Origin of the sequence: Pseudomonas zeae, from assembly GCF_014268485.2 — a bacterium.
Taxonomy (GTDB): domain Bacteria; phylum Pseudomonadota; class Gammaproteobacteria; order Pseudomonadales; family Pseudomonadaceae; genus Aquipseudomonas; species Aquipseudomonas neuropathica.
Map to the genome: position 1 here is coordinate 4,742,656 of NZ_CP077090.1, position 457,411 is coordinate 5,200,066.

Sequence of the window (457,411 nt, forward strand, 5' to 3'; positions counted from 1 at the left end):
TCTGGTTCCTGCCGACCCACGGTGATGGCCACTATCTGGGCACTACCCAAGGTGCGCGCCCGGTCACCCTCAACTATCTGAAACAAGTGGCGCAGGCGGCTGACAGCCTCGGCTACCACGGCGTGCTGATCCCCACCGGACGCTCCTGCGAAGACTCCTGGGTGATCGCCTCGGCGCTGGTGCCGTTGACCGAACGTCTGCGATATCTGGTGGCGATCCGTCCGGGAATCATCTCGCCGACGGTGTCGGCGCGCATGGCTGCGACGCTTGACCGGTTATCCAACGGCCGTTTGCTGATCAACGTCGTGACCGGTGGCGATCCGGACGAGAACCGTGGCGACGGCAGTTTTCTCAGTCACGCCGAGCGCTATGAAGTCACCGATGAATTCCTGAAAATCTGGCGCCGCGTGTTGCAGGGCGAAGCGGTGGATTTCGACGGCAAACACCTGAAGGTGCAGAACGCCAAAGCCCTCTATCCGCCCGTGCAGAAACCCTATCCGCCGCTGTACTTCGGCGGCTCCTCCGATGCCGCGCATGATCTGGCTGCCGAACAGGTCGATGTCTATCTGACCTGGGGCGAACCACCCGCCGCAGTTGCGGAAAAACTCGCCGACGTGCGCGAACGAGCGGCGCGGCATGGGCGCAAGGTGAAGTTCGGCATCCGCTTACACGTGATCGTGCGCGAGACCGCCGAAGAGGCGTGGAAAGCTGCGGACAAACTGATCGAACACATCAACGACGAGACTATTGAGGCCGCGCAGAAATCCTTCTCGCGCTTCGACTCCGAAGGTCAACGGCGCATGGCGGCTTTGCACGATGGTCGTCGCGATAACCTCGAGATCGCTCCGAATCTGTGGGCTGGTGTCGGTCTGGTGCGTGGCGGTGCCGGTACGGCGCTGGTCGGCGATCCGCAGCAAGTGGCGGCGCGGATCAAGGAATACGCGGATCTGGGCATCGAGAGTTTCATCTTCTCCGGTTATCCGCATCTGGAAGAAGCTTACCGCTTTGCCGAGCTGGTGTTCCCGCTGCTGCCCGAGCCTTACGCGAGTCTGGCCGGGCGTGGCGTGACCAATCTGACCGGGCCGTTTGGCGAAATGATTGCCAATGATGTGCTGCCCACAAAAGCCTCGGCGTAAACCGGATCTCTTGTGTAGGAGCGGCTGAGTGAATTCAGGAGTGTTGGTGTGACCGCCAAACCGCAAAGTACTTTGTTATCCCCATTGCAGACCGCCCGCCAACTGGCTGCCGAGTTTGCCCTGACCGCCGTCGAACGTGACGAACGTGGTGGCACGCCAAAAGTCGAGCGCGATGCCCTGCGCGACAGCGGCCTGCTGGCCCTGAGCATTCCCACCCGCTACGGCGGCCTCGGCGCGAGCTGGAGTGAAACCCTGCAGGTCGTTCGCGAATTCGCCAAGGTCGACAGCTCGATCGCCCACGTTTTCGGTTTTCATCATTTGATGCTCGCCACCGTGCGCCTGTTTTCCCGGCCGGAACAATGGCAGCCGTGGTTCGAACAGACCGCGCGGCAGAACTGGTTCTGGGGCAATGCGCTCAACCCGCTCGACACTCGCACCGTGGTCAAGGATCTCGGCGGCTGGCGCGAATTTTCCGGGAAGAAAAGCTTCTGTTCCGGCGCCAGCGACTCACAAATGCTGATCGCCTCGGCCGTCGATGAGAGCGCTGGCGGCAAATTACTGATCGCAGCGATTCCCAGCGGCCGCAGTGGTATCACCCTGCACAACGACTGGAACAACATCGGCCAGCGCCAGACCGACAGCGGCAGCGCGACCTTTGAACGGGTGCGGGTCGAAGAGTCGGAATTGCTCCTCGATCCCGGCCCGCTGAGCACGCCGTTCGCCTGCCTGCGGCCATTGATCGCGCAGCTGACGTTCACGCATATGTTTCTCGGGATTGCCGAAGGCGCCTTTGAAGAAGCGCGGCAATACACCCTCAGCGAAACCCGGCTCTGGCACAAATCCTCGGCGCGCGATGTGCGCGAAGATCCGTACGTGCTCGCGCATTACGGCGAGTTCTGGGTGGCGCTGGAAGGCATTCGTCTGCTGGTCGAACGCGCGGCCGCATTGCTCGATGAAGCCTGGGCCAAGGGTGCGAATCTCAGTGCCGAGGAGCGCGGCCAAGTCGCGACAGCGATTGCCACCGCGAAAGTTGCCGCCAGCCGTCAGGGCCTGGAGATTTGCAGCCGTCTGTTCGAAGTGACCGGCGCGCGTTCCACCCACGCTTCCCTACGCCTCGATCGCCACTGGCGCAACCTGCGCACGCAAACCCTGCACGACCCGCTGGACTACAAACTCCATGAGCTGGGCGACTGGGCGCTGAACCAGTCGCTGCCGGTGCCGACTTTCTATTCCTGACCTGCCTGCATTTGAACTAAAAAGAAGGACGAGCCCATGCAACTGCTGACCCTACCGCCCTCCCCCGCGCTCGCCACGTCGATCCGCGCCACCGCGCAGGTGTTCGAAGACCCGAAATCCCAGGCCCTGCTCGCGCATTTGCAACAGGTCGCGCCGAGTGAAGCCAGTGTGCTGATCATCGGTGAGACCGGCACCGGCAAAGAGCTGGTAGCGCGGCATATTCATAACCTCAGCAACCGCCGTCATCGGCCGTTTATCGCGGTCAATTGCGGGGCGTTTTCCGAGTCGCTGGTGGAGGCGGAATTGTTTGGTCATGAAAAAGGTGCGTTCACCGGCGCACTGAGCGCCAAGGCCGGATGGTTCGAGGAGGCGGACGGCGGCACCTTGTTTCTCGATGAGATCGGCGATCTGCCGATGGCGATTCAGGTGAAGTTGCTGCGGGTGTTGCAGGAGCGCGAAGTGGTACGGCTGGGCTCGCGCAAAAGCATTCCCATCGATGTGCGGGTGCTGGCAGCGACCAACGTGCAGCTGGAAAAGGCCATCAATGCCGGCCATTTCCGCGAGGATCTGTATTACCGCCTCAACGTGGTCAATCTGGAATTGAGCCCGTTGCGTGAGCGTCCCGGCGATATCCTCCCCCTCACGCGCCATTTTATCGAGGCCTACAGCCAGCGCCTCGGTTATGGCCGCGTCAGCATCAGCCCCGGTGCCGAGCACAAACTGCGTGGCTACAGTTGGCCGGGCAACATTCGCGAACTGGAAAACGTCATCCATCACACCCTGCTGATCTGCCGCAATGGCGTGATCGAACGCGATGATCTGCGCCTGTCGAACCTGCGTATCGAGCGCCCGGACGATCATCACAGCAGCGCCGATGATTCACCGGAAGCGTTGCTGGAACAGGCCTTTCAAAAACTGTTCGCGCAACAGGCCGGTGCTTTGCACGAGAAAGTCGAAGACGCCTTGCTGCGCGCAGCGTATCGCTTTTGCCATTACAACCAGGTGCACACCGCCGCGTTGCTCGGCCTGAGTCGCAACGTCACCCGCACGCGGCTGATCAAGATCGGCGAACTGGCGGTGAACAAGCGGCGACTCACGGAAAACCTGCAAGGCGAGCGCTTGATCCAGTTGTCGATCTAGCCAACCAGGTGGCAGTGCAGCGCATCGTCGGGACTGCGGGCGATGCTGCTCAGCACCTGAAACGAATTGAAGGTGATGGTTTTCGCCTGATGGGTGTGAATCAGTTGCCAGAAATCCTGCTCGCCGCTTTCAAAGCTGCGAAACGCCGCCTCCCCTGCCTCGCGGGTCTGCCATTGGAGAAAACTCAGCACGCGCCGGCCGTCATCGCTGGCCTGCACACTGGCACTGACAAAACCGCCGTAGCGCTGAGCCAGACGCTCGGTTTGCCTCGATAGTGCAGTCACCAGCGCAGGTTGTTGGCGTGGTTCGATTTCAAATTCGATCAATTGGGTAAAACTGCGGTTGTTCATGGAATGCCCCCACTCAGCGTAAGACGAGCCTTGCGACTCGAAGACCTGCAGGGTAAAACCTCTAGTTAAGTCAAGGTCAAGAGCTGTCTGCAGATGATCAGCAAAGAAAATGTGCACAAGCCGTTAACAGTCGGCGAAGTCGCGGCGCGCAGCGGTGTCGCCGTCACCGCCCTGCACTTTTATGAGTCCAAAGGCTTGATCAAGAGCCAGCGCAATGCCGGCAATCAGCGCCGTTATCCGCGCGAAGTGCTGCGCCGGGTGGCGTTGATCAAAGTCGCGCAGCGGCTGGGGATTCCATTGGCGGAGATTGGCGAGGCGCTGAAAATCCTTCCGGATGATCGTGCGCCCAGCGCGGCCGACTGGAAAATCCTCTCGGAGCAATGGCGCCGAGAGCTGGATGAACGGATCGAACAATTGACGCTACTGCGTGACCGGCTCAATGGCTGCATCGGTTGCGGGTGTTTGTCGATGGAGGCCTGCCCGCTGCGCAATCAGGGTGATGTACTCGGCGAACAGGGACCGGGGCCGCACTTTCCAAAGGATTGACTGCTCGTCGGGCAAAAATCTGCACGGCGAGGACAGTTCTATAGTGAATCTTCCACAAATCCGGTGGAGTCCTGTCCCATAGAACAACAATTCAGGGAGAACGTCATGAGCGTCAAACCCATCCCCGAGGGGTATCACAGCATTACCCCGTATCTCGGCATCCACAAAGCGGCCGAGGCCATCGATTTCTATAAAAAAGCCTTCGGCGCCACCGAAGTCATGCGCCTGGCCATGCCGGACGGCGGCATCGGCCACGCCGAACTGCGCATCGGCGACAGCGCGATCATGCTCGGCTCGCCGTGCGATCAGGGGCCGTTGAGCAATCCTGATAAAAGCGTGTCAGTTGGTTTGCATCTGTACGTGACCGATGTCGACAAGTCCTTTCAGCGAGCGCTGGACGCGGGGGCGACGACGGTGTCCGAGGTCAAGGATCAGTTTTACGGTGATCGCAGCGGCACGTTGAAGGACCCGTATGGGCATCTGTGGTTTCTGGCCTCGCGCAAGGAAGATCTGACTGAAGAACAGATCAAGCAGCGGGCGATGGAGATGTTTCAGCAGGGTTGAGCATTTCAGTGTCTGGACTGGCCTCTTCGCGAGCAGGCTCGCTCCCACAGGGTTTCGTTGGGTGGCATAGATAATCGTCACACCGGAAATTACTGTGGGAGCGAGCTTGCTCGCGAAGGGGCCGGCACTGGCAAACCGAGACTCATCAACACACTTCATGAACCTGCCGACCACGCTTTGCCCCTTGCCGCGAACGCCGGACGATTTCAGGATGCAGCCAACCAGAACCCTGAAAAAGGATCAGCCCGATGTTTGCCGGATTCCGCAAAGACCAGCGTCACGTCAACGGCGTCGACATTGCCTACCGCCTCGGCGGCAGCGGCCCGGGCCTGTTGCTGTTGCACGGGCACCCGCAGACCCATGTGATCTGGCACAAGATTGCCGAACAACTGGCCGAACACTTCACCGTGGTCGCCGCCGACCTGCGCGGTTACGGCGACAGCAGTCGCCCGGCCGCTGATGAGCTGCACGCCCATTACTCGAAACGCGAAATGGCCCGCGACAATGTCGAGTTGATGCAGGCGCTGGGCTTCGAGCAGTTTTCGATTCTCGCTCACGACCGTGGCGCGCGGGTCGCCCATCGTCTCGCGCTTGATCACCCGAACGCGGTGCAGCGCATGATGCTGCTCGACATCGCCCCGACCCTGTCGATGTATACGCAAACCAACGAAGCCTTCGCCCGCGCGTATTGGCACTGGTTCTTCCTGATCCGCCCGGCACCACTGCCGGAAACCCTGATCGAAGCGGATCCGGAAGGCTATCTGCGCAGCGTGATGGGCAGCCGCAGCGCCGGGTTCAAGCCGTTTACCGATGCAGCCTTTGGCGAATACCTGCGCTGCCTGCAACGACCGGGCAGCGCTCGCGGCATCTGCGAAGACTATCGCGCCAGCGCCGGCATCGATCTTGCGCACGATCGCGCCGACATCGCCGCCGGGCATCAACTGAATCTACCGCTGCACGTGTTGTGGGGAGCCGAAGGTACGGTCGGACGCTGCTTCGATCCGCTCAAGGAGTGGCAGCAAGTGGCGACCAACGTCAGCGGCCAGGCCTTGCCCGCTGGCCATTACATTGCCGAAGAAACTCCCGAACGGTTGCTCGCCGAAGCATTGGCCTTTTTGCGCTGAGTCGAGCCGCCGGATCTCGGTGCTATGCTGGCGGCTTCTGCCGCCAGTGTTCGTTTTTGACATGTCCCAGAAGAAAGACACCGTGCCCCTGCCCGAAGACCTGCGCGTACTGCTCACCGTAATCCGCAAGAACGGCTTTGCCGCTGCAGCAGATGAACTAGGCCTGTCACCGGCCTACGTCAGCAAACGCATCCAGATTCTCGAAACCACCCTCGGCACGCGCCTGCTGCACCGCACCAGTCGCCGCGTCTCGCTGACCGAGGACGGTGAGCGCGTGCAGCGCTGGGCGTTGCGCATTCTCGATGATTTTCAGCAACTGCACGACGAACTGTCCGACGCCCACGACAGCCCGCGTGGGCGTTTGCACATTTGCAGCAGTTTCGGTTTCGGTCGCAATCACGTAGCCCCGGCGGTGTCGTTGCTGGCCGAACGTTATCCAGACCTGGAGATTCGCCTCGACCTGTTTGACCGGGTGGTGGACATCATCAACGAAGGCTTCGATCTGGAGATCCGCGTCGGCGATGACCTGCCCGGCCAGCACATCGGTCGACGCCTGGCCAGTAACCGGCGGGTGCTGTGCGCCGCTCCCGGTTATCTGCAACGGCGCGGTACGCCGCAAATGCTGGACGAGTTGCAACAGCACGATTGCCTGGTGATCAAGGAGCGCGACAACGCCTTTGGGATCTGGAATCTGGATCGCGACGGCAGGCAAGAAAGCGTGCGGGTCAGCGGGCCGTTGTCGTCAAACAATGGCGAGATTGTTTTGCAGTGGGCGCTGGACGGGCGTGGGGTGTTGTTGCGGTCGTTGTGGGATGTGAAACCGTTGCTGGAGCAAGGACGCTTGGTGCAGGTGCTCGACGATTACAGCCAGAGCGCCAATGTCTGGGCGGTGTACCCGACGCGGCTGGCACACTCGGGGAAACTGCGCGCGTGTGTGGAGTTTTTGCAGGCGCATTTCAAAGGATTGTCGCTGTAGCCCAAAACACCACTCCCCCCTGTAGGAGTGAGCCTGCTCGCGATAGCGGTGGATCAGTCAAAGTTGCTGTGTCTGACACACCGCTATCGCGAGCAGGCTCGCTCCCACAAGGGATCAGCAGTGGGTCAGGACAGCCAAGGGTTGTTGGCCAAATGCTCGCGTTCGAAGGCCTTGATCTGTTCGCGCCGTTGCAGGGTGCTGCCGATGGCATCCAGGCCGAGCAGCAATGCGGTTTTGCGCAGGGTATCAATCTGGAACTCGATCACCGTGCCATCCGCCAGACTGATCTGCTGAGCCTGCAGATCAATAGCGATCCGCGCCGTTTCAGGCTCACTGACAAGTTGTCCGATGCGTTGCACCTGCGCCTCCTCCAGCGTGATCAACAACACCCCGTTACGCTGGCAATTGTCGTAGAAGATCCCGGCAAAACTGCTGCCGATCAATGCGCGGATGCCCATCTGCTGTAAACCCCACACCGCGTGTTCACGGCTGGAACCGCAGCCAAAATTCGCTCCGACTACTAGAAAACTCGCGCCCTGCCATGTCGGTTTGTTCAACACAAAATCGGGATCGGGGCTGCCATCGCGTAGAAACCGCAGATCGAAAAACAGCCCGCGATCGAGTCCTTGGCGATCAATGCCTTTGAGGAATTGCTTGGGCATGATCACGTCCGTGTCGACGTTGGCCGCCAGTAACGGTGCGGCCCGACCGCTGACGTGAGTGAAGGGTTGCAGGCTCATGGGCGTTCTCCAAATTGGCGGATATCGGTGAGTCGACCGCAGATCGCAGCAGCGGCGACCATGGCCGGGCTCATCAAATGAGTGCGCGCACCGGCGCCCTGACGGCCTTCGAAATTGCGGTTGGTACTCGACGCGCAGCGGTCGCCGGGCGCGAGTACGTCGTCGTTCATCGCCAGGCACATCGAGCAGCCGGACTGACGCCATTCAAAACCGGCATCGATAAAGATCTGCGCCAACCCTTCGGCCTCCGCCTGCGCGCGAACTTCGCTGGAGCCGGGGACGATCATCGCCCGCACATGCCCGGCCACTTGCTGACCGCGCACGACGCTGGCGGCATCGCGCAGGTCTTCTATCCGCGCGTTGGTGCACGAACCGATAAAGGCATGGCTGATGACAATATCGCTGAGCGCCGTGCCCGCTTCGAGGCCCATATAGTTGAGGGCGCGGCGCATGTCCTGACGCAGGACCGGATCGCTGATCGCTTGCGGATCCGGCACCCGCGCACCGATTGCAGCGGCCTGATCGGGGCTGGTGCCCCAGGTGACCATCGGTTCCAGAACGCTGGCGTCGAGGTGAATCTCGCGGTCAAACCGCGCACCGGGATCACTGCGTAGTTCGCGCCACTTCTCCACGCCCCGGTGCCAAAGCTCACCTTGCGGCGCACGCGGCTTGTCCTTGAGATAGGCGAAGACTTTGTCATCCGGGGCCATGAATGCGCCGCGCGCACCCGCCTCGACAGCCATGTTGCAAATGGTCATGCGCGCTTCAACGCTGAGGGCATCTATGGTCGAGCCGCAGAATTCGATCGCGTAACCGCTGGCCCCGGAAGCACCGATGCGGCCGATCAGGGCCATGATCACGTCTTTCGAGGTCAAACCCGGCGCCAACTCGCCGTCGACGGTCACGCGCAGGCTTTTCAGTCGTTTGTAGACCAGCGTCTGCGAAGCCAGCAGGTGTTCGATCTCGGAGGTGCCGATGCCGAAACCGAAAGCACCGAGTGCGCCATAAGTGGTGGTGTGGCTGTCGCCAGCGGCAATGACCATACCGGGCAGAATAAAGCCCTGCTCGGGAGCGATAACGTGTTCGATGCCCTGACGCTTGTCGAGGATGTCCAGCAACTCGATGCCGAAGTCCCGGCAGTTCTCCGCCAGATACGACACTTGGCGCGCGCCGCCGGCGTCGGGCATTGCTGCGATACGCACAGGCGTGGTCGGGTTGACGTGATCGACCACCGCCAGCGCCGTGCCCGGCCGCCAGACATCGCGCCCGGCCGCGCGCAAACCGCTGAAAGCCTGCGGGCTGGTGTATTCGTTGATCACCTGATGATCGATATACAACAGGACATGACCCTGATCGTCGAGGCGGCATACCGTGTGCGAATCGATGTGTTTGTCATAGAGGGTTCTGGCGGTCATCAAGGCGCTCACTCAGGGAAATCAGGTGATTCCCATCATAGGGAGCGCGGGTCGGCCATCAATTGGCAGACAGTGATGGCGTGGATCATGAATCGTGTTTGATCCCTGAACGCAGCAAAGCCCTGTGGGAGCGAGCCTGCTCGCGAAAGCGGTGGATCAGGCAACGGATGAAGTGACTGACCCGGCACCTTCGCGAGCAAGCTCGCTCCCACAAGGTGATTTGTGGTGATCGGGGAATTGGGAAACATTTGCTTTCATATCACCTTTCGGGATTTGTCCCGCTCATTCGTCCTATAGAGATGCAGGCCGTTCGCGTAGGCAAAAGCCACGTTCGGTCTTTCGGGGGTCTGCCGTGCTGCGAAGCCCGTAGCCACGCGCCCTTTCACCGCTATCAAGACGCGCAATCATGTCGAAGAAATCCCGCTCCAAACTGTGGTTCCTCGTTCATAGCTGGCTGGCGTTACCGATCTGGTTCTTTGTCCTGATCGTCTGTGTCACCGGCACGCTGGCGGTGGTCAGCCAGGAAATCGTCTGGCTGGCCAACCCGCAGATGCGCGCCAGCCAGCCTGCGGACGATGCGCCGCTGCTCAGCTATGACCAGATCATGGCAGCGATCAAAACAGCCGAACCGCAGACCATCGTTGAAAGCATCAGTCGTCCCGACGAATCCCACTTCGCCCTCGACGTTGCGGTCAGCTATCCGGACGGTCGTTCGCAGACGGTCTACGTCAATCCTTACACCGGGGTGATTCAGGGCCCTGCCCCGACGTTCGATTTCAAGGCCTTCACCCGCGCCCTGCATGGCTGGTGGCTGGTGCCGTTCACCAACGGTTTCAGTTGGGGCTGGTATCTGGTGTCGTTCCTCGGCGTGCCGATGCTGGTGTCGCTGATCACAGGCCTGGTGGTCTACAAGCGCTTCTGGAAAGGTTTTCTGCGTCCGACCCTGCGCGTGCGTCACGGCGCGCGGATCTTCTGGGGTGACTTCCACCGCTTGTGCGGTATCTGGTCGATCTGGTTCATTGCGGTGATTTCCATCACCGGGATCTGGTTTCTGATTCGGGCGATTCTGTTCGACAACCAGATCGCCATTTCCAGCGAGCCGATCATTCCGGCCATGTCCCGCGAGAGCGTGCCGATCTCTGCCGCCGGCACACCGCCGCCACGGATCAGCCTGGACCGTGCCGTCGAGCTCGCGCAAGAGAAGATTCCGGGGCTGGAAGCCAGCTTCGTCAGCCTGCCGGGCAATGCCTACAGCCACATGAGCGTCGGTGGGCGCGGCTGGTATCCGTTGATGTTCCAGACCGCCACGCTCAATCCGTACAACGGCGACATCGCCGCTTCACGGCTTCTGTCCGATCGTTCGTCGCTGGAGTTCGTCACCGAGTCCATGCGGCCACTGCACACCGGCGACTTCGGCGGCATCTGGATCAAGCTGATCTGGTTCTTCTTCGGTTTGATCCTGAGCATGATGATCCTCAGCGGCTTGTTGATCTGGACCAAACGCACTGCGCTGGCCACCGCCAACGCGTTGAAGCGCGAAGACAAGAAACACCGCCTCAAGGCACAACCGGCGATGAGCCGTGAAACCTCGGAGGCCAGCCTGTGAGCAAATCCATCACCAAGGCACAGCCTTCTCGACTCGCGCGTTTCTGGCACACATGGCGCTTCCACATCAATGTCCTGCTGCTGTTGATCCCGCTGGGGTTCATGCCCAAATACTTCGCCGACGCCTCGCTGTTTCGCGGTGACAGCGGCCTGGGCCAACATGAAATCGGCAATATCCAGGTCGGCCCGTGGAGCCTGCGCCTGGCCGAACTGCGCAACGAAGCGCCGGTGCTCACTGGCCCGGCCGGCTACATGAAAGACTTCAGCGCTGCCCTGTGCGATGTCTGTGTCGAGCAGGTCAAGGCCACCTACCTGCGCATCGGCAAGCCACGCAGCCTGCGTGCCGCCGGTACGATTTTCTTCGGCACGCCTTACCGCATGGGCACGCAGATGCCGATCCCGGAGAAGACCAGACCCGACGCCGAACTGTGGATCACCATGGAAGGCTGGGACGGCAGCATGCATCAGGCTTCGATTCCCCTGAGTCAGGCCTCCCCCGCCACCTTCGCCTGGCTGAACAAACAAGGAGTCAAACCATGACGTGTTCCCAACGCTCTTCCCGCCTGCGCTTGAAGGCCGCGCTGCTGGTGCTGTGCGCCGGTTTCAGCGCCAGTGCGCTGGCCCACAATCCGATGTGCGAATGCACCGCCATCGACGCCGAACAGATCAAATGCACCGGCGGGTTCTCCGACGGCAGCGGCGCGCCGGGGGTGACCCTCGATGTGATCGGTTACGACGAAACCATCCTGGTGCCGGGCAAGCTCGGCGCCGATTCCACACTGACGTTCAAGAAACCCGGCAGCGAATTTTACGTGCTGTTCGACGCGGGCCCGGGCCATGTGGTGGAAATCGACCAAGCGGATATCGAAGCCCCATGAGTACGCCTACCAGCCAAATCGTGCGCCCGGCCGGTGCCGGTCATGAAACCCTCAATGTGCTGCTGTTGTGCCTGTTGATCCTTGCGGTCGCAGGTTCTGTGGTCGCGTGGCGCGGGGTTTCCCATGAGCCCGAGCCAGTGGCGACTCACCAGCTCGACGCACGCCGCGACCTCGGTGCTGCCGAGCAAGGCATCTATGCCGACCTGCGGGTGACCCTCGATGAAATCCGCTTGCTGCGCGAGGAACAACAAGCCCTGCCGACGCCGCAGAATCTGGCCGACGAAGGGTTTGCGCCATTTGCCCAGGATGCGAGTTCGGTCAGCCGCGGTGGTCATGCCTGGCAATTGCTGGCGGACGCCGCGTATTTCGGCCAAAGCCAGAATCCGGCCGTCGCCGGTTCGTTTGTGATGCTGCTCAGCGCCGATGACAAGGCTGCGCCGGACATCTGGCTCAGCCGCGATGCTGCCGCTCAAGCCCCGGCGCAACTGACTGCGGCGGCGCTGTCCGCTGCCGGCTGGAAACAGATCGTCGCGCAATACGATGCCGGGGTTACCCGCGAACATCGCCATTGATTCCTCGCCCTCCTCCGAGAGAAGACCGCTTGCCCATGTCTATTTCATCGCCACGCCGTCCATTGTTACGCCTCTTTTTATTGGGCCTGTGTGCCTGCCTGCTGAGCCCGTTGGCCAGCGCCGATCAGGCCAAACGCCTGCGCATCGGCATCACCCTGCACCCTTACTACAGCTATGTGGCCAACATCGTCGGCGACAAGGCCGAGGTGGTGCCGCTGATCCCGGCCGGTTTCAACCCGCATGCCTACGAGCCACGGGCCGAAGACATCAAACGCATCAGCGGGCTGGATGTGATCGTGCTCAACGGCGTTGGCCATGACGACTTCGCCGACCGCATGATCGCCGCCAGCGAAACGCCAACCATCAAAACCATCGAAGCCAACGAAAACGTGCCGTTGCTGGCGGCCACCGGGGTTGCCGCGCGCGGGGCCGGCAAAGTGGTGAACCCGCACACGTTCCTGTCGATCAGCGCTTCCATTGCCCAGGTCAACAACATTGCCCGCGAACTGGGCAAACTCGATCCAGACAACGCCAAGACCTACACCCAGAACGCCCGCGCCTACGGCAAACGCCTGCGGCAGATGCGCGCCGACGCCCTGGCAAAACTGACGCAAGCGCCGAACGCTGAACTGCGCGTAGCCACGGTGCACGCGGCTTACGACTATCTGCTGCGTGAGTTCGGCCTGGAAGTGACCGCCGTGGTCGAGCCGGCCCACGGTATCGAGCCGAGCCCAAGCCAGTTGAAGAAGACCATTGACCAGCTGCGTGAACTGGACGTGAAAGTGATCTTCTCGGAGATGGATTTCCCCTCCACTTACGTCGACACCATTCAGCGTGAGTCCGGCGTCAAGCTGTATCCGCTGTCGCACATTTCCTACGGCGAATACACCGCCGACAAGTACGAAAAGGAAATGACCGGCAACCTCAACACCGTGGTGCGGGCGATTCAGGAGTCTGGCGCATGACTTCCAGAGAAACGATCTCGACCGAACTCCAGTCCCCTGTGGGAGCGAGCCTGCTCGCGAAGGCGCCGGATCAGCCGACATCATTGCTGAATGACACACCGCTATCGCGAGCAGGCTCACTCCTACAGGGATTGGGGCCGACGCTGGATTTTGCCGAGGTTTGCCTGACGCTGGGGCGCACGACGATTTTGGATAACGTCACCTTCCAGGTGCAGCCCGGCAGCGTACATGCTCTGGTCGGCCCCAACGGTGGCGGCAAGAGTTCGCTGATCAAGACCCTGCTCGGACAAATGCCCCATCAGGGCCAGCTCAGCCTGCAATGGCCCGGCGAACCCGGCACCATCGGTTATGTACCGCAGGCGCTGGAATTCGATCGCGGTCTGCCGATGACCGTCGACGATTTCATGGCTGCCATGTGCCAGCGGCGACCGGCGTTTCTCGGTTTGAGCAAGCGGTATGCCGGCGCCATTGGTGAAGCGCTGGAACGCGTCGGCATGCAAGACAAACGCAAGCGCCGCATGGGCGCGCTGTCCGGCGGTGAGCGGCAGCGGGTGCTGCTCGCCCAAGGGCTGATCCCGGCGCCGCAATTGCTGGTGCTGGATGAGCCGATGTCGGCCCTCGATGAAGCCGGGATTCAGGTATTCGAACGTCTGCTCGGCGATTGGCGTGCAGCGGGCATCACCGTGCTGTGGATCGAGCACGATCTGGAAGCGGTCGGGCGTCTGGCCAGCCGTGTCACGGGTCTAAACCGCCGTGTGCTGTTCGATGCCTCACCGCAAGAGGCGCTGACCCCGGAACGCCTGCTGACCTTGTTCTCGACCCATCCACGGAGCGCTGCCTGATGAGTTACGAAGCCTTTCGTTTGATGGTGCAAGGCTGGGCCTCGTCCGGGTATCTGCCGGAAGCGCTGGCCTACGGTTTCGTGGTCAATGCGTTGCTTGCCGGCCTGTTGATCGGCCCGGTACTCGGCGGCCTCGGCACGCTGGTGGTGGTCAAGCGCTTCGCGTTTTTTTCCGAAGCGGTGGGCCATGCGGCGCTCACCGGTGTAGCCATCGGCATTCTGCTCGGCGAGCCTTACACCGGGCCCTACGGCAGCCTGTTCGGCTACTGCCTGCTGTTCGGCATCCTGCTCAATTACCTGCGCAACCGTACCGGTCTGGCACCGGACACTTTGATCGGCGTATTCCTCTCGGTGTCACTGGCACTGGGCGCGAGTCTGCTGCTGATTCTCGCGGGCAAGATCAACGTGCACATTCTCGAGAACGTGCTGTTCGGTTCGGTACTCACGGTTAACGGCAACGATCTGGCGGTATTGGCCATCGTCGGTTCGCTGGTCATGGCCCTGGCCCTGCCGCTGTACAACCGCATCATGCTCGCCAGTTTCAACCCGCAACTGGCGGCGGTGCGCGGGGTGGCGGTGAAGACTCTGGATTATCTGTTCGTGATTCTGGTGACGCTGATCACCGTCGCAGCGGTGAAAGTCATCGGCGCGATTCTGGTCGGCGCGCTGCTGGTGATTCCAGCGGCGGCGGCACGTTTGCTCAGCCAGTCGCTCAAGGGATTCTTCTGGTGCTCGGTGTTGATCGCCACGGTCAGCACACTGTGCGGGATCCTCGCGCCGATCGTGTTTGATCTGCCGATCCCGTCCGGCGCCGCGATCATTCTGGTCGCCGGCATTGCCTTCGCCCTCGCCGCCATTGCGCGCGGGGTTGTCCCGAGCCTGAAAGGGAATCTTGGATAAATGACTTTTTCACTGCGCAAACTGACCTTGGCCATGATCCTGTGCGGCGTGATCTGCACGCCATTGATGGCCGCCGAAAACACTAAACCGCTGCGAGTGCTGGCCTCGTTGCCGATCACCTATGGCTTGGGCGAAGTGCTGCTCAAAGGCACTGACGTCCAGCTTGAACGTGCGGCACCGGCGAACTTGCCGGGCAGCCGGCAGAACGCTTATTTCACCGGGCGCGGTGCACCGGCGCTGAGCAAGTTGGCGACGAGCGCCGATGCGGTGATTGGCGTGCGCTCGCTGTGGGCCGATGATTCGCTGTACCCGATCGCCCGTCGCAGCAATATTCGCATCGTTGAAGTCGACGCGGCGCGCCCGGTCGACGGCGCCCTGCCGGGCATTGCCGTGCAACCGGATCTGAAGGTTGATGGTTTGAACAGCCAGCCATGGCTGGCGAGCAACAACATGGGGCGCATGGCGGACGTGATGGCGGCGGATCTGGTGCGCCTGGCACCTAGCGCCAAGCCTGCGATCGAGGCGAATCTGGCGACGTTGAAGCAGCGTTTGCTGAAGCTCAGCGCCGACAGCGAGGCGCGGTTGGCGAGTGCCGACAATCTGAGTGTGATGAGTTTGAGTGATCACTTTGGTTATCTGATCGGTAGTCTGAATCTGGAGCTGGTTGGCCAGGATCCACGCCCTGATGCGGAATGGACGCCGCAGGATCTGAAAAAACTGACGGCGACGCTCAAGGACAATGATGTGGCGGTGGTGCTGCATCATCGTCAGCCATCGGAGGCGCTGAAAGCGGCAATTGTCGAGTCAGGCAGTCGTTTGGTGGTGTTGAGTACCGATGCGGCAGATCCGGTGGCGGAGCTGGAGGGCAATGTTGATTTGCTGCTCAAGGGCTTGAGCGGGGCTTAGTTTCAGCCGGAACCGCGTTATCGTTCTTCGCGAGCAGGCTCGCTCCCACAGAGGTTTGTGCACGACACAGATCCCATGTGGGAGCGAGCCTGCTCGCGAAGGGGCCTGCCCGGGCAACACAAACCCGAGGCAAGAAAAAACCCGCTGACTGTTTCCAGTCCAGCGGGTTTCTTTTTGCCCGGCCGCTTATTGCGCGGCGGTCTGGGCTTCCATCTTCTGACGCAGGCTCAGCGGACGCATGTCGGTCCAGACTTCTTCGATATAGGCCAGGCATTCCTTTTTCAGGCCGCTCTTGCCCACGGTGCGCCAACCTTGCGGCACGGCTTTGTAGTCCGGCCAGATCGAGTATTGCTCTTCGTGGTTGACCACGACCTGAAAGAGGATGTCCTCGCGGTCGAATACTGACGTCATGCTGGTTCTCCATCGTTATAAGGGTGGGCTGCACGCTGAGTGCAGCCGGGTATGTAGAAAGAACGTTCGGCGCGGCGAAAAATTTACAGCGCAGCGGTGGCAGCGGCCAAAGCACGGCCAAAGATTTCCGCGACACGGTCGATTTCGGCGGCAGTGATCACCAGCGGCGGCAGGAAACGTACTACTGCGCCATGCCGACCGCCCAGCTCCAGAATCAGCCCACGCTTGAGGCATTCGCGCTGGACCAGCGGCGCCAGTCGTGCGAACGCCGGCAGATGACCGAGCGCATCCGGTGTGCCGTTCGGCTCGACCAGCTCGACGCCGAGCATCAGGCCGCGACCACGAATGTCGCCCAGTTGCGGGAAGTCCCGTTGCAGGATGTGCAGGTGCTCGCTGAGGCGCTCGCCCATGGCAGCAGCGTGTTCACAGACTTTGTGCTCAACCAGATAACGCATCACCGCAGAACCTGCCGCCATGGCCATTTGATTGCCACGGAAGGTGCCGGCGTGCGCGCCCGGCTGCCAGGTGTCGAGCCAGTCGCGATAGACCACCACGGCCAACGGCAGGCTGCCGCCGATGGCTTTGGACAACACCACCACATCCGGGGTGATACCGGCGTGTTCGAAGGCAAACATCTTGCCGGTGCGGGCGAAACCGCTCTGGATCTCGTCGACGATCAACGCCACGCCGGCCTTTTCGGTGATCCGGCGCAAGCCGCGCAGCCACTCGATGTCCGCCGGAATCACACCACCCTCGCCCTGCACCGCTTCGACGATCACCGCTGCGGGCAGTTGCACGCCGGCTTCCGGGTCGTTGAGCAAGTTTTCCAGATAGCTCAGGTTAGCCCTCACACCCGCCGCGCCACCAAGGCCGAACGGGCAACGGTAGTCGTACGGGAACGGCATGAACTGCACGCCATTGCTGAGCAACGCACCCAGCGGTTTTTTTGGCCCCAGGCTGCCCATCAGGCTCAACGCGCCCTGGCTCATACCGTGATAACCACCGGAGAACGACAGCACGGTGCTGCGCCCGGTCGCCGTGCGTACCAGCTTCAATGCTGCTTCCACGGCATCGGTACCGGTCGGGCCGCAGAACTGGATTTTCGCTTGCGCCGCCAGGGCGGGCGGCAGCAGGCCGAACAGGTCCTGGACGAACTGATCCTTGACCGGCGTGGTCAGGTCGAGGGTATGCAATGGCAATTCATCGGCCAATACCTGCTGGATCGCTTCGATCACCACCGGGTGGTTATGCCCCAGCGCCAGCGTGCCGGCCCCAGCGAGGCAGTCGATGAACGTGCGCCCTTCAACGTCTTCGACATACAGGCCTTTGGCGCGCTTCAGTGCCAATGGAATGCGTCGTGGATAGCTGCGCGCGTTGGACTCCTGCCGGGCCTGACGAGCCAGCAATGGCGATTCGTTGAACTGGTACAGCGTTTCGGCCGGCGCCGAGGTAACCCGGGCCGACGACTCTTCGATAAGGCTGGTGGCGACTGACATCTCTCGACCCCTCAATTGGCTATGGATAGTGACCAAAACAGCACACCGGACAGGTGCGCATTCCGATCGCGGGGCGCACTTGCAGGTTTTCCTGTTCTGGAAACGCTTAAGGGGCCTGAGGATTTAGCCCGTGATCGTGTTGTCAGGCCGGCGCTGCCAACGACTTGTGCATGGGCAGGGTCTGCACGCCTTGGTATTCGACGGGCGGCGCTGACTCGCGATAGCCCAGACGGCGATAAAAAGCACGACCGGTGCGCGTGCTGTTGAGATTCGCTTGAGCAACGTCGCGAACCCGCAACCAGCCCTCCAGATCGTGCATCAACGCGCGCCCGACGCCCCGGCGAAAGGATTCCGGCTGCACGTAACACAGGGAAATGTCACCACTGGCCTGTGCCATGCCGACACCGACCGGTTTGTCCGCCAGTAAAGCCATGCATAAATAGAAGTGCGGGTCGGCGAGGCGGGCGCTGATGAAGTCGGCGGATTGCTGAGTGATCCAGGTGCTGACCCGTATCGGATCGTTACGGTGGTCGAGCGCACAACCGATACGGATCGAACGTTCGATGATGCGGCCGATGATGCCGGCGTCGGCCAGTGTGGCGGAACGAATGCAGATGGGTGCTTCCATGGCGCAATTCCCTCAATCCATTGAGTCAAAGCTGCGTTGACCTTACCCCCACCCCTGCCGGATAGCGAATGTCGAAAAGTTACATTTGATGTGCCAAAACATCCGCCCTTGTGGGAGCGAGCCTGCTCGCGAAAGCGTTTTGTCAGCCACTTGGATGCTGACTGTGCCGCCGTCTTCGCGAGCAGGCTCGCTCCCACAGGGGATTTGTGGTCAGGTCAGACAGGTTGCAATGGCATGGTCAGCTCGACGCGCAGGCCATCCGGGCGGCTGTCGAAATGCAGGGCGCAGTCGCAGCGCTGAACGATCGCCTGGACAATCGCCAGGCCAAGGCCGCAACCGGTGCTCTGGCCGTTGCGCCAGAAGCGTTGGGTCAGGTGTTGCAGATCATCCGGTGCAATGCCCGGGCCATGATCACGCACGACAAACCGCACGCGGTTGCCAATGGTTTCCAGACTCAGTTCGACTGCGCAGTCCTCAGGGGTATGGCGCAAGGCGTTGTCGAGCAGATTGCGCAGCGCCGCGATCGACAGCACCGCCGGCATGTGCAGCGGTGCAGCGCTAAGCCCGGCCGGCAGTTGCAGTTTGATGCGCTGGTGCTCGCCACCGGTGGCGTCCTGGATCGCCAGGCGTGCCACTTGCTCGGCGCTGCACTGCGAACCGTCATCGAACGACAGGCTGCCCTCGACCCGCGCCAGCAACAACAACTGTTCGAGGGTGCGATGCAAGCGATCGGCGCCCTCCTCGGCCCGCGCCAGTGACTGATCGCGGGCGCTGCCGTCGGTCATGCGCGCAACTTGCAGGTGGGTCTTGATCGCCGTCAGCGGGCTGCGCAGTTCATGCGCCGCGTCACCGGTCAGACGGCGCTCACGCTCGATGGTCTTGCCGATGCGTTGAAACAACTGATTTTGCGTTTCCAGCAGCGGCTTCAATTCGCTGGGGAAGGTCTGGATCTGCAACGGCTCGAGCGAGTCGGCATTGCGCCGCATCAGCGCCTCACGCAGACGGTTGAGTGGCGCCAGCCCCTGGCCGATGCCCAGCCACAACAGGCACAGGCAGCCGAGCAGCGCCACGCCCACCGGCACCGACGCCGCCAGCAGGATCGACATGTTCAGGGCTTCGCGCTCGATCTGCCGGTCGGCCGTGGTGATGCGCACATCGCCCCGCGCCAGGGTGAAGCTGCGCCACGGCGCGCCATCGATCATCTGGTCATGGAAGCCCATTTTCTCGGCTTCCAGCGCTTGTTCGGGATTATTGTGACTGCGCGCGAGTATTTCCCCACGCAAGGAGCTGACCTGACAGGCCATGCCGCCGGGGATATTCAGTTGTTCGGCACTGAAATGCGTGCCCTCGCCTTTGCTCGGCAATGTCGGCAACTGTTCCAGCAGCCCGGCGACCATGCGCGCCGAGGCCACCAGACGCTGGTCGAGGGAAAACATCATCTGATTGCGCAGGTCACTGAGCATCCAGGCCGCCGCCAGCGCCCAGATCAGCGCAAACGCAGCACCGAGGGTCAGGCTCAAGCGCAGTCGCAGGCTCATCACTTGCCTTGATCTCCACCGTCGGCCGGGCCGAGGCGATAGCCCAGACCGCGCACGGTTTCGACGATGCCTTTGCCCAGTTTGCTGCGCAGGTGATGGATGTGCACGTTCAGCGCGTTGCTTTCCAGCTCATCGTTGAAGCCGTAGACGCTGTCCTTCAACTGCTCGGTGGACAGCACCCGGCCACGATTGTGCAGCAGCGCCTGCAACAGCGATTGCTCGCGGCGCGACAAGTCCACCGGTTGCCCGGCCAGGGTGGTTTCGCGGCTGCTCGGATCGTACGTCAGCGCGCCATGCTCGATCAGGTTGACGCTGCGCCCGGCAACCCGGCGCAACAGGGTTTGCAGGCGGGCGAACAGTTCGCGCAGATCAAACGGCTTGAGCAGGTAATCGTCAGCCCCGGCCTGCAAGCCGTCAACGCGGTCGGTGACCGAGTCGCGCGCGGTCAGGATCAGCACTGGAATCTCCAGGCCACTCTGACGCAGTTGTTGCAGCAACTTGAGGCCATCTTCGTCGGGCAGGCCAAGATCGAGCACCATCACGTCGAATTCAGCGACCTTGAGCATCGCCCGCGCTTTCGATGCGGTGTTGACGTGCTCAACGGTCAAACCCTGAGCCGTGAGACCGGCAACGATGCCGCTGGCAATCAGCTCATCGTCTTCGCAAACCAGTACGTGCATGGTGAGTCCCGTAGAAAAAAGCCGATTAGGCAGTTGGCCGATTAAGCTGACATTATGCCCCGAACGTCACAGCGACAAGGGCGTGGCGGTTAATCATCGGTTAATCGCCGCCGCCCATTGTGCACCTCACTTGCACAGGGACAAGGCTCCTCCATGCGTCATTTTTTTCTTTTGTTTGCTCTGCTGATTTCCAGCCTGGCCCAGGCCGGGAACAATCCATTTGAGACAAAACCGGAGTTTCTGCCGGTCGACCAGGCATTCGTGCTGACGTCCGAGCGCCTGGAATCCGGTGAGACCCAATTGTTCTGGCAAATCGCCGACGGTTATTACCTGTATCAGAAACGCCTGAAATTCGACGGACTGAGCGCAGCACAGCAGCCGACACTCCCTGAAGGCGAATCCCACAGCGACGAGTTCTTCGGTGAACAACCGGTCTATCGCCAAGGGCTGGAAGTGAAAATTCCGGCAACCGCCACAGGCCAGATCAAAGTCAGCTACCAGGGTTGTGCCGATGCGGGCCTGTGCTATCCGCCGCAAACCCGGGTCATTGACCTGGGCGGCAAGGCCGCGGTGGCCGCAGGTGCAGAAGCACCGGATCAGGCCTTGGCCAGCAGCCTGCAACAACGGGCGCTGGGCTGGAGCCTGTTGGTATTTTTCGGCCTCGGACTGTTGCTCGCATTCACGCCTTGCACATTGCCGATGCTGCCGATTCTGGCTGGCATGGTGGTCGGCAGTGGTGCCACCCCGCGTCGCGGTTTCGCGCTGGCCGGCAGCTATGTGATCTGCATGGCGCTGGTGTATGCGGCGATGGGCGTGATCGCCGCGCTGCTTGGTGCGAATCTGCAGGCGTGGTTGCAGAACCCTTGGCTGCTCGGCACGTTCGCCGCGATCTTCGTGGTGCTGGCCTTGCCGATGTTCGGTTTCTTTGAACTGCAATTGCCGGTGGCCCTGCGCGACCGCCTCGAACACGCTTCGCGCAGTCGCAGCGGTGGCAGCCTGATCGGCGCCGGGGTGCTCGGTGCCTTGTCCGGTCTGCTGGTCGGCCCGTGCATGACCGCGCCACTGGCCGGTGCGTTGTTGTATATCGCGCAGAGCGGCAACGCGCTGCACGGTGGCTTGATCCTGTTCTCGCTGGGCATCGGCATTGGTGTGCCGTTGCTGTTGCTGGTCACCGTGGGCAATCGCTTCCTGCCCAAACCCGGCGCGTGGATGAACCTGCTCAAAGGAGTGTTCGGTTTCCTCTTCCTCGCCACCGCGCTGTTGATGTTGCGCCCGGTACTGGACGCTTCGTTGTGGCTGGGCCTGTGCGGCGCACTGCTGTTGATCGCCGCGTTCTGCGCCTGGAAACAGTCCGAAGGTTTTGGCCGCGTTGCCCAGTTGTTCGGCGCAACCTCGCTGTTGCTCGGGTTGTGGGGCAGTTTGCTGGTGATTGGTGCGGCGGGCGGCAGCGATGATCCGTATCAGCCGTTGCAGGTCTACAGTGCCGGCCGCGCCAGTACGGCGGCGCCATCGGCGCATGACGCGTTCACCACCATCAAGGAACCGGCGGTGCTACAACGCGAACTCGATGCCGCCAAGGCTCAGGGTCAGTGGGTGCTGCTCGATTACTACGCCGACTGGTGCGTGTCGTGCAAAGTCATGGAGAAACAGGTATTCGGCAAGGACAAGGTCATGCAGGCGTTGAGCGACGTTCGCCTGCTGCGCCTCGATGTCACTGCTGACAACGCTGCCAGCCGTGAATTGCTCAGCCGCTACAAAGTGCCGGGGCCACCGAGTTTCGTCTGGATTGGCACGGATGGCGAAGAACGCCGCAGCCAGCGCATCACCGGCGAAGTCGATGCCGAGACGTTTCTGCAACGCTGGGCCACCACCCGGGACGCCAACTAATGCTGACTTTAACCCTCGGCACTCTTGCCATCGCGCTTAACCACCTGCTGCTGATCAGTGCCTTGGCGCTGGCGACTTTTGTCGGCTGGCGGGTGGCCAAACGTGGCGGCGATAACCCCGAGTCAGCATTGTTCAGTCTGTTTCTGCTGGGCATGCTCGCGGCGCGAATTGCTTTTGTGCTGCTGTACTGGTCGCACTATCGCAATGACCCGTGGCAAATCATCGATTTGCGCGACGGTGGGTTCCTCGCCTGGCCGGGGGTGATCGTATTGTTGCTGGTCGCCCTGTATCGCGGCTGGCGGCGTCCAGGGCTGCGTCGCCCGTTGGGGTTTGGCGTGGCCAGCGGCGTGGCGTTCTGGCTGTTGGCGACGTTGTCGTTAAACCTCTACGAACAAGGCACCCGACTGCCGGACATCTCCCTGCGCAATGCGGCCGGGGAAACCATTCAGCTCCGTGATTATCAGGGCGGTCCGCTGGTGATCAATCTGTGGGCGACCTGGTGCCCGCCATGCCGTCGCGAAATGCCGGTGCTGGAAAACGCGCAGATGCAACGCCCGGACCTGACCTTCCTGTTCGTCAACCAGGCCGAAAGCATGCAAAGCGTGGCGACGTTTCTCGAAACCCAGGGCCTGAGCCTCAACAACGTGCTGTTCGACCGCAGCGGCCGGTTGGGTCAGGCCGTCGGTTCCATGGCATTGCCGACTACGCTGTTCTATAGCCCTGATGGTCGGCTGCTGACCAGCCACTTGGGTGAGCTGTCCAACGCCAGCCTGGCGCGTGCGCTGGAAAACTTCGCCGCCCCAACCCCGAATTCGAACCCGGCCACTGCACCGGCCACCTCTGCAAGGAAACTGCCATGCCCCGCCTCCGCCACCTGCTGACGCTGACTCTGGGCACCGCCCTGCTGCACTTGCCGTCGGTGCAGGCTGCAGAAGAACTGCCCGCGGCGATCAAGCAGATCGAAGCCAAAGGCGCGAAAATCGTCGGCCAGTTCGACGCCCCCGATGGCCTGCGCGGGTATGCGGCGCAGTATCAGAATCGCGGCATGGCGCTGTACCTGACCCCGGATGGCAAACACGTTTTGCTGGGTAATCTGTACGACGCCGACGGCAAGGACTTGAGCAGCGAGCCACTGCAAAAACTGGTTTATGCGCCGATGGCCAAGGAAGTCTGGGCCAAATTCGAGGCGAGCAACTGGATTCAGGACGGCAACAAGGATGCACCGCGCACGGTGTACCTGTTCAGCGATCCGAACTGCCCGTACTGCAACATGTTCTGGGAACAGGCGCGGCCATGGGTCAAGGCTGGCAAGGTGCAACTGCGGCACATCATGGTCGGCATCATTCGCGAAGACAGCCCGGGCAAGTCGGCCGCGTTGCTGGCTGCGAAAGACCCGGCCAAGGCGCTGGAAGATCACGAGAAGGCTGGCAAGGGCAGCTCACTGAAAGCGCTGAAAGATATTCCGGCGGCCGTGCAGAGCAAACTGGCGGCCAACATGCAGTTGATGGAAGACCTCGACTTGCAGGCGACGCCGGCGATTTTCTATATGGATGACAAGGGTGAGTTGCAACAGCAACAAGGCGCGCCTTCGCCGGACAAGTTGGTGAAGATTCTCGGGCCCAAATAATTCCGGGTTTGTTGGCGCCTGAAATGACGCCTTCGCGAGCAGGCTCGCTCCCACAGGGATCAAATGTGTTCACAGACTCTGTGTTCAATGCGGTCACTGTGGGAGCGAGCTTGTCTCCGGGCGGCGTTCCGACGAAGAACGATTACTCGGTCTAACGGTTGCGCTCGCTGAGGAAGGTAAACAACACCTCGGTGACAAACTGCGGATTCTCCAGATTGGAGATATGCCCCGCTTCCGGCACCAACACCCACGGGCAACCGATCAACTCGGCCATTTCCTTTGCTTCGGACGGCGGTCGCGGCTTGTCCTGATCGCCGCACATTACCAGCGTGGTCGCCGCATTCAACTTGCCCAACCGTGGCAACAAGTCATCACGGCCAAAGGTGATTCGCCCCATCGGCACGATGCTTTCGCGCAGCCGATCCGAAGAGTACGCCGCCAGTTTCGCGCGAAAATCCTGATACAGCGCCGACTGCGGATCGATGCCCGGACGGAAGAAGATCGGTACGACGATATCCAGTAGTTGCTCGGAGATTTCGCCGGTTTCCTCAATTTGCTTGAACAGCGAAAAGTAATACTGACGGGTGGGTTCAGGTTCGACGCCGACGTAGGTATCCATCAACACCAGACCGTTGATCCGCTGCGGTGCCGACAACGCCAGACGCACGCCCCACATGCCGCCGACCGACAGGCCAATCAGGGTGACACGGTCGATATCCAGATGATCGAGCAGAGCCTGCGCCTGACTGGCAATGTCATCCAGTGAGGTCGTGCCTTCAGGCAACCGTCCCGATTCGCCATGGCCCCACAAATCCAGTGCAATCACTCGATAGTGCGGCGATAACGCGGCGATCTGCGGCGCCCACATGGCCTGATCCCACAGATAGCTGCCGGCCAGCAAAACTGCCGGACCAGTGCCTTGATCAATGTAATGCAGCGCTTGTCCGTCCACCGTGAAAAAAGGCATCGACCACCCCCGCGACAAAAAAGAGAACCGGCAGACTGAGCTGCCGGTTCTTTATCGTCAACCTTGGAAATGTACATGAATGTACCGGCCTCATCGCGAGCAGGCTCACTCCTACATTTTGGAATGCGTTCCCCTGTAGGAGTGAGCCTGCTCGCGAAAGGGCCAGTGCAGGCACTAGAGAATCAGAGGCCCTCCAGCTCCGCCATCAGATCATTCAACCGATCAACCTTCTCCTCGGTGATATCACTCGCCGCCAGTCCATCGATGTACTCAGCCAACTCCTCCACCGTGCTGCACTCGAACATCGCTCGCAGCGGCACATCCCGCTGCAGGGTTTTCTGCACCCGCGAGGCGATCTGCGTAGCCAGCAACGAATGCCCGCCCAGTTCGAAGAAGTTGTCACGCACACCGACTTTCTCGACCTTCAGCACCTCGGCCCAAATATCAGCCAACGTCTGTTCAAGATCATTGCGCGGGGCCAGATAATCCTCGCTCTGCAACTGGCCGATCTCCAGCGCCGGCAAGGCTTTGCGATCGAGCTTGCCGTTGGCATTCAGCGGCATTTGCTCGAGCCACAACCAGTGCAGCGGCACCATGTACTCTGGCAGTTCGGCGCGCAGGCGCTGCTTGATCCGCTCCAGGCGTTCGCTCGGATTCAGTGCCGAATCGGCCGCAACCAGATAACCGACCAAGTGTTTACCGTTGACGCCCTCCTGCACAGCGACCGCGCCATCGCGCACTTCCGGCTGTTCATGCAGGCGCGCTTCGATCTCACCCAGCTCGATGCGATAACCGCGAATCTTCACCTGATGGTCAACACGGCCAACGTACTCCAGCACACCGTCACTGCGACGCCGCGCCAGGTCACCGGTGCGATACAGACGCTCGCCCGGCGCACCGAACGGGTTGGGCACAAACACCGGCGCGGTGCGCAGCGGATCGCTGACATAACCGCGCCCGACGCCGGTCCCGGCGACACACAACTCACCTACCGCGCCCAACGGCACCAGTTCCAGCGCGCCATCGACCAGATAGAGCAAGTTGTTGTCGGTCGGCGTGCCGATCGGCAAGTAACTGCCGCGCGTCGAGGCCATGTCGACGCGGAAGAACGCCACGTCGTCCGAGCACTCCGCCGGACCGTACGCGTTGACCAAACCAATGTCCGGATAACGCAGCAGCCATTGGTGCGCCAGCTCCGGCGGCATTGCTTCACCGGTCGGCAGCATCCAGCGCAAGCCATCCAGACTCAGGCGCTCCGAGGCGAGCATGCCCTGAATCAACGACGGCACACTCTCCAGCACGGTGATGCCCTGCGCTTGCACATGCACCAGCAAACCTTGCGGATCGTGGGCGATGGTGTTCGGCACGATGTCCACTCGCGCTCCGAACAACGGCGCGGCAAGGAACTGCCAGACCGAAATATCGAAGCTTTGCGAAGCGGTCTGTGCGATCACATCGGCATCACTCAGATCCAAGTACGGCACCTTGCTCAATTGGTTATTGAGCATGCCGCGCTGCTCGACCATTACGCCTTTCGGCAGGCCGGTCGAACCCGAGGTGTAGATCACGTAAGCGAGGTTGTCCGGGCCGCTGTAAATGCCGAGGTTCTGCGCCGCTGTCGCTGCCGCTTGAATCTCTTCCCAGACCAACAAGCGCGGGCGATTGGCGCAGCTGAATTCATCCAGCAAGGTCTGCGCCTGTTCAAAGCATGCTTTAGAGCAGACCAGCACCGGCGTGCGGCTCAGTTCGATAATGCGTTGCAGACGCTGGCTCGGCAGGCCCGGATCCAGCGGCAGATAACCCGCGCCAGCCTTGAAGCTGCCGATGATCATGCCGAGCAGATCGAGATTGCGTTCGCCGAGCAAGGCCACCGGTTGATCCATCTGCACACCGGCGGCGACTAGTGCATGGCCGAGACGGTTGGCGTTGTGGTTCAGCTCCGCATAGCTCTGTTGTTGATCAAGGCACGTAGCGGCGATGCGCTGCGGATGCGCGACAACCTGCGCTTCAAACAGCGCCACGTAGCTCTGCTCCAGCGGATAATCGTGGGCACTCTGGTTGCAACCGTGGAGCAGGAAGTCCTGTTCCTCACTGCCTAGCAGCGGCAGGTCGGCCATATCACCATGGAAGCCATCGACCAGCGCCAGCAGCAGACGTTTGAACTCGCCGAGCATGCGTTCGATGGTCGATTCGTCGAAATAACGCTGGTCGTACGACAGGTGCAGACCGAGGTCATCGCCCGGGTAACACACCGCCGTCAGCGGGAAGTTGGTGTGCGTACGGCCCGAGTCCGAAGTCGCATTCAGGCTCTGCGCACGGTCCAGTACCGAGACTTCCACCGGAGCATTCTCGAAGACGAACAGGCTGTCGAACAGCGGCTGGCCTTTCGGCAATTCGCTCTGTTCCTGAATGTTCACCAGCGGCAGGTATTCGTACTCGCGCAGCTGCATGTTGCTGTCGAGCAAACCACTGAGCCACTGACGCACGCTGCTGCGTTCATCATCAGCCGGCATCTGCACCCGCAGCGCGATGCTGTTGATGAACAGGCCGACGGTGCGCTGCATCTCCGGCATGTCCACCGGACGCCCGGCCACGGTCACACCGAAGAGCACGTCACGATCGCCGCTCAGGCGCCGCAGGACCAAGGCCCACGCCGCTTGGGCGAAGGTGTTGATGGTCAGTTGGTGCGCCTGTGCCAGTTCCCGCAGACGCGCCCCGTCCTCGACATTGAGGCGGGTGTAGCAGTCGCCGACGACCATGCCGCCGCTTTCACCGGCATGTTCACGCAGGAACGGACGGTCGCTCGGAATCGGCGTGGTGCGCTCGAACCCTTGCAGGTTCTGCTGCCACCACTGCCGCGCTTCGGCGAGGCTCTGGCGCTGCAGCCAGCCGATGTAATCGCGGTAGCGTGGCGGTACAGCGAGTTGCGCTTCACGACCCTCACCCAGCGCGGTGTAAATCTCGAAGAAGTCGTTCATCAGCAACGAGCGGCACCAGGCATCGATGAGGATGTGGTGGTTGCTCATCATGAACCAGTAACGCGACGCGCCGACCTTGATCAGGCGCAAGTGGAACGGCGCCTGATTGAGCAGATCGAAACCGGCCTCGCGCTCGCGTTGCAGCAGCGCTTGCAGCTTCGGTTCCTGCTCGATTTCAGCGATGGCGCTCCAGTCCAGATATTCGATTGGCGTACGACCCGGCGTATGAATCACTTGCAGCATGTCTTCGCCAACGTTCCAGCAGAACGAGGCACGCAGCGCTTCGTGACGGGCGACCACCGCTTGCCAGGCCTGAGCGAAACGCTGCGGGTCGAGTTCGCTGTTGATGCGGTAGCGATCCTGCATGTAGTACAGGCCGGTGCCCGGTTCGAGCAAGGTGTGCAGCAACATGCCTTCCTGCATCGGCGTCAGCGGATAGACGTCTTCGATGTGCGCGGCCGGCACCGGCAAGGCATCGAGTTGCGCCTGAGTCAGCCTGGCCAGCGGGAAGTCCGATGGCGTCAGGCCGCCGGCCTCGTCTTGCAGGCAATGGGCGATCAGGCTTTGCAGCTCACCGAGGTAAGCGTCGGCCAGATCGTTGATGGTCTGCGCGTCATAACGCTCGCCGCTGAAGGTCCAGCGCAGGAGCAATTCACCGCCATAAACCTGGCTGTCGATGCTCAACTCGTTGGGCAATGGCGCCTGCGGATCGTGCGCGGCACCGACCGGCTCGTCCAGCGGACGGAACAGCGCATCGCTGCCGAAGCTCTGGTCGAACTGGCCGAGGTAGTTGAAGGTAACCGGCGCCTGCGGCAGCGCGGCCATGCTGCGCTGGCTGAGGTCATCGGCGAGATAACGCAGCACGCCGTAGCCGAGGCCTTTGTGCGGCACCGCGCGCAGTTGCTCCTTGATTGCCTTGATCGAAGCGCCCTGCCCCGCAGCTTCTTCGATGTTGTGCGGGGTCAGACGCAGCGGGTAAGCGCTGGTGAACCAGCCGACGGTGCGGGTCAGGTCGATCTCGTCGAACAGGGTTTCGCGGCCGTGGCCTTCCAGTTGAATCAGCGCCGACGGTTGACCGCTCCAGCGGCACAACACTCGGGCCAACGCCGTCAACAGCAGGTCATTAACCTGCGTGCGATAGGCCGCCGGAGCCTGTTGCAACAACTGTTTGGTGTGCTCGGCATCGAGGCGCACGCTGACGGTTTGTGCGTGACGATTCTGCTGGCCGCCCTGCGGATTTTCGCAGGGCAGATCAGCGTTCGGCCCGGCCAGTTGGATCTGCCACCAGTCGAGTTCTTCGCGCAGGGATTCGCTGCCGGCGTAGGCCTGCAAACGTGCCGCCCAGTCTTTGAAGGCACTGGTTTTCGCCGGCAGTTTCACCGCTTGTTCGGCGTCGAGTTGGCGATACACGGTTTGCAGATCATCGAGCAGAACGCGCCACGACACGCCGTCGACGACCAAGTGATGAATCGCGATTAACAGGCGTTGCTGACCTTCAGGGCCGTCAACCAGCAGGGCACGCAACAACGGACCTTGCGCAAGATTCAAGCTGCGCTGGGCATCAGCGAACAGCGCTTCACACTTGTCCATCGACGCGACGCGTACTTGCCAGAGAACAGCAACGTCGGACACCGGTTGATGCGTGGCTTGCCACTCAGCATTGGCCTCGGTGAAGCGCAGACGCAAGGCGTCATGCTGCTCAATCACCGCCAGCAGCGCCTGCTCCAGTCGATGCGGTTCCAGCGCCACAGTTGGCTCCAGCAACAACGCCTGGTTCCAGTGCTGACGTTCAGGGATTTCCGTGTCGAAGAACCAATGTTGAATCGGCGTCAGGGCCGATTCGCCAGCCACCAGGCCTTGCTCGGCCGTCACCTGCTCGGTACGACTGGCCACAGCGGCGAGGGTTTGCACGGTCTGATGCTGGAACAGATCACGCGGGCTGAAATGAATGCCTTGCTGCCGCGCGCGGCTGACCACTTGAATCGACAGAATCGAGTCGCCACCGAGTTCGAAGAAATTGTCGTTGAGGCCGACCTGCTCGACGTTGAGTACTTCGCACCAGATCTGCGCCAGGGTCTGCTCCAGTTCGTTACTCGGCGCGACGTAGTCCTGACGATTCAACTCAGGGTCCGGCGCAGGCAACGCGCGGCGGTCGAGTTTGCCGTTGGCGGTCAGCGGCATGCTCGCCAGCAGGATCAGGTGGGTCGGCACCATGTAATCCGGCAATTGCGCCTTGAGGTGCGATTTCAGGGCTTCGCGCAGTTCAGCCTGACGGGCTTCACTTTGCTCAGCAACCTCGGTGACGAGATAGCCAACCAGTTGCTTGCCGCTCGGGGCATCCAGTGCGAGCACCACGGCTTCGCGGATCGACTCGTGATCGAGCAGACGCGTTTCGATTTCGCCCAGTTCGATACGGAATCCACGGATTTTCACCTGATGGTCGATTCGTCCCAAATATTCCACCAAACCATCGGCACGCTGGCGCACCAGGTCACCGGTGCGATACATGCGCCCGCCATCGGTGGCGAATGGGTCAGCGACAAAACGCTCGGCGGTAATGCCCGGACGGTCGTGATAGGCCTGCGCCAGACCGGCCCCACCGACGAACAATTCACCCGTCGCGCCTTGCGGTACCAATGCCAGATCGGCGTCGAGAATGTACGCCACGCGCGCGCCAATCACGCTGCCGATCGGCACACTGCCGGCGCCCTCTTCCAGTACCTCCGGCGCCAGACTGGCCAGCGGCATGACCACGGTTTCGGTCGGGCCGTAGGCATTGAAGAACATCGCCGGTTGGAACGCCGCGCGAATCCGTTGCAGGTGTTCACCGGTCAGCGCTTCGCCGCCGGTGATGATCATCCGCACCGGCAAGATTTCGTTTTGCGTCGAGAGGAACTGCGCCAACTGACTGCCGTAGCTCGGGGTAAAACCAAGCACGTTGATTTTATGCGTGCGGATCAAGCCGCAGATTTCTTCCGCGTCCCACTGACCCTGCGCACGCAACACCACCTGCGCGCCACTGAGCAACGGCACCAACAGGCGCTCGGTCGCCGCGTCGAAGTTGATCGAATAGAAATGCAGTTCGCAGTCGTCGGGGCGCATGGCAAACCGCTCGATCACGGCTTGGCAGTGCATGGCGATTTCGCCGTGGGAGACCACCACGCCTTTCGGCTTGCCGGTGGAACCCGAGGTGTAAATCAGGTAGGCCTGATGCTGCGGCAGGCTGATAAATGGCAGCTCGCTGACCGGGTAATCAGCGAGTGCCGCGCTGTCATATTCCAGACACCAGCGCGCCACACTTGGCGGCAGATCGCCAAGGGCTTTGAACATGGCGCGATCACTGAGCAGCAGACCAATGCGGCTGTCTTCGATCATGTAATGCAGACGGTCGAGCGGGTATTCCGGGTCCAGCGGCACATACGCACCGCCAGCCTTGAGAATCGCCAGCAAGCCAATGACCATCTCCAGCGAACGCTCCAGCGCCAGACCCACGCGCACTTGGGGGCCGACCCCGCGCTCACGCAAGGCCCAGGCCAGACGATTGGCGCGCGCGTCGAGTTCGGCGTAGCTCAGGGTCTGCCCGGCGAAGGTCAGGGCCGGCGCGTCTTTGCGGGCCAGCGCCTGTTCGGCGAACAGGTGATGGATGCACTGATCGAGACGATGCTCACCCGACTCGATGCCGAGGCTGTCGAGCAGGTGCTGTTGCTCAGGCGCATCGAGCAGCGGCAATTCACTGAGGCGCTGCTGCGGATCGGCGATCAGCGCTTCGAGCAGATTGCGCCAATGCTTGGCCATGCGCGCGATGGTCGGCTCGTCGAACAGATCGGTGCTGTAAGTCAGGCAGCAACCGAGGCGATGGTCGAGGTCGGTAACTTCCAGGTTGAGGTCGAACTTGGTCGCTCGTGCATCGTTGGCCAGGTACTCGACGGTCATGCCAGCGAGCATGCGGCTCTGCTGGAATTCCCAGCGCTGCACGTTGCACATCACCTGAAACAGCGGGTTGTACGCAGCGCTGCGCGGCGGTTGCAAGGCTTCAACCAGGTGATCGAACGGCAGATCCTGATGCGACTGGCCTTCGATCACGGTGTGACGCACCTGCTCGAACAGTTCGCCGACCGACATCATGCCGTCGAGCTGGCAACGCAGCACTTGGGTGTTGAGGAACGCACCGATCAGCCCTTCACTTTCCGGGCGAATGCGGTTGGCCACCGGCGCGCCAATGCGCAGATCGGTCTGGCCGCTGTAGCGGTAAAGCAGCGTGGCAAGCGCGGCGGTCATGGTCATGAACAGGGTCAGACCGTTTTGCGCATTGAACGCACGAACCCGCGTGGCGAGATCGTCGCTCAGGTCGAAGCGGAACAGTTCGCCCTGATGGCTTTGCACCGGCGGACGCGGGCGGTCGCCGGGCAACTCCAGCAGCGGATGTTCACGACCGAGTTGCGCGGTCCAGTAGTCGAGTTGGCGCTGACGCTCGCCGGATTCCAGCCAGTTGCGTTGCCAGACGCTGTAGTCGAGGTACTGCACCGGCAGCGGCTCAAGCGGCGAATCACGGTCATCGACAAAGGCTTCGTACAGCGCACTGAGTTCCCGGGCGAAAATGTCCATCGCCCAGCCTTCGGTGACGATGTGGTGCAGAGTCAGGACAAAGTAATGTTCGTGCTCGGCAGTCTTCACCAGACAGGCGCGCAGCAGCGGGCCGGTTTCCAGATCGAACGGCAGATGAGCTTCGTCATCGGCCAGTTGCTGAACCTTTTGCTCACGCACATCGGCGGCAAGTTTTGAAAAATCCTTCCAACCCATGCGCACACCGGTTTCGCCATGCACCTGCTGACGGGCGACGCCGTCGACGCTCGGGAACGTGGTGCGCAGGGTTTCGTGACGCAGGATCAGCGCTTGCAACGCGGCCTCGAAACACTCGACATGCAACACGCCGCGCAGGCGCGCCATGCCGCCAACGTTGTACGCCGGGCTGTCCGGCTCCATCTGCCAGAGGAACCACATGCGCTGTTGCGAGTACGACAACGGCACCGGTTGGCTGCGATCAACCTTGTCGATCGGTGGCTGTTTGTTGGTGCGACCGCTGGCCTGGATCAGGCGGATCTGTTCGGCAAAATCAGCCAGTTCGCTGTGTTCGAACAAGGCGCGCAATGGCAGCTCGACGTCGCAGGCCTGACGAGTACGCGAGATGATTTGCGTAGCCAGCAACGAATGACCGCCGAGGGCGAAGAAGTCGTCGCGCAGGCCGACTTGAGGCAGACCGAGCACTTCGCGCCAGATCGCGGCGATCTGCTGTTCCAGTGCAGTGACCGGTTCGACGTGTTCACGCACTTGCCATTGCGGCTCGGGCAAGGCGCGGCGGTCGAGTTTGCCGCTGGGGCTCAGGGGCATTGCGTCCAGACGCATCAGTTGCGCCGGGACCATGTATTCCGGCAGCTCGGCGGCCAGCGCAGTTCTCAGCCGGGTGATTTGCTCGTCAGGATTTTCACTGGCATCGGTCGCGGTGAAGTAGCCGATCAGCTGCGCACCGGCAGCGGTTTCGCGCACCAGCACCACGGCTTGGGCGACGCCGTCCTGTGCGAGCAAGCGTGCTTCGATTTCTTCCGGTTCAACGCGGAAGCCACGCAGTTTGACCTGCTGATCGAGGCGGCCGAGGTATTCGATGACGCCATCGGATGTCCAGCGTGCGCGGTCACCGGTGCGGTACAAACGGGCGCCCTGCTCACCCAATGGATCGACGACAAAACGCTCGGCAGTCAACGAAGGACGGCCGAGGTAACCACGGGCCAGACCGATGCCGCTGATGCACAGTTCACCCGGCACACCGGCCGGCAGCGGATTGAGATCGGCGTCGAGCACGCGGCAGATCACGTTGCCCAGCGGACGACCAATCGGCGAGCGCTCACCATCGGCAATGGTGCAATGCCAGTGGGTGACGTTGATCGCGGTTTCAGTCGGGCCGTAACGGTTGTGCAATTGCACCGCCGGCAGTTGCGCGAGGATGCGGTTGCGCAGTTCGGCTGGCAGCGCTTCGCCGCCGGAGAACACCCGGCGCAGGCTGGTGCATTCGGCGCTCAGCGGCTCGTCGATGAACAGCGCGAGCAGCGGCGGTACAAAGTGCAGCGTGGTCACGCCATAGGCCTGAACCAGCTGGGCGATGCGATGCGGATCGCGATGTTCGCCGGGGCCGGCAATCAACAGACGCGCACCGGTGATCAGTGGCCAGAAGCATTCCCACACCGACACGTCGAAACTGATCGGGGCCTTTTGCAAGAGCACGTCAGTTTCATTGAGGTCGTAAGCGTTCTGCATCCATTGCAGACGCTCGGCCAACGCTGCGTGGGTGTTGCCGACACCTTTCGGTTGGCCGGTGGAACCCGAGGTGTAAATCACGTAAGCGAGGTTGTCGCCGTGCAAGTGCAGGCCCGGTGCCTGGCTCGGCCAGTTTTCCAGGTGCAGCGCGTCCATGGCGATCACGCTGACGCCGTCGCTGGCCGGCAAGCGGCCGAGCAATTCAGTCTGGGTCAGCAACAGTTCGACGCCGCTGTCGCTGAGCATGTAAGCCAGACGATCCGCCGGGTAATCCGGGTCCAGTGGCACATAGGCGCCGCCGGCCTTGATGATCGCCAGCAGGCCGATCAGCAGTTGCGGCGAACGCTCGGCAGCGATGGCCACGCAGACATCCGGGCCGACGCCTTTGTCGCGCAGGTAATGCGCGAGGCGGTTGGCTTGCGCGTGCAATTCGGCAAAGTCGAGGCTGCCGCCGTCCCACACCAGCGCGGTGCGTTCCGGGGTCAGGCGCACCTGTTCGTTGAGCAGTTCTGGCAGCCATTGTTGCGCCGGGGTGCATGGCGCAACGCCCCAGTGTTGTTGCTGATTGTGCTCAGTGGCGGTCAGCAGTTGCAGATCACCGATGGCTTGCTCCGGACGTTCGCAGACGTCGCGCAACAGGTTGCTGAAATGCTCGGCCAGACGCTCGATGGTCGCCACATCGAACAGTTCGATGGCGTAGTCGAACGACAGGGTCAGGCGACCGTTGCGGTCTTCTTCGCTGTGCAATTGCAGGTCGAACTTGGCTTCGCGGCTGTGCCACGGCAGTTCTTCGGCGAGCAGACCCGGCAGACGTTTGAGCGCACTCAAATCACGTTGCTGGTGGTTGAACATGACCTGAAACAGACCTTGTTCGCGGGCCTGCGGGAAGGCTTTGAGGAGTTGTTCGAAGGGCAGATCCTGATTCGCCTGGGCACCGAGTGCGGCGTTGCGGGTCTGAGCCAACAGCGCAACGAATGACAGGCGCGAATCGATCTCTGCACGCAGCACTTGGGTGTTGATGAAGAAGCCGATCAGGCCCTGGGTTTCCAGGCGTGGACGGTTGGCATTCGGTACGCCGATGCGGATGTCGCGCTGACCGCTGTAGCGATGCAGCAGGCTCTGGAATGCCGCGAGCAACAGCATGAACAGGGTCGATTGCTGAGCCTGTGCCGTGTTACGGAGCGCATCGCTGAGGCTCGCGCCCAGACGCACGGTGTGGCGTGCGGCGCTGTGAGTTTGCTTGGCGGAGCGTGGGTAATCGGTGGCCAGTTCCAGCGCTGGATGCTCGTCGCCCAACTGCGCTTTCCACCAGGCCAGTTGCCGCGCGCTCTCGCCTTGCGCCAGCCATTGACGTTGCCAGCTGCCGTAGTCGGCGTACTGGGTTGGCAATGTCGCGAGGTTGGCCGTCAGCCCTTGCGAAGCGGCGGCGTACAGGCGCGAGAATTCGTCGATCAATACGTTCAGCGACCAGCCGTCGGCAATGATGTGGTGCAGCGTCACCAGCAATTGGTGATCTTCGTCGTCGAGACGCACCAGCGTCACCCGCAGCAGCGGACCTTTTTCCAGGTCGAACCGGGTGCGTGCTTCGTCTTCGCGGATTTGTTGCGCATGGGCCTCGCGCTCAGGCGCCGGCAAGTCGCTGATGTCGATCAGTTGCAGGTTGAATTTGGCGCCGACAGTCACTTGTTGCAGGGCCACGCCGTCGCGCTCGAAGAAACGCGTGCGCAGGGATTCGTGGCGTTCGATCAGTTGCTGGAAGCTGGCACGCAAAGCGTCTTCGTCCAGTTCGCCACGCAAACGCAGGGCACCGGGAATGTTATAGGCGCTGCTCTGTGGGTCGAGTTGCCAGGTGATCCACAAACGGTTTTGCGCCAGCGATTGCGGCATCGGCTCGCTGCGCGACAACGCGGTGATTGCACCTTGGGCGCTGCCGCCGTCCTGCTGCTGTTGCGCAACGGCTGCGGCGAACGCTGCCAGGGTCGGTGCTTCGAACAACAGGCGCAGGTTCAGCTCAAGCGCGAGCTCTTCACGCACGCGGGCGACCACCTGCGTAGCGGCGATCGAGTTGCCGCCGAGCAGGAAGAAGTGGTCGTCGGCATTAACCTGTTTGACGTTGAGTTGCTCAGCCCAGATCTTGCCGATCAAGCCTTCAAGTTCTGAGGCGCTGGTGACTGCATCCTGGCTTTCGACGGTGTTCGACGGGAACACCGCGTAGCTGTCGAGGCTGCCATCGGCCAGACGATTGCGGCACGCCGAGCGCTGCAATTTGCCACTGGAAGTTTTCGGCAAGGCGCCGGGATTAAGCAGCACCACCACGCTCGGGGCTTCCTGACAAGCCTCAGCCACGGCTTGGCGAATGGCTTTGATCAACGCCTCCGGCGGGAGGATTTTCTGCACGCTGCGGCTGATTTCCGCCGCAATGCCGATGCCCTCCTCGCCATCCTGATTGACCGCAAATGCAGCGACGCGACCCTTGCGCACCACTTCCACTTCGTTCTCGACCGTTTTCTCGATGTCCTGTGGATACAGGTTGTGGCCGCGCACGATCAGCATGTCTTTCAAGCGTCCGGTGATGAACAGCTCCGCGTCGCGCATGAAGCCCAGGTCGCCGGTGCGCAGCCAGGTACGGCCGGCGTGCTGGACGAAGGTCTTGGCGCTCGCTTCAGGATTGCGCCAGTAGCCGTGGGCGATGCTCGGGCCTGCGGCCCAGACTTCGCCGACCGCGTTGTCGGCGAGTTCAACGAGTGTGTTCGGCTCGACGATCAGCACCGCGTGTTCCGGCTGGCTGATGCCGCAACTCATGATCGGGCTGCCATCGCCCGGCTCGGCGCGGTTTTGTGCCAGCGCCTGATCATCCACGCGCAGTGCCGGGATACCGGTGCCGCGCGGGGTGCCGGCGACGAATAGCGTGGCTTCGGCCAAACCGTACGAGGCCATGAAGCTGTGCTCACTGAAACCACATGCGGCGAACTTCTCGGCGAAGCGCTCCAGGGTGTCGAGACGGATTGGCTCGGAACCGGAATAGGCCACGCGCCAGCGACTCAGATCGAGACGTTCCAGCGCCGACTCGCTGACCCGTTCGCTGCACAAGCGATAGGCGAAGTCCGGCCCGCCGCTGATGGTGCCGCCGTAGTCGCTGATCGCTTCCAGCCAGCGCAATGGCCGACCGAGGAAGTACGCCGGCGACATCAGAATGCATGGCACGCCGCTGAAAACTGGCTGCAGCAGACCACCGATCAAACCCATGTCGTGGTACAGCGGCAACCAGCTGACGATCACATCGTCAGGGTTCACGTCGATGCCGAAACCGTGACGGATCAGGAGCTCGTTGGCGACCAGATTGCCGTGGCTGACTTGCACGCCTTTGGGCAGTGCAGTCGAACCGGAGGTGTATTGCAGGAAGGCGATGTGGTCTTCCGGCAGGCTCGGTTCAACCCAGTTTTGCGCCAGTGTCTTGTCGAGAGTGTCGACACACAACAACGGCGGCGCACCCTCGATCTGCTGCAAGGCGTCGCGCAGCTCGGCGCTGGTCAGCAGCAGACGCGGTTCGGCGTCGGCAATGATCGACAGCAAACGCTCCTGATGGTGACGGCGCGCGGATTCCGGCGGATAGGCCGGCACTGCGATCACGCCGGCGTAAAGGCAGCCAAAAAAAGCCGCGACGTAATCCGGACCGCTGGGAAACAGCAATACCGCGCGGTCACCGAAGGCAGCCTCGGCTTGCAGCGCTGCCGCAATGGTGCGTGCGCGCTCATCCAGCTCACGATAACTGAGTACCACAGCCTGCTCTTCGTTTTCGGCGAGAAAACGCAAGGCCAGTCGATCCGGCGTCAGGGCCGCGCGGCGCTGGAGGGCTTGGACCAGGGTGCTGGGGAGTTCGAACGCGTCGGTCATGAGGTTTCCTGCCTGAATTCGGCTTGCTAATGGAATCGGGTTTGCTGCGTCACGCCCCTCGAAGGGCATGCAGGGCGCGGTCTGTGCCGACCACGCAAGGCTGCGGAATGTGGTGTGGCCGGGGTTGTGCGCCCGGAACCATTCACCAATGAGAACGGATGACGTCTTGAAATAATTAGTCGGCGGGCAGGAGCGCCAATGCGGCCGGGGTGCGGCGGCGTGTCGCAGTTCTCAGAACGCACTTTTGTAGCGCATTACTTCTCTTTCTCAATTGACAATCATTATCATTCAACATAATTTGTCGCTCGATGTGTAGGACGCCCCTCCCCCAAGGCGCCCCACGAACCTATTTGGCAGCAAGGTGATTTCCATGACGGAACAAGTATCCACAAGCAAGTGCGATTCACCGCTACTTCATGCATTCGTCGACAATCGACTGATTCTGGTCAAGATTGCAGCCCGCATTACCGGCTGCCGTTCGCGCGCCGAAGATGTGGTGCAGGATGCGTTTTTCCGACTGCAATCGGCGCCACCGATCACGTCGTCGATCAAGGCTCAACTGAGCTATCTGTTCCAGATCGTGCGCAACCTCGCCATCGATCACTACCGCAAACAGGCGCTTGAGCAGAAGTACTCCGGCCCTGAAGAGGAAGGGCTGAATGTGGTCATCCAGGGTGCTTCGCCGGAAACCTCGCATATCAACTTCTCGACTCTGGAAAACATCGCCGACGCGCTGACCGAACTGCCCAGCCGCACGCGCTATGCGTTCGAGATGTACCGCCTGCACGGCGTGCCGCAAAAGGACATTGCCAAGGAACTGGGGGTTTCGCCAACCCTGGTCAACTTCATGATTCGTGATGCACTGGTGCACTGCCGCAAGGTGTCGGGCAGTCGGCGGGATGCGGTAGCCGTGGGTCGTCGTTAAGATTCAGATTTTGCGTCAAGCCATTCGCGAGCAGGCTCGCTCCCACACGGAATTTGTGATTGCCACAAAACCCATGTGGGAGCGAGCCTGCTCGCGAAGGCGGCCTCAAGATCACAGAAAATCCTGAAGCCAGATCATCACGCCAGTTTGCACCGATCAAAAAACCGCTCACGCCCCAACATCATCAGCGCCGCGCGCTTGTGCGGAAAGTCGAATTCCTTCTCGCAGTGGAAGCACTGATTCTGCATGTACCCGATCATCTTCGCGTTGTCGGCCCGTGGCTCGGCGACCACCCGCTGAGTGCGCGGATCATCCAGAAACAGGTAATGCACCAGCGCCGATAACCAGCTCGCCACTTTATGCGGGCCACGGTGCTCTTCCTCGCCGACCAGCATGTGAATGCCGCGATCATAATTGTCGGCATCGTAGAACGGCGCGATGCGATCTTCCTTGGCCCAGTAGGCTTCGAAATAGGCAAACGGCTGATCATCGAAACAGCCAATCAACGTCAGCGTGTGCGGATCGGCAGCGAGCTTGCTCAGGTACTCGCGGTGCTGCTCGAGGCTGCCCTCCTCCTGCCAGAAACTGGCGACGCGCGGGCTGTTCTGCCAGCGGTTGAAGCGCGCCAGGTCTGCTTCGATCTCTACAGTGCGCAGGGAAATCCACGCACCAAGGCGGGCATCGAAACGCCGATACACTTCACCGCGCGGTTTGACTGGCCGCAGCGGATGACGTTTACCTTGGCTGATGACCATTTGCTGCGGATAGCTGCCCGTCAGCGAAGTCCCAAGCCAAGGTTGCGGCAATTGCCAGAACAGCGTGCGCTCGCAGCGATATTCGCCAGCCACTTCGGTGCTCACCAGCAAGCCACTGAGCAACGCTTCGGTCGGTGGCTGATCGAGTTGCCAGGTCAATTGCCGGCACGCCGGATCCCGCGCGAACAGCCAGTAACAGGCTGCCCACAACGCCTGCCCGGGCGGCAACGCAAAACGCTCATCGATCTGGATCGGCCCCTTTGCGTCTTGATCGAGGCGCAAGCGGATCAGCGGTTGTCCGTCCAGGCTCAGGCTCAGACGGCTTTCGCTGACATCAGCGATCAGTTGACTGCCCGCAGGCAGGGCCAGGGAAGTCAGGTCATTCAGATTGGACATGGGTCGGGCTCACGATAATCGTCGACAGTTCAACGATGGGACGTGATCCGGGAGGGAAAATTTAGGCTTTGCCCGCAAATCGCTGCCTCAGTGGTGAGGCACCGGCACTACGGCAATCTTGTACGGATCGAAAATCTTCAGCATTTCACCGTTGTCACGCAAACCCCGCAGCAACTTGCCGAACGCTTCGCCGCTGATCGGTGCAGTCGGACGCAGAATCGCGTAATGGTGATAGACCTGATCGATGCGCTGCGACACCAGCAACTCGTCGCGCACTTTTTCGTTACGCAGCAGGTAATCGAACAGATAGGAACGGGTCACCAGGGCAACATCGGCGCGCCCGCGCAGCACCATCAGCAGGTTGCTGTCGTGGGAATAGGTCAGCGTGGCGTTGTAATTCTGTGCGAGGTATTTCGGGTCAGCGTTGAAGTTGGCGAACTCGTAGTGATAACCGCTGAACAGAGCCAGGCGCTTGCCAGTGAGGTCGGCGAAATAATTCTGCTGCCGGCCATCTTCGCGTTGTGCGACGAAAATTTCCGCATCCTCAAGGCCCATGTCGACATCTGTGTGGGGAATTTCCTTCCAGCCCCAATCGGGATTCTCGAAAATTGCCATGTCGATCCGGCCCTGCTTGAAGTCACCGAAACGCCGGGGAATCGAGGTGGGCACGAGGACGAACTGATAGTCGCTTTGCAGGCGATTGAGGGCCTCGACCAATTGCGGCAGAAGGCCTGTGTCGGCACCGTTTTCCGGGCGAACGGTGTAAGGCGGAAAATGCGCCGCGCCGACCCGGACCAATTGCGCTGCCTGAGCGGGCAATACCCAAAATACAGCCAGCGCTGCGAGCATCAACCCCGCGGCCGTCCGAATTGGCAAAGACTTCAAAACACCCCACTCCCCGAAAAAATACCGATCAATGCATTCAAGCTAGGCGGTTTCGCCCAGTTAGCCAGTTTCCCGGCCGGATAGAAAGTGCTTCAACGCGCTTCGAGGACCAGAATCAGCGCCTCGTCGGCCAACTGATCGAGGCTCAAACTGCCGCCGGCACGGAACCAGGTGGTCGTCCAGGACAGTGCGCCAGTGAGGAAACGTCGGGTAATAAATACATCGCCACGGATAAATCCTGCGTCCTTGGCCTCACCCAGCACTTGCAGCCAGATGTCCTCGTAGACATCGCGCAGTGCCAGCACTTTGACCTGGCCTTCTTCGGACAGCGAACGCCATTCGTAAACCAGCACTGCCATGGCTTCACCGCTGCCACCCATGATTGACTGCAGTTCGCAGCGAATCAGCGCCAGCACGCGTTCGCGCACATTGGCCGCATCGGCCAGGGCTGCCCGCATTAACGCGGTGTTGTAGCGGATGGTTTCTTCCATCACCGCCCGGAGGATTTCATCCTTGCTTTTGAAGTGATGAAAAATGCTTCCCGACTGGATGCCGACGGCGCCGGCCAGATCGCGCACCGTGGTGCGTTCATAGCCTTTGTTGCGGAACAGGTGAGCAGCCACTTGCAGCAATTTGCCGCGGGCGCTGTCGGGGTCGGTCAATTGGCCTTCATCAACCAAATCGCGCATGACCCTCAGGGCTTTTTGCTCGTCCACCCGTTCTCTCCTACAGTCGATCAGTCTGTTGCCCCCTGAAACCGCAGGGTTGCGCGCAATTTAAGCCGCCAGCGGCAACCAAGCAAGCGCTTGGGCAGAAGATAGCTTCAACTGTTTACAAACCAAGCGCTTGCTTGGTAGCCTCAGAGCACTTCTGTCGCAGGTTGCTGAGTCGGAGATAAAAATGCCCACCACCGTTCGCATCGGATGCGCCAGTGCATTCTGGGGAGATACGTCCACCGCCGCCGCGCAACTGGTGGAGGGCGGCAAGCTGGATTATCTGGTGTTCGATTACCTGGCCGAGATCACGATGTCGATCATGGCCGGGGCACGCATGAAAGACCCACAGGCGGGGTTTGCCGGCGACTTCATCGACGTGCTGACACCACTGCTGCAACAACTGGCCGAGCAGAACATCCGCGTGATCAGCAATGCCGGCGGGATCAATCCGCAAGCCTGCGCCGCCGCGCTGCAAGCGGCCTGCGACAAGGCCGGCGTCGCACTGAAAATCGCCGTATTACTGGGCGATGATCTGCAACCACAGCTCAAACAGCTCAGCGGCATCACCGAAATGTTCAGCGGCGCCCCGCTGCCGCCGATGTGCGTGTCGACCAACGCCTACCTTGGCGCGCCGGGCATTGTCGAAGCGCTGCGCCTGGGCGCCGACATTGTCATCACTGGGCGCGTGGTCGACAGCGCGGTGGTCAGTGCGGCGCTGGTGCATGAATTCGGCTGGTCATGGCACGACTACGACAAACTCGCCCAGGCTGCGCTCGCCGGGCACATCATCGAATGCGGCGCGCAATGCACCGGCGGCAATTTCACCGATTGGCGCGAAGTGCCGGATTACGAGCACATCGGGTTTCCGATCGTGGAAGTCAGCGCCGACAGCCAGTTCATCGTCAGCAAGCCCGAAGGCAGCGGCGGACTGGTCACCCCGCTGACCGTCGGCGAGCAAATGCTTTATGAAATCGGCGATCCGCAGGCCTATCTGTTGCCCGACGTGGTCTGCGATTTCACTGGGGTCAGACTTCAACAACAAGGCAAGAATGCCGTGCACGTCCACGGCGCCAAAGGCCTGCCACCGAGCGCTAAATACAAAGTCAGCGCCACCTACCCGGACGGGTTTCGTTGCACCGCCAGTTGCCTGATCGCCGGTATCGATGCAGTGGAAAAAGCGCAGCGCGTCAGTCGGTCGATCATCGACAAGACTTCGCAAATGTTCAGCCAGCGCGGCTGGGCGCCCTATAGCGAAATCAACATCGAACTGCTCGGCAGCGAAGCCACCTACGGCCCCCACGGCCAGCGCCGCGACAGCCGCGAAGTGGTGATCAAGCTCGCCGTGCGCCACCCGAGCAAACAGGCGCTGGTACTGTTCTCCCGGGAAATTGCCCAGGCCGCGACCGGCATGGCGCCGGGGCTGACCGGCATCGTCGGCGGGCGGCCAACGGTGTATCCGCTGATTCGTCTGTTTTCATTCCTGATCGATAAAAGCGCCTGCACAGTACAGATCGACATGGCCGGTCAACGATATCCATGCGCCCTGCCTTCGCTCAGCGCAATCGACAGCGCGGATTTGCCCCTGCCCCATCAGCCGCCCAAACCACAGGGCCGCGCCGATGCCAGTGTGGCGCTGGTAAAACTGGCCGTCGCGCGCTCCGGTGACAAGGGCAATCACAGCAACATTGGCGTGATGCCGCGCAAACCCGAATACCTGCCATGGATCGCCGAAGCGCTGACCCCAGCCGTGGTTGTCGACTGGATGAATCATGTACTCGACCCGATCCACGGCCGGGTCGAACGCTGGTATCTGCCCGGCACCCACAGCCTGAATTTTCTATTGGAAAACGCCCTCGGCGGTGGTGGCGTGGCCAGTCTGCGCATCGATCCGCAAGGCAAAGCCTTCGCCCAGCAACTGTTGGAAATCCAGATCCCGGTGCCGCAGAGCATCGCCGAACAGCTCGACTAGAGGATTGTTTGCATGGCTTACGCGTCGATTTTCCACGCCGGTCTGTTCAGCGGCCAGACCATCATCGTCACCGGTGGCGGTAGTGGCATCGGTCGCTGCACCGCCCATGAACTGGCGGCCCTCGGCGCCAATGTACTGCTGGTCGGGCGCAAGCCGGAGAAACTGCAAAAGGTCACCGACGAAATCGCCGAGGACGGTGGCCGCGCGCACTGGAAGGCTTGCGATATCCGCGATGAAGAAGCGGTAAAACAACTGGTCAGCGAATTGATTGCTGAACACGGACCGATCCACGGTCTGGTCAACAATGCCGGCGGCCAGTACCCGTCGCCCTTGGCCTCGATCAATCAGAAAGGTTTCGAAACCGTGCTGCGCACCAATCTGGTCGGTGGTTTTCTGATGGCGCGGGAAGTGTTCAACCAGTCGATGAGCAAACACGGCGGCAACATCGTCAACATGCTCGCCGACATGTGGGGCGGCATGCCCGGCATGGGTCACTCTGGCGCGGCGCGGTCGGGCATGGACAACTTCACCAAAACTGCCGCGTTCGAATGGGGTTATGCCGGCGTGCGGGTCAACGCGGTGGCGCCGGGCTGGATTGCCTCCAGCGGCATGGACACTTACGAAGGCGCGTTCAAAGCGGTGATTCCGACCCTGCGTGAACATGTGCCACTCAAGCGCATCGGCACCGAGTCGGAAGTCAGTGCGGCGATTGTTTTTTTGCTGAGCCCGGCCGCCGCATTTATCAGTGGCAGCACCTTGAAAATCGACGGCGCGGCCAGCCTCGGCAGCCGTGCATGGCCGTTGCACAAGGCGACCCACAGCGAGTCGTTCAACGGTTTCCACCGCGCGTATTTACCCGATGTGCTGAAGGACAAGGAGTAAGCCATGCCGCAGATCCAGTCCCGACTCGACCCGCACAGCGAAGCGTTTGCCCGCAACCGCACGGCCATGCTCGCGGCGATCGAACACGTGCAGCAACTCGAACAGAGCCTGCTGAACAAGGCCACCGAAGCCAAAGCCAGGTTCGACAAGCGCGGGCAACTGCTGCCCCGTGAGCGCTTGAATCTGTTGCTCGATCCCGGCGCGCCGTTTCTCGAACTGGCCAGCCTCGCCGGCTACAAGTTGCACGACGACAAGGACGGCAGTTCCGCCGGTGGCGGACTGATCGCCGGTATCGGTTACGTCTGCGGCATTCGCGCGATGGTGGTGGCGAACAACAGCGCAATCAAGGGCGGGACGATCTCGCCCACTGGCCTGAAAAAATCCCTGCGCCTGCAACAGATCGCCCAGGAAAACAAACTCCCGGTGATCACCCTTGCCGAAAGTGGCGGTGCCAACCTCAATTACGCCGCCGAGATTTTTGTCGAAGGCGCGCGCAGTTTTGCCAATCAGGCGCGGATGTCGGCAATGGGTTTGCCGCAGATTACCGTGGTGCATGGCTCGGCCACGGCCGGTGGCGCCTATCAGCCGGGGCTGTCGGATTACGTGGTGGTGGTGCGCGGCAAGGCCAAGCTGTTCCTCGCCGGTCCGCCACTGCTCAAAGCGGCCACCGGCGAAGTCGCCACCGATGAAGAACTCGGTGGCGCCGAGATGCACGCACAGGTCGCCGGAACGGCTGAATACCTTGCTGAAAACGATGCCGATGGCGTGCGTCAGGTCCGTGAAATCCTCCGTATGCTGCCGTGGAACGAGCAACTGCCGTGGTTGCCGGAGCCGCAATACAAAGAGCCGCTCTACCCCATCGATGAATTGCTCGGGCTGATCCCCGACGATCCGAAAAAACCTTACGACGTGCGCGAAATCATCGCGCGCATTGCCGACGAATCCTGCTTCGTCGAATTCAAGGGCGAGTTCGATCAGCAAACTGTTTGCGGCCAGTTGAAGATTCAGGGCCGCGCCTGCGGGTTCATCGGCAACAACGGCCCGATCACACCCAACGGCGCGAGCAAAGCGGCGCAGTTCATTCAGTTGTGCGATCAGAGCCAGACGCCGCTGCTGTTCTTTCACAACACCACCGGTTTCATGGTCGGCACCGAATCCGAGCAGCAAGGCGTGATCAAACACGGCTCGAAACTGATTCAAGCGGTAGCCAATGCACGGGTGCCTAAACTGACGATGGTCGTCGGCGGTTCCTACGGTGCCGGCAACTATGCGATGTGCGGACGCGGACTCGATCCGCGCTTCATCTTCGCCTGGCCGAACAGCCGCACGGCGGTGATGGGCGGTGCACAGGCCGGCAAAGTCTTGCGCATCGTTACCGAAGCCAAGCAGTTGAAGGACGGCCTGACGCCAGACCCGAAAATGCTCGACATGCTCGAACAGGTCACCGCGCAGAAACTCGACAGCCAGTCCACCGCTCTCTATGGCAGCGCCAACCTGTGGGACGACGGGCTGATCGATCCCCGCGACACGCGCACCCTGCTCGGCTACTTGCTGGACATCTGCCACGAGGCCGACATTCGCACGTTGCAACCCAATAGCTTCGGCGTCAGCCGGTTCTGACCGCCACGGACCCTACGGAGAACAATAACAATGATCTTCACCCCGGAACACGAAGCCCTGCGCCGTACCGTCCGCCAATTTGTCGAGCACGAGATCAATCCGCACGTCGACGAATGGGAAAAAGCCGGACGCTTCCCGATCCACGAGATTTTCCGCCAGGCCGGCGACCTCGGTTTGTTGGGGATTTCCAAGCCGGAAAAATTCGGCGGCATGGGCCTCGATTACAGCTATTCGATTGTCGCCGCCGAAGAGTTCGGCACCATTCATTGCGGCGGCATTCCGATGTCGATCGGCGTGCAGACCGACATGTGTACGCCTGCCCTCGCCCGTTTCGGCTCCGATGAATTGCGCGAAGAGTTCCTGCGCCCGGCGATCACTGGCGAGCAGGTTGGTTGCATCGGCGTCTCCGAAGTCGGTGCAGGCTCCGACGTCGCCGGGCTGAAAACCACCGCGCGCAAGGACGGCGACGACTATGTGATCAACGGCAGCAAGATGTGGATCACCAACTCGCCGAGCGCCGATTTCATCTGCCTGCTGGCCAACACCTCGGACGACAAACCACACATCAACAAATCGCTGATCATGGTGCCGATGAACACCCCGGGGATCAGCCTCAGCTCGCACCTGGACAAGCTCGGCATGCGCAGCTCGGAAACCGCCCAGGTGTTTTTCGACAACGTGCGCGTGCCACAGCGCAATCGCATCGGCCATGAAGGCGCCGGGTTCATGATGCAGATGCTGCAGTTTCAGGAAGAACGCCTGTTCGGCGCGGCAAACATGATCAAGGGGCTGGAATATTGCGTCGACAGCACCATTGAGTACTGCAAGGAGCGCAAGACCTTCGGCAATGCACTGATCGACAACCAGGTCATCCACTTCCGCCTCGCCGAATTGCAGACCGAAATCGAATGCCTGCGCGCGCTGGTCTATCAGGCCACCGAGCAGTACGTGAAAGGCCAGGACGTCACGCGGCTGGCGTCGATGGCCAAGCTCAAGGCCGGGCGTCTGGGCCGCGAAGTCAGCGACAGCTGCCTGCAATATTGGGGCGGCATGGGTTTCATGTGGGACAACCCGGTGGCCCGCGCCTACCGCGATGTCCGGCTGGTATCGATTGGCGGCGGCGCCGACGAAATCATGCTGGGGATTATCTGCAAACTGATGGGCATCCTCCCGGGGAAAAAGAAATGAGCAGCCTGCCGCAATGTCAGACGCTGTTGCTGGAACTGCATGGCGGCGTGCTGCACATCACCCTCCATCGGCCGGACAGTCGAAATGCGATGAGCCTGCAGATGGTCAGCGAACTGCGCGCGGTGCTGGCGGCTGTGCGTGATGACCGCGCTGTTCGGGCGTTGGTGCTCAGCGGTGCCGGCGGGCATTTCTGTGCCGGTGGCGATATCAAGGACATGGCCAGCGCTCGCGCTCAAGGCACCGAGGCTTATCGCGTTCTGAACCGGGCATTCGGCGCCCTGCTGGATGAAGCCCAGCACACGCCGCAAGTGCTGATCACCGTGCTGCAAGGCGCGGTGCTAGGCGGTGGTTTCGGTCTGGCCTGTGTCAGCGACATCGCGATTGCCGATCATCAGGCGCAATTCGGTTTACCGGAAACCAGCCTCGGCTTGCTGCCGGCGCAGATTGCGCCGTTTGTGGTGCAGCGCATCGGCCTCACCGAAACCCGTCGGTTGGCACTGACCGCCGCACGTTTCGATGGGCACCAGGCGCGCCGTCTGGGGCTGGTGCATTTTGTCGAAGAGGATTCGCAGGCCTTGGCTGAGCGGCTGGATGAGGTGTTGCAACATGTGCTGTGTTGCGCGCCGGAGGCGAATGCCATGACCAAGAAATTGTTGTTGGCGAGTGCCGGGCAGCCTTCAAGTGAATTGCTCGATGAGGCGGCGCAGTGGTTTAGCGAGGCAGTGACTGGCGCCGAAGGTGTGGAGGGAACCATGGCTTTTGTGCAGAAGCGTAAACCTCGGTGGGCCACTTAAAAGCATCGCGAGCAGGCTCACTCCTACAGGGGAAATGCATTCCAAGTGTAGGAGCGAGCCTGCTCGCGATGAGGCCATCACATTCACCGCCAAATACTCAGGAAGATCACCATGCCCGCCATCCACAAAATCCTGATCGCCAACCGCGGTGAAATTGCCTGCCGCATCCAGCGCACCGCCCAAGCCTTGGGCTATCGCACCGTCGCCGTCTTCAGCGATGCCGACGCCGATGCCCTGCACGTTCAGATGGCTGACCAAGCCGTTCGCATTGGTCCGTCCCCCGTTCAACAGTCATACCTCAACATCCCGGCGATCCTCGACGCCGCTCGCCGCAGCGGCGCTGACGCGATCCATCCCGGCTACGGCTTTCTTTCGGAAAACGCCGAATTCGCCCGCGCCTGCGAACAGGCCGGGCTGATCTTCATCGGCCCCAGCGTCGAAGCCATCGAATTGATGGGCAGCAAACGCCAGTCAAAAATCGCCATGCTCGAAGCGGGTGTGCCGTGCATCGCCGGTTATCAAGGCGCCGAACAGGACGACGCCACCCTGCTGCGTGAAGCCGAGCGAATCGGCTACCCATTGATGATCAAGGCCAGTGCCGGCGGTGGTGGGCGCGGCATGCGTCTGCTGCAAAATGCGGCTGATCTGCCGGCGCAACTGCGCACCGCGCGCTCCGAAGCATTGAACGCGTTCGGCAGCGACGAACTGATCCTCGAACAAGCGTTGATCGAGCCACGGCATGTCGAAGTGCAGCTGTTCGGCGATCAGCACGGCAACCTGATCTACCTGGGCGAACGTGACTGCTCAATCCAGCGCCGCCACCAGAAAGTCATCGAAGAAGCGCCCTGCCCGGTGATGACCGCCGAGTTGCGTCAGGCCATGGGTGAAGCGGCATTGAAAGCCGGGCGCGCAGTGAACTATGTTGGCGCTGGCACCGTTGAGTTTCTGCTCGACACACGCGGCCAGTTCTACTTTCTGGAAATGAATACGCGTCTGCAAGTCGAGCACCCGGTAACTGAACTGATTACCGGGCTGGATCTGGTCGCATGGCAATTGCTCGTTGCCGAAGGGCAGCCGTTGCCGCTGACCCAGGATCAGGTTCAGCTCAACGGACATGCCATGGAGGTGCGGCTTTACGCCGAAGATCCCGCGCAAGACTTCCTGCCACAAACAGGCCGAGTGCAAGCCTGGGAACCGGCGCTGCAGCACGGTACGCGAATCGACCATGGTTTGCTTGAAGGGCAATCGGTCAGCCCGTTCTACGACCCGATGCTCGGTAAGCTGATCGCCTGGGGTGCGACTCGCGAGGAAGCCCGACGCAAACTGTTGCGCGCGGTACAGGACACGGTGCTATTGGGTGTACAGAGTAATCAGCGCCTGCTCGCCAGTCTGTTGCAACACCCGCAGTTCATCAGCGGCGACTTCAGTACTGCCTTCATCGCCCGGCACTTCAGTGATCACCCTTGCCTGCACCGCTCCATTCCGGATGCCGAGCAGCTGGCGATCGCAACGGTACTTTTCTATCAAACCAGCGCCCGCAGCCACCGCGCACCACTTAACGGCTGGCGCAATAACGCGAATGTACCGCTGCATTATCGCCTCGGCCTCGACGATCAGACCTGGACCGTGCAACTGCTCGCTGAGGCACACGGCGTGTTCAAAGTGCAGATAGCCGACCGCACGCTTGAATTGAAACTTATCGACCACGATGCCCAGTCGGTCACGCTGGAAGTTGACGGTCTTCGTCAGCGCCACACCTACCGCCTGAATGACGAGCAACTCTGGTTGTTCTGCCATCCCGGCAGTCTGCACCTTGAGGATCGAACTCACGCCGTGATCGACAGTCAGACCAGCGTCAGCTCCGGCACCCTGAAAGCACCCATGGACGGTGCCATCGTCGACGTACTGGTCAGCGAAGGCAGTCCGGTCAGTAAAGGTCAGTTGCTGGTGGTGCTGGAGGCAATGAAAATGGAGCACCCGCTCAAGGCCGGTATCGACGGCGTGCTCAAGCGGGTGCAGGTCAAGGTCGGCGATCAGGTAAAAAATCGTCAGGTTCTGTTGCAGGTCGAGTAGTCAGCCACACGCCCGTGCGGGTTTTGACTACGCTCTGAGTTATCAGAACGCGGAAATCAGGAACCCTGCGATGCCTCACTGGCTGGTCATAGATCTGGAAGCCACCACCGATGAGGGTGGCTGGCCAGTCACCGAAATGGAAATTATCGAGATCGGCGCCACCCTGGTCGATCGCGCCGGACGCGAGCAGGATCACTTCCAGCGTTTCGTCAAACCGACGCGACGGCCGTTGCTCACGCCTTTTTGTCGTGAACTCACGCACATCACTCAGGCCAATATCGACTCGGCGCAGCCGTTGACTGAAGTCTGGCCGGCGTTCGAACGCTGGCTCGCGCAACATCAGACACGCCTTGAAGGCTGGGCCAGTTGGGGTGATTACGACCGCAAGCAGTTGTTGCAGGAGTGGCAGCGTCTGCAAATCGACAGTGGCTTGAGCAAAGTGCCGCACATGAACCTCAAACAACGCTTCGCCAAGGCCCGCCGCCTGGAGCGTCCATTAGGCCTCAACGGTGCGCTGCAATTGGCCGGCATGCAGTTCAGCGGCCAGCAGCATCGGGCACTGGAAGATGCGCGCAACACCGCGCGGTTGTTGCCACTGGTGTTGCCACTCTAGGGTCAATTCGAGAACTCACCGGACAGACGCCGGGCAGGTGACGGCGCGAAAAGCCTTGTGCATACTGGCCGCCTCCAATTTCTAACCCTTTTCGAGGAATCGCCCATGTTTAAAGTCAACGAGTACTTCGACGGCACCGTCAAGTCGATCGCCTTTGGCACCGCTGAAGGTCCGGCGACCATCGGCGTCATGGCCCCGGGCGAATACGAATTCGGCACCGCTCAGCGTGAAATCATGCATGTGGTTTCCGGCGCACTGACCGTCAAACTGCCCGACAGCAGCGACTGGGAAACCTTCGCCGCCGGCAGCCAGTTCAACGTCCCGGCCAACAGCAAGTTCCAGCTGAAAGTTGCGGTCGACACCGCTTACCTGTGCGAGTACCGCGGCTAAACCCACGGCTTTCACTGCGATAAAAAAATGCCCGTGTCCAAGGACACGGGCATTTTCGTTTCAGAGACGGATTACTCGAGAATCTCCACCGGCATGCCGACTTCGAGTCGGCCATTGTTGTCGTTGACCAGATTCTGGCCGAACATCGCACCATCGGCTTCGGCGCGGTATTTCTGCAAGGTGGCCAGAGGTTCGCGGTCGGCACTGCGCTCACCGGTTTGCGGGTCGATGGTGGTGAGGATACAACGCGAACACGGCTTGACCACGCGGAATTCAACATCGCCAATGCGAATGCGCTTCCAACTGTCTTCGGCATAAGCCTCACTGCCTTCGATCACCAGGTTCGGCCGAAAACGCAGCATTTCCAATGGTCGTCCGACCTGTTGCGAAAGGTCCTGCAAAGAGGCCTCGCCGATCAACAACAGCGGAAATCCGTCAGCGAACGCGACCTGATCGTCATCCTTGCCGAAGCCTGCCTGGGTGGTCCGGGCGCGATCCAGCGGCACCTGCACCAGCCGGGTCGGTTTGCCGATGAAATCGCTGACCCAACGGGCCGCCTCATCACCGGCATCCGGCACGCGCAAGGTATCGCGCCAGATCGTCACGCCGCGCAGTTCTGCGTTGTTGCCCGGCAATGCGATTTCGATGGGAGGCTGTTGCGGCGCACTAAGGGTCAGACCGCCCTGCGCATTCCATAGCGCCGACAACTGACTCATCTTCGCTTCAGCGCGCTGGGTCAGAAAGCGCCCGCTGGCCTCGTCCACGAGCATCCAGCGTCGATCGCCATCAAGCCCCAGCTTGTCGAGATCAACACTGTGCAGCACATCGACTTTGCCGGATTTCAACGGGTAACGATAAAGCGCGCTCAGACGCAGCATGGCCAGCTCCCTGGAGGGTAAAAACGCCACCCTATACGAGCTTGATCAGGAATCAAAGAGCAATAACTGTAGGAGTGAGCCTGCTCGCGATAACGGTGTGTCAGGTAATGATTCGGGGCTGACACACCGTTATCGCGAGCAGGCTCACTACTGGAATGGGTGTGTGATCAGGCCGGAACTTCGTCGAGCATCAGACGCTGGCGAACGACGTCGACCAGTTTGTCCGGCTGGAATTTGGAGAGGAAGTTGTCGCAGCCGACCTTCTTCACCATCGAGTCGTTGAAGCTACCGGACAGCGAGGTATGCAGCACCACGTACAAGCCACGCAGACGCGGATCGTTACGAATTTCGGTAGTCAGGCGATAACCGTCCATCTCCGGCATTTCCGCATCAGTAAAGATCATCAGCAGCTTGTCGGTCATGTTCACGCCGGTATCGGCCCAGGCCTTGAGCATGTTCAGCGCCTTCAGGCCATCGCTGGCAATGTGCATTTTTACCCCGAGCTGGCCGAGGGTGTCGCGCAATTGCGAAAGCGCGACGTTGGAGTCGTCGACCAGCAGCACTTCACGGCCACGGGCGCGCTCGAGCACCGGATCATCGAGTTTTTCACGCGAGACCTTGGCGTTGTACGGGACGATTTCGGCGAGGACTTTCTCGACGTCGATGATTTCCACCAGTTGATCGTCGACCTTGCTGATCGCGGTCAGATAGTGCTGACGCCCGGCGCTGGTCGGCGGCGGCAGAATGGCTTCCCAGTTCATGTTGACGATACGGTCCACACCGCCCACCAGGAAGGCCTGCACCGAGCGGTTGTATTCGGTGACGATGATCGTGCTGTTGGGCCCCGGCACCAACGGACGCATACCGATCGCCTGAGACAGGTCAATGACCGGCAAGGTCTGACCGCGCAGATTGACCACTCCGCACACAAACGGATGACGCTGCGGCATCAAGGTCAGCTTCGGCAGTTGCAGCACTTCCTGAACCTTGAACACGTTGATTGCGAACAACTGCCGCCCGGCCAGTCGAAACATGAGAATTTCCAGGCGATTCTCACCCACCAGTTGCGTGCGTTGGTCTACCGTGTCGAGAATGCCGGCCATCAATGACTCCTGGGCTTGTTCTGATGAATTCACTATGTGAGGTTATCGGCGGCAAATCGCAGTTCTTGATTGCCATACCCGACCCCATCAAAAATGCCATGAACAGGCATTGATGTCACATTAACATCATGCTTTACTGGCCCGGTGATTTTCATCTGCTACATTCTCTGCGGCGCGACCTCGGTTTGCACGGTAGGTTCCCGCGCCTAAGGGATTCCCCTAGTAACAATCAGGCCCAACCTGATATTCGCAATATCCAATAGCCATTAATGTGACGCCATTCTCATTGCATGAACGGAGTCAGGCTATTGTGTGCGATCGCAGTTCAGTGGAAACAAGCCCTCTGGAACCTCTCAGTCTGTGCACTTGCACGTCTGGGCGCGATCTCCCGACGATTCACGATCGTCGCCACACACGGCATTCCCTCATCAGACATGACGTTGTGGAGATAAGCATGCCAATGGACCGCAAAGAGTGGGTACAACGCTTCCCCGAATTCCTTGTCGAGGCCGAGCAACTCCTGGCCAAGTCCGAAGAATGCCTCAGCCATCTGCAATTGATCAGCAATGACAAGGACGCCATCGAGTGCATGCTCGGTACTCTGCTGAAACTCGCACGCAGGGCTGAAGCCCTCGCGCTGGAGGCAATTTCCGAGTTTTCCCTGCACATTTACAGTCTGCTCAACCTCAATCAGGATCACGTCGACCTTCACGAACAGGCCCTGCAAGCCTTGCAGGATTGCTTCACATTGATGGCCTGGCAGCTTGAACTGGTCGATCAGCAGACAGGGCAACTGAGTCTGGATGAAAGTGAGCAGGCTTCGTTGCTCGAAGCATTCGCCTTTCAGGTCAACCAAAGCCGCCATCAACCGCCCCGGACGGGCAAACGTTTGCCCCAACTGCCCTACTCGGGACAAGCCTGACCCGCACTCGGTACCCGCGCAAGCACTTGGAACACAAGCGTTGAATGTCGCAATTGAATAGTTCATACCTGCCAGCGACAAGTCGAACTAAATAATCACTGAAAGCCGACGCCGATATTTTTTGCCGGCCTCAGGGTTTACCTGTGTGCAAACAAGCACAACTTCAGGCAACACTGACATCGATCGAACACAACAAATCGACTTTTCCATTATGGAACTTGCGTCCAATATCACGTATTTCCTGACTCAATGGACATATATAGCAAACGCGACCAACGGTATCTTAAGTGGTATTATGCCGCCCATTAGTTGCTTTCAAATTAGTGGCACAGTGACTTCAGAGATCGCTATCCACTGATAGTTGGCGGCCAATACGCTTACTGAACCGCGTTGAAATCAATAATATAATCGACAGCATTTTCAGACAGAGACCCGTCAGCCTCCGGCCGGTCTGCCCGCAGCGAACATCCATTGGCTCCATCCGTTATGTACGCCAGCCTCAAGTCAATCACTACATGGCCACCCTCCCGCGAAAATGCTCGCCGGTTCACACTCATACTGTGTGTCGCGGCCACGCTCGGCAGTTTGCTGACCTACGCTCTTTCAACACCACTTTGCCTGGGATTGCTGCTGCTCGATATCGCTGCTACTGCGTGCGTCTGGGTGCAATATCGACTGTCACGCAAATCGATCAAGTTTCAGCCGCAGGAACTCGCTGACCGCTTGCTGGAAGTCCAGGAAAACGAGCGCCATCGCCTCAGCCGCGAACTGCACGACGATATCGGCCAACTGCTGACGGCCGCCAAACTGCAAAGCGAATGGCTCAAGCGGCGCATGCCCGACGACTTGCAGGAACAATGCACCGCGCTGTGCGACACCCTGGAAGAAACCCTCAACAAGGTGCGCGACGTTTCAGCCATTCTCAACCCGCGCCAGTTGACCAGCCTGGGACTTGAAGCCAGCCTGCGTGCGCACCTGCTCAAGACATTGGCCAACACTAACGTGCACTGGAGCCTCGATTGCCAGCAGCGGCTCAATGGCATTCCGGAAGAAATGGCAGTCGCCGCCTTTCGTATTACCCAAGAGGCTGTTACCAATATCCTGCGTCACGCACAGGCAAAAAATCTGGTGATACGCGTGCAACGTCTGCCCAAAGGTCTGACGTTGCTGATCAGCGATGACGGCCTGGGATTCGCCCCGGCGACCAACCCCGGTCGTGAAGGACAACGAGGCATGGCCGGGATGGCCGAACGAATCGAGCAACTGGGTGGCACCCTGAACGTCATCAGCGAACCGGGCAAAGGCACTCAAATCGAAGCACTCTTCCCGTGGGCGCCACGCGCACTCGAGCGGGCCAGTACGAATAAGGTTATGCGTTGACTTGCAACTTACTTCTGGTGGATGACCACTCGCTGATCAGGGCCGGCGTGCGCGCTCTGGTACTGGATATTCCCGGTTACGCGGTGATTGGCGAGGCCAATGACGGTTCGCAGCTGCTCGAAATGGTCGAGCAACTGAATCCGGATATCGTATTGCTGGATATCTCCATGAAAGAAACCGGTGGCCTGGAAGCCCTGCAACGGCTCAAGCGGGTGCGCCCGCAGAGCAAGGTGCTGATCCTGTCGATGCACACCGATCCGGCGCTGATCATGCAGGCGCTGGAATCCGGCGCCCACGGCTACCTGCTCAAGGACACCACAGCGACAGAGCTTGAGCATGCACTGGAAGCCTTGCGCAACAACGAGCGCTACCTGAGCCCGGCCATCGCCCATACCGTCATCAATCAGGCCCTGACCCGTAATCAGAAGCAGCAGCCGGAGGCAGCCGACTCGCACAATCTGACCGCGCGCCAACTGGAAATCCTGCGCTTGATCGTGCGCGGAAAATCCACCCGGGAAATCGCCAATGGCCTGGGCCTGAGCATCAAGACTGTCGAGACCCACCGTTCACAAATCATGAAGCGACTGCAAATCTACGACGTGGCGGGTCTGGTGCTGTTCGCCGTGCGTGAGCAGATCATCAGCCTGGACGACTGATCAGCCCGGCGCTGCTCAACAAAGGAGAATGTTCCGGCAAATGCACGCGCAACGCCGCCGGACGCGCCTCGAATCGCATGCTGTCACCTTCGAGCGGTTCGCCATCAAGATTGATGCACAGCCCCTCGGCCACCTTGATTTCGACCCATGGCAAACGGGTGCGAACAAACATGTTGTCGATCCCGAAACCATCGCTGAGCAGCGTCTTCAAGGTGCCCACCAACTCCTGGGGCGCCGGCAGAATGCTGATATCCAGCAAGCCATCATCGGCCAGCGCCTCCGGGCACAACACGTGTCCACCGCCGGCCTGTCGGCCATTGCCGATACCCAGTGCCAACAGCTCGCCACGCCAGTGAAAATCCGGCCCCTGAAGTTCGCCGTAAGCGGCATGCAGCTCGCTGAATCGTGACAAGCCAGTGAACAGATAAGCAGCACCGCCAAGTACTTTTTTCAGGTCCTCGGAGGTATTGGCCGTGACCTGGCTGCCGAAACCACCGGTGGCCATGTTGAGAAAAATCTGCCCGCCCACTTCACCCAGATCGATGGCGCGCGGTGGCACATCGAGCAGCTCAAGGGCTTCGGCAGGCTCCAGTGGTACGCCGGCGGCACGGGAAAAATCGTTGGCAGTGCCCAAAGGCAGGAGTACGAGGCTGGCTTTGCCAGGATGCGCGGCGAGCGCTTCGGCGATATCGCGCAAGGTGCCATCGCCGCCCCCGGCAATGATTTTCGTGTAGCCGTCGGCCAAGGCTTGTTCTACCCAGCGCTGTGCGTCCCCTGCCTCCCAGGTCAGACGCACGGCCAGCTCCCAGCCTTGCTTGCGCTTGTCCTCGACGGCGGTGCGTACCGCCTCGTTGAGTGCCTGCTTGCCATGCAGAATCAACAGCGCCCGGCGTTCACTCATAACATCACTCCCAAATCGATCAGTTAAGACATCTTGACCACTGGCGCACGCAAAAAAGCCGTCAAACCCGTAATTAATTCAGCGCTCCGAGCCTCGACGTCCTACACGACGGTATTTTTTCTTACAAAACATGCGGAATCGGCTTAATTGACCCGGTTCGAGCATTGGGTCACCGTGTGTTGGCGGTATCGATTTTTCAATCCAACACACAAGGACGTGCATGTAATGAGTGGATACACCCCATGGGCTCTTGCCGGTTCGAGAGCTGGAAAAGGTTGCAAGCAAACAGTTGAAACAATCGGTGGATGCTTCCATGCCTGGTCATGAAGCGAGAATACCCATGAGCCCGGTTGGACCGATTGTCGAAAGTCGCGCGAATCACAAGTCCGATTTCAAAAACAGCGCCAGAACCACTGGAGAAGTTGATATGGAACCCCGTGTTACCGAGCTGGAAACCCATCTCAAATACCTTCGACGGGACATGGACGAAATTCGCGGTGATGTCCGAACGATCAAACACCGGCTTGCGTACTCGGCGGGTGCAACAGCGGTAGTGCTGGGTTTGCTGGGCTGGGTGGCCAATAGCCGATTCGATCAGCTTGTGACATTGATCAGCAATTAATTGAATCAGTCATTGCAGGCGCCGCCTGAGTCAGCCGACGCCTGCATTTACGAGATAGCGATCAGTCGAGCAAGTCACTCAGCGGGATGAAGACCACTTCGTCTCCGGCGCTCAGCGTGCGACCTTCCAGCACCTCGACCAATCCATCTGCCCACGCGGCGCTACGCAGTACACCTGAGCTCTGGTTGCGGTAGACAGTCGCCCGTCCTTGCTCAAGGCGGCCTCGCAGGTACTCACGCCGATTGCCTGCCACCGGCCAGTCAAACCCCGCTGGCACGGTAAACTTCAGCGGCTCCACGACCCGAACGCCCTGACGGCGTAACAGATAAGGCCGAGTGAGCAGCGCAAAGGTCACCAGTGTCGACGCCGGATTGCCTGGCAAGCCAATGACCGGCACGTTGCGGAAATGGCCAAAAGTTAGCGGTTTTCCGGGCTTGATCGCCAGCTTCCAAAGGGCAAGCTCGCCCTCTTCACGCAATGCGATACCCAAAAAATCCGCCTCACCCACCGACACGCCACCGGTGGAAAGAATCAGGTCAACATCCTGCAACTCACCCAGACGCGCACGGGTTGTGGCCAGATCGTCCGGAAGAATACCGGCATCGATCACTTCACAACCCAGTCGTTGCAGCCAACTGCACAGCAACACTCGATTGCTGTTGTATATCTGTCCCGGCCCCAGGGCCTGGCCCGGCTCGACCAATTCATCGCCAGTGGAAATCACCGCGACACGAACCTTGCGCACGACCTTCAACCCGGCGCAGCCCAACGATGCGGCTAATCCCTGCTCTATCGGACCCAGCCGAGTTCCGGCGGGCAGGATCAGTTCACCAACTGTGGTTTCCTGACCTTGCGGGCGAATGTTCTGCCCGGCCTTCATCGGTTCAAGGAAACGCACCCTTTCATCGGTTTGAACCTCAGCGTTTTCCTGCATTTCCACGCAATCAGCGCCCGCGGGCACCGGCGCCCCGGTGAAGATCCGTGCACAGGTGCCCGGCTTCAGCGGTTCGGGGGATTGCCCGGCAAACACCTTCTGACTGACCGGCATCGGTTCGCTCGTCCAGTCGGCCAGATTCAGCGCATAACCGTCCATGGCGCTGTTTGGCCAGGGTGGCAGATCCAGCGTCGAAATCAGGTCTTCGCTCAGCACACGCCCCTGAACCTGAGCCAGCGGCAAATACTCATGCTCGACAATCGGCGAGGCCTCGGCCATGTCGAGCAGGCGCTCAAGCGCCAGCTCGACCGGCATCAGCGCTCCGGTCTTGCCCGGCTTACCCACGGGATTCACAAGGCGCTGCCTGCTTCAAATGAGTCACGAAGTTGCACGGACGATGACGCGCGTCCAACTGCTCGCCCAGGATGCCATCCCAACCGGTGCGTACGGCATTGGTCGAACCTGGCAAACAGCACACCAGCGTGCCGTTGGCCAGACCGGCCAGCGCGCGGGACTGAACTGTCGAGGTACCGATATCGGCTACCGAAATCTGCCGGAACAACTCCCCAAACCCGTCGACCTGTTTATCCAGCAGGCAGGCAACCGCTTCCGGCGTGCTGTCGCGACCGGTAAATCCGGTACCGCCGGTGATCAGCACGACCTGCACGACATCGTCGGCAATCCAGGTGGCGACTTGCGCGCGAATTTTGTAGAGGTCATCTTTGAGCAAAACCCGCTCCGCCAAACGGTGGCCCGCCGCCGTCAAGCGATCGACGAAGACCTGGCCTGAGGTATCGGTTTCCAGAGTTCGGGTGTCACTGACTGTCAGCACCGCAATATTGAGCGGCACGAAAGGTACATCAGCCTTGGCTTTCATAGGCTCGTCCAGTTGTAGGAGAAACAGCCCGGTGTTATATCACAGCGCCCTATTTTTTCGCCGCCCCTCTGGAGAGCTGCCATGACCCGCGATTCGCAATTGCCCCCCTGCTCCATTCTGCTCCTGGCAGGCGGGCGCGGCCAACGCATGGGCGGTCAGGACAAAGGCCTGGTCGAGTGGCTGGGCGAACCGTTGATTGCACATTTGCAGCGTAGGGTACGCGGGCTGACTGACGACCTGATCATCTCCTGCAACCGCAACCGCGAGCGTTACGCACCGTTTGCCGATCAATTGGTGGTCGATGACGAGGGCGATTTTCCGGGGCCATTGGCGGGTATTCGTGCCGGTCTGAAAGCGGCGCGCCATAGCCACCTGCTGGTTTTGCCGTGCGACGTTCCGCGAATTGACGCCGCGCTGCTGCAAAGCATGCGCGAGACTGCCAATCAGCATCCTGAAAAACCTTTAATGTTGCGCCATGACGCGCATTGGGAGCCCTTGCTGTGTGTGATTCCGGTGGCCCTTCTAACGGCCTTCGAAGATGCCTGGAATGGAGGTGAACGCAGCCCCGGCCGGGTCATGCGCAGTCTAGGCGCCACTGCCCTGGAGTGCCCTGACAACGACCCGCGGCTGGCCAACCTGAACACCCCCGAACTGTTAAATTCCCATAACACTGTGTCAGACTGACACCATTCAAGGAACTCTCACGCCTTGTATACGTCTCAAGCTCAGTAACCAAAAGAATTCCCATTCGGAGACACACCCATGACTCAACGGACCCTCGCCACTTTCATGCTCGCACTGGGCCTTGCCACCCTCGCCGGTTGCTCGTCGCCTACAGTGATCACCTTGAATGACGGTCGCGAAATCCAGGCCGTCGACACCCCGAAATACGATGACGATTCGGGCTTCTACGAGTTCAAACAACTGGACGGCAAAGAAACCCGCATCAACAAGGATCAGGTTCGTACCGTTAAAGAGCTGTAAGCTCTGGATCGACACCGGATACAGAAAAGCCCGCATTGATTGCGGGCTTTTTCATGGGCGCTCGAAAAGTGAAGTCGATATCACCACTGCAAGGTGATCCGGCTCTCGAATTCGCGCTCCTCACCGGTCACCGGGTCGATAAACCGCAAGCCTTGCGCCAGCAGCTTCAGCGGATTGGCGTAATCGTCCTCGACGTCTTTCAACACCTGCGGATAAAACGGATCGTTGCAGATGCTCGCCCCCAGCGCAGTCATGTGGACGCGCAGTTGATGTTTCTTGCCGGTCACCGGAAACAATCCATAACGCCACAGATCGCCATGCTTTTCCCGAACCTCCACCGCCGTTTCGGTATTGCTGGCACCCACGCCTTCCTGCATGCGGAAAAACGGTTCGCCATCGACCAGACGGCTTTTGTGCACCAAGGGGAAATTCAGATCGGGCAGTGCCGGAGCGATGGCCTCATAACGCTTGTCGATCTGCCGCGTGGGGAACAGCGACTGATAAGCCGATCGGGTTTGCGGATTGGCCGAGAAAATCACCAGTCCCGCCGTATGCCGGTCGATGCGGTGCAGCGGCACCAAGTGAGGATTGTCCAGGCGATGAATCAGCCTGCGCAACAGGGTTTGCTCAACGTATTCGCCGGCGGGCGTCACCGGCAGAAAATGCGGTTTGTCAGCCACCACCAGATGTTCGTCTGCATACAGAATCGACTCGACTACCGGGATCGGCTTCTCGTCCGGCACTTCGCGAAAATAATGAATCCGCAAACCTTCCTTGTAAGGCAAGTCCACCGGGATCGGCTGGCCATGGCCGTCCAGCACGCGCCCCCGAGCGATGCGGTCCAGCCATTGCTCACGGTCAATCGCGCTGAAATGCTCGCACAGGCAATCGAGTACGGTCAGCCATTTACCGGGCGGCAGATAAAGTGTGCTCGCCTGATTCTGAGCAGCGGAAAATGTAGATGTGGACATACGAAAATCGGACCCTCAATGCAGGGCGGCATTATCCAGCACTGAGGGAAACGAACCTAGCGCAGAATGTTCAGGCCGGAATTGTTTTCAGCGCGGCAGCGTCGGTGAATTCCTTGAGCCAGCGCAATACATCAACTGCCTCCCAGCGGCCCGGATCGTACAAGGCGTAGAGCAGCCCCTGATAACCGACCACATCCAGTTGCTTGTGGTAACCGGCACGCTGAAACAAGGCCTCGATTTCGGCAAAGCAAGTGTTGAAATGCAGCTTGTTGAACGGCGTCTTGCCTTCCGTGACCAGCCCGTCCAGGCGCAATTCGAGAACGGCCTCGCGCACCACGTCAACCGACATCCGGTTCACGCTGTTTTTCAACTGTTCGACATTGACCACGGTTCATCCCTCTGACGCATTTACTGTATGAACATACAGTAACCGATGAAACCGCAAAATGCCAAGGAATGCATGGCAGTAGCGACCGACGGGATAAACCAGAAAATGCGGATTAACCCAGAAACGCGACGACCTCATCAGCGCTGAATGGCCAGTCCAGCTCAGCCCCGGTGTCGACACGACGCAGTACCGGAATTCGCAGGCTGTAAGCCGCATACCAAGCCTCATCCTCAGCAATATCGACCAGTTCAACCAACAAACCATGCTCGACAAGAGGCATCAACTCGGCCTCGGCGACTTCACACAAATGGCATCCAAGGGTGCCGAACAGCTGACATTCAGGAGGCATGATTGCTCAACCAAAAAATGAGTGGGCCTATTCTAGGCCGCACCTGAAAACCCGTCGAGCCAGCGCCGCCCAAAGGCTCCAGCCCCTCAACAAAGGGTCACAGGCAAAACCCTGACGCAAATCAGTCCACAGAAAAATCATTTGCGCGATCCTCCCGGTCTTTTTGCCTCTACGCTTGAAAAGCCTGATCTGCCATCGGAGTGTCCAGTGTTTGCCAATCTGTTGATCATCCTCGCCTCGTCCCTCGTGGTCATTGCCCTGTTCCGTCGCCTGCGGTTGCCACCGGTTCTGGGTTACCTGTGCGTCGGACTGCTGGTCGGGCCGAGTGCCTTCGACTGGGTCAACGAAAGCGAACACTTGCCTGACGTAGCCGAGTTGGGCGTGGTGTTTCTGTTGTTTTCACTGGGCCTGGAGTTCTCCCTGTCGAAGATGATCGCCCTGCGCCAGGTGGTGTTTCGTCTCGGTAGCCAGCAGGTGCTGATCAGCACCGCGCTGCTCGGTTTGCTGCTGATGCTGTTGGGCATGCCGATGACTCCGGCGCTGTTGCTCGGCGCCGGGCTTTCGCTGTCATCAACGGCGATTGTGACCAAAGAGCTGGGCAGCCTCGGCGAGGTGTTCAGCAGTCACGGCCAGAATGCCGTTGGCGTTCTGCTGTTTCAGGACGTGGTCGCGGTATTGCTGCTGACGTTGGTGCCGGTGTTTGCCGGCAGCAGCGAACAAGCCTGGTACTGGGCGTTGCCACTGACCCTGGCAAAAACCGTGGTGTTGTTCGTCGGTCTGCTGCTGGCCAGTCGCTGGTTACTGCCGAGGCTGTTTCATGAAGTGGCCGCGTCACGCTCGGCAGAATTGTTCGTGCTGCTGGCGCTGGTGATTGTGCTGTTGACCGCCTGGCTGACACACCTGCTGGGGCTGTCCCCTGCCCTTGGTGCATTTCTGGCCGGCATGTTGCTCGGCGAAAGCCACTATCGACACCAGATCGAGGCGGATATCCGGCCGTTCCGCGACATTCTGCTCGGGGTGTTTTTCGTCAGCATCGGCATGCTCATCGACCTGCAACTGTTCGTCAGTCACAGCCTGCTGATCCTCGGGCTCACCGTCGGTTTGATGGTGATCAAGGGTATCGTCGTGGCCTTGCTGGTGAAATGGCGCGGCAGTGACAGCGAAACAGCATGGCGCAGCGGTCTGGCGCTGGCCCAGGGGGGCGAGTTCTGCTTCGCCCTAATGGCACAGATGCAGCAACACAGCATGATGCCCGAAGCACTGAGCGACCTGCTGCTCGCAGCGACGTTCTGCTCGATGTTGTTGACGCCCCTGTTGCTGCGCGCAGCGCCACGCATCGCAGCAGTGCTGCATCGCAAACCCAATCAGGAGGCGCAAATCGAAGAGATCAGCGCCCTCAACGCCGACCTCAACCAGCATGTGGTGATTTGCGGCTACGGCCGCGTCGGCCAATCCATCGGTCGTTTCATGCGCAACGCCAAGCAGCCTTTTATTGCGCTGGACAATGACCCGGTGCGGGTACAGGAAGCCGCCAGTGGAGAAAGCGACGTGCATTACGGCGACTCGTCGCGCGGCGACCTGCTGATCGCCGTGGGCCTGCTACGCGCCAGACTGTTGGTGGTTGCTGTGGATCAGAGCGACATTGCCCTGCGTATCCTCAAGGAAGCACGTCGGCTCAACGCCCACGTACCGATACTGGTGCGTACCCGCGACGACAGCCAGTGGGCCGAACTGAAAGCCGCCGGCGCCACCGAAGTGGTGCCGGAACTGTTGGAGTCGAGCCTGATGCTCGCCTCCCACGCCTTGATCATGCTCGGCTTGCCGGCGCATCAGGTGCAGGAAAAAGTCGATCAGGTGCGCATCGACCGGTATCGCCTGCTTCACGGTTTTTATCCCGGTAGCGACGATGCCGAGACTTAATCCTGACTTACCGCGCCGATCTTGTGCAGCGACAGGTCGGCGCCGTAATACTCTTGTTCCTGACTCAGGCGCAGCCCGTGCAGCGCCTTGATCACGCCGTACACAGCGAAGCCACCGATCAGCGCCACCGCAACACCCAGCGCGGTGCCGATCAACTGGCTGATCAAGCTGACGCCGCCAATACCGCCGAGCGCAGTCTGGCCGAAAATCCCGCAGGCAATCCCGCCCCACACGCCGCACAACCCGTGCAATGGCCACACACCCAAGACATCGTCGATGCGCCATTTCACCTGGGCGGCGGTAAAGCACCAGACAAACAGTGCACCGGCGATCGCGCCAGTCACCAGCGCGCCGACCGGATGCATCAGATCGGACCCGGCACAGATCGCCACCAGACCGGCCAATGGACCGTTATGCAGGAAGCCTGGGTCATTACGTCCGACAAGCAGCGCCGCCATGGTGCCGCCGACCATCGCCATCAACGAATTGACCGCCACCAGGCCACTGACGCCTTGCAGCGTCTGCGCACTCATCACGTTGAAGCCGAACCAGCCGACAATCAGAATCCACGAACCCAACGCCAGAAAGGGAATGCTCGACGGTGCGAACGCCACCAGACGACCGTCGCGATAACGGCCATTACGCGGCCCCAGCAGCAATACCGCCGCCAGCGCCAGCCAACCGCCCATGGCGTGCACCACCACGGAACCGGCAAAGTCATGAAAAGCGGCACCAAACTGCGCCGTCAGCCACGCTTGCAAACCGTAGTTGCCGTTCCAGATCATGCCCTCGAAAAAGGGGTAGATGAACGCGACAATCAAGGCCGTGGCGCACAACTGCGGCACGAAACGCGCGCGCTCGGCGATGCCGCCGGAAATGATCGCCGGGATCGCTGCGGCAAAAGTCAGCAGGAAGAAAAACTTCACCAGTCCATAACCGTGATCGGCACTCAGCACCGCCGCCGGCTGCATAAAGGTCACGCCATAGGAAATCCAATAGCCTATAAAGAAATAGGCCAGGGTCGAGACGGCGAAATCACTGAGAATTTTCGACAGTGCATTGACCTGGTTTTTCTGGCGCACCGTGCCGACTTCCAGAAAGGCGAAACCGGCATGCATCGCCAGCACCATCACCGCACCGATCAGAATGAACAAGGTATTGGAACTGTGAACCAGGGTGTCCACAGCGCTTTGCAGATTTTCCATAAGCAGGCAGACCTAAAGGCGAAAAAGGCACCAAAGCGGTTCATGCGCACATTTCATGCACCAAGTTGCGACCACGCAGTCACAGATCCGAAGGTCCGACGAACCGCTTTGGCGCACGAGATCGATGTCCTGACACGAACCGGGCTTGTTTGGGATAAGGTTTCTCGAGGCGCACGCCCGGCAACAGCGCACAACCGCCGGGGAACGCACCACGACACAGCAAAAGTTGTACCAGTCATTTGTACTGAACCTTCGCGCAAGGCTCATACTCGAACGCTTCAGACGTCACTTACGGAGATCCACCCATGGCCAGCATCAAGGCAAAGACCGCTCAAGAAATCCTGATGAACGACTTCCAGACTTTGGTCGCCGACACCGAGCGCTTGCTCGAGCACACCGCCACCCTGGCCGGCGATCAGGCCGATGAGCTGCGCGAGCAGATTCACGACAGCCTGCTGCGCGCCCGCGAAACCTTGAAACTGACCGAAGAAACCTTGCGTGATCGCGGTCAGGCGGCGGTCACTGCCACCGAAGATTACGTCTCGGCCAACCCTTGGCAGTCCGTCGGTATTGCCGCCGGTGTCGGCTTCCTGATCGGCCTGTTGGCTACCCGGCGCTGATTATGTCGATCGGTGAATCCGGCCCGACTGCGGGCACCGCCTCTTCAACGCGACGCCTGGGCGCCGCCGTTCTCGGTCTGCTGCACAGCCATGTCGAATTGTTCGGCATTGAATTGCAGGAGCAGAAATCACGTACCGTCAGCCTGTTGCTGTTCGCAGGCCTGGCGTTGGTCTTTGCCCTGTTATTACTGGTGGGCTTATCGACACTGGTGATGATTGTGTTCTGGGACACTTATCGCCTTGCTGCGATCATTGGCCTGTGCGTGTTCTATACCCTGGCCTCGATCTTCTGCGCGCTGCGCCTCAAGGCTGCGATCTTCGATGAGTCTTCGCCTTTCCACGGCACGCTCGAAGAGCTGGCCAACGACCGGGAGCGCCTGCTGCCATGAGCCTGCCTGAACTGCCACACAACAGCTCGCGTCGGGAAATGCGCAAGGCGTTGATCCGCCTGCGCATGGAAATGCATCGTCAGGAAATCCGCCATGAAGCCGGGCAAGTGTTGCAGCCTCTGCAGCGCATGCGCGGCATGTCGCAAAACCTGCAAGGTGGTTTCGGCATCAAACACGCGCCTTTGTGGGGCGTGGCCGCCGTTACGCTATTGGGATTCATCACTGGCAAAGGCGCGAAAAGCGGCGGTGTCGGTGGCCTGACCCGCTTGATCCGGCTCGGCACCAGCCTCGGGCCGCTGATCAAACTGGTGATGCAGAGCTCGGCGAAACGCTAAACAGATACATCTGGCTACATTCTTGCACTGTCGGCGGGATGAACCTCTTTATCCGGAGGTTCAATCCCGCGCGCCTACCCGGTCGGCGGGGTTCACCAGAACAAGAACCACTAAGGAGGCCCCGTGATCGACGGGCAACCGCTCGCCTGCTTTCAGCCTTTCATCGATACCGCCACCGGACGCATTGCCGGCGTCGAAGCGCTGGGGCGCCTGCGCCAGGCCGACGGTCAACTGAACTCGGTTGGGCCTCTATTCGCCGACCCGCGCACGCCCGCCATTGCCCTGCGCCGTCTCGACCGGCAGATCCGCGATAACGCCTTGAGCCGCTTGCATGAAGCGCCGGCAGACTGGTTTCTCAGCCTGAACATGTCGCCACGCTGGATCAGTCGCCTGCGCGCCGATCAAGCCCTGCCCAGCCTCAAACAATTGGCGCGCTACGGTATCGATCCGCAACGCATCGTCTTCGAGATCACCGAACTGGGTGGCAATGGTCAACGTCTGGCCGAAGTCGTCGCACGCTATCGCGAGGCCGGAGCGAGGATTGCTATCGATGACTTTGGCGCCGGCTACTCGCAACTGGATCGGGTGCTGGCGTTGCAACCGGACATTCTCAAACTCGATATGCGCCTGTTCCAGGCCGCGGCACTGGGCGGGCCGAGCAGCGACGTGGTCAAGGCCCTCGCGCAGATGGCCGAGAAGACCGGCTGCTGGATCATCGCCGAAGGCGTCGAGACCGAAGCGCAGTTGAATTTCGCCCTGGAATGCGGATCGCGCTATGTGCAGGGATTCCTGTTCGCACGGGCACAGGAGGCGTTTTTCCCCAGTGACGCGTTCGTCCAACGCTTCGCCGAGCTGCGCCAGCGCTATGTCCGGCAGAAACTCGTGGAGCGCGGACGACTGATGCAAATGCGCCAGCAACTCGCTGAACTGATGTCGATCCTGCAAGCCTGGGCTCAGGCCCATGCCCCTTTGAGCGCTTTGCCACAACTGGACGCCTTCCCCTGGCTGCTGCGGTTTTATCAATGCGATCGCCACGGCACGCAACTGACGCCCAATCTGGAATGGCGGCAGCATGGCTGGGTCGCCGACAATCGCTATCTGGGGCACAACTGGTCGTGGCGCCCGTACTTCTATCATTTGCTCGCCGAAGGTTGGGAGGAGCGGCGCTTGACGCTCTCCAATACCTACCGCGATGCCACCAGCAATCAGTACTGCCTGACAGCCGGGCAGTTTTTCGACAACGGTGAACGTTTGCTGCTGATCGACATTGACGCCGCCGGACTGTAGTTCCGCTTGCAGGGGCGGACGTGAACCGGGAAGCTAGGGGCCAACGCCCCCAGTCACCTGACGGAGAGAATCAGCCTTGGATTGGCACACCCTGCTCAACCGCGAACGCCTCGGCAAGCCGCTGCACAGCCCGCAAGAACTTGGCCGCAGCCCTTTCCACAAAGACCATGACCGCATCATCTTCTCCGGCGCCTTCCGCCGTCTCGGGCGCAAGACCCAGGTCCACCCGGTCACCAGCAACGATCATATTCACACGCGCCTGACCCACTCGCTGGAAGTCAGTTGCGTCGGCCGTTCGCTGGGCATGCGGGTGGGGGAAACCCTGCGCAATGCCTTGCCCGAATGGTGCGACCCGGCCGATCTCGGCATGGTGGTGCAATCGGCGTGTCTGGCCCACGACATTGGCAATCCGCCGTTTGGTCATTCCGGTGAAGACGCCATCCGCCACTGGTTCCAGCAGGCCGCCGGACGCGGCTGGCTCGACGGCATGAGCGAAGCCGAACGCGCCGACTTCCTCAATTTCGAAGGCAATGCCCAGGGTTTCCGGGTCCTGACTCAGCTGGAGTATCACCAGTTCGACGGCGGCACCCGACTGACCTACGCCACCCTCGGCACTTACCTGAAGTACCCGTGGACCGCGCGCCACGCCGACTCCCTGGGCTACAAGAAACACAAATTCGGCTGCTATCAGAGCGAGTTGCCGCTGCTCGAGCAGATCGCCCACAAACTGGGCCTGCCGCAAATCGAAGACCAGCGCTGGGCGCGTCATCCGCTGGTGTACCTGATGGAAGCCGCCGACGACATCTGCTACGCGCTGATTGATCTCGAAGACGGTCTCGAAATGGAGCTGCTGGAGTACGCCGAAGTCGAATCGCTGCTGCTCGGGCTGGTGGGTGATGATCTGCCGGAAACCTATCGCCAGCTCGGCCCGCAGGATTCGCGCCGACGCAAACTGGCGATCCTGCGTGGCAAGGCCATCGAGCATTTGACCAACGCCGCCGCACGGGCCTTTGTCGAGCAACAGGACGCCCTCCTCGCCGGCACGCTGCACGGCGATCTGGTCGAGCACATGCACGGCCCGGCCAAGCGTTGCGTGCTGAATGCCAAGGACATCGCCCGCAAGAAAATCTTTCAGGACAAACGCAAAACCCTGCATGAAATCGGCGCCTATACCACGCTCGAGATTCTGCTCAACTCGTTCTGCGGCGCGGCGCTGGAACAACACAACGGTCGTACACCGTCATTCAAAAGCCGGCGCATTCTCGATCTGCTGGGCAGTAACGCACCGGATCCGCAGGGATCGTTACACACGTCGTTTCTGCGCATGATCGATTTCATCGCCGGCATGACCGACAGCTACGCCAGCGACATGGCGCTGGAAATGACCGGGCGCTCCAGTCACTGACCCGCTCGCCTACGGGCGGCCATAACGATGGCCGCCCGTATCCACACAGCCTGTGATTATCGACCCACAAGTGTCGACTGGCGTCTGATATGGCTGAAATAGCGGCAATTATTGCGCCGACGAATCAGCAACTTTAAACATCTTTAAAAAGCCATTTACGGCCAGTACTTGCAAATCATTCAAGTCAAACTATAAGCCCATTCAAATCCAGCACTTCCTTACGTCAAACCTAGTTTGGTTGTAGTCCGTTTCTTCATTAATTGTAGGATTAATCCGATATCGTGACTGAAGCCATGTCACTTCATGCGAGTGCTCATTCAACTGAGCTAAGGTGCGCGCTTTATTCGTGCTTGCATGGGATTTGATTATGAACTCCGTTTTTATTGTCGACGATCACCCGGTCATCCGTCTCGCCGTTCGAATGCTGCTGGAGCATGAAGGTTACAAGGTCGTCGGTGAAACCGATAACGGAGTCGATGCCATGCAAATGGTGCGCGAGTGCATGCCCGATCTGGTCATTCTCGATGTGAGCATCCCCAAGCTGGATGGCCTCGAAGTACTGGCTCGCTTCAATGCCATGGGTTCCCCGTTAAAGATCCTGATCCTGACGGCACAGTGTCCGACGCTGTTCGGCATTCGCTGCATGCAATCCGGCGCATCGGGTTATGTCTGTAAACAGGAAGACTTGAGTGAACTGGTCAGTGCGATCAAAGCGGTACTGTCCGGTTACAACTATTTCCCCAGCCAGGCATTGAATCCGGTGCGCAGCGACGACATCCGTTTTGCCGAACTTGAATTATTCAAATCCGTTAATGATCGCGAGTTGATGGTCTTACAACTTTTCGCCCAGGGTCGCACTAACAAGGAAATAGCCAAGGGCATGTTTCTGAGTAATAAAACCGTCAGCACCTACAAAAAACGTCTGATGCAAAAACTCAAGGCCAAATCCCTTGTAGAACTTATCGAGATGGCCAAACGAAACGCACTCGTGTGAGAGCCCGCATGCCTAGCCGTTTAAAGGACTATTTAATTGCGTTGAGCGCAGGTTTTTACCTGAGCACCAATGTGTTCGCCATGCCCGGCACCTCACCTGACTACGCCTTGCTCAGCCGGTCGGCGGACGAGCCAGTGCCGGTCACGCTCGAACACTCCCAACGGCAGTGGCTGCTGACACGTAACGAACTGGTCGTGGGCACCTCCGCGCCCGACTACCCGCCTTTTGACATGACGACCAGTGGCAAGGATTACGAAGGTCTGACGGCCGATTACGCCGGGCTCCTCGGCCAGGCCACCGGTCTACCGATCCGGGTGCAGCGCTTTCCCTCTCGGGACGCGGCGATTAGCGCACTGGTCGATGGCCGGATCGACCTGCTCGGTACCGCGAACGGTTTCGAAGCAGGCAATGCCAACCTGGCGCTGTCGATACCCTACGCCGTTGACATGCCGGTGCTGGTTACCCGCGAGGACGAAACCCGCTCACTCACCGAAGGCCTGGCCGGGCTGCGATTGAGCATGGTCTATCACTATCTGCCGTTGCCCGAAGTCAAGGCGCTGTACCCCAAAGCGCTCATCACCTGCTACCCCTCCTACCAGAATGCAATCAACGCCGTGGCGTTCGATCAGGCCGATGTGTTTCTCGGCGACACGCTTTCAACTCACTACATGATCAACAAGGGTTATCTGAACAACGTGCGCATGGCGAATTTCGGCAAGCAGGAAGCCCAGGGATTCAGCTTCGCCGTGCGCCGCAACAACCCACAACTGCTGGCGATCATCGATGCAGTACTAAAAGCTGTGCCGGCCAGTGAGCGTGACAATATTGCCAAGCGCTGGAGCGCTGGCAGTGATCTGCTGCTCACCGACCGGAAACTGCAACTGACCCAGCGCGAAGAAGCGTGGCTCAAACAACATCCGGTCGTCAGTGTGGTGGTCAATGAAGCGTTCGCGCCGCTGACATTCTTTGACAACGACGGTAATTTTCGCGGCATCAGTGCCGACCTGCTCGAGCTGATCCGCCTGCGCACCGGCCTGCGTTTCGAGATCCGTCGCAGCCGCAACGACGCGGAAATGATCCAGCAGATCGACCGTCATCAAGCCGATCTGATCGCCGCATTACTGCCGACGGCGGAGCGCGAGAAAACCCTCAATTTCAGTCGTCCCTATCTGGAAAACTCCTACGTTCTGCTGACCCGCAAAAGCGCGGATGGTCCGACCAATCTGGGCAAGCTCAAAGGCAAGCGACTGGCGATTGCCCAAGGCAATCCGATGGTCGAGTACCTGCGTCGGGAATATCCGCGCATCCAGTTGATCGAAACGGCAGATACGTTCAGCGCGGTGTCCCAGCTCGCTGAAGGCCATGTCGACGGTGCGGTGAACTCGCTGGTGATTGCCAACTACTTCATTTCTTCACGAATCTTCAATCAGGCGCTGCAGATCACCACCACGATCGGCACGGGCCAGGCGGCGTTTTCACTGGCGACCGCGCGGGACAACACGGAACTGACATCGATCATCAACAAGGCGTTGTTGAGCATCGCCCCCGACGAACTGGGGGTGATCAATGGACGCTGGCGCGGTTACTCGACTGTCTCGCAGAACATCTGGCACAACTACCAACGCCTGTTCTATCAAGTGATCATCGGCGCTTTCCTGTTACTGCTGTTGCTGTTGGTCTGGAACGCTTACATGCGCCACCAGATCAAAAAACGCCAGGCTGCCGAACGAGCGCTGAACGACCAGTTCGAATTCATGCGTTCGCTGGTCGACGGCACACCGCATCCAATTTACGTGCGCGACCGCCAGGGCCGCTTGCAAAGTTGCAATGAGAGCTATCTCGAAGCATTCAATGCCCGCCGCGAGGATGTCATCGGCAAAAACGTCATCGATGGCTCCCTGAGCAATGCCTTCGAGGCCCAGGCCTTTCAGGCCGATTACCAGCGTGTCATCGCCGAAGGCACGCCGATGGTCGTCGACCGGCCCCTGCACATCGGCAACCGGCGTCTGACGATCTATCACTGGATACTGCCGTACCGCGACTCCAGCGGTGAGGTGAAAGGCATCATTGGCGGCTGGATCGACATCAGCGAGCGCCGCCAGTTGTTCGACGAGTTGCGTACGGCCAAAGAACGGGCGGATGAGGCCAACCGGGCGAAAAGCACCTTTCTGGCGACCATGAGCCACGAGATCCGCACGCCGATGAACGCGGTGATCGGCATGCTCGAACTGACGCTCAAACGCATGGATCCGCAGCATCCGGATCGCTCATCCATCGACACCGCGTACCACTCGGCCAAGGACTTGCTGGGTTTGATCGGCGACATTCTCGACATCGCACGGATCGAATCCGGGCGTCTGAGTCTTTGCCCGGAACGGGTCAATCTGGTCGATACGGTGACGTCAGTCGCCAGGATCTTCGACGGTCTCGCCCGGCAGAAAAACCTCTCCCTGCAAGTCATCTTCAACCCACCGGATCTGGCCGTCGATGTGCATCTGGACCCACTGCGTTTCAAGCAGGTGCTGTCGAATCTGGTCAGCAATGCGATCAAATTCACTGAGCAGGGGCATGTGCGGATCACCCTCGACCTCATGAACACCGATGTACCTGCCCGCGCCCTGATGCAGCTGACCGTACAGGACAGCGGCGTCGGTATCAGTGCCGAGGATCAGCAGCGCTTGTTCGAACCGTTTGCCCAAGCGGAAAACAGCAGCCAGCAAGGCAGAGGTGGTGCCGGCCTGGGGCTGGTGATCAGCCGCAACCTGTGCGAAATGATGGGCGGGAAATTGCAATTGAGCAGCCAGCCTGGCATCGGCACCCAGGTCTGCGTCTCGCTGGCACTGGAAACGCTGCCGATACAACTGAGCACGGTCAAAAGTGAATCCCCAATCAAGGCATCGCAGACCCCCTTACGCGTGTTGGTGGTGGACGACCATCCCGCCAATCGCCTGCTGATGTGTCAACAACTGGAGTTTCTCGGCCATCACTTCAGCATTGCCGAGAACGGTTGCAGCGGCCTGGAACTGTGGAAGACCGGTCACTTCGATCTGGTGATTGTCGACTGCAACATGCCGTTGATGAATGGCTATGATCTGACCCGCGCCATTCGTCAGCAGGAACTGCAGGCGCGCTGTCCGCCATGCACCGTGCTGGGTTTCACGGCCAATGCGCAGCCCGAAGAAATCCAGCGCTGCAAGCAGGCCGGCATGAACGACTGCCTGTTCAAACCCCTGAGCCTGAGCCTGCTCAGCCAGTGGGTCGATGGCATCACACCGACATCAGCGCCGCCGGCTTTCAACCTGCAGAACCTGAACATGCTGACCGGTGGCAATCCGGCCCAGGCTCGCCGTCTGCTGACGGAGTTGCTCAAAAGCAGCCGTCTCGACCGAGAGGAACTGCTCGCGCTGTCGCCGGAACAGGATCGCAGAGCGCTGGCGGTGGTCGCTCACAAAATCAAGGGTGCGGCACGTATCGCGCAGGCATCGCGCGTGATCGAGTGTTGCGATGCCCTTGAGCAGGCCTGCGCCGAGGCCATGGCGACAGACGAAGTCGCTCGCCGTTGCGAGGCGAGCAACCGCGCCATGCTCGAACTGGAGCAGGCATTACAGCAACAATTGGCGGTGTCGGATCGAAGCACAATGAGCTTGCCTTAACTATGCTTGGCGCTGAGCAGTGAGTTAACCATCATGGAGAGTCCGAAATGCCCAGCCCACTGCGCCCGGAGCAACGCCGGTTTCCGCTGCATGTGCACATCAGCGTCATGTTCACATTCCTGTTGCTGCTCACCGGGGTCGTACTGGGCCTGTTCAATTACCACCAGACCACGCAGATCATCCTGTCGAGCAGCGAAAAGCTGTTCGACAGAATCGAACAAGACGTACGTCTGGACATGTCCGCAACCTATCAGCCGATTCGGCACCTGCTGAGTTTGCTGGCGGATGACCCCGCCACTCAGGCCGCGCGCCTTGAACAACGCTTGCCCTTGCTCCGACCGTTTAGCCAGTCGCTCAGCGATAATCCCAATCTGGCATCGCTATATCTGGGTTATGCCAATGGCGATTTCTTCATGGTGCGTCCGCTGCGCAGCGCCGCGATCAAGACATTGCTCAAGGCCCCTGAAGCGGCGGCGTATCAGGTCTGGAGTATCGAACATGACCCGCAGGGCGCGATGCACTCGCTATCGCTGTTTTTTGACCAGACATTGTCGCTGATCAGCCGTCAGGACAACCCCGACGACAGCTACGATCCGCGTAGCCGCGCGTGGTTCAACCATGCTCGCCAGCAAAACGAACAAATCACCACCGAGCCCTACGTGTTTTTCTCCACGCGCAATGTCGGCACGACGCTGGCCCGACGCAGCGGCGAGAACGCCGTCATCGGTGCTGACCTGACGCTGGTCGCCCTGTCGGCGGCGCTGAGCAAACATGTCGTCACACCCTCCACCGAAATTGCCCTGTTCGATGCCGACGGCAACGCTGTGGCCTATCCCGACAGCGAGCGCCTGATCGTCGATAGTAGCGGCGCGCATCTGGCCAAAGCGGCGGATCTGAGTCCGGGCTTGCATGCGCTGTTGTCCGGCGCAGCCACAGGCAATCGCCTGGAAGCCGATGGTCGCCAGTGGATCGTCGCCCGCAGCAACATTCAGGAGGGCGGTCCGAAAGGTTTGCAGTTGGCGCTGCTGGTGCCCGAGGACGAGTTATTGATCGATGCCTACCGCCTGCGCTGGCAAGGCGCGCTGATCACCCTCGCGACCCTGCTGCTGTGCCTGCCGCTGGGCTGGGTGATTTCGCGAATTCTGGTCAAGCCGTTGCATGCACTGGTCAAGGAAGCCGACGCGATTCGCAGTTTCGATTTCAACTTTCCTCTGGCCCGCCGCTCGCCGGTGCTTGAAGTCGACCAGTTGAGCGTGTCGATGGCGCGGATGAAAGACACCCTGGCGAGTTTCTTCCGGATTACCGACACCCTCGGCGCCGAAACCCGCTTCGCCCCGCTGCTGCAACGGGTGCTGTTTGAAACGGTGCAGATTGCGCAGGCGCAGGCAGGGCTGATCTATCTGCGTGAAAGCGACAGCAGCCGCATGGAGCCATACGGGCTGGTGATCGATGGTACGTCTCAGGCGTTGGAAGCATTCGACATTCAGGGCCACGACCTGCAGCAGAACAAAGGGCCGGAGTGGTTTGAACAATTGGTCGGCGCCAACAACGTGGTGAGCAACTTCGGCGTCGATCAGGCCGGCGACTTGCAGAAGGTCCTGCTGGCAATGCAATCGCCCCGCATCCATCTGATCGGCATCCGCCTGCACAACCGCCACGACGAAACCATCGGCCTGCTGATTCTGCTGGTGAGCGACAGCGGCACGGCAGCCGATCTGGAAAAACTGCGCCCTGATCGCATCGCGTTCCTCCAGGCTGTCTCCGGCGCGGCGGCGGTCAGTATCGAGAGCCAACGCCTGCAAGCCCGCCAGAAGCAATTGCTCGACGCCTTCATTCAACTGCTCGCTGGCGCCATCGACGCCAAGAGTCCGTACACCGGCGGCCATTGTCAGCGCGTGCCAGAGCTGACGTTGATGCTCGCTCAGGCGGCAGCGGCAAGCGAGGCGCCAGCGTTCAGTGCCTACCAACCGAGCGAGGATGAATGGGAAGCCTTGCACATTGCCGCGTGGCTGCACGACTGCGGCAAGGTGACGACGCCGGAATACGTGGTCGACAAGGCCACCAAACTGGAAACCATCAACGACCGTATTCATGAAATTCGCACGCGTTTCGAAGTGCTCAAGCGTGATGCCTGGATCAGCTATTGGCAGGCGCGCGCTCTGGGCGGCGATGAGACTGCACTGGCCAAATTGCGCGATGCCACGCTGACGGCGCTGGACGACGATTTTACGTTTGTCGCGCGCTGCAATCTGGGCAGTGAAGCGATGGCAGAGGCGGATCTGCAGCGCCTTGACCATCTGGCGCAACGCACCTGGCTGCGCACCCTTGATGACCGCTTGGGCGTGTCATGGGAAGAGAACCGGCGTCAGGCGCGCACGCCGGCACCGAGTCTGCCGGTCAGTGAAAAGCTTTTGGCAGACAAGCCAGAGCACTTGCTTGAACGCGACCCGAACGAGTTGATCCCCGAAGACAATCCATGGGGCTTCAAACTGGATGTACCGCACCACAAATACAATCGCGGCGAGCTGTACAACCTGAGCATCAACCGTGGCACCCTGACCCGCGAAGAGCGTTACATGATCAATCACCACATGGTGCAGACGATCATGATGCTCAGCCACCTGCCCTTCCCCGGCCACCTCGACAGCATTGCCGAAATCGCCGGCGGTCATCATGAAAAAATGGACGGCACCGGTTACCCGAAACGCCTGAAGCGTGAGGACATGAGCCTGCCCGCGCGGATGATGGCGATTGCCGATATCTTTGAGGCGCTGACCGCAGCCGATCGCCCGTACAAAAAGGCCAAAACCCTGAGCGAGGCCTTGGCGATCATGGCCACCATGTGCCGTGAGGCGCACATCGATGCTCAGCTATTCGGATTGTTCATCAACGAAGGCGTTTACATGCAGTACGCCGTGCGTTTTCTCGATCCCGCACAGATCGATAACGTCGATCCGGCCAGCCTGTTGCACAAGGCTGGCCTCACCGCATGATCAGCAGTCGGTCAGACGCAGGAAAATCGCTGCCAGTTGCTCGATGCCGGCCTGATCCTGCTCGGTAAAACGCGACAGTTTCGGGCTGTCGAGGTCGAGTACACCGATGAGGCGCCCTTCCTTGACCAACGGCACGACCAGCTCGCTGTTCGAGGCGCTGTCGCAGGCGATATGCCCCGGGAACGCGTGTACGTCTTCAACGCGCTGGGTTTGCCGAGTGGCCGCCGCCGCGCCACACACACCACGGCCAAACGGGATGCGCACGCAGGCGATCTGCCCCTGGAACGGACCAAGCACCAGTTCTTCGTTGCGATTGAGGTAAAAGCCCGCCCAGTTCAGGTCATCGAGCTGGTTGAACAGAAACGCCGAAAACTGCGCGGCGTTGGCGATGAAATCGCGCTCGTCCGCCAGCAGCGATTCCAGTTGTGCGGCCAACATGCCATAGCCTTCGAGGCCCTGGCCGCTTTGTTGCAAATCAATCATGCCTTGTGCTCCAACAATTTCAGTCCCACCCAGTAACGGGCGAATTGGTACGCGCAACGTCCGTTGCGATTACCGCGGCCGGTGGCCCAACGCACGGCAAGGATGTCCAGTGCTTCGTCGCGCTGCCAGCTCAGGCCGGCCTTGGCGGCCAACTGACCGATCCAGTGTTCGACGACGTTAAGGAAGTGTTCTTGGGTAAACGGATAGAACGACAGCCACAGACCGAAACGGTCCGACAGCGCGATCTTGTCTTCAACGGCTTCGCTGGGATGCAGTTCGCCGTCGACGCGTTTCCAGTTTTCGTTATCGCTCTCCTTTTCCGGCACCAGGTGGCGGCGGTTGGAGGTGGCGTACAGCAAGACATTGTCCGGGGCCTGCTCGAGCGAGCCGTCGAGGACGCTTTTGAGAACGCGATAATCGCCTTCACCGGATTCGAACGACAAGTCATCGCAAAACAGCACGAAGCGTTGTGGCAGCTTGCCGATCTGCTCGACTACCCGCGGCAGATCCGCCAGATGATCACGCTCGATCTCGATCAGGCGCAGGCCGGTAGCTGCGTGTTCCGCCAGCAAGGCCCGCACCAGCGACGACTTGCCGGTACCGCGCGACCCCCAGAGCAACGCATGGTTGGCCGGCATGCCATCGAGAAACTGCTGGGTGTTGCGCCCCAGTTGTTCGAGCTGACGGTCAACGCCGATCAGGTCGGACAGGCGCATGTCGAGGCTGACTTCCAGCGGCATCAGATAGCCGCTGCGCCCGTCGCGTTGCCAGCGCGCCGCCAGACAAGTGCCCCAGTCGATCACCGGCCGTGGTGCCGGCAACAACGGTTCGATACGCGCCAGAACCGACTCGGCGCGTTCAAGAAAAGCATTTAATCGGGAATCCACGTCTTCTCCTCGGGCACGTTCACAGTGATGATGGTGAATCCTGCGACGACACACAGATAAAAATCACCCTACCAAGCCTTGTTACAAGGCGATTCGGGAACCTCGGTATCCATACATGATCGACTATGCTTGAGCAGCGAAGGGAAACGGAAGTGGTTCAACACCCCATGGATATCAAATTCACCCACCGGCTGTCTTACAAGCAAGCCAGGCTTACCGTGCTGGTCGGGTTCATTCTGGGCACGCTGCTCAGCCTGCTGCAAATCGGCATCGATTATGCCAGTGAAGACGCCTCCATCAACCGTGAAATCCTGTCTTTGCTGGAAATCAGCCACAACCCGGCCTCACGGATCGCCTACAACATCGACGCCGAACTGGCGCAGGAACTGACCCTGGGCCTGTTGCGCTCGCCGGCAATCATTTCTGCGCAACTGATCGACAACAACAATACGGTGCTGGCCAGCGTCAAACGACCGGAACTGCAAAGCGGCTATCGGGTCATCAGCGACTTCCTGTTTGGCGCCAAACGCCAGTTCGAAGACCGTCTGTATCTGGATCATCTGCCCAATGAATCGCTGGGCGTGTTAAGCCTTGAGGTCGACACCTATGCCTTCGGCAGTCGCTTCCTGCGCCGCGCCGAGGTGACCCTGCTCAATGGCTTCGCCCGCAGCCTGATTCTCACCGGCATCCTGTTGGCGCTGTTCTATGTGATGTTGACCAAACCACTGGTGCGGGTCATCCGCGAACTCAGCGGGCGCGACCCGCGCAGCGCCGAGCCGACCACGCTGGAGTGCCCGTCCGGCCACGGCAACGATGAAATCGGCGTGCTGGTCAAAGTCGCGAATCAGCAATTCGAGAACATTGCCACCGAGATCCAGCAGCGACGCAACGCCGAAAACCGACTGACCGACTACCTCGGACAACTGGAAAACATCGTCTCGGCGCGCACCGCTGAACTCAAGGCGATCAACGCACGGCTGAGCCAGTCCAATCAGGAACTCGAAGTCGCCCGCAGCACCGCCCTGGAAATGGCCGAGGCCCGCTCGGCGTTCCTTGCCAACATGAGCCATGAGATCCGCACGCCGCTCAACGGCCTGCTGGGAATGATCGCGCTGTCACTCGACGGTCCGTTGAATGCCGAACAGCAGCAACAACTGTCGATCGCCCACGACTCGGGCAAGGTGCTGGTCGAATTGCTCAACGATATTCTCGACCTGTCGAAGTTCGATGCCGGGCAACTGGAGCTTGAGCACATCCCGTTCGATCTTGGCTCGTTGATTGAAGACACCGCCAACCTGTTGTCGCAGAACGCCGCGCCGAGCGTCGAACTGACCTGCCTGATCGATCCGCACTTCCCGGCACTGGTGCTGGGCGATCCGACCCGCGTGCGGCAGATCGTCAGCAATCTGCTGTCCAACGCGCTGAAATTCACCCGCTTCGGCCGGGTCGATGTGCGCTTGTCGACCTACAAGGATGGCGTGCGCATCGAGGTCTGCGACACCGGCATCGGTATCGCCCAGGACGCGCAGCTGAAAATCTTCCAGCCGTTCACTCAAGCGGGCGCCGGCATCACTCGACAATACGGCGGCACCGGGCTGGGTCTGGCGCTGACCTACAACCTCTGCGAAGCCATGCAGGGGCGTCTGACCATCAGTTCCGAAACCGGGTTCGGCAGTCAGTTCTGTGCCGAGCTGCCATTGCCGTGTCATACCCGCGCACTGGTTCCGGCGCCGCTGCACGGAAAAATCCTCGCCATCACCGCTGCCAGCAGTGGACTGGCGGAACTGTTGCAGAGCCTGCTGCCGGTGTGGGGACTTACATATGAGCAGCGCACCATCGATGACTCACTGCTGGGCCTGACGCCGGACGTGGTGATCACCGATTGTCCGGAGTGCCTGTTCGGCTTGCGCCCGACGCTTGTGGCGCCGATTCTGCTGGTAACCGCCTACGGCAGTTTCCTGCCCAGCGAAGAAGCCGCCGCACTCGCGCCTCTGCAGCAACAGGCCCGACCATTGGCGCGTAATGCGCTCTACCAGAACCTGCGACGTACCCTGCAACCGGACGTGGTCGCCGTTAACGATGCGCAGTTGGAAACGTCTCCCTCAGTGCGGCGCGGGCGGGTGTTGCTGGTCGAGGACAACCCGGTCAATCAACTGGTGGCCAAAGGCATGCTCGGCAAACTGGGCTGCGAGGTCATCGTCGCCGCCCACGGTGCCGAAGCGCTGGATCAGTTGGAGTATCACGAATTCGATCTGGTGCTGATGGACTGCAACATGCCCGTGATGGATGGCTACGAAGCCAGCCGACAGATCCGTCAAAGCGGGCGCTGGCCGAGCCTGCCCATCGTCGCCCTGACCGCCAACGCCATGTCCGAAGAACGCGAACGCTGCCGCGCAGCCGGCATGAGCGACTATCTGGCCAAGCCGTTTCGCCGTGAAGAGCTGGCGGCGCTGCTCGATCAGTGGATCCCGACTACGACAGCGCTTTGATCTGCCCCAGCAAGTGATCGAGGCCGTCACGCAACTCATTGAGACGGTCCAGATCCACCCCGCTGTCGCACAGCAATCGGGCCTTGAGCGGCCCGACCTGCTCGCGCAAGACTTGCCCCGCCGGTGTCAGGCTCAGGTGCACTTCGCGCTCGTCACGCGTTGAACGCTGGCGCTGTACCCATTGCAACTGTTCCAGACGCTTGAGCAATGGCGTCAGCGTGCCCGAGTCCAGTGCCAGACGCTCGCCCAACGCCTTGACCGTCGGTTGCTCCGGCGCAGCGTCCTGCCATTCCCACAACACCAGCATCGCCAGATATTGCGGGTACGTCAGGCCGAGCTGATCGAGCATCGGTTTGTAGGCACGAATCACCGCCCGAGAGGCGGCGTACAGCTTGAAGCACAACTGACTGTCGAGCTTCAGCGAATCGACCGGCAGGCTGTTCATTTGAGCAGGGCTTCGATCTCGCCGCTCAGCTCCTGCGGCTTGGTGGTCGGGGCAAAACGCTTGACCAGTTTTCCGTCCTTGCCAATCAGGAACTTGGTGAAGTTCCACTTGATGCCTTGGGAGCCAAGCAGGCCCGGCGCGCGTTTTTTCAGCTGCACGAACAGCGGATGCGCGTCTCCACCGTTAACGTCGATCTTCTTGAACAGCGGGAAGCTGACGCCGAAGTTCAGCTCGCAGAACTCACTGATCGCCCCTTCGTTACCCGGCTCCTGCTTGCCGAACTGATTGCACGGAAAGCCCAGGACCACCAGACCCTGATCCTTGTAGGTCTGCCACAGTTCTTCGAGGCCTTTGTACTGTGGGGTGAAACCGCATTTGCTCGCGGTGTTGACTACCAGAACCGCTTTGCCGGCGAAATCGGCCAGGGTCTTTTGCTCACCCTTGATGGTGGTGCACGGAATGTTCAACAGGTTGTCGCTCATGGCGTCGGGCTCCGCAGACAGTCAAGAAAGATCAAACATAGCGAGCAATTAAATTGTGTGCAATTTAATTATCGAATAATAAGGCGACCCGAAGGTCGCCTTCATTCGTTTATGCGCGTGGAACCAGATCCAGGCAAACCGAATTGATGCAATAACGCAAACCAGTCGGCGGCGGGCCGTCCGGGAACACATGGCCCAGATGCGCATCACAGCGCGCGCACTTCACTTCCGTACGGATCATGCCGTGGCTGATGTCACGGATTTCGGTCATCGCGCTTTCGCCGATTGGCGCGTAGAAGCTCGGCCAGCCGCAGCCGGAGTCGAATTTGGTCTTGGAGTCGAACAACGGCTCGTTGCAGCAGACGCAGTGGTAGATACCATCGGTCTTGGTGTCGTTGTATTTGCCGGAGAACGGGCGCTCGGTCGCGCTCAGACGACAAACGTTGTACTGCTCAGGGTCGAGCATCGCCCGCCATTCTTCCAGGGTTTTTTCCAACTTTTCCATCATCACACCTCAGCGGCTGAAAAAGCCCGATCTGTACCTTTTCCACGGATCGGGCGGCACGTATGATTGCGCCTCGTCACGCACCAGTCTGGCAGCCAGACCGGGCGCATTCAAACGGATTATGGGAGCCACGGCTCAAGACGTCCGCCTGTGTGAAGACGCAGGAATCCCAGTACGGTTGTCCACCCGCCGCCTGGATCGTTCATTTTCGGGATCACATCGCCATGCAGTTCAGCAAATCGAACAAGCTCGCCAACGTCTGCTACGACATTCGCGGCCCGGTGCTCAAGCACGCCAAACGACTGGAAGAGGAAGGCCAGCGCATCCTCAAGCTGAACATCGGCAACCCGGCGCCGTTTGGTTTCGAAGCGCCGGACGAAATTCTTCAGGATGTGATCCGCAACCTGCCGACCGCGCAAGGCTACAGCGACTCCAAAGGTCTGTTCAGCGCGCGTAAAGCGGTGATGCAGTACTACCAGCAGAAGAATGTTGAAGGTGTCGGCATCGAAGACATCTATCTGGGTAACGGCGTTTCCGAACTGATCGTGATGTCGTTGCAGGCGCTGCTCAACAACGGCGACGAAGTGCTGGTGCCCGCCCCGGACTACCCGTTGTGGACTGCCGCCGTCAGCCTCGCCGGCGGTAACGCCGTACATTACCTGTGCGACGAAGGCGCCGACTGGTTCCCGGATCTGGCCGACATCAAGGCCAAGATCACCCCGAACACCAAAGCGATGGTGATCATCAACCCGAACAACCCGACCGGCGCGGTGTATTCGAAGGAAGTGTTGCTGGGCATGCTGGAAATCGCCCGCGCGCACAACCTGGTGGTGTTCTCCGATGAGATCTACGACAAAATTCTGTACGACGATGCCGTGCACATCTGCACCGCGTCGCTAGCCCCGGACTTGCTGTGCCTGACCTTCAACGGTCTGTCGAAGTCGTACCGTGTGGCGGGTTTCCGCTCCGGCTGGATCGCCATTTCCGGGCCTAAGCACAATGCCCAGAGCTACATCGAAGGCATCGACATGCTGGCCAACATGCGCCTGTGCGCCAACGTGCCGAGCCAGCATGCGATCCAGACCGCATTGGGCGGCTATCAGAGCATCAACGACCTGGTGCTGCCGCAGGGTCGTCTGCTGGAACAGCGTAACCGCACCTGGGAATTGCTTAACGACATTCCAGGCGTGAGCTGCGTCAAGCCGATGGGCGCGCTGTATGCGTTCCCGAAGATCGACCCGAAAGTCTGCCCGATCCATAACGACGAGAAATTCGTCCTCGACCTGCTGCTCTCCGAGAAGCTGCTGGTGGTACAGGGCACGGCGTTCAACTGGCCGTGGCCGGATCACTTCCGCGTGGTCACCCTGCCCCGCGTCGACGATCTGGAAATGGCCATCGGCCGTATCGGCAACTTCCTCAAGTCCTACCGCCAGTAACTGGCCAGCAGTGCGCAACGGCCAAACGTTGCGCACTGTCTGATTCAGCAACACTTCTGCGTTCCGCGTCCGCGCACGCCTTCTACACTTGCGATTCGTACCGTTTACCTGCGTCCAGCTTAATGACGACGGGTCGCGGCTGGCCGTCATCCCTATCGTTATCTGTCGTGGGAAATGTGCCGGGCACCGAAGAATCCGCTGTAGGACACAGTTTGAAATAGTCACTCAGTTGAATAGCCCGGTGCAGCACCTTATATACCCCGCAGTACGCTACATCTTTAGCTTGAGGAGATTTCTACAACCATGATGCGCATCCTGCTGTTTTTGGCCACTAACCTGGCGGTCGTGCTGATAGCCAGCATCACCCTGAGCCTTTTCGGCTTCAACGGGTTCATGGCGGCCAACGGGGTTGATCTCGACCTTAGTCAGCTGCTGGTTTTCTGTGCAGTCTTTGGTTTCGCCGGCTCGCTGTTCTCGCTGTTCATCTCCAAGTGGATGGCGAAGATGAGCACTGGCACCCAGATCATCAGCCAGCCACGTACCCGGCATGAGCAATGGCTGCTGCAAACTGTCGAGCAACTGTCCCGCGAAGCCGGGATCAAGATGCCCGAAGTCGGTATTTTCCCGGCCTACGAAGCAAACGCCTTCGCCACCGGCTGGAACAAGAACGACGCGTTGGTCGCGGTCAGCCAGGGCTTGCTCGAGCGCTTCTCACCCGATGAAGTGAAAGCCGTGCTGGCCCACGAAATCGGCCACGTCGCCAACGGCGACATGGTCACTCTGGCGCTGATCCAGGGCGTGGTGAACACCTTCGTGATGTTCTTTGCGCGGATCATCGGCAACTTCGTCGACAAGGTGATCTTCAAGAACGAAGAAGGCCAGGGCATCGCCTACTACGTGGCGACCATTTTCGCCGAACTGGTACTGGGCATTCTCGCCAGTGCGATCGTCATGTGGTTCTCGCGCAAGCGCGAATTCCGTGCCGACGAAGCCGGCGCCCGCCTGGCCGGTACCAGCGCAATGATCGGCGCACTGCAACGCCTGCGCGCCGAACAGGGCCTGCCGGTGCACATGCCGGACACCCTTAACGCCTTTGGCATCAACGGTGGTATCAAACAGGGCTTTGCCCGCATGTTCATGAGCCACCCGCCGCTGGAAGAGCGTATCGACGCCCTGCGTCGTCGCGGTTGATCCGACCGGTGTAACAATGAAAAAGGCCCGCAGTGATGCGGGCCTTTTTTACATCTTTGGATTGTGCGCCGACAGTGCCGGCCCTTTCGCGAGCAAGCTCGCTCCCACAGGGTTCTGCGGTGTTTAGGCGATCTGTGACATAGCACAAATCACTGTGGGAGCGAGCTTGCTCGCGAAGAGGCCCGTAACGGCGCCAACAAACTATCGGGAAGAAACCCGGTAGACCCGCTCCTCCAGCCGCGTCACGCCAGCCTGAAGGAACTTCCCGCTCTCCTCCAGCACATCCTGCTCTTCCAGCATCTGCACCTGCCAGGCACCACTCAGCAACCGCTGCACCTCATCATCCCCCACCGCAAACGGCGGCCCCGGCATCTGCGCCTGATCGTAGTCCAGGGCAATCAACAACCCTTGCACAGCCAGCGGCAGAATCTGCTGAAGATGCGCCGCATAGCGCTCACGCATCGTCGCCGGCAAGGCAATCAGCGCGGCGCGGTCGTACAACGCGGTGCAATCAGCCACATCGCTCGCCGTTAGCGCAAAAAAGTCACCGCACCACAGCTCGATGGCTTCACCGCGAAAGACTTTGAACGCGCCCTTCTGGCTGATCTGCGGCTGCACCTGATGTTCACTGAAAAAGTCCTCGATAGCCTTTTCCGACAGTTCGACCCCGAGCACCTGATGACCGCGTCCGGCCAGCCACGCCAGATCCAGACTTTTCCCACACAGAGGCACGAGCACTCGCGCCGCTGCCGGTACCGCCCAGTGCCGCTGCAAATACGGGTTTACCTCAGGCAGATGGAAACCAATCTGCCCCGAAGCCCACTTCTTGTGCCAAAACTCAGGTTGCATGCATCACTCCCAATAATTCGATCAAAAAGCGTTAAAACTTATATTAGATTTAGATCAATGATCTGACTGAAGATGAAGCCATCTTAACGCTCAGGAACCCATCATGTTGCCCAGCCTGTTCATTTCCCATGGTTCACCCATGCTGGCCCTGGAGCCCGGCGCCAGTGGTCCGGCTCTGGCTCGTCTGGCCGCCGAATTGCCGAAACCCAAAGCCATCGTTATCGTCTCCGCGCACTGGGAAAGCCAGGAACTGCTGGTCAGCAGCCATGCGCAACCGGAAACCTGGCACGACTTCGGCGGCTTTCCCCGGGCGCTGTTTGAAGTGCAGTATCCGGCGCCGGGTAATCCGCAACTGGCTGCCGAAGTCGCCAAACTGTTGCAGGCAGCGGATCTGCCGGCACGGCTCGACCCGCAACGCCCGTTCGATCATGGCGTCTGGGTGCCGTTGTCGCTGATGTACCCGCTGGCGGATATTCCAGTGGTGCAGGTTTCGCTACCTAGCCGCACGGGTCCGGCGCTGCAAACCCGAGTCGGCCGGGCACTGGCGAGTCTGCGTGATCAGGGCATTTTGCTGATCGGCTCCGGCAGCATCACGCACAACCTGCGCGAACTGGACTGGCACGCCGGCCCGGAAAGCGTTGAGCCCTGGGCGCGGGATTTCCGTGACTGGGTGATCGACAAGCTCGCGGCCGACGATGAGGCAGCGCTGCACGATTATCGTCAGCAGGCGCCGCATGCGGTGCGCAGTCATCCGAGTGATGAGCATTTGTTGCCGTTGTATTTTGCCCGGGGTGCGGGCGGTGAGTTCAGCGTGGCGCACAAGGGATTCACAATGGGTGCGCTGGGCATGGATATTTACCGCTTCGGTTGACGCCTTCGCGAGCCGGCTCGCTCCCACAAAGGCAAAAAACAGGCAAAAAAAATCCCCGAACCAGTCGGGGATTTTTTATGTTCGATCAATCAGCCCAAGGGCGGATCAATCTTCGCGATAGCGACGCAGCTTCAACTGCTTGCCAGCAACGCGAGTGTCCTTCAGTTTGGTCAGGAGTTTGTCCAGACCATCTTCCGGCAGCTCGACGAGGCTGAAGCTGTCACGCACCTGGATGCGACCGATCGCTTCACGGGCCAGACCGCCTTCGTTGAGGATGGCGCCCAGCAGGTTCTTCGCAGCGATACCGTCACGCGCACCCAGCGCGGTACGGCAACGAGCACGGCCTTCGCCCAAAGGCATTGGCGCGCGACGCTCGCGGTCACCACGATCAGGACGATCACCAGTGCGCTCAGGACGGTCGCCACGCGGTGCGTTGTTCGGCACCAGTGGACGTTCCTTCTCGATCGCCGCCAGGTTCAGCGCTTGACCGTTGGTGGCTTTGCGCAGCAGCGCAGCAGCCAGAGCACGCGGGGTGCAGCCGATGTCTGCAGTCAGACGATCGAGCAGCTCACCGTGGGTCGATTCGGCATCAGCGACCAGCGGCGACAGGCTGTTGGTCAGTTTCTTGATGCGTGCATCGAGAACGGCTTGAGCGTCCGGCAGGCGTACTTCAGCAACTTTCTGACCGGTTACACGCTCGATCACTTGCAGCATGCGGCGCTCACGTGGAGTCACCAGCAGCAGTGCACGACCTTCGCGACCGGCACGGCCAGTGCGGCCGATACGGTGAACGTAGGACTCTGGGTCGTACGGCATGTCAACGTTGAACACGTGAGTGATGCGCGGAACGTCCAGACCACGAGCAGCTACGTCGGTCGCGACAACGATGTCCAGACGGCCATCTTTCAGCGAGTCAATAACGCGCTCACGCTGGTTCTGGGCGATGTCACCGTTCAGCGCCGCGGCTTTGTAGCCTTTGGCGTCGAGGGCGCTGGCCAGATCCAGGGTGGCTTGCTTGGTACGCACGAACATGATCAGAGCGTCGAAATCTTCCACTTCCAGCAAGCTGAGAACGGCCGAAGTCTTCTGGTCAGCGTGAACCAACAGGTGAGCCTGTTCGATCGCGGTAACGGTCTGGGTCTTGGTCTGGATCTTCACGTGTTGCGGATCGCGCAGATGGCGTTCGGCAATGGCGCGGATCGACTGCGGCAGGGTAGCCGAGAACAAAACGGTCTGACGGGTCGCTGGCAGAGCCTTGAAGATGACTTCCAGGTCATCCATGAAGCCCAGTTTCAACATTTCGTCAGCTTCGTCGAGAACCAGGTGGTTCACGGTCGACAGAACTTTTTCGTCGCGACGCAGGTGGTCGCACAGACGGCCCGGAGTGGCGACAACAATCTGTGCGCCATTACGGATTGCTTTCAGTTGCGGGCCCATAGGCGCGCCGCCGTAAACGGCCACAACGGTAACGCCCGGCATTTGCTTGGCGTAGGTTTCAAAAGCGGTTGCTACTTGCAGCGCCAACTCACGAGTTGGCGCCAGGATCAGGGCTTGCGGTTCGCGCTTGGCAGGATCGATGCGGTGCAGAATAGGCAGTGCGAACGCGGCGGTTTTACCGGTACCGGTTTGCGCCTGACCAATCATGTCCTGGCCGGCCATGATGATCGGGATCGATTGCTGCTGAATCGCCGAAGGCTCTTCGTAGCCAGTCGCTGCGACGGCTGCAAGAATATTCGGGTTAAGATTAAAAGCGGCGAATCCGCCGGTTTCCTGGGTCATGGGTCTGCCTCTAAGTGCATCCGCAAAGACCCATGCTCCAAAGCTGCGCATGCCGTGTTGAGACTCAAGAGTCGCCCTGGCAGCTTTGTCGGCGGGGATTTGCGAAAACGAATGAATGAAAAAAAGAATCGTCCGGGAAGAGCCCGCAATGCGGACGTGCAGCCGAAGCTGACTTCGGGAAATGCGCTACCTAAACGCGGCCCGGTTAAAGGCCGGCGCGCACTATACCGGATTTTGCCCAAAAAGGGAGCTTTTTTTATTGCCTGAATGAGCGTGTCACCGCTGTGTAACGGGGTTTTGCGGATAATCGCGCGAAGGTCTATTTTTCAAAGGCCCGGCCCTGCGGGCGATGACGCTTAAACGATTCACTGATGTGCGGCATACCGTCGCTGCACCCGCCCTTCCCGCCCGAGGATCTACCCATGAATCAGCCCTGCCCCGGCCGCGTCAGCCGTGAACGTCGTGGTCACGTCCATCTGATTGGCCTGGATCGAGCGGCCAAGCGCAATGCTTTCGACCTCGACCTGCTCAACGAGCTGAGCCTGGCCTACGGCGAGTTCGAGGCCGACAGCGAAGCGCGGGTGGCGGTGGTGTTCGGGCATGGCGAGCACTTTACTGCTGGCCTGGATCTGGTCAACGCCAGTTCCGCCCTCGCCCAGGGCTGGCAGGTTCCGACCGGCGGTTGCGATCCGTGGGGCGTTTTCGTCGGGCCACGGGTGAGCAAACCAGTGATTGTCGCCGCGCAGGGTTACTGCCTGACCATCGGCATCGAGCTGATGCTGGCAGCCGATATAAACCTGTGTGCGAGCAATACCCGCTTCGCGCAGATGGAAGTGCAGCGTGGGATCTTTCCTTTTGGTGGTGCGACTTTACGTTTTCAGCAGATCGCCGGTTGGGGCAACGCGATGCGCTGGCTGCTGACCGGCGATGAGTTTGATGCGCACGAGGCGTTGCACCTGGGGTTGGTGCAGGAAGTCATGGCCAGCGAAGACCTGCTGCCGCGGGCGATTGAATTGGCTGAGCGGATTGCGCGGCAGGCGCCGTTGGGGGTGCAGGCGACATTGATGTCGGCACGCCAAGCGCGATATGAAGGTGAAACCGCGGCGGCGCAAGGGCTGCCGGCGCTGGTGAAGAAGTTGTTGGCGAGTGAGGATGCCAAGGAAGGGGTGCGGTCGCTGGTGGAGCGGCGGCCTGGAGTCTTCAAAGGGATCTGAAATATTTGCTGGTTATCATATCCTCTTCGCGAGCAGGCTCGCTCACAGGGAAAATGCATTCCAATGTGGGAGCGAGCCTGCTCGCGAAGAGGCCGTCACTGACGACTCAGGTCGCCGGGCGAATACTGTTGATCAACGACTGCAATGAATACCCCAACCGCGGCGCCAGCGCTTCAGCCCGGGCCGTCAGTGCCTGCATGTCCAGCTCCTGATCGAGGTCCGCCGGCACAATCAGAATCACGTTGCCCTCCTTCACCGGCAATTCCCAGTAATGCCGGTGATACAGCCCGCGCAACAACGCCGCGCCCAGAGGCTTGCCGTCATCGGTGGCCCACTGGTTGATCACCAGCCAACCACCCGGATTCAGACGCTTCTGGCAGTCGCCGAGAAAACTCCAGGCCAGATGCCCGACGCCCGGACCGACATCGGTATACAGGTCGACAAAAATCAGATCCGCCGGCTCAGCCGTCGGCAGTAACTCCAGCGCATCGCCAACACGGATGTACAGCCGCGGATCATCGTCCAGGCCAAGGTATTCGATGGCCAGGCGCGGCACATCCGGACGCAGTTCAATGGCTTCGACATCTTCCAGCGGCAGGAACTTGAGGCAGGCCTGGGTCAATGTACCAGCGCCGAGCCCGAGAAACAGCGCGCTCTCCGGCTGCTCGTGGCACAACGCGCCGATCAGCATCGCCCGGGTGTAATCGTATTCGAGCCAGCTCGGATCTGCGGTGAACACGCAGCTCTGCTCGATCGCATCGCCGAACTCGAGAAAGCGGTAATCGGCCACTTCCAGCACGCGAATCACGCCGAACTCATCCTGTACTTCGGCGAGCAGATGCTCGACGCGCTCCTCAGTCATTTCGTCTCCTGATGGTCACCGGGCGCGGTGACGCGATGGCACCGCTGTGGCGCCGTGGCAAAGCGGCGATTGTCGGCGATGGGGCGGGAGCAGGTCACGCACTAATTGCTGCTACCATGGGCTTCCCGTGCGTAGAACCAATTAGAGACCGTGATGAGCCAACCGTGGAGTCCTGATAGCTGGCGCGCCCTGCCGATCCAGCAACAACCCCAATATCCTGACGCGGCGCATCTGCGCCAGGTCGAGCAGACGCTGGCCAGCTATCCGCCACTGGTGTTTGCCGGCGAAGCGCGCGAACTGCGCCGCCAGTTTGCCGAAGTCACCCAGGGCCGGGCATTCCTGCTACAGGGCGGTGATTGCGCGGAAAGTTTTGCCGAATTCTCCGCTGCGAAGATTCGCGACACCTTCAAAGTGTTACTGCAAATGGCGATCGTCATGACCTTCGCCGCTGGCTGCCCGGTGGTCAAGGTCGGGCGCATGGCCGGTCAGTTTGCCAAACCGCGCTCGGCCAACGACGAGACCATCGACGGCGTGACGCTGCCGGCTTACCGGGGCGACATCGTCAACGGCATCGGCTTCGACGAAAAGAGCCGCGTGCCGGATCCAGAGCGCCTGCTGCAGTCCTATCACCAGTCCACCGCGACCCTGAACCTGCTGCGCGCGTTTGCTCAGGGCGGTTTTGCCGACCTGCACCAAGTGCACAAGTGGAACCTCGATTTCATCGCCAACTCGGCGCTGGCTGAAAAATACAGTCACCTCGCCGACCGCATCGATGAAACCCTGGCATTCATGCGTGCCTGCGGCATGGACAGCTCGCCGCAACTGCGCGAAACCAGCTTCTTCACCGCCCACGAAGCACTGCTGCTGAACTACGAAGAAGCCTTCGTGCGCCGCGACAGCCTGACCAACGATTACTACGATTGCTCGGCGCACATGCTGTGGATCGGTGACCGTACTCGTCAGCTCGACGGCGCGCATGTCGAATTCCTGCGCGGGGTGAACAACCCGATCGGCGTCAAAGTTGGCCCAAGCATGGATCCCGATGACCTGATCCGCCTGATCGACGTGCTCAACCCGGACAACGATCCGGGGCGCCTCAACCTGATTGCGCGGATGGGCGCGAACAAGGTCGGCGATCACCTGCCGGCGCTGATCCGCGCGGTGCAGCGCGAAGGCAAGCAAGTGCTGTGGAGTTCCGACCCGATGCACGGCAACACCATCAAGGCCAGCAGCGGCTACAAGACCCGCGACTTCGCGCAGATCCTTGGCGAGGTTAAACAGTTCTTCCAGGTGCACGAGGCGGAAGGCAGTTATGCCGGCGGCATTCACATCGAGATGACCGGGCAGAATGTCACCGAGTGCATCGGTGGTGCGCGGCCGATTACTGAAGATGGCTTGTCGGATCGCTATCACACGCACTGTGATCCACGGATGAATGCTGACCAGTCGCTGGAGTTGGCGTTTTTGATTGCCGAGACGCTGAAACAAGTCCGCCGCTAGACCGCGTCGCCTCCTTCGCGAGCAGGCTCGCTCCCACACTGGATTTGTGTCGTATACGAAACCCATGTGGGAGCGAGCCTGCTCGCGAAGGGGCCAACTCAGTCAGCCGACCTGCGCCATTGCCACCCGCAACCGCGCCGCACTCTCGCGCTGACAATTCAACTGCACCCGCGCCAGCCCCAACCAATCCGCCATCTGCCGCAGATTCTCCGCCAGCGCCAGCATCCCCTGCTCATCCAGCCCCGGCTCCTCCTCGTGCAGCGCATGCACCGCCAACTGCCCCGCCGCCCGCTCAGCCCGCAAATCCACCCGCGCAGCAATCCGCTCGTTGTGCAAAAACGGCAACACGTAATAGCCGTAAACCCGTTTGTCCTTTGGCGTATAAATCTCCAGCCGATAGCGAAAATCGAACAAGCGCTCAGTCCGGCTACGCTCCCAGATCAACGAATCAAAGGGCGACAGCAGCGCACTGGCCATGACCTTGCGCGGGACGCTCGGCTCCGGCAGGCAATAGGCGATTTGCCGCCAACCGGCGACTTCGCACATCTGCAACTGCCCAGCTTCAATCAGTTCCGCGAGACGTGGCCGCGCATCCGTCGGATTCAGGCGAAAGTAATCACGCAAGTCTTTTTCAGTACCGACACCCAAGGCCTGTGCCGCGTGCAATAGCAGGCCACGTTGCGCTTCGGCTTCATCAGGCAACGCCTGTTGCAGGATCGATGAAGGGATCACCCGCTCCGGCAAATCATACAAACGCTCAAAACCACGCCGCCCCGCCACCGTCACTTCACCCGCCGCGAACAGCCACTCCAGCGCATGTTTTTCCGCGCTCCAGTCCCACCACGGTCCGGCCTTGTCTGCACGGGTTGAAAGGCTGCCGGCGCCCAACGCGCCCTGCTCTTGCACCGAACTCAAGACCCGACGCACCACGTCCTGCTGCTCGCGACCGAATCTGGCCAGTTGCTGATAAATATCCTCGCCACGCCTGGCCCGCTGCATGCGCCAGCCCAGCAACGGATACATCGACATCGGCAGCAACGAGGCTTCGTGTCCCCAGTATTCGAACAACGTGCGACGTCGCCCCGAACTCCAGGCAGCCTGGTCGAGCAAGTCGGAAGAATAGGAACCGAGACGGGAAAACAGCGGCAGGTAGTGCGAGCGCACCACGGCGTTGACGGAGTCGATTTGCAGCAAACCCAGCCTTTCGATCAGCCGGTTGACGTGTAACGCCTTGACGGTCGGCGGCTGGCGCCCGTTGAACCCTTGGGCAGCCAGCGCCAGTCGTCGCGCCTGTTTGAGGGAAAAGGCCAGAGTCGCGGGCATGAGCATCTCCTTGTCTGCTCGCAACCTACCTCACTGGAAGAGGGTTTGTGTAGCGTTCTGCTCATCATTTATGCAGCGGGTCATTTATGCATCGGATCATCCCAGAACGGCCGCACGGACTCGTGTTCAACGTCGGCACGACTGACGCCGATGTCTTTCAACGCTTCGTCGCTCAGACTGGCAAGCAGCTCGCGTTCACGGTGCAATTCGTACCAGCGGCTAAACTTGTGCAGCAGGTCGGAAACGATATGGCCGTGGCCGGAAAATTTTGCGTCATCTACATACTCTCTTTGACCTTTCATCGTGTTGCCTCCTTTGTGGATGGCTCAAGTCTCGCGCCGACACTAAGATCAATCCAACGAATGTTTCTGATGGCATGCATCACGGAGATTCATCAATTGTCGGCCTACCCCAGTATCGATACCGATGTCCTGCGCACCTTTGTCGCGATTGCCGATCAGGGCGGTTTCACCCGCGCCGGCGAAATGGTCAACCGCACGCAGTCGGCGGTGAGCATGCAGATGAAGCGTCTGGAAGAAGACGTGTTGCAGCGGCAGTTGTTCGAGCGCGACGGACGCCAGGTGCGTCTGACCGCTGAAGGCCAGGTGCTGCTCGGATACGCGCGGCGCATCCTCAAGCTGCACAGCGAAGTGTTCAACACCTTGCGCGAGCCGCACATGGTCGGCACCGTGCGCATCGGCACGCCGGATGACTACGTGATGCGTTTTCTGCCGGGTATCCTGTCGCGGTTTGCGCAGTTCTATCCACTGATCCAGATCGAAGTGCATTGCGAATCGACCAAACAACTGTTGCAGCGTACTGACCTGGATTTGTCGATCGTCACCCGTGAACCGGGCAACGAAATCGGTCAGTTGCTGCGCAAGGAACGTTTTGTCTGGGCCGAGGCGCAGAATTTCAGCGCCCACGAACAAACGCCACTACCTCTGGCGATGTTCAACAGTGATTGTTTCTGCCGCTTGTGGGCGTGTAACGCACTGGATGCGATGGGCCGCGAATACCGCATCGCTTATAACAGCACCAGCCTCTCGGCGTTGATGGCGGTGGTGAGCGCGGGTCTGGCGATCACCGCGCAACTGGAAAGCCTGATCACCCCGGACATGCGCATTCTCGGCGCCGCCGAAGATCTGCCGCTGTTGCCCGAGGCCAGCATCATGCTGATCCGCAACCTGAACAATCCGTCGCCGATCACCGAGTGCCTGGCCGAGCATATCGTCGAAGGTTTTAAACTTTAAACGCGAGCATCACCGCACACAGCACCAGGAAACCGCAGAACAGCCCGCGCAGAAGTTTTTCCGGCATGGCGTGGGCAACTTTCACCCCCCAACTGATGCTCGCCAGACCGCCGATGGCCAGCGGCAGGCCGATCATCCAGTCCACTTCGTGATGTACCGCGTAGGTCACCAGGGTCACGCCGGTGCTTGGCAACGCCAGCGCCAGCGACAAGCCCTGAGCGACCACTTGCGTGGTGCCGAAGAGGCTGGTCAGCACCGGCGTTGCCACCACGGCACCGCCGACACCGAACAAGCCGCCCATGGTTCCGGACGCCGCACCGAGGACGCCGAGCCAAGGCCAGGAATAGCGCATCTCGGAAGTCGCAGCGGGTTGCTTGCCGAACATCTTCAGCAGGTTGTACGCCGAGAGCACCACCAGGAAAGCGACAAAACCGATGCGCATGGTTTGCGCATCGATACCCACCGCCCAGATCGAACCGACCCACGCAAAGCAGAAACCCATCAGCGCCAAGGGCAACGCATGCCGCAGTTCGATGCGATTGCGCTGGTGATAGCGCCACAGCGCCAGCATCACGTTCGGCACCACCATGACCAGCGCGGTGCCTTGGGCAATCTGCTGATCGAGGCCGAACCACACACCAAGCAGCGGGATAGCAATCAAGCCGCCGCCGATGCCGAAAATGCCGCCAAGTGTGCCAAGCGCGGCGCCGAACAGCAGGTACAACAAAAACTCCATCACAGCTGAATTCCTCTTACGTCAGGCGATTCATCCTACGCAGTCGTGGCTGGCGGGGAAACGCACAGCAACGCACAATGGCTATGCCGATTTCGCACAAGCGTGAATTCTCATGAACCCCAACCAACTGACTGAACAATTAGGGCTGTTTCTTGATGTGTTGGAGAGTGGCAGCTTTTCCGCCGCCTCGCGCCGTCATCCGCTGACACCTTCGGCCGTTGCGCGACGCATCGACAGCCTGGAAAGCGCCGTCGGCAGCCAGTTATTTATACGCAGCACCCACGCCGTCAGAGCCACACCCGCCGGTCTGGCGTTTGCCGAACGTGCCCGGCGCATTGTCGCTGAGTTGCAACTGGCGCGGGCCGAAGCCGTGTCCTTGAGCAGCGCGCCGGAAGGCTTGATTCGCATCGACGCCCCCGCCGCGTTCGGGCGACGGCATCTGGCACCGGTGATCGCCGACTTTCTCGTCCTCTACCCGGGGCTGGATGTGCAGTTGCACTTGATCGACAGTTTCGTCGACATGGGCGGCTCGAACCTGGGCAAGGTTGACCTGGTGCTGCGTGCCGGGCAAATGGCTGACACGCGATTGGTGGCCACGCCTTTGGCGAGCATGGTGCGCATAGCCTGTGCCAGTCCTGACTATCTCAAACGCCGGGGTGTACCCGGCAGTCCGGCGCAACTTGGCGAGCATGACGGTCTGGACTGGGAAGGCCTCGCCCCGCCCTTCGCCTGGCGGTTCGAGCAGGACGGCCAGATGCAGTTGCACCGCCCGGCGCGCATCCGCATGAGCGCCAACAATGCCGAAGCGCTGGTGTGTGGGGCTTTGGCGGGATTAGGGATTGCGCATTTGCCGACCTGGCTGGCGAGCGAATACCTGCTGCGCGGTGAACTGGTTCCGCTGTTCTGCGAGAACGGTCTGCCGGCCCCGGAATCCACCGGCATCTACGCACTGCGCATGGAACAGCAAACCAACTCGCGCAGCCGCTTGCTGCTTGAATACCTCAAGACTCGTTTCAGTCCAGTGCCGCCGTGGGATCTGGCGCTGCAACGGGATCTCGGCCGCCATTAGATCCGGAGAATTATCTGGCGCATTAAAGATTCGAGCGCTAGATTCATGACCATCACCGAACAAGGCTTTGACATGACTTCCCAACGCGACACCTGCGACGACCTGCTGCTGGATAACCAGGCCTGCTTCGCCCTGCATTCCACTTCGCTGATGATGACCAAGGTCTACAAGCCGCTGCTGCAAGCCTTGAACCTGACCTATCCGCAGTACCTGGCGATGATGGTGTTGTGGGAGAAGGATGGATTGACGGTCGGAGAAATCAGCTCGCGGTTGCTGACCGATCCCGGCTCGCTGACGCCACTGCTCAAGCGTCTGGAAGGCGAAGGGTTGCTCAGCCGCACGCGCAGTCGTGAGGATGAGCGGGTAGTGATTGTCGAGCTGACCGAGCAAGGCCGAGCGCTGAAAGAAAAAGCCCAGACCGTTCCGCAATGCATCCTCGGCGCCAGCGGCTTCACTCTGGAACGGCTGCAAAAGCTGCAAGCGGAGTTGCAGGCGCTGCGTAGCCATCTACAAGAAAGCCTTATTTAAGGCCCACCAATCCCTGTAGGAGTGAGCCTGCTCGCGATAGCGGTGGTTCAGTCGACTTCTGAGTTGACTGGCACACCGCTATCGCGAGCAGGCTCACTCCTACATTTGATTTCATCGACTGAAAATTATTTTTCAGCGCTCCCATTGTCTCGCCATCCCCTCTAAGTCGAATCTTTCCAGCCGATGGACGAGTCAGCCAGATCAGTCCAGCGGAACATTTTTCGAAATTTATCTTGCGCACTAAATATTCACGCGATACATTTATCTCGCACTTACATAGCGCGCAAATAATTAGCGCACACAATCACACTCAACGAGGCTCACACCATGCAAACTCTCTACACTGCAATCGCAACCTCCACTGGCGGCCGTGACGGTCGTGCGGTCTCCAGCGACAACATCCTCGACGTCAAACTCGCCACTCCGAAAGAACTCGGCGGTGCCGGCGGCGCGGCAACCAACCCTGAGCAGCTGTTCGCTGCCGGCTACTCGGCCTGCTTCATCGGCGCACTGAAATTCGTCGCCAGCCAGACCAAACGCAAAATCCCTGACGACGCCTCGATCACCGCCCACGTCGGTATCGGCCAGATCCCTGGCGGTTTCGGTCTGGACATCGACCTGCACATCAGCCTGCCTGGCCTGGAACAAGCCGATGCGCAAGCGCTGGTCGACGCCGCTCACCAGGTTTGCCCGTACTCCAACGCCACCCGTGGCAATGTCGATGTACGTCTGCACACCACCGTCTGAAACCAGACACAAATCCCCTGTGGGAGCGAGCCTGCTCGCGAAGGCGTCCTGTCAGTCAACATTTCATTGAATGACGTCCCGCATTCGCGAGCAGCCTCGCTCCAACAGGAGTCGGTGGTTAATGAGAAATCGCAGGCACAAAAAAGCCCGGCTCAATGGCCGGGCTTTTTCTTTCCGCAAAAAGCAGTGCTTATTTGGCACGGCCTTTGTAGGAACCGCCTTCGCGGGTGTCGATTTCGATCTTGTCACCGATTTCGATGAAGTCAGCAACTTGCAGCTCAGTACCGTTGGCCAGCTTGGCTGGCTTCATGACCTTGCCGGAAGTGTCGCCACGAGCCGAACCTTCGGTGTAGTCAACTACGCGCACGATGGTGGTCGGCAGCTCTACGGAAACCAGACGCTCTTCGAAGAAGATCGCTTCGCAAACATCGGTCATGCCTTCTTCAACGAAAGGCAGAACAGCTTCGATGTCTTCAGCGTTCAGCTCGTACATGGTGTAGTCAGTGGTGTCCATGAACGTGTAGGTGTCGCCGCTGATGAAGGACAGGGTCGCTTCTTTGCGGTCGAGGATTACGTCGTCCAGTTTGTCGTCAGCGCTGTAAACGATCTCGGTCTTGTAACCGGTCAGCAGGTTTTTCAGCTTGGTCTTCATGATCGCGCTGTTACGGCCCGACTTGGTGAATTCAGCTTTCTGAACCAGCCAAGGATCGTTCTCGAGACGGATCACGGTACCGGGTTTCAGTTCTTTACCAGTTTTCATTGCGAATATCCGAATTTGGATGGGATTTACAAAAATCTAGGCCGCGTATCATATCCAATTTAGGTAAAACTGTACCAGCGCTGCGGCAAGATCGGCCTGCAAGCCTTGTTCCAGACACCACGCTTCGGCATTTTCCTGCAGTTCTGGCCAATGATTGCGGACTTCGAGCCAGTGTTCACCGATGGGCTGACCGGCGCTCCAGGCTCGCCACAGACCGTTCATCGCCTCGGCAGCGGCCGGTGACAGACCTTTTGTGTAAAGCGCGAGGAAGGCATCAAGCTTGTCCAGATGGATGTCTTCGTCCTGCTGATAGATGTGCCAGAGCATCGGCCGCCCCGCCCACTGCGCCCGCACGAACGAGTCCTCACCACGCACCGCGTTGAAATCACAGCACCAGAGCAACTGATCGTATTGATCCTGACGGACGAACGGCAACACCTGCACGGTCAACGACTGACGCACATTGATCTCGCCCACCGTCAGGGCTTCCACCCTGAGCCAGCGCGCCACGTCGCCAAGAATCCGCCCCTCCGGCACCAACAGGTGAGTCGGCGCAGCGTCCGCCGCCAAAACGTCCAGCCAACTGGCCAGCCCGGCATTCTCGTAGGCAAACAACGAAATCAGCTGGGCGTCAGACGCAGGAGCGATCCCGAGACCTTGCAGGAATTGCCGTTGAGCTTCGGCATCCTGTTGAAACTGCCGACGCTGCTCGAGCAAGCCGCGCTCACGCAACAGCCCGCCAGTGCCTGGCTGGAATCCGGGAAAGAAAAAGAACTTCTGCACCGATTTGTATTTGACCGACGGCAACCCGTGACAGCCGATCACCCAGTCTTCGGCGCTGAGGTAGTCGAGGTTCATCCACAGCGGCGGCTGTTCACGCCCAGCCATCGCGTCCATGTAATCACTCGGTAACTGACAGGCAAACGCGGCGATCACCACATCCGCCGCCTCTGTGTGCACCCAGTCAGCCGGCCAGTACCGCACTTCGACGCCTCGTTGCGATTGCTGTGCGGCGTTGATATCAATCGCCGGGCAAATGCGTTCGAAGGCGCGCAGATCATCGACCCACAATCGCACCGTCAAACCGTGTTCGGCGGCCAATTGTCGGGCCAGGCGCCAGGTCACGCCGATGTCGCCAAAGTTGTCGACCACCGTGCAGAAAATATCCCAGCGGGGTTTCAATTGCGGCATTCAATACTCCCGTTGGCAAAAGCTGCGATTGTCCGCATAAATGACCTCGCGCAGAAGAGCCGACGGCGATTAATCTTCGTGCGACAATCGCCACTTGCCCGCAATCACCCGCCAGGAGGCAGCCATGCCGTATCGCCCCAATCCGCGTCGCCCGTTGCCGGTTCAGCTTAGCGCGCTGCATTTGACCGGCAGCATTGCCCTGGGCATGTGGCTGGGCTTTGTCGCCATTGCGCTGACCTGCTGGCTGCTGTCGCAGTTTGTCTTCAAAGAACAACTGGCACCGGTTGCACAAGCGGTGCAGCAACTGGCCAATCCGCCGGCCGTGCAGGTGCAACCGGACATTCCTCCGCCGAGCCCGCAGTTCCAGCAATACGAAGAAAACCTGCGCAAGAACGAACAACAGGCACGTCTGGATCAGGCACGCGGCAGCACGCGTAATCTGTCCAATCCGAAATGCCAGTTCTGGCTGCAACAGGATCAGACGGCCCCGAGCGAGAAAAGCCGCGCCAACGTTTTGCAATTCTGCGATTGATCATGAACAAGCACATCGTCCACCAACTGATTCTCGACAAACTGCGCATCGACCTCGACATCGCCGAGCGCGCCGCACAAACCGCTTACGAAACCGCAACGCACGAAGAAAACATCGCCGAAAACAAGTACGACACGCTGGGTCTGGAAGCGTCGTATCTGGCAGCCGGGCAAGCAAAACGGGTCGAGGAAATCCGTCAGTCTTTGGCGTTGTGCCAGAACCTGACGCTGCGGGCCTACGATGAAAACCGTGGTATCGAAGTCGGTGCCCTGCTCGGCCTGGAGGACGAAAAGGGTCGCGAGCAATGGCTGTTTCTGGCGCCGGATGCAGCAGGCCTGAAAGTCGATGTGGTCGGTCAGCCGATTACCGTCATCACTCCGCGCTCGCCGCTGGGCAAAGGTCTGCTGGGCAAGTGCGAAGGTGATGAGGTGGAGATTCTGGTGGCGGGCACTCGGCAACAGTTTGCTGTCACCGAGGTACTCTGAGGCAACTGATCAGTGAACGGGTAGCTCGACGCCGTCGAACAGTTCTTCCAGTTCCTGCTTGTTGTGGCACTGAATGGCTTTGGCCATGACTTCGCGAGTCAGATGCGGGGCGAACTTCTCGATGAAGTCGCACATGAAGCCGCGCAGGAAAGTGCCGCGACGGAAACCGATCTTGGTCACGCTCGATTCGAACAATTCACTGGCATCCAGCACCACCAGATCGTTGTCGAGCTTGGTGTCGACTGCCATTTTAGCGACGATGCCCACGCCCAGACCCAGACGCACGTAAGTCTTGATCACGTCGGCGTCGGCGGCGGTGAACACCACTTTCGGCGTCAGGCCGCGATGGCTGAAGGCTTCGTCGAGTTTCGAACGGCCGGTGAAACCGAACACGTAAGTCACGATCGGGTATTCGGCCAGCGCTTCCAGGGTCAGCTTTGGCAACTTGGTCAGCGGATGGCCCTGCGGTACGACCACGCAACGATTCCAGCGGTAGCACGGCATCATCACCAGATCGCCGAACAGCTCCAGCGCTTCGGTGGCGATGGCAAAATCCACAGTGCCATCAGCGGCCATTTCGGCGATCTGCATCGGCGAACCCTGGTGCATGTGCAGCGCCACGTCCGGGTATTGCTTGATGAAATTGCTGATCACCGGCGGGAGTGCATAACGTGCCTGGGTGTGGGTGGTGGCGATCGACAGGGTGCCTTTCTTCTCGTTGGAGAATTCCTGGGCGATCTGCTTGATGCTTTCGACCTTGCGCAGAATCTCACCGGCGGTGGTGATGATGCGCTCGCCGGCCGGGGTCACGCGGGTCAGGTGTTTGCCGCTGCGGGCAAACACTTCGACACCGAGTTCGTCTTCCAGTAGGCGGATTTGTTTACTGATGCCCGGTTGCGAGGTGTAAAGGCTTTGGGCTGTAGCGGAAACGTTGAGGTCGTGGTGCGCCACTTCCCAGATGTAGCGCAATTGTTGAAGCTTCATATGAATCCCTCAAAGCAGGTAGACGCCACGGGCATCAGCGACGGTATATAACTATATTAATGGTTTGAATAATAAATCTAGAACTTTTTTATCAAAGCGCCATTATTCCTGCCTTAGCGATCCTCCCGCCGCCGCCGCTCCACTAACGGCACCAGATAAACCGGCACCTTGGCCAATTGCAGGACCCGCGCCGCCGTGCGCCCCAACGGCGTTTCCGCGCCCACCCCATGGCTATGACTGCCTACGATCAGCAGATCGACAGAGAGTTTCTGCACCTGGTCGAGAATCACCTGCGACGGATCGCCCTGCAGCACGCGTACTGCGCGAATGCGCTGCAGATCCTGTTCGCCTTCATCCCCCAGTTCTTCGCGAAAACTGTCCAGCACCCGCTGCTCGATATTGGCGATGACAGTTTTCAGACCCTGACTGTGAAATTCGTTCAATGCCTGCTCGTCGAGATAGCTCTGCAACACCGATTCGGCAAACAGCCCCATCGGCTCCACCGCGTGCACTACATACAAATCGGCATTGAACGTTCGCGCCAACGCCAGGGCATGCTGCATCACCAACGGTGCGTACAGACCGAGGTCAGTGGCATACAGCATCGAACGAATCATATGACCTCCTCGCGTGCCAACATGGCGGAGATTTGATTCAGCTTAGCAGTGCCTTGACGAGTACGACGTGCGACGCAACGTCTTGAAGCACAGGGCTTTAGATGGACGGCTCATTGCTGATGCCGTGAGGCACATGACCGGTGGCGACCACTTCGCGGGCGAGTTCGCAGTGACCGGCCTGATCGTCGAAAAACACGTCGGCGGCGAAGGCTTCAAGGAACGCCGATTTGGTCAGGCCACCGAGAAACAGTGACTCGTCGAGACGAATGTCCCACTCGCGCAAGGTGCGGATCACCCGCTCATGGGCCGGCGCCGAACGTGCAGTGACCAGCGCCGTGCGGATCGGGCAATCGTCATCGGGAAACTCGCGCTGCAACAGATTGAGCGCCGCCAGAAAGCCCTTGAACGGCCCACCGCGCAACGGCTCGCGAGCCGACTCACGCTCCTTGGCCTGGAACGCTTCGAGCCCGCCGGACTGATAGACGCGTTCCGACTCGTCGGAAAAAATCACTGCGTCGCCGTCGAAGGCGATGCGCAATTCGTCACTGGCCGCACGACTGGCACCACCGGACAGAATCGTCGCCGCTGCGAATCCGGCATCCAGCGCCGCGCGCACGTCTTCGGCATGGGTCGAAAGAAACAGGTCGCAACCAAAGGCTTTCAGATACGGATACGGACTGCGCCCGCCAACAAACGCCGCGCGGGAAATCGCCAGACCGTAATGGTGAATCGAGTTGAATACGCGCAGGCCGGTGTCGGCACTGTTGCGCGAGACCAGAATCACCTCGACCCGCGCGCGGCCGAGGCGACTGTTGAGTTTCAGGAGTTTTTCCACCAGCGGAAAAGCATCGCCAGGTGCGAGGATTTCGTCTTCATGCTCAATCTGGTATTGCCGATAGGCTTCGACACCGCTCGACAGGTAGACCTTGTGGCTCTCGCTCAGGTCGAACAGGGCACGCGACGAAATCGCCAGCACCAGTTTGTCATCGATGTTCTTGGCCATGCCTTCCCCCGCCCTTCACAAAAAAAAAACGACCTAAACGTTGCGCCGGTCGATAAAACGTAAATTACGATACAGCGCTTCGATGCGCGGCAGCTCACAGCCCGCCGCTTTGGCCGCTGCCAGTGGCCGAGCGTAAATCGCCTCCAGCTCCAGCGGTCGCTTATGTAAAAAGTCGTGGTACATGCTCGGCCAGTAGTCGGGCATTTTCTCGGTCATCATGAACAGATAATCGGCGTATCCCGGCGGTATGTCCTGGCCGCAGGCCTTGGCACCCTGCACCACTTCGGCCATCAACGCCTGGATCTGCATGCGGCTGTCGGCGTCCGCCATCAGCGGCGTGGTGCTGGCGCCGAGCAGTACCGAAAGTCCATTGTAGGGGATGTTCCAGACCAGTTTTTGCCAGCGCGCCTGGTGCAGATTGGGCATCGCCTGGGAATCGATTCCGGCAGCGCGGAACAACCCGGAACCCTCCTCGACAATCGCCATGCGTGCGGCGTCAGCGCTGGACGGACCACTGTGATAACCGACGTTCACCGCGCCCAAGGCTTGGTGGGTAACTTGTCCAGGCCCCTCGCGATGCACGCAGATCAGGCACAAACCGCCCAACAGGTGCAGGGAGTCGGGGAGCCGTTCACGCAAACTGTCTTCGACGTCGAGACCGTTTTGCAGCACCAGCACTTTCGCATCCGGTTTGGCCGCTTGAATGATCGACGGAGCCAGGCCGGCGTTGCTGGTGGTCTTCGCCCCCACTAACAGCCAGTCGCACTTGGGCATGTCTTCGGCGGCGGAATAGGCCTGCGCCGGATGCAATGTCAGCGGGCCATGCACCGCGCTGTTGATTTGCAAACCGCGCTCAGCCACCGCCGAAAACTCGCTGCGCAACAGAAAGTGCACATCGAAACCGGCGCGCGCGAGCATTACGCCGTAAAAACCACCAATTGCGCCGGTGCCGATGATCCCTACGACCGGTTTATTCACTGCCCCCATCATGGCAACTCCTCTGCAATTCGCCCCAGTGCCTGCGCCAGCGCCGCGTTCAACGCATCGGTCGTCAGGCGCGTGTGCAATGCCCCAAAGAACTCGCCGTCGCGCACCACGAACAACGCCGGTAAATGAAAGACCTGATAGCGCTCGACCAACCCGCCGTTGTCGCCGGCATCGATCCAGCACAGACGATCAATCCCCAGCGCCATAGCCGGCAACACTTCGCGGGCATATCGGCAACTGGCGCAGCCGACGCTGGTAAAAATCACCAGCGAAACGCCGCTCATCGCCAATAGCCGTTGGTCGGCGTCGAAATCGGTCAGTTCGGATTCGACCACTATACTGGGGGAAACAATGTCAAATGGCTGACACAGGGAGTCTGTGCTCATGGGACGTTTCATTCCTCATCCGGACGAGGTGCCGGTTGAATTAACCTTGCTCAAGCCTGAGTGTATTTCCAGGCAACAGCTGCACACTATCAGCCTCGGCGGCATCGCTTGCAATTACCACCGTGCCTGGCGCCATGGCACGGCGCTGCAAGTGCGCATGCCGTCACTGCATGCCGACATTTGTTATCCGGGCTACGTGGCGTGGTGCCTGCGGCGCAAAAAAGGCTATCTGGTGGGCATCGCGTTTACCGATGAGCAGACGCTGTTCAGTGCGCGAATGGGTGAGCAAGTGTGTCAGATCGAGCGCTACTGCCGCATGCATGACACCCACGATGACCTGCAAGAAATTCAGGCGGTGGCCCTGCAATGGGTCGAGCAACACGCCGACGAGTTCTCCCACGACAGCGTGCGCAAGGCTTTTGCGCAGCCAGCGCTGGACTAAAGCGCCTTTTGCCCATTGTCGAGCAGGCGCTTTACGCGCTAAGGTTCCGCTCCCCGACGCGCTTAAATCTGCTGTGCTCCGCCGCGCGGGGATCGCTGGCGGCCGGCACCCGTGACCTGACGAGTAAACGATGGCTGATTTACCGATCAACGACCTAAACGTCGCCTCTAACGAGACCCTGATCACTCCCGATCAGCTCAAGCGTGATATTCCTCTGAGCGATGCTGCCCTGCGCACCGTCACCAAGGGCCGCGAAGTCATTCGCAACATTCTTGATGGCACCGACCACCGTCTGTTCGTAGTGATCGGCCCGTGCTCGATCCACGATATCAAGGCTGCCCACGAATACGCCGATCGCCTCAAGGTGCTGGCTGCGGAAGTCTCCGACACCCTGTACCTGGTCATGCGCGTGTATTTCGAGAAACCACGGACCACCGTGGGCTGGAAAGGCTTGATCAACGATCCTTACCTGGACGACTCGTTCAAGATTCAGGACGGTCTGCACATCGGTCGTCAGTTGCTGCTGGATCTGGCCGAAAAAGGCCTGCCGACCGCGACCGAAGCCCTCGACCCGATCTCCCCGCAGTATCTGCAGGACCTGATCAGTTGGTCGGCCATCGGCGCACGTACCACTGAATCGCAGACTCACCGTGAGATGGCTTCCGGCCTGTCCTCGGCAGTCGGCTTCAAGAACGGCACCGACGGCGGTCTGACTGTGGCGATCAACGCCTTGCAGTCGGTGTCCAGCCCGCACCGCTTCCTCGGCATCAACCAGGAAGGTGGCGTGTCGATCGTCACCACCAAAGGCAATGCCTACGGTCACGTGGTGCTGCGCGGTGGTAACGGCAAGCCGAACTACGATTCGGTCAGCGTTGCCCTGTGCGAGCAGGCGCTGAACAAAGCGAAGATCAAGCCGAACATCATGGTCGACTGCAGCCACGCCAACTCCAACAAGGATCCGGCCCTGCAACCGCTGGTGATGGAGAACGTCGCCAACCAGATCCTCGAAGGCAACCAGTCGATCATCGGCCTGATGGTCGAAAGTCACCTGAATTGGGGCTGCCAGGCGATTCCGAAAGACCTCGCCGACCTGCAATACGGCGTGTCGATCACCGATGCCTGCATCGACTGGTCCGCTACCGAGAACACCCTGCGCAGCATGCATGCCAAGCTCAAGGATGTTCTGCCAAAACGCCAGCGCAGCTGATACGCGTTTTACAGGCATAAAAAAACGCCGGGCAATGCCCGGCGTTTTTGTGTGTGCGATTCAGATCTTGGCGGCGCGGCGCTGATGACGCTCCATGTAGCGCTCGACGTAGGAGCACGACGGGATCACCGTGTAGCCCATTTCTTCGGCGTACTGCAGCGCGCTTTCGGTCAGCGCTGCGGCAATGCCACGGCCACGCAGGGCGTTGGGCACAAACGTGCGATAGATATCCAGGGTCTGTTTCCCCAGATCCATATAAGTCAGGTAGGCACGATGACCGTCCACATTGGTCTCGAACTGATGACCAGCCTGGTCATGGTGGATGGACAACGCCTCGCTCATCACTACTCCTCGCGGGTCTTGAATTCTGACCCCTACCTTACCGATGTTTTTCCGGCGAAGGAACATCTACGCCACCCCGTGCCTGATGGACACCGAGAAGAGCCACACCGATCTCGCGCAACCTGGCACCTGATAAATAGTAGGCACCATTGGCAAAAATGCTCAAGGTACGCTCGTCATCAAGCGGGTTGACGGGGGTTGCTCCGATGGACGCAGGGTGGGCCTGGAAGAAGATCTTGCCAAACCGGTCACCTGAACATTGCCGGATGTTGAGACTTAAGACGTGCAGCCTTTTTTAAAGTCACCTCAACATGGACAAAGATAAGCGAAGCAGCACGCAAATTCGGAACAAAAGTGTCGACGTATTCATCTAGAAAGACTTTAGCCAAGACTGCAAAAACAGCACGTGGCAACGGGAACTTTTTCTCATTAACTCGCTCAGCTCGGGGCTTGTAGCTGTATATTTTTTAAACAGCACAGTTAAAAGTTGCTCGAAAAAGAATCAACGCCTACAATTTTTTTTGCTTCTTGCCTTACGTCAGTTTACTTACTACAAGTAATGGGTAGTATGTACGCCGGCTATTTCCTCAATCGTGAGGAGACAGCCACTTAATTGAAAGTCCTTGAAGGGGAACACGATGAACAACGTTCTGAAATTCTCTGCTCTGGCTCTGGCCGCAGTTCTGGCTACCGGTTGCAGCAGCGCATCGAAAGAAACCGAAGCACGTCTGACCGCTACTGAAGACGCAGCTGCTCGCTCCCAGGCTCGTGCAGACGAAGCTTACCGTAAAGCTGATGAAGCTCTGGCTGCTGCTCAAAAAGCACAACAGACTGCTGACGAAGCTAACGAGCGTGCTCTGCGCATGCTGGACAAAGCTAGCCGCAAGTAATAATCCTTCGGGGTTGTTATCGAGCCGACCCGATTTTTCGGGTCGGCTTTTTTGTGCCCGATGCTTTTGCCCGGGCATTAAAAAACCCGCCGGCGCTGTACGCATCGGCGGGCCTTTAACCTCGACTTACTGCTGCAAGTCGATCGGTGTACTCGAAACCATCGGGGCCGAGGCACTCGGCTTGCCGATTTCCGTTGGCAGGCCATCTTCAGCCGCGACCACATCACGCACCACATCCCAGTTCACGCGCAGGTTGCTGGTGACGTCTTCACGCTTGAGCATCGCGTTGATCACCGCAGTGTGCTTGTCGACCACCGACGGGTTGCCCTTGTCGTCGATCGGCGTGTGCGCTTCCAGATAAACCTTGCCGCCACTGCTGCCGAACTTGTAGGCATCGTTGAGGATACGCACCGATGTGCCTACCGGCACCATGCCGGCCATTTCCAGCACGTTATTGTTGAACATGCGGAAGCAGCCGTGACTGGTGCGCATGCCGATACCGAATTTCTTGTTCGAACCGTGGATCAGGTAACCCGGCGTACCCAGGGTGAACTTGAACGGGCCCAACGGGTTGTCTGGGCCGGCCGGCACTACGTTTGGCAGCGGATCACCGTCTGCGGCGTGTTCAGCCTTGATCGACGCTGGAGGCGTCCAGGTCGGGTTTGGCGTTTTGGCGATGATCGAGGTGTGTGCGATTGGCGAGCCCCAACCCTCACGACCGATACCCAGCGGGAACGTGTACACCACGTTGCGGCCTTTCGGGAAGTAGTAGAGACGGTATTCGGCAAGGTTGATAACGATGCCTTCGCGCGGGCCCGGCGGCAGAATGAAACGGGTCGGCAGGACGATTTCGGTGCCGGCACCCGGCAACCAGGCATCGACGCCCGGATTGGCCGCGACCATCTCCGAGTAACCCAGATCGTACTTCGTGCCCAGATCGGCGAAGGTATCTTCGTACTTGGCTTTGATCACCTGCACCTGACCGATGATGTCTTCACCGGGTGGTGGCAGGGGAAACTCCAATGCAGCAACGGGACCGGCCACACACAGGGCGGCAAGTGACAGGCAGCGGGTGACGGCAGGAAAGCGCGGCAACATCCGGAAAATCCTTCGCATGATCAACAAGGGTATAAGAGCGCGATTGTACACCGCACTTTGAATATTCGGGGAGATCACCCCATTGCAGGCGACAAGGTGTTCCAGGTGGGAGCGAGCTTGCTCGCGAAAGCGGTGGGTCAGTCGCCAAAAATGTTAACTGACTTGGCCTCTTCGCGAGCAAGCTCGGCTCCCACAGAATCAGAGCTCGAAACGCAGCTCTGGCCAGATCGGCGAGGTGCCGCGCTTCTGCGATTCCAGAATCGCCCGGCACAGCGAGCACAGGCGCTGATCCTGAAACACCCGGCGATCGACGCTCGACCAGCGCGGTTGCGCCGGCAGCAAGCTGCCGCACAGGGTGCGATCAGCCGAGCCACCGAGTTCGAGTTGACGGGTCACCAGATGCACCCGCACTTCCTGGCAGGCGAACAGATCCAGCTGTTCGTCAGGCTCGATCAGTTGGTAGGCAAACAGGGACCAGGCAGAACGCGACATCGGGGGCTCCAGACAAGGGGGCGCCACATTAGCCGAAAGCCTGTCCTTAGAAAAGCCTCATAACAGCGGTTTTAGCGTCGGCCAGACATTTTCCAGCAACTTGCCCTGAGCCCCGGCTGCCGGGTGCAGACCATCGGCCTGCATCAGGTCCGGATGACCGCCCACACCGTCGAGAAAAAACGGCACCAGGGGGATCTTTTTATCGTCGGCGAGTTTGCCGTAGACCTCGGCGAAGGCATCGGTGTAACGCTTGCCGTAATTGGGCGGCAGTTGCATGCCGAGCAGCAGCACCTTGGCCCCGCTCTGACGCGAGCTGTCGATCATCGAGGCAAGATTTTGTTGCAATTGAGTTGGCGGCATTCCGCGCAAGCCATCGTTGCCACCCAGTTCGAGGATCACCAGTTCCGGCTTATGCTCTGCAAGCAGCGCCGGCAGCCGTGCCTGGCCTCCGGCGCTGGTGTCGCCGCTGATGGAGGCATTGACCACTTTATCGTCGAAACCCTCCTGTTTGAGCCGTTGTTCGAGCAACGACACCCATCCCAAGCGGGTATCCAGTCCGAAACCGGCGCTGATACTATCGCCAACGATCAGGACAGTACCCGCCGCTGCGTTCTGGGCCATGCACATCAAGGCCAGGCCAGCACTCAAAAACCACACACGCATCGGATTCTCCATGGGCGCAAGCATTCTCACCGCGAAGAACCTCAGCAAAGTGGTTTCCAGCGCGGAAGGTGAACTGACTATCCTGCACGAACTCAGCCTGGAACTGAACAAGGGCGACAGCCTCGCCATCGTCGGCGCGTCCGGTTCGGGCAAATCCACCCTCCTCGGCCTGCTCGCCGGCCTCGACTTGCCGAGCAGCGGCGAAGTCATCCTCGCCGGCCAGGGCCTGAGCAATCTCGACGAAGACCAGCGTGCACGCATTCGTGCCGAGCATGTCGGCTTCGTCTTCCAGTCCTTTCAGTTGCTCGACAGCCTCAACGCACTGGAAAACGTCATGCTGCCGCTGGAACTCGACGGCCGCAAAGATGCGCGTGAACGGGCCACCGAATTGCTCCAGCGCGTCGGTCTCGGCCAGCGCCTGACGCACTCGCCGCGCCAGCTCTCCGGTGGCGAGCAGCAACGTGTGGCCATTGCCCGCGCCTTCGCAGCCGAGCCTGACGTGCTGTTCGCCGATGAACCGACCGGCAACCTCGACAGCCACACCGGTGAGCGCATCAGCGATTTGCTCTTCGAATTGAACAAGGAACGCGGCACCACCCTGGTGCTGGTGACACACGACGAACGCCTGGCCCATCGCTGCCGGCGCCTGATCCGTCTTGAAGCCGGGCTGTTGGTCGCCCCTCTGGAGCCTTGATGGCACGTTTGCCGCTGTTGCGTCTGTTCAGTCTCGCCATACGCCAACTCATGCGCGATGCCCGCGCCGGGGAATTGCGCGTATTGTTCTTCGCGCTGGTGGTGGCGGTGGCGGCGAGTACCGCCATCGGTTATTTCGGCGCCCGCCTCAACGGCGCCATGATGCTGCGCGCGACCGAATTTCTCGGTGCCGATCTGGTGCTGGAGGGCAGCTCGCCAGCCCGTGAAGAACAGATCAGGAGTGGCACCGAGCTGCGTCTGAAGCATGCGCAAGTGGTGGAATTCTCTAGCGTCATTGCCACCGACAATGGCATTCAGTTGTCGAGCATCAAAGCCGTCGACCGTGCCTATCCGTTGCGCGGCGAACTGAAGAGCGCACCCGCGCCGTTCGCCACCGAAGAAACCGGCGGTGAGCCGCAACCCGGCGAAGCCTGGGTCGAAGCACGCCTGCTGACCGCACTGGATCTGAAAATCGGCGACAGCATCGATGTCGGCATGAAGACGTTGAAACTGGCCCGAGTACTGACGTATGAACCGGATCGCGCCGGCAACTTCTATAGCCTCACGCCGCGGGTCATGATCAACCTCGACGACCTCGCGGCCACCGGCGTGGTGCAACCCGGCAGCCGCGTGAGTTACCGCGAGCTGTGGCGCGGTGAACCGCAGGCGCTGGAAACTTATCGACAACTGATCAAACCCGGGCTCGCCGCGAATCAGCGGATTCAGGACGCCCGCGATGGCAACCGGCAGATCGGCGGTGCACTCGGTAAGGCCGAGCGCTATTTGAATATGGCTAGTCTGGTCGCCGTCTTGTTGGCCGGAGTGGCGGTGGCATTGTCGGCCAACCGTTTCGCCAGTCGCCGTTTCGACGCCAGTGCCTTGCTGCGCTGCCTCGGTCTGTCGCGGCGGGAAACCATGGTGCTGTTCAGTCTGCAGTTGACTGTACTCGGGCTGTTCGCCGCACTCAGCGGTGCGCTGCTCGGCTGGCTGGCGCAACTGGGTCTGTTCGCACTGCTGCATGATTTGCTGCCAAGCGATGTTCCACCGGGCGGTGTGTTTCCTGCCATTGCCGGGATCGGCACCGGGCTGGTCGCCTTGGCCGGTTTCGCCTTGCCGCCACTGGCCGCATTGGGTCGTGTGCCGCCGCTGCGTGTATTGCGCCGCGACATGCTGCCGATTCCGTCGAGCACCTGGATGGTTTACGGCGCAGCATTAGGCGCCCTCGGCCTGATCATGTGGCGCCTGAGCCTCGATCTGCTGCTGACATTCGCTCTGCTCGGCGGTGGTGTGGTCGCCGCGTTGGTATTGGGCGGTTTGCTGTTGTTGCTGCTGCAAAGCCTGCGGCGGATGCTCGCCCGTGCTTCGCTGCCATGGCGCTTGGGCCTGGGCCAGTTGCTGCGGCATCCGTTGGCAGCGGCCGGTCAGTCGCTGGCCTTCGGCCTGATTCTGCTGTCGATGGCCTTGATCGCCCTGCTGCGCGGCGAATTGCTCGACACCTGGCAAAACCAGTTGCCGAAAAACGCGCCGAACTACTTCGCCCTGAATATTCTGCCGGCAGATAAACAGGCTTTCACCGATCACCTGATAAAAGTGTCCGCGCAAGCCGCACCTCTTTATCCGGTCGTACCCGGCCGATTGATCAGCATCAACGGCGAAGCTGTGCAGCAAATCGTCAGCAAGGATTCGGCAGGCGATCGCGCTGTGCAGCGCGACTTGAGCCTGACCTGGGCGGCGGATTTGCCGGCGGGCAACAAGCTCACTGCCGGTGAGTGGTGGAAAGATCAGCCAACCGACGGTGTTCCCGGCGTATCGGTGGAAGGCAAAGTCGCCGAAAGCCTCAAGCTCAAACTCGGCGATCACATGGCGTTCAGTGTCGGCGGGGTCAACCGTGAAGCGAAGGTCACCAGCCTGCGCGAGATCAACTGGGACAACTTCCAGCCGAACTTCTTCATGATCTTCCAGCCCGGCACCTTGAAGGATCTGCCGGCGACTTACCTGACCAGCTTCTATCTGGCCCCCGGCCATGATCAGCAGATCGTCGAACTGTCGCGCGCATTCCCGGCGGTGACCATTCTTCAGGTCGAGGCCCTGCTGGAACAACTGCGCAGCATCCTCGCCCAAGTCACTTTGGCGGTCGAATATGTGTTGTTGTTTGTGTTGGCGGCGGGTATGGCCGTGCTGTTTTCCGGTTTGCAGGCAACGCTGGATGAACGTATCCGCCAAGGTGCACTGTTGCGTGCATTGGGCGCGGAGCGGCAGTTGCTGATCAAGGCGCGGCGCATCGAATTCGGCCTGCTCGGTGCAGTCAGCGGATTACTCGCCGCGATCGGCTCGGAAGTGGTGAGTCTGGTGTTGTATCGCTACGCGTTCGATCTGCCGTGGCATCCGCATCCGTGGTTGCTGGTGCTGCCGTTGATTGGCGCGGCGTTGATTGGTGGTGCCGGTGTATTCGGTACGCGTCGGGCACTCAACGCAAGTCCACTGACAGTGTTGCGTGAGGGTTGATAGACTCAAGCGGTCTTAATCAAAAGAAGTTGCCATGAGCCGTTATCGCCCTCCCCGCACCGCCGGCACCGCGCTGATCACCCCTGAAGGTGAAGCGCGGATGCGCGCCGAATTCCATGAGTTGTGGCATGTGCGCCGCCCGCAAGTGACGCAATCGGTCAGCGAGGCCGCGGCTCAGGGCGATCGTTCGGAGAACGCCGAGTACACCTATGGCAAGAAGATGCTGCGCGAGATCGACAGTCGCGTACGCTTTCTCACCAAACGCCTGGAAGCGTTGAAAGTCGTCAGTGAAAAACCCAGCGATCCGAACAAAGTCTACTTCGGCGCCTGGGTGACCATCGAAGACGAAGAAGGCAAGCAATCGCGCTACCGCATCGTCGGCCCCGATGAACTGGATCTGAAACTGGGCCTGATCAGCATCGACTCGCCACTGGCCCGCGCCTTGATCGGCAAGGCGCTGGATGCTGAAGTCCGGGTGCAGACGCCGACCGGCGAGCAGTTCGTTTACATCGTCGCCATCGACTATCCGTAAAGCGAATCAGCGGCGGGTGATCAGGCCCTGCCGCGCAACGCGCACCAGTTGCTTGATCATCTCCGGCGCATCTTCAGCGCTCGGCGTCTGAATCACCGCCAGATCAAAACTGTCACTGGCAAAACGTGACAGCGACTCGCCGTCTTCAACGAACTGGATCAGGAACGCGGCAGGACCGCCACTGCGCCGTGGCCAGCCATCGAGATAACGCAGCAGCGTTGGCTGATGTTTGCCGCCAAGGAGAATTTTCGGGTTGCGTTGAGTGATATGCGCAGTGATCGGCGCGGGACGTGCTGGAGGGCGTAGTGCATTCATCATGTCGTGTCTCTGCCTCAAAAGTCTGCATGGCAGGTGAGAGGCAACACCGAACCAGCGCTTTAGCGGTATTTCGAAGCCCTGTTCCGGCTTCTGACGGCAACTGTTGAAGTCACCTGGCGCCCCGCAAGTAGCTGTTTAAATCGGCGCATGGGCAACATCCTAGAGAACGTGACCGATCAGTGTCAAGAATCAGCCGCAACAAAAAAGGCCCGCACAATGCGGGCCTGTTCCTTGAGCCAGAGTGCTTAACCGGCGATGGCGCGGTCCACCGAGAGCTTGCCGGCGCCTTCGATCAGGACGGCGAGGCTGCCACCGAGCAGAGCCAGGGCGAACTCGTAACCGTTGTTGGCCATAAACAGACCGTTGCTGATGTGAACGGTGAAGATCGCCACCAGCGACAGAAAGGTCAGACCCAATGCTGCCGGACGCACCAGCAGGCCAATGATCAACGCCAGGCCAGCGAAGAACTCAGTACCGCCCGCCAATGTGGCCATCAGGTAGCCCGGGTGCAGACCGATGCTGTCCATGTACTGCGCGGTGCCCGCCAAACCGTAACCACCAAACAGACCGAAAAGTTTTTGCGAACCGTGAGCCGCAAAGATTACGCCGACAGCAATGCGCAGGATGGTCAGACCGTAGCCAGCGCGGGTGAACAGTACTTTGTTGATCAGAGAGCTCATGGGGCGTTCCTTGTTTTTGCGAGAAGTTATGTGTGTTGGTTGGCCGCTATATTAATCAATAAATTTCATGTTAAAAGCGCAAATATTCCGCCATAACAATCAGTTTATTAGATCATTTCCGTGAGACGACTTTTTGCGCCCCGGGCTCCAACGACTCCCGCTCCCGGTCGAACGCCAAGTAATACTTGTTCACGCTATTAACATAGCTGACCGGCCCCATTCCTACCTGCTCCATGGCAATGCGTTCGACCTGGAAGAACCACTGATTAGGGTTCAGTCCACGCCGCCGTGCTTCAGCGCGCATGCCCTGCACGCGCTCTGGGCCGATGTTGTAGGCCGCCAACGTGAAAGCCATGCGTTCACGCTCATTGAGCTTGGGGCTGTTGAAGAACTTGCGGCGGATCATCGCCAGGTACTTGGCCCCGGCCTGCACATTCGCATCGAGATTCTGAATGTTGTTCACGCCGACTCGCTGAGCGGCAGAAGGCGTGATCTGCATCAGCCCGGTCGGACCACTGCCGCTGCGGGCATTGGGTTGCAGGCGTGACTCCTTAAACGCCAGTGCAGCCAGATTCAGCCAGTCCATGTTCTGCGCGTCGGCATGCTTTTGCAGGGTCGGGCGCAGTTTTTCCAGGCGCTGGCGATCAGCCTTGGCCAAGGGATAGTGGACTTGATAGAGACGGCGATAGATGCGCAAAAACGCGGCATCTTCGTTGGACGGTTTCTTGTAACCGCCGAGAAAGCGATCGATGCTCGCGCGTAACATCGAGGCGTCGCGGCGTACGAACCAGTACTCCTCGCCCGGCTCACTGATTATCAGTTGCCGGTCAAAACGCAGCTTCGGCAGGATCTTGCCCCAACGCTCAGCGATAGGTTGCTCGACGATGGTCAGGTGGAAAATGCCACCCTGAACCATCTCCAGCACGTCTTCGACCGCCAGGGTCGGATCGACCCATTCGATCTTGATCGGCGCCAATTTGTGCAACGCCAGTTTCTGATTGAGCTGACTGACCGCCTCCCCCGCCGCACTGCCGGTCGGCAACGCCAGGGTTTTGCCGGAAAGCTGCTCGACCTTGGTGTAGCGCCGCTCGCCCTTGATCCCGACCAGCACCAGCGGCACATTGCTGGCAATCGGTTCGCTACTGGCGACCGCGAAGCCCGCTTGCAAATCGAGCAATTCGCCCGGCGCGACCAGATCACCCTCGCCCCGCTGCAAGGCGCCGAGCAGTTGGTCCTTGGCTTTGGGAATGATCTTGAGGGTGATTTCCTGACCATCGCGGGCATGGCCGTTGAGGTATTGCTCGAAGGCGCGCAGGCGATGGTATTCGACGCCGATGGCCTGGCCCTGGACTTCGCCGGAGCTGTTGCGGCTCTGATTGACCAGCACCCGCAACACGCGGCTGCTACGAATCTCGGACAAGTCGCGCACCTTGGCCGCCGGCACGGCTTGCAGCGGCCCGGGCAGGCGCGCAACCGCCGTCATCGGCAGTAGCAGCGAGCCACACAACAGGAGCAAAACCGAGGGACGAACCATCCACTCTCCGGAAAGAATACGGGGCGATTTCATTGTAAAAACGTCGAAATCACCGACGAAAACAGAGCGCCATGAGCGCTGGCAACGTGCGAGAGACTGGCACAGTAATGGCACTTCTACCAAACCGGTCTGCGTCGCGGCATCAACAGACAGCTATAAGTCATTGTAGTTCTTGGCTTTTCTTATGAATCTACAGCTCTGGTATGCTTTCCGGCCTTCGGCCCGAGGTAGCAACCATGCAACTCATCGATATCGGCGTCAACCTGACCAATCCCAGTTTCGCCGACAAACATCAGGCCATACTTGATCGCGCCTATGCCGCGGGCGTGTGCCAACTGGTGCTGACCGGCACCAGCGTCGAGGGCAGCGAGCAAGCCCTGGAGCTGTGCCAGCAACTCGATGAAAGCGGCCAGCGACTGTTCGCCACCGCCGGTATTCATCCGCATTCGGCCAGTGACTGGAACGGTGACAGCGCAAGCCGTTTGCGCAGTCTGCTGCAGGAGAAAAACGTGGTAGCCGTGGGTGAATGCGGGCTGGATTTCAACCGTGATTTCTCGCCGCGCCCACAGCAGGAAAAAGTCCTTGAGGAACACTTGGCGCTAGCCGTTGAACTGCAAATGCCAGTGTTCCTGCACGAGCGTGATGCCAGCCAGCGCCTGCTGGAAATCCTCAGAGACTTCCGCGATCAATTACCCGCCGCTGTGGTGCATTGCTTCACCGGCGAGCAAAAAGCCTTGTTCAGCTATCTCGACCTGGATCTGCATATCGGCATCACCGGCTGGATCTGTGATGAGCGACGCGGCACGCATTTGCATCCGCTGGTGAAAGAGATCAAACGCGGGCGCTTGATGCTGGAAAGCGATGCACCTTATTTGCTGCCGCGCACGCTGCGTCCGAAACCGAAGAACGGCCGCAATGAGCCGGCGTATCTGACTGAAGTGCTGCGTGAAGTAGCGTTGCATCGTGGCGAAACCGAGGAAGATCTGGCGGCGCACACCACCGCGTGTGCCCGCGCGTTCTACAACCTCCCCCCCTCCCCTGACACCCCCCAATTTCCTCTGTAGGAGTGAGCCTGCTCGCGATGGCGGCAGCTCATTCAACATTGAGGTGACTGACACACCGTCATCGCGAGCAGGCTCACTCCTACAAGGGCGGGACCGTGCGGTCTGTTGACTCATATCAAGATCCGCAGATCTGCATAGCGGCACAATAATGGCACCTTGCCAAAACTGTTTCCGCTATCAGAGAAGACCTCCATGGGTGCCTGGCTTAGCAATATCTCGCTGAAATACAAATTCTGGGCGGTCAATGCGGTCGCCTTCGTCACCACCCTGCTGCTGGTGCTGTACGCCGTGCAGCTCGAACAACAGGCGCGCAGTCACGCATCACAGGCCTCGGCGCAAGCCCAGGCACAACTGCTTAAAGCCTGGCCGGTCGGTCAGCCATTGCCCAAAGCCGATCAGGTGTTGACCTTCAAACGCGGCGAAGCACCGCGCCTGAACGATCAACCCTTGCTTGAAATCACGGAAAGCAACGGCTGGAACGAGATCAATCACCTGCCGCTGTTCGGCGACAATCCGTTGATGGGCGCCGAAGTGTTCAGCCGCGCCGATGGTCAGCAGGTCGCGGTGATTGCCTATGGTCCGAGCCTGAGCCAAGTGTTCAGCGAACGTTTCGCCAACTATGCGGTGGCAGTGTTCATCCTGATGTTCGCCATGCTGTGCGCCTCGCAACTTTTAATCCGCTTCCTGCTCAGCCAGCTCAACACCTTGAAAGACGTGATGCTCCACGTCGAGAAAAGCGGCGATCTCTCGGCCCGTGTGCCGCTGGCCGGTAAAGACGAAGTCGGGCAGATGGCCAATGCGTTTAACGCGATGCAGGCCGGTTACCAGCGCGTTGTGACGACCGTCGCCAACACCGCACGGCAACTGGATGTCGGCGCGGCACGGCTGGCGTCGAGCATGAACGAAGTGCGCCACGGCATGCTCGGCCAGCAGAGCGAAACCGATCAGGCCGCCACCGCGATCAACGAAATGACCGCCACCGTTTACCACATCGCCCAGCACGCCGGCGCCACACGCGACCTGTCGCAGACCGCCGATGGCCTCGCCGGCAGCGGTCAGCAAGTGGTCGCGCGGGTGCAGCAGTCGATTGCCGGACTCTCCAGCGGGGTGCAGCAGACGGCCGAGATGATTCAACGGCTGGCCGAGGACAGTCAGAAGATCAACGGCGTGGTCAGCGTGATTCACAGCATTGCCGAGCAGACCAATCTGCTGGCGCTGAATGCCGCCATCGAAGCAGCCCGCGCCGGCGAGATGGGCCGGGGGTTTGCCGTGGTCGCCGATGAAGTGCGTAACCTCGCCAAACGCGTGCAGACCTCGACCGACGAGATCACCACGATGGTCTCGGCCTTGCAGGCTGGCACTCGCGATGCGGTGGATTTCATGCAGGAAAGTTCGTACAAGGCCGACGATTGTGTGCAGCAGGCGCAAGAGGCTGGTGCGGCGCTGGCGGAAATCACCGGGGCAGTGGCGCAGATGCGTGAGAGCAATACGCAGATTGCCGTGGCGGCAGAGCAGCAGAGCCAGGTCGCCGAAGAGATGAATCGGGCGGTGGTGAGCATTCGTGATGTGACCGAGAACACAGTGCAGCAGACTGTGGATTCGGCGACGACCAGTAATGAGTTGGCGACGTTGGCTGGGGAGTTGAGCAAGGCGATCGGTCAACTGAAACTCTGATGCCCCCTTCGCGAGCAGGCTCGCTCCCACAAGGGGATTTGTGTGCGCACCGATCCAATGTGGGAGCCTGCTCGCGAAAGCGTCAGCCCCGGCAACATCGAATCTTGCGATGACGCCTATCACCTCAATAGCCAACCTTGATTCGCCGCCCTCCGTGCCCAGGCCTATTCTTCAACCATGTGTTCAACAAGGATCGAGGAGTAGAAAACATGGGCAAACGTCACCCCAACCTTCCCGCGTGGCAATGGCGCGCGTACCCGGGCAATCATCAGCACCCGACCAATCTGGTGCTGCATCTGATTGCCGTGCCGTTGTTTATCGTCGCGTTTCTGCTGATCGTCTCCGGAGTGTTCAGCCTGAGTCTGGCCAGTGTGGCCATCGGCGTGATCGGCATCATCGCGGCGCTGGGTTTGCAGCGCCACGGCCACAGCCTGGAGGCGCAAGCCTCCGAGCCGTTCAGTGATCGTAAAGACGCGATGTCGCGTTTACTGGTCGAGCAGTTCCTGACCTTCCCGCGCTTCTTTCTCAGTGGCGGCTGGTGGCGCGCCTGGCGTGAACGCCACCGTCGGCATTGAGTCAGGCGAAAATCGTAACGGTCTGGCGACTCATGGCAATCAACTCTCCTTCCGCGCTCCACAGCTTGGCGGCGACATGGCCGTAGCCGTCGGCGGCGTATTCGATATCGGCCAGATACTGACACCAGTCCAGCGTGCTCAAATCGTGTAGCGGCTGCACGAATTCGATGGTCCAGGTCAGCGTGCTACCCGGTGCCGGCTTCTTCAGATATGGCAACAGCGCGGGCGGCCACGCGTCCACCAGGGCCAGCAGATGCGCCTCGTTGACCGGTTCTTCTTTGACATCTCCGCGTAACCGCACCCAGCCGCCCATCAGCCGCGATTGCGTGCCGGTGAACGGCATGCCGCCGACGCTCCAGCGCATCGCCAAATGACGCATGAATTCTGGCGTCACGCCTTTGATGTAAGGCAACTCCTGGCATTCATCCCAGTGCTTCATTGATGGCGCCGGATAGGCTTCGACTGCCACCTCCGACGGCCGCGACGCACCGAAGCTGCCTTGAACGATCGTTACCACCTGACCATTCTGCATCGCCCGGCCCATGACCTGGCTGACGGCCTTGCCTTCGCGCAGTACATCGACTTCGAAACTCACCGGGACTTCAGGTTCGACAGGGCCGACAAAGGTGATCGCCAGCGAACGCACCGGGCGATCCGCCGGTACTTTTGCGCGCATGGCTTCGTATTGCAGCGCGGCCACCAGACCACCGAAACTGGCACGGCCCTGGCCCCATTCGGCAGGGATCGTCAGTTCCGGTTGGCGGCGGACCGCCTCGAGCAGATCGCTAAAGCGCATGGCAACCTCAGAAAACAAGAAAGGAATGCAGGGATCTTAACCAGAGCTGCAGAGCGCCGCAGCGTCTATTCCGGTCAAATGGGCTGACAGAAAGGCCTTACACCTATATCCGCCATATTGAAGATCCCTTGTAGGAGCGAGCCTGCTCGCGATAGCGGTATGACAGCCAACACAGTTGTTGAATGTCATACCGCTATCGCGAGCAGGCTCACTCCTACAGGGATTTGTGGTGATTCAGGATTATTTGAAACAGGCTGAACTGAGTTTTTCCAGCACGCGATCTGCCTTGCTTTCGGCTTTGATCATGGTCGCCTGCCAAGTGGCGACACAGGGCTGCAGATCCGCCTCAAGCTCAGCCTTCGCCAGCCACTGCCAGCAATCGTGCCAGTCGCCCAGCGCGCCTTGGGCAGCCTTGAGGCGAGCCAGCGCCGCCTCGGGCAAGCGGTCGAGTTCGGGATAGGCCTCAATGCCGTAACGCACGCGCTTGATCAGCAAGCGCAGGCGATGGCGGTCGTGAGCGGGATCGTGCAGCGCCTCGTCGAGCTTCTGCCATTGCTTGCCCAAGCGCTTTTCGATGCGTTTGTCCAAGCCCTTGAGCAAGCCCTGACGCTGTGAGGCGCGCAGGAATCGCGGGAAAGCGTCGAGAATCATCAGCAGCGAAGCCACCTCGGCGCTCGCCGCCAGCGCCGGATAAGCCTCGGCCATCTGCGCCATACGCCGTTGCGCGGCCTCAGGCTGATCATGCAGGAGCAGATACGCCGCGAGCACCTCGCGATCACGCCACGGCGTGGTCAATTGGCCGACCGCCGAAGCGGCATCTTCCAGTTGTTCGACACCGGGCAGACCGCGCAATGGCCGCAACAGACTGCGCAAGCGCCGCACCGTGGTGCGCAGATCATGCAGCGCCTCGGGGTCGGTCCGTGCAGTGAGCCGTGCCTGACAGGCCAGCAGGCGCACTTCCAGACTCAGGACATGAGCCACCAACCGGTCAACCAACGCAGACATCACTTGCTCCTGATTCAAATGGCTTCAAGGTTCATTTTGCCGCTCAGTCAAAGCAGCGTCCTTGCTTCACGTCAGCAGCTTAGCGGCCGGCGCGGGATTCGCGAATGTAGAAACGCGCCTTCTCGGCTTTCTTGCTGCAACCTTCGAAACCCTCGAATTGCTGCTGGGTCTTCGCGGCGGTCAGCAGCGACAACGCTTTGGAGTAGCTGACGGTACCGGCAAAGCCTTCGGCCTTGGCCAGATCCAGCTCATGCCAAGCCGCGTCGAGCTGGCTGCCGCAGCTGTCGCGGTAAGCGGTTTTACCGGCGCAACCGGCCAATGCCAGAGCCATCAACGGCACACAGATCCAGGCTTTCATCACTCACACCTCAAATAGGTCAACAGTCGTGCAGGTAAGACGGCCTGGCTACGAAAAAGTGCCTTGCCGGCGGGTGAAACCGCGCAACTCAGAAGGATAGCGCTGAAGGGCCATGCAGTAGCGAAAAAACGACGTCACCGGCGCACTCAACGACCTCGGCGATTGAGCCTGCCCGGCGATGGGTGCATTGTGGAACCTTGTCGGGAGGACGCTGGATGAAAAAAAAACGTGTCGCGCTGGTACTGGGCTCCGGTGGCGCCCGGGGCTATGCCCATATCGGGGTCATTGAAGAGATCGAGAAACGCGGTTACGAAATCGCCTGCATTGCCGGGTGTTCGATGGGAGCCGTGGTCGGTGGGATCTATGCCGCCGGCAAACTCGACGTGTACAAGAACTGGATCGAAAGCCTCGACTATCTGGATGTGCTGCGCTTGGTCGACGTGAGTTTTCGCCTCGGCGCGATTCGCGGCGAAAAGGTCTTCGGGCAGATCCGCAAGATCGTCGGTGAGGTCAACATCGAAGACTTGCGCATCCCCTACACCGCCGTCGCCGCCGACCTCACCAACCAGCAAGAAATCTGGTTCCAGGAAGGCTGCCTGCATCAGGCGATGCGCGCCTCGGCGGCGATTCCCAGCCTGTTCACCCCGGTGATGCAAGGCAATCGCATGCTGGTCGACGGTGGCATTCTCAACCCATTGCCGATCGTGCCAGTGGTGTCGAGCCACTGCGATCTGATCATTGCGGTCAATCTCAATTCGACCAATCAGCGTCACTACAAACTGCCGGTGATCCAGCGCCCTGCCGCTTTTCGCTCACGCTTCGACAGCCTGATCAGTTCGCTGGGATCGAAGATGCCATTCCGCCGTACACAGGCCGAGCAATTGTTGCGGCTCGAACAGGAAGCGCTGCGCGCCGAAGCGGCGGACATCAATCCCTGGCTGGACGGCGCCGAGCCGGAGAGCCAGCAACCGGCAGCCGCGCCCGAGCGTGAAGGCGCACCGAAATCGGCGACCGGTTCATTCATCATCGATAACGTCGGACCGGCCTCGTTGCTGGACTTGATCAACCAGAGTTTCGAGGTCATGCAGACCTCGCTGGCGCAGTACAAGATCGCCGGATATCCGCCGGATATCCTGATCAATGTACCGAAGCGGGTGTGCCGATTTTTCGAGTTTTACAAGGCGCCGGAGTTGATCGCGTTGGGGCGCGAGATTGCCCGGGATACGCTGGATCGGTATGACAGTGAGCAGGGGTGATCGGGCCTGATTTCTCGGCTGTGTTTGATGACATCTTCGCGAGCAGGCTCGCTCCCACAGGGGATTAGTGAACGACGCAGATCCAGTGTGGGAGCGAGCCTGCTCGCGAAGAGGCCAGATCAGCCAACATCACTCAACAGCCGATAGCCAACCCCGGCCTCCGTGACAATAAACCGCGGCCGCGTCGGGTCATCCGCCAGTTTCTGGCGCAAATGCCCCACCACAATCCGCAGATAATGGCTGTCCTCGGTGTGCGTCGGCCCCCAGATATCCTTGAGCAATTGTTGCTGGGTAATCACCCGCCCCGGATGCCGTGCCAGTTGCGCCAGCACCGCGTATTCCTTGCGGGTCAGCGCCACTTCGACACCGTCGAGCAACACCCGCCGATAAGCCAGATCCACGGTCAGCGGGCCGAAGCTCAGCGCCGCCTGCTGCGCCTCCCCTGCCGGCGCCTGACGCAACAAGGCGCGGACTCGGGCGAGAAACTCCTGAATGCCAAACGGCTTGGTCACGTAGTCATTGGCGCCGCCATCCAGCGCCTGGACTTTCTGCCCTTCGCTCGCGCGCACCGACAGCACCAGCACCGGCGCCGTCGCCCACTCGCGAAACTCGCGCAGCACTTGCTGGCCATCCATGTCCGGCAGGCCTAAATCGAGCACCAGCAGGTCCGGTTTGTTCAGCGCCGCTTGCGCCAAACCCTCGGCACCGTTGCCGGCCTCGAGCACTTTATAGCCCTGTGAGGTAAGGCTGATGCGCAGGAACTTACGGATCTGCGGTTCGTCGTCGATGACCAAAATGGTCGTGGTCTGGCTCATGAATTCACATCAACACAAATGATTGGCAAGAGAGTAGCGCAGTCAGCTTCAGCCTTCATCGTCCATCCCCGGTTGCGTCTGCAACGGCAAGTGCAAAGTGATGCAGGTGCCGTGTCCCTCGATGCCGTCGGCGACGCTGATGCGCCCGCCGTGCGCGCCAACCATGCCCTGACAGATCGCCAGGCCGAGGCCCGTGCCCTGGCCGCCACGATCACCCCGGGCAGCGGTGTAGAACATGTCGAAAATCTTCGCCCGCTCGTCCTCCGGAATCCCCGGCCCTTCATCGCTGACCGAGAAGAAAATCTCTTGGTCACTCGCGCCTGCGCTCAGTTGCAAGCGACCGTGAGCGGGTGAGAAACGCGCTGCGTTTTCCAGCACATTGACCAGCGCCTGCTCGATCAGCGCGGCATGCACGAACAACAGCGGCAATTCACTAGGCACATCAGTGCTGACCTGCAACGGCGCGAGCACCGCGCGCAGGCGATTGAGCGAACTGCCGACGATATCGGCCGGCGACACCCAGTCCCGCGCCAGCTTCAGCGCGCCGTGGCCGAGCCGGGTCATGTCGAGCAGATTCTGGATGTAGCGATCGAGGCGCTCGGCTTCATCGCGGGTGCCTTCGAGCAGTTCACGACGATCTTCCAGCGGGATGGCTTCGCCGAGTGCCAACAGGCTGTCGATGCTGCCGCGCATGGCCGTCAGCGGCGTGCGCAAATCGTGGGATACGGAGGCCAACAAGGCACTGCGCAGTTGTTCGGTTTCACCGTGCAGGCGTGCGGCTTCCAGGTCATCAGCCAACTGCGCGCGCGCCAACGCTTGGGCGAGCGGCTGACTCAACGCGGTGAGCAAACGCCGACGCTGGCCGCTCAAGGTCTGGCCTTCTTTCGCACAGACCCCGAGCAGCGCCAGCGGCCCGTCCTCGACCGACAGCGGCCACCACCACCAGCGTCCGAACGGCAGTGTGCCAGTGCCCATGCCTGCCGGTTGATCGTGTTGCCAGGCCCAGTCAGCGGCGGCGCGTTCGGACTCGGTAAACTCCAACGGCCCGCCGGTCTCGACCTTCCAGCCGCCCTGCCCGTCCCGGTTGAGCAGGCATAACTGCAGATCGCTCCAGCCATTGAGGTGTTGCGCGGCAGCGCTGACCACCGCTTGGCGATCGGTCGCAGCGGTGAGTTTGCGCGACAGATCGAGCAGTTCAGTGGTCTCTTCCTGGGTGTCGCGCAGGGCCTGCAATTGCCGACGCTGACGCGCCGCGAGGTTGCCGGTGAGCGCTGCCATCAACAGGAAGAACAGCAAGGTCAGCACGTCTTCTTCGCGCTGAATGCTGAAGGAAAAATTCGGCGGGATAAACAGGAAGTCATAGGTCAGAAACGACAGCGCGGCACAGGCCAGCGCCGGGCCGAGACTGCTGCGCACCGCCACCAGCAGCACCGCCGCAAGGAACACCAGCGAGATGTTCGGCAGCGGCAGCACGCTCGACACTGCCCATGCCAGGGCGGTGGCCAATACGGTGGCGACCAGCGCCAAGGCATAGTCGAACCACACCAGGGTCAGCGCGTTGCGCGGGCGCGGTTGATGCTGTTGCTGATCGCTGTCGAGGACGTTGATCTCCAGCCCGTGAGCCTGACGCAGCAGGCGCGCCGCGAGTCCGCCGCCGAATAGACGCCGGCGTAGATGTGGCCGGGACTGCCCAACCAGAACCAGGCTCGCACGGCGTTCGGCAGCATGCTGGATCAGGGTTTTCGCCACCTCACCGGCGCGCAGCAACACCACTTCACCGCCCAGGCGCTCGGCCAGTTGCTGAGCGCTTTGCAGGCGCAGGCGCGATTGTTCGTCGCGTACGCTGCCGTTATCGACATGCACCAGACTCCACGGTAAATGCCGGCGCTGGGCAACGCGACTGGCGTGGCGCACCAGGCGTTCGGCCTGCGCATCACCATCGACGCCGACCAGCAAGCGCCCGCGCACCGCCGGGGCCGCCTGACCGAGTTGGCGATAGCCTTGGGCGAGATCGTTATCGACCTGTGCGGCAGCGGTTTGCATCGCCAGTTCGCGCAATGCGGTGAGGTTGGTCTGGGTGAAAAACGCATCGATCGCCGCACGCGCCTGCTCCGGCACGTAGACCTTGCCTTCACGCAAGCGCTCGAGCAATTCGCGCGGCGGCAGGTCGATCAGCAGCAGTTCGTAAGCTTCTTGCAGCACCCAGTCCGGCAGGGTTTCGCGCACTTGCACGCCGGTGATGCCGCGCACCTGATCATTGAGACTTTCCAGGTGCTGGACGTTGACCGTGGTGAACACGTCGATGCCGGCGGCGAGCAGTTCCTGAATGTCTTGCCAGCGTTTCGTGTGGCGACTGCCGGGGGCGTTGCTGTGGGCCAGCTCATCGACCAGCACCAGTTTCGGTTTGGCCGCGAGAATGCCGTCGAGGTCCATTTCTTCGAGCATCACGCCACGGTATTCCGAGCGCACCAACGCTTGCTGCGGCAAGCCGCCGAGCAGCGCTTCGGTTTCGGCGCGACCATGGGTTTCGACGACGCCAGCGATGACTTTCACGCCTTGGCGCAATTGCGTGTGGGCGGCCTGGAGCATGGCGTAGGTCTTGCCGACACCGGGAGCGGCGCCGAGGAAAACCTTGAGCCGGCCACGGCCGTCACGGGGCAGGTCTGCTAACAGCGCGTCGGCGCGGCCGGAGTCGCTCATGCTGGGAGTTCTCTCTTGCTGATGTTGATTCGGTGTTCGTTATGGCCCCTTCGCGAGCAAGCTCGCTCCCACATTTGGAACGTGTCCTCCTGTGGGAGCGAGCTTGCTCGCGAATGGCAACATCACAGAACTACAGTTTTTCCAGTGCCATGTTCAGCGCTAGCACATTCACCACTGGCGGTCCCACCAGCGGCTGTTCGGTATGCGCATCGAGCAGTTGCTGAAGAGTCGATACCGGCAAGTTTCGCGCTGCCGCAACTCGCGCCAGTTGATAGGCAATTGCCGCCGGTGGCAAGTGCGGATCGAGACCACTGCCGGAGGTGGTCAGCAGGGCCAATGGCACTGGGCCTTGGCCGGGAACCTGGAGTTTGTTGGCGTCGTCGATCACGCGGGTTGCCAGTGCCGGATTGCTCGGGGCCAGGTTGCTCGCGCTGCTGGAAACGGTCGCAAACGCACCGGCGGAGGGACGTGGATGAAACCACGCATCGCCGACAAAATCCTGCGCGATCAGCGACGAGCCGCGGACCTTGCCGTCGGCGTCTCGCACCAGGCTGCCATTGGCTTGGGCGGGGAATGCGACTTGCGCAACACCGGTCACCACCAGTGGATAGGCGACACCGGTGACCAGGGTCATCAGCACCAGCAGGCTCAGGGCCGGACGTATCATTGTGGACATTTCAAGATCCTCGAATTCGTTGGGCAAACTTTTGCGGGGTGTCAGGGAGATCTTTTCCCCCTCACCCCAGCCCTCTCCCCCAAGGGGGCGAGGGGGAAAGGGAGCCGATTTCCATGCTTTTCAAAACTTGCGTTCGGCTCGGTATTTCAAGTCGGTGTAGCTCCCGTAAACACCTCGGTCAGTCCCCTCTCCCTTAAGTTCGCGAAGGGAAAGGGAGCCGATCTTCGTGCAGTTCAAAACCTGAGTTCGGCTCGGTATTTCAGGTCGATGTACCTCTGTTCAGCCACTCGGTCAGTCCCCTCTCCCTCTGGGAGAGGGTTAGGGTGAGGGGCTTTTTCCGGCCTCACACCAGATGCAGCGCCGTGAGCAACATGTCGATCGCCTTGATCCCCACGAACGGCACCAGAATCCCGCCCAGTCCGTAGATCAGCAGATTGCGTCGCAGCAACGCTGCCGCACTCGCCGCCTGCACGCGCACACCGCGCAGCGCCAGCGGAATCAGCACGACGATGATCAAGGCGTTAAAGACGATCGCCGAGAGAATCGCGCTCTGCGGACTGGTCAATTGCATGATGTTCAGCACGCCCAGTTGCGGATAAATCGAAGCGAACAGCGCCGGCAGAATCGCGAAGTATTTGGCCACGTCGTTGGCGATGGAAAACGTCGTCAGCGCACCGCGCGTCACCAGCAATTCCTTGCCGATCTGCACCACGTCGAGCAGCTTGGTCGGGTCGCTATCGAGGTCGACCATGTTCGCCGCTTCGCGGGCAGCCTGGGTGCCGTCGTTCATCGCCATGCCGACGTCCGCCTGAGCCAGCGCCGGCGCGTCGTTGGCACCGTCACCGCACATCGCAACCAGACGACCATCGTTCTGCTCGTGACGAATGCGCGCGAGTTTCTTCTCCGGGGTGGCTTCGGCGAGGACGTCATCAACGCCTGCTTCAGCGGCGATGGCGGCAGCGGTCAGCGGGTTGTCGCCAGTGACCATCACGGTACGAATGCCCAGTTTGCGCAGTTCAGCGAAACGTTCGCGGATCCCCGGTTTGACCACGTCCTTGAGATGGATCGCGCCAAGCAGTTTGCCGTCAGCGCAGACCAGCAACGGCGTGCCGCCGCTCTGGGCGATCTTGTCGATTTCCCGCGACAGGGCCGGAGCCAGATCCGAGCGCTTTTGGCCGAGGAAACTCAGCAGCGAATCCACCGCACCTTTGCGGTAGACACGACCCTGATAGTCGACGCCGGACAAACGGGTTTCAGCGCTGAACGGCACAGCGGTCAAGGTTTCCAGCGCCGGCTCAGGTTGCGGATGCAGACCCCGCAGGTATTCGACGATGGATTTACCTTCAGCGGTTTCGTCAGCCAAAGAAGCGAACAGCGCACCTTCGGCCAGCTCGCGACCACTCACACCCGGCGCGGCATACACCGCACTGCAACGACGGTTACCGAAGGTGATGGTGCCGGTCTTGTCCAGCAGCAACACATGCACGTCGCCCGCCGCTTCCACCGCACGACCGGATTTGGCGATCACATTGAGGCGCACCAGACGATCCATCCCGGCGATACCGATCGCCGAGAGCAAACCACCGATGGTGGTCGGGATCAGCGTAACCAGCAGCGCCACCAGAAACACCAGCGGCAGGCTGCCGTTGGCGAAACGGGCGAACGGTTGCAGGGTCACGACCACCAGCAAAAAGATCAGGGTCAGGCCGATCAGCAGGATATCCAGCGCCACTTCGTTCGGGGTTTTCTGGCGTTTGGCGCCTTCGACCAGCGCAATCATGCGATCGAGGGTCGACTCGCCCGGATTGGCGGTGATCTGCACCAGCAACCAGTCGGAGACCAGTCGCGTGTTGCCGGTGACGGCCGAACGGTCACCGCCGGACTCACGAATCACCGGCGCCGATTCACCGGTGATCGCCGCTTCGTTGACCGCCGCGATGCCTTCAATGACTTCGCCATCACCGGGGATCATTTCCCCTGCTTCGACGCGCACCACATCGCCTTTGCGCAGACTTGCCGCTGGCACCACTTGAAAGCTGCCGTTGGCCTGTTTACGACGTGCGCTGAGGCCTTCGCTGCCCGCCTTGAGGCTGTCGGCGCGGGCCTTGCCGCGACCTTCGGCCAAAGCTTCAGCGAAGTTGGCGAACAGCACGGTGAACCATAGCCACAGGGCAATTTGCGCCGCCACGAAAGTCGGTACATCGGCGTCAGGAATGAAGCACAGCACGGTGGTGAAAATCGCCGTCAGCTCAACCACCAGCATCACCGGCGAACGTTTCAGTTGCCGTGGGTCGAGCTTGACGAAAGCTTGCACCAGCGCCGGCCGCCACAGGGCCGAGATCGCGGTTTTCGCTTGTTCCGGCGCCTTGACGGCAGCGGGTTTGATTGCGGGCATATTCATCATTCAGTCCTCAGAAGCCCATGCTCAGGTGTTCGGCAATCGGGCCAAGCGCCAGAGTCGGCAAGAAGGTCAGGCCGCCCACCAGCAAAATGGTCACGGTCAACAGGGTCACGAACAGCGGGCCATGAGTCGGGAAGCTGTTCTGGCCGATCGGTGCGGTTTTCTTCATCGCCAGACTGCCGGCCAGTGCCAGAACCGGAAGGATGTAGCCGAAGCGACCGATCAACATGCCCAGGCCCAACATCAGATTGTGGAACGGCGTGTTCGCGCTCAGGCCACCGAACGCCGAGCCGTTGTTGGCACTCGCCGAGGTGTAGGCGTAAAGCAACTGGCTGAAACCGTGCGGGCCAGGGTTGCTGATGGTTGCCGCGGCACTGGGAACCGCTGCGGCAATCGCACCGAGCACCAGCACGCCAACCGGCATGACCAGCAGGGTCACCACCAGCAATTGCACTTCGCGCGCCTGGAGTTTCTTGCCGAGGTATTCCGGCGTACGCCCGATCATCAGACCGGCGAGGAACACCGCGATCAACACGTTGAGCAACATGCCGTAGAGCCCGGCACCGACGCCGCCGAAGATCACTTCGCCGACCATCATGTTGACCAGCGCGACCATGCCGCTGAGCGGGTTGAGGCTGTCGTGCATGCCGTTGACCGAACCGTTCGAGGCGGCCGTGGTGGTCACCGACCAGAGAACGGTAGCGGTGGTGCCGAAGCGCGCTTCTTTACCTTCCAGCGGCGCGGTCTGTTCAACGGCAGCGTTGTTCAGGGTCGGGTTCGGTTGATATTCAGCCCACAGCGAGGTCGCGCCGCCGATCAGGAACAGCGCGAGCATGCAGGCGATGATCGCGCGGCTCTGACGCAGGTCTTTGACGTAGTGGCCGAAAGTGAACACCAGCGCCACCGGGATCAGAATAATTGACGACACTTCAAACAGGTTGCTCCACGCGCTCGGGTTCTCGAACGGATGCGCCGAGTTGACGCCGAAGAAGCCACCACCGTTGGTGCCCAGTTGCTTGATCGCAATCTGACTGGCCGCCGGGCCGAGCGGGATCACTTGATCGACGCCCTGCATGGTCACCGCATTCACATATTGGGCGAAGGTTTGCGGCACGCCCTGCCAGACCAGATACAGTGCCAGCAACAGGCACAGCGGCAGCAGACCGTAGAGGGTGGCGCGAGTCATGTCGACCCAGAAGTTGCCGAGGGTTTTCGTCGATTTGCGGCCGATGCCACGGCACAGTGCGACCAGAACGGCGAGGCCGGTAGCGGCGCTGACAAAGTTCTGCACGGTGAGGCCGATCATCTGGCTCAGGTAGCTCAGAGACGCTTCACCGCTGTAGGACTGCCAGTTGGTGTTGGTCATGAAACTGACGGCCGTGTTGAACGCTTGCGTCCATTCCATGCCCGGCAGATTTTGTGGATTCAGCAGCAAGTGATCCTGGAACAACAGAATCGCGAACAGCAGGAGGAAACCGGCGAGGTTGAACGCCAGCAGCGCCAGCGTGTACTTCTGCCAGCTCTGCTCGGCGTTAGGATCAACCCCGGCGACGCGATAACAGCCGCGCTCGACCGGACCGAGAACCGGCGTCAGCCAAGTCCGCTGACCTTCCATTACCTTGTAGTAGAAGCGCCCGAGGAACGGCGCCGGCAGCAAGACCACCGCAAAAAACGCGAGGATCAGCCAATAGTCATAACTGTGCATAGCCGCTCCTAGTTCCGATCCGCGCGCAACAGCGCAACCAACAGATAAATGAACAGCCCCACTGCCAACAGCAGTGACACCCCGTCCAGAACGCTCATGGAAGATCTCCGTGTTACGGCGTATTGCCGCGTGTGGAGGCATTGTCGGAAAGGAGGCTGTAAAGGAACGAGAGCGAGGGTGTTGGCTGTGCATAAAGAAAGCGTAAAGAGTGGATTTATGCCGGCGTTACAGGTGGGTTTTGTGCCGTATGGGCGGGCCTCTTCGCGAGCAGGCTCGCTCCCACAGGTGTCGGTGTTGCTCAGGCGAACGCATTTCAAAATGTGGGAGCGAGCCTGCTCGCGAAGACGGCATAACCGTCAACATCGCACCCAACTGGCGCACAAAAAACGCTCATCCAGCCGCGAACATCCCCGATACGACAGCTTTCAACTCATTACGACTTGTTTCAGCGCACTGGCACGTCCACTGCACACACCCTTCCCCGAGCTTTCCAAACCGTTCAGGGAGCAACCGCATGAACACACAACTCAAACCCACACTGGGCACCTTGCACCTGTGGGGCATTGCCGTAGGGCTGGTGATTTCCGGCGAGTACTTCGGATGGAGTTACGGCTGGGGCGTCGCCGGAACACTGGGCTTCCTGGTGACCTCGTTCATGGTCGCGACCATGTACACCTGCTTCATTTTCAGCTTCACCGAACTCACCACGGCGATTCCCCATGCCGGCGGACCGTTTGCCTACAGCCGACGCGCCTTCGGCGAAAAAGGTGGCTTGATTGCAGGCTTGGCGACGCTGATCGAATTCGTCTTCGCTCCACCGGCCATCGCGCTGGCGATTGGCGCCTACCTGAATGTGCAGTTTCCGGCACTCGATCCGAAGCATGCGGCGGTCGGCGCTTACATCGTGTTCATGGGGCTGAACATTCTCGGGGTGAAACTGGCGGCGACCTTCGAGCTGGTGGTCTGCGTACTGGCGGTGGCAGAGTTGCTGGTGTTCATGGGCGTGGTCGCGCCGGCCTTCAGCTTCAGCAACTTCGCACTGAATGGCTGGGCCGGTTCGGATGTGTTCGGTGCGCCAGCGATTGCCGGGATGTTCGCCGCGATTCCGTTTGCGATCTGGTTTTTCCTGGCGATTGAAGGCGCAGCGATGGCTGCCGAAGAAGCCAAGGATCCGAAGCGCACGATTCCCAAGGCCTACATCAGCGGCATTTTGACTTTGGTAGTGCTGGCAATGGGCGTGATGTTCTTTGCCGGCGGCGTCGGCGACTGGCGCACCCTGGCCAACATCAACGACCCGCTACCGCAAGCGATGAAAACCGTGGTCGGCGACAACTCCGGCTGGCTGCACATGCTGGTGTGGATCGGCCTGTTCGGTCTGGTCGCCAGTTTCCACGGGATCATTCTCGGCTACTCGCGGCAGTTCTTCGCCCTCGCCCGCGCCGGCTATCTTCCCGCTTCGCTGGCGAAACTCTCGCGCTTCCAGACACCGCACCGCGCCATTATTGTCGGCGGCATCATCGGCATCGCCGCGATTTACAGCGACGGCCTGATCAACCTCGGTGGCATGACCCTTACCGCCGCGATGATCACCATGGCCGTATTCGGCGCCATCGTGATGTACATCATGAGCATGCTCAGCCTGTTCAAACTGCGTAAATCGGAACCGAATCTGGAACGCACCTTTCGCGCGCCGTGCTATCCGCTGATTCCGCTGATTGCATTGGTGCTGGCGGTGGTGTGTCTGGTGGCGATGGCCTGGTTCAATACGTTGATCGGCTTGATCTTCCTCGGCTTCATGGCGGTCGGTTTCGGCTACTTCCTGCTGACCGGGCAACTGCGTGCCGACGCACCAGCCGATGCGATGCTGACAGGTCATTGAGGGATTTCGGGTGTACCGGGTGCAAGCGGCCTAGAATGGAACCACTGCGAAGTCACTTCGCTCAAACGTGGTATGCAGCGTCGCACGGCGAAATCCTCGTCCGTCGACCTGCCCTTAAGGAGAGCCGTTATGCCTTGGTATGCCTGGTTGATTCTGGTCGTTGCAATCGGCTCGATCGTGGGTGGATTAATGATGTTGCGCGACACCGCCAACAAGGTCGATCTGACCGATGAAGAACGCCGACGCGTTGCCCAACGCAATGCCGAAGCGGACGCGAAAGACGCGCAAGACCGTTGAACACAACCCTGCCTGATCGGCGGGGTTTGTGCTTTTTATAGCCATTTGACCTATCCGCATGCTTTTAAGAAGTAGAAGTACAGTCACCATCTAATTTTCCTTGGTTAAGATGGGGACATTGTTGCGGAGAGTTCCAGATGCGTTATTCGCAGGACCATAAAGCCCAGACCCATCAGCGCATCATCAAGGAGGCTTCGGCACGCTTTCGCAAGGACGGAATCGGCGCTACCGGGCTGCAACCCCTGATGAAAGCACTGGGTCTGACCCATGGCGGTTTCTACTCACATTTCAAGTCCAAGGACGAGTTGGTCGAGAAGGCCTTGCAAGAGGCCGGCAACCAGGTCGATGGGTTATGTGCCGAGATTTTTGCCCAGGACAACGCGCTTGATGTGTTCATCGAGACGTATCTGTCCGAATGGCACCAGACATCACCACACGAAGGCTGCCCATTGCTGACCATTTCTTCCGAGTTAGGGCTGCGCGGGCAACCGAGTCCCACCAGTGACGTGGTACTCAACGCACGGCTGGAGCAGATCGAAAACAGCCTCGAAGGTGAGAACAGCGCTGACCGCGCCATCGTCATCATGTCGACCCTGGTCGGTGCACTGCTGCTGTCGCGCAGTGTCGCGGATGCCGGGTTTGCGCAACGCATCCTCGATATCACCCGCGATCATCTCAAGAACCGCGACTAAGCCTGCCAGCGCTTGAACAATACGCTGGCATTGACCCCGCCAAACCCGAAACCATTGGACAGTGCATATTCGATAGACATTGGCCGAGCCTGGCCATGAACAATGTCTACACCTGCGCTCGCCGGATCGGGATTGTCGAAATTCAAAGTCGGCGGCACCACCTGATCACGAATCGCCAACAGTGTGAAAATGGCTTCAAGCCCGCCTGCAGCGCCGAGCAAATGACCGGTGGCTGACTTGGTCGAGGTCACGGCGATTTTATTCTCGGTACCGAACAACGCCTTGATCGCGGCCAACTCACCCAGATCGCCCACTGGCGTCGAGGTCGCGTGAGCATTGAGGTGCTGCACCTGATCCGGCTCGATACCCGCCTGCGCCAGTGCCAGCGTCATCGCCCGCCGCGCCCCGCTGCCATCTTCAGGCCCGGCCGTCAGGTGATAGGCGTCGGCGCTGGTGCCATAGCCGACCAGCTCCGCCAGCGGCGTCGCGCCACGCGCCAGCGCATGCTCGAGGGATTCGATCACCAACAACCCCGCGCCCTCGCCCATGACGAAACCGTCGCGCCCGCTGTCGAACGGCCGCGAGGCGCGCTGCGGGGTGTCGTTGTAACCGCTCGACAGTGCCCGCGCTGCCGCGAAACCGGCCAGACTGACACGGTCGATGCAGGCTTCCGCACCGCCACACACGGCAATATCCGCTTCGCCAGCGCGGATCAATCGTGCCGCGTCGCCAATCGCTTGAACACCCGCAGCGCACGCCGTCACCGGCGCACCCAAAGGCCCCTTGAGGCCGTGTTGAATGGATACGTGACCTGCCGCGAGATTGACCAGAAACGACGGAATGGTAAACGGTGACAAACGCCGAGGACCGCGACTGTCGGTGGTGCGCACGGCGTCGGCAATCGCGCCAAAACCGCCGACACCGGAACCGATGATCGTTGCGCTACGCTCCTGGCTTTTGTTTTCTGAAGGATGCCAGTCGGCCTGCTCCAGCGCCTGTCGGGCAGCCTCCATGGCGAACAGAATGAAGCGATCCATCTTCTTCTGCTCTTTGGGCGGCGTGGCGCGATCCGGATCGAAACCTGCTTCAGCGTCCTCTTCCAGCGTCGGCACCGCACCGCCGACTCGCGTGGGTAAATCAGCGACCGTTGCCTCAGGCAAGTTACGCAAACCAGAGCGACCGGCCAGCAAACGCTGCCATACGACTTCGAGATCGCTGCCCAAGGGTGAAACCAGGCCCATGCCCGTGACGACTATTCGACGCGAATCCATACTGTGGTGACCTCTGATCAATTCAATTGCCGGACTTATAGCGTTGCGCTGCAGCACTGCGGCAAAGGTTCGGCGCCATGACATGGCGAGCCGCAACAAAGGCGTGCCATTCGCCTGCGTCAGGCAGCGAAGGAATGGTGATCAACTCGCCCTGATCCAGACCGGCCAGCGCCGCATCAACCATCTCGCCCGCCTCCATGACCATTTCTGCCGGAATGCCACTGGCATCGATACCGGAGCGCTCCCAGATTTCGGTGCGGGTCACACCCGGCAGCACGGCCTGGATCTGCACGCCGGTGCCTTCGAGTTCAGTGTTCAGCGACTGGGTCAGGCTCAGTACATAGGCTTTACTGGCGCTGTAGGTGGCGTTGAAGCGTTCCGGAAACAGCGCCACCACCGAGGCGATATTGATAATCGTGCCACGCCCGGCCTTGGCGAAACTGGCAGCCGCCGCCGATGCCAGGCGGGTGACGGCGGTGATGTTCAGCTGGATCAACCGCTCCAACTGGTCCATATCGGCGTTGGCCAGCAAACCGTCCGACGCCACACCGGCGTTATTCACCAGCAAACTGATGCTGGAATCGCTGCGCAGGCGTTGTTCGAGTTTGATCACGTCACCCTTTTGCGTCAGGTCTGCTTTCAGCACTTCGACCTGAACGCCATGGGCATCACGCAACTGGCTAGCAGCACTTTCCAGACGGTCCTTGTCACGGGCTACCAGCAGCAGATCAAAACCACGCGCCGCCAGGCGCTGAGCGTAAATCGCACCGATTCCGGACGATGCGCCGGTAACGAGAGCAGTACCTTGGGATTGTGCGGAATTCATGAGAATGCTCCTGGAATGCTTGATGACGGGAGTTGCCGATGAAACCTGCTGGCTCGACGAATCGGCGAATTATTATAGGCATAATCCAAACGCAATATGATAGCCGTAATTTTAAATCGTCCGACGGTTGCCCTCTCCACCGCTACCAGCGGCCATGCACTGCGCAAGTAAAAAAGGCCGGTCAATGACCGGCCTCTTGGCTTTGAACACTCAGCTTAGTTGACTTCCAGCTTGTCGCGATTGCGATCCAGAATCGCCTTGCCAATTCCCTTCACTTCCAGCAACTCATCCACCGACGCAAACGGCCCGTTTGTTTCACGATAAGCAACAATCGCTTTGGCCTTGGCCTCTCCGACTCCCGCCAGTTCCTTTTGCAGCGTTGCCGCATCGGCATCGTTGAGGTCGACTTTTGCGCTTTGGGAAGGTGCAGTTGTCTCCATCACCAAAGGCGCCTTGGGTGACTCCACTGGCGCAACAGGTGCGGCAATAGCGGCGATCGAGGCGCTGGTGAGGAAAGCAAAAATCAGAGAATAGAAGTAACCGGTACGCATTAGTGACGCTCCATCATCGTTTGAGAAAGCAGCTTTTCCGAAGCTGCTCTCCAAACGTAGGTCATGGTGGGGCTATGTCAAAAATGCGTGCGTTACAGAATGTGAAACAATCAGGGTTCGAGACGACGCTGCTGGTAGATCCAGTCGACGATCTCGCCGTCGGGGGTGTAGCCGGAGACGGTGTCTCGAAGCAACTGGCGAACGAGCGAATAATCATCCTCTTCGACGGCAGCCAGCAAATCCGCCAAACGAAGCTTGAGCAAGTCCCATGGCAAATGATCTTCGCTGGCACTCATGATCATCGGGTGCTCGGTCGCCAATACGTTATCGCCAATCAACAACTCTTCATAAAGCTTCTCGCCGGGGCGTAATCCGGTGAATTCGATCGAAATGTCGCCTTGCAGATTTTTCTCGGAACGCACGCTCAAACCGGACAAATGAATCATCTTCTTCGCCAGTTCGACAATTCTTACCGGTTCCCCCATATCGAGTACGAACACATCGCCCCCCTGCCCCATGGAACCGGCCTGGATCACTAATTGCGCGGCTTCAGGGATAGTCATGAAGTAACGGGTAATCTTCGGGTGGGTAACCGTCAATGGCCCACCGGATTTGATCTGACTGTGGAATAGCGGAATGACCGAACCAGAAGAGCCCAGCACATTCCCGAAGCGAACCATCGTGAAGCGAGTCTTGTTGACTCGGGATACGTTGGATTTGTCACCGAATAGAACGGGGGCGATTTCTCTACTCAAGGCCTGAAGCGTCAGCTCGGCAAGTCGCTTGGTACTGCCCATTACGTTAGTTGGGCGAACAGCCTTGTCCGTGGAAATCAACACGAAATTGGACACACCCGATTGCAATGCTGCCTGGGCAGTATTAAGCGTCCCGATGACGTTATTGAGTACCCCTTCCGCAATGTTGTGTTCAACCATGGGCACGTGCTTATACGCGGCCGCATGGTAAACAGTTTCAACGTCCCAGGTCTTCATAACATCCAGCAGTTTATGCGGGTGTCGGATGGAACCGAGTATTGGCAAGAGCTTGACCGACGCCGACTCCCGGGTTCCCCTTTGCTCCAACTCCGAAAGTATGCTGTAGAGGTTGAACTCGCTGTGGTCAAACAACAGCAGCCTGGTGGGGCCAAGCGAGTAGATCTGTCGGCAAAGCTCTGAGCCAATGGAACCGCCAGCGCCAGTGACCATCACCGTCTTGCCCTTGATACAGCGCTCAAGCAGATCCGGTTGTGCAGGCACCGAATCGCGCCCCAAAAGATCAGCGATATCCACTTCCTGAATATCCTCGACCTTGACTCGGCCACTGGCAAGGTCAGTGAAATTTGGAACGCTGCGGATATGTAGCGGAAAACTTTCCAGAAGCGTGAGAATCTCCCGGCGACGTGCACGTGTCGACGACGGCAGCGCCAGAAGAATTTCCTGCGCACCTGTTTCATCGATCATCTGTTGAATGTGCTTGGGTTTATAAACCTGCAGCCCGGCAATTACCCGATCAGCAATGCTCGGGTCGTCATCAATAAATGCAACCGGGCGCATGGTTCGGCCCATGCGTAATGCGGCAACCAATTGATTACCCGCGACGCCTGCCCCATAGACTGCGACTTTGATAAGGCTATCGTCACGGCTGGAAAAGGGTACGTGCTGAGCGCCGGCGAACCAGTCCCCCATGAAATACTGACGCATGCACAACCGCAAGCCGCCGATGATGACAAGGCTTAGCCACCAGTAGTTGAAGACAATCGAACGCGGGACTACTGCCTCGTGGTTGCTATACCAATAGACAACCAGCGCCAGAATCAATGCGGACAGACTGACCGCTTTGATAATAGCGACCAGTGCATCGTTGCCGAAATAGCGCATGACCGCACGGTACATGCCAAAACGAATGAACAAGGGAATCGCAACAATAGGTGCACATACAAAAAGCCAGAAATGCACCTTGAAAGGGTTGTACATATCGTCCAGACCCAGGCGAACGATAAAGGCCAGCCACAAAGCGACCCAGACGAGCACGATGTCTGTGGCAACCTGAAGCAGTCTCTTGCGGCGCCGGGGAAGGCCTAACAGGTACTCTCTGATTTTATCCATAAACCCTTCAATTACCATGATCACTCCTTTCATCAGCACTCGCCATAGTGCTGGCTGGAGGGCGTTTCGTGATCACTCTAAACCTAAATGACCTGGCAATTACTGCTTAGTTCTTGACCACCGGAATCTCGAGATCTCCGGCGTGAAACTTTATTGCCAAAGCGACCAATGGAATGTAAGCCAAAAGCACACCCAAAGCACCGTCCAAACCGAGACGCGTAACACAAAAGGCAATGGGCAACAGCCAGAAGAGGTTGATCACGCCGACCGCAACAGTGACGGGCAAGTGCTTGCCAAAGCGACGTGAGGCAAACTGGTAGGCATGACTTCGGTGTGCCTCATAGACCTTGTCTCCTCGTAGTATGCGACGTAACAATGTATAGGTCGCATCAACGATAAATACGCCAAGCAGAATCAACCAAGCCCAAAGCATTGGTGCGCTGACCCAGGCCGCCTGCAGAGACAAACCGCCAAGTACGACGCCCAAAAATCCACTGCCAGCATCTCCCATGAATATTCGTGCCGGAGGGAAATTCCAGTAAAGAAAACCGCCAACGGCAGCCGCGAGCAACAAAGGCGCCCAGATCAGATTCTCCAGTCCCGACAACCAGTAAAGCAGACAAGCACCGACGCAGGCACAAATCGCTTCTACACTGGCGATTCCGTCAATGCCGTCCATGAAATTGTAAAGATTAAGTAGCCATACAAGATAAAAAGCACCCAGCACAAAGCCCAGCCAACCTAGCTCGATCGAAGTACCGAACAACTCAACGGGCGGTATGCCGCCTATCCAGCCCAATAACCACAAAGCTGAAGCAAAATGAGCCAATAATCGCCATCGCGCGGCGATATGCCCGTGATCATCCATGAATCCAATCAGGGCAATGGCAGCACCGCCACCTGCCACCGCGAAAAAAAACCGGGCGGAAATCAAATCCGTGAAAAACAGAAATCCCAGGGACAAGATAAACGCGACAACAATCGCTACACCGCCTCCGCGTGGCGTAGCCACAACATGAGAGCTGCGTGCATTAGGAACATCCATCAGACTTCGAGATATCGCATACCGGCGCAAAACAGCAGTCAGCAAAAAAGCAATTCCGAAAACCAATGGAATGAAATATCCGTAACTCATCTTTTGCGAGACTCCAGAAAATGCTCGGCTGTCGCCTTCAAACCCTCATCCAGGGTGAAGGGCGGACGCCAGCCTAACAACTCTCGATTCTTCTTGATATCGACCTGTAGCGAGCCGAAAAGCCGCTGAGCGACTGCACCTCGCCCCACCAGGCGAGCGAAGAACTTCAGTAGAGAAACAGGAGCGGGGACGAGCCAGGTTTTTCTACCCAAGAAAGTCAGAAGACGTTGCATCAATTGGGTTGTAGAAACATCTTCATCATCACTGACCAGAAACACCTGGTTTGCGGCACGAGGATGATCGACACACGTACTGACTAAATCGACGACGTTATCCAGTGAAACGAGACTTCGCAGGTTGGAAACAGATCCGAAAGGCATTGGAATACCCTTCGTGAGCCAGTGCATCATTTGACGAAAGTTCGCACCTACTCCTGGACCATAAATTAGTACCGGGCGGATGATTACAACTTCTATTGCGCCTGTCTGGGCAAGCTGCATTAATTGTTGTTCTGCTTCGTATTTGGAGATTCCATAAGCATCTGATGGGAGCGGAGTGTCGCTGGCACTAAAGGCATGGCCGAGCAGAGTAGCTTCGCCATTAACCTTGATAGAACTAATATAGATGAACCTTTTGACACCAGCCGCAACGGCCTGCCGTGCCAGACAAAGTGTTCCTTGGACATTAACCGCGCGAAACTCTTCAATCGACTGTGCCGCGTCCTCTTGCATGACGTGCACTCGCGCCGCAGCATGTACAACAACATCCACACCAGTTAGAGACTCGCGCCAGTCGGTATTTTCATTAATATCCGATATACGAGTTACCGTCATTTTTCCTGGTAACTTTCCTCGTACACTCCGTAATGGGGCCACGACGGAGTTATCTGGAAAAGTGCAAAAATGCTGAACCAAGGACCTTCCAAGAAATCCCGTCGCACCGGTGACAAGTATTTTTTTTGGCATTTTTAACCGATTCGGAGGGAGTTGAGGCGCAATTTATCACGAAAAGCGTGCAGGAGAAATTACTGAACAATCATCTCAGAACATTCTCGCAACCCGATACGGTAGGCCCTGATCTGGATTTTCCGGAGCTGCGAAGATGCAAAAAAAGTACGGGCAAGTCTACAACTTGGGCCTCATCGATATATACACCCGAAAAGTGTACCAGCCAGCTTAGCGCGGCCCTTTTAAATGAAAATAGCGCAAAAATTTATTAAAAACTCTGGCAAAGGTCAATTTAATACCGCCCTCATACATGGAAATTTCAACCAACAACCAGTAATGGGACAAGCGCCTGACGAATCCGCCCCAGGTGGAAATACGAACAGGTTGTATCGTACTGCTATTCATTAACCTTCCGCCCACTTGAAAAAGAGTGGTCCATTGCGCCGCTACAGTGGCGATATCAAACCGGCGAAGCACGTCATCGTATGCGTTGTCAGCAATGGTAGACCTGCTCGCCTCATCATCCAAATAACGTTCGATAGCAGCGATCCAGCATGCCGCAGTGTTAGATTCAATCAACAATCCGGTAACACCATCCACTACAGAACCGACGTAACTTTCAGATTGTGTATAAATTCCAGCACATCGAAATGCAGCGTACTCACGATATTTGTTGTTCGTTTTATACTTATTAGAATTTTTGTTATCAAGCGGAGCGAGACCTATTTTCCAACCGCGCTGTACTTGAAAGGCTATATATTCAGCATAGCTATTCATATGCCCGAAAAACCTAACTCTGCCCCCCTCCTCCAACCAGCTGGGCATGCAGCCGATAAACTCAAAAACAACATTGCTTCTTTTCGCGAGTATATGAGGAATCACGTCCTTGAGAATATCCAGATCCGCATCGCGCGATGGGCTGCCGGCAAATCCGATACGATATTCCGAGTCTGTACTTACTTCGCATCCAGAAAGCAATGAAAAATCAAAAAAAGCAGACAACAGCACCGTATTGCGATTTTTCGGAAGTATGTACTCTCTAAGAGCTACCGAATTGGTAATAACAGTATGCGCTTTCTCCACCGCATACTTTAGAGAGCGCCGAATAATCGGATGTTTATAGTACTTCGCTAAAGCAGTCTCACCTTCGATCAACCAAAAATTGTCATCAATATAATAAAAATATGGAATATTGCTGCGCTTCAGCGCCTCCATCCAGAAAATCGCAACAGGATCTGCAGTCCGAACAAACAACGGAAGTTCCGAGTTCGATAGAAGCTGTTCATCAATCTGGGAAAGATATACTTTTTTATATGTGACACCGAGACCAGAACATTCCGAAAGCAGTTGCTCCGTCAACTGAGTTGTCGCGATATCCGCCTCGACAATCAATAATATATCAACGCTGAAACCTAAATCACTCATCATATGAAAAATATGCGCACGGAACTAGTTTATTGGGACGCAAAGGCCAACGCGATACCATCGAACACTCTACAATTTTGACGCAAGGATCAGAATCCCGACCAAAGAAACGAATGAACGCCACTTCTTCTTGCTGTAGCACATTTCCGAGAGAGAAACGGACGAGCCCGATGGTATCAACGCCAGACAATACCGTCGTCGAATTCCATATAATGTTACTACTTTTACCAACCAACTCTATGCCAAGTTGCGCCCCTTGGGCATCAGCAGACAGATACACATATACAAAAATAGAGTTGCACGGACCGGAGCCTTTAATTTGATATTCAATATATCCTCCGATCGGCACCTCTTTGCCAAGCCGATAATCCCTTGGTTTGCGAGAACGATAATTTGTATCGAGATAATCGTCCATGCGTTTCATGTCTACAGCAGGCAGATCAGGACCCACGGTTAGCAATCCAATCAGCTTTTCATGTCTAAGCAGTTTTGCTTCACACTCTGCAACATAGTCATGTTGCTCTTTTAGTCGCTTACCTAACAACTCCTCTGCGTATGACACGGTGGAGAAACCTTCTGCGCTATAAGCTTTTGCCGCGGTTCTGGACTCTCGCAACGCCGGAGTATCCAGAAATGGGTAACCATCCAAATTCTCTGCCAGCTCCAAGTAACCATGCTCATCATCTTCCTTCCAAACAACGAGATGATAAACAATTTGATGGCAAACATCGGTTAAATGTTGACGCAACTCTCTTTGACAGGAAGGATCAATTCGATTGAACTTCGGAAAATAAAAAAACTCCATCCTTAGCAATCGGATTTCCAATCCTGGGTTTGAGTTATCGGATTGCGACAAGCCCCAGGTAACTGCATGAGGATGGTAGTACTCTCTTTTGTCAATAGGTGCCCAAGAACAACTCGACCAGAACCTTGGCGTATGTTCGTTAAACACTTGAAGATGGTATGGATTGGCTAAGTTTAGTTTCTGCTCGTAATAAGGTACGACAATGCAAATCTGAGCTTTATGCTTACAAACGCGATAAAGCTCTTTCATTGTAAATATCAGATCGGACACATGCTCCAAGCTGTGAGATGCATGAACAAGCTCAACGGAACTGTCTCCAAAAGGTAGCGGCCTGTCAAGATCCGCTACCACTTGAACACCTGGTAATGGAAATCGGTCGACACCAATAAATCCAGGAAGACACTTAGGTCCACAACCGATGTCCAGTTTCATAACCAACACCTATATAGCTAATACTTCCGCAAAAGGAGATACAGGGATACGTTTCAAACCCGCATAACGATACTTAACAAACTCAAACATGTATACAGGGTGAGCCGCCCGCGCAAACACACGAAGCCTGTATACAGTTGAAGAGGAAGCCAGGACGTGATCCACAGCGAACTCGACCGGCAAAGACAAGTCCACTCCGTTCAACGCAACAACCCTATTGAGAATAATAGACCCGGATGGCCCAACAAGCTCGATACCAACCACTCCGTCCTGGAGACCGTCCGTAGTAAATGCAATCAAAAAAGATCTGATATTAGTCGCAATACTCAACTCATATTCGATATATGGTACATCATGTAGCGATTTGGATAACTCTAAAACAGTACCAACATTATTACGCTTGACGTCTAGTAAAAACTCTTTCATGCGGCCGAACTGTGGCATTAAGCTGTCCCACAAATCGTGCTTACGAGACATGAAACCTAAACGCTTGGAATTCGAGGTTGCCTGTCGTAACCGGGCCAGTTCCGCCAGACTTTCAATCAGTTTTTGCGGATTTTTTATTGAGTCGTTACCCGCAACAGCAATGCTTCCACCATTACTTCGAGAAATAAGCTTCAGCCTGCTTTCAACCGTAGTAAATCCATTAAAGGCTGTAGAACTGGATATCGAGTTCAGCACATGACTACTGACTACACCCGAGAACCTCTCTTCGCAGTATTCTCTGTTGTTCTTTTTAAACATAGAGAACTTAGAAAAATCCAAATTCTGCAGCATATCAGACCAAGAACGAGCACTAAACGGTGAAGAGACAACATAACCAACTTCCAACTGCTTTAATTCGGAATATGGAAAGTAATCAGGAACCACCAACACTGCGTTGAGTACATTCGCAGACATAGCTACATTTGTAGTCTTGTACACATTATTGATCGACTCACTTGGCGCATGGATAAGAATATCCGGGCTATATTTAGAAATTTGCAAAAGTGCAGTTTCCCAATTTAGCTCAAACGGCATCGTTATCAACTCTAGTCGATCATGCTGCTTAAAGTCTTCAAAAAACTCTGTATTAGCGCCTCCAACAACAAGTTGAATACTTCTACCTGACTCAACATATTTGAGAAATGCTGGTAGCATGACGTCCAGTAGCGCAGACAATCGATGACTACCACCTGCAAACGCGATAACTAACTTTTCGCGTGCAGTAGGAACTTCAGCAGTACTTATTTTCATGTCTCGAAATGTCGGCGGAAACCACTCAACGTTCGAATGAAGCAAATGCTCTTTGAAATACTCGAGCAAAGGTAAAGTGCTCGTAAGAACACCAGAAAAATCTTTGAGTTTATGTCTCAGCGTCTTTTTACTGAAATCCTCGAAACCACTCATTTCCTTGGTTTCTTGAAGAAGTGTCAAATTATCATCGGTAAAATAATAGCAGGGAATTTGTAGTTTATGTGCCGCATCAATCCACTCAAAAAATGGATCCAACTGCCTGACAAAAATAACGCAACTCGCATGGGCAATTTCTGACAATGGCCAATGCCCTGGGACGATTACGCGTACCCGGCTTTTCCACTCTTCAGGCAAAAAGTCAAATGTAACGGTCGTGCTAGCGTTCGGGTGCGCAGTCAAGACCAATATTTTTCTTTTTTCATCGGAGTCGATTAATGAACTGGCGATATCGAAATTATTTCTGCTACGAGCATGGGCAAACGCCATCTCTTTAGCTGCAACGACAGTGCAATGGGTTGTCGTCTGCGGCAGACTGAAAACGTCATATTCTTCAAAATTTGAAGGCCTGAGAGAAATATCACGATCCTGCCTGATTCTTTCTTCAGAGGCCCAACTATCTAATGCGTATGTTTTACCGAGACTGTCATTGGTCGCAGGGCCACCAACCTCGCCAACAGAAATATCTACATAACGGAGAATATACTTACGTGAAATCCTTCGCCATAGGTCCCAATCACACACGCGCGTCATGAGGATGTGTGGGTCGTACAGACCGATGTCTTCAAGAATAAAACGCGGGACCAGCACCGAGTTGTTTGCGATGTAGTTCCCGGAATTTATATTGTTATTTGATAAGCTTGCACCTAGGTGCACAACTTGCTCGTCACCAGATCCAAACTCGACAACTCTCATCTCAACAGAGCCGTAAATCAACTGATCAGGCGTCTTCTGCGCTTCGGTGTATAGATTATGCAATGCATCAGGAAAGAACACGTCATCATCAAACGCAAACGCTATGTAGCGACCGCGAGACTTCGAATATGCCTCATATTCAGAAACCGCAGGAAGGCCGATGTTTTTCGGATGTCGAAGGCAGCTCACCCGGCCGTCTTTCTCCATGAACTCCGCAATAATATCAGCACTGCCGTCGGTACTTGCGTCGTCGACAATTATCAGTTCAAGATCGCTTAGAGTCTGGCTCAGAACTGATTCGATTGCCTTACGAAACTTACCACTCTTTGCCCGCCTAAAAGTAGGTAGCAAAACGGACACTATCGGAAGTGAACCGTTGCCATAGGAACTGCCAGGCAACCACAGAGTTTCGCGAATGAGATCTTTGACTTTCATGTTCTAGGCCTTAGACACTTGCCGAATAATTTTCTGAGTACGCCTTTAACACTTGGTCTGTTTTGCCATCCATACGGATTTTTCCTTTTTCAAGCCAAATTGTGCGCTCACAGAAATCACTTACCAAATCTGGTGAGTGACTCGAGAAGACCAGTATCTTCCCTTGAGTCATAAATTTTTTCATACGTTCCTGAGCTTTGTGAGCGAAATTTATATCCCCCGCCCCCATAACCTCATCTAACAAAAGAACTTCAGGATTTATCGCGGTAGATACAGAGAATGCCAAGCGAATGAACATACCGGCAGAATAAGTCCGCACAGGATAATTCAAGAACTCACCCAATTCCGAAAACTCTGCGATCTCCTGCATTTTGTCTTTAATCTCTCGCGGTTTCAGCCCCAACAAAAGCGCACGAATCTTTATATTATCCCAACCCGACTGATTCATTTCGAAACCTGTCGCAAACTCAAACATAGGACAAACATGCCCAGACGTTTGCGCGCTACCGGAAGTCGTAGGATAAATGCGAGCCATAACTTTCAGTAGAGTACTTTTACCAGCGCCGTTCAACCCGATCAGGCCGACTCGCTCGCCCCGAGTAATTGAAAGATTAACATTGGAAAGCGCGTTAATTGTGTATTCTTGGGTATTAGACGCAACCGGGCGTCGTAGAATAGTATTCCTTATCCTGCCTACCAAGTCGGTTCGCCCGGTAAATACGACGCTTGCATCTCGTAAAACTACAGAAATATCGCTCATAGCATATAAACCACTTTCTTATCCATTTTAGATGCAAGCACCAAGCAAACAAGCCACAGAACTGATAGATAAGCAGCGCAAAACATATAATCCTGTTTCACTGCAAATGTCCCTTCCAGGATCGGAAATCTAATTACATCTACCAGGTAATACAGTGGATTATATTTATAGACAAAGTCCAGACCACGATCCTTGAGCATCGTAACGGGGAACATGATAGGTGTCACAAAAAACAGTACCTGGAAGATTCCCGTCAAGGCATGAGGCAAATCCCTAAAACGAGCAGAGAGATATGCGCTAAGTGTGATGTGCCCCAAGCCAGCTATTAGAAGTATTCCAACACCGGGCAATGCGTACAGCCACCCCATGGGATTAAAGCGATCAAAGAACAACAAAGTCCCTGCCAAAGCTACAACACCAACCAACATTACTGCAAACAGAGAAACCAGCACCCGAAACAAATATATTTGCTTCGGGAAAGAAAATTGTTTGATGTAACCTTCGGAACCTACAAACGCATATCCGCCTTCGACGAAGGAGGAAACCAGGAATCCCCAAACTATCAAGCCGCACGTGAGATAGGGAAGAAACTCTGCCATCGGTTGCTTAAGCAGTACTCCATAAACCACCCCTGCACCTAAAACCATCATCGCAAGGTTTATAAGTATCCATAGTGGCCCGATAGCTGACCTGCGGAAACGAGCTTTGACGTCCTGCAGCCCTAGGTATAGCCATACACGCCATTCAAGAAGTGACTTTAATGCACCGGGTATAAAACTATTCTGACTGATCATCTAAAGCCTATTTAGCTCAAGCACTATTAATTTACCGTTACGGGAAACTTCGTTGAAGCCCAGCTTTTCGTATAACTTAATCGCCCGGACGTTTTCTTCCAGAACTTCTAGAAATACGCTCTCAAGCGCAAGCTGCTGCCAACACGTTTCAATCAACAGTTGGCAGCCTCGCTTGATATAACCTTTACCCGCGTTGTCTGGCGCTGCAAGAAAGCGTCCGACTTCGGCGCGCTTTCTCTGCAGATCCACGCCATAAACAGCGCATTGCCCCACCAACTCACCATCTGCCGCGATGACAAACACGAAATCATCAGACTTTTTTGAATAGGACTCGAACCACTTTACGTGACTGTCCCATTCAATGATGTTTGAATTAATAAACCATCGGCGGTTTTCGTCTCGGTTTCTCCAGTCCAAGGTAGACTGTAAATCAGCTGCCTCTAGTAGACGGATCCCGACGACTTCATCAGATGCTGAGCGGAGGGTAGGTTTCATTTTGCGTACTTGGCTACCAATTGAGATACGGTGTCAACATCGGCTTTACTTAGTCCCATGTGTACCGGGAGCGAAATAATTTCCTGGGATGCCAATGCTGCTTTAGGGCAGGTGCCATTACCATGCGCATACATACGATATTCCGTGTTATCACGGTAATGTACGCCTGGGTATACCTGGTGCTCATTGAGGGCCAGCATCAGCTCTTCACGGTTTTTGACACGAATTTGAACCAGGTGAGTCGACGATTCACATTCTGGATTAATTTCAATAAAGCGTACTTTCTCGTTACCACCCAGGTTTTCGCGGTACCACTTGGCGAGCTGACGACGGTATGCGTTATCACGATCCAGATACTTCAACGCAACCAGGCCCATAACAGCCATGATCGAGTTGCCGTGGTATTTAAAGCCGACTTCTTCGACATCGTACATCCACTTGTACGCGCCCTGAGAGGCGGTACGTGCGTAAGTATCCTTGTTGATACCCAACCAGCTCATCTTGCGCACACGCTCGTCATCTTCCGCGTTTTTGAAGCAGATCATGCCCGAGTCAGCTGTTGCCAGGTTTTTTACGGCCTGGAAGCTGAACACGACAACGTCGGCTTCTGGACACACATGACGCCCATTGATGCGAGTACCCGACATGTGGGCAGCGTCAAGAATCAAAGCGATATTACGTGCTTTGCAGATTTCAAGGATCTTCGAGTACTGACCGACGTTGCCACCAATACCAACGAAAATCAGTGCCTTGGTCTTATCGGTAATGCGCTGCTCGACGCTAACAGGATCCAGACACAGCGACTCATCGACATCTGCGAATACAGGCGTCAGGCCTGCACAGAGAATGGCGTGGTTGGTCGATACGAAAGTCAGCGGAGTAGTGATGACTTCTGCATCATCGCCCCATCCATTCTTTGTCTTGAGCAAGCGGAAAGCCAGCTCCAGACCTACGGTGTTCGACGAAAGAAAATGTGCGTGCGGTAGCCCGGTATAGGACTTCCATGCTTCTTCCATCTCAACAGTTTTAAAACCCAACCCAGTCCAGCCTTTTTCAAGACATTCACGAATACCTTCAAGGCATTCGTCGACACGAAATTTAGGTACAAACAGTTGAATTGCCATGTATTTAGCCTCGAATCACAAGTGCTGTGCGGTTTAAATTTTTATCCAATTACATCTTTCGCAGAATGGCCATAGAGCGCCTGGTCCGCTTGTACAATCAATGACTCTCGTGCTCCAAGAGGCGCTTGAGATACTTTCCGTAGCCATTTTTAATCAATGGCATCGCTAACGCGAGCAATTGATCATCCGATATCCATCCCTTGCGCCACGCCAACTCTTCAGGGCAAGCGACTTTAAGGCCTTGCCGGTTTTCCAGGGTCGCAATGAAATGGCTCGCCTCAAGCAGAGACTCATGAGTTCCTGTATCCAGCCAAGCATATCCCCTTCCCATGATTTCTACGGAGAGGCTGTTACGCTCCAGATAGACGCGATTCACATCAGTGATTTCCAACTCGCCACGCTCAGAGGGTTTGATACTCTTGGCAATTTCCACGACGTTTGCATCGTAAAAATAGAGGCCGGTCACAGCGTAGCTGGATTTAGGCAACGATGGTTTTTCTTCCAGGCTGATAGCCTTGCCTGACTTGTCAAATTCGACCACGCCATAGCGCTCAGGATCATTTACATGATAGGCAAAGACACTCGCACCGCTGTCACGCTGCATGGCACTTGCCAAGAGTTCCTGGAAATCATGGCCATGATAGATGTTGTCGCCCAGCACCAAAGCACACGCATTACCGTCGAGAAATTCCTCGCCAATAATAAATGCCTGGGCTAAGCCATCCGGTGACGGCTGAACCGCGTAACTTAGATTGATTCCCCACTTGGCACCGTCCCCCAAAAGCTGCTCGAAGCGAGGGGTATCCTGTGGCGTGGAGATAATCAATATATCTCTGATCCCTGCCAGCATTAATGTGCTGAGAGGATAATAAATCATCGGCTTATCAAAAACCGGAAGCAACTGCTTCGATATTGCGAGTGTTGCTGGATGCAGACGCGTACCAGAACCACCCGCTAGAATTATACCTTTACGATACATAATCATCCCTGCCTGGCCATATCAGAAAGCGTTCTCTTTACATAAGTCTTCCAATCCGGAATATTTATATTGAACGCATTTTGAATTTTACTATTGTCCAGTCTTGAGCTTTTAGGCCGGACTGCTTTCGTAGGATACTCAGAACCACTCACAGCACGTATATCGTGCTCTGTACAGTTAAGAGGAATCCCTAGATTTAATGCCTCTGAAACCAAATAGCGGGCGTACTCATACCAGCTCGCATACCCCGAAGAAACCAAATGGTACGTACCACTAAGAGCCTCGCCCCCCGTACCATTCAGAATTCGATATAGGCAAAGCACGGTAGTATCCGCAACGAGCGAAGCACTCGTCGGCGCACCGGTTTGATCATCCACGACCGAGAATTCTGACTTGGTTACCGCGAGGTTCAATATTGTTTTTGCAAAATTGCGCCCCCGCGTGGAATAAACCCAGCTGGTTCTAAGTAAAAGATGATTGCAGCCACTACTGATAACTGCACCCTCGCCCAATGCTTTTGACCTGCCATATGCATTCAACGGGTCAGGGGCATCAGTCTCCCTGTATGGAAGTTCGGAGGCACCGTTAAAAACATAATCGGTTGAATAATGTACAAGCCACGCATCATTCTCCGCCGCGTAGTCAGCCAACAATTTCACCAAGTGAAAGTTAATTGCCTGCGCGTCATCTTCGCAGGTCTCTGCCAGCTCAACGGTGTTATAGGCAGCCGCATTGACAATAACGTCGGGGCGTTCTTGACGAAGATAATCCGACACAGCATTTAAGTCAGCAAGGTCAAGTTTACTTCGATCGCTAGCCACAACGTTTCCAAGCAAAGGTAGGGAACGCTGCAACTCCCAGCCTACTTGTCCGTTACTTCCAAATAAAACAATTTTCTTCATGTGTACTGCCTGCTTACCCAGTCACGATAAGCTCCGCTGGTGACATTACCTACCCACACCTGATTATCGAGATACCACTCGACAGTCTTCCGGATACCGGTCTCGAATGTTTCCGCTGGTTTCCAACCCAACTCACGCTCAAGTTTCCGAGCGTCAATGGCATAACGACGGTCGTGACCCGGGCGATCGGTAACATAAGCGATCTGCTGGTGGTAAGGTTGGCCATCATCGCGAGGGCGCAACTCGTCGAGCAAACCGCAAACGGTGTGAACGATGTCGAGATTAGGCTTCTCATTCCAGCCGCCTACGTTATAGGTCTCTCCGAGCAATCCGGCTTCGAGTACACGGCGAATAGCACTGCAGTGGTCTTTGACGTATAGCCAGTCGCGAATTTGCTGGCCGTCGCCATACACAGGCAAAGACTTACCGGCAAGGGCGTTGACGATCATCAACGGAATAAGCTTTTCCGGAAAATGGTACGGGCCGTAGTTGTTCGAGCAGTTGGTCGTCAGAACAGGCAAGCCATAGGTATGGTGGTAAGCACGCACCAAGTGGTCACTTGCAGCCTTGCTCGCCGAATAGGGACTGTTCGGCTCATACTGATGGGTCTCGGTGAACGCAGGGTCATCTTTTGCCAGCGACCCATAAACCTCATCCGTGGAAACGTGCAGGAAGCGGAACGCCTCTTTTGCACCCAGCTCGAGTCCGCCCCAATAAGCTCGCACTGCTTCCAATAGTCGGAATGTCCCGACAATATTGGTTTCGATGAAATCTTCCGGACCGTGAATTGACCGATCGACGTGGGATTCAGCGGCGAAATTGAGGATCGCACGAGGCTGGTGCTCGTTTAGCAAGCGCGTTACCAGCGCACTATCACCGATATCACCTTGCACAAACACATGCCGCGCATCTCCGTCCAGACTTGCCAGGCTTTCCAGGTTCCCGGCATAGGTCAGCTTGTCCAGGTTGATCACCTGTTCATCCGACTGCGCCAGCCAGTCCAGTACAAAGTTCGCCCCGATAAAACCGGCACCGCCGGTGACTAAGATGGTCATAAATTTAGATCTTTTTCAGTAGAACCACGAGAATAAGCCCCAGGTTTCCAAACAACGTCTGCCGGTATATACCGGCCCGCTGAAAACCCAGGATTCTTGAAAAGAGTTTCTGAGTACGTGCTTTTTTGAATCGAGTCAGAGTCACCTGATGCTCAGGGCTCAAGCGATGATACATCGCTTCTAGCGCATTGATGATCTGATCATTCCACCTGCAGAATAGGCCTTGAAAAATCAGTGGCAAACGCTTGAGGCGCGCAGACCAACCTGAGTTACCACCAATCAGGTTTTCCTCATGTTGGCGATAAAGGAGCATAGGCTCAGGATCGTAATGAACCTCGCCACCCGCTCCGGAAACAAGAAGGTAAGCCCACCAATCATGGCATGGAACATCGACGCGATCACCCGCCTCTAGCAACAGGTCGCGCGCTGCCCGGTTAAAGACCATGGTGTTGCCACCACCAATACTCTGAACCAGCGCATTTGAGAAATGGGGAGGAAGACTAAAACGTGGTGAATACCCGTACGAGACACCCGACTCGCCAATCAGCTCGGTACGACCACAGTAGAGAGCCGGGACCTGATCGGGTACTCCCTGTAACCACGCAAGCGCCTTCTCGAGCTTTGCATCCTTCCATATATCGTCCTGATCCGACCAGGCAAAAAAATCTGCCTCGATATCAGCTCGACTGGCCAAGGACAGGAAATTGGCTACAAACCCTCTCTTGGGACCTTTCGATACCTGGACGCGATCCGTCCCCATTTCAGTACGAAATGTTTCCAAAATTTCTAGAGTTTGGTCTTGAGAGCCGTCGTCGGAAACATAAAGCGTCCAGTTGCGATAAGTTTGACGTTCAAGTGAGTCGAGTTGCTCAGCAAGAAATGATGCACCGTTGTATGTACACATAAGAATTGCGACATTCGCAATGTGCTCGCCAGCTACCTGGACGGCATTATCTGTACCAAAACACTGGCTGGAAACCGTCACAAAATCCCTCTTTGCACGAACCGTCGCCCCAAGAAGGCGCCCATCACTAATAAAAAAAACAACAGATCTTTGCTTTTGCGCTTACCGTCCGATTGCGCATTCTACATCAATTGACGCGCCTCACACCCAAAAAAGCGACGACAGCCACGGCTGCTCTAGCCTGTCGCCGAGCTAGGCATAACTGCATCCAAGAGATGTAAAACGGAAGATGGAGACATGATGACAGCGCAGGATTCCCCAGGTGAAGAAACGGGTAATCTGCGAGAAAAAGACACCCCACAGATGCCATATAGCCATCATCGAGGAAAACAGAGCTACTGGCACGATGAGCGCAAACGATTACCAAGTAGCTAAACCCGCGTCATCACTGCGCCCTTTGAAAAGCCCTAAAACAGAAGAACCCACACCTGCACAAGGCAAAATAGAACAGGTCCCGATCGTCAACAGCAATGATAGAACAAACTATCAGGCTTTACTCATCACCAACATCATTACCCAACAAACAATGAAAAATAACACTTTATCGCGAACACGACGTCGACAATGCCACGCACTAAAAGAAAGCTTAAACAATTGCGAGCGGCTCAACGAAAACCAACTTGATACAAAGGGACTAGCATCGCGCCCAATTAACCGGGCGATTAACTGCACTTGACCAAACCACCAGCCATTATTAATGGTTTTATAACGAACAACCAAAGAGCGCAATCCGGTATTGGCGCCTACCTGATTACTATCATGTTGACGATAATCCATGGAAGGTATCGGATCAATGAACCATCGATATCCATGACTACGCGCATACGCGTAGAAAAACCAATCATGCAGACTTACGCCTTGCAAGGCATCCCAATTGGTCAGTACCGACAGCTTAATCGATTCTAACAATCGCCGGGTCAAAACATAAGTACAACCCGGGCCAGCCGCTTCAAACAGATAATCCCATGCAACTTGGGGTTGCGCCTTATCCAGCAACCTTGTCTTACCATCCAGCCAGAAGGCCGTGACATTACTGGAGTATGCATCAGACCGCTGCTGCTCAAGCAGAGACACCGCACGCTGAAGCTTATCCGCGTACCAGATATCATCCTGATCAGCGAAAGCAAAAAACTCAAAATTGCCGACATCAACATCGCGTATCAATCGAAAGAAATTGCGAGATGCACCACCAAATCGCCCTACGGACGGCAACAGGATGACATTAGATAGGTTAGTTGCAAGCCTCGCACACCAGGCTTCAGTTCCGTCTATCGAGGTATCCACACTGATATATATAGTAACTTCAACCCCAGACTGCTCAAGAATCGAAGCCACCTGATCCTCGATCCACCGCATTCCATTATAAGCTGCTAGCAAAACCGCAACTTTTGGTAATTTCACAGTCATGCCATCCCACTTGTAGCGTTCAGCTCGGAAAACCAAAAAAATTAAACTGCAGTCAACCGAGAGGACCTACAGCCTGCCTGCCTTAACCCGCCAGAAACGGCCCGTTTAGATCGAGTGACACAGGTCTACAAATGAAATGCTTTAACTCTTAAGCAACACCATGCCCCCCCCCCTGGAAATAGCCAGCGGCACGCTGTACATGGCAGCCTTCTACCACAGAGCAACAATCAAACAATATGTTTACGCGACCGCCGGGAAAAACACCCGAGAAACCAGCCGAGCACGGGACCGACAAGCATTCCGATCAGCAACGCCAGGACCACGACTAGCGAAACCGGTAGCTGAGGCATCGACCACCCCAGAAACAACAAAGACACTGACTGCTGATTCTCCAGCACGAAGGCCAAAATCACTAACACCAGCAAAAGGACGACAACACCAAGAAGCACGCGCTTGAGGTTACGCATTTGCGCCTCCCTGATAATAAGTAGCGTGGATCAAACCCCCTCCTCCTCTTCCTCATTCACCCGATCACGCAGCTCTTTACCCGGCTTGAAATGCGGTACGAACTTACCGTCCAGACTGACCGACTGACCGGTCTTCGGATTACGACCAACGCGCGGCGCGCGGTAATGCAGGGAGAAGCTGCCAAACCCACGGATCTCGATGCGATCACCGGTGGCAAGGCATTGGGACATTTGCTCAAGCATGGTCTTGATGGCCAGCTCCACATCCTTGGATGAGAGTAGCCCTTGATGGGTGACAATTCGTTCGATCAACTCCGACTTCGTCATATTTTTCCCTTCTTTTTCAAGCAGCTAGATCAGCGCTTGAAAGGTTTTAGCACGCCCGGAAGATTTTGAACAGCCCAGGGATTGACATATCTTCCTTGGCGTCGAAACGCCCATTTTCAGGGCATCAAAGCAACAAACTGAGCAATGCATGCTTATCGACAGATCACCAGCATGGTGCGCGTCACGTAGCCCGCCGGATTGAAGCCAAAAGGAAACTCATCCTCATCCTTGGCATCATCTGATCGCGTGATCACTTTGTACCCCGCACCCTTGCACTCCTTTGCTGCGCGCTTCTGGCACTTCTCCCAGCCAGAGCCCAACCCGGAGCAGTCAACCTCGATACCACTGACACCACGCACAGCATGGGTCTTGGCACTGGTGGTACAGCCAGCCAGAACCAGTACAGCCATGAGGACAATAAACTTGTTCATCCACTTCCTTATGCCAGGCAACTGCCCGACGACTACACGCTTAAGACCAAGCTTAGTCGTGAATAGGCGATTGATCCGATTAAAGAAACAGACCACCCAGAAGCCAGATTGGTTTCACCAAAACCATCATGCAAGCCTCGGACACTAAATCGCAGGCACAAAAAAGGGCGACCGAAGTCGCCCTTTTTCATGATCAAGCAGAACTTAGTTCTGTTTGGCCATTGCATTGCGCAGCAGCTGCGCCATGGTGGTGTCGCCAACAGGAGCTTCTTCAGCCTTCAGGCTTTGGATAGCTTCTTTCTCTTCAGCATCGTCTTTCGACTTGATGGAGAGCTGGATCACGCGGCTCTTGCGGTCAACGCTGATGATCTTGGCTTCTACTTCCTGGCCTTCTTTCAGAACGTTGCGCGCGTCTTCAACGCGGTCACGGCTGATTTCGGAGGCTTTCAGAGTCGCTTCGATATCGTCGGCCAGAACGATGATGGCGCCTTTGGCGTCAACTTCTTTCACAGTGCCTTTAACGATTGCGCCTTTGTCGTTCTCTTGAACGTACTCGGAGAACGGATCGCTTTCCAGTTGCTTGATACCCAGGGAGATACGCTCGCGCTCTGGGTCAACCGACAGGATAACGGTGTCCAACTCGTCGCCCTTCTTGAAACGACGAACAGCTTCTTCGCCAACTTCGTTCCAGGAGATGTCGGACAGGTGAACCAGACCGTCGATGCCGCCGTCCAGACCAATGAAGATACCGAAATCGGTGATCGACTTGATGGTGCCGGAGATTTTATCGCCCTTGTTGAACTGGCCAGAGAAATCTTCCCATGGGTTAGATTTGCACTGCTTGATGCCCAGGGAGATACGACGACGCTCTTCGTCGATGTCCAGAACCATAACTTCCACTTCGTCGCCGACTTGTACGACTTTCGAAGGGTGGATGTTCTTGTTGGTCCAGTCCATTTCCGAAACGTGCACCAGACCTTCAACGCCTTCTTCCAGCTCAGCGAAGCAGCCGTAGTCGGTCAGGTTGGTTACACGAGCGGTAACGCGAGTGCTTTCTGGGTAACGGGCTTTGATAGCAACCCATGGATCTTCGCCCAGTTGCTTCAGGCCCAGGGAAACACGGTTGCGTTCGCGATCGTATTTCAGAACCTTAACGTCGATTTCGTCACCAACGTTGACGATCTCGGAAGGATGCTTGATGCGCTTCCAGGCCATGTCGGTGATGTGCAGCAGGCCGTCCACGCCACCCAGATCGACGAATGCGCCGTAATCGGTGAGGTTTTTGACGATACCTTTGACTTGCTGGCCTTCCTGCAGGGATTCCAGCAGAGCTTCACGCTCGGCGGAGTTCTCGGCTTCCAGGACGCTGCGACGGGAAACGACAACGTTGTTGCGCTTCTGGTCCAGCTTGATGACCTTGAATTCCAGCTCTTTGCCTTCCAGGTGCGTGGTGTCGCGCACTGGACGGACGTCAACCAGGGAACCTGGCAGGAACGCACGGATGCCGTTAACGTCGACAGTGAAGCCGCCTTTAACCTTACCGTTGATAACGCCCTTGACCACTTCCTCGGCTGCGAAGGCTGCTTCCAGAACGATCCAGCATTCAGCGCGCTTGGCTTTTTCACGGGACAGCTTGGTTTCACCGAAACCGTCTTCAACCGAGTCCAGCGCAACGTGAACTTCGTCACCGACATTGATAGTCAGATCGCCAGCGTCGTTGTAGAACTGCTCAAGCGGGATGAGTGCTTCAGACTTCAGGCCAGCGTGAACGGTTACCCAGCGAGCTTGGTAATCGATATCAACGATAACACCGGTGATGATGGAGCCTGCCTGAAGGTTCAGGGTTTTTAGGCTTTCTTCAAAGAGTTCCGCAAAGCTTTCGCTCATTTTAATTCCTGTAAATGAGGGCGAAGGATACGCCCATCTCCACACCCCAGACGGTGTGGGTTAGTTTCATATAGAAGAAGCGTCGCAGGACTATGACTGGTCCCCTGCGGCCTTCTTGGTCACCCGGCGATATCGCGAATGGCGATCTCGCTCATGATGCGTTCAAGCACCTGATCGATGGACAACTCCGTGGAATCCAGCTGTATGGCGTCAGCCGCCGGCTTAAGCGGGGCTACCGCTCGCTGGGTGTCACGCTCGTCGCGTGCACGGATCTCATCTAGCAGACTCGACAGACTAACACCCTCGACTTTGCCCTTCAACTGCAAATATCGACGGCGCGCCCTCTCCTCGGCACTGGCGGTCAGGAAAATCTTCAGCGGTGCATCCGGAAAAACCACCGTGCCCATGTCGCGACCATCGGCCACCAGACCCGGCGCTTCCTGAAAAGCACGCTGGCGCTGCAGCAGCGCCTCGCGTACGGCCGGCAATGCAGCCACTTGCGAAGCGCCGGAGCCGACGCTTTCGGTGCGGATCACATCGCTGACTTCGTCACCTTCCAGAATGATCCGTTGCAACTGACCTTCGGTCGCCGCAATGAACTGAACATCCAGATGAGCGGCAAGCTTCTTCAGCAGCTCTTCATTGGTCAGGTCGACACCATGGTTGTGCGCAGCAAATGCCAGCAAGCGGTACAACGCACCGGAATCCAGCAGGTTCCAGCCCAGACGCTTGGCCAGAATTCCGGCTACGGTGCCTTTGCCCGAGCCGCTTGGCCCATCAATGGTGATGACCGGTGCAATGTTTTTCACGACTGAGCCTCTTGTGCCACACGAATACCGACCTGCCCGCACAGCGCGAGGAAGTTGGGGAACGACGTCGCGACGTTAGCGCAATCATGGATGCGGATCGGTGCGGTGGCGCGCAGGGAGGCCACACTGAAAGCCATCGCGATACGGTGATCGCCGTGACCATGCACTTCGCCGCCGCCGATCTGGCCGCCGTCGATGATGATACCGTCCGGGGTTGGCTGGCATTTGACGCCCAGCGCCAACAGACCGTCTGCCATCACCTGGATGCGATCCGATTCTTTGACCCGCAACTCTTCAGCGCCGGTCAGTACGGTACGCCCTTCGGCACAGGCAGCCGCCACGAACAGCACCGGGAATTCGTCGATGGCCAGCGGAACCAGCTCTTCGGGAATCTCGATACCTTTGAGTTTAGCTGCCCGTACGCGCAGGTCAGCCACAGGCTCGCCGCCGACTTCACGCTGGTTTTCCAGAGTGATGTCCGCACCCATCAGGCGCAGGATGTCGATCACACCGGTACGGGTCGGGTTGATGCCGACGTGCTCAAGCACCAGCTCCGAACCTTCAGCGATCGATGCTGCGACCAGGAAGAACGCCGACGACGAGATGTCGCCCGGCACTTCAATATGGGTCGCAATCAGTTTGCCACCGGACTCAACCGATGCCGTGGCGCCATTAACGCTTACCGAATAACCGAAACCACGCAGCATACGCTCGGTATGGTCGCGAGTCGGAGCCGGCTCGGTCACGGTGGTCTTGCCCTCAGCGTACAGACCGGCGAGCAGCAGGCAGGATTTCACCTGTGCGCTAGCCATCGGCATGGTGTAAGTCAGGCCTTTGAGTTTATGCCCGCCACGAATGGTCATTGGTGGACGACCTTCGGCAGCAGTTTCGATCACGGCGCCCATTTCGCGCAGCGGATTGGCCACGCGGTTCATCGGGCGCTTCGAAAGCGAGGCATCACCCGTCAAAACACTGTCGAAGTTCTGCGCAGCCAACAGGCCGGACAGCAGACGCATCGACGTACCGGAGTTACCCAGATAAATCGGGCCCGGCGCCGGTTTCAGGCCGTGCAGGCCGACACCGTGAATGGTCACGCGTCCGTGGTGCGGGCCTTCGATGACTACGCCCATGTCGCGGAATGCCTGCAAGGTCGCCAGGGCGTCTTCGCCCTCAAGGAAACCTTCGACTTCGGTGACGCCTTCGGCCAGCGAGCCGAGCATGATCGAACGGTGGGAAATGGATTTGTCACCCGGTACGCGAATCCGACCGGACAGGCGGCCACCAGGTTGAGCCAGGAAGATCAGATCGTTGGAATTCATAGCGTCCACATAGGCCCTGCGGGCCAGGATTTTACTGAAATGCTCGCGGGCAACCCGGGCGCGCGTGAAGACGCCCAACAATTGGTGCCCATCCCCTGCATCGACCGCGTCGCGCAAAGCGTCGAGGTCGCTGCGAAATGTATCGAGTGTGCGCAGGACAGCCTCGCGGTTGGCGAGGAAGATGTCGTGCCACATCACCGGGTCGCTTCCGGCGATTCTTGTGAAATCGCGGAAACCGCCCGCAGCGTAACGGAAGATCTCAAGATTTTCATTGCGCTTGGCCAAAGAGTCGACCAGACCAAAGGCCAGCAGGTGCGGCAGATGACTGGTCGCGGCCAGCACTTCATCATGACGCTCGACCTGCATATGCTCGACGTCGGCGCCCAATTCGCGCCACAGACGATCGACCACAGCCAACGCCGCCGGATCGGTTTGCTCAAGCGGCGTGAGGATCACTTTGTGGCGACGGAACAGTTCGGCATTGGAGGCTTCCACCCCGCTCTGCTCGGAGCCGGCAATCGGATGGCCCGGCACGAAACGCGCCGGCATACCGCCAAACGCCTCGGTCGCCGCGCGCACCACATTGCCTTTGGCGCTACCGACATCGGTCAGAATCGCCGCCCCCAGATCAATACTCGCCAAACGCGCGAGCACTTTTTCCATGGCCAGAATCGGCACCGCCAGCTGAATCACGTCAGCGCCCTGACAGGCCACCACCAGATCATCTTCACAACGATCGACCACACCCAACTCGACCGCCAGCTTGCGCGATTGCGGATCGAGATCGACCCCGACCACTTCGCGGCAGATGCCACTTTCACGCAAGCCTTTGGCAAACGAACCACCGATCAACCCCAGACCGACCACCACAAGGCGCCCGATCATAGGTGCAGCAGATTGCAGTGCAGTGACATCACCCACGAGCCAGAACCTTGCGCAGCGCTTCGAGGAAGCGGCTGTTTTCCGCCGGCAGACCAATGGTCACCCGCAGGTGGTTCGGCATGCCGTAGTTGGCCACCGGACGCACGATCACGCCTTCGCGCAGCAAGCCCTGAAATATCGGAGCAGCTACCTGACCGAGATCGACGCAGATGAAGTTGCCTTTGGATTCGATCCAGCTCAGGCCCAACTCACGGAAACCGGCTTGCAGCTGCTGCATACCCGCCTCGTTGAGCTGGCGGCTTTGCGCCAGATATTCCTCATCCTTCAACGCCGCACAGGCTGCCGCCAAGGCGAGGCTGTTGACGTTGAAAGGCTGGCGAACACGGTTCAGCACGTCCGCCACCACCGGGGTCGATAGACCGTAGCCGACGCGCAGTGCCGCCAGACCATAAGCCTTGGAGAAGGTGCGCGAAACCAGCAGGTTCGGGTAAGCCGCGAGGAAATCCAGACCATCCGGCAGATCGCTGCCTTCGGCGTATTCGATATAAGCCTCGTCCAGCACCACCAGTACATGCTCCGGAACATCCTGCAGGAACTCGTCCAGCGCTTCTGCGCCGAACCAGGTACCGGTCGGGTTGTTCGGATTGGCGATAAACACCACGCGGGTATTGGCATCGATGGCCGCGAGCATCGCAGGCAGGTCATGCCCCCAATCCTTGGCCGGCACCACTTTGGCCTGAGCACCGACCGCCTGCGTGGCAATCGGATACACCGCAAACGCATGTTCGCTGAAAACAGCGTTCAGGCCCGGTGCCAGATAGGCACGCGCGACCAGCTCAAGAATGTCGTTGGAACCGTTGCCCAGAGTGACCTGGCTCAGCTCGACACGGCATTGCTCGGCCAGCAGGGATTTCAGCGCAAAACCGTTGCCATCCGGGTAACGCGTCAGCTCGGCCAGCTCTTCGCGGATGGCTGCCAAAGCTTTCGGACTGGCGCCTAGCGGGTTTTCGTTGCTCGCCAGTTTGACGATTTTGGCCGGATCCAGGTCCAGCTCGCGCGCCAGTTCGTCCACAGGCTTGCCCGGAACGTACGGCGAAAGTTGTTGCACGCCCGGCTGTGCCAGAGCGAGGAAATTACCACTCATTTGCTACCGCCCTTAGAGAACTGCTTTCGGGTAGGAACCCAGCACTTTGAGTGCTACTGCTTCCTGACTGATCTTTTCCAGCACACCTTTGATCAACGGATCACGGTGGTGGCCGACGAAGTCGATGAAGAACACGTAGGTCCATTTGCCGCTGCGCGACGGACGGGTTTCGATCCGGGTCAGGTCGATCCCGTTGTCATGGAACGGCACCAGCAGCTCGTGGAGCGCACCCGGCTTGTTGCTCATCGAAACGATGATCGAAGTCTTGTCGTCACCGGTCGGCGGTACTTCCTGATTACCGATCATCAGGAAGCGCGTCGAGTTGTCCGGACGGTCTTCGATCTTCTCGGCCAGACGGGTCAAGCCATACAGACCGGCCGCCATGTCGCCGGCAATCGCCGCTGAGTTCCACTCACCCTTGACCCGCTTGGCCGCTTCGGCGTTGCTCGATACCGCAACGCGCTCGACATTCGGGTAATGCGCGTCCAGCCACTTGCGGCATTGGGCCAGCGACTGCGCGTGGGAATAGATACGGCTGATGCTGTCGGTCTTGGTGTTTTCACCGACCAACAGGTGATGGTGAATGCGCAGCTCGACTTCGCCACAGATGACCATGTCGTGCTCAAGGAAACTGTCGAGGGTGTGGTTGACCGCGCCTTCGGTGGAGTTTTCCACCGGGACCACGCCAAAATTCACCGCACCGGCTGCCACTTCACGGAACACTTCGTCGATCGCCGCCATCGGCTTGCTGATCACCGCGTGACCGAAGTGCTTCATCGCTGCAGCCTGGGTGAAGGTGCCTTCAGGGCCGAGGTAAGCCACTTTCAGCGGCTGCTCCAGCGCCAGGCACGACGACATGATTTCGCGGAAAAGCCGCGCCATCTCTTCGTTGCCCAGCGGCCCCTGATTGCGCTCCATCACACGCTTGAGCACCTGAGCTTCGCGCTCAGGACGATAGAACACCGGCACTTCGCCTTCGGCCAGCGAGGCCATCTTTACTCGCGCGACTTCCTGGGCGCAACGCGCACGCTCACTGATCAGCTCAAGGACTTTGGTGTCCAGAGCGTCAATACGAACGCGCAGTGCCTTGAGTTCTTGCTCGGACATCAGCCGTGTTCCTTCTCGAATTCAGCCATGTACGCCACCAGCGCGTTAACGGCGGTGATGTCGACGGCGTTGTAGATGGAGGCGCGCATGCCGCCCACGGAGCGGTGGCCCTTCAGATTGAGCAAGCCGCGCTCTTCGGCACCGACCAGGAACGGCTTGTCCAGACGATCATCAGCCAGACGGAACGGCACGTTCATCCACGAGCGGTCCGACTTGTTGATCGGGTTGCTGTAGAGGCCGCTGGCGTCGATGAAGTCATACAGCGTGCGCTGCTTGACGTCATTCAGTTTGGCGATGGCTTCAACGCCGCCCTGCTCTTTCAGCCACTGGAACACCAGACCAGACAGGTACCAGGCCAGTGTCGGCGGGGTGTTGTACATCGAGCCGTTATCGGCCGCGACTTTGTAGTCGAGCATCGTCGGGCACAGCGAGCGCGCCTTGCCGAGCAAGTCTTCGCGGATGATGTTGACGACGATACCGCTTGGGCCGATGTTTTTCTGTGCGCCGGCGTAGATCATGCCGAAACGCGAAATATCAACCGGACGCGAGAGGATGTCCGAAGACATGTCCGCTACCAACGGCACGTCACCGGTTTCGGGGATCCACTGAAACTCCAGACCGCCGATGGTTTCGTTCGGCGCGTAGTGAACGTAAGCGGCGTCTTTCGACAGTTTCCACTCGTTCTGGCCCGGAATGGCGAAATAGTCGTAAGGCTTGGCGGTGGCGGCAACGTTGACGTGGCCGTAGCGCGAGGCTTCTTCGATGGCTTTCTGTGACCAGATACCGGTGTCGATGTAGTCGGCCGAGCCGCCTTCAGGCAGCAGGTTCAGCGGGATCTGCGCGAACTGCTGACTGGCGCCACCTTGCAGAAACAGCACTTTGTAGTTCGACGGGATATTCAGCAGGTCACGCAGATCCTGCTCGGCCTGGGTGGCGATGGACACGAACTCATCGCTGCGATGGCTCATTTCCATGACCGACAGACCCTTGCCGTGCCAATCAAGGAGTTCACCCTGGGCGCGCTGCAGGACAGCTTCAGGAAGCGCCGCAGGACCGGCGCAGAAGTTATAGGCTCGCTTGCTCACATCCAATCTCGCTCTGATTTGGTGGTATCACGCAATAAATCACACTACCGATCAACACGGCCCTGTGGGAGCGAGCCTGCTCGCGAATGCATCACCGCGGTGCGTCAGAGGTACCGCAGCGCCTGCATTCGCGAGCAGGCTCGCTCCCACAGGGGATCTCCATGATGTCGAAATTTCATACCGGACAAATAACAAGGGGGCGAATTCTCATCCGCCCCCTCGTTTGTCCGCTTATTCTTGCGGTTCTTCGTCTGCTGCGGCGTCGAGTTGCTGGTCTTCGGCAGCATCGTCGATCACGACATTGCCTTCGAATTCCTCGCCCTCTTCACCCTCAAGCTCTTCACCTTCAACTTCCGAAGGCTCCTGAACCCGCTCCAGCCCGACCAGGGTTTCATCCTTGGCCAGCTTGATCAGCGTGACGCCCTGTGTGTTACGACCCAGGCTCGACACTTCGTCGACACGGGTACGCACCAGTGTGCCCTGATCGGAGATCAGCATGATTTCTTCACCGTCCTGCACCTGAACCGCGCCGACCAGACGGCCGTTACGCTCGTTGCTGACCATGGCGATAACGCCCTGACCGCCACGCTTGTATTCAGGGAACTCGGTGATCGCCGTGCGCTTGCCGTAGCCGCGCTCGGAAGCCGTGAGGATTTCGCTGCCTTCTTCCGGAATCAGCATGGAGATCAGCTTCTGCCCTTCCGGCAGACGCATACCACGCACACCGCGGGCGGTACGGCCCATTGCGCGAACTTCGGACTCCTTGAAGCGAGTCACTTTGCCGCCGTCGGAGAACAGCATGATTTCCTGCTCGCCATCGGTAATGGCGGCGGAGATCAGGATGTCGCCTTCGTCCAGTTCCAGCGCGATCAGACCAACGCTGCGCTGACGGCTGAAGGCCACCAGCGGGGTCTTCTTCACGGTACCGTTGGCGGTCGACATGAAGATGAACGGGGCTTTCTTGCGGTCGGCAGCCTTGATGCGAGCACGACGTTCTTCATCGGTCTCGTTGCTGTTTTCGATTTCTTCTACATCAGCCTCGGCGCCTTCGGCTTCTTCTTCATCGGCCTGACGCTTCATGGCTTCGAGATCGACCGGCAGCATAGTGGTGATGTATTCACCTTCGCTCAATGGCAGAAGGTTGACCAGCGGACGACCACGGGCAGCGCGGGACGCTTCCGGAATCTCGTAGGTCTTGAGCCAGTAAACCTTGCCTTTGCTGGAGAACAGCAGCAGCGTGGTGTGGCTGTTGGCAACCAGCAGGTGAGCGATGTAGTCCTCATCCTTGACGCCGGTGGCCGACTTGCCTTTACCGCCACGACGCTGAGCCTGGTACGCAGCCAGTGGCTGGGTCTTGGCGTAGCCACCGTGGGAGATGGTCACGACGCGCTCTTCTTCCGGGATCATGTCACCCAGGGTCAGGTCGAGACGGGCATCGAGAATCTCGGTGCGACGCTGATCGCCGTATTCGGCGCGGATCACTTCCAGCTCTTCGCGGATCACTTCCATCAGGCGCACGGCGCTGTTGAGGATGCGGATCAGCTCGCCGATCTGGTTGAGAATCTCTTGATACTCGGCCAGCAGTTTTTCGTGTTCCAGACCGGTCAGACGGTGCAGACGCAGTTCCAGAATGGCTTGCGCCTGTTCTGGCGACAGGAAGTACTTGCCTTCGCGCAGACCGTATTGCGGATCGAGGTTTTCCGGACGGCACGAATCGGCGCCAGCACGTTCAACCATCGCCACCACTGCCGAGGATTCCCACGGCGTGCTGACCAGCGCTTCTTTGGCTTCCGACGGCGTCGGCGAAGCTTTGATCAGGGCGATGACCGGGTCGATGTTCGACAGGGCAACGGCCTGGCCTTCGAGGATATGACCACGCTCGCGCGCCTTGCGCAGTTCGAACACGGTACGGCGGGTGACCACTTCGCGACGGTGACGGACGAAGGCTTCCAGCAGATCCTTGAGGTTCAGGATGCGTGGACGGCCGTCGATCAGCGCAACGATGTTGATGCCGAATACCGATTGCAGCTGGGTCTGGGCGTAGAGGTTGTTGAGGATCACCTCAGGCACTTCGCCGCGACGCAGTTCGATCACGACGCGCATACCGTCCTTGTCGGACTCGTCGCGCAGTTCGGTGATGCCTTCGAGCTTCTTCTCTTTGACCAGCTCGGCGATCTTCTCGATCAGACGCGCCTTGTTCAACTGGTAAGGGAGTTCGGTGATGACGATCTGCTGACGGCCACCGACCTTGTCGATGTCTTCGATGATCGAGCGGGCGCGCATGTAAATACGGCCACGACCGGTACGGTAGGCTTCGATGATGCCGGCGCGACCGTTGATGATCGCGGCGGTCGGGAAGTCCGGACCGGGGATGTATTGCATCAGTTCATCGACGGTCAGCTCAGGATTGTCGATGAGCGCCAGGCAACCATCGATGACTTCACCGAGGTTGTGCGGCGGAATGTTGGTCGCCATGCCCACGGCGATACCGCTGGAGCCGTTGACCAGCAGGTTGGGGATACGGGTCGGCATGACCGCCGGGATCATTTCGGTGCCGTCGTAGTTCGGCACCCAGTCCACGGTTTCCTTGTGCAGGTCAGCCAGCAGCTCGTGCGCCAGCTTGGTCATGCGCACTTCGGTGTATCGCATGGCCGCAGCGTTGTCGCCGTCGACCGAACCGAAGTTGCCCTGACCGTCTACCAGCAGGTAGCGCAGGGAGAAAGGCTGAGCCATACGGACGATGGTGTCGTACACCGCGGTATCACCGTGCGGGTGATACTTACCGATCACGTCGCCGACAACACGGGCAGATTTCTTGTACGGCTTGTTGAAGTCGTTGCCCAGCTCGCTCATCGCGAACAGTACGCGACGGTGCACGGGCTTGAGGCCATCGCGCGCATCCGGCAGTGCACGGCCGACGATCACGCTCATCGCGTAGTCGAGGTAGGACTGTTTCAGCTCGTCTTCGATATTGACCGGGAGGATTTCTTTGGCCAGTTCGCCCATGAGAAGCCTGATTCCTTTTTCTGGTGAAACTTCGTCATATCCATATGGGACCAACGAAGCTCGTCGGGGCAGACCGAGTGCCATGCACCGACTTACGACAAATCAACATTGGATCGCGGATTTGCGCAGTAAAGACAGCTCCGTGGAGCTGCCTCGGAAAACGCCGGATGTTATCACAAGAGCCGCCACGCACCTATCCCCCTGATGCGCATGGAGCATAGTTAGTTGACCGGTGACAGGCTTAACGGGGACGAGAGAGGCTCAGAGCTTCTTTGAATGCAGAATTGGGGCTTGGTTTAGCGATGTTTATTGACATTTAGGGCCCCTTCGCGAGCAGGCTCGCTCCCACATTGTTCTGTGGTGATCACAAAACCTGTGGGAGCGAGCCTGCTCGCGAAGAAGACAACGCAGACATCAAGCCAATCAATGCAGGCGTTTGCGGCACATCAACTGGGCCATTTTCGCGGTATCCGGGCGCTCGACGATGCCTTTTTCGGTGACGATCGCATCGATCAGGTCGGCCGGCGTCACGTCAAATACCGGGTTGAACGCTTCAACGTCCGCGCCGACGCGCTTGCCACCCACTTCGAGCAACTCGGCGCCATCACGCTCCTCGATCGGGATGTCGTCACCGCTGGCCAGATTCATGTCGATGGTCGAACTTGGCGCCACCACCATGAAACGCACGCCGTGGTGCATGGCGTTGACCGCCAGTTGGTAGGTGCCGATCTTGTTGGCCACGTCACCGTTGGCGGTGATGCGGTCCGCACCGACGATCACCCAGGTCACGCCTTTGGTTTTCATGATGTGCGCAGCGGCGGAGTCGGCATTCAGGGTGACCGGAATGCCTTCGTTGGCCAGTTCCCAAGCGGTCAGGCGCGAACCCTGCAGCCACGGACGGGTTTCATCGGCGTAAACGCGCTCGACCATGCCTTCCAGATAAGCCGCGCGAATCACCCCCAGCGCCGTACCGAACCCGCCGGTAGCCAGCGCACCGGTGTTGCAGTGAGTCAGAATCGCCTGCGCATTGCCCTGGTGCTTGCGGATCAGGTCAACGCCGAGCTGGGCCATGGTCAGGTTGGCTTCGCGGTCGCTTTCATGAATGGCAATGGCTTCGGCTTCCAGCGCCGCCAACGGGTCGGCGTTGCCTTTCAGACGATCCAGTCGATCGTGCATCCGGCCCAACGCCCAGAACAGATTGACTGCGGTCGGACGAGAATCGGCCAGCAAGGCGAAATCTTCTTCCAGCGCCGCAGCCCAGTCGCCATCTTCGGTCAGACGGGCACGGGCCGCCAGCACAATGCCATAGGCTGCGCTGATGCCGATGGCCGGCGCACCGCGCACCACCATCGAACGAATCGCCTCGGCCACGCCGGCGGCGCTGGTGTAGGCAATCCAGGTTTCCTCGAACGGCAAAATACGCTGATCCAGCAGGTGGAGCGCGCCATCTCGCCAATCGATGGCCTTTACTTTCTCCGCAGCCAACAGTCGATCGCGCATCCCTCACCCCGTACTCATGAACAAAAGCCGCCGATTATAGCGATCCCCCCGCGAAGACGCTCGGGTATACTTCGCCATCCTTTACAAAAGCACTGGAACCGCCCCTCGATGCCGAAACCTGCCATTGCGCTCGACTTATTATTGCTGCCGACCTGGCTGGTACCCGTCGAACCTGCAGGCGTTGTGCTCAAGGAGCACGGCCTGGGCATTCGCGACGGTCGCATCGTGTTTATCGGCCCGCGCGCCGAAGCATTGAAGTGTAACGCCACAGAAACCCGGGAATTGCCGGATGTGCTGCTCGCCCCCGGCCTGATCAACGCGCACGGTCACGCGGCGATGACGCTGTTTCGTGGCCTGGCCGATGATTTGCCGCTGATGACCTGGCTGGAAAATCACATCTGGCCGGCCGAGGCCAAGTGGGTCGATGAAGATTTCGTTCGCGATGGGACTGATTTGGCTATCGCCGAGCAGATCAAGGGCGGCATCACCTGTTTCTCGGACATGTATTTCTACCCGAAAGTCGCCAGCGAGCGCGTGCACAACAGCGGCATTCGCGCGCAGATCGCCATTCCGATCCTTGATTTCCCGATTCCGGGCGCCAGCAGCGCCGATGAAGCCATTCGTCAGGGCGTCGAGTTGTTCGGCGATCTCAAGCACCATGAACGGATCAAGATCACCTTCGGCCCCCATGCACCGTACACCGTCGGTGACGAAAACCTCGAGAAAATCCGCGTGATTGCCGAGGAGCTGGACGCCTCGATCCATATGCACGTGCACGAAACCGCTTTCGAAGTTCAGCAAGCGCTGGAGCAGCGCGGTGAACGTCCGCTCGCGCGCCTCGGCCGTCTCGGCCTGCTCGGCCCGCGCTTCCAGGCCGTGCACATGACCCAGATCAGCGATGACGACCTGGCGTTACTGGTAGAAAGCAACACCAGCGTAATCCACTGCCCGGAATCGAACCTGAAACTCGCCAGCGGCTTCTGCCCGGTCGAGCGTTTGTGGCAGGCTGGCGTCAACGTGGCCGTTGGCACCGATGGCGCCGCCAGCAATAACGATCTGGATCTGCTCGGCGAAACCCGTACCGCTGCGCTGCTGGCCAAAGCCGTCGCCGGTTCCGCCACCGCACTCGACGCCCATCGAGCGCTGCGCATGGCCACACTCAACGGCGCGCGCGCACTGGGAATCGAGGCGCAAGTCGGCTCGCTGGAAATTGGCAAAGCTGCCGACATCGTCGCTTTCGACCTGTCCGGCCTGGCCCAGCAACCGGTATATGACCCGGTCTCGCAGCTTATATATGCCACCGGTCGCGATTGCGTGAAACACCTGTGGGTCGCCGGCAAGCAACTGCTCGACGACCGCCGCCTGACGCGCATGGACGAAGAGCAACTGGGCGCCACCGCCCGGACCTGGGGCCAGCGCATCAGCGGCCACACCGAATCGTAAACACCTTGGTGCAAACGCCAGGGCTACAGCACTTTTAAAGTTTTAGAGGATTTAATATGAGCAACGTCGACCACGCCGAAATCGCCAAATTCGAAGCCTTGGCCCATCGCTGGTGGGACCGCGAAAGCGAGTTCAAACCACTGCACGACATCAACCCGCTGCGGGTCAACTGGATTGACGAGCGGGTCAATCTGGCCGGCAAGAAAGTCCTCGACGTCGGTTGCGGCGGCGGCATCCTCAGCGAAGCCATGGCGCAACGCGGTGCCACGGTGATGGGCATCGACATGGGCGAAGCGCCGCTGGCGGTCGCGCAACTGCATCAACTGGAATCCGGCGTCAGCGTTGAGTACCGCCAGATCACCGCCGAAGCCCTGGCCGAAGAAATGCCGGAGCAGTTTGACGTGGTCACGTGCCTGGAAATGCTCGAGCACGTGCCGGATCCGTCGTCAGTGATCCGCGCCTGCTTCCGCATGGTCAAGCCGGGCGGTCAGGTGTTCTTCTCGACCATCAACCGCAACCCGAAGGCCTACCTGTTCGCCATCATCGGCGCTGAATACATCATGAAGCTGCTGCCGCGCGGCACCCACGATTTCAAGAAATTCATCCGCCCGTCCGAGCTGGGTGCCTGGAGCCGCATGGCCGGCCTGACCGTCAAAGACATCATCGGCCTGACCTACAACCCGCTGACCAAGCACTACAAACTGGCCAGCGACGTTGACGTCAACTACATGATCCAGACCCTGCGCGAGGAGTAAGCCGATGGCGATCAGAGCAGTTCTTTTCGACATGGACGGCACCCTGCTCGACACGGCGCCGGACTTCATCGCCATCTGCCAGGCCATGCGTGCAGATCGCGGCTTGCCGCCGATCAACGACAAGCACATCCGCGACGAGATTTCCGGTGGCGCCAAAGCCATGGTCGCGGTGACGTTTTCGATGGACCCGGAATCGCCGGGCTTCGAAGAACTGCGTCTGGAGTTCCTTGAGCGCTATCTGGTTGGCTGCGCCGTGCACAGCAAACTGTTTGACGGCATGGGTGAACTGCTGGCCGATATCGAAAAGGCCAAGCTGATCTGGGGCGTGGTCACCAACAAACCACTGCGCTTTGCCGAGCCGATCATGCAGCAACTGGGATTGGCTGAGCGTTCGGCGCTGCTGATCTGCCCGGATCACGTGAAGAACAGCAAGCCGGATCCGGAGCCGTTGATCCTTGCATGCAAAATGCTTGATCTGGATCCGTCGACGGTGCTGTTTGTCGGCGATGATCTGCGTGATATCGAATCGGGGCGCGATGCCGGTACGAAAACGGCAGCGGTGACGTTCGGCTACATCCACCCGGACGACAACCCGCGGCATTGGGGGGCGGACGTGGTGGTGGATCATCCGTCGGAGCTGCGCAAGGTGCTCGATAGCGCGCTTTGCAGTTGCTGAGACCTGACGCAGAGCGTCATTGGCTGCATCCCCACGCAGAGCGTGGGAACGATCTGACTTGATGAGGTTTTTATGTTTGATTACTCCGCTCGTCCCGAATTGCTCAAGGATCGGGTCATTCTGGTCACCGGTGCCGGTCGCGGGATCGGCGCGGCAGCCGCAAAAACCTATGCCGCTCATGGCGCTACGGTATTGCTGCTGGGCAAGACCGAAGCGAACCTGACGCAGGTGTATGACGAGATCGAAGCTGCCGGGCATCCGCAACCCGCCGTGATTCCGTTCAATCTCGAAACCGCCCTGCCCCATCAGTACGATGAGCTGGCCGCGATGATCGAGACCGAGTTCGGCCACCTCGACGGCCTGCTGCACAACGCTTCGATCATCGGCCCGCGCACGCCGATCGAACAGTTGTCCGGTGAAAACTTCATGCGCGTCATGCAAGTCAACGTCAACGCCATGTTCATGCTGACCAGCACCCTGCTGCCGCTGCTCAAGCTGTCGCAGGATGCCTCGGTGGTGTTCACCTCCAGCAGCGTCGGGCGCAAGGGCCGTGCGTACTGGGGCGCTTATGGCGTGTCGAAGTTCGCCACCGAAGGCTTGATGCAAACCCTGGCCGATGAAGTCGACGGTGTCGCGCCGGTACGCTCCAACAGCATCAACCCGGGCGGCACGCGCACCAGCATGCGCGCCCAGGCGTATCCGGGGGAAAACCCGCTGAACAACCCGACACCGGAAGAAATCATGCCGGTCTACCTGTACCTGATGGGCCCGGACAGCACCGGCATCAATGGCCAGGCCTTCAACGCGCAATAACTGCCATACGTCGCTTTTGTTGCCGCGGCAGATTCCTGTCGCGGCATGCATTTGCCGCTGGCGACTGTCATATTTCAGTCAATTTTCCACCGCGCCCCTCCCCCTTGTTCAGCCAACCTGTTGATTCCAAACGGTTTAAATAAAACCGAACCGAATGGCACGACTTTCGCTCTAAATTTCCTCAAAGCATGCCGTGTGAAGGCAGTGGGGCAAGGCCGATTTCGATAGCTGACTAATCGTCTTCAGGCAGACTAAACTTACGCCAAATGTCCTACGGGACTGATGGATCAGTATGACGCGCAGCCCATAGCCGCTCTCACCCAGCCTGTAAGACAGACTTACTGCTTTAGGGGCTCACGCCATATGAAATCACCCTCCCAGACCAATGCAATTGACTTTGACAGTGCCAAATTGCAACGCCTGGGCTTTGGTCAGCTGCCTCCCCTTCTGGAGCGACCGGCCAGTCTTGCGCAATTGCGCCAGCAAATGAGCCTGCAACTGCAAACCAGCCTCGAACCGCAACGCATCCTCGGTCTGTTTTTCCGCGAAGTTCAGCGTCTCGTGCCCCTGGACGCGCTTAGCTACGTGCATCAGGGCAGTGACCTGCGTCTGGAGTTCGGTGCCCGCGGCCACCACTCGATCAGCTATACCCTGAGCCACGAAGGCGAGCACATGGGCGAACTGGTGTTCCGTCGCAATCAACGCTTCAACGACAAGGAACAAGGTCAACTGGAGTCGTTGCTGTCATCCTTGCTGTACCCGATGCGCAACGCGCTGCTTTATCGCGAGGCGACTCAGAGTGCCCTGCGCGATCCGCTGACCGGCGCCGGTAACCGCATCGCCATGGAGCAAACCCTGCAGCGGGAGATCGATATGTCTCGCCGACATCAACAACCGTTGTCGCTGCTGATGCTCGATATCGACCACTTCAAACGGGTCAACGACAGCCATGGCCACAGCGCCGGCGATGACGTGCTTAAAGCCATCGCCGCGACAATCAAGGCGCAACTGCGCAACGTCGACATGGTGTTCCGTTACGGTGGTGAGGAGTTTCTGGTGCTGCTGTCCAACACCAGCCGGGATGCGGCGGCAATGGTCGGCGAACGCCTTCGTTATGCGACGCAGGCGGCCGAATACTATGCCGATGGGCAGTTGATTGAATTGACGGTGAGCCTGGGATGTTCGACGTTGTTGCCGGGCGAATCGGCTGACAGCTTGCTGCGCCGCGCTGACAGTGCGTTGTATGTGGCCAAGCGTGAAGGTCGCAACCGCCTGGCGATGGCGGGCTAAGCCTTTCAGGCAACACAAAACAGTGTGGGAGCGAGCTTGCTCGCGAAAGCGGTGAATCAGTCAACGCAGTGCTGACTGACATGACCCCTTCGCGAGCAGGCTCGCTCCCACATTGGTATTGCGTGAGGCTTGAATCAGCTCTCGACTACCGCCCTGCGCTCTCGGTTGACCAGCAAGCGTTCCGACGTCTCCAGTTGCATGCAACGCTCCAGAAACAGATACATGTAGTCATAGCTCTTGCAGACGGCCTGACGCAACTCGGCCTGCAAGGCCTTGCTCGGGTTCATCCCGGCCAGGGTGCAGATGATTTCCAGCGCCTCCCACGGATGGGCATCGTCGTACTGGGCATGCATCTTCAACCACTTCATCGCGCGCTTGCGATCCTCTTCGGGAAACGCTGCGGCATACACGCCGGTGGAGCAGACCAGCGCCGACCACTCCCCGGTCGCGCCTTCGATGGCATAGTTGGTGGCCGCGATGGCCACAATCAACGAATCGGCTGAGCTGGTGTGCCAGCACCAATGACTCAAGGCATGCAGTTCGGGCGGCACATGTTGGGCCTGAAGGTCTTCCAGACTGACGCCATGTGCACGACTCCAGTGCACCCAATAATCCGCATGATTGAGTTCAACGCGGATATTGCGCATCAGCCAGCGCCGCGCCATGTCTTCGCCCGGATGCCGGGCAAACCTGGTTTTGGTGAGATTCTGCGCCATGTACAGCGCAAATTGCTCAACCACCGGCCAGCCCCCGATCAGGTACTGACGCATGGTTCTGGCGCTGAGCTTGTTATCACGCATGCGCAGGTAAAGTTCATGTTCGACAACCCGGCGCTTGCTCTCGCTGCAATCCGCAATGAGCTGTTGTGCCCAGGCAGGATAACTTGCAGCTTCCATGAGTGGTCCGGTTCGGTTGAATGTGTCGATCACTGTTCGGCTCCTTTTGATTTGTGATTGTAAGGATCGGCGAGAGACTTCAACGGAACGTGCCAGGCGCTTTGAATAACAGCGGGTGCGGTCTGGCGGGCCGACTTTGCAAACTGTCGCAGGTAAACAACTGTGGGCGTTCTATAACATAACCCTGAGCGTAATCCACACCAATTTCAAGCAGGGCCTGCTCGATCTGGGTTGTTTCAACAAACTCGGCAATTGTCTTTTTACCCATGACATGCCCGATGTGATTGATCACTTCGACCATTGCGCGGTTAATCGGGTCGTCCAGCATATCCTTTACGAAACTCCCGTCGATCTTCAGGAAGTCTACAGGCAAATGTTTCAGATAAGCGAATGAAGACATTCCGGCGCAAAAATCATCTAACGAAAAATAGCAACCTAAGCCTTTGAGTTCATTAATAAATCTTATTGCACTGCCCAGATTTGAAATTGCACTGGTTTCTGTAATTTCAAAACAAATCATTTCAGGCGGTATTGCATAGTTAACAAACTGTTCCCGCAGAAAGTGCAAAAACGCGTCATCTCCTATAGTAATGCCTGACAGATTAATCGCACACATTGCTAAAGGTTGTTGATGTTCTTGGGCAATACATTGAGCAATAACCTTGAATACATTCTGAACTACCCAACGATCCAATTGACTCATCAAACCATAGCGCTCGGCGGCGGGAATGAAACTGTCCGGCAGAATCATCCGCCCCGCTTCATCGTGCAGACGCAGCAGAATCTCGATATGCCCACCGTTGTTGTCACCCGGCTTGAGCGGAGCGATTTCCTGGGCGTACAGACAAAAACGGTTTTCTTCCAGGGCCATGTGCAAGCGTTGCACCCAAGCCATCTCACCAAAGCGCAGGGACAGTTCGGAATCGTCAGCGTGATAAACCTGCACGCGGTTGCGGCCCTTTTCCTTGGCCATGTAACAGGCCATATCTGCGGCACGCAATGAGGCTTCGAGGGTCGTCGGGACTTGTGCGATATGCACCAGGCCAATGCTCACGGTGGTCAGGAACGGCCGCCCCTTCCAGACAAAGTGCAGATTCTGCACAGTCTGACGCAGCGCCTCGGCAATCTTTTCCGCCGCGTCCGGCGCGCAGTTCTCCAGCAAAATGCCGAACTCATCACCACCCAGTCGCGCCAGCGTATCGCCCTCGCGCAATCCGGACTGCAGCAGCGTACATATGTGCCGCAACAACTCATCGCCGGCGGCATGGCCGCAGGTGTCGTTGACCAGTTTGAATTGATCAAGATCGAGGAACATCAGCGCATGCCGCCCGGTATGGCGGGTGAGATTGTGCAGCGCCTGCTCCAGGCGATATTCGAACTCGCGGCGGTTAGCCAGCCCAGTCAGCGCGTCATGGGTGGCCTGCCACGACAGATTGGCGATGTATTGCCGTTCCTGGGTCATGTCGTGCAACACCAGCACCGTGCCACTGACCTTTCCGGCATTACGGATCGGCGCGCCGACCAGGGTCACCGACAATGTCGTGCCATCGAGGCGCTGGATCAGCTTCGAGTGCTCGCTGCCGCCACTGAGCTTGCCGCTGAGAATGTGCTCGATCAGGGTCAGCCCTTCGGACTGGGCGTTGTCGTCGAGCAGATTGAACAATGCCGCCAGCGGCAAACCCGCCGCCTGTTCGGCTTTCCAGTGGGTCATGGCTTCAGCGGCCGGGTTCATGTAATCGATAGCGCCGCTGACGTCGGTGGTAATGACGCCATCACCGATCGAATGCAAGGTAACGTGCGCCCGATCCTTCTCCAGTTGCAGCGCCTCGGCAAAGGCATGGCGCTGTTTGAGCAACTTGTGCGTGCGCCACAGGGCCAGCACGATCAGCCCCAGCGCCGTGGCGAGATTGGTCAACAGCAGCAGCCGCAGGATCATCCGCGAGCCTTCGCCCAAGGCATCACTGAAGGCTTTCGCGGCCGGGGTCACGCCATCGTTGATGGCAAAAATGCGTGCCTTCCAACCCTGGATATCGGCGCTGCTGGCGGTGTTTTGCGAAATGCTGCGGTGCATCTCCTGCGCCACGTCATCCAGCTCGACCAGATAGGCGTCACCGACCGTCCAGCGGTCAATTGCGGTTTCCAGATAACTGAAATGGCGGAAGTTGAGGTACAGCCAGATCAGGCTGGAAACATCGTCCGGGTGGTTGCCACCCTTGAGAATGCCTTCGCGCGCCGCGGCCAGGTCCGGCGGCTGATGATCCAGCGCCAGGCGCAACTGATGCCCGCCTTGCGGCACACCGATCGCAGTGCGGTACTTGAGGAAAATCGCCTCGTCACGGCTGTCGGCGTAGAGATTGAGGTAGTAAATCGCGTCCTTCTGGCCCTTGGACCAGAGGCTTTCACCAGCGACGTAACCGCGAACCGCCGAGAGCACGTAAAGACTCACGCCGCCCAATAACGCTTGAAATAACACGACGGCAATAAATGGCCAGACGATGCCCAACAACCGTGGCGTTCCGAGAGTCCGCTTTTGCTTCATGAGATCCCTTGCGCAAGCACTGCCAGATGAACACCGGAAAATCCCGCTCCTGACAGCTCAGCCTAGGCTAATTTTCGCCAAGTCAAAGGGACAGCTCTGCCGTCCTCTAGGTCGATTGTGCAAATGGCGGGACTGTACGGGCGTTCCGAGTGATTTTACTTAATGCAATTCAAGCACTAAGCACAGAAACCGGCACGAAACTCAAGGGCGCTGGATCTGCTGCAGATGACCATAGAGCTTGGCATACAGACCACCATCGGCAATCAGCTGCTGGTGATCGCCGTCCTCAGCGACCTGACCGCCATCGAACACCAGCACGCGATCAGCCTGTTTCACCGCCGACAGTCGGTGGGCAATGATCAGCGTGGTGCGGCCATTGAGGAAGCGCGCCATGGCCTGATGCAGGTTGTACTCGGTGGCGGCGTCGAGGGCCGAGGTGGCTTCGTCGAGGATCACGACTTTCGGTTCGGCGAGGATCATCCGCGCGATGGCCAGACGTTGCCGCTGCCCACCGGACAGGCGCACGCCGGAGCGGCCGACGATACTGTCCAGACCATTGGGCAAGGCGCGGATGGTCGCTTCGAGCTGAGCGATTTCCAGCGCCTGCCAGCACGCCTCGTCACTGCGGGTGCGGCCCATGGTCAGGTTGGCGCGCACGGTGTCGTTGAACAGCGCCGGGTGCTGCAACACCACCGCGACGTTTTCGCGAACCGTGTCCAGACCGATTTCCTGCTGGGTCGAACCGCCGAAGCGGATGGTGCCGGACAGTGGCGTATACAGCCCGAGCAGCAATTGCACGAGGGTACTTTTGCCGCCGCCACTGGCGCCGACAATCGCGACTTTTTCACCGGGAGCAATCGACAGATTCAGCTGATCCAGCACCAGGTCATCGCCGTAGCCGAAGCTCAGGCCCTGTACCTGAATACCTACGGTGTCCCGGCCCTTGAACGGATCGACACCGCCGGGATATTGCGGCTCATCGGCGCGCGCCAGCAGTTCGTTGATCCGCGCCAACGCCCCGCCCGCCGCGTAATAGGCGTATTGCAGATTGAGCAGTTGTTCGACCGGGCCGATCATGAACCACAGGTAGCTGAACACCGCGAGCATCTGGCCGATCGACAGGTCGGAGAACAACACCGTGAGCATCGCCGCCGCGCGGAAAATGTCGATGCCGAACTGGAACAACAAACCGCTGGCACGGTTGGAAGCGTCGGTTTTCCACTGCGAGTTGACCGCGTAGTTACGCACTTCCTGCGCCCGCAGGCCGAGCCGCCCGAGGAAGAAACCCTGACGGTTGCCGGCACGGATCTCCTGAATCGCATCAAGGGTTTCGCTCAACGCCTGGGTGAAACGCGAGGTGCTGTCGTTCTCGAGCTTCTTCAGGTGTTTGACGCGTTTGCCCAACTGCACCGTGGCGTAGATCACCAGCGGGTTGAACAGCAGAATCAGCAGCGCCAGTTTCCAGTGCATCCACATCAGGATGCTCGCGGTGCCGACCAGCGTCAGCATCGCCACCAGAAAGCGACTGAGGGTTTCGCCGACGAATTTGTCGAGGGTATCCAGATCGGTGACCAGGTGCGTCGTTACTGTGCCGCTACCGAGGCTTTCGTATTCGCCGAGGGAAATCCGCTTGAGGCGCTCGATCAAACGCACGCGAATACGATAGACGATGTCCTTGGCCAGCCGTGCAAACAGCCGCGACTGCAACACGCCAAAGCACAGCGAACTGCAACGCAGGGTAAGGGTCACCAGCAACATCAGGCCGATATAGCCGGCCGCTTGCTGCCACATCGTCGGCAGCACATGGTTCATGACTTTCAGCGCGGCATCGCCATGGCCGAGCAGGACTTCGTCCACCAGCAGCGGCAACAGCAATGGAATCGGCACGCTGCACAGCGTCGCCAGCACAGCCACGCCGTTGGCGATCCATAGGGATTTTTTGTGAGTGAGTGCCAGTCGCCGGACTTCTGCCCAGCTCAGCCGGTCGACACGCTTTACGGCTGGCGTGTCATCGGCCAGGTCAGGCACAGGCGGCGCGCTCCAGCCAGCGGCCGAGCAATGGCGACAGTTCGCTGAGCGGTTGATAGCCATTGGTCAGCAGCGCCAGTTGGCCATTGCGTTCGGCGAGCAGGGTCGGGAAACCGGCGATGCCCAGATCCTGCACCCAACTGAAATCGGCCTGAGTGGCTTTGTGCTGATCGGCATGATCGAACAACGCCGCGAACTCGATGCGCGGCACACCGGCCTTCTCCGCCAACTCGACCAATACGCTGGCCTGGGTGACATCGCGGCCTTCAGCGTAAAACGCCTGCTGGATCAGCCCGACCAGTGTCCACGCGCAATCCGGTGCCAGGCTGCGCGCAGTGACGATCGCCCGGCAGGCCGGTTCGGTGTCGTAGACAAAACCGTCGGGCAACGCACCTTCGAACTTGAACGCTTGACCAGTGGCCTCGGTGACCGCTTGCCAGTGCTCAAGAATGTAACGACGCGTGGTCGGTTCCAGCGCCGAACCGCTGCCGGTGCGCAAACCACCAACCACCAGATGCAGCTCGACCCCGGCTGCTTGCGCCTGCTCGACCAATGCCTTGGCCACCGGAGCAAAACCCCAGCACCATGAACACATCGGATCCATCACATAGAGCAGGCGCGCAGACATGATTAAGCCTCGGTGGATGCTTGCTTGTAGTTGTAGCCGATCGGGTGCGGCATGTTGCGCGCCTTGGCCAGTTCGATCTGCTTCTGCCGGTCGATGGCGCTGCGGCGGGTTTTCTCGCTCAACGTGTCCCAGCAATGCGGGCAACTGATGCCGGCAACGTAATGCTCGCTGGTGCGATCTTCAACACTGACCGGTGTGCGACAGGCATGACATTGATCGTAGTCGCCTTCGCTGAGGTCGTGACGCACGGTCACGCGGTTGTCGAACACGAAGCAGTCGCCCTGCCACTTGGTTTCTTCCTGCGGCACCTCTTCGAGGTACTTCAGGATGCCACCCTTGAGGTGGTAAACCTCTTCGAAACCCTCGCCGAGCATGTAGCTCGAAGCTTTCTCGCAGCGAATGCCACCGGTGCAGAACATTGCGACCTTCTTGTGCACGGCCGGGTCGAAGTGTTCTTTGATGTAGTCGGGGAATTCGCGAAAACTGGTGGTTTTCGGATCGATGGCGCCTTCGAAAGTGCCGATCGATACTTCGTAATCGTTACGGGTGTCGATCAACAGCACTTCCGGGTCGCTGATCAACGCGTTCCAGTCTTGCGGATCAACGTAGGTGCCGACCTTTTTGTTCGGGTCGACGCCTTCGACACCGAGGGTGACGATCTCTTTCTTCAGTTTGACCTTGGTGCGATAGAACGGCTGCTCGTCGCAGTACGACTCTTTGTGATCGATGTCGATCATGCGTGGGTCGTTCTTGAGCCAGGTGAGCAGACCGTCGATGCCTTCGCGAGTGCCGGATACCGTGCCGTTGATGCCTTCTTCGGCGATCAGCAGGGTGCCTTTGATCTGGTTGTCGACCATCGCTTGCAGCAGCGGCTCGCGCAGGTTGACGTAATCTTCGAGGGTGACGAACTTATACAGTGCCGCCACGACAATCGGTTGTGTCATGGGTATTTCTCCAGGTGGCTACCCTCGCAAAGGGTGAACCGGATTCAAAAAAAAACGCGCCGGGTGAGCGGCGCGTTGCGGATTCTAGCAAAAAACCGAAGCTTAATGCTTACTGCCGCCAGCACAGGTCGGCGATGCCGGAGCGGCGCCGATCTCTGCCCATTCCTGCGGGGTGTAAGTGTGCAGCGCCAACGCATGGAACTCGCCCATCAGCTCACCGAGCGTGCCGTAGACTTTCTGGTGGCGCTTGACCCGGTTCAGGCCGTCAAACTGCGCGCTGACCACCACGGCCTTGTAGTGCGTCTGCAACCCGCGACTGTGCATGTGGCTTTCGTCCAGCACTTGCAGGTGCTCAGGCTGAAGCAGGGCCAGCGTCGATTCGATGCGTTGTTGCATGGTCATCACGAACTCCGCTTACTTCTTCTTGGCCGGCGCAGCAGCGCCTTTCGGGTCCAGCTCTTTGGTCATGTCGTCGAGCAGCTTGTTGACGACAGGCACGGCGCTTTCCAGTTTGGCCTGGGTCATCTGGGCCGATTGTTGGGTCAGCTGCGGCATTTTTTCCAGGACTTTCTTGCCCAGTGGCGACTGGTAGAACGCGACCAGGTCTTTCAGCTCGGATTCGCTGAAGTTGCTGGTGTAAAGCTTGACCATGTCAGGCTTGAGCTTGTTCCAGCCGATGGCCTGGTCCAGGGCGGCGTTGGCCTTGGCCTGGTAGGTTTCCAGTACGGCTTTCTTGGCTTCCGGGGCTTTGGTCTGTTCAAAACGCTGAGCGAACATTTGCTGCACTTGCATGTACACCGGAGTGCCCAGCTTGTCAGCGTGCGCCAGGGTCAGGAAAGCTTCAGCACTGGCGTTGTGGCTGGCGGTATCGGCAAGCACCTGGCCGCTGGCGCAAACCAGTGCAACCGCGGTGCAGATGGCACGAAGACGAGTCATCGAGTTTCCTTTTCAGCTAGGCGAGGTAAAACCCCAAGGGCGACCATTCTGCGCCTAAAAAACCTCGTGGCTCAACCCCCGAGCCTTGCCGTGCTTGATTGGCCGGGTTTTACCGGTCAACAATCGGTTCGAGGGAACCACCACGGCCGATGCCGGCCTAAACTGCGCAAACAGACCAACAGGAGTGTGCACGATGAGCCGTATCGAAACCGACAGCCTGGGCCAGATCGAAGTCCCGGACGACGCCTATTGGGGTGCTCAGACGCAACGCTCGCTGATCAACTTCGCCATTGGTCAGGAACGCATGCCGCTGCCGGTACTGCACGCTCTGGCCCTGATCAAGAAAGCCGCTGCACGGGTCAACGACCGTAACGGCGATTTGCCCGCCGACATCGCCCGCCTGATCGAACAGGCTGCCGACGAAGTGCTCGACGGCCAGCACGACGACCAGTTTCCGCTGGTGGTCTGGCAGACCGGCAGCGGCACGCAGAGCAACATGAACGTCAACGAAGTCATCGCCGGGCGCGCCAACGAACTGGCCGGCAACCCGCGCGGCGGCAAGACCCCGGTGCACCCCAACGATCACGTCAACCGCTCGCAAAGTTCCAACGACTGCTTTCCCACCGCCATGAGCATTGCCACCGCCCAGGCCGTGCAGGAACAACTGCTGCCGGCGATTGCCGAGTTGTCTGGCGGCCTCGCAGAACTGGCCGCGCGGCACATGAAACTGGTGAAAACCGGTCGCACGCACATGATGGATGCGACGCCGATCACCTTTGGTCAGGAGTTGTCCGGGTTCATCGCGCAACTGGATTACGCCGAACGCGCAATCCGCGCTGCGTTGCCAGCCGTGTGTGAACTGGCTCAGGGCGGCACCGCGGTGGGCACCGGGCTGAATTCGCCGCATGGTTTTGGTGAGGCGATTGCTGCAGAACTGGCGGCGCTGTCCGGCCTGCCCTTCGTCACCGCGCCGAACAAGTTCGCCGCCCTCGCCGGCCACGAACCACTGACCAGCCTCTCCGGCGCGCTGAAAACCCTCGCCGTGGCATTGATGAAAATCGCCAACGACCTGCGCCTGCTCGGCTCCGGTCCCCGCGCAGGTTTTGCCGAAGTGCGGCTGCCGGCAAATGAGCCGGGCAGCTCGATCATGCCGGGCAAGGTCAACCCGACCCAGTGCGAAGCGCTGTCGATGCTCGCCTGTCAGGTGCTAGGCAACGACGTGACCATCGGCATTGCCGCGAGTCAGGGTCACTTGCAGTTGAACGTGTTCAAACCGGTGATCATTCACAACCTGCTGCAATCGATCCGCTTGCTTGCCGATGGTTGCAGTAACTTCCAGCAGCACTGCATCGCCGGACTGGAGCCGGACGCCGAGGTCATGGCCCGACATCTGGAGCGCGGGCTGATGCTGGTGACGGCACTGAATCCGCACATTGGTTATGACAAGTCGGCGGAGATCGCCAAGAAGGCTTACAGCGAAGGGCTGACCTTGCGTGAGGCGGCGTTGGCGTTGGGCTATCTGACGGATGAAGAGTTTGATGCGTGGGTGCGGCCGGAGAATATGATTGAGGCAGGCGCCAAGGGTTAAGTTTTGTAGAGCCTGAAAGTCCGTCTTCGCGAGCAGGTCGAATCGTCGCACCGTCGCTCCCACAGTGGACCGCATTCTCATGTTGGAAATGCGTCCAAATGTGGGAGCGAGCCTGCTCGCGAATGGGGCCAACGCGGTTTAACTGGCGGCCATCTTTATCCGCCGCGCCTTCAATCCAGCAATTAATGAAGGCCCCAACGCCACCAGCGCCGACCCCAGCACCACCAGCACCGCCCCGCCATAACCCAACCCGTTGATCTGCTCGGCATGCACATATTCGGGCCAGATCCCCGCCGCAATCGCCACTGCGCCAAAGGTCACCAACGGCGTGATCGCCAACGTCGCACTCACCCGCGACGCTTCCCAATGCGCCAGCGCTTCAGCGAACGCGCCATAGGCAATCAACGTGTTCATGCAGCACGCCAGCAGCAGCCAGCCCTGCAACGGGCTGAGGTTCAGCGCTTCGAGCGGATGCACCCACGGCGTCAGCAACAGTGCGCAGAACAGGTAGATCACCATCATCACCTGCAACGAATTCCATACCGTCAGCAGTTGCTTCTGGCCCAGCGCATAAAAGGTCCAGACCGTCGACGCCAACAGCACCAGCAACACCCCCGCGGTGTAATCCGACAACGAGGTCAGCAACTCTGCCAGCCGTTGATTGAAAAACAGCATGAAACCGATCAACAGCACCGCCAACCCGATTCCCTGACCAATACTGAAACGCTCCTTGAACACAAACAGACTGGCGATCAGCAACATGATCGGGCCCATCTGCACCACCAGTTGCGCGGTGCCGGGGCTGAGCAAATTGAGCCCCATCAGGTACAGCACATAGTTGCCGACCAGCCCGAGTACCGCCATCAGCACCAGCCAACCACCCCTGGGACCCAGCACTTTGCGATTGGGCAGACGTTTCACCGCCGCCAGATAGATGAACAGACAGCCACCGGACACCAGCAGACGAAACCAGGTCACCGTGACCGGGTCCATCACCAGCAGCACCTGTTTGAGTTTGATCGGCAGGATGCCCCACAGAAACGCGGTCAGCAGCGCCAGGAACAAGCCGTACACCCAGCGACCCGATGAAATGTGCATGGAAACCCCAAAGCCTGCTGACAAGTGCGCTCATTCTAGGCGCGCCATGAACCGACACACAGGGACAGTTAAGGCCAGGACGCGAATGAAACTGTTCAGGTCGCAGCATTAAATTGACGTCGCGCCGTTGATCGGCTGTACAGGCGCGCCAAATGCTTCAGGCATAAGCTCAATGGATCCCTTTCAGCGCACCAGCCAAGGAGACCGATCATGTTAGCAATGCGCGCGCAGGACAGCGCCCCCGCCACGCACTTTCGCAGTGATCGCTTGTGCCGGGTCAATGGCGAACTGTTTTTCAGCACTCGGGAAAATACCCTTGAGGGGCCGTTCGACAGTCCCGAAAAGGCTGAGCAGGAAATAAAGGCGTATATCGCGCGGATGCAGCTACAGGATTCCAACCGGTAAACCCGGTAGATCCCTTCGCGAGCAAGCTCGCTCCCACATTGGATCTCTGGTGTACACAAAATCAGTGTTCACTGAAGATCTACTGTGGGAGCGAGCTTGCTCGCGAAGAGGGCTGAACAGACAACTAGTGAATTGAGGATTAACGCACCGCCTCAAACAGCCCCGTCGCGCCCATCCCGCCGCCCACGCACATGGTGACGATGCCGTAACGCAGATTACGCCGCTGCAACTCCCGCACCAGATGCCCGACCTGCCGCGACCCGGTCATGCCAAACGGGTGACCAATGGAAATCGAGCCGCCATTGACGTTGTATTTCTCATTATCGATCTCCAGCCGATCCCGGCTGTACAGGCACTGCGAAGCAAACGCCTCGTTCAGTTCCCACAGATCGATATCCGCCACCTGCAAGCCTTTGGCCTTGAGCAGCTTCGGCACCGAGAACACCGGGCCGATACCCATTTCGTCCGGCTCGCAACCGGCCACGGTGAAGCCGCGGAAAAATGCTTTCGGCTTGAGGCCCAACTGCAAGGCTTTCTCCAGGCTCATCACCAGCGTCATCGACGCACCGTCGGACAGCTGCGAGGAGTTGCCCGCCGTCACCGAACCATCCTCGGCGAACACCGGTTTCAATCCGGCGAGACTTTCATAGGTGGTGTCCGGGCGATTGCAGTCGTCGCGATCAACCACACCGTCGAGAATCTGCACTGCACCGGTGTTTTTGTCCTCGACGCGGTACTTCACCGCCATCGGCACGATTTCATCGTTGAACAGTCCGGCAGCCTGCGCCTGAGCGGTGCGGATCTGGCTCTGCAATGAATAGCGATCCTGCGCTTCACGGCTGACGCCATAACGCCGCGCGACCACTTCGGCGGTCTGGCCCATCGTGTAGTAGATGCCCGGCGTTTGCTGCTTGAGCAGCGGGTTGATCAGGTGATCGGTGTTGACGCTTTTCATCGTCAGGCTGATCGACTCGACGCCGCCGGCCACGATGATGTCGCTGCAACCCGAAGCGATCTGGTTGGCAGCAATCGCAATCGCCTGCAAGCCCGACGAACAGAAACGGTTGAGGGTCATGCCGGCGGTGCCGGTGCCCAAACGCGACAGCACCGCGACGTTACGGCCGATGTTGTAGCCCTGCGCGCCTTCGTTGGAGCCGGCGCCGACGATGCAATCCTCGACGCTGGCCGGGTCGATGTCGTTGCGCTCAAGCAGCGCGTTGACGCAATGAGCCGCCATATCATCGGGGCGGGTCTGGTTGAACTTGCCGCGAAAGGATTTGGCCAGGCCAGTCCGCACGCTGTCGACGATCACCACTTCACGCATGGCATACCTCATTGTTGTAGTCGGTTGAGAGTGGACCGAGCATAAGTCCACCGCATCAACCACCGCGACAATCATTCACCCCGCGTATGCGCGTCTATCGGCTCAGTCCTTGTGTTTCTTCGCGTGCTTGTCGGATTTCTCGAAGGCCTCTTCCAGTGCACGGTTGATCGTGCGCAACACCTTCACCCGGGCCCAGCGTTTGTCATTGGCCTCGATCAGCGTCCATGGCGAGATCTCCGAGCTGGTGCGGTCGACCATATCGCCGACGGCAGCGCGATAGGCGTCCCACTTGTCGCGGTTGCGCCAGTCGTCTTCGGTGATCTTGAAGCGTTTGAAGGGGATCGCTTCGCGCGCCTGAAATCGCTCCATCTGCGTGTCTTTATCAATCGCCAGCCAGAACTTGACGACGATCACTCCGGCGTCGGACAGCTGCTCTTCGAAATCGTTGATTTCGCCGTAGGCACGCAACCAGTCGGCCGGCGTGCAGAAGCCCTCAATCCGCTCTACCAGCACACGGCCGTACCAAGAGCGGTCGAACACGGTGAACTTGCCGCGCGCTGGAATGTGCCGCCAGAAGCGCCACAAGTACGGCTGAGCGCGCTCCTCCTCAGTTGGTGCGGCGATCGGCACGATGTTGTATTGCCGCGGATCGAGCGCCGCCGCAACCCGACGGATCGCCCCGCCCTTGCCGGCGGCATCGTTGCCTTCGAACACCGCCACCAGGGCGTGGCGGCGCATGCGTTTGTCGCGCATCAGCCCAGACAAGCGCGCCTGCTCGGTGATCAGTTGTTCTTCGTAGTCTTTCTTCTCCAGACGCTGAGTCAGGTCGAGGCTGTCGAGCAGGTTCAACTGATCGACCGGCGTGCCCAACGGCGCGGCGCTGACATCGTGCGGATGCACGTCCGGGCGCTTCAGCGCATTTTGCAAACCTTCGAGGAGAATCTTGCCGACCGCCAGGCTGCGATAGTTGGCGTCGGCGCCTTCGATCACGTGCCACGGCGCGTAATCACGGCTGGTACGGCGCAGCACGCGCTCGCCGTATTTGACGAACTTGTCGTAGGTTTCCGATTGCTGCCAGTCCAGCGGGCTGATGCGCCAGCTGTGCAGCGGATCATCTGCCAATGCTTTGAGCCGGGCCTTCATCTGTTTCTTGGACAGGTGAAACCAGAATTTGAAGATCAGCGCGCCTTCATCGCAGAGCATCTTTTCCAGACGCTCGGCGCCGGCGATCGCCTGATCCAGACGCGGATCCTTGAACAAGCCATGCACCCGCCCCTGCAGCATCTGGCTGTACCAGTTGCCGAAAAAGATGCCCATGCGCCCCTTGGCCGGGAGCATTCGCCAGTAGCGCCACGCCGGTGGCCGCGACAACTCTTCATCGGTCTGCTGATCGAACGTGCGCACTTCGATCAGGCGCGGGTCCATCCACTCGTTGAGCAACTTGACCGTCTCGCCCTTGCCCGCGCCTTCAATGCCGTTGATCAGGATGATCACCGGAAAACGCTTCTGCTGCTGCAGTTCGAACTGAGCTTCGAGCAAGGCTTCACGCAATGCCGGGACGGCCGCATCAAAGGTGTCTTTGTCGATGGCGTGACCGATTTCAGCGGATTCAAACATGGGACGGCTCCTTCCAGGATTCAGCAAGACTAGCGGATTGGGCACAGCAGCGGCGCAGAAATTCCCACGGCTGGCGGATTGTCCGTGAGTCAACGGGCGCAAGCCTTGCCATGGATCAAGCAGCCCCTGCGCGATCGGCTAGAATGGCCGCCTTGTCGTTGCCGAGCCTGCCATGAAACCTGTATTGCCCCACGCCCAACTCGATTGGGATGACCACGGACGCCCGCGTTCGCGGGTATTCGATGACGTGTACTTTTCCGACCAGTCGGGGCTGGAAGAAACCCGTTACGTGTTCCTCGAACAGAACCGCCTCGCCGAGCGTTTTGCCGCGCTGCCGGCGGATGGGCGACTGGTCATCGGTGAAACCGGTTTTGGCACCGGGCTGAATTTTCTTTGCGCCTGGCAGTTGTTCGAGCGGCACGCCATGGCGGGTGCGCGCCTGCATTTTGTCAGCGTCGAAAAATACCCGCTGAGCCCTGCCGACCTGAAACGTGCGCTTGCCCTATGGCCGGAACTCAAGCCACTGGCCGATCAGTTGCTGACGCATTACGTGGCGATCCATGCCGGCTTTCAGCGCATCACCCTGGCCCACGGCCGCGTGACGCTGACGCTGTTGATCGGCGATGCCCTGGAACAACTGCCGCAGCTCGACGCGCAGATTGATGCGTGGTTTCTCGACGGTTTCGCCCCGGCGAAAAACCCCGACATGTGGACTGCCGAACTGTTTGTCGAGCTGGCGCGACTGGCAGCGCCCGGCTCAACCATCAGCACCTTCACCAGTACCGGTTGGGTGCGCCGTTTGCTCAACGCCGCCGGGTTCAAAATGAAGCGCACGCCGGGCATCGGTCACAAGTGGGAAATCCTCCGTGGCGAGTTTCTCGGCTGGCCGGCGGAAGTGACGCCGCCGACGCCGGAAAAACCCTGGTTCGCTCGTCCTGCACCGATCGCGGCTGAACGTCGAGCGCTGGTGATTGGCGCCGGTCTCGCCGGCTGCGCCACGGCGTCCAGCCTGGCCGCACGTGGCTGGCAGGTGACGTTGCTCGAACGCCATGCGGCGGTGGCGCAAGAAGCCTCGGGCAATCCGCAGGGCGTGCTGTACCTGAAATTGTCCGCCCACGGCACGGCACTGTCGCAACTGATCGTCAGCGGTTTCGGTTACACCCGACGCCTGCTGGAAACCCTGCAACGCGGCACCGACTGGGACGCTTGCGGCGTGCTGCAACTGGCGTTCAATGCCAAGGAAGCCGAGCGTCACGCCCAGTTGGCCGAAGCCTTCCCGGAAGACCTGTTGCAGTGGCTGGATCAGCCCGAGGCGCAGGCCCGTGCCGGGGTCGGTCTGGCCCATGGCGGCTTGTACTATCCCGAAGGCGGTTGGGTGCATCCGCCGGCGTTGTGTCAGGCGCAAGCGGCGCAGGCGAACATCGAACTGCTCAATCATTGCCAAGCACTGCAACTGCGCAGGGTCGATGACCAGTGGCAAGCCCGCGACGGTGACCGCTTGCTCGCCAGCGCGCCGGTCGTGGTGTTGGCCGGTGCCGCCGACATCAAATGTTTTGCGCAGAGCGCCGAGTTACCGCTCAAGCGCATTCGCGGGCAGATCACCCGTCTCGCCGAAACCGCAGAAAGCCAGGCACTGGCCACTGTGGTCTGCGCCGAAGGCTACGTTGCGCCTGCCCGTCTGGGCGAACACACGCTCGGCGCCAGTTTCGACTTTAACAGCGATGACCTGACGCCGACCACCGCCGAACACGTGGGCAATCTGGCGATGCTCGAAGAGATCTCAAGCGATCTGGTTACGCGTCTGCACATCAGCGAACAGCCGGTCGAAAATCTTCAGGGCCGCGCAGCCTTTCGCTGCACCAGCCCTGACTATTTGCCGATTGTCGGCCCCCTCGCCGACCGCGAAGCGTTCCTCGACACCTACTCGGCGCTGAGCAAAGATGCCCGCCAAGTGCCGGACATCGCCTGCCCTTGGCTGGACGGTTTATACGTCAACAGCGGCCACGGCTCACGCGGACTGATCACCGCGCCACTGTCTGGCGAACTGCTCGCCGCATGGCTGGACAATGAACCTCTGCCGCTGCCACGCAGTGTCGCCGAAGCCTGTCACCCCAACCGCTTTGCGTTACGTCGGTTGATTCGCGGCAAATGAACTGAAGACCACGGGCCATGACGTTGGCCCACTGGTCTGACGGCGCCGCTTATAACTTATCGTTCTAAAACTCCCACAACCGCACCGGGTCAGTTTCTGAGTACCGGCCATTTCGGCCGCTGAAGAAACACCCTCCCCAACGGAAAAACCGGTAAGGACTTTATGTGCGGATTAGCTGGCGAGTTACGTTTTGATCAACAACCTGCAGACCTTGCAGCGATCGAGAGAATCACCCATCACCTGGCCCCTCGCGGCCCCGACGCGTGGGGCTTCCATGCCCAAGGGCCGATTGCCCTGGGTCACCGTCGCCTGAAAATCATGGACCTGTCGGACGGCTCGGCGCAGCCGATGATCGACAGCCAGTTGGGCTTGTCCCTGGCCTTCAACGGCGCGATCTACAACTTCCCGGAACTGCGTGCCGAACTTGAAGCGCTGGGTTACGCGTTCTACTCCGGTGGCGACACCGAAGTGCTGCTCAAGGGCTACCACGCCTGGGGCGAAGCGCTGCTGCCGAAGCTCAATGGCATGTTCGCGTTTGCCATTTGGGAACGCGACGCCAAACGCCTGTTCATCGCCCGCGACCGTCTCGGCGTGAAGCCTTTGTACCTGTCGCGTACTGGCCAGCGTCTGCGCTTTGCCTCGGCGTTGCCAGCGTTGCTCAAGGGCGGCGACATCAACCCGATCCTCGATCCGGTGGCGCTCAATCATTACCTGAATTTCCATGCCGTGGTCCCCGCGCCACGCACCCTGCTGGCCGGCATCGAAAAACTGCCACCGGCGACCTGGATGCGCGTTGAAGCCGATGGCACCACCGAACAGAAAACCTGGTGGACCCTGCCTTACGGCCCACACGATGATGAGAAAAATCTGACCCTCGAAGATTGGGTTGATCGCGTCCTCGACAGCACCCGCGAAGCGGTGGCGATTCGTCAACGCGCGGCAGTGGATGTCGGTGTGCTGCTGTCCGGCGGCGTCGATTCGAGCATGCTCGTCGGCCTGTTGCGTGAAGTCGGCGTCGACAACCTTTCGACCTTTTCCATCGGTTTCCAGGATGCCGGCGGCGAACGCGGTGACGAATTCCAGTACTCGGATCTGATCGCCAAACACTACGGCACTCAGCATCATCAACTGCGCATCGACGAGAAAGAAATCATCGAGCAATTGCCCGCCGCGTTCCGCGCGATGAGCGAGCCGATGGTCAGCCATGACTGCATCGCCTTCTATCTGCTATCGCGCGAAGTGGCCAAGCACTGCAAAGTGGTGCAGAGCGGCCAGGGTGCTGACGAATTGTTCGCCGGTTATCACTGGTACCCGCAAGTCGACGGCGCGACCGATCCGTACGCGGCGTATCGCAACGCATTTTTCGACCGCAGCTACGACGACTACGCCGCCACCGTGCAGCCGAAATGGCTGACCGCGAACGATGCAGCCGGCGACTTTGTGAAAGAACATTTCGCCCAGCCCGGCGCCGATGCGGCGGTGGACAAAGCCTTGCGTCTGGACAGCACGGTGATGCTGGTCGATGACCCGGTCAAACGCGTCGACAACATGACCATGGCCTGGGGCCTGGAGGCTCGTACGCCGTTTCTCGACTATCGACTGGTGGAACTCTCGGCCCGAGTGCCTGGCCAATTCAAGCTGCCTGACGGCGGTAAACAAGTGCTCAAAGAAGCCGCGCGCCGAGTCATCCCGAGTGAGGTGATCGACCGTAAAAAAGGCTACTTCCCGGTGCCGGGCCTCAAGCACTTGCAGGGCGACACGCTGAACTGGGTGCGCGAGTTGCTGCTCGATCCGAGTCAGGATCGCGGTCTGTTCAATCCGGCCATGCTCGACAAGTTGCTGACCGATCCGCAAGGCCAACTGACGCCGTTGCGCGGTTCGAAGTTGTGGCAACTGGCGGCCCTGAACCTGTGGCTCAGTGAACAAGGAATCTGATCGATGAAACCCCACGCCACAGCCATCAATCAACGGCTGCTACGCGGTCAGACGCCGTCCTATGAACGCTTGCAGGCGCGTCTGGCCGAAGACGGCAGCACGCTGGCCGCCGACCCGATCGCCGTCCATTGCGGCTGGGGCCGGTTGCTGATCGGCCACACGTTTCCCGACCCGGCATCGCTGGCACAGGAGCTGCTCAAAGAACAGCCCGGCGAGCGTGATATCGCGTTGTACGTCGCGGCGCCGCAGCAGATCCTCGGCCTGGAACCGACGCAACTGTTTCTCGACCCGTCGGACACCTTGCGCCTGTGGTTCAGCGATTACCGCCAGGCCACCCGCGTGTTTCGCGGCTTCCGTATTCGCCGCGCGCAGAGTGAGGCGGACTGGCAGGCGATCAATCTGTTGTATCAGGCGCGCGGCATGTTGCCGATCGATGCCACGCGGCTCACTCCGCATCATCAGGGCGGCCCGGTGTACTGGCTGGCCGAGGATGAAGACAGCGGCGCGGTGATCGGCAGCGTCATGGGCCTGAACCATCAAAAAGCTTTCAACGACCCGGAAAACGGCAGCAGCCTGTGGTGCCTGGCGGTTGATCCGCAATGCTCGCGGCCGGGTGTTGGTGAAGTGCTGGTGCGGCACCTGATCGAGCACTTTATGAGTCGCGGCTTGAGCTATCTGGATCTGTCGGTTCTGCATGACAACCGGCAGGCGAAAAACCTCTACGCCAAGCTCGGCTTTCGCAATCTGTCGACCTTCGCCATCAAGCGCAAAAACGGCATCAACCAGCCGCTGTTTCTCGGTCCGGGGCCAGAAGCGCAGTTCAATCCGTATGCGCGGATCATCGTTGAAGAAGCTCATCGACGCGGTATCGACGTGCAGGTGGATGACGCCGATGCCGGGCTGTTCACTCTCAGCCACGGCGGGCGTCGCGTGCGTTGCCGCGAATCACTGAGCGACCTGACCAGCGCGATCAGCATGAGTTTGTGTCAGGACAAAAGCCTGACCCACAAAGTGCTGAAAGGCGCCGGACTGAACCTACCCTCGCAGCAACTGGCCGGTAATGCCGACGACAATCTGGCCTTCCTCGATGAGCATCAACGGGTGGTGGTCAAACCGCTCGACGGTGAACAGGGCCAAGGCGTAGCGGTGGATTTGCAGAGCATCGAAGAAGTGCAGCAAGCCATCGAAACGGCGAAGCAATTTGACAGCCGCGTGCTGCTGGAAAGCTTCCACGAAGGTCTCGATCTGCGGATTCTGGTGATCGGTTTTGAAGTGGTGGCAGCGGCGATTCGCAAACCGGCGGAAGTGGTCGGCGATGGTCAGCATTCGGTCGGTGCGTTGATCGAGGCGCAAAGTCGTCGTCGGCAAGCGGCGACCAGTGGCGAAAGCAAGATCCCGCTGGATCACGAAACCCAGCGCACCTTGCATGCGGCCGGGTATGACTACAGCAGCATCCTGCCGGCCGGCGAGCACCTGTTTGTGCGGCGCACGGCAAATCTGCACACCGGTGGCACGCTGGAAGATGTCACGGCGATTCTGCACCCAACCCTGGTCGACGCCGCTGTGCGAGCCGCGCGGGCACTGGACATTCCAATGGTCGGGCTCGACTTGATGGTGCCGGCGGCGGATCAGCCGGAGTACGTGTTTATCGAGGCCAACGAACGTGCCGGTCTGGCCAACCATGAGCCGCAGCCGACGGCAGAGCGCTTTGTCGATTTGTTGTTTCCGCACAGTCAGCCGGCTGTCTCTTGAATCTGTTTTGTCCGGGCTGACGCCTTCGCGAGCAAGCTCGCTCCCACATTTGAAATGCATCCCCCTGTGGGAGCGACGGTGCGACGATTCGACTTGCTCGCGAAGGGGCCCTTAAATTCACCCCAAATCCCCCTCATCGAAACCATCGGTGTGCTCAACCCATCAGGAGTTTCCATGACCACGCAAATCCCCGAACCGGATCTCAACTACCTGCAAAAAGTCCTGCTGGAAATGCTCGCCATTCCCAGCCCCACCGGGTTTACCGACACCATCGTGCGTTACGTCGCCGAGCGTCTGGAAGAGCTCGGCATCCCCTTTGAAATGACTCGACGCGGCACCATTCGCGCCACGCTCAAAGGCAAGAAGAACAGCCCCGACCGCGCCGTTTCCGCGCACCTGGACACCATCGGCGCCGCCGTTCGTGCGATCAAGGACAACGGCCGCCTGACCCTCGCCCCGGTCGGCTGCTGGTCGAGCCGCTTTGCCGAGGGCAGTCGCGTCAGCCTGTTTACCGACAACGGCGTGATTCGCGGCAGTGTCTTGCCGTTGATGGCGTCCGGGCACGCCTTCAACACTGCCGTAGATGAAATGCCGATCAGTTGGGATCACGTTGAACTGCGTCTGGATGCCTACTGTGCGACCAAGGCTGACTGCGATTCGCTGGGCATCAGCATCGGCGACGTGGTCGCATTCGATCCGCTGCCGGAATTTACCGAAAGCGGTCACATCAGCGCCCGTCACCTGGATGACAAGGCCGGCGTTGCGGCGCTGCTCGCGGCACTCAAAGCCATCGTCGACAGCGGCCAGGAGCTGATGATCGACTGCCACCCGCTGTTCACCATCACCGAGGAAACCGGTAGCGGCGCGGCGGCGGCGCTGCCGTGGGACGTCAGCGAATTCGTCGGCATCGACATCGCGCCGGTCGCTCCCGGACAGCACTCCAGCGAGCATGCGGTGAGTGTGGCGATGCAGGATTCTGGCGGCCCGTACGATTATCACCTGTCGCGACATTTGCTGCGTCTGGCCGGTGAAAACGAACTGCCGGTGCGCCGCGACCTGTTCCGCTATTACTTCAGCGATGCGCACTCGGCGGTGACCGCCGGCCACGACATCCGCACCGCCCTGCTCGCGTTTGGCTGCGATGCGACCCATGGTTATGAGCGCACGCACATCGACAGTCTGGCGGCGTTGAGTCGTTTGCTGGGCGCTTACATTCTGAGCCCGCCGGTGTTCGCCAGCGATGCGGCGCCAGCGAATGCTTCACTGGATCGCTTCAGTCATCAGATTGAGCATGACACACAGATGGAGAGCGATACGCGAGTACCGTCGGTGGACAGTCTGGTGGGGCAGCGTTCCGACAGTTAAATCTTTGTTGGCAGAACCATCGCCTTCGCGAGCAGGCTCCCACATTTGGAATGCGTTCCCCTGTAGGAGTGAGCCTGCTCGCGATGAGGTCGGTACAGGCAACACAAAACTGGCAGGCAACCCGCAATCGCCGTAGCATCCCGCCATTGATTCAGCCGAGGTGCCCATGCTTATTCCCCACGACCAACTTGAAGTCGACACCCTCACCCGCCTCATCGAGGATTTCGTCACCCGCGACGGCACCGACAACGGTGATGACACGCCGCTGGAAACCCGCGTGCTGCGCGTGCGTCAGGCATTGACCAAAGGCCAGGCGCTGATCGTCTTCGACCCGGAAAGCGAGCAGTGCCAGTTGATGCTCAAGCACGACGTGCCCAAGCACCTGTTCGACTGAAATCCTCAGCGAACTTTCTGCGTGGCTTGCTTGCGCTGAATCCGCTCATAGACCTCCGCGCGGTGCACGTTGACCTTTTGTGGCGCCTCGACGCCAAATCGCACACTGGCACCGTTCACTGACAGAACGCGCAAGGTGATGTCATCACCGATTGAAATCAACTCACCAACGACACGGCTGAGTACAAGCATGAGATTCGTCCTTCAGGGTTAGCGAACCCTGAAGATGCGCGGCTTGCCGCGCCTCTTCAATGCACGGCGAGCAAATCAGTTTTGCCTTACACCCATGCTCGCTCTGAGCTGTCAGACGCTTCCCACAAAAGACCTTCAGGCAGCAGAAAAGCGTGGCCCGAACAGAATCACGCTGGCGCCGATCACGCACAGCGCCACGCCGATCCAGTCCGAACCCAAGGGACGCACGCGCTCGACCACCATCAGCCAGCCAATCGAAGCGACGATGTAGATACCGCCATAAGCGGCGTAGGCACGACCGGCATAGTTGGCTTCAACACGGGTCAGCAACAGTGCGAACAGGGTCAGGCTGAGCAGCGCAGGAATCACCCACAAGGCACTTTTGCCCTGACGCAGCCACATGAAGAAGGCGAAACAACCGGCGATTTCAAACAGCGCCGCGAGAAAGAACCACAGGTAATTGAGCATTGATGCGTCTCGACAAGGTGACCAGTGCGGCCACCCTAACGACGCTGTCTGCAACGGGCAAGGTCAGCCGTTGTTCTGTTTGGCTTTGGCGCGCATCTTCTCCGCCATTGAAGTCATTTCGTTGTAGAGCAGTTGCGGGTTCTTCTGCTTCAGCGCCCAAGCCATGCGCCCTTGTTCGTGGGGCAGGATCATGAATTCGCCAGCGGCGACTTGCTGATAGATGTAGTCAGCGATATCCGCCGCCGTAATTGGTGAACTTTCCAGCAACTTGCCGACCTGCGCTTTCATCGCCGGGGTCGGCCCACGGAACGAATCGAGCAAGTTGGTCTGGAAGAACGAGGGGCAGACCACGTGCACGCCGACTTCCTGCTGCGCCAGTTCGATCAGCAGACTTTCCGACAGTGCCACCACGCCGGCCTTGGCCACGTTGTAGTTGCTCATCGCCGGGCCTTGCATCAGTGCGGCCATGGAGGCGATGTTGATGATTTTGCCTTTGCTTTGTTCAAGCAGTGGCAGGAACGCCTTGCAGCCCTTGACCACGCCCATCAGGTTGATCGCGATCTGCCAGTCCCAGTCTTCCAGCGACAGTTCGCTGAAAAAGCCACCCGAGGCCACGCCGGCGTTGTTGACGATGATGTCGATGCCGCCGAGCTTCACTTCACAGGCCTGAGCGAACGCGGTGAGCTGGCTGTAATCACGCACATCGCAGCGCTGGGTAAAACCGTCGCCGCCCGCCTCGCGGACCATTTTCAGGGTTTCCTGCAGACCGGGTTCGCTGACGTCGGACAAGGCCAGTTGCCAGCCTTCACGGGCCCAGCGCAGCGCGATTTCGCGACCCAGGCCCGAGCCCGCACCAGTGATCATCATGCGATTTTGCATAGCAGACAGCCTTGTTGTTCCGGGGAAGATGCGCGGAGTGTAGCGAAGGATCAGCGCGCGCCCACGCTCCATCAAGTTGCTGAATGGAGGATCAAAAGATCGCAGCCTTCGGCAGCTCCTACATGGATTCCGGCAGGCGCTGTCGAGTGAAACGAGGCGGCGAACTTTTCGCTGTAAAGGAAATAAGCGAGCGATCCAAATACATTAAAAAAACATTGAATTTTCTTTCATGCACACCGGTCGGAATTTGTAAGCCGTCTGGAATTACTTAGTCTCCAGTCGCCCTTGAATACCAAGACTTCTCGAACGCTATCAACAAGGAAATCGACATGGGCACAATTCTAATCATTATCCTGATCCTGTTGCTGATCGGTGGTCTGCCGGTCTTCCCGCACTCCAGAAGTTGGGGTTATGGTCCTTCGGGCATTATCGGCGTGGTGTTGGTGGTGCTGTTGGTGCTGCTGTTACTCGGTCGGATATAACGCTTCAAGCGCAAAAAAAAGAGGCCCTGTTCAGGGCCTCTTTTTTATTGCGTGGATTTTACTGTCGGCAAGCGATCAATCCGGCTTGCCGTTGATGACACCGGCAGTGTTGTCCATCAGGCTTTTGGTCGCCGTTTGCAGGAACGCTTCGAGTTTGAGTTTCAACTCGGCAGTGCGCGGTGCATTCGGAACGATCTCGGCATGTGGATTGGCACCCAACTGGTATTGCCAGATCTTCGGCCCCATTTCCTTGTCCTTCGGCAGGACCAGAATCTGGTCGGCGGTGACGATGGCAGTGGTCTGCTCGCTGCCCGACGGCTTGATCACCCCGAAACCGGTGTCGCCTTCCGGCAGATTGAGCAGGTCACGGCCCCAGCACTGGTGACGCACTTCGCCACCGAGACGGCCCATGATGGTCGGAACGATGTCGATCTGCGTCCCCACGGTGTGGTCACGGGTGCCGAACTTCTCCTGAATACCAGGCGCGATCATCAGCATCGGCACGTTGAAGCGGCCCAAGTCCATTTCGGTGATCTGGCGCTCGTTGCCGAAGCCGTGGTCGCCGACGATGACGAACAGGGTTTCCTTGAAGTACGGCTCTTTGCGCGCCTTCTCGAAGAACTGACCCAGCGCCCAGTCGGCGTAGCGCATGGCGGTCAAGTGTTCGTTGAGGCTGCCGCGATCGGTCACACGCTCGACCGGCAATGGCGTCGGCAAGGCGTATGGCGTGTGGTTGGACAGCGTTTGCAGCAAGGCATAGAACGGCTTGCCGTTTTCACGCTTCTTCAACTCGATCAGACCACGATCGAACATGTCCTGATCGGACACGCCCCAGGTCGGGTCGGAGAAGACCGGGTTGACGAAGTCGTTACGACCAACGAAGTTGGTCATGCCCTGGTTGCTGAAGAAGCCCGACTGGTTGTCCCAGGCGAAGTCGCCGTTGTACACGTAGACGTCGTCATACTTGCGCGCGCTGAGCAGCTGCGGCAGGCCGGAGAGCTTGTGGCTGCCCTCCGGGGTCTGCATCAGGTATTCGAAACCTGGCAGATTCGGGAAGCAGGCCATCGTCGCGAACATGCCCTGGTGGGTGTGCGTACCGTTGGAGAAGAAGCGGTCGAACAGCAGGCCTTCCTTTGACAGTTTGTCCAGGTATGGCGTGATGTTGCCCGGCGCACCCAGCGCACCGACCGAGTGACCGGCCATGCTTTCCATCAGGATCACGACAACGTTCTTGATCGGCAGGGTTTTGTCGGCCGGTGGCGTGTATTCACGGCGTACGGCGGCGATATCGGCATCGACCAGTTTGTCGTCCGGCATCAGCAGCATATCGCGCACGACCTTCTGCGCTTGCTCCTGCGGCAGTGTGGCTTTCCAGATGTTGTTGCGATCCTCGCCCATGCGGTCTTTGGCCGCCGCGATCAGCGACAGCGTTCCGTTGAGGCCGAGCTGGTTGGCGAAGTTCGATTCGGTGGTGTACACGTCACCCCAGCGCAGTGGCGGGCCTTGACGCAAGGTGCCGCGGGCGGCAACTACACAGATCAACAGGCAGACCACGAACACCGCCAGACGGGTGTACCACGGCGCAACTTGACGGGTACCGACACTGCCACCGCTGAACGGGCCGCGCGGACGCGTGGCACGGTCGGCGCCTTTGAACGCGAGGGTCAGAATGACGGTGCCGATCACCCACGCGAGCAGGTAGCGCAACACCGGAAAACCGTACCAGAGCATGCTCATCACGGTTTTCGGGTCTTCTTTCACGTACTGGAACACCAGGCCGTTGAGGCGCTGGTGGAACTCGCGGTAGAAGTCCATCTCCATCAGGCCGAGGAACAGCGCGATGCTTGAGGCGATGGTCAGCCACAAGCGGAAGAAGCCGCGTGCGGCCATGGCGCGGGCACTGAACAGCGCCAGTACCAGCGGAATGCACACGTAAACCACCAGGCGCAGGTCGAAACGCAGGCCGTTGGCGAAGGCTTCGAGGAAGGTCGAAGCCGGGGTATCGAGGATCATCTCGCGGTTGTAGACCAGCAGCGCGAGGCGCAGCACGGAAAACATCACCATCATGACCAGCGCGCAAAGCAGCGTGTAGGCCAGATGCGATTTGACGGTCGGTTGCAGCAGGCGAGCAGAAGATCGCTGCTGATTCAGGGCGTCCGGGTTTGCCATGTCGTTTTAGGACCCATTGGAAGTTGAAGTTGCAAAAATACAGCGGCGCCAGGCCCTCTATTGGTCATTCCAGACCCCGGGGCTTGCGCGGTGCGCAAATGTTGCACGATCACCCGCACCATTGCCATTGATAACTGCCCTGCCGCCCGACACTTTCATTTAGTGCAGCCGCGAACCGGGACAGCGTGCAAACAGCGCGGGCGAATTGTCAGGAACACTTTGTGAAAATTTCGTGCAACGCATATCTGGAAACACAATATAGATACAAAACAAAACGCCCCGAATCGATCGGGGCGTTTTGTTGCAACGCGCGATTACTTCTCGGCGCGTTCTTTCAAGGCTTTGAGGGTATTGAACGGTGCATCGACGACAAACTTGTTGGCAATCATCGACGGCACGCTACCACCCGGCTCGGTATGCACCTGATAGGTCACTTCAACCTGATCACCTTTGGGTACGAATTTCCAGAAGCCTTTGACCTGCGCTACACGGACAAAGCCTTTCTCTTCCGGAATGTACTTGGGCAGACCTTCGAGGTTACGGGTCAGGCTGCCATCGGCGCCTTCAACGGTGGTGATGTGCAGCACCGAATCACGCGGGGTCACCGGCCAAGGCGTGTTGAACTGGGTGTAGGTCCAGCTCTGATCGCCCTCGTGCTTGAGCAGTTTCTGGGTCTTGCATTCGTGAATCCAGGCGCACGCGCCGGAGACGTCTTCCTGCAGTGCGCGCAGTTTGGCGACGGTGGTTTTCATCAGCGCAACGCCCTGGTAGGACTTGTAGTCCGAACCTGGCACTTCACTCAGGGACACCTTGATGCCGTCCTCATTCTTGGCGACTTTCCAGTCTTCAGCCTGAGCGACGGAGGTAGCCAGCACAGCGGCCAAACCACACAACACAGCGATACGATGCAGCGAACCCATAGTCTTATTCCTTATTGTTGAAGTTCCGTTCGTTTGACACATCACGCCGCCGTCATCTGCTCCCACCAGCCAATCAGCCTGATCGCTTCTTCCGAGCTGCTGCCACAGACTTCGACATCCGCCGCAAAGCCGGAACAGACTGCCGGGCGCTCGGGGCGGCCGAAAATGCTGCACAGGTTTTCGACCGATAGTTGCACGCAACGTTCGCCGGCAGGTTTGCCATCAGGCATGCCGGGAATCGGCGAACTGATGGAAGGGGCAATGCAGCAAGCGCCACAGCCTTCACGGCATTTCATGACGAACAATTCCTCGCGACGGGCGATGTGTAAAAGGGACGCGGAACAGAGTAACCGCTAAAACGGCTGTTTCAAATTCCCGGAACCGGGGTTTTTACCGATAACTGAATGTGACTGACCAGTCTCCGACAAAGCGCCTGGTCTGCGGGTCACAGATGGCCTGCAGTCACTGCTTGAATTCAAAATCCAGCGCCGCACCTTCGACTTCACGGCGCTCTTCATTGCGCAGTTGCAACTGCATTTCGTTGCTGAGCAAACGGCCGTTGAGCTGGAAGCCGTTGTTCTTCTCGCCAAACATCTGCGGCAGGATCGCCTCGCGCTTGGGCAACTCAACCGTGCCTTTGGGCTTCAGTTCCTGAACCATATCTTTGGGCAGACTCAAATCGAGCCTGGCCGGCGGCAGTCTGGTTTTCACCACTTCGCTGGCAGGTTTCGATTTGGACGCGATTGGCTTGCGCTTCTTGATGACTTTTTGCTGAGGTTTCTTCGCGGGAGCTGCCTTCTGCGCTGGCGTGTTTTTTTTCGCCGGGCTCGTCGCCGCCGGTTTTTCCTGAGCCGCAGCGGCCACGACGCCAGGCGCATGACCGATCATCAGCAAACCCAGCAAAACCCAAGCGGCAGGAGCAATCGCTTTCATGAACCCAACAGTGGCAAACGGCAGATGGCCATATGCTCGCTTGTTGGGCGCCACAAGACAAGCATCAGCCACCGCTCGTTCAGAATCCGCTGGCGGTTTCCTGGCACAGTTGCGTCGCCAGCAAGCCAAGGGTCATCAACGCCCGCTCCGCCTCGCGGTTCCACGGAATCCCGCAGTTCAGGCGAATACAGTGGTTGAACTGCTCGGTATTACTGAAGATCAGTCCCGGCGCAATGCTGATGCCCTGCTGCAGGGCGCGCACATGCAATTCCTGGGTATTCACCCTCCCCGGCAAGCTCACCCAGAGGATGAAACCACCCGTGGGCCGGGTCATTTGCGTGCCTTCGGGGAAGTACTGCTGCACCGCCAACTGGAACGCGCTGAGGTTTTTTCGGTATTCCTGGCGGATGTACCGTAAATGCCGGTCATAACCGCCGTTTTCCAGATAAGCGGCAATCGCCATCTGCGTCACGCTGCACGCCGAGTGGGTGCTGAAGGTCTGCAGACGCTGTATTTCCTGCTGATATTTGCCAGCGATCATCCAGCCGATGCGCACACCGGGTGACAAGGTTTTGGAGAAGCTTGAACAGTAGATCACCCGATCCAGTCGGTCATAAGCCTTGAGCGCTTTGGTTTTGCCCTGCTCGAACATCAACTCGCCATAGATGTCGTCTTCGACAATCTGGATGTCGAAGTCCGAGGCCAGACGCAGCAACTGTTTCTGCCGCTCTTCGGGCATGGTGCCGCCCAGCGGATTGCTCAGGCGCGTGGTCAGCACCAGCGCTTTGATCGACCATTGGTTGGCGGCCAGTTGCAGCGCTTCGAGGCTCATGCCAGTGGCCGGATCGCTAGGGATTTCGATGACCTTCAAGCCGAGCAGATCGGCCAATTGCAGCAAACCGTAATAGGTTGGTGATTCGGCGGCGATCAGATCGCCCGGGCGGGTCAGCACGCGCAACGACATCTGCAAGGCGTCGACACAACCGTGGGTGATGACCACTTCCGACGGATCGACCACCACACCGGCATCACGCATGCGGATCGCCACTTGCCGGCGCAGCGGCTCAAAACCGGGGCTGAACATGTAGCTGAAAGCACGCGGACTATGGAAGCGGGTGACCTTGGCCAGTTGCTGATGCAGTGCGCGCACCGGCAGGTAATCGACACTCGGCACGGCCGCACCCAGCGGGAACACGCCTTCGCGGCGTGATTCGACCAGCACCTGTTGAATGATGCTGCTGCGGGTAACCAGCCCCGGCCGTTCGACCCGGGCAATGTCCGGCGTCGGCGCAGTCAGCGCGGGAGTCTGATGCACGTAATAACCGGACTGCGGGCGCGCCCGAATCAAGCCCTGATCTTCGAGATTGGCGTAAGCCTGCAACACCGTCGCATGGCTGACGTTGAGCTGCGAACTCATCTTGCGTACCGAAGGCACGCGCTCCCCAGGTTGATAGACCCCACGGCGGATGTCTTCGGCCAGTTGCTGAGCAATACGTTGGTAGAGCAAGAGATTGGTCATGACGCAGCACTCGATTTCACGGGCATTTTATTCTTGTGTGAAACAATACCGGAACAGTTTAGAAGTGTACTGGGACAGTTGCCACATTACTCGACCATACAGTGCGGTGTCTGCCCCCTACTGTACGGATTGCGAGCCAATCGACAGACGTAAAAAAGCCCGGCACTGCATGACAGCCCGGGCTTTCCAGAGACGCAACCCTTAACGGGCGGCGCCGAGCTGGCCTTTTTCGTCGGAGAAGACAATTTCAACCCGACGATTCTGTGCCCGCCCACGCTCGGAAGCGTTGGCGTCCACCGGGTATTCGTCGCCGTAGCCTTCGACCTGAATACGTTTGTCGTCGATGCCCAGGTCCATCAGCACGTCGGCCACCGCTTGCGCGCGATCACGGGACAGCTTGAGGTTTTCCTGCTTGCCGCCGGTGCTGTCGGTGTAGCCCTCAATACGCACTACACGTTTCGGGTTCAGTTGCAGGAACTGGACGATTTTCAGCACAACACGGTTGGCCGAGTTTTTCAGCTCCGCTTCGCCGGTGTCGAACAACACATCGCCGAGGGTCATCACCAGACCACGGTCGGTCTGCGTGGTGGCCAGTGCAACGATCTGTTCTTCCAGCCATTTGCCCTGTTGCTGCACGCTGAGCAACTTCGATTCACGCAGGGCCAGTTGCAAGCGCTGACGCTCCAGTTCCAGTTTCGCCGCGCGCTCTTCGTTGAGCACCTGATTGGTGTGCTCGCGGGCAATTTCGCTGTAACGCTGGCTCAGGTAGGCGTAGTGCACAACATCGGAACCGCTGCCCCAATAGGTCGACAGGCGATCGGCACGGGCCAGGGACTCACCGGCGCGGATCACGTCTTTCGGCGCGATGCGCAGCACGTTGGAGTCTTCCTTGACCTTCTGGAAGTCGGCGCTGGCTTCTTGCAGAGCGGATTCGCTGTGTTGACCGGCGCAGCCGTACAGGCTGACGCAACCGGCGAGCAGCAGACCGCCGAGGACTTTCGACTTGAGGCTCATTGGGCATCTCCCAGTTGCTTGCGCAGACGGACGATGCGGGTGTTAAGCACATTCACCTGTTCTTGACTTTTTTGCGTCAGCACTTTGGCTTCGGCCAGACGTGCATCCAGTTCAGCCTGTTCGGAACGCATACGCGCGTTCCGATAGGACTGGTCAGCCATGTTGCCTTTGGCGCGGTTGTACTTGGTTTCGGCCAGTTTCATTTCCGGCACTTCGTCGGCGGTGGCGCCAACAGCCTTGGCCTGGGTGATGGCTTGCTCGGTCAGGCGCATTTGTTCATTGGGTGCCGGATCGGTCGCGCAACCGGCCAGGGCCAGAACGGCCACAGCCGCGAAAAGAGGTCGAATACTCACTAAGAATCCCTACTGTTTTGGGGCACTGACGGGTTGTGGCGGCTGTTGCTGCTGCGCCTTCCAGCGCTCGATATTGCGTTGCAGCGCGGCTTCCGTCAGTCCGGACGCGGGCAATTCTGTCATCTTTTTGGCCAACTGTCCGCGCAACCACGGATCGTTGCATGCCGAGTTATGCGAAACCGCGAGGAACAGCCCCGGCCGGTCGACCGGTTGCTCGAACACCAACAGGTCATTGGCCATACCCAATGCCTGCGCGGCGGCCATGCCCGAGTAGCGGCCGGCGAGTACATATTCCACTTCGCCCAAGAGCAGTTTCTGTAGCGCCTGAGTGAGGTTGGCTGTCCGGGTCAGGGTCAGATTCTGCTCGGCGAAAGTGCCAAATGCCTGGGTCATACGAGACTTTTCCGACAACGCACCGACGTGACCGTGCAGGTCTTTGGCCTCGCTGTAGACCAGCGTCGAGCCTTTGCGGGTCCACACCAGATAGTCGTTTTCCAGCAACGGCGGATGGATGTAGTCGAGGTTGTCCAGCTCATTGAGGGTCAGCGGCGCGTCGGCGAGCATGTCCATGCGCCCGCTGCGCACTTCATCGAGGGCTTGCGAACGTTTGCCGGCGTATAGCAATTCGATTTTGATGCCGAGGTCTTTGGCGACTTGTTGCAGCAGATCAGCACTGGCACCGATCAACTGCTTGGGATTCTGCGGGTCCTGCCACAGGTACGGCGGCGCATCCGGGCTACCGGTGACGACAAGGCGCTCGCATTTGCCCGCGGCCATAGCCAAACCTGGCAACAGGGCTAACCCCAACAACCATCCGCAGCGCAGATCCATGGCAAAACACTCCCACTCAAATCCGAGACAAAAAAAAGCCCGACCAAAAGGTCGGGCTCTTTATAAGTGAAGCCGCTGGATTAGACCAGCTTCTCCAGCTCAGGGACGGCTTCGAACAGATCCGCCACGAGGCCGTAATCGGCCACCTGGAAGATCGGCGCTTCTTCGTCCTTGTTGATCGCAACGATCACTTTGGAGTCTTTCATACCGGCCAAATGCTGGATCGCGCCGGAGATACCGACGGCGATGTACAGCTGTGGCGCAACGATCTTGCCGGTCTGACCGACCTGCATGTCGTTCGGTACGAAACCTGCGTCGACGGCGGCGCGCGAAGCACCGACGGCAGCGCCGAGCTTGTCGGCCAGAGCGTACAGGTGTTTGAAGTTGTCGCCGTTCTGCATGCCGCGGCCGCCGGAAACGACGATCTTGGCAGCGGTCAGCTCAGGACGATCGGACTTGGCCAGTTCTTCGTTGACGAAGCTGGAAGTGCCGGCGTTGTGCGCAGCAGCAACGGCTTCAACAGCAGCCGAACCACCTTCAGCGGCAACCGGGTCGAAACCGGTGGCACGCACGGTGATCACTTTGATCGCAGCGGTCGACTGCACGGTAGCGATAGCGTTACCGGCGTAGATCGGACGCTTGAACGTGTCAGCGCTTTCGACCGAGATGATCTCGGAGATCTGGTCAACGTCCAGCTGCGCAGCAACGCGCGGCAGGATGTTTTTGCCGTTGGAGGTCGCGGCAGCCAGGATGTGGCTGTAGCCAGCGCCCAGCTCAGCTACCAACGGAGCAACGTTTTCCGGCAGCTGATGCGCGTAAGCCGCGTTGTCAGCATTCAGGACTTTGCTCACGCCAGCGATTTTCGCAGCGGCTTCAGCCACGGCGCCAGCGCCTTGACCTGCAACCAGAACGTGGACGTCGCCGCCGATTTTGACCGCAGCAGCCACGGTGTTCAGTGTGGCCGGGGCCAGCACTTTGTTGTCGTGTTCAGCAATAACCAAGATAGTCATTTAGATTACCTTCGCTTCGTTTTTCAGTTTCTCGACCAATTCAGCTACCGACTTAACCTTGATGCCCGCGCTGCGTGCAGCCGGCGCTTCGACTTTCAGGGTCTTGTTGGTGGAGGCGGTGGAAACGCCCAAAGCGTCCGGAGTCAGCACTTCGAGAGGCTTCTTCTTGGCTTTCATGATGTTTGGCAGGGACGCGTAGCGCGGCTCGTTCAAACGCAGGTCGGTAGTGACGATTGCCGGCAGTTTCAGGGAAACCGTCTGCGCGCCGCCGTCGATTTCACGGGTCACCGCAACGCTGTCGCCGGAGACTTCGACTTTCGAGGCGAACGTGCCCTGACCGTAGCCGCTCAGTGCAGCAAGCATCTGGCCGGTCTGGTTGTTGTCGCTGTCGATCGCCTGTTTGCCGAGGATAACCAGTTGCGGCTGTTCCTTGTCGACCACAGCCTTGAGCAGCTTGGCCACGGCGAGCGAGGTCAGATCTTCAGCGGATTCGACGAGGATGGCACGGTCGGCACCCAGAGCCAATGCGGTACGCAGTTGCTCCTGAGCGGTGGTCGGGCCGATGGAGACGACGACGATTTCAGTCGCAACACCTTTCTCTTTCAGGCGTACGGCTTCTTCCACTGCGATTTCGCAGAACGGGTTCATCGACATCTTGACGTTGGCGAGATCGACGCCGGAATTGTCCGCCTTGACGCGAACCTTGACGTTGTAATCCACAACGCGTTTGACAGCTACAAGAACCTTCATGGATTCCTCGTTACTCTCCGGTGAAAAGAAAGTCGCCTAGGCGAACCTGGCGGTTGATGCTCATCAGGCTAAAGGGCACCTCTAAAAACGCCGACTTGGGTGTCTGGTGGCTGCACAGAGTGAGGACCTGCGACCGTTCGTCAGGGGTGACCGACGGGTCATTGATCTTCACGCTGTGTAAACTGCGCGCCGGACCTGCGCTGCGCATCACCTTCTACTGCCTGTGCCCTGTCTTTAGACGTGCTCTTGAAACCGCCAGTCTGCCTACGACGAGCGCAAAACCGCCCGTATCTTGACCGGAACGCCTATTCCGGTCAATACAGCAAAATGACCATTCATAAGCCGCGCTTCTTTGATTTCTCTGGGCTGGAGCCGATTCAAACAAACGTTTGTATTGGACGCTCGGAGTGGTGTAGATATAATGCGCCGCCTAGAGAGAAAGGTCGGTCTCCAATATTCCCCTTGACGTTAACGTAAAGGAATAGCGGATGCGACATCAAACCTCCAAATTAGAAAAAAAACTGTTGAGCCTTGAGTAGGAGATAGCCTGTGGAACGCGAATACATGGAATTCGACGTGGTCATCGTCGGTGCCGGCCCCGCTGGCCTGTCCGCCGCCTGCCGTCTGAAGCAGAAGGCCGCCGAAGCCGGTAAGGAAATCAGCGTCTGCGTGGTCGAAAAAGGCTCCGAAGTCGGCGCACACATCCTGTCCGGTGCCGTATTCGAACCACGCGCTCTGAACGAACTGTTCCCGGACTGGAAAGAACTTGGCGCGCCGCTGAACACGCCAGTGACCCGCGACGATATTTTCGTGCTGAAAAACGCCGAAAACGCGCAGAAGATTCCAGACTTCTTTGTGCCCAAGACCATGCACAACGAAGGCAACTACATTATTTCCCTCGGCAACCTGTGCCGCTGGCTCGCCCAGCAGGCCGAGAACCTTGGCGTGGAAATCTACCCGGGTTTCGCCGCTCAGGAAGCGCTGATCGACGAACAAGGCGTGGTGCGCGGGATCATCACTGGTGATCTGGGCGTCGACCGCGAAGGCAACCCGAAAGAAGGCCTGTACACCCCAGGCATGGAACTGCGTGGCAAGTACACGCTGTTCGCCGAAGGCTGCCGTGGCCACATCGGCAAGCAACTGATCAAGCGCTACAACCTCGACAGCGATGCCGACGCCCAGCACTACGGCATCGGCCTGAAAGAAATCTGGGAAATCGACCCGGCCAAACATCAGCCAGGCCTGGTGGTGCATACCGCCGGTTGGCCGCTGGACATCATGGGCACCGAAAACACCGGTGGCTCGTTCCTCTATCACCTGGAAAACAACCAGGTGGTGGTTGGTCTGATCGTTGACCTGTCCTACAGCAACACTTACCTGTCGCCGTTCGACGAGTTCCAGCGCCTCAAGCATCACCCGGTGCTGGCGCAGTACCTGGAAGGCGGCAAGCGCATCAGCTACGGCGCGCGCGCGATCTGCAAAGGTGGCCTGAACTCGCTGCCGAAAATGGTCTTCAAGGGCGGCGCGTTGATCGGTTGCGACCTCGGCACCCTGAACTTCGCCAAGATCAAGGGCAGCCACACCGCGATGAAGTCCGGCATGCTCGCCGCTGAATCGGTGGCTGACGCGCTGTTCGCGGAAAAGGACGGCACTGAAGAGCTGACCACTTACGTCGACGCGTTCAAGAAGAGCTGGCTCTACGACGAACTGTTCGCCAGCCGTAACTTCGGCCCGGCGATCCACAAGTTCGGCGCCATCGTCGGCGGCGGTTTCAACTGGCTGGACCAGAACATCTTCGGCGGCAAACTGCCGTTCACCCTGCACGACACCAAGCCGGATTACGCTTGCCTCAAGCTCGCCGCCGACTGCAAGAAGATCGACTACCCGAAACCCGACGGCAAACTCAGCTTCGACAAACTGAGCTCGGTGTTCATCTCCGGTACCAACCACGAAGAAGAGCAGCCGTGCCACCTGAAGCTGACCGACCCGAGCATCCCGATCAGCAAGAACTTGCCGCTGTACGACGAGCCGGCGCAGCGCTACTGCCCGGCCGGTGTGTACGAAGTGATCACCAAGGAAGACGGCGAGAAGCGCTTCCAGATCAACGCGCAGAACTGCGTGCACTGCAAGACCTGTGACATCAAGGACCCTTCGCAGAACATCACCTGGGTCACGCCGGAAGGCGCTGGCGGCCCGACTTACCCAAATATGTAAGTCGAACCGCTGAACATCAAGGCTCCCGAATCGGGGGCCTTTTTGTTGCCCAAAACTCCTCTGACACCACAAAACAACTGTGGGAGCGAGCCTGCTCGCGAAAGCGGTGTGTCATATAAAAATGATGTCGACTGATGCACCGCATTCGCGAGCAGGCTCGCTCCCACAGGGGATTATCGTCTAATCAGGCAGCGCGTTCGTCACCCGGACTACGCTCAAAGTAGCGCTTGTACTCGCGGCTGAACTGCGACGTACTCTGATACCCCACCCGATGCGCCACCTGCGCCACACCCAGGCCTTCGGCGACCAACAACGTCTGCGCCTTCAATAACCTCAGACGCTTCAGATACTGCACCGGCGACAACAACGTGCTGCGTTTGAAATGCTCATGAAAGGTCGACACGCTCATGTTCGCGCAACCGGCCAGCGTTTCAACGTTCAACGGCTCGGTGTAATGCGCATGCAGATGACTGATCGACGCCGCCACCCGCGCGAACTGCCCCTGCTGCTCGACCAACGCGCGCAATACATCAGCCTGCGGCCCACGCAACGCGACAAACAACAACTCCCTTACCCGCGCCGGCCCCAGAATCTGACACTCCAGTGGATCATGCAGGCAACTGAGCAAGCGCTCGACGCAACCGCGCATGGCATCGTCGAGCACCACCGAGGTCATCGACTCCGGCGTCTGCGCCGGGATATGCCGGCCCGGCGCCAGCCCCATGGCCAGCACCAGCTCACCGAGCAAGACCCGATCAATCGCCACCGACACCCCGAGCAACGGCGCATCCGGCAAGGCAAACGTCTCGCATTCGAACGGCACTGGCAGCGCCTGAATCAGATAATGCCCGGCGCCGTACTCCATGGTGCGCGGCCCGAGAAACGCCAGTTTGCTGCCCTGGGCGATGATCATCAGGCTCGGTTCGTAAATGTGCGGGCCACGGGCAACGTCGCAACTGGCACGCAACACCTGCACACCCGGCAGCCCGGTCTGGCTGTAACCATCGCGCAGCGCCAGCGGTTCAATCAGCGAAACCAGCCGGGCATTGGCATCAAGATGACGGGTCAACTGCATCGAATTGTTCTTCACAAAAAATCACGAAAATAAGGGATGAAAGCATCATCGCAGATCCTTTTGCCAATGCGACCGATCAAACCCGCATGCCGGAGGATTAGGCATGAGACCCGGAGGAATCGTCATGGCCGGACCGACAGTCGGCGCCCAGAATGCGCCGCCTCACTTGTTCCTGCTTTTGCGAGGTTTCACATGTACACCGCTATCGGTTATGCCGCCCAATCGGCCACCACCCCCCTCGCCCCGATGAAATTCGAACGCCGCAGCCCGCGCGCCGACGATGTCGCGATCGAGATTCTGTATTGCGGCGTTTGCCACTCCGACATCCACCAAGCGCGCAACGAATGGGGTATCGCCGTTTACCCGTTGATGCCCGGCCACGAGATCGTCGGCAAAGTCACCGCCGTTGGTGCGAACGTCACCCGACACAAAGTAGGCGATCTGGTCGGCGTCGGCTGCATGGTCGACTCGTGCCGCACCTGTGAAGCCTGCCAGTCGAACCTTGAGCAATATTGCCTCGAAGGTCCGACCATGACCTATGCCACCCCGGACCGGGTCGACGGCAGCAACACCATGGGCGGTTATTCGGACAGCATCGTCGTCAGCGAACACTTCGTCGTGCGCATCCCGGAGAAACTGGCACTCGCCAGCGCCGCGCCGATTCTCTGTGCCGGCATCACCACCTACTCGCCGCTCAAGCACTACGGTGTAAAAGCGGGCGACAAGGTCGGGATTCTCGGCATGGGCGGTCTGGGCCACATGGGCATCAAGTTCGCAAAGGCCATGGGCGCCGAAGTCACGCTGTTCACCCGCTCGGCGAGCAAGGCTGAAGAAGGTCGTCGTCAGGGCGCCGATCACGTAATCGTTTCCACCGACGCCGAGCAAATGAAAGCCGCTGCCGGTTACTTCGACTTCCTGCTCGACACCATTCCGGTGCAGCACGACCTCAACCCGTACCTCGACACCCTGCGGTTCGACGGCGTGCACATTCTGGTCGGCCTGATCGAACCGATTTATCCACCGGTACACGCAGGCAAACTGGTGATGAGCCGTCGCGTGCTGGCCGGCTCGTTGATCGGTGGCGTCGCAGAAACCCAGGAAGTGCTGGATTTCTGCGCCGAACACAACATTACTTGCGACATCGAAATGCTCGACATCCGCCAGATCAACGAGGCTTACGCCCGGATGATTGCCGGTGACGTGAAGTACCGCTTCGTGATCGACATGGCAACGCTCAAGGTTTAAATCTTCAGACCGAGTTCCGCCGAGAGCCGGGCTGTGACCCCTTTGATCAGGGGAATCAGCTCGGCCATTTTTTCCAGCGGCATGTACGGCACGGTGCTGGCGATACTGATCGCCGCCACGATGCCCTTACTCGCATCACGAATCGGCGCCGCCACGCAGCGGATCGACGGTTCGTTGTCCTCCAGATCGAAGGCGTAGCCACCGGCGACGTACTCGGTCATGCGCTGCTCAAGCTGCTCCCACGACTGCTGAGGATGCTGCGGCCAGAACTGACTCTTCCCACCTGCCGGCAGACTGATGTCGTAGAGACGCTGCCAATCTTTCGGCGAGTCATCGAGCATCAACGCCTTGCCGATACCGGTGCGCGCCAGCGGCATGCGATGGCCGACCCGCGAACGCATTTCCGGGCCGTTGCGCCCCGGATTTTTCAGCAGATACAACACTTCATCGCCTTCGCGAATGCCCAAGTGCACGGTGTCACCAGTCAGCGCCGACAACTCGTCCAGATACGGCCCGGCCAGGGTCACCAGCGGCAACTCCTCACGCGCCTGGAAACCCAGTTCGATCAGCTTCGGTCCGAGCAGGTAACCGATTTGCGGCACCACGCGCAGATAGCGCTCATCCACCAGGCAACTGGCCAGACGATGGGTGGTGCTGCGCGTGGTACCGATCAGCCGGGCAATCTCCTTGAGATCGCGGGCGCCACTGGCCACCGCTTGCACCACACCCAAGCCACGCAACAGCGTCTGGGTGCCGGTGGGCGCGGCGTCCTTGGTTTTTTCCGGAGCGTCTTCCTGCATATCCAGCCTTTACCGTTGAGCGAGGGAACGGGCGGCATTATGGTCGCCCGACGCAGACCACTACAACTCGATACGCTCGACCTTGCCGACCAGCAGCACATAGGACAACGCACCGACCAAGGCGAGCACCGCGATGTAGGTGATCGCCGGCGCGAACGAATCGCCGCTGGCAAGGAAGCCAATCACGATCGGCGTGGCGATCGCCGACAGGTTGCCGATGAAGTTGAACACCCCGCCGGTCAGCCCGAGCAACCGTGCCGGCGCCAGCGTCGACACCAGCGACCAGGTGATCGAGGCCAGACCGTTGCCGAAAAATGCCAACGCCAGAAAGGCAATCACCAGCGGCGTCGATTCAACAAAATTGGCACCAATGATCGAAGTGGAAATCAGCAGCCCGCCAATGATCGGCAGCTTGCGCGCAAAACCAACCGTGCAGCCGCGACGGATCAGCAAGTCGGAAAAGAATCCCGAGCACAGCACGCCAATGAACGCAGCGAGAAACGGCAGCGATGCCAGCAGGCCGGACTTGATGAAGTCCATGCCGCGATATTTCACCAGATAGGTCGGGAACCACGTCAGGAAAAACCACAGCGTCGAGTTCAGGCAAAACTGGCCGAGGTAGATGCCCCACAATTTGCGCTTGGTCAGCACGATGCCCAAATCGGTCCAGCTGAATTTGGCTTTGACCTTGGCGGACTCTTGCTGAATATCGACCAGACCACCGCCCTCGCGGATCAGGTCGATTTCGGCTTCGTTGGCACCTTTGAAATCCCGTGGCTCACGATAGACCGCGTACCAGATTGCCGCCCAGATAATGCCGACGGCGCCGGTGGCGACGAACACCATGTGCCAGCCGAACTCATGTTGCAGCCAAGCGAGTACCGGAGTGAGAAATGCCAGGCCGACAAATTGTCCGGAGGTGTAGAAGCCGATGGCCGTGGCGCGCTCACGCTCGGGGAACCAAGTGGTGACCACACGACTGTTGATCGGATAAGCCGGCGCTTCCAGTGCACCGACCGCCATGCGCAACACAAACAGCGCAATGAAGCTGGCCGCGAAACCGAGCATCACCGTGGCAATCGACCACAGCAGCAACGCGACGCTGTAAAGAATGCGCGGCGGCACGCGATCGACCAGCCAGCCGCCGGGGATCTGCATCGCGGCGTAAGTCCAGCCGAACGCGGAGAAAATCAGACCGACGTGAATCGGATCGATGCCCAGCTCACTGGTCAGCGCCGGCGCGGCAATCGACAGGTTGCTGCGGTCGAGGTAGTTGATGACCACGGTGATAAACAGCAACACCATGATGAAAAACCGCTTGCGGCTAGGCGTGACTAAAGACGCCTGCCCGGTGAGGGTTTGCGGTTGCATGGGGAGAGCCTCTTTTTATGTTTATTGAGGTCGGCCTGAGGCCTGATCGTTCCCACGCTCCGCGTGGGAATGCAGCCGGGGACGCTCCGCGTCCCAAAAGCGCACGCAGAGCGTCCATTGAGGCATTCCCACGCAGAGCGTGGGAACGATCTCATCGGGTGTGTCAGGGACGACTCACCACTCGGCAAAACTGCCATCGGCATGACGCCAGATCGGGTTGCGCCAGCGGTGGCCAACGGCCGCACGCTCGATCACGTATTCCTCGTTGATCTCGATACCCAACCCCGGGCCGTTCGGAATCTTCACAAAACCTTTGTCGTAATCGAACACCCGTGGATCCTTCACGTAGTCGAGCAAATCGTTGCTCTCGTTGTAATGGATGCCCAGGCTTTGCTCCTGGATAAACGCGTTGTAACAAGCCGCGTCCAATTGCAAACACGCCGCCAGCGCAATCGGCCCCAACGGGCAGTGCAGCGCCAGTGCCACATCGTAGGCCTCGGCCATGTTGGCGATCTTGCGGGTTTCGGTGATGCCGCCCGCGTGGGAGGCATCCGGCTGGATGATGTCGACGTAACCTTCGCTCAACACGCGTTTAAAGTCCCAACGCGAAAACAGCCGCTCACCCAGAGCAATCGGCGTGCTGGTCAACGGTGCGAGCTCTTTCAGCGCTTCGTAGTTTTCGCTGAGTACCGGTTCTTCGATAAACATCAGTTTGTACGGGTCGAGTTCCTTCATCAGCACCTTGGCCATCGGCTTGTGCACGCGGCCATGGAAGTCGACACCGATGCCGACGTTCGGCCCAACCGCGTCACGCACGGCGGCGACATTGGCCAGCGCCAGATCGACTTTTTCGAAGGTATCGAGGAACTGCAGCTCTTCGGTGCCGTTCATCTTTACTGCGGTGAAACCACGGCTCACCGCCTCTTTCGCCGCACGCGCGGTGTCCGCTGGACGGTCGCCACCGATCCACGAATACACGCGAATCTTGTCGCGCACCTGGCCACCGAGCAGATCGCTGACCGACACCCCGAGCGCCTTGCCCTTGATGTCCCACAGCGCCTGATCGATACCGGCCAGCGCACTCATGTGAATCGCGCCGCCACGGTAGAAACCGCCGCGATAGAGCACGGTCCAGATGTCTTCGATATTGCGTGGGTCTTTGCCGATCAGGTAGTCGGACAATTCTTCAACGGCAGCCGCGACGGTATGCGCGCGCCCTTCAACCACGGGTTCGCCCCAACCGGTCACGCCTTCGTCGGTTTCGACCTTGAGGAAGCACCAGCGCGGCGGGACGATGAAGGTGGTGAGTTTGGTGATTTTCATCTCTGCTCTCTTTTTGTAAATGCAGCTCTTATAGATGCAGCGCACACAGCGCCAAAAAGTCTTAGCGAAGGGCCTTCCACGCAGCCACGTAAGCCTTGGCGTTCAGCGCCACTTGCTCCGGTGTCATGCCCGGTTTGAACAGGCCGGAGCCGAGACCGAAACCTTTTACACCGGCATCGATAAACGCCTGCATATTTTCCGGGGTGATGCCGCCGACCGGCGCCAGTACTGTTCCCGTCGGCAACACTGCGAGCCAGGCTTTGACGACCGCCGGGCCCATCTGCTCTGCCGGAAACATCTTGAGAATGTCCGCGCCCTCCTCCAGTGCCGCGAAGGCCTCGGTCGGCGTGGCGACACCCGGCGACAGAAACAGCCCCGCCGCTTTCGCCGCACGCAAGACCTTGGCGTCACTGTGCGGCATGACAATCACTTGGCCGCCGGCTTCTTTCACCAACTCGACCTGTGCCGGGGTCAACACCGTGCCGGCACCGATCAGGCAATCGGCGGGCAAGGTCGTACGCAAAATGCGGATACTTTCGTACGGCGACGGGGAATTGAGCGGTACTTCGATGACGCGAAATCCGGTCGCATACAGGACTTCTCCGACAGCGGCGGCTTCCTGCGGATGCAGGCCCCGCAGGATCGCGATCAGACCGTTTTGCGCCAGTGCTTGCTTGAGCATGTCAGGCCTCCAGTCAGGGTTAACGGGATGAGGAATCAATCAGTCCGGCGGCCAGCGCCAGTTGCCACAAGCCACGCTCGGTGGCCTGCTCGGCCAGCGTCACGTTGGCGAAACCACAGGCATCGAGCGCGCGGCTGTAGCGCGCACAGAGTTGTGCATTGCCAATGAGGATGATCGAAGGGAGATTCGGCTTGTCGCGGCGACGTCGCTGAACCGTGGCGAGCGCCGCCAGCTCATGGCCGATCATCAGGCCGGACAGATAATCGGCCTGCTCGGTCGGGCTGAGTTCGCCGGTCAGGCCTAAGGTACGGGCGCTGAATAAGCTCGACAGCACGCCAAGCTCACCGTCCGCCGACTGCGCAACCTGCACGCCCCGGTCAAACGCCAGAGCATCGAACGTCGCGCCTTGCTTCAGGGTCCGGCCGAGGATGCTGTGTTCACTGAGCACGGCGAACACTTCGCCGGTCATAAACGTGTCGAAGTGAATGATGCAGCCATCGACCACGTCCACCCATTTCGAGTGGCTGCCCGGCAGGCCGATCAACAGATCAGCACCCGCCTCAATCGGCAGATTCTGCAACACGCCAAGCACCTGGGTTTCTTCGCCGCGCATCACATTCGGCAGACGCGAACGTTGGATCACGCCCGGCACGATATGCACCACGGTGCCGCGCAGACTGATCACTGTTTGTAGGGAGTTTCCGAGATTGGCGACGTTCGCCGGCGTCTCGCAGTAGGCCGCTTCACGCCAGCCCTGTGCGCTGCCAACCATGCCGCAGGCAATCACCGGCAGATCCGGCTGCGCATCGAGCCAGTCGCCGCACGCCTCGTCGAACGCCAGTTCAAAACCATCGGCGCATTCGCGACCGTTGATGATTCGCGGGGTCTTGGGCAACTGCATGATCCCGGACGACAGCGCGCGCTGCTCCAGCACCACGCCGCCCGCCGCGAGTTTGTAAGCACGTAATGAGGTCGTCCCCCAGTCGAGCGCGATCAATTGCGCCAGCATCGCTTCACCTGTTTTGTTTTTGGCAGTGAGTGCGACGGACTATAGACCTCTCAGACGGTAAATCTCAATATGTAATTTTGCATCCCATATTTTGGGATAATTACATCTACCCACCCTCCTCGAACAGATCCGTGATTCACCGTTATCAATATCACTACTGACGCTCTATCGCCTGAACGAAAACACTGGCAGGAATATTCATCGATTTTGAGTAATACGGACCGTAAGCGTAGGCAGCTGTCCTGAACTTACATGCCACGACCTGACGCGCGCTCAATACCATCAACAGTTGTTTTTTATTGAAGTACGTACTCAGCGTTCCACCGTCCGGTGTATGCACCGCAGAGACCTCAGCCGAATACACATATGGCCCCGCAGCAGATTCATTTAATACCGCGACGACCTCCCCTTCGAGATACCGGGTCAGGTCCTGTTTTGTTTCGAAGAAGCCACTCTCATCCAATGAACAGATCAAGGCATTGCCGACCTGATGTTGGCCGGCATTGATCTCGAAGAATCGCAACAGATCAGTCATTGAACTGAAGCGAACATCCAGAAGAGCACTGTCTCCAGGCTTGGTAACAGAAACAAATTCAATTTCGGTCTCTGGTAATGGCACTCTTTTTGCGCACGAAGCACACAAACAAAGAACTAGAACTGCAAGCAACACTCGCATGTCAAGACTCCAGGTATTTGATCATTTTTTCAGCGATGAGATCACATGCGGACTGTTCGCCAAGAATCCTCGCCTTGAACATTACGCCTGCATCTTCGTGGTTGGTGTCTACCGCTTTATTGATATCAGGACCCGAGCTCATAACCCAGCGTTCTCCCATCTCGGCGACATCATCGGACTGATTGGGTTTCGCCGGTGCAGCCAATATATTGATCCAGTACTCTGCACCAGGCTTCGGGGTGGTGGCGTAAATGTCTGAAATCAGCCAGACACCCAGTCCGCCGCCCACAGGATCAAGCGTGACCAAGGACTTCACCGTAAATCCCTGTTCTTTGAGTATGGCTGCCAGATGAGCGCCGTTCCATCCTCCAAGACTGTGACCGACGATACTTATATAAATTGATTTATCACCTTTCAGATAACTCAGCACATACTTTTCTATGTCTTTCTTGCCGCGCACATCCTTATAACTAAGGTACACCGACTTTATTTTTCCAATTTGCGCGTCGCTGAATTTTTTAGGCAATAAAACCTGCGCACTGGTTACGTTACCGTGAGGTGGTTGATCTTGATAATACGGCTCCTTGTCTCCAGCCCCGCCAATGAAAAACACGACGATTTTTTTGATTTTGATTGCCACGGTTTTTACAGTCTGATCGGTTTTGCAAGTCAACTCGTGACTCACCACCTCGTTTTTGCAATCTTTGAGTGCAGGGTTTGCGACTTCCATTTCGATCACTCTACAAACAGTTTGATTGTTTCGGCCAAATGCGAGCTGACCATATGAGTAAAGCCCTGCTCATTGGTGATTCCGTGTTCCATGCTGCCATCGCCCCGTTGAATCACATAGGGATGATCGGGCACCGGCTCGCCAGTTGCTTCATTCACCACTTGCAACCTGTCCGTAAAATGCACCGGCATCGGCAACAGCCCACTAAACGCTGCCCCTCCGCCACTCTGGCCGATAATCACCGTCCCCGAGCCACCCACCACGACATTGCCGTGGCCTCCGGTGCTGTCGAGCGTGGCGGCATTCAAGCCGTTGATAAAAACGGTGCCGGAAACGGCTCCGGTAATCGGGCTGCCACACGCCGATTTATCGGTCATGCGCGCGGCGGCGAGGCCGTCGAAGAAGACGTTCGGCGAGCCGGAGGCAATCGGGTTGGTGCCATGCCCTGGCAATGGGCAGGCGGTCGGGTCGGTGACGCGTGCAGCGGGTTTACCACTCAATTCAAAGCTCCTTGCTTCAGGGGTTCCGGGGGCGGCTGATGAATATCGATGTCGGTCGCGGCGAAGCGCCAGCGGTTGTCGACGGGGTCGAACAGGGCGTGGCAATGTTCACGGCTGTCGGGGGATGTAGCGATTTGCAGATGTTGCCAGGCTTGATCGACATGCCATGCCAGCTCGGCAGGCGTCGCGTCATCCAGCTCGTTGAGCCAGGCGTTGTAGTTGCGCAGGTGATTGCGTTCGTAAGTCGATTGCAGCAAATCGGCCATTTGTGTGCCGAGGTCCAGATGATGCTGGGCCGTCCACTGGCCGATCTCGGAATAGACGTACCAGCCCATCGGCATCAACCCGCCGTCCTTGAGCAGCGAATGCCCGGCAGGGGCGACGAAACCACAACAAATGTGCAGCGTCAGCCAACCTTGATGGGCGTCGATAAACGCCGTCGGATCGAAGGTGCGTAGCGGTATCACGCGGTAATCGGCGAGCCCGGCACTGCGGGTCATCAACTCGGCATCAAGGCGTGACACGAACGCACGAATCGCGCTGCCGCCCGTGCGGTTTGTCATGCAGAGAATGTCGACCGGTTGCCGCTTGGGGTTGTCGCTCGAGCCTGAGTTTTTCACCAGGCCATACAGACGCATTGACACCCGTAGTCCGCTCATCGCCGGTCACTCGTTGACACGGCGAAGGCTCCACGGGCGTGGAGAAATTGTGCCAGAGGCATTGCAGGTGTCGTCCGTGAGCGCGCAAAAATGGCGCGTAGAATGCCGGACTAGAGCGTTGGCGACAATCGAATTACTTCCGGATTGCCATCATTGTGCTCAGCCTTCGGCAAACTCACGCAGGACTTTGCCATCCATGCGATAACGCACCCACTCTTCCTGCGGTTGCGCGCCGAGGGACTTGTAGAAATCGATGGCCGGCGTGTTCCAGTCGAGCACGCTCCATTCGAAGCGGCCGCAGTCGTTATCGCAGGCGATTTTCGCCAAGTGACGCAACAAGGTTTTGCCAGCACCGCCGCCGCGTTGTTCGGGGGTGATGTAGAGGTCTTCGAGGTACAGGCAGTTGCTGCCGAGCCAGGTCGAATAGCTGAAGAAGAACACCGCGAAACCGATTGGCAAACCGTCGCGTAGGCAGATCAGGCCGTGGGCGGTGGCGCCTTCGCTGAACAGGCTGCGTTCGATGTCGGCAACGCTGGCGATGACTTCGTGACGGGCCTTTTCGAAATCGGCGAGTTCAGTGATGAAGGCGAGGATTTGCGGGGCATCGCTGGGGGTCGCCGGGCGGATTTCGATCGTCATGGACGGGCCTTGTCGGAAAAAGGAAAACGCCATACTAAGGTGGTGAGCGGCGCTCGTCACATGGCAAAACACACACTACCCTGCGCAATGTTGCAAACACTGCAGTTCCCTGTGGGAGCGAGCCTGCTCGCGAAAGCGTCCTTTCAGTCACCTGCATTGTTGATTGACAGACAGCATTCGCGAGCAGGCTCGCTCCCACACAGTGACTTCGACAGTCTAAAAGGATGTTTATGAACCTTGAGTTTTTTACACCGGTGGAGGCACTGGCAGCAGAGTTACTGCCGTACGCATTGGAGCCGTCCGACGACGGCGCTCACGACCTCGCCCACCTGCAACGGGTCTGGCACAACGTGCGTACGCTGCATGAAGAAGAAGGCGGTGATCTTGAGGTGTTGTTGGCCGCCGTGCTCTTGCACGATTGCGTGGCCGTCGAGAAGAATTCGCCACTGCGTTCGCAGGCTTCGCGGCTGGCGGCAGATAAAGCTTCGTCAGTGCTGGCCGATCTGAACTGGTCCGAAGAAAAAATCGCCGCCGTCGCCCACGCCATCGAAGCCCACAGTTTCTCCGCCAACATCACCCCGCTCACCCTCGAAGCGAAAATCGTCCAGGACGCCGATCGGCTCGACTCACTCGGCATGCTCGGCGTCGCCCGCACTTTCTACATCGCCGGGCGCATGGGTTCGGCGCTCTACGACCCGCAGGATCCCGAAGCGAAACAACGCGATTACGATGACACGCGTTTTTGCCTCGATCATTTCCAGACCAAACTGCTGCACCTCGCCGACGGTTTCCAGACCGTCGCCGGCCAGCGTCTTGCGCAGGTCCGTCATCTGCGCCTGAAGGGATTCATGGAGCAGTTCAAGGAAGAGATCGGCCTCGCTTGAGCATTACTCCGGCGTGCAGTGATCCTGACTTCGCCAAGCTCAGACCTAAGCCGCCTGCCTGACGTGTTAAACAGATGACGCTGAATTTTTCCGCTTAAGGATTCACGTCATGTCGCAAGCAACACCCAAGGTTTCAGGAAAGCTGTTCGGTCTGTTCTGCCTCGCCAGTTATCTGCTGTCGCTTTCGTACGGCTCGACGTTTTTATTGTCGCTGTTGATCAGTTCTCGCGGCGGCAATGAGCACGACGCCGGCAGTGTGATTTCGGCGGCGATGCTCAGTACGTTTGTGGCGGTGCTGGTGTCCGGGCATCTGTCGGACTGGCTCGGGGCGGCGCGCTCGATTGCCCTGTTTGGTCTGTTGCTGGTAGCAGCGAGCCTGGGCTTTGCGCTGACGCCAGGGTTTGGTCATCTGTTATTGGTTTTCGGTTTGTTGCTGGGATTGGGCTGGGGCGTTTTCTATACCTTGGGGCCGATCATCGTCGCCAGTCTGGTGACCCCGGCGCAGCGCGCCAAGTACTTCGCGCTGCTGTCGGGCAGCATGATGACCGGGATCGGAAGCGGCCCTTTACTCGGACGGGCAGCGAGTGCGCTGGGCTTGCCAGTGATCTCGGCGTTTTATCTGGCGGCGCTGGCAAGCCTGATCGGGGTGCTGCTGTTCTGGCAGCTGGGTGCTCGTTTGAAAAGCACGCAGACCCCGACAGCGGCAAAAATCAGCTGGCAAGCGACCACTCAAGTGCTCGGCTCGCGTGCGCTGTTTCCGATCATCATGGTTGGTCTCGGCGGTTGCGTATTCGGTGGATTGTCGAGCTTTCAGACCAGCTATGCCGCCGCCCGCTCGCTGGATTATTCGTTATTTTTTCTCGGTTTCATGAGCGCGGCAATCAGCAGTCGGATGTTGATCGCCGGATATGTCGTCAAGCGTGATCCTTTGCGCGCATCGTGCCTGCTGTCGGGGCTGATGCTGGGTTCGATTGTGCTGTTCGCGTTCGGTGTGCACAGCGGATTCAGCTATCTGTTAGCGGCGCTGACGCTCGGCGTCGGTTATGGCCTGACCTATTCGGTGATCAACGGCCTGGCGGCCAACGAAGCACCGGCCGGTACTACATCGCAGGCCTTGTTGCTGTTCAGTCTTTCGTACTTCATCGGCGTGTTTGGTTTCCCGCTATTGGCCGGGAAAATCATCGTTGAGCAGGGCATGAGCACGCTGCTTTTGACGGTTTTAATCGTCGCGTTGGCCAACTGGCTGATTACCCTTGGCCGCTTGCTCTGGCGGCGGATCAGTCTGAAAGCCGCGCAGGCAACCTAGACCGTTCGTCGCTGATCAGGCACCAATCCGATCACTGGGCAGACCAACGACAGGTAAGGATTCCAATCACTGGAGAAGCCCTATGATCCCGTCAAGGTTGACCGCTTTTGTATTCAGCGCCCTGCTCTGCCCTGCGGTTTTCGCCGCATCCGCCACCGCTGCGGGCACCGGCCCTACCGATCCGACTCCGCCACGCGCGCCCGCCATCAACAGTGCTCCCGGTATGAATACTGATGGCTCCGGCGTGCCCTTGATCAATCAGCCTCCCGCCACCGGCACCGACCCGCGCACTCAGGGCAGCGACCCGGGCCGGCAGGGCGGCATGAACACCCCCGACGCCCCCGCCACGCCAGACAACGCGGGCCCAGGCGTTGGCTCGAAAACCACCACCGGTGGCTCCGGTTCCGAAGGCTCCGGTCAGTAGTTCGCCGACGCGAGCGTCCTGTTCAATCCAATGAAGAGGTAACCATGAACGTCGATAAAAACCTGGAAAAAGAAGTCCTCACCCGCCTGCTGCACGCCCATCCGAGTGGACTGGGCAAGGAGGTGCTGGACAATTACCGGGGCGAGAAGGTCGTGGCCAGCGCCCTCGCCGCTTTGCAGGATCGTGGACTGATTCACCACGGGCATGTGACCTGCAACGAGGCTGGCGAACATTCGTTGAACCTGCCGATCAAGCTCAGTGCGGCTGGCGTTGAGGCGGCGCGCAAGCTGGATCTGCAGTAGTCCTGCGGCCGCTCGCTGCCGACGCGGCGAGCGGTCGAACCTGCACACAAGAGGAGAAGTCCCATGCCTCGTGGAAGCAAAGACAAATACAGCGCTGAACAGAAGCGCAAAGCCGAGCACATCGAAGACAGCTACGAGAAAAAAGGCCTGTCGAAGGATGTGGCTGAGGCGCGCGCCTGGGCGACGGTCAACAAGCAATCGGGCGGCGGCGAAAAGGCTGGCGGTTCGGGACGCAAGAAACCGCCGAGTGCCAAGTCTGAAGATCGCAAGGAGTCATCGCGGCGTGCGGTGGCCAGTCGTGAAGGGCATTCGCGTAACAGCAAGGCGTCGAAGGATACGCAGACAGTCGATAGTTTGATGAAAGAGGCTCGTGCGAAGCAGATTCCCGGACGATCATCGATGCGTAAGCAGGAGCTGATTGAGGCATTGCGCAAGGCCAGCTGACTTTGAGTGAGATTGACGGCGCCTTCGCGAGCAGGCTCGCTCCCACACTGGATCGATGTCGTTCACACATCCCCTGTGGGAGCGAGCCTGCTCGCGAAAGCGGTGGATCATGCGCCGCCGGAATCAATGATAAACGCATCCACCTCTGCCGCTCCCGGCGAAGTCGCCGGCCCCCAGCGTGTCACCGCAATAGCCGCTGCCGCATTCGCCCGCCGCGCCGCTTCATGCGCTGACAAACCCTGCGCCAACCCGGCGACAAACACCCCGGCATGGGCATCACCGGCGCCATTGCTGTCTACCGCTTTAACCGCAAACCCGGGCACATGCCGACGCTCATCGCGCTGATGAATCCAGCAACCCTGCGGCCCGTCACGCACCACCATCAGCACCTCTTTGGGCAGGTGCTCAGCGAGTCGATCCAGCGCTGCGCCAATGTCCTCAGCCCCGGTAAAGCGCAGCGCTTCAACACTGTTGCTGGTCCACACATCAATGCGCGGCAGCAGCGCCTGCATCAGCGGCGAGTCCGGCGATTCCACCAACGGGCCCGGATCGAACACCACGTTGATCGACTCCGGTAACGCCAATGTCCAGTCGAGCAACGCCTGCGCTTTGCCTTCGTGCAACAGGCTGTAGCCACTGAGATAAACGTAATCGCCCGCTTCGACCGCAACGCTGTTCAGATCCTCCGCCGTCACCTCACCTTCAGCGCCGATGTAGGAAATGAAACTGCGCTCCGCCGACGCATCGGTCAGCGCCACACACAACCCGGTGTCGCGCTGCGCAGGCTGGCGAATGCCGATGTGAATCCCCTCGGCATTCATCGCTTCACGCGCCAGATCACCGAAACGCCCAGTGCCATGACGACCGAGATAAACCACCGGCAGGCCATTACGCACCGCTGCCGCCATCACATTGAACCCGCCACCGGCTTCGAAACCGGCCGACTGCGCCAGCACGTCACCGCCAATCTGCGGCAGTTTATCCACGGCCATGACCAGGTCGATGATGACCTGGCCGGTGTGCAACATCTTAGGCATGAGCATTCTCGGTTTGCGCGGCGCGACGGTCTTTCGCCCCGCCGAGGACAAAGTAAATGCCACCGGCCACCACGAAGGTCACGATCCAGCCGAGGCCGTTGTGGCCCAGCCACGAGTCGGACAAAAAGCCTTTGAACCAGACGTTTTCAGCGGTAGTGCCAATGGTGGTGAAACTGAAGCCAAGGACGATGGCAATCGCCCACGCGCCGAACGCGCGCCACTCGATGCCGCCGTGATACCAGTAGGCACTGCTCGGGCTGACGTCGAGCAGGTCTTTCGGGCTGTAGTAATGACGGTGAATCAGGTCAACGACGAAGATCCCGACCCACGCGGTGATCGGCACCGCCAGTAGGGAAATGAAGGTGATGAACGGGCCGTAGAAACTGTCGGCGATCAGCATGAAGTAGATCGAGCCGGCGAAAATCGCGACGATATCGACCACCACCGCGTAGACGCGTTTGACCTTCAGGCCAAGGGTCAGTGTGGTCAGACCGGCGGAGTACACCGACAGGTTGTTCGACAGCAACAAGCCACCGAACGCCGTGATCAGGTACGGCACGGCCATCCACGTTGGGAGCATGTCGCGGATTGCAACAATCGGGTCAGTCGCCGAAGCGAGGTCGTTGTTGCCCACCGACAGCAAGCCGCCGAGGGTGATCAGCAGCACCAGCGGAATGCCCGCACCGAACGCGGCAGACGCGACCAGACGTACAGCCTTGACGCTGCGATGCTGATAGCGCGACATGTCGGCGCCAGCGTTGGCCCAACCGATGCCGGTGCCGGCGGCCATGGTGCCAATGCCGATGATCATTGCGCTCATCGGCGCTGGCGTAGCGTTGAACACCGCGCTCCAGTCGATGGTCGCGCAGAGGAAACCGCCGACCAGAAGATTCAGCGCTCCGAACACGTAGGTCGCCCACTTCTGGATCACCAGCAGCGTCGCGTGGCCGAGGCCGGATACCGACAGAGTCAGCAGCACGAAAATCGCGATAAAGATCAACGTCAGTATCGGCGCACTTTTCGCTTCCACGGGTGAGCCGAACAGGATCGAGCACAGCGACAACAGCACAAATGCTGCGGTGGTGGTGTTGACGGTTTCCCAACCCAGGCGCGACATCAGCGAGACCAGCGTCGGGCCGATATTGCCGCGCACGCCGAAGATCGCCCGCGACAAGGTCAGGCTCGGTGCGCGGCCACGTCGACCGGCAATCGAGATGATCCCGACCACCGCGAACGAACCGGCAGCGCCGATGATTGCGACGATGATTGCCTGCCAGATCGCCAGCCCGCGAAACGCCACCAGCGTGGCGCCCAGCGGCAGACCGAGGATGGAAATGTTGGCGGCGAACCAGACCCAGAACAGTTGCAGCGGATGGCCGTTGCACTCGGCTTCCGGCACCGGTTCGATGCCGCGGGTTTCCAGTTGCCCGGCGCTTTGCCCGGCGTTTGATGAACTCATGAAGATGCTCCTGTTTGCCTTTTTTGTGGTTGTGGCAATGATGCAAAACGACAAGACATCGCGGCCGTCCTCGGCCTGTCTGCGCGATCCATTGCGGGTTAAAAATTCGAAATTCGCGGTGCGGCTTTCGCGAGCAGGCTCGCTCCCACAGGGATCACGCCGTACCTGCTCGCGAAAGCGTCAGCCCAGTCAGCGCAAGGCCAACAGCCCCTGCACCAACGGCTCAAGCTCCAGGTGATTAACCGATTTGACCGTGTCGATCATCGGCACTGGCCAGCTCTCAAGACCCAGGCAGGCCCCGAGCATGGCGCCGAGAATCGCCGCGATGGTGTCAGTGTCACCGCCAAGACTGGCGGCCATGCACAGCGCATCAAACGCGCTCATCTCGCCGACAGCCACTTGCTGCGCCAGGGCAAACGAAACCACCACCGATTCCTGCGACGCCACCGAAGTACCGATCACGTCATAGAGCAGATCCGCCAGCAAAGCCTTGTCGCTATCGACACTGATGGTGCGCGCCCAACTGATTCGCGAGCCAATGCGCCCACCGGCCACCCAGTGCCCGTGCGCCTCGGCTTGCTGAGCGATGTGCTGGCCGAGGTTCAACGCCTCGCCCAGGTCCATGCCATTGATGCCGGCAGATACCACCGCTGCCACCGCCGCCGCACTGGAAATCCCCAGCGTGGTGTTGTGGGTGACCTGACAGGCCTGTACCACCGCTGCGATAAACCGCTGAGGATCGGCAACATCCGCCGCGATCCCTACCGGCGTAATGCGCATGGCCGCGCCGTTGGTGGTGCCGTAGCGTCCGGCCTCTTCCGGCGAATGGCCGGCGAGGATCATTTCGATGGCGCGCTTGGTCGACGGCCCGAGCAAGTCCTGCGAGCCCTTGGCCTGCATCTCGGCTTCCCACTCGATCAAGCGTTGCGCGAGGATCGCCGGTTCGATGCGGCCTTTGCCTTCGACCAGCAACTCACCGACCAGAATGGCTTGTTCAGTGTCGTCGGTGATCGAGCCTTTGGGCATGTTTGCGGCGATCGGTTGCAAGGGACCTGCATCCTGCAGATCAGTGATTGTGCCGAAGCGGGTCTTGATGGTTTCGCGGTTCAGCGATTGCGTCGGCATGCCCAGTGCATCACCGAGGGCCAGGCCATAGAAAGCACCAAGGGCACGGTTGAGCGCGGTCATTTCGATTCTCCAAATTGCAGGTGCAAACGGAAATGCACCGGATCGAGCAGGCTTTCGACCAACTCCATGAAACGGTTCTGGCGATCATAGGTGGTACGCAACGCCTTGAGGAAAACGGTGCCGACCGGGCGCCCGAGCAATTCGGCGTCTTCGGCATTCAACGGCTCGGCACCGATCCACTGATCACCGCGTTCGCCGATGTAGCCGTATGCGGCAAGGGTGATGGTCAGGGAATTGTCGATCAGACCGACACGCGGCAGGCTTTCCAGGCCGCCAGTGGCCGGCATCAAAGAGCGTTCGAGGGAGACCAGTGTGCCTTCGTTAGAGCGGCGGCGACGGTCGAGGGTGATGAATTGGTCAGTGCCGAACCGCGAGAGCAGATCGGGCCGGGTCACGGCTTCCAGACGCAGCACTTCGGTGTTGATCAGCGCGCCGCTGTCGGCCAGCGCCTGCGCCCAGCCGCTGCGCTGGTCGAGCGCGACACCGTCGAAAGTGACGATGGATCCGACGCCGCTTTGCGTGGCGATGTAATTGCGCCGTTTCAGTTCGGCCAGTGCTTCGCGCAGCGTGCCTCGGCTGACTTGGAATTCTTGAGCCAACTGATGTTCGCCGGGCAACAGAAAGCCGTCCTCCATGAGGCCGCTTTCGATGCGCCGGACGAGTTCGTCGACCACCCGTTGTTTCTTGTCAAATCGTACCTGTCTAATCATGTACAAATTGATACCCGAAACGGGTGCGGGCGAGCAAGGAATATTTGGGGAGAGTGACGAAAGGCGGGAGAATCAAAAGCCCCTCACCCTAGCCCTCTCCCGGAGGGAGAGGGAACTGATCGAGGTGTTTATTCCAATTACATCGACCTGAAATATCCAGTCGAACTCAGGTTTGAAAAGCTAAGAGATCTGCTCCCTTTCCCCTCTCCCTCTGGGAGAGGGCTGGGCGGGCGGCGTTCCGATGAGGGTAGCCTTTGACTCAGCGTTGTTTCAGACGGTCAATCACGACGGCCAGCAGCAGAATCGAACCCCGAATCACATACTGATAAAACGTATCAATATTCTTCAAGTTCATCGCATTCTCAATAATCGCCAAAATCAACACCCCGGCAATCACATGCCGAATCATGCCGATCCCACCGCTCAACGACACCCCGCCCAACACGCACGCCGAGATCACCGTCAGCTCAAATCCCTGACCAATCATCGGCTGCCCCGAGGTCATCCGCGACGCCAGAATCACCCCCGCCAACGCACCGATCACACCATGCACGGCAAAGATAATGATCTTGGTCCGGTCAACGTTCACACCCGCGAGCAACGCCGCTTCCTGGTTGCCACCGATGGCCATGGTGTTGCGCCCGTAGGTGGTGTAATTCAACAGCCAACCAAAAAACAGGAAGCAAACAATGGTGATCAGAATCGGCACCGGCACGCCAAACAACTGGCCATTGCCGAAAACGAAGAACGATTCCTGCGACACGCCCACTGCTTTGCCGTTGGCAAAAATGTAAGCCAGACCGCGAACGATCTGCATGGTCGCCAACGTCGTGATCAACGCATTGACGCGCAACTTGGCAATCACGATCCCGTTGATCAACCCGACAATCAGGCCCATCACCAGCGCCGCGCTGACACCGAGAAACACGCTATTGGTGTCACGCATCACCACCGCCGCAACCACCCCGGCGCAGGCAATCACCGAGCCCACCGACAGGTCGAAATGCCCCGACGCCAGGCAGTACAACATCGTGCACGCGGCAATCCCGGTGGTGGAAATCGCCAAGCCCAGGCCACGCATGTTCAGCGGCGAGAGGAAGTTGTCGATCAGCAGCGTGCAGGCAACGAATATGCCCACAGCCGCCAGCAACATGACCCAGTCATCAAGGAAGCGTCGCATGTCCAGCGGCTTGCGCTCTTTCGGCAGGGTTTCGTTTTGGGTTGTCATCATAGTCACCTCTCAGTTCGCCACGCCGTCAGCGCGGTGGCGCGGCAAAGCCAGTTGCAGCAGGTTGGATTCATTGGCCTGATCGCGGCCGATTTCGCCGCGCAGGGCGCCTTCGCAGAGCACCAGAATGCGGTCGGAAATGCCCATCACTTCCATCAGATCGCTGGACACCACGATCACCGAAATGCCGTCGGCGGCGAGGTTATGGATGATCTGGTAAATCTCGGCTTTGGCACCGATGTCGATGCCGCGCGTCGGTTCGTCGAGCAGCAGGACCTTCATCGGCATCGACAGCCAGCGACCGAGAATGGCCTTCTGCTGATTGCCGCCGGAGAGGAATTTGATCTGCTGGCCGGCGTGCGGGGTTTTCACTTTCAGCGCTTTGATCTGTTTGTCGGCGTTGCCCTTTTCCCACAGACCACGAATCAGGCAACCGAGGCCGGAATGAGCGCCGCGTGCGCTGATGTTGATGTTTTCGGCGACGCTGGCCAGCGGGATGATGCCTTCCTTCTTGCGATCTTCCGGGCAGAGCAGAATGCCCGCAGCAATCGCGTCGCGCGGTGAGCGCAGTTTCAGTTCGTGACCGCGCAATTCGAGGCGTCCGGCGGTGTTGCGTTCCAGCCCGCTGAGCAGGCGAAACAGCTCGGTGCGCCCTGCCCCGACCAATCCGAACAGGCCAAGGATTTCACCTTTGTGCGCTTCGAAACTGATCGGCTCGCGCAGACCCGGGCCGAGCAAACCATCAACCTTCAGCGCGACGGCACCGCGTGGTCGATGGCGATAATCGTAGATGTCCTGAATGTCGCGACCGACCATGCAGGTCACCAGTTGATCGTGGGTCAACTGGCTCATGTCGTCGAAGGTGCGCACGTAGCGACCGTCCTTGAACACCGTCACGGCGTCACAGATGCGGAACACTTCTTCCATGCGGTGGGAAACGTAGAGCACGACTTTGCCCTCGTCACGCAAGCGGCCGATGATTGCCATCAAGCGGTCGATCTCGCGGGCCGAAAGGCTGCTGGTCGGCTCGTCGAAAGCGATGACGTGGGCACCGCGCGACAGCGCCTTGGCGATTTCCACCAGTTGCCGCTGGCCGAGGGACAAGCGCCCGACCTTGGTCTGCGGATCGATTTCGTCGGCCAGGCCTTTGAGGCAGTTCAACGCTTGCTGACGCAGGACACCGCGATTGATCAAACCGAAACTGGCCGGCAGATGGCCGAGAAACAGGTTTTCGGCGACGGTCATTTCCGGCACCAGATGCAACTCCTGGTGAATCACCGCGACGCCGCTGCCGATGCTGTCAGCGGTCGACTTGAACGCCATGGTCTGCTCGCCGATCTGCAACTCGCCGCTGCTCGGGATGTAAGCACCGCCGAGGATTTTCAGCAGGGTCGATTTGCCAGCGCCGTTCTCGCCCATCAAGGCGTGAACCTGACCGGGATGGGCGACAAAGCTGATAGCGTCCAGCGCCTTCACCCCGGGAAAGGTTTTGCCGATCCCGTTGAAGCGCAGGCTGCCGCTGGCACCGTGTTGTTCTTGTGTTTGTACTTGCGCGTGCATAAAGCCACCTCTTCACACCGAAAAACGGCCCGGCTGCCCGGGCCGCCACTGCGTCAGTTCCACAGGCCGATTTTTTCCAGCTCTTGCTTGAAGTTCTCGCGGGTGATCAGGGTGACGTCGTCCATCGCGGTGTACTTCGGCGGTTCTTTGCCGGTGGTGACCCACTCGTACATCATCTCGGCAGTCTTGTAGCCTTCGATGTGCGGGCTTGGCAGCATCGAGCCGAAGAAGCCGCTGTTAGGCTTTTTCAGTTCGCCGATGGCGTCGGTGCCGTTGATGCCGATGCCGATCACGTTGGCCGCAGCAAACCCGGCGGCTTCGGTGGCGCGCACGCCGCCGAGCACGGTGTTGTCGTTCATACCGCCGATGATCAGGTTTTTTGCGCCGCTCGGCAGTTTCACCAGCGCCGAGTTGGTGGCGTCCATGCTGCCCGGTACGTCGAGGGTTTTCAGTGCGGCAAACAGAATGTGATCCTTCGGCATCCCGGCGTCCTCGAGGGATTTCACCGAACCGTCGGTGCGCTTCTTGCCGGTGTCGAGTTCGTTGTAGGTGTTGACGACCGCGTAAGTGTCTTTCCAGTCCCAGTTACGTTTCTTCGCTTCGGCGACCATGGCGTTGCCCTGTTTCTGGCCGACTTCAAACGCGGCCATGCCGAGGTACGGCACGTCTTCCATGAACTTGCCGTTGGCGTCGACGAAACGGTCATCGACGGCAATCACTTTCAGGTCGTTGAGTTTGGCCTTGGCCATGATTGCCGGGCCGAGCGAGACGTCCGGCGGGCAAATCACGAAGCCCTTGGCACCGTTGGCAGCAAGACTGTCGATCGCCGAGAGGGTTTTCTCACCGTCCGGCACGGCAATCTTGATCAGTTCAAAGCCCTTGTCCTTGGCGGCTTTCTCGGCGAAGGCCCATTCGGTCTGGAACCACGGTTCTTCCGCCTGCTTGACCAGAAAACCGATTTTCACGGTGTCGGCAGCGAGCAGGGCACTGCTCAGGCTGAACGCGGTGACCGCCAGGGCGGTACTGCACAGGGTACGAATCCCGAAACGACGTTTCATAAGCTGACTCCTTGTTATTTTTTTGAGCAATGTTTGAAAAGCGTTAAAGCGTGTTCCTGCAATGCCTGTTGAAAATAGTCATATCGTATGATGATTGGATTTCACACGGATTTATCCGCGTAAAATCCACTGTGCTCAGTCGTGGTACATCACCGAGCGACCACCATCGATGGTGATGCATGAAGCATTGATGAACGGCGCTTCATCACTGGCCAGAAACACCGCCGTCATTGCCACTTCGAGCGGCTGACCGATGCGTTTCGGCGGGTGCAGATCGAAGGCGCGCTGACGCTCGGCGTGCGGGTCGGCGAAACCGTTCCAGTAATCGACGTTCAGTTGCGTTTCGATATAGCCCGGCGCGATGGCGTTGACGCGAATACCTTTCGCCGCGTATTCGATGCCGAGCGCGCGGGTCAGGCCGAGCAAACCGTGTTTGGCCACCGGGTACGGAAAGCAGCCGGGAATGATGTGGCTGGAATGGGTCGAGGCGATATTGATGATGCTGCCGACGCCCTGCTCGATCATCTGCGGCAGCACTGCCTTGCAACCAAACCAGGCGCCGTCCAGATCAATGGCGAAGCAGCGACGCCAGTCTTCTTCGGTCATGGCCAGCGGATCACGGAACACGTTGACCCCGGCGCAGTTGACCAGCACATCGATGCGCCCGTGCAGCTCAACGGCGCGTTTGGCCATGGCATGCAGGTCGGGCTGATGCGAGACATCCGCCTTCAGCGCTTGCACGTCGTAACCTTGCTCACGCCAGTGCACGGCAACCGTCTCGACTTTTTCCGCCTGAATATCACTGATCACCAGTTTCGCTTGCTGCGAGGCGAACGCCGCAACAATGGCTTCGCCGATGCCTTGCGCGGCGCCGGTCAGCAGCACGACCTTGTTTTTCAGACGCTCGCCCTTCGGCGGTGCGGGCACCGGCGGCAGGGAAAGAGGTTCAGCCATGGATCAGGACTCCTGTTTCGCAAGCACAAAAAAACCGGGCATCTGCCGATGTCCGGTCTGGAAGGCGGTTGGAACGAAACAGGCAAGCGCACGCGACAGCTTGGGGCCGTTGCGAGACGCGGACTCCACACGGGAGTGCGATAGACATTCGCTGCATCACTTCACCTGTTTTGTTTTTTTAAGTGTGAGTGCGTGTTACTGCTGGAGCCGACTATAAACCCGACTGCCGAATAATCTCAATATATAATTTTGCATCCCATATTTTGGGATTTAACTGGCAAACCGTGTACAGAGTTTTCCTGCGACATCCACGCGCATCGACAGCACCGCGCCATCCAGCGGATGGTTGTGCGGACTCTTGGCACTGGTGATGTACAGGGTTTTCAGGTCTTCACCGCCGAACACACAACTGGTCGGGCGGCTGACTGGCAGATCAATCCTGCGGTCGACCTTGCCGTCAGGCGTCAGGCGCAGCAGGCAGCTACCGTCCCAGCGGGCATTCCACACGTAGCCTTCGGCATCCATTGCTGAACCGTCCGGGCCACCGTTCTGATCAGGGCCGTACCAGGGAGTGGCCACATCAAGGTTGCCGTCGGCGTGAATAAAATAGCGATACAGCGTGTCCTCGAGACTGTCACCGAACAGGACTGTGGTGCCGTCGTCGCTCCACAGCAACGTATTGGGAATGCCCAGGCCGCGCAGCAATGGCGTGACCCGTTTATCCGGATCAATGCGGAACAGGCCACCGCAGCGCTGGGTGATCGGCAGATCTTCGCCCTGCTCGCCGATGTTGTTTTGCATGGTGCCGAGCCACAGTCGCCCCTGAGCATCGCAACGCGCTTCGTTGGGGCGATTGCCCGGTTGCGGGTCGGCGACGCAGAACAGCGTCAGTCGTGGTTCGAGGCCCGGGGAATCGAGGTCGAGACGATAGACGCCGCTGCTCAGGGTCACCAGTGCATCGCCGCTGGCGCAGGGGATGAACGCGGAAACGTGTTCGGGCATCTGCCAGATCTGCACGTTCTGGCCGATCAGGCGCAGGACCTGTTTGCCGGCGATGTCCACCCAGTACAACGCCTGCGTCGGTGCGTCCCAGAACGGGCCTTCACCGAGTCGGGCGCGGTGTTGGGTCAGGGCGGTCCACGTCATGACAACTCCTTGGATCTTGTTGTTGTTTTAATGTGGGAGCGAGCCTGCTCGCGAAGGCGTCGTGTCAGTCGATGCATGAGTTGCCTGATACACCGCCTTCGCGAGCAGGCTCGCTCCCACAGGGAAATTTGTATTAACCAGCTTTTTTGTCGGCCATGACTTTCGGGTAGAAGCGTTTGATCGCCAGGTCCGCATTGTCGATCAGGGTCATGCACGCCCACACGCCCCGCGCGGAATCCCGGGCGGCGATGGCGTCGGCCATGTCCTTGTGGATCGGCAAGGTGCGGCGCAGTTCATCCGGATCGGCAGCAGATACTTCGAACGACACCGCCAGCAATGCGCCGAGGGCCGGAACCATTTGTTCAATGAATTGATTGTGGCTGGCCGCGAGGATGCATTCGTGGAAGAACTGGTCGGCGCGGTTGTAATCGGTGCCGCTGTCGACCGCGCGCTCGAGGGCGTTGTAAGCCAGTTGCACCGCTTCGATCTGGTCCAGCGTCGCCCGCTCACACGCCCAGCGCACGGCCATCGGTTCGATGGTACGGCGCAGGTCGAGCAAGTCATCGACGAAATTTTCCGGCAGGCCGTTGCGCGACAGCCAACCGACCACTTGCGGATCGAACAGGTTCCAGCGCCGCACCGGCAGCACGCGGGTGCCGACTTTCGGCCCGACTTCGAGCATGCCTTTGGCAACGAGGGTCTTGATTGCTTCGCGAATAACCGTACGACTGACGCCGAGTTGTTCACCCAGATCGGCCTCAACCTTGATGGTCTGCCCCGGCTTGACCTGGCCAGCGGCAATCCAGCTGCCAAGCCAGTCAACGGTCGACGAATGAAAGCTGCTGGACATGAACACCTCAAAGCAGGTCGCGATAGGTGAACACGCTAATCATCATATGATTAACAGTCAATCAGGATTTTTCAGGCAACCCACAAAACCAAATGTGGGAGCGAGCGTGCTCGCGAAAGCGGTAGGTCAGTCAATACTCAGGCTGACTGATACACCGCTTTCGCGAGCAGGCTCGCTCCCACAGTTCGGGATTTGTATTGCTCAGGGTTCCAGGCCGATGCGGAAGAACTCGCCGCCACTCCACACACCGAGCCAGCGCTGGCCGTCGATTTCGCGACTGACCGCCAGTTCCACCAGTTGATAGAACACATTGCGGTGGATCAGCGCTTCAAGGTTGGTGCGCACATGCACGTAAGGCGCTGGTTCTTGGGTCGTGGGATCAATCTCAACCCGGATCGGATGCGCCGGCCCGGCCTCGGCGGTTTCCTCAACGTTGGTGGTAAAGCGCAACAGCTGCGCCTCCCCCTCGCCTTCAACCTCAACCGCAATAGCCACAAACGGCGCATCGTCGACCTTGATCCCGACCTTCTCGACCGGGGTAATCAGGAAATAATCATCGCCGTCGCGGCGCATGATCGTGGAGAACAATTTGACCATCGGCTTGCGCCCGATCGGCGTGCCCAGGTAATACCAGGTGCCGTCGCGGGCGATGCGCATGTCGATGTCGCCGCAGAAGTCCGGATTCCACAAGTGCACCGGCGGCAAGCCTTTGGTTTTCGGGATCTGTCCCAACAGGTCATTGGCTTTTTGCGGGCCACTCATGGCGTTCTCCTTGAATTATTGGTCGCCGACTCCCAACAGGCTGCGCGCGTACTGGGCCAGTGGCGGGCCGATCAGGTCTTCGGGCTTGCTGTCGTGGAACGTCAGTAAACCGCCACGACTCTTGATCCGTGCAGTATCAATCAAATACTGGGTGCTGGTCTCGATCAACATGATCTGAATCACACCGCCGTCGATGCCGAGGCGATCAACCGCTTCTTCATCGAGCCACTCATCGGAGTTGCCGATGCGATCGTCAGCCTTGGCGAAACGCGTGTACAGCAGATAGTGCGCACCAACATCGCGAGCTTCGCCCATCGCCTGGTCCAGGCCTTCCGGCGCGCGAGCACGGCGGACCATCGGGAAGTACTCGACGAAGCCTTTGAAGGCTTCTTCGGCCACCACGTTCGGGCGCGGGTAGGAACCGCCCGGCGGTGCGAACGCGCCTTGGGCAATGTAGATGAACGAGTCCGGCTGAATGCGGAAGTTGTTCACGCGACGGCTGTCGCTATGATCCAGCAAGCCCGCGTCGCTCATCTGGTAGCGAGTGCCTTCGGCCATATCGCTGACAGTCATACAGCCGCCAAGCGCCAAAACGGCCAGCAGCAAAACCAGGCTACGCATCCTATTCCTCCAGAGGCCGGTGACGGAAAACCGGCGAATGGCCGTAGGATGCAGCTTTTGCGCCAGCTCAAGAAATTTGTTGATGGTTAAATCGTATTCGCGAGCAGGCTCGCTCCCACAGGGGGAATACATTCCAAGGTGGGAGCGAGCCTGCTCGCGAAAGCGGTTGATCAGCCGCCGATAATTTTCATCACTGTCGCGCCACCTGAGAACGCCACCTCCTGCTTGTCGCCCAACGCTTTGACCAGCAAACGCTGGAGCGCTGGCAAGGCCTGATGACGCGGCTTGTCGAGCAAATCGCCGACATAGTGGCGGTTGCTCGACGACAGGCAGCCATGCAGCCAACCGGTCGACGACAGGCGCAAGCGCGAGCAGGTCCGGCAGAACGGCACGCTTTCGTTGGCGATCACGCCAAAGTTGCCCAGGCCTGGAATCGCATAGCGCACCGCCGTAGCGTCAACTGGCGCGTCGGTTTGCGCGTACTCGTAACGTTCGCCAATCAGCTGCAGTAATTGCTGCAGGCTGACGAACTGTTGCAGGAAGGCATTGGAGTCCTTGGCCAGATGGCCCATGCGCATCAGCTCGATAAAACGCAGCTCATATCCGCGTTCGAGGCAGTAATCCAGCAGCGGCATCACCTGGTCGAGGTTCTGCCCACGCAACGGCACCATGTTGACCTTGATCTTCATCCCCGCCGCTGCCGCTTGATCCATGCCGTCAAGCACGGTGGCCAGATCGCCGCCACGGGCGATGCTGCGGAAAGCACCGGCGTCGAGGGTATCGAGGGACACGTTGATCCGGCGCAGACCGGCATCCACCAGCAGTGGCAGTTTTTTTGCGAGGAGTTGACCGTTGGTGGTCAGGCTGATGTCTTCAAGGCCCATCTTGCCGACAGCGGTCATGAACGTTTCGAGTTTGGGGCTGACCAGCGGCTCGCCACCGGTAATTCGCAGCCGCTCGATGCCGGCGGCCTCGATCAGATACGCCACGCCACGCGCCATGGCTTCGGCCGACAGTTCATCCTGCGCAGCCACCAACCGCTTGCCGTTCGGCACGCAGTAGGTACACGCGTAATTGCAGGCTGAAGTCAGACTGATCCGCAAATTGCGAAAACGCCTGCCTTGACGGTCAACGATCATGATCACTCCGGCGATAGAAAATCGAGCCGCTAAAACTTGACTCACAAATCAAGTTTTAGCAAGCCCTATGCCTGAGTATATTCCTGCGTTACTGCGTCATGTAGCGAAATCATGGCGCAATAAGGCGGCTGAATGGCTCAGCTGCTTGGCGTTTCCGGGTCACGCTTGCGTTTGTTGCCCATGCGCACGCCAATATCCATCAGGAATTGGAAGAAACCTTCCTGATCTTCCAGCACATTGCTCCAGAACGGCGAGTGATACAGCGCAACAGCGCCGTGCACCAGCGCCCAGGACGCGCAGTAGTGGAAGTATGGCGGCACGTCTTCGAGCTTGCCTTCGCTGATGCGGCCCTTGATCAACAGGGTCAGGCGTTCGAAGTTCGAGGCACGGATCTTGTGCAACTCCTCGACCATTTCCGGCACCTGATTGCCTTTGACGACCTTCTCTTCGAGACGGTCGAACAGGCGATAACGCTGCGGGTCGCGCATGCGGAATTCGAAGTAGGCGCGGGACAGCGCTTCCTTGTCCTTGTCGACATCGGCCGAATGCAGCAGCTCGTTCAAATCACGCTCGTAATCGAGCATGAGGCGCAGATAGATCTCGGCCTTGGATTTGAAGTGCTTGTAGATCGTGCCTTTGCCGATACCCACGGCATCAGCAATCATCTCGACGGTGACGCTGTCTTCACCTTGGTCGAGGAACAGCTTGAGCGCGGTATCGAGAATTTCTTGCTCGCGGCGACGAAACTCACGGACCTTACGAGGTTCTTTGTGCATAAGAAAAGGTCTGAAGGGTCAAAATTCGAAGCCGCGTATTATGCCTAACTTGCGCAAAAATGCACGGATCATCCGACCATATCTGTGTTTCATGTTCATTTTGAGAACGTTTTGGGCGCAATGAGAACTCAACTGAAGCGAACGTATTCCAAATTTGTTTAAAAACCCCGACCGGCTAACTGGACTGCACGCCAGACTGATCAATACTTGAACTGTCGGGCGACATCTCCCCCAAGTGTCGTGCCGGTAAAGGTACCAAGGGACCGCGTGCCTTTGTTTTACTCCTAATGGTCTTAACCCGGATTCACCCCCCAGAACCCGGGTTTTTTTTGCCTGCGATTTGGCTAAGGCCTACAGGGCAGATTTAACACTGGCCAGCGGGAACAGACGCTTGAAGTTCTCGGTTGTCTGCTCGGCAAAACGCTCGTAGTTTTCACCACGCAACATCGCCAGAAACTCCGCCACTTCGCGCACGTACTGCGGCAGGTTCGGCTTGCCGCGATAAGGGATCGGTGCCAGATACGGTGAATCGGTTTCCACCAGCAAGCGATCCGCCGGGACCTTGCTAGCGACGTCGCGCAAAGCATCAGCATTGCGGAACGTGACAATACCCGACAGGGAAATGTAATAACCCATGTCCAGTGCAGCCTTGGCCATGTCCCAGTCTTCGGTGAAGCAATGCAGCACACCGGCCTGAGGCAACGCCGCTTCGCGCAGCAATTCAAGGGTATCGGCACGCGCGCCACGGGTGTGGATGATCACCGGTTTGCCGGTCTGCTGCGCCGCTTGCAGGTGCAGACGAAATGACTCCTGCTGCAGTTCAGCGGCTTCCGGTTCGTAGTGATAGTCGAGGCCGGTTTCACCGATCGCCACGACTTTCGGGTGATTGAGCTCGTGCAGCAGCCAGTCCAGCGCTGGCGCCGCACCGGGTTGTACATCGAGCGGATGCACGCCGACCGAACAATCGACATCGTCATAACGCTCAGCCAGGGCTTTGACGTCGGCGGCGTTATCGGCACTCACGCCGATGCACAAGAAGTGCCCTACTCCGCGCTCACGGGCCGCATCCAGTGCAGCATCCAGCGAGCCGTCATGGGCGGCGAGGTCGAGGCGATCAAGGTGACAATGGGAATCTACAAGCATAAAAAGACGGCTACTTACATCGTATGAGTGGGACGGTCGGATTTAAGCGCTCCGGCCAGATGGGTTTCGATGCGACTGCGCGCCGTGTTGTCGCCATCGTTGAACTGTACGCCAACACCGGCAGCGCGATTGCCTTGCGCCCCTTTGGGGGTGATCCACGCGACCTTGCCGGCCACCGGGATCTTCTCGGCCTCGTCCATCAGGTTGAGCAGCATGAACACCTCATCGCCCAACCGGTAACTCTTGTTGGTCGGGATGAACAAGCCACCGTTCTTGATAAACGGCATATAAGCGGCGTAGAGCACCGACTTGTCCTTGATGTTCAGGGACAAAATGCCGTTGCGCGGCCCGGGGCTGACGGATTCATTCATGTTGACCTCCACTGCTGATGTTCAGAGTCTAGGTACACATTCTTATCTTTGACCAGGCAATCCCGCCCATTGCACCAACAACGCTTCCAGCAGCAAGGCCGGATTGAGGTTGGCTTTGCTCATGACTTTCTGCCGCTGGGCGAGAATCCAGTCCTGAATCTCGAGGACTTTGCCTTGCGCACTTTTCTGCGCCAGGTATTGCACGACTTTGCGCATGTCGGTCAGACCGAGCCCTGCTTCATCCTGAGTCAATTGATAACGCAGGATCAGGCTCGACCAATCGCAGAACCAGTCAAACAGACGCAGCATCGGAATGCTTTTCCACTCCTCAGCCAGTTGCGTCGGCGATTGCTGCTGCTTGAGCAACTTCTTCACGCCCTCGACCACTTGCGCGCGTTGTTCACGCACGCCCTGGGATTGCAGACTGACCGCCATCAACGGTGAGCCGGCGGCCAGCGTCAGCAGTTCGACACGTTCGTCTTCGGAGCAGTCCGGCAGCGCCTGAGCCAGCCATTGCAGGCTCATCGCCTCGCCCGGCAGCGGACAGGCCTGCTGCACGCAACGGCTCTTGATCGTTGGCAGCAAGCGACTGGTCTGGTGGCTGACCAACAGCAAAACGGTATCGCCGGAAGGCTCTTCAAGGCTCTTGAGCAAGGCGTTGGCGGCATTGATGTTCATCGACTCGACCGGCTCGATCAGCACCACTTTGCGCCCGCCCAGTTGCGCGGTCTGCACCACGAAGCTGACCAGATCGCGGACCTGATCGACCTTGATCGCCTTATCGGCTTCTTCCGGTTCGAGAATGTAATTATCGGGGTGACTGCCGGCCTTGAGCAGCAGGCAGGATTTGCACTCGCCGCAGGCTTCCGGCGTCGGCCGCTGGCACAACAGGCTGGCCATCAAGCGTTCGGCCAGCGCACGTTTGCCGATGCCGGCCGGGCCATGCAGCAGATAGGCGTGGGCGTGCTGTTTACGCCCGGCCAGTTGCTGCCAGAGGCTGTCCTGCCATGGATAGGCCTCAGCCACGGGCCAGCTCCAGCAAATTCGGAATCAGGGTATCCAGCGATTGTTGAACCTTGGCCAGTGGCTGACCGGCATCGATGCGCACATAGCGCGCGGGATCGGCTTCGGCGCGCTTCAGAAACGCATTGCGTACAGCCTCGAAAAACGCCCGGCCTTCCAGTTCGAAACGATCCAGACGGCCACGGGCACTGGCGCGGGCCAGGCCGATTTCTACCGGCAGATCGAAAATCAGCGTCAGATCCGGACGCAGGTCGCCCTGCACGAAAGTTTCCAGTGTGGCGATGCGCTCCAGCGACAAACCGCGACCGCCGCCCTGATAGGCGTAAGTCGAGTCGGTGAAACGATCACACAGCACTACCGCACCCCGGGCCAGCGCCGGTCGAATCACTTCAGCCAGGTGCTGAGCGCGCGCGGCGAATACCAGCAACAACTCGGCGTCCGGGTTCATGACCTCGTCGGCCGGCGCCAGCAGCACGTCGCGAATCCGCTCGGCCAATGGCGTGCCACCCGGCTCGCGGGTCAGCACCACTTCGATACCGGCGGCGCGCAGGCGCTCGGCAAGGTATTCGCGGTTAGTGCTTTTGCCGGCGCCTTCCGGGCCTTCCAGGGTAATAAACAAGCCAGTCACAGGCAGTCCTTAATCAAAGTCATTGCGTGTTTTGTGGGGCGGCTTCTGGAGCCGGCGCAGGCTCCTGAGGCGTAACTTGCGGCAACGCTTCCGGGGCGGTATCCGGAGAGGCGGCAGGAATCGCCTCCTCGGCAGCCGGAGCGGCTTCAGGGGTTATCGCCGGCGCCGGGCTGGAACGGTAATCGGCACGGCGCTTGAGCTGGTACTCACGCACCGCGTTATTGTGCGCATCCAGATCGTCAGAGAACACATGGCTGCCATCGCCACGTGCAACGAAGTACAGGCTGGTGCCGTCCACAGGATTCAGTGCCGCGTGAATCGCTTCACGCCCGACCATCGCAATCGGTGTCGGTGGCAGGCCGGGAATTACGTAGGTGTTGTAAGGCGTCGGCTCTTTCAAATGCGCCCGAGTCAGCTTGCCGGTGTAGCGATCGCCCAGACCATAGATGACGGTCGGGTCGGTCTGCAGCTGCATGCCCAGGGCCATGCGACGCACGAAGACACCGGCAATCTGCCCACGCTCCTGTGGCACGCCGGTCTCTTTCTCGACCAGCGACGCCATGATCAGCGCTTGATAGGGTTCGCTGTACGGCACATCGGCAGAACGACTTTCCCACTCTTTCGCCAGCACTTCATCGAGGCGATCAAAGGCTTTCTTTAGCAGTTCGGCATCGGACATGCCGCGCACAAAGCGGTAAGTGTCCGGGAAGAAACGGCCCTCCGGGAACAACCCTTTATGACCAATCTTCGCCATGACGTCGCTGTCGCTCAAACCGTTGAGGGTCTGCTCGACCTTGTCGTCTTTGGCCAACGCCGCGCGCACTTGATGAAAATTCCAGCCCTCGACCAGCGTCAGGCTGTACTGGACCACTTCACCGCGCTTCCACAAGTCGATCAGACCGTTGACGGTCATGCCCGGCTGCATACGGTATTCGCCGCTATGGATCGGTGTACCGGCGAGATTGAAGCGCCAATAGACTCGCAACCAGAATGCGTCCTTGATGACGCCATCGGTTTCGAGGGAAAGGAACGTACGGGTCGGAGTGGAGCCTTTCGGCACATCCAGCAGTTCTTCCTGCGTGATGTTCAGAGGCTGTTCCAGCGCGGAGTGAATCTTCCAGGCGCTGGCGCCCATCAACAGCCCTGCCAAAACCAGTCCGGTTTCCAGCAGCAGCAAAAGTTTACGTCTCACAAATCAGGCATCCAGTAGGGCGCGGGCAATGGTTTGCAGTTTACGGGTGAGCGGGCCAACCGGCCAGCTCAGTGCAGCGTAGGCGCGTACCGGCCAGACGCCATACACGCTGTTGCAGACAAACACTTCATCGGTCCATTGCAGCTGTTCGAGGCTGATGTCGGCGATCTGCGTGGGAATGGCCAGTGACTCGGCCTGAAACAATATTTCGGCGCGCATCACACCGGCAACGCCGCAGCGTTTCAAATCCGGCGTGATCAATACACCGTCGCGCACCAGAAACACATTACTGAACACCCCCTCGATCACTCGACCGGCCTGATCTAGCATCAAGCCTTCGGCGTGCTCGCTGTCCTGCCATTCGGCACGGGCGATGACTTGTTCCAGTCGATTGAGGTGTTTGAGTCCAGCCAGTAAAGGCTGTATGGAGAGTCGCGTGTTACACGGAAACAGACGAATGCCTTGTTCAGCATGCACAGCGGGATAAGCTGCCGGAGGATTGCCTTGCAGAATACGTCGGCCAGGCGCCGCCGGATCAGGTGCGTAACCGCGCAGACCGTCGCCACGGGTAAGGATCAGCTTGAGTACACCCTCGCCCATCGCTGCCGCATAACTCAGCAGCTCGTGGCGAACCCGTTCGATATCGGCGGCGATGGCCAGACGCGAACAACCATCGGCCAGACGCGTCAGGTGCCGATCCAGCAGGATCGGCTGTCCATCACGCACGGCGATGGTCTCGAACAGACCGTCGCCGTAAGCCAGGCCGCGATCTTTCAGCGACAGAGCGTCAGCCGGTTGACCGTCGACCCAGCTGTCCATCAGCCTGCGAACCGACGGAACGCCAAGGTGCCGTTGGTGCCGCCAAAACCGAAGGAGTTGGACAGCACGACATCGATGTCCATGTTGCGCGCAGTGTGCGGCACGAAATCGAGATCGCAGCCTTCATCCGGCTCATCGAGGTTGATGGTCGGCGGTGCCACTTGGCTGTTGATCGCAAGAACGCTGAAGATCGCTTCAACCGCGCCCGCCGCACCTAACAGGTGACCGGTCATCGATTTGGTCGAGCTCACTGCCAGTTTGTAGGCGTGATCACCGAACACGGTCTTGATCGCATTGGCTTCGGCGAGGTCGCCGGCCGAAGTCGAAGTACCGTGAGCGTTGATGTATTGCACTTGATCGGCATTGATCTTCGCATCGCGCAGCGCGTTAGTGATGCAGCGTGCTGCACCGGCACCGTCGGCAGGTGGCGAGGTCATATGGAACGCGTCGCCACTGGTGCCAAAGCCGATGAGTTCGGCATAGATGGTCGCGCCGCGCGCCTTGGCGTGTTCCAGCTCTTCGAGAACCAGTGCACCGGCACCGTCGGACAGGACGAAACCATCACGGCCCTTGTCCCATGGACGGCTGGCGCGGGTCGGTTCGTCATTGCGGGTCGACAGCGCACGGGACGCGCCGAAGCCACCCATGCCCAGACCGCATGCGGCCATTTCGGCACCGCCGGCAATCATCACGTCGGCTTCGTCGTACATGATGTTGCGCGCCGCCATGCCGATGCAGTGCGTACCGGTGGTACATGCAGTGGCGATGGCGTAGTTAGGTCCCTGTGCCCCCAGGTGGATGGACAGGAAACCGGAAATCATATTGATGATCGAGCCAGGTACGAAGAATGGCGAGATTCGACGCGGGCCCGTCTCATGCAGGGTACGGCTGGTTTCTTCGATGTTGGTCAGACCGCCGATTCCCGAACCCATGGCCACGCCAATGCGTTCACGGTTGGCGTCGGTGACTTCCAGACCAGCGTTGCGTACAGCCTGAAAGCCGGCAGCGAGACCGTACTGAATGAACAGGTCGAGCTTGCGCGCTTCCTTGACCGACAGGTATTCCTCGACATTGAAGCCCTTTACCGAGCCGCCAAAGCGGGTGGAATAGGCAGAAAGGTCGGTGTGTTCGATCAGACCAATGCCACTGCGGCCAGCCAGAATGCCCTGCCAACTGCTCGGCACATCCGTGCCCAGTGGCGACAACATACCCATACCGGTGACTACGACGCGTCTACGCGACACAGCACTCTCCTTTTTCAAATGACGATTTTGCATCAGGCCTAAAGAAAAAACCGCACGCCATGATGGCAGTGCGGTTTTTCCATGACAGCAAACAACGATTACAAACTATTACGCCTGGTGGCTAGTAACGTAGTCGATTGCAGCTTGTACAGTAGTGATCTTTTCAGCTTCTTCGTCAGGGATTTCGGTCTCGAATTCCTCTTCCAGAGCCATCACCAGCTCAACGGTGTCAAGGGAGTCGGCACCCAGGTCTTCTACGAAGGAAGCGGTGTTGACCACTTCTTCTTCTTTAACACCCAGTTGCTCGGCAACGATTTTCTTGACGCGCTCTTCGATGGTGCTCATACCTTGTTTTCACTCCTAATGGACAAATTCAGGCAGCTGGCCAGTGGGTAAGTGTATAGAAAGACTTTTCAGTTTTTCAACTGAAAGCTTCACTCCTCAAACCCTGCAGCCCTCTGCCTATAAATAGATTGCAGCTTTATAACGGATTTTAGACAGCTCGTATGACATTTTTTTGAAGCAATCCGTCACATTTTACTTACATGTACATCCCACCGTTCACCGGGATTGTAGCCCCAGTGACGTATGCCGCACCGTCGGATGCAAGAAAAGCGACCACAGACGCGATCTCTTGAGCTTGCCCCAGACGACCCAGCGGAATCTGCGTCTGCAAGGCTTCACGCTGTGCTTCAGGCAGTTCGCGCGTCATATCGGTGTCGATAAACCCTGGGGTTACCGAGTTGACCGTAATCGAACGCGAACCGACTTCACGCGCCATCGCACGGCTGAAACCTTCCAGACCGGCCTTGGCGGCTGCATAGTTTACTTGGCCAGCGTTGCCCATGGCACCCACCACCGAGCCAATACTGATAATTCGACCCCAACGCGCCTTGGTCATGCCGCGCAGAACGCCCTTGGACAGGCGATACAGACTGTTCAGGTTGGTATCGATCACGTCGTACCACTCGTCGTCTTTCATGCGCATCATCAGGTTATCGCGGGTGATGCCGGCATTATTGACCAGGATTGCCACCGGCGCACCGAACTGTTCCTGAATACCCGCCAGCACTGCACTGACCGATTCATCGCTGGTGACATTGAGTTCGAAGCCTGCGCCCTGAATACCGTTTTCCTTCAGGGTCGCAGCGATACGCTCGGCGCCCGAAGCGGAAGTCGCGGTGCCAATGACGATGGCGCCCTGACGACCCAGTTCCAGCGCGATAGCCTGGCCGATGCCGCGGCTTGCACCGGTGACCAGTGCAACTTTACCTTGCAGACTCATGCAAGTTTCTCCTGATTCAGGCTTGCGCTGCGCGAGCGGCAGCGAAAGCGTCTGGGGTATTGAGGTTGGAAGTCGCCACGCCTTCGGCGCAACGCTTGTTCAGGCCGGCCAGGACTTTGCCCGGGCCGCATTCGACCAGATTGGTCGCGCCTTTGGCAGCGAGAGTCTGTACCGACTCGACCCAGCGCACGGGCTTGTACAGTTGTTCGAGCAGATCACGCTTGAGGGTTTCCAGATCAGCCGGCACTTGCGCGCTGACGTTCTGTACCACCGGGATCTGCGGCGCCTGCCAGTCGATGGCGGCGATGGATTCGGCAAAGCGCTCGGCGGCCGGACGCATCAGCTCGCAGTGCGACGGCACGCTCACCGGCAGCGGCATGGCACGCTTGGCGCCACGCGCCTTGCAGCCTTCGATGGCGCGCTCGACGGCAGCCTTGGCTCCGGCAATGACCACTTGGCCCGGCGAGTTGAAGTTGACCGCGCTGACCACTTCACCTTGCGCCGCTTCGGCGCAGGCAGCCAGCACATCGGCATCTTCCAGACCGAGGATGGCAGCCATGCCGCCCTGCCCGGCCGGAACAGCTTCCTGCATCAACTGACCGCGACGCTCGACGAGCTTCACCGCATCAGCCAGTGTCAGGCTGCCGGCAGCAACCAGCGCACTGTATTCACCCAGACTGTGACCGGCAACAAAAGCCGGACGCGCACCACCTTCAGCCAGCCACAGACGCCATAGGGCGATCGAAGCGGTCAGAATGGCCGGTTGGGTTTTATCGGTTTGATTGAGCAGCTCTTCCGGGCCCTGCTGGGTCAGCGCCCACAGGTCATAGCCCAGAGCCTCAGAGGCTTCTTTGAAAGTTTCGAGGATCAACGGATATTCCGCGCCCAACTCGGCCAGCATGCCGAGGGACTGCGAACCTTGTCCTGGAAAGACGAATGCGAGGGAAGCAGACATGTAACAAGCCCCTAATGATCTTGTCGTCGGAAAATGGCGCCCCACTGGGGACGCAAGAAACTGACAGTTGGATGGCCCTTTGAACCGGGCGGTCACATTTAAGCATTGTCCGACGAAAACGCCTAAGACAACAAATCCTCCAGACGGCCATGGAGACGCTCGGGGAGATTTTCCTGAATCTCGATCAGCGCACGGGAAATAGCACTCTGAAAGCCCTGAACACCGGCCGAACCGTGGCTTTTCACCACGATACCCTGCAAGCCGAGAAAGCTTGCGCCGTTATGTCGCGCCGGCGCCAGATCCGCCTGCAAACGCTTCATCAGCGGCAACGCCAACGCCCCCACGACACGAGAGGCCAGATTCTTTTTGAACAGCGCCTCGATACGCGCAGCAATCATCGTCGCCAGACCTTCGCTGGACTTGAGCAGGATGTTGCCGACGAAACCATCGCACACCACAACATCCGCCTCGCCGCGATACAAACCGTCGCCTTCGATAAAGCCGATGTAATTGATGCCACGGGCAGCCTGCAACAGCGTCGCAGCCAGCTTGACCTGCTGATTACCCTTTATGTCTTCGGTGCCGATGTTCAGCAGCGCGACGCGCGGGCGATGGATGCCCAGCGTTTGCGCCGCAACAGACCCCATCACCGCAAACTGCAGCAGATGTTCGGCACTGCAATCGACGTTGGCGCCCAGATCAAGCAACTGGCAATACCCCTTCTGCGTCGGGATAGCCGCCACCATTGCCGGCCGATCAATACCGGGCAGCGTCTTCAGCACGAATCGTGACAGCGCCATCAACGCACCGGTATTGCCAGCGCTGACACAGGCCTGAGCCTTGCCGTCACGCACCAGCTCAAGGGCGACACGCATCGACGAGTCCGGCTTGCCACGCAACGCCTGGGTCGGTTTTTCGTCCATGGTGATGACTTCGCTGGCCGCAACAATCGTCAGGCGCGCGCGATCGGCAGCCGATTGGCCGTGGATCAATTCTTCAAGAAGGGAGGGTTGACCGACGAGGGTCAGGTGCAGCGAGGGCGTAGCAGACAGGCAAGCAAGGCTGGCCTGAACAATGCTGCGGGGACCGAAGTCCCCGCCCATTGCGTCAATCGCGATGACTTGAGCGGACAAGTGATTACTCGTCAGCGCCCTTGTCGATCACTTTACGGCCACGATATACGCCTTCTGGCGATACGTGGTGACGCAGGTGAACTTCACCAGTGGTTTTTTCTACAGACAGGGTGCTAGCCTCGAGAGCGTCGTGCGAACGGCGCATGTCACGGGCAGAGCGGGATTTTTTGTTCTGCTGAACAGCCATAATTGATTAACTCCTAAACGTTTGGGTCACGCTTTAACTGCGCCAATACACTGAACGGGTTGGACCGCGTTACCTCGTCCTCGCTCGGTTCGGGCTCATCTGCTCCCGCCGGCTGCTGGCATTCTTCCGGATGATGAGCAGGCACAATAGGCAAGGCAAGCAAAAGCTCTTCCTCGACCAGTGACTGCAGATCCAATGGATCTTCGCCCAGTTCCAGCACGTCATAACCTTTCGGTAACGACTGGGTATTCGCACCCTCCTTCACTACAGCGTAACTGCATTCGCTGTGGATCGGCAGGGTGACCAGCTCAAGACAACGCTGGCAAACCATTTTGACCTCGGTGTCGATAAAGCTGTGGATCACCACAGATTTACGTTCATCTCGTTCAAAAACGAATTTCGCCTGCACCGTACCGACATCGTCGGAAAGCGGGTCGCAGAGTCTCTTCAAATCGGCCAGCAGCAGTTCACCTTGAAGGGTGGTGCCACGGTCAGCCAATTTGCGCGGGTCAACGTGAGGTGGAATCGGGTCATTCAACATAGGCGCAGCATTATAGGGATGCACCCACCCATGTCAAAGGAAATTGTGCCCTGTCCGTCACTTGCGTGCCTCCGTTAGAATTCGTACCTGCCTCAGGAGACGCGAATGCTGCCTTTATTACTCGCTTCAAGCTCGACCTATCGTCGGGAATTGCTCGCCCGCCTGCACCTACCGTTCGTCTGCAGCTCGCCGGATATCGATGAAAGTCACCGCCCAGGCGAATCGGCGATCGAACTGGTCAAGCGCCTCGCCGAACAAAAAGCCCGGGCATTGGCTGACAGCTATCCCGCCCATCTGATTATCGGCTCGGATCAGGTTGCCGTGCTCGGCGAGCAGATCATCGGCAAGCCGCACACCTTTGAGAAGGCGCGCGAGCAACTGATGGCTGCCAGTGGCGCCAGCGTAACGTTCCTCACCGGCCTGGCTCTGCTTAACAGCCAGACCGGCCAATGCCAGGTCGACTGCGTGCCGTTCACCGTGCACATGCGCCAACTCGATCAGCCGCGCATTGAGCGCTACCTGCGACTGGAGCAGCCCTACGATTGCGCGGGCAGCTTCAAGGCTGAAGGACTGGGCGTGAGCCTGTTTCAATCCACCGAAGGCCCTGACGCCACCAGCCTGATCGGCCTGCCGCTGATTCGCCTGATCGACATGCTATTGGCTGAAGGCGTGCAAATTCCCTGACCCACAAAAAACCGGCCATCAAGGCCGGTTTTTTTCAGTTGCAACTTCTTAACGCAATGAAGGCCCGTGGAAACCCATCCACATCGCCAACTGCTCAGCCACACTGGCGCCGAGCTTCTTCGAGAAGCGATCGAACGGCGACTCCTGAACGGTGAAGTCGACCAGCTCCTTCTCGCCAATCACATCACGCGCCACCGAACTGGCATTGCCCAGACCATCGATCAAGCCCAGCGGCAGCGCTTGCTCACCCGACCAGACCAGCCCGGAGAACAGCTCCGGATGCTCTTTGTCTTTCAGACGATCGCCACGCCCCTGCTTGACGCTGTTGATGAACTGCTTGTGCGTGGTGTCCAACACCGTTTGCCAGAAGGCCGTTTCATCAGACTTCTGCGGCTGGAACGGGTCAAGGAACGACTTGTGCTCGCCCGAGGTGTACGTGCGACGCTCGACACCCAGCTTCTCCATGGTGCCGACAAAGCCGTAACCGGCCGCCGTCACACCAATCGAGCCAACCAGACTCGCCTTGTCGGCATAGATCTGATCCGCCGCACTGGCAATGTAATAAGCACCGGAGGCGCCCAGATCGGAAATCACCGCGTAAAGCTTGATCTCCGGATGCAGACCGCGCAGACGCTTGATCTCGTCATACACATAACCCGATTGCACCGGACTGCCGCCAGGACTGTTGATGCGCAGGATCACGCCTTTGACCTTCTTGTCCTCGAACGCCGCCCGCAGGCTGCCAACAATGTTGTCGGCACTGGCCGGCTCTTTGTCGGCGATCATGCCGGTGACGTCGATCAACGCGGTGTAGTTCGGCCCGCGCGTGGCGCTCTTTTCCATGTCCATCAGCGGCGTGAACAGGATCAGCGCCACAAACAGATAAACAAACGTCAGCAGCTTGAAGAAAATCCCCCAACGCCGCGAACGACGCTGTTCCTGAACACCAGCCAGCAGAGTCTTTTCCAACAGCTTCCAGCTTTTTTCGTCACCGTCGTCGGCACTTGCCTTGGCCGGTGCTTTCCATTCGTCGGTCATGCCATCCACCCCAGCAAAAACGTATTAGGCCTGCTTCCCCAGCCAGGCATGTAATTCGGAAAAACGGTCGATCGACAGACGTGGCTCGAATTGTTGCAGCGATTCGATCGATTGCGCGCCATAACTGACCGCGACCGAATCCATCCCCGCATTACGCGCCATCAGCAGATCGAAGGATGAATCGCCGACCATCAGCGCCTGCTCCGGGCGTACACCACAATGAGCAAGGATCTGCTCCAGCATCAGAGGGTGCGGCTTGCTCGCAGTTTCATCGGCGGCGCGGGTGATATCGAAATAATCTTCCCAGCCATTGGCCTTGAGCACCCGATCCAGTCCGCGACGATTCTTGCCGGTCGCCACCGCGAGGTGATAACCCTGCTCGCGAAAGGACGCCATCGACTCGACTACGCCCTCGAACAACGGCGAAGGCACAGCTTCTGCGGCGATGTAGTGATCGGCGTAATACTCGCGAAACGCGGTCATTTCGGCGTCACTGATCTCGGGATACAGCGTGCGAATCGCTTCGGGCAAGCCCAGACCGATGATGCCTTTGACAGCAAAGTCGTCGCGCAACTCGAAACCGGAGCGCCCGGACGCCGAATGCATGGCTTCGACAATCCGGTGAATGGAATCGGCCAGGGTGCCGTCCCAATCGAAAATCAGCAGCTTGTAATCAGATGGGCGCACTCAATCGCTCCACGGTCTTGGCCCACATTTCATCGACCGGCGCCTGCAAGGTCAGCTTGCCGCCATCGGGCAGCGGCACGGTCAGCATGTAGGCGTGCAGGAACAGACGTTTGCCGCCCAGATCACGGATTTCCTTGGTGAAATCCTCATCGCCATACTTGCTGTCGCCAGCAATGCAATGACCGGCATGCAAGGTGTGCACGCGAATCTGGTGGGTGCGACCGGTCACCGGTTTAGCCTCGACCATGGTGGCGAAGTCACCGAAGCGGCGCAGCACTTTGAACATGGTCAGGGCTTCTTTGCCCTCGTCATTGACTTCGACCATGCGCTCGCCGGAACGCAGATTGCTCTTGAGCAATGGCGCGCTGACTTTCTTGATCGAGGTCGCCCAGTTGCCGCGCACCAGCGCCATGTAGCGCTTGTCGACGCCATCGCCGCGCAATTGCTCGTGCAAGTGACGGAGCATGCTGCGTTTTTTGGCGATCATCAGCAGGCCGGAGGTGTCACGGTCGAGACGGTGTACCAGCTCCAGCTCCTTGGCATCGGGACGCAACTGACGAAAGGCTTCGATCACACCGAAATTCAAGCCACTGCCACCGTGAACCGCAATGCCGGCGGGCTTATTGATCACGATCAGGGCTTTGTCTTCGAAGACAATCGAGGCTTCCAGGCGCTGCAACAAGCCTTGGGCTAGTGGCACCGGCTCATCACGTTCAGGCACGCGAACCGGCGGCACGCGCACGATATCACCGGCCTGCAGCTTGTATTCGGGCTTGATCCGACCTTTGTTCACGCGCACTTCGCCTTTACGCAAAATGCGGTAAATCAAGGTCTTGGGCACGCCTTTGAGCCGGGCGAGGAGAAAATTGTCGATTCGTTGGCCGGCATACTCCGGCGAGACTTCAAGCAATTGAACGCCTGGAGTCGAAGGGGCAGTAGTTGTCATGCCGCGGATGATAACAATTTTTATGGAATTGAAGCACTTAATCATTGCTGCTATAGTCGCGAACGCCGCCAAAAGCGGCCTGGACAGAGGAACCACGGTCAAAAACCGGCCCTGACCAACGCAATTCACCAGGACGCGAGGCCGTCCTACGGGGCTTTCGCTACGTAACGGTGGAGTTTGCAGTTGTAACAAGCGCAGGTGACATGAGGCCTGAATTACACCGTCGAGCAGAGTTTTTACTCGCCTGACAGGCACACATTCAAGGCCAGTTCACAAAGTGCAGTCAGCTGCAGATGACCCCGAGCGAATGCTTCGGAAACAACGCCTGAATTAGCCATGATGCGTGACCTCCCCTTTCGGAGCTCACGGTAAATGCCAACCCGCTGCGGATTCTGCGCGCGGCAGCACCCGAATTATCAGGGATACGTGTAGGGTGGAGATGCACAACCGCTGGACTGTGTAGCAATAGGCTTTATCAAGACGCTTCATCTCGTCCACAGCCGCTGGTTGATTCCTCCTCCTGACTGAGTGCTTAAGTAGCCACAGCAAGCAGGACGCGTACGTCGCTATATCGGCCCAATTGGCCGCATATCGCTGGACACGGGAATGGCCAACCACTCCCGACGCACCTGACACCGACCGTGAGAAGTCGTGTGTGCCGAACGCCGTTTCCGGCAGCCCGGAAACCGACGGTACTACATGAAAAGAATGCTGATTAACGCAACTCAACCCGAAGAGTTGCGTGTTGCACTGGTAGATGGCCAACGCCTCTACGACCTGGACATCGAATCCGGTGCACGCGAGCAGAAGAAGGCCAACATCTATAAAGGCCGCATCACTCGCATCGAACCAAGCCTTGAGGCTGCCTTTGTCGATTTCGGCTCCGAGCGCCACGGCTTCCTGCCACTCAAAGAAATCTCCCGCGAATACTTCAAGAAAGCCCCTGAAGGCCGCGTCAACATCAAGGACGTCCTGAGCGAAGGCCAGGAAGTCATCGTTCAGGTCGAAAAAGAAGAACGTGGCAACAAGGGCGCAGCCCTGACCACCTTCATCAGCCTGGCCGGTCGTTACCTCGTGCTGATGCCGAACAACCCGCGTGCCGGCGGTATCTCTCGTCGCATCGAAGGCGAAGAGCGCAACGAACTGCGTGAAGCGCTGAACGGTCTGGTCGCACCAGCCGACATGGGTCTGATCGTGCGCACTGCCGGCCTTGGCCGCAGCAGCGAAGAAATGCAGTGGGACCTCGACTACCTGCTGCAACTGTGGACCGCCATCAAAGAAGCCTCGCTGGACCGCTCCGCGCCATTCCTGATCTACCAGGAAAGCAACGTGATCATCCGCGCCATCCGCGATTACCTGCGCCAGGACATCGGCGAAGTGCTGATCGACAGCGTTGAAGCCCAGGACGAAGCCCTGACCTTCATCCGCCAGGTGATGCCGCAGTACGCCAGCAAGATCAAGCTGTACGAAGACAGCGTACCGCTGTTCAACCGTTTCCAGATCGAAAGCCAGATCGAGACCGCTTTCCAGCGCGTCGTTGAACTGCCTTCCGGTGGTTCCATCGTGATCGATCCGACCGAAGCCCTGGTGTCGATCGACATCAACTCGGCGCGCGCCACCAAAGGCAGCGACATCGAAGAAACCGCTCTGCAGACCAACCTTGAAGCTGCCGAAGAAATCGCCCGTCAGTTGCGCCTGCGCGACATCGGCGGCCTGATCGTCATCGACTTCATTGACATGACCCCTGCCAAGAACCAGCGCGCCGTGGAAGAAAAAGTCCGCGAATGCCTGGAAGCCGACCGCGCTCGCGTGCAGATCGGCCGCATCTCGCGCTTCGGCCTGCTGGAAATGTCCCGTCAGCGCCTGCGTCCATCGCTGGGCGAAAGCAGCGGCATCGTTTGCCCGCGTTGCAACGGCACCGGCATCATCCGTGACGTTGAATCGCTGTCGCTGGCGATCCTGCGCCTGATCGAAGAAGAAGCCCTGAAAGACCGCACCGCCGAAGTGCGCGCCCAGGTGCCGATCCCGGTCGCTGCGTTCCTGCTCAACGAAAAACGCAACTCGATCACCAAGATCGAACTGCGCACCCGTGCCCGCATCATCATTCTGCCGAACGACCACCTCGAAACCCCGCATTTCGAAGTTCAGCGTCTGCGTGACGACAGCCCGGAAGCCGCGACCAACCAGTCCAGCTACGAAATCGCTGCTGCCGCTGCTGAAGTCGAAGAAGTTCAGCCAGCCGCTGCGACCCGCACCCTGGTTCGCCAGGAAGCCGCGGTCAAGACTGCTCCGGCCCGTGCCAACGCTCCGGTTCCGACCGAAGTCGCCGCCCCGGCCGCTGCTGCACCAGCTCCAGTCGCTACACCGGAGCCAAGCCTGTTCAAAGGCCTGGTGAAATCGCTGGTCAGCCTGTTCGCCACCAAAGAAGAGCCAGCCGCTCCGGTTGTGGTTGAAAAACCAGCCGCCGAACGTCCGGCCCGTAACGAAGAGCGTCGCAACGGTCGTCAGCAGAGCCGCAACCGTAATGGTCGCCGCGATGAAGAACGCAAGCCACGCGAAGAACGTGCTCCACGTGAAGAACGTGCGCCACGCGAGCCGCGCGAAGAGCGCGCGCCACGTGAAGCCCGTGAAGTCCGCGAACCACGTGAAGCTCGTACCGAAGCGCCAGTTGCCCGCGAAGAACGTGCACCACGCGCTCCGCGTGAAGAACGTGCACCACGTGCGCCGCGCGAAGACCGCAAGCCACGCGGCGAGCGTGAAGAGCGTGTGCGTGAACTGCGCGAGCCACTGGACGCCGTTCCAGCCGCTGTAGCTGACGTTGCCGTTACCGCTGAAGAACGCCCGACCCGTCAGCCACGTGAAGAACGCGCACCGCGTCCGCCACGTGAAGAGCGTCAACCGCGTGCCGAACAGGCCGCTGCTGCCGTCGCTGAAGAAGAAGTGAACACCAACGAAGAGCAACTGCCGGAAGACGGTTCGGAGAACGCCGAAGGCGATCGCCCACGTCGTCGTTCGCGCGGTCAGCGTCGTCGCAGCAACCGTCGTGAGCGTCAGCGTGATGCCAACGGCAACGTGATCGAAGGTTCGGAAGAATCCGAAGCCGGCGAAAACGCTGAAGCGCCAAGCACCGCCGATCTGGCTGCTGGCCTGGCTGTGACCGCCGCTGTTGCCAGCACCGTGATCAGTGCACCGGCTGAAGCTCAAGCCCACGAGCAAGCTGAACGCGCCACCGCGGCTGTTCAGGAAACCGCTCCAGTGGAAGCGCCGGTTGTTGAAGCGACTACTCCAGTAGAAGTGGTTGCTGCTCCGGAAGTCGAAGTGGCTCCAGTTCAAGAGACCCTGCCTCAGGTAGAGCCAGCGCCAGTTGTGGCTGCGGAGCCGGTGGTTGAAACCGTCGCAGAAACCGTAACCGAAACCGTGCGTGAAGTTCGCGAAGAGCAGACTGCCTTCAACTGGGTTGCCGAACCGACTGTTGCTGAAACCCCAGCGCCAGTGGTGGAAGCACCGGTTGTTGAAGCGCCAGTGTTTGAAACCCCAGTGTTTGAAGAACGTAAGGCTGCCGAACCAGCACCTGTCGTTGAAGCAGCGGTTGTCGAAGCACCCGTGGTGACCGAAGCGCCAGCCCCGGTGGTTGAAGCTCCAGCACCGGTCAGCGCTCTGACGCCAAGCGGCCGCGCGCCAAACGACCCACGTGAAGTGCGTCGTCGCAAGCGTGAAGAAGAGCGTCTGCAGAAGGAAGCCGAATTGGCTGCCGCTGCTGCGCCAGTCGCTGCCGAGCCAGCCGTGGTTGCTGAAGTGGTCGAGGCAGCTCCTGCCCCGGTGACTGAAGAAGCTGTGGTTGAGTCGGTGATTGCAGAAGCACCACGCTCCGTTCAGGACGCGGTCGAGCAGCACCAAGAGGCCGAGGAAAAAGAACACGAGCCTAAACCACTCGTGTAATTTCCAAAGCCAATAAAAAGCCCCGCCCGATTATTCAGGCGGGGTTTTTTTATGCCTCGATTTTTTGTGCTGGACTCTAGATCAACCCCCTCACCCCAGCCCTCTCCCCAGGGGGCGAGGGGGAAAGGGAGCCGATCTCCGTGTGTTTCAAGGCCGGAGTTCGACTCGAAGTTTCAGGTCGGTGTACCTCGAAAGAACACCTCGGTCAGTCCCCTCTCCCTCTGGGAGAGCGTTAGGGTGAGGGGCTCTCAGGAATTTACGCAGCTCTCAAGACGAAGTAAAAACCAAAGCCTCCGGCACATCGATATCCCACAACACCCCAGGATCATCCACCGTCACCTCAACCACCCTGCCCTGTTTGAACAATGGTCTGGCCCCTCGATCGCCACTCAACGCCTGCAACCCCGCACTAAACGACCGCCCAAACCCCACAGGATGACCAAACTCCCCTTCCTGCACCGGCACGCTCACTGCATCATCGGCAATGGCCGCGACCACCCGCTCAATACTCGACGGCAAGATAAACGGCATATCACCCAGCACAATCAACCAGCCATCTGCCTCAGGGCATGCCGCGACGCCAGCGGCAATGCTGTCACCCATCCCGGTCGATTCAATCGAGACCACGTCACAGCCATAGGCCTGCGCCATGCGCATCGCTTGCGGCCGCGCTTCAGTCGTCACCAGCACACGCTTGTCGAGACTGACCGGCAGATTCAACAGCACCTGCTCAATCACCGAACGCACCGCACCATCACGTCCAGTGCAGTCCGCCAGCAACTTGTCCTTATCAGCACCTGCCACCTGGCGAAAACGACTGCCCTCACCCGCCGCCAGCACAATCACTGCAATGGATCGACTCATGCGTCCTCCAAAGTTTTCTTCTGCTTCAACTCGACGCCGTTCTTGATCGCGACGATTTCCGCCAACAGGGACAAAGCAATTTCCGCTGGCGAATGACTGCCGATGTGCAAACCGATCGGCCCGTGCAGCCGATCGATCGCCTGCACCGACAAGCCTAGCTGAGCCAGATTCTCCCGACGCTTCCGGCTGTTAACCCGAGAGCCGAGAGCGCCGACATAGAAGGCCGGAGAATCCAGCGCCGTGAGCAGCGCCATGTCGTCCAGCCGCGGATCATGGGTCAACGCGACAATCGCCGTACGTTCGTCGGTCTGGATACTCAACACCGCCTCATCCGGCATGCCCGAGACGAAACGCCCGTGATGCTCTTCCCAGCCGTAGACGAATTCGCTGCGCGGATCGCAGATCAGTACTTCGAAATCCAGCAGGCGCGCCATATCCGCCACGTAGCGCGACAACTGCCCGGCACCGATCAACAATAGACGCCAACGCGGGCCGTAGATTGCGCGCAGGGTTTTGCCGTCGAACTCCAGCGAGTCGGACTTGCTGGCCGGCGACAGAAGCACTTCACCGGTTTCAATGTTCAACTCACGGGCAACGATCTCGTGTGCTTCGCACCGCGCGAGCAACTCGGCAACCCACGCAGGATCGCCGATCCGTTCTTCAGTCAGGCGCAACGTGCCGCCACAAGGCAAGCCAAAGCGCGCCGCCTCCTCGCGTGTAACGCCATAGGTAATCAACTGTACCGGCGGCCCATCGGTGGCGATGCGGCCGTCGTGCAGGCGGGCGATCAAATCATCCTCGACGCACCCGCCCGACACCGAACCGATCACCACGCCATCCTCACGCAAGGCGAGCATGGCACCGGGCGCCCGGGGCGCCGTGCCCCAGGTCTGCACCACGCTGAACAGCACCACCCGCTGTCCGGCGCGGCGCCATTCGAGGACGCTGCGCAGGACATTGAGGTCGACGCTGTCCATTACGCCTCTGCCTTCTGCCAGCCCTGCAACTGGTAACGCACCGGCAGATTACGGATGCGCTTGCCAGTAGCGGCAAAGATCGCGTTACACAAGGCCGGAGCAATCGGCGGCACGCCCGGTTCGCCGACACCGCCCAACGGCACGTCGCCCGGCGGCGTCACCAGATGCACGGCAACTTCCTTCGGCGCCAGCGACATGCGCGCCACTTCGTACATGTGGAAGTTGTCCTGCTGGACCTTGCCGTCCTTGAAACTGATTTCACCCAGTACCGCGTTACCCAAGCCCATCACGCAAGCGCCTTCGAATTGCGAGCGGATGCGCTCAGGATTGATCTGCGGCCCGCAGTCCACAGCGATGTCAGCCTTATGCACGATCAGCGTACCGTCGTCCTTGACCTCGACTTCGATCACCGCCGCCACATACGTGACGAAGCTGTAATGTACCGCCAGACCCAGACCACGGCCCTTGGGCAGTTTGCGTCCCCAACCGGCAGCCTTCGCGGCAGTTTCCAGCACCGTGCGCATGCGTCCGGTGTCGATCGGATAACGCTCGGGAGACTCGCCATAGTTCCACTCTTCGCTCAAGGTGCGTGGATCGATCTGCCGATCCGGACCGAGCAGTTTGACCTGGTACTTGAGCGGATCCTCGCCAGCCTTGTGCGCCAGCTCATCGACGAAACTCTGGATGGCAAAACCATGAGGAATGTTCGACACCGAGCGATACCAGCCAACCCGTGTGTGCACGGTCGCCTCGGGGTTTTCCAGGCGTACGTTGGGAATCGCGTAGGCCATGTTGGTGAAACCCATGCCCAGTTCGAAAGCCGCTTCATGGTTCATCCCCGGCGCGAACAGCGCGGTGATGCTCGGCGCCACGGTGCGATGCAACCAGCCGGATGGCATGCCGTCCTTGCCCACGCCAGCCTTCAGATACTCGGCGGACACGGTGTGGAAATACGAGTTGTGGATGTCATCTTCACGCGTCCACTGCACCCGTACGGCTTTGCCGGGGAACTCTTTGGCGAGAATCGCCGCTTCGACGACGAAATCCGGTTTCGACTTGCGACCAAAACCACCGCCAAGCAAGGTGACATTGAACGTGACATTGTCGAACGGCAGTCCAAGACGCTCGGCAATGCGCTCACGAGTGACTTGCGGCGCCTGACTCGGTGCCCACGCTTCGCAAACGCCGTCCTTGTAGCGAGCGATGGCAACCATTGGCTCCATCGGTGCCTGGGCCAGATGCGGCAGGTAGTAGGATGCTTCAAGCGTACTCGCAGCACCACTCAGGGCCTTGTCTATATCGCCGGTGTTGCGCACCACTTTGCCGGGTTTCAGCGAGGCGGCTTCAAGCTCTTTGCGATAGGCGATCGAGTCATAACTGGCGTTCGGGCCGTCATCCCATTCGATTTTCAACGCTTCACGGCCCTTGATCGCGGCCCAGGTATTGCTGGCGACCACGGCCACACCACCCAGTGGCTGAAACTCGGAAGGCAGCGGACGGCTTTCGATCTGCAGCACTTTGAGCACACCGGGGACTTTCAGCGCAGCGCTGTCATCCAGCGATTTGACCTTGCCGCCGTACACCGCCGGACGGGCGATAGTTGCGTACAACATGCCGTCGAAATGCACATCGGCGCCGTACACCGCACGACCGTTGACGATGTCTGCGCCATCGATGGCTTTCGTACCTTCCTTGCCGATGTAGCGAAACTCCGACGGCTGCTTGAGGCGCAGGCTGTCACGCGTCGGTACCGGCAACGCACTGGCTGCGGCGGCCAGTTCGCCATAGCCCAGCTCACGGCCAGACGGTTTGTGAATGACTTTGTGCAGTTGCGCGTGGCATTCACCGACCGGCACTTTCCACTGCGCAGCGGCGGCCTGTTCAAGCATGGTTCGCGCCGCCGCACCGCAACGCCGCATTGGTTCATACCAATGGCGCATGCTGCGCGAACCGTCGGTGTCCTGGTTGCCGAAGCGCACTTCATCACCCGGCGCCTGCTGCACTTTGACGCGCGCCCAATCGGCTTCCAGTTCATCAGCAACAACCATGGTCAGACTGGTGCGCACGCCCTGGCCCATCTCGGAACGGTTACACACCACAGTGACCGTGCCGTCAGCGGCAATGCTGACGTAGACCTTCGGATCGTCGATCCAGCCATTGGGCATGCCATCGGCGCCGAATTGCTTCGGTTTGTCTTCAGCCAACGCATCCTGCCAACCCCAACTGGCGGCCAACACCAGCGCGCCGGTGGCGCCGACGCCTTTGAGGAAACCGCGACGGCTGAGATTGCTCAGGGCGAAATCATTCGGAAGGCGACTCATGCCTTGGCCTCCTTCAAGTGAGTGGAAGCCTGGCGGATCGCGGTCTTGATCCGGTTGTAGGTGCCGCAGCGGCAAATGTTACCGACCATGGCTTCTTCGATCTGCTCGTCGCTCGGGTTCGGGTTGGTCTTGAGCAACGCGGTAGCCGACATGATCTGCCCGCCCTGACAGAATCCGCATTGCGCTACAGCGGTGTCGAGCCAGACTTGCTGTACCACCTGCCCCACAGGGTCGGCGTGCAGGTTGTCGATGGTGGTGACGTTCTGGCCGACCACCGAACCGATCGGCGTGATGCAACTGCGCGCCGGCAAGCCGTCGATATGAATGGTGCAGGCGCCGCACAACCCCATGCCGCAGCCGAACTTGGTGCCGTTATAACCGGCGACATCACGAATCGCCCACAACAGCGGCATGTCTTCGGTGACATCGAGAGGATGGTCTTGACCGTTGAGTTTCAGGGTAATCATGGGCACGCCCGCATATTTGTAGTGGTTATGGGGTCGAGCAATCTGCCGCCGTTGAATCGGCGGTGGTTCACGCAGATCGACTCAGGCTAATCAGGCTCTCTTGTGCCGACGCGAACGTCTGCACCGGGCCTTTGGTGGAGCAAATGACGGTTATCGTTAGCTCGCTAAGTTAACCCAGCGTTAACAAAAAAGCCCTGCACTTTTTATCAGTGCAGGGCTTTGGATGGCACTTTGAAAGCGTAGCCTCAATAGCGATTAGGCTCCATCTCCAGGTCGACATTGAAACGTTCGGCAATGTCTTTCTGGATGCGTTGCGCCAGATCGAGCAGTTGCAGCCCGGTTGCCGCGCCGTAGTTGACCAGCACCAGCGCTTGAAATTTATGCACGCCGGCATCGGCTTCACGGAAACCTTTCCAGCCGGCACGCTCGATCAGCCAGCCTGCCGCGAGCTTCATTTGTCCGTTCGGCTGCGCGTAGGCGACCACATCCGGATGCTGTTCCTTGATCTTCGCGACGATGGCCGCCGACACCAGCGGATTCTTGAAGAAGCTGCCGGCATTTCCGAGCACCGCCGGATCCGGCAGTTTTTCGCTGCGGATACTGCAAATCGCACGGCTGACGTCGGTAGGCGTCGGCTGCTCGATGCCCTGCTCGGTCAGGCGCTGACGCACCGGGCCGTATTCCAGATGCAAATGCGCAATGCGGTCGAGTGCAAAGCGCACGCGCAGAATCAGCCAACGCCCCGGCTGCTGCTTGAACAAGCTGTCGCGGTAGGCGAAGTTGCATTCTTCGAGGGTGAAATCGCGCAGCTCGCCGGTCTGGCGATCCAGCGCGGTGAGGCCGGCAAACACATCCTTGATCTCGACGCCGTAGGCACCGATGTTCTGCATCGGCGCAGCGCCAACCGTACCGGGAATAAGGCTGAGGTTTTCCAGCCCGGAGAATCCTTGCGCCAACGTGTGCTGCACAAACGGATGCCACGGCTCGCCCGCTTCCGCCTCGATCACCACACGGTTGCCGTCATCGCTGATCACGCGGATCCCGCGTGTCGCCATGCGCAGCACCAGCGCGGCAATGTCGGCGGTCAGCAGCAAGTTGCTGCCGCCGCCAATCACCAGCAATGGCATATCGTGCGCGGTGGCGTAGGCCAGCGCTTCACGGACATCGGCATCGCTGTGGGCTTCGGCGAACAGTTGCGCGCGCACATCCACGCCAAAACTGTTGAACGGTTTCAGGGAAACCTGCGGTTGCACCTGCAAACTCATAACCGGCCCTTCACTTCGATCAACAATTGGTCACAGGCTGCTTCGATCAGATCCAGCACTTGCTCGAAACCCTGATCGCCGTCGTAATACGGATCCGGCACTTCATCTACCACCCCGGCATAACGGCGCAAAAACAGGTCCAGCTCGGCTTTGCCGGTGGACGGCTGCAACGCTTTGAGGTTGCGCAGGTTGCTGTTGTCCATGGCCAGAATCAGGTCGTAACTGGCGAAATCGGCACGGCGGACCTGCTGCGCGCGTTGCGCCGACAGGTCATAGCCACGCACTTTGGCGGCGGCCTGGCTGCGCTTGTCCGGCGGGTTGCCGACGTGCCAGTCACCGGTGCCGGCGGAGGCCACTTCGACCTGATCCGCCAGCCCTGCTTCACGCAGTTTGTGACGCAATACGCCTTCGGCCGTGGGCGAACGGCAAATGTTGCCCAGGCACACAAACAGAACGCGCATCAGGCCTCCAGCAGGCGACGAACGCGCTCGAGGTCTTCGGCCGTGTCAACGCCAGTCGGCGGTGCGATCAGCGCGTCGGCGACATGAATTCGCACACCGTGCCACAGAGCACGCAGTTGCTCGAGGGATTCAGTGTTTTCCAGCCAGCATGGGCCCCAGCTCACAAAGTCCTGGAGGAAACCGGCGCGGTAGGCATAAATGCCTATGTGACGACGGTACGGCACGCCTTCGGGCAATTGCTCGCGACTCTTGGCAAACGCATCGCGCGCCCATGGCAAAGTCGCGCGGCTGAAGGTCAGCGCCAGACCGTTGAGGTCGCTGACGACCTTGACCACGTTCGGGTTGAACAGGGTGTCGACGTCTTCGATCGGCTCGGCCAGCGTGGCCATGCGCGCTTCGGTGTGGGCAGCCAGATTGGCGGCGACCTGATCGATCACGCTCGGCGGAATCAGCGGCTCGTCACCCTGCACGTTGACCACGATCGCGTCGGGTTCAAGACCCAGTTTCGCCGCGACTTCGGCCAGACGATCGGTGCCGGAATTGTGATCTTCACGGGTCAGCACCACTTCGGCACCAAAAGCCTTGCAGGCCTCGACGATGCGCGCATCGTCAGTCGCGACGACCACACGGCTGGCGCTGCTTTTGCTCGCCTGTTCCCAGACGTGCTGGATCATCGGCTTGCCGGCGATGTCGAGCAGCGGTTTGCCGGGCAGGCGGGTCGAGGCGAAACGCGACGGGATGACAACGGTGAAGGCAGTGGTCATTTATCCAGACGCTCGTCGGTGGTCAGGGTGCGGGCTTCGCTTTCGAGCATGACCGGGATGCCATCGCGGATCGGGTACGCCAGACCGGCGCCCTTGCTGATCAGTTCGGTCTTGTCGGCGCTGAGCTTGAGCGGGCCTTTGCAGATCGGGCACGCGAGGATATCGAGCAATTTGGTGTCCATGAACATTCCCTGAGTAAAGAGTTAAGGCAAAAGACGATCCGGCAACAGGCGCATCAGTTGCGTGTCGAACCAGGCCACAAAGGCCGGCGACGGTAGCGCATCGACCGCCAGATACCACCAGTCGTCAGCCGCAAAGGCACGGCACTTCACCGCGTCCTTTTCGGTCATCACCAACGGCAATGACGGTGTGAAATTCAACGCCTGCACGCTGTATTCGGCGTGGTCGGCAAACGCATGGGGGACTGCTCGCCAGTCTAGCGCTTCGAGGGTATTGAAGAAACGTTGCGGATTGCCGATCCCGGCGACCGCGTGCACGGCCTGGCCTGGCGGAAAATGATCGAGTGACTTGCGCTCGCCGCTGCGTAGATTGATCAGCGCAGTCGGTTGCAGATGGAAAGCGAAACCGTCATCGCGATCCTCGGTGGCACCATTGAACAGCACACCGTCGACGCTTTGCAGACGCTCGATCGGCTCACGCAACGGCCCTGCCGGCAAGCAGCGTTTGTTACCGAGACCGCGCGCGGCGTCGATCAGCACCAGCTCCAGATCCCGCGCCAGACGGTAATGCTGCATACCGTCATCGGACAGAATCAGGTCCAGCGGTTCGCTGGCGAGCAAGGCTTTGACCGCTGCGCTGCGATCCGGATCGATCATCAGCGGCACGCCGGTGCGCTGGACGATCAGCAACGGTTCGTCACCGGCGATGTCAGCGGTTTGCTCGGCCGCAACGCGCCACGGCAGTTGCGGCGGTTTGGCGCCGTAACCACGACTGACCACGCCGACGCGCAAACCGCTGCGCCGGCAATGTTCGATCAACCAGAGAATCATCGGCGTCTTGCCGGTGCCACCGACGGTGATGTTGCCGACCACGATCAACGGCACCGATGGCTGGTAGATCTGACCTTCACCGGCAAGAAAGCGCTGGCGCTTACCCACCACCACGCGGCGATAGAGCATTTCCAGCGGCCGCAGCAGCGTCAGGGCCGGGTGCCCCTGATACCACGCGGCGAGCAAGCGATCGGACAGGCTCATCAGGATTTGGGCGCCGCCTCGACCGTGGTCATGCGCAGATGGCTGAAACCGAGCTTGCCGGCCGCATCCATGGCGGTGATCACGGATTGATGCTGAGTCTTGCCATCGGCACTGATCGACAACGGCATGTTGGTGTCGCCGTTGGACTCTTTCTGCATGGCTTCCATCAGGGTCGCCAGGTCGTTCTTCGGCAGAATCTTGTTGTTCACCGAAAACACGCCTTCGGCGCTGATGGCCACGTCGATCTGCTTGACTTGCTGGTCTTCGGCCGGGGAGCCGCTGACCGCTTCCGGCAGGTCAACACGCAACTGGGTTTCGCGAGTGAACGTGGTGGTCACGACGAAAAACAGCAGCAGAATGAACACCACGTCGATCAGCGAAGCGAGGTTGATGTCCACGGTTTCCCGGGGTTTGCGACGGAACTTCACGCGCGGCCCTCGGCCAGGTCGACATCACGGTCGCCCTGTACCACTTCAACCAGCTTGATCGCTTCCTGCTCCATGCCCACCACCAATTCATCGATACGGCGTTGCAGGAACCGATGGAAGAACACCGCCGGAATACCGACCATCAGGCCCGCAGCGGTGGTGATCAGCGCCTTGGAAATACCGCCTGCCAGCACCGAGGCATTGGTGGTCATACCGGAGCCAGTGAACGCGCTGAAGATATCGATCATGCCCAGCACGGTGCCAAGCAGACCCAGTAATGGCGCCATGGCTGCGATAGTGCCGAGCGCATTGATGTAGCGCTCGAGTTCATGAATGACCCGGGCGGCGGCCTCTTCGATGCACTCTTTCATGATCTCGCGACCATGTTTGGAGTTGGCCAGGCCCGCCGCGAGGATTTCCCCCAGCGGCGAATTGGCGCGCAATTCCTTGAGTTTTTCTTTATTGAGCTGCTTGTCCTTGATCCAGACCCAGACCTGGCCCAGCAGATGCTCGGGGGTAACGCGACTGGCGCGCAGGGTCCACAGGCGCTCGGCGACGATCGCCATGGCCGCGATGGAGCTCAGAATGATCGGCAACATCATCCAGCCGCCGGATTTGACCAATTCCCACACAGTGACAGTCCCCTCGAAAAAGTGCGCCACTTTACCATACCGATCCACGATTAAGACCCGCCGCCCCGACGACCGTGACGCCCCATTTACCTACGTCCCGATCAGCGGGCCAGTGCGGGCGGATCACGCCAGAAACGCCGCTGATGACGCATCGTGCGTGGTGCCCGGAAGGTGCCCAGTTGCAGATGAATGGCGCCCTGCTCGGCGCTGTCGTAAATATTCAGGCCCAGTTTGCGATAACGCGCCAGCACGGTCGGGTGTGGATGGCCAAATGAGTTGCCATGACCTCGAGAGATCAGCACGGACTCGGGTTTCAAGACGTTGAGCAGCGCCATTGACGATGAACTGCGGCTGCCATGATGGGGCGATTGCAGCCATTGCGTCGGCACGGCCAGTGGACCGTCGAGCAGCACGCGCTCGGCATGGCTGTCGATGTCGCCGGTCAACAGCAGGCGCTCGCCATTGGCCTCGATCTGCAATACACAGGAACGCTGATTGCTGTCGTCAGCGTCCGCCCACTGCCAGAGTTGAAAACGCACGCCGTCCCATTGCCATTGCTGGCCACTTGCACAGGCTTCGGCGTTCAATTGCGCGGGCAGCCCCGCCGGGTCACCGCTGATTACCTGATCGACGGTCAAACCCCGGCTGATCGCCAAAGCGCCGCCGGCGTGATCGGCGTCGGCATGGCTGAGCAGCATCAAATCGAGTTTTTCCACGCTCAGTTTGCGCAATGAAGGCAGCACCACACGCTCGCCGAGGTCGAACTCACCAAAGCGCGGCCCCGCATCGTAGAGCAACGCGTGATGGCGGGTCCGGATCAGGATGGCCAAGCCTTGGCCGACATCGAGCTGCCAGATATCGGCCAATCCTTCATCTATCTGATCGCGTGGCGGCACGACCAGCAGCAACAACAACGGCCAGCCCAGTGGACGCAGCGGCACGCCGCGCGGCAACAGTAATAACCCGGCGCCGAGGCTGCCAATGGCCCAGACCCAAGCGGGTATCGAGGGTGCGATCCACGCCGGCCAATGCCCGGCAATCGTCGCCAGCGCGTGAAACAACCCATCGATCAAACCGCCGGCCAGCCACAGCAGGCCGGCGCCGACAAAAGGAACAGGCAGCAACACGGTTCCAAGCAGCGCCGGCGGTAACACCGCAAGACTGACCCAAGGCACCGCAAGCAAATTGGCAAGCGGCCCGCTGAGGCTGATCGGCAGGTTCAGCGCCAGCAACACCGGACATAAGCCGATCGCGATCAACCACTGCGCCCGCGTCCAGGTCTGCCACCAGCGCCACGCGCCCAAGCGGCCGCCAAAGGTAAAGATCAGCACCGCCACCGCCGCAAACGAGAGCCACAGACCCGGACGCAAACTGGCGAGCGGGTCCAGCAACAGCACAGCGTTGAACGCCAGCAACAACGGCCACCCTGCGCCAAGATGACGAAAACGCAGGCGCCACAACAGCACCAGTCCGACCATCACGCAGGCGCGCTGCACTGGCACGTCGAACCCGGCAAGCAGGCCATAACCGAGTGCTGCCGCGAACCCCAGACCACAGGCCCACGGCAGCCACGGCCAGCGCAGCGGCCACAGGCCATATCGCGCCATGCCGGCGACCAGCCCATACATCAGCGCCGCCAGCAATCCGATGTGCTGACCGGAAATCACCAGCAAGTGCACGGTGCCGGTGTCCTGCAGAGTCTGCCAGTCCTCACGACTGAGCCCCGAGCCGTCACCCAGCACCAACGCCGCCAATGCGCCGTTTCGCCCCTGCGCATCCACGCTCAGCAAACGCTGGCGAATACTGTCACGCCAGGCCCAACGCGCTTCGCTCAAGCGCTGGCCGTCCTTGATCGTGCCGGTGGCGCCAATACGTTGCGCCAGCAGCCAGGCCTCGTAGTCAAAGGCCTCGGGATTGCGCAATCCACCGGGACGCTTGAGCTTGACCGCCAAACGCCAACGCTCGCCGCTGTTGACCGGCGGCCCGGCGTACCAGGCAAGCCGCATCAGCGATGGCAGTTTTTCATGACGCGAGTGCGCCTCGGCCAATTCGAAGCGCACCACGCCGTCGCTGTTCTGCGGCAAACCGACGACCCACCCTTCAACCCACCGGGTTTCGCCATCCAGCCCGGCCGGCAAACGATCATTCAACGCCCATTGCGCACCGACGCTGGCCCACGTGAAGCCAAACAGCAAAAACGCCAGCGGATAGCTGCGGAACGGCAGCAGCATCAAAGCCACGACCGGCAACAACAGCAACAACCAGACCGGCGGTAATGCCGGCATAAAAACCGCGACCAGCAGACCGACTGCGAGCGCCATCATCCCTGTGCGCATAAGCCCGTCCTTGAGAGTCCCGCACTTAGGCATAGCGGTTGTCGGTTACACGCGTCGTCAACAATTGTCACAAAGTCTGAATGGGCGCTTCGTAGAATCCAGACATACTTGCCGCCTTAACCGACCGAGAAGCCTTATGCCCCGGCGCTTATTCAAACGTTATATGCCCGACCCGACGAGCATCAGGGAACACAAATCCTTACGCTTTCTCGGCAAGTTGCTGCATGACCCGAACCTCTGGCACCTCAATCGTCACTCGGTCGCCCGGGCGATGGCGGTTGGCCTGTTCGCCGCGTTCCTGCCGATCCCGGCGCAGATGCTGGTGGCCGCCGCCCTCGCCGTCACGGTGCGCGGCAACATGCCGATTGCGGTCAGCCTGGTCTGGCTGACCAATCCGATCACCATGCCGGCGGTGTTCTTCTGCACCTATCAGGCCGGGGCGTTTTTGATGGATGTGCCCGCCCGACATTTACCGGACGAGCTGACCTGGGAGTGGATCAGCGGCGAGTTGTCGACGTTGTGGCAGCCGTTTCTGCTCGGCTCGGTGGTGGTCGGACTGGTACTCGGCGCCCTCGCCTACTGCATTGTGATGATGTATTGGCGCTGGTGGGTGGCGCGGCAATGGGCGCGGCGCAAGAAGAGTCGCATGCGCTGAACGCAAAACGGCCTCCGCAATGGGAGGCCGTTCTGATTTGTGGCGTCTGGATTGGCCCCATCGCGAGCAGGCTCACTCCTACATTGGAATGCGTTCCCCTGTAGGAGTGAGCCTGCTCGCGATGGCCACGACTCGGTCTGTAGTCAGGTACGCATCCCGCGCCCGCTCACCAGCAACCGCGCACAGCCGAGATACAGCACAACGGTCGCCACCAGCATGAAGGTGATCGCAATGCCGATCTTGATATCCGACACACCCAGAATGCCGTAACGGAAGGCGTTGACCATGTGCAGCACCGGGTTGGCCAACGACACGGTCTGCCAGAACGGCGGCAGCAAGGTGATCGAGTAAAACACCCCACCCAGGTACGTCAGCGGAGTCAGCACAAAGGTCGGGATGATCGAAATATCATCGAAGTTGCGCGCAAACACTGCGTTGATGAAGCCCAGCAGCGAGAAAATCGTCGCCGTCAGTACCACCACCAAAATGGTCACGCCGAGGTGATGCACCTGCAAATGGGTGAAGAACAGCGACAGAATGGTCACGATCACGCCAACCATCAGACCACGCAACACGCCGCCAATGGTGAAACCGATCAGAATAGTGTGCGGCGACACCGGCGACACCATCAGCTCTTCGATGGAACGCTGGAACTTGCTGCCGAAGAAACTCGAGACCACGTTGCCGTAGGAGTTGGTGATCACCGACATCATGATCAGCCCCGGCACGATGTACTCCATGTAAGTGAAGCCACCCATGTCGCCGATCTGCCGACCGATCAGGTTACCGAAGATCACGAAATACAGAACCATGGTGATCGCTGGCGGCAGCAGCGTCTGCGGCCAGATCCGCGTGAAGCGTTTGACCTCGCGGTAAACAATGGTCTGCAGGGCGACGAGGTTGGGACGGAATTCGGAACTCATACCGCCACCTTCGACAGATTCTTCTCCACCAGGGACACGAACAGCTCCTCGAGGCGATTGGTTTTGTTACGCAGGCTCAGCACTTCGATGTTCTGCTGCGCCAACTGGGTGAACAACGCCGTGATGCCCATGGATTTGTCGACCTGGACTTCCAGGGTGTGGCTGTCGATCAACCGGGCCGGATAACCGAGCAATTGCGGCGCGACGCTCAAGTCGTTTTTCAGGTCCAGCAGGAAGGTTTCCACGTGCAGCTGCCCCAGCAATTGTTTCATGCTGGTGTTCTCGACGATGGTGCCGTGGTCGATGATGCCGATGTTGCGGCACAACTGCTCAGCCTCTTCCAGATAGTGCGTGGTGAGGATGATGGTGATGCCTTTCTGGTTCAGCTCAGTGAGGAACGTCCACATTGATCGACGCAGCTCAATGTCGACGCCTGCGGTCGGTTCATCGAGGATCAGCAGACGCGGTTCGTGCACCAGCGCTCGGGCGATCATCAAGCGCCGCTTCATGCCACCGGACAGCGAACGCGACGGCACATCGCGCTTGTCCCACAGGCCCAGTTGGGTCAGGTACTGCTCGGCGCGTTCCTTGGCGATCTTCGCCGGAATGCCGTAGTAACCGGCCTGGGTCACGACGATGTCGAAGGTCTTTTCGAACTGATTGAAGTTGAATTCCTGGGGCACCACGCCAATCGAGCGCTTGAGCTGCGCAGGATTTTTGTCCAGGTCATGGCCGAAGATATTCACCGTGCCGCTGGTCTTGTTCACCAGGGTCGAGAGAATGCCGATGGTCGTGGATTTGCCGGCACCGTTAGGGCCGAGCAAGGCGAAAAAATCACCTTCGGCGACGTCCAGATCGATACCACTCAAGGCCTGGAACCCGTTGCCGTAGGTTTTGGTTAGCTGCCGGATGGACAGAGCGGAACTCATATCGGATTTACGCACCAAGAAGGGAAGAAAGGGATAAATAAGGGCGGGCGGCGAGGGAAACAACCGCAGCACCAGAGCGCAATGGTGCTTGCCGCCGCCGCACAAGTACAGTCAAGTGTGTCGATAGTAAGTATTAAGTCAACGCGGTCATAACCGCTTTCTGGTAAGCCGGACGCTGCTTCAAGCGCTCATACCAGGCTTGCAGATGCGCTTGTGGTGCGCGTTCGATGGGCATCTCGAACCAGGCATAAATGAAACTGCCGAGCGGGATATCGCCCATGCCGATGTCTTGTCCAGAGAGATATGGCTGACTGGCCAAGGCATGATCGGCCATGCTCAGCAACTCATTGCATTCCTTGATCGCGGCGTTGATCGCAGCCCAGTCCTGCTTGTCCGCCGGCGTGCGCAAGACGCCCCAGAACACCGTGCGGAAGGGACCGGCAAAACTTGAAGTGGTCCAGTCCATCCATTTGTCAGCGATGGCTCGCGCTTGCGGATCCGCCGGATACCAGTGACTGTCGGGCGCATGTCTGGCCAGCAGATAGCGGACGATGGCGTTGGACTCCCACAGCACGAAACCGTCGTCCTCGATCACTGGCACCCGACCGTTCGGGTTCATCGCCCGGTACTCGGGAGTGTCGACTACTCCAAATGCGCCGCCGGCATCGATTGCCTCGTAGGCTAGGCCAAGCTCTTCAGCCGCCCACAATGGCTTCCTGACATTCGATGAGTTTTTCCGTCCCCAGATCTTCAGCATGACCGCCTCTTTTCAAATGAGTGGGCAGGCAGCATACGCCGGATCAGGTACGGCTCAAATCACTCTGCATATCGCCCAGCCGTTGCGGCTGCTGATCAGTGAACAGATGCGGATAGCACTTTTGCAAATGTTCGAAGAAGAACGTTTCCGGGACATCGGCGAATTGGCCGTGATCGACCAGATACTCCATGAGCTGCGCGCCGTCGCGATTGAACGGGTGGAAAACGCTGTCATTGATACCGTCGAACTCCAGCGGCGCTACGTTGAACAATTCGCAAAGCTTCTGATTGAACGCCGGTGTGGCTTTGACCCAGCGTCCATTGAGGAACAATTCGGTGTACCCGTGCATGGCGAACATGTCGCTTTTCAGCAACTCAAGCAGACGTGGCGTCGATAAGTGATTTTTTACGTCGGCCAGACCGATACGCGCCGGGATCCCGCAATGCCGCGCACAACCGGCAAGCAGCGTGGCTTTGGGCACGCAATAACTCTCCCCCGTCGTCAGCGCATAGCTGCCACGCAAGGTCTGCGGATCGCGACTGAAGGTGTAGGGGTTGTAGCGCACCGCCTCACGCACCGCGTAATAAAGATTGATCGCCCGCTCGAGCGGATCGCGGCTGGCACCCCGATGTTGTTCGGCGAACTCCACCACTGCCGGGTGGTCACTATCGATGAAGCGGCCGGGACTCAGATACTCGCGCATGACGACAATCTCCTGGGTGAGCCCCGAGTCTAGCGACAGCGTCAGCACAGAGATAACGACGTTTCGGCCAAACTTGGACGCAAAGACGCGGGATCAGCGAACGATTTCCCACACGTGTTGCCCACCGAACCTACGAAAACCATCCGGGGTTTCCCACGATTTCAATCACCTTGGTCTGACCACCCGGTTTTACAGATGCCGTCTAAGCTCTGGAGGGTCGATTTGCCTTGGTTCACGGAGGACTGAATATGCTGTTGTTGTGGATACTGGTTTTGATCGTTGGTGTGGCGTATCTCGCCCACCGGCGTATTTCACCTCTGCCTGCGTTGGGCATCGTGGCCGTCTACCTGCTGGCGATGGGTATTTTCAGTCATGCGCCGGGCTGGTTGTTGCTGGTGTTCTGGGTGCTGCTGGCGGTGGTCGCTGCCCCGCTGCTGCTGCCTGACCTGCGTCGCAAGCATTTCACTGCGCCGTTGTTCAACTGGTTCCAGAAAACCCTGCCACCCATGTCGCAGACCGAACGCGACGCAATCGACGCCGGCACCGTGTGGTGGGACGGTGAGCTGTTCAGCGGCCGCCCGGACTGGGACAAATTGCTGGCCTATCCCAAGGCGCAATTGAGTGAGGAAGAACAGGCGTTCATTGACGGCCCGACCGAGGAACTCTGCGCGATGGTCACTGACTGGCAGATCGGCCAGTCGATGGACCTGCCACCCGAAGCCTGGGCGCATATCAAGGAACACGGTTTCTTCGCCCTGATCATCCCGAAAGAATTCGGTGGCAAAGGCTTCTCGGCTTACGCCCACTCACAGGTGGCGATGAAACTCGCTACCCGTAGCGGTGACCTCGCCTCCACCGTGATGGTGCCCAACTCCCTCGGCCCGGCCGAACTGCTGCTGCATTACGGCACCGACGAACAACGCAATCACTACCTGCCACGGCTGGCCCGTGGCGATGACATCCCGTGCTTCGCCCTCACCGGCCCGCTCGCCGGGTCCGATGCCGGTGCGATGCCCGACACCGGGATCATCTGCAAAGGCCAATGGGAAGGTCAGGAAGTCATCGGCCTGCGCTTGAACTGGGAAAAACGCTACATCACCCTCGGTCCGGTCGCGACCCTCCTCGGCCTGGCTTTCAAGGCCTACGACCCGGAGCATCTGCTGGGCGACAAGGAGGACCTTGGCATCAGCCTCGCGTTGATTCCGACCGATACCGCTGGGGTGGAAATTGGTCGTCGTCACCTGCCACTCGGCGCGGCGTTCATGAACGGCCCGAACTCGGGCAAAGACGTGTTTATCCCGCTGGACTTCCTCATCGGCGGTCAGGAGATGCTCGGCAAGGGCTGGATGATGCTGATGAACTGCCTGTCGGTCGGCCGTTCGATCTCGTTGCCGGCAGTCGGCACTGGCGCGGCCAAATTCACCAGCCTGGTCACCGGTCAGTACGCGCAGATTCGTGAGCAATTCAATGTACCGCTGTCGGCTTTCGAAGGTATTCAGGAAGCCATGGCGCGCATCGGCGGCAACGCCTGGATGATGGACGCGGCGCGGATGCTAACTGCCAACGCAGTGGATCTGGGCGAGAAACCGTCGGTGCTCTCGGCGATTCTCAAGTATCACCTCACCGAACGCGGCCGCGAGTGCATCAGCCACGCCATGGATGTGCATGGTGGCAAGGCGATCATCATGGGCCCGAACAACTACCTCGGGCGTAGCTGGAACGGCGCGCCGATCTTCATCACCGTGGAAGGTGCAAACATCCTGTCGCGCAACCTGATGATCTTCGGTCAGGGCGCGATTCGTTGCCATCCATTCGTGCTGAAGGAGATGGCCCTTGCCGGTCGTGAGGACAAGGATCAGGCGCTGAAAGAGTTCGATGGTTTGCTGCTCAAACACATCGGTTTCGCCGTAAGCAATGCGGCCAGTACGCTGGTGTTGAACCTCGGTTTCGGCCACTTCGAACACGCGCCGGGCGACAAGATCAGCCAAGGCTACTTCCGCGCACTCAACCGTCAGGCAGCGGCGTTCGCCATGCTCGCCGACTTCAGCATGATGTTGCTGGGCGGCGAACTGAAACGTCGCGAGCGTCTGTCGGCACGTCTGGGTGATGTGTTGAGCAACCTGTATCTGGCCTCCGCCGCGCTCAAGCGTTATCACGATCTGGATTCGCCAGCGTACATGGAGCCACTGTTCCGTTGGGCGATGGAAGAAAGCCTCGGCCAATCGGAACGGGCGCTGGATGAATTGCTGCGCAACTTCCCGAACAAGGTATTCGGTTGCCTGCTGCGAGCCATCGTGTTCCCGTTCGGTCGTCGTCACAAAGGCCCGTCGGACAAACTCGGTGCCGAAGTGGCAGGCGTGATTGGTCGCGCCAAAGGTGATCCGGCGCTGGAAGAACTGCTTGCCGGTTGCTATCGCCCGCAGTCGGCAGACGATGCCGTCGGCGCGCTGCAACACGCCAGCGATCTGCTCAATGCTGCGCAGCCGTTGCACAAAAAACTGCACACCTCGCTGAAAAGCGGTCAGGTCAAACCGGTCGCAGGTGAGCACGCCATCGATGCGGCGCTGGAAGCCGGGGTGTTGCAACCGGGAGAAGCACAGAGCCTGCGCGATGCCGAAGCCGCACGACGCAAGGTGATCGACGTCGATGACTTCGACAAAGAGGAACTGAAACTGGCAGAGGGCAAAGTCCGCTGATCCTGACAACCATGTCCAAGAGGGCGCGGGAGCTTTATACTCCCGCGCCCGTTTTGCTCTTGAGGACTTATCTCGTGTCCAACGTCGTTGCCGATCATCTTGTTTTGCTCGACCACCTGCGCAGTATCCTGGTCGCCGTAGGTGAGGCCGATCAGGTTCCCGAAGAAAGCCATGCCTTGTTCCTGGAGCGCTTCGACGAACTGCTGGCATCGCTGCCAATCGATCCGATCGAAAGCCAGTACCTGGGCCAGGACATCCTGACTCAAGTGATTAGCCGTTATCCACAAATCGCCCACCTGATCCCGCGCGATCTGTTGTGGTTCTTCGCCGGCGACTGCCTGCATTACTTGTCCGATGAAGAGATCGACCTGTATCAGGCACTGGAAGAACGTCGCTACGAAGCTGAACAGAACGATGAACCGTTCGACTGGAACCAGGAAAAACAACTGCTGGCGATGTCCGCTCAGGACAGCAAGCACTGATATAACAGTGGGTTGAAGATCAAAAGATCGCAGCCTTCGGCAGCTCCTACAGTGGACTCACGCAATCCTCTGTAGGAGCTGCCGAAGGCTGCGATCTTTTGCTTTGCGCTACAACAACCCTTCACTTTCGGGCAATTCATACGCCATCGCCGCGTTGCTCTCCCCCACTGATTTACCCGGTTTGCTCAAGGTCGGCTCTTTCTGCAGGCACTCCACCAGATAGTCGATGAACACCCGCAACTTGGGTGGCAGATAGCGCGTCGGCGAATGCAGCAGCCACAATCCGCCGTGATAGGACGCGAGGAACGTCCAGTCCGGCAACACCTGCACCACCAACTTTTGCTCAAGCGCGTAACGGGCGGTGAAATACGGCAGGCTGCCAATGCCGATGTGCTGCAACACCGCGCCCAGACGCACGCCTGTGTGATTGGCGGCATACCTACCGCGGACACCTACCGTCACCGCCTTACTGCCCTTCTTGAATTTCCAGCGCGCATCACTCGGAGTTTCCCCCAGATAAATACAACTGTGATTGAGCAGATCATGCGGGTGAGTCGGTATGCCGTGCTCGGCCAGGTACTGCGGCGTGGCACAGAGCAAATGGTCGATGGTCAGTAACTGCCGGCCAACCAGCCCGGCCGGTGGTCGATCGGTGATGCGAATGGCCAGATCGACATGGTCGTCGATCAAATCGACCTGGCGATCCTCCAGCAACAACTCGACATCGACCTTGGGATAACGCCGCAGGAACTCGGGCATGTGCGGATGAATCACGAAGCGCCCCACCGCTTTCGGCACGCTGACGCGCACCAGTCCTTCCGCTTCATGGGTGAACTGGCCGCTGATTTCCATCACCGACTTGGCCGCGCTGACCATCTCCTGGCAGCGTTTGAACACCTCTTCGCCACCGTCACTCAAGCGCAGTTTGCGTGTAGTGCGCTGCAGCAGGCGCGTGGCCAAGGCTTTTTCCAGACGCGAAATACTACGACTCACCGCTGACGGCGATGAACCCAACTGCCGAGCCGCTTCAGAGAAGCTACCGGTCTCGACGACCTTGACGAAAATCGCCATTTCACCAAGCAGCGGTAGCGGCAGATTGATGCTCACAGTGCACAAGTCCTTTGATGTTTGAACGGATTATCACGTTATTGCACGATTCATATAATAAAAAAAGAAACTTTAATAAGGGCATGGAATATGACGCTTCGCCTCTTTTTCCATAGTGATGACCTCAAGGCTAATGTGGAAGTCCTCGACTGCACGCCCCAAGAGAACGAATTCGCCGTGGTCTTGCGCGCCACACTGTTTCATCCGCAAGGCGGCGGACAGCCGTGTGATACCGGTTGGATCGGTGAAAGCCAGGTATTGCGTGTGGTGCAGGAGCCGGACCGGATCATTCATTTTGTCGACCGGCCGGTGGAACTGGGCATGACCTGCATCCGCATCGACGAACAGCGCCGCCACTTCAATACGCGCATGCATTCGGCCGGGCACCTGATCGGGCATTTCGTCCAGGCGCTGGGCTGGATGCCGATCAAAGCCCATCACTGGCCGGATGAAGGCCGAGTGCAATTCAAACCCGGCGACACCGCGCAGGAAGTCGATGCAGAGACCGTTCAACACGGGATCGACCAGTGGATCGAACACGACCTGCCCCGCCTGACCTCGCTACGCGAAGGTGCGCGGGAAATCGGTTTTGGTGAACTGCCCGCCTATGGCTGCGGTGGCACCCACGTACGCAGCCTGAAGGATCTGGGCACAGTCACGATCGCGTCCCTTTCGCAGAAGAAAGGCACGTTGTCCGTCCACTACAACGTGGATTGAGCATTTCGGGCGCTGCTTCACGCAGCGTCCGACGCCAGGGAACCGCATTCGCAGGTTCCGTTGACTATCGATAGATGGACCTAAAAAATGATGCTAGACGTCGAGCGTCTCGATGAGACGTGCATAAAAAAACTGGCCAACGAAGAAGTCCTCGCCATCCGCGTCAAAGGCTTTTTGCCTGAGCCGCTGGCCATTCAGATTGGCGACAAGATTCTCGCTCCAGGCTTCGAGGGTTACATCAACGCACCGAGTATCGGCCGCATCGGCATGGCATTTTACGAGGCGGAAAACCAGCCGCTGCTGATTGAGGACTACTTCGAACGCGCCACCAGCAACATCGCTGAACTGCGCAATCGCTGCGCGCCCTACTCCTCACCGATCGACACCTTGCGCTGCATGCTCGACGAATCCTGGCCGGCCGGCGCGCACCTGGAAAACCTCTACGGCCGGAAAATGTATGTCGGCCTTTCGCGCGTGGTGAAACCCGGCGTGTGCTTCCTCGCCCATCACGACATCTTCGCCAAGGATGCTCCGGACAGCTTCCAGGCCCGCAGCCTGGAAGCGCAGTTCGCCTGCAACGTCTACCTGAACATGCCGACCGAGGGCGGTGCGTTGCAGATATGGGACGACGACATCACCCCGGATCAATTCGACGAGATGCGTGGCGACAGTTATGGCATTGAACCAGCGCTGCTCGGCCCACCTGCGCTCGAAGTCCGACCGCAACCCGGTGATTTCATCATGTTCAACTCGCGGCGCATGCACTCGGTGACCCCGGGCGTAGCCGATCCGCGTTTGAGTCTTTCCTTTTTTGTCGGCTATCGCGGCAATGCTTCACCCCTGACCTATTGGAGCTGAGATGTATTCGAATTATCTGGGCGAGTTTCTGGCGCTGGCAACCATTCACTTTCTGGCTGTGGTTGCTCCCGGCCCGGACTTCGCAGTCACCATTCGCCAAAGCGTACGGTTCGGCCGATTGGTAGGGATCTGCACGGCGCTGGGTATCGGCGCGGGGATTTCCGTGCACGTGCTCTACACGTTGTTGGGTGTCGGGGCATTGATGCACACCACCCCGTGGCTGCTGACTGTCGCCAAGGTGATTGGCGGTGCCTACATCCTGTATCTGGGCGTCAGCCTGCTGCGCAGCAAACCCAAATCGGCCGTTGAAGGTGAAAAAGCTGCGGACGAGCCCGTGGTCGAACAAACGCTGTTCAAAGCTTTCAGCACCGGTTTTCTGACCAATGCAACCAACCCCAAGGCCACGCTGTTTTTCCTGGCCATCTTCACCACGATCATCAGCGCCAGCACGCCCCTGCAGATCCAGGCCTTTTACGGGCTGTGGATGTGCTTTGTGAATGCATTGTGGTTTGTCGTGGTCGCGCTGTTCTTCTCAAGCAATCGGGTTCGCCTGCTGTTCATGCGCATGGGCCATTGGTTCGAGCGCACCATGGGCGTGGTGCTTATTCTGTTTGCTGGCCGACTGATGCTGTCCTGGTAAGCAGATGCAAAACGCAAAAAGGCCCGCCGAATCGCTTCGGCGGGCCTTTTTCTTTATGACAGATGACACAACCACAAATCGCGCGCATACAAAAACGCCGCTCTGTTGAGCGGCGTTTTTGTGAATATGGAGCGGGAAACGAGACTCGAACTCGCGACCCCGACCTTGGCAAGGTCGTGCTCTACCAACTGAGCTATTCCCGCAATGGCGTCCCCTAGGGGACTCGAACCCCTGTTACCGCCGTGAAAGGGCGGTGTCCTAGGCCACTAGACGAAGGGGACACAGGCTACAACTTTCACTAATAAAAACGCCGCTCACTGAGCGGCGTTTTTAGAATTTGGAGCGGGAAACGAGACTCGAACTCGCGACCCCGACCTTGGCAAGGTCGTGCTCTACCAACTGAGCTATTCCCGCAAATGGCGTCCCCTAGGGGACTCGAACCCCTGTTACCGCCGTGAAAGGGCGGTGTCCTAGGCCACTAGACGAAGGGGACACGCTACCCGGAACACATGGTGTGTGTTTCGGTGTCCAGATCCGCATCCGAAGACTTGGCTCTGGTTTCACTCAGCACCGCCCGAAAGCGCTGCTGTTTAAAATTGGAGCGGGAAACGAGACTCGAACTCGCGACCCCGACCTTGGCAAGGTCGTGCTCTACCAACTGAGCTATTCCCGCATTGGCGTCCCCTAGGGGACTCGAACCCCTGTTACCGCCGTGAAAGGGCGGTGTCCTAGGCCACTAGACGAAGGGGACACACTACAACATTCACTCCCTGCCGCGCTTCGCTGTGTGCTTTACGCTGCAAGTGGCGCGCATTCTATGGATGGATTGAGAGGTCGTCAACCCCCTGATATAAATTTATTTAAATCAATGACTTCGACGACCTTTACGGCGGCAATCGGGCTTTTCCGTCGCCCGACGATTGACGCCTATATTCCGCCACCCGCCAAGACGTTATAGTCCACAGCGCAGTGATGGCAATCTGCACATGCATCGCCAGCATTCATATAAGCAGCATGCGGCCGATACAGATTGAACCTGCCGAACCAACCAGTCGAGCGGCGCTAGGCGGTTAAATGCCCAGCCACTACACTCGCATGCGAACCCTATAAAGAGGTCTTACCGGTGACACCACTCATGATCACCCTGCTTGTCATAGCCGGGATCGCAATTCTGATCGCCATTGGCTACATGAACCATGTGGTGGAAAACAACAAACTGGAGAAGGCCCGCACCAAGGTCGAACTCAACGACCGCCTGCGCCGCTGCGGCGAACTGACCGAAACCTTCCCGGGCCAGTTCATGACCCCGGCACTCAAGCTGCTGCTGACGCGCCTGGAATTGAACGTCTGCCAGCGCCTGCTGAACCTGGAAAAAACCAGCGCCACCACCAAAGCGCGCATCACCGAACTGAGCGCTCTGGTCGCCCAAGGCGAATCAATTCCGGTCAACAACCCGCCGTCGCCGATTCTGACCGAAGCAAAAGCCAAAGACGTGCGCTTCCTGCTCGAAGCCCTCCACGGCCAAATCACCCGCGCCGCCCACGATGGTTTCCTGCCACCGAATGAAGCCAAACACTGGATCCGCGAAGTCCGCCACATTCTGGTGCTGCTGCACATCGAATTCTTCAACAACCTCGGCCAACAGTCCCTGCAACAAAACCAGCCCGGCCAGGCCCGCCTCGCCTTCGAACGCGGCGTGCAATACCTGCGCAAACAGCAGGATCCGCAGATGTACGCAGAACAACTGCAATACCTGGAAAAACTCCTGGCCCGCGCGAACGCCCAGGTCATGGACAAGATTGCACCGGTTGAAGGTGAAGAAAACCAACTGACCGCCGGCCTCAAAGATGTCGAGGCCGATGCGGACTGGAAGAAGAAAGTGATTTACGACTGATTGCAGATGCTGGAAGAGAAGCCACCGAAAGGTGGCTTTTTTGTGGGCTCGCGGGAGTGAACCTGATAGAAAACCGGTGAATGTGAGGCCGCTTTCGCGAGCAGGCTCGCTCCCACAAGGGGGCTGAGTACATCTGACAGAGGTTGGTCGGCTATCCGGCCGCCATCGCGAGCAGGCTCACTCTTACATTGGGGCTGAGTACATCTGATAGCGGATTGGTCGGCTATCCGGCCGCTTTCGCGAGCAGGCTCGCTCCCACAGGGGGCTGAGTACATCTGACAGAGGTTGGTCGGCTATCCGGCCGCCATCGCGAGCAGGCTCACTCTTACATTGGGGCTGAGTACATCCGATAGCGGATTGGTCGGCTATCCGGCCGCTTTCGCGAGCAGGCTCGCTCCCACAGGGGGCTGAGTACATCTGACAGAGGTTGGTCGGCTATCCGGCCGCTTTCGCGAGCAGGCTCGCTCCCACAGGGGGCTGAGTACATCTGACAGAGGTTGGTCGGCTGTCCGGCCGCCTTCGCGAGCTGGCTCGCTCCCACAAGGGGGGTGAGTACATCTGACAGAGGTTGGTCGGCTATCAGGCCGCCATCGCGAGCAGGCTCACTCCTACATTGGAACTGAGTACATCCGATAGCAGATTGGTCGGCTGTCAGGCCGCCATCGCGAGCAGGCTCACTCCTACATTGGAACTGAGTACACCCGATAGAAAATTGGTCGGCTGTCAGGCCGCCTTCGCGAGCAGGCTCGCTCCCACAGAAAAGCAAAAGCAACACCCACCTCGCAACCGCATCAGCTTCTCACCACTCAACAGGATGAGCGTTAGCTCGGCTGCCGCTCTTGATCTTGATCTGAAAGCCCGTCGGCAGGCTGAGTGGAGGGATTGATCCGGGGGTGGGAGCGCAGCGACCGTTCGACGAAGTCGAACACATCGAGAGGAGGTGCAGCGAAGCAAACCGTAGGCGATGCCCCCGGAGCGATCCCGGAGCGAAGGAACCCCGAGCCCCAGCGAGCGGGCCGAACGTCAGGGCGAAGACCTTTTGGTTACTTTTGGGGCGTTTGCCAAAAGTGACCCGCCGTAAGGGCGGAAGCCTAATCAGCAACACCCGCAGCAACGGATATCCCCCCAAAACCCCAAGAGCCTGGTCGGCCCAAAGGCCGCCAAGCGTCAAAGCGTCAAAGCGTCAAAGCCGAAAATGCCCAACCATCCCGCGCAACTCCCCCCCCAACTGCGCCAGCTCAACACTCGAAGCCGCATTCCCACGCATCGCGATCGACGACTGATCCGCACTCGCACGAATACTCGTCACACTGCGATTGATCTCCTCCGCCACCGAACTCTGCTCCTCCGCCGCCGCCGCAATCTGCTGATTCATCTGCTGAATCAACGACACCGCCGCCGCAATACTCCCAAGCGCACTCTCGGTCTGCAACGCATCACTGACCGCCAGCTTCACCAGCTCGCCGCTGCTCTGAATCTGCTGCACCGACGAATGCGCCGCCAAGCGCAAAGCACTGACCAGCCGTTCAATCTCCTCAGTCGATTGCTGCGTGCGCCGAGCCAGCGCGCGCACCTCATCAGCCACCACCGCAAAGCCCCTGCCCTGCTCCCCGGCCCGCGCAGCCTCGATGGCGGCATTCAGCGCCAATAGATTGGTCTGTTCGGCAACACTCTTGATCACCCCGAGCACCGTGCCGATATTCTGGATTTCAGCACTAAGGCTTTCGATGCTCGAACTGGCCGACGTCGCCGAGTCAGCCAATTGCTCGATGCGCGCCATGCTCTGGCGCACCACCTGCTGCCCACTCTCGACCTTGTCATCCGCCGTCTGCGCGGCCAGCGCCGCTTCTTCGGCGTTGCGTGCAACGTCGTGAACGGTGGCGGTCATCTGGTTCATCGCCGTGGCAACCTGCTCGGTTTCTTCCTTCTGGCTGCTGACCTCAAGGTTGGTCTGCTCAGTGACTGCCGACAACGATTGCGCCGAACTGGCCAGTTGCTCGATCCCCGCCTGCAAACCACTGACGATGGTGCTCAGACCCGCGCCCATCTGTTGCATCGCCAGCATCAACTGACCGATCTCGTCGCGACGGGTCACTGCCACGGTCGCACTCAAGTCGCCGGCGGCAATCTGCTGCGCGACCTGAATCACACTGCGCAATGGCGCGACGATAAGTCGGGTGATCAGCCACGCAGCGAGTAATCCCACCAGCAATGCCAGCGCCGATGAGCCGATGATCAGCAGCGAGTTTTTCTTCAGTTCTGCCTGCATCGCGCCGTCTTCAGCGACATACGCCTGATTCACCCGCTCGACCACTTCGTTGGCACGCTGGTGCAATTGCTCGTAGACGGTTTTTTCCTGCGCGAGCAACCCGGTGTACTCGGCCAGTTTGTCGTTGAAACCGGCGATGTGCCCGGACACTTCATTGAGCACGGTCAGATAGCCCTCGTCCTTGACCGTGGTTTTCAATTCTTCGGCCTGCGCCTGCGCCTGTGCAGCCTGTTCGATATTGCCCTTGCCAGCACTGTCGGCATCGCCCTTGCGGCTTTGATCGAGACGAATCCGCGCTTCGTTCATCGCTTGCAGCATCAACCGCGAAACCTGGCTGACCTGACTGGCCTGCTCAATGAACTGTGCGCCATCCTTACCCTCGGTGTCCTTCAAGGTATATGCACCGTCGTCGGCAAGTCCGGCCTGCAATACGTCAAGGTTGTTGGCCACACTGGACACCGACCAACTGGCCATTTCCAGCGCCAGGTCCTTGGCCTGAGTCAACGACACAAACTCGTCGAACGCCTTACGATAAGCGCCCAGCGACTGCTGCACATCATTCATGACCGGCACATTCGCCGCCGACTGCGCTTTGAGCTGATCAGCCAGAGCAACCAGTTCGTCGACGCCCTTACGCAGCGCATCGGCCGTCTTCGGATCGCCCCGCAAGGCATATTCCTGCTCGAGCAGGCGCACCTTGAGCAAGCCGCTGTTGAGCGAAGACATCTGTTTCAGCCCGTCGAAACGCTGACTGATGGTTTGCAGGGACCAAACGCCGATGGCCGCCACCAGCGCGGTCAGAAGCAAAACCAGCACAAACCCGATACCCAGTTTTTTCGCCATACCGAGGTTGGCAAAACGTCCTTGCATGGCCGAAATCATTGCGCGTAGTCCCCTGCCATTGTCAGTAGAGCGAAGAGTCGCAACGGCCATGAAGCAGCACAAGTCTCTGGCGTCGGAATAATGGCAAAAAGCTACGCCTGCGTCGTTTTCAGAACACTTGAGGTCGATCCGAACCGGTGTAGCGAAAAAACTGCCGGGCGCGTGGATCACAAGCGTAGGCGACGTTGATGCGCAGCCAATCGCCCGACTCGCCATTGGGACTGAATGCATCAGGCGCTGACAGCAACACGCCGCAACGTTGAGCCTGCCGACGCAGCCGAATCTGATCGGTCATGCGCGAGCGCGCCCAGATGAACAAGCCACCTGCAGGCTTGCCGAAAACCTCCCAGTCGGCGTCCTCCAGCGCCTGCAACGCGGCCGCGCGTTCGGCATTCAGGCGTTGACGCTGGCGCTGCACCAGTTTGCGGTAAGCGCCGCTGACCATCAGGCTGGCCAGCACGGCTTCGGTAAACCTTGACGCCCCCAGACCGCTGATCATCTTGACCTGCGCCAGCCGTCTGACCATGTCGCTGTCGGCAAAAACGAAACCGACCCGCAACGAGCTGCTCAGCGTCTTGGAAAAACTGCCCACGTAAATGACTCGCCCCTCATCATCCAGAGCCGCCAGGCGCGTGCCGTTGCCGGTGTGCAAGTCTGCGTAGACATCGTCTTCGATCACGCGCAAATCGTAGGTCTTGCTCAGTTGCAGGATGCGTTGCGCTACGCTCGGCGACAGGCAACTGCCGGTGGGGTTGTGATGATGGCTGTTGATGAATAACGCGCCGGGGCGAAACTGTTGCAGCAACGCTTCCAGCGCGTCGATATCCGGCCCGTTCGGGGTGCGACGCACCTCGAGCATGCGCACGCCGTGCATCCGCAGGAGATCGAACAACGGCGCGTAACCGGGCGTCTCGACCACCACGCAGTCTCCGGCCTTGAACAAGGTGCGCACGATCAGATCAAGCGCATGGCTGGCGCCGCAGGTACTCAGCAACTGCGCACTGCGGGCCTCGATACCGAACAGTTTCAGGCGCTTGGCGATTTGCTCGCGCAACGCTGGAAGCCCCAAGGGCGTGCTGTAGTTGAACAGGCTGGCCATGTCGGTGCGCGCCACCTCGCGCAGGGCATAACTGAGGTCGTCAGGTTCACGCCAGCTATGCGGCAGTCCGCCCGCGCCAAGTTTCAAGCCACCCGCGGCCTCGCACACGGCATCGCACCAGGCGAACCGGCCCTCGAATGGCGCCAGCTCATCTTCTGCGCCTGTTACCGAGGGCGAGGCGGCGACAATGAACCCGGTGCCCTGGCATGAACTCAGAACACCCTGCGATACCAGCCGCTCACACGCCTCTACCACACACGACTGGCTGAGCAGATTGCCCCGGGCGATCTGCCGCACGGACGGCAAACGGGTGGCCGGCGGTACGCCACTTTGCAGGATCCACTCGGTCAGTCCGTCAACAATCTGCTGCACGACCGGCACCATTGCCTGTCGATCAATTCTCAATTCCATGAGCAAGCAAACTCCTGTCCGTTTTGCTGGCGGCAGTAAATCACAGCCGCGCCGGACAGGCTGTGCGACAACGCCGCCAAAAGCGACCGTTCTAACCGTTTGATACACATTGTTTAAGAGGCTTCACGGAACTGACCGCTGCCCACAAAAAAGCCCGCAACGAATGCGGGCTGTTGTTCTTGGGCGTGATTCAGAAAGCGGTGACGCCGCCATCCACTGCCAGCGAGTGGCCGGTGGTGAATGCCGCACCGTCGCTGCACAGGTACAACACGGCACTGGCGATTTCTTCGACCTTGCCGATGCGCCCGACCGGGTGCATGGCGTTGGCGAACTCACCCTTCTTCGGGTCGGCCTCGTAAGCACGGCGGAACATGTCGGTATCGATCACCGCCGGACACACAGCGTTGACACGGATTTTCTTCTTCGCGTATTCGATGGCCGCCGATTTGGTCAGACCGATCACCGCGTGCTTCGACGCCGCGTAGATGCTCATCTTCGGCGCCGCGCCCAGTCCCGCCACCGAGGCGGTGTTGACGATCGCCCCGCCGCCCTGCGCCAGCAACAGCGGCAGCTGATACTTCATGCACAGCCAGACGCCTTTGACGTTGACGCCCATGATCGCGTCGAACTCATCCATCGAGCCTTCGGCCAGTTTGCCTTTTTCAATTTCGATGCCGGCATTGTTGAAGGCATAGTCGAGACGGCCGTAGGTATTGATGACCTCGTCCATCAGATTTTTCACTTCGCTTTCGACGGTCACGTTGCAGCGTACGAAGGTCGCTTCGCCGCCGGCTGTACGAATCAGCGCCACCGTGCCCTCGCCCCCTGCCGCGTCCAGATCGGCGACCACCACTTTCAGGCCTTCGGCGGCGAACGCCTGGGCGGTCGCACGGCCGATGCCGTTGGCCGCGCCAGTGACTACAGCAACCTGACCGGAAAACGTCATGCTCATTGTTATGTCCTCGAAGGGATAGATGCAGGGGATGTATGGAATGGCAGCATAGCCATTGAGGTCTGCCGAGCGTCAGCACTATCCAATGGCTGTTTATGTGCCCATGCGTCGCAGTGATAAAACCGGCCAGGTGATCATCACTGCACTGGATCGGCGTGCATTCGCCGCATCAGCCAACCTTGCGCCAATGCCGGCGAAGGTCTATCAACAAGGCTTCATTCCGTTCGAGTGCCTGCCATGACCAACCAGACCAATCGCCAGTTCCTGCTCGCCAAACGCCCGGTGGGAGCGGCCAACCGCGAGACCTTCACCTATCAGGAAGTACCGGTCGGCGAACCGGCGGCGGGCCAGATTCTGGTCAAGAACGAATACCTGTCCCTCGATCCGGCGATGCGTGGCTGGATGAACGAGGGCAAGTCCTACATCCCGCCGGTCGGTATCGGTGAAGTCATGCGCGCGCTGGGCGTAGGCAAAGTCATTGCTTCGAACAACCCTGGCTTTGCGGTCGGGGACTACGTCAACGGCGCCATTGGCGTGCAGGATTATTTCCTCGGCGAGCCAAGAGGTTTCTACAAAGTCGATCCGAAACTGGCACCGCTGCCGGTGTACCTGTCAGCGCTGGGCATGACCGGCATGACCGCCTACTTCGCCCTGCTGGATGTCGGCGCACCGAAGGCCGGCGACACCGTGGTGTTGTCCGGTGCAGCGGGCGCAGTGGGCAGCATCGCCGGGCAGATTGCCAAGCTCAAAGGCTGCCGCGTGGTTGGCATTGCCGGCGGCGCCGACAAGTGCAAATTCCTTATTGATGAGTTGGGTTTTGACGGTGCCATCGACTACAAGTCCGAAGATGTCGTGGCCGGGCTTAAACGCGAATGCCCGAAAGGCGTCGATGTGTATTTCGATAACGTTGGCGGCGACATCCTCGATGCGGTGTTGAGCCGTTTGAACATAAAGGCGCGGGTGGTTATCTGCGGCGCGATCAGCCAGTACAACAACAAGGAAGCGGTCAAGGGGCCAGCCAACTACCTGTCGTTGCTGGTCAACCGTGCGCGGATGGAAGGTTTTGTGGTGATGGATTACGCAGCGCAATACGCCAGTGCCGCGCAGGAAATGGCCGGCTGGATGGCCAAGGGGCAGCTCAAGAGCAAGGAAGATATCGTCGAAGGGCTGGAGACCTTCCCGGAAACGCTGATGAAATTGTTCAGCGGTGAGAACTTCGGCAAGTTGGTGTTGAAAATCTAAAACCACCACAAAACAAATGTAGGAGTGAGCCTGCTCGCGATAGCGGTGTGTCAGTCAACATTACCGTTGTTTGACACACCGCTATCGCGAGCAGGCTCACTCCTACAGGGTTTTGCGGTGCCTGATCAGGCGATTTCGGCTACGACCGAAGCCAGTGCCTTGGCCGGATCAGCCGCCTGGCTGATCGGACGGCCAATCACCAGATAATCGGAACCGGCATCCAGCGCCTGACGCGGAGTCAGAATGCGGCGCTGATCGTCCTGCGCGCTGCCCGCCGGACGAATTCCCGGGGTCACCAGTTGCAGCGACGGATGCGCAGTTTTCAGTGCCGAGGCTTCCAGCGCCGAGCACACCAGACCGTCCATGCCAGCCTTTTCGGCCAGCGCGGCCAGACGCAGCACTTGCTCTTGCGGCTCGATATCCAGACCGATACCAGCCAGGTCTTCACGCTCCATGCTGGTCAGCACGGTCACGCCGATCAGCAACGGCTGCGGGCCGCTGCGTTTATCCAGCTCTTCACGGCAAGCGGCCATCATGCGCATACCACCGGAGCAATGCACGTTGACCATCCACACGCCCATCTCGGCAGCGGCTTTCACGGCCATCGCGGTGGTGTTGGGAATGTCGTGGAATTTCAGGTCGAGGAATACTTCAAAACCCTTGTCGCGCAGGGTGCCGACAATTTCTGCGGCGCAACTGGTGAACAGCTCCTTGCCCACTTTGACCCGACACAGCTTCGGGTCCAACTGGTCGGCCAGCTTCAGTGCGGCGTCACGGGTAGGGAAATCCAGGGCGACGATGATAGGAGTCTGGCAGGCGGACATGAATGGGCTCTCAGGCAGGTCGAAATCGGCGCGCATTGTAGCGGAACCGGCGGCAGCGCGGCACCCGATGATCGGTAAATCGTCGCGCTGGCCGTGATCAGCATAGCGCTCGCTGCTATTGTGTCGACTCCGATACACAACCGACACGCCAGCAACAAGCACCCGCGCTAGCCTCGCCAGCCGCAATACGTCCTTACATCAGCACTTCCCGCCTCACGGCTGGACGCCTATGCTGAAACCACAACCTCGCAGCCCATCTTTTGTGGTTGGCGGCCTACTGGCAGATGAACAGCCTCATGCACAACACCCAAATGACCGCGACGGATGAGCCTAAAGACGACAAGCGCTGGAGCATTCGCGCGCTGATCGTCGATGATGACGTACCGATCCGCGAGCTGATGATTGACTACCTCGCGCGCTTCAATATCCACGCCAGCGGCGTCACCGACGGCGCGGCGATGCGTCAGGCGCTGCTCGCCGAGCATTTCGATGTTGTCGTGCTGGACCTGATGCTGCCCGGCGAAGACGGCTTGTCGCTGTGCCGCTGGCTGCGCGCTGAATCGGACATCCCGATCCTGATGCTCACCGCACGTTGCGAACCGACCGACCGCATCATCGGCCTGGAACTGGGCGCCGATGACTATATGGCCAAACCGTTCGAGCCACGCGAACTGGTCGCGCGCATTCAGACCATTCTGCGCCGGGTGCGCGACGATCGAACCGAACAGCGCGCGAACATTCGTTTCGACAACTGGCGTCTGAACAGCGTCCTGCGCCAGTTGATCGCCGACGATGGTCTCGTGGTGCCGCTGTCCAACGCCGAATTCCGCCTGCTGTGGGTGTTTATCGAACGTCCGCGTCGGGTACTCAGCCGCGAGCAACTGCTCGATGCGGCCCGGGGCCGCTCGATCGAAGCCTTCGACCGCAGCATCGATTTGCTGGTCTCGCGTCTGCGGCAGAAACTCGGCGACGACCCGAAAGCCCCGCAGTTGATCAAAACCGTGCGCGGTGAGGGTTACCTGTTCGACGCGCGGGACATCGGCTGATGCGGGCGCGCTTCGACACGCTGTTCGGGCGCCTGTTTGGCGTGCTGTTCGTGGCGATTGTCCTGGCGCACCTGCTGGCGTTCGCCTGGTTCCACCACTACGGGCCACCGCCGCCCCCGCCGCCACCGGAGTTCTCCCAAGGCGCCGAAGGGCAACCGATGGCACATGATCCGCGCTACCCGCCACGGCCACCGCGTCCGTGGTTCGGTGGCCCGGTGGTGCCGCTGACCTTTCAATTCATCACGCTGATGATCGCGGCCTGGTACGGCGCCAAACTGCTCAGTCGCCCGATCCAGCGCCTGAGCGACGCCGCCGAACGCCTCAGCGAAGACCTCGACAGTCCGCCGCTCGACGAGTCCGGCCCGCGGGAATCGCGACAAGCCGCCTACACCTTCAACCTGATGCAGCAACGCATTCGCGAACAGGTGCAGCAGCGCGCACGGATGCTGGGCGCTGTTTCCCATGATCTGCGCACACCGTTGTCACGCCTGAAACTGCGCCTGGAAAACATCAGCGATGAAAAGCTGCAAGGCCAGATGCGTCAGGACCTCGACGACATGATCGGCATGCTCGACGCCACCCTCACCTACCTGCACGAACAGCGCACCAGCGAAGCGTTGCAGTTGATGGACGTGCAGGCGCTGGTCGAATCACTGTGCGAAAACGCGCAGGATCAAGGCGCCGACGTACAGGTCAGCGGCCATTGCGCACCGTTGCCGGTACAGCCGATGGCGCTGCGTTCGTGCCTCAACAACCTCATGGACAATGCCCTGCGTTATGCCGGCCAGGCACGCATCGAATTGCAGGATCAACGCGAGCAACTGCTGATCCGCGTAATCGATCACGGCCCGGGGATTGCCGAGGACAAGCGTGAAGCGGTGTTTGAACCGTTTTATCGCCTGGAAGGCTCGCGCAATCGCAACTCTGGCGGTGTGGGGCTGGGCATGACCATTGCCCGCGAAGCGGCACAGCGTCTGGGTGGGCAGCTCAACCTCGAAGAAACCCCCGGCGGCGGCCTCACCGCCATCATTCGCCTGCCGCGCACCTGAGAACACCACCGCGCCCCTGTGGGAGCGAGCCTGCTCGCGAACGCGTCAGTTGATCCAATATCTCTTTTGAATGTACCGCCCTCTTCGCGAGCAGGCTCGCTCCCACAGGCGTTCAGCGGTGCTCATTCCATCGTGTGTACCCACCGGTACAAATCCCACATACCCCCGACAACTTGCGCCCCGACGCTGCATAAGCCGGTACACCCACCGGTTTTCCATTCCAGGGAGTGAGTCCGATGATCGGTAGCGTCAGCAACTACACGAGCTATACCAGCACCAGCAGTACCTCCACGCAAAACGCCCGCAGCCAGCAACTGCAAAAAGAACTGTTCGCCAAACTCGACAGCAACGGCGACGGCGCGGTGGATCAGGACGAACTGAAAAGCGCCCTTTCACAGAAATCCGACGACGGCCTGCTGGTCAACCTGAGCAAACAGTTCGGCGATCTGGACAGCGATGCCAGCGGCAGCCTCAGCGCCGAAGAATTGACCGCCATGGCGCCCCCGCCACCGCCACACGATCAAGCACCGGACACCGACCTCGCCGACGCCCTGATCAGCGCCCTCGACAGCGACGGTGACGGCGCCATCAGCAGCGACGAACTGAGCAGCGGCCTGACCAGCGCCGGCAGCACTGCCGACAGCAACGAAATCTTCTCCGCCCTCGACAAGAACAAGGACGGCACCGTCAGCCAGGACGAACTCACCGCCAGCCTGACCCCGCCACCCCCACCGCCGCCACACATCAACAGCGACGAACTGTTCAGCCAACTTGATGCGGATGGCGACGGTAGCGTGACGGCTAACGAATTAAGCAGCGCTCTGCAGACCAGCAACAGCACCTCATCGACCAGTACCGACACCAGCACCGCGCTGCTCAAGGTGCTCGATAGCGACAGCAGCGGCGGTGTAAGCAGCGACGAGCTGAAAGCGGCTTTACAGGCAGGGCGAGAACGGCCGGATGAAGAACAGACCGCTTCTACCCAGAGCACCACCGAAGCCCTGAACCGCATGATTGCCAATTTGAGCAAACAGTACTCGCTGGAGAAAACGGCGTCGGTGGGCAAGTATTTGAATGTGGCGACTTGAGTCGAAGACACTATTTGCCGCGGACAATCAAAAGCCCCTCACCCTAGCCCACTCCCGGAGGGAGAGGGGACTGACCGAGGTGTTTGGGAGAGGTACGCCGACGTGCGATACCGCGTCGAACTGAGGCTTTGAAAAGCACACATTTCAGCCCCCTCTCCCTCGGGAGAGGGCTGGGGTGAGGGGCAGCAACAACGCAAATCAAAAGCCGAACACCCGCGCTCTTCACCACTCAATAGGCCGAGTGTCAGCTCGCCTGCTCTTGATCTTGATCCACAGGCGACGTCGGAAGGCTGAGTGGAGGGATTGATCCGGGCGTGGGAGCGCAGCGACCGTTTGGCGCAGCCAAACACAGCGAGAGGAGGTGCAGCGAAGCAAACCGTAGGCGCTGCGCCCGGATCGATCCCGGAGCGAAGGAACCCCGAGCCCCAGCGAGCGGGCCGCACGCAGGAGCAAGCCTTTTTGGTTACTTTTTCGGCGTCTGGAAAAAGTGACCCGCCGTAAGGGCGGAACCTTAATCAGCAACACCCGCAGCAACGGATATGCCCACAAAAATCAGCGCCGCTCCTCAACCCGCCCCTGACTCTTGCTCCAATCCGTCAACAAACTATAAGCCACCGCCAACAACGTAGGCCCGATAAACAACCCGATAAACCCAAACGCAATCAACCCGCCAAACACCCCAAGCAACACAATCACCAACGGCAAATTCCCGCCGCGACTGATCAGATACGGCTTGAGCACGTTGTCCACCCCACTGATGACAAACGTCCCCCAGATCCCGAGAAACACCGCCATCCCGTACTCACCCTTCCACGCCAGCCAGGCAGTGGCCGGCACCCACACCAACGGCGGCCCCATCGGAATCAGACTCAACAGGAAGGTGACAATCCCGAGCACCAGCGCCCCCGGCACTCCGGCAATGAAGAACCCGATCAACGCCAGAACCGCCTGCGCCGCCGCCGTGCCGATTACGCCGTTGACCACCCGCTGCACCGTGCCGGCCACCAACTCGATGTAATACCCCGCCCGATCACCGATCAGCCGCTCCAGCAGACCGTGCACAAACGCCGCCAGCCGAGGCCCGTCACGATAGAAAAAGAACACAAAGACAATGCTCAACGTCAGCTCGAGAATCCCGCCACCAATCTGCGCACTGCGCGCCAGCAGCCAGTTACCGACCTGCCCCAGATAAGGTTTGATCGACACCATCAGCGCGGCGCCCTGCTGATCGATGCTGTTCCACAGCCCGACCAGGCGCTCGCCCACAAACGGCAAAGTCCCCAGCCACACCGGCGCTTCCGGCAGACCGTCGACCTGCACATCCTTGATGAACGCCGTGGCATCACGCACATGATCCCCCACGTTGAACCCTAGCCAGACCAGCGGCGCGGCCACCAGCAGCATCCAGCCCAGCGTCAGAATCCCCGCAGCCAGCGACTCACGGCCATTGAGCCAGCGGGTCAACAGACGCATCAGCGGCCAACTGGCGAATGCCAGCACCGCGCCCCAGAACAGGGCCGACCAGAACGGCGCCATCACCCACAGGCTGGCACCAAACAACACCAGCAGCAGGATCTGCACCAGCAGGCGATCGTTATTGAGCATGTAAGGTCTCGAAAAAGTCAGTCAGGCAAAGAGTAGGCGAACACGCAGTTCGTGCTCGCCCGAAACAGCTTAACGCAACAGATCGATGCGCAGGCCAGAGCCTTCAACACTGCCGGTCTCCATGCGTGCCGCCCGCACGCCCTGATTGATCAGGGCCTGTCGCCATGCCTCGGCTTTCGACCCGGACACCGTCACGCGCAACGTCGTATCGAGATTAAGGCCACGGGAAATCAGGCGTAGCCATGTATCGTCCGGATCATTCACGCGATCAGGAAAATCCAGTTCACCGGTGCTTTTCAACTGACGCAACAGGGTCGCCGAGGTCGGCAGCAGCTCACCCAACGGTGCAGCCGCCTCGAACTGTTCGACATGCAGATAGGCTTTGCGATTGCCGCGCGTGATGCTGTAAAGCGCCACCAGCGTGTTGTCACGCGGTGCGGCCAGTCTCAACAACAGATACGCCTGTTGTTCGTCAGCACCGTACAACTTGGCGTTGCCGAACACCTCGTTGGCCCACAGGCTGCTTTCACCGCAATCACGCGCCTGACACCAGAACAGCAATTCGGCGTCCTGCTTTTGCAGGGCTTCACGAGCGGCGGTAAAAGCTTCGGTGGCGGAGTGTTCGGGGGGCAACTCGTAGGTCACCGAAGTGGTCTGGCCACGGGCGGTGACCTGGCCGTCGAAACGCAGCTGCCCGCTGATCTTGCGGATCGAGCCCAGCGGATAGATCCGCTCAAGCTCCACAGGCGGGCGGTAGTCGACGATCTGTGCATCGGCCAGACGCGGCACGATCTGCAGATCCTGACTGCCCGGCACATCGGCGGCGAACGAAACGGTACTGAAACAGCACAGTGCCAACAGACTGAGTGACCGCATAGTCAGGCTCATCGGATCGGCAATGCTGGATGATTCGAGGTCGCAGCGGTATAGAAATCCATCGTAGTTGTCTCCCATTTCAACCCGCCCAGCCTCGACAGTTGCCCGCAGCAAGTCAAGGAATGGCGAAGAACCGATTGAAACAGTCTGCTACAAGGCCGGCACCCGCCTCGTCGTTCAGGTGCAAATGGTGCCCGCCCGCCAACTGTTCCCGGCTAAAGGGTAGACGCTCCAGCAGCTCCGGATGTTTGGCGAGCATGCCGTCAGCCGCGACCACCAACTGCGCCGGACAACTGACCCGCAGCGCGAAAGCCATTGCCTGTTCCTGGGTCAGACGCAGCGGCGAAGGCAGGGTCAGGCGATTGTCGGTGCGCCAGGTGTAACCGCCGGGCACCGGCATCAGACCGCGCTGGGCCAACAATTCAGCCGCCTCACGGCTGACCGCCACCAGACCTTTCATGCGCGCTTCGATGGCACGGTCGAGGGTGTTGTAAACCGGTTTGCGCTTCTCGCGCAGATCCAGTTGCGCTTGCAGGGCCATGCCCATGCGCTCGGCGGCGTTTTCGCCTTTGTCTGTAGGAGGAATGACGCCGTCGATCAGCGCCAGATGGCTGATGCGTTCCGGCAGCGAACCCGCCAGCACCATGGAAACGATGGCGCCCATCGAATGCCCGAGCAGGCCGAAACGCTTCCAGCCCAGTTGTTCGGCGACTTGCAGCACGTCATGGGCGTAATCCCACAGCGCATAGCCGGCGCCGTTCGGCCGATGCCCGGAGTGCCCGTGCCCGGCCATGTCCAACGCAATGATGCGCAAGCCTTTGAGTTTGGGCGCCAATCGGGCAAAGCTGTTGGCATTGTCGAGCCAGCCATGCAGTGCAATCACCGGCAGCCCGTCCTCGGGCCCGAATAAATGCGCGGCCAGTTCGATATGCGGCAGGCTCAGGCGCACTTCTTCGAAGGTCGGACTCATGCGCAATCCTTGTTCTGACGGTGCTCCCAACGGGTAAACAGATTCTTCAACAACCGCGCGGTGTCCTGCGGACGCTCAAGCGGGAACATGTGGCCGCCGGGCATGCTCAACGCCTCGCCCTGGGCCAGACGCGAAACGAAACGGGTGTGATGGCGCATGACCACACGGCTCTTGTGCCCGCGCACCACCGCCAGCGGCACTTGCAATTGACCGGTACGGCCAGGGCTGGTGTGCGGCACACCGCGATAGATACTGATCTCGGTGGCCGGGTCGAAACGCAGGCGCAGTTTGTCGCCAACCTTGTGCAAACCGTGCTGCAGGTAGGCGTCGAAACATTCCGGATCGAAGCCGCGAAACAGCGTCTTGCCAGCAAAATAGCTGCGCGCACTGTCGAGGTCGGCGAACTCTTCGCGCCGGCCCAACGTGCGGCCGGCCGGGGTCAGTCTGTCGATGAAGCCAAAGCGCTTGGCCGCGCGGATTACCCACTGATCAGTGCGGGTCAGCACCGGCGAATCGAGCATCACTACGCCGCGATACAGCTCAGGGCAACGCAGTGCCGCGTGCAAATGCAGTACGCCGCCGAACGAATGGCCGACGCCCCACACCGGCTGATCCTGCTGCTGCAAATGGTGGATCAACTCGTCGACGAGGTTGTACCAGTTGTCATCCGCCGGAAAACGCGGGTCATGGGCATGCTGCTCCAGATGCGCAACCCGGTACTCGGGCGCCAGCGCCGCGAACAATTTGCCATAGGTGCCCGAGGGAAACCCGTTGGCGTGGGCGAAAAAGATTGGTTGCGACATACGGGCAAATCCATGAGCGGGAAACGTGGCGTTGATTGTCCGTAAGACCGCGCCTTACAGCAATGACCGTAACTGCCAGGAATGATGACAGTCCGGTCAGGGCTATGGTGAGTCAGTCGGATCGCTACCCCCTCACCCCCAGGGGGGCGAGGGGGAAAGGGAGCCGATCTCCATGCTTTTCCGAATCTGTATTCGACTCGGTATCTCAGGTCGATGAAGCACGTGAAAACAACGAGGTCGGCCCCCTCTCCCTCTGGGAGAGGGCTGGGGTGAGGGGCTGATCACTGAAGAACCCCACTCAACGCACCGGCGGCTGCTCACCCAACGGCACCACCGCCATGGTCAACCGCGACACACAACTGGCCTTGCCTTCATCACTGGTCAAGCGAATGTCCCACACATGCGTGGTGCGACCAATGTGAATCGGCTTGGCCACCGCCGTCACCCGCCCACTGCGCAAGCCGCGCAGATGGTTGGCGTTGATCTCAAGTCCCACGCAGTAAAACTTGCTGGCGTCGATGCACAGATAGCTGGCCATCGAACCGACGGTTTCCGCCAGTACCACCGAGGCGCCACCGTGCAACAAACCATAGGGCTGATGGGTGCGATGATCGATGACCATGCTCGCGGTCAGCGATTCTTCGTCGAACGCTTCGAAGCGGATGTCCAGCACTTCGCCGATGGTGTTTTTCTGGATCGCGTTCAACTGCTCGATGTCGGGAGTGGTACGCCACAAGCTCATCGCAGACTTCCTTTGTTGTTTTAGTGGTCGCTCAATCCTGCCACAGCACCGCCTCGCTGCGCTCGCTCCATTCTTCGAAACGCGCGCCATAGATGTCTTCGATGACGTTGCGCTTGATCTTCAGGGTTGGCGTGAGGAAGCCGTTTTCCACCGCCCAACTGTCCTTGACCACCACCAGTCGACGCAGGCGTTCGTGCTTGTCGAGCACGGCGTTGACCTCTTCGAGGAGTTTTTCCAGGCTCGAATGCAGGCTTGCCCGGCCCTCCTCCTGATTGACCGTCGACAAGACGCACAAGCCGAGTGGCGCGCTTAGTCCGTCCCCTACCACACACACCTGTTCAATCCGCGAATGCACGGCCAAGCGATTTTCGATCGGTGCCGGGGCAACATATTTGCCCTTGCTGGTCTTGAAGATCTCCTTGAGTCGACCAGTCAGGCGCAGGCGCCCTTCAGCATCCTGTTCGCCCTTGTCACCGGTGCGCAGAAAGCCGTCCTCAGTCAGAGTTTCGGCACTCTTCTGCGGCTCCTTGAAATAGCCGAGCATGTTCGCCTGACTGCGCACCTGCACCTCGCCCGACTCATCGATACGTACTTCGACATCCGGGCACGGCTTGCCGATCCAACCCTGCTTGTATTGCCCCGGCAGGCAGATGTGCGAGTAGCCGCAACTCTCGGTCATGCCGTAGACCTCCAGCACATCCAGGCCAAGTTTCTGATACCAGGCGAGCAAGGTCTGCGGCACCGGCGCGGCACCGGATAACGCCACGCGCAAAGCATCCAGCCCCAGGCCTGCCAGTACCTTGTGACCAACGCGCTTGCCAATGAATGGCAGACCGAGAAGAAAATCCAGACGTTTTGCCGGGATCTTGCTGTACACGCCCATCTGGAATTTGGTCCAGATGCGCGGCACACCGAACATCGCGGTCGGCCGCGCTCGCTGCAGGTCAGTGATGAAGGTCTCAAGGCTCTCGGCGAAGAAAACCGTCTGCCCGGTGTAGATCGACGCCAGTTCTACGAACATGCGCTCGGCGACGTGGCACAGCGGCAAGTACGAGAGCAATCGATCGTTCTCGTTAAGCCCGAACAGTTGCGTGCCGCGCGTCGTGGCGAAACCGAGATTGGCAAAACTGTGCATCACGCCTTTGGGCAGGCCGGTGGTGCCGGAGGTGTAAATGATCGTCGCCAATTGCTCGGCATCGGGACGGGGATCATCCTGAATCGGCGAACTGCGCTGCAAGTCGGCCCAAGTAAAATCGAAATCCCCGGGCGGGTGCAGTGGCAGGCTGATGGTCGGCAGATCCGCCGGCACGCCTTTGGACATGCCCGGCCAGTCGTCGAGCTTGCCGATGAAGGCCAGCGCGCTTTCCGAATGATTGAGCACTTGCGCAACGGAGTCGGCGGTGAGGTTGGGATACAGCGGAACGGAGACGTGCCCGGCCATCCAGATCGCCAGGTCGGCGATGATCCAGTGCGCGCAGTTTTTCGAGATCAGGGCGATATGGCTGCCCTGCGGCAACTCCCGCGCACGCAACCAATGTGCGGCGCAGCGGGCCTGATGGCCGACGTCGGCCCAGCTCAGCGTCTCGACCTGGCCGCCGCCAATGGGCTGCACGAGGAACCTCTGGCGCGGGTGCCGGGCTTCACGTTCGTAGAACACGTCCAGCGGCAAACGGAAGGCGGCAGACATGCGACTCGCTCCTGTTTTTTGGGTCTGGAGCAAGCGTAGTCAACCAAGCAAGTGCTTGGTTGGAAAATTCACACAAATAATTTCATGGTTTACGCAGAAACCAATGTGGGAGCGAGCCTGCTCGCGAATGCAGGCTGTCAGACACATAAATGATGAATGACACTCCGCTTTCGCGAGCAGGCTCGCTCCCACAAGGAACCAGCGTTATGGATGTTTGAGGCTGTTGAGGTTCATCGAGCCGATCAGCAGCTCTGCGCTTTCAAGCTCAGCCAACCCGGCAGTACTGACCTTCTCCGGCGGATACCCGGCGCCATGCTGCAGATAGCTGAGCAGATTGCCCACCAGCGGGTTGTGACTGACCAGCAGCACGTTGCTCACCGACACCAGTTGATCGGTGACCTTGTCCGGGTCGGTCTCCGGCGTCAGCCACTCGACCGTGCGAATTTCCGGCTCGAAACCCAGCGCCTCACGGACAATCTGCGCAGTCTGTTGCGCGCGCAGATAAGGGCTGGCGTAGATCGCCGTCAGCGGCTGGCCGATCAAATGGGCCGCGCTGTTCCAGACTTCTTTACGGCCGTGATCGGTCAGCTCCCGTTCGGAGTCGGGGCACGAGCCGAAAGGCACGGCTTCACCGTGACGTAATACCCAGAGTTTCATAGCTTGGGTTCCTCATCTCGAACCGGATGCGGTGCCGGTGCGACGGCGTGCGGCGCTTCACCTTCCGGAGTACGCGGGGTTGGCCAGTCGGCGAACGGCCACGGTTTCTGGTCACTGTGGAAACTGCCGAAACGGCCGATCTGCGCCAGAAACTGGCTCAGGCTGTCGCCGAAATTCATCAGGCTGGCGCTCGGGGCGCCATAGATCAAACGATAGATCAGTTGCACCAGCACCACCGCGCCGAGGATGAACTGCGCCACTTGCCAGACCAGCACGTAGACGATCATCCACAACACACGCAGAAGGATGGATTCGTACTTGGCTTCGGTTTTCGGATCGTTCATGACTTGCTCCGTGCTGACTCAGTTGAAACCACTGGTGGAAATAAAATCGACGTCGGTTTTCGGCTCGGCCCGCATCAGTAGACCGATCACCTGCTCCAGCGTGCGTCCTTCAAAGAGGATCGCATGCAGCCCGGCGACCAGTGGCATGTACACGCCGACTTCCTGAGACTTGGCCTTGAGCACCTTCAAGGTGTTGACCCCTTCAGCGACTTCACCAAGTCGCGACACCGCTTCGTCGAGACTCAAGCCCTGACCCAACGCAAAACCGACTTGATAGTTGCGACTCTTCGGCGACGAACAGGTCACGATCAGATCGCCGACACCGGCCAGACCGAGGAAGGTCATGGGGTTAGCGCCCTGATTCACGGCAAAACGGGTCATTTCCGCCAGTGCCCGGGTGATCAGCATGCTCTTGGTGTTCTCGCCCATCTCCAGCGCCACCGCCATGCCGGCGATGATCGCGTAAACGTTTTTCAACGCCCCGCCCAGTTCGACACCGAAACGGTCAGCACTGGCGTAAACGCGGAAGGTACGACCGTGCAGCGCGGCTTGCACGGCTTTACACAGTTCTTCGTCTTCGCTGGCGACCACGGTGGCGGTCAGTGCGTGTTCGGCAATCTCGCGCGCCAGGTTCGGCCCGGACAACACGCCGATGCGCGCCTGCGGGGCGATTTCTTCGAGAATCTGGCTCATCAGTTTGAAGGTCTGGGCTTCGATGCCCTTGGTCAGGCTGACCAGCATCTTGCCGCTCAACCGCTCGGCGTGGGCGGCAAGCACCGTGCGCAACGCGCTGGACGGCAGCGCGACAAAGCACAGATCGCAGGCGTCGAGGGTTTCCTGCAGGTCGGTGACGGCAGTCACCCCCGGCAGAATCTTGATGCCTTTGAGGTAACGCGGGTTTTCGCGATTGACCCGGATGGCCTCGGCCTGCTCGGGGTCACGCATCCACTGCCGGACTTGATGGCCGTTCTCGGCCAAAAGATTGGCCACGGCGGTACCAAAACTTCCGCCTCCCAGGACCGCAATCGGGCGCTGTTCAGTCATATGCAATCCGTTAATCCATACCAGTGGCGATGCCGGCATTATACGGGGCGGCCAACGCGCGGCCAGCCCCAGCAACAATTACCGACACTTGTAGGAAGAAGACCAATAAAACCTAGGAAAATGCCTGCAACGTGACTGGAAAAGTCACTGCCCTCGGTTAACATGCGCGCCAATTCTTCGCTATCAAGGTTGTGTCGTGTCATTTGGCTCTGCGTCCCCGCGTTCGTCCGTCTTACTGGCGCTGCTGTTCAGCCCGGTATTAATGGCGGACGACCTGTTCATGGACAACGAAGCACTGCCCCAAGTGCTGACCGCCACGCGCCTGAAGCAGACACCGGCGGAAGTGCCGGGAAGCATGACCGTAATTGACAACGAACTGATCCACGCCAGCGGTGCCCGCGATATCAGCGAACTGCTGCGACTGGTGCCGGGGATGATGGTCGGCAACATCAGCGGCAATCAGGCGGCGGTCAATTACCACGGCACTAACGCCAGCGAAGCGCGGCGCATGCAGGTGCTGATCGACGGTCGCTCGGTGTACCGCGCCGGTTTGTCGACGGTGGACTGGAGCGATATTCCGGTGGCCATGGAAGACATCGAGCGCATCGAAGTTTTTCGTGGCCCCAACACTGTCAGCTACGGCGCCAACGCGCTGATGGCGGTGGTCAATATCATCACGCGAAACCCGGCGGACAGCCACGGTACGCGGCTGAAGTACACCCGCGGTCAGCGCGGCATCAACGATTTCTACGCCAGCCAGGGCACCGGCTGGAATGGCGGCGATCTGCGCCTGTCGCTGTCCGGGCAAGAAGACGACGGCTTCGACAGCGATCGCAGCGGCGCCGATTACCGCGACAGCCGGCGCTTGAACCGTTTCAGTCTCGCGGTCAGCCACACCCTCAGCGATAACCAGAGCCTCGACTGGCAGGTCAACGCCAAGGACGGCAGCAACCAACGGCCGTACACCTATCGTCCGGTGTTCTCCGGGATTACCGCCGCCGGCAACAATTCCGACGTAGTCGCCAAAGATTACGCCGGCTCGGTGCGCTGGAACCTCGATCTCAACCCGGAGCACAGCCTTTATATACAAGGCTCGGCGCAACACTGGGATCGTCAGCAAACCTGGCGCGCCTGCGATGCCGAGGTGTCGTTCAGCCCCGAACTGACGCAACTGTGGCAACTCAACCCAAATTACACCGAACGCCTGGCGCGCAACATCACCCGTTTCACCGGCCCCGGCGCTGCGCCCGGCACCCCGCAGGAAATGGCCCTGGCCAATCTGGTGCTCGAGCAATGGCGTAACGGCGCCAGTCGCACCCTGTGCGGCGACATCGACCAGAGCGCACGGGAATCGCGTTACGACCTCGAAGTGCAGGACACCCTCAGCCTGTCCGACAGCCTGCGTCTGGTCAGCGGTATGAACTATCGTTACGACCGCGCCGACTCCGAAACCTACTTCAACGGCACACTGGACGACACCACGTGGCGCGCGTTCGGCCAACTGGAATGGCGTGCCACTGAACACTGGTTGTTGCAGGGTGGTGCGATGTTCGAAAACACGCAACTGATCGGCAGTTCGCTGACGCCGCGCTTCGCCGTCAATTACCTGATCAACCCGCGCCACGGCCTGCGCGCGGTTTACTCGGAAGCGATCCGCTCGCCGGACATGTTCGAGAACAACGTCAACTGGAGCTATCAGGTCAGCAACCTGCGGCCTTCGGCTTACGGCCAGTCGTCGGCGCGGTACTTCGTCAAGACGCGCGGCCCGGGCGATCTCGATCAGGAGCACATGCGCTCGCGGGAGCTGGGCTACAACGGCTACTTCGCTGAGCTGGGTCTGGCCCTGGATGTGAAGCTGTTCTACGACGAGATCACCGGAATGATCAGTGAGCCGCTGCGTAACAACCAATACATCGCCAGCAACGCTAACAGCTCGCGGTTTCGTGGCACCGAAACCCAGCTCGACTGGCGCGTGAGCCTGGCCGACCGCTTGCGGTTCACCTACGCCTTCGTCAATGCCGAAGCGAGCAACCCGCTGGACCAACAATTCACCTCACGCAACAGCGGGTCGGCGGGCTGGCTGCGCGATTGGGGCCATGGCTGGAACAGCGCCCTCTTCTATTACGGCGACAACGCGCTCAATGGCTACCGTTTCGAGCGGGTCGACACGCGCATCGCCAAACGCATCCCGCTGGGCAAAGCCCAACTGCAACTGGCCGGCGTGCTGCAACAGCGCCTCGACCATGCGCCGACCACCTTCGTCGACAATAATTACGACGAGCGACGGGTGATGTATTTCAGCGCTGAGCTGGAGTTCTAGGATGCGCTACGGGCCGTCACGGAAGCTGCCAACCCTTGGCCACTGGCTGGCCGGGGTTTGCCTGTTTCTGACCGCATGGCTGCATGGCGTGGCGGTGCAGGCCGCCGATATTCTGTTGACCGGTGCCGAGGAAAGTCCCGGCATGCAAGCATTCGTCCAGGCACTCAGCGAATTGCGTCCGACTGACAACGTGCGTTTCCAGCCGCTGGCCAGTCTGCCGGCACCGGGAAAACTGCCTGCCAGTCTGCGCCTGATTCTGCTCGACCTGCCGAGCCTCGACTGGCGCCTGCAAGACCCCCAAGGCCCGGCAACGCTGGTGCTGCGCATCAGTCGTCTGCAAGCGCGCCAGCGCCTCGGCAGCGCGCAACCGGCGCACCTGAGTTTGCTGTGGAGTGACCCACCGCTGAGCCGCCAGTTGCAGTTGATCCGACGCATTCTGCCCCAGGCCCAGCGCATCGGCGTGCTCTTCGATCAACACAGCGAATTCCTCCTCAACGAACTCAATCTCGCCGCTAAACCACTGAACCTGCAAATCGTCAGCCAGCGCTGGGACAACATCCACGACAGCCGCCCGCTGCAAACCGTGCTGAAGAACAGCGACGTGTTACTCGGCCTCGACGACCCCGACCTGTACAACCCGAAAACCGCGAAAAACCTGCTGCTCAGCAGCTATTCACGGCAAGTCGCGCTGGTCGGTCCCAACGTGGCGTTCGTCCGCGCCGGCAGCCTGGCGAGTACCTACAGCGATCAGAACGACTGGCTGGCCGTGCTCGATCATTTGCTCGACCAATCGCCGGCCAGTTGGCCGCGAACGCTCTACCCCGCACGTTTTAAAGTCTCAAGTAATGCACAGGTCGCTCGTTCCCTAGGGATCGAGCCGCTAAATGAAGCGTCTGTCGCCCAAGCGCTGGCTGAAGGAGAACGCCGTCCATGAGTTTTCGTCGCCGTTGGGACATCAACACCCGCACCCAGTTGATCAGTCTGGGCCCGGCGCTGTTGTTGACCTTGTTGCTGATCAGCTTCTTTACCTTTGTGCGCATTCAGGATCTGCGCCAGGAGCTGAACCACACCGGCCAACTGATCGCCAACCAACTGGCACCCGCCACTGAATACGGGGTGATTTCCGGCAATAACGAAGTGCTGGAAAGCCTGCTCAAAGCGACACTGGCCACGCCCAACGTGCGTTTTCTCGAAATACAGGACAGCGCCAACCGGATTCTGGTGTACGTCGAACAGCCCGCCGCCGCGCACAGTCGCCCGCATCAGGTTGAAGTGTTTCAGGCACCGGTGCGCCTGCAACGCATCGCCCTGCACAATGATTTCTTTCAGGACGGCAAGGTCAGCAACGGCGGGGCCAGCGAGGACTATCTGGGCCGAGTAATCGTTGGCTTGTCCAACGATGCCTTCAGCCAGCGCCAGCAGGAGATTCTGTTCAAGGCCGGGATTCTCGCGCTGTTCGCCCTGCTCTTCACCTTCGTATTGGCACGACGCCTGGCCGGCAGCCTGTCGCAGCCGATTCGCGACATCGGCGATGCAGTCAAGGCGATTCAGGACGGCGATTACAAAACCCCGCTGCCGATTGTCGATGACACCGAACTGGGCGCGCTGTCGCAGCACATCAACAACCTCGCCCAAGCGCTGGAACAGGCCAGCCGTGAGCAGCACCAGGCCATGGCGCAACTGATTCAGACCCGCGAAGAGGCGGAAAAGGCCAACAACGCCAAGTCGGACTTTCTGGCGATGATGAGCCACGAACTGCGCACGCCCATGAACGGCGTGCTGGGCATGCTGCAACTGCTGGAAACCACCGAGATGACCGAGGAGCAGGTCGAATACGCCGCCCTCGCCTCGGAGTCCACCGAACACCTTTTGAAAGTCATCAACGACATTCTCGACTTCTCGCGCATCGAACGCTCGGAGCTGGAACTGGAGCACATCCCGTTCAACCTCGCCGAACTGATCGGCGCCTGTGCGCAGTCGTTCCAGCACAGCGCGGTACAGCGAGGGCTGGCGCTGAATCTGCGGATCCCGGACGACATGCGCGGTTTGCAGGTGCAGGGCGATCCGACGCGGATCCGGCAGATTCTGGTCAACCTCGTCGGCAATGCACTGAAGTTCACCGAACAGGGCCGGGTCAGCATCGAGGCGCAGTGGCAATCGCTGGATCACGAATTGCTGTGGTTCACCTGTTCGGTGCGTGACAGCGGCATCGGTATTTCTTCTGAAAGTCTGGAGCTGATGTTCAACGCCTTCCAGCAGGCCGACAGTTCGATTTCACGACGTTATGGCGGCACCGGTCTCGGTCTGCCGATCGCACGTACATTGGCCGAACGCATGGGCGGCACCTTGCGCGCGCAGAGCGAGGAAGGTCGCGGTTCGGTATTCAATCTGGAAATTCCCCTGGCACTCTATAAGCAGGCGCTGCCGCCCCTGGCTGCGCCGCGTGCACTGAACGGCAAAGAGCATGGTGAAGGGCGCAATGTGTTGCTGGTCGAAGACAATCCAGTGAACCAGACCGTTATTGAAGCGATGCTGCGCAGTCTGGGCTTTACTGTCAGTGTTGCTACCGATGGCGCACAAGCCGTGCGCAGCGCCGAGGGCAGCGACTTTGAAGTGATTCTGATGGATTGCCGTTTGCCGATCATCGATGGCTACGAGGCTACCCGGCAGATCCGACTGCTACCCGGACGCAGCGAAGTGCCGATCATCGCGCTGACCGCCAACGCCTTGCAGGGCGACCGGGAAACCTGCCTGTCGGCGGGCATGAACGATTATCTGGCGAAGCCGTTCAAACGTAATGATCTGCAGCAGATTCTGCAGCGCTGGGTGTCGTAGTGTGGGCCTTTCGACCATCTGCGACTGGCGTGAAAAGCGAAAGTGCGGCAGTCTTAGGCACCCGAACGAGCCTCAAAAGGGGCTTGAATAAAAATTTCAGTGCACAAGTGTACATTCATGTCCTTGGTGCTGTGACTTTCACCACAACGCAATAGTCTATGAGTAGGCTGCCGGTTCGAGGCATGAACGCTTCGAACGGTCGGGAAGATTTGCCCCACCTGCCGCATGGGATTATTGAGGAGCTCGCATGACCAAACAAAACGCCTTTACTCGGGAAGATCTGCTGCGCTGCAGTCGCGGTGAGCTGTTCGGCCCAGGTAACGCGCAACTGCCCGCCCCGAACATGCTGATGGTCGATCGCATCACCCTGATCAGCGAAGAAGGCGGCAAGTACGGCAAAGGTGAATTGGTCGCCGAGCTGGATATCAACCCTGACCTGTGGTTCTTCGCGTGCCACTTCGAAGGCGATCCGGTGATGCCGGGCTGCCTGGGTCTGGATGCCATGTGGCAACTGGTCGGTTTCTTCCTGGGCTGGCAAGGCCTGCCGGGCCGTGGCCGTGCGCTGGGTTCAGGCGAAGTGAAGTTCTTCGGTCAGGTGCTGCCGACCGCCAAGAAAGTCACCTACAACATTCATATCAAACGCGTCCTCAAGGGCAAGCTGAACCTGGCCATCGCCGATGGTTCGGTGACTGTCGACGGTCGCGAAATCTACACCGCCGAAGGCCTTCGCGTCGGCGTGTTCACCTCCACTGACAACTTCTAAGGGTTATTCGCATGCGCCGCGTCGTTATCACTGGTCTGGGCATCGTTTCGTGCCTGGGCAATGACAAAGAGACCGTCTCCGCTAACCTGCGTGCAAGCCGCCCTGGCATCCGGTTCAACCCGGAATATGCTGAAATGGGTCTGCGTAGCCAGGTTTCCGGCTCCATCGACCTCAACCTTGAAGAACTGATCGATCGCAAGATCTATCGCTTCGTCGGCCACGCAGCCGCGTACGCCTACCTGGCCATGAAAGACGCCATCACTGACTCTGGCCTGACCGAAGAGCAAGTGTCCAACCCGCGTACCGGCCTGATCGCTGGTTCCGGTGGTGCTTCCACGCTGAACCAGATGGAAGCGCTGGACATCCTGCGCGAGAAAGGCGTCAAGCGCGTTGGCCCGTACCGTGTAACGCGGACCATGAGCAGCACCGTTTCCGCTTGCCTGGCCACGCCATTCAAGATCAAAGGCCTGAACTACTCCATCGCATCTGCCTGCGCCACCAGTGCTCACTGCATCGGTACCGCCATGGAACAGATCCAGATGGGCAAGCAGGACATCGTTTTCGCCGGTGGCGGTGAAGAAGAGCACTGGAGCCAGTCGTTCCTGTTCGACGCAATGGGCGCTCTGTCCAGCAAGCGTAACGACACCCCGGAACAAGCTTCCCGTGCCTACGACGCTGACCGTGACGGTTTCGTCATTGCCGGCGGTGGCGGTATGGTCGTGGTTGAAGAACTGGAACACGCTCTGGCCCGTGGCGCGAAGATCTACGCCGAAATCGTTGGCTACGGCGCAACGTCCGACGGCTACGACATGGTTGCCCCAAGTGGCGAAGGCGCGATCCGCTGCATGCAGATGGCGATGTCCACCGTTGATACGCCGATCGACTACCTGAACACCCACGGCACCTCGACTCCGGTCGGCGACGTCGCGGAAATGAAAGGTGTGCGTGAAGTGTTCGGCGACAAGGCACCAGCGATCAGCTCGACCAAGAGCCTGTCCGGTCACTCGCTGGGCGCCGCCGGCGTTCACGAAGCGATCTACTGCATGCTGATGATGGAAGGCAACTTCATTGCCGGTTCCGCCAACATCGACGAGCTGGACCCTGAAGTGGCCGACCTGCCGGTGCTGACCAAGACCCGCGAAAACGCCACCATCAACACTGTGATGAGCAACAGCTTCGGCTTCGGCGGCACCAACGCCACGCTGGTACTGAAGCGCTGGGAAGGCAAGTAATTCCCCCCGCTTGAGCCACACATGAAAACGCCCCGACTGGTTCGGGGCGTTTTTTTTGCCCGAAGAAAATAGCAGGTACACCGCAAAACCCTGTGGGAGCGAGCCTGCTCGCGAATGCGATATTCCAGTCATCCTATCGTCGTCTGACCCACTGAATTTGCGAGCAGGCTCGCTCCCACAATGGGTTTCGGCGCTTCTGAAAATGAAACTTCTGTCATGAAACCTACCGCCCTGCGACCGAATGTCGCGGATTACGCGGGCTGCAGCACTGTTGCAAAAAACGCAATAACACCTTGCGCAAATCAAGCGTTTACTTAGCAAGCTAACAAATCATATAAAAGAGTCCTGCACACGCCTTGCTGCAGATAACTTGAGATTTGGAGCTAGCAGATGACTGTAAAAGTAACTGAACGCGACGATTCACACATGTCCCACGAAGGCGTAGCCGCCGGCATCCGCATCTGGGACGTGCATCAACAAGACTTGCTGGTCGGCATGTTCCACAACGAGATCGATGCCCACAACTACAAGGCCGAACTCGAAGTGCAAGAGCAACAACGCGAAACCCGTTCCTCCTGATTCAACCACAGCATTGAAAACGACAAACCCCGCCATGAGCGGGGTTTGTCGTTGTTACAGCTTTATCGATTTACCACATCAGGTCATCAGGGATCTGATACGCCGCGTACGGATCGTCCTCGGTGCTGACCTCTTCGGTCTGCACGTTGAGCTGGACGATGCGCTGTGGATCGCGCTCCTGGATCTTCAGGGCCGCTTCACGCGGGATCACTTCGTAGCCGCCGGCATGGTGCACGATCGCCAGCGAACCGCTGCTGAGCTTGTTGCGCATCAGCGTGTTGACCGAGATGCGCTTGACCTTCTTGTCATCGACGAAGTTGTAGTAGTCCTCGGTGGTCAGCTTCGGCAGACGCGAGACTTCGATCAGTTGCTTGACCTGTGCTGCACGCGCCTTGGCTTCAGCTTTCTCTTTCTGCTGGCGGTTCAGCTCCTGGTCACGCTTGACCTTCTCGGCCATGGCTTCCTGGGCGGCACGCTGCTGCGAGTCATCCAGTTCGATCTGACCTTTGTGCGCCAGACGTTGCTGCTTTTGCTTGTCCTTGCTGACTTGCTTGGCCTGCTTTTGGTTGACCAGGCCTGCTTTGAGCAACTGGTCGCGAAGGGAAATACTCATGGTGCTTACTCACTTGGGCAGTGGCTCAGCCGCAGCCGGGCAAATTCTTTTCCTGACGTTTGGCTTCACCCCACAGGGCGTCCAACTCTTCGAGGGTGCAATCTTCTATGGGACGGTGGGTGTCGCGCAATGCCTGTTCGATAAATCGGAAACGTCTTTCGAACTTGCCGTTGGCGCCACGCAGCGCAGTTTCCGGGTCGACCTTCAGATGCCGGGCCAGGTTGACCACGGAAAACAGCAGATCGCCGATCTCGTCAGCCACGGCTACAGGATCGTTTTCGGACATGGCTTCGAGGACTTCATCGAGTTCTTCGCGCACCTTGTCGAGCACCGGCAAGGCGTCTGGCCAGTCGAAACCGACCTGGCCTGCGCGCTTCTGCAACTTGGCCGAACGCGATAATGCCGGCAACGTTGCCGGCACGTCATCGAGCAGTGACAGTTGCTCGGGCGCGGCAGATTTCTCCGCGCGCTCTTCAGCCTTGATCTCTTCCCAGCGCTGCTTGACCTGTTCTTCGCTCAAGCGCGGCACATCCAGCGGCGCGTAGAGATCGCCGGCGGGAAACACGTGGGGATGACGACGGATCAGCTTACGGGTAATGCTGTCGATCACCCCGGCAAATTCAAAGCGCCCTTCTTCCTTGGCCAACTGGCTGTAATAGACGACCTGAAACAGCAGATCGCCGAGCTCGCCCTGCAGATGATCGAAGTCGCCGCGTTCGATGGCGTCGGCCACTTCGTAGGCTTCTTCGAGGGTGTGCGGAACGATGGTCGCGTAGGTTTGCTTGATGTCCCACGGGCAACCGTATTGCGGATCGCGCAGACGGTTCATCAGGTGGAGCAGGTCTTCAAGGCTGTACATCATTTATCTCTCACCACAAAACCCATGTGGGAGCGAGCCTGCTCGCGAAAGCGGTGTGTCTGCAACAATGAAGTCGACTGACACACCCTCTTCGCGAGCAGGCTCGCTCCCACAGTTGATCGGCGTCGATGTTCAAGGCGTACGGTTACGCCGCGTTTCGATGATGTTCGGCAACTGCGAAATCCGCCCGAGCAACCGCCCCAGCGCATCCAGCCCCGGGATCTCGATCGTCAGGGACATCAGCGCGGTGTTGTCTTCCTTGTTCGAGCGGGTGTTGACCGCCAGCACGTTGATGCGTTCGTTGAGCAATACCTGCGAGACGTCACGCAGCAGACCGGAACGGTCGTAGGCGCGGATAACGATGTCCACCGGATAGGTGAGCACCGGCACCGGGCCCCAACTGACCTGGATGATCCGCTCCGGCTCGCGCCCACCCAGTTGCAGCACCGAGGCGCAGTCCTGACGGTGAATGCTCACGCCACGACCCTGAGTGATGTAACCAACGATGGCATCGCCCGGCAGCGGCTGGCAGCAGCCGGCCATCTGCGTCATCAGGTTGCCGACGCCCTGGATCTGAATGTCGCCGCGCTTGCCCGGTTTGTAACCGGTGGCTTTGCGCGGAATCAGTTCCAGCTGCTCGTTGCCGCGTTCCGGTTCGACCAGTTGCTGCGCGAGGTTGACCAGTTGCGCCAGACGCAGGTCGCCGGCACCGAGGGCGGCGAACATGTCTTCGGCGGTTTTCATGTTGGCCTTGTCGGCCAGCTTGTCGAAGTCCACCGCAGGCAGACCGAGGCGCGTCAGTTCGCGCTCGATCAGGGTTTTACCGGCGGCAACGTTCTGGTCGCGCGCCTGCAATTTGAACCAGTGGACGATCTTCGCCCGCGCCCGCGAGGTGGTGACGTAACCAAGGTTCGAGTTCAGCCAGTCGCGGCTCGGCGTACCGTGCTTGCTGGTGATGATCTCGACCTGCTCACCGGTCTGCAGGCTGTAGTTGAGCGGCACGATGCGCCCGTTGATCTTCGCGCCACGGCAGTTGTGGCCGATCTCGGTGTGCACGCGATAAGCGAAGTCCAGCGGCGTCGCGCCTTTCGGCAAGTCGATGGCGTGGCCATCGGGGGTGAAGATGTAGACCCGATCCGGCTCGATATCGACACGCAGCTGTTCGGCCAGACCACCGATATCGCCCAGCTCTTCGTGCCACTCGAGGACCTGTCGCAGCCAGGAGATTTTCTCTTCGTAGTGGTTCGAGCCGGATTTGACGTCGGTGCCCTTGTAGCGCCAGTGCGCGCAGACACCGAGCTCAGCCTCTTCATGCATCGAGTGCGTACGGATCTGCACCTCGAGCACTTTACCCTCAGGGCCGATCACCGCCGTGTGCAGCGAGCGGTAGCCGTTCTCTTTCGGGTTGGCGATGTAGTCGTCGAATTCTTTCGGGATGTGCCGCCACAAGGTGTGGACGATGCCGAGCGCGGTGTAGCAGTCGCGCATTTCCGGGACCAGCACGCGCACCGCACGCACGTCGTAGATCTGGCTGAATTCCAAACCCTTGCGCTGCATTTTGCGCCAGATCGAATAGATGTGTTTGGCCCGGCCGCTGATGTCGGCATCGACGCCGGTGGCCTGCAATTCATCCTTGAGCTGGGTCATCACATCGGCGATGAAACGCTCACGGTCCAGCCGTCGCTCGTGGAGCAACTTGGCAATCTGCTTGTATTGATCTGGCTCGAGATAACGGAAGGACAAGTCCTCCAGTTCCCATTTGATATGACCGATGCCGAGGCGGTGCGCGAGCGGCGCATAAATGTCGAAGACTTCGCGGGCGACGCGGTTACGCTTTTCGTCGTCGGCGGTTTTCACCGCACGAATGGCGCAGGTGCGTTCGGCGAGTTTGATCAGGGCAACGCGAACGTCATCGACCATCGCCACCAGCATCTTGCGCAGGTTTTCCACCTGCCCTTGCGTGCCCATGACCATCGACTGACGCGGGCTGAGGCTGGCACTGATGGCGGCCATGCGCTGCACGCCGTCGATCAGCTTGGCCACCACCGGGCCGAAGCGCTGGCCGACGGCCGCGAGTTCGATCTGGCCTTCACGCACGCCGCGATACAGGACCGCTGCGACCAGCGAATCCTGATCGAGCTTGAGGTCGGCGAGAATCTCGGCGATTTCCAGGCCCGTACTGAAACTGCCGGAGCCTTCGGCCCACAGATTCTTCCTGGCATTGGACTGTTGTTCGGCCTCGCGAGCGAACTCGCAGGCTTCTTTCAAGGCTTCGCGATCCAGTGCCAGATCGACACTGACCGCGTGATCGAGCCAAGCCTCGAGATTGATACTGCCGTCAGTGTTGATCGGCTGGTGTGCTCTCACCTGTACCATCTTGCTTTACCTTCCCTACGACGCAGATTCAATGCGTCAAATCGCTGACCCTTGTTGCCCGTTTGCGCTCGCGGGGCTAAAGCGAGCGCTGCACGGACAGATCAGGCGGATTCAGACGAGCCATCCTGGCTCGCTTCAAATAACGCCATGGCCTCGACATGTGCCGTCTGAGGAAACATATCGAGAATCCCGGCACGTTTTAACCGGTAGCCCTGCTTGATCAATTCGACCGTATCGCGCGCCAGAGTTGCAGGGTTGCACGACACATACACCAACCGTTTGGCACCCAGGGTCGCCAGCTTGCGAACCACCTCGAAAGCACCGTCACGCGGTGGGTCCAAGAGTACCGCAGAAAAGCCGTTTCCGATCCACTGGGCATCGGTCAAAGGCTGGGATAAATCGGCTTGAAAAAACTTTGTGTTATGCAAATTGTTACTAGCGGCGTTGGCTTCAGCGCGATCAACCATGGTCTGCACGCCTTCGACCGCCACCACTTCCCGAACGGTTTTGGCCAGCGGCAAGGCAAAGTTGCCCAGGCCGCAGAACAGATCCAGCACGCGCTCGCCGCTACCGGGTTTCAGCCAGTCCAGCGCTTGCGCAACCATGGCTTCGTTGACGCCGGCATTGACCTGGATGAAGTCACCCGGGCGGTACGCCAGATCCAGATCCCACTGCTCCAGGCGATAGCCCAGCGCCTGGGTCGCATCGACCGGTTGCGGCTCGCCCTCGCCATGCAGCCATAATTGCGCTTCATGGAACTGGCAGAATTCCTTGAGAATGGTCAGATCCGCTTCCGACAACGGCGCCATGTGCCGCAGCAGTACCGCCAGTGACGAGCCACTGAACAACTCGACATGGCCCAATGCTTGCGGTTTGCTCAAACGACGGAGCATCTCCGGCAAACGGGTCATGATCGGTTGCAAGGGCTGTACCAGCACCGGGCATTCGTTGATCGCGACGATGTCCTGGCTGCCGGCGGCACGGAAACCGACTTCGAGTTTCTTCGCCTTCATGTCCCAGCGCACCGCGATGCGGGCACGACGGCGATAGCCAAATTCGGGACCGGTCAGCGGCGCTGCCCACGCGTCAGGTTCGACACCGGCGACACGCGACAATTGCTCGGCGAGCATGCGCTGTTTCAGGGCAAGCTGTTCGCTGTGGGGCAAATGCTGGACGCTGCAACCGCCACAACGACCGGCGTGCTGACACGGTGCCGGGCGACGCAGTTCGCTGGCTGTGAACACGCGCTCAGTGCGCGCCTCGACCACTTTGCCGTGGGCGCCGAGCACCCGCGCTTCGACCTCTTCGCCGGCGAGGGCGCCGAGGACGAACCAGGTTTTGCCTTCGAAAAACGCAATACCGCGACCATCATTGGCCAGGCGCTCAATGGTCAAGCGCTGCTTTTTGCCGGTCGGAATTTGCGCGGCCTTGCTCCCGCCCGTGGGCTGGAAGCGCAGGCCTCTCTCGTGCTTGGCCATCAGTTAGGCGCGTCGAAAATGCCGGTCGACAGGTAACGGTCGCCACGGTCGCAGATGATCGCGACGATCACCGCGTTTTCAACTTCTTGGGACAGGCGCAGCATCGCTGCCACCGCACCGCCCGAGGACACGCCGCAGAAGATACCTTCTTCGCGGGCCAGACGACGGGTGACGTCCTCGGCCTCGCTTTGCGCCATGTCGACGATACGGTCGACGCGGTCGGCCTGGTAAATCTTCGGCAGGTATTCCTGCGGCCAGCGGCGGATGCCGGGAATGGCCGAGCCTTCCATCGGTTGCAGACCGACGATCTGCACGCTGTCGCTCTGCTCTTTCAAGTAGCGCGACACGCCCATGATGGTGCCGGTGGTGCCCATCGAACTGACGAAATGGGTAATGGTGCCCTGGGTCTGACGCCAGATTTCCGGACCTGTGGTGGTGTAGTGCGCCTCAGGATTGTCGCCATTGGCGAACTGATCGAGCACCTTGCCACGGCCTTCGGCTTCCATGCGCTGCGCAAGGTCGCGGGCGCCTTCCATGCCTTCTTCCTGGCTGACCAGAATCAGCTCGGCACCGTACGCGGTCATCGCCGCTTTACGCTCGGCGCTGGAGTTGTCCGGCATGATCAGGATCATCTTGTAACCCTTGATCGCAGCGGCCATGGCCAGCGCGATCCCGGTGTTACCCGAGGTCGCTTCGATCAGCGTATCGCCGGCGTGGATCTGCCCGCGCAACTCGGCGCGAGTGATCATCGACAACGCCGGACGGTCCTTGACCGAACCTGCCGGGTTATTCCCTTCGAGCTTGAGCAATAGGGTGTTGCTGGTAGCACCGGGCAGGCGCTGCAAACGCACCAGCGGCGTGTTGCCGACGCAATCGGCGATGGTTGGGTACTGCAAGGTCATGGCGTATTCGCAATCCAGACGTGCGGGGGCGCCTATCATACCGGCAAACCCGCGCAGGCCATATCACGCAAAGTGCGGTGCTTATGGTTTATGGGAATAAGGGATTGAAAGTCGCACCAGTGGTGCGACTTTTGCGGTGGGTCATCTTAATTGGCGGTGATGCGTATGGCCTCTTCGCGAGCAGGCTCGCTCCCACAGGGAGTAGTGTCAGCAGTGATGACACTATTAACTGTTGATCACACAATCTGCGGCGAACCGAGTTCCAATGTGGGAGCGAGCCTGCTCGCGAAGGCGTCAGTCGGCGCAACACCGTCATCCGCCAGCAACCGCAAATTCAACCGCAACCCTGCCCCGCTATTTTCCGCCCAAATACTCCCGCCCTGACGCTGCACGGCATTGCGCGCGATGCTCAGCCCCAAGCCAAAACCACCGTCCCCGGGCCGCGAGCCATCCAGTCGGGTGAACGGTGAGAAGATCCGTTCCAGATCCCCTTCCGCTACGCCGCCGCCCTGATCTTCCAGCCACAGGTGCCAGAAATCGCCATCGCGCCGTCCATCCAGTCGCACGATCCCACCCGGCGGCGAATGCCGAATGGCGTTGCGCAAAATGTTCTCCAAAGCCTGCGCCAGCGTATTCAGGTTGCCACGCACCCAGCACGACGCTTCGACCGAACACTGCAGCTGCAGACTCGGCCAGCCGCTTTCATAACAGGCGTTGTCCGTGAGCATTTCCCACAGGGCCTGAATCTGAATCGCCTCGTCGGGCAATGGCGAGCGGTCAGTATCGAGCCAAGCCAGTTGCAGGGTGTCTTCGACCAGTCTTTGCATACCGTCGACTTCACGACCGATACGTTCGCGTAGCTGCACCAAATCCTGCTCGCTTTCGCTGGCGACGCGCAGGCGGCTCAGCGGCGTGCGCAATTCGTGGGACAGATCGCGGAGCAATTGCTGTTGCAGAGCGACGGTCGATTGCAGGCGTTCGGACATGGAGTCGAACGCCCGCGCCAGTTCACCGAGTTCATCCGGGCGCTGGGTGATGCCGCTCGACAACCGCACATTCAACTGGTCGGCGCGCCAGGCGTTGGCCTGTTCGCGCAGGTTGTTCAGGGGCACGACCAGCAAGCGGTACAGACCGACACACAGCAATAACGTGAACAACCCGGGAATCACGCCGTTGGTGATGACGCGCCAGAACACCCGGTACTTGCCCGGAACAAATCGTTCGGGCAATTCGATCACCAGGCTGCCGGCAGACGGCTCTTTGGGGAAAGGAATGCGCAACCACGGCCGGCCTTTCTTGTGGATCGGCCAGTCGAGCCCGCGCAAGAAGGTCAGGTGCTGAATTTCCTGATCATTCAGCGGATCATTGCTCAGCGACTGTAAGTTGCCACCGATCACACCGACCCAACTGGCTTCACGCAACTCCATGCTCTGCAACCAGTCATCGACCCCGCTGCGGCCGCCGTGCTGCCAAGCCTGTTCCGCTTGCGCGGCGTAACGCGTCAGAGTGCCGCGCGCGTCGTCGGAGAGGAACTGGTTGCGCTCCTCCATATAACGTCCCCACGACCAGCTCAGCCAGATCATCAGCAGACAAAATGCGACCAGCAGAAACGCCAGTTTCCAGAACAGCGAATGCCGCCCCGGCAGTTCAGAGCGTTTCATCGGCGGCGCTCAGAACGTAACCCTTGCCCCAGACCGTACGCACTTCCCGCTCGGTGTAACCGATGGCTTTGAGCTTGCGGCGGATCTGGCTGATGTGCATGTCGAGGCTGCGATCGTGGGCCGCGTAGCCGCGCTGCAAAACGTGCTGATAAAGGAAGGCTTTGCTCAGTACTTCCTCTTCGTTGCGATTGAGGGTTTCGAGCAAACGGAATTCGCTGCGCGTCAGCCCGGCGGGTTGTTCGCGGAAAAACACATCGCACTGTTGGTCATCGAAGCGCAGCGTACCGACCGCCACTGGCGCCGCCAGCGCTGCCGGGCGCCGATCCAGCGCAACCCGGCGCAGGATCGCTTCGATGCGCACATGCAACTCGGCCATGCTGAACGGCTTGGGCAAATAATCGTCAGCACCGAGACGGAAACCGCTGATGCGATCCGCCTCGGCGCCGAGGGCCGACATCAGCAGCACTGGCGTCGTGTGGCTCTGGCGCAATTGCGTCAACACCTGCAAACCGTCCAGGCCCGGCAAGAGGATATCCATCAGCACCACGTCGAACGGCTGGCGCGTGGCGATGTTCAGGCCCTCCTGGCCGTTCTGGCACCACGTCACCTGAAAGCCGATGCGGCCCAGATGTTCGTGAACATAGGCGCCGAGTACCGGATCGTCTTCGATGGAGAGAATGCGTGGCTGGCCAGCGGAAACAGGAGTCATGAGTATCTGCAAGTAATTCTCAGTTGAGACTGATTATTCAAGATTGCCGGGCATCGGGCAACTCAAGGTTGACCGAGCTGACCAACGAGCAGCGACGCCCTGCCCCGACGCGAGCGCATTTTTCCGGAGATTGCCCGCGAGCAAATCGCTACACTGCGCCAATGTCGCGTGCCGGATGCACGCATGAGTCAACAGATCAGCGGGATGCAGGAGATAGGCGTGCTCAAGAAACTGGGAATCAAAGGTCGCGTGTTATTGCTGACCTTGTTGCCGACCAGCCTGATGGCGCTGGTGCTGGGTGGTTATTTCACCTGGACGCAGCAGGCCGACTTGCAGACCCAATTGATGCAGCGCGGCGAAATGATTGCCGAGCAACTGGCGCCGCTGGTGGCACCCGCCATGGGCCATGGCAACAGCGAATTGCTGGAGCGCATCGCCACGCAATCCCTTGAACAGCCGGACGTGCGCGCGGTGACCTTCCTCGCCCCGGACCGCTCGCCGCTTGCCCATGCCGGCCCGACCATGCTCAATCAGGCACCCAGCGGCGACAGCGCGCATTTGCAACGGCGCAGTGGCAATGACGCGACGCGTTACCTGATGCCGGTGTTCGGCAAACATCGCAACCTCGCCGGCGAACTGATCCCGGAAGAATCCGAGCGACTGCTTGGCTGGGTCGAATTGGAGCTGTCGCATAACGGTATGTTGCTGCGCGGTTATCGCAGCCTGTTTGCCAGTCTGCTGCTGATTGCCGCGGGTCTGGCGGGGGCCGCACTGCTGGCATTGCGCATGGGCCGCACCATCAACCGTCCGCTGAGCCAGATCAAGCAAGCCGTCGCGCAACTCAAGGATGGCCATCTGGAAACGCGTTTGCCGCCACTGGGCAGCCAAGAGCTGGATGAACTGGCCTCCGGGATCAATCGCATGGCCGGTACCTTGCAAAACGCCCGCGAAGAACTGCAACACAGTGTCGATCAGGCCACCGAAGACGTGCGCCAGAACCTGGAAACCATCGAGATCCAGAACATCGAACTGGATCTGGCGCGCAAAGAAGCGCTGGAGGCGAGCCGGATCAAATCCGAATTCCTCGCCAACATGAGCCACGAAATCCGCACGCCGCTCAACGGCATTCTCGGCTTCACGCATCTGTTGCAGAAAAGCGAACTGACCCCGCGCCAGCTCGATTATCTGGGCACCATCGAAAAATCTGCCGACAGCTTGCTGGGGATCATCAACGAGATCCTCGACTTCTCGAAAATCGAGGCCGGCAAACTGGTGCTCGACCATATTCCGTTCAACCTGCGCGACCTGTTGCAGGACACCCTGACCATCCTCGCCCCTGCCGCACACGCCAAGCAATTGGAGCTGGTCAGCCTGGTCTACCGCGACACGCCGCTGTCGTTGGTCGGTGACCCGTTGCGCCTGAAGCAGATCCTCACCAACCTGGTCAGCAACGCAATCAAGTTCACCCGCGAAGGCACCATCGTTGCCCGCGCGATGCTTGAAGATGAACAAGAGGACAGCGTGCAGTTGCGCATCAGCATTCAGGACACCGGCATCGGCCTGTCGAATCAGGACGTGCGCGCGTTGTTCCAGGCCTTCAGTCAGGCCGACAACTCGCTGTCGCGGCAACCGGGCGGCACCGGCCTCGGGCTGGTGATTTCCAAGCGTCTGATTGAGCAGATGGGTGGCGAAATCGGCGTCGACAGCACACCGGGCGAAGGCTCGGAATTCTGGATCAGCCTGAGCCTGCCGAAAACCCGTGACGACGCCGAAGACTTGCCGGCCGCGCCGCTACTCGGGCGCCGCGTGGCGGTACTGGAAAGTCATGAACTGGCGCGTCAGGCCTTGCAACATCAACTGGAAGATTGCGGCCTCGATGTCACGCCGTTCAATACGCTGGAAACCTTGACCAATGGCGTCACCGGTGCGCACCAGACCGATCAAGCGATTGATCTGGCGGTCATCGGCATCACCAGCAACGACATGCTGCCCGAGCGTTTGAATCAGCACATCTGGGACCTCGAACACCTCGGCTGCAAAGTGCTGGTGCTGTGCCCGACCACCGAACAGACGCTGTTTCATTTGTCGGTACCGAACCCGCACAGTCAGTTGCAAGCCAAGCCGGCCTGCACACGCAAACTGCGTCGCGCGCTGGCCGATCTGGTCAACCCGCGCCAGCCGCGCAATGAGCCGGGGGAACCGCTGTCGAGCCGCGCGCCGAAAGTGCTCTGTGTCGACGACAACCCGGCCAACCTGCTGCTGGTGCAAACCCTGCTCGAAGACATGGGCGCCAAGGTGCTCGCGGTGGAAAGCGGCTACGCGGCGGTCAAAGCCGTACAAAGCGAGTCCTTCGATCTGGTGTTGATGGACGTGCAGATGCCGGGCATGGACGGCCGCCAGAGCACCGAAACCATTCGCCAGTGGGAAAGCGAGCGGCACTGCACGCCGCTGCCGATCGTCGCCCTCACCGCACACGCCATGGCCAACGAAAAACGCGCGTTGCTGCAAAGCGGCATGGATGACTACCTGACCAAACCGATCAGTGAGCGGCAACTGGCGCAGGTGGTGCTGAAGTGGACCGGCCTGGCCTTGCGCAATCAAGGGCCGGAGCGGATCAGCGACAGCGCGGCGGGCAATAATGAACTGCCGGTGCTCGATCACGAGGAAGGTTTGCGCCTGGCCGCCGGCAAGGCTGATCTGGCCGCAGACATGCTGGCCATGTTGCTCGCCTCACTGGAAGCCGACCGCGAGGCCATCCGCGCGGCGTGCGAAAACCGCGACCAGAATGCATTGATCGAACGCGTCCATCGCCTGCACGGTGCCACCCGTTATTGCGGCGTACCGCAATTGCGCGCGGCCTGCCAGCGCAGCGAAACCCTGCTCAAGCAGGACGACCCCAAGGCCGTGGCAGCGCTGGAAGAACTGGAGCGCGCGATCAACCGGCTCGCGGCACAAGCGAAGATCAGCGCCTGATCCACGGCAATGCCGGCCAACACCGGCAGCGCTAAAGTGGGTTCGGGATTCAATCCGTGTCGATGTTCCAGGAGGATTTCATGCGCACGCTCGTTTTCAGTAGCCAGACCTATGACCGCGACAGCTTTCTCGCCGCCGCTTGCCCGGCAGGTATCGAGCTGCACTTTCAAGCGGCCCGGCTCAGCCTCGATACGGCGGCGCTGGCCGATAAACATGAAGTGGTCTGTGCGTTCATCAATGATGATCTCAGCGCTCCCGTGCTGGAGCGCCTGGCTGCGGGCGGCACGCGTCTGATTGCCCTGCGCTCGGCGGGCTACAACCATGTCGATCTGGCCGCAGCGAAACGTCTCGGACTGGCCGTGGTGCGCGTGCCGGCCTACTCGCCGCATGCAGTGGCCGAACACGCCGTGGCGCTGATCCTGGCCCTCAACCGTCGCCTGCACCGTGCCTATAACCGCACCCGTGAAGGCGATTTCAGCCTGCATGGCCTGACCGGTTTCGACCTGGTCGGCAAAACCGTGGGGATTGTCGGCACCGGACAGATCGGCGCCACATTCGCGAAAATCATGCACGGCTTCGGCTGTGAGTTGCTGGCCTACGATCCATTCCCGAATCCGGATGTTCTGGCGTTGGGTGCGCGTTACCTGAGCCTGCCGGAACTGCTCGCGCAGTCGCGGATCATCAGCCTGCACTGTCCGCTCAACGAGCAAAGCAAACACCTGATCAACCGCGACTCACTGGCGCACATGCAGGCGGGCGCCATGCTGATCAATACCGGCCGTGGTGGGCTGGTCGACACACCGGCACTGATCGATGCCTTGAAGGACGGCCAACTCGGCTATCTGGGGCTGGATGTCTATGAGGAAGAGGCACAACTGTTTTTCGAGGATCGCTCCGACCTGCCTTTGCAGGACGATGTGCTGGCGCGATTGCTGACCTTTCCCAACGTGATCATCACCGCGCATCAGGCCTTTCTGACCCGCGAAGCACTGGGCGCCATTGCCGCAACCACCCTGCACAACATCGCGACCTGGGCGGCGGGAACGCCACAGAACCAGGTCGAGGGCTGAGATTTTTTGCGCTTATTTCGGTGAAAGCGAAGACGCCAGAATCAGCAGCGCCAGCCAGCCGAAACCAAAAAAGCGCTGTTTCATCGAGTGGCCGTAGCGCAGCAGGAACCAGACGAAAACCATCGGCAGCAGGAAGATCATGATCTTCAGCCAGCCTTCCACCGGACGACTGCCGTCGGCATTGGCCTGCTCTGTGGCCGGTTGCTCGGTTGGCTGCTGGCGCCGACGCCGTGCGGCGGCCGGCATGACTTTCGGTAAAGGTTGCGGTTCAGGCGCTGGAGCAGTGACTTCGGGCACAGCCTTGTTACGCGGCAGACTGCCAAAAGAAATCGTCGAAGGCTGAGCCGGGGCCGCGGCTGTCTGCGCCTGGGCGTGAGCGGTTTGCTCCGCTATCGGAGCTCCACAATGAATGCAGGCCGAGGCTTCGGAGCTGATGCTCTTTTTGCATTCATAACATTCGATCAGCGCCATGTTCCGTTCCTTCAGATTCGAGGCCGGCAGTTTGCCATGAGTGTCGCGGTATTTGAACCGGATCGAAGGTCGCACGCGCGCATCATTCTGCAATCAACCCCGTGCTAGCATGTCGCGCATATTTGGAGGACCCATGGTCGAACACGATTTCCGCTACACCCTGATGAACCCGCAACACACCCTCACCGAATGCCGCGCCCTCGTTCCGGGCCGCTATCAGGTCACCGGCAATGGTGGCTCGATTCGCATCGGTGACGCGCTGTTGGTCACCCTCAAAGGCAGCAAGGACTTGTCCATGCGCCTGACCGTTGAAACCGTCCGCCACCTGATCAACCCGCCGGGCCAATGGACCGCGATGACCACAGGCCCGGTGTTTGGCGAACTGGCGATCCACACCTGGCAGGTCAATTGCGACAGCTGCGCCAAAGAGCTGAGCTTCGAATTTGCCGTGGACGCCAAACTCGGCAAGGCCGCCGAGAAACCGGCGGCCACCGCGCGCATCGCCGAGCTGGGCTGGAAAGCCGTGGGCGACAAGCACCTGTGCCCGAAATGCCAGGAGCCTGCGTGATGAAACGGCTTGCCCTGACCGCTATGGTCGGTGTGGGTCTGGTGGGTTGCGCGGCAGAGCCTGTGCAACTGCAACAGAACCGCAGCTACATTCTGGAGTGGATCGGCGAGCGCCCGCTGATGGATTACAGCCACCTGACCGTGACCCTTGGCGATGATGGCCGCGCCTACGGCAACGGCGGCTGCAACCATTGGTTTGCGCCGTATACGCTGGACGGCGACAAGCTGACCTTCGGCAAGATCGGCAAGACCCGCAAACTCTGTGCACCGGCGTTGATGGAGCAGGAACAACGCTTCCTGCAGGCGCTGGAACACGTCGAGCGCTGGGACATCTCGCCGATTGAGCAGATGCGCTTCTGGCCGGCTGAAGGCAAGCCTTTGCGTTGGTGGCTGGAAGAAGGCTAAAAAGCCCTCACCCTAGCCCTCTCCCAGGGGGAGAGGGGACTGAATGGGGGATATTGGAGAGCTACGCCGACCTGAAAGGTCTTCATCGAATCCATAATCGACTGGGTCTTTTAGGTCGGTGAGTCGGCCGATGCCCTCACCCTAGCCCTCTCCCAGGGGGAGAGGGGACTGATTGGGGGATATTGGAGAGCTACGCCGACCTGAAAGGCCTATGCCGAATCCATAATCGATCGGATTTTGCTTTGGCGACCCCATAATCGACCTGATCTTGCCTTGGCGAATCTACAATCGACTCGATCTCTCAGGTCGATGTACCTGGCCAGACACCTCGGTCGGCTCCCTCTCCCTCTGGGAGAGGGCTGGGGTGAGGGGCTTTTGACGTTACTTGGTCGCCTGCAACGCCTCCAGCTTCGCCATCACCCCCGCCGCCGTCTGCTCCCCCATCAATTGCTCACGCACCTTGCCCTTGTTGTCGATGATGTACGTCACCGGCAATGCTTCACTGCGCGGCAACTCAAACAACTCCGCCGGATCCTGCGCCAGCACGGTGAACTTGATGCCCAGTTTTTCACTGGCGTCTTTCAGCTCCACACCTTGCACATTGTCAAAGTTGACCCCGAACACGCCGACGTTCTTGCTCTTCAGCTCGTCAGCCAGATGGTTGAGCTCCGGGATCTCGGTGCGGCACGGGCCGCACCATTCGGCCCAGTAGTTGAGCACCACCCATTGCTTGTCGAGACGTTCGGACGCGACCTTCTGACCGTTCTGGTCGATCCCGTAATCATTGCCGCAGCCCCCCAGCATCAACGCCCCGATTATCGTCAATGCCGCTGCCAATCGCCGTGTCATGTCGTGTTCCTTGTGAAAATTTGAAGGCGCCTGCGACCCATTGCCTCCGAAGGTTCTGGATTGCGCGCTGCACAGTTAGAATAGCCGCCACTTTACGCCAGAAGCGACCCGCCATGACCGATCTGACGCTTTATCACAATCCGCGCTGCTCGAAATCCCGCGGCGCGCTGGAACTTCTTGAAGCCCGCGGCCTGACCCCGAACGTCGTGCGGTACCTCGAAACCCCGCTGAATGCAGCGCAAATCAAGGCCCTGCTCGGCAAGCTCGGGATCAGCGCACGTCAGTTGCTGCGCACCAGGGAAGATGAATACAAAATGCTTCAACTGGCTGACGAAAGCCTCAGCGAAGCGCAACTGATCGACGCCATTGCCCAGCATCCAAAACTGATGGAACGGCCAATTCTTGAAGTCGGCGAAAAAGCCGTAATCGGTCGTCCGCCGGAAAATATCCTGGAGTTGCTGCCGTGAGCGCGCCGTACATTCTGGTGCTGTATTACAGCCGCAACGGCTCGACCAACGAGATGGCCCGGCAGATTGCCCGCGGCGTCGAACAGGCTGGCCTCGAAGCGCGCCTGCGCACCGTGCCGGCAATCTCCACCGAGTGCGAAGCCGTGGCCCCGGCCATCCCGGACGAAGGCGCGCTGTACGCAACGCTGGATGATTTGAAGAACTGCGCCGGTCTCGCCCTCGGTAGCCCGACGCGTTTCGGCAACATGGCTGCGCCACTGAAGTACTTCCTCGACGGCACCAGCAACCTGTGGCTGACCGGCGCCCTCGTCGGCAAACCGGCTGGCGTGTTCACCTCCACCGCCAGCCTGCACGGCGGTCAGGAAACCACCCTGCTGTCGATGATGTTGCCGCTGCTGCACCACGGCATGCTCATCACCGGCCTGCCGTACAGCGAGTCGGCGCTGCTGGAAACCCAGGGTGGCGGCACGCCTTACGGTGCCAGTCATCATGCCGGAGCGGACGGCAAAAAAGGCCTTGATCAGCACGAAGTGGCGCTGTGCCGTGCGTTGGGTCTGCGGCTGGCCAAAACCGCTCAGAAACTGGTGGGCTGAGATGGCGAAGAAGCCGAAGATTCTGCCGAGTGTCGAGTGGCTTGAGCCACGGGTGAAGGCAATGCGGGTGCTCAGCCTGCTGAGCTTTTTCGCCCTCGCCGGTCTGCTCGCGGCCTACTATCTGCTGTTCGCCGACCTGCACGGCGCGCGGCCATGGGTGATTCTGCTGGTCGAGCTGATCCCGTGGATCGTCCTCGCCCCGGCGATGATCATGGGCAGTGCCCGTGGGCATTCGTGGATGTGCTTCGTGGTGAATCTGTATTTCATCAAAGGCGCACTGGCGGCGTATGACCCGAGCCGACATTGGTTTGGGGTGCTGGAGATGATCGCGAGCCTGGCGGTGTTCTGCTCGGCGCTGTTGTATGTGCGGTGGCGGTATCAGTTGAATCGTAAACTGGCTGGCGAGGGCGAGATCAGCGTCGCCTGACGAATAGCTATCGCGAGCAGGCTCACTCCTACAGGGGATCTGTGGCGTTCACAAATCCCTGTAGGAGTGAGCCTGTTCGCGAATGGGGCGACGCGGTCTTAATGGTTGACGGTGTACGCGAGCATCATCGAAATCTGGCTCATGGCCCGCCCGCCACTCTGTTCGTGCCACTGGTTGAACACATCCTGCACGATCGCCAGATCGCGCAGACTGGTCGGCACCTTGTCGACGATCTTCTGTGCATTCAGCGCCGCAACCACGTCGTAGCTCGGCACGAACGTATCCTTGCCGACCATGCGCAAAAAGCGTGGCGCCGACAGCCCGCCCAATTGATGGCCGTGCTTTTTCAGGTACGTCCACAGGCCGACGATATCGGTCACCGGCCAGTCGGCAATCAACGCGCCAAAACTGCCCTTGTCTTTCTCGACATCGAGAATGAACTGCGCATTGCGCGGCACGCTCTTGAGCTTGCCCAGGTGACGGATAATCCGCGCATCCTGCATCAGGCGTTCAAGGTGTTCGGCGCTCATCAGCACGACTTTTTCCGGGTCGAACTTGAAGAACACTTCTTCGAAAGCCGGCCACTTGGCGTCGACCAGACTGTGTTTGAGACCGGCGCGAAATACGCGCAGGGCCATGGTCGAGAGGTAGCGGTCGTCGCTGATCTTGCGCAGTTGCGCCGGAGTCTTGGGAACGGGCAGATGGGCTTCCAGTTCAGCCGCCGAACCGAAGCGGTTCAGACAGTATTCGTGCAGCCACTTGTAATCGCGCATGCCCTCTCCTATTGAATAAAGCGAAGAAACCTATGTGGGAGCGAGCCTGCTCGCGAAAGCGGTGTGTCATTCAACTAATTCGTTGACTGATACTCCCTCTTCGCGAGCAGGCTCGCTCCCACATTTGAAGATGTTTACAGATTGACGACGTTGACGAAGCGCGAAGCCGCGGTCTCGTCGATCTTCAGGCTGGTGAAGTCGAACAGGTTGCGGTCGGCCAGTTGCGACGGAATCACGTTCTGCAGGCTGCGGAAGATGCTTTCGGTACGGCCCGGGGTCTTGCGCTCCCAGTCCTGAAGCATTTCCTTGACTACCTGACGCTGCAGGTTTTCCTGCGAACCGCAGAGGTTGCACGGGATGATCGGAAATTCCTTGAAGTCCGAGTACGCCTGAATGTCTTTCTCGTTGCAGTAGGCCAGCGGACGAATCACCACGTTGCGGCCGTCATCGGCGCGCAGCTTCGGCGGCATGGCCTTGAGGCTGCCGTTGAAGAACATGTTGAGGAAGAACGTCTCGACGATGTCGTCACGGTGGTGACCGAGAGCCATTTTCGTCGCGCCAATCTCATCGGCAAAGGTGTACAGCGTGCCGCGACGCAGGCGCGAGCACAGCGAGCAAGTGGTCTTGCCTTCCGGGATCAGTTCCTTGACCACCGAGTAGGTGTCTTTCTCGACGATGTGGTACTCGACGCCCAGCTCTTTCAGATAGGCCGGCAGCACATGCTCGGGGAAGCCCGGCTGCTTCTGGTCCATGTTCACCGCAACGATCTCGAACTTGATCGGGGCAACCTTTTGCAGGTGCAGCAGCACGTCGAGCATGGTGTAGCTGTCTTTGCCGCCGGACAGGCAGACCATGACCTTGTCGCCATCTTCAATCATGTTGAAATCGGCGACCGCTTCGCCGGCCAGACGGCGCAGGCGCTTTTGCAGTTTGTTCTGGTTGACCGTAAGAGTGCCCATGACGCGAAATCCGTGAGGTGTGACGAAAGGCCGGCATTTTACGCAAAAACCCCGGGGTTGTGGGCACAGGTTGTCGCGGCCAGCCGACGGCGCGTTAACAGACCCCGAGGCGATTACCCGCCCTGTTTACAGCGCGATTTGCTCTAAGCCCCTAATACCTGTGCGGGTAAGACCTTTCTATACTGCGACATAAGGTCGCACACATCTGAAGACCTGAATTTGCTCGGCCACCTTGGCCCGTAGGCGCTCCGTTGGGGGGCGATGGCAATAACAAGAGGAGTGACTGGCATGATCCATCACGTAGTGGGACTTTTTACCCACCCCGATCAGGAATGGAAGGAAATCCGTGGCGACCAAGAGGAAAGCATCAGCCACATGTATCTCACTCACACGCTGATTCTGGCGGCGATCCCCGCTGTCTCGGCGTTTATCGGCACCACTCAGGTCGGCTGGGTAATCGGCAATCGCGCACCGGTGATGCTCACCGTTGAAAGCGCGATCTGGATGACGGTCATGTCGTATCTGGCCATGCTGGGCGGGGTCGCGGTCATGGGTGCTTTTGTGCACTGGATGGCCCGCACCTATGACGCCAATCCGAGCCTGGCCCGTTGCGTGGCGTTTGCCACTTACACCGCAACACCGTTGTTTGTCGGCGGCCTGGCGGCGCTGTATCCGCATATGTGGCTGGGGATGATCGTCGGCACGGCGGCCATCTGCTACACGGTGTATCTGTTGTATGTGGGGCTGCCGACGTTCATGAACATTCCGTCGGACGAAGGTTTTCTGTTCTCGAGCTCGGTGCTGGCGGTGGGTCTGGTGGTGCTGGTCGCCATCATGGCGTTTACCGTGATTGTCTGGGGGCTGGGCGTTGGTCCTGTCTATACGAACTGACTCGATAAGCCAATCAGAGGCCGCCGCAAGGCGGCCTTGTCGTTTGCGCGATGACCATTCGGCAGCTTGGCGATTCGCAAGTGCACAGGGTTGCGTCATACTCGATGCCTCTGGAGATCCATCAAGCATGCCCGAGCAACTCAATACCCGCGTCGAAGACTGTTACCAACTCGCTGAATCCTTTTTCAAACGCTCCTTCCCACGCCCTGTCGTCAGCCTCAAGCTGCGCGGGCAAAAAGCCGGTGTCGCGCATCTGCACGAGAACCTGCTGCGCTTCAATCCTCAGCTGTACCGGGAAAACACCGAACATTTCCTCAAGCAGACCGTGGCCCACGAAGTCGCACACCTGATCGCCCATCAGTTGTTTGGCGAGCGTATCCAGCCGCATGGCGAGGAATGGCAACTGATCATGCGCGGGGTTTACGAACTGCCGCCGGATCGCTGCCATACCTATGCAATCAAGCGCCGCAGCGTGACCCGCTATATCTACAAATGCCCATGCGCTGACAGCGATTTTCCGTTTTCGGCGCAGCGCCATAGTCTGGTGCGGCAGGGGCGGCGGTATTTGTGTCGTCGCTGCCGGAACACGTTGGTGTTCAGTGGTGAGATGCGGGTGGAATAGCCCGGATTTGCAGTGCCTGTACCGACCCCTTCGCGAGCAGGCTCGCTCCCACAGTGGGCCGCATTCCAAATGTGGGAGCGAGCCTGCTCGCGAAGAGGCCGGTACAGGCACTAGAGAACTACCTTGGCACGCCGCAATTCAGCAATCCGCTCAGCACTAAACCCCAACTCGCCCAACACCTGATCCGTATGCTGCCCCAACGCCGCGCCAACATGCCGCGGCGCCGGCAACGCCTCGGAAAACTTCAACGGACAGGCCATCTGCGCCTGCGTCGAGCCATCCCCACGCGGCACCTGTGTCACCAGTTTCCGCGCCTGAAATTGTGGGTGGCGCACCGCCTCACCCAGACTCAACACCGGCTCGACGCACGCATCGATCCCGGCAAACATCTCGCGCAACTCGGCAAAGTCATGTTTTTCGAACTCGACCGTCAGCGCGTATTTCAACGCCCGCTGCTGTTCAGGCTTGGGCGACAGGCCCTGCGCGGCCAACTCCGGCCGCCCCAGCGCTGCACACAATTGCTGCATGAACCCCGGTTCCAGACTGCCCACCGACATCCAGCGGCCATCGCGAGACCGATAGTAGTCGTAGAAACTGCCGCCATTGAGCATCTGCTCTTCCCATTCAGGCTCTTCGCCACAAGCCAGATAGCCGGCACCGGCCATGGCATTCAGGCTGAACGCGCAGTCAGTCATGCTCACATCCAGGTGCGTGCCCTGCCCCGTTTGCTGACGGGCAATCACTGCCGCGAGCAAGCCGATCACCCCGTGCAGCGAACCACCCGCCACGTCCGCCACTTGCATGCCCAGCGGCAACGGCCCGCTATCGGCACGGCCGGTGTAACTGGCAAGGCCGGCCAGCGCCAGGTAGTTAATGTCATGCCCGGCGCGATCCTTGTACGGCCCGGTCTGGCCGTAACCGGTGATCGACACGTAAATCAGCTTCGAGTTGATCGCCTTCAGCGCCTCATAACCCAGGCCCAGACGCTCCATCACACCGGGGCGAAACTGCTCGAGGACGATGTCGTAATCGCCTAGCAACTGCTTGATCACTTCCAGCGCCTCGGGTTGTTTCAGATCCAGGGCCAGGCTGCGCTTGTTGCGATTGAGGTAGGCGTGACTGGCCGATACTCCGCCATCATGCGGCGGCAATACCCGCAGCAGATCCAGGCGCGTCGGCGACTCGATGCGCAGCACTTCAGCGCCCATGTCCGCCAGCAACAGCGAGGCGAACGGCCCCGGCAGCAATGTCGAGAAATCGAGGATCTTCAGTGAGGCCAGCGGTGCGGACATGGGCGAACTCCTTGAGCGATGCACTCAGCCTAGGCAGCGATGCCGTGTACGGCAATCACCGCAAATGTCAGCGGGTGTGACCGTTACGCTCAAACAGCAGGCAAGAAAAAACCCGCCGAAGCGGGTTTTTTCAGGTAAGCAGTGCTTACTTCACATTGCTTGGGGTTGGGCCTTCAGCCACACCCAGGTCATCTTCCGGACGGGTATCAGCGATACCACGACCGCCCGAGGCTAACTCGGTTTGCAGCGTGTCGGTGTCCAGTTCCTTGACCCACTTGGCAACCACGATGGTCGCAACAGCGTTACCCACCAGGTTGGTCAATGCGCGAGCTTCGGACATGAAGCGGTCGATACCGAGGATCAGCGCCAGACCGGCTACCGGCAGGTGACCGACCGCCGACAGGGTGGCAGCCAGCACGATGAAGCCCGAACCGGTCACGCCAGCCGCACCTTTGGAGGACAGCAGCAACACCACCAGCAGGGTGATCTGATGGGTGATGTCCATGTGCGTGTCGGTGGCCTGGGCAATGAACACGGCAGCCATGGTCAGGTAGATCGCGGTGCCGTCGAGGTTGAACGAGTAACCGGTCGGGATCACCAGACCCACTACCGATTTCTTCGCGCCCAGACGCTCCATCTTGATCAGCATGCGTGGCAGTACCGATTCCGACGAGGAAGTGCCGAGGACGATCAGCAGCTCTTCACGGATGTAACGAATCATCTTCAGCACGCTGAAACCGTGCATGCGGGCGATACCGCCGAGGACGATGAGGATGAACGCCAGGCAGGTGATGTAGAAGCAGATCATCAGTTGACCCAGCTGCACCAGCGAGCCGACACCGTAGGCACCGATGGTGAAGGCCATCGCACCGAAGGCACCGATCGGCGCAAGCTTCATGATCATGTTGATGATGTTGAACATCACGTGGGCGAAGCGATCGATGAAGTCGAGGATCGGCTTGCCGTAGGCACCCAGGCGATGCAGGGCGAAACCGAAGATCACCGAGAACATCAGCACTTGCAGAATGTCACCGGTGGCGAACGCGCCGACGATGGTGGTCGGGATCACGTTGAGCAGGAAGCCGACAACGCTTTGGTCAGCACCTTGGGCTACGTAGGTGGCGACTTTCGAAGCGTCGAGGGTGGCGACGTCAATGTGCATGCCGGCGCCCGGTTGCACGACGTTGACCACGACCAGACCAACCAGCAAAGCGATGGTCGAAACGATTTCGAAGTACAGGAGTGCGTAACCGCCGGTCTTGCCGACCGATTTCATGTTCTGCATGCCAGCGATACCGCTGACCACGGTGCAGAAGATGATCGGGGCGATGATCATTTTGATCAGCTTGATGAACCCGTCACCCAGCGGCTTTACCGCGACACCGAACTGCGGGTAGTAGTGACCGAGCGCAATACCGATGATGATTGCGATGATCACCTGGAAATACAGGGATTTGTACAGTGGCTGACGAGTCGTCATTGCAAGTGTCCTCAAGCGTCCCGCGTGGCAACATCCATCTGTTGGCCGCGAAACCTGAATTGCGAACCCTCCTGCACTGGAGGGATTTGTTGTTCGAGCGGCGCCTCTCCGGGCGGGATAGATGCACGCTTCTGTCGCTGTTATCGCAAACCTCGTGCCACTTTGGTGCAATTGCCTGCAAGCCTTTTGATATCAGGGATTACAGGTGCATGGATGTCACCATCCCGTTACTCAAGTGTGGCGGATTTCCGCCAACTCGCCGCTTCTCGTCCTACAATTTGGCGGAAATCCGCCTTGTAGGCGCGCCCAGCCGCCGGCTACCATCCGGCGCCTGAGAAAGGATCTGCCGCTTATGCGCGAACGCACCATCGCCAGTCATTTCGCCCGTGCCGCCCTCGGTGGCGCGCGCCGCCAGGGGTTCGACTACTCGGGCCTGCTGCTGCAACTGGGCATCAGCCCGGAACTGCTCGACGAGCCGCGCGCACGCATCGCTCCGGAACAATTCACCCGGTTGATTCAGGGCCTGTGGCTGGCGCTGGACGACGAATACCTGGGTTTCGGCAATGCGCCGAGCAAACCCGGCAGTTTCGCCATGATGTGCCACGCCTCGATCCACTGCCGCAATCTGGAGAAAGCGCTGCAACGGGGTTTATTGTTTTATAGCCTATTCCCCGAAGCCCCGCGCCTGAGCCTGACGCGCGAAGACGAATGGGTACGTTTGAGCCTCGATGATTCACAAATGTGGGACCCGGATCACTTTCTCACCGAGAGTTTGCTGGTGATCTGGCATCGTCTGGGCAGTTGGCTGATTGGCCAGCGAATTCGCCTCGAGCAGGCAACTTTCAGCTATCCCCGCCCCGATCACGGCGCTGAATATGACCTGTTGTTCCCCTGCCCGCTGACTTTCGGCACCGAGCAAAGCAGCCTTTTATTCCACACCCGCTATCTGTCTATGCCGCTGTTGCAGGACGAACGCACGCTCAAACATTTTCTCGAACGCTCCCCCGCCGACCTGCTCTCACGCCCGGACGACGGCGACAGCCTGAGCAGCCGCCTGCGCCGTTTGCTCAGTCGCGACACGGCACACTGGCCGGATCTGGAAGCGGTGGCGGCGCACTTGCACATCAGCCCGCAAACCCTGCGTCGGCATTTGCGTGAGGAAGGCAGCAGTTTTCAGGAGTTGAAGGATCAGTTGCGGCGGGATATCGCCATCTACCACTTGGGCCGGGCGGATCTGTCGTTGCAACAGATCGCCGAGCAGCTCGGATTTTCCGAGCCGTCGGCGTTTCATCGGGCGTTCAAGAAGTGGACCGGGCTGACGCCGGGGGCTTATCGGGCGCAGGAGCAGTGAGGCACAAAAATCAAAAGCCCCTCACCCTAACCCTCTCCCGGGGGGAGAGGGGACTGAATGGGGGATGTTCAAGATGTACGCCGACCTGAACGCTCTCTACTGAATCCATAATCGATTGGCTATTTCAGGTCGATGTATAACGCTAGACACCTCGGTCGGCCTCCTCTCCCTCTGGGCGGTCCGACGTTTCGGGAGGGCTGGGGTGAGGGCTCTCGCAATCACACCGCCGGAAAATGAATCCTGAACGCCGCCCCTCCCATCGGCGAATCGCCCAGCGCGAGTTTGGCGTTGTAGCTTTCAATAATGTCCTTGACCACCGCCAACCCGATCCCCTGCCCCGGATGCTGGGCATCCAGCCGCTCGCCACGCTCGAGAATCCGCGCACGCTGATCCGGCGGCACACCCGGGCCGTCATCTTCGACGCACAGTTCGATCCCGGCGAGGGTCTCGCGCACGCTGATGCGCACCTCGCCCAGACACAGGCGATAAGCGTTTTCCAGCAAGTTGCCCATCATCTCCAGCAAGGCACCCTGCTCGATCGGCACATAGCAATGCTCAGGCAGATCGAATGCCACGCGCACATGTTTATCGCGATACACCTTGTCGAGGGTGTCGCAGAGGCTTTTCAGCACCGGTTGCAGGCGCACCTGGTGCCGCACCAGTCCGCTTTTGCGCAAACTCGCCCGTTGCAGTTGATAGCTGATCTGCTGGCTCATGCGTTCGATCTGGCTTTGCAGCACCCAGGCCTGATCGCGCTCTTCGGGACGTTGAGCCATGTCCTCGCTAACCCCTTGCAACACCGCCAACGGGGTTTTCAGGCTGTGCGCCAAGTCATCGAGGGAATCGCGGTAACGACTGCGCTGCTGACGCTCGCTGTGCAGCAAACGGTTGAGCGAGCCGGTCAGGCGCAGCAGTTCGCGTGGATGTTGTTCGGTGAGGCTTTCACGGGTGCCGCCTTCGATTTCGTCGAGTTCCTGACTGAGCCGGCGCAAGGCTTTGAGGCCCCAGGTCAGGCCGATCCACAACAGCGCCAGCAACACGAGTAACGCAGCGCCGAAGCCCAGATAAAGATTTTCACGCAGGCCTTCAAGGGTGGTTTCGTACTCGCGCACCGGTTGCAGGGCGACGATGCTGAACGCCGCGCTTTTGCCGCCGAGCAATTTCACTTCAACGTCGTAGACGAAGAATTCCTGGCCGTTGGTTTCACGAATCCGCGCGAACTCGTTACCGAGACCGTCGTAACGCGGTTTGTAGTTGATCTGCTCTTCCTGGGTGGCTTTCGAGCGCCACACCAGATGCCCTTCGCGGTCGTAGATGTAGCCGAGCAAACGGAAGTCGGTGAGATTGAAGCGCTCATCCGGCAGTTGCGTCGGCATCACCAGCCGACCGTTTTCAATGCGCGCGGCCGAGATCAGCGTGGTCACATCCGAAGCCAGCCGCTGCTCAATGGAATCCTGCAAGGCGAGGCTGAACGCGCCTTGCATCGCCGGCAGCAAGGCAAGCATGAACAACACCGCCAACGTGGTGGCGGCGAGCATCAAGCGAACGCGAAGGGAACGAATCAAGTGCAGCGCTCATTGAACAGGTAGCCGAGGCCGCGCACGGTGTCGATCGGCTTGAACCCGGCCGGGCCTTCGAGTTTGCGCCGCAGACGACCGACCAGCACTTCGATGACATTCGGATCGCGCTCGTCGTCGTCCGGGTAGAGCTGCTCCATCAAGCGATCCTTGGGCACCACTTGCTGGTGATGGCGCATGAGGTATTCGAGGATGCGGTACTCGTAGGCGGTCAGCGCCAGCGGTTGCTCGTCGAGGCTCGCCTGTTTGCGATTGAGGTCGAGCAGCAGCGGCCCGGCGACGATGGTCGACTGGGTGAAACCGCTGGAGCGGCGCAGCAAGGCGTTCAGGCGCGCGTCGAGTTCTTCGAACTGGAACGGCTTGACCACATAATCGTCGGCGCCGGCGGCGAGGCCTTCGACCTTGTCCTGCCAGTTGCCACGCGCGGTGAGGATCAGGATCGGGAAGGTCTTGCCAGCCGCGCGCAATTGGCGAATCAGGTCGAGACCGCCCATGCCCGGCAGGCCGAGATCGATCACCGCCAGGTCAAAGTTGAACTGTCCGGTCTGGTACAGCGCCTCTTCGGCATTGGCCACGGACTCGACCACGTGACCACTTTCTGTCAGGCGGGTTTGCAGGTGATGGCGCAACAGCGCTTCATCTTCGACGACCAACAGTTTCATAAAACTCTCCCGGATAAATCAGAATCTCCAGTCACACACCTGTGGGAGCGAGCCTGCTCGCGAAGGCGATGGTTCAGTCGACATCTCATCGACTGAACCGGCACTTTCGCGAGCAGGCTCGCTCCCACATTGAACCTGCTGGCAACTCCTTAGAAATTGTAGTTAGCCGACAGGTAAGTCTGCGCGCTGCTGGTCAAATCCAGCGAACCTTGCTTGCTGCCACCGCGTTCGCTCATCTCTGTGCTGGCATTGCTGCGCAGGTAACGGTAACCGAGTTCGACCGAAGTGTTTTGCGATACTTGTTGCAACACACCGAGCTGACCGCCGACGGCGTAACCGATATCACTGTCACGGCTAAAGCCTGGCGATTCCTGAGTCAGCTTGGTCAAACCCGCCGTCGCGCCACCGAACAACTGGGTGCTGCCGCCTACCGGGTAGAACAGATCGTAGCTGCCCAGCAGGTTTTCCTGACGCAGTTTAATGCCATTGTGCGAGCCCGACACGTTGTCGTAGGTGGCGTAGTAGCGACCCTGGCTGTTTTGCTGACCGAGGCGTACGCCGTAGGTGTTGTTACCGTCGATGGCGCCGGTGGCATTCGGGTGGTCGAGGTTGTTGTTCAGTGCGTGGGACTTGTTGATCTTGTCGCTGGTCTGGCCGAAGGACAGGCCGGCGAAGTTCGAAGTGGTATCAGCCTGGGCCGCGATACTGGCGCTCATTACGGTCAATGCCAGCAACAGTTTGTTAAAAGTCATGGATATTTCCTCTTTCACAGTGCTGTTTGGGTATGGCGCAAGGTTACTGACCTCCCCCTGTACCGCCCCTGAACCGTCTCTGAACCTGACCTGAACCAAATGAACTAGGCTGTTTTGACCCTTTATTGTCAGGAGCCCCGACCATGCGCCTGTTCCTCGCCCTTACTTTGCTGGCTGTCAGCAGCCTCACTCAGGCTGCGATCAAGACTGAAGAAATTCCCTATCAGAGCACCGACGGCACGAAACTGATCGGCTACTACGCCTACGACGACGCCATCAAAGGCAAACGCCCGGGTGTCGTCGTGGTGCACGAATGGTGGGGCCTGAACGATTACGCCAAACGCCGCGCACGCGATCTCGCCGCACTTGGCTACAGCGCGTTGGCGATCGACATGTACGGCGAAGGCAAGAACACCGAGCACCCGAAAGACGCGATGGCGTTCATGCAGGCGGCGACCCAGGACGCGGCAGCTTCCAGCAAGCGCTTTGAGGCGGGACTGAATTTGCTGAAGAAACAACCGCAGACCGACGCGAACAAACTGGCGGCGATCGGTTACTGCTTCGGCGGTGGCGTGGTGCTCAACGCCGCGCGACAAGGAGAGCCGCTGGCAGGCGTGGTGAGTTTCCACGGTGCGCTGGCGACCAAGACCCCGGCGACACCCGGCAGTGTGAAGGCGAAGATTCTGGTCGAACACGGTGCGCTGGACAGCATGGTCACTCCAGACAATGTCACGGCGTTCAAGGCGGAAATGGACAAGGCTGGCGCTGACTACAAGTTCGTCAGCCTCGACGGCGCCAAGCACGGTTTTACCAATCCGGATGCCGATCGCCTGAGCCATGGCGAGCACGGTGGCCCGGACATCGGGTACAACAAGGCAGCGGATGAAAAATCCTGGGCGGACATGAAAGCGTTCTTGCAGAAAATCTTTAGCTGATCAGAGACACCGCGTAGCGGCCATCGCGAGCAGGCTCACTCCTACAATTGAAATGCGTTCCCCTGTAGGAGTGAGCCTGCTCGCGATAGCTTCACCGCTATCTCGACCTCGGCCCGACTAACCGGCAAAATGCCCGCCATGAATCTCACCCCCGCCCTCCCCGCCTGCTGCACCGCGCTCAACAGCCACTGGCCGTTGCCGACGGTGTTGCCTGATACCGTGCTGCTCAGCACCCATTTCGATCCGGCACAACTGCTCGGCGATGATTTCCAGCGCAGCGCCGTCGTTGCACCGCCAAGCATTCAGCGCTCGGTGGCCAAGCGTCAGGCAGAATTCCTCGCCGGGCGGATTTGCGCCCGTGCGGCGTTGCGGCAATTGGAAGGCAGCAGCGTTGTGCCTGCGATTGGCGAGGATCGCGCACCGGTGTGGCCGGCACATATCTGCGGCTCGATCACCCACAGCACCGGTCGTGCCGCGGCGATAGTCGCCAACAAACAGCACTGGCGCGGTTTGGGCATGGATCTGGAAAACCTGCTCGACACCGAACGGGCCGAGCGCTTGGCTGGGGAGATTCTGACGCCACCTGAAATGCAGCGCATGACGGCCGCCTCGCGGGATCAGTTGGCGCTGTGGGTGACGCTGACGTTTTCGGTGAAGGAAAGTCTGTTCAAAGCGCTGTACCCGATTGTGCAGAAGCGCTTTTATTTCGAGCATGCAGAAGTGCTGGAATGGACGGAGGCGGGTCAGGTGCATTTGCGCTTGTTGACAGACTTGTCTGCTGAATGGCGCAACGGTACTGAACTGGAGGCGCAGTTCGGGGTGCAGGATGGGCAGTTGTTGAGTCTGGTCAGCATCAAGGCCTGAAGATTTGTGTTGCGGGCGCTGGCGCTATCGCGAGCAGGCTCACTCCTACAGTTGAAATGCGTTCCCCTGTAGGAGTGAGCCTGCTCGCGATGAGGCCTGCCCAACCAACACAAGACTCAACGACGTTCCTGATTTCTCGGCCAACTCAGGCTGAAGCAAGCCCCACCCAGGCTCTTGCTCTTGCCAATGATCGCCCGGCCGTCATGCCAGTGAATGATCCGCCGCACAATTGACAAGCCCAGGCCATGCCCGCCCGACGCCCGCGTGCGGCTGTCATCCAGGCGTAGAAACGGCGTGAAAATCCGCTCCCACGCCACTTCCGGCACGCCCGGCCCGTCATCCTCGACATCCACGCGACAGCGCAATTGCCCGACCTGATAACTGACCGTCACCTTCGAACGCGCATGGCGCATGGCGTTGCTCACCAGGTTCTGTAGCGCCCGATGCAGATAACGCGGCTCGGCTTCGACCCAGGCATCATCGTTATCCGCCGCAGACAGGCACAAACCGCGTTGCACCGTGACCTCGGCACGCAGCGGCGCCAACTCTTCAATCACCTGATTGACCAGCGCATCCAGATCGATGCGCTGGAACGTCAGCGCCGGCGAACCCTGCTCCAGTCGCGCATAGGTGAGCATTTCATCGACCAGTTTATCGAGGTCCTCGATGTCGTGATCCATGCCTTCGCGATACTTCTCCAGCGCTTGCGGGGTGGTCGCCGAGCCGATCATTTCCAGACCGAAACGCAGACGCGCCACCGGCGTGCGAAGTTCATGAGAGACCGCACGCACCAATTCGCGCTGGATTGCCAGTAGCTGCTGCAAGTGCTCGGCCATGCCGTTGAACGCCGCAGCCAGACGCCCGACCGAGTCGGCACCGCGCGCCGGCACACGGGTTTCCAGGCTGCCCTTGGCAATCCGCGTGGCCGCCGCTTCGAGGCCGCGTAAACGGCGTTCGAGCTGGCGCACCAACAGATAAACGATGAGGCCGATCAGGGTCAGGCCGAGTGCAGCGATCAGCACCAGCCATTCCGGCGGGTACGGGTTCATCTGGTACAGCGGTCCGATTTCCAGCACCCACGGCGTGCCGACCATGCCGGCAAACACGCGGATCGAATCGCCGCCCTTGCCCAGCGCCATCACCGTGTCGCCTTCGGCCACGCGGCGGCTCTGGTCTTCGTCCATGTCGGCGTCATTCACCGTGACCAGACGCAGATCGAAACCGAAGCCCTTCTCGTCCTTTATCTGTGCGAGGCGCTTGGGTTGCTCGGCGACCGGCACGCGCACCAGTTCATCGGCCAGCAGGTAAATGGTTGCGCGGGCCAGTTGCTCGCTGATCTGCTGAACTTCACCCACCAGTACGAGCTGTTCCTTGTCGCTGACCATCCGGTAAACCTTCGCTGCGTGCGGACCGGTCTGCTCGACCAACGCCTGCCCCCGTTGCACGCGGGTGCGCTGGGTCAGATCGAGATCGGTCTCGGCAAACTTCTTCAGCGCCAGCGGGATCCCCAGCAAACGCTCCCACACCAGCAACGCGCGATGGCGCTCGGTTTCATTCATCGGTTGCAGGTTGTCGGCCATCAGCGAGAACGTGCCGTGGGCCAGCCGCTCGCGATACTGCTCGCTGCGCACCTGATTGAGCAGATTCAGCGCCAGCACGCCGAGCACCGCCACCAGAATCAGCGCTGCGCACATGCCGCCGTAGATGCGCAGGAAAATCGAGTTCACAGCGGCAGGTCTACGCAGGCTTCAGGAACGAACAGATAACCTTTGCTGCGAATGGTCTTGATCAGGCGTGGATGGTCGGGGTCGTCGCCGATTTTCGGGCGGATGCGCGAGATGCGCACATCGATCGAACGGTCCTGACCGTCATAGCCGATGCCGCGCAGTGCGGTGAAGATTTCTTCGCGGGACAGAATCCGCCCGGCGTTGGACACCAACAGCCAGAGCAGATCGAATTCGGCGCTGGTCAGCTCGATGCCGTTGTCGCTCAGCCACGCTTCGCGCAAGGCGTTGTCGACCACCAGCGGGCCGAATTGCAGACGGCGGGATTTTTCGGCGAGCGGTTCAGGTGTGTCGCTACGGCGCAGCAACGCCTGGATTCGTGCCAGCAACAGACGTGGACGCACCGGTTTGCACACGTAATCGTCGGCACCGAGATCGAGCCCGTGGATCTGATCGGCATCGTCGGTGCGCGCGGTGAGCATCAGAATCGGCCCGTCATACTGATTGCGCACCTTGCGACAGATGCTCAGGCCATCCTCGCCCGGCAGCATCAGATCAAGGATCACCAGATCCGGCTGCTCCTGGATGATCCGCGCCGCCGCCAGCGCCCCGTTGCCTTCGATATCCACGCGCAGTCCATTGGCTTGCAGGTAGTCGCGCGTCAGTTCGGCCAGTCGCTGGTCATCCTCGACGATCAATACCTCAAAGGCTTGTTGCTCCACCGCTGACCTCTGCTTTCTATTGTTATTAATAAAGGAGGAACGTCTGCCTCAACACAATTCCCTGTGGGAGCGAGCCTGCTCGCGAAGGCGTCGTATCAGCCAACATCTGAGTCAGCTGACATAGCGCATTCGCGAGCAGGCTCGCTCCCACAGCTTCAGATCCTCCCGACCTTTTGTCATGTTTAAGGAGGATAAGAATGCCTGCGCATGGACCGATTGTATAAACGGCGTACAGCCAGAACACAAGTCGGTAAATGCGTTCGGACAAGGCCGTTTTTTGTGATAGGGTTCGCGCCCTTAAAAATCCGCTGAAGCGTTTTTCCCGGTGAAAAAACAGTGACAGACGGTCTAGCTCAGCAGGTTCGCGGCCTACACGCGAATTCCGGATTTCTTACACAATTTACGCACAGGTTTATCCACAGCTAGTACGTTGCAAGCACCCGTGAAACGCATTATCTTGTAGCACGGCGCAGGGAGAGACCCTACATATAGGGTTTTCCGCTTAAACGCCCAACCACATTTCAGACCTGAAACTCAAGCGATTTATTGCCTGTTTCCGGTTGAACCAAGCAAGTTTTTCAAAGCCCAAACCGCACTTGCGGATGGCACCGTTTTTTAGCTCGCAGCGACGAGAACGGTACGGGTGTTGCAGTCATTACTGTCACCCGGGAAGGAATCCGGCTCGAGCCCTGGCTCGTAGCCAAAAACTTCGGCAAGGATGCGGCTTCATCAGCCTTTTTTCCTACTGTCCCGAAGTTGTTATACCCGACGCCCGTCGGCTGTAGTGCTTCTGGACAGAACGGTGGGCACCATGATGGTGCCCAAACAAACATAGAGAATGTGGAGACCACCCCCCATGCAAACCGACACAACTCGCGAGAACCCGCAGGGCACCTTGCCGCAGGCCGCTGATTCGAATTCGGATCTGGCAGCCACCGCGCCTGGTCAACTGCGCGTGATCAAGCGCAATGGCACTGTCGTTCCTTACACCGATGACAAGATCACCGTCGCTATCACCAAAGCGTTCCTCGCAGTTGAAGGCGGCACCGCTGCCGCTTCGTCGCGAATCCATGACACCGTTGCCCGTCTGACCGAACAGGTCACCGCGACCTTCAAGCGTCGCATGCCGTCGGGTGGCACCATCCACATCGAAGAAATCCAGGACCAGGTCGAACTGGCCCTGATGCGTGCCGGTGAGCAGAAAGTTGCTCGCGACTACGTGATCTACCGTGACGGTCGTTCGAAAGAACGCGCTGCCCACGCGCCGGCCGAAGAAGCGGTCAACGCTCACCCGTCGATCCGCATCACCCGTGCCGACGGCAGCCTGGCGCCGCTCGACATGGGCCGCCTGAACACCATCGTCACCGAGGCCTGCGAAGGTCTGGAAGAAGTCGACGGCGACCTGATCCAGCGCGAAACCCTGAAAAACCTGTACGACGGCGTGGCCCTGACCGACGTCAACACCGCCCTGGTGATGACCGCCCGTACCCTGGTCGAGCGTGAGCCGAACTACTCGTTCGTGACTGCCCGCCTGTTGATGGACACCCTGCGTGCCGAAGGTCTGGGTTTCCTCGGTGTGGCCGAAAGCGCCACTCACCACGAAATGGCCGACCTGTACGCCAAGGCACTGCCGGCTTACATCGCCAAAGGTATCGAGTTCGAACTGCTGAACCCTGTGCTGGCCTCCTTCGACCTGGAAAAACTGGGCAAGGCGATCAACCACGAGCGTGATCAGCAATTCACCTACCTGGGCCTGCAAACCCTGTACGACCGTTACTTCATCCACAAGGATGGCGTGCGTTTCGAACTGCCGCAGATCTTCTTCATGCGCGTGGCCATGGGCCTGGCGATCGAAGAGAAGCAAAAAGAAGACCGTGCGATCGAGTTCTACAACCTGCTGTCGTCCTTCGACTACATGTCGTCGACCCCGACCCTGTTCAACGCCGGTACCCTGCGTCCACAGCTGTCGAGCTGCTACCTGACCACCGTGCCGGATGACCTGTCGGGCATCTACCACGCGATCCACGACAACGCCATGTTGTCGAAATTCGCCGGCGGCCTGGGCAACGACTGGACGCCTGTTCGCGCTCTGGGTTCGTACATCAAGGGCACCAACGGCAAGTCGCAAGGCGTTGTGCCGTTCCTCAAAGTGGTGAACGACACCGCTGTAGCCGTTAACCAGGGTGGCAAGCGCAAAGGCGCTGTCTGTGCCTACCTGGAAACCTGGCACATGGACATCGAAGAGTTCATCGAGCTGCGCAAGAACACCGGTGATGATCGTCGTCGTACCCACGACATGAACACCGCCAACTGGATCCCTGACCTGTTCATGAAGCGTGTCTTCGATGACGGCAAGTGGACCCTGTTCTCGCCATCCGAAGTACCGGACCTGCACGACCTGACCGGCAAAGCCTTCGAAGAGCGCTACGAGTACTACGAAGCGCTGACCGAATACCCAGGCAAGGTCAAACTGTTCAAGACCATCCAGGCCAAAGACCTGTGGCGCAAAATGCTCTCCATGCTGTTTGAAACCGGCCACCCATGGCTGACCTTCAAAGACCCGTGCAACCTGCGCAGCCCGCAGCAGCACGTCGGCGTGGTTCACAGCTCGAACCTGTGCACCGAGATCACCTTGAACACCAACAAGGACGAGATCGCCGTTTGCAACCTGGGCTCGATCAACCTGCCGAACCACATCGTTGACGGCAAGCTGGACACCGCCAAGCTGGAACGTACCGTGAACACCGCTGTACGCATGCTCGATAACGTGATCGACATCAACTACTACTCGGTGCCACAAGCGAAGAACTCCAACTTCAAGCACCGTCCGGTCGGTCTGGGCATCATGGGCTTCCAGGACGCGCTGTACCTGCAGCACATCCCTTACGGTTCCGACGCTGCCGTCGAGTTCGCCGACAAGTCGATGGAAGCGGTCAGCTACTACGCGATCCAGGCGTCCTGCGACCTGGCTGACGAGCGTGGCGCGTACGAGACGTTCCAGGGTTCGCTGTGGTCCAAAGGCATCCTGCCGCTGGATTCGCAACAGATCCTGATCGAAGCCCGTGGCCAGAAGTACATCGATGTCGACCTGAACGAAACCCTCGACTGGGCACCGGTTCGCGCCCGTGTACAGAAAGGCATTCGTAACTCCAACATCATGGCCATCGCACCGACCGCGACCATCGCCAACATCACCGGCGTATCGCAGTCGATCGAACCGACCTACCAGAACCTGTATGTGAAATCGAACCTGTCGGGCGAATTCACCGTGATCAACCCGTACCTGGTTCGCGACCTCAAGGCTCGCGGTCTGTGGGACTCGGTCATGATCAACGACCTGAAGTACTACGACGGTTCGGTTCAGCAGATCGAGCGCATCCCGCAAGAACTCAAAGAGCTTTATGCGACCGCGTTCGAAGTGGACACCAAGTGGATCGTTGACGCCGCCAGCCGTCGTCAGAAGTGGATCGACCAGGCCCAGTCGCTGAACCTGTACATCGCCGGCGCATCGGGCAAGAAGCTCGACGTGACCTACCGCATGGCCTGGTACCGTGGCCTGAAAACCACTTACTACCTCCGTGCCCTGGCCGCGACCAGCACCGAGAAGTCGACCATCAACACCGGCAAGCTGAACGCTGTTTCCAGCGGCGGCAACCACGGCGACGATTCGGTTCTGGCAGCTCCTGCCGGTCCTGCGCCAGTGCCAAAGGCTTGCGCGATCGACGAGCCGGATTGCGAAGCTTGCCAATAAGCTGAGCTGAATCAGGCGTTGCGAAACGTCTGATTCTTCCAGGCAAAAGAAACCCCCGACAGACTTCTGGTGTGTCGGGGGTTTTCTTTTGTGCGCCGTTTATCTTCGGCAGCGCTTACAGAGGTTGCGTACATCTGGCAGAAGCTGCCTGGCTTTCGGGTCGCCTTCGCGAGCAAGCTCGCTCCCACAGTGGGATTGGGAGTGTGCAATCGGAGATTGGTCGGAGTGAGTCGCTGTAAGAGCGAACCGCCAGCCACAGCACCCGCGGCAACGGATATACACCCAATCAAAACAGCCCCCAAAAAATCCCAACAAAAAAGCCCCTCAAAAGAGGGGCTCCCTTGCACAAGCAGCTACCAGAATCAGGTCATCTGAATGATGGTCTGCATGATGGTGCTCTGAGTGGAAATGGTCTTGGCGTTCGCCTGATAGTTGCTCTGGCCCTTGATCAGGTCTACCAGCTCGTTGGTCAGGTTAACGTTCGACTCTTCCAGCGAGTTGGAAACTACCTCACCCAACGTACCGGTTTTCGGCGCATCGTAGCCCGGAATACCCGAAGCGAAAGTCTCCTTCCAGCTAGTGCCGCCGATTGCCTGCAAGCCTTGTTCGTTGGTGAAACTCGCCAGTGCGACCTGGCCAATGGCCTTGCTCTGGTTGTTGCTGAAGTTGGCGAACAGCGTACCGGTACCATCGATGGTCAGGTTGGTGATCTGGCCAGTGGCGTAACCATCCTGCGTCGGGATCGAACGTGCAGTGTCTGCGTTGTACTGGGTGGTCTGAGCCATCGAAATGGTGATACCTGCCGGGTTCGCGGCCGCACCATTAGGCTTGAACGTACCATTGACGACATTACCCGGCACCCAACCAGTGAGCTTCAGGTCACTGCTGATCACCGGACCAGGCAGAGTGCTGACCTGCGTCAGCTTGCCAGCGGAGTCAAAGGTCATGGTGGAAGGCACCGGCGCAGTGACTTTTGGATCACTGCCCGTTGCATCCGGGTTACGACCGTCCACCAGCGTATAGACCTTCCAGGTGTTGGCACCGGTTTTCACCACGTACTGATCCATGGGGTGCATGTTGCCCTGGCTGTCATAGATCGGCGTGCTGAACGATTTGGTGTAGGTCGCGAGGTTGTTCGGATCGAACTTGCCGGCGGCCACTGTGTCGTCGATCACTGGCGCGGTCGAGTTCAGGTTGATGGTCGAGGTCACCAGCGAGGTGGACTTAGGCGCCAGGTTTGAAGTGTCGATCTTGAGGTCGGTCAACACACCATTGACGATCTTGCCGTTGGCATCCACACCATAACCTTGCAGACGCGAGGTGTAGTCGGTGTTGGTGATGTAACCGGCGTTGTCGACCTTGAACGTACCGGCACGGGTGTAGGACACCGAGCCATTGTTGCTCATGGTGAAGAAACCGGAACCGTTGATGCCCATGTCCAACACGTTGCCGGTGTTGTTGATGTCACCTTGGGTGAACTGCTGGGAAACGTTGGCCAGACGCACACCGTTGCCGATCACTTTGCTGCCGCTGCCCAGGCGAGTCGACGAGTAAACGTCTTCGAATTCTGCACGGGACGATTTGAAACCGGCGGTCGCGACGTTGGCGATGTTGTTGCCGGTCACGTCCAGTTGTTTGTTGGCTGCATAGAGACCGCTAAGGCCGATATTGAAAGACATATTCCACTCCTTTGTGCCGGTTAGTCGGCTCTATATACCAATGGTTTGTACTTTGGACAGGGCAACGGTGCCCTTGCCGGACAGGTTGAGCATCAGCTCGCCGCCGGTCTGGCTGATCGTCACGCTGGTGACGGTGGCCGGCAGGTAGGTCGCCATATCGGTCGAGGTGCCATTGATCGATGCGTTGGCCTTGACGGTATAGGTACCGGTCTTGACCACATTGCCGTCCTTGTCCTTGCCGTCCCAGGTGAAGCTCGCGCTGCCTGCGGCGCGGCTGCCCAGATCGATGGTGCGAACCACCGTGCCGCTGCTGTCGGTGATGCTGACGGTGCCGCCGGCAATCGACGACGGAACGCTGACCGAGCCGGTCATGCCTTTGCTCGGATCGTCGAGCTGAACCGAGTTGGTCTGCACGATCACATTGCGGCCCACCAGCGACGAAGCCTGCAACGCCTGCGAGGAGTTGTAGTTGCCAGCCAGCGAGCTGACAGTGCTGTTGAGGGTGGTGATGCCCTCAAGGCTGCTGAACTGTGCCAACTGCGCAACGAAGGCACTGTTGTCCTGCGGATCAAGCGGGTTCTGGTTTTTCAGCTGGGTGACCAGCAATTGCAGGAACGCATCCTTGCCCAGTGCCTGGCCGCCGGTGGCGCTGTTGGTCGCCGAAGCAATGCCTCCGGTGGTCGAACTGGTCTTTTTCGACGAGTTCGCCAGGATGTCATTCATGCTCAGGCTGCTAGTGGTATCGGAAACACTCATGGCAGTCGCCCCTTATTACTGACCGAGGGTCAGTACCTTCTGCATCATGGTTTTGGCGGTGTTCATCATTTCGGCGTTGGTCTGGAACGAGCGGCTCGCGGAAATCATGTCAGCCATTTCTTCCACCACGTTGACGTTCGGGTAGTAGACGTAGCCTTTGGCGTCGGCCGCCGGATGGTTCGGCTCGTAACGCGCCTCGAGGTTGCTCTGGTCTTCGACCACACCGAGCACCTGTACGCCCTGACCGGCCGCATCCTGGCTCTGGAACAGCGAATTGCTGCCGCTGTTCTGGCCGCCCTGGAACATGGTGGCGAATACCGGGTGACGGGCGCGATAGGTCTGGTCGATGCTCGACGAGACGGTTTCGGCGTTGGCGATGTTCGACGCCACGGTGTTCAGACGCGTGGTTTGTGCGCTCATGCCGCTGCCGGCAATGTTGAAAACGCTGGACAGGGACATGGATTACTCTCCGCGCAGGGCTGACACCAGCCCTTTGAATTTGCTGTTGAGCAGGGTGAAGCTGGCCTGGAAGCCGACGGCGTTTTCCGCGTAGTTCGACTGTTCCAGTTGAGCGTCCACGGTGTTCTGGTCGATCGACGGTTGCATCGGCGTGCGATACATCAGCGATTCGTCGCCATTGCCCAGGCCTTCAGCTTCGATGTGACGGCTGTTGGTCATGTTCAGGGCGATGGTGCCGTTAGCGTTTTTCTGGGTCTGTGCTTCAAGCACTTTGGAGAAATCCAGATCCCGAGCCTTGTAGTTCGGGGTGTCGGCGTTGGCGATGTTGTTGGCCAGCACTTCGGCACGCTGGGCGCGGAAGCCCAATGCCTTTTCGTGAATGCCGAGCGCTTTATCGAAGCTGATGCTCATGTCGGGAACCTTCAGGTGACCGGTTTTTCGTAACTGAGCTTTAGCAAGCGCCGTGCCAAACCACAAAAGCCGCATAAACCGGGGCTTTGCAGGGAGTCAGCAAAGCGGCAATGCCAGAAAAGCGGCAACCGGTTTCCGCCGGATGCCGCTTTTCTGCCGCTTGCCGTCCATCTCATACACACCACGATCCCCTGTAGGAGTGAGCCTGCTCGCGATAGCGGTGTGTCAGGTACCGATGCTGCTGAATGTGCTACCGCTATCGCGAGCAGGCTCACTCCTACAGGGGGTTTATGGTGTCAGGGAGAATTTCTTTGGGCATAAAAAACGGCAGGTCTTTTTGGGACCTGCCGTTTTTTGGTGTTGCCGATACGGTTATTTCGCCTGGTAAATAATCCCCGGGCTGCACTGCACCATCTGGTAATGATCCGGCAAACCGTTCAACGCTTCGGAAGCGCCAAGGAACAGATAACCGCCCGGCTTCAACGTGCTGTGAATGCGCAACAAGATGTCTTTCTTCACTTCGGCAGAGAAGTAAATCAACACGTTGCGGCAGAACACGATGTCGAACTTGCCCAGCGCGGCATAGCTGTCGAGCAGGTTGAACGAACGGAACTCCACCCGGTTCTTGATCGGCGCCTTGATCACCCAGCGCCCCGGCCCTTTCGGGTCGAAATAACGCTGCAGGCGTTCCGGCGACAAACCGCGACCGATCGCCAGACTGTCGTATTCGCCGGTCTTGCAGTTGGTCAGCATAAGACCGGACAAATCAGTGGCGACAATCTGCACGCCCATCTTCAACTGGCCGAGGTTGGTTCGCTCGAACTCGTCGATCGACATCGACAGCGAGTACGGTTCCTGGCCCGACGAGCACGCCGCTGACCAGATCCGCAAGCGCTGGTTGGGGCTGGCCTTGATCGCTTCAGGCAGCACCTTGTTCTTCAAGACTTCAAACGGATAGGTGTCACGAAACCACAGGGTTTCGTTGGTCGTCATGGCATCAACTACCTGCTCGCGCAAACCGCTGCGCGGCTGGGTCTGGATGCGCTGAACCAGCTCACCCAGGGATTTGATGCCTTGCTGCTCCATCAGTTTGTTGAGACGGCTCGAGACCAGGTACTGCTTGTTTTCACCGAGCAGAATGCCACAGGCTTTTTCCAGGAAGACCCGGAACTGTTCGAAATCCAAATTACCCGTAGACAATGATGCCGCCTCTTAAATCGTGTTGACCGCCAGGAGCAAAACGCTCCTAGCTGATATCTGCTGCTTTGATCCGGTCGACTACCCGGGATGCGAGGTCATCAGGACGGAATTTGGCCAAAAAGTCATCTGCACCGACTTTCTTGACCATCGCCTGGTTGAATACCCCCGACAACGAAGTATGCAGGATGATATGAAGCTTTTGCATGCGTGCGTCGCCGCGGATTTCCGCCGTCAGGGTGTACCCGTCCATCTCCGGCATCTCGATGTCGGAAATCATCATCAGGAACTCTTCTTCCGGCTTCTTGCCCTCATCGACCAGCTTGCGCAGGTAATCCAGCGCCTGTTTGCCGTCGTTCAGCGCCACCACTTCGACCCCGATTGTCTGCAGACAACGCGTGACCTGCTTGCGCGCCACCGACGAGTCATCGACCGTCAAGACACGCAATGACAGTGCCTTGGTCTGGGTCTCGACATCGACCACGCCCACCGAAATCGCTTCCGGTGTCGGCGCAACTTCCGCCAGCACTTTCTCGACGTCGATGATTTCGACTAACTGATTGTCCACCCGAGTCACAGCCGTCAGGTAGTGATCGCGACCCGTGCCCTTGGGCGGTGGATGAATCTCTTCCCAGTTCATGTTGACGATGCGCTCCACCGAGCGGACCAGGAAACCCTGGGTCTTGGTGTTGTACTCCGTGATGATCACGAACGGGTTGTTCTTGTCCTTCAACGCTCCGGAACCGGTGGCCATTGCCAGATCAAGGATCGGAATGGTCGCCCCCCGGATATTTGCCACCCCGCACACGACAGGACTGGACTTGGGCATCAACGTCAGCGACGGGCACTGCAACACTTCCCGCACCTTGAACACGTTGATTCCGTAGAGCTGCTGACCGTCGAGACGGAACAACAACAGCTCCAGGCGATTCTGCCCCACCAGTTGCGTGCGCTGGTTCACCGAATCCATTACACCAGCCATGCCCAGACTCCTACACCAACGCCAAGTGTTGTTGCGACGCACATTCATTGCTAAACGGCACGGCGCTTGCTTTTTAACTCGTATGAACGCTCAAACGACATTTTTCCGACACCTGACCTCCCGCGCTCGCAAAAACCTTTGCGCGATGTCCGCCGTCTGCTGCTTTTTCGCTGGCAGCCCTGCCATTGCTGATGCGGTTACCTTGCCTGACATGCTTATCGGCGTCACTCAGGGCTTTCTTGAGTTCACCGTAGAAGACTATCTGGCCACCAGTCAAACGGAAGGCCGCTACGAGATCGAAGTAAACCAGCTCGACCCTCGTATGCGCATGCCTATGTGCGACAAGGAATTGACAGCGACTTTGGAGAGTCCGGCACGTCCGCTGGGCCGGGTTACCGTGAAGGTCCGCTGTGAGGGCGCCTCGCCCTGGACTGTGTTCGTGCCCGCTCAAGTCCGCCTGTTTCGCGAGATTGTGACAACCACCCGACCGCTGAAACGTGCAGGGATCATCGAACCACAGGACGTGACCCTGCGTGAACGCGACGTGAGCACGATCAACCAAGGCTTTCTGACCTCGGTAGACGAAGCGATCGGGCAGAAATTAACCCGACCAACGGTAGCCGATCAGGTCATTACTCTGGTCCATCTGGAACAGGCGGAAGTCATTCGCAAGGGTGATCAAGTGGTCATCACTGCCCGCAGCGGCACACTCGCCGTGCGCATGCCCGGGGAAGCGCTGGCCAATGGTGGTTTGAAAGAACAGATCCGGGTGAAAAACCTCAACTCGCAACGGGTCATCAAGGCGCAAGTCACCGCGCCCGGCCAAGTGGAAGTGGCGATGTAGAAAACTGGCGCTGACCCCGGCTGTTCCCTAAACTGTGCCGCAGCAGGACACGCGCCGGCGCATGCAAGGCTCATTGTAAATGTGCCTAAAGTTTTCCAGGGGATGGCCGAAAACATGGCAAGCGTCCAAATTCCCAGAGGTTTTTATCATGGTCATCGATTTCAGCCGTTTGAACAGCTCCTCGTCACTTACGGGCAGTACACGTACCAGCAACGCCAAGGAAACCGCCGAAACCGGTACCTCCGCGCCGCTGAATACCCAGGCCGAACCGGCCAGTACCGCAAAAAGCGGGGAATCGGTACACCTCAGCAATGAGGCTCAACAGTTGCAGAAGGTCACTGACAAGCTGCGCGATCAACCTGCTGTCGACAAAGCCCGTGTGGCCGAGTTGAAAGCCGCGATTGCCGATGGCAGCTATAAAGTCGACAGCAACCGTGTAGCCAGCAAACTGCTCAACTTCGAAGCCCAGCGCTAGGCTTTTGCCGGCGCCAGGCTTTTGGACGCTTAAAACCCAAGGCCAGCCATGCACGACACTAATTTATTGCAATTGATCAACGACGACTTTGCTCCAGCTCAACAATTGCTGGAGTTGCTGCAAACCGAATCCCTCGCGTTGCACGGTCGCGACATGCCATTGCTAGAAGAAATTCTGGCGCATAAACAGGCATTGATCATTCTGCTTGAACAGCATGGCCGCAAGCGCAGTGAAATCCTCGCCAGCCTCAACCTGCCGACTGATCGTGCAGGTCTTGAGCAACTGGCTGGCCAGTCGAGCATTGGCGACCAGTTGCTGAGCCAAGGCGATGCCCTGACCGATCTGATTGCTCAATGCCAGGCGGCCAACCTCAAGAATGGCCAGTCGATCCAGATCCAGCAGGCCGCCACGGCCAATCAGCTGAAGATCCTCACCGGCGGTGAAGCGCCGGCGCTGTATAACGCCAGCGGTACATTTGCCAAACCCGCCACACCGCGTCCGCTCAGCCAGGCATGAGCCGTTGATGCGCCAGCTCTATCAACCCGCGAAACATGCTGGCAAAATGCTGGCTAGTCGTCATATTTTGTCTGGAGATTGATAAACCGTGTCCAACGCCCTCAGCGCGGATGATGCTCCGCAGCCCCCTAAGGTGCTTACCACGCCACTGGAAATCTCCAGCAACCTGCGCCAGCTGCAAGAAAGCCACGATCCGCTGATCATCACCTTTCATGAGCGCAGCCAGCGCTTCCAGAGCTATCTGATCAAAGTCGACCGCGACAGCGCTACGATCGCACTGGACGAGATGATCCCGCGTGATGGCGAACGTTTCCTGCAGGCCGGTGAGCCATTCAAGGTTGAAGGTTTTCATGAAGGCGTGCGCATCGCCTGGGAATGCACCGGCACGCTGAATATCGAAGAATCCGAGGGTGATCGTTTCTACACCGGCGCACTGCCGACTGAAGTGGTTTACCACCAGCGCCGCAATGCCTTCCGCGCAGCACTGAAACTGACCGATCTGGTCAGCGTTGAACTGGGCGGTGAAAAACTCAAGGCGCCAATCAACGGCAAACTGCTGGATATCTCCGCGACCGGCTGCAAGCTGCGTTTCGAAGGTGATATCACCGACCGCCTGCAATTGGGCCAGGTTTATGACCGCTTGATCGCCCCGCCGCTGTTCGGCAACCAGCCGATCTCCGTCGAATTGCGCTATCTGCATTTCGAAGAAAAACTCAACATCACCTTTGCCGGTCTGCGTTTCCACAACATCAGTGGCCAGGCTGCGCGCAACGTTGAGCGTTTCGTGTATCAGTTGCAACGTGAAGCACGCCGTTTCGACAAAGACGATCTCTGATTCGTTGCGGCCGATAAAAAGGGCAGTCCTTGGCGGGACTGCCCTTTTTTATGCGCGGTGGTTTTTGTTCAGCTCAGGGTCTGCCGCCGCTGAGATCAGGCGCGGGTTTATCGGTATCCGGTTCGACTTCTGCCGCAGGCTCTGACGGAGCATCAGCTTCAGGCTCGGGACTTGCCGGCGCCTGCACAGGGTCTTGCACCATCTGCTCCTGCACCACCTGCTCGTCTACCCGAGGATCAAGGGCCGCCACCAGCGGTGAGCTGGACATGCTGTCCGGCATGGCCACGTGATGCAGCGGCGCGTCGTCGACCTGATGCAGATTGGTCACGGCCTTCGGCCGGATCCGCCACACCAGCACCAACGCGAAAAAGCTGAAGAACGCATACAGGCTCTGGCTGCCAAACAGCTTCATCAACACGCCCGCAAGCAACGGCCCGATGCTCGCGCCGACACCATAAGTCACCAGCAGCATCGCCGTCAGCGACACGCGGCGATCACCTTCCACATGGTCATTGGAGAATGCCACCGCCAGTGGGTACAGACAGAACTGCACCAGCGAGCACAGGAAACCAACCCCGAACAACACCTCCAGCGGAACCTGCGGCAGCACGGCCAACGGCAACGCCGCCACCGCCAGAAACCCGGCAAAGCAGCGAATCAGCAGCGCCCGGTCATAACGATCGGACAACCAGCCCAACGGCCACTGCACCAGTAAACCGGCAAAGATGCAGCTACCCATGAACAGACCAACCTGCTCGGTCGATAGCCCTTGTTGCGAGGCGTACAGCGGTGCCAGACCGTAAAACGAGCCGATGATCAAACCGGCACCCAGCACCGTACTCAACGACTGCGGTACGCGCTTGATAAAGAAGCGTGGCTCCATCGGCGCCGGATGCAGTGGCGCCGGGTGAATCCGCCGCGTCAATGCCACGGGCACCAGACACAGGGCGAAACACAGCGCGACCAGCATCAGCAGTTCCAGCCCCAGGCCCGGATGCATGACCAGAATCAATTGGCCGAGGACCAGGCCCAGGTACGAAGCGATCATGTAGCCGCTGAACACCAGGCCACGCTGATTGGCGTCCGCCTGTTCGTTGAGCCAGCTCTCGATCACCATGTACTGGCACATCATGCCCAGACCGACGATGGTCCGCAGCACCAGCCACGCCGGCAGCCAATCGACCAGACCGTGGCCAAGCACCGCCGCCCCAACGATCCCGGCACAGGCCGAATAAGCACGGATGTGCCCGACCCGGGCAATCAGTCGGTGACCGATCTTGCCGCCCAGCACCAGACCAAAATAGTTGGCCGCCATCAGCGCGCCGACCCAGAGGCCGTCGACATTGTCAGCGGCCAGACGCAATGCCAGATAAGTGGATAGAAGGCCCGAGCCGATCAACATCATCAGCGAGGCGAAATACAGTGCTCGAAAGGATTTCCAGATTTGGCGCATCGGCGTTCCGAGCGGCTCCTTGCAGTAAATATCGGGCTACCAGAACGATAGCCCGATGGCGGCGGTACGTCAGGCCTGGGCTGCTAGAACACGTCGTTCCCAGGGAGTGATTTCATCAAAGAAGCTGGTCAACTCCATGGTCTTCGAAGCGATGTAGCCTTCGATGAACTCCGGTCCGAACAGTTCCCTCGCCAATTGGCTACGTTTCAGACGTTCGAGCGCGGCGTGCAAGGTACACGGCAGCGCAAGATTGTCCGGCACCGCGAACTCGCCCTGAATCGCTTCGCTCGGTTCCAGCTCATTCTCGATCCCGTGCAAACCGGCAGCCAGACTGGCGGCGATCGCCAGATACGGATTCGCATCGGCGCCCGGCAAACGGTTTTCCACCCGACGGGCAACCGGCGAACTGGCCGGAATTCGCAGACCGGCCGCCCGGTTGTCGTGCGACCAGCAGGCGTTGTTCGGTGATGCGTACGGATGGCACAGGCGCTGATAGGAATTCACATTAGGTGCAAACAGTGCGGTGAAATCGGCCATGCCCGCCTGCTGGCCACCGATGAAGTGGCGAAACATCGCGGTTGGCTCGCCGTGCGCATCACTGAAGACATTCTTGCCGCTACCGGTCTCGACGATGCTCTGATGAATGTGCATCGAACTGCCTGGCGTGTGTGCCAGCGGCTTGGCCATGCACACCACAGTCAAGCCGTGCTTGAGCGCGACTTCCTTGAGCAGGTGCTTGAACAGGAACGTCTGATCGGCCAGCAGCAGTGGATCACCATGCAGCAGATTGATCTCGAACTGGCTGACGCCCATCTCGTGCATGAAGGTATCGCGCGGCAGACCGAGTGCCGCCATGCACTTATAGACTTCGTTGAAGAACGGCCGCAGACCGTTATTGGAACTGATGCTGAACGCCGATTGGCCATCCTCGCGACGCCCGTCAAGGCCTACTGGCGGAAGGAACGGCTGGGTCGGATCGGTATTCGGCGCGAAGACAAAGAATTCCAGCTCGGTCGCCACCACCGGCGCCAGGCCGCGCGCGGCATAACGGGCAATGACTTTCTTGAGCTGACCGCGAGTCGACAGGTTGGAGCTTTCGCCGCTCAACTCATCGGCATCGCAAATCGCCAGGGCACGCGGGTCGTCACTCCATGGCAAACGATGGATCTGGGTCGGGTCGGCAATCAGAGCGAGATCGCCGTCGTCGCTGCCGTAAAACCGTGCTGCCGGGTAACCGCCCATGATGCATTGCAACAGCACGCCACGGGCCAGTTGCAGACGCCGCCCTTCGAGGAAACCCTCAGCGGTCATCACTTTGCCGCGCGGCACGCCATTCAGATCCGGCGTAACACATTCAATCTCATCAATGCCGGTCAATCGCTGCGCGAGTGAACCCTGGCCATCGGTTGTCATGACGCAATCCTTGTTATTGTGCGAGCCGCGAACGGCGACCCGCACAAAATAGGCTCCGGCTGTTCGGAATATCAAGCAGCGTCAAAGAAAAACCTGTGTCACGGCAGATAAAGGCTGAACACCCCGCCGCCAAGCGGTCCGCCGTTGCGGATTTCGGTGCGTCCTTCGACACCATTGCGCTGATGCAGCGCCGCGATACGATTGGCGAAATACAAACCGAGCCCGGTGCTGCCACTGCTGTGATTGATGCCCTGTACATAATCGGCCTGGCGCTCGAGCATCTCGGCCGGATAACCGTCGCCGTCGTCGTTGATACTCAGCACCAGTTGCCCAGCCTCGTCACTGACGGTGATCAGCAGCGATTCGCGGGCGTAACGAATGGCGTTATTGATGCAGTTGCCCAGCACCGAGGCAATCAGCTCACGGTCGAAGAAACCCAACGGGCTCAGCGGATCGACTTCATAGGTGGCGATGATCCCGCGACTGGCAAACACTTCCTGATGCGCCGCCAGTTGCGCCTCGATAAAGTCATCGAGTTCGTGATACGCCGGTTGCAGCGGCATCTGGTTGACGCCGAGCTTGTACAGCCCGAGCAGTTGCACCAGCATGCCGTTGAGATGGGCAAACTCGAAGTCGATCACACCCTGCTCCGCGCCTAGCCGTTGCGCCTCAGGCAACCGTGCCAGCCATTGGCTGTGGGCCTGCATGAGCATGGCCAGCGAGTTCTTCATGTCGTGGACGGTGGAGGCGATCACCGTAGAAAAATCCAGAGCTTGCTCGTCGTGGTTCATTCGCCAAACGCCTTGCTTTTCAGCTTCTGATAACGCGCAAAACGCGCGTCGGTGTCGGGCATCAGGCCAACCATTTTCAGGCAGGCCCGACATTCTTCCAGTTCCGCCGACGGCACACTGGTGTCGGTGCCGTGGAGCAGCGACTGGGCCATGTTCAGCGCGATACTGATGTTCTTCGGTTGCATCTTCAGCGCCTTGCGGAACACCTCACGGGCCTCCACCAGGTTGCCGGTCTTGTACACGCGCACGCCCTGACGGTTGAGGTCAGCAGCGGCGTTGCTGGAACTGAGGATAGTCGGGTCATCAGTGAGCTTGGCGATGTCTTTCATTACTGCCGGATCGTCACCGTAGATCTCTGCGCAGCTCTTGAGCATCGAGGTGCCCGCCTCGGCCTGTCCGAGCATCTGCAATTGCTTGGCGACCAACAGCGCAGCTTCCGGACTCATGAACTGTTCCATACCGTCGAGGCGCATCAGCGCTTGCTCGGTGAGCTTGTCAGCGGTCTCGGCATCGTTGAGCAGCAGGCTGGTGGCTTTCATCAGACGCGCGCGAATCTGCAGGCCGGGGTCGCTCGGGTTTTCTTTGGCCACCGCACTGAGCGTGGTGTTGATCTCCAGGCGTGTGCGCGTGTCGAGCCCGCGCTCGCTGCCTTTGCTGATCAACGCGTGAGCCAGGCCGAGATTACTTTCCGGATCCTTGAAGCGCGACTGCGCGCCTTGCGCTACGGCCTGACGATAGGCGCGGGACGCGGTGTCGAAGTCTTCGTTGGCCATCGCCAGTTTGCCCAGCAACGCCTGCCGACGCACCGCCAAGGGAGATAGGCGAATCGCCTCCTCCAGCACCCGTTGCGCACCTTTGCTATCGCCTTCGGCGACCAGTACATCGGCCATGCCGTCGTACAGCGCCGGCATCATCGGGAACACCTTCAGGGCCTTTTCATAAACGCCCTTGGCTTGCGCCACCTGGCCACGCTTGAACAGCAATTTGCCAAGTCCGGCAAATGCCCATGGCAACGGCCGGTCAGCAATGATGCTGTCATAGAGTCGTTCCAGCGCTTCGTTCTGATTCATCTCGCGCAGCGCATCGGCGCGATAACGCAGGCACAGCGGTGAATAGCGAATGTCCTGCTTGCACAGGGCGATGCAGGCATTAAGCACCTCGACCGGTTTGCCGCGATCGAGGGCTTGTAGAATCGGCTTGAGCAACGTCTTGCGCTGCTCCAGACGCTCCAGGCGCTGGGCCAGGCCGGAGCGGTTGAACGGCTTGGTCAGGTACGCATCCGGTTCGTGCTCCAGAGCACTGAGCACCATCGCCTGACTGGTCTCGGCCGTCACCATGACAAACACCGCTTCATGGCTGATGAGCTTTTCCGACATCAGATCTTCGAGCACCTGCTGGCCATTCTTCTTTCCATCGCCGAGATGGAAATCCTGCAGGATGAAATCGTAGGACTTCTGCGCGCACATCTTCAGCGCCTGCTCACCGGTGTCGGCCGTGTCGACGTCCTTGACCCCGAGCTCACGCAGCATCGAACGCACGGAACTGCGGAAATCCGAGAAATCATCGACGATCAGAAAACTTTTTTGGTGATACGACAGCATCGAAGATTTCCAGGCAATTGAAGTGAGGGCAATTTCAGGCGCGCAGATGATAGCTGGCGGCAAAATGCTATCAAGCGATTTCGCGCGACTTTTAAGTCACCGAATGGGTTATCGGCCAGAAGTGCGGTTCCCTGAAGCCAGCGCTTCAAGATTCCTCTGCGAGCATTTACCCTGCGCACCAGGACAACTTCCCACTACAAGGCTTACATCGTGTACATCAAAGGACGCTACATCGTGCCCGCCTGCGCTCTGCTGTTTGTTCAGCAGGCAATGGCGGCTGGAATGGATTGCACAAAAGCGGCGAATGCCGTCGAAAACACTGTTTGCGCGAACAAGTCGCTGTATGAACTGGATGCGCAAATGGGGGTGGTTTATCGGGGATTGATGAAGGTTTCAGCAGACGCTAAATCTGAGCTCAAGACGCTTCAACGTCAGTGGCTAAACACCCGTGGCGAATGCACGGATGATGTCTCTTGTCTCGAACATCGCTACAGCGAACACCTGCAAGTATTAAAGGCGCAGTGGAAGGAAGCGGTAGTCTACAAGCCGAATGACATCGACAAACAGGCCCTGGACGATCTGCAAAAGCGTACTCAAGCGGCAAGCAAAAGTGATCCGCAATTTGCCCTGGAACGGACGCTCGCTTCTTTAGCGATTAAAAGTCCACTGACTATGTTTAACGCAGAACCGGACGAGGGTGAATACGCCGAAAAAACCCACTTTCCGAAAACCGCCCCCAAGGGTGTTACACAAAGTGAGTGGAAGGCTTTGCTGGCGTCCAATCTGGGTAATGATACTGAGCAGGGGCAGACCACGTTCAACTTGCTGGATCTGAACGAAGACGGGCAACGCGACTTAATCGTCCAGACCTACACCGGAGGCACGGGGTTGTTTAGTTTCTTCGAAACCTATCGCCGCGACGGTGACCGCTTCATTCGCAGAACCGCTGTACTGGGCGAAGAATCAGGTGTCGGCAGCTCGCTGTATTCCATCAGTGATCGCGGCGCCAATCAGTCGGGGAACTGGATCAGCATTCGCGGCAAGGTCTATGCCGCATATCGCGACAGCAATTATGGCGTTGATCAGGTCTATTTACTCAGCCCACTGCAAGTCAATGTCGAAGTGCCCACGCTGACGGTTCGCTATCGCTATCAGCTCAGCATTCCCCGCAATCAGACTAAAGAGGACAACAAGACCACTTACACGCTGGAACCCAAACTCCAGCGCGCACTTGCAAAAGGTCTCGCGACGGTGGGCGAAGAATCATCCGACACTGGTGGGAAAAGAAAACCGCTGTGCCCTATTCCTCGGTCAGCAGAGGACCCCGAGGAATATTACGGTTATGGCGCGGGCTATTATGTGATTGAAACGATCGCCGACTTTCCGGTGACCATCGGCAATGAATGTTTTATCGCCAGACTGAACGACCATTTCGGAAACTACGGTAAGAAAGACGGACTGTACGCGCAGCTGACGATGCGTAAACCGGGCTCGATAGAACAAGAGCGCGAGTATCAAGTCCATGGACGGCGACGCATTACTCAGGTCAGTACTTCAATGGGTAAAGCAGGAGGCGGCGCCGCAGATTAATCTGCAACGCACCCGCATGGATATCCCCCGACAGGCCACACTGGTCGGGGTTGTTGACTATGTACAGCCAGACCTGAAACTTTCCTGCTGGCAAAACAAAACCCCAACTGCTTTCGCAATTGGGGTTTCGGAATTTAATCTTGACGATGACCTACTCTCACATGGGGAAACCCCACACTACCATCGGCGATGCATCGTTTCACTGCTGAGTTCGGGATGGGATCAGGTGGTTCCAACGCTCTATGGTCGTCAAGAAATTCGGGTACTGACTCGTGACCAGATGGCCTCGCTTCAGCAAATTGGGTATGTGACAGCTTTCGGTGTTTGTGAACATCGAACTTTCGGTTCGTTTCGTCTTCACACACCGCAATCTGATGCTCTTTCGAGTAGTCAAATTGCTTGGGTGTTATATGGTCAAGCCTCACGGGCAATTAGTATTGGTTAGCTCAACGCCTCACAGCGCTTACACACCCAACCTATCAACGTCGTAGTCTTCGACGGCCCTTCAGGGAACTCAAGGTTCCAGTGAGATCTCATCTTGAGGCAAGTTTCCCGCTTAGATGCTTTCAGCGGTTATCTTTCCCGAACATAGCTACCCGGCAATGCCACTGGCGTGACAACCGGAACACCAGAGGTTCGTCCACTCCGGTCCTCTCGTACTAGGAGCAGCCCCTCTCAAATCTCAAACGTCCACGGCAGATAGGGACCGAACTGTCTCACGACGTTCTAAACCCAGCTCGCGTACCACTTTAAATGGCGAACAGCCATACCCTTGGGACCGGCTTCAGCCCCAGGATGTGATGAGCCGACATCGAGGTGCCAAACACCGCCGTCGATATGAACTCTTGGGCGGTATCAGCCTGTTATCCCCGGAGTACCTTTTATCCGTTGAGCGATGGCCCTTCCATACAGAACCACCGGATCACTAAGACCTACTTTCGTACCTGCTCGACGTGTCTGTCTCGCAGTCAAGCGCGCTTTTGCCTTTATACTCTACGACCGATTTCCGACCGGTCTGAGCGCACCTTCGTACTCCTCCGTTACTCTTTAGGAGGAGACCGCCCCAGTCAAACTACCCACCATACACTGTCCTCGATCCGGATAACGGACCTGAGTTAGAACCTCAAAGTTGCCAGGGTGGTATTTCAAGGATGGCTCCACGCGAACTGGCGTCCACGCTTCAAAGCCTCCCACCTATCCTACACAAGCAAATTCAAAGTCCAGTGCAAAGCTATAGTAAAGGTTCACGGGGTCTTTCCGTCTAGCCGCGGATACACTGCATCTTCACAGCGATTTCAATTTCACTGAGTCTCGGGTGGAGACAGCGCCGCCATCGTTACGCCATTCGTGCAGGTCGGAACTTACCCGACAAGGAATTTCGCTACCTTAGGACCGTTATAGTTACGGCCGCCGTTTACCGGGGCTTCGATCAAGAGCTTCGCGTTAGCTAACCCCATCAATTAACCTTCCGGCACCGGGCAGGCGTCACACCCTATACGTCCACTTTCGTGTTTGCAGAGTGCTGTGTTTTTAATAAACAGTCGCAGCGGCCTGGTATCTTCGACCGGCATGGGCTTACGGAGCAAGTCCTTCACCCTCACCGGCGCACCTTCTCCCGAAGTTACGGTGCCATTTTGCCTAGTTCCTTCACCCGAGTTCTCTCAAGCGCCTTGGTATTCTCTACCCAACCACCTGTGTCGGTTTGGGGTACGGTTCCTGGTTACCTGAAGCTTAGAAGCTTTTCTTGGAAGCATGGCATCAACCACTTCGTGTTCTAAAAGAACACTCGTCATCAGCTCTCGGCCTTAAGATCCCGGATTTACCTAAGATCTCAGCCTACCACCTTAAACTTGGACAACCAACGCCAAGCTGGCCTAGCCTTCTCCGTCCCTCCATCGCAATAACCAGAAGTACAGGAATATTAACCTGTTTTCCATCGACTACGCTTTTCAGCCTCGCCTTAGGGACCGACTAACCCTGCGTCGATTAACGTTGCGCAGGAAACCTTGGTCTTTCGGCGTGGGTGTTTTTCACACCCATTGTCGTTACTCATGTCAGCATTCGCACTTCTGATACCTCCAGCAAGCTTCTCAACTCACCTTCACAGGCTTACAGAACGCTCCTCTACCGCATCACCCGAAGGTGATACCCGTAGCTTCGGTGTATGGTTTGAGCCCCGTTACATCTTCCGCGCAGGCCGACTCGACTAGTGAGCTATTACGCTTTCTTTAAAGGGTGGCTGCTTCTAAGCCAACCTCCTAGCTGTCTAAGCCTTCCCACATCGTTTCCCACTTAACCATAACTTTGGGACCTTAGCTGACGGTCTGGGTTGTTTCCCTTTCACGACGGACGTTAGCACCCGCCGTGTGTCTCCCATGCTCGGCACTTGTAGGTATTCGGAGTTTGCATCGGTTTGGTAAGTCGGGATGACCCCTAGCCGAAACAGTGCTCTACCCCCTACAGTGATACATGAGGCGCTACCTAAATAGCTTTCGAGGAGAACCAGCTATCTCCGAGCTTGATTAGCCTTTCACTCCGATCCACAGGTCATCCGCTAACTTTTCAACGGTAGTCGGTTCGGTCCTCCAGTTAGTGTTACCCAACCTTCAACCTGCCCATGGATAGATCGCCCGGTTTCGGGTCTATTCCCAGCGACTAGACGCCCTATTAAGACTCGCTTTCGCTACGCCTCCCTATTCGGTTAAGCTCGCCACTGAAAATAAGTCGCTGACCCATTATACAAAAGGTACGCAGTCACAGAACAAAGTCTGCTCCCACTGCTTGTACGCATACGGTTTCAGGATCTATTTCACTCCCCTCTCCGGGGTTCTTTTCGCCTTTCCCTCACGGTACTAGTTCACTATCGGTCAGTCAGTAGTATTTAGCCTTGGAGGATGGTCCCCCATATTCAGACAAAGTTTCTCGTGCTCCGTCCTACTCGATTTCATGACTAAGAGATTTTCGCGTACAGGGCTATCACCCACTATGGCCGCACTTTCCAGAGCGTTCCGCTAATCTCAAAGCCACTTAAGGGCTAGTCCCCGTTCGCTCGCCACTACTAAGGGAATCTCGGTTGATTTCTTTTCCTCAGGGTACTTAGATGTTTCAGTTCCCCTGGTTCGCCTCTTGCACCTATGTATTCAGTACAAGATAACCATCTTATGATGGCTGGGTTCCCCCATTCAGACATCTCCGGATCAAAGTCTGTTTGCCGACTCCCCGAAGCTTTTCGCAGGCTACCACGTCTTTCATCGCCTCTGACTGCCAAGGCATCCACCGTATGCGCTTCTTCACTTGACCATATAACCCCAAGCAATCTGGTTATACTGTGAAGACGACATTCGCCGAAAATTCGAATTTCTCAATTAAGAGAACTCACAAATTTTACCTTAGCCTGATCCGTTACCAGTGAAAGTAACGTTCAGTCTATCTTTCTATCACATACCCAAATTTTTAAAGAACGAACTAGTCAAAGACTAGAAATCAACATTCACCATCATCATGATGGAATGCTCATTTCTAAGCTTTATACAAGAGAAGCAGTAGTGGTGGAGCCAAACGGGATCGAACCGTTGACCTCCTGCGTGCAAGGCAGGCGCTCTCCCAGCTGAGCTATGGCCCCGTATTTCTACAGGCGTTTCCCACACAAAATTGGTGGGTCTGGGCAGATTCGAACTGCCGACCTCACCCTTATCAGGGTGCGCTCTAACCAACTGAGCTACAGACCCAATTTCGGGCTGCTTCTTTCGTCTTCTTCAATGAATCAAGCAATTCGTGTGGGAACTTATGGAGCAGCTGATGTCGTCGATTAAGGAGGTGATCCAGCCGCAGGTTCCCCTACGGCTACCTTGTTACGACTTCACCCCAGTCATGAATCACACCGTGGTAACCGTCCTCCCGAAGGTTAGACTAGCTACTTCTGGTGCAACCCACTCCCATGGTGTGACGGGCGGTGTGTACAAGGCCCGGGAACGTATTCACCGTGACATTCTGATTCACGATTACTAGCGATTCCGACTTCACGCAGTCGAGTTGCAGACTGCGATCCGGACTACGATCGGTTTTATGGGATTAGCTCCACCTCGCGGCTTGGCAACCCTTTGTACCGACCATTGTAGCACGTGTGTAGCCCAGGCCGTAAGGGCCATGATGACTTGACGTCATCCCCACCTTCCTCCGGTTTGTCACCGGCAGTCTCCTTAGAGTGCCCACCATTACGTGCTGGTAACTAAGGACAAGGGTTGCGCTCGTTACGGGACTTAACCCAACATCTCACGACACGAGCTGACGACAGCCATGCAGCACCTGTCTCAATGTTCCCGAAGGCACCAATCCATCTCTGGAAAGTTCATTGGATGTCAAGGCCTGGTAAGGTTCTTCGCGTTGCTTCGAATTAAACCACATGCTCCACCGCTTGTGCGGGCCCCCGTCAATTCATTTGAGTTTTAACCTTGCGGCCGTACTCCCCAGGCGGTCAACTTAATGCGTTAGCTGCGCCACTAAGAGCTCAAGGCTCCCAACGGCTAGTTGACATCGTTTACGGCGTGGACTACCAGGGTATCTAATCCTGTTTGCTCCCCACGCTTTCGCACCTCAGTGTCAGTATCAGTCCAGGTGGTCGCCTTCGCCACTGGTGTTCCTTCCTATATCTACGCATTTCACCGCTACACAGGAAATTCCACCACCCTCTACCATACTCTAGCTCGACAGTTTTGAATGCAGTTCCCAGGTTGAGCCCGGGGATTTCACATCCAACTTAACGAACCACCTACGCGCGCTTTACGCCCAGTAATTCCGATTAACGCTTGCACCCTCTGTATTACCGCGGCTGCTGGCACAGAGTTAGCCGGTGCTTATTCTGTCGGTAACGTCAAAACAGCAACGTATTAAGTTACTGCCCTTCCTCCCAACTTAAAGTGCTTTACAATCCGAAGACCTTCTTCACACACGCGGCATGGCTGGATCAGGCTTTCGCCCATTGTCCAATATTCCCCACTGCTGCCTCCCGTAGGAGTCTGGACCGTGTCTCAGTTCCAGTGTGACTGATCATCCTCTCAGACCAGTTACGGATCGTCGCCTTGGTGAGCCATTACCTCACCAACTAGCTAATCCGACCTAGGCTCATCTGATAGCGCAAGGCCCGAAGGTCCCCTGCTTTCTCCCGTAGGACGTATGCGGTATTAGCGTTCCTTTCGAAACGTTGTCCCCCACTACCAGGCAGATTCCTAGGCATTACTCACCCGTCCGCCGCTGAATCCAGGAGCAAGCTCCTCTCATCCGCTCGACTTGCATGTGTTAGGCCTGCCGCCAGCGTTCAATCTGAGCCATGATCAAACTCTTCAGTTCAAACATCTTTGGGTTTTTAAGAAACCTAAACTTGGCTCAGCAATCGTTGGTTACATCTTTGATTTCTCGCGGAGTAACTTGTGATGCTGATAATCTTGTTGACTATCAGTCTGACTCCACAAGCACCCACACGAATTGCTTGATTCAGTTGTTAAAGAGCGGTTGGTTAAGATCTTTCGTCTCAACCGAGGCGCGCATTCTACAGCAGCCTCATTTGCTGTCAAGTGATTATTTTCAGAAGTTTTCGAAGAATTCTTCAACAACTTCAACCACTTGCGCTTCCGATCTCTCGTCAGCGGGAGGCGAATTCTACAGCGTTACACGCTGCTGTCAACACCTCTTTTTCAACTTCTTTCTGGCTTCGATGAACTGAAGCAACCTGCTGCCGAAACCTACATAACTCATTGAATCTCAAGGAGTTTTCCGTTTCGACTGCGCCGGAAGTGGGGCGAATTATAGACATCCTAAATCTGCCGTCAACCGTTAATTTCACTTTTCTATCAAAGCAGGCGAAAAAGCTCCCTCTATATAGACACAACTCCCATGCCTGATTCGAACTCAACCAGAAAGCCCTCCAAGAGAAAGCGCATACAAATTACGACTAGGCCTTGCCACGCCTGCTGATTGGGCGCTTCAAGACCATCGAGCATTAAAGGAGGGGAGTTTCAACAATAGATGGTGTCCCAGGGCAGGTTCGAACTGCCAACCTTCCCCTTAGGAGGGGGATGCTCTATCCAATTGAGCTACTGAGACACACGCTTTGTCGCAGCAGACGCTGCATGACGGACGGCGTGCATGTTAACCACCGAACCCCGATTTGTCATGTCGTCCGTTGGGCTTTTTAAGTGTAGGCAAGCGCCCTGCAATGCTGCGGGAAGAATTACCGTGCATTTTGCATGCTCACTGAAAAGCCACTATTGCAGATTGCAACCTGCAAAACTCGAAAAACCCGCTCAAATGCTTGTTTTTAAAGGACTTAACAGAGGTTAAACTGTTGGCACGACGGCTGCTTTGTCTGTTCTATCGAAGAACATTCGGAGCTACACCCATGAACACCACCCTTTTGCTTGCAAATGCAATTGCTCTTGCGGTTTTGGTGAGCTTCCAGTTTGTGCCCGAGCATGCAACACAGAAGCCATTGGCCCAGCGCATGCCGCATTACTTGCAGGTACAAAAAGCACCCCAACTGGCGGTGCTGAACGATCAGGACACCTCTACCCCACAGGCCGTCAGTAACTCTGAGCAGGTGCGACCAGCACTGACCTCCGAACATCTGGTTTTTTGAAACATCTTCAGGAGTAAAACATGTCCAAGTCAGCTGCGGGATTTCTGATCCTCGCTCTATTGAGTGGCGTTGTGCATTTATCGCTGTTCGAGGGCGCTGAAATCACCCTACCCCTGATTGGCTGCGCCATTTTTGCCACACTATTTGTGCTGGCGCTGGCTGCGGGAAGAAAGATCAAATTTGATCCGGTTTTACGCTGAGCCTGATCAGACGCAAAAGATCACTGACGGCCTCCGCCAGCTCCCCGGAATTATCAATGACATTTACCGGCTCATCACTTGACCGCCTATCCTTGAACAACACATTGCGATCCAGTCTTGCGTCAATTTGCTCAAGCGTTTCTCGACCGCGCCTTAGCAGACGTTCTCGCAACACCTCATCCCGAACTGTCAGCAAGACTGGCAGCAGCGCCGGATAGTGCTGCATTGCTTGACGCAGATTGGCCCGCGAACCATTGACCAATACATGCCGTCCAGCATTCAGCCATTGATCCATTTCCACTGGAATCCCGTAGGCGAGACCATTGGCACGCCAGGCCAATGAAAATTCGCCGGCGCGCTCACGCCGCTCAAACTCATCCGGTGTCACCCCAACAGCATCCTCCCCCACCGATTCGGCAGATCGCGTGATCACCCGACGCATCACCTCACAGTTCAATGCACGTAAGGGGGCTCGCGCAGCCTCGATCAAACTGTCCTTGCCTGACCCGGACGGCCCCATCAAGTAAATTAGCTTGCCATCCATCCTGAAAACGCCCTCCAGCAGGTGTATGCCACTAGTAAATCGGCAATTTGCCACTATCCTGTACAGGTAAGGAACAAGGATGCAGAACCCGCATAGCATGCACGTTCTGATGCCCTCGGACATCAATTGATGTGCAGCAGGAAGCGGACAAGGATGCGGACAGAGGTGAAGATTTCTAACCAGTCCGCATTTCTGATAATTGGTGCTGGCATTACGCCTTTACCCAGCTCAATATTTGTCACAGAATTGACGCCAATGATCTGGCAATTTTGAGGCATGATGCGGGCCTCTTAACAATTCAGGTTGAACCATTTGGCGCGGATGCTTGTCCTACCACACATCCTGCGGCCAATCCCGAGAACCGCTCCCCTGAACTAACCGGTTAAATATATGCGCCCATTGAAACAGGCAATTTATTCCAGCCGTACGGCTGACAAGTTCGTCGTACGTCTGCCAGACGGAATGCGTGAACGCATTGCCGAGGTGGCTCGCAATCATCATCGCAGCATGAACTCCGAGATCATTGCGCGCCTTGAGCAGAGTCTTATTCAGGAAGGTGCACTGGGCGAAGAGCTGAGCATGCGCCTGGACAGCCCGGAGCTGTCGTTGCACGAGCGCGAACTGTTGCAACGTTTCCGCCAGCTGTCTCACCGTCAGCAGAACGCCTTGGTGTCCTTGATTGCCCATGACGCCGAAATGGCAGCAGACGCGTCCTGAGCCATAACGAACATCTCAAGCCAGCATAATTGCTGGCTTTTTTTTGCGCGGATTTTGAGTTTTCCCAGGCAAAAAAAAGCCCGCCAGATAGGCGGGCTGTTTCGCTGTAGCTGATCAGAGCAGGAATATTGTCGCCAGCCCGAGGAAGATGAAGAAACCACCGCTGTCGGTCATCGCAGTAATCATCACGCTAGCCCCCATCGCAGGGTCTCGCCCCATCTTCGCCAAGGTCATAGGGATCAATACCCCCATCAATGCAGCCAGCAACAGATTGAGAGTCATTGCCGCGGTCATCACCACACCCAACGACCAACTTCCGTAAAGAAGATAAGCAACAACACCAATTACACCGCCCCAGACAAGGCCATTGATCAAGCCTACGGCCAATTCCTTGCGCATCAGGCGCGAAGTATTGCCGGTGCTTACCTGATCGAGCGCCATGGCGCGAACGATCATGGTGATCGTCTGGTTACCGGAATTACCGCCAATGCCCGCCACGATCGGCATCAGTGCAGCGAGCGCCACCAGTTTCTCGATCGAGCCCTCGAACAGACCGATCACCCGCGATGCGACAAACGCAGTGATCAAGTTGATCGCCAGCCATGCCCAACGGTTACGAAGCGACTTCCAGACCGACGCGAAGATGTCTTCCTCCTCACGCAGACCCGCCATGTTGAGGACTTCGTTCTCGCTTTCTTCACGAATCAGGTCGACCATTTCATCGATGGTCAGACGACCGATCAACTTACCGTTCTTGTCGACGACCGGAGCCGAGATCAAGTCGTAACGTTCGAACGCCTGTGCGGCGTCGTAGGCATCTTCGTCCGGGTGAAAACTCACCGGGTCGCTAGCCATCACCTCGGCTACTTGCTTGTCCGGATCATTAACCAAAAGGCGCTTGATCGGCAGCACACCTTTGAGCACACCGTCGTAATCGACCACGAACAGTTTATCGGTATGGCCCGGAAGCTCTTTAAGGCGACGCAGATAGCGCAGAACGACTTCGAGACTGACATCCTCACGGATAGTCACCATCTCGAAGTCCATCAGCGCACCAACCTGCTCCTCGTCGTAGGACAAGGCCGAACGCACGCGCTCACGCTGCTGATTATCCAGGCTCTCCATCAGCTCATGGACGACGTCTCGCGGCAGCTCGGAAGCCAGGTCAGCAAGTTCGTCTGCATCCATGTCCTTGGCAGCGGCCAGGAGCTCGTGATCGTCCATGTCGGCGATCAGCGTTTCACGAACGGAGTCGGATACTTCGAGAAGAATGTCGCCGTCGCGATCAGCCTTGACCAATTGCCAAAGCGTCAGACGGTCGTCCAGCGGCAAGGCTTCAAGGATATAGGCGACGTCGGCAGAGTGCAGATCATCGAGCTTGCGTTGCAGCTCGACGAGATTTTGCCGGTGAACCAGATTTTCGACGCGATCGTGATGCGCGCCTTCCTGGCGATGAGTCAGGTCCTCAACGACCCGTTGACGCTGCAGCAGCTCGACGACCTGAGCCAGGCGATCCTGCAGGCTTTCTTGCGTTTTCTTTACTTCGATTTCAGACATAGGCGAACTCCACTCCCAGCAGCGGGGCACGCCGGAAGAATCAATCAGTCAATTCATGATTGGTGAAACGGGGTACTGAGTAACTACTGGGTAAGTCCATGGAATTTTTCCATAAGCCCCGGCGGGGCTGACGGGCGCAATGATACACCGCCTGACGGTTTAAAACGTTAAAAAATCGCGGGCGAAACAAGCGCTTGCGAAACAAACCTGAGCACTGTCCTGATCCTTGCTATGCGACGACTCATTCTGAAAAGAAAACACACCGACACTGAAAAATGTAGCGACTACCCTTGAGCATAGATCGTCATGGAGGACGTCGAATGCCCTTGAAAACATCTCACCTTGTACTCGCCAGCCTGCTTTGCGTGCCGCCTGGCGGAGCCGCCCTCACACTGCATCGTTGCGAAGCCGATGATGGCAGCATCACCTTCACCTCGATGAGTTGTGCGCACGGCGAGCGGCGCTCAGCACAGGAAGTTCACCCCTATTCCCCCGGATCAGTCGTGGCGGTGATGCCGGAACACAACCATGAGAAAACATCCGGGATGACAACAAAAACTCGAGCACTGGGGATTGTTGGTCACGCTGAAGACAGATGCGGAAACCTGATCGACGCCAGGCAACGTCGCGAAGCGATCATCAATCGCCGTGTCATTGCCGGCATGAGCAAACAAGATGTCGAGAGCGCGCTAGGTAAACCGGACAAGGTAAATGTCCGAACATCGACGACGAGCTATCGATACGACCTCAAGCGAGGACGTTCGGCTCAAATTGATTTTGACGAGCGAGGATGCGTGAAAGCAAAAGCCAAATCCCGGACAGCAAAAAGGCCGCGTTAAACGCGGGCTTTTTGGTATATGGTGCACTCGACAGGATTCGAACCTGTGACCGCTCGGTTCGTAGCCGAGTACTCTATCCAGCTGAGCTACGAGTGCATTTGTGTTTTTAGACCAGACCACAACTGGCTGAAACCAAGTTATTCACATTGCTGCAACTAACTCTTAAATGGTGCACTCGACAGGATTCGAACCTGTGACCGCTCGGTTCGTAGCCGAGTACTCTATCCAGCTGAGCTACGAGTGCATTTGTGTTTGTTAGACCAGATCACACCTGGTTGAAGCCGAGTCATTTACATTGCTGTAACTGACTCTTAAATGGTGCACTCGACAGGATTCGAACCTGTGACCGCTCGGTTCGTAGCCGAGTACTCTATCCAGCTGAGCTACGAGTGCATTTGTTGCGCCGCATTATAGCCCGTCTAATCTCTATTCCAACCACTTTTTCTATTAATTTCAACAACTTACAGAAAAAGCCAGATTACAACGTACTAAGCAAATAATGGCGGAGAACGGGGGATTCGAACCCCCGACACCCTTTTGAGGTGTACTCCCTTAGCAGGGGAGCGCCTTCGGCCACTCGGCCAGCTCTCCGCAACACGGGGCGTATCTTAACCAACCTTTTCCCCGTTTGCAAACATAAAAATCGATAAAAATTAATGGCTTGGTTCTTCGTCCTTCTCTTTCTTTATACGCAGGTAAATTTCCTCACGGTGCACGGCAACCTCTTTCGGGGCGTTGACGCCAATACGCACCTGGTTTCCTTTAACGCCGAGCACGGTCACGGTGATTTCGCCATCACCGATAATCAGGCTTTCTGCGCACCGACGAGTCAGAATCAGCATACCTTTCTCCTTACGCAATTCAGTTCAGGGACAACAGTCTGCAAAAAAAAGGCACCCGACCTACAACCGGAGCGATCGTAGCCCTACATGCCTGAGTATTGACCAGCGCGAGCAAAAGAACAGTTCAGGGCTCGCGCCATTCAAAAAATAAAGGGCGCGGTCAGACCGCGCCCCTCAAGAAACGGAATTACTCGCCCTGACGGGCCGGAGCATCCAGTTCGAAAGCCGTGTGCAGGGCGCGCACGGCCAGTTCCAGGTACTTCTCTTCAATCACCACGGAAACCTTGATTTCCGAGGTCGAGATCATCTGGATGTTGATGCTTTCTTTCGCCAGGGATTCGAACATGCGGCTGGCCACACCTGCGTGAGAACGCATGCCGACGCCGACGATCGAAACCTTGGCAATCTTGGTGTCGCCAACCACTTCACGGGCACCGATCTCGCGAGCGGTGTTTTCCAGCACGGTCTGTGCGGCCTGGTAGTCGTTGCGGTGCACGGTGAAGGTGAAGTCGGTGGTGTTATCGTGCGCGACGTTCTGCACGATCATGTCGACTTCGATGTTCGCGGCACTGATCGGGCCGAGAATCTTGAACGCCACGCCCGGGGTGTCTGGCACGCCACGGATGGTCAGCTTGGCTTCATCGCGGTTGAAAGCGATGCCGGAAATGATCGGCTGTTCCATGGTTTCCTCTTCATCAATAGTAATGAGGGTGCCCGGACCCTCCTTGAAGCTGTGCAGTACGCGCAGCGGAACGTTGTACTTGCCGGCGAATTCCACCGCACGGATCTGCAACACCTTGGAACCGAGGCTGGCCATTTCCAGCATCTCTTCAAAGGTAATCTTGTCCAGACGCTGAGCGACCGGCACAACGCGCGGGTCGGTGGTGTAAACACCATCAACGTCGGTGTAGATCTGGCACTCGTCAGCCTTCAACGCGGCAGCCAGTGCCACACCGGTGGTGTCGGAACCGCCACGACCGAGAGTGGTGATGTTGCCGTGCTCGTCGACACCCTGGAAACCGGCGACAACGACAACGCGACCGGCTTTCAGATCACCACGAATCTTCTGGTCATCAATCTGCAAGATACGCGCTTTATTGTGCGCACTGTCCGTCAGGATCCGCACCTGATTACCGGTGTACGACACCGCCGGCACGCCGCGCTTGATCAGCGCCATGGCCAACAGGGCAATCGTCACCTGCTCACCAGTGGAAACGATCACATCCAGCTCACGCGGAACCGGTTGAGTGTCGCCACTGATTTGTTTGGCCAGATCGATCAGACGGTTGGTTTCGCCGCTCATTGCAGACAGCACAACCACCAGGTCATCGCCGGCATCGCGGAATTTCTTAACCTTGTCGGCGACCTGCTCGATTCTCTCGACAGTACCGACCGAGGTGCCTCCAAATTTCTGTACGATCAAAGCCATTTCAAAGCCGCCTCTGCCCATGAAGGGCGCCCAATAATCACTCGAACAGCCGCCGGGCCCGCCACTAGACTGCGGGCCGGGCGGACTGCCTTATAAACCCTGCTCGACGAATGGAACGGTCAGCGCCAGTGCGCCATCCAGTGCGCCGGCGTCGATACCGCCGCCCTGCGCCATGTCCGGACGACCACCGCCCTTCCCGCCCACTGCCGCAGCAGCCTGCTTCATCAAATCACCGGCTTTGAGTTGGCCAGTCAGGTCCTTGGTTACGCCTGCAACCAGTACGACCTTTTCCTCATGGACACTGCCGAGCAGGATCACTGCGCGGCCGAGTTTGTTTTTCAGCTGATCAACCAGCGCCAGCAGCGCCTTGCCGTCCTGACCATCCAGACGTGCGGCCAGAACCTTCACACCCTTGACGTCCACTGCCGAGTTCGACAGATCGTCGCCCGCAGCGCTGGCAGCCTTGGCCTGCAACTGCTCCAGCTGCTTCTCCAGTTGGCGGTTGCGCTCCAGCACAGCCGACAGCTTGTCGATCAGGTTGTCGCGGCTGCCCTTGACCAGGCTGGCCGCTTCCTTGAGTTGTTCTTCTGCCGCGTTCAAGTAGGCCAGTGCCGCAGCACCAGTGACTGCCTCGATACGACGCACACCCGAAGCCACACCGCCTTCGCTGATGATTTTCAGCAGGCCGATGTCGCCGGTACGGTTGGCGTGGATACCGCCACACAGCTCGACGGAGAAATCGCCGCCCATGCTCAGCACGCGCACGTTGTCGCCATACTTCTCGCCGAACAGCGCCATGGCGCCTTTGTTCTTCGCGGTTTCGATGTCGGTTTCTTCGGTTTCAACCGCGGAGTTCTTACGGATCTCCGCGTTGACGATATCTTCCAGCGCTTTGATCTGTTCCGGCTTGATCGCTTCAAAGTGACTGAAGTCGAAACGCAGACGCTGGCTATCCACCAACGAACCTTTCTGCTGAACGTGCTCGCCCAAGACCTGACGCAATGCAGCGTGCAGCAAGTGCGTGGCCGAGTGGTTCAGCGAAGTGGCGTGACGCACTTCGGCGTCGACGTGAGTTTCCACCGGAGCGCCAATGGTCAGGCTGCCCGAATCCAGCACGCCGTGGTGCAGGAAGGCGCCGCCGGTCTTGGTGGTGTCACGTACGTCGAAACGCGCGTTACCTGCCTGCAGGAAACCGCAGTCGCCGATCTGGCCGCCGGATTCAGCGTAGAACGGCGTCTGATTCAGAACGATCACCGCCTCTTCGCCTTCATTCAAGACGTCGACCGACTGGCCATCTTTATAGATAGCGACAATTTTTGCCGAACCGCTGGTGTCTTTGTAGCCGGTAAACTCGGTGGCGACATCAACCTTGACCAGGGTGTTGTAATCCAGACCGAACGAGCTGGCCGAACGCGCACGAACACGCTGGGCTTCCATCTCACGCTCGAAACCGGCTTCGTCGACAGTCAGGCTGCGCTCACGGGCGATGTCGGCGGTCAGGTCCATCGGGAAACCGTAGGTGTCGTAGAGTTTGAACACCACGTCGCCCGGCACCACGGTGCCTTTGAGTTCCAGCAAATCCTGCTCGAGGATCTTCAGGCCGTGCTCCAGCGTTTTGGAGAACTGCTCTTCCTCAGCCTTGAGCACACGTTCGATGTTGCTCTGCTGCTTCTTCAGTTCCGGGAACGCTTCGCCCATCTCGGCGACCAGCGCCGCGACGATCTTGTAGAAGAAGCTGCCGGTGGCGCCCAGCTTGTTACCGTGACGGCAGGCGCGACGGATGATCCGGCGCAGCACATAACCGCGACCTTCGTTGGACGGCAGCACGCCGTCAGCAATCAGGAAGCCGCACGAACGGATATGGTCGGAAACAACCTTGAGCGACGACTGATCGCCATTTTCGCAACCGATGGCTTCAGCCGAGGCCTTCAGCAGGTTCTTGAACAGGTCAATGTCGTAGTTGGAATTGACGTGCTGCATCACCGCACTGATCCGCTCCAGGCCCATGCCGGTGTCGACCGACGGCGCTGGCAACGGATGCAACACGCCATCGGCGGTGCGGTTGAACTGCATGAACACGTTGTTCCAGATCTCGATGTAACGGTCGCCGTCTTCTTCCGGCGAGCCCGGTGGGCCGCCCCAGATGTGGTCGCCGTGATCGTAGAAAATCTCGGTGCATGGGCCGCACGGGCCGGTATCGCCCATGGTCCAGAAGTTGTCGGAGGCGTAAGGCGCGCCTTTGTTGTCGCCGATGCGGATCATGCGCTCGACCGGCACACCGATTTCTTTGGTCCAGATGTCATACGCTTCGTCGTCGGAGGCGTAGACAGTGACCCAGAGTTTTTCCTTCGGCAGTTTCAGAACGCCGGTCAGGAAGGTCCAGGCAAAGGTAATCGCGTCGTGCTTGAAATAGTCGCCGAAGCTGAAGTTACCGAGCATTTCGAAGAATGTGTGGTGACGAGCGGTATAACCGACGTTTTCCAGGTCGCTGTTCTTGCCACCGGCACGCACGCATTTCTGGCTGCTGGTCGCGCGGGTGTACGCACGTTTTTCCTGGCCCAGGAAGCAGTCCTTGAACTGGTTCATCCCCGCGTTAGTGAACAGCAGGGTTGGGTCGTTGCCCGGAATCAAAGAGCTGGAGGCTACACGGGTGTGGCCTTGCTCTTCGAAGAAGCGAAGGAAGGCTTCACGGATTTCTGCGCTTTTCATTAGGTTCTTCCACGGAGGCTGCGGCCAAAGGCCTGTTCGAAACGTCAACAGACGAAGCGACGGCAAAGGGCCGCATTATATCGGCCCTGCGCGCGGGGTACAGCGTGTTTATACGATAGAAACGGTCAATTGGACGGCTAACGCTGTCACTTGCGCGAAAACTCGACGAATGTCGCGATCACTTGCTCGATTTGCGAGCGATTGACGTCCATGTGCGTGACCATGCGCAGACGCGCGGCAGCGCTCAACTTGATCCCGCGCTCGGCGGCAAAGGCCTTGATCGCTTCAGCTTTTTCACCCATTTGCACATAAACCATGTTGGTCTGCACCGGTTCGACGATGAAACCTGCTTCACGCAAGCCCTCGGCCAGTAACTGTGCGTTGGCATGGTCGCCTGTCAGACGATCAACATTGTGGTCCAGCGCATACAGCCCCGCCGCTGCCAGCAGCCCGGCCTGACGCATGCCGCCGCCAACCATCTTGCGCAAGCGACGAGCCTTGCCGATCAACTGCTCAGAGCCACACAGCACCGAGCCCACCGGCGCGCCAAGGCCTTTGGACAGGCACACCGACACCGAATCAAAGTACTGAGTGATTTCCCGGGCATCGACGCCCAGCTTGACTGCCGCGTTGTAAAGACGCGCGCCGTCGAGGTGCAGTTGCAAGCCTTTGTCCTGAGTGAAGCGGCGGGCGCGGGCCAGATACTCCAGCGGCAGCACTTTGCCCTGCATGGTGTTTTCCAGCGCCAGCAAACGAGTCCGGGCGAAATGGAAGTCGTCAGGCTTGATCGCCGCCGCGACCTGATCCAGATCCAGCGAACCGTCGGCCTGCACTTCCAGCGGCTGCGGCTGGATCGAGCCCAGCACCGCCGCGCCACCGCCCTCGTATTTGTAGGTGTGCGCCTGCTGGCCAACGATGTATTCGTCGCCGCGCTCACAGTGCGCCATCAACCCCAACAGATTGCTCATGGTGCCGGTCGGCACAAATAAAGCGGCGGCAAAACCCAAGCGTTGGGCCAGTTCGGCCTCGAGACGATTGACCGTCGGATCTTCGCCGTAAACGTCATCACCGGTGTCCGCTGCGGTCATCGCATCGAGCATGGCGGGAGTCGGTTGGGTGACGGTGTCGCTGCGAAGATCGATAACGCTCATGAACCTGGCCTCTAATCAGCAGGGGAAATCCCTTTACGAAGTTGAATTACTGCGGTCATCGCTCGGATTAATCAACCCTTGCGCAAGGAAAAGTCGTTTCGAACCGCCAGAAAATTCGATGGCAATCATCAGAAAGGCGCAATGCACACAGCCACAATCTGTGTTAAAAACGCTGCGCCGCCCGAGAAAGGGCGGCAAAAACGTTCTCAGGGCGGGGTGCAATTCCCCACCGGCGGTAATTGCGCGCAATGCGCATAGCCCGCGAGCGCTTGGCGACGAACACAGCTTCGGTTGTGCGCGATGGCAAGGTCAGCAGACCCGGTGTGATTCCGGGGCCGACGGTCATAGTCCGGATGAAGAGAGAACGGGATTAACGCCAAAGGGCCGTCCGCGCGATGTTGTGCGTGTGCGCACCCTTGAATCCCTTTCGATTCATAACGCCCTGTTTTTCACACAAACAGGAGTCAGAACATGCAACCCACCGCTATCGACAGCAAAAGCAAACACCCTCACGGCGACCGCGTCGCGTTCATTCAGGCCTGCTGGCACAAGGAAATCGTCGACCAGAGCCGTAAAGGCTTCGTCGCCGAAATGCTTGCCTTGGGTTATCAGGAATCGGACATCGACATCTTCGAAGTCGGCGGTGCTTTTGAAATGCCTCTGCACGCCAAGTTGCTGGCCAAGACCGGTCGTTATGCCGGCATCGTCGCCGCAGCCCTGGTCGTGGACGGCGGCATCTACCGTCACGAGTTCGTCGCTCAGTCGGTGGTCAGCGGCCTGATGCAAGTGCAGCTGGAAACTGAAGTGCCGGTGTTCTCGGTATCCCTGACGCCGCATCACTTCCATGCCGGTGACGAGCATCAGAAATTCTTCTTCGAACACTTTGTGCACAAGGGTCAGGAAGCGGCACGGACTTGCGCCGATACGCTGCGCAAGGTTCGCGCACTGCGCCGCACCGAGCCGCATGCTGTAGCGGTCTGACGCAGGGTGAGGTTTTGACCTCACTCAAATCAAATGTGGGAGCGAGCCTGCTCGCGAAGAGGGACTGCCAGTCGATGATAAGTTGACTGATAGACCGCTTTCGCGAGCAGGCTCGCTCCCACATTGGTTTTGTGCCGGTTTGGAGATCGCTGTCAGGCGAGGTTTTCGTCGGTGGTCGGGACGATCAGGATGCCCGCGCGCAAGCCGTTCTTGACCTTGGGATTGGGAAAGATGATACGTGCTCCCTCTTCCTCAATGACCCAACGGGTATTGGCCAGATCTTCGGCCAACACATACCCCATCTCCAACTCTGAAAAGTTTTCGATGTCCTGCGGCAGGTTCAGACGGAATGCATCGCTGTGCTTGATGATTTCCCGGGCGACGCTGAACAGCTGCAAACCGTCCAGCCCCTGCTCCGCCATCTCCGGCTCGTTGCCTTCAATGATCTGCTGCAGACGGGTTTCCAGCAGCGAGACATTGACCCCGTCGTTCTGCCCGAACGGCCGCGCCTTGCCCAGTTCCAGCGTAAAAGCCTCGGCACCGAGCTTGTCGTAGGTGTACGAGCTGAAGACGATCGACGGTTTGTTCTGCAACAGCACCGCTTCCATTCCGGCAGCGCGCAGACGTGCCAGCTCCAGACGCGAATGCTGACGACCTTCCTTCCACGGATACAGCGCGAACTGCTCGATCTTTGAACCGCGAATCGCCGTGTGCAGGTCATAGTGCAGACGCTGGCGATCCGGCAGGCTGAAGAAACTCGCCGCCAGACGTTCCAGCTCACAGGCACGCAGCGCTTCGCTGCCACTGCTTTGTTCATGACGGCCGTTGAACAGCCGATTGACGTCCTGCTCGACGAAACGCTCGCCCTTGCGAATCGCTTCCGGGTTGCCGAACAGGAACAGAATGCGTGCGCGCGGCTTCAGATCGCCGCGGGCGATGTCGTGCAGCAGCCGGTCAAGCAACTCGATCGGCGCTGTTTCGTTGCCGTGAATACCTGCCGACAGCAGCAGGTCCAGGCCATTGTCGCGTGCTTCGGGTGGCCGCACTTCCAGCGCACCTTCGCTCAACCAGCGCATACGCACGCCTTCGACAGTCAGTTGAGTCTTCTCCGCCGGTTCACGGCCGGCGAGGGTCAGTTCAAGCAGTTTGCCGAGGGCGAGCATAGAGCGGTTTCCTTAGTGATCGTGGTTGCAATCCGGGCCGTGCACGTGGTCTTCGTCGTCGCCGACGTCAGCCGGTTCCATTTCCAGTTGCAGACTTACCAGATTAGTCGCCAATGGGCGCAGCAGCAGGTTGGCGTACTCGGCGTCACCTTCTTCAACGTCCACGCCGATCAGCAGTTGGCCACGGCCGTCCTGCTGGATCCACAGCTCTTTGCCTTGCCACATGACCGCGACGCGGGTGCACGAGGTTTGCAGTTGCGTGCCGTCGGTGTCTTCAAGGATCAACTGCAGGGAATCGCTCATGTTTTTACTCTCTTGGGGAGACAAGCCGCGCGCCGCGTTCAGGCGACGCGCCGGCCATCAATTGATCTGGAATGGATAAACCGCGCCCAGTTTAAGGATTTGCGTCAGTTCATCCAGTGCCGTCCGGCATTCAAGCAGCAATTGCGGATCCGCCAGATCGGTTTCGCTCAGGCGGTCGCGGTAGTGCTTTTCAACCCATGCGGTCAACGAACCGTACAACGGTGGCGTCATGATAACCCCTGGGTTGACCGCCGCCAGTTCGGTTTCGTTAAGCGCGACGCGCAGTCGCAGGCACGCCGGGCCACCACCGTTCTGCATGCTTTGCTTGAGATCGAAGACTTTCACTTCGCGGATCAGGCCGCCGGAGCTGGTCAGCTCTTGCAGGTAAGTCCAGACGCGCTCGTTGGCCTGGCACTCTTGCGGCACGATCAGCAGCATCGAACCGTCAGGACGCGAGAGCAACTGGCTGTTGAACAGGTAGGAACGCACCGCATCATCCACGGTGACTGCCGAACGCGGCACACACACGGACTGGAAGTTGCCGCCGACTTTGGCGAGCTTGCTTTGCAGTTCGGCCAGCATCTGCTCGGTCTCGAGGAACGCGTCCTCGTGATAGAACAGCACTTCACCGTTACCGACGGCGATCACGTCGTTGTGGAACACGCCTTGATCGATCACGTTCGGGTTCTGCTGCGCGTAAACCACGCCTTCGTCACGCAGACCGTGCAGACGCGCAACGGCTTGCGAGGCTTCGAGGGTCTGGCGCGCCGGATATTTCTGCGGCGCTGGGTAGCGATTGTCGAAGGCACTGCGACCGAATACGAAAAACTCGACGCCCGCTTCGCCATATTCGCGGCAGAAACGTGTGTGGTTGGCCGCACCTTCGTCGCCGAACTGCGCCACTGCCGGCAACGCGGCGTGATGGGCGAAGTGCTGCTGATTGGCGAACATCGCGCCGAGCACGCGGCTGGTGGTCGGGTGCTCGATGCTGCGGTGGTATTTGCAGTTGAGGTTGGCTGCGGTGAAATGCACGCGACCGTCTGCGGTGTCGGCACTCGGGCTGACAGTCGCGGCGTTAGCCACCCACATGCTCGACGCGGAACAACTGGCGACCAGCAACGGCATCGCCTCTTTGGCGGCGCGCTCGATCACTTGCGCGTCGGTACCGCTGAAGCCCAGACGGCGCAGAGCGGCCACGTCCGGACGCTCCTGCGGTGCGAGCACGCCTTGCTGAAAGCCCATTTCCATCAGCGCTTTCATCTTCGCCAGACCTTGCAAGGCCGCTTCCTTCGGGTTCGAAGACTGCTGGCTGTTGCTCTGGGAAGCAACGTTACCGTAGGACAGACCACCGTAGTTATGGGTCGGCCCCACTAGACCGTCAAAATTGACTTCATAGGATTTCATCAGCGAGGCTCCACGAGAATCTGTTGTTATAGGCTTCAGTAACTATTCTTTTAGACCGAGGCGCGGCCTTCGCGAGCAAGCTCGCTCCCACAGGATTTATGTTGAACACAAAATGTGTGAACACCACTGAATCTGTGGGAGCGAGCCTGCTCGCGAATGGGCATCACGCCATTTTCACGCCAGGCGTCAGGGCAGCAGGCAACACCAGGCTTGGGGTTTCCAGCGAGGCCACCGGGTACGCGCAGTAATCCGCCGCGTAATAGGCGCTGGCGCGGTGGTTGCCCGAAGCGCCGACACCACCAAACGGCGCGCTGCTCGCAGCGCCGGTCAGCTGCTTGTTCCAGTTGACGATACCGGCGCGGCTTTCCAGCCAGAACTGCTGATAACGCGCTTCAGAATCCGACAACAGACCTGCGGCCAGGCCGTAAGCAGTGTCGTTGGCTTCAGCGATCGCCGCTTCGAAATCGGTGTAGCGGATTACTTGCAGCAACGGGCCGAACAGCTCTTCGTCCGGGCGATCGGCAACTGCGGTGACATCGAGGATGCCCGGGGTCAGCAGCGCGGCCTGGGCCTGCGGCTGAGTCATTTCCAGCAGCGACACGGCGCCGTTGGCCAACAGATGTTCTTGAGCATCCATCAGCGCTTTCGCCGCGCCGAGGGAAATCACCGAGCCCATGAATGGCGCTGGTTGCTGATCGAATGCACCGACCTCAATGCTCGCACTGACTTCCACCAGACGCTTGAGCAGACTGTCGCCCCACGCGCCTTGCGGCACCAGCAGACGGCGTGCACAGGTGCAACGCTGACCGGCAGAGATGAACGCCGACTGAATGATCGTGTAAACCGCCGCATCCAGATCCGCGACCTGATCCACCACCAGCGGGTTATTGCCACCCATTTCCAGCGCCAGAATCTTGTCCGGACGCCCGGCAAACTGCTGGTGCAGATGATTGCCTGTGCGGCTCGAACCGGTGAAGAACAGGCCGTCGATGCCCGGGTTCGCCGCCAGCGCAATGCCGGTTTCGCGCGCACCTTGCAACAGGTTCAAAACGCCCGCCGGCAGACCGGCCTCGATCCAGCACTTGACCGTCAGCTCGGCGACTTTCGGGGTCAGTTCGCTGGGCTTGAACAATACGCTGTTGCCGGCCAGCAGCGCCGGAACGATATGGCCGTTCGGCAAGTGCCCAGGGAAATTGTAAGGACCGAACACCGCGACCACGCCGTGTGGTTTGTGGCGCAATACGGCGGTGGCGTCGCCCAACGGGCCGCTCTTCTCGCCGGTACGTTCACGGTAGCTCTGCACCGAGATGGCAATTTTGTTGACCATGCTGGTCACTTCGGTCGCCGATTCCCACAGTGGTTTGCCGGTCTCTTCACCAATGGTGCGAGCCAGTTCGTCAGCGTGGTTTTTCAACGACGCGGCAAAAGCCTCAAGCACAGTGATGCGCTCTTCCAGCGTACGACGTGCCCAGCCTGGAAACGCCTGACGCGCAGCTTGCACAGCCGACTCAACCTGCGCAGCCGTGGCACCCTCCCCCGACCACAGCACTTGCTGGGTCACCGGGTTCAGCGATTGAAAGGCTTCGCCCTGGCCGGCCAGCCACTCACCTGCGATGTATAGCGAATTCATTATTTCGACTCCCGTGCAGCGGACAACGCCACGGCGCGCACTTGATCGCCAGCGTTGAGTTGAAGACGTTTGGCGGTCTGCGGATCGACCACCAGAGTGCCGGCAGCCAGACGCGCCGGCGCAGCAGTGATGCGGCAATCTTCGCGCTTGCGGTTATGGATGATGAACGGCGTCGCGTCTTCGCCCGGCGTGCCAACGGCGAGCACCAGCGCTTCACTGTCACGCACTGCGCGGATCTTGCCGGTTTCGCATTCGATGGCCGGACCTGCGTCGAAGATGTCGACGTAACCCTGGTAGCTGAAACCTTCGCTCTTGAGCATCGCCAAGGCGGGCTCGGTGTCCGGGTGCACCTGACCGATGACGTTACGTGCGCCTTCGGAGAGGAAGCAGGTGTACAGCGGGAATTTCGGCATCAGCTCAGCAATGAACGCCTTGTTGCCGACACCGGTCAGGTAATCGGCCTGGCTGAATTCCATCTTGAAGAAGTGACGACCGAGACTTTCCCAGAACGGCGAACGGCCGGCGTCATCGGACACACCGCGCATTTCGGCGATGATCTTGTTGCCGAACAATTCAGGGAATTCCGCGATGAACAGCATGCGCGCTTTGGACAACATGCGACCGTTCAGACCGTTGCGGTAATCGGCATGCAGGAACAGCGAGCACAGCTCGGAATTGCCGGTCAGATCGTTGGCGAGAAACAGCGTCGGGATCTCGCGATAGATGTTCAGCTCTTGCGAAGCGCTGACGGTCAGACCGACACGGAAGTTGTACCACGGCTCACGCAGACCAACGGCGCCAGCAATGGCGGAAATCCCTACCACGCGGCCATCGTCGTCTTCGAGCACGAACAGGTAGTCCGCGTCGCCACGGCCAGCTTCGCCGCGAAAGGTCTTCTCGGCCCAGCCGACCCGGTGGGCCAGACGTTCTTCGTTGGCCGGCAACGTGGTCAGGCCGGTGCCGGTGCTGCGGGCCAGGTCGATCAGAGCGGATAAATCGCTGCTGCGTACGGGGCGAACAATCATGCTATCTCCTCAAACGGGCCGCCTTCGCCACCCGTGAAACTCGCTAAGGCGTTAAACCGCCACCAGGCGCACGCTGGCACCTTCACCGACGCCCAGGGCTTCGGCCGCTTCCAGATCCAGAGTCACCGGTTTGCCCGGTGCGTAATCCAGCTCCAGCAACACCGCGCGGTAATCCTGCAACTGCGCGTTAGCCACCAGATACTGACGCCCGGCGCCTTTCACCGGCTCGCCGATCTTCACCGGCACCACGCGGCTCTGAGCGATCGAACGGATCCCCGACACACGTGCATGCAGGGTCGGGCCACCGTCGAAAATGTCGATGTAGTGATCGGTCTCGAAGCCTTCGCGCATCAGGATGTCGAAGGTGATCTGCGCACGCGGGTGCACCTGGCCCATCGCCTCTTGGGCGGAATCCGGCAGCAGCGGTACGTAGATCGGGTAATGCGGCATCAGCTCGGCAAGGAACGTACGGCTTTTCAGCCCGCAGAGGCGTTCGGCTTCGGCGTAATTGAGGTCGAAGAAGTTGCGACCGATGGCATCCCAGAATGGCGAGTCGCCGTTCTCATCGCTGTAACCGACGATCTCGGTCACCACCGAATCGGCGAAACGCTCAGGGTGGCTGGCGACGAACAGCAGACGGCCACGGGAGTTGAGCTCGGACCACGGCGAACCGACCAGCTCGCGCTGCACGTAGAAACTGGTCAGCAAGCTGTTGCCAGTCAGGTCGTGGCACTGCGAAAGCACGTGGATCTTGTTATGGATCTTCAGCTCACGGGAGGCATGCACGAACGTCTCGTTGCGGAAGCTGTAGAACGGCTCCGAGTAACCCGCCGAAGCAACAATCGCCGAGCAGCCGACCAGCTTGCCGGTGGCGGTGTCTTCGAGGACGAAGAAATAGCTTTCCTCACCGTTGAAGCTTACTTCGGCAGCAAACGAGGCTTCGCTCGCGGCGATCTTGTCGCTCAGACGTTCCACGTCATCCGGCAAGGAGGTGACACCAATCGGGCTGTCCGCAGCCAGACGCTGTACCTCGCCCAGATCAGCCATTTGCGCGGGGCGCATCACCAGCATGGTGTCACTCCTTTCTCTTATAAATTCACAGAAAAAAATAACCGGGCCTACATGGAGATCAATGTAGGAGTGAGCCTGCTCGCGATTGCGGTCTGTCAGAAACCAATGAGTTGACTGACATACCGCAATCGCGAGCAGGCTCACTCCTACAGTTGATCTGGTCCGGCATAAAATTTTGATCGACGCCTGAAAAACTCCAGGCGCCGAAGGGTCTATCAGGCTTGCGTCAGTGCAGCAGCAGCGCGTTCGAAGCGGTCCAGGCCAGCATCGATATCGGCGTCTTCCACCACCAGGCTCGGGGCGAAACGGATCACGTCCGGGCCGGCTTGCAGAATCATCAGGCCTTCTTTTTCAGCGGCGTTGAAGATGTCTTTGGCCTTGCCTTTCCAGGCATCGCTCAGCACGCAACCGATCAGCAGACCGAGACCACGCACCTGAGTGAACAGGCCGTATTTCTCGCCGATCTGCTCAAGGCGCGCCTTGAACTTGTCGTGCTTGGCGTTCACGCCGTTCAGCACTTCAGGGGTGTTGATCACGTCGATTACCGCTTCAGCGACCGCACACGCCAGCGGGTTGCCGCCGTAGGTGGTGCCGTGGGTGCCGACGACCAGATGTTTGGCCAGCGCTTCGGTGGTCAGCATCGCGGCGATCGGGAAACCGCCGCCCAGGCTCTTGGCGCTGGTCAGGATGTCCGGGGTCACGCCGTAATGCTGGTAAGCGAACAGCTTGCCGCTGCGGCCCATGCCGGTCTGCACTTCGTCGAACACCAGCAGCGCGTTGTTCGCGTCGCACAGTTCGCGGGCACCTTGCAGGTAAGCCAGTTCGGCCGGCAGTACGCCGCCCTCGCCCTGGATCGGTTCCAGCACGACCGCGCAGGTCTTGTCGGAAACCGCAGCTTTCAGCGCGGCCAGGTCGTTGTAAGGCACGTGGGTGATGCCGGTGATTTTCGGGCCGAAACCGTCGGAGTACTTCGACTGGCCACCGACGTTGACGGTGAACAGGGTACGACCGTGGAAGCTGTTCAGCGCCGCAATGATTTCGTACTTCTCAGTGCCGAAACGGTCGAACGCAACGCGACGGGCCAGCTTGAACGCGGCCTCGTTGGCTTCAGCGCCCGAGTTGCAGAAGAACACGCGCTCGGCGAACGTGGCATCGATCAGCTTGTGCGCCAGGCGCAGGGCTGGTTCGTTGGTGAACACGTTGGACACGTGCCACAGCTTGTTCGCCTGTTCGGTCAGTGCACCGACCAGCGCCGGGTGCGCATGGCCCAATACGTTAACGGCAATCCCGCCGGCGAAGTCGATCAGCTCGCGGCCGGCCTGATCCCAGACGCGGGAACCGGCGCCACGCACCGGAATGAAAGCGGCAGGCGCGTAGTTGGGAACCATTACCTGGTCGAAATCGGCGCGTTGTACCGCAGCGTGCTCAACGGACATCGGAGTCTCCTGAAGAGGAACACTCGCCTGAAACTGGCGAGCTTGGTGAGGATTGTAAGGACAGTTTTCAGCCCGGCCTTGTCGCCAAGCGACAACTTCTTATAGCGCAAACCCCGGATTTTCCCGGGTTTACGGCAATGCGACATATAGCGTCGCAAAGGCGCAGTTTAACTGGCACCGTCGATTTGCGGCAGGCTGCAGAGAATACCAACTCAACCCTGCGACAAAGATATAAATATGTACCGCACAAGGGTGGCCGATTGCTGATTTGCTGCGCGTTCTTTTCAACGCCAAGGAATGGCCCATGCACCTGACTCAGCGACACCCTCCGACAGCCTCGACCGCCGCGAACAACGCGCAGCATCCAGACGATCATTACCTGCCACTGAAAAATGCCTTGCCCGATTGGCTCGGCGCCGCGACACCGACTCGCCGCCTGGCACTCACGAACAGCCTGCCGCGCCTGTCCCTCACTCTCCAGTCGGCACCTGCCGAGCAACACCAGCAGATGAACAGCCTCAACGCCACGCAATGGGCCGCGCAGAGCAAGGTCGATCAAAGCCTGGAACACTTGCAGGACGCCAGCACCTTTGCCGAGCCCTTGCTCCAGCAAGAACTGAAAAACCGTTTCGGTCTGGACCTGGATGTGCGCAACACCTTCGTGCGCCTGTACATCCCCGCAACCACTCCGTGGTTTCCGATCCGCACCGGTACGCGCGCCTGGACCGTGTCGTTACTGGAGGCCGCGCTGCACAACTTCGAGGAATCGGAAACCCATAACGACGCCTTCGAAGCTGACTCGACCTTCGTCACTCGTCCCACCGTCAGCGGCCAGTTCAGTCCCCTGCCGGCGATCAAGGCAAAAATGAGCATCGCCGCTTTCACCCGGTTGTGCCGAAGGCTGGACATCGGCGCGCGATACAAGGCCCATCTCGAAGACAACCTCGGCTATACCGATCCAATGGTGGCCACCGTACTGCGCAACAAAATCGATGACAGCCAGAAAGCCGCGATGAAAGCCGCCCTGCAGTGGGCGCGGATGAACCGCGATGTGTCGGAAAGCTATTTTCGCTTGATCGATGCCGTGCTCGACGGCATGAAGGGCCTGTACATCAGCGGGGCAGCGGTGTTGTGCCATGACATGGGGATGCTGTGCGCACCGCTGACCGGTATCGTCGTGTTTGCCCCCGACCTGTACGCCTCGCGAGACCCGGCACGGGTGGTGGCTTATGTCCCCGATGATCCCGAGCACCCCTTCAAGGAATACGCCTCGACCTACGACCTGGTCGCCGAACTGACCCGCCAGTTGCGCTCGAAAGACTACCAGCAGTTTTTCAGCCGATTCGTGAACCACGAACATCGAGGTGTTTTCTTCAGCACCCTCAATAGCCGCTTGAGCCAGATCATGTGGCACCCGCCCGAGTCCGGCAGCTCGCTGCCCGCATGGCGCGACACCGCTGTCGAGCGCCCGGATCTGCAAACCACGCTGACCGCGTTCCATGACAATCTCTGGCAACACATCCATCACGCGAAACTGAACAAGATCTTCAATGACGCCCGGGTGATCGCCGTCCCCACCGCCGTGGTCGACCAGAAAGCGCGCTGGGCCTTCTGGGACTCGGTGAGCAACATCATTTCCACCATCGTGCAGACCGCCGCGCTGATCGTTGCGCCGTTCGTGCCGGTGCTGGGTGAAGCCATGATGGCGTACATGGCCTATCAAATGCTCGATGAAGCGTTCGAAGGCGTCATCGAGTGGGCGCAGGGGCGAACGACTGAAGCCTTGGAGCACTTGATGGGCACCGTGGAATCGATGATCCAGTTGGGCCTGTTCGCCGTGGGCGGCAAGATTGGCGCGGCCGAGTTCCGCAAGATTTTGCCCAAGGAAGTCGTGGCGTTCATCGACCGCTTCAAACCGGTAAAACTGGCCAGTGGCAAGACCCGCTATTGGGAGCCGGATCTCGAACGCTACAAGCACCCGCAGGTTCCAACGGCAGCTTCGCAACCCGATGCGCTGGGTTTGCACACGCATCAGGGCAAGCGCCTGCTGCCCTTGGAGGATGCCCACTTTGCAGTAAAAGAAAGCCAGGTGCCGGGGCAGTACCGCATCGAACACCCGAGCCGCCCTGACGCTTACCAACCGGTGGTGCGCCACAATGGCGAAGGCGCCTGGCACACTGAACTCGAGCAACCGCTGGAATGGGATGGCGAGACGGTTCTGCGCCGCATCGGTTCTTCCGTCGAGAGCCTGTCACCGAACGAGCGCGAAACCGTCTTGCGAATCAGCGGAACCAGCGAAGACGCTTTGCGCAAAATGCATGTCAATCAGGAAAAAGTCCCGCCTTTGCTTGCCGACAGTATCCAGCGCTTCAAGATTGATCAGCAGTTGCAACGCTTCATCGATCAGCTCGACAGCCATGTCGCCGAAGAGTTTTTGCGCGCCGACCCGGTCACACAACTGCAGGTGCTCAGCGAATACGGGCGTTGGCCAAGCGATAAGTGCCTGCGTCTGCTCGATCGACAAGGGCAGCAGCTGTGGCAATCGTCTGCGGACACAAGCCTGCCCGTGACCGAACTGCGCCAAAACAGGCTGGTCGGCGACGACGTGCTTAAAACCCTGCTCTATAGCCTCGACGAGACGCAGATCAAAGCCTTGTTGAACGAACCCTTCGCGGGACCGACGCAGTCCATCGAGGTACGCAGCCAGAACCTGCGCAAGCAAGTGGCCGATCTCGCCAAACGCAACAGGAGCGCGCTGTTCGAGACGCGTTATCAGGCCCTTCAGCACCTCGATGATCCGTTGGCGGCACGACTCAAGGCCCACCCTCCCGAACTGCCGGCCAGCATCACCCGCGAACTGCTCGATACCGCGACCGGCAGCGAACTGTTGCAGATCAACGAAGGACAATTGCCCGCGCGCCAGCAGGCACTCATGCAGATGGCCAGTCAGGAGGTGCGCGTTACCCGCGCCTATGAAGGCCTGGAGCTGGACTCGGTGAGCAATTCCGACTCCGACTCTCTGGCGCTGCACAGCCTCAAATTGTTGCCGGGCTGGAGCGGCGATGTACGCATCGAGATCCGGGACAGGCGCTACGAGGGCCCGCTACTGGACACCATCGGCCGTGAAGATGCAGCCGCACACAAGGTTCTGGTTCGCCGCGACGATGGCCAATATCAACCTTACGACGATCGTGGGCAGCAGCTGCATTCGTTCAGCGATTTTTATTCCAGCCTGTTGTACGCATTACCCGACAGCGAGCGCCAGAACCTCGACATCCGGATTGGCCAGGGCCAGGCGCTGAAGGCGACCATTCGCGAACGTACGCTTGAGCGCAACGAGTTGCGTCAGGTGATCGGCGATACGCCGACCCAACCGTCGGCCGTCGACACGCTGCGGCTGCTGGGGACCGATGGTTATCCCCCTGCTCCACCACGTCCGCCGCGCCCCAGTACCCAACCGCGCACACTCGAAGAAGACATCCGGGTGCTCTATCCGCGAATGTCGAACCGTGAGGTGGGTTATCTCGCCGAAAGCATGCTGCGCAGTCCCGCTGGCCCGCGCGCAGAGATACTTCGCTTGCAAAATGACTACCTGCAATTGCAGAACGAACTGCATGTCTGGGCCAACAATCCGCCCGCCATTCACCCCGAAACCGGTACGGCGCTAACGCCGCTGGAGAGGCGCGCCGAAATCCAGAACCGCAGGTTGCTCAGGGACGAATTACTCAAAAGCTGGCGACGGGAGAACGTCACGCACTACGATCAACAGGGCGCCGCTGGGCACGCCGTGCTGCTGAAGCACGCCATCATCGGCGACTTGCCCGTCCTCTCGAGCGATTTCAGTCATATCACTTCGCTCGGCATTGATGGCAGCCCCATGACCACCTCGGTCGAGCGCTTTTTGCAGTCTTTCAGTCAGTTGCAGATTCTGGATGCGCGCAACCTCAATCTGCCAAGCCTGCCACAAGCGCTGACCTCAATGCGCTCGCTGCGCGAATTGAGATTACGCGATTGCCGAGTCAGCCTGACAACGGTCACCGAGTCGGTGTTCGCCTCTATGCCGCAACTCACCCTGCTCGATCTGGAAGGCAACGCGCTGGGCTTGCCGCCGGACCTGCACTCGATGCCTGCATTGCGTTACGTCAATCTGTCGAATACCGGTATTTACACGGTGCCCGACGACTTGCTGGATCATCCACGCCTGATCTCGGCGCAATTCGATCGCAACCGCATCACCCGGATACCGGAAAGGTTTTTCAACCTGCCCAGCTCCCTCAGCGACGGTTACACCTTTGCTGACAACCCGTTGAGTGCGGCCTCTCGCGAACGGGTGAAAGTGTTCTTCAAGCACACCGGAAAGTACTTCGGTGTCCGGCCTGTGCAGGAAGATCTGCAGCGCACGATCGCCTTGTTCCCAGCCCTTGATGCTGAAAAAGCTACACAGATGTTGTACCGACTGCCCGGGCCGTTGGCCGAATTCGGTGCACAGTTGTCGCGCTGGGAAGATGAACTCGGCGCCCTGAACCTCGAACTCAATCAATGGACCAACCAGGCCGCCGTCCTTGACCCTGAGACTGGCGAACGTCTGCCCCTTGAAGCACAAACCCGCGAACTGGACGCCAGGCGATCCTTTGCGCAACAGATCGAGCAGCTCTGGCGCAGCCCGCCCGGCTACTACCGCCTCAAAGTACTCAGGGCAACGGCAACGTTCACGGGGGATATGCCGACGCTCAACGCCGGTTTCGAGCACGTTACCCGGCTGGACCTCACCGGCAACGCCAATATCACCAACGCCCTGCGCTTCGTCGAGCGCTTCCCGAACCTGGCCGAGCTGAAAATGAACGGCTTCGAACTGGAGCCGCTTGCGCTTGGCGAAGTAAAACTGCCTCGACTGACCGACCTGGAGCTGAAAAATTGTGGCGTGGTCATGACCCCGGAAAATCAGGCTGTGCTGCTTTCACTCGACAGCCTCGACTCGCTGAACTTGAGCAACAATCCGCTGGGGACGTTCCCCGACCTGAACCTGCTGCCCCAACTGGACGATCTCGACCTGTCCAACTGCGGGCTGACCGTCGTGCCTGAAGGATTGACCAGCCATCCGGGGTTTCGAACCGTGGTGCTTGCGGGGAACCGCATCACGCAACTGCCGGACGCGCTGTTCGACCTTCCCGCCGATCGCAGTTACGGCATTGACCTTGCCGACAACCCGCTATCGGCAGCCTCCCGCGACCAGATCAAGAACTACTTCCGCAGCCATCGAAACGACTTTGACGTACTGGCTGACGAGCAAGACGTTGCCCTCGCCCGGCAGTTGTTTCCCGATCTGAACGCCCAAGAGGCCAGCGAGATGATCTACGACTTGCCTGGCGACCTGGCCGGCGGTCGAAAACAACTCGTGCGCTGGAGAGCGGAGCTGCAACAAATGCGCGAGGATCTGGCGCGCTGGGGCCTGGAAACGCCATCAGCGCACCCGGTTACAGGTCAGGTGCTTAGCGAAGGCGAGCGTCTGGTGCAACAAGACGCGCGTTCCGCCTTCAAGGAGCTCATGGAGGATTTCTGGCGTGAAAGGTCAATTGACACCGGCGCGCGCACCGCGTCTTTTGCGACAGACCTGAAGTTCTTCGGCGAACTGCCCCGCCTGACTGTGAATTTCGATCACGTGACAAGCCTCAAGCTTGCAGGCAATGCAACGACCACAGGCATCGATTCATTTGCTGCCTTGTTCCCGAATCTTCAGGCGCTGGAACTGAAAGCCTTCGCGCTCGATGACATCCCCTCATTCGTCGGGCGCCTCAAGGATCTCAAAGCGCTCAAACTGACTGACTGCGCGCTGACATTCACGCCTGAAGGGCAGCAACTGCTCCGTGCCATGTCCAAACTGCAGTTGCTCGATCTGAGCCACAACCCGCTGACAATCGCACCTGATTTGAACGCCTTGCCAGACCTGACGAGCGTTTCACTTGCCCATACAGATATCACCAGCGTGCCCGAGGGTATCGCCGAGCATCCGGCACTTGAAATTCTCCATCTCAATAACAACAACATCACCGAGCTGCCGGACGCGATTTTCAACTTGAGTGCCGATCAGGCCGACGGCGTATATCTGAACGATAATCCGCTGTCCTTGAATGCTCGCGAGCGCATCAAGCGCTACTACGCCACACAGGGACGCCACTTCCGGGTCAAACCGGCATCGGCTGACATTGCCATGGCGCAAAGACTGTTCCCGCGACTGGGTGACAACGCGGCCATCAACATGATTTATCGCCTGCCCGGGACATTGCTGGCCGGCACGACTCAACTGCTCAGTTGGGAGGCAGAAATCGCCCGAATGATGGGAGATCTCAACGCGTGGCGTGAGCGTCTGCCGGTCAACAATCCGTTGACTGAACTGCCTTGGACTGCGCAGGAAAAAGCCACAGAACTCGCCGCCAGACAAGAATTTCGCGACCAGCTTGAGCAACTCTGGCGCGGCCGGCGTAACGACAATTCGGCACTACGGTTCAACACTTTCGATGCCAAGCCGGCGTTTACCGGTGAGTTACCGGAGCTGAGCACCGATTTCACTCACATCACGCATCTCAATCTTCAGGGCAATCCAGGGCTGAAGGTTTCCGGGGGTTTTCTCAGAAACTTCAGCGGATTGCAGGGACTGGAACTGCAGGGCTTCGCCCTCGGCCGCATACCTCAAGCGCTGCAAAGCCTGCCGTCGCTCGAAACGTTGATGCTGAGCAAGTGCCAGATCACTCTGGATCCTGAAGGACAAGCGATCCTGTCCACGCTGACCCGATTGAAATCGCTGGACTTGTACAGCAACACATTGCAGGCCACGCCCGATGTATCGACCCTGCAAAACCTGACGTTCATCGATCTGATCAACACCGGGATCGATAGTGTGCCTGTCGGGCTGGAACAGCTGCCGCATCTGGAAGTGGCGTTGCTGAGCGACAACAACATCATCGAACTGCCGGCGGAACTGACGCGTTATTCGGGTCGCGGCATGGAACTGGGCAGCAACCCGCTGTCAGAGGCTTCCAGAGAACGAGTCAAAGCCGCTTTCCAGGCCAAGGCCGACAACTTTGGTATCTCCGCTCAACAGGACGACATCGAACTGGCTCAAAGTCTTTACCCATCGCTGTCCGGTTTCGACGCCAACGATCTTATCTACAGCCTTCCGGGTACGCTGGCCGATGGACGTCTTGAGCTGATGCGCCGCAAAACCGACCTGGCCGGCCTGCTCGACCGCCTGGACACCTGGGCAAATGAGCCTCCCAGCGATCCTGTAACGCAGATGCCACTTGGGAACGACGCTGCAGCCACGGAAAAACTTAATCGCCAAACCTTCAGGCTCAACCTGGAAAAGCAACTGCGCCTAACGCCTACGTTCCTGACAGATCCAGCGGTTTACTGCGAGTTGTCGTTTACCGGTGAGCTGCCGCCGCTGACCGCACGCTTTGACCACATTGAAGAGTTGAATCTGACCACCAAAGCGTCCGCCCCGCGTCGGGTTGATCGTCTGCTGGAGCTTTTCCCGAAGCTCAAAGATGTCTACATCCGCAAATTTCCGCTGGGCGAGATTCCCGCCCCGATCTTCGCTATGGACAGGCTGCGCAGCCTGCATCTGCCCGACTGTGGAATCACCCTGACTGAACCGGCTGCAGAGGCCTTCGCAGGCTGGAAAAACCTGAGTTCCGTGGACCTGAGCAACAATCCGCTCAACATTGTTCCAGACCTGAGGCGTCTCCCGCAGTTGGACAATCTGCGTCTCGGCAATTGCGCCTTGAGCAAGGTGCCTGACGGTCTGTTCGAGCTGCCTCAATTGACGAGCGCGGACTTGTCCGGGAACGCGATTACCGAGTTGCCAGGCGAGTTTCCTTTACAGCCCGGCGACGCGGTGACCGAATACAACTTCGACGACAACCCCCTTCACCCGGAAAGTCAGCAACGCCTGGACAGATACACCACGGCGTTTAACGAGCAAATGAACGAAAGATGGATGACGGGGGTCCGGCGCGAACTTGACGACTTCGTGGATTCGGATTTTTCCGATGGCGAGGAGCAACCATTACCATCGACAAGGCATAGCTGACCCGCCGTCAGCCACGCTCTGGCGGCACTGACGACAACTCGAACGGGCTGCTGCTGCGCCGCTGGTTGCGATCTTCCCGCGGCGTGGCACCGAAGAAATTGCGATAGGCGCTGGAGAAATGCGGCCCCGAGGAGAAGCCACAGGACAGGCCGATCTGGATGATGGACTTGCTGGTCTGCATCAACATCTGCCGGGCTTTGTTCAGGCGCAGCTCCAGGTAGTACTGGCTCGGCACACGGTTGAGGTATTGCTTGAAGATCCGCTCCAACTGGCGACGGGACACGCACACATGCTGGGCGATTTCGTCGGTGGTCAGCGGTTCTTCGATGTTGGCTTCCATCAGCAACACCGCTTGGGTGAGCTTCGGATGGCTGGAGCCGAGACGGTTTTGCAACGGGATGCGCTGACGCTCGCCGCCCTCGCGAATGCGTTCAACGACCAGTTCTTCCGAAACCGCTCCGGCCAACTCTGCACCGTGATCGCGAGCCAATACCGCCAGCAGCAGATCAAGCACGGACATGCCGCCGCATGCGGTCAGGCGATCGCGATCCCAGTCGAACAGATGACTGGTGGCAATGACTTTAGGGAAACGCTCGGCGAAATCGTCTTGCCAGCGCCAGTGCACGGCAGCACGATAACCGTCGAGCAACCCCAGTTGCGCCAACGGATAGACACCGGCCGACAGACCGCCGATGACCGTACCCGCACGTACCAATTGCTTGAGCGCACTGCTGAGTGCCGGCGCCAATGTGGTCGGCGGTTCGTCAGCGAGCAGGAACAGTTTCTGGAAGTTTTCGAGTTTGCCGGTCCAGGCTTCACCGGGCAATTGCCAGGCGCCTTCGGCCGCCGCTGCGGTCACGGCTTCCGCCTGCAGGAACGACAGCTCGTAAACCACCTCCGGATGCACACGCTGAGCAACACGCAAGGCTTCCTCCGCCAGCGCCAGCGTCAACGCTTTAGTGCTGGGCCAAATCAGGAAACCAATTCGATGGGCAGTCATGGGCGGGCGATCCGAAACGAAGAACAGTGATGAAGGCATGGGCCAATGCTAGCCCGTAAATGAACACAAATCTTGAAACCAACCGAGATCCAGGCAGAGATCTAAATGTGGGAGCGAGCCTGCTCGCGAAAGCGGTAGATCAGTCGACACCCGTGTTGGATGTCACACCGCATTCGCGAGCAGGCTCGCTCCCACAGAGATCGCAGGCCGGCCTTCTGGCTGCGAAGCATGCACTATCACGGTGCACAACGGCAGCCCTGATTTATTTCAAACTGCCCGAGAGGAATTGCTGCAAACGTTCCGATTGCGGATTCACCAGCACTTCGCGCGGGTTGCCGCTTTCTTCAACCACACCTTTGTGCAGGAACACCAACTGGTTCGACACTTCACGGGCAAAGCCCATTTCGTGCGTAACCACGACCATGGTGCGACCTTCCTGAGCCAGTGCTTGCATGACTTTCAGCACGTCGCCCACCAGCTCCGGGTCGAGGGCTGAAGTCGGTTCGTCGAACAGCATCACCTCAGGCTCCATCGCCAGCGCACGGGCGATCGCCACACGCTGCTGCTCGCCACCGGACATGTGCCCCGGGAACGCGTCTTTACGATGGGCCACGCCGACCTTGTTCAGGTAGTACTCGGCTTTCTCGCGGGCTTCGTACTTGGGTACGCCCAGTACGTGCACCGGCGCTTCCATGATGTTTTCAATAGCAGTCATGTGCGACCACAGGTTGAAATGCTGGAACACCATCGACAGGCGCGAACGCATGCGTTGCAGCTGTTTCGGATCAGCGGCTTTCAGCGCGCCGTCCTTGTTCGCCACCAGTTTCAGCTCTTCGTTGTTGAGCAGAATCTTGCCCGCGTGCGGCTGCTCGAGCAGGTTGATGCAGCGCAGGAAAGTACTTTTGCCGGAGCCACTGGAGCCGATGATGCTGATCACATCGCCGGCTGCCGCTTTCAGGGACACGCCCTTGAGCACTTCGTGACTGCCATAGCGTTTATGCAGGTCTTGGACTTCAAGTTTGTACATGCGGTCGGTTCTCACAAAAACAGTCAGTCAGTCGTTGAGCAAGCGCCCGCGACGCAGCGCTTCGCGCCCCGCCACCTTGGCCAGCCAGAAACCGGGTTGGGCATAACGCAGCCGTTCAATGGCAAACAGCACCCCGGAGGTACCAGCACACACCGTGCTGACCCGATCGGACAGAGGATCAATCACTTCAAAAATCTCGTCGCCCGCCTCGACCCACTCGCCGGGCTTGCGCAGAAAACTTACGACGCCCGGATGCGGCGCGAACAGCAACTCGGTGCCTTCGAACGGCATGCCTTCACACGCTTCGTGTGCCGGGTTCGGCCACTCGCCGGTGATCAAACCCTGCTCAGCGAGGAAGGCGAGAATGCCTTCAGCATAGGCGCAGGCTTCGGCGCGACCGGTGTCGGCCTGACCGCCCAGTTCAATCGTGGTCGCCAGACACGCCAGCGGAATCTGCGCATCGGGGAACTGCCGCGACAGACGCAGCCACGGCAGCGAACAAGCTTCATCGAACGAGCTGCCGCCGGAATCTTCCGCGAGCAATCCGACCTTCACATTCAGGTGCGCGGCCAGTGAGCGCCACTGCGGCCAGTGCTGCGGCAACGCGTACATGTGCAGCGCGGCTTCGGCATCGCAGTGCAAGTCCAGCACCACATCAGCGGTGCAAGCATGGCTGAGCAAAACGCGCTGCATGCCTTGCAACTGGCTGCTCGCTTCCGGCAATGCGGCCAAGTGGTCGGCCATCGCCTGACGGATCAGGCGCACATTGGCGTGCGGATCATCACCGAGGCTGTCAGCCAAAGCGGCCGCAACCGGCGCGCTCAGCTCGACGAAATCACGATTGAAGTTCTTGCCACTTCCGGCCTCGAAGCGGCCCTGGTGATTGCCTTGCAGCAATTGCCCGAGACCCAAGGGGTTGGCGACCGGCACCAGTTCGATGACACCGTTGAGCAAGCCTTTGGCTTCGAGTTCGCCGAGGCGCTTTTTCAGCTCCCAAGCGGTGCGCATGCCTGGCAATTCATCAGCGTGCAGGCTGGCCTGAATGTAGGCCTTGCGCTCGCCGCGTCCGAAACGGAACACGGAAATCTTGCGCTCGCTGCCCAAGTGGCTCCACGGCAATACGTGGTCGATGCGTTCCATATCAGTGCTTCCGCGGGGCCAGGTAGCTCAACCAGCGACGCTCGGCCAGTTTGAACAGCTTGACCAGAATGAACGTCAGGCACAGGTAGAACACGCCAGCGGTGATGTACGCCTCGAACGGTAGATAGAACTGCGCGTTGACCGTGCGCGCCGCGCCAGTGATGTCGATCAGGGTGACGATGGAGGCCAGACTGGTGGTCTGCAGCATCATGATCACTTCGTTGCTGTACTGCGGCAGTGCCCGGCGCAAGGCCGACGGCAGCAGAATGCGCTTGTACAGTTTGAAGCGCGACATGCCCATGGCCTTGGCCGCTTCGATCTCACCGTTCGGCGTGGCCTTGAGGCTGCCGGCAATAATCTCGGCGGTGTAGGCGCTGGTGTTGACCGCGAAGGCCAGGCACGCACAGAACGTTGCGCTGGACAGCCACGGCCACAAGAAGCTTTCGCGTACTGCTTCGAACTGCGCCAAACCGTAGTAGATCAGGAACAGTTGCACCAGCATCGGCGTGCCACGGATCACGTAGGTGTAAAGCCACGCGGCGCCGTTGACGACCGGGTTCTTCGAGACGCGCATCAGCCCCAGCGGCAGAGCCGCGAGCAGACCGAAAAACAGCGACAGCGCGAGCAATTTGAGGGTGGTCAGCAAGCCGCCGAGGTACAGCGGCATGGCCTCCCAAATGACGTTGTAGTCGAAGATCATAGATCAGCCGCCCTTACGCCTACCGAGTAGCGCTTCTCAAGGTGACGCAATGCCAGCAACGAGACGCTGGTGATCACCAGGTACATCGCCGCCACTGCGAGGAAGAAGGTGAAAGGCTCGCGGGTGGCATCTGCCGCCTGCTTGGCCTTGAACATCATGTCTTGCAGACCGACCACGGAAATCAGCGCGGTCGCCTTGGTGAGTACCAGCCAGTTGTTGGTGAAGCCCGGAATCGCCAGGCGAATCATCTGCGGCACCATCACCCGGAAGAACACCTGAAAACTGCTCATGCCGTACGCCATGCCCGCTTCAGCCTGACCTTTCGGAATGGCCATGAACGCGCCGCGGAAGGTTTCCGACAGGTACGCACCGAAGATGAAACCGAGGGTGCCGATACCGGCGGCCAGCGGATTCAGGTCGATGTAATCGTCATAGCCGAGCATCGGTGCGACGCGGTTGAGCAAGTCCTGACCGCCGTAAAAGATCAGCAGGATCAGCACCAGATCAGGAATCCCGCGGATCACCGTGGAATACAGATCGCCCAGCCACGCCAGCCAGCGCACCGGCGACAGGCGTAACGCGACACCGATCAGCCCGAGAACGATGGCCAGAGCCATGGACGACAAGGCGAGCTGAAGCGTCAGCCATGCGCCATCGAGGATGACAGCCCCGTAGCCTTTCAACATGATTCAGGTCCTCGAAAGTTGGGATGAAAAAATGGCGCAAACCGCAGAGATCCTGTTGCTTGCGCCATTTCGGACTTGTCGCAGAGACGTGTTACTTGCCGTAGATATCGAAGGCGAAGTACTTGTCCTGGATTGCTTTGTATTTGCCGCTTTCGCGGATGGCCGCGATGGCCGCGTTGATCTTGTCTTTCAGGGCATCGCCCTTACGGACTGCGATGCCTACGCCGTCGCCGAAGTATTTGACGTCGGTGAACGCTGGACCGGCGAACGCAAAGCCTTTGCCGGCGTCGGTGTTGAGGAAGCCGTCTTGCAACAGGGTGGCGTCAGCCACGGTGCCGTCGAGGCGACCGGCGGCCACGTCGAGGTAGATTTCGTTCTGCGAACCGTACGGCTTGATCTCGGCACCCAGCGGAGCCAGGACTTCGCGGGCGAAACGCTCGTGGATCGAACCACGCTGTACGCCGATGTTCTTGCCCTTCAACTCAGCCAGACCTTCGCTGACCTGAGTACCGGCCTTCATGACCAGACGTGCCGGAGTGTTGTAGTACTTGTTGGTGAAGTCGACCGACTTCTTGCGGTCTTCAGTGATCGACATGGACGACAGAATCGCGTCGATCTTGCGCACTTTCAGTGCCGGGATCAGACCGTCGAACTCTTGCTCGACCCACACACACTTGACCTGCATCTGCTCGCACAGAGCGTTGCCGATGTCGTAGTCGAAACCGACGATGCTGCCGTCCGGCGCTTTCGAAGCGAACGGAGGGTAAGCCGCTTCGATACCGATCTTCAGAGGTTTTTCGTCAGCGAAGGCGTTCATCGACAGCACGGACAGTGCCAGGGCGCCAAGCAGCACAAGTTTCTTCATCTTGGGACTCCATCGGTAAAGGGCAAAAACGGCAGAGTGAGCGACAGCCCAATATGCGAATGGGTGAATCGGGAAATCGGTTGCTGCATCGGTGGGAAATTTCCCATTGAAACCGTCGGAGATTTCAACGTCAGCCACGATGAGCGAGTGATCGGCATTCTAACGACAGGCCCGAAGCCGATATTTCTTCAATGCGACAACTAATTACAGATGCACAGAGAAAGCGACTTGAGCACATTGACAGCCTTGCAATTTCATGCAAGAGCGAAAGACAGTGAACCGATCTATGCTGCAAATTGCGGGCCTATTATTCGCAAACCCTTCTAATCCGGCAAGCGCAGCGTTGTGTCTTATTTTTCACCGGGGGTTTCGAGGCTCTAAAACGGGGCAATGCGTTTCCCTTTGCCCCGTCGCGGGGCGGGCGGTTACACATTCGGTTACGAGGAAGGTGTTGGGTAACAGTGGGAAATGTCTTACGGGGGAGATCGATAATTATTGGCTGGGTGAGTCCGCGTTCCGACAGCGGACTACCCCAGCGCCTGACAGATTGCTATCGCGAGCAGGCTCACTCCTACAGTTGATCGCATTTCTTCAGGTGGAATGCGCCCCCTGTAGGAGCGAGCCTGCTCGCGAAGAGGCCCGCCCAGCCACCACAATCCCCCCAGACACAAAAAAGCCCCGCCCGGCAAACACCGGACGGGGCCTTTCAATGCATCAAACCGAATGCTTAAGCAACATTCATCGTCTTGTGCGTATCAATCAAATGCTGCACCACACCCGGATCCGCCAGGGTCGAGATATCCCCCAACCCGTCATATTCCGCCGTCGCAATCTTGCGCAGAATGCGGCGCATGATCTTGCCCGAACGCGTCTTCGGCAACCCCGGTGCCCACTGGATCACGTCCGGCGAAGCAATCGGCCCGATCTCCTTGCGCACCCAGTTCTTCAATTCCAGACGCAGCTGCTCAGTCGGCTCTTCGCCATTCTTCAACGTGACATAGACATAAATGCCCTGCCCCTTGATGTCATGCGGCACACCCACAACAGCCGCCTCGGCAACTTTCGGATGCGCAACCATCGCGCTCTCGATCTCCGCCGTGCCCATGCGGTGGCCGGAGACGTTGAGCACGTCATCGACACGTCCGGTGATCCAGTAGTAGCCATCGGCATCACGACGCGCGCCGTCACCGGTGAAGTACATGCCACGGAAGGTCTTGAAGTAGGTATCGACGAAACGATCGTGATCGCCATACAGCGTACGTGCCTGACCTGGCCACGAATCGAGAATCACCAGATTGCCTTCGGCCTCGCCCTCGATGATGTTACCGAGGTTGTCGACCAGCGCCGGCACCACACCAAAGAACGGACGTGCTGCCGAACCCGGCTTCAGCGCGTGGGCACCCGGCAACGGGCTCATCATGTTGCCGCCCGTTTCGGTCTGCCACCAGGTATCGACGATCGGGCAACGCGACTTGCCGACATTCTTGTAGTACCAATCCCAGGCTTCCGGGTTGATCGGCTCGCCGACCGAACCGAGCAGGCGCAGGCTGCTGCCATCCGCACCTTCAACGGCGGCCTGACCCGAAGCCATCATCGCGCGAATCGCGGTTGGTGCGGTGTAGAGGATATTGACCTTGTGCTTGTCGACGATCTTCGCCACCCGGGTGATGTCCGGGTAGTTCGGCACGCCTTCGAACAGCAGTGTGGTCGCGCCATTGGCCAGCGGGCCGTAGACGATGTAGCTGTGGCCGGTGACCCAGCCGACGTCGGCGGTGCACCAGTAGACTTCGCCCGGACGGTAGTCGAACACGCGCTCGTGGGTCATCGCCGCATACAGCAGATAACCGCCAGTGGTGTGCTGCACGCCCTTCGGTTTGCCGGTCGAACCGGAGGTATAAAGGATGAACAGCGCTTCTTCGGCACCCATCTCTTTCGGCGCGCAGACGGTGCCCGCCACTTTCATCAGGTCTTCGTACCAGATGTCGCGATGCTGGTTCCACTTGATGTCGCCACCGGTGCGCTTGCACACGATGACTTTCTGGATGCTGCTGGTTTCCGGGTTGGTCAGCGCATCGTCGACGTTGGCCTTGAGGGAAATCTTCTTGCCGGCGCGGATACCTTCGTCAGCGGTGATCACCACTTTCGATTTGCAGTCGATGATGCGACCGGCCAGGGCTTCCGGCGAGAATCCACCGAACACCACCGAGTGAATCGCGCCGATCCGGGTGCAGGCCAGCATGGCGACCACGGCTTCGGGAATCATCGGCATATAAATGGTCACCACGTCGCCGCGGTGCACGTCCTGACCACGCAGGGCGTTGGCGAGCTTGCAGACTTGCTCGTGCAGTTCGCGGTAGGTGATGTTGCGGCTCTCGGAAGGATCGTCGCCTTCCCAGATGATCGCGACTTGATCGCCGCGCTCGGCCAGATGACGGTCGAGGCAGTTGTAGGAAACGTTCAGGGTGCCGTCGGCGAACCACTTGATGTCGACATGGTGATCGTCGAACGACGTCTGTTTCACCGTGGTGAAAGGCTTGATCCAGTCGAGACGCTTGGCTTGCTCGCGCCAGAAGCCGTCAGGGTTGACGACCGACTGCTGGTACATGGCTTTGTAGGTCGCCTCGTCAGTCAGCGTGTTAGCCAGAACCTCGGGACGAACGGGATACAGAGAAGCCGCACTCATCTTTCCTACCTCGGTGTAATAGTTGTTTTTGTATGACCCTGTTGTAACGGGGCGGGGGCCATAGAACCATTCGACGATGGTAGTAACAAGCCCATACAAAACATCCAGATACCCCGCACGCAGATCTCCCCCCCCCCAATCCCCTGTGGGAGCTTGCCTGCAAGCGAATCAGACAACTCGGTCCCCCAGACAAAACACCCGGTTATCAATCCCCATCTCAAGGGATTGTTACCAAATCCGCCAAAGGTGTTTATCAAAACCCGCTCTGTTTACCCCCGCCCCATCTCCCTAAAATTCACCTCGCCGACAAGGCAAACGCGATTAACAACGTTACAGCCCCCACGAAGGCCGTTAATCCAGCTCTCAAGTAATAACTGCAAACGATGAAGTTCCACACGCAACCCTAAAAAGGTTGCGTGACCCCACTCGACCTCAAAAAGGTAAATCTGAAATGAAAGCTTTATTGGTTCTGGCCCTCAGCAGTCTGTGCGCAACCGCCATGGCAGATGAGGTCCCGACTGATGTCGCACAGCAACAACCGGTTGTTGAGGAATACACTTACTCGACTCACCTGGACATCGCCAAAGTTGTTTCCATGAGCGAAGTTCCGAATGTCTGCGAAGTGGTTCCAGCCAAAATGGAATACGACGACTCCAAAGGTCAGCGTCACATCCTGCGCTACAGCATCATGGGCAACGGCTGCACCAATTGATGATTCGAGACTGCACCGAATTGGATCTCTCAGCGCTTCATTGAGGGTCAATTCCAGCCCGACTTCGGTCGGGCTCAGTTGTGTTTGAAACCGTCAAAAATGCTTGCAAAACACTAGATGTAGTAAAAATCGGCTTTTTTTGTTCGTTTTTTGAGCAAATTCACAATGGCGAGATTTTTACGAAAAAAAATCTATCCCCGGCAAAGCCCTGTAAACCCTCACTCTCATCGAATATCCGCCCTCCTCGACCGCTCCATGCGCGGATTCGCCTCAGCACAGCCGTGTTTTTTTCCCTATAATGCCGCCCCATACGGGTCAGCAATATTCCCTTACAGGGAGCAAAAGCCATTCTGAAGCCCCGCAGCAGCGTTCAACGCTGATTGCGCCCATCAGAGGCTCTCGGAACCCGTCAAAATTTCTGTTTATTTGCCTGCGTGCATCGCTGCAAAAAACGACATCCAACGCGGTCTGTACGACCGTGTGAAAAACCAACCAATCAGGTTTCACACGGGCACAGGCCCTCACGCAGGAGACGACACGTCATGCTGAGCTGGGACGAATTCGACAAAGAAGACAGTGAAGTAGCAGCAGTGAAAGGCGCCAACGCCGGCCACGCTAGCGAAGCCAACATGGACCGCCTGGACAACGCCGGCGGCGCCGCCGCGCTGGAAGCCCGCGCCGTGACCGCCGACGACTCGGCCGCTGTCGCCCGCGCCAAGGCTGCACTGAACTCCCTCGACGTTGCCGAAGGCCTCGCCGAACTCGAAGGCGCCTCCGCCCGTGTCGCCGTTGACGAAAAGCGCATGATCAACTGCCGCGCCGACCTCAACCAACTCGTGCCATTCAAGTACGACTGGGCCTGGCAGAAGTACCTGGACGGTTGCGCAAACCACTGGATGCCGCAAGAAGTCAACATGACCGCCGACATCGCCCTCTGGAAAAACCCGGAAGGCCTGACCGACGACGAGCGTCGCATCGTCATGCGCAACCTCGGCTTCTTCTCCACCGCCGACTCCCTGGTTGCCAACAACCTGGTACTGGCCGTGTACCGCCTGATCACCAACCCGGAATGCCGCCAGTACATCCTGCGCCAGGCTTTCGAAGAGGCGATCCACACCCACGCCTACCAGTACTGCATCGAATCGTTGGCCATGGATGAAGGCGAAATCTTCAACATGTACCACGAGATCCCATCGGTCGCGAAAAAAGCCACCTGGGGCCTGAAATACACCCGTTCGATCTCCGATCCGAAGTTCGAAACCGGCACCGTCGAAACCGACAAAGAGTTGCTGCGCAACCTGATCGCCTACTACTGCGTTCTGGAAGGCATCTTCTTCTACTGCGGCTTCACCCAGATCCTCTCCATGGGCCGCCGCAACAAAATGACCGGCGTCGCCGAGCAGTTCCAATACATCCTGCGCGACGAATCCATGCACCTGAACTTCGGCATCGACGTGATCAACCAGATCAAAATCGAAAACCCGCACCTGTGGGATGCCGAAATGAAGGAAGAAGCGACCCAGATGATTCTGCAGGGTACGCAGCTGGAGATCGAATACGCACGTGACACCATGCCTCGCGGGGTGTTGGGTATGAATGCGGCGATGATGGAGGATTATCTGAAGTTCATCGCTAACCGTCGTTTGTCGCAGATTGGTTTGAAAGAGGAATATCCAGGGACGACTAACCCGTTCCCTTGGATGAGCGAGATTATGGACTTGAAGAAAGAGAAGAATTTCTTTGAGACTCGTGTGATCGAATACCAAACTGGTGGCGCGTTGAGCTGGGATTGATTAGAGCCCTCCAAAAAACCCTGAGAAATCGGGGTTTTTTTTGGATATTATTTATTATCAAGGAAGAAAAATGCTAGGTTACAAGTATCGCGCAATAAATCAATACTCATTAGAGACCCTTCAGAACAATACAGTTTATTTCTCCCCATATACAGACTTCAATGATCCATTTGAGTTCTCAACCCCATTCCCTAATCTTCCGATCATGTACAGCAGAGCATCAACGGAACTGGACATACTACACAAAAAAGGTATTTTAAAAACCCCCATATACTTGCATCTAAAAAATATATGCGAAGATATAATAAAAGATGGAGATCCAAAACTAGATAGCATTCATTATAAAATCAGAGAAAAGCTAAAAACCGTCGGAATTTATAGCTTGAGCAGCGTAAATGACGAAATACTTATGTGGAGCCATTATGCAGACAACCATAAAGGATTCTGTATAGGCTTCGACACTTTACACAAAAACACAACACCACAAACAAAGTCGTTCCCAGTAAATTACAGAAACACCTTTTCCGATCTTAACGACCCCGATATAGTCATAAAATTCTACACAGACATTTTCAGTAAATACAGACATCTACCCCCCAGAGCGTGGCAGGCAAAAAGTGACAAGCTAGCCACCATTCTAAAAAAGGAAGATGATCTAAGGGGAGGGATATCCGTTTTAACAGACAAATACCACAAATGGTCTTATGAACAGGAGTTTAGATTGGTAGATGAGAAAACTTACGGAGTGAAAAAATTCAAACCAAAATGCCTAAAGTCAATTACATTTGGGTTAAGAACTAGCGAAGAGGACAAGCTCAAAATAATTGAAATCTGTAAGAGAACAGATAAAAAACACGTTATTTTTTTTCAGGCAGAAAAATCTAGACATTCTTTCGAACTAGAAATAGTCGAAATCAAAGCATGATAAACAGAATTCCCTAAAGAGAAAGGGAAACTAAAAAGTCTCCCTATACATCCCACCACTCTACGCACGCACGTTCTGCATCGCGAGAATTATGTCACCCGCAATAGATTCAAAGTTAAGATCAGGCATCCCAAATCGACCATAATACCGTGCAAACTTAGCTTGAACACCCTCAGCAAATGGCGTATCCAAAGTTGCAATCTTAGTAAAAGATTCGCCCTTTAAAAAGTCTTCCATCGGAATTTGCGATAGAAACTGAAAATCTGCAACAAGATGTGGGAGAAATGATGTACCCGGAAGATATTTATATCTATCTGGCTGTCCTCCAGCAATCTTTCTATTATCGCCGATCAAGCCAGTTAACTCCTTCCTTTTACCGCTACCAACTACCTGCTGCTCAGAAATCGCATCTCGGATACTCTCAAACTCAGAAAACTCTTCTATTCTACTACATTTAACCAGCAAAACGACGTCAGCCTTTCCTTGCTCTAAATCGCAGGCCGGATTTATGACAAGGTAAATAATTCCACTTTCATTAGCACTATACAAGTCACCCAAACTTACACGGGTACTCAGCGCGGGCCAGATATAATACTCAACAGGATGAACTTTTGAACCACCGATATATTCTGGATTAAAAAATTTTCGAATTGAAGACGCACTCAATGAGTTGGACAATCGACGAGCTAGTAGATAGGCCACTTCTCCTTCTTCCTTGAGCTCATCGGCGCTACTCCAATGTTCTTCAACATGCCCCCAAAGATACTTTCTTTGCTCGTCCTGAATATAGCGAATCAATTCAGGCAGCTTAGTCTCAAAAGTTTCTCTGACAACTCGACTCAGTTCACCTGCTGCCCCCTTCCTAACCACCTTAACGAAATGGCTTTGAAGGTGCATTATTTTTTCTGCATATCCAGTATTAAAAACAACAGGAATAAATTGCTTATCCTTGAGATAACCTAAAACCCTTTCACCGCTAAGCCGATCGTCATCGCCTTTATTATTTAGATCAGCACCTTCATCTTGAAGATCTAAAATAACCAAGTCAAAGTTTCCAGTTTCGACGTACCGCCTTGCATCTAAAAAATTATCTACAGTCGTACACTTGATTACATCCTCACCTAAAAATCCAGGTTCCTCTAACTCTTCAACTAAAAGCTCTAATATCTCTCGATCATCATCAAAAACCAAAAAATCCCATACCCTAGCCATCACACTCTCCTTTTCAATGTGACTCTAAAGGCAGCACCGCCCAATGGATTTGAATCCATCAGTTCAAAACTACCGCCGTAGTAGTCCGTTACGATATCACCAACGATGGAGAGGCCCAATCCGATCCCATCATTTTTTGTAGTGAAATAAGGCTCAAAAATCAGCTCATGGTTTTCCGTAGGAATTCCTGGCCCACTATCAGCCACAATAAGTTCGACTGCATTGTCAGAGTTCCGCCTAACTGTAACAGCAATTATTCTTTGGCCTTCTGGCACTAACTTTAACCAATAAAGACTATTTTGAAAGAGATTTACAATAATCTCTTGAAATTCAGACGGATCGACACTAACAAGAGTTTGTGAATCAGGAGAGGAGAACTCAACATTGTTTTTTTCGAACTCTTCAGCCAATATTTCATAAGAGTCTTTTATTAGCCTTTCTAAATACAGCTGCGAAGGACGCCCTCTTCTCCGTCCACCAAAAGGCTCAATCCGACGGAACACACCATCTAGAACATCCCCTTGCGCTAAAATCTTAGTAAACCGCTCGATAAGCTTTGTAAAACTGGAGCTGGAGTTTCCTTCATCTCTCATACGCGTGACGCTATTCAAGCCTAATTGCGCATACCCAACTATCTTGGCTAGCGGATGACGCCCCTGATGCAGCAGCCGATCAATTAGCTGCCCAAGTGTAGCCAGTCCGTGATACCTAGCAACAACAAGTTTTATCTCTTCAATTTTGCGTAAATAATCTTTTTCTACTTTCTCGACGATATTCAAAGCAACTTTATCTGAAGGATGTTTTTCAGACAAATGGCTTTTAATACCTTCAAAATCTAAAGAATCGAATAGTCCCGGACGGCTTTTATCATCCTTCTTATCTTTCTTTTCATCTCCTTTTTTATACTGACGACGATGAACTTCTAATCTAGAGAGAATAGTGATCATTATCTCCCTTAAATCAAAGTACGCTTGATTCTCTCGCAACCCTTCACGATTTGACTGATCTTTCAGCTCTGGATTGCGATCCGCAGTTATCTGCACGTAACCAAAAATCTGATTATTGGATATTCTAAGTGACGGATTCTGAATACGCCGCAAGTCTAAACGAAGCCAATCGTTATTAGGTTCACCGTAAGGTAAAACCCTAAAACCGTCCCGGTAAATGTTCACACCTGCGAATGCATCGAGATCTTTTCGAACGTTAGAGATCGAGCTTTTAATCATTTGAACTATGTTTCCAAGATCATCACGATCCCAAACTCTAAGTTCAATATCCAAAGCTCCACAAGCCGGACTGCGGAAGTTCGCCTCATCACTTTCAGAGTTTGGTTCTAGAAACTCCCAGCGCCCATCATCGTTAACAGGAACAATACGTCCCTTTACTTTAACCGTACTGCCACTTGCTAGAACGGCATAAGTCAGATCCACTTGACCGTTTTCAGAAATACTTCCAGAAACTGTATAGTGAGGATATTTTACCGCCTGAGGAGGCTCGATGCTTTTAGAAAATTTCTCATACGGTGGGGGGGCTGATATTTTGATGTCAAAACCATCCACCGCAGAAAAGGGCGAAACTAAACGAGAAAGGCCCCTCTGTAATGCAAGAAAGCTCATTTCCTCCCAGGAATTTCTCAGACCAATCATGCATAGCGCAGTACCATGCGCTGTATCTTCAGATTCAAAGAAATCACTAGGAACGTCTTTATTGAGAGGAGTAATTTCTGTCGGAGCACGCTGGAGTGTTTCAATCTTTATCTGATCAAGGTACTTTTCTTCATCATCAAATTGGCTCCAATCAAAAAATGCATAGGACTCAACATCCTCACCTTTTTTCCGGCTTACCAGCGCTAATGAGACTGCTAAACGCGATGCGGCAAATCTCCCTACGCCTTTTTCTCCTAAAACGCGACGACTACCATCGAGACTATTTTTATTCTTTTTTTTCGAAGGAGTTGCAGGCTCCATCCAGGCTCCACGGACGGTATCGAGCCCCATTCCCATCCCATTATCTATGACAGTTATTCCGCCAGCCCCTGCCAACAACTCATTCTCAAACCTAATTAAAACATTTTTTGCACCGGCATCATAAGCGTTTTTGACGAGTTCAATAACGGCGACCGTATCGCTACTAATTAGCTCTTCACCCAGCGTCTTCATTATTCTAGCCCGAGGCCGAAAAGCTGAAGGCCCGTTTTCGTTATTATCTTCCATAGACACCTCGAAAACTTAAGATCTCACAGAAACATTACGCCGCTTTACTTACACTTCGCTTTGAAGATCTATCGACAATAGCCTTAACAATCTCTTCCATAACAGGAGAACATACCGCATTCCCCATCAGCTTTACTTTATCTCGCCTAGTAACTTCAGGAAAGATGTAATTATCGGGAAACCCCATCGCACGCCTAAGTTCATCTGGCTGCAGCATTCTCATCATGTGCCCACTAGGTGTAGGCATGACAAACGCAAACCTGTCGACCGTAGTTATAGTTCGCAGTGGATCATCCATTCTCTGCCAACCACCTGAACCGTCTGTGCCGTAATAGACAATTAGAAACGCCTTATCCCCCCCCAATTCTGCAATCGCTCGTTCCGCACGTGCGAGCGTATCCTTAGCTCGCCGAGGCGAACGTAGCGGGGTCATTTTATACTTCCCAGTTCGGTCCAAAATATCCCAAACATTTTTATATTGCGTATTACTTGGAATAATAACATCTGGAAGTTCTTTACGATCAGCAATCATGAACAATCGTCGTCGCCGTTGAGCAACCCCAAACTTCGACGCATCGATTACTTGTTCTCGAACCTTGTAATTTAATTTTTCTAGTTCATTTAACAACTCGTCATAACGCGACCAAGGTTTCATATGAACCACATTTTCCAGAGTTATCCAACGAGGCTTCATTACTTTCGCATAGCGGATAACTTGAAACGCAGTGTCCTTACTATCCTCAGAACGAGGTTTAGCACCACGTGCGCACGTATGATGAGTACATTCTGGTGACGAGATGAGTAGATCAATAGGCCCAGTCTCTTTCAATATTTTCCTGGGGCTAAGCTTCCGCAGATCCCCCTGATAGACCTGAGCCTCTGGGAAATTGAGCCGGAATGAATCAACAGCTGGCCCCCAAAGATCCACGCCACCAACGATAGTCGCGCCCCCCTCTCGGGCTCCTAAACTGGCACCTCCTGCCCCGCAGAACATGTCAAACGCGCGAATCTGATCCATTTCAAAGCCTTTAAATTAATCTTCTAGCCAGGTTACCAGGTTCCCGGCACCATTCAACACTGATGGCACTAGGACACCACCATGACAGACAACCTGGTTTACTCTGTTGACGAGCTGTCAAGCTCAGATTTGATGATTGACGCCCGCTACGCCGGTAGCCGCAATGGCAATTCCAGCGACGATCCGCTGACGAAGCTACTGAACCTTAGCAATCAAGGTGGCTTCAGGATCCGAGGAAAACGAAATGACCCACGCCTCATAGCCCTGTTATCGAGCATGGAGGATCTTGATTGGCCTGACGAATTGGATCTCTCTACGGGTGTGTTCACCTACTACGGCGATAACAAGAAGCCCGGGCGTAAATTGGACGAAACCTATCGCTATGGCAACAATCTTTTAGAGCTAATTTTCGAGCGGCAACACTCAGGCGACAGGGCAGATATCCCACCCATTTTCGTTTTCACTAAAGCAGGGATCTATCGAGATGTGATTTTTAGGGGGCTTGCCGTGCCGGGTCGGATCGGAAGCACTCACAACGATGATTTGGTAGCTGTCTGGCATGCCAGCAAAGGTCAGCGCTTTCAGAACTACAGGGCGACTTTCACAATTCTTGACTTGCCAGAGATTTCACGGGATTGGCTGACGGACATCATCAATGGCATGCGAGCAAGCGATAGCGAACACGCACCGCTTGAGTGGATGAAATGGGTTCGCTCCGGGCAATACACTCCTCTGATTGCCAAACGATCTCAGCCTATCCGCTCAAAAAAGGAACAGCTGCCATCTTCGAAAGAAGACATGAAAATGCTTTCGATCCTACACAAGCACTTCGAGTCAGATCCGTATGCATTTGAGGCATGCGCAGCACATCTGGTGAGGGTTTGTTTGCCTGATACGGTTGAACTCGATCTGACAAGGCGGTATCGCGATGGTGGTCGAGATGGTACGGGAAAACTAAGAATTGGAAGGCCAGAAACGTCAGTTCTAGTAGATTTTGCAATCGAAGCTAAATGCTACGGGATTACTAACTCGGTAGGCGTTCGTGAAGTATCCAGGTTGATTTCTCGCCTACGGCACCGACAATTTGGCGTGATCATCACCACCTCCTGGCTTCATGACCAAGCCTACAAGGAGATAGTAGAAGACGGTCATCCTGTGATGATCCTTGCAGGGAGAGACATTGTTGAGCTTCTTCGCGAAACTGGACTACAGGACAGCAACGCACTGACGGCTTGGTTGAACATGAGCTTCCCCTTGAACGAGGTGTAAATGAGTGCAGACATAGTCCCCCCCGAGCATCGCTCCAGGATCATGTCCAAAATCCGGGGGAAGAACACTAAGCCAGAAATGGTCGTGCGTTCACTATGTCACCAGATGGGGCTCCGATTCCGCCTGCACAGAAAAGACCTGCCGGGAACACCTGATCTGGTGTTCCCGAAATATCGCCTATGTATGTTCGTTCACGGCTGTTTTTGGCACCGCCATCCCGAGTGTAAATATGCATATATGCCAAAAAGCAGGGTCGATTTTTGGCAAACCAAATTTACGAAAAATGTTGAAAGGGATCTCAATGCCCAACAGGCTCTGATCGATCTGGGATGGCGGGTGGTAACGATCTGGGAGTGCCACACAAAAAACAGAGATCTCCTACGCGTTGAAATCCAAAAGGCATTCAACATTGAAGCCTAAGGACTACATGCCTCTTCACCTCAAAATAGTTGGCGTTTTTGAAGGCTTGACCATGCAGCGCTGAGCCCCTAGGCTCACAACTCGGCGCCTAAGAAACGCCTTAAACCAGAGCGGTTCTCCGCACCCGACAGTCATGCGGCTTTTTTTCGTCTGCGGTTTCTCTACGTCTGCGAAAAATCCCGTTATGTCGGGAGTGGGCGAATACAAGACCCGAAAGGGGAATATGTCCGGCCCGTCTCTGGTGGGTTTCTTAGCTCCCGACACCCTAACGAATGCCCTAAGAAAGCAGCCAGAGGTAAATGGAAATGCCTGGATATCAAACCTTCATGATGAAGGTGAATCGCTGTACCCGCCGTTCGAATCCCGTGCCTCTTGATCAGGAGGCATGCCATGTCTGAACCACTTCTTCCTACTCGTTTCACCCGAAACAAAAGCCACCTGCACGCCCTTCTGGTTGAGAACCAAGCGTGGTTCTGTGTCCATGAGCTGGGCCGGTTGATGGGCAAACATCTTGATGAGCGCCAATTGCGTAAACTCGACGCTGATCAGCAGCAGATGATGCGCGTGGAGACCTATGGCGAAGCGGAGGACCACATGATGGTGAGTGAGTCCGGTGTGTATGCACTACTGATCTATCACTACTGTCCTGAGCATCGACAGCTTCGTGAATGGCTTACGCATCAAGTTGTGCCTGCGCTGCGTGATGCTCGTCCGTCGCGTCCGGTTGAGCGTCCCACGTTGAGTGTTTTAAATTGGCCGCAGATGTCACTGAGTACATTGCACTGGCAGAACGAACCGTGGATTCGGTTACGAGATATGCCTTGTTTGCTGGCAGATGATCCGTTTAATTGGGAGAAGTCGCGATGGCGTAAGGCTCTACGGTTACTTCGAGGAAGGTAGCAATTGGCGAATTAATTAATCCGCCGCCGTGCGTCGGCAGCGGATTAGATTGAGCAAGATACAGGCGAACACTTTGCAGTATTGAACGAATCAGAGGAATTCAAAACTGGATAAAAAGCAGACGTCACTAACTGGAAAGCGCACGCGCGACATGTTCCACAAGGGTATAAATGCAAAACAAAACAGCAAAAAGTATGGGTAGGAGTCTACCCACCACTATCGGGCTAAAACTTTCCCATACATTGTATTGCCGTATTTCTTCCAAAACCACCCCACCATCATCCCTACCTTTGTACTTACCTTCCAGCTCTTCGATAACCTTCCACAAACCACTATTTTTTCTATTGCCGGACTCCCGTAACAAGACCCACAAGAAAAAAAACAAAACACCTGCCATCAGAAAAATATTAAAACCTGAAGATATTTTTGTGACAGACAAAGTACCCAGTGAAAACCCAACCAAAACAACAATTAAACTACTCACCACGGAAAGTCGTGTTTCGACGTAATCCGTATATGCCTCGAGCAGCCTCTTCCTTTCGTGGTTAGTCATAAGAGTCACTACCTGATATCTTTAATAATGAAAGATGAGTTTTTCCTAAACCCATCAAACTCGAAACTTAAGCGAACATCGACACCTCATGCGGGCAGAAAAATATACACTTCATATAGAAAAGAGCATTTAATCCCAACACCCACATGAAGTACCACTTCACATTAAATCACGTATTTAATAAATTAATATTTAGAACGGTCGTACCCTGACCCATCAGTGCAGCGAAGGAATGCATCATAATAAGCATGGAGATTGATATTCTTCCCATAAAGAACTCTTGCAAACTCTTCTTCAGACACATTACCGCTCTCCCAAAACCTATTCATTTCTCCAGAAAAAAGATACCCACTATAATCCTCTCCAACTTCATTATAGTGAACATGGGAACGACCAAAGTACAATGCAGAGATAAGCGCTATTTGATCACCACTCTCATACCCATCAAGAAAAACCTGAGCTTCCGCTTCAGAGCCAAACGGAATTAAAGGCCGAACAGCAATAATCAAATCATCAATATGCATAATAACGCTCCTAGCGTTTATTAATAGAAACACCATCAAACAACAAACTTTACACTCACACCCTAAAAACCAATCCTACCTTACGCAGCCTAACTAAAAACACGAACTTAAACGCACATGCTTTTCCGCAAGCAGTCGCATCGTATAATATTTTTTTCAAAAAAACATCCCATATCAAGATATCTAAAAGGCGTATTGACACAGGTTATTCATTAGCCCAAATTTCGCATCACCCTAAAAAACAATCAGTGCAACCCACCCCGCCGCCCGCTATTAATACCCCTCCCCCACTCAAGGATCCGAGCCCCACCATGAAATTCGATCTCGCCTACTGCCTCAGCCTCGACGACAAGTTGTCGATCTATGACGTTCGCGATCTCAATTTCGATGAGACGGTGGCGTTTGACTCCGCGAAGGAACACTTCCAGTGCCCCAACGATGCTTGTCGCTCGGCGTTCGAGGCTTCCAACGAGTTGGGTACGTTCAACGCCAAGAACGTGAATTACGTGCGCACGCCGCACTTCAAGAATCTGCCCACTACGCAGCATGTGGCGGGTTGTCCGTATGTGAGTTTGAAGGCTTCAGCGTCTGGTGTTGAAACGACGGATGGCGAGGTGGATGACGGGCGTGAGGAACACTTCCCATCAGAGTTGTTGCTGACCCGGCGTGAGTATGTGCGCAAGCCTGTCGCGCCAGCGGGGGCGGCGGATGTGTTGCGCGATGATCCGGTGCGGGTGGCGGCGGTGAGTGGTAAAGAGTCCGCGAGTCGTGAGTCGGCGCCGGACAAGACCAGTGTGTTTGCGCATCCGGTGGAGTGTTTTGTTTCGAACTTCGCGGACAAGGAGTTGCTTAAGCGTATGCCGTTGAAGGTCGGCGAGCATTCGGCGCCGTACAGTTCGTTCTTCAAGAAGATCGAGTATCTGACGGACAACAAGGGGCTGATTTACTGGGGGCGGATCAAGAAGATCGAGGACTTCCACAGTGCCAGTTTTCGTATCGATTTCGAGGACAAGGTCTGGTTCAAGAAGCCCGAGGACAGTAAGAAGAAGCCGTACTCGGTCAGCGTTTATCTGAACAAGAAGCTGATCGACAACTACCGCAAGCGCAAGGCGTTTCTGGAGGAGATCAAGCACGCGGTGGATAGCGACAAGGCGTTGTTCTGTTTCTTCTATGGGGTGACGCCGGAGTTGAAGCAGGTGCCCGGCAAGAAGAACCCCGAAAAGCCTTTCGAGGTCTTCAATGCCAATATCGAGAACCTGGATCACTTCATTATTCGCGAAGCGCCGGGTCTGGAGTGATGGTTAGCCTTGGGGCAGTTGCAGTTTGACGGCGCCGGGGTGTTGTTTGATCAACGAGTACGGCAGGATCGACCAGTCGGGTGAATCGCAGGCTCGCTCGACGCGGGCGAAATACGCGCCGATGTACAAACCTTTTTCGGTGAAGTGCCAGTTGGAATAGCTCCAGTTGTCTTCATTGGTGAAGTCGCAACTGTCTTCATCTCCGCCTGCCGGTTTCTTCATTTCATCCGGGTACAGCGCGGTGAGTTGCTTTATTAGCCACGGCTTGAAGATTTCGCGTTGGTACTTTGAGCGCGCTGCGTCTTCGGCCTCGGTCAATGGCTGGTCACCACCTCGGTAACGATCAGCGTGAAGGATTGGCTGACCCTCGCCCACCCAGAGCACGTCTTCGAGCGACAACGGATGGCCGGTTTTCACATCGATGTTGAGCGGTGAATCGCCGAAGTCTGGGTGCGCACCGCCGCAGTCGTAGCTGGTGGAGATGTTCAGGCTGATGACGCTGGGCGAGATAAATGTCGGGGTGACATCCTGGAGGAATTCGGCGTAACCGCGACCTCGCAACTGGCAACCGTAGTAACTGATGGCCTCGTCCCAAAAGCGCCCGAGCAATTGCTGGTTAACCCGTTGCAGATCTTCTTTTGGCATCCCGGATTCGATGCTGAACATGGACATCTTGGTATCAGGCTCTTCCCACCATTGCAGGGAGTAGCCCATGAAGTCCTGCTTTTTACCAGGTTTGAGTTTCAATCCCTGAAGCCGCAGATATTCGTAGGGCTCGCTCTTGGGCAACTTGGCGATGTAGGGCAATGCATTCGCCGGAACTTCGGGAAGTGGCGTATCGGTAACGAGCACGGGCAGTTTTTTGCCTTTAGCGTTTTGCCATTCGCCCTTCCAGCCGGCCTCAATCGGTTTCAGTTTGAGGGTCGGTAATGGCTTGTCCGGGTCCATACGATTGCTGCCCTCTGTGAGCAGCAAGACGTCATTTTTATAAGTGCCGTTAAGCTCTAGATCGCGGTGAAATTTCTCATAGAAGTAGCGACCGGTGACTTGCTCCGGGTCACTGGTGTCGACTTCGAACACGATCGGCATTTTGCCCAACGTACCGGTGAATACCATCCGGTTATCTTCGGCCTGCGCGGTGGATAGTAGCGAGAACAGCACAGCAGCGCAGGTTGCCAGGCGCATCAGTCCCTTGAGCATTGATCGATCCTTGAAAGAGGCGGAGGCCGCGCCGGCACTTGAGGGCCGGCGCAGATAAATTCGGGGGGATTATGGAGAGAACAAATCAGGGATGCGAGGCCCGCAGTGACTTTCAGGCTATTGCAGTTCACTCTGAAACGCCTCGATCTTCCGCTCTGCCTGTTTGCGTCGCTCCAGCGCAGCCTGAATGCCAGACTCATCAACAGCGCAATATTGGCGCAACCAGTGGGCGATCATTTCTTCATCTGGCCTGAAGTAATCCTTGCGCCCTTTGCTGTTTCTGAGTCGACTGTTCATCTGCGCATCGAACCCGATGGCCGCGCGTTCGCCCTGCGGCAAACAACCCCACTCGGCGGCACAGTCCTGAAAAAACCAGGCGATCTGCTCAATGTGCTGTTGTGCACCCCGATGGCTGCGACGATAGAAACGATGTTCTGCGCAGGCTTCTTCAAAACGATCCGACAGGATTCCCGCGTCAGCCCATTGCATGAAGTCATGGTTGATCGCGTCGCGTAGCAAGCCTTCGCGCCAGCGTTCGACAAATCCTGCGACAAATCCTTCAGCATCGGCCTTTTTGGCATCGGCGAGGATCATGCAATAGCGGGTTTGCACATGGATGACGAGCAACACGTGTTTGCGTTGGACGGTGATTGCGTGCACGAGCCACTGCTCATTGGAGCTGCCCGGTTGATCATCTTCGATCACTGCGGTCGGGGGTTTAGCGTCCACCGGAGTGATCACTTTGCCTTTGTGAACACGGCTGAAAAACTTACTGGCGGCTTCGGTGCAATTGAAGATCAACATCCTGGTTCTCGGGTCATTGCTGGAGGACAGCGTTCGGTTATCAATTTTGATTTCTTCCGCTGTAGCCTGGCAATGCTTCATTTAAGCGAAATGCACAGCAGCACAATAATCAGCAGCCCAATATAGACCCAGGCATGCACCCGATCCGGGATCCGTCCAATCCATGGCGCGGCCAAGCGTATCCCGACGAGCGAGCCAACCGTCAGTACCGCAAACGCGAGCAGATCCACATACCCGACAAACCACGTGCCCAGGTCAGCCTGACTGAACCCGGCCAGCACCATGTACGTCAGCGTCCCGGCAACTGCCACCGGCAAACTCAACGGATTGGCCATGGACGTCGCCTGCGACATGCTCAGTCCACAGCGGCGCAACAGCGGCACGGTCATGACGCTGCCTCCTACACCGAGAAACGTCGCGATGGCGCCGATGCCTACACCACCTGCGGAAGTTTCCGTAGCGCCAAGTCGGCGTGGGATGACATCTGGGTTCTGAGTGAGAAAGCCACGTCGCAGCAGGCAGTCGACGATGGTCACGCCGAGGTAGCCGATGAACGCATAGCGAATCACTTCGCCGCTGACCCACACCGCCGCTATTGCGCCAACGACCGCACCCACTCCGATGAACCCACCCAACGGCCACAGGTAATGGCGGATGAGATTGCCGGCGCGACGGTGTTTGTCGGTGGCGATCAGGGCGTTGACGATCATCACGCAGGTCGAGGTGGCGACGGCGATGTGCATTGCCGACTGGCTGATCGGGTCGTCTGCGCCGTGGCTGGCGGTGAGCAGGCGATACAGCAGCGGCACCACGACGAAGCCGCCGCCGAAGCCGAACAGGACGGCGGTGATGCCGGTCAGGCAGCCGAAGAGGGTCAGCAGTAAATAGAACATGACGAGGTTTCCGTGAAAGGAGAGCGATCGACGATAGAGCGGCATCGCTTGGCCTGCTTCAGCAAGTCAGCCAATAATGTTTGCGTTTACGCCAACCACCGAGTAACGCCTGATGCGCAATGTTTCGATCAATCTGCTGGATGACACGCCGCGCGTGGTGGTGGCGATCGGTACGGATTATTCCCACGGTCACTTGCTGCCTTTTCACACGCATCGACGGACGCAATTGTTGTATGGCGCGACCGGGGTGATGCAGGTCAGCACCCATGACGGCAACTGGGTGGTGCCGCCGCAGCGCGCGGTATGGATCCCGCCGGGGGTGGCGCATGAGGTGGTGATGCTTGGGGTCAGCACTCGCAGCTTGTACATCGAACCGGGTGCAGTGGATTTGGGGGAACGTTGCCAGGTAATCAGCGTGTCACCGTTGATGCGGCATTTGCTGATGGAGGCGGTGGAAGTACCGCTGACCTATGACCTGGGCGGGCGAGATGGCGTATTGATCGATCTGTTGCTGCATGAATTGACGCGAAGTGCGCCGCTGCCGTTGCACATTCCGCTGCCGACTGACGGAAAACTCCTGTCTCTGTGTCAGAACTTTCTGCATCAGCCGTACGCCCACCAATCACCACAGGTATGGGCTGACCAGTTACACATAAGCTTGCGCACCTTCAACAGACTGTTTCGCCAACAAACCGGGCTGAACTTCAGACAATGGCGGCAGCAGGCATGCGTGGTCCTGGCGCTGGCACGTTTGGCTTCGGGCGAAGCGGTGACGCGCATCGCGCTGGACTTCGGTTATGAGAGCCCGGCGGCGTTCTCGACGATGTTCCGGCGGATCCTCGGGCAGGCACCGTCCGTCTGGTTGGAGGCGGCGAATTAGGGCAAATCAAAAAATGCGTTTGATCCCGGCCGAAAACAACTGTACAAAAACACAGTACATTTTCAATCAGCACTCTTGAGCCCGGAGCACACCATGGCCTCTCTTGCGATGAACCACATCCTCGAACGCATTGCCCTTTTCCAGTTCACCCCGACGCACTGCGTCCAGGCCCGAGCGATGCTGGGCTGGAGCGTGGAACAGCTCTCGCGGGAGGCTGAGATTTCGGTTGAAGACATTCAACGGTTTGAAGCGCAGCAGGACGTGGCCGATGCGGCGCGGCTGGCGTTGGCTTACCGGTTCGAGGCGCAGGGATTGGTGTTTTTCCCCGGGTTTGCGCCGGGGCGTAGTGCCAGTGTTCAGGGCGTGTCGTCGGAAGCGATGGGGCGTGGGGATTTTGCGATGGCTGAATAAGACAATCGCCCCCGAAGGGGCGAACTGGGCGAGCTATCAGGCGCTCTGCACCACCGCCTCACTCTCCCCTTCAACCGCCAACCACCACGCCTCCCCGCGTTGCGGTTGAGCGATATTAAACGCCTCACCCATCTGCGGCGTGGTAATTGAAACACTGCGTTCCCACGCCAGTGCCAGAATCCGGTCGAACGGTTCGTGCCAGGCGTGCATCGCCAGGTCGAAGGTGCCGTTGTGGATCGGGAAGAGCCAGCGACCCTTGAGGTCGATGTGCGCTTGCAAGGTTTCTTCCGGCTGCATGTGCACGTGTGGCCATTCGACGTTGTAGGCGCCGGTTTCCATCAGGGTCAGGTCGAACGGGCCGAACTGTTCGCCGATGCGTTTGAAGCCGTCGAAGTAGCCGCTGTCGCCGCTGAAGAAGATCCGCGTGTCGCCGTCGATCATTACCCAGGATGCCCACAGGGAGCTGTTGCCATCGAACAGGCCACGGCCGGAAAAATGCTGCGACGGTGTAGCAACGAAGCGGATGCCGGCAATCTCGGCGCCCTGCCACCAATCGTACTGACGGACTTTGCTGGCATCGATGCCCCATTTGATCAGGGTGTCGCCGACGCCCAGTGGCGTGAGGAACAGGTTGGTCTTGGCGGCCAGTCTGAGCACGGCCTGGTAATCGAGATGGTCGTAGTGGTTGTGCGACAGAATCACCGCTTCGATCGGCGGCAACTGGTCGATGCTGATCGGCGGCTGGTGGAAGCGTTTCGGCCCGGCCCACTGCACTGGTGATGCGCGCTCGGCGAAGACCGGGTCGGTGATGAAGAATTTGTCGCGCAGTTTCAGCAACAGGGTCGAGTGACCGAGGCGATAGACACTGTGGTTGGGCGCCGCCAATAGCTCTTCCCGAGTCAACGCCTGCACCGGGATAGGCGCGGCGGGCCGGGTGTTGCGCGGTTTGTGGAAAATCATGTTCCACATGATCCGCAGCATTTTGCGCAGGCCTTCGCGTTGCACCGGCGCATGATTACGAAACAGGCCTTGAGCCTGTCGAGAGGCTTCAGGCGTGGATGTGTTATCCGGGATCGAAACTGGATTGGCCATGACTGAATGACTCCAGAAAAACCGCGCAATTCGCGGTTTCTCCACGGTTGGGACGATAAATGGCCAAGCTGCACGCATAGGCCGAACTGTCTGCTTTCTAGATTGCGAGGATTAACGCAACATTACACTGGGCGGTGTAGTTTCTAGGTTGCATCAAAGCGGATGACAAGTAAACTGCCAAGTGTAATTTCACCCTTTCACTGCCGAAGCGTACTTATGACAGCTCCACAACGCCTCACCGACCGTAAACGCGAAGCCATTATTCAAGCGGCGATTACCGAATTCCGTGCCAACGGTTTTGAGATCACCAGCATGGACAAGATTGCCGCCACGGCTGGTGTGTCGAAGCGTACGGTGTATAACCATTTCCCCAGCAAAGAAGAGTTGTTCGCCGAAATTCTCAACCAGTTGTGGGCACGAATCAGCGCAGAGCAATCCGTCGTCTATAACCGCGATCAGCCCTTGCGTGAGCAATTACGGCAGATGCTCCAGGCCAAAATGCAGTTGATGGCTGACGAGAATTTCCTGACCCTGGCCCGTGTGGCAATTGCCGCCACCATTCACTCGCCGGAGCGCGCGCAGAACATGGTCGAGCGCATGGGCAAGCGCGAGGAAGGTCTGACCGTGTGGATTCGCGCCGCGCAGGCTGACGGCCGACTGAAACCGGTCGATCCGGAGTTCGCCGCACAGCAAGTACAAGGCTTGCTCAAGACCTTCGCTTTCTGGCCGCAGATGTCGATGGGCCGCGCCGCCCTCGATGTCGATATGCAGAACAGCGTCGCCGAATCGGCGCTGCAGATGTTTCTGGCCCACTATCAGCTCTAAATCGCCCCTCTCCTGCGCGAACCATCGACTAAATGGCTCGGAAGGACACTGATTATTCCCGTTGGAATAAATGACAATGTCCGACAATCGACCGACGAACGGTTAGCCTGAGAAAATACTGCAAAGTATTTCAGGATGAATTTCGCGCAGGGCATCATGGAAAACCAACGCGGCAAAGGCTTGTCATTCGCCAGACGTATTTATCTGCCCAGAGCCATTGGCTTGGGCGTGGGATTCTTCAGCGTCGCTGCGGCGTTGTATCCGCTGAACATGCCCGACTGGCTGTGGGCGCTGTTGTTGTTTAACGGTTTCGCCTGGCCGCACTTGGCTTACCAGATATCCACGCGCTCGGCGTTCCCGTATCAGGCTGAACGCCGCAATTTGTTATACGATTCGATGTTCGGCGGTTTCTGGGCGGCGTGCTTTCAGTTCAACCCGCTGACCACCGTGACCATCCTGTCGATGATGACCATGAACAACGTTGCCGCCGGCGGCCAACGTCTGTTCGTGTTCGGCGCCCTCGCGCAACTCGCCGGTGTACTGCTGGGCTGGGCGATTTTCGGTGGCAAATTCAGCCTGACGATGACCCAAACGCAAGTCTGGGCGTGCCTGCCGATGCTCACCCTGTATCCGCTCGCGCTGGGCATGGTCTGTTATCACCTGGCGATCAAACTCTCCCAACACAAACGCGCACTGAGTGCCCTGAGCCGCACCGACAGCCTCACCGGCCTGCTCAATCACGGGGCCTGGAAAGACCTGCTGCACCTGAAATTTCAGCAGTGCCGCCAACACAACACCCAAGCCACTCTGGCGTTGATCGACATCGACCATTTCAAGGAGATCAACGACAGCTTTGGGCACATCGTCGGCGATGAGGTACTGCGGCAATTGAGTCAGGAGCTCAAACGCCTGCTGGACCAGTACGAATTGGCCGGGCGCTACGGCGGTGACGAGTTCTGCGTGATCCTGCCGACACTGCCCCTGCACAAGGCCGAGGCCCTGATGGAGCAATTGCGCGAGGCATTGCAGCAGTACCGTCATCCGCAGGTGCCAGAGTTGCGAGTGGGCCTGAGTATCGGTTTGGCGCGCTATCAATACTTGTACAAGGATGCACTGGACTGGCTGGACGATGCCGACAAAGCGCTCTACATCGCTAAACACACGGGCCGCAACACCATCAGTGTGGCCTTGACCAGGACCGCGACAGACAACGCCGACGCCTAAAAAGTTATACAAAATTACAAATAATTACTTCCTTGTACAAGTTTATGAAGTTTTGTATAAGTAGCCATCTGCCAGCTAAGGAATACTGGTATTGAGCAGTCATTGCCGAATGCCGTCCGCGCATTCGGTCTGCCGGCGCGGAAATAGGGACTGAATCCTCGATCTTCCCCACTTCCTGAGTACTGCGAACATGTTCTTTAATCGCCACAAAGCCGTCGTCGACGATCTTCAGCGCACCCTCACCGAACAAACGGGCCTGCTCGATGCGATCAATCGCTCGATGGCGGTCATCGAGTTCGACCTCGATGGTGTGGTGCTGCGCGCCAACGACAACTTTCTCAAGACCATGGGTTACACCACCGAACAAGCGATCGGCCAGCCCCATCGGCGTTTTTGCACACCGGAGTTCGGGCGCAGTGCTCAATACACTGATCTGTGGTCACGTCTGAAAAACGGCCAGTTTCAGTCCGGTACGTTTGAACGGGTCGACGGCAAGGGCCAGCCGATCTGGCTGGAAGCCAGCTACAACCCGATCAAGGATGCTTCGGGACGGGTGGTGAAAGTGGTCAAGTACGCCATGGACGTGACCGCCAAGGTGCAGCAGGAAAGCGAAGCCAACGCCAAGTTGCAGGCGATCGACCGGGCCATGGCGGTCATCGAGTTCAACCTCGACGGCAGTATTCTCACGGCCAATCAGAATTTTCTGACGCGCATGGGTTACACCCTCGCCGAGCTGAAAGGTAAACATCACCGTTTGTTCTGCACGCCGGCGCTGGTCAACAGCAGCGCTTATGAGGATTTCTGGCGGCGCTTGAATCAGGGCGAACTTTTCCAGGGGCAGTTCGAACGCGTGGATAAACGCGGGCAAACGGTGTGGCTGGAAGCCAACTACAACCCGGTCTACGACGCTGCCGGGCGCTTGTGCAAAGTGGTGAAGTTCGCCTCCGATGTGACCGCGCGCGTCGAGCAACACGAACAGGACGCACGCAGTGCCAGCGCGGCCTATCACATCTCGGTAGCGACGCGAAAAGTCGCCGAGCAAGGTACGCAGGTGATCCAGCAAGCCGCCAGCGAAATGCGCGAAATCGCCGAAGACATTGCGCAATCTTCAACGTTGATTGCACAACTGGGCGAACGCTCCGAGCAGATCACCGCCATCGTCAACACCATCCGCTCGATTGCCGACCAGACCAATCTGCTGGCGCTCAACGCTGCAATTGAAGCCGCCCGCGCCGGTGAACAGGGCCGCGGGTTTGCCGTGGTTGCCGACGAGGTGCGCCTGCTGGCGGGGCGTACCAGCGGCTCGACCGCAGAGATATCCACCATGATCGGTTTGATCCAGAGCGAAACCCGTCAGGCCATCAAGAGCATGGAAGGCACCCGGGGTCGCGCGGCTGAAGGCGTCGAATTGGCGAATCAGGCGGGGACGGTGATTCTGCAGATTCGTGATGGTGCCAGTGAGGCGGTGGATGCGGTGAGCATGTTTGCCAATGAGCGGGTGCCGGGGTAATCGATGCAGGGTCAGTAGACCGAGGCGCGACCTTCGCGAGCAGGCTCGCTCCCACAGGGGTTAGGTTGATCACAATATGTGTGAACACCCCGGATACCTGTGGGAGCGAGCTTGCTCGCGAAGGGGCCGGCCGCCACAACGCAGGGCTATAGTGACTACACGTCCCATGCCCTGCCGAGTGCACCATGACCACTGAAAAACCCGCATTGCCTGAAACAGCTCCCGTCGACCACCTGCGCTTCCACCGCCCCCACGCCCACCTCAACACCACCTTCGGCAACGACAAGTTTGCGCTGCGCGCCGAGGCGTTCGCGCGGTTCTTCGGCACGCCGCTGTTTCTCGGTGCGCAAACCGTGATCGTCGCGGTGTGGATCGGCCTCAACGTGTCGGGCGTGACGCAATTCGACGTTTACCCGTTCATCCTGCTCAACCTCGCGTTCAGCCTCCAGGCCGCCTATGCCGCGCCGCTGATTCTGCTGGCACAAACCCGTCAGGCCGCGCGCGACAAGGCACAAGCCGATGCCGATGCGCTACACCGTGAAGCGTTGGCACAGGCCAATACCGAGCGTCAGGCCCAAGCGGCGAAGAACACCGCGCAACTGCTTGAGTTGCTGGAGCAGAACACCCGCCTCACCGAGATGACCAAAAACCTCACCGAACGCATCGCCAGTCTGACCAGCGAACTGCACGATCATATGCGCCAGAACCCGCAGCGCTGATCACGGCAAACGCAGTACCCGCCCGAGTTCATCGAACAACGTCACCACCGAGCGCAAGGCTCGGCAATCCGGGCGCGTCAGCAACCACAACGCGGTGTCGTAACCGTGCAGCGGCTCGCTCAACGCCTGCACACTCTCGGTGATGAGGAAGTCCGGTAATGCCGCCACACCGAGGCCTGCGCGAACCAGCTCCGTGACTGACAACATGCTGTTGCAGCGATAGCCCGGGGTGACACCGGGTAGATGCTGACGACGCCAGGCGACAGTCGGATGATCGGGCAAAAAGTCATCCGGGGCGATCCAGGTCAACGCCGTCAGATCCGAAGCATCGACATTTTGCAGATAACGCGAACTGGCGCAGACGCGGTAGGAAATCGTCGCCAGTTGCCGTCCGACCAGATGCTCGGGCGGTGTCCGCGTCAGGCGCAGAGCAATGTCGGCATCACGGCGACTGAGGTTGGCGAAGTCGTTGGAGGTGCTCAGTTCGATGGTCAACGCCGGATAATTGGGCATGAACTGCGCCAGCGCCGGCAGCAGCAAACCCTGCAAAACCGAATCGGTGCAGGTCAGACGCACCGTGCCGCTGACCACTTCGCCGCCCTGCTCCACGCCGATACGTGCGGCTTCCAATGCCTGTTCGGCGCGTTCAGCTTGCTCGGCCAGCGTCTGCGCGAGGTTCGTCGGCAGGTAACCGGCACGGCTTTTTTCGAACAATTGCTGGCCGAGTGCGGCTTCGAGACGGCGCACGGCGCGGAATACCGTCGACACATCGACCTTCAACAGCTGCGAGGCGCGGGCCAGGGAGCCGCCACGCACCAAGGCCAGAATCAGGGCGAGGTCGGGGTAGTCGAGCTGATAGTGCGTGGCTGCATTGATCACTTGGGCAAACGCCAATGTTGAGTGCGTGAACGCCAATCTATAGTGAGTGCCATCAATCAACAAGCGCAGGGAACCCCCATGGAAAACAGCGCCATCCGTATCGCCCTGATTGGCGATTACGACCCGCAAGTCACCGCCCACCAAGCCATTCCCGTCGCCCTCGGCCTGGTCGCCGAACACCTCAATCGCAACGTGCAATTCGAATGGTTGCCCACCGAGCAGATCCACGCCGATACGCCGCTCGAGCGGTTCGACGGCTTCTGGTGCGTACCGGCCAGTCCTTACAAGAGTGAAGACGGCGCACTACGAGCGATCCGTTTTGCCCGCGAACAGCAGCGCCCTTTCCTCGGCACCTGCGGCGGTTTTCAGCATGCGGTGCTGGAATTTTCCCGCAATGTGTTGGGCTGGATGGATGCGGAACATGGTGAAACATCACCCGACTCAGAACGCGCGGTACTCACGCCGTTGACCTGTTCGCTGGTCGAAGCGGTGGACAGTATTCACTTGGTGCCAGGCTCGTTGATCGCCAAGGCGTACGAAACGTCTGAGATTCGTGAAGGTTATCGCTGCCGCTTCGGTGTGAATCCGCTGTTCGAACAGGAATTGTTGAATGATCGGCTACAAGCCGTGGGTCATGATTCGGCAGGGGATTTGCGCGCGATTGAACTCAAGGATCACCGATTTTTTGTCGCGACGTTGTTTCAACCGGAGCGTGCCGCGCTAAAAGGGCAGATGCCGCCGCTGGTGCGCGCGTTTGTTGAAGCTTGCATGGAGCCGCGTTGATGGCTTCCTGCTTTGCGGTGATTTTTACCTCGACCCGCACCGAGGGTGACAACGGCTATGCCGAGGCGGCTGAACGCATGGAATTGTTAGTGCGTGAACAGCCGGGATTTCTCGGGGTGGAGTCGGTTCGCGGCGTGGATGGCGTCGGGATTACGGTGTCGTATTGGCAGAGCGAAGCGGCGATTCTGGCGTGGCGACAGAACCCTGAGCATCGGCTGATTCAGGAGCGCGGACGCTTGCAGTGGTATTCGGCGTTTCATACGCGAGTGTGTCGGGTTGAGCGTGAGTATCGGTTCGGGCAATAAAATGGCGGCGCATTGTCGACCGCTTTCGCGAGCAGGCTCGCTCCCACAGGGGATTTGTGATCGACGCAGATCCAATGTGGGAGCGAGCCTGCTCGCGAAGAGGCCCTCACCTTCACAGCAAAACTTCAGCCCCGCACCAGACTCCGCACCGCCTCAATCTCCGGCACCTCAACCTTGCTCATATACACCCGCAACGGCTCGGTGATGTTGATCCGCTCGTCGATGTTCTGACCCAGCAATAGCTGAATCAACTCGCGTTTAAGGGTCATGGTCTGCGCCGTCGCCGGCGCCCAGACGAATTCATTCACAGGAATAATGCCGTCATCCGCCACGTCCATGCCGAACGAATCTTCGCTGAAACGCACGATATATTGACCGGTCTTGCGGTTGAGGCCGACAAAACCCTTGAGATCGTCGGCAGCCTGGCAGATGAGTTGGGAGGTGATGCGCATGGTAAACCTCACGAAAAATGATCGATGGTTTACACGCAGGGCAACGGAGCGGCGCGCCCTCTGCCGGGACGTCTGCCGAGGGCAAGCGTACTGCAAACCGCGCCACAAAAGTGCAGGAAAAATCGCTTTTAATACGTTTATGTCGGTCCTGCGATAGCACGCGATCGATTCAGTTGTTAAAAGGTACGTCTTTGAAAATGCCCTGCGAAAGGAACTCGAACATGCCCGCCACTTTCACCAAAAGCGCTCTGGTCCTGAGCCTGCTGCTCGGTCTTGGTCAGGCACACGCTGCCAGCCAGACCGACCCGAAAGCGATCGCTGCCGCCAACGGCATCCCGCACCCGGCCGTGATTGCTCACCGTGGCGCGTCCTTCGATGCACCGGAATCCACCGCAGCGTCCTACAAACTGGCCCGCGACCTCGGCGCCGATTACCTGGAAATGGACCTGCAGCGCAGCAAGGACGGCGTGTTGTTCGCCCTGCACGACGACAACCTGCAACGCACCACCGACGTCGCCAGCAAGTTTCCGGAGCGCAAGGACGCCTCGGCCACCGCGTTTACCATGGCCGAACTGAAAACCCTCGACGCCGGCAGTTGGTTCAACGCCAAGTACCCAGATCGCGCCCGCCCGTCCTACGCCGGACTGAAAATTCTGACCCTCGATGAAATCATCGACATCGCCCAGGCCAATCCGCAACACAAGCCGGGCCTGTACATCGAGACCAAAGAGCCGCAGCTGTTTCCCGGGATCGAGAAAGACCTCAAGGAAAAACTGCAGGATCGCGGCTGGCTGAGCCCGGCCGGTTCGAAGCTGGCGAAAAGTGCGCTGGGCGTGGGTCAGGGCAAAGGCAAGGTGATCCTGCAGACGTTCGAGAAAAACAGCCTCGAACTGCTGGAAAAAGAAATGCCGCAAGTGCCGAAGATCCTCCTGCTGTGGGTCGGCGAAGGCAGCATCGAGCCGAAATCGAAAGTAACCTTTGCCGAGTCCGGCGAGAAAGACAAAAACGTTTTCTACGGCAAACAAGAGCCGAAGTCCGAAGCCGAATTCAAGCAATGGGTGGACTACGCCAAGTCGCAAGGTGCCATCGGTACCGGCCCGTCGGCGAAGTTGACCAAGGGCGGCGATCAGAGCTATTCGGATCTGGTGCAACCGTGGATGAACCAATACACCCACGATCAGGGCATGCTGGTGCACGTCTACACCGTTGATGAGCCGGTGGACTTCGAGAAAGTCATGGCGGCCGGTGTCGACGGCATCTTCACCAACCGCGCCAGCGAATTGTTGAAGTTCTACAAACGCCCGGCGGCTGGCACGGTTGATCAGGTGTTGAAGAACAACGGTTTCTGATCTGAAATCCAGGCGCCTTCATCACGGGCAAGCCACGCTCTCACAGGTTCTGTGCAGGTGCATGGCTTGCCCGTTTTGTTTGGGTGCAGGGTTTTAAGGGTGAGTTAAGTTGCGCTGGTTAACCTGAGGCCACTTAAACGAGTCACCCAAGGAATGAACCGATGAAAACTTTGACTGCCCTGTTTACCGCCACTGCCCTGACCCTCACTGCTGGCGTGGCCCTGGCTGATGTCCGCGTCGACCAGATCCCGCAACTGGTCAAGGAAGGCAAGATCAAGTCGCTGGAATCGATGAATGCCGATGCGCTGAAACTGTATCCGGGTGCAACTATTACTGACACTGACCTGGATAACCACTTCAACGGTTATGAGTATGAAGTTGAATTGAAAACTGCTGATGGCAAAGAGTTCGATGTGGACTTTGATGCGACCACTGGCAAGGTGTTGAGCAACAAGCAAGACACTTGATACCGCGTATAAAGCAAGCCGCACGATTGAGAGATCGTGCGGCTTTTTTGTGTCTGGTGTTTGGCCCGGTTGATGTGTTGTCAGTGAGATTTTCTCCCCCTCACCCCAGCCCTCCCGAAACTGATCTGGTCAAACGATACTGGACACGGTTATAGGGTTTAGGTCATTTCTCATGCTGCCAAGGCTTCCATTGCTACCGGAGTCCGATATCCGTTGTGACTGTGCAGCCTGATCCGATTGTAATAATGGGTCAGGTAGCGCAACACATCGGTACTGGCCTCATCTTCGTTTCGGTAGCCAGCCTTGGGTATCCATTCAGATTTCAAACTGCCAAAGAAACGCTCCATCGGGGCGTTATCCCAGCAGTTTCCTCGTCGACTCATGCTTTGTTTTATCCGCATCTCCGACAGCGTTTCACGGAACATTTTGCTGCTGTAATGGCAACCCTGATCCGAATGGAACATTAGGTTTTCAGGGCGTCCTCGCGACTCGAAAGCCATCTTTAACGCTCGACAGGTCAGAGCTGAATCCGGACTTCTGGACATCGCCCAGCCGACGATGCGGCGGGCATGCAGATCAAGTACAGCAGCCAGATAAACCCAGTAAGTACCGGCCCAAATGTAAGTCACGTCGCCACACCACACTCGATTGGGGGCCTCGACATTGAATTTACGCTCCAAATGATTTGGGGCGTATTGCGCCTCCGCACCGCTGGGTTTGTACCGATGCCTGCGCCGTTGCTGGCTCTTCAAACCGAGCTCGCGCATCAGGCTACGAGCCATGTAACGACCTACCGACTCTTTTTCGTTACACAGCGCTTTTGACAGGCTGCGCGCGCCCATTGAGCCGCGACTTTGCTCATGTAATTCGGCAGCCTTGATCTTTAGGCGATCGCGTCCGACATGCACTTTCGCCCGCTGTTTCAGACGCTCGTAATAACTGCTGCGGTTGATACCAAACACGCCACACAACTCGGATCTTGGATATTGCTCGCTTAACTCCTCGACCAGCCTTACCGATCGAGGGAATCCGACATCAAGAGAGCTGTAGCCTTTTTTAAAATTTCCTTCTCGCGCTCAATCCGTCGAATTGTTGCTTCCAGTTCCTGGATGCGTTGTTGGTCAACGGTCATGGCCTTGGACTTCTCAGGCGTCTTGCCGCTGCGCTCCGCACGCAGTTGCTCAACCCAGCGGCGCAGAGCTGTAGGGCCCACGCCCATTGCTTCGCAGGCTTCACTCACCGAATAGTCTTTATCCAAAACCAGGCAAGCCGCATCCCGTTTGAAATCTGTCGAAAAATATCTTCTGGTCAAATCACACCTCTTCGTTGGGCGTAGATTAACGCCCTTTAGGGGTGTCCAGAATCATTAAGCCAGATCAAACGTCGGACCGCCCCCAAGGGGGCGAGGGGGAAAGGGAGCCGATCGGGGGGTTATTCAAGACCTGAGTTCGACTCGATGTTTCAGGTCGGCGTAACGCAAATAATCACCACGGTCAGTCCCCTCTCCCTCCGGGAGAGGGCTAGGGTGAGGGGAAAAGGCATCACACCGAGGTGCTGACCAACGACCCCGAAGTGCTCGAGTCGGAGTCCTGCAACGCCTGCAACAATGAAGCTGTGGCGGTCGACAGGGAGGCCGAGGTGGCGGTGATCTGCGCTTGTGCGGCAGCTACTTCGGCGGTTTTGGCATCCGAACTTTCCTGCTTCGCCTGGGCCGCTTGCAGCGCTTGCTGCTCCTCCTGCAATTGCTTCTGCAACTCGGCAATCTGCTTGCGCAGTTCTTTCACCGAATCCGATTCTTCACTGCTGCTGGAGCTGCTGTCACCCGCCGGAGCGGCCCCACCACCGGCGGCGACTTTACCGCTATCGGCAGTCGCGCCCGTGCTGGCGGTTGCTGAGGTAGACGTGTCGTCAGCAACGTCGCTAATCGACGTTTTGCTGGTGGGTGTGCTGAGAGTCTGATTGATCGAAACAGACGTGATGCTGACCATGGAAATACTCCAATGCCGGTTATAGATAACCGGTCATCGACCACGGCTGCTTCAATTTGAGATCGACTGTGTACCGACTCGGTATCCGAACCGGTACACAGGCATTGGCGTCAGGCACTCAGACGCGCGGTGACTTCGCTCAGCTCCCCCGACAGACTGTGCAGGTTCTGACTCGCGCTTTCGGTGCGCTGCACGTTGTCGAGGTTGGTGCTGGCGATCGAGGTGATCTCGGTGAGGTTGCGCGAGATGTCCTCGGCCACCGAGGTCTGCTCTTCGGCGGCGGTAGCAATCTGACGATTCATGTCGCGGATCGCTTCCACCGCGTGGGTGATGCGCTCCAGCATCGCGCCGGCCTGGGTCACCTGCTCGACGCTTTCATCACTGCGCGTCTGGCCGCTGTCGATGGCTTGCGCCGCGTCCACCGCGCCGGTCTGCACGCTCTGGATGATCTGGTTGATCTCGATGATCGACTCGGCGGTGCGTTGTGCGAGGTTGCGTACTTCATCGGCGACCACGGCAAAACCACGCCCGGCCTCACCGGCGCGCGCCGCTTCAATGGCCGCGTTCAATGCCAGCAGGTTGGTCTGTTCGGCGATGCCGCGAATCACTTCCAGCACTTTGCCGATGCGGCCGCTGTCGGCTTCCAGACGACGGATCACCGTGGCGGTGTTGGCGATTTCACCGCGCATCTGGGTGATCGAGTGGATGGTGCTCTGCATGACCTTTTCACCCTGCTGGGCGGACTGGTCGGCATCGTCGGCCGCACGCGCAGCATCAGCGGCGTGACGCGCCACTTCCTGGGCGGTGGCGGACATTTCGTTCATCGCCGTGGCCACTTGATCGGTGCGATTGAATTGTTCGTTGGTGCCGCCGGCCATGGTCGTGGCGATCGCATTCAACTCGCCACTGGCGCTATCCAGATTGCTGGCGCTGCGTTGCAAACGGGTGAAGGTTTCGGAGAGGAAATCGCGCAAGGTGTTGGCGGCGGCGGCGAGGTTGCCCAGCTCATCCTGGCGGTCGCTGACCACGCGCTCGGCGAGTTTGCCGCGACTCAACTGGGTCACGTAATCGATCAGTTTGCGAATCGGTTCGACCAAGTTACGGTTGACCAGCCACAGGCTCAACAAGCCGATCAGCAGACCCGACGCGAGCATCACCAGCAGCCCCAGCCACACGGTGCGATCAGCCTCGGCACTGATCAGCGCCGACTGCGCGGTGCCTTGCTTGCGCAACTCGGCGACCAGCTCGCTCATCTGATCGCTGGCGGCGCGGTCGACGCCTTTGACCGCCGCATCACCAGCCGTCGGATCACCACCGGCAGCCACGTAGGCATCGCGGCCCTTCTGGTAGGCAGCGCCGAGCAGACGATGTTCTTCACGCAGACGTTCGATGCGGGTTTTCAGCGCCGGCTCGATGCCTTTCTGGCTGGCCAGTTCACCGAGAATGTTCTGCACATCGCGCTGACGATCCTCGAACTGGCCCCAATATTTAGCCAGATCCACCGGTTGCTTACCGCGCAGCAGAACGTTTTTCCATTCCTGCACCTGCACCTTGAATTGCAGGTTGGCCTCGTCGATCAATTGCGAAGTGTGCAAGGGACCGGCGATCAACTGGCTGTAACTCTGCACGCCGTTGGACAGAAAGTGAAAACAGGCCAGGGCGATCAACAGCATCGCCAGCAGGCTGCCGCTCAGCAGGGCGAGAATTTGCGCTCTCAGGGATTTTTGCAGCATCGAAAGATACTCAGGACAAGGATGAGGCACGCCCGGTAAGGCGTGAAATTTTGCCGGACATCCCTGTCGGCACGCCTTGGCTCATGGCCAAGCGCGCGCAACGTAACCCAAGCGTGATCGGCGCACCAGAGCGTTTCTTGAAGAAACTCCGACCGCCGGTAAGTCGCTGATTTGGCGTCACTTTGCTGTCACACAAACGTCATGTGACATTGCGATGATGCGGCTCAGTGAACCTGCCATTTGCGCGACCGACGCACCCTCCTCGCAGCGAGCCTTCATGAACCACAGCCTCGATATCAGCCATCGCGATCCCGATCTGTTTGGCCTGCTCTACGGCTTTCGTTTCCTGCCCGGCGAACGTGGCCGCGAAGTCGACTCGGCGACAGCGTTGCGCTGCTTGCAGGACGATAACGACACGGGCGAATTCCTTTGGCTGCACCTCAATCTGGCGCACGCGGCGTGCGAGCGCTGGATGAAAAGTCATCTGCAATTGCCCGAGGAGTTTTTCGAAGCGTTGCACGAAGGTTCGCGGTCGACGCGCATCGAGCATGTCGACTCGGCGTTGCTGGCGGTGGTCAACGATGTGGTGTTCAACCTCAGCAGCATGGTCTCCTCGGACGTGTCGACGCTGTGGGTCTGTGTGCGCAGCAAACTGATCGTCAGTGCGCGTCTGCAACCGCTGCACTCGGTGGATAAATTGCGCTCGTCGGTGAAGGCCGGCGAGCGTTTTCGTTCGCCCTCGGAATTGCTCGTGCATCTGCTGCGCGATCAGGGCGAAGTACTCACGCAGATCGTGCGCAAGACCAGCATGAGCGTCGATCAGGTCGAGGACGAATTGCTCTCCTCGCGGCTGTCGACCAACCGTGCCGAACTCGGTGCCAATCGCCGTGTGCTGGTGCGGCTGCAACGGCTGCTGGCGCTGGAGCCGGGTTCGCTGTTGCGTCTGCTCAACCGGCCGCCGTCCTGGTTGCAAAAGGAGGACGTCAAGGAGCTGCGCAAATCCACCGAGGAGTTTGCGCTGATTATCAACGACCTCACTGCGCTGGGTGAGCGGATCAAACTGTTGCAGGAAGAGATCGCCGCCAACCTCAACGAACAGAGCAACCGCACGCTGTTCACCCTGACCGTGGTGACGGTACTGGCGCTGCCGATCAACATCATTGCCGGTTTTTTCGGGATGAATGTGGGCGGGGTGCCGTTGTCGCAAGATCCGGAAGGGTTCTGGATTCTGGTTGCACTGGTGGCGACGTTTACCGTGATTGCCGGGCGGTGGGCGTTTCGCAAACGCGGGGATTATTAACCACCGAACCTGATGTCCAGCACAGATCCCCAGTGGGAGCGAGCCTGCTCGCGAAAGCGATCTGTCATTTAACAATGATGGTGACTGACACTCCGTCTTCGCGAGCAGGCTCGCTCCCACAGGGATCTTCTTCAACCTTCAGATCAGCGGTGGGGCTAAAGCCGCAAACACTGACATGGCGCAGTTTCTCTGTAACATTCTGCAACGATCATGGGCGACATTCCTTCCCTCGCTCAGGATTGTCCGCTCATGGCTACTCCCTCCCTGACCGCCAGCCCTGCGTCCGCCGCCAGCGGCAGGCCAGCCCTCGACAAGAAAACCGGCCCGTTCACCTACGTGATCTTTTTCGCGGTACTGGCGATGGGGATGCTGTTCACCGCCTACAGCCTGATGCACGACATGCACGAACTCGGCACGGTAGTCACCACGTGGACGCCGTTCCTGCTGCTCGGTGTGGCGCTGCTGATTGCCCTGGGTTTCGAGTTCGTCAACGGTTTCCACGACACCGCCAACGCCGTCGCGACGGTGATCTACACCCACTCGTTGCCGCCGAATGTCGCGGTGGTCTGGTCGGGGTTCTTCAACTTTCTCGGCGTGTTGCTTTCGAGCGGCGCGGTGGCGTTCGGCATCATCGCGTTGCTGCCGGTGGAGTTGATTCTGCAGGTCGGTTCGTCTGCCGGTTTCTCGATGATTTTCGCCCTGCTGATCGCGGCGATCCTGTGGAACCTCGGCACCTGGTGGCTCGGTTTGCCGGCATCGTCTTCGCACACGCTGATCGGTTCGATCATCGGCGTCGGCGTGGCCAATGCCTTGATGCACGGCCGCGACGGCACCAGCGGTGTCGATTGGGCGCAGGCGACCAAGATCGGTTACGCCTTGCTGCTGTCGCCACTGGTGGGGTTCGGCTGCGCGGCGCTGTTGCTGCTGGCGCTGCGTGCATTCGTGAAGAATCGCGCGCTGTACAAGGCCCCTAAAGGCAACACCCCGCCGCCGTGGTGGATTCGCGGTTTGCTGATTCTGACCTGCACCGGCGTGTCCTTCGCCCACGGCTCCAATGACGGCCAGAAAGGCATGGGCCTGATCATGCTGATTCTGGTCGGCACATTGCCGATGGCCTACGCCTTGAACCGCACCATGCCCGAAGAACAATCGCTGCAGTTTGCCGCCGTGGCGCAAGTCACCCAGCAAGCGCTGGTGAAAAGTGCCCCGCTGCCGACGCCGGCCGATCCGCGTGCGGTGCTCTCCGATTACGTGCGCAGCAAGGACGCCACGCCGCAACTGATCCCCGCCCTCGCCGCCCTCACCGGGCACATTGGCGAAGAAGTCAAAGGCTACGGTTCGCTGGCGAAAGTCCCGGCCGAAGCCATGGGTAACGTGCGTAACGACATGTACCTGGCCAGCGAAAGCATTCGCCTGATGGACAAGAACAAGGTCGGCAATTTCGACGCTGACACCAGCAGCAAACTGCAACTGTTCAAACAGCAGATCGACAACGCCACACGGTTTATTCCGCTGTGGGTGAAGATCGCCGTGGCCATCGCGCTCGGGTTGGGCACCATGGTCGGCTGGAAGCGGATTGTGGTGACGGTCGGCGAGAAGATCGGCAAGACCCATCTGACCTATGCCCAGGGCGCCTCGGCGGAAACCGTGGCCATGCTCACCATCGGTGCGGCGGACATGTTTGGTTTGCCGGTGTCGACGACCCATGTGTTGTCTTCGGGGGTGGCCGGGACCATGGTTGCCAACGGTGGCGGGTTGCAGATGAAGACCATCCGCAATCTGTTGATGGCGTGGGTGCTGACACTCCCCGCCGCCATTCTGCTGTCAGGCAGCCTCTACTGGCTGTTCACCCAGATCTTCTGACCGACGAAGATCCCCTGTAGGAGTGAGCCTGCTCGCGATAGCGGTGTGTCAGTCAACATTGATTAAACTGGCACACCGCTATCGCGAGCAGGCTCACTCCTACAGTTTTGACCGGTGTTCAGGTTCAGAGCGCGGAGCGGATCAGATCGCCCAGCCAATCCATAAACACTCGCACCCGCAACGGCAAATGCCGCTGCCGCGCATACAACAATGAAATCCCCATCGCCGGCGCAGTGAACTGCGGCAACACGGTCACCAGTTCGCCGTTTTCCAGATGCGGCTGCATGCCGGTACGCGGCACCTGCGTCAGACCAAATCCACCGAGGCACGCCGACTCGTAAGCGTCGGTGCTGTTGACCGTAATGCTGCCAGCCATCGGCAAGCGTTTAACCTGACCGCCCTCCTCGTACACAAAACCTTCCGAACGCGAACCGAGCACGCCGACGTAATGCACCAGTCGATGCTGCGCCAGATCCTCAAGGGTTTGCGGCACGCCGTAACGCTCGAGGTACGCGGGGCTGGCGCAGTTGGCCATCTTGAAGTCGCCGAGGTGCCGCGCGACCACCGACTGATCCGGTTGCGCGCCGATGCGTACCACGCAATCGAAGCCTTCGCTGAGCAGATCAACCCGGCGATCGGTGCTGCTGATTTCCAGCTCCAGGTTCGGATGACGCGCCATGAATTGCGGCAGGCGCGGCATGATCAGACGCCGCGCGAGAATGTTCGGCATGTCGACCCGAATGCGCCCGGTCAGCGACGCCTCGTCCTGGCGGAACAAGCCCTCGATCTCGTCCATGTGCGAGAGCAGGTCCTTGCTGCGCTCGTACAACACCAAGCCGTCCTGCGTCGCCTGCACCTTGCGTGTGGTGCGTTGCAGCAGACGCGTGCCAACCAGGGTTTCCAGCGCTTGCACATGTTCGGACACGGTCGAGCGCGGCAAGCCAAGGCTCTCGCCCGCGAGGGTAAAACTCGACAGTTCGCTGACCCGGACGAAGGTGCGCAGCAGTTCCAGTTTGTTCATAAGGCACCCATGGATTGTTCGGCTGAGCCGATCAGTGATTCCGTTTTCAACCTGTTTATCACCCCTTGGCGGACAAATAAACTGAGTCCATCACCACTCACCGTAATCGAGGAAGCCTCCATGAATCGCAAAATCGCATTGATCACCGGCGCCAGTCGCGGCTTGGGCAAAAACGCCGCCCTGCACCTCGCCGCTCAGGGCATCGACATCATCGGCACCTACCACAGCCGCGCCGATGAAGCCCAGGCGCTGGCAACAGAACTGCAGGCACTCGGCGCGAAAGCCGTGATGCTGCAACTGGACGTCGGCCGCAGCGAAAGCTTTGCCGATTTCGGTACACGTGTTGAGCAGGCGTTGCAGCAGACGTTTGACCGTCAGCGTTTTGATTTCCTGATCAACAATGCCGGGATCGGCGTGCATGCGCTGTTTGCCGAGACGACCCCGGAGCAGTTTGATTTGCTGATGAACATTCAGTTGAAAGGGCCATTCTTCCTGACCCAGCAGTTGCTGCCGCTGATCAACGATGGCGGGCGGATCATCAATATTTCCAGCGGCCTGACCCGTTTCAGTCTGCCGGGTTACGGCGCCTATGCGGCGATGAAAGGCGCGATGGAAGTGCTGACCCGTTATCAGGCCAAAGAGCTGGGGGCCCGGCAGATCGGCGTGAACATTCTCGCCCCGGGCGCCATCGAAACTGACTTCGGCGGTGGCGCCGTAAGAGACAACTCGGCGCTGAATGCAATGGTCGCCAGCAACACCGCATTGGGCCGTGCCGGGCAGCCGGATGACATTGGCGGGGCATTGGCGTTGTTGCTGTCGCCGGGTGCGCAGTGGATCAATGGTCAGCGGGTCGAGGCATCCGGCGGCATGTTCCTCTAACCAACGCTGAAATACTTTCCCTGGTAGGAGATGCCGAAGGCTGCGATCTTTTGATCTTGTCTTTAAAAACAAAATCAAAAGATCGCAGCCTTCGGCAGTTCCTACAGGGGGATCGAGGTTAGTTCTGGCAAGCGTTACGGGTCATGAAGCGCTCACGTACCACGTCATAACCCCAGTGATAAACATAGGTGTACGGCAGGAAAAACAGCAACACGCCGATGTCGAGCAAAAACGCCTGCCACAGGCTGACCGACAGCCACCAGGCAATCAGCGGCACGCCCATCACGATCAAGCCGCCTTCGAACAGCAGCGCGTGCACCACACGTATCCAAGCGTTGTGCGCGACGTTCATGCGTTCCAGCATCCGGTCGAAGAAACGGTTGAACACCACGTTCCAGCCCAGCGCCAGCAACGCGATCAACACGGTCACCGCGCCCATTTCAAGCATCGGTTTTTGCATGATCCACGCCAGCAACGGGGTGCAGATCAGGATGGCCAGCAGTTCGAAACCAACGGCCTGGAAAATACGTTCAGTGATCGATTTGTGGGCAGTCATGGCCTGACTCCTTGAGTGAAGAGGGTTGCCATGATCTATCTTGATACCGATACTTCATAACCAATAACCATCGATCAAGGCGATAGTTGATGATCTCGCAGGAAGTGCTGTTGGCGTTTGTCCAGGCGGCGACCCAAGGCTCGTTTTCGGCAGCGGCGCGCAAACTGGGGCGCAGTCAGTCGACCATCAGCGCGGCGGTGGCCAGCCTTGAGATCGATCTGGATCTGCAGTTGTTCGATCGCAGCAGCCGCAAACCGGCGCTGACCCCGGCCGGGCATGTGATGCTGCAACGCGCTGAGGCGATTCTGGCGGCCAGCAGTCGTCTGGAAATGACTGCGCGGCAGTTGTCCCAAGGCGTCGAGCCGAAGCTGACCGTGGCGATTTCCGACACTTATCAGTCGTACCGTTTTGAAGCGGCGCTGGTCGGGTTTGAGCAGCGTTATCCGGATCTGGAGCTGGAATGCCTGATCGCCGAATGCGATGACCTGATCGAGCTGGTGCAGCGCGGTCGTGCGCATCTGGCCTTCGCCGAGATGCAAGAGAGCTACCCACCGGACCTGGCGACCTCGACGGTGTCCGAGCGCACGGAAATCGCCTTGTTCGTCAATCGCGATCACGCGCTGGCCAAGCTTGATCACGTTGATCAACACGTCCTGGAACAGCACCGTGAATTGCGCCTGGCGACCATCGTCAATTCTTACGACAGTCGCGGCAAAGGTCGGGTGTGGTCGGCACCGAGTTATCTGATGTTGCTGGAAATGGCCGAGAAAGGTTTTGGCTGGGCGCCGTTGCCGCGTTGGCTGGCGCAGCGTTTTGGCAATGATTTGTTGGTGGAGTTGAAGGTGCGCGGCTGGCCTAAGCCGGTGTTTGTTGATGCGTTGTGGTCGCGGCTGTATCCGCCGGGGCCGGCGGGGAGCTGGTTGTTGAGCAAGATGCTGGAATAGTGGCGCGCTTAATCGCTAGCCGGCATGAAGCCAAAAGCCCCTCACCCCAGCCCTCTCCCGGGGGGAGAGGGGGCCGACCGCATTGTGTTGCGTCATACATCGACCTGAGAGATCGAGTCGATTATGGATTGATTGCTGCGTTATATATGGTCGTGAAATTTGGGTCGATTATGGATTCACCGCTGAGCGTTCAGGTCGGCGTACTTCTACAGCATCCCCCAATCAGTCCCCTCTCCCCCTGGGAGAGGGCTAGGGTGAGGGCCATTCCAGCGCCGAAAGCCGCCCTTCGATAAAACGCCGCTCCGGCTCTTGCCGGGTCAGCTCCAAGGCCCGCAGATACGCAGCCCGCGCTTCCTCCAGCCTACCCAACTGCCGACAAAACTCCGCCCGCGCCGAATGCGCCAAGTGGTAATCCTGCAACTCGCCGCGTCCCAAAATCCCTTCAATCAGATTCAAACCGTTCAGCGCCCCATCCCGCTTGGCCACCGCCACTGCCCGGTTCAACTCGATCACCGGCGAAGGCACCGCACGCAACAGCACGTCATACAAACCAACGATCTGCTCCCAATCCGTCTCCCCCGCCGACGGCGCCTCAGCATGAACCGCCGCAATCGCCGCCTGCAAACAATATGGCCCAAAGCGCCGTGTGGTCAGCGCATGCTCGACCAGCGCACATCCCTCAGCAATCAACCCGGCATCCCACAGTGAACGGTCCTGATCATCCAGTAGCACCAGTTCACCACTCGGCGAAGTGCGCGCCGACCGTCGCGACTCGTGCAACAGCATCATCGCCAGCAGCCCCATCACCTCCGGCTCCGGTAGCAATTCCATCAACAGTCGGCCAAGCCGTATCGCCTCGCGGGTCAGATCTTCACGGATCAACTCGGCCCCGCACGACGCCGAATACCCTTCGTTGAACACCAGATAAATCACCCGCAACACGCTATCGAGGCGCTCGGGCAGTTCGCTCAGGCTCGGTACTTGATAGGGAATTTTCGCGTCACGAATCTTCGCTTTGGCGCGCACGATGCGCTGGGCAATCGCTGCCGGCGCGGAGAGAAAGGCGCGGGCGATTTCCTCGGTGGTCAGGTCGCAGACTTCGCGCAACGTCAGCGGCACTTGCGCATCCGCTGCCAGCGCCGGGTGACAACAGGTGAAGATCAGCCGCAGGCGATCGTCTTCCACGTCTTCACCGCTCCAGTCGGCCTGTTCCAGTTCTTCCAGCTGCGCCAACAACAATGGCTGCGAGGCCTTGAACCGCGCGCGGCGGCGCAACACATCAATTGCCTTGAAGCGCCCGGTGGACACCAGCCAGGTGCGCGGGTTGTCCGGCACGCCGTCGCGCTGCCAGCGTTCGACCGCGACGAAGAACGCCTCGTGCAAGGCTTCTTCGGCGAGGTCGAAATCACCCAGCAAGCGAATCAGCGTCGCCAGGATCCGCCGCGATTCTTCGCGGTAGACCTGCTCGACCCGCGCCTTGACCTCAGACATTCAATTGCCGCACCGGTCGTACTTCCACGCTGCCCACCCGCGCCGCCGGAATATTGCCGGCAACCTGAATCGCTTCGTTGAGGTCCTTCGCGTCGATCAGGTAGAAACCGGCCAATTGCTCTTTAGTTTCGGCGAACGGGCCGTCGGTGATCGACAGTTTGCCGTTGCGCATACGCACCGTGGTGGCGGTCTGCACCGACTCCAGCGCCTCGGCGGCAACCATCCGCCCGCTGCCCTGAATCGACTCGGCGTAGGCCCAGCACTCGGCGTCTTCCGGGCTGTCGGGCGACGAATGCAACAAGTGCTCATCGCTATAGACCAGGCATAAATACTTCATGGCGTTCTCCTGAATCGGACGGTTCAACTATGGCTGAAGATCAGGGAGTCACATCGAACAGGGTCGCGCCGCTCATCGGATCGAACGGCGCCGACCAGTGTTCGTGGACGATTTTCCATGTCCCGCCAACCTGCCGATAGCAAGCGGTGACGCGCATCCAGCAGCTCTGGGTTTCGCCCTTGTCATTGGTGCCGCCGCAATTGGCCACCCAGTGGGCGAAGGCGATGCTGTCCGCGCTTTCGATGGCGATTTCGTGGAACTCGAAAATGTGCGGGCCGGGGCACATTTCCATGCACTCGACCCAGTGCGCGCGGTAGGCGGCTTTACCCTTGAATTGCAGGGCCTTGATCGCGTCGAAAGAGACGATGTCGTCGGCGTACAACGCCATGACTTTCTCCACGTCCTTTTTCATGACGGCTTCGCGGTAGGTGTTGATCAGGGTCTGGATCTCGGTTTGTGCGCTCATGGTGTTCTCCGTGTTTTTGTTGTGAAGACACCCTTAGTCGTTCGGCACTTGAGCTGATCGACAGGCGAAACAAAAAATTTCCGCAGAAGACAAAATCGCTAGAATCCGAGCCTCATCTTTGTAGGAAAAAGGAAATTCCCGTGTCAGCCCAACTCGTGCCGTACGACAGCCTTAACACCTTGCAGCGTGAGCAAGTCGAGGCGATTGAAATCCATGCCGAGCAGATCAAGTTCTCCGGCGATATCCATGGGGCTTTGCACACCCTGCTGTCGAAACCCGGGCCGGGTGTGAAGGGTTTTGCGCTGCTGGCGGATGAAGTACCCGTGGCGTTTCTGTTGCTCAAGCGCCCGCCAGTGTTGCCGGCCTGGGCCGATGAACACAGCGCCACCCTGCATGCGTTGCAGGTTGATCGCCGCGCTCAGGGCAAGGGTTACGGCAAGGCCTGTCTGCAAGCGTTGCCCGAAGTTGCGCGTCAGGCGTGGCCGGAGATCAAGGGACTGGAATTGTCGGTGGACGCGGATAACGACGCAGCCATCGCGCTGTATGCCAAACACGGCTATGTCGACAGCGGCGAAGCGTACAAGGGCCGGATCGGTTACGAACGGCGCATGGGGCTGTTTTTCTAAGTCATCGAGGGAAGCACGATGATCGACTCAATCGAAGCACTGGAAGCGATTTACGGACTGCCCCACGAGCGGGCAGTGCGCAAGCAGATCGGTTTTCTCAACGAGGATTATCAGGCAATGGTGCGCCTGTCGCCGCTAGTGATTGTCAGCTCGGTGAGCGCCGATGGCCTGGATAATTCGCCGCGCGGTGACAAAGCCGGGTTTGTGCGGATCATTGACGAACGCACGCTGGCGTTGCCCGATCTCCCAGGTAACAACCGCATCGATACCCTGCGCAATGTGCTGCACGATTCGCGGGTGTCGTTGTTGTTCATTATTCCGGGGATTGGCGAGACGTTGCGGGTCAATGGCACGGCGGTGATTAGTGCTGAGCCGCAGTTGCTGGAAAGCTTTGCGGTGAACGGCAAACCGGCGAAAACGGTGTTGCTGGTGACGGTGGAAGCGGCGTTCTTTCATTGCTCGAAAGCCTTCGTCCGCTCGGATGCGTGGAACCCGGAAACGCATCTGCCGCGCTCGGCCCTGCCCTCTGCCGGCGCCTTCCACAAACGCCTGAATGACGGGCAGTTCGATGCTGATACCTACGACCGTGAAGCGCCAAAAAGAGTAAGCGACACTCTCTACTAAACGCGGAATTTCAAACGCCACAACACCCTGTGGGAGCGAGCCTGCTCGCGAAAGCGTCATATCAGTCAACAAATTGGTTGGCTGACACGGCCTCTTCGCGAGCAGGCTCGCTCCCACAGTTTTGATCGGTGTTGGGTTATAAGGTAAGGATCATCTCGTGCCACGCCATGCCGCCGTGGTCGGACTCAGACGGTTTGATGTAGGCAAAGCCAAACCCGGCATACAACGGGATATGCTTTTCCTTGCACATCAAATGAATGGTCGCCTTATCCATCCCGCGCATACGTTCAATGAACTCGCCCATCAAACGTTTGGCCAAACCCTGCCCCTGATAATCCGGGTGCACCACCACCGACATGATCACCACGTTTGGCCCTTTCGGGTCGTGGCCGATCAGTTCCTTGAACGCCTCGTCCGACATCTGCACATCAAACGCCGCGCCGGAGTTGACGAAGCCTGCGACCTCACCGTCCACCTCGGCAACGACAAAACCTTCCGGCCAGGTGGCAATGCGCGTGGCGATCTTCTCGCGGGTGGCCGCTTCGTCACCTTCGTAGGCAACGGTTTCGATGGCGTAGCAGCGGTCCAGGTCGGCGGCGGTGACGTTGCGGATAACGGTGTTCATGGCGGCTCGGAAATCGGCAGAAGAAAGTGCCGAAAGCATAAAGGAATAAGGCCTGCATATCGATGCGCAAGGACGGCGTAAAACCTGCGTATAAGTGCTTTTCTTCGGGTTCGCGGCGGGCTATTTCTCAGGTGTGTCTCTGATCACCCTTGGGGGAAACCGTTTATGAGCAGCGTTGAAATCGGCCTGTTGATGGTGTTGGGCATCAGTACGTTCGGCTTTATCACTCTCGGCATCGACCTGTTGCGGGCGCGACGGTTGGGCAAGGGTAAACGCGGTTGAAAATCATGAGGCGGATCAGTGATCCGCCTCATGTCTGTTGGTTCAGCCCTTGGTATCGACCGGCACGCAGATTTCCAGTTTGCCGGTGTGCAGCCGCGGATTGAAATCGGCGCTATAGCGCTCCAGTTCCGGGGCATTGAGCTCTACGTAGTGCGAGGTCGGCAGCCAGGTCTTGTAGATGTATTGCAGGGTTTGCGGCAGCTGTTCGAGCGGCCCCTTGTGCTCGAACACCGCGTATTGCCGAGGCAGCACTTCGACCCACTGGTAGACCTTCTGGTCGAGGTCATCGAGCTTGCTGATTTCCACCCCGGCGATGTAATCGAAGCCGCCCTTGCCGTCGAAATTGCTGCAGACACCGTAGGTCACTTCGTTCTTTTGCCCCTGGATTTTTCCCAGGTGCGGCAAGAACTTTTCCCACAGCGCCGGAATGTCCTTGGCTGTGTCTTGGGTAAATCGACCGCGAAAACCTGCAATCAGCAAGAAGTGTCCATGTTCGAAGCGAGGTTCAGCCACTTCGACGCGTTTTTGCTCATCCATGACTCGACTCCTGGAACAAAAAAGGGGGTTCGGCTGGGAGTATAGAAAGCCAAAGCCGATTCGCACGTTTACAGCGCGTGCAACTGCTCGACGGCGCCCGAACCGACAAATTCGTTGTAGCCAGATACGATCACGTACACCGCGAAATAGCAGAAGATCGCTGCAGATGCCAGGTACGAATAGCGCAACAGCTTATCGCCCAACAGCTTGCCACCATGGCTCGCAGCGAAGCACAAACCCGCCGACCACAGCAGTCCGGCGCAGAGGAACCCACCGAGGAACAGCGCCGAACTCAAAGGACCGCCACCACCGGAACGCGCAATCAAGGTGCCGCCCACCGCCGCGAACCAGAGAATCGCGCTCGGCGACGACATCGCGAGAAATATCCCCCGGAAGAACTCCTTGCGATGGGAGTTCTGCCCCACCTCCGCCGTCTCGGCCAGCAGCGCTTCGTGATGGATCGCCGAGTAAATCATCTTTGCCGCAAAGTAGATCAGCAGCGCCGAACCACCAATCCACAAAACCCAGCGCACGGTTTCGTATTGCAGCAAAACCGTCATTCCGGCCAACGCCAGCACCGCATAAATCAGGTCGCCAACACAGGTGCCGAGGCCCAGCGCAAAGCCCTGAAAGTAACCACGCTGCATCGCCAGGGTGATCATGGCGATGTTGGCCACGCCGATATCCAGGCACAGCGAAAGGCTCAGCAAGAAGCCGCTGGTGAATTCCATCTACCGATTTCCTTGGGACAAAAATGTTTACAAACGGGCTGGACAGTATGCCATCACTGACCTTATCTTCCGCCACAGGTCACCGCAGTGACCAGCGTCGCTCGGACGGTTCCGGGCGCTTACGTTATCCGAGGCAACAATGGCTGAACAAGGTTCGCCGCGCCGCTTTGCGCGCATAGATCGACTCCCCCCTTACGTTTTCAACATCACCGCCGAGCTGAAAATGGCTGCTAGGCGTCGTGGTGAAGACATCATCGACTTGAGCATGGGCAACCCCGACGGCGCCACGCCGCCGCATATTGTCGAAAAACTCGTCCAGGTTGCCCAACGCGAAGACACCCACGGTTACTCCACATCCAAGGGTATTCCGCGTCTGCGCCGGGCGATTTCCAACTGGTACAAGGATCGCTACTCGGTCGATATCGACCCGGAAAGCGAAGCCATTGTCACCATCGGTTCCAAGGAAGGCCTGGCGCATTTGATGCTGGCGACCCTGGATCAGGGCGACACCGTATTGGTGCCAAACCCGAGCTACCCGATTCACATCTACGGTGCGGTGATTGCCGGTGCCCAGGTGCGTTCGGTGCCGCTGGTGCCAGGCGTGGATTTCTTCGACGAACTGGAACGGGCCATTCGCGGTTCGATTCCGAAACCGAAAATGATGATCCTCGGCTTCCCGTCCAACCCGACCGCGCAGTGCGTGGAGCTGGACTTCTTCGAACGGGTGATCGCCCTCGCCAAGCAGTACGACGTGCTGGTGATTCACGATCTGGCGTACGCCGACATCGTCTACGACGGCTGGAAAGCCCCGTCGATCATGCAAGTGCCGGGCGCCAAGGACATTGCTGTGGAGTTTTTCACCCTGTCCAAGAGCTACAACATGGCCGGCTGGCGCATCGGTTTCATGGTCGGTAATCCGGAACTGGTCAACGCTCTGGCGCGGATCAAGAGCTACCACGACTACGGCACCTTCACCCCGCTGCAAGTCGCGGCGATTGCCGCGCTGGAAGGCGATCAGCAGTGTGTGCGCGACATCGCCGAGCAGTATCGCCAGCGCCGCAACGTGCTGGTCAAAGGCCTGCATGAACTGGGCTGGATGGTTGAGAATCCGAAGGCGTCGATGTATGTCTGGGCGAAGATTCCTGAGCAGTACGCGCATCTGGGTTCGCTGGAGTTTGCCAAGAAACTGCTGGCCGAGGCCAAGGTCTGCGTCTCGCCGGGAGTGGGTTTTGGTGAGTATGGCGACGATCACGTGCGCTTTGCGCTGATCGAAAACCAGGACCGCATTCGTCAGGCGGTGCGCGGGATTCGCGGGATGTTCCGGGCGGATGGCCTGGCCCCGAAATCCGGTAACTGACATTTCCCCCTGTGGGAGCGAGCCTGCTCGCGAAAGCGGTACACCCGTCAGCATAATCATTAACTGACACACCGCCTTCGCGAGCAGGCTCGCTCCCACATTGGTTTTGTGTGTAGCGAAGAAATCATCACCCACAAAAAAACCGCATCGCTGCGGTTTTTTTGTGCCTGCGTGAAGTCGCTTAAACGAACAGCGACAACAGCAGGATAAAGCCCAACGCAACGATGGACAGGATGGTTTCCATTGCCGTCCAGGTCTTGAACGTCTCGGCCACGGTCATGTTGAAGTACTGCTTCACCAGCCAGAAACCGGCGTCGTTCACGTGCGACAGAATCAACGAACCGGCGCCCGTAGCGAGTACCAGCAACTCACGGTTAACGCCCGGAATCATCCCCACCACCGGCACGACAATGCCCGCGCCCGTGATGGTCGCCACAGTTGCCGAACCGGTCGCGATACGGATCACCGCCGCCACCAGCCACGCCAACAGGATCGGCGAGATCTGTGCGCTGACCGCCATGTGGCCGATCACGTCGCCCACACCGCTGGTCACCAGCATCTGCTTGAAACCACCGCCGGCACCGATGATCAGAATGATCGCGGCGGTTGGCGCCAGGCTCGCGTCGAGCCACTTGAGCATCTGCTGGGAACCGATGCCCTGCTTGTGCCCGAAGGTGTACAGCGACAGCAGCAACGCCAGCAGCAGTGCCGAGATCGGGTGACCGATCATGTCCATCCAGGTGCGGAAGAAGTGACCGTCCGGCAGCGCCACGTCAGCGAAGGTTTTCAGCAGCATCAGGAACACCGGCAACAGCACGGTGATCAGGGTGATGGTGAAGCTCGGCAGCTTGGCCGAGTCGTCGTTTTCGCGGGCCAGTTGATCGACCAGTTCCTGATTCGGGTGACCCGGAATGTGCTTGGCGATAAACGTACCGAAGATCGGACCGGCAATGATCGCGGTCGGCAGCGCAACGATCAGACCGTAAAGAATGGTCTTGCCGATGTCAGCGCCGAACACGCCGATGGCCAGCAGCGGCCCCGGGTGCGGCGGCACCAGACCGTGCACGGCGGACAGACCGGCGAGCAGCGGGATACCGATCTTGATGATCGACACGCCGGTGCGGCGCGCAACGATGAACACCAACGGAATCAGCAGCACGAAGCCGATTTCGAAGAACAGCGGGATGCCGACAAGGAATGCGGCGAACATCATCGCCCACTGGACTTTGTCTTTGCCGAACGCCCGGATCAGGGTCTGGGCGATCTGATCCGCCCCGCCCGACTCGGCCATCATTTTGCCGAGCATGGTGCCCAGCGCAAGGATGATGCCGACGAAACCGAGCACGCCACCGAAGCCGTCCTGGAACGCTTTGATGATGGTGCCGATCGGCATGCCCGACGTCAGGCCGAGGAACGCGGCGGCGATGGTCAGGGAAATGAACGGGTGAATCTTGAATTTGGTGATCAGGATAATCAGGCCGATTACCGTGACCACTGCATCGAGCAGCAGGTAGGCGTCGTGGGACATGCCAAACATTGGGGGTGTCTCCTGGATTGTTGTTGTTATTGAAGCGGGTTAAACAGAAGTCGGAAGGACAGCGCTATCTCTTTCAACACACTCATACCGCTTGTTTCAGACCGTGGGCCTGCCACCAGACGTGAGCCTGGGACGCCAGTTCTTCAACACTGTGGATCGAAGCATTCAACGCCAACGTCAACGGCTCACCTATCGGCGATTCGAGGGTGGCGAACTGGCTTTCGATCAACGTCGCGGGCATGAAGTGGCCCGGACGGTGGGACACACGTTCAGCGGCAACTTCAGGGGTCAATTCAAGAAACACGAAACCCAGGCCCGGCAAGGCGCTGCGCAACACTTCGCGATAACTGTGTTTAAGGGCCGAGCAGGTCAGCACCGGGCGTTTGCCCAGCGCGTCGACGCGACGCAGTTCATCGCACAGGCTGTCGAGCCAGCCGGCACGGTCGTCGTCGTTCAGGGGGATCCCCGCGCTCATCTTTTCGATGTTCGCGGCCGGATGGAAAGTATCGCCTTCAATGGCAGTGGCGCCGCTCAATTGGCACAGGGCCTCGCTGACGCACGTCTTGCCGCAACCGGCAACGCCCATGATGACCAGGGCGGTGATGGGATGACTCATATAACACCTCAGCGCGCAGACAGCGCTACCTTTGCTAGCTATGACTCTAGTGCACAGGCAGAAGTTGCCGACGCCTTCTTGTCGTTTTTTTGGGTTGCAGCAGGTTTGTTCCCAACGCCAAAAAGCGAAGATCAGGCAAGACCTCGCTTACGCATTTACAGCTGCATCAGGACAGCGCTACCTTAGTGCCTTGATTTTTGTTTGGCAAGCCGCCCGATGACCTCCCCTAAAAACGATAAAAACACTCGCACCACCGGCCGTCCCACCCTGAATGAAGTTGCCCGTCTGGCCGGTGTCAGCCCGATTACTGCCTCCCGGGCCTTGCGCGGTGTCAGCACCGTGGCCACTGACCTTGTGGAAAAAGTCCAGAAAGCCGCGCTCGAACTCAACTACGTGGTCAACCCTGCCGCCCGCGCATTGGCCTCGGCGCAGAGCCATTCGGTGGTGGTTCTGGTGCCTTCGTTATCCAACTTGCTGTTCATCGATACGCTGGAAGCCATTCATCGGGTACTGACGCCCAAAGGCTTCGAAGTGCTGATCGGCAACTTCCACTATTCACGTGATGAAGAAGAAAACCTGCTGCGCAACTACATGGCCTATCAGCCGCGTGGATTTTTGCTGACCGGATTTGATCGCACGGAAAGTTCACGACGAATGATCGAGGCGAGCAATATTCCCTGCGTGTACATGATGGAACTGGACAGCGCTGCCGGAGTGAATTGCGTAGGGTTCTCGCAACTGAGTGCCGGTGAAACGGCGGCCGAACATTTGCTTTCGCGTGGGCGCAAGCGTCTGGCTTACATCGGTGCGCAACTTGATCAGCGCACCTTGTTGCGCGGTGAAGGCTTTCGCAAAGCGTTGCAAAAGGCCGGACGTTACGACCCGGATCTAGAAGTACTGACGCCTCGTTCTTCATCGGTGGGCTTGGGCGGGGAGTTGTTTTTGCAATTGCTCGCGGCGCATCCGGACGTTGATGCGATCTTCTTCGGTAACGATGACCTGGCGCAGGGTGCGTTGCTGGAGGCGCTGCGCAACGGCATCAAGATTCCTGAGCAGGTAGCGATTCTCGGTTTCAACGACTTGCCAATGTCCGAACACATGGTGCCGCGCCTGAGCAGCATCAACACCCCGCGTGAAGCGATTGGCCGGCGCGCGGCGGAGCAGATGCTGACGTTGATGGCCGGTAACAGCGTGGCGCGGCCGGTGGAAGACATGGGCTTTGAACTGAAGATTCGCGAAAGCACCTGACCTCCCACAGATTCAAGGTTGAAACACAATCCCTGTGGGAGCGAGCCTGCTCGCGAAAGCGCGATGTAAGATAAGTATGTGCCGACTGACACGACGCTTTCGCGAGCAGGCTCGCTCCCACATTGGATCTCCACAGTCGCTAGTGGCTGAGCAGATCAACCAGAGCCAGTGCGCCCTTTTGTAAGGGCTGGCTCTTGAGCCATACCGCATGCACCGGCATCACCAGACCATTTTCGATGTTGCGGAAATTCAGCCGTTTCAGTCGCCCGGACTCGATCCGCGACTGCACCACCGACAGCGGGAAATTACCCCAGCCCAATCCTGCCTCGACCATTTCCATGGCCGTCTCGAGATTGTCCGTGCGCCAATACGACTCCGCCACCAACGGCCGTGTTTCGCTGATTGGCAAGTCACGACTGGCGACGATGATCTGCCGTACATGCACCAGATCCTCGAGAAACAGATCCTGCCCCTGCAACAACGGACTGTCCGCCGCCAGGGTGGCGATCATCCGTTCGCTGCCGACAAACTGAAAACGCTCCAGCACATTCATGCTCAATCCGGCGAACGCCAGGCACAGGCTGACGCGGCCGCTGTGCAGCATCGCCAATACGTCGTCCTGCGGCGCGGTCAGCACTTCGATATCGAGCAGCGGATGCCGCTCGGCGATCAGCTTGATCGCCGCCAGCAAACGGCGCCGGTCGATGTCCGCGACCACGGCGATCGACAGCTTGCTCTCCAGCCCCAGCGACAGTTCCACCGCGTGCACTTGCAGTTGCTTGAGCTGCTCGGCGATCAGCCGCGCATGCGGCACCAGCGACAGCGCCATTGCCGTGGGTTGTGGTTCGCGATGGCTGCGGTCGAACAGCAGATAACCGAGTTCCGCCTCAAGGTTGCCGATGCCCATACTTACGGCCGACGGGACTTTGCCCAGCGCACGCGCCGCCGCCGAAAACGAGCCGCGTTCGATTACGGCAAGAAACAGCTCGATGCTGTCACTGTTGAAATTCACTTTGCACACCTATCAACAAAACTGAAAGCTACTGACTTTTTCTGTCAGCGCTATTGAAGCTATCTTTTGCCGCCTTCGCCAGTCCCGCTGGCCAACAAACGGCAAGAAAGAGGCAACTCCCCATGCAAGGCGTCAAACGCAAACTGGTCTATGTGTCGCTCTATGAAGTAATCGGCATGACCTTCTCCGCCCTCGGTCTGGCGTTGTTGTCCGGCACTTCACCGGGCAGCACCGGACCACTGGCGGTGATCATCACCACCATCGCCGTGACCTGGAACTTCATTTACACCTCGTTGTTCGAGCACTGGGAAAGCCGCCAGCAATCGCGCACGCGCACAGTGAAACGCCGTATCGCTCACGCGGTGGGCTTTCAACTGACGCTGATCGTGTTTCTGATTCCATTGATCGCGTGGTGGATGAACATCAGTCTGGTGCAGGCGTTTCTATTGGATCTGGCGCTGATCATTTTCATCCCCTGCTACACGTTTGCCTTCAATTGGCTGTTTGACCGGATTTTCGGGCTGCCAGCCTCGGCGCTACCGGATTCGGCGGCTGCGGCATAAATCGTTAATTCGTAAGCAGATATTGCGAGAATTCAGCGGTTTATCTGTTTAATCCGCCGATATTCACAATCCGTGAACTCCGATAGCAGGCTAAGCTTTTCCATCAATAAAAAATGGACCAGCCCATGACTGCACACGCCCCCGCCACCGCGCAAAGCGACGGCATCGACCCGATACGCGCCGCTCAGGTGTCCGCCCGCATCGATCGCCTTCCGGCGGTCGCGACGATCTGGCGGCTGGTGGCGCTGCTGTCGATCGGTGGATTTTTCGAACTCTACGACCTGTTCCAGACCGCTTACATCAGCCCCGGGCTGATCCGCGACGGGATCTTTGCCACTGGCAATCAGGGCGTGTTCGGTTTCTCTGATCAAGCGGCGTTTGCCTCGGCAACGTTTCTCGGCCTGTTCCTCGGCGCCAGTCTGCTCAGCCCATTGGCGGATCGTTTCGGCCGCCGTGCGATCTTCACCTTCGCCCTGGTCTGGTACACGGTGGCGACGGTGTTGATGGGGATTCAGAGTTCGGCGCTGGGCATCATCTGCATGCGCTTTCTGGTTGGCATCGGCCTGGGCATCGAGTTGGTCACCATTGATGCCTACCTCTCGGAACTGGTGCCGAAACGCATGCGCAGCTCAGCCTTTGCCTTCGCGTTTTTCGTGCAGTTCCTGTCGGTGCCGGCGGTGGCATTGATGTCGTGGTGGCTGGTGCCGCAAGCGCCGTTCGGTGTCTCCGGCTGGCGCTGGGTGGTGCTGGCCAGTGCGGTGTTTGCGCTGTTTATCTGGTGGCTGCGCAAACGTCTGCCGGAATCGCCGCGCTGGCTCGCGCAGCATGGCCGCTTTGAGGAAGCCAACCGGATTCTCGACCACATTGAAACCCGTTGCCAGAAGGACTACGGCAAACCGCTGGACGCCCCCGAAGCCGTGCCCGTCGACGTCGAAGGCAAGGGCCGTTTTGCCGATATCTGGCAGCCGCCGTATCGTCGCCGCGCGTTGATGCTGATCGTCTTCCACATCTTCCAGGCAATCGGTTTCTTCGGTTTCGGCAACTGGCTGCCGGCGCTGCTGTCCGGCCAAGGCGTCAGCGTCACCCACAGTTTGATGTACGCCTTCATCATCACCCTCGCCTACCCGCTCGGGCCGCTGCTGTTCGTGAAGTTCGCCAACCGCTTCGAAAACAAATGGCAGATCGTCGGCTCAGCCCTCGGCGCGATGACCTTCGGCACCTTGTTCGCCCTGCAGACCAGCGCATTCGGGCTGATCTTCTGCGGGGTGATGATCACCTTCTGCAATGCCTGGCTGAGTTTCAGCTATCACTCGTACCAGAGCGAACTGTTCCCGACCAACATCCGCGCGCGCGCCGTGGGTTTCTGTTATTCGTTCAGTCGCTTGTCGACAGTGTTCAGCAGCTTGTTGATCGGCTTGTTTCTCGACAATTTCGGTACGCCGGGGGTATTGGCGTTTATCGTCAGCAGCATGCTGATCGTGATGCTGACCATCGGCTGGTTCGGCCCGCGCACGCGCAATCTGGCGCTGGAGAACATCGCTCATCGCTGATGGGACAACGGTCATCCTCTGCCACTTATCGGCAAGGGATGACCGCCACGAACACCTGACTGATGATCAAGTTGTTGAAATAAAAGGATTTATTCAAAAGGCACGGTAATTGCTCCGATACGCGAGTCAGCAATTACCTACAGGTCCGCACATCATGTTGATCAGTGCCAAACAACAGCAAATCATTCATCTGCCCAAAGCGGTGAATGACGATGCGACGTCCATCGCCGCAGCCGGTCTGCAAGGTGGTCTGCACGGCGCCATGCTGCAAACCCTGCAAAACCAGACCCAGGCGCAAACCGCCGAAGCCACCGCCAAAGTGCAGGACTCGGCCACACAGATCGCCACCCAGCAAGTCAGCGAAGCCTCACGCATCAGCGATAACGTCGACGAAGCGTTCGCCAAGACCCGCGTGAACCTGCAATCGACCGACGCCACCACAGCCTCGGCGGCATCCGCCACTGACGAGTTCAAGGACTACATGAGCAAGACGCCGGAACAGCGTCTGCGCGACAGTATCCTGCAGTCCATGGGGCTGACCGAAGACGACATCAAAGCCATGCCGCCGGAGAAACAACTGGCCATCGGCAAAGAGATCGCCGAGCGCTTGCAGGACAAAATGAAGTTGGCGCAGGCGGAAAAAGACAACGATGTGAAGGACAGCGACAAGCAGGCGGGCAAGTTTCTCGCTGCGCTGTGATTTCCAGGTCGCCTGAAATCAAATGTGGAAGCGAGCCTGCTCGCGAAGGCGGTGAACCAATCAACGTAGATGTTGAATGTTCCGCCGCCTTCGCGAGCAGGCTCGCTCCCACAGTTTTTTGTGTGTTCAGGAAAGATCAGTTCAGTTGCAGGGTCTCATTGAACTGACTGATCGCGTCCACCACATGCCGCGAGCCCTGCTGAATTTCCAGAATCACCTCCCCTGCTTCATTCGCCAGCTCCACACCTAGCCCGGTGCGACTCAGGCTTGACTGCATGCTCGACACCGCACTCAGCGACAGGTCATGGTTTTTGCGCACCACCTCGACAATCTCCAGCGTCGCCTGACTGGTACGCGCCGCGAGGCTACGCACTTCATCCGCAACCACGGCAAACCCGCGTCCATGTTCACCGGCTCGCGCCGCTTCGATGGCGGCATTGAGCGCCAGCAAGTTGGTCTGGTCGGCAATGCCGCGAATGGTCTGGACGATGGTGCCGATGATGTCCGATTGCTTACTCACCGCATCGATACTCGCCGCCGCTTCGTTGAGGTCGCGGGAGATGTCCTGGATGATCTGCACGGTTTGCTGCACGACCTGTGAGCCTTTTTGCGCGCAGGCGTCGTTTTGTACCGAGGTGCTGTGGGCCGATTCAGCAGCGTTCTGCAGCGTGGTCATCTGATGGGTGATGTCGCTGGCGAACTTGACCACTTTGTACAGGCGACCCTTGGCGTCGAACAGTGGGTTGTACGACGCTTCCAGATAGACCATGTGCCCGGACTTGTTCTTGCGCTCGAAACGATGCGAGTGATATTCGCCGCGATTGAGCGAGGCCCAGAATGCCTTGTATTGCGAGGATTCCGCTTCGCTGCGATGGCAGAACATGCTGTGGTGATGACCGACGATTTCGTTGAGCGAGTACTGCATGGTCTTCAGAAAGTTGTCGTTGGCGGCGATGACATTACCTTCCGGGGTGAACTCGATTACCGCCATCGAGCGGCTGATCGCGGCCAGCATGCTTTCTTCTTCATGTTCCTTGTTGATCCGCGCGGTGATGTCCGCCGCTACTTTGATCACGCTTCTGACTTGCTTGTCCGGGCCATACACCGGCATGTAACTGGCTTCGAGCCAAACCTCCCTGCCGCCCTTGTTCAAACGCAGAAAAGTGCCGCTGATGGGCTCACCGCGAGCCAGATCACGCCACAACCTGGCGTACTCCTCACTGCGGTAAAACGCTTCCTCACAAAAGATCCGGTGATGCTTACCGCGCACTTCATCGGCGCTGTAACCCATGGTCTTGCAGAAGTTTTCGTTGGCATCCAGGACGATGCCCTCAGGGGTGAACTCGATCATTGCCATCGAACGGCTGATCGCTTCCAGTTTGGCGTTGGCCTCGGTCAGGGCGCAGCTGAAGCGCTCGATTTCCTGCAGGTCAGCCTTGTGATGTAGGTTGAACATGGTTGTATCACCTTCCGCGCGGACTTTTGATTTGATGAAAGTTCAGTTCTTTCACGATCCACCACTACGTTCCACAGAACAGGCACACGCATTCCTCCACGGGAGGAAGTTGTCAGGTGATAAATGATGATCAATCGGAGTGTCCATGCAGCGACGCTCTAATCAAGACATCCTTCTCTTGATAGCCCGCACGCGGGCCAGCCCTAACGCGTTGAAGAACTTCCATGTAAGCGACGCTCCTTGTTGGTTCAGTGTCGGTGCCTTGGCTTGCGCACTCTGGCAGCATGAATTCACGGACTAACCCTGCATTTCAGCCATGTTTTGACATGACGGTCGACATAGTTAGTTACAGATAGCATAGCCAGCACGAAGCCTTGCGCAAGGCCACTAGTCGGCCAGTATCTGGCACTTTTTGCACAAGAATCGGTTCAGCACGAGGAGAAATGCTGCCGGAGCGGACGCTTTCGCGAGCAAGCTCGCTCCCACATTGGAATGCGTTTCTCCTGTGGGAGCGAGCTTGCTCGCGAAGGCAAAAGTTGCAGCACTACAAAAACAACAGCGGAATCAGCACCAAGGTGCTCAAGGCACGGCCCAGCCAGTGACTATTGAGAACAATGGCAAACCAGCCGCCATAGACGCCGATCAGCAACAGCCAGGTTGGCCACTCGGTACGAGCGGTGAGACGTTGGCACAGGGTTTCGATCTGCTGACGATGGACGGCGTCGAAGTAATGGGGCATGGCGTTGCTCGGAACGGGGATCGTCCCCTTCTGTGCAACGACGCAGTGCAATCTTGCAGATTATTTTCGGATGCAGGCAGGAGCCCGAGAACCGGGCTCCCGAAAGGCGTGATCAGTGACCGAAGATGTCGACTTTCTTGGCTTTCTTCTCCGCGCGTTTTTCAATCGCGGTCTTGGCCGGTTTCTTCTTCGCGGCTTTCTTTGAATCCATACCTTTGGACATGATGCGTACTCCACTCACAGGGGATGTGAGGTCAGGTATACACCTATCCAGAGCCGTGCGTTCTTTTATAATCGGCGCTTTTCACGCCGACAGTCCGATCCCATGCCCGACACCCAATACAGCCTGCTCGACGAGTCGTTATGGCCGTTGATGAACAAGTTTTACCGCAGCCACCAGTCCTCGATGAAAGCGGTTCGCGAGGCACAGTTATGGGTGGCGCGGCGCGGAGAGATCGTTGGCGCGCTGTGCTTGCGGCCAGTGTCCGGCGGGCATTGGTTGACCGGGTTGTTCGTTGATCCGGGGTGTCGTGAACAGGGCGTTGCCGCAAAGCTGATTGCAGCGGCGGTGCAGGATGTGAGCGAGCCGGTGTGGCTGTTCTGCCATCCGGATTTGCGCGGTTTTTATGAGCGACGCGGGTTCACGTTCGACCCGGCCCTGCCCCAGGCGATGGCGGAGCGCTTGAGCCGGTATGCGCGGAGCAAGCCGATGATTGCGATGGAGCTGGCCCCCTCCGCCTAACAAAACCCTGTAGGAGTGAGCCTGCTCGCGATAGCGGTGTGTCAGTCACCGAAAATGTCACTGACAGACCGCTATCGCGAGCAGGCTCACTCCTACAGGGGGGCGTGGTGTTCTCGGGGATCAATCGTCAGCTGTGGGATCAAGATCCGGGAACATCACTTCGGTAAAACCGAACTTAGTGAAGTCGGTGATCCGCGACGGGTACAACCGGCCGATCAGGTGATCGCATTCGTGCTGCACAACGCGGGCGTGGAAACCTGACGCGATACGCACAATCGGCTCGCCCTTCGGATCAAACCCTTCATAGCGAATCTGCTGATAACGATCCACCGCACCACGCAAACCCGGCACCGACAGACACCCTTCGAAGCCCTCCTCCATCAACGGACTCAACGGCGTGATCAGCGGATTGATCAGGATCGTCTGCGGCACCGCTTCAGCGTCCGGGTAACGTTCGCTGTGTTCAAAACCAAAGATCACCAGTTGCAGATCGACACCGATCTGCGGCGCCGCCAGGCCAACGCCACCGACGCTTTCCATGGTCTGGAACATATCGTCGATCAGTTGCCACAGCTCGGGGCTGTCGAACATCTCGACCGGCACGGGCGGGGCAATGCGCAGCAGGCGCTCGTCGCCCATTTTCAGAATTTCACGGATCATGATCAGACTTCGTCAGTGTCCGGCTTGAGCGAATGATCGCGGCCCAGGCCCGAGACGTGTTGTTTGGGATGTTCATCGAGTTCGCCGGGGACTTTCTCACCCGCATCCTTGCCCTCGCTGGACATGTGCTCGATCACCGCATTCATCTCGGCGCCGAGCAACAGCACCGCAGCGGAAATGTAGAAGTACAGCAACAGCACGATGATCGCCCCGATGCTGCCATACATCGCGTTGTAGTTGGCGAAGGTCTTCACGTAGAAGGCGAAACCCAACGAGGCGATGATCCACACCACCACGGCCAATACCGAACCGGGGGTGATGAAGCGGAATTCCTGTTTGACGTCAGGCATGACGTAGTAGATCAGTGCCACCGCGACCATCATCAGAATCACGATCACCGGCCAACGCGCGATGGTCCACACGGTGACGATGAAGTCTTCCAGCCCCACCTGCGCGGCGATCCAGCCCATCACCTGCGGCCCGAGCACCATCAGCGCGGCGGCCACCAGGAGCATGCCGGCAATGCCGACGGTGTAGACAATCGACAGTGGAAAACGCTTCCAGATCGGTCGGCCTTCGACCACGTCATACGCGGCGTTCATCGCGCTCATCATCAAGCGCACGCCAGCGGAGGCGGTGTACAGGGCGATAACAATACCGACGGAAAGCAGGCCACCCTTGGACTGCTGTAACTGGTCAATCACCGGATTGACCTGCTCCAGTGCCTGCGGTGGCAAGACCAGTTCCGATTGCAGGCGCAGCCAAGAGAAGAAGTCCGGCAGGTGCAGGAAACCGATCAGGGCGATCAGGAACAGAATGAACGGGAACAGCGAGAACAGCATCTGGTAGGCCAGTGCCGAGGCATAGGTCGACATCTCGTCGTCGACGAATTCAGTGACCGTGCGCACCATCACCCGGTGCAGGGGCAGACCTTTCATGTCCGGAAATATCATTCGCGTCTCCTTTCGCCGCAATACAGGTTGAAGTCGTGGCGACTCAGGGGCCGTTTTTTACATCACGGTAGCCTGTTTGGCGAACCTCGTCGGGTTGCTGCAGGCTTTTGACACAAAAACGGCCATCCTTGGATGGCCGTTCATGTATTTCGTTCAAGGCTGAATTACGCCTTGTCGACACCTTTCTTGATGGCGTCCTTGGCTTTACCGACCGCTTGCTGGGCCTCGCCTTTTTTCTCTTGCAGTTTGCCTTCGGCTTGCAGCTTGGTGTTGTCGGTGGCTTTACCGACGCCTTGCTTGACGTTGCCGACCGCTTCATTAGCCATGCCTTTTACTTTATCGCCTGTGCTACTCATGGTGTTTCTCCTTGGTGCATTAAGAGGGAAAAGTCAGTACGTAATGATTGACTGGCCGGATTTGCGCCAAGTTTCATTTATTTTCAGCGGCTCATTTCGTCGCGGCGTGCAGGTTGGGCTTTATGTTTGCGTGCGTAGCCCCGAGAATGCGCAACATATGGGCGTCAAGCGCCAGGAACCGATCCCGCAGGAATGTTATGAAACTCGATAAAACGCAGGCCATTGCCCGTCGCAACAAGGAACTGGGCGGCGCCGTGCTCGGCACCAACAACTGCCACTTCGCCGAACTGAACCGTAACCGCAACATCTGGTGGTTCGACCTGCCGGTGTCGCGTCTGGCCATCGGTCAGTACGAGTGGATTCACCTGCTGATGCACACACCGGCCACTGACGAATTGCTGCACCTGAAAGTGCCGACAGTGTTTCTGCGTGAAAAGCTGGAGGGGCTGGTGATTCGCAACGAAGGCAAGCGCAAGGCGGCGTTGAGCCTGGAACTGAGTGCGGACAAGGATTCGTATCTGCAGGACATGCGTCCGGCGGGGACTAACGTGAATTTCGCGCCGTTTCGTCAGTAGGATTTGTGCAGCCCCCTTCCCCTCACCCTAGCCCTCTCCCAAGGGAGAGGGAACTGACCGAGGTGTCTGGATGAGCTGCACCGACCTGAGATATCGAGTCGAACTCAGGTTCTGAACAGCATGAAGATCTGCTCCCTTACCCATTGGGAGAGGGAACTGACCGAGGTGTCTGGATGAGCCACACCGACCTGAGATATCGGGTCGAACTCAGGTTCTGAACAGCATGAAGATCTGCTCCCTTACCCATTGGGAGAGGGGACTGACCGAGGTGTCTGGATGAGCTGCACCGACCTGAGATATCGAGTCGAATTCGGGTTCTGAACAGCGTGAAGATCTGCTCCCTTTCTCCTTGGGTGACGGACTGACCGAAGTGTCTGGACGAGGTACGCCCGACTTGAGATATCGAGTCGAACTCAGGTTCTGAACAGCCCCCGTTCGGCTCCCTCTCCCTCGGGAGAGGGCTGGGGTGAGGGGTAGGCTCAACGCGAAATCCAAGCCCTGCCCCGCACCCAACAAAAAGCCCCGCATCTGCGGGGCTTGGTGTTTTAGGCGGCGGACTTGGCCTTGATCTTCTTCAGCTCTTCATCACGCAACTCGCGGCGCAGGATCTTGCCGACGTTGGTGGTCGGCAACGCATCGCGGAATTCCACCGAACGCGGCACCTTGTAACCCGTGACGTTGGCGCGCATGTGCTCCATCACGGTTTCCTTGGTCAGCGTGACACCCGGTTTGGCGACGATGAAAATCTTGATCGCCTCGCCCGACTTCTCGTCCGGCACGCCGATGGCCGCGCACTGCAACACACCCGGCAGGGTCGCCAGCACGTCTTCCAGTTCGTTCGGGTAGACGTTGAAACCGGAGACCAGAATCATGTCTTTCTTGCGATCAACGATGCGCATGTAGCCGTCCGGCTGGATCAGCGCGATGTCACCGGTCTTCAGCCAGCCTTCGCTGTCGAGCATTTCATCGGTGGCTTCCTGACGCTGCCAGTAACCCTTCATCACTTGCGGGCCCTTGACGCACAGTTCGCCGATTTCACCCAGCGGCTGCTCGACACCGGCATCATCGATGACTTTGCACAGGGTCGATGGCACCGGAATACCGATGGTGCCGATCTGGATGTTCTGGATCGGGTTGACCGTGGCCACCGGGCTGGTTTCGGTCATGCCGTAACCTTCGCAGATGGCGCAACCGGTGACCGCTTTCCAGCGCTCGGCAGCGGCCAGTTGCAAGGCCATACCGCCGGACAACGTAACTTTCAGCGCCGAGAAATCCAGCTTGCGGAAACCTTCGTTGTTGCACAGCGCGACGAACAGCGTGTTGAGGCCGACGAAACCGCTGAACTTCCACTTCGACAGTTCCTTGACCATCGCCGGCAGGTCGCGCGGGTTGCTGATGAGGATGTTGTGGTTGCCGATCAGCATCATCGCCATGCAATGAAAGGTGAACGCATAGATGTGGTACAGCGGCAGCGGCGTGATCAGGATCTCGCAACCTTCATTGAGGTTGGAACCCATCAGCGCCTTGCACTGCAGCATGTTGGCGACGAGGTTGCGATGGGTCAGCATCGCGCCTTTGGCCACGCCGGTGGTGCCGCCGGTGTATTGCAGCACCGCAACGTCGCCGCTGTCAGGATTGGCTTCGGCCACCGGTTGACCCTGGCCCTTGCTCAGCACGTCGTTGAACTTGACGGCTTTTGGCAAGTGATAGGCCGGGACCATTTTCTTCACGTACTTGATGACACTGTTGATCAGCAGGCGCTTGATCGGTGGCAGCAGGTCGGCGACTTCAGTGACGATGACGTGTTTGACGCCGGTTTTCGGCACCACGGTTTCAGCCAGATGCGCCATGTTCGCCAGGCAAACAAGGGCTTTGGCGCCGGAGTCGTTGAATTGGTGTTCCATTTCCCGCGCGGTGTACAGCGGGTTGGTGTTAACCACGATCAGCCCGGCGCGAATCGCACCGAAGACGGCCACCGGGTACTGCAGAACGTTGGGCAGTTGCACGGCGATTCGATCGCCGGGCTGCAAATCGGTATGCTGTTGCAGATACGCGGCAAACGCACCGGACAATTCGTACAATTCACCGTAAGTGATTGTCTTGCCCAGGTTGCTGAAAGCCGGTTTGTTGGCGAAGCGTTGGCAGGATTGCTTCAACACTGCCTGAATGTTCGGATACTCGTCCGGATTGATGTCGGCAGCAATTCCAGCCGGGTATTTATCCTTCCAAAAGTCTTCGATCATGGAAGCCCACTCCTCAGCAACGCGAATTCTTCACCGCATTTGATGCGATTATTATTGGTGTGTGTTTGGTATTGGTGAATCTGGCTTTTATA

Annotated in this window: 417 protein-coding genes, 13 tRNA genes, 3 rRNA genes, 5 pseudogenes and 1 riboswitch (1 of these 439 cut by a window edge); of the genes and pseudogenes, 162 read left to right on the forward strand and 276 right to left on the reverse strand. The window is 58.7% G+C overall.

The window, feature by feature from the left end; genetic code table 11:
• The 3 genes in view from ssuD to HU754_RS20820 are tightly spaced (at most 48 nt apart) and all read left to right on the forward strand, a layout consistent with a single transcriptional unit that may run on beyond the window.
• Positions 1–1,136: the 3' portion of an FMNH2-dependent alkanesulfonate monooxygenase gene (gene ssuD, locus HU754_RS20810; RefSeq protein ID WP_186620667.1), read on the forward strand. Its footprint begins 10 nt before the window's first position; the window shows 1,136 of its 1,146 coding nt (coding positions 11–1,146); the start codon falls outside the window, past its left edge; it ends in the stop codon at positions 1,134–1,136.
• 48 nt (positions 1,137–1,184) lie between these two features.
• A complete protein-coding gene (locus tag HU754_RS20815) occupies positions 1,185–2,372 on the forward strand; it encodes an acyl-CoA dehydrogenase family protein (protein ID WP_116256569.1) in 1,188 nt (395 codons plus the stop codon).
• Between the two features lie 36 nt (positions 2,373–2,408).
• Complete coding sequence (locus tag HU754_RS20820) at positions 2,409–3,512, forward strand: sigma-54 interaction domain-containing protein (protein WP_099756810.1); 1,104 nt, start codon at positions 2,409–2,411, stop codon at positions 3,510–3,512.
• Here HU754_RS20820 and HU754_RS20825 read toward each other — a convergent pair.
• Positions 3,509–3,862, reverse strand: a complete 354-nt coding sequence (locus HU754_RS20825; protein ID WP_186620666.1) for an antibiotic biosynthesis monooxygenase — start codon at positions 3,860–3,862, stop codon at positions 3,509–3,511. The two genes, HU754_RS20820 and HU754_RS20825, sit on opposite strands and share 4 nt — an antisense overlap.
• Positions 3,863–3,955: 93 nt before the next feature.
• On the opposite strand from HU754_RS20825, the gene soxR reads away from it, so the two are divergent.
• The 4 genes from soxR (at position 3,956) to HU754_RS20845 (ending at position 7,072) form a co-directional block, all read left to right on the forward strand.
• A complete protein-coding gene (gene soxR / locus HU754_RS20830) occupies positions 3,956–4,408 on the forward strand; it encodes a redox-sensitive transcriptional activator SoxR (RefSeq protein ID WP_099756812.1) in 453 nt (150 codons plus the stop codon).
• 105 nt (positions 4,409–4,513) lie between these two features.
• Positions 4,514–4,972, forward strand: a complete 459-nt coding sequence (locus tag HU754_RS20835; RefSeq protein WP_093435014.1) for a VOC family protein — start codon at positions 4,514–4,516, stop codon at positions 4,970–4,972.
• 248 nt (positions 4,973–5,220) lie between these two features.
• Positions 5,221–6,096 (forward strand): alpha/beta fold hydrolase, encoded by an 876-nt coding sequence (locus HU754_RS20840; protein ID WP_186620665.1) that lies wholly within the window; start codon positions 5,221–5,223, stop codon positions 6,094–6,096.
• A 61-nt stretch (positions 6,097–6,157) separates the two neighbouring features.
• The gene (locus HU754_RS20845; RefSeq protein ID WP_186620664.1) at positions 6,158–7,072 is read left to right on the forward strand and encodes a LysR substrate-binding domain-containing protein; all 915 of its coding nucleotides are present in this window, start codon (positions 6,158–6,160) and stop codon (positions 7,070–7,072) included.
• 125 nt (positions 7,073–7,197) lie between these two features.
• Here HU754_RS20845 and leuD read toward each other — a convergent pair whose 3' ends face one another.
• Complete coding sequence (leuD, locus tag HU754_RS20850; protein WP_186620663.1) at positions 7,198–7,812, reverse strand: 3-isopropylmalate dehydratase small subunit; 615 nt, start codon at positions 7,810–7,812, stop codon at positions 7,198–7,200.
• Positions 7,809–9,227, reverse strand: a complete 1,419-nt coding sequence (gene leuC, locus HU754_RS20855; RefSeq protein ID WP_186620662.1) for a 3-isopropylmalate dehydratase large subunit — start codon at positions 9,225–9,227, stop codon at positions 7,809–7,811. Before leuC ends, leuD begins: the two co-directional genes overlap by 4 nt.
• Positions 9,228–9,633: 406 nt before the next feature.
• Here leuC and HU754_RS20860 point away from each other — a divergent pair, with 406 nt between their 5' ends.
• The 8 genes from HU754_RS20860 to HU754_RS20895 are packed head-to-tail and all read left to right on the forward strand — an operon-like array spanning position 9,634 to position 15,894.
• Positions 9,634–10,833 carry a PepSY-associated TM helix domain-containing protein gene (locus HU754_RS20860; RefSeq protein ID WP_095048408.1) on the forward strand — a complete coding sequence of 400 codons (1,200 nt, stop codon included), beginning with the start codon at positions 9,634–9,636 and terminating at the stop codon, positions 10,831–10,833.
• A complete protein-coding gene (locus tag HU754_RS20865; protein WP_186620661.1) occupies positions 10,830–11,372 on the forward strand; it encodes a PA2404 family protein in 543 nt (180 codons plus the stop codon). The genes HU754_RS20860 and HU754_RS20865 overlap by 4 nt, the downstream gene beginning before the upstream one ends.
• Positions 11,369–11,710, forward strand: a complete 342-nt coding sequence (locus HU754_RS20870; RefSeq protein ID WP_093435028.1) for a hypothetical protein — start codon at positions 11,369–11,371, stop codon at positions 11,708–11,710. The genes HU754_RS20865 and HU754_RS20870 overlap by 4 nt, the downstream gene beginning before the upstream one ends.
• The gene (locus HU754_RS20875; protein WP_186620659.1) at positions 11,707–12,282 is read left to right on the forward strand and encodes a DUF6162 family protein; all 576 of its coding nucleotides are present in this window, start codon (positions 11,707–11,709) and stop codon (positions 12,280–12,282) included. Before HU754_RS20870 ends, HU754_RS20875 begins: the two co-directional genes overlap by 4 nt.
• A 35-nt stretch (positions 12,283–12,317) precedes the next feature.
• Positions 12,318–13,247, forward strand: coding sequence for a metal ABC transporter substrate-binding protein (locus HU754_RS20880; protein WP_186620658.1), 930 nt, complete (start codon positions 12,318–12,320; stop codon positions 13,245–13,247).
• On the forward strand, positions 13,244–14,089 hold the full coding sequence (locus HU754_RS20885; protein ID WP_225919932.1) for a metal ABC transporter ATP-binding protein: 846 nt from the start codon (positions 13,244–13,246) through the stop codon (positions 14,087–14,089). Before HU754_RS20880 ends, HU754_RS20885 begins: the two co-directional genes overlap by 4 nt.
• The gene (locus HU754_RS20890) at positions 14,089–14,988 is read left to right on the forward strand and encodes a metal ABC transporter permease (RefSeq protein ID WP_007917717.1); all 900 of its coding nucleotides are present in this window, start codon (positions 14,089–14,091) and stop codon (positions 14,986–14,988) included. The genes HU754_RS20885 and HU754_RS20890 overlap by 1 nt, the downstream gene beginning before the upstream one ends.
• Complete coding sequence (locus tag HU754_RS20895; RefSeq protein ID WP_186620656.1) at positions 14,989–15,894, forward strand: metal ABC transporter substrate-binding protein; 906 nt, start codon at positions 14,989–14,991, stop codon at positions 15,892–15,894.
• Between the two features lie 186 nt (positions 15,895–16,080).
• Here HU754_RS20895 and HU754_RS20900 read toward each other — a convergent pair whose 3' ends face one another.
• The 5 genes from HU754_RS20900 to HU754_RS20920 form a co-directional block, all read right to left on the reverse strand.
• Complete coding sequence (locus HU754_RS20900; RefSeq protein ID WP_186620653.1) at positions 16,081–16,305, reverse strand: MbtH family protein; 225 nt, start codon at positions 16,303–16,305, stop codon at positions 16,081–16,083.
• A gap of 83 nt (positions 16,306–16,388) precedes the next feature.
• The gene (locus HU754_RS20905) at positions 16,389–17,801 is read right to left on the reverse strand and encodes an aspartate aminotransferase family protein (protein ID WP_186620651.1); all 1,413 of its coding nucleotides are present in this window, start codon (positions 17,799–17,801) and stop codon (positions 16,389–16,391) included.
• 142 nt (positions 17,802–17,943) lie between these two features.
• The gene (locus tag HU754_RS20910) at positions 17,944–18,429 is read right to left on the reverse strand and encodes a GNAT family N-acetyltransferase (protein WP_186620649.1); all 486 of its coding nucleotides are present in this window, start codon (positions 18,427–18,429) and stop codon (positions 17,944–17,946) included.
• Positions 18,430–18,644: 215 nt separating this feature from the next.
• Positions 18,645–19,967, reverse strand: coding sequence for an ATP-binding protein (locus HU754_RS20915; protein ID WP_093435043.1), 1,323 nt, complete (start codon positions 19,965–19,967; stop codon positions 18,645–18,647).
• Positions 19,967–20,647: a response regulator gene (locus HU754_RS20920; RefSeq protein ID WP_007908710.1), complete on the reverse strand. Its 681-nt coding sequence runs from the start codon at positions 20,645–20,647 to the stop codon at positions 19,967–19,969. The genes HU754_RS20915 and HU754_RS20920 overlap by 1 nt, the downstream gene beginning before the upstream one ends.
• Positions 20,648–20,800: 153 nt before the next feature.
• On the opposite strand from HU754_RS20920, the gene dsbD reads away from it, so the two are divergent.
• The 3 genes from dsbD to dsbG are packed head-to-tail and all read left to right on the forward strand — an operon-like array spanning position 20,801 to position 24,161.
• The gene (gene dsbD / locus HU754_RS20925) at positions 20,801–22,534 is read left to right on the forward strand and encodes a protein-disulfide reductase DsbD (RefSeq protein ID WP_186620647.1); all 1,734 of its coding nucleotides are present in this window, start codon (positions 20,801–20,803) and stop codon (positions 22,532–22,534) included.
• The gene (locus HU754_RS20930; RefSeq protein ID WP_186620646.1) at positions 22,534–23,415 is read left to right on the forward strand and encodes a TlpA disulfide reductase family protein; all 882 of its coding nucleotides are present in this window, start codon (positions 22,534–22,536) and stop codon (positions 23,413–23,415) included. The genes dsbD and HU754_RS20930 overlap by 1 nt, the downstream gene beginning before the upstream one ends.
• Positions 23,391–24,161, forward strand: coding sequence for a thiol:disulfide interchange protein DsbG (gene dsbG / locus HU754_RS20935; protein ID WP_186620645.1), 771 nt, complete (start codon positions 23,391–23,393; stop codon positions 24,159–24,161). The genes HU754_RS20930 and dsbG overlap by 25 nt, the downstream gene beginning before the upstream one ends.
• Before the next feature lie 151 nt (positions 24,162–24,312).
• On the opposite strand, the gene HU754_RS20940 is transcribed toward dsbG, so the two are convergent.
• A complete protein-coding gene (locus HU754_RS20940; RefSeq protein WP_186620644.1) occupies positions 24,313–25,128 on the reverse strand; it encodes an alpha/beta fold hydrolase in 816 nt (271 codons plus the stop codon).
• Between the two features lie 182 nt (positions 25,129–25,310).
• Positions 25,311–38,309: a non-ribosomal peptide synthetase gene (locus HU754_RS20945; RefSeq protein WP_186620643.1), complete on the reverse strand. Its 12,999-nt coding sequence runs from the start codon at positions 38,307–38,309 to the stop codon at positions 25,311–25,313.
• 370 nt (positions 38,310–38,679) lie between these two features.
• Between HU754_RS20945 and HU754_RS20950 the strand changes: the two genes are divergently transcribed.
• Positions 38,680–39,234 (forward strand): RNA polymerase factor sigma-70, encoded by a 555-nt coding sequence (locus tag HU754_RS20950; protein ID WP_186620642.1) that lies wholly within the window; start codon positions 38,680–38,682, stop codon positions 39,232–39,234.
• 137 nt (positions 39,235–39,371) lie between these two features.
• Here the strand turns inward: HU754_RS20950 and HU754_RS20955 are convergent, their stop codons facing one another.
• The 3 genes from HU754_RS20955 to HU754_RS20965 form a co-directional block, all read right to left on the reverse strand.
• Positions 39,372–40,385: a GNAT family N-acetyltransferase gene (locus tag HU754_RS20955; RefSeq protein WP_186620640.1), complete on the reverse strand. Its 1,014-nt coding sequence runs from the start codon at positions 40,383–40,385 to the stop codon at positions 39,372–39,374.
• A gap of 87 nt (positions 40,386–40,472) precedes the next feature.
• Positions 40,473–41,270 carry a substrate-binding periplasmic protein gene (locus tag HU754_RS20960; RefSeq protein WP_186620638.1) on the reverse strand — a complete coding sequence of 266 codons (798 nt, stop codon included), beginning with the start codon at positions 41,268–41,270 and terminating at the stop codon, positions 40,473–40,475.
• Positions 41,271–41,362: 92 nt separating this feature from the next.
• Entirely contained in the window at positions 41,363–41,986 is a 624-nt protein-coding gene (locus HU754_RS20965) for a TetR/AcrR family transcriptional regulator (RefSeq protein ID WP_186620636.1), read from the reverse strand.
• Between the two features lie 184 nt (positions 41,987–42,170).
• Between HU754_RS20965 and HU754_RS20970 the strand changes: the two genes are divergently transcribed.
• The 8 genes from HU754_RS20970 to ppnP all read left to right on the forward strand — a co-directional run bounded on the left by HU754_RS20970 (position 42,171) and on the right by ppnP (position 51,515).
• A complete protein-coding gene (locus tag HU754_RS20970; RefSeq protein ID WP_186620634.1) occupies positions 42,171–43,955 on the forward strand; it encodes an acyclic terpene utilization AtuA family protein in 1,785 nt (594 codons plus the stop codon).
• A 12-nt stretch (positions 43,956–43,967) separates the two neighbouring features.
• Positions 43,968–44,837, forward strand: a complete 870-nt coding sequence (locus tag HU754_RS20975) for an SDR family oxidoreductase (RefSeq protein WP_186620627.1) — start codon at positions 43,968–43,970, stop codon at positions 44,835–44,837.
• A 3-nt stretch (positions 44,838–44,840) separates the two neighbouring features.
• On the forward strand, positions 44,841–46,457 hold the full coding sequence (gene atuC / locus HU754_RS20980) for a geranyl-CoA carboxylase subunit beta (RefSeq protein ID WP_186620626.1): 1,617 nt from the start codon (positions 44,841–44,843) through the stop codon (positions 46,455–46,457).
• A gap of 30 nt (positions 46,458–46,487) precedes the next feature.
• A complete protein-coding gene (atuD, locus tag HU754_RS20985) occupies positions 46,488–47,645 on the forward strand; it encodes a citronellyl-CoA dehydrogenase (protein ID WP_186620625.1) in 1,158 nt (385 codons plus the stop codon).
• Complete coding sequence (locus HU754_RS20990) at positions 47,642–48,439, forward strand: enoyl-CoA hydratase/isomerase family protein (protein ID WP_186620624.1); 798 nt, start codon at positions 47,642–47,644, stop codon at positions 48,437–48,439. The genes atuD and HU754_RS20990 overlap by 4 nt, the downstream gene beginning before the upstream one ends.
• Before the next feature lie 111 nt (positions 48,440–48,550).
• Positions 48,551–50,512, forward strand: a complete 1,962-nt coding sequence (locus HU754_RS20995; protein ID WP_186620623.1) for an acetyl/propionyl/methylcrotonyl-CoA carboxylase subunit alpha — start codon at positions 48,551–48,553, stop codon at positions 50,510–50,512.
• A 70-nt stretch (positions 50,513–50,582) separates the two neighbouring features.
• The gene (locus tag HU754_RS21000; RefSeq protein WP_095048433.1) at positions 50,583–51,125 is read left to right on the forward strand and encodes a 3'-5' exonuclease; all 543 of its coding nucleotides are present in this window, start codon (positions 50,583–50,585) and stop codon (positions 51,123–51,125) included.
• A gap of 105 nt (positions 51,126–51,230) precedes the next feature.
• Complete coding sequence (gene ppnP, locus HU754_RS21005; RefSeq protein WP_003226701.1) at positions 51,231–51,515, forward strand: pyrimidine/purine nucleoside phosphorylase; 285 nt, start codon at positions 51,231–51,233, stop codon at positions 51,513–51,515.
• A 71-nt stretch (positions 51,516–51,586) separates the two neighbouring features.
• Here ppnP and HU754_RS21010 read toward each other — a convergent pair whose 3' ends face one another.
• Both HU754_RS21010 and HU754_RS21015 read right to left on the reverse strand, forming a co-directional pair.
• Positions 51,587–52,393, reverse strand: a complete 807-nt coding sequence (locus HU754_RS21010; RefSeq protein WP_093435085.1) for an MOSC domain-containing protein — start codon at positions 52,391–52,393, stop codon at positions 51,587–51,589.
• Between the two features lie 167 nt (positions 52,394–52,560).
• Complete coding sequence (locus tag HU754_RS21015; RefSeq protein WP_064391361.1) at positions 52,561–53,496, reverse strand: chemotaxis protein CheV; 936 nt, start codon at positions 53,494–53,496, stop codon at positions 52,561–52,563.
• Between the two features lie 454 nt (positions 53,497–53,950).
• Here HU754_RS21015 and HU754_RS21020 point away from each other — a divergent pair, with 454 nt between their 5' ends.
• The 3 genes from HU754_RS21020 to HU754_RS21030 all read left to right on the forward strand — a co-directional run bounded on the left by HU754_RS21020 (position 53,951) and on the right by HU754_RS21030 (position 56,454).
• Entirely contained in the window at positions 53,951–54,418 is a 468-nt protein-coding gene (locus tag HU754_RS21020) for a hypothetical protein (protein ID WP_093435088.1), read from the forward strand.
• A gap of 486 nt (positions 54,419–54,904) precedes the next feature.
• On the forward strand, positions 54,905–55,798 hold the full coding sequence (locus HU754_RS21025) for a sensor histidine kinase (RefSeq protein WP_186620689.1): 894 nt from the start codon (positions 54,905–54,907) through the stop codon (positions 55,796–55,798).
• A complete protein-coding gene (locus HU754_RS21030) occupies positions 55,795–56,454 on the forward strand; it encodes a response regulator (protein WP_093435094.1) in 660 nt (219 codons plus the stop codon). Before HU754_RS21025 ends, HU754_RS21030 begins: the two co-directional genes overlap by 4 nt.
• On the opposite strand, the gene yegS is transcribed toward HU754_RS21030, so the two are convergent.
• Positions 56,438–57,355, reverse strand: a complete 918-nt coding sequence (gene yegS / locus HU754_RS21035; RefSeq protein WP_099756837.1) for a lipid kinase YegS — start codon at positions 57,353–57,355, stop codon at positions 56,438–56,440. The genes HU754_RS21030 and yegS overlap by 17 nt on opposite strands.
• A gap of 313 nt (positions 57,356–57,668) precedes the next feature.
• On the opposite strand from yegS, the gene HU754_RS21040 reads away from it, so the two are divergent.
• On the forward strand, positions 57,669–57,977 hold the full coding sequence (locus HU754_RS21040) for a hypothetical protein (RefSeq protein ID WP_175559630.1): 309 nt from the start codon (positions 57,669–57,671) through the stop codon (positions 57,975–57,977).
• A gap of 61 nt (positions 57,978–58,038) precedes the next feature.
• On the opposite strand, the gene HU754_RS21045 is transcribed toward HU754_RS21040, so the two are convergent.
• Together HU754_RS21045 and moaB are read right to left on the reverse strand one after the other, a co-directional pair.
• Positions 58,039–59,265 (reverse strand): molybdopterin molybdotransferase MoeA, encoded by a 1,227-nt coding sequence (locus HU754_RS21045; protein ID WP_186620622.1) that lies wholly within the window; start codon positions 59,263–59,265, stop codon positions 58,039–58,041.
• The gene (gene moaB, locus HU754_RS21050) at positions 59,249–59,788 is read right to left on the reverse strand and encodes a molybdenum cofactor biosynthesis protein B (protein WP_093435105.1); all 540 of its coding nucleotides are present in this window, start codon (positions 59,786–59,788) and stop codon (positions 59,249–59,251) included. The genes HU754_RS21045 and moaB overlap by 17 nt, the downstream gene beginning before the upstream one ends.
• An 81-nt stretch (positions 59,789–59,869) precedes the next feature.
• On the opposite strand from moaB, the gene mobA reads away from it, so the two are divergent.
• Positions 59,870–60,472: a molybdenum cofactor guanylyltransferase MobA gene (gene mobA, locus HU754_RS21055; RefSeq protein ID WP_186620621.1), complete on the forward strand. Its 603-nt coding sequence runs from the start codon at positions 59,870–59,872 to the stop codon at positions 60,470–60,472.
• A gap of 78 nt (positions 60,473–60,550) precedes the next feature.
• Positions 60,551–60,772, forward strand: a complete 222-nt coding sequence (locus HU754_RS21060) for a YgdI/YgdR family lipoprotein (protein WP_007908660.1) — start codon at positions 60,551–60,553, stop codon at positions 60,770–60,772.
• An 80-nt stretch (positions 60,773–60,852) separates the two neighbouring features.
• Here HU754_RS21060 and HU754_RS21065 read toward each other — a convergent pair whose 3' ends face one another.
• From HU754_RS21065 to HU754_RS21075, 3 genes are all read right to left on the reverse strand, one after another.
• The gene (locus HU754_RS21065) at positions 60,853–61,743 is read right to left on the reverse strand and encodes a pseudouridine synthase (protein ID WP_093435109.1); all 891 of its coding nucleotides are present in this window, start codon (positions 61,741–61,743) and stop codon (positions 60,853–60,855) included.
• A 70-nt stretch (positions 61,744–61,813) separates the two neighbouring features.
• Positions 61,814–62,131 carry a transcriptional regulator gene (locus tag HU754_RS21070; RefSeq protein WP_093435111.1) on the reverse strand — a complete coding sequence of 106 codons (318 nt, stop codon included), beginning with the start codon at positions 62,129–62,131 and terminating at the stop codon, positions 61,814–61,816.
• 112 nt (positions 62,132–62,243) lie between these two features.
• Entirely contained in the window at positions 62,244–62,480 is a 237-nt protein-coding gene (locus HU754_RS21075) for a glutaredoxin family protein (RefSeq protein ID WP_099756840.1), read from the reverse strand.
• A gap of 207 nt (positions 62,481–62,687) precedes the next feature.
• On the opposite strand from HU754_RS21075, the gene HU754_RS21080 reads away from it, so the two are divergent.
• The gene (locus HU754_RS21080; RefSeq protein ID WP_186620619.1) at positions 62,688–64,400 is read left to right on the forward strand and encodes a cation:proton antiporter; all 1,713 of its coding nucleotides are present in this window, start codon (positions 62,688–62,690) and stop codon (positions 64,398–64,400) included.
• Here HU754_RS21080 and HU754_RS21085 read toward each other — a convergent pair.
• Positions 64,397–65,605: an ammonium transporter gene (locus HU754_RS21085; RefSeq protein WP_095048442.1), complete on the reverse strand. Its 1,209-nt coding sequence runs from the start codon at positions 65,603–65,605 to the stop codon at positions 64,397–64,399. The two genes, HU754_RS21080 and HU754_RS21085, sit on opposite strands and share 4 nt — an antisense overlap.
• 305 nt (positions 65,606–65,910) lie before the next feature.
• Here HU754_RS21085 and HU754_RS21090 point away from each other — a divergent pair, with 305 nt between their 5' ends.
• From HU754_RS21090 to HU754_RS21125, 8 genes are all read left to right on the forward strand, one after another.
• Positions 65,911–66,225, forward strand: a complete 315-nt coding sequence (locus HU754_RS21090; RefSeq protein ID WP_007908653.1) for an ElaB/YgaM/YqjD family protein — start codon at positions 65,911–65,913, stop codon at positions 66,223–66,225.
• 2 nt (positions 66,226–66,227) lie between these two features.
• Positions 66,228–66,614 (forward strand): phage holin family protein, encoded by a 387-nt coding sequence (locus tag HU754_RS21095; RefSeq protein ID WP_007908652.1) that lies wholly within the window; start codon positions 66,228–66,230, stop codon positions 66,612–66,614.
• Positions 66,611–66,949 (forward strand): hypothetical protein, encoded by a 339-nt coding sequence (locus HU754_RS21100; protein ID WP_093435122.1) that lies wholly within the window; start codon positions 66,611–66,613, stop codon positions 66,947–66,949. The genes HU754_RS21095 and HU754_RS21100 overlap by 4 nt, the downstream gene beginning before the upstream one ends.
• A 123-nt stretch (positions 66,950–67,072) precedes the next feature.
• A complete protein-coding gene (locus HU754_RS21105) occupies positions 67,073–68,236 on the forward strand; it encodes an EAL domain-containing protein (protein WP_093435124.1) in 1,164 nt (387 codons plus the stop codon).
• Between the two features lie 76 nt (positions 68,237–68,312).
• A complete protein-coding gene (locus tag HU754_RS21110; RefSeq protein WP_093435126.1) occupies positions 68,313–69,641 on the forward strand; it encodes a deoxyguanosinetriphosphate triphosphohydrolase in 1,329 nt (442 codons plus the stop codon).
• Positions 69,642–70,008: 367 nt separating this feature from the next.
• A complete protein-coding gene (locus HU754_RS21115) occupies positions 70,009–70,635 on the forward strand; it encodes a response regulator transcription factor (protein ID WP_007908640.1) in 627 nt (208 codons plus the stop codon).
• Between the two features lie 8 nt (positions 70,636–70,643).
• Positions 70,644–74,288, forward strand: coding sequence for a transporter substrate-binding domain-containing protein (locus HU754_RS21120; protein WP_186620617.1), 3,645 nt, complete (start codon positions 70,644–70,646; stop codon positions 74,286–74,288).
• Between the two features lie 47 nt (positions 74,289–74,335).
• Positions 74,336–77,281: an HD domain-containing phosphohydrolase gene (locus HU754_RS21125; RefSeq protein WP_186620615.1), complete on the forward strand. Its 2,946-nt coding sequence runs from the start codon at positions 74,336–74,338 to the stop codon at positions 77,279–77,281.
• Here HU754_RS21125 and HU754_RS21130 read toward each other — a convergent pair whose 3' ends face one another.
• A complete protein-coding gene (locus tag HU754_RS21130) occupies positions 77,282–77,764 on the reverse strand; it encodes a GAF domain-containing protein (protein WP_186620613.1) in 483 nt (160 codons plus the stop codon).
• Positions 77,761–78,651 (reverse strand): ATP-binding protein, encoded by an 891-nt coding sequence (locus HU754_RS21135; protein ID WP_093435135.1) that lies wholly within the window; start codon positions 78,649–78,651, stop codon positions 77,761–77,763. The genes HU754_RS21130 and HU754_RS21135 overlap by 4 nt, the downstream gene beginning before the upstream one ends.
• 167 nt (positions 78,652–78,818) lie before the next feature.
• On the opposite strand from HU754_RS21135, the gene HU754_RS21140 reads away from it, so the two are divergent.
• On the forward strand, positions 78,819–81,140 hold the full coding sequence (locus HU754_RS21140) for a hybrid sensor histidine kinase/response regulator (protein WP_186620611.1): 2,322 nt from the start codon (positions 78,819–78,821) through the stop codon (positions 81,138–81,140).
• Here HU754_RS21140 and HU754_RS21145 read toward each other — a convergent pair.
• The 3 genes from HU754_RS21145 to msrB form a co-directional block, all read right to left on the reverse strand.
• Complete coding sequence (locus HU754_RS21145) at positions 81,124–81,585, reverse strand: MarR family winged helix-turn-helix transcriptional regulator (protein WP_186620609.1); 462 nt, start codon at positions 81,583–81,585, stop codon at positions 81,124–81,126. The genes HU754_RS21140 and HU754_RS21145 overlap by 17 nt on opposite strands.
• A complete protein-coding gene (locus HU754_RS21150) occupies positions 81,582–82,067 on the reverse strand; it encodes a glutathione peroxidase (RefSeq protein WP_016985485.1) in 486 nt (161 codons plus the stop codon). Before HU754_RS21150 ends, HU754_RS21145 begins: the two co-directional genes overlap by 4 nt.
• A 109-nt stretch (positions 82,068–82,176) precedes the next feature.
• Positions 82,177–82,572: a peptide-methionine (R)-S-oxide reductase MsrB gene (gene msrB / locus HU754_RS21155; protein ID WP_093435141.1), complete on the reverse strand. Its 396-nt coding sequence runs from the start codon at positions 82,570–82,572 to the stop codon at positions 82,177–82,179.
• Between the two features lie 224 nt (positions 82,573–82,796).
• On the opposite strand from msrB, the gene HU754_RS21160 reads away from it, so the two are divergent.
• On the forward strand, positions 82,797–84,008 hold the full coding sequence (locus HU754_RS21160) for a pyridoxal phosphate-dependent aminotransferase (protein ID WP_007908620.1): 1,212 nt from the start codon (positions 82,797–82,799) through the stop codon (positions 84,006–84,008).
• A gap of 303 nt (positions 84,009–84,311) precedes the next feature.
• Positions 84,312–85,199: a protease HtpX gene (gene htpX / locus HU754_RS21165; protein WP_007908619.1), complete on the forward strand. Its 888-nt coding sequence runs from the start codon at positions 84,312–84,314 to the stop codon at positions 85,197–85,199.
• A 201-nt stretch (positions 85,200–85,400) separates the two neighbouring features.
• Here the strand turns inward: htpX and HU754_RS21170 are convergent, their stop codons facing one another.
• Positions 85,401–86,048 (reverse strand): thiopurine S-methyltransferase, encoded by a 648-nt coding sequence (locus HU754_RS21170; protein ID WP_186620607.1) that lies wholly within the window; start codon positions 86,046–86,048, stop codon positions 85,401–85,403.
• Between the two features lie 103 nt (positions 86,049–86,151).
• Here HU754_RS21170 and HU754_RS21175 point away from each other — a divergent pair, with 103 nt between their 5' ends.
• Positions 86,152–86,919 carry a DODA-type extradiol aromatic ring-opening family dioxygenase gene (locus HU754_RS21175; protein WP_186620605.1) on the forward strand — a complete coding sequence of 256 codons (768 nt, stop codon included), beginning with the start codon at positions 86,152–86,154 and terminating at the stop codon, positions 86,917–86,919.
• A gap of 105 nt (positions 86,920–87,024) precedes the next feature.
• Here the strand turns inward: HU754_RS21175 and HU754_RS21180 are convergent, their stop codons facing one another.
• Positions 87,025–88,698, reverse strand: a complete 1,674-nt coding sequence (locus HU754_RS21180) for a DEAD/DEAH box helicase (protein ID WP_008088238.1) — start codon at positions 88,696–88,698, stop codon at positions 87,025–87,027.
• A 422-nt stretch (positions 88,699–89,120) separates the two neighbouring features.
• On the opposite strand from HU754_RS21180, the gene HU754_RS21185 reads away from it, so the two are divergent.
• A complete protein-coding gene (locus HU754_RS21185) occupies positions 89,121–89,912 on the forward strand; it encodes a crotonase/enoyl-CoA hydratase family protein (RefSeq protein WP_093435147.1) in 792 nt (263 codons plus the stop codon).
• Between the two features lie 106 nt (positions 89,913–90,018).
• Here the strand turns inward: HU754_RS21185 and HU754_RS21190 are convergent, their stop codons facing one another.
• Complete coding sequence (locus HU754_RS21190; RefSeq protein WP_095125136.1) at positions 90,019–90,774, reverse strand: spermidine synthase; 756 nt, start codon at positions 90,772–90,774, stop codon at positions 90,019–90,021.
• Between the two features lie 153 nt (positions 90,775–90,927).
• Between HU754_RS21190 and HU754_RS21195 the strand changes: the two genes are divergently transcribed.
• Positions 90,928–92,274 carry a class II 3-deoxy-7-phosphoheptulonate synthase gene (locus HU754_RS21195; protein ID WP_077573929.1) on the forward strand — a complete coding sequence of 449 codons (1,347 nt, stop codon included), beginning with the start codon at positions 90,928–90,930 and terminating at the stop codon, positions 92,272–92,274.
• A 102-nt stretch (positions 92,275–92,376) separates the two neighbouring features.
• Here HU754_RS21195 and HU754_RS21200 read toward each other — a convergent pair whose 3' ends face one another.
• Both HU754_RS21200 and HU754_RS21205 read right to left on the reverse strand, forming a co-directional pair.
• A complete protein-coding gene (locus tag HU754_RS21200) occupies positions 92,377–93,597 on the reverse strand; it encodes a winged helix-turn-helix domain-containing protein (RefSeq protein WP_186620603.1) in 1,221 nt (406 codons plus the stop codon).
• Positions 93,598–93,677: 80 nt separating this feature from the next.
• Positions 93,678–93,899: a DUF1127 domain-containing protein gene (locus tag HU754_RS21205; RefSeq protein ID WP_095048457.1), complete on the reverse strand. Its 222-nt coding sequence runs from the start codon at positions 93,897–93,899 to the stop codon at positions 93,678–93,680.
• Between the two features lie 96 nt (positions 93,900–93,995).
• Here HU754_RS21205 and HU754_RS21210 point away from each other — a divergent pair, with 96 nt between their 5' ends.
• Positions 93,996–94,850 (forward strand): LysR substrate-binding domain-containing protein, encoded by an 855-nt coding sequence (locus HU754_RS21210; RefSeq protein WP_007908606.1) that lies wholly within the window; start codon positions 93,996–93,998, stop codon positions 94,848–94,850.
• Here the strand turns inward: HU754_RS21210 and HU754_RS21215 are convergent.
• Entirely contained in the window at positions 94,840–95,589 is a 750-nt protein-coding gene (locus tag HU754_RS21215; protein WP_186620601.1) for a sulfite exporter TauE/SafE family protein, read from the reverse strand. The two genes, HU754_RS21210 and HU754_RS21215, sit on opposite strands and share 11 nt — an antisense overlap.
• Positions 95,590–95,698: 109 nt before the next feature.
• Here HU754_RS21215 and HU754_RS21220 point away from each other — a divergent pair, with 109 nt between their 5' ends.
• The 3 genes from HU754_RS21220 to HU754_RS21230 all read left to right on the forward strand — a co-directional run bounded on the left by HU754_RS21220 (position 95,699) and on the right by HU754_RS21230 (position 97,930).
• Entirely contained in the window at positions 95,699–96,655 is a 957-nt protein-coding gene (locus tag HU754_RS21220; RefSeq protein ID WP_186620599.1) for a LysR family transcriptional regulator, read from the forward strand.
• 72 nt (positions 96,656–96,727) lie between these two features.
• Entirely contained in the window at positions 96,728–97,183 is a 456-nt protein-coding gene (locus tag HU754_RS21225) for a MarR family winged helix-turn-helix transcriptional regulator (protein WP_177413141.1), read from the forward strand.
• A 327-nt stretch (positions 97,184–97,510) separates the two neighbouring features.
• On the forward strand, positions 97,511–97,930 hold the full coding sequence (locus HU754_RS21230) for an organic hydroperoxide resistance protein (RefSeq protein ID WP_093435168.1): 420 nt from the start codon (positions 97,511–97,513) through the stop codon (positions 97,928–97,930).
• A gap of 190 nt (positions 97,931–98,120) precedes the next feature.
• Here HU754_RS21230 and HU754_RS21235 read toward each other — a convergent pair whose 3' ends face one another.
• Complete coding sequence (locus HU754_RS21235) at positions 98,121–98,690, reverse strand: elongation factor P (RefSeq protein WP_007908599.1); 570 nt, start codon at positions 98,688–98,690, stop codon at positions 98,121–98,123.
• 48 nt (positions 98,691–98,738) lie between these two features.
• Positions 98,739–99,881, reverse strand: coding sequence for an elongation factor P maturation arginine rhamnosyltransferase EarP (gene earP, locus HU754_RS21240; RefSeq protein ID WP_186620597.1), 1,143 nt, complete (start codon positions 99,879–99,881; stop codon positions 98,739–98,741).
• A gap of 124 nt (positions 99,882–100,005) precedes the next feature.
• On the opposite strand from earP, the gene HU754_RS21245 reads away from it, so the two are divergent.
• Both HU754_RS21245 and HU754_RS21250 read left to right on the forward strand, forming a co-directional pair.
• Positions 100,006–100,413 carry a hypothetical protein gene (locus HU754_RS21245; RefSeq protein WP_186620595.1) on the forward strand — a complete coding sequence of 136 codons (408 nt, stop codon included), beginning with the start codon at positions 100,006–100,008 and terminating at the stop codon, positions 100,411–100,413.
• A 2-nt stretch (positions 100,414–100,415) separates the two neighbouring features.
• Positions 100,416–100,898: a GreA/GreB family elongation factor gene (locus HU754_RS21250; RefSeq protein ID WP_034155245.1), complete on the forward strand. Its 483-nt coding sequence runs from the start codon at positions 100,416–100,418 to the stop codon at positions 100,896–100,898.
• A 9-nt stretch (positions 100,899–100,907) separates the two neighbouring features.
• On the opposite strand, the gene cysB is transcribed toward HU754_RS21250, so the two are convergent.
• From cysB to HU754_RS21275, 5 genes are all read right to left on the reverse strand, one after another.
• A complete protein-coding gene (gene cysB, locus HU754_RS21255; protein ID WP_003183769.1) occupies positions 100,908–101,882 on the reverse strand; it encodes an HTH-type transcriptional regulator CysB in 975 nt (324 codons plus the stop codon).
• A 113-nt stretch (positions 101,883–101,995) separates the two neighbouring features.
• Entirely contained in the window at positions 101,996–102,499 is a 504-nt protein-coding gene (locus tag HU754_RS21260) for a universal stress protein (protein WP_016985500.1), read from the reverse strand.
• A 97-nt stretch (positions 102,500–102,596) separates the two neighbouring features.
• Complete coding sequence (locus HU754_RS21265; protein WP_093435175.1) at positions 102,597–103,502, reverse strand: 5'-nucleotidase; 906 nt, start codon at positions 103,500–103,502, stop codon at positions 102,597–102,599.
• 33 nt (positions 103,503–103,535) lie between these two features.
• Positions 103,536–104,492, reverse strand: a complete 957-nt coding sequence (locus HU754_RS21270; protein WP_186620593.1) for a putative 2-dehydropantoate 2-reductase — start codon at positions 104,490–104,492, stop codon at positions 103,536–103,538.
• Positions 104,489–104,875: a thioredoxin family protein gene (locus HU754_RS21275; RefSeq protein ID WP_093435180.1), complete on the reverse strand. Its 387-nt coding sequence runs from the start codon at positions 104,873–104,875 to the stop codon at positions 104,489–104,491. The genes HU754_RS21270 and HU754_RS21275 overlap by 4 nt, the downstream gene beginning before the upstream one ends.
• On the opposite strand from HU754_RS21275, the gene HU754_RS21280 reads away from it, so the two are divergent.
• Together HU754_RS21280 and HU754_RS21285 are read left to right on the forward strand one after the other, a co-directional pair.
• Positions 104,874–105,317, forward strand: a complete 444-nt coding sequence (locus tag HU754_RS21280; RefSeq protein ID WP_093435182.1) for a PilZ domain-containing protein — start codon at positions 104,874–104,876, stop codon at positions 105,315–105,317. The two genes, HU754_RS21275 and HU754_RS21280, sit on opposite strands and share 2 nt — an antisense overlap.
• Before the next feature lie 130 nt (positions 105,318–105,447).
• On the forward strand, positions 105,448–106,524 hold the full coding sequence (locus HU754_RS21285) for a 3-deoxy-7-phosphoheptulonate synthase (RefSeq protein WP_007908583.1): 1,077 nt from the start codon (positions 105,448–105,450) through the stop codon (positions 106,522–106,524).
• Positions 106,525–106,584: 60 nt separating this feature from the next.
• Here the strand turns inward: HU754_RS21285 and HU754_RS21290 are convergent, their stop codons facing one another.
• Positions 106,585–106,866: a GNAT family N-acetyltransferase gene (locus HU754_RS21290; RefSeq protein WP_003226804.1), complete on the reverse strand. Its 282-nt coding sequence runs from the start codon at positions 106,864–106,866 to the stop codon at positions 106,585–106,587.
• 638 nt (positions 106,867–107,504) lie between these two features.
• Between HU754_RS21290 and oprI the strand changes: the two genes are divergently transcribed.
• Positions 107,505–107,756 carry an outer membrane lipoprotei OprI gene (oprI, locus tag HU754_RS21295; RefSeq protein ID WP_003199355.1) on the forward strand — a complete coding sequence of 84 codons (252 nt, stop codon included), beginning with the start codon at positions 107,505–107,507 and terminating at the stop codon, positions 107,754–107,756.
• 126 nt (positions 107,757–107,882) lie between these two features.
• Here the strand turns inward: oprI and HU754_RS21300 are convergent, their stop codons facing one another.
• The 3 genes from HU754_RS21300 to HU754_RS21310 form a co-directional block, all read right to left on the reverse strand.
• Positions 107,883–108,854 carry a L,D-transpeptidase family protein gene (locus HU754_RS21300; RefSeq protein WP_186620591.1) on the reverse strand — a complete coding sequence of 324 codons (972 nt, stop codon included), beginning with the start codon at positions 108,852–108,854 and terminating at the stop codon, positions 107,883–107,885.
• A gap of 198 nt (positions 108,855–109,052) precedes the next feature.
• The gene (locus HU754_RS21305) at positions 109,053–109,346 is read right to left on the reverse strand and encodes a hypothetical protein (protein ID WP_007908575.1); all 294 of its coding nucleotides are present in this window, start codon (positions 109,344–109,346) and stop codon (positions 109,053–109,055) included.
• A gap of 57 nt (positions 109,347–109,403) precedes the next feature.
• The gene (locus HU754_RS21310) at positions 109,404–110,009 is read right to left on the reverse strand and encodes an arylesterase (RefSeq protein WP_016985507.1); all 606 of its coding nucleotides are present in this window, start codon (positions 110,007–110,009) and stop codon (positions 109,404–109,406) included.
• 10 nt (positions 110,010–110,019) lie between these two features.
• Between HU754_RS21310 and HU754_RS21315 the strand changes: the two genes are divergently transcribed.
• From HU754_RS21315 to greB, 3 genes are read left to right on the forward strand one after another with little or no spacing between them, the layout of a single operon-like run.
• Entirely contained in the window at positions 110,020–110,703 is a 684-nt protein-coding gene (locus tag HU754_RS21315) for an ABC transporter ATP-binding protein (protein ID WP_186620589.1), read from the forward strand.
• The gene (locus HU754_RS21320) at positions 110,703–113,207 is read left to right on the forward strand and encodes an ABC transporter permease (RefSeq protein ID WP_186620587.1); all 2,505 of its coding nucleotides are present in this window, start codon (positions 110,703–110,705) and stop codon (positions 113,205–113,207) included. The genes HU754_RS21315 and HU754_RS21320 overlap by 1 nt, the downstream gene beginning before the upstream one ends.
• Positions 113,208–113,241: 34 nt before the next feature.
• A complete protein-coding gene (gene greB / locus HU754_RS21325) occupies positions 113,242–113,739 on the forward strand; it encodes a transcription elongation factor GreB (protein WP_186620585.1) in 498 nt (165 codons plus the stop codon).
• A gap of 6 nt (positions 113,740–113,745) precedes the next feature.
• Here greB and HU754_RS21330 read toward each other — a convergent pair whose 3' ends face one another.
• The 3 genes from HU754_RS21330 to HU754_RS21340 all read right to left on the reverse strand — a co-directional run bounded on the left by HU754_RS21330 (position 113,746) and on the right by HU754_RS21340 (position 116,271).
• Positions 113,746–114,054, reverse strand: coding sequence for a hypothetical protein (locus HU754_RS21330; RefSeq protein WP_093435191.1), 309 nt, complete (start codon positions 114,052–114,054; stop codon positions 113,746–113,748).
• A gap of 248 nt (positions 114,055–114,302) precedes the next feature.
• Positions 114,303–114,737: a DoxX family protein gene (locus HU754_RS21335; RefSeq protein ID WP_007908568.1), complete on the reverse strand. Its 435-nt coding sequence runs from the start codon at positions 114,735–114,737 to the stop codon at positions 114,303–114,305.
• A 112-nt stretch (positions 114,738–114,849) separates the two neighbouring features.
• The gene (locus HU754_RS21340; protein WP_116256327.1) at positions 114,850–116,271 is read right to left on the reverse strand and encodes an MltF family protein; all 1,422 of its coding nucleotides are present in this window, start codon (positions 116,269–116,271) and stop codon (positions 114,850–114,852) included.
• 236 nt (positions 116,272–116,507) lie between these two features.
• Here HU754_RS21340 and HU754_RS21345 point away from each other — a divergent pair, with 236 nt between their 5' ends.
• From HU754_RS21345 to HU754_RS21355, 3 genes are all read left to right on the forward strand, one after another.
• Positions 116,508–117,335: a TatD family hydrolase gene (locus HU754_RS21345; protein WP_186620584.1), complete on the forward strand. Its 828-nt coding sequence runs from the start codon at positions 116,508–116,510 to the stop codon at positions 117,333–117,335.
• Between the two features lie 192 nt (positions 117,336–117,527).
• Entirely contained in the window at positions 117,528–119,009 is a 1,482-nt protein-coding gene (locus tag HU754_RS21350; protein WP_186620583.1) for a methyl-accepting chemotaxis protein, read from the forward strand.
• Between the two features lie 209 nt (positions 119,010–119,218).
• A complete protein-coding gene (locus tag HU754_RS21355; protein WP_095048527.1) occupies positions 119,219–119,584 on the forward strand; it encodes a DUF962 domain-containing protein in 366 nt (121 codons plus the stop codon).
• Between the two features lies 1 nt (position 119,585).
• Here the strand turns inward: HU754_RS21355 and HU754_RS21360 are convergent, their stop codons facing one another.
• From HU754_RS21360 to HU754_RS21370, 3 genes are all read right to left on the reverse strand, one after another.
• On the reverse strand, positions 119,586–120,380 hold the full coding sequence (locus HU754_RS21360; protein ID WP_064120268.1) for an acyl-CoA thioesterase: 795 nt from the start codon (positions 120,378–120,380) through the stop codon (positions 119,586–119,588).
• Between the two features lie 240 nt (positions 120,381–120,620).
• A complete protein-coding gene (locus tag HU754_RS21365; protein WP_186620581.1) occupies positions 120,621–121,385 on the reverse strand; it encodes a CHAD domain-containing protein in 765 nt (254 codons plus the stop codon).
• Positions 121,386–121,464: 79 nt separating this feature from the next.
• Positions 121,465–121,743, reverse strand: a complete 279-nt coding sequence (locus HU754_RS21370) for a hypothetical protein (RefSeq protein ID WP_007908543.1) — start codon at positions 121,741–121,743, stop codon at positions 121,465–121,467.
• Between the two features lie 215 nt (positions 121,744–121,958).
• Between HU754_RS21370 and HU754_RS21375 the strand changes: the two genes are divergently transcribed.
• On the forward strand, positions 121,959–122,999 hold the full coding sequence (locus HU754_RS21375) for a patatin-like phospholipase family protein (RefSeq protein ID WP_093435209.1): 1,041 nt from the start codon (positions 121,959–121,961) through the stop codon (positions 122,997–122,999).
• A 119-nt stretch (positions 123,000–123,118) separates the two neighbouring features.
• Here HU754_RS21375 and HU754_RS21380 read toward each other — a convergent pair whose 3' ends face one another.
• The 6 genes from HU754_RS21380 to kdpF all read right to left on the reverse strand — a co-directional run bounded on the left by HU754_RS21380 (position 123,119) and on the right by kdpF (position 131,394).
• Positions 123,119–123,814 (reverse strand): response regulator, encoded by a 696-nt coding sequence (locus HU754_RS21380; protein ID WP_186620579.1) that lies wholly within the window; start codon positions 123,812–123,814, stop codon positions 123,119–123,121.
• Between the two features lie 48 nt (positions 123,815–123,862).
• Positions 123,863–126,514, reverse strand: a complete 2,652-nt coding sequence (locus tag HU754_RS21385; RefSeq protein WP_186620577.1) for a DUF4118 domain-containing protein — start codon at positions 126,512–126,514, stop codon at positions 123,863–123,865.
• A gap of 130 nt (positions 126,515–126,644) precedes the next feature.
• Complete coding sequence (kdpC, locus tag HU754_RS21390; RefSeq protein ID WP_093435218.1) at positions 126,645–127,190, reverse strand: potassium-transporting ATPase subunit KdpC; 546 nt, start codon at positions 127,188–127,190, stop codon at positions 126,645–126,647.
• Between the two features lie 343 nt (positions 127,191–127,533).
• Positions 127,534–129,591, reverse strand: a complete 2,058-nt coding sequence (kdpB, locus tag HU754_RS21395; RefSeq protein ID WP_186620575.1) for a potassium-transporting ATPase subunit KdpB — start codon at positions 129,589–129,591, stop codon at positions 127,534–127,536.
• A gap of 10 nt (positions 129,592–129,601) precedes the next feature.
• A complete protein-coding gene (gene kdpA, locus HU754_RS21400; protein WP_186620573.1) occupies positions 129,602–131,296 on the reverse strand; it encodes a potassium-transporting ATPase subunit KdpA in 1,695 nt (564 codons plus the stop codon).
• 8 nt (positions 131,297–131,304) lie between these two features.
• The gene (gene kdpF / locus HU754_RS21405; protein WP_007899818.1) at positions 131,305–131,394 is read right to left on the reverse strand and encodes a K(+)-transporting ATPase subunit F; all 90 of its coding nucleotides are present in this window, start codon (positions 131,392–131,394) and stop codon (positions 131,305–131,307) included.
• Between the two features lie 416 nt (positions 131,395–131,810).
• Between kdpF and eat the strand changes: the two genes are divergently transcribed.
• From eat to HU754_RS21420, 3 genes are all read left to right on the forward strand, one after another.
• A complete protein-coding gene (gene eat, locus HU754_RS21410; protein WP_093435227.1) occupies positions 131,811–133,175 on the forward strand; it encodes an ethanolamine permease in 1,365 nt (454 codons plus the stop codon).
• 129 nt (positions 133,176–133,304) lie between these two features.
• Positions 133,305–133,472 (forward strand): DUF2897 family protein, encoded by a 168-nt coding sequence (locus HU754_RS21415; protein ID WP_007908505.1) that lies wholly within the window; start codon positions 133,305–133,307, stop codon positions 133,470–133,472.
• Positions 133,473–133,609: 137 nt separating this feature from the next.
• Positions 133,610–134,164 (forward strand): TetR/AcrR family transcriptional regulator, encoded by a 555-nt coding sequence (locus tag HU754_RS21420; RefSeq protein ID WP_186620571.1) that lies wholly within the window; start codon positions 133,610–133,612, stop codon positions 134,162–134,164.
• Here the strand turns inward: HU754_RS21420 and fabF (HU754_RS21425) are convergent.
• The 29 genes from fabF (HU754_RS21425) to mtnA all read right to left on the reverse strand — a co-directional run bounded on the left by fabF (HU754_RS21425) (position 134,161) and on the right by mtnA (position 168,688).
• Entirely contained in the window at positions 134,161–135,435 is a 1,275-nt protein-coding gene (gene fabF / locus HU754_RS21425; protein WP_186620569.1) for a beta-ketoacyl-ACP synthase II, read from the reverse strand. The genes HU754_RS21420 and fabF (HU754_RS21425) overlap by 4 nt on opposite strands.
• Positions 135,436–135,457: 22 nt before the next feature.
• A complete protein-coding gene (locus HU754_RS21430) occupies positions 135,458–136,261 on the reverse strand; it encodes an SDR family NAD(P)-dependent oxidoreductase (RefSeq protein ID WP_186620567.1) in 804 nt (267 codons plus the stop codon).
• A 215-nt stretch (positions 136,262–136,476) separates the two neighbouring features.
• A complete protein-coding gene (locus tag HU754_RS21435) occupies positions 136,477–136,812 on the reverse strand; it encodes a ComEA family DNA-binding protein (RefSeq protein ID WP_186620565.1) in 336 nt (111 codons plus the stop codon).
• A 110-nt stretch (positions 136,813–136,922) separates the two neighbouring features.
• Positions 136,923–138,917, reverse strand: a complete 1,995-nt coding sequence (locus HU754_RS21440) for a polysaccharide biosynthesis protein (RefSeq protein ID WP_186620688.1) — start codon at positions 138,915–138,917, stop codon at positions 136,923–136,925.
• Between the two features lie 106 nt (positions 138,918–139,023).
• The gene (locus tag HU754_RS21445; RefSeq protein ID WP_186620563.1) at positions 139,024–140,052 is read right to left on the reverse strand and encodes an MraY family glycosyltransferase; all 1,029 of its coding nucleotides are present in this window, start codon (positions 140,050–140,052) and stop codon (positions 139,024–139,026) included.
• Positions 140,049–141,017: a UDP-glucose 4-epimerase family protein gene (locus HU754_RS21450; protein ID WP_186620561.1), complete on the reverse strand. Its 969-nt coding sequence runs from the start codon at positions 141,015–141,017 to the stop codon at positions 140,049–140,051. The genes HU754_RS21445 and HU754_RS21450 overlap by 4 nt, the downstream gene beginning before the upstream one ends.
• Positions 141,018–141,227: 210 nt before the next feature.
• Complete coding sequence (locus HU754_RS21455; RefSeq protein ID WP_186620559.1) at positions 141,228–142,427, reverse strand: glycosyltransferase; 1,200 nt, start codon at positions 142,425–142,427, stop codon at positions 141,228–141,230.
• On the reverse strand, positions 142,417–143,661 hold the full coding sequence (locus HU754_RS21460; RefSeq protein ID WP_186620549.1) for a class I SAM-dependent methyltransferase: 1,245 nt from the start codon (positions 143,659–143,661) through the stop codon (positions 142,417–142,419). Before HU754_RS21460 ends, HU754_RS21455 begins: the two co-directional genes overlap by 11 nt.
• Before the next feature lie 9 nt (positions 143,662–143,670).
• The gene (locus tag HU754_RS21465) at positions 143,671–146,244 is read right to left on the reverse strand and encodes a glycosyltransferase family 2 protein (protein ID WP_186620547.1); all 2,574 of its coding nucleotides are present in this window, start codon (positions 146,242–146,244) and stop codon (positions 143,671–143,673) included.
• A 10-nt stretch (positions 146,245–146,254) separates the two neighbouring features.
• On the reverse strand, positions 146,255–146,920 hold the full coding sequence (locus tag HU754_RS21470; RefSeq protein ID WP_437182491.1) for an ABC transporter ATP-binding protein: 666 nt from the start codon (positions 146,918–146,920) through the stop codon (positions 146,255–146,257).
• Positions 146,921–147,000: 80 nt separating this feature from the next.
• Positions 147,001–147,798: an ABC transporter permease gene (locus HU754_RS21475; RefSeq protein WP_186620544.1), complete on the reverse strand. Its 798-nt coding sequence runs from the start codon at positions 147,796–147,798 to the stop codon at positions 147,001–147,003.
• The gene (locus HU754_RS21480) at positions 147,799–148,293 is read right to left on the reverse strand and encodes a GNAT family N-acetyltransferase (RefSeq protein ID WP_186620541.1); all 495 of its coding nucleotides are present in this window, start codon (positions 148,291–148,293) and stop codon (positions 147,799–147,801) included. It lies immediately after the preceding gene.
• The gene (locus HU754_RS21485) at positions 148,290–149,417 is read right to left on the reverse strand and encodes a DegT/DnrJ/EryC1/StrS family aminotransferase (protein ID WP_150750685.1); all 1,128 of its coding nucleotides are present in this window, start codon (positions 149,415–149,417) and stop codon (positions 148,290–148,292) included. Before HU754_RS21485 ends, HU754_RS21480 begins: the two co-directional genes overlap by 4 nt.
• 97 nt (positions 149,418–149,514) lie before the next feature.
• Positions 149,515–150,396 (reverse strand): glucose-1-phosphate thymidylyltransferase RfbA, encoded by an 882-nt coding sequence (gene rfbA, locus HU754_RS21490; protein WP_186620539.1) that lies wholly within the window; start codon positions 150,394–150,396, stop codon positions 149,515–149,517.
• Between the two features lie 2 nt (positions 150,397–150,398).
• Positions 150,399–151,298 (reverse strand): dTDP-4-dehydrorhamnose reductase, encoded by a 900-nt coding sequence (gene rfbD / locus HU754_RS21495; RefSeq protein ID WP_186620536.1) that lies wholly within the window; start codon positions 151,296–151,298, stop codon positions 150,399–150,401.
• A complete protein-coding gene (gene rfbB / locus HU754_RS21500; protein WP_186620534.1) occupies positions 151,295–152,353 on the reverse strand; it encodes a dTDP-glucose 4,6-dehydratase in 1,059 nt (352 codons plus the stop codon). Before rfbB ends, rfbD begins: the two co-directional genes overlap by 4 nt.
• 4 nt (positions 152,354–152,357) lie before the next feature.
• On the reverse strand, positions 152,358–153,338 hold the full coding sequence (locus tag HU754_RS21505) for a glycosyltransferase family 2 protein (protein ID WP_225919933.1): 981 nt from the start codon (positions 153,336–153,338) through the stop codon (positions 152,358–152,360).
• Between the two features lie 465 nt (positions 153,339–153,803).
• Positions 153,804–154,724: a glycosyltransferase gene (locus HU754_RS21510; protein ID WP_186620532.1), complete on the reverse strand. Its 921-nt coding sequence runs from the start codon at positions 154,722–154,724 to the stop codon at positions 153,804–153,806.
• A gap of 227 nt (positions 154,725–154,951) precedes the next feature.
• Complete coding sequence (locus HU754_RS21515; protein ID WP_186620530.1) at positions 154,952–155,191, reverse strand: lipopolysaccharide assembly protein LapA domain-containing protein; 240 nt, start codon at positions 155,189–155,191, stop codon at positions 154,952–154,954.
• A gap of 30 nt (positions 155,192–155,221) precedes the next feature.
• Positions 155,222–155,518 carry an integration host factor subunit beta gene (gene ihfB / locus HU754_RS21520; RefSeq protein WP_003189779.1) on the reverse strand — a complete coding sequence of 99 codons (297 nt, stop codon included), beginning with the start codon at positions 155,516–155,518 and terminating at the stop codon, positions 155,222–155,224.
• Positions 155,519–155,670: 152 nt separating this feature from the next.
• Positions 155,671–155,949: a hypothetical protein gene (locus tag HU754_RS21525; protein ID WP_007908433.1), complete on the reverse strand. Its 279-nt coding sequence runs from the start codon at positions 155,947–155,949 to the stop codon at positions 155,671–155,673.
• A gap of 204 nt (positions 155,950–156,153) precedes the next feature.
• The gene (gene rpsA / locus HU754_RS21530) at positions 156,154–157,836 is read right to left on the reverse strand and encodes a 30S ribosomal protein S1 (RefSeq protein WP_186620528.1); all 1,683 of its coding nucleotides are present in this window, start codon (positions 157,834–157,836) and stop codon (positions 156,154–156,156) included.
• Between the two features lie 119 nt (positions 157,837–157,955).
• Positions 157,956–158,645: a (d)CMP kinase gene (gene cmk / locus HU754_RS21535; RefSeq protein WP_064391442.1), complete on the reverse strand. Its 690-nt coding sequence runs from the start codon at positions 158,643–158,645 to the stop codon at positions 157,956–157,958.
• Positions 158,642–160,849: a bifunctional prephenate dehydrogenase/3-phosphoshikimate 1-carboxyvinyltransferase gene (locus HU754_RS21540; protein ID WP_264082813.1), complete on the reverse strand. Its 2,208-nt coding sequence runs from the start codon at positions 160,847–160,849 to the stop codon at positions 158,642–158,644. Before HU754_RS21540 ends, cmk begins: the two co-directional genes overlap by 4 nt.
• Before the next feature lie 28 nt (positions 160,850–160,877).
• Complete coding sequence (gene hisC / locus HU754_RS21545) at positions 160,878–161,990, reverse strand: histidinol-phosphate transaminase (RefSeq protein ID WP_186620523.1); 1,113 nt, start codon at positions 161,988–161,990, stop codon at positions 160,878–160,880.
• A gap of 12 nt (positions 161,991–162,002) precedes the next feature.
• Entirely contained in the window at positions 162,003–163,097 is a 1,095-nt protein-coding gene (gene pheA, locus HU754_RS21550) for a prephenate dehydratase (protein WP_016770924.1), read from the reverse strand.
• Positions 163,097–164,182: a 3-phosphoserine/phosphohydroxythreonine transaminase gene (gene serC, locus HU754_RS21555; RefSeq protein ID WP_186620521.1), complete on the reverse strand. Its 1,086-nt coding sequence runs from the start codon at positions 164,180–164,182 to the stop codon at positions 163,097–163,099. Before serC ends, pheA begins: the two co-directional genes overlap by 1 nt.
• Positions 164,183–164,413: 231 nt before the next feature.
• Complete coding sequence (gene gyrA, locus HU754_RS21560; protein ID WP_093435302.1) at positions 164,414–167,188, reverse strand: DNA gyrase subunit A; 2,775 nt, start codon at positions 167,186–167,188, stop codon at positions 164,414–164,416.
• A 423-nt stretch (positions 167,189–167,611) separates the two neighbouring features.
• Positions 167,612–168,688, reverse strand: a complete 1,077-nt coding sequence (mtnA, locus tag HU754_RS21565; protein WP_186620518.1) for an S-methyl-5-thioribose-1-phosphate isomerase — start codon at positions 168,686–168,688, stop codon at positions 167,612–167,614.
• Positions 168,689–168,796: 108 nt separating this feature from the next.
• On the opposite strand from mtnA, the gene HU754_RS21570 reads away from it, so the two are divergent.
• The 5 genes from HU754_RS21570 (at position 168,797) to HU754_RS21590 (ending at position 173,665) form a co-directional block, all read left to right on the forward strand.
• On the forward strand, positions 168,797–170,131 hold the full coding sequence (locus HU754_RS21570) for a TRZ/ATZ family hydrolase (RefSeq protein ID WP_093435307.1): 1,335 nt from the start codon (positions 168,797–168,799) through the stop codon (positions 170,129–170,131).
• Between the two features lie 56 nt (positions 170,132–170,187).
• Entirely contained in the window at positions 170,188–170,886 is a 699-nt protein-coding gene (gene ubiG, locus HU754_RS21575) for a bifunctional 2-polyprenyl-6-hydroxyphenol methylase/3-demethylubiquinol 3-O-methyltransferase UbiG (protein WP_093435309.1), read from the forward strand.
• A 4-nt stretch (positions 170,887–170,890) separates the two neighbouring features.
• Positions 170,891–171,562 (forward strand): N-acetylmuramic acid 6-phosphate phosphatase MupP, encoded by a 672-nt coding sequence (gene mupP / locus HU754_RS21580; RefSeq protein WP_095048567.1) that lies wholly within the window; start codon positions 170,891–170,893, stop codon positions 171,560–171,562.
• 72 nt (positions 171,563–171,634) lie between these two features.
• Positions 171,635–172,375: a YciK family oxidoreductase gene (locus tag HU754_RS21585; RefSeq protein ID WP_025113079.1), complete on the forward strand. Its 741-nt coding sequence runs from the start codon at positions 171,635–171,637 to the stop codon at positions 172,373–172,375.
• Positions 172,376–172,738: 363 nt separating this feature from the next.
• A complete protein-coding gene (locus HU754_RS21590; protein WP_093435313.1) occupies positions 172,739–173,665 on the forward strand; it encodes a GGDEF domain-containing protein in 927 nt (308 codons plus the stop codon).
• A gap of 134 nt (positions 173,666–173,799) precedes the next feature.
• Here HU754_RS21590 and HU754_RS21595 read toward each other — a convergent pair whose 3' ends face one another.
• From HU754_RS21595 to HU754_RS21625, 7 genes are all read right to left on the reverse strand, one after another.
• Complete coding sequence (locus HU754_RS21595) at positions 173,800–174,561, reverse strand: iron-containing redox enzyme family protein (protein WP_189661354.1); 762 nt, start codon at positions 174,559–174,561, stop codon at positions 173,800–173,802.
• Positions 174,562–174,640: 79 nt separating this feature from the next.
• Positions 174,641–177,100, reverse strand: a complete 2,460-nt coding sequence (locus tag HU754_RS21600; protein WP_186620517.1) for an EAL domain-containing protein — start codon at positions 177,098–177,100, stop codon at positions 174,641–174,643.
• A gap of 201 nt (positions 177,101–177,301) precedes the next feature.
• Positions 177,302–179,128 carry an ABC transporter ATP-binding protein gene (locus HU754_RS21605; protein WP_093435319.1) on the reverse strand — a complete coding sequence of 609 codons (1,827 nt, stop codon included), beginning with the start codon at positions 179,126–179,128 and terminating at the stop codon, positions 177,302–177,304.
• The gene (locus tag HU754_RS21610) at positions 179,121–179,723 is read right to left on the reverse strand and encodes a DsbA family protein (protein ID WP_186620685.1); all 603 of its coding nucleotides are present in this window, start codon (positions 179,721–179,723) and stop codon (positions 179,121–179,123) included. The genes HU754_RS21605 and HU754_RS21610 overlap by 8 nt, the downstream gene beginning before the upstream one ends.
• Positions 179,724–179,758: 35 nt before the next feature.
• The gene (gene trhO / locus HU754_RS21615; RefSeq protein ID WP_093435323.1) at positions 179,759–180,700 is read right to left on the reverse strand and encodes an oxygen-dependent tRNA uridine(34) hydroxylase TrhO; all 942 of its coding nucleotides are present in this window, start codon (positions 180,698–180,700) and stop codon (positions 179,759–179,761) included.
• A gap of 102 nt (positions 180,701–180,802) precedes the next feature.
• Complete coding sequence (locus tag HU754_RS21620) at positions 180,803–181,102, reverse strand: BolA family protein (RefSeq protein ID WP_064391455.1); 300 nt, start codon at positions 181,100–181,102, stop codon at positions 180,803–180,805.
• A 12-nt stretch (positions 181,103–181,114) separates the two neighbouring features.
• Positions 181,115–181,636 carry a DUF2059 domain-containing protein gene (locus HU754_RS21625; RefSeq protein WP_034155305.1) on the reverse strand — a complete coding sequence of 174 codons (522 nt, stop codon included), beginning with the start codon at positions 181,634–181,636 and terminating at the stop codon, positions 181,115–181,117.
• Positions 181,637–181,829: 193 nt separating this feature from the next.
• Between HU754_RS21625 and HU754_RS21630 the strand changes: the two genes are divergently transcribed.
• A complete protein-coding gene (locus HU754_RS21630) occupies positions 181,830–183,224 on the forward strand; it encodes a class II fumarate hydratase (RefSeq protein ID WP_007908383.1) in 1,395 nt (464 codons plus the stop codon).
• Between the two features lie 138 nt (positions 183,225–183,362).
• Here the strand turns inward: HU754_RS21630 and HU754_RS21635 are convergent, their stop codons facing one another.
• The gene (locus HU754_RS21635; protein WP_186620516.1) at positions 183,363–184,322 is read right to left on the reverse strand and encodes a DMT family transporter; all 960 of its coding nucleotides are present in this window, start codon (positions 184,320–184,322) and stop codon (positions 183,363–183,365) included.
• Between the two features lie 210 nt (positions 184,323–184,532).
• Here HU754_RS21635 and HU754_RS21640 point away from each other — a divergent pair, with 210 nt between their 5' ends.
• Positions 184,533–184,727, forward strand: a complete 195-nt coding sequence (locus HU754_RS21640; protein WP_093435328.1) for a DUF6316 family protein — start codon at positions 184,533–184,535, stop codon at positions 184,725–184,727.
• A gap of 139 nt (positions 184,728–184,866) precedes the next feature.
• Here HU754_RS21640 and HU754_RS21645 read toward each other — a convergent pair whose 3' ends face one another.
• On the reverse strand, positions 184,867–186,051 hold the full coding sequence (locus tag HU754_RS21645) for a thiolase family protein (RefSeq protein WP_099756887.1): 1,185 nt from the start codon (positions 186,049–186,051) through the stop codon (positions 184,867–184,869).
• A 102-nt stretch (positions 186,052–186,153) separates the two neighbouring features.
• On the reverse strand, positions 186,154–187,668 hold the full coding sequence (pap, locus tag HU754_RS21650; RefSeq protein ID WP_095048579.1) for a polyphosphate:AMP phosphotransferase: 1,515 nt from the start codon (positions 187,666–187,668) through the stop codon (positions 186,154–186,156).
• Between the two features lie 172 nt (positions 187,669–187,840).
• On the opposite strand from pap, the gene mnmC reads away from it, so the two are divergent.
• From mnmC to HU754_RS21675, 5 genes are all read left to right on the forward strand, one after another.
• Complete coding sequence (gene mnmC / locus HU754_RS21655; RefSeq protein WP_186620514.1) at positions 187,841–189,820, forward strand: bifunctional tRNA (5-methylaminomethyl-2-thiouridine)(34)-methyltransferase MnmC2/FAD-dependent 5-carboxymethylaminomethyl-2-thiouridine(34) oxidoreductase MnmC1; 1,980 nt, start codon at positions 187,841–187,843, stop codon at positions 189,818–189,820.
• Between the two features lie 162 nt (positions 189,821–189,982).
• The gene (locus HU754_RS21660) at positions 189,983–191,755 is read left to right on the forward strand and encodes an N-acetylglutaminylglutamine amidotransferase (protein ID WP_099756889.1); all 1,773 of its coding nucleotides are present in this window, start codon (positions 189,983–189,985) and stop codon (positions 191,753–191,755) included.
• Between the two features lie 3 nt (positions 191,756–191,758).
• Complete coding sequence (gene ngg, locus HU754_RS21665; protein WP_186620512.1) at positions 191,759–193,507, forward strand: N-acetylglutaminylglutamine synthetase; 1,749 nt, start codon at positions 191,759–191,761, stop codon at positions 193,505–193,507.
• A 174-nt stretch (positions 193,508–193,681) separates the two neighbouring features.
• Complete coding sequence (locus tag HU754_RS21670; protein WP_077574040.1) at positions 193,682–194,872, forward strand: osmoprotectant NAGGN system M42 family peptidase; 1,191 nt, start codon at positions 193,682–193,684, stop codon at positions 194,870–194,872.
• Between the two features lie 166 nt (positions 194,873–195,038).
• Positions 195,039–195,266, forward strand: coding sequence for a YheU family protein (locus HU754_RS21675; protein WP_003199186.1), 228 nt, complete (start codon positions 195,039–195,041; stop codon positions 195,264–195,266).
• A gap of 5 nt (positions 195,267–195,271) precedes the next feature.
• On the opposite strand, the gene csrA (HU754_RS21680) is transcribed toward HU754_RS21675, so the two are convergent.
• The 3 genes from csrA (HU754_RS21680) to HU754_RS21690 form a co-directional block, all read right to left on the reverse strand.
• Entirely contained in the window at positions 195,272–195,457 is a 186-nt protein-coding gene (csrA, locus tag HU754_RS21680) for a carbon storage regulator CsrA (RefSeq protein ID WP_016985988.1), read from the reverse strand.
• A 135-nt stretch (positions 195,458–195,592) separates the two neighbouring features.
• Positions 195,593–195,925: a YnfA family protein gene (locus HU754_RS21685; protein WP_008088571.1), complete on the reverse strand. Its 333-nt coding sequence runs from the start codon at positions 195,923–195,925 to the stop codon at positions 195,593–195,595.
• Between the two features lie 63 nt (positions 195,926–195,988).
• Positions 195,989–196,804 (reverse strand): SDR family oxidoreductase, encoded by an 816-nt coding sequence (locus HU754_RS21690; RefSeq protein WP_186620510.1) that lies wholly within the window; start codon positions 196,802–196,804, stop codon positions 195,989–195,991.
• A gap of 323 nt (positions 196,805–197,127) precedes the next feature.
• On the opposite strand from HU754_RS21690, the gene HU754_RS21695 reads away from it, so the two are divergent.
• A complete protein-coding gene (locus HU754_RS21695; RefSeq protein WP_169432680.1) occupies positions 197,128–197,286 on the forward strand; it encodes a DUF3309 family protein in 159 nt (52 codons plus the stop codon).
• A gap of 75 nt (positions 197,287–197,361) precedes the next feature.
• Here HU754_RS21695 and HU754_RS21700 read toward each other — a convergent pair whose 3' ends face one another.
• The 10 genes from HU754_RS21700 to HU754_RS21745 form a co-directional block, all read right to left on the reverse strand.
• The gene (locus tag HU754_RS21700) at positions 197,362–199,455 is read right to left on the reverse strand and encodes an LTA synthase family protein (RefSeq protein WP_186620509.1); all 2,094 of its coding nucleotides are present in this window, start codon (positions 199,453–199,455) and stop codon (positions 197,362–197,364) included.
• 314 nt (positions 199,456–199,769) lie between these two features.
• Positions 199,770–200,375: an START domain-containing protein gene (locus tag HU754_RS21705; protein WP_186620508.1), complete on the reverse strand. Its 606-nt coding sequence runs from the start codon at positions 200,373–200,375 to the stop codon at positions 199,770–199,772.
• Positions 200,376–200,416: 41 nt separating this feature from the next.
• On the reverse strand, positions 200,417–200,671 hold the full coding sequence (locus HU754_RS21710) for a YkgJ family cysteine cluster protein (RefSeq protein WP_007908349.1): 255 nt from the start codon (positions 200,669–200,671) through the stop codon (positions 200,417–200,419).
• Positions 200,672–200,837: 166 nt separating this feature from the next.
• On the reverse strand, positions 200,838–201,308 hold the full coding sequence (locus HU754_RS21715; RefSeq protein WP_099759341.1) for a translation initiation factor 2: 471 nt from the start codon (positions 201,306–201,308) through the stop codon (positions 200,838–200,840).
• Positions 201,309–201,387: 79 nt separating this feature from the next.
• Positions 201,388–202,827 (reverse strand): aminotransferase-like domain-containing protein, encoded by a 1,440-nt coding sequence (locus HU754_RS21720; RefSeq protein WP_186620506.1) that lies wholly within the window; start codon positions 202,825–202,827, stop codon positions 201,388–201,390.
• Positions 202,828–203,028: 201 nt separating this feature from the next.
• Positions 203,029–203,841 (reverse strand): OmpA family protein, encoded by an 813-nt coding sequence (locus HU754_RS21725; RefSeq protein WP_186620504.1) that lies wholly within the window; start codon positions 203,839–203,841, stop codon positions 203,029–203,031.
• A complete protein-coding gene (locus tag HU754_RS21730) occupies positions 203,838–204,194 on the reverse strand; it encodes a DUF4398 domain-containing protein (RefSeq protein ID WP_093435356.1) in 357 nt (118 codons plus the stop codon). Before HU754_RS21730 ends, HU754_RS21725 begins: the two co-directional genes overlap by 4 nt.
• A 9-nt stretch (positions 204,195–204,203) precedes the next feature.
• Positions 204,204–205,025, reverse strand: coding sequence for a substrate-binding periplasmic protein (locus HU754_RS21735; RefSeq protein ID WP_186620502.1), 822 nt, complete (start codon positions 205,023–205,025; stop codon positions 204,204–204,206).
• An 80-nt stretch (positions 205,026–205,105) separates the two neighbouring features.
• On the reverse strand, positions 205,106–206,035 hold the full coding sequence (locus tag HU754_RS21740; protein ID WP_093435361.1) for an electron transfer flavoprotein subunit alpha/FixB family protein: 930 nt from the start codon (positions 206,033–206,035) through the stop codon (positions 205,106–205,108).
• A complete protein-coding gene (locus HU754_RS21745; RefSeq protein WP_007908338.1) occupies positions 206,036–206,785 on the reverse strand; it encodes an electron transfer flavoprotein subunit beta/FixA family protein in 750 nt (249 codons plus the stop codon).
• A gap of 549 nt (positions 206,786–207,334) precedes the next feature.
• On the opposite strand from HU754_RS21745, the gene HU754_RS21750 reads away from it, so the two are divergent.
• Positions 207,335–208,999: an electron transfer flavoprotein-ubiquinone oxidoreductase gene (locus HU754_RS21750; protein WP_016985998.1), complete on the forward strand. Its 1,665-nt coding sequence runs from the start codon at positions 207,335–207,337 to the stop codon at positions 208,997–208,999.
• Between the two features lie 184 nt (positions 209,000–209,183).
• Here HU754_RS21750 and HU754_RS21755 read toward each other — a convergent pair whose 3' ends face one another.
• A complete protein-coding gene (locus tag HU754_RS21755; RefSeq protein ID WP_099756894.1) occupies positions 209,184–210,074 on the reverse strand; it encodes an AraC family transcriptional regulator in 891 nt (296 codons plus the stop codon).
• Positions 210,075–210,266: 192 nt separating this feature from the next.
• On the opposite strand from HU754_RS21755, the gene HU754_RS21760 reads away from it, so the two are divergent.
• The gene (locus HU754_RS21760; protein ID WP_186620500.1) at positions 210,267–211,319 is read left to right on the forward strand and encodes an NAD(P)-dependent alcohol dehydrogenase; all 1,053 of its coding nucleotides are present in this window, start codon (positions 210,267–210,269) and stop codon (positions 211,317–211,319) included.
• Here the strand turns inward: HU754_RS21760 and HU754_RS21765 are convergent.
• The 10 genes from HU754_RS21765 to HU754_RS21810 form a co-directional block, all read right to left on the reverse strand.
• On the reverse strand, positions 211,316–212,119 hold the full coding sequence (locus tag HU754_RS21765; protein ID WP_093435365.1) for an IclR family transcriptional regulator: 804 nt from the start codon (positions 212,117–212,119) through the stop codon (positions 211,316–211,318). The two genes, HU754_RS21760 and HU754_RS21765, sit on opposite strands and share 4 nt — an antisense overlap.
• A 60-nt stretch (positions 212,120–212,179) precedes the next feature.
• Entirely contained in the window at positions 212,180–213,490 is a 1,311-nt protein-coding gene (locus HU754_RS21770) for an MFS transporter (protein ID WP_093435366.1), read from the reverse strand.
• 174 nt (positions 213,491–213,664) lie between these two features.
• Positions 213,665–214,813 carry a galactonate dehydratase gene (gene dgoD, locus HU754_RS21775; RefSeq protein WP_007908327.1) on the reverse strand — a complete coding sequence of 383 codons (1,149 nt, stop codon included), beginning with the start codon at positions 214,811–214,813 and terminating at the stop codon, positions 213,665–213,667.
• Positions 214,814–214,874: 61 nt separating this feature from the next.
• Positions 214,875–215,495, reverse strand: a complete 621-nt coding sequence (locus HU754_RS21780) for a 2-dehydro-3-deoxy-6-phosphogalactonate aldolase (protein ID WP_186620498.1) — start codon at positions 215,493–215,495, stop codon at positions 214,875–214,877.
• 19 nt (positions 215,496–215,514) lie between these two features.
• Positions 215,515–216,504, reverse strand: coding sequence for a 2-dehydro-3-deoxygalactonokinase (locus HU754_RS21785; RefSeq protein WP_186620496.1), 990 nt, complete (start codon positions 216,502–216,504; stop codon positions 215,515–215,517).
• A gap of 154 nt (positions 216,505–216,658) precedes the next feature.
• Entirely contained in the window at positions 216,659–217,180 is a 522-nt protein-coding gene (locus tag HU754_RS21790) for a hypothetical protein (RefSeq protein ID WP_093435370.1), read from the reverse strand.
• Between the two features lies 1 nt (position 217,181).
• Positions 217,182–217,910, reverse strand: coding sequence for an alpha/beta hydrolase family protein (locus HU754_RS21795; protein WP_186620494.1), 729 nt, complete (start codon positions 217,908–217,910; stop codon positions 217,182–217,184).
• Positions 217,911–217,915: 5 nt separating this feature from the next.
• Positions 217,916–218,410: a PAAR domain-containing protein gene (locus HU754_RS21800; RefSeq protein WP_093435374.1), complete on the reverse strand. Its 495-nt coding sequence runs from the start codon at positions 218,408–218,410 to the stop codon at positions 217,916–217,918.
• Positions 218,407–219,069 carry a hypothetical protein gene (locus tag HU754_RS21805; protein ID WP_186620492.1) on the reverse strand — a complete coding sequence of 221 codons (663 nt, stop codon included), beginning with the start codon at positions 219,067–219,069 and terminating at the stop codon, positions 218,407–218,409. The genes HU754_RS21800 and HU754_RS21805 overlap by 4 nt, the downstream gene beginning before the upstream one ends.
• Before the next feature lie 159 nt (positions 219,070–219,228).
• On the reverse strand, positions 219,229–219,708 hold the full coding sequence (locus HU754_RS21810; RefSeq protein ID WP_186620490.1) for a GNAT family N-acetyltransferase: 480 nt from the start codon (positions 219,706–219,708) through the stop codon (positions 219,229–219,231).
• A gap of 230 nt (positions 219,709–219,938) precedes the next feature.
• Here HU754_RS21810 and HU754_RS21815 point away from each other — a divergent pair, with 230 nt between their 5' ends.
• The 5 genes from HU754_RS21815 to HU754_RS21835 all read left to right on the forward strand — a co-directional run bounded on the left by HU754_RS21815 (position 219,939) and on the right by HU754_RS21835 (position 223,068).
• Positions 219,939–220,592: an HD domain-containing protein gene (locus tag HU754_RS21815; RefSeq protein WP_186620488.1), complete on the forward strand. Its 654-nt coding sequence runs from the start codon at positions 219,939–219,941 to the stop codon at positions 220,590–220,592.
• Positions 220,593–220,701: 109 nt separating this feature from the next.
• Positions 220,702–221,898, forward strand: coding sequence for an MFS transporter (locus HU754_RS21820; protein ID WP_186620486.1), 1,197 nt, complete (start codon positions 220,702–220,704; stop codon positions 221,896–221,898).
• 82 nt (positions 221,899–221,980) lie between these two features.
• Positions 221,981–222,322 carry a hypothetical protein gene (locus tag HU754_RS21825; protein ID WP_007908306.1) on the forward strand — a complete coding sequence of 114 codons (342 nt, stop codon included), beginning with the start codon at positions 221,981–221,983 and terminating at the stop codon, positions 222,320–222,322.
• A gap of 44 nt (positions 222,323–222,366) precedes the next feature.
• Entirely contained in the window at positions 222,367–222,624 is a 258-nt protein-coding gene (locus HU754_RS21830) for a hypothetical protein (protein WP_016986009.1), read from the forward strand.
• A 63-nt stretch (positions 222,625–222,687) separates the two neighbouring features.
• The gene (locus HU754_RS21835; protein ID WP_186620484.1) at positions 222,688–223,068 is read left to right on the forward strand and encodes a Rho termination factor N-terminal domain-containing protein; all 381 of its coding nucleotides are present in this window, start codon (positions 222,688–222,690) and stop codon (positions 223,066–223,068) included.
• A gap of 107 nt (positions 223,069–223,175) precedes the next feature.
• On the opposite strand, the gene HU754_RS21840 is transcribed toward HU754_RS21835, so the two are convergent.
• The 27 genes from HU754_RS21840 to HU754_RS21970 form a co-directional block, all read right to left on the reverse strand.
• Positions 223,176–224,105, reverse strand: a complete 930-nt coding sequence (locus tag HU754_RS21840; RefSeq protein WP_186620482.1) for a PfkB family carbohydrate kinase — start codon at positions 224,103–224,105, stop codon at positions 223,176–223,178.
• Positions 224,098–225,564: a purine-cytosine permease family protein gene (locus HU754_RS21845; protein WP_093435390.1), complete on the reverse strand. Its 1,467-nt coding sequence runs from the start codon at positions 225,562–225,564 to the stop codon at positions 224,098–224,100. Before HU754_RS21845 ends, HU754_RS21840 begins: the two co-directional genes overlap by 8 nt.
• 189 nt (positions 225,565–225,753) lie before the next feature.
• Positions 225,754–226,752, reverse strand: a complete 999-nt coding sequence (locus HU754_RS21850) for an ADP-ribosylglycohydrolase family protein (RefSeq protein ID WP_095125196.1) — start codon at positions 226,750–226,752, stop codon at positions 225,754–225,756.
• Entirely contained in the window at positions 226,749–227,462 is a 714-nt protein-coding gene (locus HU754_RS21855) for a GntR family transcriptional regulator (RefSeq protein ID WP_093435395.1), read from the reverse strand. Before HU754_RS21855 ends, HU754_RS21850 begins: the two co-directional genes overlap by 4 nt.
• Positions 227,463–227,721: 259 nt before the next feature.
• On the reverse strand, positions 227,722–228,690 hold the full coding sequence (gene araH, locus HU754_RS21860) for an L-arabinose ABC transporter permease AraH (protein WP_026000669.1): 969 nt from the start codon (positions 228,688–228,690) through the stop codon (positions 227,722–227,724).
• 12 nt (positions 228,691–228,702) lie between these two features.
• Positions 228,703–230,250, reverse strand: coding sequence for an L-arabinose ABC transporter ATP-binding protein AraG (gene araG, locus HU754_RS21865; protein WP_186620480.1), 1,548 nt, complete (start codon positions 230,248–230,250; stop codon positions 228,703–228,705).
• Between the two features lie 53 nt (positions 230,251–230,303).
• Positions 230,304–231,308, reverse strand: coding sequence for a substrate-binding domain-containing protein (locus tag HU754_RS21870; protein WP_095120568.1), 1,005 nt, complete (start codon positions 231,306–231,308; stop codon positions 230,304–230,306).
• A 135-nt stretch (positions 231,309–231,443) separates the two neighbouring features.
• On the reverse strand, positions 231,444–232,262 hold the full coding sequence (locus HU754_RS21875) for an SDR family oxidoreductase (RefSeq protein WP_186620478.1): 819 nt from the start codon (positions 232,260–232,262) through the stop codon (positions 231,444–231,446).
• 270 nt (positions 232,263–232,532) lie between these two features.
• On the reverse strand, positions 232,533–233,408 hold the full coding sequence (locus HU754_RS21880; RefSeq protein ID WP_186620476.1) for an SMP-30/gluconolactonase/LRE family protein: 876 nt from the start codon (positions 233,406–233,408) through the stop codon (positions 232,533–232,535).
• Positions 233,409–233,541: 133 nt separating this feature from the next.
• Complete coding sequence (locus tag HU754_RS21885) at positions 233,542–234,258, reverse strand: FadR/GntR family transcriptional regulator (RefSeq protein WP_093435405.1); 717 nt, start codon at positions 234,256–234,258, stop codon at positions 233,542–233,544.
• 201 nt (positions 234,259–234,459) lie between these two features.
• Positions 234,460–235,020: a DUF1285 domain-containing protein gene (locus HU754_RS21890; protein WP_186620474.1), complete on the reverse strand. Its 561-nt coding sequence runs from the start codon at positions 235,018–235,020 to the stop codon at positions 234,460–234,462.
• A gap of 15 nt (positions 235,021–235,035) precedes the next feature.
• Positions 235,036–235,641 (reverse strand): DUF4823 domain-containing protein, encoded by a 606-nt coding sequence (locus tag HU754_RS21895; RefSeq protein WP_186620469.1) that lies wholly within the window; start codon positions 235,639–235,641, stop codon positions 235,036–235,038.
• A 170-nt stretch (positions 235,642–235,811) separates the two neighbouring features.
• The gene (locus tag HU754_RS21900; RefSeq protein ID WP_186620467.1) at positions 235,812–236,780 is read right to left on the reverse strand and encodes a GTP 3',8-cyclase MoaA; all 969 of its coding nucleotides are present in this window, start codon (positions 236,778–236,780) and stop codon (positions 235,812–235,814) included.
• A gap of 137 nt (positions 236,781–236,917) precedes the next feature.
• Positions 236,918–237,556, reverse strand: coding sequence for a TetR/AcrR family transcriptional regulator (locus HU754_RS21905; RefSeq protein ID WP_007908276.1), 639 nt, complete (start codon positions 237,554–237,556; stop codon positions 236,918–236,920).
• 351 nt (positions 237,557–237,907) lie between these two features.
• On the reverse strand, positions 237,908–238,699 hold the full coding sequence (locus tag HU754_RS21910; RefSeq protein ID WP_077574069.1) for a TatD family hydrolase: 792 nt from the start codon (positions 238,697–238,699) through the stop codon (positions 237,908–237,910).
• A gap of 14 nt (positions 238,700–238,713) precedes the next feature.
• The gene (locus tag HU754_RS21915; protein ID WP_093435417.1) at positions 238,714–239,070 is read right to left on the reverse strand and encodes a PilZ domain-containing protein; all 357 of its coding nucleotides are present in this window, start codon (positions 239,068–239,070) and stop codon (positions 238,714–238,716) included.
• Between the two features lie 42 nt (positions 239,071–239,112).
• A complete protein-coding gene (locus HU754_RS21920; RefSeq protein WP_095048608.1) occupies positions 239,113–240,096 on the reverse strand; it encodes a DNA polymerase III subunit delta' in 984 nt (327 codons plus the stop codon).
• Positions 240,089–240,721 carry a dTMP kinase gene (gene tmk, locus HU754_RS21925; RefSeq protein ID WP_095048609.1) on the reverse strand — a complete coding sequence of 211 codons (633 nt, stop codon included), beginning with the start codon at positions 240,719–240,721 and terminating at the stop codon, positions 240,089–240,091. The genes HU754_RS21920 and tmk overlap by 8 nt, the downstream gene beginning before the upstream one ends.
• A gap of 19 nt (positions 240,722–240,740) precedes the next feature.
• A complete protein-coding gene (mltG, locus tag HU754_RS21930) occupies positions 240,741–241,913 on the reverse strand; it encodes an endolytic transglycosylase MltG (protein WP_186620464.1) in 1,173 nt (390 codons plus the stop codon).
• Positions 241,914–241,916: 3 nt separating this feature from the next.
• Complete coding sequence (gene pabC / locus HU754_RS21935) at positions 241,917–242,732, reverse strand: aminodeoxychorismate lyase (RefSeq protein WP_186620463.1); 816 nt, start codon at positions 242,730–242,732, stop codon at positions 241,917–241,919.
• Positions 242,732–243,976, reverse strand: coding sequence for a beta-ketoacyl-ACP synthase II (fabF, locus tag HU754_RS21940; RefSeq protein ID WP_093435430.1), 1,245 nt, complete (start codon positions 243,974–243,976; stop codon positions 242,732–242,734). Before fabF (HU754_RS21940) ends, pabC begins: the two co-directional genes overlap by 1 nt.
• A 108-nt stretch (positions 243,977–244,084) precedes the next feature.
• Positions 244,085–244,321 carry an acyl carrier protein gene (gene acpP, locus HU754_RS21945; protein ID WP_003175607.1) on the reverse strand — a complete coding sequence of 79 codons (237 nt, stop codon included), beginning with the start codon at positions 244,319–244,321 and terminating at the stop codon, positions 244,085–244,087.
• A 196-nt stretch (positions 244,322–244,517) separates the two neighbouring features.
• Positions 244,518–245,261, reverse strand: a complete 744-nt coding sequence (fabG, locus tag HU754_RS21950; RefSeq protein WP_034155354.1) for a 3-oxoacyl-ACP reductase FabG — start codon at positions 245,259–245,261, stop codon at positions 244,518–244,520.
• A 16-nt stretch (positions 245,262–245,277) separates the two neighbouring features.
• Positions 245,278–246,216, reverse strand: coding sequence for an ACP S-malonyltransferase (gene fabD, locus HU754_RS21955; protein ID WP_034155355.1), 939 nt, complete (start codon positions 246,214–246,216; stop codon positions 245,278–245,280).
• A gap of 122 nt (positions 246,217–246,338) precedes the next feature.
• Entirely contained in the window at positions 246,339–247,349 is a 1,011-nt protein-coding gene (gene plsX, locus HU754_RS21960; protein WP_095125201.1) for a phosphate acyltransferase PlsX, read from the reverse strand.
• Positions 247,350–247,353: 4 nt separating this feature from the next.
• Positions 247,354–247,536, reverse strand: a complete 183-nt coding sequence (gene rpmF, locus HU754_RS21965; protein ID WP_003179396.1) for a 50S ribosomal protein L32 — start codon at positions 247,534–247,536, stop codon at positions 247,354–247,356.
• A 13-nt stretch (positions 247,537–247,549) separates the two neighbouring features.
• Positions 247,550–248,077, reverse strand: coding sequence for a YceD family protein (locus HU754_RS21970; RefSeq protein ID WP_038364482.1), 528 nt, complete (start codon positions 248,075–248,077; stop codon positions 247,550–247,552).
• A 105-nt stretch (positions 248,078–248,182) separates the two neighbouring features.
• Between HU754_RS21970 and HU754_RS21975 the strand changes: the two genes are divergently transcribed.
• Positions 248,183–248,761: a Maf family protein gene (locus tag HU754_RS21975; RefSeq protein WP_186620461.1), complete on the forward strand. Its 579-nt coding sequence runs from the start codon at positions 248,183–248,185 to the stop codon at positions 248,759–248,761.
• A gap of 48 nt (positions 248,762–248,809) precedes the next feature.
• Here the strand turns inward: HU754_RS21975 and HU754_RS21980 are convergent, their stop codons facing one another.
• From HU754_RS21980 to rluC, 3 genes are read right to left on the reverse strand one after another with little or no spacing between them, the layout of a single operon-like run.
• Positions 248,810–249,799: a S49 family peptidase gene (locus tag HU754_RS21980; RefSeq protein WP_099756909.1), complete on the reverse strand. Its 990-nt coding sequence runs from the start codon at positions 249,797–249,799 to the stop codon at positions 248,810–248,812.
• A gap of 24 nt (positions 249,800–249,823) precedes the next feature.
• Positions 249,824–250,486, reverse strand: coding sequence for an HAD-IA family hydrolase (locus tag HU754_RS21985; protein ID WP_099756910.1), 663 nt, complete (start codon positions 250,484–250,486; stop codon positions 249,824–249,826).
• Positions 250,473–251,432: a 23S rRNA pseudouridine(955/2504/2580) synthase RluC gene (gene rluC / locus HU754_RS21990; protein WP_034155359.1), complete on the reverse strand. Its 960-nt coding sequence runs from the start codon at positions 251,430–251,432 to the stop codon at positions 250,473–250,475. The genes HU754_RS21985 and rluC overlap by 14 nt, the downstream gene beginning before the upstream one ends.
• Before the next feature lie 699 nt (positions 251,433–252,131).
• On the opposite strand from rluC, the gene rne reads away from it, so the two are divergent.
• The gene (rne, locus tag HU754_RS21995; protein WP_186620459.1) at positions 252,132–255,371 is read left to right on the forward strand and encodes a ribonuclease E; all 3,240 of its coding nucleotides are present in this window, start codon (positions 252,132–252,134) and stop codon (positions 255,369–255,371) included.
• A 267-nt stretch (positions 255,372–255,638) separates the two neighbouring features.
• On the opposite strand, the gene HU754_RS22000 is transcribed toward rne, so the two are convergent.
• The 12 genes from HU754_RS22000 to HU754_RS22055 all read right to left on the reverse strand — a co-directional run bounded on the left by HU754_RS22000 (position 255,639) and on the right by HU754_RS22055 (position 267,100).
• On the reverse strand, positions 255,639–256,235 hold the full coding sequence (locus HU754_RS22000) for a nucleotidyltransferase family protein (protein WP_116256271.1): 597 nt from the start codon (positions 256,233–256,235) through the stop codon (positions 255,639–255,641).
• Positions 256,232–257,212 (reverse strand): XdhC family protein, encoded by a 981-nt coding sequence (locus HU754_RS22005; RefSeq protein ID WP_095048619.1) that lies wholly within the window; start codon positions 257,210–257,212, stop codon positions 256,232–256,234. The genes HU754_RS22000 and HU754_RS22005 overlap by 4 nt, the downstream gene beginning before the upstream one ends.
• On the reverse strand, positions 257,212–259,533 hold the full coding sequence (locus HU754_RS22010; RefSeq protein WP_186620457.1) for a xanthine dehydrogenase family protein molybdopterin-binding subunit: 2,322 nt from the start codon (positions 259,531–259,533) through the stop codon (positions 257,212–257,214). The genes HU754_RS22005 and HU754_RS22010 overlap by 1 nt, the downstream gene beginning before the upstream one ends.
• Positions 259,530–260,000, reverse strand: a complete 471-nt coding sequence (locus tag HU754_RS22015; protein ID WP_186620455.1) for a (2Fe-2S)-binding protein — start codon at positions 259,998–260,000, stop codon at positions 259,530–259,532. The genes HU754_RS22010 and HU754_RS22015 overlap by 4 nt, the downstream gene beginning before the upstream one ends.
• Before the next feature lie 245 nt (positions 260,001–260,245).
• Entirely contained in the window at positions 260,246–261,265 is a 1,020-nt protein-coding gene (gene murB / locus HU754_RS22020) for a UDP-N-acetylmuramate dehydrogenase (RefSeq protein ID WP_186620453.1), read from the reverse strand.
• Positions 261,262–261,726 carry a low molecular weight protein-tyrosine-phosphatase gene (locus HU754_RS22025; protein WP_093435454.1) on the reverse strand — a complete coding sequence of 155 codons (465 nt, stop codon included), beginning with the start codon at positions 261,724–261,726 and terminating at the stop codon, positions 261,262–261,264. The genes murB and HU754_RS22025 overlap by 4 nt, the downstream gene beginning before the upstream one ends.
• The gene (gene kdsB, locus HU754_RS22030; protein ID WP_095048623.1) at positions 261,726–262,490 is read right to left on the reverse strand and encodes a 3-deoxy-manno-octulosonate cytidylyltransferase; all 765 of its coding nucleotides are present in this window, start codon (positions 262,488–262,490) and stop codon (positions 261,726–261,728) included. Before kdsB ends, HU754_RS22025 begins: the two co-directional genes overlap by 1 nt.
• Complete coding sequence (locus tag HU754_RS22035) at positions 262,487–262,672, reverse strand: Trm112 family protein (protein ID WP_003174668.1); 186 nt, start codon at positions 262,670–262,672, stop codon at positions 262,487–262,489. The genes kdsB and HU754_RS22035 overlap by 4 nt, the downstream gene beginning before the upstream one ends.
• A gap of 21 nt (positions 262,673–262,693) precedes the next feature.
• Entirely contained in the window at positions 262,694–263,704 is a 1,011-nt protein-coding gene (gene lpxK / locus HU754_RS22040; protein ID WP_186620451.1) for a tetraacyldisaccharide 4'-kinase, read from the reverse strand.
• On the reverse strand, positions 263,704–264,132 hold the full coding sequence (locus HU754_RS22045) for an ExbD/TolR family protein (RefSeq protein WP_093435463.1): 429 nt from the start codon (positions 264,130–264,132) through the stop codon (positions 263,704–263,706). The genes lpxK and HU754_RS22045 overlap by 1 nt, the downstream gene beginning before the upstream one ends.
• The gene (locus tag HU754_RS22050) at positions 264,129–264,764 is read right to left on the reverse strand and encodes a MotA/TolQ/ExbB proton channel family protein (protein ID WP_042560451.1); all 636 of its coding nucleotides are present in this window, start codon (positions 264,762–264,764) and stop codon (positions 264,129–264,131) included. Before HU754_RS22050 ends, HU754_RS22045 begins: the two co-directional genes overlap by 4 nt.
• A 101-nt stretch (positions 264,765–264,865) precedes the next feature.
• Positions 264,866–267,100: a DNA internalization-related competence protein ComEC/Rec2 gene (locus HU754_RS22055; protein ID WP_186620449.1), complete on the reverse strand. Its 2,235-nt coding sequence runs from the start codon at positions 267,098–267,100 to the stop codon at positions 264,866–264,868.
• Between the two features lie 136 nt (positions 267,101–267,236).
• Between HU754_RS22055 and HU754_RS22060 the strand changes: the two genes are divergently transcribed.
• On the forward strand, positions 267,237–267,755 hold the full coding sequence (locus HU754_RS22060; protein WP_095048627.1) for a DUF2062 domain-containing protein: 519 nt from the start codon (positions 267,237–267,239) through the stop codon (positions 267,753–267,755).
• A 143-nt stretch (positions 267,756–267,898) separates the two neighbouring features.
• Here the strand turns inward: HU754_RS22060 and HU754_RS22065 are convergent, their stop codons facing one another.
• The 4 genes from HU754_RS22065 to HU754_RS22080 form a co-directional block, all read right to left on the reverse strand.
• Complete coding sequence (locus HU754_RS22065) at positions 267,899–268,678, reverse strand: ABC transporter permease (RefSeq protein ID WP_008087860.1); 780 nt, start codon at positions 268,676–268,678, stop codon at positions 267,899–267,901.
• Entirely contained in the window at positions 268,675–269,607 is a 933-nt protein-coding gene (locus tag HU754_RS22070) for an ABC transporter ATP-binding protein (RefSeq protein WP_160059025.1), read from the reverse strand. Before HU754_RS22070 ends, HU754_RS22065 begins: the two co-directional genes overlap by 4 nt.
• A gap of 133 nt (positions 269,608–269,740) precedes the next feature.
• Positions 269,741–270,364: a glutathione S-transferase family protein gene (locus HU754_RS22075; protein WP_093435475.1), complete on the reverse strand. Its 624-nt coding sequence runs from the start codon at positions 270,362–270,364 to the stop codon at positions 269,741–269,743.
• 43 nt (positions 270,365–270,407) lie between these two features.
• On the reverse strand, positions 270,408–271,067 hold the full coding sequence (locus HU754_RS22080; RefSeq protein ID WP_093435478.1) for a transglutaminase-like domain-containing protein: 660 nt from the start codon (positions 271,065–271,067) through the stop codon (positions 270,408–270,410).
• 248 nt (positions 271,068–271,315) lie between these two features.
• Here HU754_RS22080 and HU754_RS22085 point away from each other — a divergent pair, with 248 nt between their 5' ends.
• Entirely contained in the window at positions 271,316–273,763 is a 2,448-nt protein-coding gene (locus tag HU754_RS22085; protein ID WP_093435481.1) for an acyl-CoA dehydrogenase, read from the forward strand.
• A gap of 74 nt (positions 273,764–273,837) precedes the next feature.
• Positions 273,838–274,245: a PA2817 family protein gene (locus HU754_RS22090; RefSeq protein WP_093435483.1), complete on the forward strand. Its 408-nt coding sequence runs from the start codon at positions 273,838–273,840 to the stop codon at positions 274,243–274,245.
• 108 nt (positions 274,246–274,353) lie between these two features.
• Here HU754_RS22090 and HU754_RS22095 read toward each other — a convergent pair whose 3' ends face one another.
• The gene (locus tag HU754_RS22095) at positions 274,354–275,352 is read right to left on the reverse strand and encodes a LysR family transcriptional regulator (RefSeq protein ID WP_186620447.1); all 999 of its coding nucleotides are present in this window, start codon (positions 275,350–275,352) and stop codon (positions 274,354–274,356) included.
• A 90-nt stretch (positions 275,353–275,442) separates the two neighbouring features.
• Here HU754_RS22095 and HU754_RS22100 point away from each other — a divergent pair, with 90 nt between their 5' ends.
• From HU754_RS22100 to HU754_RS22110, 3 genes are all read left to right on the forward strand, one after another.
• A complete protein-coding gene (locus HU754_RS22100) occupies positions 275,443–276,069 on the forward strand; it encodes an alanyl-tRNA editing protein (protein ID WP_093435488.1) in 627 nt (208 codons plus the stop codon).
• Positions 276,070–276,156: 87 nt separating this feature from the next.
• The gene (locus HU754_RS22105) at positions 276,157–276,927 is read left to right on the forward strand and encodes a 2OG-Fe(II) oxygenase (protein ID WP_093435492.1); all 771 of its coding nucleotides are present in this window, start codon (positions 276,157–276,159) and stop codon (positions 276,925–276,927) included.
• 1 nt (position 276,928) lies between these two features.
• Positions 276,929–277,567 carry a LysE family translocator gene (locus HU754_RS22110; protein ID WP_095048634.1) on the forward strand — a complete coding sequence of 213 codons (639 nt, stop codon included), beginning with the start codon at positions 276,929–276,931 and terminating at the stop codon, positions 277,565–277,567.
• A gap of 127 nt (positions 277,568–277,694) precedes the next feature.
• Here the strand turns inward: HU754_RS22110 and HU754_RS22115 are convergent.
• The 6 genes from HU754_RS22115 to HU754_RS22140 form a co-directional block, all read right to left on the reverse strand.
• Positions 277,695–277,770 (reverse strand) — tRNA-Gly (locus HU754_RS22115).
• 2 nt (positions 277,771–277,772) lie between these two features.
• Positions 277,773–277,848 (reverse strand) — tRNA-Glu (locus HU754_RS22120).
• A gap of 57 nt (positions 277,849–277,905) precedes the next feature.
• A tRNA-Gly gene (locus tag HU754_RS22125) sits at positions 277,906–277,981 on the reverse strand.
• A 3-nt stretch (positions 277,982–277,984) separates the two neighbouring features.
• Positions 277,985–278,060: transfer RNA gene (locus HU754_RS22130), tRNA-Glu, on the reverse strand.
• A 104-nt stretch (positions 278,061–278,164) separates the two neighbouring features.
• Positions 278,165–278,240, reverse strand: a tRNA-Gly gene (locus tag HU754_RS22135).
• Positions 278,241–278,242: 2 nt separating this feature from the next.
• Positions 278,243–278,318 (reverse strand) — tRNA-Glu (locus HU754_RS22140).
• Between the two features lie 384 nt (positions 278,319–278,702).
• Here HU754_RS22140 and HU754_RS22145 point away from each other — a divergent pair.
• Positions 278,703–279,461 carry a hypothetical protein gene (locus HU754_RS22145; RefSeq protein WP_174245077.1) on the forward strand — a complete coding sequence of 253 codons (759 nt, stop codon included), beginning with the start codon at positions 278,703–278,705 and terminating at the stop codon, positions 279,459–279,461.
• Positions 279,462–280,644: 1,183 nt separating this feature from the next.
• Here the strand turns inward: HU754_RS22145 and HU754_RS29835 are convergent.
• The 4 genes and pseudogenes from HU754_RS29835 to HU754_RS22160 form a co-directional block, all read right to left on the reverse strand.
• The gene (locus tag HU754_RS29835) at positions 280,645–281,526 is read right to left on the reverse strand and encodes a methyl-accepting chemotaxis protein (RefSeq protein ID WP_371748316.1); all 882 of its coding nucleotides are present in this window, start codon (positions 281,524–281,526) and stop codon (positions 280,645–280,647) included.
• A pseudogene (locus HU754_RS29840) lies at positions 281,506–282,828 on the reverse strand (HAMP domain-containing protein); the annotation flags it as partial. The pseudogene HU754_RS29840 and the gene HU754_RS29835, both read right to left, overlap by 21 nt.
• Positions 282,722–284,122, reverse strand: a complete 1,401-nt coding sequence (locus HU754_RS22155; RefSeq protein WP_186625692.1) for an aminotransferase-like domain-containing protein — start codon at positions 284,120–284,122, stop codon at positions 282,722–282,724. The pseudogene HU754_RS29840 and the gene HU754_RS22155, both read right to left, overlap by 107 nt.
• 190 nt (positions 284,123–284,312) lie before the next feature.
• The gene (locus HU754_RS22160) at positions 284,313–285,074 is read right to left on the reverse strand and encodes an SDR family oxidoreductase (RefSeq protein ID WP_007917441.1); all 762 of its coding nucleotides are present in this window, start codon (positions 285,072–285,074) and stop codon (positions 284,313–284,315) included.
• An 85-nt stretch (positions 285,075–285,159) separates the two neighbouring features.
• Between HU754_RS22160 and HU754_RS22165 the strand changes: the two genes are divergently transcribed.
• Positions 285,160–285,315, forward strand: coding sequence for a hypothetical protein (locus tag HU754_RS22165; protein ID WP_175559627.1), 156 nt, complete (start codon positions 285,160–285,162; stop codon positions 285,313–285,315).
• Positions 285,312–286,316: an NADP-dependent oxidoreductase gene (locus tag HU754_RS22170; RefSeq protein WP_186625694.1), complete on the forward strand. Its 1,005-nt coding sequence runs from the start codon at positions 285,312–285,314 to the stop codon at positions 286,314–286,316. Before HU754_RS22165 ends, HU754_RS22170 begins: the two co-directional genes overlap by 4 nt.
• Before the next feature lie 125 nt (positions 286,317–286,441).
• Here HU754_RS22170 and pyrF read toward each other — a convergent pair whose 3' ends face one another.
• Positions 286,442–287,140, reverse strand: coding sequence for an orotidine-5'-phosphate decarboxylase (gene pyrF / locus HU754_RS22175; protein WP_176471268.1), 699 nt, complete (start codon positions 287,138–287,140; stop codon positions 286,442–286,444).
• A 296-nt stretch (positions 287,141–287,436) separates the two neighbouring features.
• Between pyrF and HU754_RS22180 the strand changes: the two genes are divergently transcribed.
• The 3 genes from HU754_RS22180 to xopAW all read left to right on the forward strand — a co-directional run bounded on the left by HU754_RS22180 (position 287,437) and on the right by xopAW (position 290,323).
• Positions 287,437–288,186 carry a response regulator gene (locus tag HU754_RS22180; RefSeq protein ID WP_016983639.1) on the forward strand — a complete coding sequence of 250 codons (750 nt, stop codon included), beginning with the start codon at positions 287,437–287,439 and terminating at the stop codon, positions 288,184–288,186.
• Positions 288,186–289,235, forward strand: a complete 1,050-nt coding sequence (locus HU754_RS22185) for a sensor histidine kinase (protein WP_099756920.1) — start codon at positions 288,186–288,188, stop codon at positions 289,233–289,235. Before HU754_RS22180 ends, HU754_RS22185 begins: the two co-directional genes overlap by 1 nt.
• Before the next feature lie 236 nt (positions 289,236–289,471).
• Positions 289,472–290,323, forward strand: coding sequence for a XopAW family type III secretion system calcium-binding effector (xopAW, locus tag HU754_RS22190; RefSeq protein ID WP_186624779.1), 852 nt, complete (start codon positions 289,472–289,474; stop codon positions 290,321–290,323).
• A 552-nt stretch (positions 290,324–290,875) separates the two neighbouring features.
• Here the strand turns inward: xopAW and HU754_RS22195 are convergent.
• The 9 genes from HU754_RS22195 to HU754_RS22235 form a co-directional block, all read right to left on the reverse strand.
• Positions 290,876–291,928, reverse strand: coding sequence for an AI-2E family transporter (locus HU754_RS22195; RefSeq protein ID WP_186624780.1), 1,053 nt, complete (start codon positions 291,926–291,928; stop codon positions 290,876–290,878).
• Between the two features lie 69 nt (positions 291,929–291,997).
• Positions 291,998–292,804, reverse strand: coding sequence for a DUF4892 domain-containing protein (locus HU754_RS22200; RefSeq protein WP_186624781.1), 807 nt, complete (start codon positions 292,802–292,804; stop codon positions 291,998–292,000).
• A gap of 115 nt (positions 292,805–292,919) precedes the next feature.
• Positions 292,920–293,774: an alpha/beta hydrolase gene (locus HU754_RS22205; protein ID WP_093442267.1), complete on the reverse strand. Its 855-nt coding sequence runs from the start codon at positions 293,772–293,774 to the stop codon at positions 292,920–292,922.
• The gene (locus HU754_RS22210) at positions 293,771–294,577 is read right to left on the reverse strand and encodes an alpha/beta fold hydrolase (RefSeq protein WP_186624782.1); all 807 of its coding nucleotides are present in this window, start codon (positions 294,575–294,577) and stop codon (positions 293,771–293,773) included. Before HU754_RS22210 ends, HU754_RS22205 begins: the two co-directional genes overlap by 4 nt.
• Before the next feature lie 298 nt (positions 294,578–294,875).
• Positions 294,876–295,319 carry a hotdog fold thioesterase gene (locus tag HU754_RS22215; RefSeq protein ID WP_186624783.1) on the reverse strand — a complete coding sequence of 148 codons (444 nt, stop codon included), beginning with the start codon at positions 295,317–295,319 and terminating at the stop codon, positions 294,876–294,878.
• 31 nt (positions 295,320–295,350) lie between these two features.
• The gene (locus HU754_RS22220) at positions 295,351–297,006 is read right to left on the reverse strand and encodes an AMP-binding protein (protein WP_186624784.1); all 1,656 of its coding nucleotides are present in this window, start codon (positions 297,004–297,006) and stop codon (positions 295,351–295,353) included.
• Positions 297,007–297,210: 204 nt separating this feature from the next.
• Complete coding sequence (sixA, locus tag HU754_RS22225; RefSeq protein WP_186624785.1) at positions 297,211–297,663, reverse strand: phosphohistidine phosphatase SixA; 453 nt, start codon at positions 297,661–297,663, stop codon at positions 297,211–297,213.
• Positions 297,660–298,007, reverse strand: a complete 348-nt coding sequence (locus HU754_RS22230) for a DUF4389 domain-containing protein (protein ID WP_008087808.1) — start codon at positions 298,005–298,007, stop codon at positions 297,660–297,662. The genes sixA and HU754_RS22230 overlap by 4 nt, the downstream gene beginning before the upstream one ends.
• An 18-nt stretch (positions 298,008–298,025) precedes the next feature.
• The gene (locus HU754_RS22235; protein WP_090285290.1) at positions 298,026–299,051 is read right to left on the reverse strand and encodes an NAD(P)H-dependent glycerol-3-phosphate dehydrogenase; all 1,026 of its coding nucleotides are present in this window, start codon (positions 299,049–299,051) and stop codon (positions 298,026–298,028) included.
• 196 nt (positions 299,052–299,247) lie between these two features.
• Between HU754_RS22235 and HU754_RS22240 the strand changes: the two genes are divergently transcribed.
• From HU754_RS22240 to HU754_RS22265, 6 genes are all read left to right on the forward strand, one after another.
• Complete coding sequence (locus HU754_RS22240) at positions 299,248–301,371, forward strand: TonB-dependent receptor plug domain-containing protein (RefSeq protein ID WP_186624786.1); 2,124 nt, start codon at positions 299,248–299,250, stop codon at positions 301,369–301,371.
• A gap of 1 nt (position 301,372) precedes the next feature.
• Positions 301,373–302,305, forward strand: a complete 933-nt coding sequence (locus tag HU754_RS22245; RefSeq protein ID WP_186624787.1) for an ABC transporter substrate-binding protein — start codon at positions 301,373–301,375, stop codon at positions 302,303–302,305.
• The gene (locus HU754_RS22250; RefSeq protein ID WP_186624788.1) at positions 302,302–304,206 is read left to right on the forward strand and encodes an ATP-binding protein; all 1,905 of its coding nucleotides are present in this window, start codon (positions 302,302–302,304) and stop codon (positions 304,204–304,206) included. Before HU754_RS22245 ends, HU754_RS22250 begins: the two co-directional genes overlap by 4 nt.
• Before the next feature lie 247 nt (positions 304,207–304,453).
• Positions 304,454–304,969, forward strand: coding sequence for a 3-hydroxyacyl-[acyl-carrier-protein] dehydratase FabA (fabA, locus tag HU754_RS22255; protein ID WP_003227150.1), 516 nt, complete (start codon positions 304,454–304,456; stop codon positions 304,967–304,969).
• Between the two features lie 11 nt (positions 304,970–304,980).
• Complete coding sequence (gene fabB / locus HU754_RS22260; RefSeq protein WP_007968959.1) at positions 304,981–306,201, forward strand: beta-ketoacyl-ACP synthase I; 1,221 nt, start codon at positions 304,981–304,983, stop codon at positions 306,199–306,201.
• A 390-nt stretch (positions 306,202–306,591) separates the two neighbouring features.
• Positions 306,592–306,780, forward strand: coding sequence for a hypothetical protein (locus HU754_RS22265; RefSeq protein WP_077574113.1), 189 nt, complete (start codon positions 306,592–306,594; stop codon positions 306,778–306,780).
• A gap of 70 nt (positions 306,781–306,850) precedes the next feature.
• On the opposite strand, the gene HU754_RS22270 is transcribed toward HU754_RS22265, so the two are convergent.
• The 7 genes from HU754_RS22270 to HU754_RS22300 all read right to left on the reverse strand — a co-directional run bounded on the left by HU754_RS22270 (position 306,851) and on the right by HU754_RS22300 (position 315,378).
• Positions 306,851–307,393 carry a DUF2058 domain-containing protein gene (locus HU754_RS22270; RefSeq protein WP_016987455.1) on the reverse strand — a complete coding sequence of 181 codons (543 nt, stop codon included), beginning with the start codon at positions 307,391–307,393 and terminating at the stop codon, positions 306,851–306,853.
• A 25-nt stretch (positions 307,394–307,418) separates the two neighbouring features.
• Positions 307,419–308,252, reverse strand: coding sequence for a nucleoside triphosphate pyrophosphohydrolase (gene mazG / locus HU754_RS22275; protein WP_186624807.1), 834 nt, complete (start codon positions 308,250–308,252; stop codon positions 307,419–307,421).
• A gap of 132 nt (positions 308,253–308,384) precedes the next feature.
• Positions 308,385–310,628, reverse strand: a complete 2,244-nt coding sequence (relA, locus tag HU754_RS22280; protein WP_077574114.1) for a GTP diphosphokinase — start codon at positions 310,626–310,628, stop codon at positions 308,385–308,387.
• A 101-nt stretch (positions 310,629–310,729) separates the two neighbouring features.
• Positions 310,730–312,106, reverse strand: coding sequence for a 23S rRNA (uracil(1939)-C(5))-methyltransferase RlmD (gene rlmD / locus HU754_RS22285; RefSeq protein WP_186624789.1), 1,377 nt, complete (start codon positions 312,104–312,106; stop codon positions 310,730–310,732).
• On the reverse strand, positions 312,106–313,008 hold the full coding sequence (gene cysM / locus HU754_RS22290; protein WP_175559687.1) for a cysteine synthase CysM: 903 nt from the start codon (positions 313,006–313,008) through the stop codon (positions 312,106–312,108). Before cysM ends, rlmD begins: the two co-directional genes overlap by 1 nt.
• A gap of 236 nt (positions 313,009–313,244) precedes the next feature.
• Positions 313,245–314,669, reverse strand: a complete 1,425-nt coding sequence (locus HU754_RS22295) for a sensor histidine kinase (RefSeq protein WP_186624790.1) — start codon at positions 314,667–314,669, stop codon at positions 313,245–313,247.
• Positions 314,656–315,378, reverse strand: coding sequence for a response regulator transcription factor (locus HU754_RS22300; protein WP_186624791.1), 723 nt, complete (start codon positions 315,376–315,378; stop codon positions 314,656–314,658). The genes HU754_RS22295 and HU754_RS22300 overlap by 14 nt, the downstream gene beginning before the upstream one ends.
• A gap of 219 nt (positions 315,379–315,597) precedes the next feature.
• Here HU754_RS22300 and HU754_RS22305 point away from each other — a divergent pair, with 219 nt between their 5' ends.
• Complete coding sequence (locus HU754_RS22305) at positions 315,598–318,351, forward strand: response regulator (protein WP_186624808.1); 2,754 nt, start codon at positions 315,598–315,600, stop codon at positions 318,349–318,351.
• Between the two features lie 80 nt (positions 318,352–318,431).
• A complete protein-coding gene (locus HU754_RS22310; RefSeq protein WP_186624792.1) occupies positions 318,432–319,421 on the forward strand; it encodes a 2-hydroxyacid dehydrogenase in 990 nt (329 codons plus the stop codon).
• 12 nt (positions 319,422–319,433) lie between these two features.
• Here HU754_RS22310 and HU754_RS22315 read toward each other — a convergent pair whose 3' ends face one another.
• Entirely contained in the window at positions 319,434–319,892 is a 459-nt protein-coding gene (locus HU754_RS22315) for a hypothetical protein (protein ID WP_186624793.1), read from the reverse strand.
• Between the two features lie 133 nt (positions 319,893–320,025).
• Between HU754_RS22315 and HU754_RS22320 the strand changes: the two genes are divergently transcribed.
• On the forward strand, positions 320,026–320,460 hold the full coding sequence (locus HU754_RS22320) for a hypothetical protein (protein ID WP_093442198.1): 435 nt from the start codon (positions 320,026–320,028) through the stop codon (positions 320,458–320,460).
• Positions 320,460–320,864, forward strand: a complete 405-nt coding sequence (locus HU754_RS22325) for an META domain-containing protein (RefSeq protein WP_093442194.1) — start codon at positions 320,460–320,462, stop codon at positions 320,862–320,864. Before HU754_RS22320 ends, HU754_RS22325 begins: the two co-directional genes overlap by 1 nt.
• Positions 320,865–321,245: 381 nt before the next feature.
• Here the strand turns inward: HU754_RS22325 and HU754_RS22330 are convergent, their stop codons facing one another.
• Positions 321,246–321,713, reverse strand: coding sequence for a TlpA disulfide reductase family protein (locus HU754_RS22330; RefSeq protein WP_007917494.1), 468 nt, complete (start codon positions 321,711–321,713; stop codon positions 321,246–321,248).
• Between the two features lie 113 nt (positions 321,714–321,826).
• Between HU754_RS22330 and arsC the strand changes: the two genes are divergently transcribed.
• From arsC to HU754_RS22345, 3 genes are read left to right on the forward strand one after another with little or no spacing between them, the layout of a single operon-like run.
• On the forward strand, positions 321,827–322,180 hold the full coding sequence (gene arsC / locus HU754_RS22335; RefSeq protein WP_186624794.1) for an arsenate reductase (glutaredoxin): 354 nt from the start codon (positions 321,827–321,829) through the stop codon (positions 322,178–322,180).
• The gene (wrbA, locus tag HU754_RS22340) at positions 322,177–322,773 is read left to right on the forward strand and encodes an NAD(P)H:quinone oxidoreductase (RefSeq protein WP_093442184.1); all 597 of its coding nucleotides are present in this window, start codon (positions 322,177–322,179) and stop codon (positions 322,771–322,773) included. Before arsC ends, wrbA begins: the two co-directional genes overlap by 4 nt.
• Position 322,774: 1 nt before the next feature.
• Entirely contained in the window at positions 322,775–323,200 is a 426-nt protein-coding gene (locus HU754_RS22345) for a DUF2069 domain-containing protein (RefSeq protein ID WP_093442178.1), read from the forward strand.
• A 98-nt stretch (positions 323,201–323,298) separates the two neighbouring features.
• On the opposite strand, the gene HU754_RS22350 is transcribed toward HU754_RS22345, so the two are convergent.
• Complete coding sequence (locus tag HU754_RS22350; protein WP_093442173.1) at positions 323,299–323,973, reverse strand: DNA-3-methyladenine glycosylase I; 675 nt, start codon at positions 323,971–323,973, stop codon at positions 323,299–323,301.
• 134 nt (positions 323,974–324,107) lie between these two features.
• On the reverse strand, positions 324,108–324,932 hold the full coding sequence (ttcA, locus tag HU754_RS22355; RefSeq protein WP_093442168.1) for a tRNA 2-thiocytidine(32) synthetase TtcA: 825 nt from the start codon (positions 324,930–324,932) through the stop codon (positions 324,108–324,110).
• 288 nt (positions 324,933–325,220) lie between these two features.
• On the opposite strand from ttcA, the gene HU754_RS22360 reads away from it, so the two are divergent.
• Both HU754_RS22360 and HU754_RS22365 read left to right on the forward strand, forming a co-directional pair.
• Positions 325,221–325,823 (forward strand): Yip1 family protein, encoded by a 603-nt coding sequence (locus HU754_RS22360; RefSeq protein ID WP_007917515.1) that lies wholly within the window; start codon positions 325,221–325,223, stop codon positions 325,821–325,823.
• A gap of 127 nt (positions 325,824–325,950) precedes the next feature.
• Positions 325,951–326,445 carry a SprT family zinc-dependent metalloprotease gene (locus HU754_RS22365; RefSeq protein ID WP_007917517.1) on the forward strand — a complete coding sequence of 165 codons (495 nt, stop codon included), beginning with the start codon at positions 325,951–325,953 and terminating at the stop codon, positions 326,443–326,445.
• Positions 326,446–326,555: 110 nt separating this feature from the next.
• On the opposite strand, the gene HU754_RS22370 is transcribed toward HU754_RS22365, so the two are convergent.
• Together HU754_RS22370 and HU754_RS22375 are read right to left on the reverse strand one after the other, a co-directional pair.
• On the reverse strand, positions 326,556–327,737 hold the full coding sequence (locus HU754_RS22370; RefSeq protein WP_186624795.1) for a CaiB/BaiF CoA transferase family protein: 1,182 nt from the start codon (positions 327,735–327,737) through the stop codon (positions 326,556–326,558).
• Between the two features lie 145 nt (positions 327,738–327,882).
• A complete protein-coding gene (locus tag HU754_RS22375) occupies positions 327,883–329,217 on the reverse strand; it encodes a dicarboxylate/amino acid:cation symporter (protein ID WP_016987435.1) in 1,335 nt (444 codons plus the stop codon).
• 352 nt (positions 329,218–329,569) lie between these two features.
• Here HU754_RS22375 and HU754_RS22380 point away from each other — a divergent pair, with 352 nt between their 5' ends.
• Positions 329,570–330,568: an AraC family transcriptional regulator gene (locus HU754_RS22380; protein ID WP_186624796.1), complete on the forward strand. Its 999-nt coding sequence runs from the start codon at positions 329,570–329,572 to the stop codon at positions 330,566–330,568.
• A gap of 218 nt (positions 330,569–330,786) precedes the next feature.
• Here the strand turns inward: HU754_RS22380 and HU754_RS22385 are convergent, their stop codons facing one another.
• From HU754_RS22385 to HU754_RS22395, 3 genes are all read right to left on the reverse strand, one after another.
• Complete coding sequence (locus tag HU754_RS22385) at positions 330,787–332,133, reverse strand: ATP-binding protein (RefSeq protein ID WP_095051103.1); 1,347 nt, start codon at positions 332,131–332,133, stop codon at positions 330,787–330,789.
• Positions 332,130–332,807, reverse strand: a complete 678-nt coding sequence (locus HU754_RS22390; RefSeq protein WP_093442145.1) for a response regulator transcription factor — start codon at positions 332,805–332,807, stop codon at positions 332,130–332,132. The genes HU754_RS22385 and HU754_RS22390 overlap by 4 nt, the downstream gene beginning before the upstream one ends.
• A gap of 149 nt (positions 332,808–332,956) precedes the next feature.
• Positions 332,957–333,559 carry an outer membrane beta-barrel protein gene (locus HU754_RS22395; protein WP_186624797.1) on the reverse strand — a complete coding sequence of 201 codons (603 nt, stop codon included), beginning with the start codon at positions 333,557–333,559 and terminating at the stop codon, positions 332,957–332,959.
• A gap of 143 nt (positions 333,560–333,702) precedes the next feature.
• Here HU754_RS22395 and HU754_RS22400 point away from each other — a divergent pair, with 143 nt between their 5' ends.
• Together HU754_RS22400 and HU754_RS22405 are read left to right on the forward strand one after the other, a co-directional pair.
• Complete coding sequence (locus HU754_RS22400; RefSeq protein ID WP_186624798.1) at positions 333,703–334,494, forward strand: dienelactone hydrolase family protein; 792 nt, start codon at positions 333,703–333,705, stop codon at positions 334,492–334,494.
• A 138-nt stretch (positions 334,495–334,632) separates the two neighbouring features.
• Complete coding sequence (locus tag HU754_RS22405) at positions 334,633–335,358, forward strand: 4'-phosphopantetheinyl transferase family protein (RefSeq protein ID WP_202894565.1); 726 nt, start codon at positions 334,633–334,635, stop codon at positions 335,356–335,358.
• 116 nt (positions 335,359–335,474) lie between these two features.
• Here the strand turns inward: HU754_RS22405 and HU754_RS22410 are convergent, their stop codons facing one another.
• Both HU754_RS22410 and HU754_RS22415 read right to left on the reverse strand, forming a co-directional pair.
• On the reverse strand, positions 335,475–337,085 hold the full coding sequence (locus HU754_RS22410; protein WP_186624800.1) for an ATP-binding protein: 1,611 nt from the start codon (positions 337,083–337,085) through the stop codon (positions 335,475–335,477).
• Positions 337,082–337,804 carry a response regulator gene (locus HU754_RS22415; RefSeq protein ID WP_099756938.1) on the reverse strand — a complete coding sequence of 241 codons (723 nt, stop codon included), beginning with the start codon at positions 337,802–337,804 and terminating at the stop codon, positions 337,082–337,084. Before HU754_RS22415 ends, HU754_RS22410 begins: the two co-directional genes overlap by 4 nt.
• Positions 337,805–338,660: 856 nt before the next feature.
• On the opposite strand from HU754_RS22415, the gene HU754_RS22420 reads away from it, so the two are divergent.
• Positions 338,661–341,555, forward strand: a complete 2,895-nt coding sequence (locus HU754_RS22420) for a ribonucleoside-diphosphate reductase subunit alpha (RefSeq protein WP_186624801.1) — start codon at positions 338,661–338,663, stop codon at positions 341,553–341,555.
• 362 nt (positions 341,556–341,917) lie between these two features.
• Here HU754_RS22420 and flgE read toward each other — a convergent pair whose 3' ends face one another.
• The 6 genes from flgE to HU754_RS22450 all read right to left on the reverse strand — a co-directional run bounded on the left by flgE (position 341,918) and on the right by HU754_RS22450 (position 347,039).
• Positions 341,918–343,234 (reverse strand): flagellar hook protein FlgE, encoded by a 1,317-nt coding sequence (gene flgE / locus HU754_RS22425; protein ID WP_186624802.1) that lies wholly within the window; start codon positions 343,232–343,234, stop codon positions 341,918–341,920.
• A 30-nt stretch (positions 343,235–343,264) separates the two neighbouring features.
• Positions 343,265–343,990 carry a flagellar hook assembly protein FlgD gene (flgD, locus tag HU754_RS22430; protein ID WP_093442110.1) on the reverse strand — a complete coding sequence of 242 codons (726 nt, stop codon included), beginning with the start codon at positions 343,988–343,990 and terminating at the stop codon, positions 343,265–343,267.
• 15 nt (positions 343,991–344,005) lie between these two features.
• Positions 344,006–344,449 (reverse strand): flagellar basal body rod protein FlgC, encoded by a 444-nt coding sequence (gene flgC, locus HU754_RS22435; RefSeq protein WP_003227217.1) that lies wholly within the window; start codon positions 344,447–344,449, stop codon positions 344,006–344,008.
• 3 nt (positions 344,450–344,452) lie between these two features.
• Positions 344,453–344,860 (reverse strand): flagellar basal body rod protein FlgB, encoded by a 408-nt coding sequence (gene flgB, locus HU754_RS22440; RefSeq protein ID WP_007917581.1) that lies wholly within the window; start codon positions 344,858–344,860, stop codon positions 344,453–344,455.
• 372 nt (positions 344,861–345,232) lie between these two features.
• Positions 345,233–346,060 (reverse strand): protein-glutamate O-methyltransferase CheR, encoded by an 828-nt coding sequence (gene cheR / locus HU754_RS22445; protein WP_016983976.1) that lies wholly within the window; start codon positions 346,058–346,060, stop codon positions 345,233–345,235.
• A 46-nt stretch (positions 346,061–346,106) separates the two neighbouring features.
• Positions 346,107–347,039, reverse strand: a complete 933-nt coding sequence (locus HU754_RS22450) for a chemotaxis protein CheV (protein WP_007917585.1) — start codon at positions 347,037–347,039, stop codon at positions 346,107–346,109.
• Positions 347,040–347,121: 82 nt separating this feature from the next.
• On the opposite strand from HU754_RS22450, the gene flgA reads away from it, so the two are divergent.
• From flgA to HU754_RS22470, 4 genes are all read left to right on the forward strand, one after another.
• Entirely contained in the window at positions 347,122–347,883 is a 762-nt protein-coding gene (flgA, locus tag HU754_RS22455; protein ID WP_186624803.1) for a flagellar basal body P-ring formation chaperone FlgA, read from the forward strand.
• A gap of 148 nt (positions 347,884–348,031) precedes the next feature.
• Positions 348,032–348,358, forward strand: a complete 327-nt coding sequence (gene flgM / locus HU754_RS22460; RefSeq protein ID WP_077574151.1) for a flagellar biosynthesis anti-sigma factor FlgM — start codon at positions 348,032–348,034, stop codon at positions 348,356–348,358.
• A 48-nt stretch (positions 348,359–348,406) separates the two neighbouring features.
• A complete protein-coding gene (locus HU754_RS22465; protein ID WP_186624804.1) occupies positions 348,407–348,874 on the forward strand; it encodes a flagella synthesis protein FlgN in 468 nt (155 codons plus the stop codon).
• Positions 348,875–348,962: 88 nt separating this feature from the next.
• Entirely contained in the window at positions 348,963–349,709 is a 747-nt protein-coding gene (locus tag HU754_RS22470; RefSeq protein ID WP_093442101.1) for a flagellar brake protein, read from the forward strand.
• A gap of 73 nt (positions 349,710–349,782) precedes the next feature.
• On the opposite strand, the gene HU754_RS22475 is transcribed toward HU754_RS22470, so the two are convergent.
• The 4 genes from HU754_RS22475 to HU754_RS22490 all read right to left on the reverse strand — a co-directional run bounded on the left by HU754_RS22475 (position 349,783) and on the right by HU754_RS22490 (position 354,967).
• On the reverse strand, positions 349,783–351,162 hold the full coding sequence (locus HU754_RS22475) for an MFS transporter (RefSeq protein WP_186624805.1): 1,380 nt from the start codon (positions 351,160–351,162) through the stop codon (positions 349,783–349,785).
• 69 nt (positions 351,163–351,231) lie between these two features.
• Positions 351,232–352,473 carry a glutamine synthetase family protein gene (locus HU754_RS22480; protein ID WP_186624809.1) on the reverse strand — a complete coding sequence of 414 codons (1,242 nt, stop codon included), beginning with the start codon at positions 352,471–352,473 and terminating at the stop codon, positions 351,232–351,234.
• Positions 352,474–352,673: 200 nt separating this feature from the next.
• Positions 352,674–353,366 (reverse strand): sensor histidine kinase, encoded by a 693-nt coding sequence (locus HU754_RS22485; protein ID WP_093442086.1) that lies wholly within the window; start codon positions 353,364–353,366, stop codon positions 352,674–352,676.
• On the reverse strand, positions 353,363–354,967 hold the full coding sequence (locus HU754_RS22490; RefSeq protein ID WP_093442081.1) for a tetratricopeptide repeat-containing response regulator: 1,605 nt from the start codon (positions 354,965–354,967) through the stop codon (positions 353,363–353,365). Before HU754_RS22490 ends, HU754_RS22485 begins: the two co-directional genes overlap by 4 nt.
• Before the next feature lie 210 nt (positions 354,968–355,177).
• On the opposite strand from HU754_RS22490, the gene HU754_RS22495 reads away from it, so the two are divergent.
• Positions 355,178–356,557 carry a lysozyme inhibitor LprI family protein gene (locus HU754_RS22495; protein WP_186624806.1) on the forward strand — a complete coding sequence of 460 codons (1,380 nt, stop codon included), beginning with the start codon at positions 355,178–355,180 and terminating at the stop codon, positions 356,555–356,557.
• A 138-nt stretch (positions 356,558–356,695) separates the two neighbouring features.
• Here the strand turns inward: HU754_RS22495 and rrf are convergent.
• The 6 genes from rrf to HU754_RS22525 form a co-directional block, all read right to left on the reverse strand.
• Positions 356,696–356,811 (reverse strand): 5S ribosomal RNA (gene rrf, locus HU754_RS22500).
• A gap of 156 nt (positions 356,812–356,967) precedes the next feature.
• Positions 356,968–359,857: ribosomal RNA gene (locus tag HU754_RS22505) — 23S ribosomal RNA — on the reverse strand.
• 246 nt (positions 359,858–360,103) lie between these two features.
• Positions 360,104–360,179: transfer RNA gene (locus tag HU754_RS22510), tRNA-Ala, on the reverse strand.
• Between the two features lie 30 nt (positions 360,180–360,209).
• Positions 360,210–360,285, reverse strand: a tRNA-OTHER gene (locus HU754_RS22515).
• Positions 360,286–360,366: 81 nt separating this feature from the next.
• Positions 360,367–361,903, reverse strand: a 16S ribosomal RNA gene (locus tag HU754_RS22520).
• Together the 16S, 23S and 5S rRNA genes with 2 tRNA genes alongside form the textbook arrangement of a ribosomal RNA operon.
• 676 nt (positions 361,904–362,579) lie before the next feature.
• Positions 362,580–362,656: transfer RNA gene (locus HU754_RS22525), tRNA-Arg, on the reverse strand.
• Between the two features lie 295 nt (positions 362,657–362,951).
• On the opposite strand from HU754_RS22525, the gene HU754_RS22530 reads away from it, so the two are divergent.
• Both HU754_RS22530 and HU754_RS22535 read left to right on the forward strand, forming a co-directional pair.
• Positions 362,952–363,188: a hypothetical protein gene (locus HU754_RS22530; protein ID WP_093430377.1), complete on the forward strand. Its 237-nt coding sequence runs from the start codon at positions 362,952–362,954 to the stop codon at positions 363,186–363,188.
• A 20-nt stretch (positions 363,189–363,208) separates the two neighbouring features.
• Positions 363,209–363,388, forward strand: coding sequence for a PA3371 family protein (locus HU754_RS22535; protein ID WP_095048111.1), 180 nt, complete (start codon positions 363,209–363,211; stop codon positions 363,386–363,388).
• Here the strand turns inward: HU754_RS22535 and phnN are convergent.
• On the reverse strand, positions 363,363–363,932 hold the full coding sequence (phnN, locus tag HU754_RS22540) for a phosphonate metabolism protein/1,5-bisphosphokinase (PRPP-forming) PhnN (protein WP_186625711.1): 570 nt from the start codon (positions 363,930–363,932) through the stop codon (positions 363,363–363,365). The two genes, HU754_RS22535 and phnN, sit on opposite strands and share 26 nt — an antisense overlap.
• 390 nt (positions 363,933–364,322) lie before the next feature.
• Here phnN and HU754_RS22545 point away from each other — a divergent pair, with 390 nt between their 5' ends.
• On the forward strand, positions 364,323–364,649 hold the full coding sequence (locus HU754_RS22545) for an Arc family DNA-binding protein (RefSeq protein ID WP_003178899.1): 327 nt from the start codon (positions 364,323–364,325) through the stop codon (positions 364,647–364,649).
• A gap of 114 nt (positions 364,650–364,763) precedes the next feature.
• On the opposite strand, the gene mgtE is transcribed toward HU754_RS22545, so the two are convergent.
• Positions 364,764–366,206 carry a magnesium transporter gene (gene mgtE / locus HU754_RS22550; RefSeq protein ID WP_007919330.1) on the reverse strand — a complete coding sequence of 481 codons (1,443 nt, stop codon included), beginning with the start codon at positions 366,204–366,206 and terminating at the stop codon, positions 364,764–364,766.
• Between the two features lie 320 nt (positions 366,207–366,526).
• Between mgtE and HU754_RS22555 the strand changes: the two genes are divergently transcribed.
• On the forward strand, positions 366,527–367,045 hold the full coding sequence (locus HU754_RS22555) for a cell envelope protein SmpA (protein WP_186625713.1): 519 nt from the start codon (positions 366,527–366,529) through the stop codon (positions 367,043–367,045).
• Between the two features lie 19 nt (positions 367,046–367,064).
• On the opposite strand, the gene HU754_RS22560 is transcribed toward HU754_RS22555, so the two are convergent.
• From HU754_RS22560 to ltaE, 8 genes are all read right to left on the reverse strand, one after another.
• Positions 367,065–367,141 (reverse strand) — tRNA-Arg (locus HU754_RS22560).
• A 71-nt stretch (positions 367,142–367,212) separates the two neighbouring features.
• Positions 367,213–367,289 (reverse strand) — tRNA-Arg (locus HU754_RS22565).
• Positions 367,290–367,361: 72 nt separating this feature from the next.
• Positions 367,362–367,438 (reverse strand) — tRNA-Arg (locus HU754_RS22570).
• Between the two features lie 107 nt (positions 367,439–367,545).
• Positions 367,546–367,636 (reverse strand) — tRNA-Ser (locus HU754_RS22575).
• 62 nt (positions 367,637–367,698) lie between these two features.
• Entirely contained in the window at positions 367,699–367,887 is a 189-nt protein-coding gene (gene csrA / locus HU754_RS22580) for a carbon storage regulator CsrA (RefSeq protein WP_002554426.1), read from the reverse strand.
• A gap of 187 nt (positions 367,888–368,074) precedes the next feature.
• Entirely contained in the window at positions 368,075–369,316 is a 1,242-nt protein-coding gene (locus HU754_RS22585; protein WP_007919332.1) for an aspartate kinase, read from the reverse strand.
• A gap of 90 nt (positions 369,317–369,406) precedes the next feature.
• A complete protein-coding gene (gene alaS / locus HU754_RS22590) occupies positions 369,407–372,025 on the reverse strand; it encodes an alanine--tRNA ligase (protein WP_186625023.1) in 2,619 nt (872 codons plus the stop codon).
• Positions 372,026–372,171: 146 nt separating this feature from the next.
• On the reverse strand, positions 372,172–373,176 hold the full coding sequence (ltaE, locus tag HU754_RS22595) for a low-specificity L-threonine aldolase (protein WP_186625025.1): 1,005 nt from the start codon (positions 373,174–373,176) through the stop codon (positions 372,172–372,174).
• 198 nt (positions 373,177–373,374) lie between these two features.
• Positions 373,375–373,546: riboswitch (FMN riboswitch) on the forward strand.
• Positions 373,547–373,647: 101 nt separating this feature from the next.
• Here ltaE and HU754_RS22600 point away from each other — a divergent pair.
• Positions 373,648–374,157 carry a 6,7-dimethyl-8-ribityllumazine synthase gene (locus HU754_RS22600; RefSeq protein WP_186625027.1) on the forward strand — a complete coding sequence of 170 codons (510 nt, stop codon included), beginning with the start codon at positions 373,648–373,650 and terminating at the stop codon, positions 374,155–374,157.
• Between the two features lie 152 nt (positions 374,158–374,309).
• Here HU754_RS22600 and astE read toward each other — a convergent pair whose 3' ends face one another.
• The 7 genes from astE to HU754_RS22635 all read right to left on the reverse strand — a co-directional run bounded on the left by astE (position 374,310) and on the right by HU754_RS22635 (position 382,189).
• Positions 374,310–375,320, reverse strand: a complete 1,011-nt coding sequence (gene astE, locus HU754_RS22605; protein ID WP_093430392.1) for a succinylglutamate desuccinylase — start codon at positions 375,318–375,320, stop codon at positions 374,310–374,312.
• 12 nt (positions 375,321–375,332) lie between these two features.
• Entirely contained in the window at positions 375,333–375,623 is a 291-nt protein-coding gene (locus HU754_RS22610; RefSeq protein ID WP_016983958.1) for a hypothetical protein, read from the reverse strand.
• A 57-nt stretch (positions 375,624–375,680) separates the two neighbouring features.
• Positions 375,681–377,027: an N-succinylarginine dihydrolase gene (astB, locus tag HU754_RS22615; RefSeq protein WP_186625029.1), complete on the reverse strand. Its 1,347-nt coding sequence runs from the start codon at positions 377,025–377,027 to the stop codon at positions 375,681–375,683.
• A gap of 163 nt (positions 377,028–377,190) precedes the next feature.
• Positions 377,191–378,660, reverse strand: a complete 1,470-nt coding sequence (gene astD / locus HU754_RS22620; protein ID WP_186625086.1) for a succinylglutamate-semialdehyde dehydrogenase — start codon at positions 378,658–378,660, stop codon at positions 377,191–377,193.
• Entirely contained in the window at positions 378,657–379,682 is a 1,026-nt protein-coding gene (astA, locus tag HU754_RS22625; protein ID WP_093430400.1) for an arginine N-succinyltransferase, read from the reverse strand. The genes astD and astA overlap by 4 nt, the downstream gene beginning before the upstream one ends.
• A 51-nt stretch (positions 379,683–379,733) precedes the next feature.
• Positions 379,734–380,753 carry an arginine/ornithine succinyltransferase subunit alpha gene (aruF, locus tag HU754_RS22630; RefSeq protein WP_007951057.1) on the reverse strand — a complete coding sequence of 340 codons (1,020 nt, stop codon included), beginning with the start codon at positions 380,751–380,753 and terminating at the stop codon, positions 379,734–379,736.
• A gap of 215 nt (positions 380,754–380,968) precedes the next feature.
• On the reverse strand, positions 380,969–382,189 hold the full coding sequence (locus HU754_RS22635) for an aspartate aminotransferase family protein (protein ID WP_008077923.1): 1,221 nt from the start codon (positions 382,187–382,189) through the stop codon (positions 380,969–380,971).
• Positions 382,190–382,493: 304 nt separating this feature from the next.
• On the opposite strand from HU754_RS22635, the gene HU754_RS22640 reads away from it, so the two are divergent.
• Complete coding sequence (locus tag HU754_RS22640; protein WP_186625031.1) at positions 382,494–390,278, forward strand: dermonecrotic toxin domain-containing protein; 7,785 nt, start codon at positions 382,494–382,496, stop codon at positions 390,276–390,278.
• A gap of 7 nt (positions 390,279–390,285) precedes the next feature.
• On the opposite strand, the gene argR is transcribed toward HU754_RS22640, so the two are convergent.
• The 7 genes from argR to acs form a co-directional block, all read right to left on the reverse strand.
• Positions 390,286–391,278, reverse strand: coding sequence for a transcriptional regulator ArgR (gene argR, locus HU754_RS22645; protein ID WP_176471324.1), 993 nt, complete (start codon positions 391,276–391,278; stop codon positions 390,286–390,288).
• Positions 391,279–391,540: 262 nt separating this feature from the next.
• On the reverse strand, positions 391,541–392,305 hold the full coding sequence (locus HU754_RS22650; protein WP_007912705.1) for an ABC transporter ATP-binding protein: 765 nt from the start codon (positions 392,303–392,305) through the stop codon (positions 391,541–391,543).
• A gap of 27 nt (positions 392,306–392,332) precedes the next feature.
• Complete coding sequence (locus HU754_RS22655) at positions 392,333–393,445, reverse strand: M14 family metallopeptidase (protein ID WP_186625033.1); 1,113 nt, start codon at positions 393,443–393,445, stop codon at positions 392,333–392,335.
• Between the two features lies 1 nt (position 393,446).
• Positions 393,447–394,145 (reverse strand): ABC transporter permease, encoded by a 699-nt coding sequence (locus HU754_RS22660; RefSeq protein WP_007912703.1) that lies wholly within the window; start codon positions 394,143–394,145, stop codon positions 393,447–393,449.
• Entirely contained in the window at positions 394,142–394,831 is a 690-nt protein-coding gene (locus tag HU754_RS22665; protein WP_016773583.1) for an ABC transporter permease, read from the reverse strand. Before HU754_RS22665 ends, HU754_RS22660 begins: the two co-directional genes overlap by 4 nt.
• Positions 394,832–394,922: 91 nt before the next feature.
• Positions 394,923–395,696: an ABC transporter substrate-binding protein gene (locus tag HU754_RS22670; protein ID WP_186625035.1), complete on the reverse strand. Its 774-nt coding sequence runs from the start codon at positions 395,694–395,696 to the stop codon at positions 394,923–394,925.
• A gap of 727 nt (positions 395,697–396,423) precedes the next feature.
• Positions 396,424–398,379 (reverse strand): acetate--CoA ligase, encoded by a 1,956-nt coding sequence (acs, locus tag HU754_RS22675; RefSeq protein WP_007912698.1) that lies wholly within the window; start codon positions 398,377–398,379, stop codon positions 396,424–396,426.
• Between the two features lie 451 nt (positions 398,380–398,830).
• On the opposite strand from acs, the gene HU754_RS22680 reads away from it, so the two are divergent.
• From HU754_RS22680 to HU754_RS22690, 3 genes are all read left to right on the forward strand, one after another.
• Positions 398,831–399,091, forward strand: a complete 261-nt coding sequence (locus HU754_RS22680; RefSeq protein WP_093430405.1) for a DUF2790 domain-containing protein — start codon at positions 398,831–398,833, stop codon at positions 399,089–399,091.
• 542 nt (positions 399,092–399,633) lie between these two features.
• Positions 399,634–400,884 (forward strand): ribonucleotide-diphosphate reductase subunit beta, encoded by a 1,251-nt coding sequence (locus tag HU754_RS22685; protein WP_093430406.1) that lies wholly within the window; start codon positions 399,634–399,636, stop codon positions 400,882–400,884.
• A gap of 70 nt (positions 400,885–400,954) precedes the next feature.
• Complete coding sequence (locus tag HU754_RS22690) at positions 400,955–401,809, forward strand: DUF2971 domain-containing protein (protein ID WP_186625037.1); 855 nt, start codon at positions 400,955–400,957, stop codon at positions 401,807–401,809.
• Between the two features lie 60 nt (positions 401,810–401,869).
• Here HU754_RS22690 and HU754_RS22695 read toward each other — a convergent pair whose 3' ends face one another.
• The 3 genes from HU754_RS22695 to HU754_RS22705 are packed head-to-tail and all read right to left on the reverse strand — an operon-like array spanning position 401,870 to position 406,252.
• On the reverse strand, positions 401,870–403,021 hold the full coding sequence (locus HU754_RS22695) for a DNA-binding transcriptional response regulator (protein ID WP_186625039.1): 1,152 nt from the start codon (positions 403,019–403,021) through the stop codon (positions 401,870–401,872).
• Positions 403,021–405,234, reverse strand: coding sequence for a sensor histidine kinase (locus HU754_RS22700; RefSeq protein WP_186625046.1), 2,214 nt, complete (start codon positions 405,232–405,234; stop codon positions 403,021–403,023). The genes HU754_RS22695 and HU754_RS22700 overlap by 1 nt, the downstream gene beginning before the upstream one ends.
• A 34-nt stretch (positions 405,235–405,268) precedes the next feature.
• Positions 405,269–406,252: a DNA cytosine methyltransferase gene (locus HU754_RS22705; protein ID WP_186625047.1), complete on the reverse strand. Its 984-nt coding sequence runs from the start codon at positions 406,250–406,252 to the stop codon at positions 405,269–405,271.
• A gap of 81 nt (positions 406,253–406,333) precedes the next feature.
• On the opposite strand from HU754_RS22705, the gene HU754_RS22710 reads away from it, so the two are divergent.
• From HU754_RS22710 to HU754_RS22720, 3 genes are all read left to right on the forward strand, one after another.
• A complete protein-coding gene (locus tag HU754_RS22710) occupies positions 406,334–407,521 on the forward strand; it encodes a restriction endonuclease (RefSeq protein WP_186625048.1) in 1,188 nt (395 codons plus the stop codon).
• Entirely contained in the window at positions 407,522–407,941 is a 420-nt protein-coding gene (locus tag HU754_RS22715; RefSeq protein WP_186625055.1) for a very short patch repair endonuclease, read from the forward strand.
• Between the two features lie 390 nt (positions 407,942–408,331).
• Entirely contained in the window at positions 408,332–408,841 is a 510-nt protein-coding gene (locus tag HU754_RS22720; RefSeq protein ID WP_186625057.1) for a BRO-N domain-containing protein, read from the forward strand.
• A 127-nt stretch (positions 408,842–408,968) separates the two neighbouring features.
• Here HU754_RS22720 and HU754_RS22725 read toward each other — a convergent pair whose 3' ends face one another.
• Together HU754_RS22725 and HU754_RS22730 are read right to left on the reverse strand one after the other, a co-directional pair.
• The gene (locus HU754_RS22725) at positions 408,969–409,394 is read right to left on the reverse strand and encodes a RipA family octameric membrane protein (RefSeq protein WP_186625059.1); all 426 of its coding nucleotides are present in this window, start codon (positions 409,392–409,394) and stop codon (positions 408,969–408,971) included.
• A 185-nt stretch (positions 409,395–409,579) separates the two neighbouring features.
• Entirely contained in the window at positions 409,580–409,918 is a 339-nt protein-coding gene (locus HU754_RS22730; RefSeq protein WP_186625061.1) for a hypothetical protein, read from the reverse strand.
• 311 nt (positions 409,919–410,229) lie between these two features.
• Here HU754_RS22730 and HU754_RS22735 point away from each other — a divergent pair, with 311 nt between their 5' ends.
• Complete coding sequence (locus HU754_RS22735; RefSeq protein WP_186625062.1) at positions 410,230–411,216, forward strand: hypothetical protein; 987 nt, start codon at positions 410,230–410,232, stop codon at positions 411,214–411,216.
• Positions 411,217–411,219: 3 nt separating this feature from the next.
• Here HU754_RS22735 and HU754_RS22740 read toward each other — a convergent pair whose 3' ends face one another.
• The 3 genes from HU754_RS22740 to HU754_RS22750 all read right to left on the reverse strand — a co-directional run bounded on the left by HU754_RS22740 (position 411,220) and on the right by HU754_RS22750 (position 414,113).
• Entirely contained in the window at positions 411,220–412,416 is a 1,197-nt protein-coding gene (locus tag HU754_RS22740; RefSeq protein WP_186625064.1) for a hypothetical protein, read from the reverse strand.
• Positions 412,417–412,533: 117 nt separating this feature from the next.
• Positions 412,534–413,220, reverse strand: a complete 687-nt coding sequence (locus HU754_RS22745; RefSeq protein ID WP_186625066.1) for a DUF6933 domain-containing protein — start codon at positions 413,218–413,220, stop codon at positions 412,534–412,536.
• Between the two features lie 77 nt (positions 413,221–413,297).
• Positions 413,298–414,113 carry a sulfite exporter TauE/SafE family protein gene (locus HU754_RS22750; RefSeq protein ID WP_186625068.1) on the reverse strand — a complete coding sequence of 272 codons (816 nt, stop codon included), beginning with the start codon at positions 414,111–414,113 and terminating at the stop codon, positions 413,298–413,300.
• Between the two features lie 112 nt (positions 414,114–414,225).
• Here HU754_RS22750 and HU754_RS22755 point away from each other — a divergent pair, with 112 nt between their 5' ends.
• Positions 414,226–414,993 (forward strand): AraC family transcriptional regulator, encoded by a 768-nt coding sequence (locus HU754_RS22755; RefSeq protein WP_186625070.1) that lies wholly within the window; start codon positions 414,226–414,228, stop codon positions 414,991–414,993.
• A 93-nt stretch (positions 414,994–415,086) separates the two neighbouring features.
• On the forward strand, positions 415,087–415,404 hold the full coding sequence (locus HU754_RS22760; RefSeq protein ID WP_093430417.1) for a helix-turn-helix domain-containing protein: 318 nt from the start codon (positions 415,087–415,089) through the stop codon (positions 415,402–415,404).
• 36 nt (positions 415,405–415,440) lie between these two features.
• On the opposite strand, the gene HU754_RS22765 is transcribed toward HU754_RS22760, so the two are convergent.
• Positions 415,441–416,496 (reverse strand): MBL fold metallo-hydrolase, encoded by a 1,056-nt coding sequence (locus HU754_RS22765; protein ID WP_186625072.1) that lies wholly within the window; start codon positions 416,494–416,496, stop codon positions 415,441–415,443.
• Between the two features lie 216 nt (positions 416,497–416,712).
• On the opposite strand from HU754_RS22765, the gene HU754_RS22770 reads away from it, so the two are divergent.
• The 5 genes and pseudogenes from HU754_RS22770 (at position 416,713) to HU754_RS22785 (ending at position 420,774) form a co-directional block, all read left to right on the forward strand.
• Positions 416,713–417,321, forward strand: a complete 609-nt coding sequence (locus tag HU754_RS22770; RefSeq protein ID WP_093430419.1) for a TetR/AcrR family transcriptional regulator — start codon at positions 416,713–416,715, stop codon at positions 417,319–417,321.
• A gap of 156 nt (positions 417,322–417,477) precedes the next feature.
• On the forward strand, positions 417,478–418,545 hold the full coding sequence (locus HU754_RS22775) for a diguanylate cyclase (protein ID WP_186625095.1): 1,068 nt from the start codon (positions 417,478–417,480) through the stop codon (positions 418,543–418,545).
• 280 nt (positions 418,546–418,825) lie between these two features.
• Positions 418,826–419,509: pseudogene (locus HU754_RS29845) on the forward strand (PAS domain-containing protein); the annotation flags it as partial.
• Between the two features lie 108 nt (positions 419,510–419,617).
• Positions 419,618–420,055, forward strand: a pseudogene (locus tag HU754_RS29850) (methyl-accepting chemotaxis protein); the annotation flags it as partial.
• A 185-nt stretch (positions 420,056–420,240) separates the two neighbouring features.
• Positions 420,241–420,774: a DUF1003 domain-containing protein gene (locus HU754_RS22785; RefSeq protein WP_095048144.1), complete on the forward strand. Its 534-nt coding sequence runs from the start codon at positions 420,241–420,243 to the stop codon at positions 420,772–420,774.
• On the opposite strand, the gene HU754_RS22790 is transcribed toward HU754_RS22785, so the two are convergent.
• Positions 420,775–421,716 (reverse strand): LysR family transcriptional regulator, encoded by a 942-nt coding sequence (locus tag HU754_RS22790; protein WP_186625076.1) that lies wholly within the window; start codon positions 421,714–421,716, stop codon positions 420,775–420,777.
• A gap of 15 nt (positions 421,717–421,731) precedes the next feature.
• Here HU754_RS22790 and HU754_RS22795 point away from each other — a divergent pair, with 15 nt between their 5' ends.
• Positions 421,732–422,436 carry a CTP synthase C-terminal region-related (seleno)protein gene (locus HU754_RS22795; RefSeq protein ID WP_186625078.1) on the forward strand — a complete coding sequence of 235 codons (705 nt, stop codon included), beginning with the start codon at positions 421,732–421,734 and terminating at the stop codon, positions 422,434–422,436.
• The gene (locus HU754_RS22800) at positions 422,436–422,741 is read left to right on the forward strand and encodes an antibiotic biosynthesis monooxygenase family protein (RefSeq protein ID WP_186625080.1); all 306 of its coding nucleotides are present in this window, start codon (positions 422,436–422,438) and stop codon (positions 422,739–422,741) included. Before HU754_RS22795 ends, HU754_RS22800 begins: the two co-directional genes overlap by 1 nt.
• A 125-nt stretch (positions 422,742–422,866) precedes the next feature.
• Here HU754_RS22800 and HU754_RS22805 read toward each other — a convergent pair whose 3' ends face one another.
• A complete protein-coding gene (locus tag HU754_RS22805) occupies positions 422,867–423,193 on the reverse strand; it encodes a DUF2025 family protein (protein WP_186625082.1) in 327 nt (108 codons plus the stop codon).
• Positions 423,194–423,414: 221 nt separating this feature from the next.
• Here HU754_RS22805 and HU754_RS22810 point away from each other — a divergent pair, with 221 nt between their 5' ends.
• Together HU754_RS22810 and HU754_RS22815 are read left to right on the forward strand one after the other, a co-directional pair.
• On the forward strand, positions 423,415–424,542 hold the full coding sequence (locus HU754_RS22810; protein WP_186625084.1) for a glycerophosphodiester phosphodiesterase: 1,128 nt from the start codon (positions 423,415–423,417) through the stop codon (positions 424,540–424,542).
• Between the two features lie 161 nt (positions 424,543–424,703).
• The gene (locus HU754_RS22815) at positions 424,704–425,009 is read left to right on the forward strand and encodes a PepSY domain-containing protein (RefSeq protein WP_099756970.1); all 306 of its coding nucleotides are present in this window, start codon (positions 424,704–424,706) and stop codon (positions 425,007–425,009) included.
• Between the two features lie 170 nt (positions 425,010–425,179).
• Here the strand turns inward: HU754_RS22815 and HU754_RS22820 are convergent.
• From HU754_RS22820 to HU754_RS22830, 3 genes are all read right to left on the reverse strand, one after another.
• Positions 425,180–426,321, reverse strand: a protein-coding gene (locus tag HU754_RS22820) for an IS3 family transposase (protein WP_225919934.1) whose coding sequence is annotated in 2 segments (ribosomal slippage) — positions 425,180–426,060 and positions 426,060–426,321 — 1,143 coding nt in all. Because the reading frame shifts where the segments join, the coding sequence is not laid out codon by codon here.
• Positions 426,322–426,550: 229 nt separating this feature from the next.
• Complete coding sequence (locus HU754_RS22825; protein ID WP_093430428.1) at positions 426,551–426,997, reverse strand: hypothetical protein; 447 nt, start codon at positions 426,995–426,997, stop codon at positions 426,551–426,553.
• Between the two features lie 110 nt (positions 426,998–427,107).
• Positions 427,108–428,730 carry a methyl-accepting chemotaxis protein gene (locus tag HU754_RS22830; RefSeq protein WP_186625358.1) on the reverse strand — a complete coding sequence of 541 codons (1,623 nt, stop codon included), beginning with the start codon at positions 428,728–428,730 and terminating at the stop codon, positions 427,108–427,110.
• Positions 428,731–429,007: 277 nt separating this feature from the next.
• Between HU754_RS22830 and HU754_RS22835 the strand changes: the two genes are divergently transcribed.
• Positions 429,008–430,030, forward strand: coding sequence for a transporter (locus tag HU754_RS22835; protein WP_093430430.1), 1,023 nt, complete (start codon positions 429,008–429,010; stop codon positions 430,028–430,030).
• Positions 430,031–430,279: 249 nt separating this feature from the next.
• Complete coding sequence (locus tag HU754_RS22840) at positions 430,280–431,893, forward strand: inorganic phosphate transporter (RefSeq protein WP_093430431.1); 1,614 nt, start codon at positions 430,280–430,282, stop codon at positions 431,891–431,893.
• 124 nt (positions 431,894–432,017) lie between these two features.
• Here HU754_RS22840 and HU754_RS22845 read toward each other — a convergent pair whose 3' ends face one another.
• A complete protein-coding gene (locus tag HU754_RS22845; RefSeq protein ID WP_186625356.1) occupies positions 432,018–432,914 on the reverse strand; it encodes a LysR family transcriptional regulator in 897 nt (298 codons plus the stop codon).
• A 120-nt stretch (positions 432,915–433,034) separates the two neighbouring features.
• Here HU754_RS22845 and HU754_RS22850 point away from each other — a divergent pair, with 120 nt between their 5' ends.
• The gene (locus HU754_RS22850) at positions 433,035–433,793 is read left to right on the forward strand and encodes an SDR family NAD(P)-dependent oxidoreductase (RefSeq protein WP_099756974.1); all 759 of its coding nucleotides are present in this window, start codon (positions 433,035–433,037) and stop codon (positions 433,791–433,793) included.
• A 118-nt stretch (positions 433,794–433,911) separates the two neighbouring features.
• Here the strand turns inward: HU754_RS22850 and HU754_RS22855 are convergent, their stop codons facing one another.
• Positions 433,912–434,349 (reverse strand): multidrug/biocide efflux PACE transporter, encoded by a 438-nt coding sequence (locus HU754_RS22855; RefSeq protein ID WP_186625354.1) that lies wholly within the window; start codon positions 434,347–434,349, stop codon positions 433,912–433,914.
• A gap of 89 nt (positions 434,350–434,438) precedes the next feature.
• Between HU754_RS22855 and HU754_RS22860 the strand changes: the two genes are divergently transcribed.
• The gene (locus HU754_RS22860) at positions 434,439–435,293 is read left to right on the forward strand and encodes a LysR family transcriptional regulator (RefSeq protein WP_186625346.1); all 855 of its coding nucleotides are present in this window, start codon (positions 434,439–434,441) and stop codon (positions 435,291–435,293) included.
• A 249-nt stretch (positions 435,294–435,542) separates the two neighbouring features.
• On the opposite strand, the gene HU754_RS22865 is transcribed toward HU754_RS22860, so the two are convergent.
• From HU754_RS22865 to HU754_RS22875, 3 genes are read right to left on the reverse strand one after another with little or no spacing between them, the layout of a single operon-like run.
• On the reverse strand, positions 435,543–436,784 hold the full coding sequence (locus tag HU754_RS22865) for an RNA polymerase sigma factor (RefSeq protein WP_186625344.1): 1,242 nt from the start codon (positions 436,782–436,784) through the stop codon (positions 435,543–435,545).
• Positions 436,777–437,121 carry a YciI family protein gene (locus tag HU754_RS22870; protein ID WP_034153360.1) on the reverse strand — a complete coding sequence of 115 codons (345 nt, stop codon included), beginning with the start codon at positions 437,119–437,121 and terminating at the stop codon, positions 436,777–436,779. The genes HU754_RS22865 and HU754_RS22870 overlap by 8 nt, the downstream gene beginning before the upstream one ends.
• Positions 437,122–437,161: 40 nt before the next feature.
• Positions 437,162–437,587 (reverse strand): YybH family protein, encoded by a 426-nt coding sequence (locus HU754_RS22875; RefSeq protein ID WP_099756977.1) that lies wholly within the window; start codon positions 437,585–437,587, stop codon positions 437,162–437,164.
• A 140-nt stretch (positions 437,588–437,727) separates the two neighbouring features.
• Between HU754_RS22875 and HU754_RS22880 the strand changes: the two genes are divergently transcribed.
• Both HU754_RS22880 and HU754_RS22885 read left to right on the forward strand, forming a co-directional pair.
• A complete protein-coding gene (locus HU754_RS22880) occupies positions 437,728–438,213 on the forward strand; it encodes a GNAT family N-acetyltransferase (protein ID WP_129395166.1) in 486 nt (161 codons plus the stop codon).
• Between the two features lie 18 nt (positions 438,214–438,231).
• A complete protein-coding gene (locus tag HU754_RS22885) occupies positions 438,232–438,837 on the forward strand; it encodes a pyridoxamine 5'-phosphate oxidase family protein (RefSeq protein ID WP_186625342.1) in 606 nt (201 codons plus the stop codon).
• Between the two features lie 136 nt (positions 438,838–438,973).
• Here the strand turns inward: HU754_RS22885 and HU754_RS22890 are convergent, their stop codons facing one another.
• The 3 genes from HU754_RS22890 to HU754_RS22900 all read right to left on the reverse strand — a co-directional run bounded on the left by HU754_RS22890 (position 438,974) and on the right by HU754_RS22900 (position 441,012).
• Positions 438,974–439,462 carry a GNAT family N-acetyltransferase gene (locus tag HU754_RS22890; protein ID WP_093430440.1) on the reverse strand — a complete coding sequence of 163 codons (489 nt, stop codon included), beginning with the start codon at positions 439,460–439,462 and terminating at the stop codon, positions 438,974–438,976.
• 324 nt (positions 439,463–439,786) lie between these two features.
• Complete coding sequence (locus HU754_RS22895; protein ID WP_093430441.1) at positions 439,787–440,281, reverse strand: GyrI-like domain-containing protein; 495 nt, start codon at positions 440,279–440,281, stop codon at positions 439,787–439,789.
• Positions 440,282–440,349: 68 nt separating this feature from the next.
• Positions 440,350–441,012, reverse strand: coding sequence for a LysE family translocator (locus HU754_RS22900; protein WP_041479200.1), 663 nt, complete (start codon positions 441,010–441,012; stop codon positions 440,350–440,352).
• Between the two features lie 139 nt (positions 441,013–441,151).
• Between HU754_RS22900 and alaC the strand changes: the two genes are divergently transcribed.
• Positions 441,152–442,369: an alanine transaminase gene (gene alaC, locus HU754_RS22905; protein WP_186625340.1), complete on the forward strand. Its 1,218-nt coding sequence runs from the start codon at positions 441,152–441,154 to the stop codon at positions 442,367–442,369.
• 181 nt (positions 442,370–442,550) lie between these two features.
• Here alaC and HU754_RS22910 read toward each other — a convergent pair whose 3' ends face one another.
• Together HU754_RS22910 and HU754_RS22915 are read right to left on the reverse strand one after the other, a co-directional pair.
• A complete protein-coding gene (locus HU754_RS22910; RefSeq protein WP_099756982.1) occupies positions 442,551–443,906 on the reverse strand; it encodes a GntP family permease in 1,356 nt (451 codons plus the stop codon).
• Positions 443,907–443,988: 82 nt separating this feature from the next.
• The gene (locus tag HU754_RS22915) at positions 443,989–444,522 is read right to left on the reverse strand and encodes a gluconokinase (protein ID WP_093430445.1); all 534 of its coding nucleotides are present in this window, start codon (positions 444,520–444,522) and stop codon (positions 443,989–443,991) included.
• 216 nt (positions 444,523–444,738) lie between these two features.
• Here HU754_RS22915 and gntR point away from each other — a divergent pair, with 216 nt between their 5' ends.
• Positions 444,739–445,770: an HTH-type transcriptional regulator GntR gene (gene gntR / locus HU754_RS22920; protein ID WP_093430446.1), complete on the forward strand. Its 1,032-nt coding sequence runs from the start codon at positions 444,739–444,741 to the stop codon at positions 445,768–445,770.
• 139 nt (positions 445,771–445,909) lie between these two features.
• Here the strand turns inward: gntR and HU754_RS22925 are convergent, their stop codons facing one another.
• Positions 445,910–446,782 carry a LysR family transcriptional regulator gene (locus tag HU754_RS22925; protein ID WP_186625338.1) on the reverse strand — a complete coding sequence of 291 codons (873 nt, stop codon included), beginning with the start codon at positions 446,780–446,782 and terminating at the stop codon, positions 445,910–445,912.
• 122 nt (positions 446,783–446,904) lie between these two features.
• Here HU754_RS22925 and HU754_RS22930 point away from each other — a divergent pair, with 122 nt between their 5' ends.
• The 3 genes from HU754_RS22930 to HU754_RS22940 all read left to right on the forward strand — a co-directional run bounded on the left by HU754_RS22930 (position 446,905) and on the right by HU754_RS22940 (position 449,595).
• Positions 446,905–447,345, forward strand: coding sequence for a PACE efflux transporter (locus tag HU754_RS22930; protein ID WP_034153370.1), 441 nt, complete (start codon positions 446,905–446,907; stop codon positions 447,343–447,345).
• Positions 447,346–447,470: 125 nt separating this feature from the next.
• A complete protein-coding gene (locus tag HU754_RS22935; protein ID WP_186625336.1) occupies positions 447,471–448,895 on the forward strand; it encodes an MFS transporter in 1,425 nt (474 codons plus the stop codon).
• 154 nt (positions 448,896–449,049) lie between these two features.
• Complete coding sequence (locus tag HU754_RS22940) at positions 449,050–449,595, forward strand: hypothetical protein (RefSeq protein ID WP_186625334.1); 546 nt, start codon at positions 449,050–449,052, stop codon at positions 449,593–449,595.
• A 136-nt stretch (positions 449,596–449,731) separates the two neighbouring features.
• On the opposite strand, the gene HU754_RS29855 is transcribed toward HU754_RS22940, so the two are convergent.
• The 3 genes and pseudogenes from HU754_RS29855 to HU754_RS22950 all read right to left on the reverse strand — a co-directional run.
• Positions 449,732–450,271: a methyl-accepting chemotaxis protein gene (locus HU754_RS29855; RefSeq protein ID WP_225919999.1), complete on the reverse strand. Its 540-nt coding sequence runs from the start codon at positions 450,269–450,271 to the stop codon at positions 449,732–449,734.
• Positions 450,272–450,274: 3 nt separating this feature from the next.
• A pseudogene (locus HU754_RS29860) lies at positions 450,275–451,051 on the reverse strand (PAS domain-containing protein); the annotation flags it as partial.
• Between the two features lie 547 nt (positions 451,052–451,598).
• A pseudogene (locus HU754_RS22950) lies at positions 451,599–451,790 on the reverse strand (fatty acid desaturase); the annotation flags it as partial.
• Between the two features lie 325 nt (positions 451,791–452,115).
• On the opposite strand from HU754_RS22950, the gene HU754_RS22955 reads away from it, so the two are divergent.
• On the forward strand, positions 452,116–452,532 hold the full coding sequence (locus HU754_RS22955) for a GNAT family N-acetyltransferase (protein WP_093430453.1): 417 nt from the start codon (positions 452,116–452,118) through the stop codon (positions 452,530–452,532).
• Positions 452,533–452,652: 120 nt separating this feature from the next.
• On the opposite strand, the gene def is transcribed toward HU754_RS22955, so the two are convergent.
• From def to HU754_RS22970, 3 genes are all read right to left on the reverse strand, one after another.
• Complete coding sequence (gene def / locus HU754_RS22960) at positions 452,653–453,192, reverse strand: peptide deformylase (RefSeq protein ID WP_099756987.1); 540 nt, start codon at positions 453,190–453,192, stop codon at positions 452,653–452,655.
• Between the two features lie 2 nt (positions 453,193–453,194).
• Positions 453,195–454,145: a YihY/virulence factor BrkB family protein gene (locus tag HU754_RS22965; RefSeq protein WP_007917840.1), complete on the reverse strand. Its 951-nt coding sequence runs from the start codon at positions 454,143–454,145 to the stop codon at positions 453,195–453,197.
• 164 nt (positions 454,146–454,309) lie between these two features.
• The gene (locus tag HU754_RS22970) at positions 454,310–454,501 is read right to left on the reverse strand and encodes a CsbD family protein (RefSeq protein WP_027612573.1); all 192 of its coding nucleotides are present in this window, start codon (positions 454,499–454,501) and stop codon (positions 454,310–454,312) included.
• Between the two features lie 197 nt (positions 454,502–454,698).
• On the opposite strand from HU754_RS22970, the gene HU754_RS22975 reads away from it, so the two are divergent.
• A complete protein-coding gene (locus HU754_RS22975; protein WP_007917843.1) occupies positions 454,699–455,076 on the forward strand; it encodes a hypothetical protein in 378 nt (125 codons plus the stop codon).
• Between the two features lie 545 nt (positions 455,077–455,621).
• Here the strand turns inward: HU754_RS22975 and fadD1 are convergent.
• Positions 455,622–457,319, reverse strand: a complete 1,698-nt coding sequence (gene fadD1 / locus HU754_RS22980; protein ID WP_095048180.1) for a long-chain-fatty-acid--CoA ligase FadD1 — start codon at positions 457,317–457,319, stop codon at positions 455,622–455,624.
• Positions 457,320–457,411 lie beyond the last annotated feature (92 nt).

What these genes read in the sequence shown, in the direction of transcription:
- HU754_RS20820 (WP_099756810.1), top strand. Translation starts at nt 2,409, where the DNA reads ATGCAACTGCTGACCCTACCGCCCTCCCCCGCGCTCGCCACGTCGATC.
- HU754_RS20825 (WP_186620666.1), bottom strand. Translation starts at nt 3,862, where the DNA reads ATGAACAACCGCAGTTTTACCCAATTGATCGAATTTGAAATCGAACCA.
- soxR (WP_099756812.1), top strand. Translation starts at nt 3,956, where the DNA reads ATGATCAGCAAAGAAAATGTGCACAAGCCGTTAACAGTCGGCGAAGTC.
- HU754_RS20835 (WP_093435014.1), top strand. Translation starts at nt 4,514, where the DNA reads ATGAGCGTCAAACCCATCCCCGAGGGGTATCACAGCATTACCCCGTAT.
- HU754_RS20840 (WP_186620665.1), top strand. Translation starts at nt 5,221, where the DNA reads ATGTTTGCCGGATTCCGCAAAGACCAGCGTCACGTCAACGGCGTCGAC.
- HU754_RS20845 (WP_186620664.1), top strand. Translation starts at nt 6,158, where the DNA reads ATGTCCCAGAAGAAAGACACCGTGCCCCTGCCCGAAGACCTGCGCGTA.
- leuD (WP_186620663.1), bottom strand. Translation starts at nt 7,812, where the DNA reads ATGAGCCTGCAACCCTTCACTCACGTCAGCGGTCGGGCCGCACCGTTA.
- leuC (WP_186620662.1), bottom strand. Translation starts at nt 9,227, where the DNA reads ATGACCGCCAGAACCCTCTATGACAAACACATCGATTCGCACACGGTA.
- HU754_RS20860 (WP_095048408.1), top strand. Translation starts at nt 9,634, where the DNA reads ATGTCGAAGAAATCCCGCTCCAAACTGTGGTTCCTCGTTCATAGCTGG.
- HU754_RS20870 (WP_093435028.1), top strand. Translation starts at nt 11,369, where the DNA reads ATGACGTGTTCCCAACGCTCTTCCCGCCTGCGCTTGAAGGCCGCGCTG.
- HU754_RS20875 (WP_186620659.1), top strand. Translation starts at nt 11,707, where the DNA reads ATGAGTACGCCTACCAGCCAAATCGTGCGCCCGGCCGGTGCCGGTCAT.
- HU754_RS20880 (WP_186620658.1), top strand. Translation starts at nt 12,318, where the DNA reads ATGTCTATTTCATCGCCACGCCGTCCATTGTTACGCCTCTTTTTATTG.
- HU754_RS20885 (WP_225919932.1), top strand. Translation starts at nt 13,244, where the DNA reads ATGACTTCCAGAGAAACGATCTCGACCGAACTCCAGTCCCCTGTGGGA.
- HU754_RS20890 (WP_007917717.1), top strand. Translation starts at nt 14,089, where the DNA reads ATGAGTTACGAAGCCTTTCGTTTGATGGTGCAAGGCTGGGCCTCGTCC.
- HU754_RS20895 (WP_186620656.1), top strand. Translation starts at nt 14,989, where the DNA reads ATGACTTTTTCACTGCGCAAACTGACCTTGGCCATGATCCTGTGCGGC.
- HU754_RS20900 (WP_186620653.1), bottom strand. Translation starts at nt 16,305, where the DNA reads ATGACGTCAGTATTCGACCGCGAGGACATCCTCTTTCAGGTCGTGGTC.
- HU754_RS20905 (WP_186620651.1), bottom strand. Translation starts at nt 17,801, where the DNA reads ATGTCAGTCGCCACCAGCCTTATCGAAGAGTCGTCGGCCCGGGTTACC.
- HU754_RS20910 (WP_186620649.1), bottom strand. Translation starts at nt 18,429, where the DNA reads ATGGAAGCACCCATCTGCATTCGTTCCGCCACACTGGCCGACGCCGGC.
- HU754_RS20915 (WP_093435043.1), bottom strand. Translation starts at nt 19,967, where the DNA reads ATGAGCCTGCGACTGCGCTTGAGCCTGACCCTCGGTGCTGCGTTTGCG.
- HU754_RS20920 (WP_007908710.1), bottom strand. Translation starts at nt 20,647, where the DNA reads ATGCACGTACTGGTTTGCGAAGACGATGAGCTGATTGCCAGCGGCATC.
- dsbD (WP_186620647.1), top strand. Translation starts at nt 20,801, where the DNA reads ATGCGTCATTTTTTTCTTTTGTTTGCTCTGCTGATTTCCAGCCTGGCC.
- HU754_RS20930 (WP_186620646.1), top strand. Translation starts at nt 22,534, where the DNA reads ATGCTGACTTTAACCCTCGGCACTCTTGCCATCGCGCTTAACCACCTG.
- dsbG (WP_186620645.1), top strand. Translation starts at nt 23,391, where the DNA reads ATGCCCCGCCTCCGCCACCTGCTGACGCTGACTCTGGGCACCGCCCTG.
- HU754_RS20940 (WP_186620644.1), bottom strand. Translation starts at nt 25,128, where the DNA reads ATGCCTTTTTTCACGGTGGACGGACAAGCGCTGCATTACATTGATCAA.
- HU754_RS20945 (WP_186620643.1), bottom strand. Translation starts at nt 38,309, where the DNA reads ATGACCGACGCGTTCGAACTCCCCAGCACCCTGGTCCAAGCCCTCCAG.
- HU754_RS20950 (WP_186620642.1), top strand. Translation starts at nt 38,680, where the DNA reads ATGACGGAACAAGTATCCACAAGCAAGTGCGATTCACCGCTACTTCAT.
- HU754_RS20955 (WP_186620640.1), bottom strand. Translation starts at nt 40,385, where the DNA reads ATGTCCAATCTGAATGACCTGACTTCCCTGGCCCTGCCTGCGGGCAGT.
- HU754_RS20970 (WP_186620634.1), top strand. Translation starts at nt 42,171, where the DNA reads ATGCCCACCACCGTTCGCATCGGATGCGCCAGTGCATTCTGGGGAGAT.
- HU754_RS20975 (WP_186620627.1), top strand. Translation starts at nt 43,968, where the DNA reads ATGGCTTACGCGTCGATTTTCCACGCCGGTCTGTTCAGCGGCCAGACC.
- atuC (WP_186620626.1), top strand. Translation starts at nt 44,841, where the DNA reads ATGCCGCAGATCCAGTCCCGACTCGACCCGCACAGCGAAGCGTTTGCC.
- atuD (WP_186620625.1), top strand. Translation starts at nt 46,488, where the DNA reads ATGATCTTCACCCCGGAACACGAAGCCCTGCGCCGTACCGTCCGCCAA.
- HU754_RS20990 (WP_186620624.1), top strand. Translation starts at nt 47,642, where the DNA reads ATGAGCAGCCTGCCGCAATGTCAGACGCTGTTGCTGGAACTGCATGGC.
- HU754_RS20995 (WP_186620623.1), top strand. Translation starts at nt 48,551, where the DNA reads ATGCCCGCCATCCACAAAATCCTGATCGCCAACCGCGGTGAAATTGCC.
- HU754_RS21000 (WP_095048433.1), top strand. Translation starts at nt 50,583, where the DNA reads ATGCCTCACTGGCTGGTCATAGATCTGGAAGCCACCACCGATGAGGGT.
- ppnP (WP_003226701.1), top strand. Translation starts at nt 51,231, where the DNA reads ATGTTTAAAGTCAACGAGTACTTCGACGGCACCGTCAAGTCGATCGCC.
- HU754_RS21010 (WP_093435085.1), bottom strand. Translation starts at nt 52,393, where the DNA reads ATGCTGCGTCTGAGCGCGCTTTATCGTTACCCGTTGAAATCCGGCAAA.
- HU754_RS21015 (WP_064391361.1), bottom strand. Translation starts at nt 53,496, where the DNA reads ATGGCCGGCATTCTCGACACGGTAGACCAACGCACGCAACTGGTGGGT.
- HU754_RS21020 (WP_093435088.1), top strand. Translation starts at nt 53,951, where the DNA reads ATGCCAATGGACCGCAAAGAGTGGGTACAACGCTTCCCCGAATTCCTT.
- HU754_RS21025 (WP_186620689.1), top strand. Translation starts at nt 54,905, where the DNA reads ATGTACGCCAGCCTCAAGTCAATCACTACATGGCCACCCTCCCGCGAA.
- yegS (WP_099756837.1), bottom strand. Translation starts at nt 57,355, where the DNA reads ATGAGTGAACGCCGGGCGCTGTTGATTCTGCATGGCAAGCAGGCACTC.
- HU754_RS21040 (WP_175559630.1), top strand. Translation starts at nt 57,669, where the DNA reads ATGCCTGGTCATGAAGCGAGAATACCCATGAGCCCGGTTGGACCGATT.
- moaB (WP_093435105.1), bottom strand. Translation starts at nt 59,788, where the DNA reads ATGAAAGCCAAGGCTGATGTACCTTTCGTGCCGCTCAATATTGCGGTG.
- mobA (WP_186620621.1), top strand. Translation starts at nt 59,870, where the DNA reads ATGACCCGCGATTCGCAATTGCCCCCCTGCTCCATTCTGCTCCTGGCA.
- HU754_RS21060 (WP_007908660.1), top strand. Translation starts at nt 60,551, where the DNA reads ATGACTCAACGGACCCTCGCCACTTTCATGCTCGCACTGGGCCTTGCC.
- HU754_RS21065 (WP_093435109.1), bottom strand. Translation starts at nt 61,743, where the DNA reads ATGTCCACATCTACATTTTCCGCTGCTCAGAATCAGGCGAGCACACTT.
- HU754_RS21075 (WP_099756840.1), bottom strand. Translation starts at nt 62,480, where the DNA reads ATGCCTCCTGAATGTCAGCTGTTCGGCACCCTTGGATGCCATTTGTGT.
- HU754_RS21085 (WP_095048442.1), bottom strand. Translation starts at nt 65,605, where the DNA reads ATGGAAAATCTGCAAAGCGCTGTGGACACCCTGGTTCACAGTTCCAAT.
- HU754_RS21090 (WP_007908653.1), top strand. Translation starts at nt 65,911, where the DNA reads ATGGCCAGCATCAAGGCAAAGACCGCTCAAGAAATCCTGATGAACGAC.
- HU754_RS21095 (WP_007908652.1), top strand. Translation starts at nt 66,228, where the DNA reads ATGTCGATCGGTGAATCCGGCCCGACTGCGGGCACCGCCTCTTCAACG.
- HU754_RS21100 (WP_093435122.1), top strand. Translation starts at nt 66,611, where the DNA reads ATGAGCCTGCCTGAACTGCCACACAACAGCTCGCGTCGGGAAATGCGC.
- HU754_RS21115 (WP_007908640.1), top strand. Translation starts at nt 70,009, where the DNA reads ATGAACTCCGTTTTTATTGTCGACGATCACCCGGTCATCCGTCTCGCC.
- HU754_RS21120 (WP_186620617.1), top strand. Translation starts at nt 70,644, where the DNA reads ATGCCTAGCCGTTTAAAGGACTATTTAATTGCGTTGAGCGCAGGTTTT.
- HU754_RS21125 (WP_186620615.1), top strand. Translation starts at nt 74,336, where the DNA reads ATGCCCAGCCCACTGCGCCCGGAGCAACGCCGGTTTCCGCTGCATGTG.
- HU754_RS21130 (WP_186620613.1), bottom strand. Translation starts at nt 77,764, where the DNA reads ATGATTGATTTGCAACAAAGCGGCCAGGGCCTCGAAGGCTATGGCATG.
- HU754_RS21140 (WP_186620611.1), top strand. Translation starts at nt 78,819, where the DNA reads ATGGATATCAAATTCACCCACCGGCTGTCTTACAAGCAAGCCAGGCTT.
- HU754_RS21145 (WP_186620609.1), bottom strand. Translation starts at nt 81,585, where the DNA reads ATGAACAGCCTGCCGGTCGATTCGCTGAAGCTCGACAGTCAGTTGTGC.
- HU754_RS21150 (WP_016985485.1), bottom strand. Translation starts at nt 82,067, where the DNA reads ATGAGCGACAACCTGTTGAACATTCCGTGCACCACCATCAAGGGTGAG.
- msrB (WP_093435141.1), bottom strand. Translation starts at nt 82,572, where the DNA reads ATGGAAAAGTTGGAAAAAACCCTGGAAGAATGGCGGGCGATGCTCGAC.
- HU754_RS21160 (WP_007908620.1), top strand. Translation starts at nt 82,797, where the DNA reads ATGCAGTTCAGCAAATCGAACAAGCTCGCCAACGTCTGCTACGACATT.
- htpX (WP_007908619.1), top strand. Translation starts at nt 84,312, where the DNA reads ATGATGCGCATCCTGCTGTTTTTGGCCACTAACCTGGCGGTCGTGCTG.
- HU754_RS21170 (WP_186620607.1), bottom strand. Translation starts at nt 86,048, where the DNA reads ATGCAACCTGAGTTTTGGCACAAGAAGTGGGCTTCGGGGCAGATTGGT.
- HU754_RS21175 (WP_186620605.1), top strand. Translation starts at nt 86,152, where the DNA reads ATGTTGCCCAGCCTGTTCATTTCCCATGGTTCACCCATGCTGGCCCTG.
- HU754_RS21180 (WP_008088238.1), bottom strand. Translation starts at nt 88,698, where the DNA reads ATGACCCAGGAAACCGGCGGATTCGCCGCTTTTAATCTTAACCCGAAT.
- HU754_RS21185 (WP_093435147.1), top strand. Translation starts at nt 89,121, where the DNA reads ATGAATCAGCCCTGCCCCGGCCGCGTCAGCCGTGAACGTCGTGGTCAC.
- HU754_RS21190 (WP_095125136.1), bottom strand. Translation starts at nt 90,774, where the DNA reads ATGACTGAGGAGCGCGTCGAGCATCTGCTCGCCGAAGTACAGGATGAG.
- HU754_RS21195 (WP_077573929.1), top strand. Translation starts at nt 90,928, where the DNA reads ATGAGCCAACCGTGGAGTCCTGATAGCTGGCGCGCCCTGCCGATCCAG.
- HU754_RS21200 (WP_186620603.1), bottom strand. Translation starts at nt 93,597, where the DNA reads ATGCCCGCGACTCTGGCCTTTTCCCTCAAACAGGCGCGACGACTGGCG.
- HU754_RS21205 (WP_095048457.1), bottom strand. Translation starts at nt 93,899, where the DNA reads ATGAAAGGTCAAAGAGAGTATGTAGATGACGCAAAATTTTCCGGCCAC.
- HU754_RS21220 (WP_186620599.1), top strand. Translation starts at nt 95,699, where the DNA reads ATGAACCCCAACCAACTGACTGAACAATTAGGGCTGTTTCTTGATGTG.
- HU754_RS21225 (WP_177413141.1), top strand. Translation starts at nt 96,728, where the DNA reads ATGACTTCCCAACGCGACACCTGCGACGACCTGCTGCTGGATAACCAG.
- HU754_RS21230 (WP_093435168.1), top strand. Translation starts at nt 97,511, where the DNA reads ATGCAAACTCTCTACACTGCAATCGCAACCTCCACTGGCGGCCGTGAC.
- HU754_RS21235 (WP_007908599.1), bottom strand. Translation starts at nt 98,690, where the DNA reads ATGAAAACTGGTAAAGAACTGAAACCCGGTACCGTGATCCGTCTCGAG.
- earP (WP_186620597.1), bottom strand. Translation starts at nt 99,881, where the DNA reads ATGCCGCAATTGAAACCCCGCTGGGATATTTTCTGCACGGTGGTCGAC.
- HU754_RS21245 (WP_186620595.1), top strand. Translation starts at nt 100,006, where the DNA reads ATGCCGTATCGCCCCAATCCGCGTCGCCCGTTGCCGGTTCAGCTTAGC.
- HU754_RS21250 (WP_034155245.1), top strand. Translation starts at nt 100,416, where the DNA reads ATGAACAAGCACATCGTCCACCAACTGATTCTCGACAAACTGCGCATC.
- cysB (WP_003183769.1), bottom strand. Translation starts at nt 101,882, where the DNA reads ATGAAGCTTCAACAATTGCGCTACATCTGGGAAGTGGCGCACCACGAC.
- HU754_RS21260 (WP_016985500.1), bottom strand. Translation starts at nt 102,499, where the DNA reads ATGATTCGTTCGATGCTGTATGCCACTGACCTCGGTCTGTACGCACCG.
- HU754_RS21265 (WP_093435175.1), bottom strand. Translation starts at nt 103,502, where the DNA reads ATGGCCAAGAACATCGATGACAAACTGGTGCTGGCGATTTCGTCGCGT.
- HU754_RS21270 (WP_186620593.1), bottom strand. Translation starts at nt 104,492, where the DNA reads ATGATGGGGGCAGTGAATAAACCGGTCGTAGGGATCATCGGCACCGGC.
- HU754_RS21280 (WP_093435182.1), top strand. Translation starts at nt 104,874, where the DNA reads ATGGGACGTTTCATTCCTCATCCGGACGAGGTGCCGGTTGAATTAACC.
- HU754_RS21275 (WP_093435180.1), bottom strand. Translation starts at nt 104,875, where the DNA reads ATGAGCACAGACTCCCTGTGTCAGCCATTTGACATTGTTTCCCCCAGT.
- HU754_RS21285 (WP_007908583.1), top strand. Translation starts at nt 105,448, where the DNA reads ATGGCTGATTTACCGATCAACGACCTAAACGTCGCCTCTAACGAGACC.
- HU754_RS21290 (WP_003226804.1), bottom strand. Translation starts at nt 106,866, where the DNA reads ATGAGCGAGGCGTTGTCCATCCACCATGACCAGGCTGGTCATCAGTTC.
- oprI (WP_003199355.1), top strand. Translation starts at nt 107,505, where the DNA reads ATGAACAACGTTCTGAAATTCTCTGCTCTGGCTCTGGCCGCAGTTCTG.
- HU754_RS21300 (WP_186620591.1), bottom strand. Translation starts at nt 108,854, where the DNA reads ATGTTGCCGCGCTTTCCTGCCGTCACCCGCTGCCTGTCACTTGCCGCC.
- HU754_RS21305 (WP_007908575.1), bottom strand. Translation starts at nt 109,346, where the DNA reads ATGTCGCGTTCTGCCTGGTCCCTGTTTGCCTACCAACTGATCGAGCCT.
- HU754_RS21310 (WP_016985507.1), bottom strand. Translation starts at nt 110,009, where the DNA reads ATGCGTGTGTGGTTTTTGAGTGCTGGCCTGGCCTTGATGTGCATGGCC.
- HU754_RS21315 (WP_186620589.1), top strand. Translation starts at nt 110,020, where the DNA reads ATGGGCGCAAGCATTCTCACCGCGAAGAACCTCAGCAAAGTGGTTTCC.
- HU754_RS21320 (WP_186620587.1), top strand. Translation starts at nt 110,703, where the DNA reads ATGGCACGTTTGCCGCTGTTGCGTCTGTTCAGTCTCGCCATACGCCAA.
- greB (WP_186620585.1), top strand. Translation starts at nt 113,242, where the DNA reads ATGAGCCGTTATCGCCCTCCCCGCACCGCCGGCACCGCGCTGATCACC.
- HU754_RS21330 (WP_093435191.1), bottom strand. Translation starts at nt 114,054, where the DNA reads ATGAATGCACTACGCCCTCCAGCACGTCCCGCGCCGATCACTGCGCAT.
- HU754_RS21335 (WP_007908568.1), bottom strand. Translation starts at nt 114,737, where the DNA reads ATGAGCTCTCTGATCAACAAAGTACTGTTCACCCGCGCTGGCTACGGT.
- HU754_RS21340 (WP_116256327.1), bottom strand. Translation starts at nt 116,271, where the DNA reads ATGGTTCGTCCCTCGGTTTTGCTCCTGTTGTGTGGCTCGCTGCTACTG.
- HU754_RS21345 (WP_186620584.1), top strand. Translation starts at nt 116,508, where the DNA reads ATGCAACTCATCGATATCGGCGTCAACCTGACCAATCCCAGTTTCGCC.
- HU754_RS21350 (WP_186620583.1), top strand. Translation starts at nt 117,528, where the DNA reads ATGGGTGCCTGGCTTAGCAATATCTCGCTGAAATACAAATTCTGGGCG.
- HU754_RS21355 (WP_095048527.1), top strand. Translation starts at nt 119,219, where the DNA reads ATGGGCAAACGTCACCCCAACCTTCCCGCGTGGCAATGGCGCGCGTAC.
- HU754_RS21360 (WP_064120268.1), bottom strand. Translation starts at nt 120,380, where the DNA reads ATGCGCTTTAGCGATCTGCTCGAGGCGGTCCGCCGCCAACCGGAACTG.
- HU754_RS21365 (WP_186620581.1), bottom strand. Translation starts at nt 121,385, where the DNA reads ATGTCTGCGTTGGTTGACCGGTTGGTGGCTCATGTCCTGAGTCTGGAA.
- HU754_RS21370 (WP_007908543.1), bottom strand. Translation starts at nt 121,743, where the DNA reads ATGAAAGCCTGGATCTGTGTGCCGTTGATGGCTCTGGCATTGGCCGGT.
- HU754_RS21375 (WP_093435209.1), top strand. Translation starts at nt 121,959, where the DNA reads ATGAAAAAAAAACGTGTCGCGCTGGTACTGGGCTCCGGTGGCGCCCGG.
- HU754_RS21380 (WP_186620579.1), bottom strand. Translation starts at nt 123,814, where the DNA reads ATGAGCCAGACCACGACCATTTTGGTCATCGACGACGAACCGCAGATC.
- HU754_RS21385 (WP_186620577.1), bottom strand. Translation starts at nt 126,514, where the DNA reads ATGAGCGACTCCGGCCGCGCCGACGCGCTGTTAGCAGACCTGCCCCGT.
- kdpC (WP_093435218.1), bottom strand. Translation starts at nt 127,190, where the DNA reads ATGTCCACAATGATACGTCCGGCCCTGAGCCTGCTGGTGCTGATGACC.
- kdpB (WP_186620575.1), bottom strand. Translation starts at nt 129,591, where the DNA reads ATGAATATGCCCGCAATCAAACCCGCTGCCGTCAAGGCGCCGGAACAA.
- kdpA (WP_186620573.1), bottom strand. Translation starts at nt 131,296, where the DNA reads ATGCACAGTTATGACTATTGGCTGATCCTCGCGTTTTTTGCGGTGGTC.
- kdpF (WP_007899818.1), bottom strand. Translation starts at nt 131,394, where the DNA reads ATGAGCGTTCTGGACGGGGTGTCACTGCTGTTGGCAGTGGGGCTGTTC.
- eat (WP_093435227.1), top strand. Translation starts at nt 131,811, where the DNA reads ATGAACACACAACTCAAACCCACACTGGGCACCTTGCACCTGTGGGGC.
- HU754_RS21415 (WP_007908505.1), top strand. Translation starts at nt 133,305, where the DNA reads ATGCCTTGGTATGCCTGGTTGATTCTGGTCGTTGCAATCGGCTCGATC.
- HU754_RS21420 (WP_186620571.1), top strand. Translation starts at nt 133,610, where the DNA reads ATGCGTTATTCGCAGGACCATAAAGCCCAGACCCATCAGCGCATCATC.
- fabF (WP_186620569.1), bottom strand. Translation starts at nt 135,435, where the DNA reads ATGGATTCGCGTCGAATAGTCGTCACGGGCATGGGCCTGGTTTCACCC.
- HU754_RS21430 (WP_186620567.1), bottom strand. Translation starts at nt 136,261, where the DNA reads ATGAATTCCGCACAATCCCAAGGTACTGCTCTCGTTACCGGCGCATCG.
- HU754_RS21435 (WP_186620565.1), bottom strand. Translation starts at nt 136,812, where the DNA reads ATGCGTACCGGTTACTTCTATTCTCTGATTTTTGCTTTCCTCACCAGC.
- HU754_RS21440 (WP_186620688.1), bottom strand. Translation starts at nt 138,917, where the DNA reads ATGGATAAAATCAGAGAGTACCTGTTAGGCCTTCCCCGGCGCCGCAAG.
- HU754_RS21445 (WP_186620563.1), bottom strand. Translation starts at nt 140,052, where the DNA reads ATGAGTTACGGATATTTCATTCCATTGGTTTTCGGAATTGCTTTTTTG.
- HU754_RS21450 (WP_186620561.1), bottom strand. Translation starts at nt 141,017, where the DNA reads ATGCCAAAAAAAATACTTGTCACCGGTGCGACGGGATTTCTTGGAAGG.
- HU754_RS21455 (WP_186620559.1), bottom strand. Translation starts at nt 142,427, where the DNA reads ATGATGAGTGATTTAGGTTTCAGCGTTGATATATTATTGATTGTCGAG.
- HU754_RS21460 (WP_186620549.1), bottom strand. Translation starts at nt 143,661, where the DNA reads ATGAAACTGGACATCGGTTGTGGACCTAAGTGTCTTCCTGGATTTATT.
- HU754_RS21465 (WP_186620547.1), bottom strand. Translation starts at nt 146,244, where the DNA reads ATGAAAGTCAAAGATCTCATTCGCGAAACTCTGTGGTTGCCTGGCAGT.
- HU754_RS21475 (WP_186620544.1), bottom strand. Translation starts at nt 147,798, where the DNA reads ATGATCAGTCAGAATAGTTTTATACCCGGTGCATTAAAGTCACTTCTT.
- HU754_RS21480 (WP_186620541.1), bottom strand. Translation starts at nt 148,293, where the DNA reads ATGAAACCTACCCTCCGCTCAGCATCTGATGAAGTCGTCGGGATCCGT.
- HU754_RS21485 (WP_150750685.1), bottom strand. Translation starts at nt 149,417, where the DNA reads ATGGCAATTCAACTGTTTGTACCTAAATTTCGTGTCGACGAATGCCTT.
- rfbA (WP_186620539.1), bottom strand. Translation starts at nt 150,396, where the DNA reads ATGTATCGTAAAGGTATAATTCTAGCGGGTGGTTCTGGTACGCGTCTG.
- rfbD (WP_186620536.1), bottom strand. Translation starts at nt 151,298, where the DNA reads ATGAAGAAAATTGTTTTATTTGGAAGTAACGGACAAGTAGGCTGGGAG.
- rfbB (WP_186620534.1), bottom strand. Translation starts at nt 152,353, where the DNA reads ATGACCATCTTAGTCACCGGCGGTGCCGGTTTTATCGGGGCGAACTTT.
- HU754_RS21510 (WP_186620532.1), bottom strand. Translation starts at nt 154,724, where the DNA reads ATGACTGTGAAATTACCAAAAGTTGCGGTTTTGCTAGCAGCTTATAAT.
- HU754_RS21515 (WP_186620530.1), bottom strand. Translation starts at nt 155,191, where the DNA reads ATGCGTAACCTCAAGCGCGTGCTTCTTGGTGTTGTCGTCCTTTTGCTG.
- ihfB (WP_003189779.1), bottom strand. Translation starts at nt 155,518, where the DNA reads ATGACGAAGTCGGAGTTGATCGAACGAATTGTCACCCATCAAGGGCTA.
- HU754_RS21525 (WP_007908433.1), bottom strand. Translation starts at nt 155,949, where the DNA reads ATGAACAAGTTTATTGTCCTCATGGCTGTACTGGTTCTGGCTGGCTGT.
- rpsA (WP_186620528.1), bottom strand. Translation starts at nt 157,836, where the DNA reads ATGAGCGAAAGCTTTGCGGAACTCTTTGAAGAAAGCCTAAAAACCCTG.
- HU754_RS21540 (WP_264082813.1), bottom strand. Translation starts at nt 160,849, where the DNA reads ATGATCGGGCGCCTTGTGGTGGTCGGTCTGGGGTTGATCGGTGGTTCG.
- hisC (WP_186620523.1), bottom strand. Translation starts at nt 161,990, where the DNA reads ATGAGTGGTAATTTCCTCGCTCTGGCACAGCCGGGCGTGCAACAACTT.
- pheA (WP_016770924.1), bottom strand. Translation starts at nt 163,097, where the DNA reads ATGTCCGAGCAAGAACTCAAGGCACTGCGCGTTCGTATTGACGCTCTG.
- gyrA (WP_093435302.1), bottom strand. Translation starts at nt 167,188, where the DNA reads ATGGGCGAACTGGCCAAAGAAATCCTCCCGGTCAATATCGAAGACGAG.
- mtnA (WP_186620518.1), bottom strand. Translation starts at nt 168,688, where the DNA reads ATGCGCGATCGACTGTTGGCTGCGGAGAAAGTAAAGGCCATCGATTGG.
- HU754_RS21570 (WP_093435307.1), top strand. Translation starts at nt 168,797, where the DNA reads ATGCCGAAACCTGCCATTGCGCTCGACTTATTATTGCTGCCGACCTGG.
- ubiG (WP_093435309.1), top strand. Translation starts at nt 170,188, where the DNA reads ATGAGCAACGTCGACCACGCCGAAATCGCCAAATTCGAAGCCTTGGCC.
- mupP (WP_095048567.1), top strand. Translation starts at nt 170,891, where the DNA reads ATGGCGATCAGAGCAGTTCTTTTCGACATGGACGGCACCCTGCTCGAC.
- HU754_RS21585 (WP_025113079.1), top strand. Translation starts at nt 171,635, where the DNA reads ATGTTTGATTACTCCGCTCGTCCCGAATTGCTCAAGGATCGGGTCATT.
- HU754_RS21590 (WP_093435313.1), top strand. Translation starts at nt 172,739, where the DNA reads ATGAAATCACCCTCCCAGACCAATGCAATTGACTTTGACAGTGCCAAA.
- HU754_RS21595 (WP_189661354.1), bottom strand. Translation starts at nt 174,561, where the DNA reads ATGGAAGCTGCAAGTTATCCTGCCTGGGCACAACAGCTCATTGCGGAT.
- HU754_RS21600 (WP_186620517.1), bottom strand. Translation starts at nt 177,100, where the DNA reads ATGAAGCAAAAGCGGACTCTCGGAACGCCACGGTTGTTGGGCATCGTC.
- HU754_RS21610 (WP_186620685.1), bottom strand. Translation starts at nt 179,723, where the DNA reads ATGTGTTCATGGTGCTGGGGTTTTGCTCCGGTGGCCAAGGCATTGGTC.
- trhO (WP_093435323.1), bottom strand. Translation starts at nt 180,700, where the DNA reads ATGACACAACCGATTGTCGTGGCGGCACTGTATAAGTTCGTCACCCTC.
- HU754_RS21620 (WP_064391455.1), bottom strand. Translation starts at nt 181,102, where the DNA reads ATGACCATGCAACAACGCATCGAATCGACGCTGGCCCTGCTTCAGCCT.
- HU754_RS21625 (WP_034155305.1), bottom strand. Translation starts at nt 181,636, where the DNA reads ATGACTCGTCTTCGTGCCATCTGCACCGCGGTTGCACTGGTTTGCGCC.
- HU754_RS21630 (WP_007908383.1), top strand. Translation starts at nt 181,830, where the DNA reads ATGAGCCGTATCGAAACCGACAGCCTGGGCCAGATCGAAGTCCCGGAC.
- HU754_RS21635 (WP_186620516.1), bottom strand. Translation starts at nt 184,322, where the DNA reads ATGCACATTTCATCGGGTCGCTGGGTGTACGGCTTGTTCCTGGCGCTG.
- HU754_RS21640 (WP_093435328.1), top strand. Translation starts at nt 184,533, where the DNA reads ATGTTAGCAATGCGCGCGCAGGACAGCGCCCCCGCCACGCACTTTCGC.
- HU754_RS21645 (WP_099756887.1), bottom strand. Translation starts at nt 186,051, where the DNA reads ATGCGTGAAGTGGTGATCGTCGACAGCGTGCGGACTGGCCTGGCCAAA.
- pap (WP_095048579.1), bottom strand. Translation starts at nt 187,668, where the DNA reads ATGTTTGAATCCGCTGAAATCGGTCACGCCATCGACAAAGACACCTTT.
- mnmC (WP_186620514.1), top strand. Translation starts at nt 187,841, where the DNA reads ATGAAACCTGTATTGCCCCACGCCCAACTCGATTGGGATGACCACGGA.
- HU754_RS21660 (WP_099756889.1), top strand. Translation starts at nt 189,983, where the DNA reads ATGTGCGGATTAGCTGGCGAGTTACGTTTTGATCAACAACCTGCAGAC.
- ngg (WP_186620512.1), top strand. Translation starts at nt 191,759, where the DNA reads ATGAAACCCCACGCCACAGCCATCAATCAACGGCTGCTACGCGGTCAG.
- HU754_RS21670 (WP_077574040.1), top strand. Translation starts at nt 193,682, where the DNA reads ATGACCACGCAAATCCCCGAACCGGATCTCAACTACCTGCAAAAAGTC.
- HU754_RS21675 (WP_003199186.1), top strand. Translation starts at nt 195,039, where the DNA reads ATGCTTATTCCCCACGACCAACTTGAAGTCGACACCCTCACCCGCCTC.
- csrA (WP_016985988.1), bottom strand. Translation starts at nt 195,457, where the DNA reads ATGCTTGTACTCAGCCGTGTCGTTGGTGAGTTGATTTCAATCGGTGAT.
- HU754_RS21685 (WP_008088571.1), bottom strand. Translation starts at nt 195,925, where the DNA reads ATGCTCAATTACCTGTGGTTCTTTCTCGCGGCGCTGTTTGAAATCGCC.
- HU754_RS21690 (WP_186620510.1), bottom strand. Translation starts at nt 196,804, where the DNA reads ATGCAAAATCGCATGATGATCACTGGTGCGGGCTCGGGCCTGGGTCGC.
- HU754_RS21700 (WP_186620509.1), bottom strand. Translation starts at nt 199,455, where the DNA reads ATGGCAAACCCGGACGCCCTGAATCAGCAGCGATCTTCTGCTCGCCTG.
- HU754_RS21705 (WP_186620508.1), bottom strand. Translation starts at nt 200,375, where the DNA reads ATGGGTTCGCTGCATCGTATCGCTGTGTTGTGTGGTTTGGCCGCTGTG.
- HU754_RS21710 (WP_007908349.1), bottom strand. Translation starts at nt 200,671, where the DNA reads ATGAAATGCCGTGAAGGCTGTGGCGCTTGCTGCATTGCCCCTTCCATC.
- HU754_RS21715 (WP_099759341.1), bottom strand. Translation starts at nt 201,308, where the DNA reads ATGAAAGCGATTGCTCCTGCCGCTTGGGTTTTGCTGGGTTTGCTGATG.
- HU754_RS21720 (WP_186620506.1), bottom strand. Translation starts at nt 202,827, where the DNA reads ATGACCAATCTCTTGCTCTACCAACGTATTGCTCAGCAACTGGCCGAA.
- HU754_RS21725 (WP_186620504.1), bottom strand. Translation starts at nt 203,841, where the DNA reads ATGAGCCTCAAGTCGAAAGTCCTCGGCGGTCTGCTGCTCGCCGGTTGC.
- HU754_RS21735 (WP_186620502.1), bottom strand. Translation starts at nt 205,025, where the DNA reads ATGGATCTGCGCTGCGGATGGTTGTTGGGGTTAGCCCTGTTGCCAGGT.
- HU754_RS21740 (WP_093435361.1), bottom strand. Translation starts at nt 206,035, where the DNA reads ATGACTATCTTGGTTATTGCTGAACACGACAACAAAGTGCTGGCCCCG.
- HU754_RS21745 (WP_007908338.1), bottom strand. Translation starts at nt 206,785, where the DNA reads ATGAAGGTTCTTGTAGCTGTCAAACGCGTTGTGGATTACAACGTCAAG.
- HU754_RS21755 (WP_099756894.1), bottom strand. Translation starts at nt 210,074, where the DNA reads ATGCAGTTGACCCGTCATCTTGATGCCAATGCCCGGCTGGTTTCGCTG.
- HU754_RS21760 (WP_186620500.1), top strand. Translation starts at nt 210,267, where the DNA reads ATGTACACCGCTATCGGTTATGCCGCCCAATCGGCCACCACCCCCCTC.
- HU754_RS21765 (WP_093435365.1), bottom strand. Translation starts at nt 212,119, where the DNA reads ATGCAGGAAGACGCTCCGGAAAAAACCAAGGACGCCGCGCCCACCGGC.
- HU754_RS21770 (WP_093435366.1), bottom strand. Translation starts at nt 213,490, where the DNA reads ATGCAACCGCAAACCCTCACCGGGCAGGCGTCTTTAGTCACGCCTAGC.
- dgoD (WP_007908327.1), bottom strand. Translation starts at nt 214,813, where the DNA reads ATGAAAATCACCAAACTCACCACCTTCATCGTCCCGCCGCGCTGGTGC.
- HU754_RS21780 (WP_186620498.1), bottom strand. Translation starts at nt 215,495, where the DNA reads ATGCTCAAGCAAGCACTGGCGCAAAACGGTCTGATCGCGATCCTGCGG.
- HU754_RS21785 (WP_186620496.1), bottom strand. Translation starts at nt 216,504, where the DNA reads ATGCTGGCGCAATTGATCGCGCTCGACTGGGGGACGACCTCATTACGT.
- HU754_RS21790 (WP_093435370.1), bottom strand. Translation starts at nt 217,180, where the DNA reads ATGCGAGTGTTGCTTGCAGTTCTAGTTCTTTGTTTGTGTGCTTCGTGC.
- HU754_RS21795 (WP_186620494.1), bottom strand. Translation starts at nt 217,910, where the DNA reads ATGGAAGTCGCAAACCCTGCACTCAAAGATTGCAAAAACGAGGTGGTG.
- HU754_RS21805 (WP_186620492.1), bottom strand. Translation starts at nt 219,069, where the DNA reads ATGAGCGGACTACGGGTGTCAATGCGTCTGTATGGCCTGGTGAAAAAC.
- HU754_RS21810 (WP_186620490.1), bottom strand. Translation starts at nt 219,708, where the DNA reads ATGACGATCGAAATCCGCCCGGCGACCCCCAGCGATGCCCCGCAAATC.
- HU754_RS21815 (WP_186620488.1), top strand. Translation starts at nt 219,939, where the DNA reads ATGAACCTTGAGTTTTTTACACCGGTGGAGGCACTGGCAGCAGAGTTA.
- HU754_RS21820 (WP_186620486.1), top strand. Translation starts at nt 220,702, where the DNA reads ATGTCGCAAGCAACACCCAAGGTTTCAGGAAAGCTGTTCGGTCTGTTC.
- HU754_RS21825 (WP_007908306.1), top strand. Translation starts at nt 221,981, where the DNA reads ATGATCCCGTCAAGGTTGACCGCTTTTGTATTCAGCGCCCTGCTCTGC.
- HU754_RS21830 (WP_016986009.1), top strand. Translation starts at nt 222,367, where the DNA reads ATGAACGTCGATAAAAACCTGGAAAAAGAAGTCCTCACCCGCCTGCTG.
- HU754_RS21835 (WP_186620484.1), top strand. Translation starts at nt 222,688, where the DNA reads ATGCCTCGTGGAAGCAAAGACAAATACAGCGCTGAACAGAAGCGCAAA.
- HU754_RS21840 (WP_186620482.1), bottom strand. Translation starts at nt 224,105, where the DNA reads ATGCCTAAGATGTTGCACACCGGCCAGGTCATCATCGACCTGGTCATG.
- HU754_RS21845 (WP_093435390.1), bottom strand. Translation starts at nt 225,564, where the DNA reads ATGAGTTCATCAAACGCCGGGCAAAGCGCCGGGCAACTGGAAACCCGC.
- HU754_RS21850 (WP_095125196.1), bottom strand. Translation starts at nt 226,752, where the DNA reads ATGACCGCGCTCAACCGTGCCCTTGGTGCTTTCTATGGCCTGGCCCTC.
- HU754_RS21855 (WP_093435395.1), bottom strand. Translation starts at nt 227,462, where the DNA reads ATGATTAGACAGGTACGATTTGACAAGAAACAACGGGTGGTCGACGAA.
- araH (WP_026000669.1), bottom strand. Translation starts at nt 228,690, where the DNA reads ATGACAACCCAAAACGAAACCCTGCCGAAAGAGCGCAAGCCGCTGGAC.
- araG (WP_186620480.1), bottom strand. Translation starts at nt 230,250, where the DNA reads ATGCACGCGCAAGTACAAACACAAGAACAACACGGTGCCAGCGGCAGC.
- HU754_RS21870 (WP_095120568.1), bottom strand. Translation starts at nt 231,308, where the DNA reads ATGAAACGTCGTTTCGGGATTCGTACCCTGTGCAGTACCGCCCTGGCG.
- HU754_RS21875 (WP_186620478.1), bottom strand. Translation starts at nt 232,262, where the DNA reads ATGGCTGAACCTCTTTCCCTGCCGCCGGTGCCCGCACCGCCGAAGGGC.
- HU754_RS21880 (WP_186620476.1), bottom strand. Translation starts at nt 233,408, where the DNA reads ATGACGTGGACCGCCCTGACCCAACACCGCGCCCGACTCGGTGAAGGC.
- HU754_RS21885 (WP_093435405.1), bottom strand. Translation starts at nt 234,258, where the DNA reads ATGTCCAGCAGCTTTCATTCGTCGACCGTTGACTGGCTTGGCAGCTGG.
- HU754_RS21890 (WP_186620474.1), bottom strand. Translation starts at nt 235,020, where the DNA reads ATGAGTGGCCCGCAAAAAGCCAATGACCTGTTGGGACAGATCCCGAAA.
- HU754_RS21895 (WP_186620469.1), bottom strand. Translation starts at nt 235,641, where the DNA reads ATGCGTAGCCTGGTTTTGCTGCTGGCCGTTTTGGCGCTTGGCGGCTGT.
- HU754_RS21900 (WP_186620467.1), bottom strand. Translation starts at nt 236,780, where the DNA reads ATGATCGTTGACCGTCAAGGCAGGCGTTTTCGCAATTTGCGGATCAGT.
- HU754_RS21905 (WP_007908276.1), bottom strand. Translation starts at nt 237,556, where the DNA reads ATGCACAAAGAACCTCGTAAGGTCCGTGAGTTTCGTCGCCGCGAGCAA.
- HU754_RS21910 (WP_077574069.1), bottom strand. Translation starts at nt 238,699, where the DNA reads ATGCTTGTAGATTCCCATTGTCACCTTGATCGCCTCGACCTCGCCGCC.
- HU754_RS21915 (WP_093435417.1), bottom strand. Translation starts at nt 239,070, where the DNA reads ATGAATGAATCCGTCAGCCCCGGGCCGCGCAACGGCATTTTGTCCCTG.
- pabC (WP_186620463.1), bottom strand. Translation starts at nt 242,732, where the DNA reads ATGGACAGCTGGGTCGACGGTCAACCGGCTGACGCTCTGTCGCTGAAA.
- acpP (WP_003175607.1), bottom strand. Translation starts at nt 244,321, where the DNA reads ATGAGCACCATCGAAGAGCGCGTCAAGAAAATCGTTGCCGAGCAACTG.
- fabG (WP_034155354.1), bottom strand. Translation starts at nt 245,261, where the DNA reads ATGAGTCTGCAAGGTAAAGTTGCACTGGTCACCGGTGCAAGCCGCGGC.
- fabD (WP_034155355.1), bottom strand. Translation starts at nt 246,216, where the DNA reads ATGTCTGCTTCCCTCGCATTCGTCTTTCCAGGACAAGGTTCGCAGTCC.
- rpmF (WP_003179396.1), bottom strand. Translation starts at nt 247,536, where the DNA reads ATGGCTGTTCAGCAGAACAAAAAATCCCGCTCTGCCCGTGACATGCGC.
- HU754_RS21970 (WP_038364482.1), bottom strand. Translation starts at nt 248,077, where the DNA reads ATGTTGAATGACCCGATTCCACCTCACGTTGACCCGCGCAAATTGGCT.
- HU754_RS21975 (WP_186620461.1), top strand. Translation starts at nt 248,183, where the DNA reads ATGCTGCCTTTATTACTCGCTTCAAGCTCGACCTATCGTCGGGAATTG.
- HU754_RS21980 (WP_099756909.1), bottom strand. Translation starts at nt 249,799, where the DNA reads ATGACCGACGAATGGAAAGCACCGGCCAAGGCAAGTGCCGACGACGGT.
- rluC (WP_034155359.1), bottom strand. Translation starts at nt 251,432, where the DNA reads ATGACAACTACTGCCCCTTCGACTCCAGGCGTTCAATTGCTTGAAGTC.
- rne (WP_186620459.1), top strand. Translation starts at nt 252,132, where the DNA reads ATGAAAAGAATGCTGATTAACGCAACTCAACCCGAAGAGTTGCGTGTT.
- HU754_RS22000 (WP_116256271.1), bottom strand. Translation starts at nt 256,235, where the DNA reads ATGAGTCGATCCATTGCAGTGATTGTGCTGGCGGCGGGTGAGGGCAGT.
- HU754_RS22005 (WP_095048619.1), bottom strand. Translation starts at nt 257,212, where the DNA reads ATGGACAGCGTCGACCTCAATGTCCTGCGCAGCGTCCTCGAATGGCGC.
- HU754_RS22010 (WP_186620457.1), bottom strand. Translation starts at nt 259,533, where the DNA reads ATGAGTCGCCTTCCGAATGATTTCGCCCTGAGCAATCTCAGCCGTCGC.
- HU754_RS22015 (WP_186620455.1), bottom strand. Translation starts at nt 260,000, where the DNA reads ATGATTACCCTGAAACTCAACGGTCAAGACCATCCTCTCGATGTCACC.
- murB (WP_186620453.1), bottom strand. Translation starts at nt 261,265, where the DNA reads ATGAGTTTGCAGGTGCAACCGCAGGTTTCCCTGAAACCGTTCAACAGT.
- HU754_RS22025 (WP_093435454.1), bottom strand. Translation starts at nt 261,726, where the DNA reads ATGCGCGTTCTGTTTGTGTGCCTGGGCAACATTTGCCGTTCGCCCACG.
- kdsB (WP_095048623.1), bottom strand. Translation starts at nt 262,490, where the DNA reads ATGACCACTGCCTTCACCGTTGTCATCCCGTCGCGTTTCGCCTCGACC.
- HU754_RS22035 (WP_003174668.1), bottom strand. Translation starts at nt 262,672, where the DNA reads ATGGACACCAAATTGCTCGATATCCTCGCGTGCCCGATCTGCAAAGGC.
- lpxK (WP_186620451.1), bottom strand. Translation starts at nt 263,704, where the DNA reads ATGAGCCTGTCCGATCGCTTGCTCGCCGCGTGGTATCAGGGGCACCCG.
- HU754_RS22055 (WP_186620449.1), bottom strand. Translation starts at nt 267,100, where the DNA reads ATGCGCACAGGGATGATGGCGCTCGCAGTCGGTCTGCTGGTCGCGGTT.
- HU754_RS22060 (WP_095048627.1), top strand. Translation starts at nt 267,237, where the DNA reads ATGCCCCGGCGCTTATTCAAACGTTATATGCCCGACCCGACGAGCATC.
- HU754_RS22065 (WP_008087860.1), bottom strand. Translation starts at nt 268,678, where the DNA reads ATGAGTTCCGAATTCCGTCCCAACCTCGTCGCCCTGCAGACCATTGTT.
- HU754_RS22070 (WP_160059025.1), bottom strand. Translation starts at nt 269,607, where the DNA reads ATGAGTTCCGCTCTGTCCATCCGGCAGCTAACCAAAACCTACGGCAAC.
- HU754_RS22075 (WP_093435475.1), bottom strand. Translation starts at nt 270,364, where the DNA reads ATGCTGAAGATCTGGGGACGGAAAAACTCATCGAATGTCAGGAAGCCA.
- HU754_RS22080 (WP_093435478.1), bottom strand. Translation starts at nt 271,067, where the DNA reads ATGCGCGAGTATCTGAGTCCCGGCCGCTTCATCGATAGTGACCACCCG.
- HU754_RS22085 (WP_093435481.1), top strand. Translation starts at nt 271,316, where the DNA reads ATGCTGTTGTTGTGGATACTGGTTTTGATCGTTGGTGTGGCGTATCTC.
- HU754_RS22100 (WP_093435488.1), top strand. Translation starts at nt 275,443, where the DNA reads ATGACGCTTCGCCTCTTTTTCCATAGTGATGACCTCAAGGCTAATGTG.
- HU754_RS22105 (WP_093435492.1), top strand. Translation starts at nt 276,157, where the DNA reads ATGATGCTAGACGTCGAGCGTCTCGATGAGACGTGCATAAAAAAACTG.
- HU754_RS22110 (WP_095048634.1), top strand. Translation starts at nt 276,929, where the DNA reads ATGTATTCGAATTATCTGGGCGAGTTTCTGGCGCTGGCAACCATTCAC.
- HU754_RS22145 (WP_174245077.1), top strand. Translation starts at nt 278,703, where the DNA reads ATGATCACCCTGCTTGTCATAGCCGGGATCGCAATTCTGATCGCCATT.
- HU754_RS29835 (WP_371748316.1), bottom strand. Translation starts at nt 281,526, where the DNA reads ATGCTGGCGATGCAACAGATGGGCGCGGGTCTGAGCACCATCGTCAGT.
- HU754_RS22155 (WP_186625692.1), bottom strand. Translation starts at nt 284,122, where the DNA reads ATGGAATTGAGAATTGATCGACAGGCAATGGTGCCGGTCGTGCAGCAG.
- HU754_RS22160 (WP_007917441.1), bottom strand. Translation starts at nt 285,074, where the DNA reads ATGAGCATGACGTTTTCCGGTCAGGTTGCTGTAGTCACTGGCGCGGCC.
- HU754_RS22165 (WP_175559627.1), top strand. Translation starts at nt 285,160, where the DNA reads ATGGCTGTTTATGTGCCCATGCGTCGCAGTGATAAAACCGGCCAGGTG.
- HU754_RS22170 (WP_186625694.1), top strand. Translation starts at nt 285,312, where the DNA reads ATGACCAACCAGACCAATCGCCAGTTCCTGCTCGCCAAACGCCCGGTG.
- pyrF (WP_176471268.1), bottom strand. Translation starts at nt 287,140, where the DNA reads ATGTCCGCCTGCCAGACTCCTATCATCGTCGCCCTGGATTTCCCTACC.
- HU754_RS22180 (WP_016983639.1), top strand. Translation starts at nt 287,437, where the DNA reads ATGCACAACACCCAAATGACCGCGACGGATGAGCCTAAAGACGACAAG.
- HU754_RS22185 (WP_099756920.1), top strand. Translation starts at nt 288,186, where the DNA reads ATGCGGGCGCGCTTCGACACGCTGTTCGGGCGCCTGTTTGGCGTGCTG.
- xopAW (WP_186624779.1), top strand. Translation starts at nt 289,472, where the DNA reads ATGATCGGTAGCGTCAGCAACTACACGAGCTATACCAGCACCAGCAGT.
- HU754_RS22195 (WP_186624780.1), bottom strand. Translation starts at nt 291,928, where the DNA reads ATGCTCAATAACGATCGCCTGCTGGTGCAGATCCTGCTGCTGGTGTTG.
- HU754_RS22200 (WP_186624781.1), bottom strand. Translation starts at nt 292,804, where the DNA reads ATGCGGTCACTCAGTCTGTTGGCACTGTGCTGTTTCAGTACCGTTTCG.
- HU754_RS22205 (WP_093442267.1), bottom strand. Translation starts at nt 293,774, where the DNA reads ATGAGTCCGACCTTCGAAGAAGTGCGCCTGAGCCTGCCGCATATCGAA.
- HU754_RS22210 (WP_186624782.1), bottom strand. Translation starts at nt 294,577, where the DNA reads ATGTCGCAACCAATCTTTTTCGCCCACGCCAACGGGTTTCCCTCGGGC.
- HU754_RS22215 (WP_186624783.1), bottom strand. Translation starts at nt 295,319, where the DNA reads ATGAGCTTGTGGCGTACCACTCCCGACATCGAGCAGTTGAACGCGATC.
- HU754_RS22220 (WP_186624784.1), bottom strand. Translation starts at nt 297,006, where the DNA reads ATGTCTGCCGCCTTCCGTTTGCCGCTGGACGTGTTCTACGAACGTGAA.
- sixA (WP_186624785.1), bottom strand. Translation starts at nt 297,663, where the DNA reads ATGAAACTCTGGGTATTACGTCACGGTGAAGCCGTGCCTTTCGGCTCG.
- HU754_RS22230 (WP_008087808.1), bottom strand. Translation starts at nt 298,007, where the DNA reads ATGAACGATCCGAAAACCGAAGCCAAGTACGAATCCATCCTTCTGCGT.
- HU754_RS22235 (WP_090285290.1), bottom strand. Translation starts at nt 299,051, where the DNA reads ATGACTGAACAGCGCCCGATTGCGGTCCTGGGAGGCGGAAGTTTTGGT.
- HU754_RS22245 (WP_186624787.1), top strand. Translation starts at nt 301,373, where the DNA reads ATGCGCTACGGGCCGTCACGGAAGCTGCCAACCCTTGGCCACTGGCTG.
- HU754_RS22250 (WP_186624788.1), top strand. Translation starts at nt 302,302, where the DNA reads ATGAGTTTTCGTCGCCGTTGGGACATCAACACCCGCACCCAGTTGATC.
- fabA (WP_003227150.1), top strand. Translation starts at nt 304,454, where the DNA reads ATGACCAAACAAAACGCCTTTACTCGGGAAGATCTGCTGCGCTGCAGT.
- fabB (WP_007968959.1), top strand. Translation starts at nt 304,981, where the DNA reads ATGCGCCGCGTCGTTATCACTGGTCTGGGCATCGTTTCGTGCCTGGGC.
- HU754_RS22265 (WP_077574113.1), top strand. Translation starts at nt 306,592, where the DNA reads ATGACTGTAAAAGTAACTGAACGCGACGATTCACACATGTCCCACGAA.
- HU754_RS22270 (WP_016987455.1), bottom strand. Translation starts at nt 307,393, where the DNA reads ATGAGTATTTCCCTTCGCGACCAGTTGCTCAAAGCAGGCCTGGTCAAC.
- mazG (WP_186624807.1), bottom strand. Translation starts at nt 308,252, where the DNA reads ATGTACAGCCTTGAAGACCTGCTCCACCTGATGAACCGTCTGCGCGAT.
- relA (WP_077574114.1), bottom strand. Translation starts at nt 310,628, where the DNA reads ATGGTACAGGTGAGAGCACACCAGCCGATCAACACTGACGGCAGTATC.
- rlmD (WP_186624789.1), bottom strand. Translation starts at nt 312,106, where the DNA reads ATGGCCAAGCACGAGAGAGGCCTGCGCTTCCAGCCCACGGGCGGGAGC.
- cysM (WP_175559687.1), bottom strand. Translation starts at nt 313,008, where the DNA reads ATGACCTTGCAGTACCCAACCATCGCCGATTGCGTCGGCAACACGCCG.
- HU754_RS22295 (WP_186624790.1), bottom strand. Translation starts at nt 314,669, where the DNA reads ATGAAACGCTCTGAACTGCCGGGGCGGCATTCGCTGTTCTGGAAACTG.
- HU754_RS22300 (WP_186624791.1), bottom strand. Translation starts at nt 315,378, where the DNA reads ATGACTCCTGTTTCCGCTGGCCAGCCACGCATTCTCTCCATCGAAGAC.
- HU754_RS22310 (WP_186624792.1), top strand. Translation starts at nt 318,432, where the DNA reads ATGCGCACGCTCGTTTTCAGTAGCCAGACCTATGACCGCGACAGCTTT.
- HU754_RS22315 (WP_186624793.1), bottom strand. Translation starts at nt 319,892, where the DNA reads ATGGCGCTGATCGAATGTTATGAATGCAAAAAGAGCATCAGCTCCGAA.
- HU754_RS22320 (WP_093442198.1), top strand. Translation starts at nt 320,026, where the DNA reads ATGGTCGAACACGATTTCCGCTACACCCTGATGAACCCGCAACACACC.
- HU754_RS22325 (WP_093442194.1), top strand. Translation starts at nt 320,460, where the DNA reads ATGAAACGGCTTGCCCTGACCGCTATGGTCGGTGTGGGTCTGGTGGGT.
- HU754_RS22330 (WP_007917494.1), bottom strand. Translation starts at nt 321,713, where the DNA reads ATGACACGGCGATTGGCAGCGGCATTGACGATAATCGGGGCGTTGATG.
- arsC (WP_186624794.1), top strand. Translation starts at nt 321,827, where the DNA reads ATGACCGATCTGACGCTTTATCACAATCCGCGCTGCTCGAAATCCCGC.
- HU754_RS22345 (WP_093442178.1), top strand. Translation starts at nt 322,775, where the DNA reads ATGGCGAAGAAGCCGAAGATTCTGCCGAGTGTCGAGTGGCTTGAGCCA.
- HU754_RS22350 (WP_093442173.1), bottom strand. Translation starts at nt 323,973, where the DNA reads ATGCGCGATTACAAGTGGCTGCACGAATACTGTCTGAACCGCTTCGGT.
- ttcA (WP_093442168.1), bottom strand. Translation starts at nt 324,932, where the DNA reads ATGGGCACTCTTACGGTCAACCAGAACAAACTGCAAAAGCGCCTGCGC.
- HU754_RS22360 (WP_007917515.1), top strand. Translation starts at nt 325,221, where the DNA reads ATGATCCATCACGTAGTGGGACTTTTTACCCACCCCGATCAGGAATGG.
- HU754_RS22365 (WP_007917517.1), top strand. Translation starts at nt 325,951, where the DNA reads ATGCCCGAGCAACTCAATACCCGCGTCGAAGACTGTTACCAACTCGCT.
- HU754_RS22370 (WP_186624795.1), bottom strand. Translation starts at nt 327,737, where the DNA reads ATGTCCGCACCGCTGGCCTCACTGAAGATCCTCGATTTCTCGACATTG.
- HU754_RS22375 (WP_016987435.1), bottom strand. Translation starts at nt 329,217, where the DNA reads ATGACGACTCGTCAGCCACTGTACAAATCCCTGTATTTCCAGGTGATC.
- HU754_RS22380 (WP_186624796.1), top strand. Translation starts at nt 329,570, where the DNA reads ATGCGCGAACGCACCATCGCCAGTCATTTCGCCCGTGCCGCCCTCGGT.
- HU754_RS22390 (WP_093442145.1), bottom strand. Translation starts at nt 332,807, where the DNA reads ATGAAACTGTTGGTCGTCGAAGATGAAGCGCTGTTGCGCCATCACCTG.
- HU754_RS22395 (WP_186624797.1), bottom strand. Translation starts at nt 333,559, where the DNA reads ATGACTTTTAACAAACTGTTGCTGGCATTGACCGTAATGAGCGCCAGT.
- HU754_RS22400 (WP_186624798.1), top strand. Translation starts at nt 333,703, where the DNA reads ATGCGCCTGTTCCTCGCCCTTACTTTGCTGGCTGTCAGCAGCCTCACT.
- HU754_RS22405 (WP_202894565.1), top strand. Translation starts at nt 334,633, where the DNA reads ATGAATCTCACCCCCGCCCTCCCCGCCTGCTGCACCGCGCTCAACAGC.
- HU754_RS22420 (WP_186624801.1), top strand. Translation starts at nt 338,661, where the DNA reads ATGCAAACCGACACAACTCGCGAGAACCCGCAGGGCACCTTGCCGCAG.
- flgE (WP_186624802.1), bottom strand. Translation starts at nt 343,234, where the DNA reads ATGTCTTTCAATATCGGCCTTAGCGGTCTCTATGCAGCCAACAAACAA.
- flgD (WP_093442110.1), bottom strand. Translation starts at nt 343,990, where the DNA reads ATGAGTGTTTCCGATACCACTAGCAGCCTGAGCATGAATGACATCCTG.
- flgC (WP_003227217.1), bottom strand. Translation starts at nt 344,449, where the DNA reads ATGTCCCTGTCCAGCGTTTTCAACATTGCCGGCAGCGGCATGAGCGCA.
- flgB (WP_007917581.1), bottom strand. Translation starts at nt 344,860, where the DNA reads ATGAGCATCAGCTTCGATAAAGCGCTCGGCATTCACGAAAAGGCATTG.
- HU754_RS22450 (WP_007917585.1), bottom strand. Translation starts at nt 347,039, where the DNA reads ATGGCTGGTGTAATGGATTCGGTGAACCAGCGCACGCAACTGGTGGGG.
- flgA (WP_186624803.1), top strand. Translation starts at nt 347,122, where the DNA reads ATGAACGCTCAAACGACATTTTTCCGACACCTGACCTCCCGCGCTCGC.
- flgM (WP_077574151.1), top strand. Translation starts at nt 348,032, where the DNA reads ATGGTCATCGATTTCAGCCGTTTGAACAGCTCCTCGTCACTTACGGGC.
- HU754_RS22465 (WP_186624804.1), top strand. Translation starts at nt 348,407, where the DNA reads ATGCACGACACTAATTTATTGCAATTGATCAACGACGACTTTGCTCCA.
- HU754_RS22475 (WP_186624805.1), bottom strand. Translation starts at nt 351,162, where the DNA reads ATGCGCCAAATCTGGAAATCCTTTCGAGCACTGTATTTCGCCTCGCTG.
- HU754_RS22480 (WP_186624809.1), bottom strand. Translation starts at nt 352,473, where the DNA reads ATGACCGCTGAGGGTTTCCTCGAAGGGCGGCGTCTGCAACTGGCCCGT.
- HU754_RS22485 (WP_093442086.1), bottom strand. Translation starts at nt 353,366, where the DNA reads ATGAACCACGACGAGCAAGCTCTGGATTTTTCTACGGTGATCGCCTCC.
- HU754_RS22490 (WP_093442081.1), bottom strand. Translation starts at nt 354,967, where the DNA reads ATGCTGTCGTATCACCAAAAAAGTTTTCTGATCGTCGATGATTTCTCG.
- HU754_RS22530 (WP_093430377.1), top strand. Translation starts at nt 362,952, where the DNA reads ATGAACACCACCCTTTTGCTTGCAAATGCAATTGCTCTTGCGGTTTTG.
- HU754_RS22535 (WP_095048111.1), top strand. Translation starts at nt 363,209, where the DNA reads ATGTCCAAGTCAGCTGCGGGATTTCTGATCCTCGCTCTATTGAGTGGC.
- phnN (WP_186625711.1), bottom strand. Translation starts at nt 363,932, where the DNA reads ATGGATGGCAAGCTAATTTACTTGATGGGGCCGTCCGGGTCAGGCAAG.
- HU754_RS22545 (WP_003178899.1), top strand. Translation starts at nt 364,323, where the DNA reads ATGCGCCCATTGAAACAGGCAATTTATTCCAGCCGTACGGCTGACAAG.
- mgtE (WP_007919330.1), bottom strand. Translation starts at nt 366,206, where the DNA reads ATGTCTGAAATCGAAGTAAAGAAAACGCAAGAAAGCCTGCAGGATCGC.
- HU754_RS22555 (WP_186625713.1), top strand. Translation starts at nt 366,527, where the DNA reads ATGCCCTTGAAAACATCTCACCTTGTACTCGCCAGCCTGCTTTGCGTG.
- csrA (WP_002554426.1), bottom strand. Translation starts at nt 367,887, where the DNA reads ATGCTGATTCTGACTCGTCGGTGCGCAGAAAGCCTGATTATCGGTGAT.
- HU754_RS22585 (WP_007919332.1), bottom strand. Translation starts at nt 369,316, where the DNA reads ATGGCTTTGATCGTACAGAAATTTGGAGGCACCTCGGTCGGTACTGTC.
- alaS (WP_186625023.1), bottom strand. Translation starts at nt 372,025, where the DNA reads ATGAAAAGCGCAGAAATCCGTGAAGCCTTCCTTCGCTTCTTCGAAGAG.
- ltaE (WP_186625025.1), bottom strand. Translation starts at nt 373,176, where the DNA reads ATGAGCGTTATCGATCTTCGCAGCGACACCGTCACCCAACCGACTCCC.
- HU754_RS22600 (WP_186625027.1), top strand. Translation starts at nt 373,648, where the DNA reads ATGCAACCCACCGCTATCGACAGCAAAAGCAAACACCCTCACGGCGAC.
- astE (WP_093430392.1), bottom strand. Translation starts at nt 375,320, where the DNA reads ATGCTCGCCCTCGGCAAACTGCTTGAACTGACCCTCGCCGGCCGTGAA.
- HU754_RS22610 (WP_016983958.1), bottom strand. Translation starts at nt 375,623, where the DNA reads ATGAGCGATTCCCTGCAGTTGATCCTTGAAGACACCGACGGCACGCAA.
- astB (WP_186625029.1), bottom strand. Translation starts at nt 377,027, where the DNA reads ATGAAATCCTATGAAGTCAATTTTGACGGTCTAGTGGGGCCGACCCAT.
- astA (WP_093430400.1), bottom strand. Translation starts at nt 379,682, where the DNA reads ATGATTGTTCGCCCCGTACGCAGCAGCGATTTATCCGCTCTGATCGAC.
- aruF (WP_007951057.1), bottom strand. Translation starts at nt 380,753, where the DNA reads ATGCTGGTGATGCGCCCCGCGCAAATGGCTGATCTGGGCGAGGTACAG.
- HU754_RS22635 (WP_008077923.1), bottom strand. Translation starts at nt 382,189, where the DNA reads ATGTCCGTTGAGCACGCTGCGGTACAACGCGCCGATTTCGACCAGGTA.
- HU754_RS22640 (WP_186625031.1), top strand. Translation starts at nt 382,494, where the DNA reads ATGCACCTGACTCAGCGACACCCTCCGACAGCCTCGACCGCCGCGAAC.
- argR (WP_176471324.1), bottom strand. Translation starts at nt 391,278, where the DNA reads ATGACTGCCCATCGAATTGGTTTCCTGATTTGGCCCAGCACTAAAGCG.
- HU754_RS22650 (WP_007912705.1), bottom strand. Translation starts at nt 392,305, where the DNA reads ATGTACAAACTTGAAGTCCAAGACCTGCATAAACGCTATGGCAGTCAC.
- HU754_RS22655 (WP_186625033.1), bottom strand. Translation starts at nt 393,445, where the DNA reads ATGGAACGCATCGACCACGTATTGCCGTGGAGCCACTTGGGCAGCGAG.
- HU754_RS22660 (WP_007912703.1), bottom strand. Translation starts at nt 394,145, where the DNA reads ATGATCTTCGACTACAACGTCATTTGGGAGGCCATGCCGCTGTACCTC.
- HU754_RS22665 (WP_016773583.1), bottom strand. Translation starts at nt 394,831, where the DNA reads ATGTTGAAAGGCTACGGGGCTGTCATCCTCGATGGCGCATGGCTGACG.
- HU754_RS22670 (WP_186625035.1), bottom strand. Translation starts at nt 395,696, where the DNA reads ATGAAGAAACTTGTGCTGCTTGGCGCCCTGGCACTGTCCGTGCTGTCG.
- acs (WP_007912698.1), bottom strand. Translation starts at nt 398,379, where the DNA reads ATGAGTGCGGCTTCTCTGTATCCCGTTCGTCCCGAGGTTCTGGCTAAC.
- HU754_RS22680 (WP_093430405.1), top strand. Translation starts at nt 398,831, where the DNA reads ATGAAAGCTTTATTGGTTCTGGCCCTCAGCAGTCTGTGCGCAACCGCC.
- HU754_RS22685 (WP_093430406.1), top strand. Translation starts at nt 399,634, where the DNA reads ATGCTGAGCTGGGACGAATTCGACAAAGAAGACAGTGAAGTAGCAGCA.
- HU754_RS22690 (WP_186625037.1), top strand. Translation starts at nt 400,955, where the DNA reads ATGCTAGGTTACAAGTATCGCGCAATAAATCAATACTCATTAGAGACC.
- HU754_RS22695 (WP_186625039.1), bottom strand. Translation starts at nt 403,021, where the DNA reads ATGGCTAGGGTATGGGATTTTTTGGTTTTTGATGATGATCGAGAGATA.
- HU754_RS22700 (WP_186625046.1), bottom strand. Translation starts at nt 405,234, where the DNA reads ATGGAAGATAATAACGAAAACGGGCCTTCAGCTTTTCGGCCTCGGGCT.
- HU754_RS22705 (WP_186625047.1), bottom strand. Translation starts at nt 406,252, where the DNA reads ATGGATCAGATTCGCGCGTTTGACATGTTCTGCGGGGCAGGAGGTGCC.
- HU754_RS22710 (WP_186625048.1), top strand. Translation starts at nt 406,334, where the DNA reads ATGACAGACAACCTGGTTTACTCTGTTGACGAGCTGTCAAGCTCAGAT.
- HU754_RS22715 (WP_186625055.1), top strand. Translation starts at nt 407,522, where the DNA reads ATGAGTGCAGACATAGTCCCCCCCGAGCATCGCTCCAGGATCATGTCC.
- HU754_RS22720 (WP_186625057.1), top strand. Translation starts at nt 408,332, where the DNA reads ATGTCTGAACCACTTCTTCCTACTCGTTTCACCCGAAACAAAAGCCAC.
- HU754_RS22725 (WP_186625059.1), bottom strand. Translation starts at nt 409,394, where the DNA reads ATGACTAACCACGAAAGGAAGAGGCTGCTCGAGGCATATACGGATTAC.
- HU754_RS22730 (WP_186625061.1), bottom strand. Translation starts at nt 409,918, where the DNA reads ATGCATATTGATGATTTGATTATTGCTGTTCGGCCTTTAATTCCGTTT.
- HU754_RS22735 (WP_186625062.1), top strand. Translation starts at nt 410,230, where the DNA reads ATGAAATTCGATCTCGCCTACTGCCTCAGCCTCGACGACAAGTTGTCG.
- HU754_RS22740 (WP_186625064.1), bottom strand. Translation starts at nt 412,416, where the DNA reads ATGCTCAAGGGACTGATGCGCCTGGCAACCTGCGCTGCTGTGCTGTTC.
- HU754_RS22745 (WP_186625066.1), bottom strand. Translation starts at nt 413,220, where the DNA reads ATGTTGATCTTCAATTGCACCGAAGCCGCCAGTAAGTTTTTCAGCCGT.
- HU754_RS22750 (WP_186625068.1), bottom strand. Translation starts at nt 414,113, where the DNA reads ATGTTCTATTTACTGCTGACCCTCTTCGGCTGCCTGACCGGCATCACC.
- HU754_RS22755 (WP_186625070.1), top strand. Translation starts at nt 414,226, where the DNA reads ATGCGCAATGTTTCGATCAATCTGCTGGATGACACGCCGCGCGTGGTG.
- HU754_RS22760 (WP_093430417.1), top strand. Translation starts at nt 415,087, where the DNA reads ATGGCCTCTCTTGCGATGAACCACATCCTCGAACGCATTGCCCTTTTC.
- HU754_RS22765 (WP_186625072.1), bottom strand. Translation starts at nt 416,496, where the DNA reads ATGGCCAATCCAGTTTCGATCCCGGATAACACATCCACGCCTGAAGCC.
- HU754_RS22770 (WP_093430419.1), top strand. Translation starts at nt 416,713, where the DNA reads ATGACAGCTCCACAACGCCTCACCGACCGTAAACGCGAAGCCATTATT.
- HU754_RS22775 (WP_186625095.1), top strand. Translation starts at nt 417,478, where the DNA reads ATGGAAAACCAACGCGGCAAAGGCTTGTCATTCGCCAGACGTATTTAT.
- HU754_RS22785 (WP_095048144.1), top strand. Translation starts at nt 420,241, where the DNA reads ATGACCACTGAAAAACCCGCATTGCCTGAAACAGCTCCCGTCGACCAC.
- HU754_RS22795 (WP_186625078.1), top strand. Translation starts at nt 421,732, where the DNA reads ATGGAAAACAGCGCCATCCGTATCGCCCTGATTGGCGATTACGACCCG.
- HU754_RS22800 (WP_186625080.1), top strand. Translation starts at nt 422,436, where the DNA reads ATGGCTTCCTGCTTTGCGGTGATTTTTACCTCGACCCGCACCGAGGGT.
- HU754_RS22805 (WP_186625082.1), bottom strand. Translation starts at nt 423,193, where the DNA reads ATGCGCATCACCTCCCAACTCATCTGCCAGGCTGCCGACGATCTCAAG.
- HU754_RS22810 (WP_186625084.1), top strand. Translation starts at nt 423,415, where the DNA reads ATGCCCGCCACTTTCACCAAAAGCGCTCTGGTCCTGAGCCTGCTGCTC.
- HU754_RS22815 (WP_099756970.1), top strand. Translation starts at nt 424,704, where the DNA reads ATGAAAACTTTGACTGCCCTGTTTACCGCCACTGCCCTGACCCTCACT.
- HU754_RS22825 (WP_093430428.1), bottom strand. Translation starts at nt 426,997, where the DNA reads ATGGTCAGCATCACGTCTGTTTCGATCAATCAGACTCTCAGCACACCC.
- HU754_RS22830 (WP_186625358.1), bottom strand. Translation starts at nt 428,730, where the DNA reads ATGCTGCAAAAATCCCTGAGAGCGCAAATTCTCGCCCTGCTGAGCGGC.
- HU754_RS22835 (WP_093430430.1), top strand. Translation starts at nt 429,008, where the DNA reads ATGAACCACAGCCTCGATATCAGCCATCGCGATCCCGATCTGTTTGGC.
- HU754_RS22840 (WP_093430431.1), top strand. Translation starts at nt 430,280, where the DNA reads ATGGCTACTCCCTCCCTGACCGCCAGCCCTGCGTCCGCCGCCAGCGGC.
- HU754_RS22845 (WP_186625356.1), bottom strand. Translation starts at nt 432,914, where the DNA reads ATGAACAAACTGGAACTGCTGCGCACCTTCGTCCGGGTCAGCGAACTG.
- HU754_RS22850 (WP_099756974.1), top strand. Translation starts at nt 433,035, where the DNA reads ATGAATCGCAAAATCGCATTGATCACCGGCGCCAGTCGCGGCTTGGGC.
- HU754_RS22855 (WP_186625354.1), bottom strand. Translation starts at nt 434,349, where the DNA reads ATGACTGCCCACAAATCGATCACTGAACGTATTTTCCAGGCCGTTGGT.
- HU754_RS22860 (WP_186625346.1), top strand. Translation starts at nt 434,439, where the DNA reads ATGATCTCGCAGGAAGTGCTGTTGGCGTTTGTCCAGGCGGCGACCCAA.
- HU754_RS22865 (WP_186625344.1), bottom strand. Translation starts at nt 436,784, where the DNA reads ATGTCTGAGGTCAAGGCGCGGGTCGAGCAGGTCTACCGCGAAGAATCG.
- HU754_RS22870 (WP_034153360.1), bottom strand. Translation starts at nt 437,121, where the DNA reads ATGAAGTATTTATGCCTGGTCTATAGCGATGAGCACTTGTTGCATTCG.
- HU754_RS22875 (WP_099756977.1), bottom strand. Translation starts at nt 437,587, where the DNA reads ATGAGCGCACAAACCGAGATCCAGACCCTGATCAACACCTACCGCGAA.
- HU754_RS22885 (WP_186625342.1), top strand. Translation starts at nt 438,232, where the DNA reads ATGATCGACTCAATCGAAGCACTGGAAGCGATTTACGGACTGCCCCAC.
- HU754_RS22890 (WP_093430440.1), bottom strand. Translation starts at nt 439,462, where the DNA reads ATGAACACCGTTATCCGCAACGTCACCGCCGCCGACCTGGACCGCTGC.
- HU754_RS22895 (WP_093430441.1), bottom strand. Translation starts at nt 440,281, where the DNA reads ATGGATGAGCAAAAACGCGTCGAAGTGGCTGAACCTCGCTTCGAACAT.
- HU754_RS22900 (WP_041479200.1), bottom strand. Translation starts at nt 441,012, where the DNA reads ATGGAATTCACCAGCGGCTTCTTGCTGAGCCTTTCGCTGTGCCTGGAT.
- alaC (WP_186625340.1), top strand. Translation starts at nt 441,152, where the DNA reads ATGGCTGAACAAGGTTCGCCGCGCCGCTTTGCGCGCATAGATCGACTC.
- HU754_RS22910 (WP_099756982.1), bottom strand. Translation starts at nt 443,906, where the DNA reads ATGTTTGGCATGTCCCACGACGCCTACCTGCTGCTCGATGCAGTGGTC.
- HU754_RS22915 (WP_093430445.1), bottom strand. Translation starts at nt 444,522, where the DNA reads ATGAGTCATCCCATCACCGCCCTGGTCATCATGGGCGTTGCCGGTTGC.
- gntR (WP_093430446.1), top strand. Translation starts at nt 444,739, where the DNA reads ATGACCTCCCCTAAAAACGATAAAAACACTCGCACCACCGGCCGTCCC.
- HU754_RS22930 (WP_034153370.1), top strand. Translation starts at nt 446,905, where the DNA reads ATGCAAGGCGTCAAACGCAAACTGGTCTATGTGTCGCTCTATGAAGTA.
- HU754_RS22935 (WP_186625336.1), top strand. Translation starts at nt 447,471, where the DNA reads ATGACTGCACACGCCCCCGCCACCGCGCAAAGCGACGGCATCGACCCG.
- HU754_RS22940 (WP_186625334.1), top strand. Translation starts at nt 449,050, where the DNA reads ATGTTGATCAGTGCCAAACAACAGCAAATCATTCATCTGCCCAAAGCG.
- HU754_RS29855 (WP_225919999.1), bottom strand. Translation starts at nt 450,271, where the DNA reads ATGACCACGCTGCAGAACGCTGCTGAATCGGCCCACAGCACCTCGGTA.
- HU754_RS22955 (WP_093430453.1), top strand. Translation starts at nt 452,116, where the DNA reads ATGCCCGACACCCAATACAGCCTGCTCGACGAGTCGTTATGGCCGTTG.
- def (WP_099756987.1), bottom strand. Translation starts at nt 453,192, where the DNA reads ATGATCCGTGAAATTCTGAAAATGGGCGACGAGCGCCTGCTGCGCATT.
- HU754_RS22965 (WP_007917840.1), bottom strand. Translation starts at nt 454,145, where the DNA reads ATGATATTTCCGGACATGAAAGGTCTGCCCCTGCACCGGGTGATGGTG.
- HU754_RS22970 (WP_027612573.1), bottom strand. Translation starts at nt 454,501, where the DNA reads ATGAGTAGCACAGGCGATAAAGTAAAAGGCATGGCTAATGAAGCGGTC.
- HU754_RS22975 (WP_007917843.1), top strand. Translation starts at nt 454,699, where the DNA reads ATGAAACTCGATAAAACGCAGGCCATTGCCCGTCGCAACAAGGAACTG.
- fadD1 (WP_095048180.1), bottom strand. Translation starts at nt 457,319, where the DNA reads ATGATCGAAGACTTTTGGAAGGATAAATACCCGGCTGGAATTGCTGCC.